The 444,062-nt window shown below is 67.0% G+C and carries 440 protein-coding genes, 4 tRNA genes, 1 other RNA gene and 18 pseudogenes (2 of these 463 only partly in view); 237 read left to right on the top strand and 226 right to left on the bottom strand.

Annotation, left to right across the window (positions count from 1 at the left end; genetic code table 11):
• From IFE19_RS15185 to nepR, 9 genes are all read right to left on the bottom strand, one after another.
• Positions 1-347 carry the start of a TonB-dependent receptor plug domain-containing protein gene (locus IFE19_RS15185; protein WP_207823722.1) on the bottom strand. Its footprint begins 2,380 nt before the window's first position, so 347 of the gene's 2,727 nt are visible here — the first part of the coding sequence; it begins with the start codon at positions 345-347; its stop codon lies off the left edge, out of view.
• Positions 348-480: 133 nt separating this feature from the next.
• Positions 481-3,396: a DNA polymerase I gene (gene polA / locus IFE19_RS15180; protein WP_207823721.1), complete on the bottom strand. Its 2,916-nt coding sequence runs from the start codon at positions 3,394-3,396 to the stop codon at positions 481-483.
• Between the two features lie 51 nt (positions 3,397-3,447).
• Entirely contained in the window at positions 3,448-4,503 is a 1,056-nt protein-coding gene (gene obgE / locus IFE19_RS15175; RefSeq protein WP_207823719.1) for a GTPase ObgE, read from the bottom strand.
• A gap of 49 nt (positions 4,504-4,552) precedes the next feature.
• Entirely contained in the window at positions 4,553-4,891 is a 339-nt protein-coding gene (locus IFE19_RS15170; RefSeq protein WP_207823717.1) for a hypothetical protein, read from the bottom strand.
• A 63-nt stretch (positions 4,892-4,954) separates the two neighbouring features.
• Entirely contained in the window at positions 4,955-6,073 is a 1,119-nt protein-coding gene (gene ald, locus IFE19_RS15165; protein ID WP_207823716.1) for an alanine dehydrogenase, read from the bottom strand.
• A gap of 150 nt (positions 6,074-6,223) precedes the next feature.
• Complete coding sequence (locus IFE19_RS15160) at positions 6,224-6,361, bottom strand: entericidin A/B family lipoprotein (protein WP_105564547.1); 138 nt, start codon at positions 6,359-6,361, stop codon at positions 6,224-6,226.
• 44 nt (positions 6,362-6,405) lie between these two features.
• The gene (phyK, locus tag IFE19_RS15155) at positions 6,406-8,103 is read right to left on the bottom strand and encodes a sensor histidine kinase PhyK (RefSeq protein ID WP_207827681.1); all 1,698 of its coding nucleotides are present in this window, start codon (positions 8,101-8,103) and stop codon (positions 6,406-6,408) included.
• A gap of 72 nt (positions 8,104-8,175) precedes the next feature.
• Positions 8,176-8,784: a sigma-70 family RNA polymerase sigma factor gene (locus IFE19_RS15150; protein ID WP_207823714.1), complete on the bottom strand. Its 609-nt coding sequence runs from the start codon at positions 8,782-8,784 to the stop codon at positions 8,176-8,178.
• A complete protein-coding gene (gene nepR, locus IFE19_RS15145) occupies positions 8,781-8,987 on the bottom strand; it encodes an anti-sigma T factor NepR (protein ID WP_207823711.1) in 207 nt (68 codons plus the stop codon). The genes IFE19_RS15150 and nepR overlap by 4 nt, the downstream gene beginning before the upstream one ends.
• A 195-nt stretch (positions 8,988-9,182) precedes the next feature.
• On the opposite strand from nepR, the gene phyR reads away from it, so the two are divergent.
• On the top strand, positions 9,183-9,977 hold the full coding sequence (phyR, locus tag IFE19_RS15140; protein ID WP_207823709.1) for an anti-anti sigma factor/receiver protein PhyR: 795 nt from the start codon (positions 9,183-9,185) through the stop codon (positions 9,975-9,977).
• Between the two features lie 58 nt (positions 9,978-10,035).
• Here phyR and IFE19_RS15135 read toward each other — a convergent pair whose 3' ends face one another.
• Positions 10,036-10,299, bottom strand: a complete 264-nt coding sequence (locus IFE19_RS15135; RefSeq protein WP_207823708.1) for a hypothetical protein — start codon at positions 10,297-10,299, stop codon at positions 10,036-10,038.
• Between the two features lie 281 nt (positions 10,300-10,580).
• Between IFE19_RS15135 and IFE19_RS15130 the strand changes: the two genes are divergently transcribed.
• Together IFE19_RS15130 and IFE19_RS15125 are read left to right on the top strand one after the other, a co-directional pair.
• Positions 10,581-11,603 (top strand): NADP-dependent oxidoreductase, encoded by a 1,023-nt coding sequence (locus IFE19_RS15130; RefSeq protein WP_207823706.1) that lies wholly within the window; start codon positions 10,581-10,583, stop codon positions 11,601-11,603.
• 13 nt (positions 11,604-11,616) lie between these two features.
• Positions 11,617-12,024: a MaoC family dehydratase gene (locus IFE19_RS15125; RefSeq protein WP_207823704.1), complete on the top strand. Its 408-nt coding sequence runs from the start codon at positions 11,617-11,619 to the stop codon at positions 12,022-12,024.
• Between the two features lie 108 nt (positions 12,025-12,132).
• On the opposite strand, the gene IFE19_RS15120 is transcribed toward IFE19_RS15125, so the two are convergent.
• Entirely contained in the window at positions 12,133-12,921 is a 789-nt protein-coding gene (locus IFE19_RS15120) for a SapC family protein (RefSeq protein WP_207823702.1), read from the bottom strand.
• 154 nt (positions 12,922-13,075) lie between these two features.
• Here IFE19_RS15120 and IFE19_RS15115 point away from each other — a divergent pair, with 154 nt between their 5' ends.
• The 4 genes from IFE19_RS15115 to IFE19_RS15100 are packed head-to-tail and all read left to right on the top strand — an operon-like array spanning position 13,076 to position 15,462.
• Positions 13,076-13,570, top strand: coding sequence for a Fur family transcriptional regulator (locus IFE19_RS15115; RefSeq protein ID WP_207823700.1), 495 nt, complete (start codon positions 13,076-13,078; stop codon positions 13,568-13,570).
• Positions 13,571-13,573: 3 nt separating this feature from the next.
• Positions 13,574-14,464, top strand: a complete 891-nt coding sequence (locus tag IFE19_RS15110; RefSeq protein ID WP_207823697.1) for an alpha/beta fold hydrolase — start codon at positions 13,574-13,576, stop codon at positions 14,462-14,464.
• The gene (locus IFE19_RS15105; protein ID WP_207823695.1) at positions 14,464-14,934 is read left to right on the top strand and encodes a GNAT family N-acetyltransferase; all 471 of its coding nucleotides are present in this window, start codon (positions 14,464-14,466) and stop codon (positions 14,932-14,934) included. Before IFE19_RS15110 ends, IFE19_RS15105 begins: the two co-directional genes overlap by 1 nt.
• 48 nt (positions 14,935-14,982) lie before the next feature.
• Positions 14,983-15,462, top strand: a complete 480-nt coding sequence (locus IFE19_RS15100) for a hypothetical protein (RefSeq protein WP_207823693.1) — start codon at positions 14,983-14,985, stop codon at positions 15,460-15,462.
• Here the strand turns inward: IFE19_RS15100 and IFE19_RS15095 are convergent.
• Entirely contained in the window at positions 15,459-16,622 is a 1,164-nt protein-coding gene (locus tag IFE19_RS15095) for an aminotransferase class V-fold PLP-dependent enzyme (protein WP_207823686.1), read from the bottom strand. The two genes, IFE19_RS15100 and IFE19_RS15095, sit on opposite strands and share 4 nt — an antisense overlap.
• A gap of 142 nt (positions 16,623-16,764) precedes the next feature.
• Complete coding sequence (gene secA, locus IFE19_RS15090; RefSeq protein WP_207823684.1) at positions 16,765-19,617, bottom strand: preprotein translocase subunit SecA; 2,853 nt, start codon at positions 19,615-19,617, stop codon at positions 16,765-16,767.
• Between the two features lie 275 nt (positions 19,618-19,892).
• Here secA and IFE19_RS15085 point away from each other — a divergent pair, with 275 nt between their 5' ends.
• The 4 genes from IFE19_RS15085 to IFE19_RS15070 are packed head-to-tail and all read left to right on the top strand — an operon-like array spanning position 19,893 to position 22,839.
• Positions 19,893-20,837, top strand: a complete 945-nt coding sequence (locus tag IFE19_RS15085; RefSeq protein ID WP_207823682.1) for a peptidylprolyl isomerase — start codon at positions 19,893-19,895, stop codon at positions 20,835-20,837.
• A complete protein-coding gene (gene argJ, locus IFE19_RS15080) occupies positions 20,834-22,213 on the top strand; it encodes a bifunctional glutamate N-acetyltransferase/amino-acid acetyltransferase ArgJ (RefSeq protein ID WP_207823680.1) in 1,380 nt (459 codons plus the stop codon). The genes IFE19_RS15085 and argJ overlap by 4 nt, the downstream gene beginning before the upstream one ends.
• Positions 22,210-22,629: a (deoxy)nucleoside triphosphate pyrophosphohydrolase gene (locus IFE19_RS15075; RefSeq protein WP_207823679.1), complete on the top strand. Its 420-nt coding sequence runs from the start codon at positions 22,210-22,212 to the stop codon at positions 22,627-22,629. Before argJ ends, IFE19_RS15075 begins: the two co-directional genes overlap by 4 nt.
• 27 nt (positions 22,630-22,656) lie before the next feature.
• Complete coding sequence (locus IFE19_RS15070; protein WP_207823677.1) at positions 22,657-22,839, top strand: Flp family type IVb pilin; 183 nt, start codon at positions 22,657-22,659, stop codon at positions 22,837-22,839.
• 5 nt (positions 22,840-22,844) lie between these two features.
• Here the strand turns inward: IFE19_RS15070 and IFE19_RS15065 are convergent, their stop codons facing one another.
• A complete protein-coding gene (locus tag IFE19_RS15065; protein ID WP_207823675.1) occupies positions 22,845-23,732 on the bottom strand; it encodes a methyltransferase domain-containing protein in 888 nt (295 codons plus the stop codon).
• On the opposite strand from IFE19_RS15065, the gene IFE19_RS15060 reads away from it, so the two are divergent.
• The 7 genes from IFE19_RS15060 to IFE19_RS15030 are packed head-to-tail and all read left to right on the top strand — an operon-like array spanning position 23,731 to position 27,905.
• Positions 23,731-24,537 carry a ComF family protein gene (locus IFE19_RS15060; RefSeq protein WP_207823673.1) on the top strand — a complete coding sequence of 269 codons (807 nt, stop codon included), beginning with the start codon at positions 23,731-23,733 and terminating at the stop codon, positions 24,535-24,537. The genes IFE19_RS15065 and IFE19_RS15060 overlap by 2 nt on opposite strands.
• A 32-nt stretch (positions 24,538-24,569) precedes the next feature.
• The gene (gene grxC / locus IFE19_RS15055) at positions 24,570-24,827 is read left to right on the top strand and encodes a glutaredoxin 3 (RefSeq protein ID WP_207823671.1); all 258 of its coding nucleotides are present in this window, start codon (positions 24,570-24,572) and stop codon (positions 24,825-24,827) included.
• On the top strand, positions 24,827-25,666 hold the full coding sequence (locus IFE19_RS15050; protein WP_207823670.1) for a carbon-nitrogen hydrolase family protein: 840 nt from the start codon (positions 24,827-24,829) through the stop codon (positions 25,664-25,666). Before grxC ends, IFE19_RS15050 begins: the two co-directional genes overlap by 1 nt.
• Positions 25,663-26,097, top strand: a complete 435-nt coding sequence (locus tag IFE19_RS15045) for a DUF1178 family protein (protein WP_207823668.1) — start codon at positions 25,663-25,665, stop codon at positions 26,095-26,097. Before IFE19_RS15050 ends, IFE19_RS15045 begins: the two co-directional genes overlap by 4 nt.
• A 6-nt stretch (positions 26,098-26,103) precedes the next feature.
• A complete protein-coding gene (locus IFE19_RS15040) occupies positions 26,104-26,919 on the top strand; it encodes an AraC family transcriptional regulator (RefSeq protein ID WP_207823666.1) in 816 nt (271 codons plus the stop codon).
• 36 nt (positions 26,920-26,955) lie between these two features.
• Positions 26,956-27,417: a DUF6265 family protein gene (locus tag IFE19_RS15035; protein ID WP_207823664.1), complete on the top strand. Its 462-nt coding sequence runs from the start codon at positions 26,956-26,958 to the stop codon at positions 27,415-27,417.
• Positions 27,418-27,428: 11 nt separating this feature from the next.
• Positions 27,429-27,905, top strand: a complete 477-nt coding sequence (locus IFE19_RS15030; RefSeq protein ID WP_207823662.1) for a GNAT family N-acetyltransferase — start codon at positions 27,429-27,431, stop codon at positions 27,903-27,905.
• Positions 27,906-27,908: 3 nt separating this feature from the next.
• On the opposite strand, the gene ubiG is transcribed toward IFE19_RS15030, so the two are convergent.
• Positions 27,909-28,727: a bifunctional 2-polyprenyl-6-hydroxyphenol methylase/3-demethylubiquinol 3-O-methyltransferase UbiG gene (gene ubiG, locus IFE19_RS15025; protein ID WP_207823660.1), complete on the bottom strand. Its 819-nt coding sequence runs from the start codon at positions 28,725-28,727 to the stop codon at positions 27,909-27,911.
• A 56-nt stretch (positions 28,728-28,783) separates the two neighbouring features.
• Here ubiG and IFE19_RS15020 point away from each other — a divergent pair, with 56 nt between their 5' ends.
• From IFE19_RS15020 to IFE19_RS15000, 5 genes are all read left to right on the top strand, one after another.
• A complete protein-coding gene (locus IFE19_RS15020) occupies positions 28,784-30,058 on the top strand; it encodes an aspartate kinase (RefSeq protein WP_114817514.1) in 1,275 nt (424 codons plus the stop codon).
• A gap of 53 nt (positions 30,059-30,111) precedes the next feature.
• Positions 30,112-32,379, top strand: coding sequence for a phosphoenolpyruvate--protein phosphotransferase (ptsP, locus tag IFE19_RS15015; protein ID WP_207823658.1), 2,268 nt, complete (start codon positions 30,112-30,114; stop codon positions 32,377-32,379).
• 103 nt (positions 32,380-32,482) lie between these two features.
• Complete coding sequence (locus tag IFE19_RS15010) at positions 32,483-33,547, top strand: helix-turn-helix domain-containing protein (RefSeq protein WP_207823656.1); 1,065 nt, start codon at positions 32,483-32,485, stop codon at positions 33,545-33,547.
• Positions 33,548-33,611: 64 nt separating this feature from the next.
• Positions 33,612-34,745, top strand: a complete 1,134-nt coding sequence (gene ispG, locus IFE19_RS15005) for a flavodoxin-dependent (E)-4-hydroxy-3-methylbut-2-enyl-diphosphate synthase (protein WP_207823654.1) — start codon at positions 33,612-33,614, stop codon at positions 34,743-34,745.
• A 2-nt stretch (positions 34,746-34,747) separates the two neighbouring features.
• On the top strand, positions 34,748-35,344 hold the full coding sequence (locus tag IFE19_RS15000) for a glutathione S-transferase N-terminal domain-containing protein (protein ID WP_207823652.1): 597 nt from the start codon (positions 34,748-34,750) through the stop codon (positions 35,342-35,344).
• Positions 35,345-35,350: 6 nt separating this feature from the next.
• Here IFE19_RS15000 and IFE19_RS14995 read toward each other — a convergent pair whose 3' ends face one another.
• Positions 35,351-36,133, bottom strand: coding sequence for a sulfite exporter TauE/SafE family protein (locus IFE19_RS14995; RefSeq protein WP_207823650.1), 783 nt, complete (start codon positions 36,131-36,133; stop codon positions 35,351-35,353).
• A gap of 59 nt (positions 36,134-36,192) precedes the next feature.
• The gene (locus IFE19_RS14990) at positions 36,193-36,801 is read right to left on the bottom strand and encodes a response regulator (protein WP_207823648.1); all 609 of its coding nucleotides are present in this window, start codon (positions 36,799-36,801) and stop codon (positions 36,193-36,195) included.
• Between the two features lie 187 nt (positions 36,802-36,988).
• On the opposite strand from IFE19_RS14990, the gene prfA reads away from it, so the two are divergent.
• A complete protein-coding gene (gene prfA, locus IFE19_RS14985; protein ID WP_207823647.1) occupies positions 36,989-38,056 on the top strand; it encodes a peptide chain release factor 1 in 1,068 nt (355 codons plus the stop codon).
• 4 nt (positions 38,057-38,060) lie between these two features.
• On the opposite strand, the gene IFE19_RS14980 is transcribed toward prfA, so the two are convergent.
• The gene (locus IFE19_RS14980; RefSeq protein WP_225910304.1) at positions 38,061-39,296 is read right to left on the bottom strand and encodes a YihY/virulence factor BrkB family protein; all 1,236 of its coding nucleotides are present in this window, start codon (positions 39,294-39,296) and stop codon (positions 38,061-38,063) included.
• A gap of 90 nt (positions 39,297-39,386) precedes the next feature.
• Here IFE19_RS14980 and prmC point away from each other — a divergent pair, with 90 nt between their 5' ends.
• The 4 genes from prmC (at position 39,387) to IFE19_RS14960 (ending at position 43,731) form a co-directional block, all read left to right on the top strand.
• Positions 39,387-40,283, top strand: coding sequence for a peptide chain release factor N(5)-glutamine methyltransferase (prmC, locus tag IFE19_RS14975; protein ID WP_207823645.1), 897 nt, complete (start codon positions 39,387-39,389; stop codon positions 40,281-40,283).
• A gap of 281 nt (positions 40,284-40,564) precedes the next feature.
• Positions 40,565-41,512 (top strand): DUF4167 domain-containing protein, encoded by a 948-nt coding sequence (locus IFE19_RS14970; protein WP_207823643.1) that lies wholly within the window; start codon positions 40,565-40,567, stop codon positions 41,510-41,512.
• An 82-nt stretch (positions 41,513-41,594) separates the two neighbouring features.
• Positions 41,595-42,938: a hybrid sensor histidine kinase/response regulator gene (locus IFE19_RS14965; RefSeq protein ID WP_207823641.1), complete on the top strand. Its 1,344-nt coding sequence runs from the start codon at positions 41,595-41,597 to the stop codon at positions 42,936-42,938.
• Positions 42,939-43,035: 97 nt separating this feature from the next.
• A complete protein-coding gene (locus IFE19_RS14960; protein WP_207823639.1) occupies positions 43,036-43,731 on the top strand; it encodes a DUF4893 domain-containing protein in 696 nt (231 codons plus the stop codon).
• On the opposite strand, the gene IFE19_RS14955 is transcribed toward IFE19_RS14960, so the two are convergent.
• Positions 43,661-44,899 (bottom strand): ATP-binding protein, encoded by a 1,239-nt coding sequence (locus IFE19_RS14955; protein ID WP_207823636.1) that lies wholly within the window; start codon positions 44,897-44,899, stop codon positions 43,661-43,663. The genes IFE19_RS14960 and IFE19_RS14955 overlap by 71 nt on opposite strands.
• A 196-nt stretch (positions 44,900-45,095) precedes the next feature.
• On the opposite strand from IFE19_RS14955, the gene IFE19_RS14950 reads away from it, so the two are divergent.
• On the top strand, positions 45,096-45,500 hold the full coding sequence (locus tag IFE19_RS14950; protein ID WP_207823633.1) for a hypothetical protein: 405 nt from the start codon (positions 45,096-45,098) through the stop codon (positions 45,498-45,500).
• A 60-nt stretch (positions 45,501-45,560) separates the two neighbouring features.
• On the opposite strand, the gene IFE19_RS14945 is transcribed toward IFE19_RS14950, so the two are convergent.
• Positions 45,561-47,213, bottom strand: a complete 1,653-nt coding sequence (locus tag IFE19_RS14945) for a serine hydrolase (RefSeq protein WP_207823632.1) — start codon at positions 47,211-47,213, stop codon at positions 45,561-45,563.
• Between the two features lie 59 nt (positions 47,214-47,272).
• Positions 47,273-49,129, bottom strand: a complete 1,857-nt coding sequence (locus IFE19_RS14940; protein ID WP_207823631.1) for a BCCT family transporter — start codon at positions 49,127-49,129, stop codon at positions 47,273-47,275.
• A gap of 151 nt (positions 49,130-49,280) precedes the next feature.
• On the opposite strand from IFE19_RS14940, the gene IFE19_RS14935 reads away from it, so the two are divergent.
• Complete coding sequence (locus IFE19_RS14935) at positions 49,281-51,557, top strand: TonB-dependent receptor domain-containing protein (RefSeq protein ID WP_207823629.1); 2,277 nt, start codon at positions 49,281-49,283, stop codon at positions 51,555-51,557.
• A gap of 7 nt (positions 51,558-51,564) precedes the next feature.
• On the opposite strand, the gene IFE19_RS14930 is transcribed toward IFE19_RS14935, so the two are convergent.
• Positions 51,565-52,209, bottom strand: coding sequence for a LysE family translocator (locus IFE19_RS14930; RefSeq protein WP_207823627.1), 645 nt, complete (start codon positions 52,207-52,209; stop codon positions 51,565-51,567).
• A gap of 170 nt (positions 52,210-52,379) precedes the next feature.
• Between IFE19_RS14930 and clpB the strand changes: the two genes are divergently transcribed.
• Positions 52,380-54,968, top strand: coding sequence for an ATP-dependent chaperone ClpB (clpB, locus tag IFE19_RS14925; RefSeq protein WP_207823625.1), 2,589 nt, complete (start codon positions 52,380-52,382; stop codon positions 54,966-54,968).
• Positions 54,969-55,100: 132 nt separating this feature from the next.
• Complete coding sequence (locus IFE19_RS14920) at positions 55,101-56,456, top strand: hypothetical protein (RefSeq protein WP_207823623.1); 1,356 nt, start codon at positions 55,101-55,103, stop codon at positions 56,454-56,456.
• Positions 56,457-56,467: 11 nt separating this feature from the next.
• On the opposite strand, the gene IFE19_RS14915 is transcribed toward IFE19_RS14920, so the two are convergent.
• A complete protein-coding gene (locus IFE19_RS14915) occupies positions 56,468-56,929 on the bottom strand; it encodes a hypothetical protein (RefSeq protein WP_225910303.1) in 462 nt (153 codons plus the stop codon).
• A gap of 9 nt (positions 56,930-56,938) precedes the next feature.
• Here IFE19_RS14915 and IFE19_RS14910 point away from each other — a divergent pair, with 9 nt between their 5' ends.
• Together IFE19_RS14910 and arfB are read left to right on the top strand one after the other, a co-directional pair.
• On the top strand, positions 56,939-57,397 hold the full coding sequence (locus IFE19_RS14910; protein WP_207823620.1) for a YaiI/YqxD family protein: 459 nt from the start codon (positions 56,939-56,941) through the stop codon (positions 57,395-57,397).
• Positions 57,394-57,795, top strand: coding sequence for an alternative ribosome rescue aminoacyl-tRNA hydrolase ArfB (gene arfB / locus IFE19_RS14905; RefSeq protein ID WP_207823618.1), 402 nt, complete (start codon positions 57,394-57,396; stop codon positions 57,793-57,795). Before IFE19_RS14910 ends, arfB begins: the two co-directional genes overlap by 4 nt.
• A gap of 9 nt (positions 57,796-57,804) precedes the next feature.
• On the opposite strand, the gene IFE19_RS14900 is transcribed toward arfB, so the two are convergent.
• The 3 genes from IFE19_RS14900 to IFE19_RS14890 are packed head-to-tail and all read right to left on the bottom strand — an operon-like array spanning position 57,805 to position 60,655.
• The gene (locus IFE19_RS14900; RefSeq protein WP_207823616.1) at positions 57,805-58,278 is read right to left on the bottom strand and encodes a hypothetical protein; all 474 of its coding nucleotides are present in this window, start codon (positions 58,276-58,278) and stop codon (positions 57,805-57,807) included.
• A gap of 23 nt (positions 58,279-58,301) precedes the next feature.
• On the bottom strand, positions 58,302-59,885 hold the full coding sequence (gene ubiB, locus IFE19_RS14895; RefSeq protein WP_207823614.1) for a 2-polyprenylphenol 6-hydroxylase: 1,584 nt from the start codon (positions 59,883-59,885) through the stop codon (positions 58,302-58,304).
• Positions 59,873-60,655, bottom strand: coding sequence for a class I SAM-dependent methyltransferase (locus IFE19_RS14890; protein ID WP_207823612.1), 783 nt, complete (start codon positions 60,653-60,655; stop codon positions 59,873-59,875). The genes ubiB and IFE19_RS14890 overlap by 13 nt, the downstream gene beginning before the upstream one ends.
• A gap of 135 nt (positions 60,656-60,790) precedes the next feature.
• Here IFE19_RS14890 and IFE19_RS14885 point away from each other — a divergent pair, with 135 nt between their 5' ends.
• Positions 60,791-61,087 carry a 4a-hydroxytetrahydrobiopterin dehydratase gene (locus tag IFE19_RS14885; RefSeq protein ID WP_207823610.1) on the top strand — a complete coding sequence of 99 codons (297 nt, stop codon included), beginning with the start codon at positions 60,791-60,793 and terminating at the stop codon, positions 61,085-61,087.
• Positions 61,084-61,878, top strand: a complete 795-nt coding sequence (locus IFE19_RS14880) for an SDR family oxidoreductase (protein ID WP_207823607.1) — start codon at positions 61,084-61,086, stop codon at positions 61,876-61,878. Before IFE19_RS14885 ends, IFE19_RS14880 begins: the two co-directional genes overlap by 4 nt.
• A 58-nt stretch (positions 61,879-61,936) precedes the next feature.
• Here IFE19_RS14880 and thrS read toward each other — a convergent pair whose 3' ends face one another.
• From thrS to IFE19_RS14860, 4 genes are all read right to left on the bottom strand, one after another.
• The gene (thrS, locus tag IFE19_RS14875) at positions 61,937-63,877 is read right to left on the bottom strand and encodes a threonine--tRNA ligase (RefSeq protein WP_207823606.1); all 1,941 of its coding nucleotides are present in this window, start codon (positions 63,875-63,877) and stop codon (positions 61,937-61,939) included.
• Entirely contained in the window at positions 63,874-64,122 is a 249-nt protein-coding gene (gene yidD / locus IFE19_RS14870) for a membrane protein insertion efficiency factor YidD (RefSeq protein ID WP_105562548.1), read from the bottom strand. The genes thrS and yidD overlap by 4 nt, the downstream gene beginning before the upstream one ends.
• 81 nt (positions 64,123-64,203) lie before the next feature.
• On the bottom strand, positions 64,204-64,674 hold the full coding sequence (locus tag IFE19_RS14865) for an iron-sulfur cluster assembly scaffold protein (protein WP_207823604.1): 471 nt from the start codon (positions 64,672-64,674) through the stop codon (positions 64,204-64,206).
• A gap of 27 nt (positions 64,675-64,701) precedes the next feature.
• Positions 64,702-65,424, bottom strand: a complete 723-nt coding sequence (locus tag IFE19_RS14860) for a 3-deoxy-manno-octulosonate cytidylyltransferase (RefSeq protein ID WP_207823602.1) — start codon at positions 65,422-65,424, stop codon at positions 64,702-64,704.
• A 145-nt stretch (positions 65,425-65,569) separates the two neighbouring features.
• Here IFE19_RS14860 and IFE19_RS14855 point away from each other — a divergent pair, with 145 nt between their 5' ends.
• Positions 65,570-66,253 carry a c-type cytochrome gene (locus tag IFE19_RS14855; protein WP_207823599.1) on the top strand — a complete coding sequence of 228 codons (684 nt, stop codon included), beginning with the start codon at positions 65,570-65,572 and terminating at the stop codon, positions 66,251-66,253.
• A 115-nt stretch (positions 66,254-66,368) separates the two neighbouring features.
• On the opposite strand, the gene IFE19_RS14850 is transcribed toward IFE19_RS14855, so the two are convergent.
• Positions 66,369-67,103 carry a C40 family peptidase gene (locus IFE19_RS14850; protein WP_225910302.1) on the bottom strand — a complete coding sequence of 245 codons (735 nt, stop codon included), beginning with the start codon at positions 67,101-67,103 and terminating at the stop codon, positions 66,369-66,371.
• 144 nt (positions 67,104-67,247) lie between these two features.
• Positions 67,248-68,633 carry a leucyl aminopeptidase family protein gene (locus tag IFE19_RS14845; protein ID WP_207823595.1) on the bottom strand — a complete coding sequence of 462 codons (1,386 nt, stop codon included), beginning with the start codon at positions 68,631-68,633 and terminating at the stop codon, positions 67,248-67,250.
• A 94-nt stretch (positions 68,634-68,727) separates the two neighbouring features.
• Here IFE19_RS14845 and IFE19_RS14840 point away from each other — a divergent pair, with 94 nt between their 5' ends.
• Positions 68,728-69,555, top strand: a complete 828-nt coding sequence (locus tag IFE19_RS14840; RefSeq protein WP_207823594.1) for a tetratricopeptide repeat protein — start codon at positions 68,728-68,730, stop codon at positions 69,553-69,555.
• Between the two features lie 48 nt (positions 69,556-69,603).
• On the opposite strand, the gene nudC is transcribed toward IFE19_RS14840, so the two are convergent.
• The gene (gene nudC / locus IFE19_RS14835; RefSeq protein WP_207823591.1) at positions 69,604-70,524 is read right to left on the bottom strand and encodes an NAD(+) diphosphatase; all 921 of its coding nucleotides are present in this window, start codon (positions 70,522-70,524) and stop codon (positions 69,604-69,606) included.
• Positions 70,525-70,597: 73 nt separating this feature from the next.
• Between nudC and ffs the strand changes: the two genes are divergently transcribed.
• An RNA gene (gene ffs / locus IFE19_RS14830) (signal recognition particle sRNA small type) lies at positions 70,598-70,691 on the top strand.
• A gap of 25 nt (positions 70,692-70,716) precedes the next feature.
• Here ffs and IFE19_RS14825 read toward each other — a convergent pair.
• Entirely contained in the window at positions 70,717-71,328 is a 612-nt protein-coding gene (locus IFE19_RS14825; RefSeq protein ID WP_207823589.1) for a hypothetical protein, read from the bottom strand.
• A 137-nt stretch (positions 71,329-71,465) separates the two neighbouring features.
• Between IFE19_RS14825 and IFE19_RS14820 the strand changes: the two genes are divergently transcribed.
• Both IFE19_RS14820 and IFE19_RS14815 read left to right on the top strand, forming a co-directional pair.
• Entirely contained in the window at positions 71,466-71,867 is a 402-nt protein-coding gene (locus IFE19_RS14820; protein WP_207823587.1) for a DUF3597 domain-containing protein, read from the top strand.
• 57 nt (positions 71,868-71,924) lie between these two features.
• Positions 71,925-73,772 carry a DNA polymerase III subunit gamma/tau gene (locus tag IFE19_RS14815; protein WP_207823585.1) on the top strand — a complete coding sequence of 616 codons (1,848 nt, stop codon included), beginning with the start codon at positions 71,925-71,927 and terminating at the stop codon, positions 73,770-73,772.
• A 21-nt stretch (positions 73,773-73,793) separates the two neighbouring features.
• Here IFE19_RS14815 and IFE19_RS14810 read toward each other — a convergent pair whose 3' ends face one another.
• On the bottom strand, positions 73,794-74,408 hold the full coding sequence (locus IFE19_RS14810) for a malonic semialdehyde reductase (RefSeq protein ID WP_207823582.1): 615 nt from the start codon (positions 74,406-74,408) through the stop codon (positions 73,794-73,796).
• A 160-nt stretch (positions 74,409-74,568) separates the two neighbouring features.
• On the opposite strand from IFE19_RS14810, the gene IFE19_RS14805 reads away from it, so the two are divergent.
• The 6 genes from IFE19_RS14805 (at position 74,569) to IFE19_RS14780 (ending at position 78,689) form a co-directional block, all read left to right on the top strand.
• A complete protein-coding gene (locus IFE19_RS14805) occupies positions 74,569-74,898 on the top strand; it encodes a YbaB/EbfC family nucleoid-associated protein (protein ID WP_207823580.1) in 330 nt (109 codons plus the stop codon).
• Positions 74,898-75,500: a recombination mediator RecR gene (recR, locus tag IFE19_RS14800; RefSeq protein ID WP_207823578.1), complete on the top strand. Its 603-nt coding sequence runs from the start codon at positions 74,898-74,900 to the stop codon at positions 75,498-75,500. Before IFE19_RS14805 ends, recR begins: the two co-directional genes overlap by 1 nt.
• A gap of 246 nt (positions 75,501-75,746) precedes the next feature.
• Positions 75,747-76,964 carry a DNA recombination protein RmuC gene (locus tag IFE19_RS14795; protein WP_207823575.1) on the top strand — a complete coding sequence of 406 codons (1,218 nt, stop codon included), beginning with the start codon at positions 75,747-75,749 and terminating at the stop codon, positions 76,962-76,964.
• Positions 76,965-77,025: 61 nt separating this feature from the next.
• A complete protein-coding gene (locus IFE19_RS14790) occupies positions 77,026-77,484 on the top strand; it encodes a hypothetical protein (protein ID WP_207823573.1) in 459 nt (152 codons plus the stop codon).
• A gap of 10 nt (positions 77,485-77,494) precedes the next feature.
• Positions 77,495-77,689, top strand: a complete 195-nt coding sequence (locus tag IFE19_RS14785) for a helix-turn-helix transcriptional regulator (RefSeq protein WP_105562535.1) — start codon at positions 77,495-77,497, stop codon at positions 77,687-77,689.
• A gap of 52 nt (positions 77,690-77,741) precedes the next feature.
• Complete coding sequence (locus IFE19_RS14780) at positions 77,742-78,689, top strand: TraB/GumN family protein (protein WP_207823571.1); 948 nt, start codon at positions 77,742-77,744, stop codon at positions 78,687-78,689.
• A 147-nt stretch (positions 78,690-78,836) separates the two neighbouring features.
• On the opposite strand, the gene IFE19_RS14775 is transcribed toward IFE19_RS14780, so the two are convergent.
• Positions 78,837-78,913, bottom strand: a tRNA-Arg gene (locus IFE19_RS14775).
• 152 nt (positions 78,914-79,065) lie between these two features.
• Between IFE19_RS14775 and IFE19_RS14770 the strand changes: the two genes are divergently transcribed.
• Positions 79,066-80,841 carry a gamma-glutamyltransferase family protein gene (locus IFE19_RS14770; protein ID WP_207823569.1) on the top strand — a complete coding sequence of 592 codons (1,776 nt, stop codon included), beginning with the start codon at positions 79,066-79,068 and terminating at the stop codon, positions 80,839-80,841.
• A gap of 3 nt (positions 80,842-80,844) precedes the next feature.
• On the opposite strand, the gene IFE19_RS14765 is transcribed toward IFE19_RS14770, so the two are convergent.
• The gene (locus tag IFE19_RS14765) at positions 80,845-81,714 is read right to left on the bottom strand and encodes a lipid A-modifier LpxR family protein (RefSeq protein WP_225910301.1); all 870 of its coding nucleotides are present in this window, start codon (positions 81,712-81,714) and stop codon (positions 80,845-80,847) included.
• Positions 81,715-81,875: 161 nt separating this feature from the next.
• Positions 81,876-83,759 (bottom strand): ribonucleoside-diphosphate reductase subunit alpha, encoded by a 1,884-nt coding sequence (locus tag IFE19_RS14760; RefSeq protein WP_404822136.1) that lies wholly within the window; start codon positions 83,757-83,759, stop codon positions 81,876-81,878.
• A gap of 281 nt (positions 83,760-84,040) precedes the next feature.
• Here IFE19_RS14760 and IFE19_RS14755 point away from each other — a divergent pair, with 281 nt between their 5' ends.
• From IFE19_RS14755 to IFE19_RS14745, 3 genes are all read left to right on the top strand, one after another.
• A complete protein-coding gene (locus IFE19_RS14755) occupies positions 84,041-84,790 on the top strand; it encodes a phosphatase PAP2 family protein (protein ID WP_207823567.1) in 750 nt (249 codons plus the stop codon).
• 68 nt (positions 84,791-84,858) lie between these two features.
• Positions 84,859-86,178, top strand: a complete 1,320-nt coding sequence (locus tag IFE19_RS14750) for an acetyl-CoA hydrolase/transferase family protein (protein WP_207823565.1) — start codon at positions 84,859-84,861, stop codon at positions 86,176-86,178.
• A 120-nt stretch (positions 86,179-86,298) separates the two neighbouring features.
• Entirely contained in the window at positions 86,299-88,392 is a 2,094-nt protein-coding gene (locus IFE19_RS14745) for a response regulator (RefSeq protein WP_225910300.1), read from the top strand.
• On the opposite strand, the gene IFE19_RS14740 is transcribed toward IFE19_RS14745, so the two are convergent.
• Positions 88,389-89,033: a glutathione S-transferase family protein gene (locus tag IFE19_RS14740; RefSeq protein ID WP_404822135.1), complete on the bottom strand. Its 645-nt coding sequence runs from the start codon at positions 89,031-89,033 to the stop codon at positions 88,389-88,391. The two genes, IFE19_RS14745 and IFE19_RS14740, sit on opposite strands and share 4 nt — an antisense overlap.
• A gap of 155 nt (positions 89,034-89,188) precedes the next feature.
• On the opposite strand from IFE19_RS14740, the gene IFE19_RS14735 reads away from it, so the two are divergent.
• Positions 89,189-90,232: a ribonucleotide-diphosphate reductase subunit beta gene (locus IFE19_RS14735; protein WP_105563756.1), complete on the top strand. Its 1,044-nt coding sequence runs from the start codon at positions 89,189-89,191 to the stop codon at positions 90,230-90,232.
• A 5-nt stretch (positions 90,233-90,237) separates the two neighbouring features.
• Complete coding sequence (locus tag IFE19_RS14730) at positions 90,238-91,269, top strand: oxidoreductase (RefSeq protein ID WP_318780454.1); 1,032 nt, start codon at positions 90,238-90,240, stop codon at positions 91,267-91,269.
• Positions 91,270-91,282: 13 nt separating this feature from the next.
• Here the strand turns inward: IFE19_RS14730 and IFE19_RS14725 are convergent, their stop codons facing one another.
• From IFE19_RS14725 to IFE19_RS14705, 5 genes are all read right to left on the bottom strand, one after another.
• Entirely contained in the window at positions 91,283-92,755 is a 1,473-nt protein-coding gene (locus IFE19_RS14725; protein WP_207823560.1) for a GSCFA domain-containing protein, read from the bottom strand.
• Between the two features lie 111 nt (positions 92,756-92,866).
• On the bottom strand, positions 92,867-93,382 hold the full coding sequence (locus IFE19_RS14720) for a cell wall hydrolase (protein WP_207823539.1): 516 nt from the start codon (positions 93,380-93,382) through the stop codon (positions 92,867-92,869).
• Between the two features lie 94 nt (positions 93,383-93,476).
• Positions 93,477-94,373: a hypothetical protein gene (locus IFE19_RS14715; RefSeq protein ID WP_207823537.1), complete on the bottom strand. Its 897-nt coding sequence runs from the start codon at positions 94,371-94,373 to the stop codon at positions 93,477-93,479.
• Between the two features lie 66 nt (positions 94,374-94,439).
• Entirely contained in the window at positions 94,440-95,936 is a 1,497-nt protein-coding gene (locus IFE19_RS14710) for a sensor histidine kinase (protein WP_207823535.1), read from the bottom strand.
• Entirely contained in the window at positions 95,933-96,661 is a 729-nt protein-coding gene (locus IFE19_RS14705; RefSeq protein WP_207823532.1) for a TVP38/TMEM64 family protein, read from the bottom strand. The genes IFE19_RS14710 and IFE19_RS14705 overlap by 4 nt, the downstream gene beginning before the upstream one ends.
• Positions 96,662-96,829: 168 nt before the next feature.
• On the opposite strand from IFE19_RS14705, the gene rpmH reads away from it, so the two are divergent.
• The 10 genes from rpmH (at position 96,830) to IFE19_RS14655 (ending at position 105,199) form a co-directional block, all read left to right on the top strand.
• Positions 96,830-96,964, top strand: coding sequence for a 50S ribosomal protein L34 (gene rpmH / locus IFE19_RS14700; RefSeq protein WP_003164000.1), 135 nt, complete (start codon positions 96,830-96,832; stop codon positions 96,962-96,964).
• A 33-nt stretch (positions 96,965-96,997) separates the two neighbouring features.
• Positions 96,998-97,426: a ribonuclease P protein component gene (gene rnpA, locus IFE19_RS14695; RefSeq protein ID WP_207823531.1), complete on the top strand. Its 429-nt coding sequence runs from the start codon at positions 96,998-97,000 to the stop codon at positions 97,424-97,426.
• Between the two features lie 5 nt (positions 97,427-97,431).
• Positions 97,432-99,228 carry a membrane protein insertase YidC gene (gene yidC / locus IFE19_RS14690; RefSeq protein WP_207823528.1) on the top strand — a complete coding sequence of 599 codons (1,797 nt, stop codon included), beginning with the start codon at positions 97,432-97,434 and terminating at the stop codon, positions 99,226-99,228.
• Between the two features lie 4 nt (positions 99,229-99,232).
• Positions 99,233-99,904 carry a ribosome biogenesis GTP-binding protein YihA/YsxC gene (gene yihA, locus IFE19_RS14685; protein WP_207823526.1) on the top strand — a complete coding sequence of 224 codons (672 nt, stop codon included), beginning with the start codon at positions 99,233-99,235 and terminating at the stop codon, positions 99,902-99,904.
• Between the two features lie 72 nt (positions 99,905-99,976).
• Positions 99,977-100,483: a DUF3617 domain-containing protein gene (locus IFE19_RS14680; RefSeq protein WP_207823524.1), complete on the top strand. Its 507-nt coding sequence runs from the start codon at positions 99,977-99,979 to the stop codon at positions 100,481-100,483.
• Positions 100,484-100,543: 60 nt separating this feature from the next.
• A complete protein-coding gene (locus IFE19_RS14675) occupies positions 100,544-101,536 on the top strand; it encodes an LLM class flavin-dependent oxidoreductase (RefSeq protein ID WP_207823522.1) in 993 nt (330 codons plus the stop codon).
• Between the two features lie 158 nt (positions 101,537-101,694).
• Positions 101,695-102,423, top strand: coding sequence for an ABC transporter permease (locus IFE19_RS14670; RefSeq protein ID WP_207823520.1), 729 nt, complete (start codon positions 101,695-101,697; stop codon positions 102,421-102,423).
• Between the two features lie 42 nt (positions 102,424-102,465).
• Positions 102,466-103,635, top strand: coding sequence for a chain-length determining protein (locus IFE19_RS14665; protein WP_207823519.1), 1,170 nt, complete (start codon positions 102,466-102,468; stop codon positions 103,633-103,635).
• On the top strand, positions 103,635-104,315 hold the full coding sequence (locus IFE19_RS14660) for an ABC transporter ATP-binding protein (RefSeq protein WP_207823517.1): 681 nt from the start codon (positions 103,635-103,637) through the stop codon (positions 104,313-104,315). Before IFE19_RS14665 ends, IFE19_RS14660 begins: the two co-directional genes overlap by 1 nt.
• On the top strand, positions 104,312-105,199 hold the full coding sequence (locus tag IFE19_RS14655) for a hypothetical protein (protein ID WP_207823515.1): 888 nt from the start codon (positions 104,312-104,314) through the stop codon (positions 105,197-105,199). The genes IFE19_RS14660 and IFE19_RS14655 overlap by 4 nt, the downstream gene beginning before the upstream one ends.
• Here the strand turns inward: IFE19_RS14655 and IFE19_RS14650 are convergent.
• The 5 genes from IFE19_RS14650 to rfbC are packed head-to-tail and all read right to left on the bottom strand — an operon-like array spanning position 105,192 to position 109,479.
• On the bottom strand, positions 105,192-106,058 hold the full coding sequence (locus tag IFE19_RS14650) for an FkbM family methyltransferase (RefSeq protein WP_207823513.1): 867 nt from the start codon (positions 106,056-106,058) through the stop codon (positions 105,192-105,194). The genes IFE19_RS14655 and IFE19_RS14650 overlap by 8 nt on opposite strands.
• On the bottom strand, positions 106,055-106,945 hold the full coding sequence (gene rfbA, locus IFE19_RS14645) for a glucose-1-phosphate thymidylyltransferase RfbA (RefSeq protein WP_207823512.1): 891 nt from the start codon (positions 106,943-106,945) through the stop codon (positions 106,055-106,057). The genes IFE19_RS14650 and rfbA overlap by 4 nt, the downstream gene beginning before the upstream one ends.
• Positions 106,942-107,838: a dTDP-4-dehydrorhamnose reductase gene (gene rfbD, locus IFE19_RS14640; RefSeq protein ID WP_207823510.1), complete on the bottom strand. Its 897-nt coding sequence runs from the start codon at positions 107,836-107,838 to the stop codon at positions 106,942-106,944. Before rfbD ends, rfbA begins: the two co-directional genes overlap by 4 nt.
• Positions 107,831-108,889: a dTDP-glucose 4,6-dehydratase gene (gene rfbB, locus IFE19_RS14635; RefSeq protein ID WP_207823509.1), complete on the bottom strand. Its 1,059-nt coding sequence runs from the start codon at positions 108,887-108,889 to the stop codon at positions 107,831-107,833. The genes rfbD and rfbB overlap by 8 nt, the downstream gene beginning before the upstream one ends.
• 14 nt (positions 108,890-108,903) lie before the next feature.
• Positions 108,904-109,479: a dTDP-4-dehydrorhamnose 3,5-epimerase gene (gene rfbC / locus IFE19_RS14630; RefSeq protein WP_207823507.1), complete on the bottom strand. Its 576-nt coding sequence runs from the start codon at positions 109,477-109,479 to the stop codon at positions 108,904-108,906.
• A gap of 186 nt (positions 109,480-109,665) precedes the next feature.
• On the opposite strand from rfbC, the gene IFE19_RS14625 reads away from it, so the two are divergent.
• Entirely contained in the window at positions 109,666-112,086 is a 2,421-nt protein-coding gene (locus tag IFE19_RS14625) for a glycosyltransferase family 2 protein (RefSeq protein WP_207823505.1), read from the top strand.
• Positions 112,083-114,317 carry a glycosyltransferase gene (locus tag IFE19_RS14620; RefSeq protein ID WP_207823503.1) on the top strand — a complete coding sequence of 745 codons (2,235 nt, stop codon included), beginning with the start codon at positions 112,083-112,085 and terminating at the stop codon, positions 114,315-114,317. The genes IFE19_RS14625 and IFE19_RS14620 overlap by 4 nt, the downstream gene beginning before the upstream one ends.
• 32 nt (positions 114,318-114,349) lie before the next feature.
• Here IFE19_RS14620 and IFE19_RS14615 read toward each other — a convergent pair whose 3' ends face one another.
• Both IFE19_RS14615 and IFE19_RS14610 read right to left on the bottom strand, forming a co-directional pair.
• Positions 114,350-115,516, bottom strand: a complete 1,167-nt coding sequence (locus IFE19_RS14615; protein ID WP_207823501.1) for a polysaccharide biosynthesis/export family protein — start codon at positions 115,514-115,516, stop codon at positions 114,350-114,352.
• Between the two features lie 74 nt (positions 115,517-115,590).
• Positions 115,591-116,307 (bottom strand): hypothetical protein, encoded by a 717-nt coding sequence (locus IFE19_RS14610; RefSeq protein ID WP_207823499.1) that lies wholly within the window; start codon positions 116,305-116,307, stop codon positions 115,591-115,593.
• Between the two features lie 172 nt (positions 116,308-116,479).
• On the opposite strand from IFE19_RS14610, the gene IFE19_RS14605 reads away from it, so the two are divergent.
• The gene (locus IFE19_RS14605; protein ID WP_207823497.1) at positions 116,480-118,432 is read left to right on the top strand and encodes a GSCFA domain-containing protein; all 1,953 of its coding nucleotides are present in this window, start codon (positions 116,480-116,482) and stop codon (positions 118,430-118,432) included.
• Here the strand turns inward: IFE19_RS14605 and IFE19_RS14600 are convergent.
• From IFE19_RS14600 to IFE19_RS14585, 4 genes are all read right to left on the bottom strand, one after another.
• The gene (locus tag IFE19_RS14600) at positions 118,429-119,493 is read right to left on the bottom strand and encodes an NAD-dependent epimerase/dehydratase family protein (RefSeq protein ID WP_207823495.1); all 1,065 of its coding nucleotides are present in this window, start codon (positions 119,491-119,493) and stop codon (positions 118,429-118,431) included. The two genes, IFE19_RS14605 and IFE19_RS14600, sit on opposite strands and share 4 nt — an antisense overlap.
• Positions 119,490-121,682: a glycosyltransferase family protein gene (locus IFE19_RS14595; protein ID WP_207823493.1), complete on the bottom strand. Its 2,193-nt coding sequence runs from the start codon at positions 121,680-121,682 to the stop codon at positions 119,490-119,492. The genes IFE19_RS14600 and IFE19_RS14595 overlap by 4 nt, the downstream gene beginning before the upstream one ends.
• The gene (locus IFE19_RS14590) at positions 121,679-123,088 is read right to left on the bottom strand and encodes a hypothetical protein (RefSeq protein ID WP_207823491.1); all 1,410 of its coding nucleotides are present in this window, start codon (positions 123,086-123,088) and stop codon (positions 121,679-121,681) included. Before IFE19_RS14590 ends, IFE19_RS14595 begins: the two co-directional genes overlap by 4 nt.
• Positions 123,089-123,207: 119 nt before the next feature.
• Positions 123,208-125,757 (bottom strand): glycosyltransferase family 2 protein, encoded by a 2,550-nt coding sequence (locus IFE19_RS14585; protein WP_207823489.1) that lies wholly within the window; start codon positions 125,755-125,757, stop codon positions 123,208-123,210.
• Between the two features lie 331 nt (positions 125,758-126,088).
• On the opposite strand from IFE19_RS14585, the gene IFE19_RS14580 reads away from it, so the two are divergent.
• On the top strand, positions 126,089-128,020 hold the full coding sequence (locus tag IFE19_RS14580; RefSeq protein WP_207823487.1) for a glycosyltransferase: 1,932 nt from the start codon (positions 126,089-126,091) through the stop codon (positions 128,018-128,020).
• A 59-nt stretch (positions 128,021-128,079) separates the two neighbouring features.
• Positions 128,080-128,586 (top strand): hypothetical protein, encoded by a 507-nt coding sequence (locus IFE19_RS14575; RefSeq protein ID WP_207823485.1) that lies wholly within the window; start codon positions 128,080-128,082, stop codon positions 128,584-128,586.
• Here the strand turns inward: IFE19_RS14575 and IFE19_RS14570 are convergent.
• Genes IFE19_RS14570 through IFE19_RS14560 form a run of 3 tightly spaced genes read right to left on the bottom strand, consistent with a single transcriptional unit; the run spans position 128,583 to position 132,183 of the window.
• Positions 128,583-129,857, bottom strand: coding sequence for a glycosyltransferase family 4 protein (locus tag IFE19_RS14570; RefSeq protein ID WP_207823483.1), 1,275 nt, complete (start codon positions 129,855-129,857; stop codon positions 128,583-128,585). The genes IFE19_RS14575 and IFE19_RS14570 overlap by 4 nt on opposite strands.
• On the bottom strand, positions 129,854-131,158 hold the full coding sequence (locus IFE19_RS14565) for a glycosyltransferase family 4 protein (protein ID WP_207823481.1): 1,305 nt from the start codon (positions 131,156-131,158) through the stop codon (positions 129,854-129,856). The genes IFE19_RS14570 and IFE19_RS14565 overlap by 4 nt, the downstream gene beginning before the upstream one ends.
• A gap of 32 nt (positions 131,159-131,190) precedes the next feature.
• The gene (locus tag IFE19_RS14560) at positions 131,191-132,183 is read right to left on the bottom strand and encodes a KpsF/GutQ family sugar-phosphate isomerase (protein ID WP_207823479.1); all 993 of its coding nucleotides are present in this window, start codon (positions 132,181-132,183) and stop codon (positions 131,191-131,193) included.
• A gap of 183 nt (positions 132,184-132,366) precedes the next feature.
• On the opposite strand from IFE19_RS14560, the gene otsB reads away from it, so the two are divergent.
• Genes otsB through IFE19_RS14545 form a run of 3 tightly spaced genes read left to right on the top strand, consistent with a single transcriptional unit; the run spans position 132,367 to position 136,324 of the window.
• Positions 132,367-133,131 (top strand): trehalose-phosphatase, encoded by a 765-nt coding sequence (otsB, locus tag IFE19_RS14555; protein WP_207823477.1) that lies wholly within the window; start codon positions 132,367-132,369, stop codon positions 133,129-133,131.
• A complete protein-coding gene (locus IFE19_RS14550; protein WP_207823475.1) occupies positions 133,128-134,915 on the top strand; it encodes a glycoside hydrolase family 15 protein in 1,788 nt (595 codons plus the stop codon). Before otsB ends, IFE19_RS14550 begins: the two co-directional genes overlap by 4 nt.
• Entirely contained in the window at positions 134,912-136,324 is a 1,413-nt protein-coding gene (locus tag IFE19_RS14545; protein ID WP_207823472.1) for an alpha,alpha-trehalose-phosphate synthase (UDP-forming), read from the top strand. Before IFE19_RS14550 ends, IFE19_RS14545 begins: the two co-directional genes overlap by 4 nt.
• Before the next feature lie 6 nt (positions 136,325-136,330).
• On the opposite strand, the gene IFE19_RS14540 is transcribed toward IFE19_RS14545, so the two are convergent.
• Complete coding sequence (locus IFE19_RS14540; RefSeq protein WP_207823470.1) at positions 136,331-136,942, bottom strand: glutathione S-transferase family protein; 612 nt, start codon at positions 136,940-136,942, stop codon at positions 136,331-136,333.
• Positions 136,943-137,053: 111 nt separating this feature from the next.
• Between IFE19_RS14540 and IFE19_RS14535 the strand changes: the two genes are divergently transcribed.
• Positions 137,054-137,764: a helix-turn-helix transcriptional regulator gene (locus IFE19_RS14535; protein ID WP_207823468.1), complete on the top strand. Its 711-nt coding sequence runs from the start codon at positions 137,054-137,056 to the stop codon at positions 137,762-137,764.
• Here the strand turns inward: IFE19_RS14535 and IFE19_RS14530 are convergent.
• Entirely contained in the window at positions 137,758-138,960 is a 1,203-nt protein-coding gene (locus IFE19_RS14530) for an acetyl-CoA C-acyltransferase (RefSeq protein WP_207823466.1), read from the bottom strand. The two genes, IFE19_RS14535 and IFE19_RS14530, sit on opposite strands and share 7 nt — an antisense overlap.
• 257 nt (positions 138,961-139,217) lie before the next feature.
• Entirely contained in the window at positions 139,218-140,123 is a 906-nt protein-coding gene (locus IFE19_RS14525; protein ID WP_207823464.1) for an SDR family NAD(P)-dependent oxidoreductase, read from the bottom strand.
• Positions 140,124-140,322: 199 nt separating this feature from the next.
• Here IFE19_RS14525 and IFE19_RS14520 point away from each other — a divergent pair, with 199 nt between their 5' ends.
• From IFE19_RS14520 to aguB, 5 genes are all read left to right on the top strand, one after another.
• Entirely contained in the window at positions 140,323-141,384 is a 1,062-nt protein-coding gene (locus tag IFE19_RS14520) for an OmpA family protein (RefSeq protein WP_207823462.1), read from the top strand.
• Between the two features lie 190 nt (positions 141,385-141,574).
• Complete coding sequence (locus tag IFE19_RS14515) at positions 141,575-142,822, top strand: capsular biosynthesis protein (protein WP_207823460.1); 1,248 nt, start codon at positions 141,575-141,577, stop codon at positions 142,820-142,822.
• 168 nt (positions 142,823-142,990) lie between these two features.
• Positions 142,991-146,356, top strand: a complete 3,366-nt coding sequence (locus IFE19_RS14510; RefSeq protein WP_207823458.1) for a TonB-dependent receptor — start codon at positions 142,991-142,993, stop codon at positions 146,354-146,356.
• A 203-nt stretch (positions 146,357-146,559) separates the two neighbouring features.
• Positions 146,560-147,561, top strand: coding sequence for an agmatine deiminase family protein (locus IFE19_RS14505; RefSeq protein ID WP_207823456.1), 1,002 nt, complete (start codon positions 146,560-146,562; stop codon positions 147,559-147,561).
• A gap of 2 nt (positions 147,562-147,563) precedes the next feature.
• Positions 147,564-148,430 carry an N-carbamoylputrescine amidase gene (gene aguB, locus IFE19_RS14500; protein ID WP_207823453.1) on the top strand — a complete coding sequence of 289 codons (867 nt, stop codon included), beginning with the start codon at positions 147,564-147,566 and terminating at the stop codon, positions 148,428-148,430.
• Here aguB and IFE19_RS14495 read toward each other — a convergent pair.
• The 6 genes from IFE19_RS14495 to IFE19_RS14470 form a co-directional block, all read right to left on the bottom strand.
• Complete coding sequence (locus IFE19_RS14495; RefSeq protein ID WP_207823451.1) at positions 148,427-149,398, bottom strand: right-handed parallel beta-helix repeat-containing protein; 972 nt, start codon at positions 149,396-149,398, stop codon at positions 148,427-148,429. The two genes, aguB and IFE19_RS14495, sit on opposite strands and share 4 nt — an antisense overlap.
• Positions 149,398-150,216, bottom strand: coding sequence for a phosphatase PAP2 family protein (locus tag IFE19_RS14490; protein ID WP_207823449.1), 819 nt, complete (start codon positions 150,214-150,216; stop codon positions 149,398-149,400). The genes IFE19_RS14495 and IFE19_RS14490 overlap by 1 nt, the downstream gene beginning before the upstream one ends.
• On the bottom strand, positions 150,216-150,719 hold the full coding sequence (locus IFE19_RS14485; RefSeq protein WP_207823446.1) for a hypothetical protein: 504 nt from the start codon (positions 150,717-150,719) through the stop codon (positions 150,216-150,218). Before IFE19_RS14485 ends, IFE19_RS14490 begins: the two co-directional genes overlap by 1 nt.
• A 72-nt stretch (positions 150,720-150,791) precedes the next feature.
• Positions 150,792-151,112 (bottom strand): ribonuclease, encoded by a 321-nt coding sequence (locus tag IFE19_RS14480; protein WP_207823444.1) that lies wholly within the window; start codon positions 151,110-151,112, stop codon positions 150,792-150,794.
• Between the two features lie 110 nt (positions 151,113-151,222).
• Positions 151,223-152,275 carry a 1,9-bis(guanidino)-5-aza-nonane synthase gene (locus IFE19_RS14475; protein WP_207823443.1) on the bottom strand — a complete coding sequence of 351 codons (1,053 nt, stop codon included), beginning with the start codon at positions 152,273-152,275 and terminating at the stop codon, positions 151,223-151,225.
• A gap of 116 nt (positions 152,276-152,391) precedes the next feature.
• On the bottom strand, positions 152,392-153,654 hold the full coding sequence (locus IFE19_RS14470; protein WP_207823441.1) for a type III PLP-dependent enzyme: 1,263 nt from the start codon (positions 153,652-153,654) through the stop codon (positions 152,392-152,394).
• Between the two features lie 273 nt (positions 153,655-153,927).
• Here IFE19_RS14470 and phnC point away from each other — a divergent pair, with 273 nt between their 5' ends.
• The 4 genes from phnC (at position 153,928) to IFE19_RS14450 (ending at position 157,718) form a co-directional block, all read left to right on the top strand.
• A complete protein-coding gene (gene phnC, locus IFE19_RS14465; protein ID WP_207823439.1) occupies positions 153,928-154,725 on the top strand; it encodes a phosphonate ABC transporter ATP-binding protein in 798 nt (265 codons plus the stop codon).
• Positions 154,722-155,729, top strand: coding sequence for a phosphate/phosphite/phosphonate ABC transporter substrate-binding protein (gene phnD / locus IFE19_RS14460; protein WP_207823437.1), 1,008 nt, complete (start codon positions 154,722-154,724; stop codon positions 155,727-155,729). The genes phnC and phnD overlap by 4 nt, the downstream gene beginning before the upstream one ends.
• Positions 155,726-156,538, top strand: a complete 813-nt coding sequence (gene phnE, locus IFE19_RS14455) for a phosphonate ABC transporter, permease protein PhnE (protein ID WP_404822134.1) — start codon at positions 155,726-155,728, stop codon at positions 156,536-156,538. Before phnD ends, phnE begins: the two co-directional genes overlap by 4 nt.
• Positions 156,539-156,647: 109 nt before the next feature.
• On the top strand, positions 156,648-157,718 hold the full coding sequence (locus IFE19_RS14450; protein ID WP_207823435.1) for a substrate-binding domain-containing protein: 1,071 nt from the start codon (positions 156,648-156,650) through the stop codon (positions 157,716-157,718).
• Positions 157,719-157,854: 136 nt separating this feature from the next.
• On the opposite strand, the gene IFE19_RS14445 is transcribed toward IFE19_RS14450, so the two are convergent.
• Both IFE19_RS14445 and IFE19_RS14440 read right to left on the bottom strand, forming a co-directional pair.
• Complete coding sequence (locus IFE19_RS14445) at positions 157,855-158,940, bottom strand: glycosyltransferase family 4 protein (protein ID WP_207823433.1); 1,086 nt, start codon at positions 158,938-158,940, stop codon at positions 157,855-157,857.
• Between the two features lie 74 nt (positions 158,941-159,014).
• Positions 159,015-159,476 carry an Lrp/AsnC ligand binding domain-containing protein gene (locus IFE19_RS14440; protein ID WP_207823431.1) on the bottom strand — a complete coding sequence of 154 codons (462 nt, stop codon included), beginning with the start codon at positions 159,474-159,476 and terminating at the stop codon, positions 159,015-159,017.
• 118 nt (positions 159,477-159,594) lie between these two features.
• On the opposite strand from IFE19_RS14440, the gene putA reads away from it, so the two are divergent.
• Positions 159,595-162,711 (top strand): bifunctional proline dehydrogenase/L-glutamate gamma-semialdehyde dehydrogenase PutA, encoded by a 3,117-nt coding sequence (putA, locus tag IFE19_RS14435; RefSeq protein WP_207823429.1) that lies wholly within the window; start codon positions 159,595-159,597, stop codon positions 162,709-162,711.
• A 57-nt stretch (positions 162,712-162,768) separates the two neighbouring features.
• Here putA and IFE19_RS14430 read toward each other — a convergent pair whose 3' ends face one another.
• Positions 162,769-163,683 carry a hydroxymethylglutaryl-CoA lyase gene (locus IFE19_RS14430; protein WP_207823427.1) on the bottom strand — a complete coding sequence of 305 codons (915 nt, stop codon included), beginning with the start codon at positions 163,681-163,683 and terminating at the stop codon, positions 162,769-162,771.
• Positions 163,683-165,356: an ArnT family glycosyltransferase gene (locus IFE19_RS14425; protein WP_207823425.1), complete on the bottom strand. Its 1,674-nt coding sequence runs from the start codon at positions 165,354-165,356 to the stop codon at positions 163,683-163,685. The genes IFE19_RS14430 and IFE19_RS14425 overlap by 1 nt, the downstream gene beginning before the upstream one ends.
• A 105-nt stretch (positions 165,357-165,461) precedes the next feature.
• Between IFE19_RS14425 and IFE19_RS14420 the strand changes: the two genes are divergently transcribed.
• Positions 165,462-166,199, top strand: coding sequence for a glycosyltransferase family 2 protein (locus tag IFE19_RS14420; protein WP_207823423.1), 738 nt, complete (start codon positions 165,462-165,464; stop codon positions 166,197-166,199).
• 79 nt (positions 166,200-166,278) lie between these two features.
• Positions 166,279-166,704 (top strand): hypothetical protein, encoded by a 426-nt coding sequence (locus IFE19_RS14415; RefSeq protein WP_207823421.1) that lies wholly within the window; start codon positions 166,279-166,281, stop codon positions 166,702-166,704.
• A 147-nt stretch (positions 166,705-166,851) separates the two neighbouring features.
• Here IFE19_RS14415 and IFE19_RS14410 read toward each other — a convergent pair whose 3' ends face one another.
• The 3 genes from IFE19_RS14410 to trhA form a co-directional block, all read right to left on the bottom strand.
• Positions 166,852-167,214 carry a hypothetical protein gene (locus tag IFE19_RS14410; RefSeq protein ID WP_207823419.1) on the bottom strand — a complete coding sequence of 121 codons (363 nt, stop codon included), beginning with the start codon at positions 167,212-167,214 and terminating at the stop codon, positions 166,852-166,854.
• Positions 167,211-167,837, bottom strand: a complete 627-nt coding sequence (phaR, locus tag IFE19_RS14405) for a polyhydroxyalkanoate synthesis repressor PhaR (RefSeq protein WP_207823417.1) — start codon at positions 167,835-167,837, stop codon at positions 167,211-167,213. The genes IFE19_RS14410 and phaR overlap by 4 nt, the downstream gene beginning before the upstream one ends.
• A 72-nt stretch (positions 167,838-167,909) precedes the next feature.
• Positions 167,910-168,620 carry a PAQR family membrane homeostasis protein TrhA gene (gene trhA, locus IFE19_RS14400; protein ID WP_207823416.1) on the bottom strand — a complete coding sequence of 237 codons (711 nt, stop codon included), beginning with the start codon at positions 168,618-168,620 and terminating at the stop codon, positions 167,910-167,912.
• Between the two features lie 149 nt (positions 168,621-168,769).
• Between trhA and IFE19_RS14395 the strand changes: the two genes are divergently transcribed.
• Positions 168,770-169,945 carry an acetyl-CoA C-acetyltransferase gene (locus tag IFE19_RS14395; RefSeq protein WP_207823414.1) on the top strand — a complete coding sequence of 392 codons (1,176 nt, stop codon included), beginning with the start codon at positions 168,770-168,772 and terminating at the stop codon, positions 169,943-169,945.
• A gap of 77 nt (positions 169,946-170,022) precedes the next feature.
• Here the strand turns inward: IFE19_RS14395 and IFE19_RS14390 are convergent, their stop codons facing one another.
• From IFE19_RS14390 to argB, 4 genes and pseudogenes are all read right to left on the bottom strand, one after another.
• Complete coding sequence (locus IFE19_RS14390; protein WP_225910298.1) at positions 170,023-172,320, bottom strand: S8 family peptidase; 2,298 nt, start codon at positions 172,318-172,320, stop codon at positions 170,023-170,025.
• Positions 172,321-172,417: 97 nt separating this feature from the next.
• Positions 172,418-173,287, bottom strand: coding sequence for a 2,3,4,5-tetrahydropyridine-2,6-dicarboxylate N-succinyltransferase (gene dapD, locus IFE19_RS14385; RefSeq protein WP_207823412.1), 870 nt, complete (start codon positions 173,285-173,287; stop codon positions 172,418-172,420).
• Positions 173,284-173,916 (bottom strand): pyrimidine 5'-nucleotidase, encoded by a 633-nt coding sequence (locus IFE19_RS14380; RefSeq protein ID WP_225910520.1) that lies wholly within the window; start codon positions 173,914-173,916, stop codon positions 173,284-173,286. Before IFE19_RS14380 ends, dapD begins: the two co-directional genes overlap by 4 nt.
• 59 nt (positions 173,917-173,975) lie before the next feature.
• A pseudogene (argB, locus tag IFE19_RS14375) lies at positions 173,976-174,905 on the bottom strand (acetylglutamate kinase).
• A gap of 212 nt (positions 174,906-175,117) precedes the next feature.
• Here argB and IFE19_RS17810 point away from each other — a divergent pair.
• The 6 genes and pseudogenes from IFE19_RS17810 to IFE19_RS14360 all read left to right on the top strand — a co-directional run bounded on the left by IFE19_RS17810 (position 175,118) and on the right by IFE19_RS14360 (position 180,069).
• Positions 175,118-175,639, top strand: coding sequence for a sugar phosphate nucleotidyltransferase (locus IFE19_RS17810; RefSeq protein ID WP_225910519.1), 522 nt, complete (start codon positions 175,118-175,120; stop codon positions 175,637-175,639).
• A gap of 202 nt (positions 175,640-175,841) precedes the next feature.
• A complete protein-coding gene (locus IFE19_RS17805) occupies positions 175,842-176,333 on the top strand; it encodes a hypothetical protein (protein ID WP_225910297.1) in 492 nt (163 codons plus the stop codon).
• Positions 176,236-177,101, top strand: a pseudogene (locus IFE19_RS18150) (AGE family epimerase/isomerase). Before IFE19_RS17805 ends, IFE19_RS18150 begins: the two are co-directional and overlap by 98 nt.
• A 328-nt stretch (positions 177,102-177,429) precedes the next feature.
• The gene (locus IFE19_RS18045; RefSeq protein ID WP_318780453.1) at positions 177,430-177,786 is read left to right on the top strand and encodes an outer membrane beta-barrel protein; all 357 of its coding nucleotides are present in this window, start codon (positions 177,430-177,432) and stop codon (positions 177,784-177,786) included.
• Positions 177,786-178,574, top strand: coding sequence for an OmpA family protein (locus IFE19_RS14365; protein ID WP_318780452.1), 789 nt, complete (start codon positions 177,786-177,788; stop codon positions 178,572-178,574). The genes IFE19_RS18045 and IFE19_RS14365 overlap by 1 nt, the downstream gene beginning before the upstream one ends.
• Positions 178,575-178,749: 175 nt before the next feature.
• Positions 178,750-180,069, top strand: a complete 1,320-nt coding sequence (locus tag IFE19_RS14360; protein ID WP_207823410.1) for a UDP-glucose dehydrogenase family protein — start codon at positions 178,750-178,752, stop codon at positions 180,067-180,069.
• A gap of 69 nt (positions 180,070-180,138) precedes the next feature.
• On the opposite strand, the gene IFE19_RS14355 is transcribed toward IFE19_RS14360, so the two are convergent.
• Entirely contained in the window at positions 180,139-180,813 is a 675-nt protein-coding gene (locus IFE19_RS14355; RefSeq protein ID WP_207823408.1) for an OmpA family protein, read from the bottom strand.
• A gap of 204 nt (positions 180,814-181,017) precedes the next feature.
• Here IFE19_RS14355 and IFE19_RS14350 point away from each other — a divergent pair, with 204 nt between their 5' ends.
• Both IFE19_RS14350 and IFE19_RS14345 read left to right on the top strand, forming a co-directional pair.
• The gene (locus tag IFE19_RS14350; RefSeq protein ID WP_207823406.1) at positions 181,018-181,437 is read left to right on the top strand and encodes an Hsp20 family protein; all 420 of its coding nucleotides are present in this window, start codon (positions 181,018-181,020) and stop codon (positions 181,435-181,437) included.
• A 60-nt stretch (positions 181,438-181,497) separates the two neighbouring features.
• The gene (locus IFE19_RS14345; RefSeq protein WP_207823404.1) at positions 181,498-181,752 is read left to right on the top strand and encodes a DUF1150 family protein; all 255 of its coding nucleotides are present in this window, start codon (positions 181,498-181,500) and stop codon (positions 181,750-181,752) included.
• A 65-nt stretch (positions 181,753-181,817) separates the two neighbouring features.
• Here the strand turns inward: IFE19_RS14345 and IFE19_RS14340 are convergent, their stop codons facing one another.
• From IFE19_RS14340 to IFE19_RS14285, 12 genes and pseudogenes are all read right to left on the bottom strand, one after another.
• Positions 181,818-182,282 (bottom strand): PTS sugar transporter subunit IIA, encoded by a 465-nt coding sequence (locus IFE19_RS14340; protein ID WP_207823402.1) that lies wholly within the window; start codon positions 182,280-182,282, stop codon positions 181,818-181,820.
• Positions 182,283-182,360: 78 nt separating this feature from the next.
• The gene (gene hpf / locus IFE19_RS14335) at positions 182,361-183,008 is read right to left on the bottom strand and encodes a ribosome hibernation-promoting factor, HPF/YfiA family (protein WP_207823400.1); all 648 of its coding nucleotides are present in this window, start codon (positions 183,006-183,008) and stop codon (positions 182,361-182,363) included.
• 76 nt (positions 183,009-183,084) lie between these two features.
• Positions 183,085-184,599 carry an RNA polymerase factor sigma-54 gene (gene rpoN, locus IFE19_RS14330; protein WP_207823398.1) on the bottom strand — a complete coding sequence of 505 codons (1,515 nt, stop codon included), beginning with the start codon at positions 184,597-184,599 and terminating at the stop codon, positions 183,085-183,087.
• 109 nt (positions 184,600-184,708) lie between these two features.
• Positions 184,709-185,506, bottom strand: coding sequence for an LPS export ABC transporter ATP-binding protein (gene lptB / locus IFE19_RS14325; RefSeq protein ID WP_207823396.1), 798 nt, complete (start codon positions 185,504-185,506; stop codon positions 184,709-184,711).
• A 6-nt stretch (positions 185,507-185,512) separates the two neighbouring features.
• Positions 185,513-185,995, bottom strand: coding sequence for an LptA/OstA family protein (locus IFE19_RS14320; RefSeq protein WP_207823394.1), 483 nt, complete (start codon positions 185,993-185,995; stop codon positions 185,513-185,515).
• Complete coding sequence (gene lptC / locus IFE19_RS14315) at positions 185,992-186,654, bottom strand: LPS export ABC transporter periplasmic protein LptC (protein ID WP_207823391.1); 663 nt, start codon at positions 186,652-186,654, stop codon at positions 185,992-185,994. Before lptC ends, IFE19_RS14320 begins: the two co-directional genes overlap by 4 nt.
• A gap of 8 nt (positions 186,655-186,662) precedes the next feature.
• Positions 186,663-187,277 (bottom strand): ribonuclease D, encoded by a 615-nt coding sequence (locus IFE19_RS14310; RefSeq protein ID WP_207823389.1) that lies wholly within the window; start codon positions 187,275-187,277, stop codon positions 186,663-186,665.
• Between the two features lie 158 nt (positions 187,278-187,435).
• Positions 187,436-187,522 (bottom strand) — tRNA-Leu (locus tag IFE19_RS14305).
• A gap of 124 nt (positions 187,523-187,646) precedes the next feature.
• Positions 187,647-188,180 carry a GNAT family N-acetyltransferase gene (locus IFE19_RS14300; protein ID WP_207823387.1) on the bottom strand — a complete coding sequence of 178 codons (534 nt, stop codon included), beginning with the start codon at positions 188,178-188,180 and terminating at the stop codon, positions 187,647-187,649.
• 172 nt (positions 188,181-188,352) lie between these two features.
• On the bottom strand, positions 188,353-188,637 hold the full coding sequence (gene rpmA, locus IFE19_RS14295; RefSeq protein WP_207823383.1) for a 50S ribosomal protein L27: 285 nt from the start codon (positions 188,635-188,637) through the stop codon (positions 188,353-188,355).
• Positions 188,568-189,142 (bottom strand): annotated as a pseudogene (gene rplU, locus IFE19_RS14290) (50S ribosomal protein L21). The gene rpmA and the pseudogene rplU overlap by 70 nt, the downstream one beginning before the upstream one ends.
• Positions 189,143-189,347: 205 nt before the next feature.
• Complete coding sequence (locus IFE19_RS14285) at positions 189,348-190,082, bottom strand: SDR family oxidoreductase (RefSeq protein ID WP_207823380.1); 735 nt, start codon at positions 190,080-190,082, stop codon at positions 189,348-189,350.
• A 110-nt stretch (positions 190,083-190,192) separates the two neighbouring features.
• On the opposite strand from IFE19_RS14285, the gene IFE19_RS14280 reads away from it, so the two are divergent.
• The 5 genes from IFE19_RS14280 (at position 190,193) to IFE19_RS14260 (ending at position 193,866) form a co-directional block, all read left to right on the top strand.
• Positions 190,193-190,777 (top strand): Crp/Fnr family transcriptional regulator, encoded by a 585-nt coding sequence (locus IFE19_RS14280; protein WP_207823378.1) that lies wholly within the window; start codon positions 190,193-190,195, stop codon positions 190,775-190,777.
• Between the two features lie 18 nt (positions 190,778-190,795).
• Positions 190,796-191,455 carry a hypothetical protein gene (locus tag IFE19_RS14275; RefSeq protein WP_207823376.1) on the top strand — a complete coding sequence of 220 codons (660 nt, stop codon included), beginning with the start codon at positions 190,796-190,798 and terminating at the stop codon, positions 191,453-191,455.
• An 85-nt stretch (positions 191,456-191,540) separates the two neighbouring features.
• A complete protein-coding gene (locus IFE19_RS14270; RefSeq protein WP_207823374.1) occupies positions 191,541-192,503 on the top strand; it encodes a cation diffusion facilitator family transporter in 963 nt (320 codons plus the stop codon).
• Positions 192,504-192,553: 50 nt separating this feature from the next.
• On the top strand, positions 192,554-193,660 hold the full coding sequence (locus IFE19_RS14265; RefSeq protein WP_207823372.1) for a CobW family GTP-binding protein: 1,107 nt from the start codon (positions 192,554-192,556) through the stop codon (positions 193,658-193,660).
• The gene (locus IFE19_RS14260; protein WP_207823370.1) at positions 193,657-193,866 is read left to right on the top strand and encodes a DUF2093 domain-containing protein; all 210 of its coding nucleotides are present in this window, start codon (positions 193,657-193,659) and stop codon (positions 193,864-193,866) included. The genes IFE19_RS14265 and IFE19_RS14260 overlap by 4 nt, the downstream gene beginning before the upstream one ends.
• A 183-nt stretch (positions 193,867-194,049) precedes the next feature.
• Here IFE19_RS14260 and IFE19_RS14255 read toward each other — a convergent pair whose 3' ends face one another.
• A complete protein-coding gene (locus IFE19_RS14255) occupies positions 194,050-194,751 on the bottom strand; it encodes an alpha/beta fold hydrolase (protein ID WP_207823368.1) in 702 nt (233 codons plus the stop codon).
• A gap of 87 nt (positions 194,752-194,838) precedes the next feature.
• Between IFE19_RS14255 and IFE19_RS14250 the strand changes: the two genes are divergently transcribed.
• The 3 genes from IFE19_RS14250 (at position 194,839) to IFE19_RS14240 (ending at position 198,627) form a co-directional block, all read left to right on the top strand.
• Entirely contained in the window at positions 194,839-195,804 is a 966-nt protein-coding gene (locus tag IFE19_RS14250; protein ID WP_207823366.1) for a WD40 repeat domain-containing protein, read from the top strand.
• 42 nt (positions 195,805-195,846) lie between these two features.
• Positions 195,847-196,551: a monofunctional biosynthetic peptidoglycan transglycosylase gene (gene mtgA / locus IFE19_RS14245; protein ID WP_207823364.1), complete on the top strand. Its 705-nt coding sequence runs from the start codon at positions 195,847-195,849 to the stop codon at positions 196,549-196,551.
• Positions 196,552-196,671: 120 nt separating this feature from the next.
• Positions 196,672-198,627: a pilus assembly protein TadG-related protein gene (locus IFE19_RS14240; protein WP_207823362.1), complete on the top strand. Its 1,956-nt coding sequence runs from the start codon at positions 196,672-196,674 to the stop codon at positions 198,625-198,627.
• Between the two features lie 75 nt (positions 198,628-198,702).
• On the opposite strand, the gene IFE19_RS14235 is transcribed toward IFE19_RS14240, so the two are convergent.
• The 5 genes from IFE19_RS14235 to IFE19_RS14215 form a co-directional block, all read right to left on the bottom strand.
• Positions 198,703-199,614, bottom strand: a complete 912-nt coding sequence (locus tag IFE19_RS14235) for an isopenicillin N synthase family dioxygenase (protein WP_225910518.1) — start codon at positions 199,612-199,614, stop codon at positions 198,703-198,705.
• 148 nt (positions 199,615-199,762) lie between these two features.
• Complete coding sequence (locus IFE19_RS14230; RefSeq protein ID WP_207823358.1) at positions 199,763-200,236, bottom strand: thermonuclease family protein; 474 nt, start codon at positions 200,234-200,236, stop codon at positions 199,763-199,765.
• A gap of 92 nt (positions 200,237-200,328) precedes the next feature.
• A tRNA-Ala gene (locus IFE19_RS14225) sits at positions 200,329-200,404 on the bottom strand.
• A gap of 79 nt (positions 200,405-200,483) precedes the next feature.
• Positions 200,484-200,559, bottom strand: a tRNA-Ala gene (locus IFE19_RS14220).
• A 125-nt stretch (positions 200,560-200,684) separates the two neighbouring features.
• Positions 200,685-201,152, bottom strand: coding sequence for a TIGR02300 family protein (locus IFE19_RS14215; protein WP_207823356.1), 468 nt, complete (start codon positions 201,150-201,152; stop codon positions 200,685-200,687).
• A gap of 211 nt (positions 201,153-201,363) precedes the next feature.
• Here IFE19_RS14215 and aroA point away from each other — a divergent pair, with 211 nt between their 5' ends.
• From aroA to mscL, 8 genes are all read left to right on the top strand, one after another.
• Positions 201,364-202,611 carry a 3-phosphoshikimate 1-carboxyvinyltransferase gene (gene aroA, locus IFE19_RS14210; protein ID WP_263972843.1) on the top strand — a complete coding sequence of 416 codons (1,248 nt, stop codon included), beginning with the start codon at positions 201,364-201,366 and terminating at the stop codon, positions 202,609-202,611.
• Complete coding sequence (locus IFE19_RS14205; protein ID WP_207823352.1) at positions 202,608-202,910, top strand: hypothetical protein; 303 nt, start codon at positions 202,608-202,610, stop codon at positions 202,908-202,910. Before aroA ends, IFE19_RS14205 begins: the two co-directional genes overlap by 4 nt.
• Positions 202,903-203,190, top strand: a complete 288-nt coding sequence (locus IFE19_RS14200) for a hypothetical protein (protein ID WP_207823350.1) — start codon at positions 202,903-202,905, stop codon at positions 203,188-203,190. Before IFE19_RS14205 ends, IFE19_RS14200 begins: the two co-directional genes overlap by 8 nt.
• On the top strand, positions 203,190-203,486 hold the full coding sequence (locus IFE19_RS14195) for a hypothetical protein (RefSeq protein WP_207823348.1): 297 nt from the start codon (positions 203,190-203,192) through the stop codon (positions 203,484-203,486). Before IFE19_RS14200 ends, IFE19_RS14195 begins: the two co-directional genes overlap by 1 nt.
• Positions 203,487-203,529: 43 nt before the next feature.
• Complete coding sequence (gene cmk / locus IFE19_RS14190; RefSeq protein WP_207823346.1) at positions 203,530-204,180, top strand: (d)CMP kinase; 651 nt, start codon at positions 203,530-203,532, stop codon at positions 204,178-204,180.
• A 170-nt stretch (positions 204,181-204,350) separates the two neighbouring features.
• Positions 204,351-206,054, top strand: coding sequence for a 30S ribosomal protein S1 (rpsA, locus tag IFE19_RS14185; protein WP_207823344.1), 1,704 nt, complete (start codon positions 204,351-204,353; stop codon positions 206,052-206,054).
• 212 nt (positions 206,055-206,266) lie between these two features.
• Positions 206,267-206,557, top strand: coding sequence for an integration host factor subunit beta (locus tag IFE19_RS14180; protein ID WP_207823342.1), 291 nt, complete (start codon positions 206,267-206,269; stop codon positions 206,555-206,557).
• A 16-nt stretch (positions 206,558-206,573) separates the two neighbouring features.
• Positions 206,574-206,978, top strand: a complete 405-nt coding sequence (gene mscL / locus IFE19_RS14175) for a large-conductance mechanosensitive channel protein MscL (RefSeq protein WP_207823340.1) — start codon at positions 206,574-206,576, stop codon at positions 206,976-206,978.
• A gap of 10 nt (positions 206,979-206,988) precedes the next feature.
• On the opposite strand, the gene IFE19_RS14170 is transcribed toward mscL, so the two are convergent.
• Positions 206,989-208,155, bottom strand: coding sequence for a GNAT family protein (locus IFE19_RS14170; RefSeq protein ID WP_207823338.1), 1,167 nt, complete (start codon positions 208,153-208,155; stop codon positions 206,989-206,991).
• Between the two features lie 309 nt (positions 208,156-208,464).
• On the opposite strand from IFE19_RS14170, the gene IFE19_RS14165 reads away from it, so the two are divergent.
• Positions 208,465-210,390 (top strand): peptide MFS transporter, encoded by a 1,926-nt coding sequence (locus IFE19_RS14165; RefSeq protein WP_207823336.1) that lies wholly within the window; start codon positions 208,465-208,467, stop codon positions 210,388-210,390.
• A gap of 149 nt (positions 210,391-210,539) precedes the next feature.
• On the opposite strand, the gene IFE19_RS14160 is transcribed toward IFE19_RS14165, so the two are convergent.
• Positions 210,540-212,582 carry a TonB-dependent receptor plug domain-containing protein gene (locus tag IFE19_RS14160; protein WP_207823334.1) on the bottom strand — a complete coding sequence of 681 codons (2,043 nt, stop codon included), beginning with the start codon at positions 212,580-212,582 and terminating at the stop codon, positions 210,540-210,542.
• Positions 212,583-212,730: 148 nt separating this feature from the next.
• On the opposite strand from IFE19_RS14160, the gene IFE19_RS14155 reads away from it, so the two are divergent.
• Positions 212,731-213,699, top strand: a complete 969-nt coding sequence (locus IFE19_RS14155) for a TraB/GumN family protein (protein ID WP_207823332.1) — start codon at positions 212,731-212,733, stop codon at positions 213,697-213,699.
• Here the strand turns inward: IFE19_RS14155 and tldD are convergent.
• The 4 genes from tldD to IFE19_RS14135 all read right to left on the bottom strand — a co-directional run bounded on the left by tldD (position 213,696) and on the right by IFE19_RS14135 (position 217,013).
• Complete coding sequence (tldD, locus tag IFE19_RS14150; protein WP_207823330.1) at positions 213,696-215,126, bottom strand: metalloprotease TldD; 1,431 nt, start codon at positions 215,124-215,126, stop codon at positions 213,696-213,698. The two genes, IFE19_RS14155 and tldD, sit on opposite strands and share 4 nt — an antisense overlap.
• 108 nt (positions 215,127-215,234) lie before the next feature.
• On the bottom strand, positions 215,235-216,014 hold the full coding sequence (locus IFE19_RS14145; RefSeq protein ID WP_207823328.1) for a GIN domain-containing protein: 780 nt from the start codon (positions 216,012-216,014) through the stop codon (positions 215,235-215,237).
• A 19-nt stretch (positions 216,015-216,033) separates the two neighbouring features.
• Positions 216,034-216,600, bottom strand: coding sequence for a DUF1700 domain-containing protein (locus tag IFE19_RS14140; protein WP_207823326.1), 567 nt, complete (start codon positions 216,598-216,600; stop codon positions 216,034-216,036).
• The gene (locus tag IFE19_RS14135; protein WP_225910296.1) at positions 216,597-217,013 is read right to left on the bottom strand and encodes a PadR family transcriptional regulator; all 417 of its coding nucleotides are present in this window, start codon (positions 217,011-217,013) and stop codon (positions 216,597-216,599) included. Before IFE19_RS14135 ends, IFE19_RS14140 begins: the two co-directional genes overlap by 4 nt.
• Positions 217,014-217,261: 248 nt before the next feature.
• Here IFE19_RS14135 and coxB point away from each other — a divergent pair, with 248 nt between their 5' ends.
• The 12 genes from coxB (at position 217,262) to IFE19_RS14075 (ending at position 227,649) form a co-directional block, all read left to right on the top strand.
• The gene (coxB, locus tag IFE19_RS14130; RefSeq protein ID WP_207823324.1) at positions 217,262-218,242 is read left to right on the top strand and encodes a cytochrome c oxidase subunit II; all 981 of its coding nucleotides are present in this window, start codon (positions 217,262-217,264) and stop codon (positions 218,240-218,242) included.
• Between the two features lie 23 nt (positions 218,243-218,265).
• The gene (ctaD, locus tag IFE19_RS14125; RefSeq protein ID WP_207823322.1) at positions 218,266-219,918 is read left to right on the top strand and encodes a cytochrome c oxidase subunit I; all 1,653 of its coding nucleotides are present in this window, start codon (positions 218,266-218,268) and stop codon (positions 219,916-219,918) included.
• Positions 219,919-219,981: 63 nt separating this feature from the next.
• Positions 219,982-220,950, top strand: coding sequence for a heme o synthase (locus IFE19_RS14120; RefSeq protein WP_207823320.1), 969 nt, complete (start codon positions 219,982-219,984; stop codon positions 220,948-220,950).
• A 5-nt stretch (positions 220,951-220,955) separates the two neighbouring features.
• Positions 220,956-221,210, top strand: a complete 255-nt coding sequence (locus IFE19_RS14115) for a hypothetical protein (protein ID WP_207823318.1) — start codon at positions 220,956-220,958, stop codon at positions 221,208-221,210.
• 44 nt (positions 221,211-221,254) lie between these two features.
• Positions 221,255-221,773, top strand: coding sequence for a cytochrome c oxidase assembly protein (locus IFE19_RS14110; RefSeq protein WP_263972842.1), 519 nt, complete (start codon positions 221,255-221,257; stop codon positions 221,771-221,773).
• A 55-nt stretch (positions 221,774-221,828) separates the two neighbouring features.
• The gene (locus IFE19_RS14105) at positions 221,829-222,707 is read left to right on the top strand and encodes a cytochrome c oxidase subunit 3 (protein ID WP_207823315.1); all 879 of its coding nucleotides are present in this window, start codon (positions 221,829-221,831) and stop codon (positions 222,705-222,707) included.
• Between the two features lie 59 nt (positions 222,708-222,766).
• A complete protein-coding gene (locus IFE19_RS14100; RefSeq protein WP_207827660.1) occupies positions 222,767-223,114 on the top strand; it encodes a DUF983 domain-containing protein in 348 nt (115 codons plus the stop codon).
• On the top strand, positions 223,111-223,836 hold the full coding sequence (locus IFE19_RS14095; RefSeq protein WP_207823313.1) for an SURF1 family protein: 726 nt from the start codon (positions 223,111-223,113) through the stop codon (positions 223,834-223,836). Before IFE19_RS14100 ends, IFE19_RS14095 begins: the two co-directional genes overlap by 4 nt.
• A 50-nt stretch (positions 223,837-223,886) precedes the next feature.
• Complete coding sequence (locus IFE19_RS14090; protein ID WP_207823312.1) at positions 223,887-225,101, top strand: M16 family metallopeptidase; 1,215 nt, start codon at positions 223,887-223,889, stop codon at positions 225,099-225,101.
• Between the two features lie 42 nt (positions 225,102-225,143).
• Positions 225,144-225,767, top strand: coding sequence for a GNAT family N-acetyltransferase (locus IFE19_RS14085; RefSeq protein ID WP_207823310.1), 624 nt, complete (start codon positions 225,144-225,146; stop codon positions 225,765-225,767).
• Entirely contained in the window at positions 225,764-227,431 is a 1,668-nt protein-coding gene (locus IFE19_RS14080; protein WP_207823308.1) for a putative bifunctional diguanylate cyclase/phosphodiesterase, read from the top strand. Before IFE19_RS14085 ends, IFE19_RS14080 begins: the two co-directional genes overlap by 4 nt.
• The gene (locus IFE19_RS14075; protein WP_207823306.1) at positions 227,428-227,649 is read left to right on the top strand and encodes a hypothetical protein; all 222 of its coding nucleotides are present in this window, start codon (positions 227,428-227,430) and stop codon (positions 227,647-227,649) included. The genes IFE19_RS14080 and IFE19_RS14075 overlap by 4 nt, the downstream gene beginning before the upstream one ends.
• Here the strand turns inward: IFE19_RS14075 and IFE19_RS14070 are convergent.
• Entirely contained in the window at positions 227,646-228,215 is a 570-nt protein-coding gene (locus IFE19_RS14070; protein WP_207823304.1) for a YqgE/AlgH family protein, read from the bottom strand. The two genes, IFE19_RS14075 and IFE19_RS14070, sit on opposite strands and share 4 nt — an antisense overlap.
• 149 nt (positions 228,216-228,364) lie before the next feature.
• Here IFE19_RS14070 and IFE19_RS14065 point away from each other — a divergent pair, with 149 nt between their 5' ends.
• On the top strand, positions 228,365-228,853 hold the full coding sequence (locus IFE19_RS14065; RefSeq protein WP_207823302.1) for a peroxiredoxin: 489 nt from the start codon (positions 228,365-228,367) through the stop codon (positions 228,851-228,853).
• A gap of 23 nt (positions 228,854-228,876) precedes the next feature.
• On the top strand, positions 228,877-229,332 hold the full coding sequence (locus IFE19_RS14060; protein WP_207823300.1) for a very short patch repair endonuclease: 456 nt from the start codon (positions 228,877-228,879) through the stop codon (positions 229,330-229,332).
• On the opposite strand, the gene IFE19_RS14055 is transcribed toward IFE19_RS14060, so the two are convergent.
• The 5 genes from IFE19_RS14055 to IFE19_RS14035 all read right to left on the bottom strand — a co-directional run bounded on the left by IFE19_RS14055 (position 229,284) and on the right by IFE19_RS14035 (position 233,923).
• Positions 229,284-231,191, bottom strand: a complete 1,908-nt coding sequence (locus tag IFE19_RS14055; protein WP_207823298.1) for an ATP-binding protein — start codon at positions 231,189-231,191, stop codon at positions 229,284-229,286. The two genes, IFE19_RS14060 and IFE19_RS14055, sit on opposite strands and share 49 nt — an antisense overlap.
• A 66-nt stretch (positions 231,192-231,257) precedes the next feature.
• A complete protein-coding gene (locus IFE19_RS14050; protein ID WP_207823296.1) occupies positions 231,258-232,295 on the bottom strand; it encodes a quinone-dependent dihydroorotate dehydrogenase in 1,038 nt (345 codons plus the stop codon).
• The gene (locus tag IFE19_RS14045) at positions 232,292-232,648 is read right to left on the bottom strand and encodes a DUF952 domain-containing protein (RefSeq protein WP_207823294.1); all 357 of its coding nucleotides are present in this window, start codon (positions 232,646-232,648) and stop codon (positions 232,292-232,294) included. Before IFE19_RS14045 ends, IFE19_RS14050 begins: the two co-directional genes overlap by 4 nt.
• Positions 232,645-233,142 (bottom strand): SixA phosphatase family protein, encoded by a 498-nt coding sequence (locus tag IFE19_RS14040; RefSeq protein ID WP_207823292.1) that lies wholly within the window; start codon positions 233,140-233,142, stop codon positions 232,645-232,647. Before IFE19_RS14040 ends, IFE19_RS14045 begins: the two co-directional genes overlap by 4 nt.
• 10 nt (positions 233,143-233,152) lie before the next feature.
• Entirely contained in the window at positions 233,153-233,923 is a 771-nt protein-coding gene (locus tag IFE19_RS14035) for a class I SAM-dependent methyltransferase (protein ID WP_207823290.1), read from the bottom strand.
• A gap of 153 nt (positions 233,924-234,076) precedes the next feature.
• Here IFE19_RS14035 and gloB point away from each other — a divergent pair, with 153 nt between their 5' ends.
• Positions 234,077-234,805: a hydroxyacylglutathione hydrolase gene (gene gloB, locus IFE19_RS14030; protein WP_207823288.1), complete on the top strand. Its 729-nt coding sequence runs from the start codon at positions 234,077-234,079 to the stop codon at positions 234,803-234,805.
• Positions 234,806-235,186: 381 nt separating this feature from the next.
• On the opposite strand, the gene IFE19_RS14025 is transcribed toward gloB, so the two are convergent.
• The 6 genes from IFE19_RS14025 to IFE19_RS14000 form a co-directional block, all read right to left on the bottom strand.
• The gene (locus IFE19_RS14025; RefSeq protein WP_207823286.1) at positions 235,187-235,498 is read right to left on the bottom strand and encodes a YdeI/OmpD-associated family protein; all 312 of its coding nucleotides are present in this window, start codon (positions 235,496-235,498) and stop codon (positions 235,187-235,189) included.
• Positions 235,499-235,597: 99 nt separating this feature from the next.
• The gene (locus IFE19_RS14020) at positions 235,598-236,425 is read right to left on the bottom strand and encodes a DUF4908 domain-containing protein (RefSeq protein ID WP_207823284.1); all 828 of its coding nucleotides are present in this window, start codon (positions 236,423-236,425) and stop codon (positions 235,598-235,600) included.
• 48 nt (positions 236,426-236,473) lie between these two features.
• The gene (gene phbB, locus IFE19_RS14015) at positions 236,474-237,199 is read right to left on the bottom strand and encodes an acetoacetyl-CoA reductase (RefSeq protein ID WP_207823282.1); all 726 of its coding nucleotides are present in this window, start codon (positions 237,197-237,199) and stop codon (positions 236,474-236,476) included.
• A 322-nt stretch (positions 237,200-237,521) separates the two neighbouring features.
• Positions 237,522-238,271, bottom strand: coding sequence for a DUF72 domain-containing protein (locus tag IFE19_RS14010; RefSeq protein ID WP_207823280.1), 750 nt, complete (start codon positions 238,269-238,271; stop codon positions 237,522-237,524).
• Between the two features lie 69 nt (positions 238,272-238,340).
• On the bottom strand, positions 238,341-238,946 hold the full coding sequence (locus tag IFE19_RS14005) for a hypothetical protein (protein WP_207823279.1): 606 nt from the start codon (positions 238,944-238,946) through the stop codon (positions 238,341-238,343).
• A 78-nt stretch (positions 238,947-239,024) separates the two neighbouring features.
• Positions 239,025-239,627 carry a hypothetical protein gene (locus tag IFE19_RS14000; protein ID WP_207823277.1) on the bottom strand — a complete coding sequence of 201 codons (603 nt, stop codon included), beginning with the start codon at positions 239,625-239,627 and terminating at the stop codon, positions 239,025-239,027.
• Between the two features lie 126 nt (positions 239,628-239,753).
• Between IFE19_RS14000 and IFE19_RS13995 the strand changes: the two genes are divergently transcribed.
• Complete coding sequence (locus tag IFE19_RS13995; protein ID WP_207823275.1) at positions 239,754-240,545, top strand: TSUP family transporter; 792 nt, start codon at positions 239,754-239,756, stop codon at positions 240,543-240,545.
• A 6-nt stretch (positions 240,546-240,551) separates the two neighbouring features.
• Here IFE19_RS13995 and IFE19_RS13990 read toward each other — a convergent pair whose 3' ends face one another.
• The 10 genes from IFE19_RS13990 to IFE19_RS13945 all read right to left on the bottom strand — a co-directional run bounded on the left by IFE19_RS13990 (position 240,552) and on the right by IFE19_RS13945 (position 251,350).
• Positions 240,552-242,144 carry an ATP-binding protein gene (locus IFE19_RS13990; RefSeq protein ID WP_225910294.1) on the bottom strand — a complete coding sequence of 531 codons (1,593 nt, stop codon included), beginning with the start codon at positions 242,142-242,144 and terminating at the stop codon, positions 240,552-240,554.
• 92 nt (positions 242,145-242,236) lie between these two features.
• Positions 242,237-243,598: a glutamate--cysteine ligase gene (locus IFE19_RS13985; protein WP_207823271.1), complete on the bottom strand. Its 1,362-nt coding sequence runs from the start codon at positions 243,596-243,598 to the stop codon at positions 242,237-242,239.
• Between the two features lie 69 nt (positions 243,599-243,667).
• Positions 243,668-244,387, bottom strand: coding sequence for a 16S rRNA (uracil(1498)-N(3))-methyltransferase (locus tag IFE19_RS13980; protein WP_207823268.1), 720 nt, complete (start codon positions 244,385-244,387; stop codon positions 243,668-243,670).
• A gap of 48 nt (positions 244,388-244,435) precedes the next feature.
• Positions 244,436-245,323, bottom strand: coding sequence for a bestrophin family protein (locus tag IFE19_RS13975; protein WP_207823266.1), 888 nt, complete (start codon positions 245,321-245,323; stop codon positions 244,436-244,438).
• Positions 245,324-245,353: 30 nt separating this feature from the next.
• A complete protein-coding gene (locus IFE19_RS13970) occupies positions 245,354-246,517 on the bottom strand; it encodes an acyl-CoA dehydrogenase family protein (protein WP_207823264.1) in 1,164 nt (387 codons plus the stop codon).
• Positions 246,518-246,543: 26 nt separating this feature from the next.
• Positions 246,544-246,858 (bottom strand): hypothetical protein, encoded by a 315-nt coding sequence (locus IFE19_RS13965; RefSeq protein ID WP_207823262.1) that lies wholly within the window; start codon positions 246,856-246,858, stop codon positions 246,544-246,546.
• Between the two features lie 32 nt (positions 246,859-246,890).
• A complete protein-coding gene (locus tag IFE19_RS13960) occupies positions 246,891-248,672 on the bottom strand; it encodes an acyl-CoA dehydrogenase C-terminal domain-containing protein (RefSeq protein ID WP_207823260.1) in 1,782 nt (593 codons plus the stop codon).
• A 2-nt stretch (positions 248,673-248,674) separates the two neighbouring features.
• Positions 248,675-249,160 (bottom strand): MerR family transcriptional regulator, encoded by a 486-nt coding sequence (locus IFE19_RS13955; protein WP_207823258.1) that lies wholly within the window; start codon positions 249,158-249,160, stop codon positions 248,675-248,677.
• A gap of 150 nt (positions 249,161-249,310) precedes the next feature.
• Positions 249,311-249,721, bottom strand: a complete 411-nt coding sequence (locus tag IFE19_RS13950; protein ID WP_207823255.1) for a DoxX family protein — start codon at positions 249,719-249,721, stop codon at positions 249,311-249,313.
• Positions 249,722-249,937: 216 nt separating this feature from the next.
• Positions 249,938-251,350 carry a protein adenylyltransferase SelO family protein gene (locus IFE19_RS13945; RefSeq protein WP_207823253.1) on the bottom strand — a complete coding sequence of 471 codons (1,413 nt, stop codon included), beginning with the start codon at positions 251,348-251,350 and terminating at the stop codon, positions 249,938-249,940.
• 212 nt (positions 251,351-251,562) lie between these two features.
• Between IFE19_RS13945 and nhaA the strand changes: the two genes are divergently transcribed.
• From nhaA to IFE19_RS13915, 6 genes are all read left to right on the top strand, one after another.
• Positions 251,563-252,774, top strand: coding sequence for a Na+/H+ antiporter NhaA (gene nhaA, locus IFE19_RS13940; protein WP_207823251.1), 1,212 nt, complete (start codon positions 251,563-251,565; stop codon positions 252,772-252,774).
• Positions 252,775-253,005: 231 nt separating this feature from the next.
• Entirely contained in the window at positions 253,006-255,636 is a 2,631-nt protein-coding gene (locus tag IFE19_RS13935; protein WP_207823249.1) for a TonB-dependent receptor, read from the top strand.
• 129 nt (positions 255,637-255,765) lie between these two features.
• A complete protein-coding gene (locus tag IFE19_RS13930) occupies positions 255,766-256,902 on the top strand; it encodes a beta-ketoacyl-ACP synthase III (RefSeq protein WP_207823247.1) in 1,137 nt (378 codons plus the stop codon).
• Entirely contained in the window at positions 256,842-257,582 is a 741-nt protein-coding gene (locus IFE19_RS13925) for an iron-containing redox enzyme family protein (RefSeq protein WP_207823245.1), read from the top strand. The genes IFE19_RS13930 and IFE19_RS13925 overlap by 61 nt, the downstream gene beginning before the upstream one ends.
• Positions 257,579-258,508, top strand: a complete 930-nt coding sequence (locus IFE19_RS13920; RefSeq protein WP_207823243.1) for a DUF6999 family protein — start codon at positions 257,579-257,581, stop codon at positions 258,506-258,508. The genes IFE19_RS13925 and IFE19_RS13920 overlap by 4 nt, the downstream gene beginning before the upstream one ends.
• Positions 258,509-258,568: 60 nt before the next feature.
• Entirely contained in the window at positions 258,569-259,828 is a 1,260-nt protein-coding gene (locus IFE19_RS13915; RefSeq protein WP_207823241.1) for a dicarboxylate/amino acid:cation symporter, read from the top strand.
• A gap of 7 nt (positions 259,829-259,835) precedes the next feature.
• On the opposite strand, the gene IFE19_RS13910 is transcribed toward IFE19_RS13915, so the two are convergent.
• A complete protein-coding gene (locus IFE19_RS13910; RefSeq protein ID WP_207823239.1) occupies positions 259,836-262,487 on the bottom strand; it encodes a M14 family metallopeptidase in 2,652 nt (883 codons plus the stop codon).
• A gap of 190 nt (positions 262,488-262,677) precedes the next feature.
• Between IFE19_RS13910 and IFE19_RS13905 the strand changes: the two genes are divergently transcribed.
• Positions 262,678-263,439, top strand: a complete 762-nt coding sequence (locus IFE19_RS13905) for an SDR family oxidoreductase (RefSeq protein WP_207823237.1) — start codon at positions 262,678-262,680, stop codon at positions 263,437-263,439.
• Between the two features lie 121 nt (positions 263,440-263,560).
• On the opposite strand, the gene IFE19_RS13900 is transcribed toward IFE19_RS13905, so the two are convergent.
• Positions 263,561-264,898, bottom strand: a complete 1,338-nt coding sequence (locus IFE19_RS13900; protein ID WP_207823235.1) for a serine hydrolase domain-containing protein — start codon at positions 264,896-264,898, stop codon at positions 263,561-263,563.
• A 250-nt stretch (positions 264,899-265,148) separates the two neighbouring features.
• Here IFE19_RS13900 and IFE19_RS13895 point away from each other — a divergent pair, with 250 nt between their 5' ends.
• The 6 genes from IFE19_RS13895 to IFE19_RS13870 all read left to right on the top strand — a co-directional run bounded on the left by IFE19_RS13895 (position 265,149) and on the right by IFE19_RS13870 (position 269,112).
• A complete protein-coding gene (locus IFE19_RS13895) occupies positions 265,149-265,448 on the top strand; it encodes a PadR family transcriptional regulator (protein WP_404822174.1) in 300 nt (99 codons plus the stop codon).
• Positions 265,449-265,470: 22 nt separating this feature from the next.
• Positions 265,471-266,601, top strand: coding sequence for a hypothetical protein (locus tag IFE19_RS13890; RefSeq protein ID WP_207823232.1), 1,131 nt, complete (start codon positions 265,471-265,473; stop codon positions 266,599-266,601).
• Positions 266,602-266,676: 75 nt separating this feature from the next.
• Positions 266,677-267,783: a bifunctional transcriptional activator/DNA repair enzyme AdaA gene (locus IFE19_RS13885; RefSeq protein WP_207823230.1), complete on the top strand. Its 1,107-nt coding sequence runs from the start codon at positions 266,677-266,679 to the stop codon at positions 267,781-267,783.
• Positions 267,764-268,315, top strand: coding sequence for a methylated-DNA--[protein]-cysteine S-methyltransferase (locus tag IFE19_RS13880; protein WP_207823228.1), 552 nt, complete (start codon positions 267,764-267,766; stop codon positions 268,313-268,315). Before IFE19_RS13885 ends, IFE19_RS13880 begins: the two co-directional genes overlap by 20 nt.
• 40 nt (positions 268,316-268,355) lie before the next feature.
• Positions 268,356-268,757 carry a host attachment family protein gene (locus IFE19_RS13875; protein WP_225910293.1) on the top strand — a complete coding sequence of 134 codons (402 nt, stop codon included), beginning with the start codon at positions 268,356-268,358 and terminating at the stop codon, positions 268,755-268,757.
• 49 nt (positions 268,758-268,806) lie between these two features.
• Complete coding sequence (locus IFE19_RS13870) at positions 268,807-269,112, top strand: hypothetical protein (RefSeq protein ID WP_207823224.1); 306 nt, start codon at positions 268,807-268,809, stop codon at positions 269,110-269,112.
• On the opposite strand, the gene ilvA is transcribed toward IFE19_RS13870, so the two are convergent.
• Positions 269,109-270,626, bottom strand: a complete 1,518-nt coding sequence (gene ilvA / locus IFE19_RS13865) for a threonine ammonia-lyase, biosynthetic (RefSeq protein WP_207823222.1) — start codon at positions 270,624-270,626, stop codon at positions 269,109-269,111. The two genes, IFE19_RS13870 and ilvA, sit on opposite strands and share 4 nt — an antisense overlap.
• A 175-nt stretch (positions 270,627-270,801) precedes the next feature.
• On the opposite strand from ilvA, the gene IFE19_RS13860 reads away from it, so the two are divergent.
• The 7 genes from IFE19_RS13860 to nadC all read left to right on the top strand — a co-directional run bounded on the left by IFE19_RS13860 (position 270,802) and on the right by nadC (position 276,618).
• The gene (locus IFE19_RS13860) at positions 270,802-271,137 is read left to right on the top strand and encodes a GIY-YIG nuclease family protein (protein ID WP_207823219.1); all 336 of its coding nucleotides are present in this window, start codon (positions 270,802-270,804) and stop codon (positions 271,135-271,137) included.
• 67 nt (positions 271,138-271,204) lie between these two features.
• Complete coding sequence (locus IFE19_RS13855; protein ID WP_207823216.1) at positions 271,205-271,897, top strand: hypothetical protein; 693 nt, start codon at positions 271,205-271,207, stop codon at positions 271,895-271,897.
• Positions 271,890-272,099 (top strand): helix-turn-helix transcriptional regulator, encoded by a 210-nt coding sequence (locus tag IFE19_RS13850; RefSeq protein WP_207823214.1) that lies wholly within the window; start codon positions 271,890-271,892, stop codon positions 272,097-272,099. The genes IFE19_RS13855 and IFE19_RS13850 overlap by 8 nt, the downstream gene beginning before the upstream one ends.
• 106 nt (positions 272,100-272,205) lie before the next feature.
• The gene (nadA, locus tag IFE19_RS13845) at positions 272,206-273,285 is read left to right on the top strand and encodes a quinolinate synthase NadA (protein WP_225910292.1); all 1,080 of its coding nucleotides are present in this window, start codon (positions 272,206-272,208) and stop codon (positions 273,283-273,285) included.
• A gap of 57 nt (positions 273,286-273,342) precedes the next feature.
• Positions 273,343-274,191, top strand: a complete 849-nt coding sequence (locus IFE19_RS13840) for a metalloprotease (RefSeq protein WP_207823211.1) — start codon at positions 273,343-273,345, stop codon at positions 274,189-274,191.
• Positions 274,192-274,195: 4 nt separating this feature from the next.
• Complete coding sequence (locus tag IFE19_RS13835; protein WP_207823209.1) at positions 274,196-275,743, top strand: L-aspartate oxidase; 1,548 nt, start codon at positions 274,196-274,198, stop codon at positions 275,741-275,743.
• A gap of 62 nt (positions 275,744-275,805) precedes the next feature.
• Positions 275,806-276,618: a carboxylating nicotinate-nucleotide diphosphorylase gene (nadC, locus tag IFE19_RS13830; protein ID WP_207827658.1), complete on the top strand. Its 813-nt coding sequence runs from the start codon at positions 275,806-275,808 to the stop codon at positions 276,616-276,618.
• Here nadC and IFE19_RS13825 read toward each other — a convergent pair.
• Positions 276,572-277,720, bottom strand: coding sequence for an acyltransferase family protein (locus tag IFE19_RS13825; protein WP_207823207.1), 1,149 nt, complete (start codon positions 277,718-277,720; stop codon positions 276,572-276,574). The genes nadC and IFE19_RS13825 overlap by 47 nt on opposite strands.
• A gap of 107 nt (positions 277,721-277,827) precedes the next feature.
• Between IFE19_RS13825 and IFE19_RS13820 the strand changes: the two genes are divergently transcribed.
• On the top strand, positions 277,828-278,037 hold the full coding sequence (locus IFE19_RS13820) for a hypothetical protein (RefSeq protein WP_207823204.1): 210 nt from the start codon (positions 277,828-277,830) through the stop codon (positions 278,035-278,037).
• A 12-nt stretch (positions 278,038-278,049) separates the two neighbouring features.
• Here the strand turns inward: IFE19_RS13820 and IFE19_RS13815 are convergent, their stop codons facing one another.
• Positions 278,050-279,132: a cell wall hydrolase gene (locus IFE19_RS13815; protein WP_225910291.1), complete on the bottom strand. Its 1,083-nt coding sequence runs from the start codon at positions 279,130-279,132 to the stop codon at positions 278,050-278,052.
• A gap of 365 nt (positions 279,133-279,497) precedes the next feature.
• Between IFE19_RS13815 and IFE19_RS13810 the strand changes: the two genes are divergently transcribed.
• Both IFE19_RS13810 and IFE19_RS13805 read left to right on the top strand, forming a co-directional pair.
• On the top strand, positions 279,498-279,698 hold the full coding sequence (locus IFE19_RS13810) for a hypothetical protein (protein ID WP_207823203.1): 201 nt from the start codon (positions 279,498-279,500) through the stop codon (positions 279,696-279,698).
• 237 nt (positions 279,699-279,935) lie between these two features.
• Entirely contained in the window at positions 279,936-280,298 is a 363-nt protein-coding gene (locus tag IFE19_RS13805; protein ID WP_207823201.1) for a DUF6481 family protein, read from the top strand.
• Between the two features lie 37 nt (positions 280,299-280,335).
• On the opposite strand, the gene IFE19_RS13800 is transcribed toward IFE19_RS13805, so the two are convergent.
• Positions 280,336-280,608, bottom strand: a complete 273-nt coding sequence (locus IFE19_RS13800) for a hypothetical protein (RefSeq protein WP_207823199.1) — start codon at positions 280,606-280,608, stop codon at positions 280,336-280,338.
• Positions 280,609-280,853: 245 nt separating this feature from the next.
• Here IFE19_RS13800 and IFE19_RS13795 point away from each other — a divergent pair, with 245 nt between their 5' ends.
• Together IFE19_RS13795 and IFE19_RS13790 are read left to right on the top strand one after the other, a co-directional pair.
• On the top strand, positions 280,854-281,333 hold the full coding sequence (locus IFE19_RS13795; protein ID WP_207823198.1) for a Dps family protein: 480 nt from the start codon (positions 280,854-280,856) through the stop codon (positions 281,331-281,333).
• A 101-nt stretch (positions 281,334-281,434) separates the two neighbouring features.
• Complete coding sequence (locus tag IFE19_RS13790) at positions 281,435-282,619, top strand: cell wall hydrolase (protein ID WP_207823196.1); 1,185 nt, start codon at positions 281,435-281,437, stop codon at positions 282,617-282,619.
• A 19-nt stretch (positions 282,620-282,638) separates the two neighbouring features.
• On the opposite strand, the gene IFE19_RS13785 is transcribed toward IFE19_RS13790, so the two are convergent.
• Together IFE19_RS13785 and IFE19_RS13780 are read right to left on the bottom strand one after the other, a co-directional pair.
• Positions 282,639-283,109: a hypothetical protein gene (locus tag IFE19_RS13785; RefSeq protein WP_207823194.1), complete on the bottom strand. Its 471-nt coding sequence runs from the start codon at positions 283,107-283,109 to the stop codon at positions 282,639-282,641.
• Positions 283,110-283,169: 60 nt separating this feature from the next.
• On the bottom strand, positions 283,170-284,231 hold the full coding sequence (locus IFE19_RS13780) for a hypothetical protein (RefSeq protein WP_207823191.1): 1,062 nt from the start codon (positions 284,229-284,231) through the stop codon (positions 283,170-283,172).
• Between the two features lie 138 nt (positions 284,232-284,369).
• Between IFE19_RS13780 and IFE19_RS13775 the strand changes: the two genes are divergently transcribed.
• Together IFE19_RS13775 and IFE19_RS17915 are read left to right on the top strand one after the other, a co-directional pair.
• Positions 284,370-285,065: a response regulator gene (locus tag IFE19_RS13775; protein ID WP_207823189.1), complete on the top strand. Its 696-nt coding sequence runs from the start codon at positions 284,370-284,372 to the stop codon at positions 285,063-285,065.
• Entirely contained in the window at positions 285,062-286,378 is a 1,317-nt protein-coding gene (locus tag IFE19_RS17915) for a sensor histidine kinase (protein WP_207823187.1), read from the top strand. The genes IFE19_RS13775 and IFE19_RS17915 overlap by 4 nt, the downstream gene beginning before the upstream one ends.
• Before the next feature lie 35 nt (positions 286,379-286,413).
• Here IFE19_RS17915 and trxB read toward each other — a convergent pair whose 3' ends face one another.
• The gene (gene trxB / locus IFE19_RS13765) at positions 286,414-287,421 is read right to left on the bottom strand and encodes a thioredoxin-disulfide reductase (protein ID WP_207823185.1); all 1,008 of its coding nucleotides are present in this window, start codon (positions 287,419-287,421) and stop codon (positions 286,414-286,416) included.
• Between the two features lie 68 nt (positions 287,422-287,489).
• On the opposite strand from trxB, the gene IFE19_RS13760 reads away from it, so the two are divergent.
• Both IFE19_RS13760 and IFE19_RS13755 read left to right on the top strand, forming a co-directional pair.
• Positions 287,490-287,786, top strand: a complete 297-nt coding sequence (locus IFE19_RS13760; RefSeq protein WP_207823184.1) for a hypothetical protein — start codon at positions 287,490-287,492, stop codon at positions 287,784-287,786.
• A 50-nt stretch (positions 287,787-287,836) separates the two neighbouring features.
• Positions 287,837-289,321, top strand: coding sequence for a TIGR00341 family protein (locus tag IFE19_RS13755; protein ID WP_207823182.1), 1,485 nt, complete (start codon positions 287,837-287,839; stop codon positions 289,319-289,321).
• Between the two features lie 3 nt (positions 289,322-289,324).
• Here IFE19_RS13755 and IFE19_RS13750 read toward each other — a convergent pair whose 3' ends face one another.
• From IFE19_RS13750 to IFE19_RS13720, 7 genes are all read right to left on the bottom strand, one after another.
• Complete coding sequence (locus IFE19_RS13750; protein WP_225910290.1) at positions 289,325-290,278, bottom strand: mitochondrial fission ELM1 family protein; 954 nt, start codon at positions 290,276-290,278, stop codon at positions 289,325-289,327.
• Between the two features lie 68 nt (positions 290,279-290,346).
• Positions 290,347-290,820, bottom strand: a complete 474-nt coding sequence (greA, locus tag IFE19_RS13745; RefSeq protein ID WP_207823178.1) for a transcription elongation factor GreA — start codon at positions 290,818-290,820, stop codon at positions 290,347-290,349.
• A gap of 141 nt (positions 290,821-290,961) precedes the next feature.
• Positions 290,962-291,186, bottom strand: coding sequence for a hypothetical protein (locus tag IFE19_RS13740; protein ID WP_207823176.1), 225 nt, complete (start codon positions 291,184-291,186; stop codon positions 290,962-290,964).
• Positions 291,187-291,254: 68 nt separating this feature from the next.
• Positions 291,255-291,923 carry a glutathione S-transferase gene (locus tag IFE19_RS13735; RefSeq protein WP_207823174.1) on the bottom strand — a complete coding sequence of 223 codons (669 nt, stop codon included), beginning with the start codon at positions 291,921-291,923 and terminating at the stop codon, positions 291,255-291,257.
• A gap of 63 nt (positions 291,924-291,986) precedes the next feature.
• Positions 291,987-292,211 (bottom strand): cysteine protease, encoded by a 225-nt coding sequence (locus IFE19_RS17790; protein WP_225910289.1) that lies wholly within the window; start codon positions 292,209-292,211, stop codon positions 291,987-291,989.
• 176 nt (positions 292,212-292,387) lie between these two features.
• Positions 292,388-295,687, bottom strand: a complete 3,300-nt coding sequence (gene carB / locus IFE19_RS13725; RefSeq protein ID WP_207823171.1) for a carbamoyl-phosphate synthase large subunit — start codon at positions 295,685-295,687, stop codon at positions 292,388-292,390.
• 10 nt (positions 295,688-295,697) lie between these two features.
• On the bottom strand, positions 295,698-295,973 hold the full coding sequence (locus IFE19_RS13720; RefSeq protein WP_178823261.1) for a hypothetical protein: 276 nt from the start codon (positions 295,971-295,973) through the stop codon (positions 295,698-295,700).
• Positions 295,974-296,340: 367 nt separating this feature from the next.
• Here IFE19_RS13720 and IFE19_RS13715 point away from each other — a divergent pair, with 367 nt between their 5' ends.
• Entirely contained in the window at positions 296,341-299,346 is a 3,006-nt protein-coding gene (locus IFE19_RS13715; protein ID WP_207823170.1) for a TonB-dependent receptor domain-containing protein, read from the top strand.
• A 58-nt stretch (positions 299,347-299,404) separates the two neighbouring features.
• On the opposite strand, the gene IFE19_RS13710 is transcribed toward IFE19_RS13715, so the two are convergent.
• Positions 299,405-300,103, bottom strand: a complete 699-nt coding sequence (locus IFE19_RS13710) for an HAD family hydrolase (protein WP_207823167.1) — start codon at positions 300,101-300,103, stop codon at positions 299,405-299,407.
• Positions 300,104-300,192: 89 nt separating this feature from the next.
• Between IFE19_RS13710 and IFE19_RS13705 the strand changes: the two genes are divergently transcribed.
• Both IFE19_RS13705 and carA read left to right on the top strand, forming a co-directional pair.
• Positions 300,193-301,488, top strand: a complete 1,296-nt coding sequence (locus IFE19_RS13705; RefSeq protein WP_207823165.1) for an amino acid permease — start codon at positions 300,193-300,195, stop codon at positions 301,486-301,488.
• Between the two features lie 87 nt (positions 301,489-301,575).
• Positions 301,576-302,736 (top strand): glutamine-hydrolyzing carbamoyl-phosphate synthase small subunit, encoded by a 1,161-nt coding sequence (gene carA / locus IFE19_RS13700; RefSeq protein WP_207823163.1) that lies wholly within the window; start codon positions 301,576-301,578, stop codon positions 302,734-302,736.
• 50 nt (positions 302,737-302,786) lie between these two features.
• Here the strand turns inward: carA and IFE19_RS13695 are convergent, their stop codons facing one another.
• Both IFE19_RS13695 and IFE19_RS13690 read right to left on the bottom strand, forming a co-directional pair.
• Positions 302,787-303,251 (bottom strand): hypothetical protein, encoded by a 465-nt coding sequence (locus IFE19_RS13695; RefSeq protein ID WP_207823161.1) that lies wholly within the window; start codon positions 303,249-303,251, stop codon positions 302,787-302,789.
• Positions 303,252-303,331: 80 nt separating this feature from the next.
• Positions 303,332-303,598: a hypothetical protein gene (locus IFE19_RS13690; RefSeq protein ID WP_207823159.1), complete on the bottom strand. Its 267-nt coding sequence runs from the start codon at positions 303,596-303,598 to the stop codon at positions 303,332-303,334.
• Between the two features lie 195 nt (positions 303,599-303,793).
• Between IFE19_RS13690 and IFE19_RS13685 the strand changes: the two genes are divergently transcribed.
• The 3 genes from IFE19_RS13685 to rpoD all read left to right on the top strand — a co-directional run bounded on the left by IFE19_RS13685 (position 303,794) and on the right by rpoD (position 308,951).
• Positions 303,794-304,930: a patatin-like phospholipase family protein gene (locus tag IFE19_RS13685; RefSeq protein WP_207823157.1), complete on the top strand. Its 1,137-nt coding sequence runs from the start codon at positions 303,794-303,796 to the stop codon at positions 304,928-304,930.
• 124 nt (positions 304,931-305,054) lie between these two features.
• The gene (gene dnaG, locus IFE19_RS13680; RefSeq protein WP_207823155.1) at positions 305,055-306,938 is read left to right on the top strand and encodes a DNA primase; all 1,884 of its coding nucleotides are present in this window, start codon (positions 305,055-305,057) and stop codon (positions 306,936-306,938) included.
• A 75-nt stretch (positions 306,939-307,013) separates the two neighbouring features.
• Positions 307,014-308,951, top strand: coding sequence for an RNA polymerase sigma factor RpoD (rpoD, locus tag IFE19_RS13675; RefSeq protein WP_207823152.1), 1,938 nt, complete (start codon positions 307,014-307,016; stop codon positions 308,949-308,951).
• An 81-nt stretch (positions 308,952-309,032) separates the two neighbouring features.
• Here the strand turns inward: rpoD and IFE19_RS13670 are convergent, their stop codons facing one another.
• Positions 309,033-309,521: an Lrp/AsnC family transcriptional regulator gene (locus IFE19_RS13670; protein ID WP_207823151.1), complete on the bottom strand. Its 489-nt coding sequence runs from the start codon at positions 309,519-309,521 to the stop codon at positions 309,033-309,035.
• 111 nt (positions 309,522-309,632) lie between these two features.
• Here IFE19_RS13670 and IFE19_RS13665 point away from each other — a divergent pair, with 111 nt between their 5' ends.
• On the top strand, positions 309,633-310,607 hold the full coding sequence (locus IFE19_RS13665; RefSeq protein ID WP_207823150.1) for a DMT family transporter: 975 nt from the start codon (positions 309,633-309,635) through the stop codon (positions 310,605-310,607).
• Between the two features lie 43 nt (positions 310,608-310,650).
• Here the strand turns inward: IFE19_RS13665 and IFE19_RS13660 are convergent, their stop codons facing one another.
• The 4 genes from IFE19_RS13660 to IFE19_RS13645 all read right to left on the bottom strand — a co-directional run bounded on the left by IFE19_RS13660 (position 310,651) and on the right by IFE19_RS13645 (position 312,551).
• Positions 310,651-310,998: a DUF1428 domain-containing protein gene (locus tag IFE19_RS13660; protein ID WP_207823148.1), complete on the bottom strand. Its 348-nt coding sequence runs from the start codon at positions 310,996-310,998 to the stop codon at positions 310,651-310,653.
• Between the two features lie 142 nt (positions 310,999-311,140).
• Positions 311,141-311,632 (bottom strand): VOC family protein, encoded by a 492-nt coding sequence (locus IFE19_RS13655; RefSeq protein ID WP_207823146.1) that lies wholly within the window; start codon positions 311,630-311,632, stop codon positions 311,141-311,143.
• Positions 311,629-312,105, bottom strand: a complete 477-nt coding sequence (locus IFE19_RS13650) for an SRPBCC family protein (RefSeq protein WP_207823144.1) — start codon at positions 312,103-312,105, stop codon at positions 311,629-311,631. Before IFE19_RS13650 ends, IFE19_RS13655 begins: the two co-directional genes overlap by 4 nt.
• 2 nt (positions 312,106-312,107) lie before the next feature.
• Positions 312,108-312,551, bottom strand: a complete 444-nt coding sequence (locus IFE19_RS13645) for a VOC family protein (RefSeq protein WP_207823142.1) — start codon at positions 312,549-312,551, stop codon at positions 312,108-312,110.
• Positions 312,552-312,734: 183 nt separating this feature from the next.
• On the opposite strand from IFE19_RS13645, the gene IFE19_RS13640 reads away from it, so the two are divergent.
• Positions 312,735-313,298 carry a winged helix-turn-helix transcriptional regulator gene (locus tag IFE19_RS13640; RefSeq protein ID WP_263972789.1) on the top strand — a complete coding sequence of 188 codons (564 nt, stop codon included), beginning with the start codon at positions 312,735-312,737 and terminating at the stop codon, positions 313,296-313,298.
• 17 nt (positions 313,299-313,315) lie between these two features.
• On the opposite strand, the gene IFE19_RS13635 is transcribed toward IFE19_RS13640, so the two are convergent.
• A complete protein-coding gene (locus IFE19_RS13635; protein WP_207823138.1) occupies positions 313,316-313,531 on the bottom strand; it encodes a flagellar hook protein FlgE in 216 nt (71 codons plus the stop codon).
• 225 nt (positions 313,532-313,756) lie between these two features.
• On the opposite strand from IFE19_RS13635, the gene IFE19_RS13630 reads away from it, so the two are divergent.
• Both IFE19_RS13630 and IFE19_RS13625 read left to right on the top strand, forming a co-directional pair.
• Positions 313,757-315,751, top strand: a complete 1,995-nt coding sequence (locus IFE19_RS13630) for a DEAD/DEAH box helicase (RefSeq protein ID WP_207823137.1) — start codon at positions 313,757-313,759, stop codon at positions 315,749-315,751.
• Between the two features lie 47 nt (positions 315,752-315,798).
• Complete coding sequence (locus IFE19_RS13625) at positions 315,799-316,131, top strand: Mpo1-like protein (protein WP_207823135.1); 333 nt, start codon at positions 315,799-315,801, stop codon at positions 316,129-316,131.
• Between the two features lie 72 nt (positions 316,132-316,203).
• Here IFE19_RS13625 and IFE19_RS13620 read toward each other — a convergent pair whose 3' ends face one another.
• On the bottom strand, positions 316,204-316,758 hold the full coding sequence (locus IFE19_RS13620; RefSeq protein WP_207823133.1) for a 3D domain-containing protein: 555 nt from the start codon (positions 316,756-316,758) through the stop codon (positions 316,204-316,206).
• A gap of 402 nt (positions 316,759-317,160) precedes the next feature.
• On the opposite strand from IFE19_RS13620, the gene IFE19_RS13615 reads away from it, so the two are divergent.
• From IFE19_RS13615 to IFE19_RS13600, 4 genes are all read left to right on the top strand, one after another.
• Positions 317,161-318,192 carry a phospholipase C/P1 nuclease family protein gene (locus IFE19_RS13615; RefSeq protein WP_207823131.1) on the top strand — a complete coding sequence of 344 codons (1,032 nt, stop codon included), beginning with the start codon at positions 317,161-317,163 and terminating at the stop codon, positions 318,190-318,192.
• A 36-nt stretch (positions 318,193-318,228) separates the two neighbouring features.
• The gene (locus IFE19_RS13610) at positions 318,229-319,014 is read left to right on the top strand and encodes an RNA methyltransferase (RefSeq protein ID WP_207823129.1); all 786 of its coding nucleotides are present in this window, start codon (positions 318,229-318,231) and stop codon (positions 319,012-319,014) included.
• A gap of 126 nt (positions 319,015-319,140) precedes the next feature.
• On the top strand, positions 319,141-319,443 hold the full coding sequence (locus IFE19_RS13605; RefSeq protein ID WP_225910288.1) for a GIY-YIG nuclease family protein: 303 nt from the start codon (positions 319,141-319,143) through the stop codon (positions 319,441-319,443).
• Positions 319,444-319,504: 61 nt separating this feature from the next.
• Positions 319,505-319,828 carry a YnfA family protein gene (locus IFE19_RS13600; RefSeq protein ID WP_207823127.1) on the top strand — a complete coding sequence of 108 codons (324 nt, stop codon included), beginning with the start codon at positions 319,505-319,507 and terminating at the stop codon, positions 319,826-319,828.
• Here the strand turns inward: IFE19_RS13600 and IFE19_RS13595 are convergent.
• From IFE19_RS13595 to IFE19_RS18035, 3 genes and pseudogenes are all read right to left on the bottom strand, one after another.
• Positions 319,825-320,526, bottom strand: a complete 702-nt coding sequence (locus IFE19_RS13595; RefSeq protein WP_207827650.1) for an NAD-dependent deacylase — start codon at positions 320,524-320,526, stop codon at positions 319,825-319,827. The two genes, IFE19_RS13600 and IFE19_RS13595, sit on opposite strands and share 4 nt — an antisense overlap.
• A 78-nt stretch (positions 320,527-320,604) precedes the next feature.
• Positions 320,605-321,103: pseudogene (locus tag IFE19_RS18040) on the bottom strand (LysR substrate-binding domain-containing protein); the annotation flags it as partial.
• A 44-nt stretch (positions 321,104-321,147) separates the two neighbouring features.
• The gene (locus IFE19_RS18035) at positions 321,148-321,330 is read right to left on the bottom strand and encodes a LysR family transcriptional regulator (protein WP_318780476.1); all 183 of its coding nucleotides are present in this window, start codon (positions 321,328-321,330) and stop codon (positions 321,148-321,150) included.
• 255 nt (positions 321,331-321,585) lie between these two features.
• Between IFE19_RS18035 and IFE19_RS13585 the strand changes: the two are divergent.
• From IFE19_RS13585 to IFE19_RS18140, 10 genes and pseudogenes are all read left to right on the top strand, one after another.
• A pseudogene (locus IFE19_RS13585) lies at positions 321,586-322,694 on the top strand (S-(hydroxymethyl)glutathione dehydrogenase/class III alcohol dehydrogenase).
• Positions 322,695-322,881: 187 nt separating this feature from the next.
• A complete protein-coding gene (locus IFE19_RS13580) occupies positions 322,882-323,160 on the top strand; it encodes a VOC family protein (RefSeq protein ID WP_225910287.1) in 279 nt (92 codons plus the stop codon).
• An 82-nt stretch (positions 323,161-323,242) separates the two neighbouring features.
• Positions 323,243-323,944 carry a hypothetical protein gene (locus tag IFE19_RS13575; protein ID WP_207823125.1) on the top strand — a complete coding sequence of 234 codons (702 nt, stop codon included), beginning with the start codon at positions 323,243-323,245 and terminating at the stop codon, positions 323,942-323,944.
• 66 nt (positions 323,945-324,010) lie between these two features.
• Positions 324,011-324,289, top strand: a complete 279-nt coding sequence (locus IFE19_RS13570) for a hypothetical protein (protein WP_207823123.1) — start codon at positions 324,011-324,013, stop codon at positions 324,287-324,289.
• Positions 324,277-324,567 carry a hypothetical protein gene (locus IFE19_RS13565; protein ID WP_207823121.1) on the top strand — a complete coding sequence of 97 codons (291 nt, stop codon included), beginning with the start codon at positions 324,277-324,279 and terminating at the stop codon, positions 324,565-324,567. Before IFE19_RS13570 ends, IFE19_RS13565 begins: the two co-directional genes overlap by 13 nt.
• 18 nt (positions 324,568-324,585) lie before the next feature.
• On the top strand, positions 324,586-325,419 hold the full coding sequence (gene fghA, locus IFE19_RS13560) for an S-formylglutathione hydrolase (protein WP_207823119.1): 834 nt from the start codon (positions 324,586-324,588) through the stop codon (positions 325,417-325,419).
• Positions 325,420-325,425: 6 nt separating this feature from the next.
• Positions 325,426-325,659, top strand: coding sequence for a hypothetical protein (locus IFE19_RS13555; RefSeq protein ID WP_207823117.1), 234 nt, complete (start codon positions 325,426-325,428; stop codon positions 325,657-325,659).
• Positions 325,660-325,771: 112 nt separating this feature from the next.
• Positions 325,772-327,599 (top strand): annotated as a pseudogene (locus tag IFE19_RS18145) (DUF885 domain-containing protein).
• A gap of 472 nt (positions 327,600-328,071) precedes the next feature.
• Positions 328,072-328,566: a DUF885 family protein gene (locus IFE19_RS17900; RefSeq protein WP_263972788.1), complete on the top strand. Its 495-nt coding sequence runs from the start codon at positions 328,072-328,074 to the stop codon at positions 328,564-328,566.
• Positions 328,449-329,405, top strand: a pseudogene (locus IFE19_RS18140) (DUF885 domain-containing protein); the annotation flags it as partial. The gene IFE19_RS17900 and the pseudogene IFE19_RS18140, both read left to right, overlap by 118 nt.
• Positions 329,406-329,582: 177 nt before the next feature.
• On the opposite strand, the gene IFE19_RS13540 reads toward IFE19_RS18140, so the two are convergent.
• A complete protein-coding gene (locus IFE19_RS13540) occupies positions 329,583-330,716 on the bottom strand; it encodes a DUF1176 domain-containing protein (protein WP_207823115.1) in 1,134 nt (377 codons plus the stop codon).
• Here IFE19_RS13540 and IFE19_RS17785 point away from each other — a divergent pair.
• The 6 genes and pseudogenes from IFE19_RS17785 to alaS all read left to right on the top strand — a co-directional run bounded on the left by IFE19_RS17785 (position 330,715) and on the right by alaS (position 336,324).
• The gene (locus IFE19_RS17785) at positions 330,715-330,957 is read left to right on the top strand and encodes a hypothetical protein (protein WP_225910537.1); all 243 of its coding nucleotides are present in this window, start codon (positions 330,715-330,717) and stop codon (positions 330,955-330,957) included. The two genes, IFE19_RS13540 and IFE19_RS17785, sit on opposite strands and share 2 nt — an antisense overlap.
• A 111-nt stretch (positions 330,958-331,068) precedes the next feature.
• Positions 331,069-332,013, top strand: a complete 945-nt coding sequence (locus IFE19_RS13535) for an NADP-dependent isocitrate dehydrogenase (RefSeq protein WP_263972787.1) — start codon at positions 331,069-331,071, stop codon at positions 332,011-332,013.
• Positions 332,014-332,475: 462 nt separating this feature from the next.
• A complete protein-coding gene (locus IFE19_RS13530) occupies positions 332,476-332,901 on the top strand; it encodes a DUF2939 domain-containing protein (protein ID WP_225910515.1) in 426 nt (141 codons plus the stop codon).
• Positions 332,902-333,051: 150 nt separating this feature from the next.
• The gene (locus IFE19_RS17780; protein ID WP_225910536.1) at positions 333,052-333,267 is read left to right on the top strand and encodes an RraA family protein; all 216 of its coding nucleotides are present in this window, start codon (positions 333,052-333,054) and stop codon (positions 333,265-333,267) included.
• The gene (locus tag IFE19_RS18185) at positions 333,243-333,665 is read left to right on the top strand and encodes an RraA family protein (protein ID WP_263972786.1); all 423 of its coding nucleotides are present in this window, start codon (positions 333,243-333,245) and stop codon (positions 333,663-333,665) included. Before IFE19_RS17780 ends, IFE19_RS18185 begins: the two co-directional genes overlap by 25 nt.
• 12 nt (positions 333,666-333,677) lie before the next feature.
• Positions 333,678-336,324: pseudogene (gene alaS, locus IFE19_RS13520) on the top strand (alanine--tRNA ligase).
• A gap of 181 nt (positions 336,325-336,505) precedes the next feature.
• Here the strand turns inward: alaS and recA are convergent.
• From recA to IFE19_RS17745, 10 genes and pseudogenes are all read right to left on the bottom strand, one after another.
• Positions 336,506-337,583, bottom strand: a pseudogene (gene recA, locus IFE19_RS13515) (recombinase RecA).
• 226 nt (positions 337,584-337,809) lie between these two features.
• Positions 337,810-338,558 (bottom strand): annotated as a pseudogene (locus tag IFE19_RS18125) (CHAD domain-containing protein).
• A 210-nt stretch (positions 338,559-338,768) separates the two neighbouring features.
• Positions 338,769-339,176 carry a CYTH domain-containing protein gene (locus IFE19_RS13500; protein WP_207823111.1) on the bottom strand — a complete coding sequence of 136 codons (408 nt, stop codon included), beginning with the start codon at positions 339,174-339,176 and terminating at the stop codon, positions 338,769-338,771.
• 261 nt (positions 339,177-339,437) lie between these two features.
• Positions 339,438-340,118: pseudogene (locus tag IFE19_RS13495) on the bottom strand (SDR family NAD(P)-dependent oxidoreductase); the annotation flags it as partial.
• A gap of 120 nt (positions 340,119-340,238) precedes the next feature.
• Entirely contained in the window at positions 340,239-340,391 is a 153-nt protein-coding gene (locus IFE19_RS17770) for a hypothetical protein (RefSeq protein ID WP_225910286.1), read from the bottom strand.
• Positions 340,392-340,429: 38 nt separating this feature from the next.
• A pseudogene (locus IFE19_RS17890) lies at positions 340,430-340,477 on the bottom strand (hypothetical protein); the annotation flags it as partial.
• Between the two features lie 8 nt (positions 340,478-340,485).
• Complete coding sequence (locus tag IFE19_RS17760; RefSeq protein WP_263972784.1) at positions 340,486-341,523, bottom strand: AMP-binding protein; 1,038 nt, start codon at positions 341,521-341,523, stop codon at positions 340,486-340,488.
• On the bottom strand, positions 341,465-342,118 hold the full coding sequence (locus tag IFE19_RS17755) for an AMP-binding protein (protein ID WP_225910285.1): 654 nt from the start codon (positions 342,116-342,118) through the stop codon (positions 341,465-341,467). The genes IFE19_RS17760 and IFE19_RS17755 overlap by 59 nt, the downstream gene beginning before the upstream one ends.
• Before the next feature lie 86 nt (positions 342,119-342,204).
• Entirely contained in the window at positions 342,205-342,954 is a 750-nt protein-coding gene (locus IFE19_RS17750) for a DcaP family trimeric outer membrane transporter (protein ID WP_263972839.1), read from the bottom strand.
• A complete protein-coding gene (locus tag IFE19_RS17745; protein WP_225910535.1) occupies positions 342,954-343,556 on the bottom strand; it encodes a hypothetical protein in 603 nt (200 codons plus the stop codon). Before IFE19_RS17745 ends, IFE19_RS17750 begins: the two co-directional genes overlap by 1 nt.
• 172 nt (positions 343,557-343,728) lie before the next feature.
• Here IFE19_RS17745 and IFE19_RS18180 point away from each other — a divergent pair, with 172 nt between their 5' ends.
• Positions 343,729-344,343, top strand: coding sequence for a response regulator transcription factor (locus IFE19_RS18180; RefSeq protein ID WP_225910284.1), 615 nt, complete (start codon positions 343,729-343,731; stop codon positions 344,341-344,343).
• A 169-nt stretch (positions 344,344-344,512) separates the two neighbouring features.
• On the opposite strand, the gene IFE19_RS17740 is transcribed toward IFE19_RS18180, so the two are convergent.
• The 5 genes and pseudogenes from IFE19_RS17740 to IFE19_RS13470 all read right to left on the bottom strand — a co-directional run bounded on the left by IFE19_RS17740 (position 344,513) and on the right by IFE19_RS13470 (position 349,588).
• A complete protein-coding gene (locus IFE19_RS17740; protein WP_263972838.1) occupies positions 344,513-345,526 on the bottom strand; it encodes a hybrid sensor histidine kinase/response regulator in 1,014 nt (337 codons plus the stop codon).
• Positions 345,493-346,026 carry a PAS domain-containing protein gene (locus IFE19_RS17735; protein WP_225910283.1) on the bottom strand — a complete coding sequence of 178 codons (534 nt, stop codon included), beginning with the start codon at positions 346,024-346,026 and terminating at the stop codon, positions 345,493-345,495. The genes IFE19_RS17740 and IFE19_RS17735 overlap by 34 nt, the downstream gene beginning before the upstream one ends.
• Entirely contained in the window at positions 345,963-346,562 is a 600-nt protein-coding gene (locus IFE19_RS17730; protein WP_225910282.1) for a hypothetical protein, read from the bottom strand. Before IFE19_RS17730 ends, IFE19_RS17735 begins: the two co-directional genes overlap by 64 nt.
• A gap of 8 nt (positions 346,563-346,570) precedes the next feature.
• The gene (locus IFE19_RS17725) at positions 346,571-347,884 is read right to left on the bottom strand and encodes an SLC5/6 family protein (protein ID WP_225910281.1); all 1,314 of its coding nucleotides are present in this window, start codon (positions 347,882-347,884) and stop codon (positions 346,571-346,573) included.
• Between the two features lie 97 nt (positions 347,885-347,981).
• A pseudogene (locus IFE19_RS13470) lies at positions 347,982-349,588 on the bottom strand (MFS transporter).
• A gap of 301 nt (positions 349,589-349,889) precedes the next feature.
• On the opposite strand from IFE19_RS13470, the gene IFE19_RS13465 reads away from it, so the two are divergent.
• Positions 349,890-350,045, top strand: a complete 156-nt coding sequence (locus IFE19_RS13465) for a hypothetical protein (protein ID WP_207823109.1) — start codon at positions 349,890-349,892, stop codon at positions 350,043-350,045.
• A 12-nt stretch (positions 350,046-350,057) separates the two neighbouring features.
• Here the strand turns inward: IFE19_RS13465 and IFE19_RS13460 are convergent.
• From IFE19_RS13460 to IFE19_RS13445, 5 genes and pseudogenes are all read right to left on the bottom strand, one after another.
• Positions 350,058-351,202 (bottom strand): annotated as a pseudogene (locus IFE19_RS13460) (NAD-dependent succinate-semialdehyde dehydrogenase).
• Complete coding sequence (locus tag IFE19_RS17885; RefSeq protein WP_263972783.1) at positions 351,102-351,503, bottom strand: aldehyde dehydrogenase family protein; 402 nt, start codon at positions 351,501-351,503, stop codon at positions 351,102-351,104. Before IFE19_RS17885 ends, IFE19_RS13460 begins: the two are co-directional and overlap by 101 nt.
• 97 nt (positions 351,504-351,600) lie before the next feature.
• Complete coding sequence (locus tag IFE19_RS17720) at positions 351,601-351,939, bottom strand: response regulator transcription factor (RefSeq protein WP_263972782.1); 339 nt, start codon at positions 351,937-351,939, stop codon at positions 351,601-351,603.
• Between the two features lie 338 nt (positions 351,940-352,277).
• On the bottom strand, positions 352,278-352,871 hold the full coding sequence (locus IFE19_RS13450; protein WP_207823107.1) for a sensor histidine kinase: 594 nt from the start codon (positions 352,869-352,871) through the stop codon (positions 352,278-352,280).
• A gap of 153 nt (positions 352,872-353,024) precedes the next feature.
• Entirely contained in the window at positions 353,025-353,516 is a 492-nt protein-coding gene (locus IFE19_RS13445; RefSeq protein WP_207823105.1) for a PAS domain-containing protein, read from the bottom strand.
• Between the two features lie 926 nt (positions 353,517-354,442).
• Here IFE19_RS13445 and IFE19_RS17715 point away from each other — a divergent pair.
• The gene (locus IFE19_RS17715) at positions 354,443-354,745 is read left to right on the top strand and encodes a TorF family putative porin (RefSeq protein ID WP_225910509.1); all 303 of its coding nucleotides are present in this window, start codon (positions 354,443-354,445) and stop codon (positions 354,743-354,745) included.
• A gap of 68 nt (positions 354,746-354,813) precedes the next feature.
• Here the strand turns inward: IFE19_RS17715 and IFE19_RS18020 are convergent, their stop codons facing one another.
• Positions 354,814-355,722, bottom strand: coding sequence for a hypothetical protein (locus tag IFE19_RS18020; RefSeq protein WP_207823103.1), 909 nt, complete (start codon positions 355,720-355,722; stop codon positions 354,814-354,816).
• Positions 355,723-356,029: 307 nt separating this feature from the next.
• Between IFE19_RS18020 and IFE19_RS18015 the strand changes: the two genes are divergently transcribed.
• From IFE19_RS18015 to IFE19_RS13375, 12 genes are read left to right on the top strand one after another with little or no spacing between them, the layout of a single operon-like run.
• A complete protein-coding gene (locus tag IFE19_RS18015) occupies positions 356,030-356,764 on the top strand; it encodes a methyl-accepting chemotaxis protein (protein WP_318780448.1) in 735 nt (244 codons plus the stop codon).
• Positions 356,730-357,011 carry an STAS domain-containing protein gene (locus IFE19_RS13425; protein WP_207823101.1) on the top strand — a complete coding sequence of 94 codons (282 nt, stop codon included), beginning with the start codon at positions 356,730-356,732 and terminating at the stop codon, positions 357,009-357,011. Before IFE19_RS18015 ends, IFE19_RS13425 begins: the two co-directional genes overlap by 35 nt.
• Positions 357,008-357,373: a response regulator gene (locus tag IFE19_RS13420; protein WP_207823099.1), complete on the top strand. Its 366-nt coding sequence runs from the start codon at positions 357,008-357,010 to the stop codon at positions 357,371-357,373. Before IFE19_RS13425 ends, IFE19_RS13420 begins: the two co-directional genes overlap by 4 nt.
• Before the next feature lie 24 nt (positions 357,374-357,397).
• A complete protein-coding gene (locus tag IFE19_RS13415; protein ID WP_207823097.1) occupies positions 357,398-359,689 on the top strand; it encodes a chemotaxis protein CheA in 2,292 nt (763 codons plus the stop codon).
• A gap of 5 nt (positions 359,690-359,694) precedes the next feature.
• A complete protein-coding gene (locus IFE19_RS13410; RefSeq protein WP_207823095.1) occupies positions 359,695-360,168 on the top strand; it encodes a chemotaxis protein CheW in 474 nt (157 codons plus the stop codon).
• On the top strand, positions 360,165-361,031 hold the full coding sequence (locus IFE19_RS13405; protein ID WP_207823092.1) for a CheR family methyltransferase: 867 nt from the start codon (positions 360,165-360,167) through the stop codon (positions 361,029-361,031). Before IFE19_RS13410 ends, IFE19_RS13405 begins: the two co-directional genes overlap by 4 nt.
• Entirely contained in the window at positions 361,028-362,068 is a 1,041-nt protein-coding gene (locus tag IFE19_RS13400) for a protein-glutamate methylesterase/protein-glutamine glutaminase (protein ID WP_207823090.1), read from the top strand. Before IFE19_RS13405 ends, IFE19_RS13400 begins: the two co-directional genes overlap by 4 nt.
• 9 nt (positions 362,069-362,077) lie before the next feature.
• Positions 362,078-362,467, top strand: a complete 390-nt coding sequence (locus tag IFE19_RS13395; RefSeq protein WP_105563813.1) for a response regulator — start codon at positions 362,078-362,080, stop codon at positions 362,465-362,467.
• The gene (locus IFE19_RS13390) at positions 362,464-363,009 is read left to right on the top strand and encodes a chemotaxis protein CheD (RefSeq protein ID WP_207823088.1); all 546 of its coding nucleotides are present in this window, start codon (positions 362,464-362,466) and stop codon (positions 363,007-363,009) included. The genes IFE19_RS13395 and IFE19_RS13390 overlap by 4 nt, the downstream gene beginning before the upstream one ends.
• Positions 363,009-363,365: a hypothetical protein gene (locus tag IFE19_RS13385; protein ID WP_207823086.1), complete on the top strand. Its 357-nt coding sequence runs from the start codon at positions 363,009-363,011 to the stop codon at positions 363,363-363,365. Before IFE19_RS13390 ends, IFE19_RS13385 begins: the two co-directional genes overlap by 1 nt.
• Complete coding sequence (locus tag IFE19_RS13380; protein ID WP_207823083.1) at positions 363,365-363,955, top strand: response regulator; 591 nt, start codon at positions 363,365-363,367, stop codon at positions 363,953-363,955. Before IFE19_RS13385 ends, IFE19_RS13380 begins: the two co-directional genes overlap by 1 nt.
• A 10-nt stretch (positions 363,956-363,965) precedes the next feature.
• A complete protein-coding gene (locus IFE19_RS13375; RefSeq protein ID WP_207823081.1) occupies positions 363,966-364,424 on the top strand; it encodes a chemotaxis protein CheE in 459 nt (152 codons plus the stop codon).
• 1 nt (position 364,425) lies between these two features.
• On the opposite strand, the gene IFE19_RS13370 is transcribed toward IFE19_RS13375, so the two are convergent.
• A complete protein-coding gene (locus tag IFE19_RS13370; protein ID WP_207823080.1) occupies positions 364,426-364,971 on the bottom strand; it encodes a hypothetical protein in 546 nt (181 codons plus the stop codon).
• 91 nt (positions 364,972-365,062) lie between these two features.
• Positions 365,063-365,593 carry a hypothetical protein gene (locus tag IFE19_RS13365; RefSeq protein WP_207823079.1) on the bottom strand — a complete coding sequence of 177 codons (531 nt, stop codon included), beginning with the start codon at positions 365,591-365,593 and terminating at the stop codon, positions 365,063-365,065.
• 130 nt (positions 365,594-365,723) lie between these two features.
• Between IFE19_RS13365 and IFE19_RS13360 the strand changes: the two genes are divergently transcribed.
• From IFE19_RS13360 to IFE19_RS13350, 3 genes are all read left to right on the top strand, one after another.
• Positions 365,724-366,680, top strand: coding sequence for a glycosyltransferase family 9 protein (locus IFE19_RS13360; protein WP_207823078.1), 957 nt, complete (start codon positions 365,724-365,726; stop codon positions 366,678-366,680).
• A gap of 65 nt (positions 366,681-366,745) precedes the next feature.
• Positions 366,746-368,083, top strand: a complete 1,338-nt coding sequence (locus tag IFE19_RS13355; protein ID WP_207823077.1) for a dihydroorotase — start codon at positions 366,746-366,748, stop codon at positions 368,081-368,083.
• On the top strand, positions 368,080-368,814 hold the full coding sequence (locus IFE19_RS13350; protein ID WP_207823076.1) for a prephenate dehydrogenase/arogenate dehydrogenase family protein: 735 nt from the start codon (positions 368,080-368,082) through the stop codon (positions 368,812-368,814). Before IFE19_RS13355 ends, IFE19_RS13350 begins: the two co-directional genes overlap by 4 nt.
• A gap of 6 nt (positions 368,815-368,820) precedes the next feature.
• Here the strand turns inward: IFE19_RS13350 and IFE19_RS13345 are convergent, their stop codons facing one another.
• Genes IFE19_RS13345 through IFE19_RS13335 form a run of 3 tightly spaced genes read right to left on the bottom strand, consistent with a single transcriptional unit; the run spans position 368,821 to position 370,743 of the window.
• Positions 368,821-369,747 (bottom strand): alpha/beta hydrolase, encoded by a 927-nt coding sequence (locus tag IFE19_RS13345; RefSeq protein ID WP_207823075.1) that lies wholly within the window; start codon positions 369,745-369,747, stop codon positions 368,821-368,823.
• 31 nt (positions 369,748-369,778) lie between these two features.
• Positions 369,779-370,459: an SdpI family protein gene (locus IFE19_RS13340; RefSeq protein WP_207823074.1), complete on the bottom strand. Its 681-nt coding sequence runs from the start codon at positions 370,457-370,459 to the stop codon at positions 369,779-369,781.
• On the bottom strand, positions 370,456-370,743 hold the full coding sequence (locus IFE19_RS13335; RefSeq protein WP_207823073.1) for a metalloregulator ArsR/SmtB family transcription factor: 288 nt from the start codon (positions 370,741-370,743) through the stop codon (positions 370,456-370,458). Before IFE19_RS13335 ends, IFE19_RS13340 begins: the two co-directional genes overlap by 4 nt.
• Positions 370,744-370,862: 119 nt before the next feature.
• Between IFE19_RS13335 and IFE19_RS13330 the strand changes: the two genes are divergently transcribed.
• Positions 370,863-371,621: a 3-oxoacyl-ACP reductase gene (locus tag IFE19_RS13330; protein ID WP_207823072.1), complete on the top strand. Its 759-nt coding sequence runs from the start codon at positions 370,863-370,865 to the stop codon at positions 371,619-371,621.
• Positions 371,622-371,665: 44 nt separating this feature from the next.
• On the opposite strand, the gene IFE19_RS13325 is transcribed toward IFE19_RS13330, so the two are convergent.
• Genes IFE19_RS13325 through IFE19_RS13310 form a run of 4 tightly spaced genes read right to left on the bottom strand, consistent with a single transcriptional unit; the run spans position 371,666 to position 375,250 of the window.
• Positions 371,666-372,154, bottom strand: a complete 489-nt coding sequence (locus IFE19_RS13325) for a DUF411 domain-containing protein (RefSeq protein WP_207823071.1) — start codon at positions 372,152-372,154, stop codon at positions 371,666-371,668.
• Between the two features lie 2 nt (positions 372,155-372,156).
• Positions 372,157-372,354, bottom strand: a complete 198-nt coding sequence (locus IFE19_RS13320) for a heavy-metal-associated domain-containing protein (protein WP_207823069.1) — start codon at positions 372,352-372,354, stop codon at positions 372,157-372,159.
• On the bottom strand, positions 372,351-372,770 hold the full coding sequence (cueR, locus tag IFE19_RS13315) for a Cu(I)-responsive transcriptional regulator (RefSeq protein ID WP_207823066.1): 420 nt from the start codon (positions 372,768-372,770) through the stop codon (positions 372,351-372,353). The genes IFE19_RS13320 and cueR overlap by 4 nt, the downstream gene beginning before the upstream one ends.
• Positions 372,767-375,250: a heavy metal translocating P-type ATPase gene (locus IFE19_RS13310; protein ID WP_207823063.1), complete on the bottom strand. Its 2,484-nt coding sequence runs from the start codon at positions 375,248-375,250 to the stop codon at positions 372,767-372,769. Before IFE19_RS13310 ends, cueR begins: the two co-directional genes overlap by 4 nt.
• A 137-nt stretch (positions 375,251-375,387) precedes the next feature.
• Here IFE19_RS13310 and copC point away from each other — a divergent pair, with 137 nt between their 5' ends.
• Together copC and copD are read left to right on the top strand one after the other, a co-directional pair.
• Positions 375,388-375,747 carry a copper homeostasis periplasmic binding protein CopC gene (copC, locus tag IFE19_RS13305; protein ID WP_207823061.1) on the top strand — a complete coding sequence of 120 codons (360 nt, stop codon included), beginning with the start codon at positions 375,388-375,390 and terminating at the stop codon, positions 375,745-375,747.
• 2 nt (positions 375,748-375,749) lie between these two features.
• On the top strand, positions 375,750-376,649 hold the full coding sequence (gene copD, locus IFE19_RS13300; RefSeq protein WP_225910280.1) for a copper homeostasis membrane protein CopD: 900 nt from the start codon (positions 375,750-375,752) through the stop codon (positions 376,647-376,649).
• Positions 376,650-376,656: 7 nt separating this feature from the next.
• Here the strand turns inward: copD and IFE19_RS13295 are convergent, their stop codons facing one another.
• Complete coding sequence (locus IFE19_RS13295; RefSeq protein ID WP_225910279.1) at positions 376,657-377,388, bottom strand: PepSY domain-containing protein; 732 nt, start codon at positions 377,386-377,388, stop codon at positions 376,657-376,659.
• A 217-nt stretch (positions 377,389-377,605) separates the two neighbouring features.
• On the opposite strand from IFE19_RS13295, the gene IFE19_RS13290 reads away from it, so the two are divergent.
• The 3 genes from IFE19_RS13290 to IFE19_RS13280 are packed head-to-tail and all read left to right on the top strand — an operon-like array spanning position 377,606 to position 381,502.
• A complete protein-coding gene (locus IFE19_RS13290) occupies positions 377,606-379,363 on the top strand; it encodes a copper resistance system multicopper oxidase (RefSeq protein ID WP_207823059.1) in 1,758 nt (585 codons plus the stop codon).
• On the top strand, positions 379,360-380,838 hold the full coding sequence (locus IFE19_RS17705) for a copper resistance protein B (protein WP_225910278.1): 1,479 nt from the start codon (positions 379,360-379,362) through the stop codon (positions 380,836-380,838). Before IFE19_RS13290 ends, IFE19_RS17705 begins: the two co-directional genes overlap by 4 nt.
• A gap of 19 nt (positions 380,839-380,857) precedes the next feature.
• A complete protein-coding gene (locus tag IFE19_RS13280; RefSeq protein ID WP_207823056.1) occupies positions 380,858-381,502 on the top strand; it encodes a hypothetical protein in 645 nt (214 codons plus the stop codon).
• A gap of 537 nt (positions 381,503-382,039) precedes the next feature.
• Here the strand turns inward: IFE19_RS13280 and IFE19_RS13275 are convergent.
• The 4 genes from IFE19_RS13275 to IFE19_RS13260 all read right to left on the bottom strand — a co-directional run bounded on the left by IFE19_RS13275 (position 382,040) and on the right by IFE19_RS13260 (position 387,563).
• The gene (locus IFE19_RS13275) at positions 382,040-382,468 is read right to left on the bottom strand and encodes a hypothetical protein (protein WP_207823054.1); all 429 of its coding nucleotides are present in this window, start codon (positions 382,466-382,468) and stop codon (positions 382,040-382,042) included.
• A 258-nt stretch (positions 382,469-382,726) separates the two neighbouring features.
• Positions 382,727-385,006, bottom strand: a complete 2,280-nt coding sequence (locus tag IFE19_RS13270) for an ABC transporter permease (protein WP_207823052.1) — start codon at positions 385,004-385,006, stop codon at positions 382,727-382,729.
• Complete coding sequence (locus IFE19_RS13265) at positions 385,003-386,055, bottom strand: HlyD family secretion protein (protein WP_207823051.1); 1,053 nt, start codon at positions 386,053-386,055, stop codon at positions 385,003-385,005. Before IFE19_RS13265 ends, IFE19_RS13270 begins: the two co-directional genes overlap by 4 nt.
• Positions 386,052-387,563, bottom strand: a complete 1,512-nt coding sequence (locus IFE19_RS13260) for a TolC family protein (protein ID WP_207823049.1) — start codon at positions 387,561-387,563, stop codon at positions 386,052-386,054. Before IFE19_RS13260 ends, IFE19_RS13265 begins: the two co-directional genes overlap by 4 nt.
• A 210-nt stretch (positions 387,564-387,773) precedes the next feature.
• Between IFE19_RS13260 and IFE19_RS13255 the strand changes: the two genes are divergently transcribed.
• From IFE19_RS13255 to IFE19_RS17700, 5 genes and pseudogenes are all read left to right on the top strand, one after another.
• Complete coding sequence (locus IFE19_RS13255) at positions 387,774-388,439, top strand: DUF2059 domain-containing protein (RefSeq protein WP_207823047.1); 666 nt, start codon at positions 387,774-387,776, stop codon at positions 388,437-388,439.
• Positions 388,408-388,593, top strand: coding sequence for a hypothetical protein (locus IFE19_RS13250; RefSeq protein WP_207823044.1), 186 nt, complete (start codon positions 388,408-388,410; stop codon positions 388,591-388,593). The genes IFE19_RS13255 and IFE19_RS13250 overlap by 32 nt, the downstream gene beginning before the upstream one ends.
• Before the next feature lie 41 nt (positions 388,594-388,634).
• The gene (locus tag IFE19_RS13245; RefSeq protein ID WP_207823043.1) at positions 388,635-388,946 is read left to right on the top strand and encodes a hypothetical protein; all 312 of its coding nucleotides are present in this window, start codon (positions 388,635-388,637) and stop codon (positions 388,944-388,946) included.
• A 21-nt stretch (positions 388,947-388,967) separates the two neighbouring features.
• Entirely contained in the window at positions 388,968-389,171 is a 204-nt protein-coding gene (locus IFE19_RS13240; protein ID WP_207823041.1) for a hypothetical protein, read from the top strand.
• A gap of 26 nt (positions 389,172-389,197) precedes the next feature.
• Positions 389,198-389,641 (top strand): annotated as a pseudogene (locus IFE19_RS17700) (aspartate-alanine antiporter-like transporter).
• A 265-nt stretch (positions 389,642-389,906) separates the two neighbouring features.
• On the opposite strand, the pseudogene IFE19_RS13225 reads toward IFE19_RS17700, so the two are convergent.
• The 10 genes and pseudogenes from IFE19_RS13225 to IFE19_RS13190 form a co-directional block, all read right to left on the bottom strand.
• Positions 389,907-391,117 (bottom strand): annotated as a pseudogene (locus IFE19_RS13225) (IS3 family transposase).
• A gap of 56 nt (positions 391,118-391,173) precedes the next feature.
• Positions 391,174-391,713, bottom strand: coding sequence for an NADH dehydrogenase ubiquinone Fe-S protein 4 (locus tag IFE19_RS13220; RefSeq protein ID WP_087139585.1), 540 nt, complete (start codon positions 391,711-391,713; stop codon positions 391,174-391,176).
• A gap of 1 nt (position 391,714) precedes the next feature.
• Entirely contained in the window at positions 391,715-392,335 is a 621-nt protein-coding gene (locus tag IFE19_RS13215) for a hypothetical protein (protein WP_037094075.1), read from the bottom strand.
• A 211-nt stretch (positions 392,336-392,546) separates the two neighbouring features.
• Positions 392,547-393,194 (bottom strand): HdeD family acid-resistance protein, encoded by a 648-nt coding sequence (locus IFE19_RS13210; RefSeq protein WP_207823037.1) that lies wholly within the window; start codon positions 393,192-393,194, stop codon positions 392,547-392,549.
• 26 nt (positions 393,195-393,220) lie between these two features.
• The gene (locus tag IFE19_RS13205; protein ID WP_207823034.1) at positions 393,221-394,363 is read right to left on the bottom strand and encodes a sigma-70 family RNA polymerase sigma factor; all 1,143 of its coding nucleotides are present in this window, start codon (positions 394,361-394,363) and stop codon (positions 393,221-393,223) included.
• Between the two features lie 77 nt (positions 394,364-394,440).
• Complete coding sequence (locus IFE19_RS13200) at positions 394,441-397,335, bottom strand: ATP-dependent Clp protease ATP-binding subunit (protein ID WP_207823032.1); 2,895 nt, start codon at positions 397,333-397,335, stop codon at positions 394,441-394,443.
• A 64-nt stretch (positions 397,336-397,399) separates the two neighbouring features.
• Positions 397,400-398,449, bottom strand: a complete 1,050-nt coding sequence (locus IFE19_RS17880) for an ATP-dependent metallopeptidase FtsH/Yme1/Tma family protein (RefSeq protein WP_263972781.1) — start codon at positions 398,447-398,449, stop codon at positions 397,400-397,402.
• Positions 398,412-398,606: an AAA family ATPase gene (locus IFE19_RS17875; protein ID WP_263972780.1), complete on the bottom strand. Its 195-nt coding sequence runs from the start codon at positions 398,604-398,606 to the stop codon at positions 398,412-398,414. Before IFE19_RS17875 ends, IFE19_RS17880 begins: the two co-directional genes overlap by 38 nt.
• A complete protein-coding gene (locus IFE19_RS17685) occupies positions 398,585-399,076 on the bottom strand; it encodes an ATP-dependent metallopeptidase FtsH/Yme1/Tma family protein (RefSeq protein WP_225910277.1) in 492 nt (163 codons plus the stop codon). Before IFE19_RS17685 ends, IFE19_RS17875 begins: the two co-directional genes overlap by 22 nt.
• A gap of 17 nt (positions 399,077-399,093) precedes the next feature.
• Positions 399,094-399,522, bottom strand: coding sequence for a MarR family winged helix-turn-helix transcriptional regulator (locus IFE19_RS13190; protein ID WP_207823030.1), 429 nt, complete (start codon positions 399,520-399,522; stop codon positions 399,094-399,096).
• A gap of 202 nt (positions 399,523-399,724) precedes the next feature.
• Here IFE19_RS13190 and IFE19_RS13185 point away from each other — a divergent pair, with 202 nt between their 5' ends.
• The 5 genes from IFE19_RS13185 to IFE19_RS18010 all read left to right on the top strand — a co-directional run bounded on the left by IFE19_RS13185 (position 399,725) and on the right by IFE19_RS18010 (position 404,794).
• Positions 399,725-400,168 carry an Hsp20/alpha crystallin family protein gene (locus tag IFE19_RS13185; protein WP_207823028.1) on the top strand — a complete coding sequence of 148 codons (444 nt, stop codon included), beginning with the start codon at positions 399,725-399,727 and terminating at the stop codon, positions 400,166-400,168.
• Positions 400,165-400,563 carry an Hsp20/alpha crystallin family protein gene (locus tag IFE19_RS13180; RefSeq protein WP_207823026.1) on the top strand — a complete coding sequence of 133 codons (399 nt, stop codon included), beginning with the start codon at positions 400,165-400,167 and terminating at the stop codon, positions 400,561-400,563. Before IFE19_RS13185 ends, IFE19_RS13180 begins: the two co-directional genes overlap by 4 nt.
• Before the next feature lie 20 nt (positions 400,564-400,583).
• The gene (locus tag IFE19_RS13175) at positions 400,584-401,075 is read left to right on the top strand and encodes an Hsp20/alpha crystallin family protein (RefSeq protein ID WP_207823024.1); all 492 of its coding nucleotides are present in this window, start codon (positions 400,584-400,586) and stop codon (positions 401,073-401,075) included.
• Between the two features lie 114 nt (positions 401,076-401,189).
• Complete coding sequence (locus IFE19_RS13170; RefSeq protein WP_207823022.1) at positions 401,190-401,669, top strand: phosphate-starvation-inducible PsiE family protein; 480 nt, start codon at positions 401,190-401,192, stop codon at positions 401,667-401,669.
• A gap of 464 nt (positions 401,670-402,133) precedes the next feature.
• On the top strand, positions 402,134-404,794 hold the full coding sequence (locus tag IFE19_RS18010; protein ID WP_455423503.1) for an excinuclease ABC subunit A: 2,661 nt from the start codon (positions 402,134-402,136) through the stop codon (positions 404,792-404,794).
• Positions 404,795-405,048: 254 nt separating this feature from the next.
• On the opposite strand, the gene IFE19_RS13160 is transcribed toward IFE19_RS18010, so the two are convergent.
• The 8 genes from IFE19_RS13160 to IFE19_RS13125 all read right to left on the bottom strand — a co-directional run bounded on the left by IFE19_RS13160 (position 405,049) and on the right by IFE19_RS13125 (position 411,982).
• Positions 405,049-405,618, bottom strand: coding sequence for a type 1 glutamine amidotransferase domain-containing protein (locus IFE19_RS13160; RefSeq protein WP_207823020.1), 570 nt, complete (start codon positions 405,616-405,618; stop codon positions 405,049-405,051).
• 23 nt (positions 405,619-405,641) lie between these two features.
• The gene (locus IFE19_RS13155; protein WP_207823019.1) at positions 405,642-406,781 is read right to left on the bottom strand and encodes a glutathione-independent formaldehyde dehydrogenase; all 1,140 of its coding nucleotides are present in this window, start codon (positions 406,779-406,781) and stop codon (positions 405,642-405,644) included.
• Positions 406,782-407,238: 457 nt separating this feature from the next.
• Entirely contained in the window at positions 407,239-407,532 is a 294-nt protein-coding gene (locus IFE19_RS13150) for a putative quinol monooxygenase (RefSeq protein WP_207823017.1), read from the bottom strand.
• Between the two features lie 111 nt (positions 407,533-407,643).
• The gene (locus tag IFE19_RS13145) at positions 407,644-408,384 is read right to left on the bottom strand and encodes an SDR family oxidoreductase (protein ID WP_207823015.1); all 741 of its coding nucleotides are present in this window, start codon (positions 408,382-408,384) and stop codon (positions 407,644-407,646) included.
• Positions 408,385-408,460: 76 nt separating this feature from the next.
• Entirely contained in the window at positions 408,461-409,612 is a 1,152-nt protein-coding gene (locus IFE19_RS13140; protein ID WP_207823013.1) for an L-dopachrome tautomerase-related protein, read from the bottom strand.
• Positions 409,609-410,715, bottom strand: a complete 1,107-nt coding sequence (locus tag IFE19_RS13135) for an NADH:flavin oxidoreductase/NADH oxidase (protein ID WP_207823012.1) — start codon at positions 410,713-410,715, stop codon at positions 409,609-409,611. The genes IFE19_RS13140 and IFE19_RS13135 overlap by 4 nt, the downstream gene beginning before the upstream one ends.
• Complete coding sequence (locus tag IFE19_RS13130) at positions 410,715-411,170, bottom strand: VOC family protein (RefSeq protein ID WP_207823010.1); 456 nt, start codon at positions 411,168-411,170, stop codon at positions 410,715-410,717. The genes IFE19_RS13135 and IFE19_RS13130 overlap by 1 nt, the downstream gene beginning before the upstream one ends.
• Before the next feature lie 2 nt (positions 411,171-411,172).
• Positions 411,173-411,982 carry a type 1 glutamine amidotransferase domain-containing protein gene (locus tag IFE19_RS13125; protein WP_207823007.1) on the bottom strand — a complete coding sequence of 270 codons (810 nt, stop codon included), beginning with the start codon at positions 411,980-411,982 and terminating at the stop codon, positions 411,173-411,175.
• Between the two features lie 95 nt (positions 411,983-412,077).
• Between IFE19_RS13125 and IFE19_RS13120 the strand changes: the two genes are divergently transcribed.
• The gene (locus IFE19_RS13120; RefSeq protein WP_207823005.1) at positions 412,078-412,956 is read left to right on the top strand and encodes a LysR family transcriptional regulator; all 879 of its coding nucleotides are present in this window, start codon (positions 412,078-412,080) and stop codon (positions 412,954-412,956) included.
• Between the two features lie 380 nt (positions 412,957-413,336).
• A pseudogene (locus IFE19_RS13115) lies at positions 413,337-414,524 on the top strand (IS3 family transposase).
• Between the two features lie 345 nt (positions 414,525-414,869).
• Here the strand turns inward: IFE19_RS13115 and IFE19_RS13110 are convergent.
• From IFE19_RS13110 to IFE19_RS13100, 3 genes are all read right to left on the bottom strand, one after another.
• Complete coding sequence (locus tag IFE19_RS13110) at positions 414,870-415,070, bottom strand: hypothetical protein (RefSeq protein ID WP_207823004.1); 201 nt, start codon at positions 415,068-415,070, stop codon at positions 414,870-414,872.
• A gap of 135 nt (positions 415,071-415,205) precedes the next feature.
• Positions 415,206-415,418: a hypothetical protein gene (locus IFE19_RS13105; protein ID WP_207823002.1), complete on the bottom strand. Its 213-nt coding sequence runs from the start codon at positions 415,416-415,418 to the stop codon at positions 415,206-415,208.
• A 107-nt stretch (positions 415,419-415,525) separates the two neighbouring features.
• Entirely contained in the window at positions 415,526-415,873 is a 348-nt protein-coding gene (locus IFE19_RS13100; protein ID WP_207823000.1) for a DUF1493 family protein, read from the bottom strand.
• Between the two features lie 173 nt (positions 415,874-416,046).
• Here IFE19_RS13100 and IFE19_RS17670 point away from each other — a divergent pair.
• A pseudogene (locus tag IFE19_RS17670) lies at positions 416,047-416,235 on the top strand (IS110 family transposase); the annotation flags it as partial.
• Here IFE19_RS17670 and IFE19_RS13095 read toward each other — a convergent pair.
• From IFE19_RS13095 to IFE19_RS13060, 8 genes are all read right to left on the bottom strand, one after another.
• Positions 416,223-416,453 (bottom strand): hypothetical protein, encoded by a 231-nt coding sequence (locus IFE19_RS13095; RefSeq protein WP_207822998.1) that lies wholly within the window; start codon positions 416,451-416,453, stop codon positions 416,223-416,225. The pseudogene IFE19_RS17670 and the gene IFE19_RS13095 overlap by 13 nt on opposite strands.
• An 85-nt stretch (positions 416,454-416,538) precedes the next feature.
• Positions 416,539-416,877 carry a monovalent cation/H(+) antiporter subunit G gene (mnhG, locus tag IFE19_RS13090; protein ID WP_207822997.1) on the bottom strand — a complete coding sequence of 113 codons (339 nt, stop codon included), beginning with the start codon at positions 416,875-416,877 and terminating at the stop codon, positions 416,539-416,541.
• A complete protein-coding gene (locus IFE19_RS13085) occupies positions 416,874-417,158 on the bottom strand; it encodes a K+/H+ antiporter subunit F (protein ID WP_225910276.1) in 285 nt (94 codons plus the stop codon). The genes mnhG and IFE19_RS13085 overlap by 4 nt, the downstream gene beginning before the upstream one ends.
• A complete protein-coding gene (locus tag IFE19_RS13080; protein WP_207822995.1) occupies positions 417,155-417,646 on the bottom strand; it encodes a Na+/H+ antiporter subunit E in 492 nt (163 codons plus the stop codon). Before IFE19_RS13080 ends, IFE19_RS13085 begins: the two co-directional genes overlap by 4 nt.
• Positions 417,643-419,238 carry a monovalent cation/H+ antiporter subunit D gene (locus IFE19_RS13075; RefSeq protein WP_207822992.1) on the bottom strand — a complete coding sequence of 532 codons (1,596 nt, stop codon included), beginning with the start codon at positions 419,236-419,238 and terminating at the stop codon, positions 417,643-417,645. The genes IFE19_RS13080 and IFE19_RS13075 overlap by 4 nt, the downstream gene beginning before the upstream one ends.
• Positions 419,235-419,579 (bottom strand): Na+/H+ antiporter subunit C, encoded by a 345-nt coding sequence (locus IFE19_RS13070; RefSeq protein ID WP_207822990.1) that lies wholly within the window; start codon positions 419,577-419,579, stop codon positions 419,235-419,237. The genes IFE19_RS13075 and IFE19_RS13070 overlap by 4 nt, the downstream gene beginning before the upstream one ends.
• Positions 419,579-422,494, bottom strand: a complete 2,916-nt coding sequence (locus tag IFE19_RS13065; protein WP_207822988.1) for a monovalent cation/H+ antiporter subunit A — start codon at positions 422,492-422,494, stop codon at positions 419,579-419,581. Before IFE19_RS13065 ends, IFE19_RS13070 begins: the two co-directional genes overlap by 1 nt.
• A 534-nt stretch (positions 422,495-423,028) precedes the next feature.
• Positions 423,029-423,427 (bottom strand): putative quinol monooxygenase, encoded by a 399-nt coding sequence (locus IFE19_RS13060; RefSeq protein WP_225910275.1) that lies wholly within the window; start codon positions 423,425-423,427, stop codon positions 423,029-423,031.
• Positions 423,428-424,421: 994 nt separating this feature from the next.
• On the opposite strand from IFE19_RS13060, the gene IFE19_RS13055 reads away from it, so the two are divergent.
• The 6 genes from IFE19_RS13055 (at position 424,422) to IFE19_RS18120 (ending at position 428,599) form a co-directional block, all read left to right on the top strand.
• A complete protein-coding gene (locus tag IFE19_RS13055) occupies positions 424,422-424,568 on the top strand; it encodes a hypothetical protein (protein WP_207822985.1) in 147 nt (48 codons plus the stop codon).
• Positions 424,569-425,031: 463 nt separating this feature from the next.
• Positions 425,032-426,627, top strand: coding sequence for a methyl-accepting chemotaxis protein (locus IFE19_RS13050; protein ID WP_207822982.1), 1,596 nt, complete (start codon positions 425,032-425,034; stop codon positions 426,625-426,627).
• Positions 426,627-426,902: an STAS domain-containing protein gene (locus IFE19_RS13045; protein ID WP_207822980.1), complete on the top strand. Its 276-nt coding sequence runs from the start codon at positions 426,627-426,629 to the stop codon at positions 426,900-426,902. Before IFE19_RS13050 ends, IFE19_RS13045 begins: the two co-directional genes overlap by 1 nt.
• A 75-nt stretch (positions 426,903-426,977) precedes the next feature.
• Entirely contained in the window at positions 426,978-427,574 is a 597-nt protein-coding gene (locus IFE19_RS13040) for a response regulator (RefSeq protein WP_207822978.1), read from the top strand.
• Entirely contained in the window at positions 427,571-428,050 is a 480-nt protein-coding gene (locus tag IFE19_RS13035; RefSeq protein ID WP_207822976.1) for a hypothetical protein, read from the top strand. Before IFE19_RS13040 ends, IFE19_RS13035 begins: the two co-directional genes overlap by 4 nt.
• An 81-nt stretch (positions 428,051-428,131) precedes the next feature.
• Positions 428,132-428,599 carry a MarR family winged helix-turn-helix transcriptional regulator gene (locus tag IFE19_RS18120; RefSeq protein ID WP_207822973.1) on the top strand — a complete coding sequence of 156 codons (468 nt, stop codon included), beginning with the start codon at positions 428,132-428,134 and terminating at the stop codon, positions 428,597-428,599.
• Between the two features lie 15 nt (positions 428,600-428,614).
• On the opposite strand, the gene IFE19_RS13025 is transcribed toward IFE19_RS18120, so the two are convergent.
• Positions 428,615-430,042: an AbgT family transporter gene (locus IFE19_RS13025; RefSeq protein WP_207822972.1), complete on the bottom strand. Its 1,428-nt coding sequence runs from the start codon at positions 430,040-430,042 to the stop codon at positions 428,615-428,617.
• A gap of 84 nt (positions 430,043-430,126) precedes the next feature.
• On the opposite strand from IFE19_RS13025, the gene IFE19_RS13020 reads away from it, so the two are divergent.
• Positions 430,127-430,624, top strand: a complete 498-nt coding sequence (locus tag IFE19_RS13020) for a hypothetical protein (RefSeq protein ID WP_207822970.1) — start codon at positions 430,127-430,129, stop codon at positions 430,622-430,624.
• Positions 430,625-431,366: 742 nt separating this feature from the next.
• Positions 431,367-433,442 carry a ParB/RepB/Spo0J family partition protein gene (locus IFE19_RS13015; RefSeq protein WP_207822967.1) on the top strand — a complete coding sequence of 692 codons (2,076 nt, stop codon included), beginning with the start codon at positions 431,367-431,369 and terminating at the stop codon, positions 433,440-433,442.
• A 261-nt stretch (positions 433,443-433,703) separates the two neighbouring features.
• Here the strand turns inward: IFE19_RS13015 and IFE19_RS13010 are convergent, their stop codons facing one another.
• The gene (locus tag IFE19_RS13010; protein ID WP_225910274.1) at positions 433,704-433,928 is read right to left on the bottom strand and encodes a hypothetical protein; all 225 of its coding nucleotides are present in this window, start codon (positions 433,926-433,928) and stop codon (positions 433,704-433,706) included.
• Between the two features lie 950 nt (positions 433,929-434,878).
• Between IFE19_RS13010 and trbG the strand changes: the two genes are divergently transcribed.
• The 3 genes from trbG to IFE19_RS12995 all read left to right on the top strand — a co-directional run bounded on the left by trbG (position 434,879) and on the right by IFE19_RS12995 (position 436,959).
• The gene (gene trbG, locus IFE19_RS13005) at positions 434,879-435,592 is read left to right on the top strand and encodes a P-type conjugative transfer protein TrbG (RefSeq protein ID WP_225910273.1); all 714 of its coding nucleotides are present in this window, start codon (positions 434,879-434,881) and stop codon (positions 435,590-435,592) included.
• Between the two features lie 92 nt (positions 435,593-435,684).
• A complete protein-coding gene (locus IFE19_RS13000; protein WP_207822962.1) occupies positions 435,685-436,680 on the top strand; it encodes a TrbI/VirB10 family protein in 996 nt (331 codons plus the stop codon).
• A gap of 3 nt (positions 436,681-436,683) precedes the next feature.
• Positions 436,684-436,959 (top strand): DUF2274 domain-containing protein, encoded by a 276-nt coding sequence (locus IFE19_RS12995; protein ID WP_207822961.1) that lies wholly within the window; start codon positions 436,684-436,686, stop codon positions 436,957-436,959.
• On the opposite strand, the gene ligD is transcribed toward IFE19_RS12995, so the two are convergent.
• The 5 genes from ligD to IFE19_RS12970 all read right to left on the bottom strand — a co-directional run bounded on the left by ligD (position 436,939) and on the right by IFE19_RS12970 (position 440,983).
• Positions 436,939-438,216 carry a non-homologous end-joining DNA ligase gene (gene ligD, locus IFE19_RS12990; RefSeq protein ID WP_207822957.1) on the bottom strand — a complete coding sequence of 426 codons (1,278 nt, stop codon included), beginning with the start codon at positions 438,214-438,216 and terminating at the stop codon, positions 436,939-436,941. The two genes, IFE19_RS12995 and ligD, sit on opposite strands and share 21 nt — an antisense overlap.
• Before the next feature lie 173 nt (positions 438,217-438,389).
• Positions 438,390-438,944, bottom strand: a complete 555-nt coding sequence (locus IFE19_RS12985; RefSeq protein ID WP_207822955.1) for a DUF488 domain-containing protein — start codon at positions 438,942-438,944, stop codon at positions 438,390-438,392.
• The gene (locus tag IFE19_RS12980; protein WP_207822953.1) at positions 438,941-439,162 is read right to left on the bottom strand and encodes a hypervirulence associated TUDOR domain-containing protein; all 222 of its coding nucleotides are present in this window, start codon (positions 439,160-439,162) and stop codon (positions 438,941-438,943) included. The genes IFE19_RS12985 and IFE19_RS12980 overlap by 4 nt, the downstream gene beginning before the upstream one ends.
• A 214-nt stretch (positions 439,163-439,376) precedes the next feature.
• Positions 439,377-439,847, bottom strand: a complete 471-nt coding sequence (locus IFE19_RS12975) for a GNAT family N-acetyltransferase (RefSeq protein WP_207822951.1) — start codon at positions 439,845-439,847, stop codon at positions 439,377-439,379.
• A 74-nt stretch (positions 439,848-439,921) separates the two neighbouring features.
• On the bottom strand, positions 439,922-440,983 hold the full coding sequence (locus IFE19_RS12970) for a site-specific integrase (RefSeq protein ID WP_207822949.1): 1,062 nt from the start codon (positions 440,981-440,983) through the stop codon (positions 439,922-439,924).
• 112 nt (positions 440,984-441,095) lie between these two features.
• Between IFE19_RS12970 and dusA the strand changes: the two genes are divergently transcribed.
• From dusA to IFE19_RS12955, 3 genes are all read left to right on the top strand, one after another.
• Positions 441,096-442,130, top strand: coding sequence for a tRNA dihydrouridine(20/20a) synthase DusA (dusA, locus tag IFE19_RS12965; protein ID WP_207822947.1), 1,035 nt, complete (start codon positions 441,096-441,098; stop codon positions 442,128-442,130).
• A 46-nt stretch (positions 442,131-442,176) separates the two neighbouring features.
• Complete coding sequence (locus tag IFE19_RS12960; RefSeq protein WP_207822944.1) at positions 442,177-443,001, top strand: sulfite exporter TauE/SafE family protein; 825 nt, start codon at positions 442,177-442,179, stop codon at positions 442,999-443,001.
• Positions 443,002-443,095: 94 nt separating this feature from the next.
• Positions 443,096-444,062 carry the 5' portion of a methyl-accepting chemotaxis protein gene (locus IFE19_RS12955; RefSeq protein ID WP_207822942.1) on the top strand. It continues 854 nt past the right edge of the window, so 967 of the gene's 1,821 nt are visible here — the first part of the coding sequence; the start codon lies at positions 443,096-443,098; its stop codon lies beyond the right edge, outside the window.

The raw sequence follows: 444,062 nt of genomic DNA, 5'->3' as shown, positions 1-444,062 counted from the left end.
CCCAGCCCGCGCAGGGAGATGACATTGGCCGCCGGGGTGAAGGTGGCGCCGAAGTCCTCGCCCTGGACCGAACCCGTGTTCTGGGTCGCCTGGCTCAGGGCGTCGAAGACGCTGCGGAAGCCGCGCGTGTCGATGGCCTCGCCGGTGATGACCGAGACGGGGGCGACGCCCTCCAGATCGACGCGGCGGATGCGCGAGCCGGTGACGACGACCTCGTCGACCGTGGCGGCGGCCTCGGGTTCGGGCGTTCCGGCCTGAACCGGCGCCGGGGCGGATTGGGCGAAGGCGGGGGCGGCCGCCGTCAGGGCGATGGCGGCGACCGACAGTCGCAGCAGACTCTTTTTCACAACTGAACCTTGTTCTTGGAGTGATGTTCCAATGAGGCAAGGTTTAGGCGAAATTTTCACCCCGAACAGCCACGATCGCTGCGCGTTTCATTTAGAAGTTTGCAGCGATCAGAGAGAAATCCTCAACCGCCGGTCAGTGGGCGTCGTCCCAGTTGGCGGCGGCCTTGGCCTCGACCACCAGGGGCACGCTGAGGGCGACGGCGGGGTCGGCGGCGCCTTCCATGACCTTGCGAACCAGGGCCAGGGCGCGCTCGGCCTCGGCCTCGGGGGCCTCGAAGATCAGTTCATCGTGGACCTGCAGCAGCATGCGGGTCTTCAGACCCGCCTCGGCCAATGCGCTCGGCATGCGGATCATGGCGCGGCGGATGATGTCGGCGGCGGCGCCCTGGATCGGGGCGTTGATGGCGGCGCGCTCGCCGAACTGCCGCTCGGCCCCCGACTTGGAATGGATGGCCGGGATGTGGATGCGACGCCCGAAGACGGTGGTGACGAAGCCGTGCTCCTTCACGAAGGTCTTGGTGCGGTCCATGTAGGCGCGGATGCCGGGGAAGCGCTCGAAATAGGTCTTGATATAGGCCCCGGCCTCGCCCTGATCGATGCCCAGCTGGGCCGCCAGGCCGAAGGCCGAAATGCCGTAGACGATGCCGAAGTTGATGGCCTTGGCCCGGCGGCGCGTCTCGGACGGCATGCCCTCGACGGGGACGCCGAACATCTCGGACGCCGTGGCGGCGTGAATGTCGAGGCCGGCCTTGAAGGCGCGCTTCAGCTCGGGGATGTCGCCGATATGGGCCAGAAGGCGCAGCTCGATCTGGCTGTAGTCGGCGCTGATCAGCACATGGCCCGGCGAGGCGATGAAGGCCTGACGGATCAGGCGGCCGGTCTCGGTGCGGATCGGGATGTTCTGCAGGTTGGGATCGGACGAGGCCAGACGCCCCGTCGTCGCCGCCGCCAGCTGATAGGAGGTGTGCACCCGGTGCGTCGCCGGATCGGCCGCCGCCACCAGGGCGTCGGTATAGGTGCCTTTCAGCTTGGACAGCTGGCGCCAGTCCAGAATGGTGCGCGGCAGGTCGTGGGTCAGGGCCAGGTCTTCCAGTACGCTGGCCTCGGTGCCCCATTGGCCGCTGGCGGTCTTCTTGCCGCCGGGCAGGTTCATTTCGCCGAACAGAATCTCGCCGATCTGGCGCGGGCTGCCGACGTTGAAGGGACGGCCCGCCAGCTTGTGCGCCTGCTCTTCCAGTTCGGCCATGCGCTGGCCGAAGGTCGAGGACAGGGAGCGCAGACGGTCGGGATCGACCCGCACCCCGTTCAGCTCCATGTCGGCCAGAACAGCGGGCATGCCGCGCTCCAGGGTCTCATAGACGGTGGTTAGGCGCTCGGCGGCCAGGCGCGGCTTCAGCAGCTTGTAGAGGCGCAGGGTCACGTCCGCGTCCTCGGCGGCGTAGCAGGTCGCCGGTTGCAACTCGACGTGCTTGAAGCTCTTCTGGCTCTTGCCCGTGCCCGCCACGCTCTTGAACGGGATGGGCTCGTGGCCGAGGTGCAGGCGCGCCAGTTCGTCCATGCCATGGCCGTGAAGCCCGCCTTCGAGGACGTAAGAGATCAGCATGGTGTCCTCGATCGGGGCCACGCGGATGCCGCGTCGGGCCATGACGGCGAGGTCGTATTTGATGTTCTGACCGACCTTCAGCACCGCCGGGTCTTCCAGCAGGGTCTTGAGCCGTTCCAGAGCGGTGGGCTTGTGGATCTGCGTCAGCGGCTCGCGCGTCTCGCCCTGGGTCGGTTCCAGACCGAAGTCGAAGCCTCCGCTCAGCGAGGCGTCGCCGCTCGGCTCATGGTCGTGGGTCAGGGGGATGTAGCAGGCCTCATTCGGCCCGACGGCGAGGGAGACGCCGCACAGCCCGGCGTGGGTGGCCGACAGGGCGTCGGTCTCGGTGTCGAAGCCGATGACCCCGGCGGCGCGGGCGCGGGCGATCCAGCGATCCAGATCATCCAGCGTCTGCACGCACTCGTATTTGTCGCGGTCGAAGGCGTGGACGGCGTCCGGCGTCGCGACCTCGGTCTGGCCGTAGCGCGGCGTGGCGACAGGGGCCGAGGGCTGGCGGGCGAAGGCCGAGCCTTCCTTGGCCGGGGCCTTGCCGTCGCCGACGCGGCGCAGCAGGGAGCGGAACTCCATCCGCTCCAGGAACTCGGACAGCGCGGCCGGGTCGGGATCGCGGATCAGGAAGTCGTCGACCGGCTCGGGGGCCGGGGCGTCGCAGGTCAGTTTCACCAGCTCGCGCGACAGGCGGATCTGGTCGGCGAAGTTGATCAGGGTCTCGCGCCGCTTGGGCTGCTTGATCTCGCCGGCGCGGGCCAGAAGCGTGTCGAGGTCGCCGTATTCGTGGATCAGCTGGGCCGCCGTCTTGGGGCCGATGCCGGGGGCGCCGGGGACGTTGTCGACGCTGTCGCCGATCAGGGCCTGAACCTCGACCACCTTGTCCGGCGTGACGCCGAACTTCTCGAACACGGCCTCTTCGTCCAGGCGGCGATCCTTCATCGGATCGTACATGACGACGCCGTTCCCGATCAGCTGCATCAGGTCCTTGTCGGACGAGACGATGACCGCCTCGCCGCCCAGATCACGCACCTTGCAGGCATAGGTGGCGATCAGGTCGTCGGCCTCATAGCCGGGCAGTTCTATGCCGTGCACGCCGAAGGCGGCGGTGGCCTCGCGCACCAGCGGGAATTGCGGCACCAGATCCTCGGGCGCGGGCGGGCGGTGGGCCTTGTACTGATCGTACAGGGTATTGCGGAAAGTCTTTTCCGAGTGGTCGAAGACGGCGACCAGATGGGTCGGCCCGTCCTCGCCCTTCATGTCGCGGATCAGCTTCCACAACATGTTGCAGTAGCCCTGGACCGCGCCGACGGGCAGGCCGTCCGACTTGCGCGTCAGGGGCGGCAGGGCGTGATAGGCGCGGAAGATATAGGCCGAGGCGTCGATCAGCCACAGCCGGGGCGGCGGTCCGTCCTGAGTGAGGGGGCGGGCGGTGGTGTCGGCGGGCGCGTCGGTCATGGCGCGAACATAGGGGGACCGAAGCCCCCCGTCATCCGGCCATGTGATCGATTACGGCGCCCAGCCGCCCGGCGTTTCAGGGATGGCGTCGTCGCCGTCGTCGGCGATCTCGCCGCGGGTTTTGCGAACCTCGGCCCAGGCGGCGCGCAGCAGCTCGGTCACGCCCTCGCCAGACACGCCCGACACCAGGAAGGGCGTCTTGCCCGAGGCGGCTTTCAGCGCGGCGACCTTGTCCTCGCGCTCTTCGGGCGACAGGGCGTCGATCTTGTTCAGGGCCAGCAGTTCGGTCTTGTCAGCCAGGCCCTCGCCATAGGCGTCCAGTTCGCCGCGGATGATGCGATAGGCCTCGGCCACGTCGTCCTGCGTGCCGTCGATCAGGTGAATCAGGCTGGCCGAGCGCTCGACGTGACCCAGGAAGCGGGTGCCGAGGCCTGCGCCTTCATGAGCGCCTTCGATCAGGCCGGGGATGTCGGCGATGACGAAGCGTTCCGACGGGCTCAGGTCCACCATGCCGAGGTTGGGCGTCAGGGTGGTGAAGGGATAGTCCGCCACCTTGGGCTTGGCCGCCGAAACCGCCGCCAGGAAGGTCGACTTGCCCGCGTTGGGCAGACCGGCCAGGCCAATGTCAGCGATCAGCTTCAGCCGCAGCCAGATCCAGCGCTCCTGGAATTCCTGGCCGGGGTTGGCGTAGGTCGGGGCCTGATTGGTCGGACCCTTGAAGCGGGTGTTGCCCCAGCCGCCGTTGCCGCCCGACAGCAGCTTCACCTTCTCGCCGGCCTTGTCCATGTCGAGCAGGACGGTTTCCTTGTCCTCGTCCAGCACCTGGGTGCCGACGGGGACGCGCAGGACCACGTCGTCGCCCTTGCCGCCATGCATCTGACGGCCCTGGCCGTGGTGTCCGGTCTGGGCCTTGAAGTGCTGCTGATAGCGATAGTCGATCAGGGTGTTCAGCCCCTCGACCGCCTCGACCCAGACGTCGCCGCCCTTGCCGCCGTCGCCGCCGTCCGGCCCGCCGTTGGGGATGAATTTCTCGCGTCGGAACGAGACGGCGCCAGCGCCGCCCGCGCCCGAACGAATGTAGATCTTGGCCTGGTCGAGGAACTTCATTGCGGCCTTATGACCGAAGAGAGCGGCGAATTACAGGCCACCCCCTCGATCAGCGATTTTCAAAGGCGAAGCTGAACGTGCGACGACCGTTTGTGCTCGCTTCTGCGCGGGCCGTGCGCATGGCGCGCAGGGCCTGCATGCCGAAGCCGTAGCCGGCGGGGGCTTCCGCGATGATGACGCAACCCGTCGGAGCGCCGGCGGCGAAGTCGCAGCGAAGCGTGGCGCTGCCGCTCACATTGGCCTGGAGCGCCTTGGCAGGCATCTCAAGGCCCGGGGACCTTACCCAGGTGATGGGCGCTTCGTCAGCCGATGCGGCAGCCACGGACGTCGCCCCATGGCTCGCCACGTCTTGGGCGGCCAAGGTTGAGATAAGCGCAATCAGAAGCATCTGGATTCCTGTCGATGGCGAAGTCAGACAGTCCTGGATGCGCTGGCTTTGGGCAAGAGGCTTCTAGCCCCGCGCCCAGACGCCGAACGGGTCGCTCCATGACAGGCCCAGCGCCTCGGCCACGGCGGGGTAGGTGATCTCGCCCTTCAGCACGTTCAGGCCGCGCGCCAGGTGCGGGTCCTTCTTCAGCGCCTCCAGCCCCTTGTCCGCCAGGGCCAGGCCGAAGGGCAGGGTGGCGTTGTTCAGGGCTTCTGAACTGGTGCGCGGCGCGGCGCCCGGCATATTGGCGACGCAGTAGTGAACCACGCCGTCGACGACATAGGTCGGGTCTTCGTGGGTGGTCGGCTTCGAGGTTTCGAAACAGCCGCCCTGGTCGATGGCCACGTCGATCAGGACGCTGCCCGGCTTCATCGACTTCAGCTGGTCGCGGCGGACCAGGGTGGGGGCCTCGGCGCCGGGGACCAGGACGGCGCCGATGACCACGTCGGCCTTGACCAGTTCCTCTTCAATGGCGCCGATCGAGGAGTAGCGGGTGATGACCCGGCCGCCGGTCAGTTCGTCGATCTCGCGCATGCGGGGGATGGAGCGCTCCAGCACCACCACCTCGGCGCCCAGACCCATGGCCATGCGCGCGGCGTTCAGCCCCACGACCCCGCCGCCCAGGACCAGCACCCTGGCAGGGGCCACGCCCGGCACGCCGCAGAACAGCAGACCCATGCCGCCATTGTGCTTCAACAGGGTCTCGGCGGCCGAGAAGACGGCGATCCGCCCCGCCACCTCGGACATGGGCGCCAGCAGGGGCAGGCCGCCGTTTCTGTCGGTCACCGTCTCATAGGCGATGGCGGCGCATTTCGAGGCCAGAAGGCCCTTGGTCTGTTCGGGATCGGGGGCCAGGTGCAGATACGTGAACAGGATATGGTCCGGCCGCAGCCGCGCCCACTCGACGGCCTGGGGCTCCTTGACCTTCACGATCATGTCGCTGTCGGCGAAGACCGTCTCGGCGTCGGCGACGATGGCGGCGCCCGCCTTCCTGTAGTCGGCGTCGCTGAAGCCCGCGCCCAGCCCGGCGCCGGTTTCGATGCGCACCTCATGGCCGTGGGCGACATATTCGCGCGCGGCGGTCGGGGTCAGGCCGACCCGGTGTTCGTTGGTCTTGATCTCGCGGGGCACGCCGACACGCATGGTTTCCGTCCCTGAGTTCGCGCCTCTTTCCGCGAGGCTTGGCGGGGAGGCTAAACCCGCGTCGGGAGGACGGCTAGGCTATCGACGCTCAAAACATGACAAGGCCCCGACGTCGGGAGACGAAGGGGCCCTGGGGATGGTGTTCGGAATCTAGTTCTTGGCGTCGCGGGCGGCGCCTTCGACCGCTGAACCGGCGGCCTGGGTGTCCTTGCCGACGCCGGCGATGGTGTTGCAGGCGGCGGTGGTCAGCAGGGCGGCGGCGGCGGCAAGTACGAACAGTTTGCGCATGATCGTCTCCTGAATGGCGGGGACCGGGAAGGCCCATCACCAGATCAACGCGGGGGATGTGGCGCGGTTCCTGTCAAGCTGCCGCTTGCAGCGGGCGCGGGGGCTTCCGGCGTGGCGAAAGTCAGGCGGGCGATAGAGCCGCCGTCGGGCGCCGCGATCATTTCCGCGTGGCCGCGCAACTGCTTGGCGAAGGCGTTCATCAGGGTGCGCCCCACGCCGGTGGCGTCGGCGTCATACATGCCGGGCCCGTCGTCCTGGACCTCCAGAACGCTGGTGTCGCCCAGGACGCGGAACCGGACCTGAAGGTCGCCGCCGCGTCCCGCGAAGGCGTGCTTCTGGGCGTTGGACACGGCCTCGACCAGCCACAGGGCGACGGGCGCGAGCCGGTCGGGATCGATGATCAGGTAGTCGGCGTCCACCGAACTGGTGACCAGCGGGCCGCGCATGGCTTCGCCCGCCACCAGCTGCCCGACCAGTTCGGTCAGGAAGGTGTGCGAATCGGCCTCGCGGATGTCCTCGCTCTGGTAGAGGGTGCGATAGATCAGGGCGAGCGCCGTGATCCGCTGGCGGGTGTCGCCGAGCGCCGCGCGCGCCGCCGGGTCGGCCACCGCCCGTTGCTGCATCGACAGCAGAGACGAGATGATCTGCAGGTTGTTCTTCACCCGGTGATGGATCTCGCGCATCAGCGCGTCCTTCTCGTCCAGGGAGTCCAGCAAGGCCTTGTCGCGTCGCGTGATCGTGTCGCCCAGTGATCCCAGGGTGCGCGCCAGGGCGCGAATTTCGGCGGGGGCGTGCTCGGCCTGCACCGGGCGCACCGAGAAACGGCCTCGCGTGTAGATGGCGGCGACGCGTTCCAGGTAGGACAGCCAGCGGATGACGATCCGCTCTGAAAGCAGCATGACGGCGAGAAAGGCGGTCAGCCAGGCCGCCAGAGGCAGCAGGAAAGAGCCAATGGGATTCAGGCGCGCCCAGGACAGCAGGCCTGACGCAGGCGCTGAAAGCAGGACGAACAGATCCCGCCCCGCCAGGGGGGCGCCGGCGTAGACGTGGCGGCGGCCGCGCGGGTCGCGCCCCTCGAACAGGGGGGTCTCGCCTCTTACGGCGTTGTGGGCCCAGCCGTTCACATTGGTGGGACCTCGAATGGCGAACGCCGCGGCGTCGGTCGAGACCAGGATGCGGCCTTCAGCGTCGATCACGGCCGATTGCGCGCCTGTCGGGAGGGCCGGGTCGCGAATGTCGGGTTGCAGGGCCGTCAGGGGAATGACGGCCGCCATTACGCCCTGGAAGGCCCCCAGGGGCCGTTCGGAGCGCACGGCGACGATCAGCGAGCCCGGCGCGTCGGGCGCGCGGGCCATGACCACGTCCTCGCCGTTGCGCAGTCTCTGGTACCAGTCCTGGGCGCGGATGTCGCCCGAAGCTGGGGGTGAGGCGGCGTCACGGGGTCGAGAAGCGCAGACGGACTCGCCGGTCGCGCTGTAACGGTGCAGGGCCGACAGGCTGTCCAGCCGCCCCACCAGGGCGGTCAGGCGGGGTTCGCAGTAGAAGCCGCCCGCCTCAGGCGCCAGGGCTTGCAGCAAGACGACCGTGCTGTCGATCCGGGCCTTGGCGTCGGCGGCGCTGCGCTCGGCCGCGAGCTGAAGATCAATGCGCTGATCCTCGGCCTGGCGGCGGAAGCCGCCCTGGGTCTGGATCGCGCTGAGGATCAGGATCGGAAGCAGGGCCACGGCCATGGCCAGACCCATGCGAAAGCGAATGCCCTGGACGCTCGGGCGGCCCAGCTTGCGCCCCCACGCGCGGCCGAACCGCAGCACGCGTCAGTCCCGCCCGGCGCCGCTCAGCCTGTCGGCGTCGGCCAGAATCGAGCGCATGGCGTCGCCGGCGGCCTGACCGTCGCGGCCATAGCCGCCACGCTCAAGCGTGGCCTGCAGGGCCTTGCGGGCGCGTGAAACACGGCTTTTCACCGTACCGACCGCGCACTGGCAGATCTCGGCGGCTTCCTCGTAGGCGAAGCCGCCGGCGCCGACCAGAATCAGGGCCTCGCGCTGTTCCTCCGGCAGAGTCTTCAGGGCCTGACGCAGTTCGTCCAGGGCGACCGGCGCCTCGGGGTCATCGACCGCCACCAGGGTGCGTTCGGCGGCTTCCTGGTCCAGCTGTGTCTGGCGCCAGGAGCGGCGTTTTTCCGAATAGAACTGGTTGCGCAGGATCATGAAGGTCCAGGCCTTCATGTTGGTGCCCATCTGGTAACTGGCCCGTGCATCCCAGGCCTTCATCATGGCTTCCTGGGCCAGATCGTCGGCCGCCGTCGGGTCGCCGGTCAGGGTACGGGCGAAAGCGCGCAGGTGGGGAATGAGCGTCACCAGTTCCTTTTTGAAACCGGCGTCGTCGGCGGAGGGCGGTTTAGGCGGTGCGCCGTTGCTGCTCACTGGCCCTCCTTGGTCGACGAGCGCTCGTCGGCGCGTCGCAGGATGTCCAGGAATTCGTCCGGAACCGGCTCGTTGACCACCTGGTCGAACATGTGGCGCAGCTTCACGCCGATGGCCTGTTGGCGCAGACGTACTTCTTCCAGCCCGTGGTCCCTGGCCGTCGGCGTGTCGGGACGCGGGGTGGTTTCCTTAGGATTGATCATGGAGTCGCGGCCGCCGCCCAAGCCTGAATTTGGAGTTCATGGAAGCCGAAAACGCTGCTTCCCTGCAAGAGTTCCTAGGGCGTCGCGTTTTTATGCTCAAGCTTGTCGCGCCGAAGGGGAACCGTTGCGCGCCCGACACGTTGTGACAGTTTGGCGCGTCTTCAGTTCGAGGACGCTGACAGTCGGGGAATATGTATGAGTCTACTGGCCAGGCTTGCGCCGCATCTGCCCTATGTCCGTCGCTATGCGCGGGCGCTGACGGGCGATCAGGTCACGGGCGACAACTATGTGCGCGTTGCGCTTGAAGCGCTCGCGGCCGGTGAACGCCAGTTGCCGACAGACATGACGCCGCGTGTGGCCCTGTATCATGTCTTCCACGCCATCTGGTCATCGACCGGAGCCCAACTTGAGGATGTCAGCGGTCTGGAAGCCGGCGACGACGCCTCGCGGCGGCTGATGCGGATCTCGCCGCGTTCGCGCCAGGCCTTTCTGCTGACGGCCCTGGAAGGATTCACGCCCTCCGAGGCGGCGCAGATCCTCGGGGTGGATCCGCGCTCGGTCGAGCGCCTGATCGCTGAGGCGCAGTCCGATATCGACGCTGAACTGGCGACTGATGTCCTCATCATTGAGGATGAGGCCATTATCTCGGCGGACATCGAAAGCCTGGTGCGCGAGCTGGGCCACAATGTCACTGGCACGGCCACCACCCATGGCGAGGCTGTGGACGCCGTGACCCGCCACCGTCCGGGGCTCGTTCTGGCTGACATTCAGCTGGCAGACGGATCGTCGGGCATTGATGCGGTCAAGGACATCCTGAAACGCTTCGACGTGCCGGTTATCTTCATCACCGCCTTCCCCGAGCGTCTGCTGACCGGCGAGCGGCCGGAGCCGACCTTCCTGATCACCAAGCCCTTCCAGCCCGAGACGGTGAAGGCGGCGATCAGCCAGGCGCTTTTCTTCCACCCCTCGCGCCAGAAACAGGCGGCCTGACCCCTCCCGCGTCGCTGTGGCTTCGACCCCGATGGTTCGCCGTCGGGGTCTTTTCAATTCAGGCCGGCGGCAAGGGCGGCGCTGCGCCGTCATAGGCGGCGGTGTCGGCGGGGCGTCCGCCGGCGTCGGGATTAACCCTCTGGAAGCCGCCATTGCTGAGCAGCCACATACCCAGCAACAGGACGGCCGCCGTCCCCGCCGAGACGATCAGCAGCCACAGGATGCGGACGCCGCCTCGACCCTGCCGGACATACTGGGCCTCGATGGGGGTGTGGTCGGCCACGGCGTCGGCCGAATGGGAATGGGGATCCTGATGAGTCATCGCGGTCTCCTTCATGCTCCAGCAACGCAAGGAGGACGGCGACGTTCCGGCTCGCCGCGTCGACGTCTATGGAACCGTCCTCAATCCGGGCCGTTAGACGCAAGCGGAGGCAAAGACGCCCCCGACTTGACCGGTTCGCCGGTCCGCCTCCGCACCTCATTCTCGATGATGCCACCTCAAGGCGGGCCCGAAACGGTCCGCTTTTTCTTTGGAAGCCTCTCGACAGAGCTGCGGCATCCACGCCTAATGAGTTCTCAAAGAAAACGCATTGGAGATGCGCCATGAGCCTTCGCAATCGTCAGTGGGTTCTTCGCCAGAGGCCCCAGGGACTGATCCAGGACGGTGATCTGGAGCTGATCGAGACCCCGGTTCCGGACCTGAAGGACGCCGAGGTTCTGGTTCGCACCATCTACCTGTCGCTGGACCCCACCAACCGCACCTGGATGAACGACAGTCAGGGCTATCTGCCGCCGGTCGGTCTGGGCGAGGTCATGCGCGGCCTGACCCTGGGCGTGGTCGAGGCGTCCAAGTCCGAACGGTTCAAGGCGGGCGACATCGTCACGCCTCTGTCCGGCGGCTGGGCCGACTACGCCGTGGTGCACGAGCAGGGCCTTCGTCCGGTGCACCGCGCGCCGGGCATGCCGCTGACGGCCAACCTGTCGGTGCTGGGGATGACCGGCCTGACCGCCTATTTCGGCGTCACCGACGTGCTGAAGGCCAAGGCGGGCGAGACCCTGGTGATCTCGGCGGCGGCGGGCGCCGTCGGCTCCATCGCCGGTCAGGTGGCCAAGCAGCGCGGCGCGCATGTCATCGGCATCGCCGGCGGTCCGGACAAGTGCCGCTGGCTGACCGAGGAACTCGGCTTCGACGCCGCCGTCGACTACAAGAACGAGGACGTGGGCGAGGCGCTGGATCGTCTGGCTCCGAACGGGATCGACCTGAATTTCGAGAACGTCGGCGGCGACATCATGATCGCGGTGTGGAACCGGCTGAACGTTCATGCCCGCATGGCCGTCTGCGGCTTGATCTCAAGCTACAACGCCACACGGATGCCGCCGTCGCCGAACTTCAGCCGGATCATCACCCATCGCCTGAACGTCCAGGGCTTCCTGGTGCTGGACTACGCCCACCGCGCCCGGGAAATGGTCGAGGAGATGGGGCCGTGGCTGGCCGACGGCCGGGTCCAGTGGAAGGTTCACGTGGACGACGGTCTGGAAGGGGCCGTGACTTCGTTGAACCGCTTGTTCACCGGCGACCATGACGGCAAGCTGTTGGTCCGGGTGTCGGAAGAACCCGCCGCCTGAGGAGCCTGACGGGATGACCGAACCCCTGCACGTCCATTTCGAGGATCTCGAGATCGGTCAGGTCATCCCCCTGGGCGCCTGCGCCGTGGACGCCGAGGCGCTGAACGTCTTCGCCGAACGCTTCGCGCCAGGATGGGATGTCGCCTACGGGGCGCCGGACGCCCTGGTCTACGCCCTGTGGAGCCGGTTGTCGGTAGAGAAGGCGGGCGGCTGGGCCGGGGCCAAGACCCTGGCGGTCGATGGTCTGCGCTTCATGCGCAACCCTCCTGCCGGTGAATTGCTGCGAGGGCGCCTGACGGTCATGGGCAAGGACCCTGTCGGCGACGAGAAAGGCATCGTCATCGCTCAGCAGGACCTGCTGGATGAGGCCGGTCGGCTGGTCTTCTCCTGCCTGACACGCGCTCTGGTGGCGCGGCGGTAAGGTCGTTCCCATACAGAAAAACGCCCCGCCGGTTCCTGGCGGGGCGTTCTTGTTTTCATCTCCAGCCACATCAGGCGGCGCAGGCGCTGCCGGTCGCTGGAAGCATCATCAGGCGTTACCGGTGGCCTGGTTGGCGCGCTGCAGGGCGACCGCGATCAGGCGATCCCAGGCGAGCAGCGAGATCAGATGAGCGTAGATCTGGCCCAGAGCGCCGTTGTCGCGCAGTTCGGCCAGCTTTTCGATCGGCAGGGCCTTCAGCTTGTCTTCCGAGATGGCGAAGTACTCGGCGAGCTTTTGCGGCTGGCCGGCGCTGCCGTCGGCGTTGCGCGGGGTGAAGTTGGCTTCGCGGACTTCGAACAGGTCCAGTTCCGTCAGCATCTGGACGAAGGCCTCCGTGCGCAGGCGCTCGGTCTCGAAGTTGTTGCAGAACTCCATCGCGTTATTGACGTAGGCGCTGGGTTCGCCGCTCTCGAAGAGCGGCACTTCACCGCCTTCGCCGAGGAAGGAGGCGGCGCGGTCGATGCACAGGATCATGCGCTGCTGGCTGTCGTCGTTGGCGAAGACGAAGGGATAGCGGCGGACGTAGGCCGGCAGGTAGGCGTCGGCGCGGAATTCACCGGTCGCGTCGACGAAAAGGTTTTCGTTCTGACGCAGACCCATGGCCACGACCGGCTGCTTCTGGTCGCCGACGAAGATGATCGGATAGGTCAGGGCGGCCGGCGCGAACTCGGTCACGGTCAGCGGCACGACATTGGTCTGCGCCACAAAGGCGTAGGGCTTGTCAGTCGGCGTGACGCCCAGCTTGCCGTGAACCTCGAAGGAGATCGGCTCCGGCTGCGTGTAGAACAGGACGTTGCCGGACAGGGCGCCGGACGCTTGGATCGTGGTGTCGGTCATGATGTGTCGGATCGGTTCTGAACAGAAAGGTCGGGCCTTCTAGCCCATGGTCGGGCGCGCCGCAAACGCGTTGGTTCGGTGAACATCGAACTGTGGGCGAAGCTGGGCCTCGGCGATGGTTGCGATGCGGGGGCGGACCCCTTAGCTGTGGGGCATGGGCGCCGCTTGCGATCACGATCATTCCGACCATCGACCTGGCCCTGCCGAGGTCGAGCAGGCCCTTGTCTCGGTCGAGGCGCGTTGCGCCGCCGAGGGCGAACGCATGACGCCGCCGCGTCGCCGCGTGCTGGAGCTGCTGCTGGCGGCGGGCGAGCCGGTCAAGGCCTATGACCTGATCGCCCGTTACGGCGTCGACGGCCAGGCCGCCAAGCCGCCGACCGTCTATCGCGCGCTGGAGTTTCTGGAGCGTCGGGGCGTGGTGCATCGCATCGCCTCCATCAGCGCCTATGTCGCCTGTACGGCGGACGCGGATGACAGCCGCGCCCACGCCGCCGCCTTTCTGATCTGCGACTGCTGCGGGGCTACCGAAGAGGTCGCGGTGGCCGGAGGCGACGCCTTTGCGGAAGCGGCGTCCCTGGCAGGCTATGCCATCGAGCGCACCACCATCGAGGGTCATGGCCGTTGCCCCGCCTGCCGCGTGGCGGCCTGACGCATGGACGCCCTGGCCCTTTCGGCGCCGCGGCGCCTGACTATTCCCATCGACAACCGCTGGGGCGGGGGCGAGATGGCGGTGCTGGACTTTGGTGATCCGGCGCGGCCGGTGGATCTGATCTTTGTCCACGCCAATGGATTCAACGCCTATACCTATCGTTCCCTGTTGCAGCCCCTTGCGGGCGCCTTGCGCATCTGGGCTCCCGATCTGAGGGGGCATGGCCGCACCCGGCTTCCGGCGCAGCCGCAGGGACGGCGCAGCTGGAAGGATCACCGGGACGACCTGATCGGGCTTCTGGACGCCGTGGATGGCCCGCCCGTGGCTTTGGCCGGTCACTCCATCGGCGGGACCAGCGGCCTGCTGGCGGCGGCCCAGCGGCCCGAGCGGGTGTCGCGGCTGCTGCTGCTCGATCCGGTGATCTGGCGACGCGAGATGGTCCTGGCCATGAACCTGCCCCTGGTCGGGCGGCTGGCCCAGCGTTTTCCGATCGTCCAGGGCACCTTGAAACGCCGGGCCCGGTTCGACAGCCGAGAGCAGGCGCTCAAGGCCTATCGGGGGCGCGGAGCCTTCAAGGGCTGGTCCGACATGATGCTGGCCGACTATCTGGTCGACGGTTTGACCGAGACTGACCAGGGCTTCGTCCTGACCTGCGACCCCGCCTGGGAGGCCTCCAACTATGCCGCGCAGGCGCATGATCCCTGGCGCGCCCTGCGGCGCTATCCGGGCGGGATCCATGTCCTGAAGGCGGAGAACGGCAGCCTGTGCGCCACGCCGGTTACGAGGCCGTACGCCGCGCCGCTGCGAGTGAACGCCGTCGCCGGGGGCGGTCACCTGTTCCCCATGACCCATCCCGAGGTCGTGCGTGACGCCCTGTTTGATCTGGCGGTCTGATGGCGGGTCTGGTGATCCGGCGCGCGATGGCGGCGGACGCGTCTGATCTTCATGACCTGATGCAGGCCCTGGCCGCCTATGAAGGGCTGACGCCCTATCTGGCCGCCACGCCGGACGGTCTGACGGAGGCCCTGGCGGTCCAGCCGCCCCGCGCCGCCTTTCTGCTGGCCGAGATGGCCGGTCGGCCGGTGGGCTTTGTCTCCTGGACGCGGGTCTACGGCATCTGGCGCGGCGAGGACTATTTCAACCTCGACGACCTGTTCGTTGTCGAGGCGGCGCGCGGCGCGGGGGTCGGCGAGGCCCTGATGCGGGCCTTCGCAACCGAAGCCGCCGTTGAGGGGTTGGGCGCGCGTTGGGAAGTGCGGACGGACAACCACGGGGCGCGGCGCTTCTATGACCGTCTGGGCGCCGATCAGGAGGAAAAGGTGGTGGTGCGTTGGGCGCGGGACGCCATGCGGACCGCCTTCTGATCTGAAGCGGGGTTGCCGTCGCGCCGTTCGGTGCTAGGCCTGAGGGCCATGACGTCGTCCGCCGCCCCGTCCAGTCTGTCGCGCATCCTGATCGGGTCGCTGATCGGCGCCGTGATCGGCCTGATCCTGCTGGCCCTGGGCGTGGCCATTCTGTGGAACGCGGCCGACCAGAGGATGGCGGGGGCTCCGGCGCCCTCGCTCCCGCCTTCATCCGCGCCGACGGCGTCGACGAGCGAGGCCGCTGGCTCGCCCATGCCCTATCCCAAGGTGGCGCCCGGCGCCGCGGGGGTTCCGGCCGCGCCCGAACCCGAAGCGCCGCCACAGGCGGCGACCTCGGTCTGGCGCTCCATCTTTGACGACAAGGAGGAGAGGGCGGTCGCGCCTGCTCCGCAGCCCGCGTCGCCGCCGGCCGTCACGCCACCGCGTCCTGCGGCCCAGCGGGCGCCTGTTCGACCCGTCCCAAGCCGGCCCGCCACGCCCCGTCGCCCGCCCGAGGCGCAGCGTCAGGACGACAGCCTCTTCTTCTAGGTCAGGCGGGCGCAGGCGTGGATGAGCCGCTCCACGTCCTCTTCGGACTGATACAGGCTGAAGCCGAAGCGGATGACGTCGTCACGCACGTCGGTGACCACGTTCATGTGTTGCAGATCGGCCTTCCAGCGCGCGGCCTCGTCCGAACGCAGGGCCAGGAAGCGGGCGCGCGGGGCGTCGCCCTCGACCGGGTTGAGGATTTCGGCCTGCGACAGGGCGCCGGCCTCGCCGTTCTGCACCGCCGCCTGGAACCGGGCTTGCAGCCCCCGCGCATGGGCGGCGATGTCGGCGGTGGTCAGGCCCTGTTCGTCCAGCATACGGCGCACGGCGTTGAGGCGATAAAGGGCGCTGACGTCGAAGGTGGCGCCCCAGAAGCGGCCGCCGTCGGTGCGGTACTGGACCCCGCCGGGCGGGCCTTCCAGATGGCCGAACTCGGCGAACCAGCCGGTGATGACCGGGCGCGGGCAGAAGCCGGGCGGGGAATGCAGGAAACAGGCGCCTTCGCCCGCCATGGCGTATTTGTAGCCGCCCGCCAGATAGAAGACCTTGTCCGCCACCGCCGACAGGTCGGTCGGGGTCGCCATGAAGCCGTGATAGCCGTCGATCACCACCCAGGGCCCTGCCGGATCGGCGAGAGCCGCCAGTTCGGGAATGGCGTCGAATAGCTGTCCGGTGCGGAAGAAGACCTGGCTGACCAGGATCATGTCATGCCCGCCCGCCCGCGCCGCCGCGACGAAGCGCTGGGCGAAGCTGGCGAAGGGTTGCAGCGGCACGCGGGTGACCACGGCCTCGCCAGCTTCCTCCCAGCGCTCGGACTGGCGGCGGAACGAGTGGAACTCGCCGTCGGTGGACAGGATGCGCACCGGCTTCTTCTCGACGCCCGAGACCAGACGGATCAGCAGGTCATGGGTGTTGGAGGTGAAGATCAGGCTGTCGGGCGAGGGCAGGTTCAGCTCCTTCGCCACATGTTTCTGCGCCTCGGGGATGACCTCGCCGAAGACCAGCTCCCACTTGCGGTCGGCGAAGCGGTTGGCCTCGGCCCAGGCCTGGACCTGGGCGTCGAAGCTGGCGTCAGGCCACAGGTGATGGCTGTGAGCGGCGAAATGCAGCCGTTCTGGATCGAGACCCAGGGCGCGCGAGAAGAGGGGCTTGTAGCTCATGGCGCGACCTTACCCGGATCGACGGTCGGCCCAACAGAAAAGAGGCGGGTCTGCATTCGCAAACCCGCCTCTCTCAACTCAGTCTTTCGGCGCTCAAGCCGCGAGCGACCGCGTCGCGAGCATAGCGCCGCGCGGCAGCGCCTTAAATCAAACTACCGTGGCAGTGCTTGAACTTGCGGCCCGAGCCACAGGGGCAGTCGGCGTTGCGGCTGGTGCGCTCCCAGCCGACCGGCAGGGCCTCGACCGGCAGTTTCGAACGATCGTCGCCGGTCAGCATGCCTTCCGGGTTCTGGGCCATCGGATTGGCCATCTCGTTCTCGCCGGTGCCGGGGTTCAGGTGGATTTCCTGGAACTCGGGCATTTCCATCGCGGGCGGCGCTTCAAAGCGGAACTCGACCGTCATCAGCCAGCGGGTGACGTTGTGGCGCAGGTCGTGCAGCAGCGTCTCGAAGAGGTTGAAGGCTTCGGTCTTGTATTCGTTCAGCGGGTCGCGTTGGCCGTAACCGCGCAGGCCGATGACGCCGCGCAGGTGGTCCAGGTGGACCAGGTGCTCGCGCCACTGCATGTCGATCATCTGCAGCATGAACTGCTTTTCCAGACCGCGGGTCTGGTCGGCGCCGATCTGCTCCAGACGCTCGGCGGCGCGGGCGTCGGCGGCGGCGTTGATGCGCTCCTCGATCTCTTCGTTGGAGACGCCTTCTTCGGCGGCCCAGTCCTTGAGCGGCAGTTCCAGGCCCAGGGTCGAGCGGACCTTCTCGTCCAGACCTTCGATGTCCCACTGCTCGGCGTAGGCCTTGGGCGGCATGTAGCGTTCGACCAGGTCGGACACGACGTCGAGGCGGAAGTCGGTGACCAGTTCCGACAGGTCCTGGGAGTCCATGAACTCCTGACGTTGCTCGAACACGGCCTTGCGCTGGTCATTCACGACGTCGTCGTACTTCAGCACGTTCTTGCGCATGTCGTAGTTGCGGGCTTCGACGCGCTTCTGAGCGGTTTCGACGGCGCGGTTCAGCCAGGGGTGGCTGATGGCCTCGCCCTCGGCCACGCCGAAGGACTTCATGATGCCGTCCAGACGGTCGCCCGCAAAGATGCGCAGCAGGTCGTCTTCGCACGACAGGTAGAATTTCGAGGTGCCGGGGTCGCCCTGACGACCGGTGCGGCCGCGCAGCTGGTTGTCGATGCGGCGGCTCTCATGTCGCTCGGTGCCGAGGACGAACAGGCCGCCGGCGGCCAGGGCCGCCTCGCGGTGAACGGCGATCTCGGCCTTGAACTCGGCTTCCTTGGCTTCCAGCGCCTCGGGCGTGACCTCGATGGCCATGTTGCGCTGTTCCTGGGTCCAGCGCTGCAGGCGCATTTCCAGGTTGCCGCCCAGCTGGATGTCGGTGCCGCGACCGGCCATGTTGGTGGCGATGGTCACCGCGCCCGGCAGGCCGGCGTCAGCGACGATATAGGCTTCCTGCTCGTGCTGGCGCGCGTTCAGGACGTTGTGGGGAATGCCGTGGCCGGTGGCCCAGGTGATGTCCCAGGCTTCGTCGCCGACCTTGTTCGCTTCCTTCTCGCGGCCGGCGTATTCGGCCTTGAGGGTGCGGGCGGTCTCGACCTTGTAGTCGTAGTTCTTGAGGACTTCGGACAGCTCTTCGGAGTTCTCGATCGAGACGGTGCCGACCAGGATCGGCTGACCCTTGACGTGGCACTCGGCGATCTGGGCGGCGATGGCGGCGTTCTTTTCCTTGAAGGTGCGATAGACCTCGTCGTCGTAATCCTTGCGCTGGATCGGACGGTTGGTCGGCACTTCCAGGACGTCCATCTTGTAGATGTCGAGGAATTCCTGGGCCTCGGTCGCCGCCGTGCCGGTCATGCCGGAGAGCTTTTCGTAGAGGCGGAAATAGTTCTGGATGGTCACCGAGGCCAGGGTCTGGTTCTCGGGCATGATCTTGACGTCTTCCTTGGCCTCGATGGCCTGGTGAAGACCTTCGGACAGGCGCCGGCCCGTCATCATGCGGCCGGTGTATTCGTCGATCAGGACGATCTCGCCGCCCTTGATGATGTAGTCCTTGTCGCGGGTGTACAGGGTGTTGGCGCGCAGGGCCTGATTGACGTGGTGGACCAGGCTGACGTTGCCCGGGTCGTAGAGGTCGGTGGTGTCCTCGGCGAAGTGCCCGCCGGCTTCCAGCATCTCCTCGATGCGCTCCGAACCCAGCTCGGTCAGCAAGGCCTGGCGTTGCTTCTCGTCGAGGTCATAGGTGGCCTTGTCCTTGATCAGCTCTTTCACGATCGCATCGACGATCTTGTAGAGGTCCGAACGGTCCTCGGTCGGACCCGAGATGATCAGAGGGGTGCGGGCTTCGTCGATCAGGATGGAGTCGACTTCGTCGACGATGGCGAAGTGGTGGGTGCGCTGCACCATCTCGCGCCGGTCATAGACCAGGTTGTCGCGCAGATAGTCGAAGCCGAATTCGTTGTTGGTGCCGTAGGTGATGTCGGCGTTGTAGGCCGTTTGACGCTGGCCCTGCGACAGCCCGTTGACGATGACGCCGACTTCCAGGCCCAGGAAGCGATAGACGCGACCCATGGTCTCGGCGTCGCGGCGGGCCAGGTAGTCGTTGACGGTGACGACGTGGACGCCCTTGCCCGACAGGGCGTTAAGATAGACAGGGGCCACGGCGACCAGGGTCTTGCCTTCGCCGGTCCGCATTTCGGCGATGCCGCCTTCGTGCAGGATCATGCCGCCGGCCAGCTGCACGTCGTACTGACGCTGACCCAGAACGCGCTTGGAGGCCTCACGCGCCACGGCGAAGGCTTCGTTCTGCAGCTTGTCCAGGCTTTCGCCGGCCTCGATGCGATCCCGGAAGGTCTGCGTCATCATGCGCAGTTCGTCGTCCGAGAAGGCCTCGAACCTGGCTTCCAGGGCGTTGATCTTTTGCGCCTGGGCCTGGAAGGCCTTGACCTTGCGGTCGTTGGAGGAGCCGAGGATTTTCTTGGCGAAGCCGAGCATGGGCGATCCGGTAAAGGCGGTCGAGCGGCTGAAGGCTCTGAAACAGGAAGCGCCGTGATCTGAAGGCCCGGATCGACGTCGGTCCCAGCGATCCCCGAAATACGAGGCGTGCGCAGGGGCCGCGCAGACGATCGAAAACCCCTCGACTTGGGCGCAGCCGGGACTTAAGCACCGCCCTAACCCCTGTCAACGCGAGGGGCTTTCAACGGCTTGTCGCGACCGGCCTTCCGGTTCCTGTTTTTCGCTTCTTTCGCGCCTTTTGGCCGGAGCGCCTGATGCGTCTTTCGCGCCCCTCATTTCGAACCCTGCGGCCTGTTCTGGCGTCGGCTCTTCTGGCCCTGACCCTGACGGCCGCCTGCGGGCGCGGCGACGCCGAAACCCCGCCGGAAAAGGATGATCTGGTCGTGGCTCGGGTTCTGGACCGTTCTGTCTGGGCCTCTGACGTTCGTCGCGAGGCGGTGGCGCAAGGGCTGGTCGGCGAAGGCGAGCCGCTGGACGTCAAGTCCGAGCTGTTCCGACGCGTGCTGGACGAGGTGGTCGATCAGAAACTTCTGGCCGCCGAGGCCCGCCGTCGCGGCCTGGACAAGAGCGCCGCCGCTCAACGTCGGCTTGAGGCCGTGCATGAGCGCATCCTCGGCGACCTTCTGGTGGAGTCCGTGGTCAGCGGCGCGGTGTCCGACCAGGCGGTCGAGCGCCTCTATCAGGAACAGCAGCGCCGCGCCCAGACGACCGAGGAGGTCCGCGTCCGTCTGATCCTGTCCCACACCAGGGAACAGGCCGACGCCGTGGTCGGGGTTCTGGGCCAGGGCGCCGCTTTCGAGGCCGTCGCCGCCCAGCGCTCGATCGACGACGCCACCCGCTATTCCGGCGGCGACCTGGGCTATTCGACGCTCGACGTCCTGCCCGACGCCTACGCCGCCGCCCTGCGCGGCCAGGCTCCCGGCGCTGTGGTCGGTCCGGTTCAGGCTGAAAGCGGCTGGGCCGTGCTGCGCATCGAGGATCGCCGTCTGGAGACGCCGCCGACCCTGGACCAGGCCCGCCCCCTGATCGTCCGCTACCTGACCTACGAAGGCGTGCGTCAGCTGCTGGAGCAACTTCGCGGCAAGGCTTCGGTCGAAGTCTTCCTCAATCCCGCAAAACCGGCGAAAAAGCCGGTCGCCCCTCCCGTCGCCGCTGCTCCCGCCGCACCTGCTGTTTCCGCCGGAACTGTCGCCTCATGAACCGTCCGCCTGCTTCCAAGTCCGGTTCGACCGGCCAGATGATCGAATCCGCCATTGAAAAGGCGCTGGACCCGCTGGCTTCGGCCCTGAAGCGCGCCACCCAACCGGCGGCGGCCAAGGCTGCGCCAGGCAAGCCGGGCCTGATGATCTCGCCGCTGGCCGTGCCCTTCCCGACCATACCGCCCATCGGCGGGGTCGAGATCGCCACCGCCCGCGCCGGCTTCTACAAGCACGAGCGCGACGATCTGGTGATCTTCCACTTCCCTGAAGGCGCGTCCTGCGCCGGGGTTTTCACCCGGCACAAGGTGGGCTCGGCGCCGGTCGACTGGTGCAAACGCCATCTGGACGCCGACAAGGGCGGCGAGGGGGTCAAGGCCCTGGTCGTCAACGCCGGTTGCGCCAACGCCTTCACCGGCAAGGCCGGGGCCGACGCGGCCCGCCGCACCGCCTCCGAGGTCGCCAAACGCTTCGACTGTCGCCAGCGCGACGTCATGCTGGCCTCGACCGGGGTCATCGGCGTGGTGCTGGACGAGACCAAGATCACCGCCCGTCTGCCCGACATCAAGGCCGGTCTGAGGGCCGACGCCTGGGCCCAGGCGGGTCTCGGCATCATGACCACGGACACCTTCCCCAAGGGCTCCTACGCCGAGTGCGAGATCGAAGGCGTCAAGGTGAAGATCGCCGGCATCGCCAAGGGCTCGGGCATGATCGCGCCGGACATGGCCACCATGCTGGCCTTCATCGTCACCGACGCGAACATCGCTCCGCCGGTGCTGAAGGCCCTGCTGAACCTGCACGTCCGCACCACCTTCAATAGCGTGACGGTGGACGGCGACACCTCGACCAATGACACGGCCCTGCTGTTCGCCACGGGCGCCTCGGGCGCACCGCGTATCGGTCGGGTCGGCGACCGCCGGCTCAAGGACTTCTCGGCGGCTCTGGACCGGGTCATGCTCGACCTGGCCCACCAGCTGGTCAAGGACGGCGAGGGCGCGACCAAGTTCGTCCGGGTCACCGTGGACGGCGCCGCCAGCCCCGCCTCGGCCCGCAAGCTGGCCAAGTCGATCGCCGACAGCCCCCTGGTCAAGACCGCCATCGCCGGCGAGGACGCGAACTGGGGTCGTATCGTCATGGCCGTGGGCAAGACCGAGGAAGCCGTCGACCGCGACCGTCTGGCCATCCACTTCGGCCCCCATGTCGCCGCTGTCGACGGCGCCCCCTCGCCGACCTACGACGAGGCGAAAATGAGCGCCTATATGAAGAACGCCGAGATCGACATTACGGTGAACGTCGCCTCGGGCCGCGCCTCGGCCACGGTGTGGACCTGCGATCTGACCAAGCGCTACATCGAGATCAACGGGGACTATCGCTCGTGAGTGAGGCTGCTGAGGCCGTCCCCACCGTTCTCGTCGTCGCCGTCGCCCTAGTCGACCCCGACGGCCGGGTGCTGATCGCCAAACGGCCCGAGGGCAAGCAGCTGGCCGGGCTTTGGGAATTCCCCGGCGGCAAGGTCGAGCCGGGCGAGCGGCCGGAAGCGGCCCTGATCCGTGAGCTGAAGGAAGAACTGGGCATCGACGTCAACGAGGCCTGCCTGGCCCCCTTCGTGTTTACCAGTCACGCTTACGATTCCTTTCACCTCTTGATGCCATTGTACCTGTGTCGGCGCTGGTCCGGCGTGGTCACGGCGCGTGAACATGCGGGTCTGGCCTGGGTGAAGCCGAACAAGCTTTCGGACTATCCCATGCCGCCGGCCGACGAACCCCTGGTCGCCTGGTTGCGCGACCTGCTCTGAAGGACAGGCGCCGCGGGAGGGGCCGGGATGCGACGTTTCATCGGCCGTCTCTACCGCGACGACAGCGGCGCCACCGCCATTGAATACGGCCTGATCTGCGGCCTGATCTTCGTCGGCATTGTGGTCGCCGTGACGGCCTTCACCGATGCTTCGGGCGCCATGTATGAGCGGATACGTTCCGCCATGATGGGCGCCGTCGGCGGGAGCTGAGCCGACTAGGTTTCCCCGGTCTGTTCCCTGACGCCGAGCGCATCCGCCAATCGGCTTTTGGCCGAGCCGCGTCGGGCAGGCTTCTGCTGGCTTTCATGCGGCGCCCAGCCGGCCAGGTGCACCATTTCGAAGGTTGCAGGGATGCGGCCGTCCGCCTCGGCGTGACGTTCGGCGTAGAGCTGTGCGGCGCGCGCCAGTACTTCGCGGCTCAGTGGCTTGATCGGGCCGGCCAGGACATTGGTTTCGCCCATGGCGCGCAGGTCGCGCATCAGGGCGAAGGGGTCGCCATAGCGCACCGTCACCCGGTCCACGTCGCTGACCGGCAGGGCGAAACCCGCCCGCTGCAGCAGGCCCGCCCCGTCGAAGCCGTCGGCGAAGGGCGAGACGCGGGCCTGGGCCCCGCCGTTGACCTCCAGTTCGGCCTCGGTCAGCACCCCGCGCAGCTCCTTCAGCGTCGCCGCCCCGAACAGGCTGGCGACAAACAGGCCGTCGGGCCTCAGGGCGCGCCGGATCTGGCTGAGAGCGCCCGGCAGGTCGTTGGCCCAGTGCAGGCCCAGCAGGTTGACGATCAGGTCCGCCGACTGGTCTTCCAGCCCCAGAGGCCCGGCCCCCGGCGCGGCGCGCTCGGAAATCGACCCCACGGCCCGCACCTCGGCCACCCGCTCGCGCGCTGAACTGTCGGCGACGGCGCGGGCGAAGACGCCGGGATGGGGCGACAGGTCGACGGGGGCCTGAAACTCGCGCAGGATCACCTCCAGACTGTTCACCGCATTCTCGGCGGCGCGCAGGTGCAGGAAGTCGGCGTCGGGGAAACGTCGGGCGGCGCGGCTCAGGCGCGCGGCGCGGCGGGCGGCGTCGAAGATGATCGGGGGACCGGAGGAGGGGGCGCTCATGTCGGATCAGGATGGGGGCTGGCGAGGTCGATTAAAAGGCGTGAGCGCGCCTATAGCATCCGGCGCGCGCGATGCGGGGCGCGGTCTGCTGGATATTCTGCTGCCGCCCATGGCCCACGACAGCCGCGAGGCCACGGCCTCGGCCGGTCTGACGCCCGACGCCTGGAGCCGGGTGGTCTTCCTCGAGGCGCCCGTCTGCGACGGCTGCGGCGCGGCGTTTGAATACGACGGCGGCGACTTCGCCTCCGACCGCTGCCTGGCCTGTCAGGTCCAACCCTACGCCTTCGCCCGCGCCCGCGCAGCCTGTGTTTATGACGAGGCCTCGCGCGGCCTGATCCTCAAGTTCAAGCATGGCGACCAGCAGCAGTTCGCCCCCCTGTTCGCCCGCTGGATCGCCCGGTCGGGCGCCGACGTGGTGGCCGAGGCCGACGCCGTGGTCCCCGTGCCCCTGCACCGTTCCCGGCTTCTGGCGCGGCGCTTCAATCAGGCCGCCGAGATCGCCCGCCCTTTGGCTCGCACCGCCGGGCTCGACTACCTGCCTGACGCCCTGATCCGCAGCGCCCCGACCGACAGCCAGGGCGGCAAGTCGGCGCGCGGGCGGCGGCTGAACGTGAAGAAGGCCTTCGCCGTCACCGAGGCCGGGCGTCGTCGGATCAAGGGGCGGCGTCTCCTTTTGATCGACGACGTGCTGACGACCGGGGCCACGGCCGAGGCCTGCGCCCGCGTTCTGATGGAGGCCGGGGCCCGCGCCGTGGACCTGGCGGTGATCGCGAGGGTGCGAACCGCGCGCGAACCGCCTAAGTAGGGGGCTAGCCTGCAGTTCAAGGAGTTCCTGAGTTGGCCGAAGTCGTCATCTATACCAAGCCCGGTTGCCCCTATTGCGTCGCCGCCATGGGCCTGCTGACCCGCAAGGGCGCCGAGTTCACCGAGATCGTCGCCTCGAACGACCCGGAAAAGAAGGCCGAAATGGTCGCGCGTTCGGGCGGCAAGGCCACCTTCCCGCAGATCTTCATCAACGGTCAGCACGTCGGCGGCTCGGACGACATCCACGCCCTGGACCGCAAGGGCGGTCTGGACCCCCTGCTGGCGGCCTGATGGACGACCGGCTCGACATCGCCCTGATTCAAACGCGGACGCCGGCGACGGCGGCTGCGGGGCTGGCCCATGTCGAGCCGCTGATCCGCCAGGCGGCGGCGGGCGGCGCTCAGCTGATCCTGACGCCCGAGGGCACCAACTTCCTCGAGCAGCGCCGGGCCTTCCGCGACGCCGCCCTGTCGTCTGAGGAGGCGGACGCCGCCGTCCTCGGCCTGCGGGCTCTGGCGGCGGAACTGGGCGTCTGGCTGCTGATCGGCTCGGCCATCGTGCGGTCTGACGCGCCCGGCGACGCCCGCGCCGCCAACCGCTCCCTGCTGATCGACCCAAGCGGCGCCGTCACCGCCCGCTATGACAAGCTGCACGTCTTCGATGTCGATCTGGCCAATGGCGAGACCTATCGCGAGAGCGCCTCGGTGCGGCCCGGCGAAGCGGCGCGTCTGGCCAACACCCCTTGGGGCGGTCTGGGTCTGACCATCTGCTACGACGTGCGCTTCCCGCATCTGCACCGCCAGCTGGCCCAGGCCGGGGCGGCCATGATCGCCGTGCCTGCCGCCTTCACCCGCCCGACCGGCGAGGCGCACTGGGAGACCCTGCTGCGGGCGCGAGCCATCGAGACGGGCGCCTTCGTCCTGGCCCCGGCTCAGGGCGGGACGCACGAGGACGGCCGACAGACCTGGGGCCGCTCCCTGATCGTCGGGCCGTGGGGCGAGATCATCGCCCGGGCCGATCACGACGAACCCGGCGTCCTGCACGCCTCGCTGGACCTGAGCGCCGTGGATCGCGCCCGCGCCTCGATCCCGGCCCTGCGCCACGGCCGCGAATTCGACCCGCCGCAATGATCCGCTACGCCCTGTCCTGCGACCACGATCACGGCTTCGAAGCCTGGTTCGCTTCATCCGGCGACTATGACGATCAGGCCGCGCGCGGTCTGGTCGAATGCCCCTTCTGCGCCTCGACGGTCATCCGCAAACAGATCATGGCCCCGGCGGTGTCCGGCACGAAGAAGGCCGCCTCTTCGCCCGATGTGGCGAAGCAGATGCATTCCATGATGATGCAGGCGGCGCGCGAGGTGCGCGATCACGTCGAGCAGAATTTCGACTACGTCGGCGACTCCTTCGCCCGCGAGGCCCGCGACATCCACGAAGGCCGCTCCGAGAAACGCGAAATCTACGGCGAGGCCACCCCCGCCGAGGTGAAGAAGCTGAAGGACGACGGCGTGCCCTGCGCGCCCCTGCCCAGCCTGCCCCCGGACCCGAAGAAGGCGAACTGAGGCCGCATGGGGGAGGGGGAGAGATACGAAGAGTTCGCGCCGCCGCCGTCCCTGCGTCCCTTCATCCGCGTGCTGTGGACCTATGCGGCGCCCAAGCCGACCGGTGGGGTGCAGCGCATCGCCCCCGACGGCTGCCCCGAACTGGTGATCGACCTGGCTGATCCCTATGAGGAAGAGGGCGACGACGGCGTCTTTCGGCCCCAGCCGCCGGTCATCCTTGCGGGCCAAATGACCCGGCCCATGGCCATCCGCCCCGTCGGCCCGGTCGAAATCGTCGCCGCCCGGTTCGAGCCGGACGGGGCGCGCGACTTCCTCGGTCTTCCCCTGATCGACGCGACCGACCGGCGTCTGGATCTGGTCGAGCGCCTGAGCGGCTTCAGCGCTCCGTCGGGCGATCCGGTGGGCCAGGTCGCAGTGCTGGCCGACTGGCTGGAAGGCCAGCGCCGCGCCGGGGACTGGCGTCTGGACGCCGCCGTCCGCGCCGAGGTCTCCGCCGCTGAACGCGAGGATGACGGGCCCTTCCTGTCCTCTGCCGATCGCCGCGCCCTGCAACGCCGTTTTCGCGACCGGGTCGGCGTGGCCCCGCGCACCCTGCGTTCGGTCTTCCGTTTCCGCCGCATCTTCGACCATGCGACGGGCCCGGACGCCGACGCGGCTTCCTGGCTGGAGGCCGGCCTCGCCGCAGGATATTTCGACCAGCCCCAGATGGCCCGCGACTTCCGCCGTTTCCTCGGCTGCACGGCCACGGAATGGGCGCGCGAGCAGATGGAGCTGGCGCGTCAGCTGGCGTCGCAATCCTACAAGCGGGACAGACGGGACTGATCTAGGCTGCTTTCCGAACCGAGGAGGGAGACCTTGATGTCGCTGCTGACCGCCCTGATGGCCGCCGCTCTGATGCAGGCGCCAACGTCGGCGCCCGACCTGTCGTGGATGGCGGGCTATTGGCTGGACTGCTCCGGCGGGCGCGAGGCGTCCGAGACCTGGAGCGACCCGCGGGCGGGCCTTCTGGTCGGCCATACTGTGACCGTGCGCAATGGCCGCAGCGGCTTCGAGTTCGCCCGCATCGCTCCCTTGCAGGACGGCGTCCTGGCCTATGTGGCGCAGCCGGGCGGGGCCGCGCCGACCCCCTTCCGCCTGATCGAAAGCGGGCCGCAGCGGGTGGTTTTCGCCAACCCCGCCAACGACTTTCCGCACCGCATCCTCTATCAACGCGAGGGGGATGTGCTGACCGCCCGCATCGAGGGGGCGGATGACGACGAGACCCGGAGTGCGGAATGGACCTTCAACAAGGCAGAGCTGAACGCCCGCTGCCCCAGCTAGTCTGGCGGCCCATGACGCCCGATGACATCGACGGCGTCGTCGCCGTCGCCCGTCTGTCCTTCCCCGACCATTTCGAAGCGCGCGAGTGCTTCGCCGAGCGTCAGGCCCTGGCGCCCGAGGGCTGCTTCGTTCTGTCCGACGCCGCCGGAACCGTCATGGGCTACCTGATGGCCTATCCGTGGACGCGCAACGCGGCTCCGCCGCTGGACAGCCTGATCGGCGCCATCCCCGCCGACGCCGAGGTCGTCTATCTGCACGACCTGGCCGTTCACCCCGACACGCGCGGCGGCGGCCATACCCGGACCATCGTCGAGCGTCTGGCCGAACAGGCCAGGGCGGCGGGCTGGCCCGAGATCGCCCTGGTCGCGGTCAATGAGGCGACCGCCTTCTGGGAACGTAACGGCTTCGTCGTCCAGAACCCGCCCGGCATGGCCGAGAAGCTGGCCAGCTACGGCGACGACGCCCGCTACATGATCAGGCCGCTTTAGCGATCAGGCGTCCCGCGTCGCCATCATCATATAGTTGATCCCTACGTCGTCGCCCTCGCTCCAGCGGTCGTTCAGCGGGTCATAGGCCAGGCCATAGGGGCCGGTGACGGTCAGGGGCTCGCCATCCAGCATGGCGCGCAGCTCCTCGGGCTTGAGGAACTGGCGCCAGTCGTGGGTTCCAGCAGGCACCCAGCGCAGCACGTATTCGGCCGCGACCTTGCCCAGCAGCAGGCCCTTCAAGGTGCGGTTCAGGGTGGCGACGATCATCAGGCCGCCGGGCTTGATCAGTTTCGAGCAGGCGCGGACGAAGGCCTCGGGATCGGCGACGTGCTCGATCACTTCCATGGTCAGGACCACGTCGAAGGGCCCGGCGCCCGCCTCCACCATCTGCTCGACGGTGGCGGCGCGATAGGCGATGTCCAGGCCCATCTGTTCGGCGTGGGCGCGGGCCGTGCCGATATTTTCGGACGAGGCGTCCAGGGCCGTGACCTCAAAGCCCATGCGCCGCATCGGCTCGGCGATCAGGCCGCCGCCGCAGCCGATGTCGATCAGGCTGAGACCGTTGAAGGGCGCGCGCGTCCGAACGTCGCGCCCGAAATGCGCGGCGGTGCGGTCGCGGACGAATTTCAGTCGCGCCGGATTGAAGCGGTGCAGGGGGGCGAACGGCCCTTTCGGGTCCCACCACTCGGCCGCCTGGGCCGAGAAGCGGGCCACATCGGCGGGGTCGATGCTCGGCCCTTCCGCACGATCGGTTGCAAAGGGTGAAAAACCCTCTTCGCTTTGGGGTTTGCGCGGCTCAAGGCTGTCGTTAGAAGCGGACATGGCCGCAGGCATGAACCGCCTTGGCCGCCCATGCAAGCAGGGGACGAAACGCCACGATGACGCGGCCCGAAACGACACGACTGGTGATGAAGTTCGGGGGGACCTCCATGGGGGATCTCGAACGTATTCGTCGTGCGGCGCGAATTATCGCCGCCGAGGCCGCCAAGGGCAAACAGATCGCCGTGGTGGTGTCCGCCATGGCCGGCAAGACCAATGAGCTGGTGGCCTGGACCGACGGCGCCGGACCGGCGGCTGCGGGCCTGCCCCTGTCGGACGACGAATACGACGTGGTGGTCGCCTCGGGCGAGCAGGTGACGTCGGGCCTTCTGGCGTTGACGTTGCGCAACATGGGCCTGAACGCGCGCAGCTGGATGGGTTGGCAGATTCCGATCATCACCGACGACGCCCATGGCCGCGCCCGTATCGAGGACGTGCCCGGCGACGTCCTGGGCGCCGCCGTCGACAGCGGCCAGATCGCCATCGTGCCCGGCTTCCAGGGCGTCACCCGCGACGGCCGCATCACCACGCTTGGCCGCGGCGGCTCCGACACCTCGGCGGTCGCGGTGGCGGCGGCGCTGGGCGCGCCTTGCGACATCTACACCGACGTGGACGGCGTCTATACGACCGACCCCCGTATCGAGAGCCGCGCGCGGCGCCTGGAAAAGGTCTCCTACGAGGAGATGCTGGAAATGGCCTCGCTGGGGGCCAAGGTGCTGCAGACGCGCTCGGTTGAACTGGCCATGGCCAAGCAGGTCCCCGTGCGGGTCCTGTCCAGCTTCATCGAGCCGGATGAGAATGGAAATCTGCCGGAAAACGCCGGCACCCTGATTTGTGACGAGGATGAGATCGTGGAAAAGCGCATCGTTTCCGGCGTGACCATGAGCCGGGACGAAGCCCGGATCACGCTGCTGGGTCTGGCGGACCGCACCGACGCCCCCGCCGACGTCTTCACGCGTCTGGCCGAGGCCAACGTCAATGTGGACATGATCGTGCAGAGCCAGGCCCGCACCGAGGGCGCGGTCAATCTGACCTTCACCACGGGACGCCGCGACGCCCAGCGCGCCGCCGAGATGATGACCGCCGCCAAGGCCGAACTGGGCTTTGAGGAACTGCGCATCGACGCCGACGTGGCCAAGATCTCGGTCATTGGCGTGGGCATGCGCAGTCACGCGGGGGTGGCCCAGACCATGTTCCGCGCCCTGGCCGACAAGGGCGTCAAGTTCCAGGCTATCTCGACCTCGGAAATCAAGATCAGCGTGTTGATCGAGGACGCCTATTCCGAACTGGCCGTGCGCGCGCTGCATGCGGCCTACGGACTGGACGCCCTATAGGAAAACAGCAACGCCGCCCTATCTGATCGAAGGGCGGCAAGGCGGGAGGCGACATGGTGAAGGGCGGATTGACGACGAGGGGGCCTCGCAACCTCCTGCGCCAGATCCGCGAAGCCATGGCCGGCGGCGGCCCGGCGCAGGATCGGCTGGACATGGTGGTGCGCACCATCGCCCAGTCGATGGTCGCCGAGGTCTGCTCCATCTATCTGCGCCGCGCCTCGGGCGAGCTGGAGCTGTTCGCCACCCAGGGCCTGAATCCTGAGGCCGTTCACAACACCCGTCTGCGCCCTGGCGAGGGTCTGGTCGGCGAGGTGGCCCGGCTGGCCCAGCCGATCAGCCTGTCGGACGCCCCGTCCCACCCCAGCTTCTCCTATCGTCCGGAAACAGGCGAAGACCCTTTCCACGCCTTCCTCGGCGCGCCCCTGCTGCGCGGCGGCCGGGCCATCGGGGTTCTGGTCGTCCAGAACCGCGCCGCCCGTCGCTATGACGAGGAAGAGGTCGAGGACATCCAGACCATCGCCATGGTCCTGGCCGAGACGGTCGCCTCGGGCGAGCTTCTGGCCCAGGACGAGCTGCGCGACGTCGAGGTCGCTCCTCATCGCCCGGAACGGCTGAAGGGGCAGAAGTTCGCCGAAGGCCTGGCCTATGGTGTGGTGGTCCAGCACGAGGCGCCCCTGGCCCCCGAGCAACTGCTGTCCGACGACCCGGTCGCCGAGGAAAAGCGTCTGGCCGCGGCCCTGGCGGCGCTGAAGGCCGGCATCGACGACATGCTGGAAGGCGGCCAGAGCAAGCTGGGCGGCGCCTCGTTCGAGGTTCTGGAAACCTATCGCATGTTCGCCGACGACCGGGGCTGGAACCGGTCGCTGGAGGAGGCGGTGCGCTCGGGCCTGACCGCCGAGGCCGCCGTGGATCGGGTGCGCAACGAGCACCGCGCCCGCTTCGCCAAGGCCCGCGACCCCTATATCCGCGAGCGGCTGCACGACTTCGAGGACCTGGCCAACCGCCTGCTGCGGGTGCTGGCGGGGGACAATCCCGGCCAGCGCGATCTGCCTGACGACGCCATTCTGGTGGCCAGAAACCTCGGCCCCGCCGACCTGCTGGAATATCCGCGCCACAAGCTGCGGGGCCTGCTGCTGGAAGAAGGCTCGGCCGCCAGCCACGCCGCCATCGTCGCCCGCGCCCTGCAAATTCCCTGCGTCGGCCGTCTGCAGGGGCTGCGCGACCGCCTGTCCGAAGGTGATCAGGTCATCGTCGACGGCGAGACGGGCGAAGCCTACCTGCGCCCCCGTCCCGACATGCTGGCGGCGGTCCAGACCCGCATGGCCGTGCGCGAGCAGCGCCGGGCTGAGTTCGACCTGCTGCGCGACACGCCTGCGGTCACGAAGGACGGCGCCCGCATCACGGTCCTGACCAACGCCGGGCTGGCCGTCGATCTGGAAAACCTGGACGCGACGGGGGCTGAGGGCATCGGCCTGTTCCGCACCGAGTTCCAGTTCATGGTCTCGGACGAGCTGCCGCGTCTGGACGCCCAGACGGCGCTCTACAAGCTGGTGCTGGACGCGGCGGGCGATCGGCCCGTCACCTTCCGCACCCTTGATATCGGCGGCGACAAGGTTCTGCCCTATCTGGACAACGAGCGCGAAGAGAACCCGGCCCTGGGGCGTCGCGCCATCCGTCTGGGTCTGGACCGACCGGCCCTGCTGCGGATGCAGGTGCGCGCGCTTCTGGCCGCCGCCGCCGGGCGCGAGCTGCGCGTCATGTTCCCCATGATCGCCACGGTGGACGAGTTCCGCGCCGCCCGCGAAATGGTCGATGTCGAGTGCGACTGGGCGCGGCGGCGCGGGCGGCCCTTGCCGTCCCTGCTGCGCGTCGGGGCGATGATCGAGTGCCCCAGCCTGCTGTGGCACCTCGACGCCCTACTGCCCCTGACCGATTTCGTTTCGATCGGCACCAACGATCTGTTGCAGTACATGTTCGCCGCCGACCGGACCAATCCCCTGGTCTCGGACCGTTACGACCCCCTGTCGCCGCCGGCTTTGCGCGCCCTGGCCGAGATCCAGCAGAAGTGCGCCGACAGCGCCACCCCGGTCTCGGTCTGCGGCGAACTGGCCGGTCGTCCGCTGGAGGCCTTCGCCCTGATCACCCTGGGTTATACTCGCTTGTCGGCCCCGGCGGGCGGGGTAGGGCCGGTCAAGCGGATGATCCTGTCGGCAGACCTGTCGGCCGCCCGGCGCGGCATGGCGGTCCTGCTCGGCTCCTCGGCCGGATCGGTGCGCGGCGAGATCGAGTCCCTGGCGCGCAAGCTGAACGTCATCGTCTGAGCCACAGACTGAAGCGAGGCCGCTTTTCCCGCGTTGCCCGCATCAAGCGCGTCGTCTAAGCGAGGGGCGGGGCGCCTTCGCGTCCGCACCAACGGAACCCCGCATGGATCAGGATCGGCAGGACGCGCCGTCCCTCGAGGACGCCGAGACGCTGGGCGAGGCCCTGCGCGCGGCCCGTCTCGCCTCGGGGCGCTCCATGGCTCAGCTGTCGACCATGACGCGGGTGCATCCGCGCTATCTGACGGCCCTGGAGCAGGGGGAATATGCCGTCCTGCCGTCGCGCATCTTCTCCATGGGCTATGTCCGCGCCTATGCCGGCGCGCTCGGTCTGGACGAACTCACCGCCGTCGAACGGTTCAAGCAGGAGTTTCCCGAGGCGGCGGTGCCGCTCCAGGCGCCGACGGGGACCGAGGTTCAGGAGCAACAGAGCTGGCGCGCCTCGCCCAAGATCCTGGCGGCGCTAGGCGTGTTGATCGTGGCCGTGGTCGGTTGGAATGTTTTCCAGCGCGTGGTCCGCATCGAGCCGCCGCACCCTTCCGATCTGGTCGCCGTGCCCAAGAACTGGGCCAAGGAGGCGGATTCCGAGGTCGAGCGCGCCCTCTATCTCGGGGCGCCGCGCGCCGCGCCGCCGGATCAGACGACCCCGGCCCTCTACATCACGCCGGGTCTGGAAACACAGCTCACAGGGATCGATCCCGACGATCCCAATGCAGTGGCGGCGTCGCCCGCGCCGCCGGTCCAGGCCGCCTTCAACCCGCGCGGCGCCGTCTATGGCGCCTCGGCCACGGCCTCTCAGGTTATCCTGCAGGCCAGAAAGCCCGCCACCCTGGTGGTTCGTCAGGGCGACGGCCGTATTCTGTTCGCGCGCCAGCTGGCGGCGGGCGAGGCCTGGCGCGCGCCGCCCGGCCTCGCCGCTACCATCGATGTCTCGGACCCGACGGCCTTCGACGTCTATCTGAACGGCGAGCACAGCGGCGCCCTGCCTGCACCGCAGTCCCCGCTCGGGACGCTCAACAATCGGGCCCAGGCCGAAGCCCGTCAGTCCGAGGCCCGCGCCGCCGCTGCTGCGGAAGCCCAGGCCCGCGCCCGCGCCGCCCAGGCCGCGGCCGCCCTTGCCGCCGCGCCGCCGCCCGCCGCCGTAGTCCCAGCGACCCCTCCCACGGGATGAATCGTCGTGGTTCGCGACTGATGTCGTGGTTTTGCCGTCGTTCCTCGCCTATGTTCCGCGCGACATGAGCGACCATTCCGAACTCGGCCACATTCGTCCCTGGCGCCACATCGAGCGCCGCAAGAGCCGCCAGATCATGGTCGGTTCCGTGCCGGTCGGCGGCGACGCCCCGATCAGCGTCCAGTCGATGACCAATACGCCGACGACCGACGCGGCGGCGACGCTGGAGCAGATCCGTCAGCTGGAAGAGGCGGGGGCCGACATCGTCCGCGTCTCCTGCCCGGACGTGGAGTCTACGGCCGCCTTCAAGACCATCGCGCGCGAGGCCCGCGTGCCGCTCGTGGCCGACATCCACTTCCACTACAAGCGCGGCATCGAGGCGGCCCAGGCGGGCGCCGCCTGCCTGCGCATCAACCCCGGCAACATCGGCTCGATGGACCGGGTGAAGGAGGTCGTTCAGGCCGCCCGCGACTACGGCTGCTCCATGCGCATCGGCGTCAACGCCGGGTCGCTGGAGAAGGAATTGTTGGAAAAATATGGCGAGCCCTGTCCCGACGCCATGGTCGAGAGCGCGCTGAACCACGCCCGCATCCTGCAGGACCTGGACTTCCACGAGTTCAAGATCTCGGTGAAGGCGTCCGACCCCTTCCTGACGGTCGCCGCCTATCAGCAACTGGCCGAGGCCATCGACTGCCCGCTGCACCTGGGCGTGACCGAGGCCGGTCCCCTGCGCACCGGCACCATCAAGTCGGCCATCGGCATGGGCAACATGCTGTGGGCGGGCATCGGCGACACCATCCGCGTCTCCCTGGCCGCCGACCCGGTGGAAGAGATCAAGGTCGGCTTCGACATCCTGAAGTCGCTGGGCCTGCGTCACCGGGGGGTGAACATCATCGCCTGCCCGTCCTGTGCGCGTCAGGGCTTCAACGTCATCGAGACGGTGGCGATCCTGGAAGAGAAGCTGGCCCACGTCTCGACGGCCATGTCGCTGTCGATCATCGGCTGCGTCGTCAACGGACCGGGGGAGGCCCTCTATACCGACGTCGGCTTCACCGGCGGCGGGGCGGGTTCGGGCATGCTGTATCTGAACGGCAAGATCGCCCACAAGCAGGCCAATGACGGCATGATCGACGAGATCGTCGCCCAGGTCGAAGCCAAGGCCGCCGAACTGGACGCCGCCCGCAAGGCCGCTGAGTGAACATGAAACTCTACATCACCACCCCGTCGCCCTTCGCGCGCAAGGTTCGCATCGTCGCCCGCGAGAAGGGGCTGTCCGATCGTATCGAGGAGATCGCGGTCGATCCCTACGCCAATGCGCCGGAACTGCTGGCCACCAATCCGGTGGTCCAGGTGCCGACCCTGATCGCGGAGGACGGCCTGCCGCTGACCGACAGCCCGGTCATCGCCGAGTATCTCGACGTCATCGGCTCCGGCCCGCGCCTGCTGCCCGCCGAGGGGCCAGAGCGCCTGCGCGTCAAACGTCTGGAAACCCTGGCCAACGCCACGCTGGAGATGGGGGTTAAGCTGGTGCTCGAGAAGCGCCGCCCTGAGCAGGAACGCTCGCCGTCCTGGATGGAGCGCTGGACCTTCAACATGGGCCGTGCGCTGGACGCTCTGGAGGCCGCCGCGCCCGACGCCGAGGATTTCAACATGGGCGTGTTGAGCGCCGGGATCGCGGTCAGCTGGATCAGCTTCCGCCACCCCGACTATGACTGGAAGGCGGGTCGTCCGAACCTGGCCGCCCTGCAGGCCGTGCTGGAACAGCGGCCCAGCTTCCAGGCCACCGCGCCGGTCTGACGGAGGCTATCTGCCGATCAGCCCGGCCAGTTGTGCGCCCTGGAAGGCCGCCAGGAACAGCAGCAGGAAGCCGACGGCATAGGCCAGAACCTTGCGCGGCACCTTCTTGACGATCAGTCCGGCGAAGGGCGCGGCGATCAGGCCGCCGACCACCAGTCCGGCGACGGCGGCGAAGTGGTTCTCCAGCGCCCCGGCCTCTTCCCAGTGCCCTGTCACCAGGGCCCAGACGAAGGTGGCTGAAATGGCGACCGTCAGGAAGAACTCCGCCGTGTTGACCGTGCCGATGGCCTTGCGCGGGTCATGGCCGGCGCCGACCATGGTCGAGGATACGGTCGGCCCCCAGCCGCCGCCGCCGACAGCGTCGAGGAAGCCGCCGACCACACCGATGGGGGCGGTGATCCAGGCGGGGAGGTGGCGATGCGGGATGTCATGCCCGGCCCGCCACAGGATCCATACGCCGATCAGGGCCAGATAGCCGACGATGAAGGGCTTGATCATCGCCCCGTCGATCCCCGTCAGGACATAGGCGCCCAGAACCCCGCCGATCACGCCCGCAATGGCCAGGGGCAGGAACAGCCGCCACTCGACATTCCTGTGCCAGGCATGGCTGCCGGCCGAGGCGGCGGTGGTGAAGACCTCGGCCGCGTGGACGCTGGCCGAGGCCGTGGCCGGCGGCACGCCGAAGGCCAGCAGCACCGAGGACGAGATGACGCCATAGGCCATGCCCAGGGCGCCATCGACCGCCTGGGCCAGGACGCCCACCAGCAGGAACAGGAGAAAAGTGTCCATTCAGCCCTCAGCCTCGCCCTGCATCAGGCGCACTGCGCGACTGACTTGGCAATGGCGGATCAGACGGCCGGCTCGAGCCGCGCCAGGGCGTCCAGCACGTCGCGGCCGGTATAGGGTTTGATCACCATGGCGGCGGCCAGTTCGGCGTTGGCGGCGGCGGCGCTGACGTCGCCCGACAGGAAGATGACCGGGGTCCCCCAACGCGCCTTCAGGCTGCGGGCCAGATCGACGCCAGTGGCGTCGCCCGACAGGTTGATATCCAGCAGGGCCGCGTCGATGGGATGCAGGGCGGTCGCCGCTTCGGCCGCTTCGGCGCTGTGGAAGGGGCCGACGATCCGGTGTCCGGCGGCGTCCAGCGCCTCGGTCAGGGCGGCGGCGGCCTCGGCGTCGTCCTCGACCAGCAGCACGGTCAGGGGCTCGACCTGTGTCGCGACGGCCGAGGTTTCAGTCGGCGCCTGACGCACCAGGACGGCGCGCAGATAGGGCCACAGCTCCGCGGCGGGGCGTTCGGCGTCCAGGTCAAATATCTTGGCCAGGGCCTTCAGCTCGGTCTCGGCCTCGGCGGAAACGGTCGCGTCCGGGGCCTCCAGCAGCCCGTCGTAGAGGGCGCACAGCCGCGCCACATTGGCGTCTGCGCTTCCGGTCGAATCCGCGTTTCCATCGAACATGCCTGTCTCCTGTCAGTTTCAGCCCAGGTGGAGCTAGGGTGTTTGCAGGTGCGAAGAAACCGCCCTGACGGGCTTGTGACGACTGTTCACAATCGCTCCATCTGCGCGTGTTCGGGCCTTTTCATCGACAGGAGGCGGCCCGGCGGGTAAGGCTCCGCGCTCGATTTTTCCTTCAAAGGACGCTCCCTTGCGACTGCCTCAGGCCCGGCTCGATCAGGTGCTCGACCGCTTCCATCAGGTGGAGGCCCGCATGGGCGCGGCTTCGGACGGCGCCGAGATCGTGCGCCTGTCCAAGGAACACGCCGAGATGAAGCCGGTGGCCGACGCCGTGCAGACCCTGGCCCGCGCCCGCGCCGAGGTCGAGGACCTGCAGGCCATGGCCTCGGATCCCGAAATGGCCGCCATGGCCGCCGATGAGCTGGAGACCCTGAACGCACGCCTGCCGGAGCTGGAGCGCGAGGTCGCCCTGCTGCTGGCGCCGCGCGACGCCGATGAAAACGCCTCGGCCGTGCTGGAAGTGCGCGCCGGCACCGGCGGGGACGAGGCCGCCATCTTCGCTGGCGACCTGTTCCGCATGTATTCGCGTTACGCCTCCTCGCGCGGCTGGCGGGTCGAGGTTGACAGCGCCACCGAGGGCGAGGCCGGCGGTTACAAGGAAATCATCGCCACCGTCACCGGCGAGGGCGTGTTCGGGCGTCTGAAGTTCGAGAGCGGCGTCCACCGCGTCCAGCGCGTCCCGGCGACCGAGACCCAGGGCCGCATCCACACCTCGGCGGCAACCGTCGCCGTCCTGCCCGAGGTCGAGGACGTCGAGATCGAGATCCATGACAAGGACATCCGCATCGACACCTTCCGCGCCTCGGGCTCGGGTGGGCAGCACGTCAACAAGACCGATTCGGCGGTGCGCATCACCCACTTCCCGACGGGGATCGTGGTGACCTCGTCGGAGAAGTCGCAGCACGTCAACCGCGACAAGGCGATGAAGAACCTGCGCGTGCGTCTCTATGACATGCAGCGTCAGATGAAGGACGCGGCCCGTTCCGACGCGCGCAAGTCGCAGGTCGGTTCTGGCGACAGATCGGAGCGCATACGCACCTATAACTATCCGCAAGGCCGGGTCAGCGATCACCGCATCAACCTGACCCTGCACAGCCTGCCGCAGATCATGGAAGGCGACATCGATCCCCTGCTGAACGCCCTGATCGCCGAGGATCAGGCCGCCCGCCTGGCTGATCTGGAAGCCGAGTTCGGCTGAGGGGCTAGCGCCGCCTGACGCGCCGCTTCAGCACCCGGTCCCCCAGGGCCTCGGCGTATTTCAGGGTGAAGGCCAGGGCCGCTGGATTGCCTCGGCGCGGGCCGACAGAATCCGCCATCACCGCGCCGCGTTTGCCGATCGGCAGGGGCGCGCCAGTGGTGGTGTCGATCGCGGTCTGATGCTCGATCTCGGCGTTAAGGCGCGCGCCCATCAGGATCACCTGCACCGAGAACCAGGTCCACAGCAGGAAGCCCATGGCCGCCGCCAGCGGGCCGTAGGAATCGGTGCGGACGAAATTGCTCAGGAACCAGCTGAACAGGAAGGAGACCAGCAGGCTGAGGGCCGCGGCGAACAGGGCGCCCGGCGTCAGCCAGCGCCAGCGCGCCCGCGCCCGACACGGCCCGATGCGATAGATCAGGGCCAGGGCCGCGACATAGCCGAGATAGAGCAGGGGCCAGCGCAGCGGCGCCAGATGGGCCCATTCCTCTTCCAGCCCGAACACGGACAGGACGACCGGCACGCCGACCACCAGGGCGGAACTGAGCAGCACCGCCAGAAGGCCCGAGACGGTGATCCCCATGCACAGCAGGTTGTAGGTGAGGATGTTGCGCCGCTCGACCTCGTGATAGGCGAGGTTCAGCCCGTAGAAGAGGGTCTTCACCCCGCCGTTGGCCGCCATCAGCGACAGGGCCAGGGTCCAGGCCAGGGTGAAGGTCAGTTGGCCGGTCGAACCCCCCGCCAGTCGGGTCATCTCGGCCCCCAGGAACTGGGCCACGTTCGAAGGCAGGACCTCGTAGAGGAAGCTGAGCTGGTTCCAGGCGTCGGCCGGGTCGGCGAACAGGCCGTAGATGGTGACGAAGGCGCCGAGCGTCGGGAACAGGGCCAGCAGCATGAAGAAGGTCACGCCTCCGGCGACGAAGCCGACCCGGTCGCCGAAATAACCCATGCCGGTGCGCCAGGCGATGTCGATCCAGCCTTTGCGCGGGATATGGGTCGGGTGCTGCGCCAGCCGTCCGCGGCCAGGCTCCTCGGCTTCATAGTCCTCGGGCGTGGGATCGCGCGGCGGCAGGGGCTCGGGCCGCTTGGGCCGCAGTTCGACGCCGTACTTATGGCCCTGAGTATAGAGCAGGTGCGCCGCCGTGGCTCCGGCCGCCAGACCGCCCGCCGCCGCGCCCAGATAGCGCCAGAGCGCGCCGCCGTTTCCACGCCGTCGCGTTGGCCGTTTCAGAAGGTTCTGCATCCCCATCCGTCCCACAACGGCCACGCTCGCCGCCCGTTCCCGGTTCGCTTGCGTCTTGAATTCCCGCGCGGCAATCGCCAATCAGCCTTCATGTCCGAAAATGTCCCCGCCGCCCCGACCCTGCTGACCGCCTGGAAAGGCGCTCAGGCCCGACTGAAAGCAGCCGGCATCGACAGCCCGTCGATCGACGCCCGCCTGCTGCTGGAGGCCTCGACCGGCGCGGGGCGCGTGGACATCCTGACCGATCCCTATCGCGTCGTCGACGCCGACAAGATCGCCGTCCTGGACGCCATGATCGAGCGGCGTCTGAAGCGCGAACCGGTGTCGCGCATCCTGGGCAAGAAGGGCTTCTGGAAGATTATGCTGAACGTCACCCCCGACGTGCTCAGCCCGCGCCCGGACACCGAGACCCTGCTGGACGTCATCGTCCGCGCCTTCCCGCCGCACCGCGCCTTCGAGATGGTCGATCTGGGCACCGGCTCGGGGGCCATCTTGCTGGCGACCCTGATGGAGCGCGCCGGGGCGCGCGGCGTCGGCACCGACATCTCGACCGAGGCGATCGCCGTGGCGCGTGAAAACGCCGCCAACCTGGATCTGGACGGGCGCTGCACCTTCATCCGCACTGACTGGGCCGCGGGCTTCGCCGACGACAGCTTCGACCTGGTGGTGTCCAATCCGCCCTATATCCCGACGGGCGATATTCCCGGCCTGGACCCCGAGGTGCGCGAGCACGACCCGCATCTGGCCCTGGACGGCGGCCCGGATGGCCTGCAGCCCTATCGTGACCTGGCCCCCGAGATCGCCCGCATCCTGCGTCCTGAAGGCGTCTTCGCCGTGGAGATCGGCTGGGATCAGGGCGCGGCGGTCAAGGCCCTGTTCGAGGCCGCGGGCTTCACCGACGTCAAGGTGGTCAAGGATCTGGGCGACCGCGACCGTGTCGTAACCAACGGCCCGGACCCGCGCGTCGATCCGATCTCCGAGGCTTGATCGGGGCTGCAGGGTCCGCGCAACAAAAGCCTTGGAAACGACGCCATCGCGCGCTAAGTCGTTTCTTGTCTCCCACTCAAACGCAGTCTTTTCGAGCCGGTTTGCTCGCTCAAGCGCGTCTGGGCCAGTGACGGTCGGGCCGGTCGGTTCGGCGGACCACAGGGCGGCGAACGGTTTTCCGAGCACATCGATACGGGGATTGGCCCCGACCGAACGGAACGACGAACTGGGTCCTGCCCGTCCTGAACCGACGGCGGCCCGCACCAGCACGGTAAGCTCCGATGAGAGATTTCAAGGGCATGAAGCGTCAGCGCGGACGCAACCGGAAGCCCGGCGGCGGCGGCAACAACGCCAATGCGACCAACCCGAACCGGTCGTGGGACTCGCAAGGCCCCGAGAACATCAAGGTCCGCGGCAACGCACAGACCGTCTATGAGCGCTACATGCAGCTGGCGCGCGACGCCTCGGCCGCCGGCGACCGGGTGCTGGCCGAGAACTACACCCAGCACGCCGAACACTATTTCCGCGTCCTGCGCGCCCTGCAGCCGCAACGTCCGGTCAGCGAGATCGCCCAGCGCGAGCTGGCCGGCCAGGGCTTCGACATCGACTTCGAAGACGAGTCGGGCGCCCAGGCCGCCGCCATCATCGCCGCCGCCGCCGCCGAGCAGCAGAAGGTCGAGGACGAGGCCCGTCGCCAGGCGGAGCGCGCTGAACGGGACGCCAATCGCGATAACAATCGTGATCGGGATCGCGACTACAATCGGGATCGCGACCGGGATCGTGAACCGCGCGACAATGACCGCGAACCTCGTGCCGAGGGTGAGGCTCGTGAAGGCGGTCGACGCGAAACCCGTCGCGAGCGTTGGGAGCGGCGCCGCGAGGAACGCAACCGTCGTTTTGAAGCCGGCGAAGCCACGCCCGAGGATGAAGCCCGGGCTGCGGCCGAGGCCGACTACGTCCCTGAAGTCGCTTCGGACGAAACGGTCGTCACGCCCGTTGTCGAGGCCGAAGATGCCCGTCCGGCCCGTGCGCCCCGCCGCCCTCGCGCCGAACGCGCTCCGGTCAGTGAGCCCGGTGACGGCGAGTCGAGCGACGGCATGGGCCTGCCCGGCTTCCTGACCCGTTCGACGGCCTCGTCGTCGGACGAGGGGGACGCGGCCGAAGAGGCCCCCGCGCCCAAGCGACGCGCCCCGCGTCGCAAGGTCGAACCGGCGGCTGACGAAGGCTGATCGGGTGCGTGCAACTTTAGCGCGCATTTTTACATAACAGCAATCTATAGGCGTCATTCTCGAGGCATCGGGAGGACGTGCGATGGAACTCGTTCTGGTGGTGGTCGCCCTGGCGCTGTCCGGCTGCTGGGCGGGATTGCGGCTTGCGGCAAGAGCGCGGCGCGAAGCGACGACCTTGCGACGGATCAACGCCACCCTGGAGGCGCGCGCCGAACAGTGCGCGCGTGAGTTGCAGGCGGCTTTGGCCGCCGCTGAGGGGCAGGCCGATCAGATCAAGGCCGTCCACCGCGCCAAGACCGAGTTCCTGGCCAGCATGAGCCATGAGCTGCGCACTCCGCTTAACGCTGTCATCGGCTTTTCCGACCTGTTGCGGATGAACGAAGCGCAGGAGCCGCTCAGCCACCGACAGCATCAGGCCGTCGAGCAGATTCGCGCCGCCGGCGCCCGGCTGCTGACCTTGGTCGACGAGGTGCTGAACCTGGCCGATATCGAGGGGGGGCGGCTGGCCCTGACTGTCGAGCGGGTCGATCCGCTGCTGATCGCGCATCAGGTCTGTGAAGGCCTGCGCGCCATGGCCGAGGCGGCCGGGGTCGAACTGCGTGAGCCGTCGCCGGTCGCCGGTCTGGCCGCCCGTGCGGATCGGGAACGCCTGCGTCAGGTTCTGACCGCCCTGATCGCCAACGCCGTCAAGTACAACCGCCCCGGCGGGGCCGTCCTGATCGAGGCGCGTCAGTCGCTCGACGGGGTCGACCTTGCGGTCCATGACACCGGGCCTGGCCTGCCTGCGGCCCGCATGAACGACCTGTTTCAGCCCTTCAATCGCCTGGGACGCGAAGCCTCCGAGGTCCCGGGCGCGGGCCTGGGCCTGGCCGTGGCGCGGCGTCTGATCGAGGCCATGGGCGGACGTCTGGAAGCTGAAAGCCGGGAAGGCGAGGGGGCGGTCTTCACCGTTCGTCTGCCGCCCGCCGTCGATATGCCGCGCGCCGTCATGGCCTCGCCCGTGCCTCGTCTGTCCCTGCCTGAGGCCACCTTGCTCTATGTCGAGGACAATCCGTCCAACGTCGCCCTGATGCGCCATGTGATCACGGCCCTGGGCGGTATCCGCCTTCACGTGGCCGAGACAGGGCCGGAAGGCCTGGCCCTGGCCCGCGATCTGCGACCGGACGTGGTCATCCTCGATATCAACCTGCCGGGCATGGATGGTTTCGCCCTCAAGGCGCGGCTGGCCGAGGAGCCCCTGACGCGTGCTGTGCCGGTGATCGCCCTCTCCGCCAATGCCGCCTTCTCCGACATCCGGCGAGGGCGCGCGGCAGGCTTTCTCGAGTACCTGACCAAGCCGTTGCAGATTCCGGCCTTGATCGAGGCGCTCTCGCGGGCTTTGACATCAGGTGTTGAAACGCCCGCGCCAGGAGCGGACGCCGCCTGAAGCGACGCCGGGCCCTGTCCGTGTCGGGCTTGACGCGGCGCGCCGAGCGGGCTTCCTAGGAAACGGGGGCTTGTCGACCCTGAGTCAGGGAGAGCCCATGTCACGTTCGTCGGCCGTTTCGCGCATCAGGTCGGGCCTGAACTTTCTTCTGGTCCCGAGCATGGCGGCGACGCTGGCGGCGTGCGCCAGCACACCGCCGCCTCCTCCTCCGCCGGGCACCCCTGGCGCTACCGGAGGCGCGGTGCTCAGCGATTGGCGCGCCCTCGTTTCGGCCGCCGACCGTGACCGTTATCAACGTCGCGACGCCGCCTGGACCCTGGCCCTGCAACAGGCGAAGCGGCAGCCCGGGTCGGGCGACCTGACGTCCCTGGGTGAACTGATCGAGCCCGGCGCCGCGCGGCCTTCAGTCGCGCCGCCTGCCGGAAATTACCGCTGCCGTACTGTCAAGCTGGGTTCGCAAGGCGGCGAGCAGGGATTGGGCTATGTCGTCTACGGTTGGTTCGCCTGCCGCATCGAACAGACGTCCGATGGCCTGAAGTTCACCAAGTTGACCGGGTCGCAAAGGCCCGGCGGGCTGTTTTATCCCGAGAACGATCGGCAAATGGTCTTCCTCGGCTCGATGGCCCTGGCTTCCGAGCCGGTGATTCGCGCCTATGGTCAGAGGCCTGAGCGAGACATGGTTGGGGCGGTCGAGCGCATAGGCGAGCGTCGCTGGCGCCTGGTCATCCCCTGGCCGATGAATGAGTCCAATCTGGATCTGATCGAACTGGTTCCGGCGTCGGGACGCGGCTGACCGGCGTCCAGTCCGGCCGATACTCCGGGCGCCGCCGCCAGCGCTTGATCAGGATGTTGCTGTAGGCGCCCAGCGCCGGCAGAGGGTCGAGGGGATCGAAAATGGCGTGAACGCACTGGGCGGCGTCGACTCCGATCTGCGTCAGCCGCCGCAGGGCCTCGCCCGGCCTCACCTGGCCGCGCTTGACCTGCTTGCCCAGCAAAGTCAGGTCGCCCTTGGTCCAGACGTATCGCACCCCGCGTCGATAGACGGCCCAGGGATCCGCCGGCGCCGTGATCGCCTGGTTGGTCGCCAGCTTCAGTCCCCAGACGCTGTGCGGCAGGCCCGCGCATTCCGAAATCCGGCCCAGGCTGACACGCGGATTGATCTCCATGAAGGTCACCTCGCCGCTTGTCGGGCAGACGATGAACTGGGCGCAGCCGGTTGATGAATAGGCCAGGTGCGCGACCAGCTTTTCCACGCCCTCGCGCACCAGATGAGTCGGCTCCACCGTCACGCCATAGGTGGTGTAGCCGGTGCCGTCGTATTCGTGGGTGCGCGCCGCCTTGATCTCGACCGCGCCCAGCAGGCGACCCTGATCCGCACTGAAGATGACGCTGTGGCGCGGGCCGGCGACGTATTTCTGGACGATCAGCTCGGGATGGATTTCAGGCCAGCTGGGCATGGCGACGGCCAGCTGACCCGCGTCGGCGATGATCAGGGCCTTGCGCTCGAACAGTTCGGCGTCGACCACCGCCGGCTTGACGATCAAGGGGTAGCCTATGGCGGCGGCCGCGGCGTGCAGGCCTGTCATGTCCCGCACCCGCCGATGGGGCGCCAGGGCCACCCCCAGGGTTTCGCACAGCTCGAACATCCGGGTCTTGTTCATGCAGGTCTCGACCGTTTCGGCCTCGGGCATGATCAGCCGCGCCCGCGCCTCAAACGCGGCTCGATGGCGGGTGATGAAGCGCGAGCCCGCCTCGCTGACCGGCTGGATGACGTCAACGGGGGTTCGGTCCAGCCAGTCCAGAATGACCGGCAGGGCTTCGTCGGTGCCCGGCTCCAGCGGCGAATGGCGGAACGAAGCCGCCACGTGGCGCGACCATTCCAGATAGTTGCTGGACGTCGAGACGCCCGCGAAGACCCAGTGGCCCGCCTGGTTCAGCGCCTTGGCCACCGGAAAGGCCATGCGCGCGTCACCGACCAGCAGGACGCGCAGGGAAGTTGATTGAGAACAGTGTTCGTTGATCATTGCGGCTGACTAGGCCGCTCAAGCTGTGCGGTAAATCGAACAGGCCTGCGGCGCGATGTCGCTGGAGCGCGCTTGACCGCGGCCGGTTGCGGCCTCCACCCTGAGCGTCATTCAGATTTCAGGGGGGGCGCACATGCGCGGCATTGGTTTTACACTCGGTTCGGTCGTCGCCATCGGCATATTGATCGCGATCGTCCTGGTCGGCTTCCCGACCTACAACGTCTATTCCAAGCAGATGGCGGGCAAGGCGGCCTATGAAGAGGCGGTGCAGAACCGTCGTATCCGCGTGCTGGAGGCCCAGGCCGCGCTGGACTCGGCCAAGCTGACCGCCGCCGCCGAGATCGAGCGCGCCAAGGGCGCCAATGAGGCCAACCGCATCATGGCCGAGGCCCTGGGCGGCCCCGAGGCCTATCTGCGCTGGTCCTACATCAACATGCTGCAGGAAACGGCCGGCAAGGAAGGCCGCCAGACCATCTACATCCCGACCGAGGCGGGGATGCCCATCCTGGAAGCCGGTCAGCGTCCGGCGGCGCGCTAGGCCTCAAACCTGCGAAACGAAGAAGGGGCGGCCCGTCGGGACCGCCCCTTTTTGCTGGCCTCACACCCGCGTCAGCCGCAGGTCCTGATAATCGTAAGAGAAGTCGATGTCGGGCGAGACGCCCTTGACCGTCGCCGTGGCGGGCTTGGCCGTGGCGATGCTGAAGGTGATGAAGGCGTCTTCCTCGCGCTTGTCGGGGAAGCGGGTGCGGAAGGTCTCGCCCTCATAGGGCTCCAGCCAGCCCTGCAGCGCCGGGGTATGGGTGAAGCGCAGCCACAGGCCGGACTTGCGGTTGCGCCCGCGCCCCTCGGTCTTTGGCTCGATGACGATGTCGCCGTACCAGGGATCGCGCCAGGTCCCGACATAGGCGTCAAGCGGCATCGACGGCGGCGCGCCCGCCGCCTGCTTGGCGTCGATCTCGACGGCGGCTTTCAGCGACTTCTCGGTGCCTTCGGCCTCGCGCTTCCTGGAGTCGGCGATCCAGTCGACGTCGACCTTGTTCATGGCGATGTCCGACAGGCCCGAGCGCAGGGCGCGTAAGAGGAAGCTCTCCTCCGCGTTGGTGAAGACGCTGAAGCCGATCTTGCGGCCGGGGATCAGCACCGTGGCCGAGATGCCGCCGGGCGAGCCGCCGCCGTGGGTCGCCAGCCGTTCGCCGCGATAGTCCTGCACCTGCAGACCCATGGCGTAGGTCGAGGCCACGGCCCGGTTGGGAAGTTCCGCCGTCGGCCCGTTCGAGGACGAGACGATGATGTTGGGCTTGTACATCTCGCGCGCGGCGGCTTCGGAGAACAGGCGCGAACCGTCGGCCAACTGGCCGTTGTTCAGACGTACGGCGATCCATTTGGCCCAGTCGGTCGCGCTGGCGCAGATGCCGCCCGCCGCCGCCGCCGAATCCCAGTTCCAGACCTCGACGATGGACTCGGCGATCTGGGTCATCGCCCCCTGATAGCGCAGGGGCGGGCCGACGCGGCCGTGGGGCAGGGCGCTCTTCTTCGGATCGGCCAGACGCGCCAGCGGCACGCTCTCGCTCATGCCCACGCGGTCGAAGATGCGGGTCTGGACGAAGTCCTCCCACGACAGGCCGGACACCTTCTCGATCACCGCGCCCGCCACCACGAACATCAGGTTGCAGTAGTGGTAGTCCTCGCGGAAGCCGTCTTCGATCGGCACGAAGGCGGCCTGGGCCAGGACCTCGGCGCGCGTCCGGTCGCTGTTGGGCCAGAACAGCAGGTCGCCGGCGCCCAGACCGAAACCGGCGCGGTGGCTCAGGGTGTCTCGCACGGTGATGCGCTCGCCCACCATCGGGTCCGACAGGGTGAAGTCGGGCAGATAGGTGCGGACCGGCTCGTCCCACTTCACCTTGCCCTCGTCGACCAGAATGGCCAGGCAGGCGGCGGTGACGTTCTTGGAATTCGACGCGATGGCGAACAGGGTGTGCTCGTCGGCCGGTTCATTCTTGCCCTGACGGCGCACGCCATAGCCCTTGGCCAGCACCGTCTTGCCGTCGCGCACCAGAGCCAGGGAGACGGCGGGCTGTTCCGGCCAGGCGGCCATGCAGCGCTGCACCCAGGCGTCGGCGGCGGCGGCGATCTCTTCATCTGAACGCGTGTCGGCGCTGGTCTGGGTCCAGCCCGTCGCGGGCAGGGCCGCGCCGCCAGCGGCGACGGCGGAGGAGATCAGCGCGGCGCGGCGCGACAGGCGGATGGACATAAGCGAAGCTCCCGACATGAGCGGCGACGCTAACGCCGCTGATCGCCGAGGCCAAGCCGTCAGGCCGCCAGCCGCCACCTTTGCAGATGCTCCAGCACGTCAGCGACGATCTGCGCTCGCGTAAAGCCGGTCACGTCGCGGGGCCGCGTGCCGTCGCCGGTCTGGGCCGTCATCCGCCATTCCAGGGCGCGGCGGCCCTCGGGCGCCTCCAGTGCGGTCAGGGCCGGCAGGGGGCGCGAGCGCGCGCCGATGCGATAGAGGAAGTCGCGGCCGTTGGCGTGCTCGACCACCAGCCAGACCCCGTTCTCGTCCGCCTCGACGCGGCTGTGGTCCACGCCTTCGTTGGACAGGGCGTCGCGAACCTCGACCAGGGCGGGGGCGGCCTGCCGCTCGATCTGCCGCGCGATGTCCTTGCGACTGGCGGGCGAGAAGATGCGCTTCAGCCGTTCCCCGATCGGCGGGGCCTCGGTCTCGACCGCTTCGCCCCTGAGGTCGGCGTTCATCTGCCGCGCCAGACCGAAACAGGCCAGGATCATGATGACAGCGAAGGGAAGCGCCGCCACCAGGGTCGCCGCCTGCAGCGCCCCCAGGCCGCCCGCGAGCAGCAGCAGGGCCGCCGCCAGACCTTGCAGGACGCACCAGTAGATTCTCTGCCAGCGTGGCGTCTCCTCGGCCCCGCCCGAGGCCAGGGTGTCGATGACCAGTGACCCGGAATCCGCAGAGGTGACGAAGAAGACCGCCACCAGGGCGATGGCCAAGGTCGAGGTGATCGCCGTGCCCGGCAGGTATTCGAAGAAGCGGAACAGGGCCGTCGACAGGTCGGTCTGCACCGCCTCTGAAATGGCGCCCGCCGCCACGCCGAGGTCCAGGCTCATGGCCGAATTGCCGAAGACCGTCATCCACAGGAAGGTGAAGGCTGAGGGGACCAGCAGCACGCCGATCAGAAATTCCCGCACCGTCCGCCCGCGCGAGATGCGGGCGATGAACATCCCCACGAACGGCGACCAGGCGATCCACCAGGCCCAGTAGAACAGGGTCCAGTCCGCCATCCAGGCGCGCGGTTCATAGGCGTAGAGGGTGAAGGTGCGGACCAGGGTCGGCCCCGCGATCAGGACGAAGAGCATCAGACAGACGGCGATGACGAGGTTCAGCTCGGACAGTCGCCGCACCCCCTTGTCCACGCCCGTCAGGACCGAGATCGTCGCGGCCCCCATGACCACGGCGATCAGGCCGACCTGCATGATGACGCTGCTCGGCAGGCCGAAGACATAGTGCAGGCCCGAGTTCATCTGGGCCACGCCCAGCCCCAGGGATGTGGCGATGCCGAACAGGGTGCCGCAGATGGCGAAGATGTCGACCGCATCGCCCAGCCATCCGTTCACCCGCTTGCCCAGCAGGGGGTAGAGGCTGGAACGCATGGTCAGGGGCAGGCCCTTGCGGTGCGCGAAATAGGCCAGGCTCAGCCCCACCACGGCGTAGATGGCCCAGGCGTGCACGCCCCAGTGGGTGTAGGTGATGACCATGGCCTCGCGCGCGGCCGTCAGGGCGCCGGGCTCGGCCTCGGGTGGGGCGATGTAGTGCTGCACCGGCTCGGCGACGGCGAAATACATCAGGCCGATGCCCATGCCCGCCGCGAACAGCATCGCCAGCCACGAGACATAGGGGAAGTCCGGCTCGGCGTCGTCCGGCCCCAGCTTCAGCCGTCCGGTCGGCCCGACCGCCAGTACGGTCACGAACAGCAGGAAGCCCGCCACCGAGGCCACGTAGAACCAGCCGAAGGTGTCGATCACCCAGGCCTGGGCGGCGCCGAATATCAGGCCGGAGGTGGAGGGCGCGATCAGGGCGAGAAGCAGCAGGGCGCCCGCAATGGCGCTGGCCCCCCAGAAGACGCGGGGGTTCATCTTGGTCGTCAGCATGGGTCCCTAGCGCACGGCGACGCTTGAGGTTCCCGATCATGGTCACAGACCCGCCGTCGGGATGAAAAAGATGTAACTGTGGTTGGCGACGGCCAACTGATAGTCGCCGCTCCTGAGGGGACGTCGAGGGGGCGTCCGCAGGGACGCGACCATGTCGAAACTCAAATTTGCGCCGTTGCTCGGCGTGGTTCTGGCCCTGCCCGCCGGCGCTGTTCTGGCCCAGACGCCGCCACCGGCGACCGGAACCCAGACTCAAGCGCCTGCGACCACGCCGGCCTCGCAGGACGCCAGGGACAAGGACGAGCCCGCGACCGTGGGCGATGTCGTCGTCACCGCCCGCGCCAACGACGTGCGGACCTCGATCGATTCCATCAGCTATAGCCTGGCCGACGATCTGCAGGCCGCGACCGGTTCTCTGGCCGAGGCTCTGCGCAACGTGCCTTCGGTGGATGTCGATCCCCAGGGCAATGTCTCCCTGCGTGGCGACGGCAATGTCACCATCCTGGTCGATGGTCGCCCTTCAGCCATCCTGTCGGGCCCCAATCGCGCCGACGCAGTTCTGCAGCTGCCGGCCGATCGCTACGCCCGTATCGAAGTCATGACCAATCCCTCCGCCGCCTACAGCCCCGAGGGTTCGGGCGGGGTCATCAACCTGATCACCAAGCCGATCCCCGCCGCCGCCAGGGGCGCGGCCGCCTCTGCTCCGGATGCGACGGTCACGACCGGTTCGGTAAGGATCAATATCGGTGACAATGGCCGCTGGAATGCGGGCGCCAGCGGATCGCGCCAGCGTGGCAAGCTGACGCTGACCGGTGATGTCAGCTATCGCTATGACGATCAGAACTTCACCTTTGACCGGCTGCGTGAACAGCTGGACCCGACAAGCGGCGCCGTGACATCCACGACCACGACGGTCCAGCAGAACGACATGGTCCAGAAGGGCGCGTTTGGTCGGGTCTCGGCCGAGTACCGCCTGACCGACAAGACGCTGTTGACGGGCGAATTGCGCGCCAATCGTTTTGAGGCCGACGCCGAGGCCGGCAGCGTATTTGAAACCCGCAACGCTTCCGGCGCCTTGACCAGCGCCTATACCCGCGACGGCGTCGGGGGCTTCAGCATGGACGGCTGGGGCGCCACCGCCCGCGTGCTGCACCAGTTCGACACCTCGGGACATGAATGGTCGAACGAGCTGCGATATGATCGCAACGAGCACGAGAACACCTCGCTGAACGCCAATGTCTTCCAGACGCCGGTCGCGCCTACGCTTTATGAAGGCGCGCGCTGGCTGAACGAGCAGGAGATGATCGGGTTCACCAGCGCCTACACCCGTCCGACCAGCGACGGCGCCAAGTTGCGTGCGGGCTATGAGCTGAATCTGACCCGGCCGGATCAGGACAATGTGCTGCGACGGGGGCCGTCGGAGGCCACCCTGACGCCTGTGCCGGGCCAGAGCAACCGTTTTACCGCCGAGCAGACGGTCCACGCCCTCTACGCCACCTATGAACGCCCCTTCGGCGAAAAGCTGTCGGCCCAGTTCGGCCTGCGCCTGGAACAGGCCGACATCGAGGTCGAAGACGTCACCAACGGTGTGCGCGCTTCCCAGGACTATTTCCGCGCCTATCCAACGGGCCACCTGCAATATCAGCTGACCGAAACCCAGACGCTGCGGGCCAGCTATTCGCGGCGTATCCAGCGGCCGCAGCCGGCGCAGCTCAATCCCTTCATCACCTACGGCGATCCGCTGAACCTGCGCTCGGGCAACCCTGACCTGGAGCCCCAGGAGACGGACAGCTTCGAAGCCATGTGGCAGATGCGCCAGGGACAGAGCTTCTATCAGGCCACGGCCTATTACCGCGATACGACCAAGGCGTTCACCGAGGTAGCGACCGATGTCGGCGGCGGGGTCCTGCTGACCCGCCCCGAGAATCTCGGCGCCCGTCGTGACCTCGGCGTCGAACTGACCGCCAGTGGTCGCCTGCACCCCACCTTGCGCTACAACGCCAGCGTCAACGCCTTCCGTCAGGAGATCGATGCGTCCGGCATCCCCGGCGCCCGCGACCGCGAGGGCGAGATGCTGACGGGCCGTCTCAGCCTGAACTGGCAGGCCACGCCCAAGGACTTCGTTCAGATCATGGGCTTCTGGCAGGGTGACCAACTGTTGGCCCAGGGCGAGCGCGAGAGCGGCGGGATGGTCAATCTGGGCTATCGCCGCAAGCTGAACGACAGCCTGTCGTTGCAGTTCACGGCCCGCGACATCCTCAACTCCTTCGGCGGGGCCACCACCTATGACACGCCCCTGTTCCGTGACCGAAGCGATCAGGACATCAATCTGCGCGCCTTCTATCTGGGTCTGACCTGGTCCTTCGGCGGCGGCCCGCGTCGCCAGCCCGAACAGTTCGACTTCTCGACCGCCCCGACCGGCGGCTGACGAAGGCTCAGGTTCGCGTCTCCCAGGCGGTCCAGACGGCGATGGCGACCAGGCCCAGGGCCATGGCGGCGCGCATCGCCGGCCCCTGGGCGCGGGTCAGCAGGGCGCCGCCCGCCCGCGCCGCGGTCAGCACGATCACCGAGTGCACGATCACGCTGACGACGACGTGCAGGCTTCCCAGCGTCAGGGCCTGCGTCAGCGTCGAGCCGTGGGCCGGGCGGATGAAGCCGGGCAGCAGGACCACATAGAGCAGGGCCGCCTTGGGGTTCAGCAGGTTGCCGATCAGGCCGCGCCGGAACAGGGCGCGCCGCCGCATCTCGACCGGCGCCGCGGTCGCCCCGTCGCCAGTGCTGCGCCAGGCGTCCCAGGCCAGCCACAGCAGGAAGCCCACCCCGGCCCAGCGGATGGTCTGGTAGAGGGCGGGCCATAGCAGCACCACCTCGGTCAGGCCGAAGGCGGCGGCGACCATCCACAGCGTCAGGCCCAGGGTGATCCCGGCCACCGCGGCCAGCCCCGCCGTCCGTCCCTGCGACAGCGAGACGATCGCCAGCCAGCCCATGTTCGGCCCCGGCGTCAGCTCCATCAGCGCCACCGCCGCCAGAAACGGCAGGACGACCGTCGGATCGACCGGGCCGTACGTCAGAAAATCCATAGGGGCCTCCTGCGGCCACGCTAGGCCGGGACGCCGGCCCGCATCAATCGCAGGGAGCGGGTCTTGCGTGTCCGATAGGTCACACCCACCTCGGTTTGACACAACTCAAGGCGTCGCTTCATCGAAGGGCGCGTTGTTGGTTTTCCGCCTTCCGAGGGGACTGCACCGAAATGAATCTCGACCTCTATTCCGACCGCGCCAAACAGGCTGTCCAATCCGCCCAGTCGCTGGCGCTCGCCCGGCGTCACCAGCAGTTCGCGCCCGAGCACCTGCTGAAGGTGCTGTTGGAGGAACGCGACGGCCTCGCGCGCAAGCTGATCGATCAGGCCGGCGGCGATCCCTCCGCCGTCGAACTGGTGACCGAAGGTCTGCTGAAGAAGCGGCCTCAGGTCGAGGGCGGCTCGGGCCAGCTCTATCTGGACGGCGACACCGCCCGCGTCTTCAACGCCGCCGAGGAAGCCTCCAAGAAGGCCGGCGACGCCTTCGTCACGACCGAACGCCTGCTGGCCGCCATCGCCAAGGAGGGCGGCGCCGCCGCCGAGGCGCTGAAATCCGCCGGCGTCACGCCCAAGAAACTCGATGAAGCCGTGACTGAGATGCGCAAGGGCAAGACCGCCGACAACGCCGGCGCCGAGGACTCTTACGACGCCCTGAAACGCTACGCCCGCGACCTGACCGAGGCCGCGCGCGACGGCAAGGTCGACCCGGTCATCGGCCGCGACGAGGAGATCCGCCGCACCATTCAGGTCCTGGCCCGTCGCACCAAGAACAACCCCGTCCTGATCGGCGAACCCGGCGTCGGCAAGACCGCCATCGTCGAGGGCCTCGCCCTGCGCATCGTCAACGGCGACGTGCCGGAAAGCCTGAAGGACAAGAAGGTCCTGTCGCTGGACATGGGCGCGCTGATCGCCGGGGCGAAATACCGCGGCGAGTTCGAGGAGCGGCTGAAGGCCGTGCTCAACGAGGTGGCCCAGGCCGAGGGCGGCATCGTCCTCTTCATCGACGAAATGCACACCCTGGTCGGCGCCGGCAAGGGCGACGGGGCCATGGACGCCTCCAACCTGCTGAAGCCGGCGCTGGCGCGCGGCGAGCTGCACTGCGTCGGCGCCACCACGCTGGACGAGTACCGCAAGCACGTCGAGAAGGACGCGGCCCTGGCCCGTCGTTTCCAGCCGGTCTTTGTTGCCGAGCCCACCGTCGAGGACACGGTCTCGATCCTGCGCGGCCTCAAGGAGAAGTACGAGGTCCACCACGGGGTCCGCATCAGCGACAGCGCCATCGTCGCCGCCGCCACCTTGTCGAACCGCTACATCACCGACCGCTTCCTGCCCGACAAGGCCATCGACCTGATCGACGAGGCCGCCAGTCGCGTGCGCATGGCCGTCGATTCCAAGCCCGAGGCCCTGGATGAAATCGACCGCCGTCTGGTCCAGCTCAAGATCGAGCGCGAGGCCCTGAAGAAGGAGAGCGACAGCGCCTCGCAGCAGCGTCTGGAGAAGCTGGAGGACGAGATCGCCGATCTGGAAGGCCAGTCGGACGACATGACCGCCCGCTGGAAATCCGAGAAGGACAAGGTGGGGCAGGGGGCGCAACTGCGCGAGACCCTGGACCGTTTGCGCGCCGAACTGGCCGCCGCCCAGCGCGCCGGGGACCTCGGTCGCGCGTCCGAGATCGCCTACGGCCAGATCCCGCAACTGGAACGTCAGCTGGCCGAGGCCGAAGCCGCCGAGCAACCGGCGGAAGGCCCCCTGACGCCCGAGGTCGTCGACGCCGAGCAGATTGCCGCCGTCGTCAGCCGCTGGACCGGCGTGCCCGTCGACAAGATGCTGGAGGGCGAGCGCGAGAAGCTGCTCAAGATGGAGGAAGAGCTGGGCCGCCGCGTGGTGGGCCAGAACGAGGCGCTGGAAGCCGTGTCCGACGCCGTCCGCCGCGCCCGCGCCGGTCTGAACGACCCCAACAAGCCGCTGGGCAGCTTCCTCTTCCTCGGCCCGACGGGCGTGGGCAAGACCGAGCTGACCAAGGCCCTGGCCGGCTATCTGTTCGACGACGACAACGCCATCACCCGCATCGACATGTCCGAATATATGGAGAAGCACTCGGTCAGCCGCCTGATCGGCGCCCCTCCGGGCTATGTCGGCTATGATGAGGGCGGCGCCCTGACCGAGGCCGTGCGTCGTCGCCCCTATCAGGTCATCCTGTTCGACGAGGTCGAGAAGGCCCACCCCGACGTCTTCAACGTCCTGTTGCAGGTGCTGGACGACGGTCGCCTGACCGACGGTCAGGGCCGCACCATCGACTTCAAGAACACCCTGATCATCATGACCTCCAACCTGGGCAGCCAGTATCTGGCCGACCAGCCCGAGGGCGAGGATGTCGAGGCCGTCCGCCCCCTGGTCATGGAACAGGTCCGCGCCCACTTCCGGCCCGAGTTCCTGAACCGTATCGACGAGATCATCCTGTTCCACCGCCTCGGCCGCGAACAGATGGGCGGCATCGTCCGCATCCAGTTGGCGCGTCTGGAGAAGCTGATGGCCGACCGCCGCCTGACCCTGGCCCTCGACGACAGCGCCCTGACCTGGCTCGCCGACAAGGGCTACGACCCTGTCTACGGCGCCCGCCCCCTGAAACGCGTCATCCAGAAGGAACTGGTCGATCCCATGGCCAAGAAGCTCCTCGCCGGCGAAATCGAGGACGGCAGCGTGGTGGCCGTGTCAGCCGGCGCGGACGGGCTGGAGATCGGGAAGGCGCGGGTGCACTGAGACACTAAAAAGAACTGTGTTATTCTTGAGTCGGTAGATCGATTCTTGGGGCTACAAGTGGCTACAGTTCAGAACCCGACACTTTTCTCGCGTCACTTCGCCGTGCCTGCGAGTGCCCTAGACGCTGCCGGCTTGATCGATCCCTTTATCGACGTCGATACTCCGCTGTTTATAGATCCGGTGCTTCTGGCGACCTCATCTCGCCAGGAGATATCGGAGGTAGCCTATGGAGCTTTTCGCACCCATTTCAGCAACTTCATAAGACTTCTGACGATCTCTCAGGCGGAAGGGGATGCGCCTTGGCGAGCCGCACGTCAGTTGTTGGATTTGCGAGAGCCTGCAGAAAATGGCTTGGGCTATGGCGGAAGCGGCAGGTCTGGCAGTTCGCGGCCCGACGAAGTGCGCGAGGCCATCATGCGAACTTCGAAAGAGGTGATTACCCTCGGGGCGAATGACCCAGAAATGATTTCGCTAATGGGCTTCTTCGAGGAAAACGTCGGCCCGGATACAATCAGCGATTTTACGACACGAGTGATTATCGACCAATTGGCCGAGATAACTGCCCAGTTTTGCGAGCAATATGGCGTCCCATTAGACGAGGTCGAGCATCTTCCCGGCCGGAGACTCCCAACCTTCACGCAATCGGGCGTGACTAAAGCGATTGTGCTCGTGCCTAAGGATATCGTGCGTGATCTGCCTATTGCGAACGATTGGGGGGAAATTTCCGCTGCGATTGAGCAAAGCGACAGGGTCCGTCGTGGGGTAAACGCGCTGCTCGGGGGGATAGCCAAGCCAACTGTTGCGGATCGAAAAGAGGCAATGAGGGCGTTTGCCCTCCAATCTCCGGCCACGTTTGCGGAGTTTCTAGCCGCAGTAAAGGAGCACGTTCGGCTCTACGATCCCAATCTAGACACTCTCTCCTACTTCAAAATGAAGTCGATTTTTGCGGACGGGTTTGGTGATTTGAAGCATCCCAATCCGTACGACGTGAGTAAGGGGCCGGAAGAAATTCGTAGGGCGGTTTTCGATAGCCTCGAACTGTTCAAGCACCACGTGGAGAGAGGGAATCTCTGGGAAGAATTGTGGTCTAAAGATCGACCTAAGAAGGAGCGGGCATCTCAGTTGATATATTTCGCAATTGCAGATGCTTACTGCAAAGCAAATAGCATCGACATTTCGCCAGAAGCGAACATGGGAGGGGGGCCTGTCGATTTCAAATTTTCGGTCGGCTACAACGCCCGGGTGCTTGTCGAGATGAAAAGGTCGAGCGGGACTGTCCGCCACGGCTACGAGAAGCAGCTTGAGTTTTATCGCGAGGCGGCAAACTCAGAGTATGCGATCTATGTGGTTATGGATTTCGGGGATTTGGGCGACAAGCTCGATCAGATCACTCAGATCCAAGCTCAACGTCGAGCCGCTGGTCTTCGAGCCTCCGACATCATCGTCATTGATGCTACGAAGAAGGCATCGGCCAGCAAACGCCACTGAGGCAGGCCACCTCACCCCAGCACCGGCATCACCTCCACCCCGTCGCAGACGAAGATGCTCATGTGCGGGTGGTTCACGAACAGGCGGACCGCCGCCTCATGGCTGTCGGCGCGCACGACCATGAAGACGGTCAGAAGGTTGACCATGTCCGTCACGGCGCCGTCGTCGCCGATGCGTTTGGTCGGGCCCAGCGGGCCGCCCTGATAGACGATGGAGTCGCGGTGCGCCGCCTCCCAGTCGGCGACGGCGGCCACGCCGAGGCGGGCGGTCTCGGCCTGATCGGCCTCGCTCATGGCGCGCCAGGCCCGCCACTTGGGGCCGGTCTTGTCGCTGGTGAAGACGGCCAGGTAATGGGTCTCGGCGCTCATCGGGGCCTCCTGTTTCGCCGAAGCCTCGGTCTTTCGAGCGTGCCGGGCAAGCGGGGCAGGGGAGGCGACGCCGCCCTTCTTCTCCTTGGCGACCGGAACGGCCATAAGACGCCCATGCCTACGGTTCTCTACATTGACGCTGACGCCTGTCCCGTGAAGGAGGAGGTCTATCGCGTGGCCCGCCGCTACGGGCTCAAGGTCTTCGTGGTGTCGAACGCCTGGATCAATGTCCCGCGCGAGGCCTTGATCGAGCAGGTGGTGGTCGATGCTGGGCCCGACGTGGCCGACGACTGGATCGCCGAGCGCGCCGTTTCGGGCGATATCGTCATCACCGCCGATATTCCTCTGGCCGACCGCTGCCTGAAATCCGGCGCCCAGGCGCTGAAGTCGAACGGGCAACCGTTTACGCCCGACTCCATCGGTTCAGCCCTGGCCGGGCGCATGGTGGGCGAGCATTTGCGCTCCATCGGCGTGGCCACCAGCGGCCCGCCGCCCTTCTCGAACGCTGACCGCTCACGCTTCCTGCAGGCGCTGGATACGGCGGTCGTCCGTGCACGGAAGATGACGCCGTGAGCCGCATTCCCGAGGACGAGCTGGAGTTCCGCTTCTTCCGCGCCGGCGGGCCGGGGGGGCAGAACGTCAACAAGGTCTCGACCGCCGTCCAGATGCGGTTCGACGTGAAGAATTCGCCCAGCCTGACCGAGCCGGTCAAGGCGCGGCTGATGAAGCTGGCGGGCAGCCGACTGACGCTGGACGGGGTTATCCTGATCACCGCCGTTCGCTTTCGCACGCAGGAGCGCAACAAGGCGGACGCCATCGCGCGGCTGGATGAGATGGTGGCCGAAGCCTCGATCAGGCCGGTCTATCGCGTGCCGACCCGACCGACGCGAGCGTCGAAGGAGCGACGGCTGAAGACCAAGTCGACCCGCTCGACCATCAAGAGCGGACGCGGCAAGCCCTCGCTGGATTGACCGTAAGCCTCAGTCCTGCGCGGGGCGGAACAGCAGGGCTGCGATCCGGTCATCGTCATTAAAGGCGATGACCCAATCGGTGGCCTGGTTTTCGAACACCACGCGGAACAGGTCGGCGCCGTCCTGCTGGCCGCGGTGGTCGATGCTCTTCAAGGCCCCGAAACGGCGGACCAGGGGGGTGAAGTCGGCGGCCCGCTCACGGATCTGGGTCGCCAGATCGTCGCTGAACATCGAATAATCGATCGCGTCCGACTGCAGGGAGCCGATGACGGCGCGCAGGGCTTCTTCCGAACGGACGATGTCAGGGGCCGTGGCCGCCGGGCGCGGGGGCAGGGCGGCCGTGCGGTCGGGTTCCGGTTCGCCGAAGGCGTCGGGAAGGGTCGCCGCAGCGGCGCCGTTCGCCCGAGGCGGCGTGGTCTGCGCTGTCGCCGCCGTGGCCATCAGGCCGAAAAACAGGGCGGCGGCGATGATCGGGGTCTTCATAGGCGGCAGGCTCCGAAGAAACGTCAGACGACGATCATCGGCCAGAGTGTCAGGACCAAGGCGGCGACCGACGCACAGACGGCGACGGTGACGGCGGCGACCACCCAGGGCCGGGTTCCGGCCTTCTCGATCACAAACGCCTGAGATTGCGGCGGGTTCTGCGCCAGATGCGACAGGGCCTTCAGCGTGGCGAGGGCCTCTTCCACGGTCTGCCTGATCTGGGTCTGCGGCCCAAGTTCGCGCTTGATCCAGCGCTCGACCACGGGCTTGGCCGCCTCCCACAGGTCGTGGTCGGGGTTGAGGCGGCGCGCCACGCCTTCGACCGAGACCATGGTCTTTTGCAGCAGCACCAGTTCGGGCCGCATATGCATATCGAACAGGGCGGTGATTTCGAATAGCTGGCCCAGCAGGCGGCCCATCGAGACCTGGCTGGCCTGACGCCCGATCACCGGCTCGCCGACCGCACGCAGGGCCTGGGCGAAGGTGTCGACCGAGTGGTGCGGCGGCACGTATCCGGCCTCGAAATGGACGCGGCTGATGCGGTCGTAGTCGCGGCTGATGAAGCCCCACAGGATCTCGGCCAGATAGCGGCGCTCGGCCGGGCCCAGCCGCCCGACGATGCCGAAGTCGATGGCGGTGATCTGGGCCGGAGCGTCGGCGAACAGATTGCCCTCGTGCAGGTCGGCGTGGAAGACGCCGTGGTCCAGAGCCTGGATCAGGAAGGCGCGCACCACCTTGTCGGCCAGGGCGTCCTTGTCGAGGCCGGGCAGGGTCTCCAGCGTCGGATCGGTCATGGGCAGGCCCGCGGCCCATTCCAGCGTCAGCACCCGCTTGCCGACCCCGTCCCAGACAATGGCGGGGGCGGACATATAGCCGTCCTTGGCCATGACCTCGGCCAGTTCAGAGGCGGCGGCGGCCTCCAGCCTCATGTCCAGCTCCAGCGACAGGGCGCGGGCGATGATCTCGACAAAGGCCTGCGGCTCCAGCCGCCGGGCGGGCTCGACGAACTTCTGCACCAGCTTGGCGCCCAGACGCATGGAGTCCAGACCGCGCGCCACGCGGCGCTCGACGCCGGGGCGCAGCACCTTGACCGCCACCTTGCGGCCGTCGGCCAGATAGGCCGGGTGCGCCTGGGCCAGGGAGGCGGCGGCGACCGGGGCGCCCAGGTTGTGGAACAGGCTCTCGACCGGGCGGCCCAGCGAACGTTCGATCTCGGCGCGGGCCTCCTCCAGCGGGAAGGGCGGCAGCTTGTCTTTCAGCCGGCCCAGGTCCTGGGCGAACTGGATGCCGAAGATGTCGGCGCGGGTGGCCAGAACCTGACCCAGCTTGATGGCCACGGGGCCGAGGTGCTCAAACGCCTGACCGACGCGCTGGCCGGGCCGACCGGCGCGATGCTTGCGGCTGGCGAAGGCCTGCACCAGCCGAGCGAACGGCCGGGTCCAGGCGGGTAGCAGAGGATTGACCTCGCGCGGGATCAGGGCGTCGTGACGCGCCAGCACCCAGCCCCAGCCGATCAGGCGCAGGGTCGCGCCCAGCGGATCGCGGACGGGTTCCGGCGTGGGCGCGGGCGGCGGGGTCTTGACGGACAGCCGGCTCAGATCGCCCACCCGTGGTGGATGGCGGCGATCCCGCCCGACAGGTTGGTGACGCTGACGCGGCTGAAGCCGGCGTCCTCGATCATGCGCTTGAAGGTCGCCTGGTCGGGGAAGCGGCGGATGCTCTCGACCAGATACTGATAGCTGTCGCGATCCTTGGCGACCCATTCACCGATGCGCGGAATGGCGTGGAAGGACCAGGCGTCATAGGCCTTCCTCAGGGCGCCGGTCGTGGGATGCGAGAACTCCAGGCAGATGAAGCGACCGCCGGGCTTCAGCGCGCGCCGCGCCTCCTTCAGGGCGCCGGCCACGTCCGACACGTTGCGGATGCCGAAGCTGATCGAATAGGCGTCCAGGCAGGCGTCGGGGAAGGGCAGGTTCATGGCGTCGCCCACGCCCCAGGCCATCTCGGGCTCGCCGCCCTTGGCCACCCCGTTCAGGATCATCTCGGCGTTGTAGTCCATGACGATGACGGTGGCGTCCTCGCCGCCGCGCCGCTGCTGGGCCGCGTGCGCCATCTTGGAATAGCGCCGCGCCATGTCGCCGGTGCCGCCAGCCATGTCGAGGATGACCTCGCCGGGACGGGCGTTCAGCTTGGCCGCCGTGGCGTCCTTCCACAGGCGGTGCACGCCCGCGCTCATCAGGTCGTTCATCAGGTCGTAGTTGGACGCGACGGAGTTGAAGACGCCGCGCACCATCTGCACCTTTTCCTTGGCGTCCACGTCGCGGAAGCCGAAGGAGGAGGTCTTGCCAGAGGAGGGGGAGGGATCGGCCTGGGTCATGGATGCGGGTGTAACGCCTCATGCGGGCGGCGTCATCCGGGGAAGCGTCGCAGAACATCGACAGGCTGACGCGGCGTCACGGCTTGTCGCTTGCCCAAGGCCACGATACGCCTCAAGAAAATCAAGGAGACGCCCATGACCGCCGCCCTCGACGTGACCGAAGTTCTGGCCGACCTGCCTGACTGGCGTCGCGCCGACGACCCGCGCCCGGCCATCGCCCGCTCGCTGAGGTTCGCTGACTTCAACGCCGCCTTCGGCTTCATGACCCGTGTCGCCCTGTTGGCCGACAAGGCGGACCACCATCCGGAATGGTCGAACGTCTACAACCGGGTCGAGGTGCTGCTGACCACCCATGACGCGGGTGGCGTGACCGAGAAAGACATCGCCATGGCCCGCTTCATCGACGGCGCCGTTAAAGGTCTGGTCGAGTGACGGCCCCCCGTTCCGGCCGTGTCGCCGGCAAGGCCGCCCTCATCACCGGGGCGGCGGGCGGTCTGGGTCAGGCCATGGCGCGGATGCTGGCCAGGGAAGGGGCAAGGGTCGCGGTGTCCGATGTGGACCTGACCGGGGCGCGGGCTCTGGCGGACAGCATCAACGCCGAGCATTCCGGCGCCGCCTTCGCCTATGAGCATGACGTGACGCGCGAGGACGACTGGGTCCGCGTGGTCGCCGCCGCCGCCGAGGACATGGGCGGTCTGTCCATTCTGGTGAACAACGCCGGCATCGGCGGGGGGCTGGTCTGGGCCGAGCAGGACACGCTGGAGCGTTGGCGGCGGCTGCAGGCGGTGAATCTGGAATCCGTCATGCTGGGCTGCAAGCACGCCATGCCGCATCTGCGGGCCTCGGGCGCGGGCTCCATCGTCAACATCTCCTCGATCGCCGGATTGGTCGCGGCGCCGGGCATGGGACCCTACAACGCCACCAAGGCGGCGGTCTGGCTCTACACCAAGACGGTGGCGCTGGAGGCGGCGCAGGCGGGCTGGAATGTGCGCGCCAACTCGGTCCACCCGGTCTTCATCAAGACGCCGATCCTCGATCCCTTCATCGCCATGGCCGGCGGCGACGAAACCACGGCCCACGCCAAGCTGGCGCGCGGCATCCCGTTGAAGCGCATCGGCGAGCCCGACGACGTGGCCTACTGCGTCCTCTACCTGGCCTCCGACGAGTCCAAGTTCGTCACCGGATCCGAGTTCAAGATCGACGGGGGAATGACCGCACAGTGACCGCCCGCAGGGGGGCAAGGAAAAACGCCCCGGTCTTTCGACCGGGGCGTTGTCATCTTCAGGCTTGACCGTCGCGGATTCGCTTCAGGTCCGGGGCCAGGGCCTCGTCGGTCAGGATGGCGATGGCCTCCTCGACGGTGACGATGGTCTGGGCCTGCGAGCCCAGGCGGCGGATGGCGACCTTGCCTTCCTCGGCCTCCTTGCGGCCGACGACGGCGATGGCGGGCACCTTGCCGACCGAGTGCTCGCGGATCTTGTAGTTGATCTTCTCGTTGCGCAGATCGATCTCGGTGCGCAGGCCCGCAGCGCGGAACTTCGCGACCACTTCTTCGGCGTAACCGTCGGCATCCGAGGTGATGGTGGCCACCACGGCCTGGGTCGGCGCCAGCCACAGCGGGAAGGCTCCGGCGTAGTTCTCGATCATGATGCCGATGAAGCGCTCGAACGAGCCCAGGATCGCGCGGTGCAGCATGACCGGGCGGTGCTTCTGGCCATCCTCGGCAATATAGGTCGCGTCCAGACGGTCGGGCAGGACATAGTCCAGCTGGATCGTGCCGCAGGTCCATTCTCGGCCGATGGCGTCCTTGACGATGAAGTCCAGCTTGGGCGCGTAGAAGGCGCCGTCGCCCTCGGCGATCACCACCTCGACGCCTGCGTGACGGGCGGCTTCGGCCATCTGGGCCTCGGCCTTGTCCCAGAACTCGTCCGACCCGGCGCGGACGTCGGGACGGGTGGCCAGGTTGATGTAGGCCGTCTCCATGCCGAGGTCGGCGTGGACCGACTGGGCCAGCTTGATGAACTCGGCCGTCTCGTCGACGATCTGGTCTTCGCGGCAGAAGATGTGGGCGTCGTCCTGGGTGAAGCCGCGCACGCGCATCAGGCCGTGCAGCGAACCCGACGGCTCATAGCGGTGACAGGCGCCGAACTCGGCCATGCGCAGCGGCAGTTCGCGATAGGAGCGCTGGCCCTGATCGAAGATCTGCACGTGGCCGGGGCAGTTCATCGGCTTGAGGGAAAGGGTCTCGCCCTCCACCGTCTCGCAGACGAACATGTTGGGACGATACTTCTCCCAGTGGCCCGAGGCTTCCCAGAACTTGCGGTCCAGAACCTGCGGCGTCTTGACCTCGACATAGCCGGCGGCGTCCAGGCGGCGGCGCATATAGGCCTCCAGCACGCGCCACAGGACCCAGCCCTTGGGGTGCCAGAAGACCATGCCGCGGCCCTCTTCCTGCATGTGGAAGAGCTCCATGGCGCGGCCCAGCTTGCGGTGGTCGCGCTTCTCGGCCTCCTCGATGCGTAGCAGATAGGCGTCCAGGTCGGCCTGGGTCGCCCAGGCCGTGCCGTAGATGCGCTGCAACTGGGCGCGGCTGCTGTCCCCACGCCAGTAGGCGCCGGCCAGCTTGGTCAGCTTGAAGGCCTTGCCGACGAACTTGGTGGTCGGGAAGTGCGGTCCCCGGCACAGGTCGGCCCATTCGCCCTGTTTGTAGACGGTGATGGTTTCCGTGTCCGGCAGGTCGCGGATCAGCTCGGCCTTGTAGGTCTCGCCGATTTTTTCGAAGTGGGCGATGGCCGCGTCACGCTCCCAGACTTGGCGTTCCAGCGGCGCGCCCCGGTCGATGATCTCGCCCATCTTCTTTTCGATCTTGGCGAAGTCGTCGGTCGAGAAGGGCTCGTCGCGGGCGAAGTCGTAATAGAAGCCGTCCTCAATGGCCGGGCCGATGGTGACCTGGGTGCCGGGGAACAACTCCTGCACCGCCTGCGCCAGGACGTGGGCGGCGTCGTGACGAATGGTCTCCAGCGCCTCGGGATCGTCGCGCATCAGCAGGCGGAAGTCGCCGTTCCCGTCGATGACGCGGTCCAGGTCGCGCTGCTCGCCGTTCCAGACGACCAGGGCCGCCTTCTTGGCCAACGAAGGCGAGATGGCGGCGGCCACGTCGCGGCCCGTCGAGCCGGTCGGATATTGACGCACGGCGCCGTCGGGGAATTTCAGTTCGATCATGACGGTCGTTCTTTTTCGATCTTGGCGGGCGGCACGGGATCATAGCCCGAACCGCCGAAGGGATGGCATTTACAGAGACGGCGCACGGTGAGCCATCCCCCCCGAACCGGACCATGCTGGAGCAGGGCGTCGCGCCCATAGTCCGAACAGGTCGGCAGAAACCGGCACGACTGGCCGAAGAAGGGGGACAGCGTCACCTTGTAGCCCCGATGGGCCGCGCGGACGCTGCGTTCGTAGAGAGACATCTGTCCCTTCGCCGGGGGCTCTGTTTCGGGTTCGCGCCGCTTATCCCTCTTCATGGCAGGGGGATCAACCGGACGAAACCTTCAGGCCGCGCCGGCGAGACGAGTTCGCGTATCGCTGTGGTGTTTGGCCAACGCCTGATCGACGGCTTCGAGCGTGGCCTCCAGCGCCACCATGGTCGAGGCGTGCCGGGCGGGATAGTCCGCCACCTGCTTCAGCACCCTTAAGGCCTCGAAGCGGCCCTCGGGGCCTTCGCTGCCGGATTTCAGCATGGCCAGCATGGCGTCGCGGGCCTCGACGATTTCGGATGCCGTGGCGCCGAGGATGCTCTCGCCGACCACGCCCGCCGCCGCCTGGCCCAGGGCGCAGGCCTTCACCGTCTGGGCGAAGTCCTTGATACGGCCCTCGTCGTCCAGGGTCACGTCGACGATGGCCTTGGATCCGCACAGCTTGGCCACGCGCTCGGCGGTCCCTTCAGGCGCAGCCAGCCGCCCGCTGTGCGGCAGGTTGGCCGCCAGCGACAGGATGCGTGCGCTGTAGAGGTCGTCGATCATGGGGTGAAGATAGGCGTTTGAGGCTCATCAGGCCAGAGCCCGCGCCGCCTCCAGGTCCGCCGGATTGTCCACCGACAGCGGCGCCGCGTCGATGATCGAGGCCCAGATCTGCAGGCCCATTTCCAGGGCGCGCAGCTGCTCCAGCTTTTCGCGCTTCTCCAGCGGCGACGGCGGAGCGGCGCAGAAACGCATCAGGGCCTCGCGGCGATAGCCGTAGATGCCGACGTGGCGCCAGATCGGCCCGTCGCCATAGAGGGTCGAGCGGGTGAAGTAGAGGGCGCGGCCGCTGGTCTCGTCTTCGGGCAGGGCCAGGACCGCCTTCACCACGTCGGGGTTGGCGCGGTCCGACGCCTCCGCCTCGGCCGCCACCAGGGTGGCGATGTCGCAGGCTGATTCGCGGGTCAGCAAGTCGGCGCAGGCGCGGGCCAGATCGGGTGAGGCGAAGGGCATGTCGCCTTGAATATTGATGATGATGTCGTGGGCGCCGTCAGGATCGACCGCCTCGACCGCCGCACGGATGCGATCCGAACCGCTGGGCAGGTCGGGATCGGTCAGGACCGCCAGACCGCCCGACGCCTCGACCGCCTCGACGATCTCGGGATCGCCCGCCGCCACGACGACGCGGAAACCGGACAGGGACGCCTGTTCCCAGGCCCGCACGATCATGGGCTTGCCGCCGATATCGGCCAGGGGCTTGTTCGGCAAACGGGTCGCCGCCATGCGAGCGGGTATCATTATCAGCGGATTCATCAGCTTGACGACGTCCAGAGGCGCCCGGATGCGGCCGGGCCGGTTGCGAAGGTCGCGCTAGCGTGTCAGAGACGCCGACGCAAGAATACGCCTGAGGCCGCTTCGCGGTTGGGGGGCTCATTAGAGACGGGAAGCGACGACGCGCATGAGCGGCGATCTGAAGTGGAACAAGATTATGGGCGCGTGCCTGGGCACCGCCTTTGTGATCCTGGTGGTCCAGCAGGTTTCGGGCATGGTGTATTCCACCAAGCAGCCTGAAAAGATGGGCTACTTTGTGGACGCGCCGGAAGAATCCGCTGGCGGCGAGCCGGCCGCCCTGCCGATCGACTGGGGCACGGTCCTGCCGACCGCCGACCTGGCCGCCGGTGAAGCCGCCTTTGCGCGCTGCCAGGCCTGCCACAACGCCACCTCGGGCGGCGCTGACGGCATCGGCCCCAACCTGTTCGGCGTCATCGGCGGTCCCGCCATGCACCGCGCGGGCTTCGCCTATTCGGACGCCATGGCCAAGCACAAGGCCGAGGCGCCGACCTGGGGCTATGACGAGATCGACCACTTCCTGACCGCGCCGGGCCGTTACATCCCCGGCACCAAGATGTCCTTCGCCGGCATCCGCGACGAGAAGACCCGCATCAACCTGATCGCCTGGCTGCGCACGCAAGGCTCGGCTGGCTTCGCCATTCCGGCCGCTGATCCGGCCCGCCAACCGGGCGCCGCTGCTGCGGCTCCGGCTGCTGATGCGGCGGCTGCCCCGGCTGACGCCGCTGCTGCTCCGGCGGCTGAAGGTGCGGCTCCGGCTGCTGCGGCTCCTGCGGCGGCCCCCGCCGCCTGAGGCGACGGACAATCGTAATGATTGGGAAAGGCGGCCTTCGGGTCGCCTTTTCTGCGTTTGGCTCCCTCATATCCGCTCATCCCCGCCTCCGCGGGGATGAGCGGAATATTGAGACCTAGATCCGCCGGAACACCGCCGAGGCGAAGCCTTCGCCGGTCAGTCGAGTCTCGACTTCGGCCAGGGTCTCGATGACCACGCCGCCGCGCGCGCCGGTGGAATGGATGACCTGATCGGCGTCGACCATGATGGCCGAGTGGCCCGTCCAGTCGTCCCCCGCCGGGGCCATCCAGACGACCAGATCGCCGCGTTGGGCCTCTGCTCGCGCGATGGGACGACCGAGGTCAGCCTGGGCGTCCGAACGGCGCGGGCCGGGCAGACCGCAGGCCAGCAGAGCCTGTTGCACCAGACCCGAACAGTCGGTCTCGAACGAAGAACGAGCGCCAAGGGCATGGGGGCGGCCCAGCAGGCGTTCGGCCACGGCGACCGGCTCGGGTTCGAAATCGCCGACGGGTTGCAGATCGGCCTCGTCCAGCCCCTCGGCCGCTTCGCCGACCAGGGCGTTCAGCGGCAGGGCGGCGGAAATGGAAGAAACGCGGCGGTTGGCCAGGGGCGCGCCGGGCGACAGAAGATCGAGCGCCACCCAGCCGACGATCCCGTCGCGACGGGCGCGGCCCCAGGCGCGATCGCCCTGGCGATGCAGGACGTCGAAGGCCTCGCCATGCAGCAACTGGTCGATGCGTTGATCCGCGTCGGACACAATGTCTGCGACCGGGACCCGGCAGTGCATGGCCTCGGTCTGGCGATAGGCCTCTGCCGGCATCAGGCCTTCCAGCGCCTGCTCGGCCAGCACGATCCGGTCTCCGTCCCGAAGGATCAGAGGCGGGCCGGGCGGGAGAAGAGCCAGAAGGTCGGACAAACAGGGCCTCGGCGGCGTTTCACGCGGTGAACTCCCGTTTGTAAACGCCGAAGCCAAATCGGGCGTTAACAGCCTTGGCTATTTGGCGAATCGGTCGCGCAGATAGCGATAGCAGGCGCGCAGGGCCTGGGCCTCGCCGCCTTCCGGGTGGCCCGGACGGGCGCGCGGGTTCCAGGCGAAGATGTCCATGTGCGCCCACGCCCCTGTCGTCGGCGCGAACTTCTGCAGGAACAGCGCCGCCGTCACCGACCCGGCCTGGGCCCAGGCCGCGGAATCATTGCGAACATCGGCGATTTCGCTCTCCAGCGAGGCGCGATAGCCGGCCCACAGCGGCATCCGCCACAGGGGGTCGCCGACCGCCCGCCCGGCGCTGAGGATGCCCTCGGCCAGGGCCTCGTCATCGGTGTAGAGCGGCGGCAGTTCGGGGCCGAGCGCCATGCGCGCTGCGCCGGTCAGGGTGGCGAAGTCCAGGGTCAGGTCGGGATTGTGCTCGCCCGCCCGCGTCAGGACGTCGGCCAGGATCAGGCGGCCCTCGGCGTCGGTGTTGCCGATCTCGATGGTCAAACCCTTGCGGCTCGACAGGATGTCGCCGGGACGGAAGGCGTCGGCGGACACCGCATTCTCGACGGCGGCGACCAGCACCACCAGACGCACCGGCAGGTCGGCCTGCATGATCAGACGGCCGAGCGCCAGGGCGTGGGCCGAGCCGCCCATATCCTTCTTCATGTTGCGCATCCCGGCGGCGGGCTTGAGGTCCAGGCCTCCGGTGTCGAACACCACCCCCTTGCCGACCAGGGCCACCAGCGGCAGGTCGGTCTGGTCCAGCTTCCAGCCGATCTCCAGCACGCGCGGCGCGCGGTGCGGGGCGGCGGCGCGGCCGACGGCGTGTACGGCCGGGTAGTTCTCTTCCAGCAGGGCGTCGCCGGTGGTGACGGTCAGGCTTGCACCCGAGCCTTGCGCGATCTCGCGGGCGATGGTCTCGATCTGCAGCGGCCCCATGTCGGCGGCGGGGGTGTCGACCATTTCGCGCGCCAGAGCGGCGGCGCCGGCGATGTTCAGCGCTTCGCTCAGGTCGAGACTAGCCGGGGCCACCAGACGGGCGCGGCCGCGCTCGGGCCGGGCCTTGTAGCGGTCGAACAGATAGCCGCCGAGGGCGAAGGCCAGGGCCGCCTGCGACGCGGCCTCGCCTTCGACACCCTCGAGACGCCAGTCGCCCGCGGGCAGACGCGTCGGCAGCGACCGCGCGCTCATCGCCTCGAAGGCCTCGCCGGCGCCGAACAGGGCTTCGACCGCCGCGCCGTCGTCGCCGGGGACGATCAGCAGCTGACCCGCCTTGCCGGTGAAGCCGTTGGCCTCGGCCCAGGCCGCCTGCTTGCCGGTCAGCCCCTGTCCTTGCGCGACCACGCGCACCGGGCGCGCAGCGTCAGAAGCGGCGATCAGCAGATCGGAGTGAACCACGGACATGGGGCGAGCCTTTCCGGCCCTTAAAGGCCGATTAACCAAACCTTGACCCGGAGGCGCGACGCTGGCGCCGCAGGAAACCGTCCGGACCCTCTCCATGTCGCGCACCGCCGCCGCCGCCGCAACCATGACGCTGGCTCTTTGGGGCCTGTCGGGCGCCGTTCAGGCCCAGACCGCCGCCCCGGCGGCGAGCGCTGCGCCTGCGCGTCAGCCCGCCGACGCCGCCACGCGGGCCAGCTACGACCGCGCCGACGCCCTCAGCCGTTCGGTCTTCTGGTCGCAGGAACAGCAGATCAATCCCATGGATCCGATGGCCGGGGTCAAGCTGGCCCAGGCCTTGCGCGAAATGGGCCAGTTCGATCAGGCGGCCGAGACGGCGCAAAGCGTTCTGACCGTCCAGCCCGCCAATCTCGAGGCCATGCTGGAGGTCGGTCGCGCCCACATCGCGCGCGGTCAGGCCTTCTACGGCATCGCCGCGCTGGAGCAGGCGCGCGCCGCCGCGCCGCGCGACTGGCGCCCCCTGTCGCTGCTGGGCGTGGCCTATCAGCAGGTGCGCCGCAGCGATGACGCCAAGGCCGCGTGGAACGAGGCCCTGCATCTGTCGCCCGATAATCCCGATGTCCTGACCAACGCCGCCATCGCCCGCATGGGCGAGGGCGACGCCCCCTCGGCCGAAATTCTGCTGCGCCGCGCTGTCGCCCAGCCGGGTGCGACGCTGAAGGTGCGTCAGAACCTGGCCCTGGCTCTGGGTCTGCAGGGCAAGACGGCGGAGGCCGAGCAGATCCTGCGCCGCGATCTGCCGCCCGAGGTGGCCGACGCCAACCTGCGCTGGCTGGCCGAGCGGACGGCGGCGTCGGCTGCGGTCGCCCCGGCAGCCGCGACCGCCGGAGCGGTCCGCACCTGGTCCTCGGTCCAGGGCGGCTGAAGACAAAACTCTGCGCCCCTCCCTCCCACTTGGGGGAGGGAAAGAGGGTCAGGCCTCTTCCGCCCAGGTTTCCAGCAGCCGCCGCGCGATGGCGAACGGCGGCGGGGCGTGGATCGTCCCGTGAGTCCCGGCCAGCACCGCCCGCGCTTCGGCGCGGGTCAGCCAGGCCACGGCTTCCAGCTCGGTCTGGTCCGGGGCGGCGTTGTCGTGGGTGACCTCGGCGATCAGGCCGATCATCAGCTGGGCCGGGAAGGGCCAGGGCTGACTGGAGTGATAGGCGACGCCCGACACGGTCAGCCCCGCCTCTTCCATCACCTCGCGGGCGCAGGCCTCCTCTATGGATTCGCCGGGCTCCATGAAGCCGGCCAGGGCCGACATCCGGCCCTGGGGCCAGGCGGCCTGACGGCCCAGCAGGCAGCGCGGTTCAGCGCCGCCCCTGTAGACCGGCAGCATGATGACGACCGGATCGACGCGTGGGAAATGCTCGACCCCGCAGGCCGGGCAGACCCGCCGCCAGCCGCCCGAGGCCTGATCCGACGCCTTGCCGCAGGCGGCGCAGAAACCGTGACGGCGACGCCAGTCGAACAGGCTCTTGGCTGTCCCCGCGATGGCGACGTCGCTTTCCGACAGGACGGCCGCCGCCGCGCGCATCTCGAGGAACTGGCCCAGACCGCCGGCCGGGCCCGTGGTCGGGTCGATGGAGCTTTCGAACTCCACGGCGAAGACCGGAGCGCCCTTCCACAGCCCCAGGAAGACGTCGCGGTCCGGGACCAGATCGCGTCCGTGGCCGAGCGCCAACCAGACCAGGCGCTGCCCGCCCTCATGATCCTCGACCAGGGGCCGCCCCTCCCACAGCACCATGGCCAGGGCCTCGGGATTGGCTTCCTGCTCGCCCAGCCAGGCGATATCGTTGCGAAGGTCGCCCGAGCGGTCGAGCGGATTGCCGGAGAAGACGTTGGTGTGGGGCATGGCGCTTCATACCCCCGACAAGACGACGCGGGGAGGGGTCTTGATTCCCGCGTCGTCAGCCGTCATATCCCTCCTCGGAGATCGCGGGCGAAGGCTTCGCCAATCTGGTCAGGGCCGGAAGGCAGCAGCCACAACGAATTCACCTTCGGGTCGCGGTCTCCACCTTCCCCACATTGTCGATGCGGCCGAGGTCTATGAGGCTGGTCGAATTGCGCCGAGCGCAAAGCCGGTCATGTCATCTTCGTTCAAGGCGTAGATGACGTAGATTTGGCGCTTCCGTATTTCCGCGATGAGGGCCTCATCTTCGAGGCTGTCCAATCCCGTTTCGGGTACGAAGCGGCCGTCTTTTCTAGAGTAGGCCCATATCGTCAACTCGCCGTCCGTTTCGGGCGCGAAGCCGAGATGGGCGGTCATGAGGTCGTTGAGCGTCTGGCTGTCCGTCTTCGGCGACATAAGCATGCAGGAGTCGAGTCTGAAGCCTTCGATGTCGAAGACGGATTTGCCGTCGCCCCAGCCAGTCAGCACAAGCTCCATGGTCTCAGCGGCAGCGGCGAATTCGCCCTCGTTCAATCCGTTCGGATTGAAGTTGAGACGAAGTGATGGATTTCGGAATTGCGCGCCCAAGTCGCCGAGGCTTTCCGCCGGCATTTCGACCCACTCACGGTCATTCAGGCTTCTTTCAATTGCCGGAGCGTTGGCGTCGTTCGCCATGCAAATATCAACGAAGGACTGGAACGGCTCGGCGGTTGCCGGGCTCGCGAGCGCCAGGGCGGCGGCGAGGGCCGTGATTGTGCAGTATCTCATGTGTTCCCCGAGCTATGGTCAGGCATGCTATCAGGCCATTCTTGAAGAACAATGGTCGCTTGACGTCGTTCTCAAGCTTCACGGAACCAGAATCGCTCTGGCCCGCTGAAAGGGCTTCACCTTTCAGGAGCAGGCGAATGAGCATTCTCGGGTCCATCCTTGGCGGCATCTTCAAGAAGAAGAAGGAAGAGGCGGTCCCTGCCGCCCCGGCGGCGCCTGCGCCGACCGCAGCTCCCGCCGCGCCTCAGGCGGCGCCCGCCGCCCCGGCCGCCGCCGCTCCGGCGCCCGAGGTCGATGTCGCCGGCATCCTCGACTTCATGAACGACCAGAGGGCGCAGAAGCTGAACTGGCGCACCTCCATCGTCGATCTGATGAAGCTGGTGGGACTGGAATCCTCGCTGTCCGAGCGCAAGGAGCTGGCCGACGAGCTGGGCTACACGGGCGACAAGTCCGACAGCGCCAGCATGAACATCTGGCTGCACGCCCAAGTGATTCAGAAGATCAAGGACAACGGCGGTCGTCTGCCCACCGATCTCTGAGCTTCCGTCTCTCGCGAGGGGGTGCGCGACCGCGCCCTCTCGCGCTAAGACAGGATCATGAGCGACGTCGATCCTGATCTTGATGGCCCTCCTTGGGAGGAGGACGTTCCCGAGCGGGACGAGAACACCGACGACATGTTCGGCGCGCCCCCTGCTGCGCCTGAGCCTGTTGCGGCGCCGGTCGCGGCGCCGACGCTCGCGCCGATCAAGGCTGAGCCCTTCGCGGACGAGCCGGCCGACGACGGCGCCTATCAGGTTCTGGCCCGCAAATACCGCCCGCGCGCCTTTGAGGACCTGATCGGTCAGGAGGCCATGGTCAGGACCCTGACCAACGCCTTCGCGACGGGCCGCATCGCCCACGCCTTCATGCTGACCGGGGTGCGGGGCGTCGGCAAGACGACGACCGCCCGCCTGCTGGCCCGCGCCCTGAACAACGAAACCGACGTCATCGACAAGCCGTCGCTGAGCCTGTCGGCGCACGGCCGCCATGACGCGGCGATCATGGCCGGCCAGCACATGGACGTCATGGAGATGGACGCCGCCTCGCACACCGGCGTCAACGACATCCGCGACATTCTGGAAAGCGTCCGCTACGCCCCGGTCGAGGCCCGCTACAAGGTCTATGTCCTCGACGAGGTTCACATGCTGTCGACGCAGGCGTTCAACGCCCTGCTGAAGACGCTGGAAGAGCCGCCGCCCCACGCCAAATTCATCTTCGCCACCACCGAGATCCGCAAGGTCCCGGTGACCATCCTGTCGCGCTGCCAGCGCTTCGACCTGCGCCGCGTCGAGCCCGAGGTCCTGGTCGGCCACCTGGGCCGCATCGCCGACCGCGAAGGCATGAAGATCGAGCAGGAGGCCCTGGCGCTGATCTCGCGCGCCGCCGAAGGCTCGGTGCGCGACGGCCTCTCCCTGCTGGATCAGGCTCTGGTTCAGGCCGAGAGCGGCGCGACGGTGCAGACCGCGACCGTGCGCGACATGCTGGGCCTGGCCGACCGCACCCAGACCATCGCCCTGTTCGAATCCGTCATGGCCGGACGCACGGCCGAGGCCCTGGAGAACTTCCGCACCCTCTACGGCTATGGCGCCGATCCGGTGCAGGTGACCAACGACCTGCTGGAGCATTGCCACGCGGCCTCGGTCGCCAAGATGCTGGGCCCGAACGCCACGCGCCTGCCCAATGATCAGGCGCAGAAGCTGACGGCCTTGGGCGCGGCGATTTCGGCCGGCACCCTGTCGCGCACCTGGCAGATGCTGCTCAAGGCGCTGGACGAGGTCCGGCGCGCGCCCAACCCGGCGGACGCGGTGGAAATGGCCATCGTCCGTCTGGCCTACGCCGCCGACCTGCCGGGACCGGAAGAGGCGCTGAAGGCCATCCAGTCGGGCGGAACCCTGCCGGGCGGCGGCGGCGCGGGCGGTCCTCGTGGTGGCGGAGGCGGCGGCGCCTCGGCCATGCTGGCGGCGCGGCCCGTGACCCAACCGGCCTTTCCCGATCCCCAGACCTTTGAGGCCGTGGTCGCCCTGATCGGCGACAAGCGTGAAATCACGCTGCAGATGGACGTCGAGCGCTATGTGAAGCCGGTGTCGTTCAAGCCGGGCGCCATCGTCTATGAACCGGCGGCGGGTTCGCCCGTCGATCTGGCGCGGCGCCTGGCCTCGCGGCTCAAGGAGTGGACCGGACGCACCTGGCTGATCGCCGCCAATGGTCAGGGCGGCGGCGAGACCCTGATCGAGATCGAGAAAAAGGCCCGCTCCGCCCGCCGTGCGGCGGTCGAGGCGGACCCCTTCGTGGTGTCCATCATGCAGGCCTTCCCCGGCGCCGAGATCAAGGAGATCAAGACCCTGGCGCCGGCGGTGGAAATGCCCGCCATCCCGGAAGACGACGAGGCGGGCGAGGACGACTGATCGTCCTCGCCGCTTTCACGTTTACAGGATCTGCGCGGCTTCCTCGAAGTCGAGGCGGGGCGAACGCGGGAACAGGTTCTCGTCGGTGCCGTAGCCCAGGTTCATGATGAAGTTCGGCTCGACATGGCTGTCGGGGAAGAACTCGGCCTTCACGCCGGCCGCATCAAAGCCCGACATCGGACCGACATCCAGACCCAGGGCGCGCGCGGCGATGGTCAGATAGCCGCCCTGCAGCGAGGCGTTGCGGAAGGCGGCCTCACGACGACCGGCTTCATCGAGGAACCAGTCGCGGGCGCCGGGCGCGTGCGGGAACAGCTTGGGCAGGGTGTCGTGGAAGTTGATGTCCTGAGCGATGATCAGGTTGACCGGCGCGGCCAGGGTCTTGGCGCGGTTGCCTTCGGCCATGTGCGTCGACAGCCGGGCCTTGGCCTCGGGCGAGGTGACGAAGACGAAGCGGGCCGGGGTCATGTTGACCGCCGTCGGGCCGAACTTGGTCAGGTCATAGAGCTTGCGGATGATGTCTTCGGACACGGGGCGGTCGCTCCAGCCGTTGCGCGTGCGCGCCTCGGTGAACAGTTGGGCCAGAACGGCGTCGGAAACCGGAACGTCGCGGGCGGTGAGGGTGTCGAAGGCCATGGGAAAAGCTCCTGAACAGGATTAGTAACTTCAGTTGTGGCGAATATGGCTCGGCGCGCGGCTGCGTCAAGAGGATTGGCTACAAAATCTGTTGCTGATGTAGATCAATGTTCGACCACAGGGTCTGGAGCCCGGCTGCGGATCGCCCTATCTAGGAGGCATGAAAGACCTCAACGCCCTGATGCAACAGGCCCAGGCCATGCAGCAAAAGCTGCAGGACGCCCAGGCGAAAATGGCCGAATCCACCGCCGAGGGCACCTCGGGCGGCGGCCTTGTCTCCATCGCCCTGAAGGGCCCCGGTGAAATCACTTCGGTGAAGATCGACGACAGCCTGATGGCCCCTGGCGAAGGCGAGATCCTGGCCGACCTGATCGTCGCCGCCCACGCCGACGCCAAGCGCAAGCTGGACGAGGTCAACAACGCCCTGATGCGCGAGGCCGCAGGCCCGATGGCCGGGATGAACATCCCGGGAATGCCGAAACTCTTCTGATGGCCGCCTCCGCCGGGCCGGAAATCGAGCGGCTCATCAGCCTGCTGGCCAAGCTGCCGGGCATGGGCCCGCGCTCGGCCCGACGCGCGGCCCTGGCCCTGCTGAAGCGGCGCGAACAGTTGCTGGTTCCGCTGGCCGCGTCCTTGGCCGAAACGGCCGAGAAGGTCGTCAACTGCTCGGTCTGCGGTTCGCCCGACACGCGCGATCCCTGCTCCATCTGTTCCGACACCAGCCGCGACAACGCCCTGATCTGCGTCGTTGAAGAGGCCGGCGCCCTATGGGCCATGGAGCGCTCGGGCGCCTTTCGCGGCAAGTATCACGTCTTGGGCGGGCTGCTGTCCGCGCTGGACGGCGTCGGCCCTGAACAGCTGCGCATCGCCGAGCTGATCGGCCGGGCAAAAGGCGGCGAGGCGAGGGAGGTCGTCCTGGCCCTGCCCGCCACCGTCGACGGCCAGACTACCGCCCACTACCTCGCCGAACGCCTGTCGGCGGCGGGCGTCGAGGTCACGTCTCTGGCGCGCGGCGTCCCCGTCGGCGGCGAACTGGACTGGCTGGACGACGGCACGATCGTTCAGGCGCTGCGGGCGCGACGGCCGGCGTAACTTTTCCCTCTCCCGATGGGAGAGGGCTTGAGCCTCGGAGAGCCGAAGGCGAGCCGCCAGGCGAAAGGGTGAGGGTCCGCCCCGTCAGTCGGCGCAAGCCGTCTCGCGGCGGCCTTCGACCAACTTCACCCGCCAACCCTCACCCTTTCGCGCAAGAACGATCGCTGACGCTCTCGTGCGCTCAAGCCCTCTCCCATCGGGAGAGGGTGACTATTCTCCGCCCGCGACTCCGGCTAGGAACGGAGCATGAACACGCTCGAACTCATCCTGCTGGTCGTCGCCGTGGCTGCTGTCGGCGGCTTCTTCTGGGCCTTCATGGGCTGGCAGAAGGCGAAAGGCGCTCTGGACGCCGCCGACGCCCGGCTGGAGCTGATGGAGGAGAGCCGCGATTCCATGGCCGACTTCCTCAAGGCCCAGGCCTCGCAGTCGGCCGAGGCCGTGGCGACCAAGCTGGTGGCCCGCGCCACCGAGACCTTCCAGGCCCAGGACCGCGTCGCCCGCGAGCGGATGGAGGCCCAGCTCAAGCCGGTTTCGGACACGCTCGCCAAGTTCCAGGAACACGTCGCCGCGCTGGAGAAGACCCGCGCCGAGGACACCGGCGGGCTGAAGGAGCAGCTGGCCGCCCTGATGACCGCCTCGACCGCCACCCGCGACGAAGCGCGTCGCCTGACCGAGGCCCTGAAGGGCAACACCGGCCGTCGCGGCCGCTGGGGCGAACAGACCTGCCGCAATGTGCTGGAGGCCGCCGGCATGGCCGGACGCTTCGACTTCGAGGAGCAGAACTCCTCGGCCAATGACGAGGGCCGTCAGCAGCGTCCCGACTTCATCGTCAAACTGCCCGGCGGCGGCATGTTCGTCATCGACGCCAAGGTCTCCCTGGCCTTCGCCGACGAGGCCGACGGCGACGAGGAAGCGCAAGGGCGCGCCATGTCGGCCCGCACCGCCGCCAGCATGAAGACCCACGTGCGCCAGCTGTCGTCCAAGGCCTATCAGGACCAGTTCAAGCCCAGCCCGGACTTCGTCGCCATGTTCGTGCCGGGTGACGCCTTCCTGGCCGCCGCCCTCGATCACGAGCCCGATCTGATGACCCAGGCCATGGCCTCGCGCGTGGTCATCGTCACGCCCACCACCTTGTTCGCCCTGTGCAAGGCGGTCGCCTATGGCTGGCGCGCCGAGGAGCAGGCGCGCAACGCCGAGGACGTCGCCAAGCTGGGCAAGGAGCTCTACAAGCGGCTGTCGGTCATGGGCGGCCATGCCGCCTCGGTGGGCAAGGCGCTGGACGCGGCGGTCGGACGCTACAACCAGTTCGTCGGCTCGCTGGAGAGCCAGGTCATGGTCTCGGCGCGCCGTTTCGAGGACCTCAAGGTCGATCACGAAGGCAAGGACCTGCCCGACCTGCCGCCCGTCGAGCAGTCGCCGCGCACCCTCAGCCGCCCGGAGCTTCTGAACGCGCCTGTCGACTAGGGTCTGCTTGACGACGCCATGGGCTGGTGTAAAACACGCTTGTCAACTCAGGAGGGGCGGCGTGGCCGGCAAGCGTAAACTTCTCATCCAGTCCGCCGTGGGGCTTGGGCTGGTGGTCCTGGCGGCCCTCGTCACCGGCGGAGTGCTGGGCTTCATGAAGGCCAGCGGCCAGGACGTCATGTCCAGTTCAGCGGCGCTCTGGACCGTCGGCGTCTTCGCCGTCTTCACCATGCTGGTCGCCATGTGGGTCAGCCTGAAGTGGATGTCCTCCATCGACGAGGCGGCGCAGGAAGCGCACAAGTGGGCCTGGTATTGGGGCGGTTCCAGCGGCATGGCCGTGGGCGGCGCCCTGGTCATCATGGCCTCTCTTCCGCAAGCCGCGGCGATCGACATTCCCGCCTGGTATGCGGATCGGGTCGATCCCGCCGCCTACGCCGCCACCGGCGCCTTCGCCATGCTGACCCTGATGCTGATCGGCTACGGCGTCGCCTGGGCCTGGTGGTGGCTGGGTCGGCGCTGAGGAGGGCGGGATGAACAACCGCCTCAAGGTCCTGCGCGCCGAGCGCGACTGGAGCCAGGCCCACCTGGCCACCGAACTCGGCGTCTCGCGTCAGACCGTCAATGCGCTGGAGACAGGTCGTTACGACCCCTCCCTGCCGCTGGCCTTCAAGATCGCGCGCCTGTTTCAGCTGCCGATCGAATCCATCTTCTCTGACGAGGAATAGCGCCCGCCGATCGACGCGCCTTCTCGCCGCCCTGTCTCAAAGGACTTCCGTCATGCCTGTCGCCGCATTGAGCGCCTGTGTCCGATCAACCCTGGCGGTTGGTGCGGCCCTTTCGGCCCTGCTGCTGACGCCGCCCGCGATGGCCCAGGCCGCGGTCGCCAGCCCGGTCGAGACCGTCGCTGCGCCAACCGGTTCGGGGCCGGGGCTGTGGGTGGTGAGGGACGAGGATTCCACCCTCTATCTGTTCGGCACGATCCACGCCCTGAAGCCCGAGACGCCCTGGGGGACGGCGCGCGTGGACAAGGCTTTCGCCAGCGCCGACGAATACTGGTTCGAGATCGCCGACCTGAATGACCAGTCTGGCGTGGCGCCGCTGGTCCAGGCCAAGGGGATTTCGCCCGATCGTCCCCTGTCCGGTCTGCTGACCGCAGAGGAGTTCGCTGATCTGGACGCAGTGGCCCGCACGGTCGGCGCGACGGCGGCGCAACTGGACCCGCTGCGTCCTTGGCTGGCCAGCCTGCAACTGGCCCTCGCCTCCATCCAGAAGGCCGGCTATGTGGCGGCAAACGGGGGGGACCAGGTCCTGCACGCCCGTGCCGCGGCTACAGGCAAACCCATCCGCGGCTTCGAGACCATGCCCCAGCAGATCGGCTTTATCGCCGATATGTCCGAAGACGCCCAGCTGGCCATGCTGCGCTCGGGCCTGAAGGAGTTCGATCAGGCTGGGGCGGTGCTCGACCGTATGGTGAGCGCGTGGTCCGCCGGCGACGTCGAGGTGCTGGACGCCCTGATCGGTCAGGAGATGAAGGCGGAATCGCCCGAGCTCTACGCCACTTTCTTTACGCGGCGGAATGAGGATTGGGCGGATCAGATCCAGGTTCTGCTGGCCGGTTCGGGCACGGCCTTCATTTCGGTCGGGGCGGGCCATCTGGCGGGCCAGGACAGCGTGCAGCAAAAGCTGGCCGAGCGCGGCATTCGCGCGGTACGCGTCGTCGACTGAGGCTCTGCATCAAGCTGCGTCGCGACCCTCGCGTGGCGACGCACCTGCATGCGCCGGCAGACGTGCACGATAGTCGTTTCCTTGGGTAATGATTTGCAGGCGCCGCGACGACCTGCGGGCCTTCCTCGTCCGACGAAGAAGGCAAGATGGCGCACCCGAAGAGATTCGAACTCCTGACCCCCAGATTCGTAGTCTGGTGCTCTATCCAGCTGAGCTACGGGTGCGCACCGCCTTGCGGGCAGGGCGGCTATCTAGCGGGCGGGGCCGGGGCTGGCAAGCGGCTTTTCTGAAAATGCCGATAGAAAATGCAGGCTTGGACTCTGAGGCTCGGGACACTAGGCATGAACCTCTCCCTGAACCCCGCAGGAGCCGTTTCGTGCGCGCCTATTCCAACCCCTCGTCGAACCGTCGGCGCAAGATTTCGCTCATTCTGACCAGTGCGGCGGTCGGTGCGCTTGTTCTGGCCGGGTGCGCCACGACGCCGCTCACGGCGATCGGGGCGACGGAAACGGTTACGGGCCCGACCCTGGCCTCGACCCAGGCTGCAGCGCGCGGCCCCTTCGTGTCGGCCGCCAACCCCCTGGCGGTCGAGGCAGGGATGAAGGTGCTGGCGCGTGGCGGCTCGGCGGTGGATGCGGCCGTGGCCATACAGGCGGTTCTGGGCCTGGTCGAGCCGCAGTCCTCAGGCCTGGGGGGCGGGGCCTTCATGATGGTTTACGACGCCGAGAGCGAAGCCATCACGGTCTATGACGGGCGTGAAACGGCGCCGGCGGCTGCTACTCCGGAACTCTTCTATGAGAATGGGCGCCCGCTGCCCTTCGTCGATGCGGTGCTGAGCGGGCGCTCGACCGGGGCGCCGGGCGTGGTGCCCATGCTGGCCCTGGCTCAGAAGCAGCACGGCGCTCTGGCCTGGTCTGAACTGTTCGGCGACGCCGAGGCGCTGGCGCAGGACGGCTTCGTCGTCAGCCCGCGTCTGGCGGGCATGATCAACGGCTCCGCGCCCCAGGCGAAGACGCGCTGGGCGACCGAATACTTCACCAAGCCGGACGGTGCGCGCTATCAGGCGGGCGAGACCCTGCGGAACCCGGCCTACGCCGAGACGGTGCGTCGCATCGCACGCGAGGGCGCGGCCGCCATGCAGCAAGGACCGCTGGCCGAGGCCATCGTCGCGGCGGTGAACGAGGGGCCGCGTCCCGGCGCCCTGACGACCGCCGACATCGCCGGCTATCGTCCCGTGGTGCGCGAGGCCGTGTGCGGTCCCTACAAGATCTACACCATCTGCGTGCCGCCGCCGCCGTCCAGCGGGGCTTCGATCCTGGAACTGCTGGCCATGGCCGAACAGACGCCGGACATCGACAAGGGCCCGAACAGTCCCGAGGCCTGGGCCGCCTTCGGTCAGCTGCAGCGCCTGATGTACGCTGACCGGGACCGCTATTTCGGCGATCCGGCCTTCGTCTCCGTGCCGGTCGCGGGCTTGCTGGACCCAACCTATGTCGCCGAGCGGGCGGCTCTGGCCCCGGCCCTGCGCGGCGCTGCGCCCTATGGCGTTCCGGCGGGCGCGCCCAGGGTCGGCGCCGATGCGACGCGGGAACCAGCGGGAACCTCGCACCTGGTCGTGGTGGACGCCCAGGGCAATGCTGTCAGCATGACCACCACCGTCGAGAGCCTGTTCGGCTCGGGCCGGATGGCGGGCGGCTTCTTCCTGAACAATCAGCTGACCGACTTCTCCCTGGTCCCGACAGCGTCGGACGGGACGCCGGCGGCCAACGCCGTGGCGGCGGGCAAGCGGCCGCGCTCGTCAATGTCGCCGGCGCTCGTTCTGGATCGCGAAGGGCGTCTGGTCGGCCTGCTGGGCTCGCCCGGCGGCTCTTCCATCCTGGCGTACAACGCCAAGGCTCTGATCGGCGCCCTGGGTTGGGGGTTGCCGTTGCAGGAAGCCTTCGACCTGCCCAACCTGGTGGCCAAGGGCGATGGTTTTGGCGCGGACACCGAAGGCTTCCCCCTCGCCGTGCGTGAAGGCATGGCGGCGCGCGGCGTCGAATTGCGTCCGAACACGACTGAAACCTCCGGCCTGCATGGCGGGTTGTGGCGGAACGGGCGATGGGACGGCGGGGCCGACAGCCGCCGCGAGGGCGTGGCCCGAACCCACTAGGGCCTATTCGCGGGGACGGATCGTCAGTTGGAAGGCCACCAGGCCTTCCGACACGTCGGTGTTGATGCCGCCGTAGGCCTTGATGCCGTTGGCCTCGATCTCGCGATAGACGACGCCGACCGAGCCTTGAAGCGCGCCTCGGCGGTAGGCTACGCCGACGGAGGCGTCACCCAGGAAGGCGCCCTCGTCGTGGCTCATGCCCGAGCGGGCGAAGTCGCCGTCGCGGGTGCGGGCGAAGTTGTAGCCGACGGCCCTCTTGGATCCGGCGGCATAGACATACCAGCGGGCCCGTTCGCCGAAGGCTTCATCGCCGTCGGGCGCCAGACGGTCCAGGCCCTCGCCGATCTTCAGCGTGGCCCCGGCCTCGGCGGACGTGCCGTCGCTGCCGAAACCGACGCCGGCGTGGGGCGTCAGCGAGACTTCCAGCCCTGAGGCCGTTCGGCCCTGGGCGGCGACCCAGCCGCGCGTATAGGAGACATCATAGGACTCGCCGTCATAGGCGCGAGCATCCAGGGCGCGCGGCGGCACAGGGGCGCCGTCGGCGCGGCGCGGCTCACCCCGAGTGGTGACGCGCAGACGGTCGGTGAAGCCGTCGCCGGCGAACCAGGCCTCGCTGCGGGTGGTGTTGAAGGCGTCGCGGCCGGCAGGCGAACCTGACAGGGCGAGGGGGGCGCCGATGGGATTGTCGGCGGCCGCGAAAGCGATCTCGTTGTCCAGGCGAGCGGCGGCGTCCTCGAACTGTACGGCGTCGCCGCCTCTGGCCGCGATGGGGGTATCGACCGGAGCCGCAAGCAAAGCCTTGGCCTGTGCATTCGCCGCCATGGGCAGACCCATGACGATCAGGACACCAACGAGGCAGGCCTCTACGCGCACAACGGTCCCTCCAAAGCCGTTAACGGAACCACTCTGCACTAACGCGAGGGAACTGCAACGGCCTCTTTCAAGCCACAATCCTGTTTCGACCAAACGAAACCGCCCGGAGGTCAGTTCCTCCGGGCGGCGGGATCAGCGGATCGTGATGAGAAGGACGGACCCTACTGGCAGGCCAGGCACTCGTCGTAGTCGGTGCGAGCGGCCGAGAAGAGGTCCGGCTGGTTCGGGTCGACCTCGGCCTCGGCCTTGTCCTCGGCGCCGGCGAAGGCGGCGCGCTGCACCGACTTGGAGCGCAGATAGTACAGCGACTTCACGCCGCGCTCCCAGGCGGACCAGTGCAGCATGTGCAGGTCCCACTTGTTCACGTCGCCGGGGATGAAGAGGTTCAGCGACTGGGCCTGGCAGATTTCCGGCGCGCGGTCGGCGGCCAGTTCGACCACCCAGCGCTGGTCCAGTTCGAAGGCGGTCTTGAACACGCCCTTTTCGTCTTCGGACAGGGCGTCGAGGTGCTGGACCGAACCCTCGTGCTCAAGGATCGAACTCCACACGGCCTCGGTGTCGATGCCCTTCTCGCCCAGCAGCTTCTGCAGATAGGGGTTCTTGACCGCGAACGAGCCCGACAGGGTCTTGTGCGTATAGATGTTGGCCGGGATCGGCTCGATGCCCGCCGAGGTGCCGCCGCAGATGATCGAGATCGAGGCGGTCGGGGCGATGGCCAGCTTGTGGCTGAACCGCTCCATGACGCCCTGTTCGGCGGCGTCCAGGCAGGCGCCCTTTTCTTCGGCCAGCACGCGGCTGGCCTTGTCGGCCTCGCGACGCAGATGCTTGAACAGGCGCATGTTCCACGACTTGGCCATGGCGCTTTCAAAGGCGACGCCCTGTCCTTGCAGGAAGGAGTGGAAGCCCATCAGGCCCAGACCCACTGAACGCTCGCGCTTGGCCGAGTAGACGGCGGCGGCCATGGCGGGCGGAGCGCGATGGATGAAGTCCTCCAGGACATTGTCCAGGAAGCGCATGACATCCTCGATGAACCGGGGTTCTTCGCGCCATTCCAGGAAGGTTTCGGCGTTGACCGAGGACAGGCAGCAGACGGCGGTGCGCTCGGCCCCCAGGTGATCCTTGCCGGTGTGCAGCATGATCTCGGCGCACAGGTTCGACTGCTTGACCTTGAGGCCCAGTTCGCGCTGGTGCGGCGCCAGCTGGCGGTTCACCGTGTCCGAGAAGATCAGGTAGGGCTCGCCCGTCTGCATGCGGATGTCGAGAATCTTGGTCCACAGCGAGCGGGCGTCGACGGTCTTCATGACCTCGCCGTTCTTCGGCGACTTCAGGTCGAAGGTGGAGCCGGTCTTCACCGCCTCCATGAACTCGTCCGTGATGTTGAGGCCGTGGTGCAGGTTCAGGGACTTGCGGTTGAAGTCGCCCGAGGGTTTGCGGATCTCGAGGAACTCCTCGATCTCGGGGTGGTGGATGTCCAGATAGACGGCGGCCGAGCCGCGGCGCAGGGACCCTTGCGAGATCGCCAGGGTCATCGAGTCCATGACGCGGATGAAGGGGATGATGCCGCTGGTCTGGCCGGCGCCCTTGACCTTCTCACCGATGGAGCGGACGCCGCCCCAGTAGGTGCCGATGCCGCCGCCGTTCGAGGCCAGGGCGACGTTTTCGTTCCACACGGTCTGGATGCCGTCCAGGCTGTCGCCCACGGCGTTGAGGAAGCAGCTGATCGGCAGGCCGCGGTCGGCGCCGCCGTTCGACAGGACGGGCGTGGCGGGCATGAACCACAGCCTGGACATGTAGTCGTAGATGCGCTGGGCATGCTCGGCGTCGTCGGCGTAGGCCGTCGAGACGCGGGCGAACATGTCCTGATAGCTCTCGCCCGCCAGCAGGTAGCGGTCTTCCAGGGTCTTCTTGCCGAAGTCGGTCAGCAGGGCGTCGCGCGAACGGTCCAGGGTCAGGCCGGTGACCACTTTCAGATGCGGTTTGCCCTCGGGCGGCGGCGAAGAAACCGTCGTGAATTCCGTCGTCTGCAGAGCTTCGCCGCCAGCCATGTTGATCCTTGCCCCGATCAAAATCGTAAGAAGACCGTGCCGGTTTGAAACACTAGATATGGTGTCTCTGTTCCCGTGCTCGGCTAGATGTATGGGTGCACATCTTTAATTTTTTATAAAGTCTTGACCTTGTTTGGGGGATGTGGAGGCGCGGGATTCCTCGATGGCGCCCCTGTGGAAAAGTCGGAAAAGACAACCGCCAAGCCGCGCGGTCTCCACGATCACAAACGCGTGATCATGTGGGCGAGGGAACGCAGCATCAGCTTGACCGTTAGCCGCCCATGGCTCCGCATCCGACCGCCTTCCTGACCCGCGCCCTGCGTGTGGCCCGCACCGAAATCGCCGCCGTCGCCGCCCTGCTGGTCGTGGCCCTGGGCACCCTGACCTTCATCGAGGTGGCCGACGACATGCGCGAGGCCGACGGCCAGGCCTTCGACCAGGCGGTGCTGCATGCGGTGCGGCCTTTCGCCGATGATCCGGGTCGTCCCTGGGGGCCGTGGTGGCTGAAGGAGGCGGCGGCGGACCTGACCTCTCTGGGCGGGATTTCGGTCCTGACCCTGTTCGCCCTGATCGCCCTGGGTTTCCTGCTGATCCAGGGCAAGCGGCTGTCGGCTCTGCTTCTGGCAGGGGGGCTGCTGGGCGGGGTGGCGCTGAGTGAAGGTCTGAAGGCTCTTTTCGAGCGCGAGCGCCCGCCGGTCGTCTATCAGGCGGTCGAGACGCTGAACGCCAGCTTCCCCTCAGGTCACGCCCTGCTGTCGACGGTCTTCTATCTGACGCTGGGGGTCATGCTGACCCGCGCCTTCCCGAGAAAGCGGCTGAAGGCCTACGTCCTGGGCTGCGCTGTCCTGATCGCCCTGCTGATCGGGCTGACCCGCATCTATCTGGGCGCTCACTGGGCCTCTGACGTCTTCGCCGGATGGAGCGTCGGCGCGGCCTGGGCCATGGTCCTGTGGCTGATCGCCTATGGGGTCGAGCGGCGCCAGAGGCTGCATGACGCCGCCCTGCAGGACGCGCCTTCGACCAATGTCTAGCGGCCGGAATGCGCCGGGCGCCGGATAACGGAACGAACAGAGCCAGAAGGGCCGTTCGAGGAAGCGCCATGACCGACCATGCCACTCTCTATGCGCAGCGCCTGACGACGCCCGCCGTCGCCGCCGCCCTGATTCCTTCCGGCGCCAGGGTGGCCATGGCGCTCGGCGTCGCCCAGCCGCCCGCCCTGCTGAAGGCCCTGGCCGACCGGGCCGAGGCCGATGAGGTCGGGGACGTCAACATCTACTACCTGCTGTCCACCGCCATCGCCGGCGAGACGGTGCTGCGCTACGAACTGACCGATCGCCTGCGCCCCCACAGCCTGTTCCACGGCGCCATCGAGCGGAAGCTGGAGGCGCGCGGGATCGAGGAAGGGCGGCAGGCCGTCCGGTTCGTGCCGACCGGCTTTCAGCAGACGCCGCATGTCCTGACCCGCGAGATCGGGGTCGACACCCTGCTGGCCACGGTTTCACCGATGGACGCCGACGGATATTTCAGTTTCGGCACCAACACCGACTACGCCCTGGCGGTGTCGAAGACGGCCAAGCGGGTGATCCTGGAGGTCAATCCGCACATGCCGCGCGTCTTCGGCGACTGCCGGGTCCATGTCTCCCAGGTCACGGCCCTGGTCGAACACGCCGCGCCCCTGCTGGAGGCGGGCAAGGCTGCACAGCAACCGCAGGACCTGGTCATCGGCGGCATCATCGCCGGCCTGATCGAGAACGGCTCGACCCTGCAGATGGGCATAGGCGCCTTGCCCGACGCGGTCTGCGCGGCCCTGCATGACCATGCGGACCTGGGTATCCACACCGAACTGCTGACACCGGGTCTGGTCGCACTGATGCGGGCCGGGGTGGTGACCAATACGAAGAAGAGCCTGCATCCGGGCAAGACGGTCTTCACCTTCGCCATGGGTGATCGCACGACCTACGAGTTTCTGCACGAGAACCCGGCGCTGGAGGCCCGCCCGGTCGACTATGTGAACGACCCCGCCGTCATCGCCCGCAACGACCGGATGGTGTCGGTCAACGCCACGCTTCAGATCGACCTCTTCGGGGCCTGCTGCTCGGAATATCTGAATGGACGGCAGTACACGGCGGCCGGCGGTCAGTTGGACTTCGTGCGCGGGGCCTCGGCGTCCGAGGGCGGAAAGTCGATCATCGCCTGTCACTCCACCGCGGCCAAGGGGACGGCCTCGCGCATCGTCGCCCGTCTCGACGGACCAGTGACCACGCCGCGCAATGACACCCAGATCGTCGTGACCGAGCACGGCTGGGTCAATCTGCGTGGTCTGACGACCGATCAGCGCGCCCACGCCCTGATCGGCCTGGCCGCGCCGCAGTTCCGGGCGGGGCTGGAGGTCGAGGCGCGTGCGCTGGGCCTGATCTAGGTTTTCGACCTTGGTCCTAAGCGATTTCGCGCAAGCCGAAGAACAGGATTTTTTTACTCTTGGACCCCACGATCTGCCCTGGGGATGGGGCGAGGTTCGAGCATGGCAGGACGCTGGCGGTTGTTTCGCCATGATGCAGGGAAGGAGGCGGGGCCGCCGCCCGTCGCCTATGTCCTTCTGTTCGTCGCATGCCTTCTGCTCGGCCAATGGAGCGCTGAAACCTTTCAGGCCGTGATTGTCTGGCCCGCCAACGGGGTCATGCTGGCAGCCCTGCTGCAGCTTCGGCGACGCAAGGCCATCGCCGTCCTGCTGACCTGTGCGGCGTTGAATCTGGGCAGCAATGTCCTGCGCGGCGACAGCCTGCCCTTCCTCTGGACCAATGTGGTTCTGAACATCGGCCAGGTGCTGATCGCAGGCCTGTTGGCCCGTCGCTTCGGCGGCGCGGCCCTGGACATGCGTCGCCCGCGCCGCCTGTTCTCCTTCGTCGTGTTCGCGGCGGCGCCGGCGGTCTTCCTGACCACGACGATCGCCGTCGTCATGGGGGTGGCGCTGAAGGGCTACACCGCGCCGATGGCCGCCTTTGTCTGGCAGCACATGTTCTCGATGGAACTGCTGGGGTTGCTGACCGTCACGCCCAGCCTGTTGTTGCTGGCTCGCGCCCACCGCTTCCGCGAAGAGCATTCGGCCGGGCCTCTGGAAGCAGCAGGACTGTTTGTATTGCTGGCGGGGGTGACGGCCTGGGTCTTCAGCAATCCCGCGGCCTTGGCCATGCTGGTCCTGCCGCCGCTGATGCTGATCGCCCTGCGCATGTCGCCGCCCTGGACCGCCCTGGGGACCATATTGGTCATGGTGATCAGCGGGGTGGGGACATTGACGGGGCACGGTCCCATCATGCTGACCCCCATAGCCGACGTGCCCGAGTTGACGGGCTTGCCGCAACGCATGCGCCTCATGGGCTTCTATCATGCCTTCCTGCTGGCCTTGGTCATCATCGCCCTGCCGTTGAGCGCAGTCATGAGCGAGCGTCGTCGTCTGATCGCGCGGCTGCAGGTTCGCACCAAGGCTGCCGTCGAGGCCAAGAGTCGAGCTGAGCGCTCCGACGCCGCCAAGTCCCGCTTTCTGGCGCTGATGAGCCATGAGATGCGCACGCCGCTCAACGGCATCGCCGGCTATGCCGACCTGTTGTCACGCCGCGGCGACCTGCCCGCCGGCGCCTTGCCGCAGGTCGAGGCCATCAGTCGTTCGGGCGAGGCCATGCTGATGCTGGTCGAGGACGTGCTGGAGTTCTCGCGCGGCGGTGAAGACGTCGCCCGCGAGCCCCTGAGCGTGGCGAGCCTGCTGGACGAGGCGGCGGCGCCGTCGCGGCTGAACGCGGAAGCCAAGGGCCTGCCTCTGACCCTGATCGTTGAAGTCAGCGCGAGGGGCGGCTTCAGCGGTGATCGTCGGCGCCTGCGTCAGGCCCTGCACCATCTGATCGCCAACGCCGTTAAATTCACCGATCAGGGCGAGGTTCGCGTGACGGCGCGTCATGATGGAAACGCCCTGATGATCGAGGTGGCCGACACGGGTTGCGGCATTGATCCGGTCTTCATGCCGCGCCTTTTCGAAGCCTTCGCCCAGAGCGACGACTCGCTGCGTCGTGAACATATCGGCGCAGGTGTCGGCCTGCCCCTGGCCCTGGCCCAGATGCGCTGCATGGGCGGGCGGATCGTGGTCGACAGCGCGCCGGGACGCGGCTCGTCTTTTACGCTCAGCCTTCCCCTGGCGCCGATGGCGGTGACGCAGGAGGCCGCGCCCGCAAGCGAGGTTGAACGGGCGCTGCGCGTCTTGATCGTCGATGACCACCCGGTCAATCGCGAGATGATGCGGCTGATGCTGGCCGCCGCCGACTGCGAGACGGTGGAGGCTGCGGACGGGGTCGAGGCGGTCGAACAGGCGCAGTCGGGCGACTTCGACCTGATCCTGATGGATCTGCGGATGCCGCGTCTGGACGGGCTGGCCGCGGCCGAGCGGATCCGCGCCCTGGACACACCTGTCGCGGCGGCGCCGATCCTGGCCGTGACCGCCGACGCCATGCCCGAGGACGCCGCCCGCTGCCGCAACGCCGGCATGGACGGCCACCTGGCCAAGCCGATCACCCATGTCCGGCTCTACGCCGCCATTGATCAGGCCATGCAGGCGGCGGCGACCCGCATGGAGCGGGCGGCGGCCTAGGGTTCGTCCTCGAACGGGAAGCGTTCGGCCCAGAAGGCTTGTAGGGCGGGCAGGGCGTCCACCCGGCGGACGACCTTGGCCATGCGGGGAGCCTCGGCGGTGAAGCGCGCCCGGCGCGGCGTCCAACGGCTGGCGACGGCGACATAGAGATCCAGCACGCTCAGATCGTCGCCCAGCAGGAAGCGGCCCGGCGTGATCTGGCTGTCCATGATGCGCCAGCAGTCAGCGATGCGTTCAAGCGTGCGTCGCTTCAGTTCGGCCTGGGCCGTCGCATCGTCGCCGACCAGCCGCGACGGCACGTCCCGCACCCAGAACATCGAATAGATGGCGGCAGGGATGAAGCTCATCCAGCGCAGGAACTGCGCCCGGCGCGGGTCGTCGATGCTCGGTCCCAGCCGCGCCTGCGGATAGCTGTCGGCCAGCCAGATCAGGATGGCGGCGCTTTCGGTCAAGGTCTCGCCGCCCGGCAGGACCAGGGCCGGGATCTGGCGCATCGGGTTGACGGCGGCGACCTTGTCGCGCTCCGTCTCGTCCTCCCAGGTCACGGCCTCGATGACGCGATAGTCCAGTCCGATCAGGGTCATGGCGGCCTCGACCGGGACCGATCCCGATCCAGCGGCGCCGTAAAGCGTGAAACTCATCCCCAGGCTTCTCCCCATCTGATTCGTCTTCGACCACCACATCTAGCGGTCAGATGAAAATGTGATCGCAAGATAGGCGTATTCCGACTTGGCGCCGCGCGCGCCCGGCCGCATGGTGAAACTCGCTTCTCCCGGATTCGCTTCAGGTCATTTTGATGAACGCCCACTCCTCGATCATCCGCCCCGGAACGGCCGGACTGCTGACGCCTTCGGCCGCCTACAAGCCCTTCCGTTATCCGTGGGCTTTCGACATGTGGAAGAAGCAGCAGCAGGTCCACTGGATGCCCGAAGAGGTGCCGCTGGGCGAGGACGTCAAGGACTGGGCCGCCAACCTGACCGACAGCGAGCGCAACCTGCTGACGCAGATCTTCCGCTTCTTCACCCAGGCCGACATCGAGGTCCAGGACAACTACATGGAGCGCTACGGTCGGGTGTTCAAACCGACCGAAGTGAAGATGATGCTGGCCTCCTTCGCCAATATGGAGACCATCCATATCGCGGCCTACGCCCTGCTGCTCGAAACCATCGGCATGCCCGAGAGCGAGTTCGGCGCCTTCATGGAATACGAGGCCATGCGCGACAAGCATGACTTCATGGGCCAGTTCGGGGTCGAGACCGACGCCGACATCTGCCGCACCCTGGCCATGTTCGGCGGCTTCTCCGAAGGCCTGCAATTGTTCGCCAGCTTCGCCATGCTGATGAACTTCCCGCGCCAGTCGAAGATGAAGGGCATGGGCCAGATCGTGTCGTGGTCGGTGCGCGACGAGAGCCTGCACTGCGAAGGCATCATCAAGCTGTACCACGCCTTCAACAAGGAGACGGGCGCCGTCACCAAGGCTGTGGCCGACGACATCGTCGACTGCTGCAAGACGGTGGTCGAGATGGAAGACAAGTTCATCGACCTGGCCTTCGAAATGGGTCCGGTGAACGGCATGACGCCGGATGACATCAAGCAATACATCCGCTTCATCGCCGACTGGCGCCTGCGCCAGCTGCAACTGCCGGAAGTCTACGGCGTGACGGAAAACCCGCTGCCCTGGCTGCAGTCTCTGCTGTCGGGCGTCGAGCACGCCAACTTCTTTGAAGCTCGCGCCACCGAATACTCCAAGGCGGCGACGCAAGGGTCGTGGCACGGCGCCGACGGCGTCTGGGACAGTTTCGACGCCATGATGAAGCGCCGTGAGACCGCTGAGGGCTGATCGCCGTGACCCATCCGGTCCGAACGGCGCTGGTCGGTTTCGGCTACGCCGGGCGGACCTTTCACGCCCCGCTGATTGCCGCCTGTCCTGACCTGCGTCTGGAGGCGGTGGTTAGCCGTCAGGCCGAAACCGTGTCCGAGCTCTGGCCGGATGCGCGCGTCCTGACCTCGTTCGATCAGGCCCTGGCCGATCCCGCCATCGACCTGATCGTTCTAGCCACGCCCAACGACCTGCATGCGACCCAGGCCGGGGCGGCGTTGAACGCCGGCAAGGCGGTGGTGGTCGACAAGCCCTTCACCCTGACCGCCGCCGAGGCGCGGCGTCTGGCGACCTTGGCCGAAGAGCGCGGCCTGCTGCTGTCCGTCTTCCACAACCGTCGCTGGGACGCCGACTTCCTGACCTTGCAGACCCTGATCGCCGAGGATCGGCTGGGGCCGGTGGTGCGCTTCGAGAGCAGCTTCAATCGCTGGCGGCCCGAGGTGCGCGACCGATGGCGCGAGGGCGCCGGGCCGGGCGCCGGCCTCTGGTACGATCTGGGGCCGCATCTGATTGATCAGGCGCTGTGTCTGTTCGGGCGGCCGCTGGCGATCAGCTGCGACCTGGCCATCCTGCGGGCCGGCGGTCGGGCGATCGACTACGCCCACGCGGTGCTGCGCTACGCCGACAAGCGGGTCATCCTGCACGCCGACATGGTCACGCCGGCCGCCGATGCGCGCTTCGCCGTCCACGGGGCGCGGGCCAGTTGGCTGAAGGACGGGCTGGACGTTCAGGAAGACCAGCTGAAGTCGGGCCTGACGCCCGGAGCGGCGGGTTGGGGCGTCGATCCTCGCCCCGGCGTCGTCGTGGACGGCGTGACCGGGGCGCGAGAGGCCGTGGCGGGACCGCCCGGCGACTATCCCGCCTATTATTCAGCCGTGGCCGGCGCCGTCCGCGACGGCGCGCCCAATCCCGTCTCGTCGCAGGAGGCCGCGGCGGTGATGGAAGTGCTGGAGGCCGGCCTGGTCAGCGCCGAGCGCCGGACCGAGGTCGCCCTCTAGACCGGCGAAACCCTCAAGCGTCGGAGTTCAGCTTTTCGAGCAGTTCCTGAGCGTGGGCATGCGTGGGGTCCAGCTGCAGGGTCTTTTCGGCCAGTGTTCGGGCCCGTTCGGTCTGGCCGAGACGGAAGAGCTCCTCACCCAGTCGCCAGGAATGGTCAGGAAGGCCGGGCTCCAGCGCCAGGGCGTTCTCGAAGTAGCGGACGGCGGCTTGCGGTTGTTTCATGCGGGCCAGGCCAAGGCCGGTCTTGTAGTTGATCCGCGCATTGGTGGGATCTTCGGACAAGGCCAGCTTCAGGGCGGCGACACCGTCAGCCGGTTGGCGGGCGCGTAGATAGGCTACCCCCATCTTCGACAGATGTTCGGCGCGTTGAATGTCCGACAGGTCCTTGCCGTACTTCTCGAAGAGCGCTTTCAGCACGCCGGCGGCGGCCTCGTACTCGCCTCGCTTGAAGTGCTTGGCGGCGGCGGTTTCATGGGCTTCCAGCGTGGTCAGACGCGGCGCGGCGGCTTTCGGCTGGAGCAGGCCGGGGCAATAGGTGGCGAGCACGGTCTCCATGATCTGGGCCACGACGTTGTGGCGGACGTGAATATTGTCGACCTCGAAGGCCAGCTTGCGCTCGGTGAGGGTGACGACCTCGTAGCTGGGGAAGTAGTCAACGTCGCCATGCATGCCCGAGAACTCACGGCAAGCGGCGCGCTGGACGCTCTTGCTGTAGCAGTTGGCGACCAGGGCGTCCTCGCCGCTGAAGGTCGCCTTGAAGGGCACTGGCGAGGTGGTGATCAGGATCTTGGCGTCTGGCCGTCCGTGGCGTTTCACCAGCTCACGAATGCGTTCGAGGCTTTCCAGAATTTCGCCGTAGGACAGAACATCCAGGGCGAAGCGGCCAGGATAGCGCTTCAGCGCGGCGGGCGGAGGAGCACCGTTCAGATAGAGGCCTGTCTCCAGGTCGAACCAGGATTCCGCCAGGCCCAGGGTGATGATGATCAATCCGCAACGCGCCATTTCCCGCGTGGCGTCCATGACCTCCCTGCGCCGCTCCACGACGCGCTCGAAGGCGGCCGGAATGATGTTTGGAGCCAGCTGAGGGTCATGCCAGAGGCCGTCCTCCGTCTGGAGGAACAAGGCGGTTTCCGGCACGGGGCAGGGCTCGAAAGCCCAGCGCAATTCGTTCTCGATCGAATGGACCGAGTACTTGTTGAGAATGTCGTTGGCGGTTTCGCTGACCCGCTCTTCGCGCGGGAGAACGACCTTGGTCATGGGCAGATCGAAGCCGAGCGAAACCAGATGGCGTTCGATGTTGCGAGCGAAGCAGGAGCCGATGGTCAGGACCGGCGTATCGCGGGAAAATTCGAACGATGGCGTCGTCGTGACCGTGGCGATTCCTTCGAGCCGGGCGCCGTTCTTGCGGCCATCGGGCCAGACCGAGGCGCGATTGTGCCGGAATCGCTTGAAAGCTTCTTCGGCGGGAATGCGTTCGATCGGCATGGGATAATCCGTAGCTGGCAACTGGCGGTCGCGAGCGACCTCGTCTTCGTTACAGACGGGGGTGGCGCAGAATAGGTCCGGGTGTCAACGGGCGAAGCGCCGCCCCCCGGTTCAGTTCTTGCCGGAGGCGAGGCTCTGGCGTCCGGCATTGCAGCGGGCGCGGTCGCCGCGTTCGCAAGCCGCCACAGTGGCGCGCCAGTCGGCCATTTGACGCTCATAGGCGGCTTGGGCCTCGGTTGCGGTTCGCAGGTCAGATTCGTGGCGTTCGCGGGCGGCGCGGGCCTCGGCCTGGGCCGCATCCAGTTCCGTCTGGTACTGGGCCTCGGCCTTGGCGTGGGCGGCGGCGTTGGCGCGGTCCTGGCTTTCCGCCAGGTCGTTCTGCGCGGTGATCTCGGCGTTCAGGGCCTGGGTGCGGCGCAGTTCGTCGGGGTCCTGGGCTGAATCCGGGGCGCGGTGATAGCGTTCGCCCTGACGGCGCATCAGGTCAGCCACGGGGTCGCTGGGGGGCGCCTGAACCTGGGCGGGAGCCTTTGCGGCCTTGGGAGCCTGCGCCAGGCCGGGCGTCGCCACCAGGGCGAGGCTCAGGGCCGCGAAGGAAACGCGAAACAAGGATAGAGCAGGGGTCATGACGGCGTCCTTGCCTGAAAGGGGCGAGCCAAGCTTGGCGTTTTCACGTCTGATGTAAACCAACGCCTGCGGGCGGCATACGGCTGCGTCGAGGCTATCGGGGCCTGTCCGACGCCCCTCGGACCCGGAACAGGGTCAGGGCGGCGACGAAGTCCGCTGGACCCGCCTTGGCTCCGGGATCGGCGTCGCAGATCACGCGCTGGCGGTGGGTGACGACCGCATTCCAGTCTTCGCGCGGATCCTCGGGCGTGATGTCTTCCAGGGTCGCGCCGCTGGCGTCCTGTCGCAGAATCTTCAACGCCTCACCTCGCCGGGTCTGGCAGTCGATCCGTCGTTGTACGCGTATAGCAGCGGCGCCCTCCTGATCCTGGGGCAGCAGCAGGACGGTGTCGTAGAGGCGGACGGGGCCTTCGATGCGAACAGAGCTCAGGTCCAGAAAGACCTGATCCGGGTTGGGCGGACTGATCGGCAGCAGGCCGGCGAAGGGCTCGCGTGCGGGCAGGCCGCGCATAGCGTCTTCCGAAAGAGCGAATGGCGGCTCCTGGGCCATGGCGGCCAGGGCCATGCGACGCTGCCCCTCGGCTTCATCATAACGGCCGGCCATTTCGTAGGCCTCTGACAGCAGGGCGTGGAAGTCGGCCGGGATCGAGACGGTATGGTGTTGGGGCCCGACCATGGGCTCCAGCAAGGCGACGGCGTTCTGCGGATCGTTCCGGCGGATGGCCGCGGCGGCGCGGGCCGCCCTGAAGCCGCGTCGCTTGATCCAGGGCGCATCCGCCTCCTGTTTGACGGCGAGAGCTTCGATGCAGCGCAGGGTCTGGGGATCGCCGCCCCGGCTGGCCTGAAGCAGGAAGGTCGCGCCGTCGCGATACGACGCGGCTGCGACGCGCGTGATGTAGGCTGGCGCACAGACCGCCTCGGGTGCAGGGGGAGGTCCCGCATCGGTGGTCTGGCTGCCGATCAGGGCGAGCATCAAGGCGGCGAACGGCATGGTTCTTGGTCCTGTCCGGATCGGCGTTCGCCAAGGTGGCGCCGTCCGTGCCGTCGGGCAAGCGCGTCAGGCTGGCAGGCGCAGCTCGAAGGTCGTGCCTTCCGATCCGGTGTCCAGCAAGCGCAGTTCGCCGCCGTGGTTGGCCGCCAGCTCGCGTGAGATGGTCAGGCCCAGGCCCGTGCCTTCCGAGGCGCGACCGCTGACGAAGGGCTCGAACAGCCGCCCGGCCAGCCGCTCGGGGATGCCCGGTCCATCATCTGTGATGCGCAAGGTCACGACGCCGTCACGGGTCTCGGCGCGGACGGTGATCCGACCCTTCTTTTCGCGTTCAGGATCGCTTTCGATAGCCTGACGGGCGTTACGCATCAGGTTGACCAGGATGCGATGAAGCTGGTCGCTGTCGGCCTTGACGGTGAAGCGGGCGGGCAGGTCGCGGATCAGGCGCACGCCATCCTCTTCCAGACCCGCATCCTCGGCGGCGACGGCGACCACGCGGGCCAGCAGCATCTTCTGAAGTTGCGGCGCGGCCTCTTCGGACTTGCCGTATTCCAGCACATTGCGGGCCAGGGCGGCGGCGCGGCCGAGCGCCCGTTCCAGCCGGGGCAGGGCCTTGGCCACCAGGGGGTCGGCCGAGCTGGACAGACGTTCGGACGCCATCTGGGCCGAGGTCAGCATGTTGCGCAGGTCGTGGTTGATCTTGGCCACCGCCTCGCCCAGGGCCACCAGGCGGGCGCGCGAGCGCAGGGACTGGCGCACTTCCTCCTGCATCCGCGCCAGTTCGCGCTCGACCCGGCCGATCTCGTCCTTGCGGTCCGAGGGCGTCTCGGCGGGGCTTTCAGGATCGGCGGCGAAACGCTCGATCGAGCGCGTCACCCGGCGCAGGGGCGCCAGGACCAGGAAGGACAGGGAGGCGTAGAGCAGGCCGCCGGCGACCACGGCGATCAGCAGGGACATGGTCAGGCTGTTCAGCAGGAAGCTCTTCAGCTCGGTCTTCAGCGGCTGGGCAGGCGCCAGGATCTCGATGAAGTCGCCCGAGCGATAGCGCGGCTTGGCCTGCACCCGCAAAGAGCGGTCGGGGTGGCCGAACAGGGTCTTCCAGGGGTCCAGCAGGCGGGCGCCGACATTGCGTTGGCGCAGGTCGATCAGTTCGGGCGCGCGGGGCAGGTTGGGGGCCTGCAGCAGCAGGCGGCGCACGCCCTGCTCGCCTACGACCACGGACTGGACCCCGCCGATGCTCAGCAGTTGTTCGGCGGTGGAATCCTCGACGGCGGAATAGGGCAGGGCCTCGACCCCGACCGAGGCCAACTCGGCGGCCTGCAGCCGGTCCATCAGCCACCGCTCCTGGAAGGAGGCGGCGCTGGGCACGATGATCAGGGCGGCGACCGCCAGGGTGAAGGCCACGGTCAGCAGCAGCAGACGGCTGGACAGGCCGTCGGGGGCGCGCGGCGTCAGGCGCTCGCGCCAGATGTCAGGCAGGCGAACGGTCGCCAGGCGCGCGGTCAGGCCCGTCTCGTCGCGGGGGCGTGAGGGCAGTCGAGTCTCGATTGCGTTCCGTTCCGTCATGCGGCGTCCATGCCGTGCCGAGCCCGCCATTTCTGCACTAATTTGAGCGCCAGGGGCAGCAGCATCGACAGGAAGGCCACGCCCAGCAGCGGCCACATGAACTCGGCGAACAGGCTTTGCAGGTTCGGGTTGGGGTCATCCACCAGAATGTCGTTCAGCCCGGCGCCGATCCAGCAATAGATGATGTGGGCGGGCAACAGACCAATGAAGGTGGCGATCATATAGGGGCGCAAGGGGGCCGCCATGACGCCCGCCGCCACATTGATCAGGTGGAAGGGCACCGACACCACCAGGCGGGCCACCAGAACGTACCAGAAGGTGTTCTTGTCCACGCCATCGCAGACCTTCTTCAGCAGGCCTGTATCCTGGGACGCGCGACGACGCAGGGATTCGCCGAGGGCTGTGCGGCCCACGTAATAGACAGCCAGGGCGCCCACGGTGGCCGCGAAGGCCGTGGCCACGCCCCCGACCCAGGGGCCGAACAGATAGCCCGCCGTCACGGTGATGAAGACCACGCCAGGCACCACGCTGGCGGTCAGCAGGGCGAAGACCAGCATCAGGGCCAGCAGGGTCAGGATATAGTGTTCGTCCGCCAGGGCCTGAAACGCCGAGCCGTGCTCGCGCAGGGTGTCCAGCGAAAGGTAGCGGTTCCAGCCCATGCCGAAGATCAGGGCGATCGCCGCCAGCAGGACGGCGAGGGACAGAAATCGTTTGACCCGGTTCATCCTTGCTCCCTAACCGACACCGTCGGGCTTCCCTAGAGGATTCAGGTGGTTTGGGACGGCCTGGTTCGCTTGTCGGCGTTGACTCGTCCGTCGTCGCCGCTTATACGCCCGCCTCCTGCAGCGGATGACTGTTGTCCGTTGTGCAACCTTGTAGCCCTGGAGCCGAACGTGAAGCGGACCTATCAGCCGTCGCGACTCGTGCGCAAGCGCCGTCACGGCTTCCGTTCGCGGATGGCCACCAAGAACGGTCAAAAGATTGTTGCGCGTCGCCGCGCCAAAGGCCGTAAGCGCCTGACGGCCTGACGTCACGCGCCCATTACCCTTCAGGGCGGGCGCATGACCGATCCGATGAAAATCGATCGCCTGACACGGCGGCCCCAGTTTCTGGCGGCCGCCAAAGGCGTTTCTCAGGCTCGCGGCGCCGTGGTGGTCCAGCAACTGGACCGTCAGGACGGGCAGCCCGCGATCCGTCTGGGATTCACCGCCACCCGCAAGGTGGGCGGAGCCGTGGTGCGCAACCGCTGCAAACGCCGCCTGCGCGAGGCCGCGCGCCTGTTGGCGCCCCTGCACGGGCGTCCCGGCTGCGACTATGTGTTCATCGCCCGCATGGGCACGGCGGACCGCGACTGGGACCGTCTGCTTGACGATGTGAAATCGGCCCTTACAAGGCTCGCAACCCCGCGTGCGGCTCCCGATATGGGAGATGCGGCGAAATCGCCCGCCCGCGCCTCCGACGATTCGCGCCCCTCCGGCCAGGACCGCTGACCCCGATGCAGAACGAGAATTCGCGCAACACCATCATCTTCTTCGTGTGCGCGGCCCTGATCATGGGCGTGTACTACTTCATGGTGATGCGCCCGCAGGCCGAGATGCGCCGCCAGCAGCAGATCGCCGCCGCTGAAGAGAAGGCCGCCACGGTAAACGACGCCGGGCTGACCTCGGCCTCCGCCGCGCCGGGCGCCTTCGTCACCGACCGTGTTCAGGCGCTGGGCAAGGTCGCTCGCGTGCCGATCCAGACGGGCACCCTGAAGGGTTCGTTGTCGCTGCAGGGCGCGCGCATCGATGACCTGTACCTGACGGACTACAAGGAAACCCTGGACAAAAATTCGCCCCCGGTGGAGCTGTTCCGCCCGCAGGGCATGGAGCATGCCTACTTCGCTCAGTTCGGCTGGAGCGGCCCCAACGTTCCCGGCGGCGTTCCCGGCCCGAACACGGTCTGGAGCCTGACCAAGGGCGCGACCCTGACCCAGACCACCCCGGTCGAACTGACCTGGGACAATGGCGCCGGCCTGCGCTTCACGCGCGTCATCGCCGTTGACGCCCAGTACGTGTTCACCGTCACCGACACCGTCGCCAACCTGAGCGGCCAGGCCATCACCATCGCCCCTTATGGCCGCGTCGAGCGCCAGGGCGTGCCGACCGACCTGGGCAAGCAGATGATCCTGCACGAAGGCGCCATCGGCACCTTCGGCGCGGATGGCAAGTTCACCACCGAGCAGGTCAAGTACAAGGATTGGGCCAAGAAACCGCGCATCGAGAACGAGTCGACCGGCGGCTGGCTGGGCATCACCGACAAGTACTGGATGGCCGCCCTCATTCCGGACCAGAAGGAAAAGATCGAGGGCCGTTTCTCGGTTCGCGACGCCGAGGGCCTGAACGTCCACGAGGCCGCCATGCTGGGCGCCGCCCGCACTATCCAGCCGGGGCGCCAGATCGAAGAGACCCAGCGCCTGTTCGCCGGCGTCAAGCGGAACGAGATCCTGGCCGGCTATGAGAAGAGCCTGGGCCTGCCGCGCTTCATCTACGCCATTGACTGGGGCCACCTCTTCTTCCTGACCCGCCCGATCTTCATGATCGTGGAGTTCTTCTACGGCGTCCTGGGCAACTTCGGTCTGGCCATCCTGGCCCTGACCGTCGTGGTCAAGCTGATCATGTTCCCGCTGGCCAACAAGTCCTACGAGAGCCTGTCCAAGATGCGGACCCTCCAGCCCAAGATGGAGGAGATCAAAAAGAAATTTAAGGACGACCCGCAGAAGCAGCAGCAGGAGACGATGGCCCTGTATCAGCGGGAGAAGATCAATCCCCTGGCGGGCTGCCTGCCCATCCTGGTGCAGATCCCGGTCTTCTACGCCCTGTACAAGGTGCTGTTCGTCACCATCGAAATGCGCCACGCGCCCTTCTTCGGCTGGATCCGCGACCTGTCGGCGCGCGACCCGTCGACGATCTGGAACCTGTTCGGCGCCATTCCGTGGGATCCCTCGACCCTGCCGTTGCTGGGCAATCTGCTGAACGGCCCGCTGCACCTCGGCGTCCTGCCGATCGTCTATGGTCTGACCATGTGGCTGCAGCAGTCGATGAACCCGCCGGCCCAGGATCCGATGCAGCGTCAGATCTTCGCCTTCCTGCCCTTCATCTTCACCTTCATCATGGCCCCGTTCGCGGCCGGCCTGCTGATCTACTGGGCCTGGAACAACATCCTCTCGATCGCGCAGCAGTACGTCATCATGCACCGCTTCAAGGCCGAGAACCCGATCGACACCTTCTTCGCCCGCTTCAAGAAAGCCTGATCGGTTGGAATATCCGTCGGACGAGCCCAAGGTCGGAGAATATTCGGACGCCGAGATCGAGGCGGCGCGCGTGCTGTTCTCGCGCCAGGCCACCTTTGTCCTGGGTTGCGCCAAGATCGAGCAGCTGCCCGATCCCGACCTGCCGGAAATCTCGTTCGCGGGACGCTCGAACGTCGGCAAGTCCAGCCTGATCAACGCCCTGGTCGGGATGCACAAGCTGGCGCGCGCCTCGAACGAGCCGGGTCGCACGCGCGAGGTCAACTTCTTCGACCTGGACGGCCGGCTGCGGCTGGTCGACCTGCCCGGCTACGGCTGGGCCAAGGCGTCCAAGACCACGGTCAAGAAGTTCCAGGACCTGGGTCGTGACTATCTGCGCGGCCGGGTGACGCTGAAGCGGGTCTATCTGCTGATCGACGCCCGTCACGGCCTCAAGAAGGTCGACGACGAGGCGCTGGACGCCCTGGACCTGGCCGCCGTCAGCTATCAGATCGTCCTGACCAAGGCCGACAAGCTCAAGAAGGGCGAGGCCGAGAAGGTCCAGGCGGCGACGCTGAAGGCCATCGCCAAGCGTCCCGCTGCCTATCCGGCCGTGCTGGTCACCTCGTCCGAAAAGGGCTTCGGCATTCCCGAGCTGCGCGCCGAGATCATGCGCACCACGGGCGTCGATCTGGCCTAAACGCCGTGCGCGGGTGAACCGCGACGCTTGAGCGGCGTTGACCTCTCGGTTTCAACCAGAGGGGAGCGCTCCATGCGTTCAGTCATGATCGGCGGCGCGGCCGTCGCCTGCCTGCTGGGCCTGTCGGCCTGCGGAAACAACAACAGCAAGACCGAGGCGCCTGCGGGCGAGGGGGCCAAGAACGTCCCCGGCACGGTCGAGGCCGCGCTGGACGCGCCCCGGCCCGGTCTGTGGCGCGTGACGACCGCCATGGAGGGTCAGCCGGGCGCCGCGACCATCCCGCCGCAAGAGGTCTGCGTCACCGAAGCCAAGCTGGAGCCGCCGGCGAATACGCAGCAGCCTGGCGCGGACTGCACCACCCAGGCCTTCGCCCGCCAGGGCGACGCCATGGTGGCCGCGACCTCCTGCACCCTGCCGGGCGATATGAAGATGGACTCGACCATTCGCGTCACCGGCGATTTCAACAGCCGCTACGTCACTGAGGTGACCACGAAGCTGAACCCGGCTCCGACGCCGCAGATGGCCCAGACCAAGGTGACCATGACCGCCGAGCGCATCGGCGACTGCCCAGCCGCCTGAGAACGTCGCTATCGTTTCGCCCGGTATGGCGCCGCTGAAAAGCGGCCCCATATCGGTCGGATGATCCCGCTTTCCATTCTCGACCTCGCCCCGGTGCCGGAAGGCTCGGATGTCTCGCAATCGCTGGCCAATACCCTGGATCTGGCCCGCCATGCCGAGCGCTTGGGTTACAAGCGCTTCTGGCTGGCCGAGCATCACAACATGCCCGGCATCGCCAGCGCCGCGACCTCGGTGGTCATCGGCGCCGTGGCGGCGGCGACCAAGACCATTCGCGTCGGCGCCGGCGGCGTCATGCTGCCCAACCACGCGCCCTTGGTCATCGCCGAGCAGTTCGGCACCCTGAACGCCCTTCATCCCGGCCGCATCGACCTGGGTCTGGGCCGGGCCCCCGGCTCGGATCAGGCGACGGCGCGGGCGCTGCGCCGCACGCTGCAAGGCGACGTGGACGCCTTCCCCCAGGACGTCATGGAGCTGATGCAGTGGTTCGCGCCCGCCACGCCGGATCAACGCATCATCGCCAACCCCGGCGAGGGTCAGGCCGTGCCGATCTGGATCCTGGGCTCCTCGACCTATGGGGCGCAGCTGGCGGCCCATCTGGGCCTGCCCTACGCCTTCGCCAGCCATTTCGCGCCCGGCGACATGATGCGGGCGCTGGATGTCTATCGCCAGACCTTCAGGCCCTCGGCCTATCTGGACAAGCCCTACGCCATGCTGGGCTACAACGTCTTCGCCGCCGAGACGGACGCGGCCGCGCGCCTGCTGTTCACCTCGGTCCAGCAGGCCTTCGTCAACCTGAGGAGCGGCCGTCCCGGCAAGCTGCCCGCCCCGGTCGAGGGCTATTACGAACGTCTGGATAGCGCCGCGCGCGGCATGATCGACGCGGCCCTGGCCTGCTCGGCCGTCGGCTCGCCCGAGACGGTGCGCGCCCAGATGGACGCCTTTATCGCCCGGACCGGCGCGGACGAACTGATGGTCACCAGCCAGATCTGGGACCCCGCCGCACGGGTGCGCTCAATCGAGCTGCTGGCTGAACTCGCGCGGCAGGCGACTTGATAGGCTTCCGGATTGTGCGTATGCCAAGCCTTCAAGGCTGAACGTGCGGCGATGACCGTTCACGGCCATGTCCCCAGGCTGGCTCTGACCCGCGGTTCGTTCGGAATATGGCGTCAATCAACGCTTTAAAAGAGCACAGCGATATCATCGGCGCCTTGATGCTGCGTGAAATCATCACGCGCTACGGGCGCCGGGGGTTGGGTTTTTTCTGGCTGATCGGGGAGCCTCTGCTCTTCACCTTCGGGGTCATGCTGATCTGGTCGACGATCAAGGCCCCCTATCAGCATGGCCTCGGCGTCGCGCCCTTTGTCATGACCGGCTACATGTCGCTGATCATGTTCCGGCACCTGGTGTCGTACAGCATGGGCGCCGTGTCGGCGAACGTGGGCGTGCTCTACCATCAGAAGGTCAAGATCCTTCATCTCTACATTGCGCGCTACGTGCTGGAGTTCGCCGGGGCGACCCTGGCCCTGGCCGTGGCCTATACGGTGCTCTACCTCAGCGGTCTGGTCGATCTGCCGCATGACCTGGGCCTGATCTACTGGGGGTGGTTCAGCCTGTTCCTGTTCGGGTGCGGCGTGGCCATGGTCCTTAGTGCGATGGCGATGGAGTTCGACGTGATCGAGCGCCTGGTGCCGGTGATGATGTACGGAATGCTGCCCTTTTCGGGCGTTTTCATCATGGCGGCATGGGTGCCCGAGAAGTACCGCGACGTCTACATGGCCTTCCCCATGCCCCACACGATCGAGATGGTTCGCGCCGGGGTGTTTGGCGAGTTCATCGAGACCCATTATGACCCCTTCTATCCCCTTTTCTGGGGCGGGGTTCTGATCGCCTTCGGCCTGCTGCTGATCGCTCGCGCCAAGGAACATATCGATGCTGAATAAGGATGACGGCGCCGCGACGCGCGGAACCGGTGCGAGGCCTGAATGAGCGACTCACGCATTACCTTTCTGGGCCCGATCAGCGGGCGTGGCGCGGAGCCCCGGCAAGGGACCCGGCAGGGGCTGACCAGCCGCGTGCCCTGGCCCTTCCTGGTGGTGGTCGTGCTGCCCACCCTGGTGACGGCGATCTACTACCTGGTCTTCGCCACGCCGCGCTACGTGTCGGAAGCCCGTTTCATCGTGCGCGCAGCCTCTCAGGAGCAGCCCTCCGCTCTGGGCGTGGCTCTGCAGGGCGTGGGTCTGTCGGCCAGCGCAACGGATTCGTTCGCCGTTCACGAATACATCCGTTCGCGCGACGCGCTTGCGGCGCTGGAGCCGAAAATCGACGTGGCCCGGATGTTGGCGCCGGCCGGCGTTGATGTGCTTTCGCGTCATCCGCGTCCCTGGGAAGGCGAGACCAAGGAAAGCCTCTACAAGGGACTGCAGCGTTTCGTCACCGTGGGGTACGAGACCTCGACGGGCATCAGCACCCTCAGGGTGGAGACCTTCCGCGCCGGGGATTCACAGAAGCTGGCCGCGGCGCTGCTGGATAGCGGCGAGGCCCTGGTCAACAAGCTGAATGAACGTTCGTCGGCCAGCGCGGTGATCGACGCCGAGCGGACCAAGCTGGAGGCCGAGACCCGCCTTCGCGACATTCAGTCCCGTCTGACCGCCTTCCGCAACCGCGAGGGCATGGTGGACCCGACGCTTTCGGCGACCGAGAACTCGGCCCTGATCGGCGAGCTCCTGGCTGGCATCGCCACGCTTGAGGCCGAGCGTTCGCAACTTGCGGCCCAGGCGCCGAACAGCCCCCAGTTGCCGATCCTCGACGGCCGTCTGGCGGCCTTCCGTCGCCAACTGGCCGAGGAGCGGGCCAAGATCGCCGGCGGCGCCGGTTCTCTGGCCACCAAGTTCAGCGAATATGAAACCCTGGCTGCTGAACGCACCCTGGCCGAGCGGGCCATGGCTGCGGCCAGCACGGCTCTGGATACCGCACGTCTCGATGCTCGCCGTCAGAAGCTCTACCTGGAGCGTATCGTCAGCCCGAGCGTCGCTGACAAGGCTACCGAACCCAACCGTTTCCGCGCCATCCTGATGGTGCTGATCTCGACCCTGCTGATCTACGGCATCGGCTGGCTGGTCTGGGCGGGCCTGCGGGAGCACAGGCAGCTCTGATGGACACCCCAGCCCGGAGGGTGGGCCTCGAGGTCGTCAACCTGACGAAGACCTACACCACGACGCCCGGCGCCCGCCCCCTGTTCACCGACCTCAACTTCGAGCTGGAACGCGGCGCGCGTTTCGCGGTTCTGGGCCGGAACGGGCAGGGCAAGTCGACGCTCATCAAGATACTGGGCGGCGCCCTCGCGCCCACCGCGGGACGGGTGAACTGGCGAATGACAGCGTCCTGGCCGATCGGCTTCGGAGGGGGGTTCCAGGGCAGTCTGACGGGCCTGGACAACATCCGCTTCCTGTCGCGTATCTATAATCGCGACTATCATGAGCTTCTGGCGCGTATCGACGACTTTGCGGAATTGGGACGCAAGCTGGCCCAGCCGGTGAAACACTATTCCTCGGGCATGCGTTCGCGCCTGGCCTTCGGCCTGTCTCTGGCGATCGACTTCGACTGCTATCTGGTGGACGAAGTGGTCGCGGTCGGCGATGCGCGCTTCCAGCGCCGCTGCAAGGAGGAACTGTTCGAACGTCGGGGCGACCGTTCCTTCATCATGGCTTCGCACGACACCAAGCTGGTCAGTGAAACCTGTGATCGGGCCATCATCATCGAGGGCGGCAAGGTCAAGATGTTCGACGACATCGATGAAGCGATCGATATCTATTCCTGGTTGAGGGCTGCGTGAGCGACGTGCGTGTTCTGGGTGTCGTTACCCTGCCTGGTCCCCACGAAGCCCGTTGGCGCAGCGCCTTGTTGAAAGCCGCCAAGGCCAGAAAGTGGGCGGCGACCAAGGACGGCGGAGATCGGGATGATGCGGCGGCCGGCGAGGTCGTCTTCATGCGTGATGTCGATGATGCGGCCCTGGACGGAATCGACGCCCTGCTGGTGATTACGGCGTCTCCGGATGAGGTGTTCGGCATGGCCCTGCAACGTCACGCCGACGATCCGAGGCAGGCTCTTCGACGCGCCGCCAGCCAGTTTGGCGCTGCGTGTCGGTTGATCGAACGCGGCGCCTTCATGCTCGACGGTTCTGCTGTCGAGGCTGAGATTCCCGGACTGGGCCATGTGAGCGTCGATGTTGGCGACGACGATGCGCCGCTCGACGCGCATGGCGTGGCCAATCCGCTAGCCTTCTATGAAAGCTTGCCGCCAGCAACCGGCGCCAAGGCGGCCTGGTCACCGGACCTGTTCAGCTACACGCACGGTGCTGACCATGAAGGCGGAACGCCGGACATCGATATCAGCGGTCGCGCGCGTATTCTGGTGCACGGCCCGTATTTCCAGCTGCCGGCCGGCCTGTGGCGCGTGACGGCGCGCTTCTCGGTCGAACCCGACGATGATGCTTTTCTGATGTTCCAGTGGGGCGTCGCTGCGGACGTGGCGACCTGCTACGGCGCTTTTGATCGCTCCGGCCTCTATGAGGTGGTCATTGATCATCGATGGGAAAAGGCGGGCGCCGCAGAAGTGCGGGTGTGGGCCGAGCGAGGTCACCTGTTCGGCAAGATGACCTGGCTCGGCTGCCACGTCGAGCGTCTGGCGGACGTCGAGCCCCTTTCGTCGACTACCTAGCTTCGAAGTAGAGAATCCAGTCTTCGGTCCGTTCCGGTTTCAGGACTTCCTCGCGTGACACGGGCTCCGCCTGACAGTTGAAGCCGACGGCGCGCAAGCCGCCATACAGCTTGATCAGCCGATCAATCAGCAGTTCCGGCGCGGCGCAGCGGTTGGCGTTGAATTCCAGAAGCAGGCGCGGCTTGTCGCGCTTGAGGACGCGCGTCAGCCCTGCCAACGCCGCTTCTTCGGCGCCTTCCACGTCGATCTTGACGAAATCGACCCGATCCCAGCGCTTGACGATGGAATCGATACGGCCAGCCTTCACCTTCACATGCTCGGGGTGAGACAGGTCGCCGCCCGGCACGACGCGGGCGTTCTTGGGCTCGGTCGGAGGGGCGTGGAAGACCAGGGAGCCGCCATCCTCGGCGGAGGCGGCCATTTCCGTCACCGTCACGCGGCCGCTGAAGCCGTTGACGTCCACCGAGCGTCGCAGCAGTTCGGCTGTGCGCGGATGGGGTTCTATGGCGGCGACAAGGCCGTCAGGCCCGACCAGATCGGCGAACAGGACGGTGTAGTAGCCATGGTTGGCGCCGACATCGATGACGTTCATGCCGCGCTTGATGATACGCGCCATGAAGACGGTCAGCCAGCTTTCCCAGAGTCCATCCAGAAGGACATGGGCGCCGAAGCCCACGTCCGTGGTGGCCACGTACAGCTTGTAACGGCCGAGGATGCGGCCAAGCGCGACCCGGTCGCCGACATAGACCGAATGGGCCAGCCGGCGCGCGTGGTTCTCCAGCGTCCAGCGATCCATTTCGGCGATGTGGTTGGCGCCTAGAAGCGCGCCGTCCGCAATGTGGGTCTTGGTGAACTTCATGAACTCGGTGTTCCGGAGGGCGCAGTCGCCAGAAGGCGCTGCAGATAGCGGCCGTAGTCGCTCTTGCCGTAGGCTTTCGCAATACGTTCGACCTGGTCGATGTCGATGAAACCCTTGGACAGGGCGATTTCTTCGGGGCAGGCGATCTTGAAGCCTTGACGGCGTTCGAGCGTACGCACGAATTCGGCGGCTTCCAGAAGGCTGTCGGGGGTGCCGGTATCAAGCCAGGCGAAGCCCCGCCCCATCATTTCGACGGACAGGGCCTGCCGTTCCAGATAGGCCCGGTTGACGTCAGTGATCTCAAGCTCGCCGCGCGGCGACGGCTTCAGGTCTGCGGCGATATCGACCACGTGACGATCATAGAAGTACAGACCCGTGACCGCCCAGTCAGACTTGGGCGCGGCGGGCTTCTCCTCGATGGAGAGCGCCTTCATGCCTTCGTCGAACTCGACGACGCCGTAACGCTGGGGGTCGTTGACATGATAGGCGAAGACGGTCGCGCCCTCGGGGCGGGCCATGGCGCGGGTGAACAGGTCGGTGATCCCGTGGCCATAGAAGATGTTGTCGCCGAGGATCAGGGCCGAGGGCGAGCCGGCCACGAAATCCGCGCCGATGATATAGGCCTGGGCCAGACCGTCCGGGCTGGGCTGTTCGGCGTACTCGAGGTGGAGGCCCCACTGCGAGCCGTCGCCAAGCAGGCGCTGGAAAGCGGGCAGGTCATGCGGGGTGGAGATGATGAGAATCTCGCGAATACCCGCCAGCATCAACGTCGACAGGGGGTAGAAGATCATCGGCTTGTCGTAGACAGGCATCAACTGCTTCGACACCACCTGGGTCATCGGGTGCAGGCGCGTGCCCGAGCCGCCCGCCAGAATGATCCCCTTCATCGCGTGGTCTCCGCTTTCAGTTCTGCAAGCACGTCTCGCATGGCCTCTTCCCATGGCCGTGGCCGAACGCCGAAGTCCCGTGTGATCCTGGCGGTGGCCAGTCGTGAATTCGCCGGGCGGCGCGCGCGTGTGGGATAGTCCGCCGTGGTGATGGCATCGACCACGGGGGGGGTAAAGGCGGTCTGCTCCGCAAAGATGCGGGCGGCGAACTCATGCCACGTCGCTTCGCCGGAGTTCACGAAGTGATAGGTTCCGTTCGGAGCTGACGGATCGTTCATCATCCTCAGGGCGATGGTCACGAGGGCCTCGGCGATGTCCGCGGCCGAGGTCGGGCAGCCACGCTGATCAGCGACCACGCGAAGCGTCGGATTCTGGGCGCCGACCCGCAACATGGTCTTGAGAAAGTTGGCGCGGTGGGCGCTGAACACCCAGGCGGTACGCAAGACGACTGACCGGGGATTGCCTGAACGCACGGCGAGTTCGCCCGCCAATTTGGACGCGCCATAGACGCCCAGCGGCGCGACGGGATCGCTTTCGTCATAGGCGCCGGGGGCTGATCCGTCGAACACGTAGTCGGTCGAGACGTGGATCAGCGGGATTCCGGCGCGTTGCGTGGCTTCGGCCAGCAGGGCCGGGCCGATCGCATTGACGGCGAAGGCGGCGGCCACGTCGTCCTCGGCCTTGTCGACCGCCGTATAGGCGGCCGGATTGATGACGGCGGCGAAGGGCGTGGCCTGAAACAGGCGGGTGATCGAATCGGCGTCGGTCAGGTCCAGCTCGTCGCGCGTCGGAGCGTGCAGACGCACGTCGTCGGGCCAGCGCGCCCGCATCAGTTCCAGCCCCACCTGGCCGGCGCCGCCGGTTATGAGAACATGGCGCACCGTATCAGCCATGCGCCGCGCCCAGACGCTGGGTGGCGTAGCGCGCGTCGAGAATCGCCTGCCACCAGTCGCGGTTCTGCAGATACCAGCGCACGGTCGCCTCGATGCCGTCCTCGAAGGCGTGCTGCGGCTCCCACCCCAGTTCGTCGCGGATGCGCGAAGCGTCGATGGCGTAGCGCTGGTCGTGGCCGGGACGGTCGGCGACGAAGGTGATCTGTTCGGCGTAGGAGCGGCCGGACGGCGCCGGCGACAGTCGGTCCAGCGCGGCGCAGATGGCCTTGACCACGTCGATGTTGCGACGTTCGGCGTTGCCCCCGACGTTATAGGTGCGACCCGGCTGGCCGCGTTCGAACACAGCGCGCAACGCGCGGGCGTGATCTTCGACGTAGAGCCAGTCGCGGACGTTGGAGCCGTCGCCGTAGACCGGCAGGCTTTCCCCCGACAGCGCGCGAATGATGATCAGCGGGATCAGCTTCTCGGGGAAATGATGGGGGCCGTAGTTGTTCGAGCAGTTGGTCACCAGGACGGGCAGGCCGTAGGTGTGACCCCATGCGCGCACCAGATGATCCGAGGCCGCCTTGGACGCCGAATAGGGGGAACGGGGATCATAGGGGGTTGTCTCGGTGAAGAGGCCCGTCTCGTCCAGAGAACCGAAGACCTCGTCCGTCGAGATATGGTGGAAGCGGAAAGCCGCCTGCTCGTCCGTCGGCAGGTTGCGGTAATAGCCGAGCGCCTGTTGCAGCAAGGCGAAGGTGCCGACGATGTTGGTCTGGATGAACTCGCCGGGGCCGTCGATGGAACGATCGACATGGCTCTCGGCGGCCAGGTGGGCGATGACCTGGGGACGGAACCGCGACAGGGCTTCGCCAACCGCGACCGGATCGGCGATATCGGCCTGGGCGAATTGATATCGGTTGCTGCCGGATACCGCCTCTAGAGAGGACAACAGGCCCGCATAGGTCAGCTTGTCGAGGACCAGGACCTCGTGCTCGCTGTCGCTGATGAGGTGACGGACGAGGGCCGACCCGATGAAGCCGGCGCCGCCGGTGACCAGGATGCGCATGAAAACTCCGGAGCTCAGGCGGGAATGACCAGCGGCGCCAGCGGGCGGCCGTCATATTCAAAGGGACTGTCGAAATCCGCCAGACTCGGCAGGACGGCATCCTTGTCCGACAGGACGGGGCCGGTCGTGGGCAGGGGCCAGTCGATGCCGATGGCCGGATCGTTCCAGATGACGCCGCCGTCGCAGTCGGGCGCGTAGACGTCCGAGACCTTGTAGGCGATCTCGGCGTCGGGAGTGAGCGTGACGAAGGCGTGGCCGAAGCCGACGGGGATAAACAGTTGGCGGCCGTTGTCTTCGCTGAGTTCGGCGGCCACATGGCGGCCGTAGGTCGGCGAGCCGCGACGCAGATCCACGGCGTAATCCATGACTGAACCCCGCAGACACCGCACAAGCTTGGCCTGGGCGTGAGGCGGGCGCTGGAAATGAATGCCGCGAATGGTGCCGATGAAGGTCGAGCGTGACTGGTTGTCCTGAACGAACCGGCAGGTGACGCCCTCCGCCGCCAGCCGAGCTTCGGAATAGGTTTCGGCGAACCAGCCGCGGCTATCGCCAAAGCGTCGCGTTTCCAGCAGCTTCACGTCGGAATTCATGGGGCGTCCTTGTTCGGGAGACGAGCTTTTTAGCCGAGTTCGACCTAATGACCATCCGGGGATTCGTGTCGCAGGCGTGTTAGAGCGACGAGACGGCGCCCGAAACGGCCCGCAACGACAGGTAAACGGGGCCAGCCGCCCGGAGCAAAGATGGCAGCAAGTCCGCTGAAAGGTCTCAAACGCGTCTTGCGACGTATTGCCGGCGACCGCGCCGCTATGTCGCGACGTGCGGGCGATGCGGCGCGCGACCGGGGCGACTGGGAGGCGGCGGCGCTTGCCTATCGCAGCTATTTGTCACGACGTGCGTCGGATGCCAGGATCTGGATTCAGCTGGGTCATGTGCTGAAAGAGGCGGGGGCGTTGGCTGAGGCTGACCGCGCCTACGTCCGCGCGGCTGGATTGCTGGGGGACGGCGACGCCGACCTGCTGTTGAGCCGGGGACGGCTGGCGCGTCTGCAGGGCGAAGAAGCGGCCGCGATCGCCTTCTTTATTGATAGCCTGAAGCGGGACGGGAGCAGCCCAGCCGCCGCCGACCTGTTCGATCAGGCGGGCGCGCCCGGTTCCGCGCCCTGGCCGCTCAGTTATGACTGGCGACCCGCAGGTCGGATCGAACATGCGGCCACGGGAGCGGCGGTGGGCTGGCTCCGGGATGGGGGCGGGGTGGTGGAGTTCCGTCAGGCTGGCCGCGTGGTCGGAACGACGCGGGCGGACCTTCCGAGACCGGACCTGACGAACGCCGGACTGGAAGGCGGCGGTTTCAGCTTTTCCCTCAGCGGCGTTCGCCCCGATCACGAAACCGGATGGCGTATCGAGGCGATCTCGCAGGCAACGGGCGAGCCGCTGCTGGGGTCGCCGTTTGACGCCGCGCCGCCCCGCGCAGTGCAGGACTGGCTGACCAGGCCGAAGACGGCGACCCCCGACGCTGCTGCGCCGCTTCTCAGCCTGATCCTGCCTGTGCATGATCCTCGCCCTGAATGGCTGTCAGAAGCTATCGCCAGCGTCAGGAACCAGAACAGCCCGGCGTGGGAGTTGGTTTGCGTCGATGACGGCTCGACAGACCTTCGGGTCAAGACCGTGCTGGCTGACGCCGCCGTCAAAGACTCGCGCATCCGGCTGGTGACCTTGGCGCCGGGGCGCGGGGTGGCGGGGGCGACCAACGCCGGCCTGGCCCAGGCTACGGGGGCGTGGGTCGCCTTCATGGACCATGATGACGTGCTGGAGCCGGAGGCTGTGACGCGTCTGATGGCGGCCGAGTCGATGGGCGCCGACCTGGTCTATTCCGACGAAGTCCTGACTCATGAAGACAGCGACGCCCTGAAGCACTTCGCGCTCAGGCCGGCCTTCTCGCACGATTATTACCTGTCCCACCCCTATTTCGTGCACATGGTCGCTGCGCCTCTGGCCGCGGTGCGGGCGGTCGGAGGGCTGGACGAGCGTCTGCCGATTTCTGCGGACGTCGATCTGGTCCTGAGACTGCTGGAGGGATCGCGCACGGTCGCTCATGTGCCTGGGGTTCTCTATCGCTGGCGAACACATGTGGACAGCGAAGGCCATCGGTCGCGGAGCCGGGTGACGGCGGCCACGGTGATGGCGGTCAACGCCCATCTGGACCGGCTGGGGCTGCCGGGGCAGGCCGTGCCGGGGCCGGTGTTCAACACCTGCCGGATCGACTGGCCAGACGACGGGTCGCCGGTTCTGGCGGTCATTCCCACGCGCAATCGCGGCGATCTTCTGCGTCAATGCGTGGAATCCCTGGATCGCACCGTACCGGGCGACCGGCTGCGACTGTTGATCATCGACCATGAGTCCGACGACCCTGATACGCGCCTCTACCTCGAGACGCTCTCCGACCGCGCGGTGATCATGCCCTATGCCGGGCCGTTCAACTTCGCGAGGATGAACAATGAGGCGGTCCGTCGACACGCGCGACCGGGAGAGCGTCTGCTGTTCCTCAACAATGACATCGAGGCGCTGGAACCCGGCTGGCTGGAGCGTCTGGCCGCCCTGGTCGCACGGCCGGAGGTCGGCGTGGTCGGGGCGACCTTGCTCTATCCTGACCGGCGGGTTCAACACGCGGGCGTGGTGCTGGGCCTGGGAGGGTACGCAGAGCACGTTCACAAGTTCGCTCCATTCGAGCGCGGCGGGGATCGCAATCCGGGGCCGGACTGCAGTCTTGTCGTCACGCGCGAGGTCTCGGCGGTGACGGCGGCCTGCATGATGATGCGTCAGGAAGTGTTCGCGGCTGTCGGCGGTTTCGACGAGACCTTCGAGGTCGGCTTCAACGACACCGATCTGTGCCTCAGGGTCGGCGCGGCGGGATATCGCGTGCTGAACGACGGCCATGTGGTGCTGATGCATCATGAATCCGCCACGCGGCGCGCCACGGATCAGGTCCGGCATCCGGAGGACGCCGCGCGTCTGAAGGCGCGTTGGGGCGCTCTGATGGCGGAAGGCGACCCCTTCTACAATCCGTTGCTGTCGCTGGACCCGGCGGCGCCGGATCGAACCCGACTAGGCGAAACGCCGCCGCCCCGGCTACGCTCGGGGCCGGGAGCCGGTCGTCTTGTCGTGAAACCGGAGCAGGAACAGGGAGACGACCGGGGATGATCGACCGGTTCAAACGTGCGCTGGCCGAGTTCCGCAAGCCGTCGCCGGCTTCGCAGGCGGCCCTGGCGCGCAGTCGTCAGATCCGGGCGCGAGAGACGCTGGCGGCCGGCAACGCCGCACGCGATGAGGAAGACTGGGCGGCGGCGGCGGGCTTCTACGCGGCGCATGTCGCCCAGAAGCCCGAGGCTGCGGCGATCCATATCCAGCTGGGCAACATGCTGGCCCGGAGCGGCGACCCGGTCGGCGCCGAACGGTCCTATCGCCAGGCGCTGACGCTTGCGCCTGACGCCGACGCCTGGCTGCAGTTGGGGCGGACCCTGGCGGCCGTCGGCCGCCGGGCCGAGGCGATCGAGGCTCTGGTCGAGGCAGGGCGGCTGGCGCCGGGCGACCCCGATGTCCGCACCGAGCTGGCCGCAGTCGGCGCGCCGGAACTGGCGGTCGAGAACGATCGGCCGCGTTCGGCCCATGTCCGCGATCTGGCGCGGGTCGGCGGGCGGCTGGAACAGACGCTGGACGCGTTGCATGACTGGCTGTCCGTCTCGACCTATCCGCGAGAGGCCTACGATGTCTTTCGTCGCAACTTCCCGATCACGCCGCCGCCCCACCGGGTCGTCGCGGAGATCACCGTGGTGGTGGAGGCCCTGTACGCCAGTCCGGCCCGCATCCGGACCACCCTGCTGGCGCTCCAGGACCAGAGCCTGACCAGCTGGCGCGCCATAGTTCTCGCGCCGTCCCGGGTTCTTGAGCATCCGGTGGCGTCCCTTGCACTGTGCGACGACCGTGTCTCGTTCGTCACCCCGGACATGGCGACCTTGCCGGCCGGGCCGGTGCTGAGCCTGACAGCCGGTACGATCCTGCATCCAGAGGCCCTGTCCTGGTTCGCCTTCGCTCAGGAACGGACCGGGGCGGAAGCTGTCTATTGTGATCACGATCGTGTTGTGGAGCACTGGCGTCATGGCCCCCGCTACATGGACCCGGTGCTGCATCCGATGCCGGACCGCGAGGACCTGCGGACAACGCCAGCCCCTCCCGAGGCCCTCTTTTTGGCGAGCGCGACGGCGGCGGAGGAACTGATGGCGGCGCTGCGCCGACATGACCAGGAGGCCGCCGCCGGCGCCGCCGCGCGACGGGATCTGTTACTGGCCAAGGTGGACCGGGTTCCGGTGGCGCATTTGCCGCGTCTTCTCGCCAGTGTTTCGGAACTGCCGGACGGGGCGGGCCAGGGGCGCCGCAGTGAAGACGAAGATGTCCCGGGCATGGCGGCGTCGGCGGTCGTGTCGATGGAGGCGGAACCGGCGGCGCCGGACTGGAGCATCGCCGTCATCGTGCCGACACGCGACGAGGCGGCGATGCTGGAAACGTGTGTTCGCAGTCTGTTCGAAAGGGCGGCTCGTCCTGAACGGTTGACGGTAGTGATCGCGGACAATCGCAGCCAGGAACCGGAAACGGCGCGGGTGCTTGCCGAGCTGTCGGGTGAGCTGAACGTGGTTGTCGTTCCGGTGGGCGAGCCCTTCAACTGGTCGCGCATCAACAATCTGCTGGCGGCCACGCGCCTGGAAGACCTGCTGATCTTCGCCAACAACGACACCGTCATGCTGACCCCGAACTGGGACGAGATCGTCCGTCGACGTGCGGCGGCAGACGGGGCGGGACTGATCGGTGCGCGACTGCTCTATCCGGACGGTACGGTGCAGCATGCCGGCATGACATTGGGTACGGGGGAAGGAACCCCGGATCATGAAGGCGTAGGGGCGGATGGAAATGACCACGGCCCGGTGGGACGTTGGGCGCGCAGCCGTTCGGCGGCGGGGGTCACCGGCGCGTTCATGGCCGTTCGTCGTGAGGTGTTCGAGCAAGCGGGGGGCTTCGACGCCGGTGCGCTGGCCATCGGCTACAACGACGTCGACTTCTGCCTGCGGGTACGCCGGATGGGGTTGCGCGTGATCTACGCGGGGGACGTCGAACTGATCCACCTCGAGTCCAAGACGCGCGGTCGCAACGAGACGCGGGCGAGGATCGCCTGGGACCGTGGCGAGCTGCGCAGCCTCTACGAAACCTGGGGCGAAGGGCTGACCTTCGACCCTGGCCATAATCCGCACTGGGCTCCGGCGGGCGGCGCGGCGTTCGATGGTTTCCAGGAGCCGACATCGCGTCGGATCCTGCGCCATCTGGAGCTCAGCGCGCGACTTCATCCCTGGGCGCCGCCCAAGGGTGAAGCCTGGTCTGACTGAAGGGGAGGGGCGGCGGTCGCCGCCCCAAGGGATCAGTCGCTGCCGAAGGTGCCGGTCACCCGGACGTCATAGATGACGCGGGTGATGGTCTGCACGAACTCGAAGAACTTGCGCAGTTCCGCAGAGTCGGCGCGCGGAACATAGATGACGTCTTCGGGCTGGATGATGAAGTTGTTGGCCGTGAAGAAGCCGGCCGGATCATTGAGGTTCAGGCGATAGACCACGGGCACGCCGCGTTCCGATCGCGGCCCTGTGACGCCGAGCGCGTCGGCCACCTCGGGGCGTTCGAAGCGGAAGACCAGAACCGAACGGGCGTTGGCGGAGTTGTTGTCCAGTCCGCCGAGGCTGCTCAGCGCCGAGGTCAGGGTGACGTCGCCGGTCGGCATGTCGCTGAGGCTGACCTTGCCCAAGGCGCCGAAGCTGCTGAAGCGACGCGGCTTCAGTTCGAGATTCAACTGGTCGCCGCGCTGCAGACGGATGTTCTCGGCGGGGTGACGGTACAGGTCGGTCAGCGCGACCTTCACGCTGTTCGATCCCCGCGTCAGGGTGACAATGACGTTCTCGGGCGGGCCGTCGACGCCGCCGGCGGCGGCGATCACGTCGATCACCGTGTCGTTGGAAAGCGACAACGGCACGCGGCCCGCCTGTTTGGCGGCGCCGATGACCGTGACGCCGTTGGCGCTGGAGCCCGTCACGCCGACGATGACCTGTGGATTGACCGCCTTGCCCGCGAGGGCGCGGCGAATGGCCTGTTGCGCCTCATTGGGGGTCATGCCGGCGACGCGCACCTGACCGGCGAAGGGGATCGACACCGCGCCCTGACGGTCGACGACCGTCGAAGGCAAGGCCTGGTTAGCAGTCGGAACGGCCGCAACCGCCCCGGCCGCGCCGCCCAGGGCCATGCTGCCGCCGAACAGGCCGCCGCCGGGTTCGTAGATGGAAATGGCCAGGGCGTCGCCCACCTGGATCACATCGACAGGCGCGCTGGCTCCAGCCGGCGCCAGCGAGCCCATCATGCTGAAGGGCACCCGCCGAATGCGCTCGCTGACCGCGTAGTCAAGTTCCAGCAGGTTGAAGTCAGCCCCCTGCGGATCATTCGCAGCGCGCGTGATGGTCCTGTTGGCCGGCCCGTCCCGCGGCAGGGTGGTGCAGGCGCTGACGGCGGCGGCCAGGACTAGCGTGAGCAGGTGACGTGACATGAGGCTCGCAGCGTTTGTTACGGGAGTTTTCTAGCGGAGCGCGAAGCCGGGGGCCACTGCTCCGTTTCCGGCCTCTAGGCCGCCGCAGATTGTCGGGCGGCCTCGACCTGACGAAGCTCGTCCAGCCATTCGCGGGCGTAGTCGACATCCTGCCACTGATCGAACCATGGGCCGCCGTTGGTGTAGTGAATGGCGGTCGGCAGTTGATCAGGGCGATCATATTCGCCGACCAGGAAGTTCCAGGTCCTGTCCAGCGCGCCGATGCTGGCATCGTCGAGGACCCAGTTGAAGCGGTGCAGATGCGCCGGGCTGGCGGTGTTGACGACGTCGGGCGTCAGGGCTTTCACATCGGGGTGGCGGCCGTTGAACACCATGAAGGACGACCAGTTCTTGCGCGGGTAGGTCGTCTGGGCCTTGCCGTCCATCTTGACCTGGTGGTGCGGCTGATAGTCGTGCTGCACCACATAGATGGCCTTGTCGTCATCCAGCGCGGACGGCAGGGCGGTGATGTCGCCGGTGAAAAGGAAGTCGCAATCCACGAAGACCGCCCAACCGTCATCCGCCGCCAGATAGGGGGTCAGGAAACGCGTCAGCGAGAAGTCCGTGGAGGCGGTGGCGTCCTTGGGGCGGCGGTACAGGCCAAGCTCGCGCAAGGCGGGCTGCTTCAATGGAATGACCTCAATGGGACCCGTCGCATGCCTCAGAAGCGAATGGCGGCAGACCTCCCAGGCGACGTCCTCGCGGGGGTCGTAGCCGACAAAGACCTTCAGCGGTTTGCCATGATCGCCCAAGTTTCACTCTCCGTCTTACGAGGAATTTTTCTAACGTCGCCAGGGCGGCGCGTCCACCATGGCGCCCGTCGACTGTGACAACGCACCTATCTGTTCCGCAGTGCGCCCGGGCGGACTATGGCATAATCTCATGCTGCAGGGCCATGTCGCGGCTGCATTTCGGATGTCCTGAATGACGATCTCTCTTTCTGTTTTCGGCAACTGCCAGTCGGCGGGGATCGCCGACTGCCTCGGCGCCATGCTGCCCGACGCGCGGATCTCCAGCGGCGTGGGGCGCGATCTTCGGCAGGGCGCAGCCGATATGGAAAGCTTGATCCGCGAGGCCGACGTGATCGTTTCCCAGACGGTCATGACCAAGGCGGTTCGTGAAGCCATGTCGGCCCTGGACATTGACCGCCCGATCATCGAACTGCCCAGCATCTACTTCACCGGGTTCCATCCTGACACCGTCTATGCGACCTGCGCCGGCGAGAGCATTGTCTCGGTGCTGGGCAAGCTGAATTCCTCCATCTGCCTGTTCGCATGGAAGTCAAAGCTGACTGCGGACGAGACGATCAGCCTGTTCAACGCCCGTACCTATGAGGCGTTGGGCTTCTTCGATCACTATGAACGCGCCAAACGGGGATTGATCGCCGAGTCGCAACGTCTGGGGCTGGACATCGCGGCTGATGTCCGACGCTGGGAGCGCGGCGGCGCCTACCTGTATTCGGTGAACCATCCGAAGTTGCCGGTCCTGTCGACGTTCGCCCGATTGGTGGTCGAGAAGCTGGGTCTGACGCCGGCGACCGAACGGCCCGAGCTTCTGTTGCCGGACGCCCTGGCCTCCAACATCGTCTGGCCGGTCTATCCCGAGATCGGCGCGCCCCTGGGCGTCGAGGGCGAGTATGTCTTCAAGCCGAAGAGCGGCGGTCGCGTGGCACCCGCGCCGTTGCGGACCTTCGGGCTGGAGGAGTTCGTGCGGCGTTCATTCAAGACTTACAAGGGACTGGATCCGCACGCGATCGAATGCGCTCGCTTTGACGATGGCCTGTACGCTTCGGTGATCGATCGCAAGAAGATCCGCAGCGCTCCTGCGCCGGCGCGGCATCCGTATCGCGGCCTGCCGGATCACCAGTTCTGGCGAAAGGCGGTTTCTGATGTGGAGGCCGGCCTGGTCGACCCGGTCGTCGGCGGACGCGCCCGGATCACCGGAGAGGAGAAGATCGCGACCGCCGGCAGTTGTTTCGCCCAACATATCGCACGGGCGCTGAGCGGGTCCGGCTACAACTACTTCGTGCCCGAAGCTGGAGACGGCTTGGACCCTGCTGTCGCCGTCCATCGCAATTACGGCGTCTTCTCCTGCCGATACGGCAATATCTACACGCCTGAGCAACTGGCCCAACTGTTCCGCCGGGCCGAGGGTGATTTCACACCGGTCGACAGTGTCTGGCAAAGACCCAACGGGCGCTTCGTCGACGCCTTCAGGCCTGAAATCGAACCGGACGGATTCGCCGACGAAGCCGATCTGATCGCCTCTCGAGAGGAACATCTGGCGGCCGTCCGGCGCATGGTGCGCGAAACCGACGTCTTTGTTTTCACCCTGGGGCTAACCGAAGCCTGGCGTTCGCGGATAGACGGCGCCGTCTACCCCTTGGCGCCCGGCGTGGCGGGGGGCGAGATGGACCCCGAGCGCTACGAGTTTTGCAATTTCGACGTATCGGAAACCGACGCCGCCCTGGAGCAGGCGCTGCAGCATCTGTGGTCGCTCAATCCGCGTGCACGCGTGATTCTCACCGTATCGCCGGTGCCGCTGGCCGCCACCTATGAAGCGCAGCACGTTCTGGTCTCGACCACCTACAGCAAGGCGGTTCTGCGTGTGGTGGCGGACGCCGCGGCGCGTCGCCACGCGGCGGTCGACTACTTCCCTTCGTTCGAGATCATCACCGGCGCCTTCAACCGCGGGGCCTATTACGCGGACGATCTGCGTGAAGTCACATCGACCGGGGTGGGCCATGTGATGCGGCTGTTCATGAAGCACAATACCGCACCCTTGCTCGCGGCCGTCCCTGCAAACGCGGTCGCGGATCGCGAGATGCAGGAAGGCCAGAAGATCATTTGCGAGGAAGCCTTGCTGGCTGAGGTCTAGAGGGCCTCAGCCTCATTGCGCGCCCAGGCGACCAGCGCCGCCACGCCCTGCTCGAAGCTGATCTGCGGAGACCAGCCGAGCAGGTCGTGGGCCTTGCGCGTGTCGGCGACGGCGTAACGTACGTCCCCCGCGCGGAAATCGCCGCTGATGGTCAGGCCGCGATCGGACTTCAGTTCCTTCAAGATCAGTTCCGCGGCTTCGCGGATCGACGTCGCCCGGCCGTCGCCGATGTTGATGATCTGCCCGCCGGCTGCGTCGGTCGCGCAGGCGGCGACGAAGGCCGACACCACATCGTCCACGAAGATGAAGTCGCGATAGATTTCGCCGTCCTCGAAGATATTGAGGGTTCGGCCCGCCATGACCTGCTGGCAGAAGATCGACAGCACCCCGGTATAGGGGTTCCGCAGCGACTGGCCGGGTCCATAGACGTTCTGCAGGCGAAGGATCACATGATCCCACGGCGCCGGACTTTGCTGCAGCAGATACTCTTGCATCAGCTTGGATGAGCCGTAGACCGAGCCGGGACGGGGCGGCAGGGTTTCGGGGGTCGGACAGGGCGTCAGGGGGCGGCCGTCTTCGCCGATCAGGTCGAATACGCCGCGGTCCATGGCCTCGACGGTGCGCGGCGGCGGCGCGGTCAGGACGCCAGCGGTGTCGGCATAGGCGCCTTCGCCGTAGACGGCGCGCGTGGCCGCCAGGACGACGCGGCGGGGCGGAGTCTCGAGCGCGCGCATGGCCTCGATCAGATTGGCGGCGCCGACGACGTTGACGTCGCAATAGCGTGAGGGCTCGTCGGCGGACTGGCCTGTGCCGGTTTCCGCCGCCAGATGAACCACGATGTCGGGACGCGCCTGTTCCAGGGCGGTCTGCAGCGCGGCGCGGTCGCGAACGTCGCCGATCACCAGGCCCTCCTGCAGACGGGCAGCGGCGCCGTCGCCGTGAACCTGGGGATGCAGGTTGTCAAAGGCGACGACCGTGGCGCCCGTGGCGCGCAGGGCCTTGCACAGGCGCGAACCGATAAAGCCGGCGCCGCCGGTGATGAAGATGCGTTGTGCGGTCAAACCGGGCGTCCTGGGCTGTCGCTGCGAGCGGTAATGTCGCCGGTCGCAGCGCGTGCGACCTCGGCGGCGTTGAAGACGCGACGGACCTGATCGGCCAGCCGCGCGCGGGTATAGTCCTGTTTCAGACGGGCGCGGGCCTTGTCCACGCCCGTCTGAACGGCGTTTGCGTCGGAGACGAGGGCGCGCAGGATATGGGTCCAGTCTTCGGTTGAGGCGGCCAGCCAGCCAGCGCCGTCGGCGCAGGCCCGGTGGTAGACCGGCAGGTCGGACGCCACCACCGCGATGCCGGCGCGGCTGTACTCCACCCATTTGGTGTCGGCCTTGCACCGATTGAAAGCGGTGTCCTCCAGAGGCGCCAGCCCGATGCTCCATCCCAGTTCGCCGAGACGCGCCAGGAACAGATCGTAGTTCGACTCGCCGGGATGGTGCCCGACGCGCTCGCCATAGGTCTCTGCGAGCCAGGCCGGAGGCTTGATGGTGCCGAAGGTCTCGAAGCGCAGGGCTGGAAACTCGTCCAGAAGCGTCGTGATGGCAGGCAGGACCATGTCCAGATCCGCGCCGTGTCCGCCGGTGCCCATATAGCCGATGATGGGCCCGGCGTCGCGGCCGGGGCCAGGCGCGTCTGGAACCTCGACGGTGCAATAGATGTCGCCTGCGATAACAGGGGCGACCACGCCGTGCTGCTTCAGACGTTCTGCAAGGGGCGCCGTTGAAGCATAGACCACGTCGGCGGCGTTCATGGCGGACTTCAGCGCGGCCAGGCGTTCAGGCTGGTTGTAATAGTCGTACTTGGCCTTGCCGAGACTGTCCGGCACGGCCAGCAGGTCGTCATCGATGTGGAAAACCACAGGCACGCCCTCTGCGCGGGCCTTGTCGATCAGGGCCTGGCCCGCCGACCGGGTATAGCGCGACAGGACAAGACCGCACGGGCGATGCTGTTTCCACAACGCGTCCAGAGCTGCTGGTTCGTTCCAGGATTCGTCATGGCCGATGGCGGCGATCCGGGGGGCGGTCTGTTCTGCAAAGGGCTGGACGAAGCTGATGGTCTGGGTGGCGGCGACGGCGTCGGCGGCCACCAGCCAGGTCGGCGGGGCCGCCGTCGTGCGTACGGCCGGGCGGGCGCCGCCCAGCAGGTCCAGAAAGGCCGCCCGCACCGCTTCAACCGGCTTGTTCAGGCCGCGGTCGGCGAGGAAACGGCGTTGACGTTCCAGAACCTCCTCCCGACTGGTCAAGGCCAGACGACGGAAGGCCAGGACATCGCCGGGCAAGCTGACGCTATGCAGCCCGGCGTAGGCGTCGGCGTCCATGTCGCCGGCCGGATCGCGCCAGACCGCTGCAGGGGTGTCGGCCAGCAGCAGGTCAATAACCACCGATGAAGGCGGCGACACGCCATAGGCCACGCTGCTCAGGTCCAGACTGTAGAAGGGCGCCTCTTCTCGCAGCACGGCCGGGCCGGCGCCGCTCAGGTCAAAGACGCGCTTGCCGCCGGGGTGCGGACGCAGGGCGATGCGCTTGTCAGCGGAACGCATGGCGACGGCGAAGCCGTTGAACATCTCCATGAAGGCGTCGCGATGGTCGCCCTCCGCCGTAAAGCGCACGGAATGGAGGTTCTCGCAGATCAGGGCCTCGGCCGGGATGCGCCGCCGCGGCGACTCGTCGGGCAGAACGATGCGCGCCGTGGCGCCGGTGAAGAGGTATTTGGCGCGTTCGGACGCCGGCATGGAGCGTTGCCGCTCCAACGGGGTCCAGCCGGCCAGGACATCTGCGGCGAAGCGGACGTTGCGTCCATGGGACAGGTCGTGTTGCCTGCTCTGGAGGAATCCGACGCATTCGTAGCCATGCTGAAGCGTGACCTTGAGATAGGACGCGGGCGCGGCACGAAACACTTCGTGGGTATCGACATGGGCCGGCAGGTCAGACTCGCTGGCTGCGATCAGAACGCCATTCCCGCCTTGCAGGTGCTGATAGGCGTCGAAGACAGCGTCATAGACATGGACGGCGGCGCCGATCTCCTGGGCGATCCGCTCGACCTCGTCGCGCCACAGACCCTTGCGGTCGCGCTTGAGGAAGCGCTGCGACAGGAGAAAGACGGGACGCACCGACGCCTCCCGCGCCAGATAGGCCAGGGGGCGGACGATGTTCACGTCCTGAAGGAGGTTGATCAGAAAGACGGCGCGACGCGGACTCATGCGATCGCTCCTGCGTTGTCGCTGTCGGGACCCAGGCCTGCGGCGATGGGGTCGATTTCGGACAGGATGACATCCATTTCCGGCAGCATCCGCCGTGTGAGCTGGAGCATGGCCGTCATCGCTGCGCGATACTCCATGCGCCGTCGCAGAGGATGCATGTCGTCCGAAACCGTGAGCGACTGCAGCATGTCGGGGGCCAGGACCCGGCAAAGGTCGAGCTGCAGGCGAGGTTCGCCCTTGGCGTTGGTCGAGGGGGTGAGATCAGCCTGGAAGGCGGGCGCGAGATGCGGACGCGCGTCGGGGTTGATGTCGAGTCTGACTGTCTCATCCTCGACCACGAAGGCGACGTCATAGTTCCGGCCAGGACGCGACAGGGGAGAGGCGACGGACAGGCATCCCAGCCGACGCGTCATGATGTTCGACGCCTTGTCCGATTCCAGCCCATGCAGGATGGCCATGGGGCGCGGCGGCGCGCCAGGCGCACGGGCGGCCTTGTGGAGCTTTCGTCCATTGAGGAAGCCGGACAGACGGGCCGCCTCAATGGCGGGATCGCCCCATTCCGTCATGTGCTCGACGAGGGCGGGCAGGGAGGCCGCGCGCAGCCGCAGGGCGCCGCTTTCCAGATCGTCGGCCAGATCCTCCGCACGGGAATAGATGAGATCGCCGAAGGGCTCGTAGAGGGGGTGGCCGTCCGACAGGACCTGCGCGCCGTGAGTCAGGGCCGAAACCGCCCGGTTCAGGGATTTGGCGGCGCTGAAAGGTTGGCTGTTGACGGGAATATAGGCGACCAGGGCGTCTCGCAGAAGGCGCTCCTCGGCCTCCAGACTCCATTCATGCACGACATGGGGTACGGACAACCGCCGCAATTGCTCCAGCCCTTCGGCGGTAAGACTCTTGCGTGCGGTCAATATGGTCAGATGCACGGCCCAGCCGCGACCCGCCAGGCGCTGGAGGCTTTCGCCAAATGCGGCCAGATCACGCAGCCCCACCGGGTAACGGGGGTTATCCCCCTGGCCGAACCAGCCGACCTTGATCCGCCGTTCGGTGCGTGCGTGGTCGACCTTGGCCTGAAGCAGCGAGCCCAGGGCCAGAGGGGCGAAGCGCTCGAAGGGGTCGTTGAGCAGATGGCAGCTGTCGCGCGGCAGGTAGCGTGCGGCGACATCCTGCATGCGGGGCGTCGAGCACAGGGCGAAGTCCGTATCGGCGGCCATCTGACGCGCCCAACGACGCCAGTGCAGAAGCCGGGGTTCGTGCGACTGGCTGAAGACGTCGTCGAAGAAATCCACACCGATCAGGGCGTCGCTCCCGCGCAGGGCGCGAGCGATCGCGACGGCGCGAACATCATAGCACTTGCTGAAGAGTATGACGTCCGCCGCCTTGATAAGGCTTGGCTTTACGTCGCTCAAGGGGCGCACGTGAAGGGAATGTCCCAGCGGCTTGAGCCATTTTTGAAGACGACTGTAGCGGATACGCGCGCCGGCGCTTCGGGCGTAGGTTTCGGACGGTCCGAAGACGCAGATTTCCATCAACCCAGCTCGCGGATGGCGGTCAGGGCCGCCAGACGTTGTCCGGCGTCGGCGAGGTTGAAATGCTCCGGTGCGACGACGTCGATTCGATCATCAATCAGGCTGTCCTGCAGCGCCGTGACGGCGATCGCCGAAGTGCACAGGTGGGTTTCGCCCGCTGCGAGCGCACGCAGGCCGAAGTCCAGGTCGAAGTCGCTGTCCGGGAAGCGCGCTTCATCAAGGCCGCCCAGACGATCCCAGGCCCGGCGGGGGATCATCGCAAGCCTGAAGGCGTTGGCCGCCACGGCGTAGGTCATTTGCGGGAGGGCGCCAGCGCTGCGCGCCTCGCGCAGAATCAGCCGGGGCGTCGTGGTGAAGCTCAAGTGGCTGGGCAGCAGACCGCCGCCGCTGATATTGACCTGCCACCCGTTGCGGCCTTCGTGTTCCTTTACCGTCAGGCAGCTGACGGAGGCGGCGCCGGGCGCATGGACCATGGTCGCCAGGGTTTCGACCGTGCGCGGATCATGCAGGACGACGCCCGCGCCGATGAACAGCAGCTGGGCGCCTGACGCCTGCGCCGCGGCTTGATTGAGCAAGGCTGCGCGTGAAAGGGAATCGGACACGACGCGCACACGTCCGGGCAGACGTGCTTCAGCCAGGTCAAGGACGCCCTGGCGTTGCTCGACTTCGCAGAGGATCACCAACTCGTCGATGGCGAGGGTCTGGCTTGCCAGTGCGGTGAGGGCGGCGTCGAGGATGGAGTGCGTATCGGACGCCTGCATGATGGCGGTGATCCGCGTCTCCGCCTTTTGGTCTGCGGTCAAATCCGTGCGCAACAGAGCGGCAGGGGCGTCCAGCGCGGTCGGCGTGAGCCGTTGCGCGGGCGTCGGCGTGAACCTTTCCTCCAGGAAGCGCACCGCCAACGGGAAAACGGGAGGATGCAGCGGGGCTTTCGCCGCGCCGGCGGGGCTCAGTTGCGGCCATGCCAGAGCGGTGTTTCGCGGTTGCAAGGTCGCGAGGTTCGCGCCGGCAGACGGGGGGAACACCGACCAGCGGGGGCGTGCGCGACTGGCGTCGGCGACGACATAGCCGCCGAGGGTCGCGTCGCCGCTCTCCTGGGGCAGGTCGCGGCTGACGAGGGCGCTGATAGAGGGCAGGCTGTCGCCGGGGATCGTCAGGTCGAGACCGCGGGTGCGGCGTTTGCCGACAGGGGGCGCGCGGTCCAGCGCGTTTGTCAGGCTTTCGCTTCCGGCCGGACGGTTGGCCGCGACAGGACGTATGCCCATGATGTTCGCCAGCCATTCCAGACAGGAGGCGGAGAAAAGGCGCTCGCCGCCAATGGCGCCGTCCAGATCCACCGCCAGCGTCCTGACCGACAGGCCGTTGGGCGGGCCGTCGTGCAACCTGTTCCACAGGGCGTCGCTGAGGCGCCACAGATCCGCGACGGGCGTCGCGGTTTCGCTCAGAACCGTCAGCTCCGCATGGTGTGCGCCGTTCCGGGCCAAGGAAGGAAAGGCCAGGCTGCGAACCTCGACCAGCCCGCCGTCGGCGTCGCTGAGGGCGAGCAGCAAGGGGGCGTAGGGGTTTGGCAAGGAAGCGTCGACGATGGACCCGTACAACGAACAGACAGGGGTTTCGACGAGCAGGCGAGGCGTGTCCCCCAGGCCTTCGCGCTGGTAGACGCGAAGGACGAGCGGAAGGCTGGCTTCACTCTTGTGCCGGGCCAGGTTCAGGCGCAGCCGCAGGTCGTGGTCGCTGATGAACCAGAGGTCGGCGATCCATGGCGCGGCGTCGACCTTCCCCGGCGCCGAGGCAGCGGCGCGGCGGCCGCTCATGAAGGGCGTCAGGGCGGCTGTGAGCCGGGCTCGAGCTTCGTCCGATACCCGCCCCAGAACGACCTGATCGACGGACAGGGCCTCACGGTTGGGAATGGCGTGGAATTCGTGCGCCCTGACCCAGTTGTCCGAAGGCTCGTAATTTTCGGCTTCGTCGCAAGCATCGTCTTCGGACGTCGGGGAGATTTCGATCCGCGCCGCGAAAATCCGGCGACCTTCTTCGCGACCGTGACGCAGATAGTGCAACAGGGGATTGGCTCCCGCCGCTTCCACGTCGGCGTTGGCCTTCCAGTAGGCGCGAGTGTCGAACTCGGAACTGGGGTCCTTTCCTTCCGCCGCGCCGGTTTCCAGATAATGACGGGCTACGGCGTGTCGTCCCTTGGCGAGCCCTGGCGTGTGAAGGCGATACCAGTCCGCATCGAGGAGGCGGCTGGACAGAAGGGTCTCGATGTCCAGCGCCAGCTCCGGCGAAAGGGCGGGCTCGTTCGGCGGCGTCGCCGAACGACCTTCGGCCCTGCCCTTGACCAGGAAATGCACCAGGGGGTTGACGCCGGAGGTCGCCGCTTCCGGCACCTGGGATGTGTACCAGCGCGTTCTGAACTGCGGGCTAGGGTCGCGTTTCTCCTGACCGCCGTGATTGAGGAAGTGGAGCGCCGGATCGGCGCCCGCTTCGGCGACGTCAGGGTAGCGTTGCAGGTACCATTCGTGATGGAACAGACCCGAGGCTTTGATCATCGCCAGAGCTTGCGCTTCGTCCGAGGGGAAGCGTGTCGATACGACGCCGCGTCGCTTCGCGAGGTTGCGAAGGCGTTTCATCCAGTTCGGAGCGGCGGCGCGGGGGTGTCGAACGGCGCCGCCCGTCATGCGAAGGCCTGGGGCTTGAGCAGGGTGGGCGTCGAAGAGCGAGGCAACGGCAGCTGTTCGGCGATCATTCTACTTCCTTGTTCGTCCGGCATGGGGAGGCCTTGACGTGCGACGTGCTGACTGTGTTAGCGGAGAGGATCAGACCTTCCAAGTCTCGGCGCAGCGGCGTGACAAGGGTTTAGCGTACAGGAATCCTCGTTCAATGTTCTTTCGTCGTTCGGGTGGCATAAAACCGGCTCAGCAGGTCGATTACGCAGAGCGGCCCGCAAAAAACGGCCTGAACGACTGGATATTCGTTACGCCGACGGAATCTCGAGGGTGGATTCTGGATGCGATCTGTCGCGAAATCGGATCACGTCTGAACACGAGTTGGGACGTAGTTTACAATCCGAAGACCCTTCCGGGAGGGCGTGTCTATTTCTTTGCCCACTACTGGAACTACCTTGACCATCTGAGGGCGCGACCGGACTTGACGGAGCAGGTGCTGCTGGTCTGGTACACCCACCCCCGCGAGGTGCCTTATACGATCGAGGAACAGGTCGAAGCCTATAATCAGGCTCATTGCGTCATCTTCACCTGCACCGAATTCCGCGACCTGTGGATCGGGCGGGGGGTGAAGCCTGAGCGCACGGCTGTTGTTCTTGGAGGGGCCGATCCGGCGCTGTTCAGCGGTCACGTTCGCGGCGGCGGCGTCGTCGGCCTGTCGTCATCCTACTATGCCCGAAAGAACCCGGACGCCCTGCTGGGTCTGGTTCAAGCCTTGCCGCATCGTCGCTTCGTTCTGGTCGGGCGCGGTTGGGAAGAATACGCGCGCTTTGACGAACTGATGGCGGCGCCGAATTTTTCCTACAAGACCGCAGCCTACAAGGACTACCCGGCCATCTACCGGGAGTTCGACGTCTTTCTGTCGCTGGCCATGCTGGAAGGAGGGCCTATCCCCCTGCTGGAGGCCATGATGGAGAACGTCGTGCCGGTCGCCAGCCGTACCGGATTTTCACCGGATCTGATCCAGCCAGGACAGAACGGCTTCCTGTTCGAGGCGGGCGCGGACCCGAGCAGGATTGCACCCCTGGTGGAGGCCGCTTTCGACCTGCCCACCGATATCCGCGCCACCGTGCTGCCGTACAGCTGGGACGGCTTCGCGGCTGAAATCCATAGTCTGGGCGAGGGGGCGACCCCGCAGTCGCAACCGGTTCCGCCTTCGCCCGGCATCCGGATGCGAGGCGGCGTGGTTGATCTGGCGCCGACGCCAGCGCCGGCGCGGGGGGACGTGGCGATTCTGCGGGAGGTGGTTGCTGATGTCGCGATCGCCGCGCCGGCCCTCGCGTCGATGGGGGCGTCGGGCGAGATCCGACCGGAAAGGTTGACCGCCTATTTGAACCGCGGCGGGGCGGGCAATCCTGTCATGCAGGCCTTTGCACGCGGGACAGGATGCCGCCTGGCCTTTGCCGAGGACGCCCGGGGCGCGGGACCGGATACTCCGGTGGTCTGGGGCGTGTTGCGCAACAGCGACCAGGTGGTCGCGGCGGCGCGGGCCGAGGGAAGGGACTTCTTCTATACCGACCACGCCTATTTCGGGCGGGGCCACTATCTGAACTACCGCATCACGCGAAACGCTCACGAAGCGGGACGGGTCCGCGACTGTCCGCCGGATCGTGCGCGGGCTCTGGGCGTCGAGCTGGCGCCGTGGCGTCGAGGAGGCGGCACGGTCCTGGTTTGCCCGCCGACCCGATACTTCATGGAGGCGCACGACTGTCCGAATTGGCTGGAGGACACCTTGGCGACGCTGCGGGCCTGCACCGACCGGCCTGTGGAGATCCGGGGCAAGCCGGCGGCCGGCGAGCCTGGCGAACCCCTCGGCAGCGCCCTGTCGCGCGCCTATGCCATCGTCACCCATTCGTCGAACGTCGCGGTCGAGGCGGCTGTGGCGGGGGTTCCCGTTTTTGTGGCTCCGACCAGCGCAGCGGCGCCGGTAGGGGAAATCGACCTGTCGCGTATCGAGCGGCCGAGACGACCTGACCGAGAGGCCTGGGTGAATCACCTTGCCTATTCGCAGTTCGGGTTCGATGAGCTCGCCGACGGCACGGCCTGGCGACTGCTGATGGAATACGAAGGCCGGGAGTACTTCGAATGAGCGGCAAGGCGTCCTCAATCATCTTGATCGCCGTTGCACCGACGGATGCGGATGTCGAAATGGCTGCCGCCGCCGTCACGGAGGCCGTCACCGTCCAGACCCTGCCGAGCCAGGCCATGCTCTATGCTCCGGGCAAGTTCGCCGCGCCCGCCCCTGTCCGAAGCCGGGCGATGAACGGCCTGGCGCCTGAGGCTCTGGTCCAGTTGCATAACGCCGGGTTGCTCGGCGAACGTTCGGAACGGGACGACTATTTCCGCGCCGGTTTCACGGCCTTGGCCCTGTCGGACGCCCTGAAGGGCGCGAGGGCCGGAACCGTTGCGGCCTGGACGCCCGACCCGGCGAGCATGCTGGGCGGACGGCTGGACGTTCCCGCGGCGTCGGAGACGGTTTCATGGTTGGCCTCCGCGAGGGGGATGCCCTGGCATGTCGTGCGCCTGGACGATCCCGTGCGTTTCGACGCCGCTCTGGCGAGAACGGTCGACGCCTATCTGAGCGGCGTTGTCTGGCGACTGCGGGATCGGCGCGCGGATCAGGTTCTGCTGTCGGCGTTGGAGGCGGTCGCCTAGGCGCGGTCGGTCGCGCGGCCGGGCAGGTCAAGAGCTGCGCCTACCACGGCGAAATGCCCGTCCCAGGTGGGCGAGAAGCGGGCCGCCTGGGCGGCAGGCGCATCCACTGCTGCCTGAATGGCGCGCAGCCATCCGAGCCCGTCGATGGGGTCCACCAGTACGGCGTCGGGCGCGACTTCACGGTGCACCGGAATGTCGGAGGCTATGACGGGAACCCCCATGGTGCGGGCTTCGACCGCAGGCAGATCGAACCCTTCGACCGACGAGGGAGCCAGAAGGGCGCGCGCGCCTGCCATGAGTTGCATCAAGGTGTCGTCGCCGACCCCGGCGACATGATGAACCAGTTTCTGGATTCGAGGCGAGCGCTCGAGGTGATCCAGAACCGCTTCGCTTTCCCAGCCATGGCTGCCGACGAGCACCAACTGGGGTGCGGCTTCGCCCATGACTTCGGCAAGACGCGACCAGATGGTCAGGAGGAAGGCCAGATTCTTGCGGCCCTCAACCGTGCCGACATGGAGAAAATAGGGGAGCGTCGGCGCCGTCGTGGACGCCGGGCGCTGGCGGAAGACGTCTTCGACACCGAGGTGGGCGACGATGGTGCGTGGAGGACGGCGGTTCTCTGCAGCCGCGAAGCGACGCAGTTCATCGCCCGTGTAGCGGGAGTTCACGATCACGGCGTCGGCGTGGTTCAGGATGGTGTTCAGCCGCCGGCGATGCTTCTGGTCGTCCCCCGGACGGCAATACTCCGGGTGGGTGATCGGGATGAGGTCGTGCAGCAGCACCACGCGCTCGACGCCGGCGTCGCCGAGCGTAGTCAGGATGCTGTCATCCTCCAGACCCGTGTGGGCGGCGTTCAGATACAGGGCGCCGGCGGACAGGGGCGGAAGACGTCGGCTGGCCAGCAGGCGTGGTGCGGCCGCTAGCCGCCGTGCGGATTTCTTCGGAGGCGTGTCCGGCGGACTTTCTTCCCGCAGGGCGACACGTTGATCCAGCGGCATGCGCAGGGCCAGATCAAGCGCATGGTCCTGTGGCCGATAGACGGCGCGGTCCCCGTTCCAGCGCTCACGGACGTCGCGAACCAGGTCGCCGAACCAGATCCGATCCACAGCTACAAGTCCGCCGCGACGTCCCCGCACCGGAATCAGATCAACGGATGGCATGGCCAGCAGCCATTCGGCGTAGGCGAGGCAGACCCGGTCGATGCCGGTCGGCGCGCTACGGCTGTTGCGGCTGACCAGCCGGGATGCGTCGAAGAGGACCGGGCGCGTCACCGTAGCCCCAGACCGGCGTAAACGGCGGCCAGCCGTTCCTGGTGGGCGGCCGGGGTGAAGCGACGGGCCTGAATACGGCCTCGGGCTTCTAGGTCCGCGCGCAGGGCGTCGTCAGCGTCCAGTGCGATGATGCCGCGCTTGATGGCTTCGACGTCGTCCGGCGCGACCACCAGAGCCGCGTCGCCGGCCACTTCGGGCAGGGAGCCGCCGGTGGAGGTCAGGACTGCCGTTCCCATCTGCATGGATTCCAGAACCGGCAGGCCGAAGCCTTCGTAAAGCGAAGGGAAGAGCGTGGCCTTGGCCCCTCGAACCAGTGAATGCAGCATGGCGGAGGACAGGAACTCATGCTGGCGGATGCGCCCCTTGCGCAGGGCGTTGGCGCCGTTGACGACTGAATGGATCAGGGCCGTCTCGCCCCCGTCCAGCCAGGAACGGCCGCCGACGATCACCAGGGGCGTGCTGACGCCTGAGGCCAGATAGGCCTCAACCAGTCGCCCGACGTTCTTCTTGGGTTCGATGGCGCCGTAGTAGAGAAAATAGTCTTTCCACCCCAGATCAAAAACGCCCTCGTTGTAGGCCTGGACCTCGGCGTCGGGGCGTTCGGTGGCCTGGGCGGGCAGGTTGACCGACTGGTAGGTGGTGGTGATGCGCTTCTCGTCCACACCCAGCAATTTGATGACATCCTGACGCGTCGTCTCGGACACGGCGACCATGTGATCGGCGCGGCGGGCGATCTCCCGGCACATGTCCAGGAAGGCCTTCTTGTCGTCCATGGTGCTGTGCGGCAGCTTCAGCGGGATCAGGTCGTGGAAGGTGTAGAGGTTGGGCATGCCGCGCGCCGACAGGGGCATGGGGCAGGTCCAATGGGCGGCGTCCGGTCGCGTCGGCCCTGAAGGAAAGCTGACCGGCGTGAACGTCCCGTAGGCGCGGTGCGCACGGTAGCCGAGTTCAAACAGGCTTCGAGCGGCCCAGAAGCGCTCCACCGGGGGACGACCGCCGCCGGCCTCGGCCCAGATCACCTCCTCGGACAGGGTGACCGGGTGAGCCGTGCGCCCGAAACGGCCGCCCAGCGTCTGGGCCCAACGCCGGATCTTGGCGGGGCGTCCCTTGGGCGCGGGCGCGTCGGTCAGTGCAACCGTATCCAGAAGCCGGCTGTCGCCTATCGGTCCGTGCGGGCCGTACAGAAGCTGGGCCTCGATGCCGACGGCGCCGAGATCCTGGATGAGGTTTCGCCCGTATGTCGCGATGCCGGACCCCTTGGGCAGGGCGATGTTGAAGGCGTCTAGGCAGACCGAGGGCATGCGAATTCCGGGTGGCGGCGGGACGTCTCCGTTCAGGAGACGTAACCCGCCTGCATCAGTTCGGCCACGTGGATGACGGCGACCGGGCGGTCGTTCTCGACCACGAAAAGGCTGGCGATCTTGTTGGCGCTCAGCAGGTCAACGACATCGCTCATGCGCGCGTCGGGATCGACGGTGATGGGCGAGCGGCTCATGATGTCCTGAGCGCGTATGGCGGTGATGTCGCTGGAGAAGGCGCGACGGATGTCGCCGTCGGTGATGACTCCGGCCAGGCCGCCGTCAGCGTGCAGGACGGCGACGGCGCCCTTGCGCCCGGCGGAGATGGCCGAAACCACGGCGCTGAAGTCAGCGTCCAGCGGCACGCCTTCGGGCTTGGCGGCGTTGTCGCCCATCCATTCGCGCACGCTTTGCAGGCTCATGCCCAGGGCGCCGCCGGGGTGGTGCAGGCCGAAGTCCTCCCGGGTGAAGCCGCGGCGGTCCATCAGCACCATGGCCAGGGCGTCGCCGATGGCCAGGGTCATCAGGGTCGAGGTGGTCGGCGCCAGGCCGTTGGGGCAGGCCTCGGCCACCTTGGGCATGGTCAGGCTGACCGCCGAGTGGCGACCCAGGAAGCTGCCGGGGCGCTGGGTGATGCCGATGACCGGAATGTCGTTGCGCTGGCAGAAGATCAGGGGATCGCGCAGTTCGCGGCTCTCGCCCGAATTGGAGATGGCCAGCAGGGTGGTGTCGGGGCGCAGCATGCCCAGGTCGCCGTGGCTCATCTCCGCCGGATGGACGAAGAAGGAGTTGGTGCCGGTCGAGGCCAGGGTGGCGGCGATCTTGCCGCCGATGTGGCCTGACTTGCCCATGCCGGTCACGACCAGATAGCCCGGCCGCGACAGGATGATGTCGCAGGCGCGCGCGATGGAGACGTCGATGGAGCGCTCCAGCGCCTCCAGAGCCTCGATGTTCAGACGCACGACCTCGCGCGCTCGGTCCGTCATCGCGGCGATCTGCTCAGGCGATGAGTGGATCGTATCGGGCATGGCTTGGGCTCCTGACGCCGGACCGCTGAGACGGTTCTTCATGGCGTCTGCGCGAATTGCCCCATCTGGCGTGTTCGCACAATGGCGGGGGTGCGACGGAAATGTCACCCCCAGGGACAACCTTCCGGCCCGCCGTGCGTTTCAAGCAGTCTCGATAACAGCCAGAAAATGAGTCCGGACCTTATGCTGTCTGCATCCGGGGTGATCGTATCACGCCTGCCCGAACCGCCCGCCGCCCTTCAAAAGCCCGCCCTGTTTCTTGATCTGGACGGCGTGCTGGCGCCTCTGGAGCCGACGCCGGACGCCGTGGGACCGGATACGCGCAGGACCGAGGTGCTGAGGCGGCTGACGGATCGGCTGGAGGGGCGGGTCGCCATTGTCAGCGGGCGGACGCTGAAGGAGATCGACCGCATCAGCGACGGGGCCGCACGGGCGGCCTCCGGGGTGCACGGCCTGCAAAGACGGCGGGGCGATGGCACCTTCGCCAATCGGGCGCCGGACCCGGCGGTGCGCCGCGCGGTGGCCGCCTTCGACGCCTTCGCCGCCGACCGGCCGGGCGTGATCGTGGAGGACAAGACCCTGGCGGCGGGCCTGCATTACCGCCAGGCGCCGGGCGTCTCGGCAGAGGCCTTGGCCCTGGCCGCGGCCCTCGCCAAGGAAACCGGCCTGGCCTTGCAGCCCGGTTCCATGGTGCTGGAGCTCAAGACGCCCGGCACGGACAAGGGCGCGGCCCTGACCGCCTTCATGGCCGAGGCGCCGTTCAAGGGGGCGATCCCCGTCATGGTCGGCGACGACCTGACCGACGAGCATGGCTTTGAAGCGGCCGAGACCCTGGGCGGGTTCGGCGTTCTGGTCGGGCCTGAGCGGCCGACCGCCGCGCGTTATCGGCTGGAGAATGTCGTCGCCGTTCTCGACTGGCTGGATCAGATTGAAGGAGGCGCCGCATGAGCCGCCCGAACCTCGACCTCGCCCCGATCGGCAACTGCTCGGTCAGCGCCCTGATCGACCGGGCAGGGCGTTTCGTCTGGGCCTGCGCCCCGCGCGTCGACGGCGATCCGGTGTTTTCGGCCCTGATGGACGGTGATGATCCCGACCATGGCTTCTGGGCCATCGAACTGGCCGACATGACGGCCATCGAGCAGGCCTATGTTCGCAACACCGCTGTCCTGCGCACGGTGATGACCGACGAACGCGGGGCCTCGGTCGAGGTCCTCGACTTCGCGCCGCGCCACCTCAAGCACTCGCGCATCTATCGCCCCATCGCCTTTGCGCGGGTGGTGCGGCCCCTGTCGGGCGCGCCGCGCATCACCGTGCGGCTACGGCCCTCGGCGGACTGGGGCGCGCGTCGGGCCGAACAGACCTCGGGCTCCAACCATATCCGCTACCTGTGCACCGATCTGACGCTGCGGCTGACCACCAACTGCCCTGTCACCCATGTCCAGAACGAGCGGACCTTCCGGCTGGAGGGCGAGTTGGCCTTCTTCCTCGGCCCCGATGAGGGCTATGATCAGTCGGTCATGGAGGGGGTGTCGGCGGCGCTGGATCAGACCATCCTGCACTGGAAGCTGTGGACCCGGACCCTCTATGTGCCGCTGGACTGGCAGGAGGCGGTGATCCGCGCCGCCATCACCCTGAAGCTCTGCGTCTATGAGGAAACCGGCGCCATCGTCGCCGCCATGACCACCTCGGTGCCCGAGTTCTCGGAGAGCGGGCGCAACTGGGACTATCGCTTCTGCTGGGTCCGCGACGCCTATTACACGGTGCGGGCGCTGAACCGGCTGGGCGCCGTGGACATCCTGGAGAACTACCTCGGCTATCTGCGCAATCTGGTGGACGACGCCCAGGGCGGCCACGTCCAGCCGGTCTATGGCGTGGGGCTGGAGGCGGACATCGGCGAGCGGGTCGTGGATAGCGTCGAGGGCTATCGCGGCATGAAGCCGGTGCGCGTCGGCAATCAGGCGCACGAGCATCTGCAGCACGACGTCTATGGCCAGATCGTCCTGCCGCTGGTTCAGGCCTTCTTCGACGAGCGTTTGCTGCGGCCCGGCACGATCGAGGACTTCCATGCCCTGGAACAGGTCGGCGATCGCGCCTTCTCCATGCACGACCAGACCGACGCGGGCCTGTGGGAGTTCCGCACCATCGCTCGGGTCCACACCTATTCCTCGGTCATGTGCTGGGCCGCCTGCGACCGGCTGGCCAAGGCGGCGCGGCATCTGGGCCTGACCGAGCGTGGCGAGCTGTGGGACGAACGGGCGCGTCTAATCCGGGCGCGCATCGAGACCGAGGCCTATTTGCCGCACGAGGGCCGTTTCGCCGCCAGCTTCGGCGGGACCGAGTTGGACGCATCCCTGTTGCAGATGACCGATCTGGGCTTCCTCGACGCCCGCGACCCGCGTCAGGTCAAGACCTTCGAGGCGGTCGAGCGCGACCTGAAGCGCGGCCCCTATCTGTTCCGTTACATCCACCCCGACGACTTCGGCGAGCCGGAGACGGCCTTCAACTTCTGCACCTTCTGGTTCATCGAGGCCCTGCACCTGAATGGTCGAACCGAGGAGGCGAGGACCATCTTTGACGAGATGCTCAGCCGGCGCACCCATGCGGGCCTGCTCAGCGAGGACATCGCGCTTCAGGACGGAGAGCTGTGGGGCAACTACCCGCAGACCTATTCCCTGGTGGGGATCATCAACTGCGCGGTCCTGCTCAGCCGCTCGTGGCAGGACGCGCGATGAGCCGGCTTATCGTCGTCTCGAACCGCGTCTCGGCGCCGAAAGACCCGGCCTCGGGGTCGGTCGGCGGCCTGGCCATGGCCCTGTCGGCGGCGCTGCGCAAATACGACGGCCTGTGGTTCGGCTGGTCCGGCGAGACGGTCGAGCAGTTCACGGGCGAGTTGAACATCGAGGACCGGGCGGGCGTTACAGTCGCCACCGTCGATCTGGAGCCCCAGGACGTCGACGAATATTACAATGGCTACGCCAACAAGACCCTGTGGCCCCTGTTCCATCACCGGGTCGACCTGACCGCCTATGAGCGATCCTACGGCGAGGGCTATGAGCGCACCAACCGCCGCTTCGCCGAGGTGCTGCAGCCGCTGATCCAGCCCGACGACATCATCTGGATCCACGACTATCACATGATCCCGATGGCGCGGGACCTGCGCCGTCTGGGGGTGAAGAACCGGATCGGCTTTTTCCTGCACACGCCCTGGCCGGCGCGGCAGTTGCTGGTGACCCTGCCGCATCATCGGCGGCTGGTGGAGTCGATGTTCTATTTCGACCTGATCGGCTTCCACACGAAGGAATGGCTCGGCCTGTTCGAACGCTACGTCGAGGTCGAGGCGCGGGGGCGGGTCTCGTCCGACCATGTGATCGAGGCCTTCGGTCGTCGGGTGCAGGGCGGGGTCTTCCCCATCGGCATCGACGTGGAGGGCTTCCTGGCCGCGCGTGACTCGGTGCTGGGCGGCAAGACCTATGACCGGATGGCGGCCTCGGCGGCCTTCCGCTCCATGATCGTCGGCGTGGACCGGTTGGATTACTCCAAGGGGCTGGAGCAGCGACTTCTGGGCTTCGAGCAGTTCCTGGAAGACAACCCCGCCATGCGCGGCGAGGTCTTCCTGTTGCAGGTGACGCCGATCTCTCGCGACGACGTCGATACCTATCAGGATATACGCGGACGGCTGGACGCCCTGGCCGGGCGCATCAACGGCGCCTATGCCGACATGGACTGGCAGCCTATCCGCTATCTGAACCGCACCTTCCGCCGGGACCAGCTGGCGGGCCTTTACCGAGCGGCCAAGGTCGGCCTGGTCACGCCCTTGCGCGACGGCATGAACCTGGTGGCCAAGGAGTATGTCGCGGCCCAGAACCCCGAGGACCCCGGCGTGCTGATCCTGTCGCGCTTCGCCGGGGCCGCCGAGCAGATGGGCGAGGCCCTGCTGGTCAATCCCTTCAGCCGCGAGGAGCTGTCGGAAGCCATCAAGAAGGCCCTGACCATGCCGCTGAAGGAGCGCATCCGAAAGTGGGAGGCGCTGATGCAGGTGGTGCGCGACACCGACGTCGGCATCTGGCGCGACAGCTATGTGAAGGCGCTGATGAAGGTCGAACGCCGCGCCGACGACGAGAACATCGCCGGCGCGCTCTGAAGCGGTCTAGCTGGCTTGAGCAAACTGCGGCGGGGCGCCGTCCCGGGCGATGGCGCGGGCGTGGGCGGGGCGAGACGCCAGCCGCTCGACATAGGCGTCCAGCACCGGGCTTTCCGGCAGGTGCTCGCGCGCCCAGGCTACAGTGCTGCCGATCAGAACGTCGGCCACGGTGAAGCGGTCGCCCATCAGCCAGGGGCCTTCCCATAGGGCCTCCAGCAGGCGGGTGACGGCGGCGTCGTAGCGGGCCTTGGCATAGGCGTCGGCCTCGACCGCGCCCGTGACCTTGTTCCACAGCGAGGGCTCGAACTCGCCTGTTCCCCAGAACAGCCAGGTCAGCAGGGGGCCACGTTCCGGTGCGCCGGGCGGGAAGCCCAGGCCGGCTTCGGGGTGAAGTCCGGTCAGATAGAGAGCGACCGCCGCCGATTCCGTGATCAGGGCGCCGTCGTGCAGCAGGGCCGGGACCTTGCCGTCGGGGTGGGGGTTCTTCGGGTCGGCCGCGCCCGCGCCGTCCATGCGGCGGATGTCGCAGTATTCGATGCGGCAGTCGGCTCCCAGTTCCTCGACCAGCCAGACCAGGCGCGAGGAACGGGACCAGGGGGCGTGGAACAGGGTCAGCATCGATAATCCTCCCAGATATCGCGCCGCGACGGAGCGTCGGCGGCGGTCCGTCTTGACTACTGACACCCTGCTGCCACCATGCTGTCAGCAGTCTTCGGCCAGGGTGGGGACATGAGACGCGCCGACCGACTGTTCCAGATCATCCAGGTGCTGCGCCGGGCCTCGCGTCCGGTGACGGCCGACGCCATCGCGGCCGAGCTGGAGACCTCGAAACGCACCATCTATCGCGACATCGCCGCCCTGCTGGGCCAGCGGGTGCCGATCCGGGGCGAGGCGGGACTGGGCTATGTGCTGGACGGCGGTTTCGACCTGCCGCCGCTGATGCTGACCTCGGACGAGATCGAGGCCGCGGTGCTGGGCGCGCAGTGGGTGGCGGCGCGCGGCGATCCGGCCCTGGCGCGGGCGGCGCGCGACCTGACCGCCAAGATCGCCGCCATCGTGCCCGAACGCCTGCGACCGGTGGTGCTGGAGCCCTCGGTGGCCACGCCCCCACCGTGGGAGCAGAAGATCGAGACCGTGGACCTGGCGCGGGTGCGGGCCTGGATCCACGCCGGTCGCAAGCTGCGTCTCTTCTACGCCGACGAGCAGGGGCGCGAGACGACGCGCGTCATCTGGCCCTTCCTGATCGGCTATCACGAGAGAGCGCGCCTGCTGCTGGCCTGGTGCGAGACGCGCGAGGACTTCCGCAGCTTCCGCGCCGACCGGGTGGTCGACGCGGAGTTTCTGGATGAGCGTTATCCCGGTCGGCCCGCCGTCCTGCGCCAGCGCTGGTTCGCAGCGATGGAGGCGCGACGGGCCGTCGAGTGCGAGGGACCTCAGTAGATTTCGAAGAGGCCCGCCGCCCCCATGCCGCCGCCGATGCACATGGTGACGACGCCGTACTTGGCCCCGCGTCGTTTGCCCTCGATCAGGACATGGCCGGTCATTCGCGCGCCCGACATGCCGTAGGGGTGGCCGATGGAGACGGCGCCGCCCGAGACGTTCAGCCGGTCGTTGGGGATGCCGAGCTTGTCGCGGCAATAGAGGACCTGGACCGCGAAGGCCTCGTTCAGCTCCCAGATGCCGATGTCGTCCATGGCCAGGCCGTGGCGTTTCAGCAGCTTGGGGACGGCGAAGACCGGGCCGATGCCCATCTCGTCCGGCTCGCAGCCCGCTACCGCCATGCCGCGATAGGCGCCGAGCGGCTGCAGGCCGCGCTTCACCGCCTCGCCCGCCTCCATGATGACGCAGGCGGACGCTCCGTCTGACAGCTGCGACGCATTACCGGCGGTGATGAACTCGCCCTGCTGGATCTCCTCGCCGCCGCCGAAGACGGGTTTCAGCGATTGCAGGCCCTCCAGCGTGGTCTCGGGGCGGTTGCCCTCGTCCTTCGACAGGGTCACCTCCTTCGAAGAGGTCTCGCCGGTCGCCTTGTCCACGACCAGCATGGAGGTGGTCATGGGCACGATCTCGGCGTCGAAATGACCGGCGGCCTGAGCCGCCGCCGTGCGCTGCTGTGATTGCAGGGCGTATTCGTCCTGGGCGTCGCGGCTGATGTTGTAGCGGCGGCTGACCACCTCGGCGGTCTCCAGCATCGACATATAGATGTGGGGCGACAGCTTGAGCAGCGCCTCGTCCTTCATCCGGTACAGGTTCATGTGCTGGTTCTGGACCAGGGAGATGCTCTCCAGTCCGCCGCCGACCGCCATCTTCTGACTGTCGAAAATCACCTGCTTGGCCGCCGTGGCGATCCCCATCAGACCTGAGGCGCACTGACGGTCGATGCTCATGCCCGGCACGGAGGCGGGGAGGCCCGCCGCCAAGGCCACCTGACGGCCCACATTGGTCCCGGTCGCCCCCTGTTGCAGGGCCGCGCCCATGACGACGTCCTCGATCTCGGCGGGATCGACTCCGGCGCGGGCGACAGCGTGCCTGACGGCGTGGGCCCCTAGCTGCTGGGCCTGGGTGTCGTTGAAGGCCCCGCGATAGGCCCGGCCGATCGGGGTGCGGGCGGTGGAGACGATGACGGCTTCACGCATGGAGAAGGGCTCTCTCTTTTTTGGGCGCTACGCTCGCGACGCGGTCGCTCGCGGCTTGAGCGCAAAAGAAGGCGCTGTCGTCGCGATGCGGACGCGCGCTGCGGTAAGCGCGTTTCCTGCCTAACAGAGAGAGGATAGGCGCCTCACGTCGGGTCAACGCAAGGCGCCTTCGCAGAAGTGAACGGGCCAGCAAGACGCTGCGTCCCGATCAAGAAACGCGTTTCGGCCTCAAGTAGCGCGAAGCGCGGTAGGCCTACTCAGAGCTTATGATGCTTCTGGGCTTTCGTCAGTTCGATCATGCCCTGGGCGGCGCCCATGTCCGGCACGATCTCGTTCTCGCGGTCCGAGATGGCGTCGAAGCGGGCAGCGACCTGTTCCGGGGCGTCGGGGCCGACGGCGAAGTCGCCTTGCGTCAGGGTGACATAGGCGCGCTCAAATCCGCCGGCGCCGGCGGCCAGGATGGCGCGGGTCGGGGCGTCGCGGCTGACCAAATACAGCAGGCCCGGCGTCACCAGCTCCGGCCCCAGGGCCTCCAGCGGCAGGCCTTGCAGGTCCTCGGTCATGCGGGTGTGGGCGGTCGGGGCCAGGGCGTTGACGCGGATGTCGTTCTTGGCCCCCTCGATCGCCAGGGTCTGCATCAGGCCGACCAGGGCCATCTTGGCCGCGCCGTAGTTGGCCTGACCGAAGTTGCCGAACAGACCCGACGAGGAGGTGGTCATGACGATGCGCCCGTAGTTCTGGGCCCGCATGATGTCCCACACCGCCTTGGTGCAGTGGACCGCCCCCATCAGGTGGACGTCCATCACCAGCCGGAAATCGGCCAGCTCCATCTTGGCGAAGGACTTGTCGCGCAGGATGCCGGCGTTGTTGACCAGAATGTCGATCCGGCCCCAGCGGGCCATGACCTCGGCCACCATGGCCTCGACCGCCGCTGCGTCGGTGACCGAGGCCGCATTGGCCATGGCCTCGCCGCCCGCGGCCTCGATCTCGGCCACCACGGCCTCGGCCGCCGTGGCTGATCCGCCGGAACCGTCGCGGGCGCCGCCCAGGTCGTTGACCACCACCTTGGCGCCCCGCGCCGCCAGGGCCAGGGCGTGCTCGCGGCCCAATCCGCCGCCCGCGCCCGTCACGATCGCCACCTGGCCGTCGAACCTGATCGTCATCGTCTGCCTCCGTCTTGTTTGAAAATGGTCCTAGCAGGGGTCAACGAGTGTAAAAAGTCGTCTTTATGTGTTGGAACGGCGCCACACCTGCCACAATCCTTTGGATAAGGGCGGAACCCGAGCGGTGCGACATCGTTCGGCCCCACGAGCGCCACGTGAAAACGTCGGCTTTCGGAATAACGGATTGAATGAGGACACTATGAAGCTGAAACTTCTCGCCAGTGTCGCTGCAGCCGGGCTGTTCGCAGCCGGCGCCGCGGCGGCTGAGCCGGATGGCTGGTACGGCGCGATCGACGCCGGCTACCACATCATCGACGACATCAATGCGGAATCGTCCACGACCGGCGCCAACTGGAACTGGGAAGTGAACGACGGCTGGGCGGCGTTCGCCCGTCTCGGTTACCGCTTCAACCCGAACTGGCGCGTCGAACTCGAAGGCGGCTACCGCTCGGGCGACATCGGCCGCGTTCGCGCCGTCTCGGGCACCCAGGGCCTGTGCAACCTGACCCCGGCCACCGGTCCTTGCCATTCGCCGGAAGGCGACATCGAGTCGACCTCCCTGATGGCCAACGTCCTGTACGACTTCGGCTGGGAAGCCTGGGGCATCCGTCCCTTCGTCGGTCTGGGCGTCGGCGTGAACCGCGTCAGCACCGACACGGTCGGCCGTCTGCGCGCCACCCCCGCCGTGAGCCTCGTCGCTGACGACAGCTCGACCAAGTTCGCCGCTCAGGCGATCGCGGGTCTGGCCTGGGCTGTGGGCGACCGCGCCAACATCGACCTGACCTATCGTTACCTGACGGGCGACGCCGCCTTCGATTCGTCGGTGGCTGGCGCTGGCGCCATCCCGTTCGGCGAGTGGACCGGCGACTACGACCAGTCGCACACCGTGACCCTGGGCCTGCGTTACGCCTTCGGCGCCGAGCCGGCCGCGCGTCAGTTCGTGGTCTACTTCGACTGGGATCGTTCGGACCTGACGGCGGAAGCCCGCTCGGTGGTGACGCAAGCCGCCAACTACGCCAAGTCGGGCGCGCCGACCCGCATCCTGATCGTCGGTCACACCGACACCTCGGGTGCGCCGGCCTACAACCTCGGCCTGTCGAACCGTCGTTCGCGCACCGTGGCTGACGCCCTGGTCGCTCAAGGCGTCAACGGCGGCGTCATCGCCCTCGACGGCAAGGGCGAAACCGCTCTGGCCAAGGCCACGGCCGACGGCGTGCGCGAGCCGCTCAACCGTCGCGCCACCATCGACATCAACTTCTAAGGCTCGGAGGGGCCGGTTCAGACCGGCCCCGATGACCTGTTGGTTGATTGAAGCGGCCGCCGGCTCATTCGTGGGGCGGCGGCCGTTCTACTATGTTCCTGGGGTGCAACCTCAGCGTGTTCCTGGCCTTGCCATCCCCATGAGCAAGGCTTTAGGAGGAGGCGATACGTCTCCAGAAAGATAACAGCGTTTGCTCGCGCCCTTCGATCCTGATCAGCCCAACGCCGCCCATCGGGGCAGGGCGGATTTGCGTGGCCGTCGTTTTCTGATCGTTTCGGCGCCCTTCGGCCCGTTTGGTCGGGTTCTCGCCGAGGCGCTCGAACAGCGCGGCGCCGACGTGAACCGGATGATTTTCAATGCAGGCGATGCAGGAAGCTGGCGGCGGCCGGGCGGCGTTCGCTTTGACTCCTCGGCCAGCCAATGGCCGGCGCATCTGGCCGAGATCGCATGCAGGTACACGGATATCGTCGTCTTCGGAGAAGGCGGCCCCTATAATCAGGGCGTTCTCGGGCAGGCGGATCGTCTCAAGGCGGCGGTCTGGGTTCTTGAGAACGGATACTTCCGCCCAGACTGGATCACGCTGGAGCGAAACGGCGTCAACGGGTCGAGCGGCTTGCCACGCCACGCGGACGGTTATGCGGCGCCGGTTCCTCCCTTGCCTGTGACGCGGACGATCGGGAAAATTCTGCCGCACCATGTCGTGAACATCAGCCTCTACCATGTGGTCGAAGGGCTGGGGCGACCTTTGTACCCGCGATACCGGACGCCCTACGCGATCGCCCCATGGCGGCAGCTGCTCGGTCATGTCGGACGTTATCTGGGGCTGATCTTCCAGCCACGCCGCGGACTGGACGCCGAGGTCATCGGCGCGCGCGGACCGTTCTTCATCGCCTGTCTGCAGCGCGAGGGCGACGTGCAGTTGCTGCGATACTCGCGCTACGCCGACAATGCAGCCTTCCTGGCGGCGGTCATGGACAGCTTCGCGCTTCATGCTCCCGCCGACCGCCGCCTGGTGGTCAAGAATCACCCGCTGGATCCGGGTCTGGTCGATCTGGCGGCGGTGACGCGTCGCCTGGCCGGCGAGCGTGGCCTGGCGGGGCGGGTGGACTTCATCGACGGGGGCAACCTGGCCCAGTTGTGCCGGGCGTCGTGCGGAATGGTCGTCAACAACTCTAGCGCCGCTCTGTCGGCTCTGGGGTTCCACACGCCGGTCAAGGTGATGGGCGACGCCTTCTTCGATTTCGAAGGGTTGACCGACCAGCAACCCATGGCCGGATTCTGGCGTGATCCGCAGGCTGCGGATCCGCAGCTGTTCACGCGATTCCGGGCCCATGTGATCGATCGCGCCCAGATCAACGGCAATTACCACGAGCCGCGCGCCATGGTCTGGACCGCTGCGGCGGTGGCGGACGCCTTTGGACGATCATCCGAGGGCTGATTTTAAAGAGTCCACATGGTGTGGCGCCGGTGTCACCCTTTGGGGGTGTCACATCACTGTCACACGAATGTCGTCCGACCTTACAAGAGGTGGCCTACATGGCGCCCACATTATGACGTGATCGCCTGCGTTCCGCAGCTCGATCGCCAGATGGGGATGCACTAGACCATGTTCAACCGAAATCTCGCCTACGGCGCGTCCGCCGCAGCGATCCTGCTGGCCGCGTCCAGCGCCGCCTTCGCTCAGGAAACGACGGGCTCGATCCGTGGACGCGTGCTGGATGAGAACGGCGCGGCCCTGTCCACCGCTGCGGTCACCATCGTGCACGAGCCGACGGGCACCTCGGTCTCGACCGTGACGGACGCCAACGGCTTCTACTCGGCGCGCGGTCTGCGCGTCGGCGGTCCGTACTCGGTGTCGGCGACGGGTTCGAACGGCGGCGGTCAGGTTCGCCTGAGCGCCATCAACGTGGGCGACCCGGCCAATGCGGATGTCATCGTCTACTCGGCCAGCGACGCCACGGTCGTGGCCGACGTGGTCGTGAGCGGCCGTCGCTTCTCCAATGATTTCGGCAATGGCTCGGCCTCGAACTACGGCGCCAACACCATCCAGTCGCTGCCCTCGATCAGCCGCGACCTGAAGGACACGGCTCGCCTTGACCCGTTCGCCACCATCGACCCGTCGAACGAAGACGCGCTGTCCTTCGCCGGCACCGCGACGCGTCTGAACCAGCTGACCGTCGACGGCATTCGCCAGAACGATGAGTTCGGCCTGAACGGCAACGGCTATCCGACGCAGCGTTCGCCGATCTCGCTGGACGCCGTCGAGGCCGTCAACGTCTCGGCCGCGCCCTTCAGCGTCATCAACAACGGCTTCATCGGCGGTTCGATCAACGCCGTCACCAAGTCGGGCACCAACAACTTCAGCGGCTCGGTCTTCTTCGAGAAGAGCGACGACAGCATGCTGGGCGATCGCTACTGGGGCTATGGCAGCGACGGTTATCGTCGCCGTCGCGCCTACAACCGCGTCTTCGACGAGCAGACCTGGGGCGCGACCCTGGGCGGCCCGATCATTCAGGACAAGCTGTTCTTCTTCCTGTCCTACGAGAAGTATGAATCGGAATTCTCGCTGAACGAAGGTCCGGCCGACGCCGGCTTCAGCAACCCGATCCCGCGCATCACGAGCCAGGCTGTCGACACCTTCCGCGCCGCCGCCAAGGCCCGGTACGGCTATGACACGGGTTCCTACATCGACGTCGCGCCGCCGGTCCAGGACGAGAAGTACCTCGCCAAGATCGACTGGAACATCAACGACAACCATCGCCTGGCCGTCACCTACCAGGAAACCGTCGGCAGCTCGTTCAACGGTTCGACCTCGTCGGCCTTCATCAACGGCGGATCGACCTCGGTCCCGCGTCTGGCGCTGGCGTCCAGCCAGTATCTGAAGGACGAGCGCCTGACGACCTGGAACGCCCAGCTGAACTCGCAGTGGACGGACGCCTTCTCGACCGAACTGCGCGTCGGCTACAAGGAAACCGAAACCACCCAGCTGCCGGTCGGCGGCATGACGGTTGGCCAGGTCACGGTCGGCGTGGCTGACCTCGCGGGCGTCACGGCCGGCACGGGCACCCCGCAGATCCAGTTCGGCGCGGATAACTTCCGCCACGACAACTACCTGTACAGCGAGAACACCAACGCGGAACTGATCGCCCGCTACAACTGGGGTGCGCACGACATCCTGGGCGGCCTGCGCACCGAGAAGCGCGAGTTCAACAACGTCTTCGTGTCGCAGTCGCTGGGTCAGTGGACCTTCAACACCTATGCTGACTTCCTGGCCGGCAATGCGTCGGGCCTGGTGATCCGTGGCGCGGTCGATCCGACCAAGGGTACCGTCCCCGCCCAGTTCGGCACCGCCCGCAACGGCGCCGTGGAGTTCGGCTATGACCTGAACTCGCTCTACCTGGAAGACACCTGGCAGGTGCTGGACAATCTGCGCCTGTCGTTCGGTCTGCGTTACGACTGGTTCAACATGGACGATCGTCCGGTTCGCAACGCCAACTTCGCGACGCGGAACGGTTTCGACAACACGGCCAACTTGGACGGTCGTGACCTGTTCATGCCGCGCTTCGGTTTCAACTGGACGCCGGGTGACTGGACGGTTTCGGGCGGTATCGGCCGCTTCTCGGCCATCGGCACCAACGTCCAGATCGGCAACCCCTTCGGCAACGACGGCGCCCGCATCACCAACGCGGTCTGCTCGGGCACGATCACCGGCGTGACGGACCTGTCCAAGGTCCCCACCACCGGCAACTGCACCTTCACGCCGGGCAACGGCAGCGTCGTGGCGCTGGATCCGGACTTCGAAACGCCGAGCGCCTGGAAGTACAACCTGTCGGTTGGTCGCGACTTCACCCTGCCGGTGGTCGATGACTTCCGTCTGCAAGTCGACTATATCTACAACGACTTCGAGAACGCCCTGTATTACAAGGACCTTCTCGCGACGAAGGCTGGCACGGCGCCGGACGGCCGTCCGGTTTACACCCACCCGACGGGACCGGTCGTCTTCGACCTTCTGCTGACCAACCTGAAGAAGGGCGGCTATTCGCAGTCGGTCGCCTTCTCGGCGCAGAAGAACTGGACTGAAGGCTTCTTCGAAGGCCTCGACGCCCGTGCGTCCTACACCTATACGCGGGCCGAAGACGGCAACCCGATGACCAGCTCGCAGCCGGATTCGTCGTATGTTCGTTTCGCCTCGGCTGACCACAACAACCCGGTTCTGGCGACGTCGGATTACGAGATCCGCAACCGCTTCTCGGTGAACGTGCACTGGGCCCGCGCCCTGTTCGGCGACAACGAGACCTCGGTGAACCTGTTCGCCCAGACCCGTTCGGGCATGCCGTTCTCGTACGTCTACCACTCGAGCCGTACGGGCAACTACGACAACGACTTCGGCAACGCCGTGCCGCAATCGTACTCGGGCGCCCTGGGGACGTCGAACCAGCTCTTCTACGTGCCGAAGGTCGACTCGGCGACGGGTCTGGTCACGGCCACCAGCGATCCGCGCATCACCTATTCGGGCAACCTGGCCGGCGCCCAGGGCATGGCGGACTTCAACTCCTTCCTGAAGAACACCGGCCTGATCAAGTACGCGGGCGGCATCGCTCCGCGTAACGCCTTCCGCAGCGAGTCGGTCACCACCGTCGATGTCCGCCTGTCGCAAGAGTTCCCCGCGCCGTTCGTTCCGACCGGCAAGTTCAAGCTGTACATGGACATCGAGAACCTCGGGAACCTGATCAACGAGAAGTGGGGCGTCACCGAGCAGTATCCCTTCTACCGCGGTGTCGGCACCGTGGTCCTGGGTTGCCAGGTGGCGGGTCTGCCGGGATCGTGCGGCGCCGCGAACGCGGTGTACAACTACTCGCAGCTGCAAAACGCAGGCACCAACCAGATCCTGTCTGGCGAAGCCCGTCGTCCGCAGGTCCAACTGCCGGCCTCGACCTGGCAGATCAAGATCGGCGCTCGCTTCGAGTTCTAAGGCGGCGATCAACAGTCACCTGGAAGGGGGCGGTCCGGAAACGGGCCGCCCTTTTTCTTTGTTGGCGAGCCTAACGCGCTTCGCGGCGCCGGTGGCCGGACAGGGCTGCCGACGCGTGACGTCTTGCCTGCAAACATTGAACCGGGGGGCGTCTCGGCCTATCTGGCGCGGCTACGTCTTCTGTATCTGGATCGACTTCGCCCATGACCCAACCTATCCCCGCCGAATGGACGCCGCACCGCGCCATGTGGGTCGGCTGGCCCAGCCATGCCGAGCTGTGGGGCGAGGACTTCGCTCAGGCCCAGGACGAGGTCGAGGCCCTGGTCCGCGCCCTGGCCGGTCCCGGCCGCGAGCAGGTCAAGCTGATGGTCGGCAATGACGACGCCCTGGCCGGTGCGCGGGCGCGTCTGGATGGCGTCGACGGCGTCGAGGTCGTGGCCGGTCGTTTCGGCGACATCTGGCTGCGCGACACCGGCCCGATCTTCAGCGCGGGATCGGCCGTCGCCAACGCCTTCAGCTTCAACGGCTGGGGCGGCAAGTACGACTATCCCCACGACGACGAGGTCGCCGACCAGATCGCGGAGTTTTCCGGCGTGCCCACCACGCGCCACGACTTCATCCTCGAAGGCGGCGCCCTGGACCACGACGGCGAGGGCACGGTCCTGACCACCCGTCAGTGCCTGCTGAACAGGAACCGCAACACCGGCTGGACTGCCGAAGCCGCCGAGGCTGCGCTCGCCGATGCTGTGGGCGCCAAGGTCGTGGTCTGGCTGGGCGACGGCCTGCTGAACGACCACACCGACGGCCACGTCGACAATCTGGCCCGCTTTGTCGCGCCGGGCGTGGTGGCCTGTCCCATCGCTTTTGGTCGCAAGGACCCCAACGCCGAGGTCTATGACGAGACGGCGCGCACCCTGATGGAAACGACCGACGCCATGGGCCGCAAGCTCAAGGTGCTGCGCATCCCGTCGCCGGGTCTGGTGCTGGACGCCGACGAGCGTCCGATCCCGGCCAGCCACATGAACTTCCTGATCGCCAACGGGGCCATCGTCGTGCCGACCTATGGCGATGATGTCGCCGCGCGTCTGGCGGGTGAGGCCCTGGCCACCGTCTTCCCTGACCGCGAGATCGTCCTGTCGCCGTCGAACGCCGTCCTGACCGGCGGCGGTTCCTTCCACTGCATCAGCCAGCAGGAGCCCGCGTAAAGATGACCCGCACCATCACCGTCGCCGCGCTGCAGACCTCGTACGGCGAGGACATGCAGGCCAATATCGACAAGACCATCGGCTTGATCCGTCAGGCGGCGGCCAAGGGCGCGCAGGTCATCCTGCCGTCCGAGCTGTTCCAGGGGCCCTACTTCTGCGTGACGCAGGAGGAGCACTGGTTCGCGACCGCCTATCCGTGGCGCGAGCATCCGGCCGTGGTCCAGCTGCAGCCGGTGGCGAAAGAACTGGGCGTCGTCATCCCCGTCTCGATCTTCGAGAAGGAGGGGCCGCACTACTTCAACTCGATGGTCATGCTCGACGCCGACGGCGAGGCTCTGGGCGTCTATCGCAAGAGCCACATCCCTGACGGCCCCGGCTATCAGGAGAAGTACTACTTCCGCCCCGGCGACACCGGCTTCAAGGTGTGGAGCACCCGCTTTGGCCGCATCGGCGTCGGCATCTGCTGGGACCAGTGGTACCCCGAGAGCGCCCGCGCCATGGCGCTGCAGGGCGCAGACATCCTGATGTATCCGACCGCCATCGGCTCGGAACCGCATGACGCCACACTGGACACCGCCGTGCCGTGGCAGCGCGCCATGCAGGGCCACGCCGTATCCAACGCCATGCCGGTCATCGCCTCGAACCGCATCGGCCATGAGGCCCTGACCGAAGCGGGTCAGAGCTTCTACGGCCACTCCTTCATCGCCGACCATCGCGGCGATCTGGTCGAGAGCCTGACGGGCGAGGAGGGCGTGCTGGTGCATACCTTCGACCTGGACTTCCTCGACCGTTACCGCGCCGCCTGGGGCTTCTTCCGCGACCGGCGTCCGGAACTGTACGGCGCCCTGGCGACGGGCCGCCCGGCCTAGCGGCGAGCGTTCCGCGCCACGACATTGCCCGTGGCGCGGTCGCCGTCGTCGGCGCTGCTGCCCCACGGATAGCCGCGATCCGCGCTGCAATAGGACCGGCGGCCTTCGCGTGATCCGACGACAACCAGTTGCGGACGCAGTCGCGCGGCGCCCGAAAAGATATTGTCCGTAATCTGATTGTCCGACGGCGTCTGATGCCGGATCACGCCGCGCTCGCCGCAGTTGCGATACAGGAAGACGCCCGGCCTCCTGCCCAGATCGAACCGGTTGCCGTTGATGTGGTTGCGGGCGGAGCCGTCGACGGCGACGGCTTCACGCCGGGTCGCCACGGCGATGGTGTTGTTCTCAAGCCGGTTGTCGGCGCTCTCGGCGTCCAGATAGACGGCGGTCGCGTCGCTACGCCCCGTCAGCGTCGAGTTGCTCAGGCTGAGTCGCGTCACCCCCGGCCCGACATAGAGGGGGATGGAGCCGGTCCCCACGATGCTCACCCGCTCCAACTCGATATGGCTAGGCGCCGCGCCCTGCGTCGTCGCTGTGTGGTCGGCCGCGCGCGACGAGGCGCGCAGGTCGTCATAGCTTCCGTCCGCGCCCACGCCCCAGACGCGCACCGCCCCGTGGATCGTGCAGTTCTCGATGCGGATGTCGGTGGGGCGGCTCCAGTGGTCGGCGCTGATACGGCGCGACCAGATGGCGACGGTCGGCTGACGGGTGGTGGTCGTGACGCCGGGGCGCCCGACCGCACCGCCGTTGCAGTCCAGTCCGGCGCCCGAGGCCTCGGCGCCCTCGATCAGGATGGGACGGCGGATGCGCTGACCGGGTGTCAGCACGGCGCGGCAGGTCAGGCGCCAGGGCGTTGTCGCCTCGGCGGTCAGTTCGGCCAGTTCAGCGGCGGTGCAGGGATGGGCGGCGGGCAGGGACCACGCGTCAGGCGCGGCGCCCAGCAGCAGGAGCGCCAGCAGCGACGGCATCAGGGCAGGGGCGTGGCCAGGGCCAGGCGTTCGGAGGCGCAGCCCGGGCTGGTCAGCCCGGTGGCGCGCGCGGCGGCCAGTTCCACGCGGGCGGCGGCCAGATCGGCGTCGAAACCGGGCGTGGCGGCGGCGGCGTCGAACACGGCCTTGCCCAGCACCTCGCCGGCGGCGACGTCGCTGGGATAGTGCATGCCGCAGACCAGTCGGCTGAGCCCCATTTCATGGGCGATACGGCGCACCTCGGTCGCGCGCTGCGGCTCCAGCGCGGCGAAGGCTTCACCATAGACGGTCGCCACCGTCGAACTGCCCGACGGATAGGAGGCGCTCCTGCGGCCCGCCTCGCTGACGCGCTGGCAGGGACGGCGCTCGGGATCGTCGCCGACGGGTCGGGGGCGGAAGCCGCGCGCCTTGACCAGTTCGGCGGCGGCGTCGGAATCGTCGAACAGCCGCTGCATCAGCCGGTTCAGGTCGGGCGTCGTCGCCGAGCCCAGACGCACGCCCAAGGCGCAGTCGAAATGCTGCAGGGCCAGCGGCGGACGCAGTTCGGCATGGGCGGTGGCCAGCAGCCAGCGGTCGCTGTCCTCCAGCGTCTTGAACTGAGCGGAGCGCGCCTTGTCGGCCAGATCGACGGGCGAACCGGCGACGGGCGGCGGGGGCGTAGCGTCGGCCAGGGCCTGGATCAACGGCCCGGTCAGATAGCCCTTGGCTTCGGGCGCGGCGCCCTGAACCGCCTGCGGACGCAGGGCGGCGGGGGTGCCTGCGCAGGCCGAGAGCCCGGCGGCGACAGCGGCGATGATCAAGGCCCCCCGGCGGTTCATCAGGCCCCGCCGCTCCAGGTCAGTTGCACTGAGGTCAGGCCCTCTTCACCGGGCGAGGCGACGACCTGCAAGGTGGCGCCGTTCTCCTTGCGGGCGGCGGCGCCATAGGCGCGGGCCTCGCCCTGGTTCATGGCCATGACTGGCGACAGGCCGGCGGCTTCCGCGCGCTGGCGATAGAAGGCGATGACGGTTTCGGGCGTGGCCTCGGTCGTGAAGGTCACAAGGCCGCCAGGACCTGTCGGGCCGGAGGCGAGCGTAGCCGGCGAATCAATCTGGGCGCCTGGATAGACGGCGGCGAAGGCCGGAGCTCCGTCGATGGCGAGGGCGTCCGCAGCGACAGGTGCGGACGGGGCGGTCGGGGCGGTCGGGGCTGCGTCCACGGCGGGCGTCGTTTCCGGCGTCGCCGCGGGGGCTTCGATCTCCGGTGCAGCCTGACTGCGGCTGTCGCATCCAGAGAGACCGACCGTGAAGGCCACGGCGACGGCTGCCACGCTACGCTTCATCCCGCCTACGTCCTTGAGACTGTTCAACTTGATGAACACCGTGGCCCATCCATGCGGCGGCAGCAAGGCGGTTCAACCGGTTGGCGCATCCACATCGTCGCCGGGTTGTCCGGTTGACTTGTGCGCATCGGCCGGACCGCCCGCCGGCCTGGACCCCTCCGCCTTGGCGCGCCGTCCTTCGGCGGCAAGGGCTTCGTTGATGACGTCCTGGTCCGGATCAATGTCAGAACCGCTGGCCGAGCCGCCGCGCAGGGAGCCGGCGCGGGTGTCCGAGCCCATGTCGCTGCCTTCCAGCGCCTTCTTCAAGGCGTCTTCAGTGTGGCCCAGGTCGGGCTTTTCACCCATGACGGCGGCTTCGCGGGCTTCCTCGGTGTCGGTCTTGGGGTCGGCCATCATCGTCTCCTTGTCAGAGGGATAACGCCAAGCGGCGGGCCATGGGTTCCACCAATGAAAAAGGCCGGCGGATCGCTCCACCGGCCTTTGATCCGCAATCGGATCGCTTCCTACTTCCCGAACAGCTTGTTCCAGCGGCGCTTCTCGCGGGTCTTCCAGGCGCCGCGGTGCCAGGCGTCCGAGCCGATCAGCGGCACGACGGTCGTGGCCTCGGCGAAGACCATCTGTTCGTGGGTGGTCTGGACCTTGCCCCAGGAGGCGGCTTCTTTCAGCGTCGAGGATGAGCAGGCGCCGTCGCGCACGTCGGCCACCGTGATCTGGACCGCATAGCGGTGCATCTCGGCTTCCACGCCCAGGATTTCGGCGCAGACGACGGTGTCCTGGGCGAAGTTCTTGGGCACCCCGCCGCCGACCATGAACAGGCCGGTCACGCCAGCGGCGATCTTGATGTCGGTCAGTTCGCGGAAGTCGGCGATGGCGTCCAGCATCAGATAGGGTTTGCCTGCGGCCGCGCGTTCCTTCTGGTGCTTGACCAGGCCGAAGCCGGCCGAACTATCGACGAAGGCCGGGCAGAAGATCGGCACGCCTTCTTCATAGGCGGTCTGGATCAGCGAACCCGGCTTCTTGGCGTTGCCCTCGGACAGCCACTTGCCCATCTCCCAGATGAATTCACGGCTGGAATAGCCGCGCGGCTCCAGGCGGTTGGCGATCTCCAGGATGGTGTGGTCGCAGGCCTGAAGCTCTTCCTCGTCGATATAGGTGTCGTAGATCCGGTCGATGTAGTTGTCGCGCAGGACGTTGTCGTCCACCTCGCCGGCGGCCTGATAGTGCTTGAAGCCTAGGGCCTCGAAGAAATCCATGTCCACGATCGAGGCGCCGGTGGCGACGATGGCGTCGACCATGCCGAACTTCACCATGTCGCGATAGACGTGCATGCAGCCGCCGGCCGAGGTCGATCCGGCCAGGATCAGCCAGGGCGAGCAGTCCTTGTCCTCGAGGGCCATGTTGAAGATGTCGGCGGCGCGGGCGGTGTCGCGCGAGCTGAAGGACATCTTGCGCATGCTGTCGATGATCGGGCGGGCGTCGAAGCTGGTCATGTCGACGTGTTCGACCGTGTTCTGCAGCAGCGCAGCCTTCTGGTTCGACTGAACGGGAGCGTTCATTTCGGCGGTTTCCCTGGGATATGAGCGCCCGTCGTCAAGAAGAAGCAGCGGCCCGGACGGAGCGACGGGCCGCTGCAGATCATACCAACGTCCGAAGACGGTTTTGGGTCAGGCGATCAGCGCTTGCGCTTGCGGGCGCCGGCCTTGCCCTTGGGGCGCGACAGGCGGACCACCTTGCGGGCGGCTTCCTCGGCCGAGGTGCGGACCGTGGGGATCGAGCGCGGGGCCAGGCCGTAGAGCGAGGCCATCGGGGCGTCTTCGACTGCGGCGATCTCATGCTCGCCGTAGCCGTTGAAGCCGGTCGTCATGGCTACGCCATAGGCGCCCAGCATGCCGATCTCGATGAAGTCGCCTTCCTGCACATCGGCCGGCAGCCAGAAGGGGCCAGGCATGTGGTCGATGCTGTCGCAGGTCGGGCCGTAGAAGCGGAAGGGCTTCAGCTCGCTCGAGCTTTCGCCGTCCCGGACCAGCTTGGTCGGGAAGGGCCAGCGCGAGTGAGTGGCGTCGAACAGCGAGCCGTAGGAGCCGTCGTTCAGATACAGGGCGTCGCCCTTGCGCAGGTCCACGCGGCACAGCACCGACGACGACTCGGCCACCAGGGCCCGGCCGGGTTCGCACCACAGCTCGGTCGTTTCGGACACCGGCATCTCGTTGAAGCCGCGGTGGATGGCGTCGGCGTATTCGCTCAGGTCCGGCGGGACCATGCCCGGATAGACCGAAGGGAAGCCGCCGCCGACATCGACGATATCGACGAAGACGCCGGCCTTCTTGATGGCGCGGCTGACCTGCGACATGGCGGCTTCATAGGCCGAGGGACGCATGCACTGCGAACCGACGTGGAAGCTGACGCCCATCAGACCGTCCTGCACCGCTTGGCGCACGGCCAGCAGCAGGGCGGGGGCCGCATCCGGCGAGACGCCGAACTTGCCCGACAGGGAATAGGCGGCGCCGTCGGCCGAGACGGCCATGCGCACGACCAGGTTCAGGTCGTCGGCGTTGTCGGTCGCCTCGATGATCTTTTGCAGCTCGTCGTGGCTGTCGAGCACGAAGGTGCGCACGCCGTGATCGGCGTAGGCCGCACGGATCGCGCCACGGCTCTTGACCGGGTGCATGAAGGCCAGACGTGCATTGGGGCTGACCGAGCGGACCAGCTCGATCTCGGCTAGGGAGGCGACGTCGAAGGCGTTGACGCCCTGCTCGACCAGGGTCTCGATGACCCAGCGCGAAGGGTTCGCCTTCACCGCATAGAAGACGTCGGCTTTCAGATTATCCTGGAACCAGCGCGCCGCTACGGAAACCGAACGCGGCCGCACGAGGGCGACGGGACGTTCAGGGGACCGCTCACGGACCAGGTCCAGGGGAAGTTGGTACGTGCGCAATTCACGTAACCCCCTGCTAATTGTTAACCCAGACCGGCGTTAGCAGCGCTTAACGGTTAGACCACGGGGTCCGCCGGAACGCGCGATGTAGGGATGCGCGACCGTCATGTAAAGTGGTAATTTCGTGGCTTCATCCACATCCCGTCCACAGGGGAACCGGCGCGTCAGGGCCTCAGACTGGACGAAATCGACGCAGCCATGCCATTAAGACTTGTCGAAACGCGCGTGGCGCGTCATGCGGCGCCCCCTGTTGCAACCGCCACCCACGGGTTCATGAGTTCTTCAACCGCCGCCGTCGCGTCCGTAAGGGATGTGTCGAAGACCTACGGAGCCAGGAAGGCGCTCGACGGCGTGTCCGTCGAAGTGGCCGCCGGCGAGATGGTCGCCCTGATCGGTCCGTCCGGATCGGGCAAGTCCACCCTGCTGCGCTCCATCACCGGCCTGCACCCCATCGACCCCGGCAAGGGGACGATCCAGGTGTTCGGCGAAACCGTTCAGCAGAACGGCCGCATCACCGGCGCCGTGCGCAAGGCGCGCGGCAAGCTGGGCATGATCTTCCAGCAGTTCAATCTGGTGGGACGGCTGTCGCTCTTCTCCAACGTCATGCTGGGCGCGCTCGGGCGTCTGCCCGGCTGGCGCGGCGTCTTCGGCGTCTGGCCGGCGGCGGACAAGGACAAGGCCATGGCGGCCCTGCACCGCGTCGGCGTGTCCGACTACGCCGCCCAGCGCGCCAACACTCTGTCGGGCGGTCAGCAGCAGCGAGGGGCCATCGCCCGCGCGATCGTCCAGGGCGCGCAAGCCATCCTGGCCGACGAGCCGGTCGCCTCGTTGGACCCGGTCTCGGCCCGCAAGGTCATGGAACTGCTGGTCGAGCTGAACAAGCGCGACGGCATGGGCGTGATCGTCACCCTGCACCAGGTCGACTACGCCATCCGCTACTGCGACCGCGTTATCGCCCTGCAGAAGGGCAAGGTGGTCTATGACGGCCCCTCGACCGGTCTGGACTCCAAGCGCCTGATTGAAATCTACGGTCCCGAGTACGAGGACGCGTTCTGGGAAGCCAAGGCATGACCCGCACCCCCATCACCCGCCGCCTGCTCGGCGTCGCCGCCGTCGCCGCGCTCACCCTGGGCCTCGCCGCCTGCGGCAATGGCGAGGAGAAGACCCCGGGCGCTGCGCCGACCGAGATCACCTTCTCCATCCTGTCGGCCGAGGGCCAGGCTTCGTCGGGTCCGCTGTGGCAGCCGCTGCTGGACGACATGTCCAAGGCGATCGGCGTGCCAGTGAAGCCCTATTTCGGTTCGAACTATACGGTTCTGGTCGAGGCCATGCGCGGCAACCACACCCAGGTGGGCTGGTTCTCGGCCAAACCCGAGGTCGAGGCCATCGACCGCGCCAACGCCGAGGTCATCGCCCGCACGGTCAACCGTGAAGGCCTGGACAGCTACCAGTCGACCCTGATCGTCAAGAAGGGCTCGGGCATCACGCTGGACAAGGTGCTGGCCTGCGGCAAGGCCTATAACTTCGGCATCGGCGACGCCCAGTCGACCTCGGGCACCCTGGCGCCCATGACCTTCCTGTTCAACGCGCGCGGCGTCGTGCCGTCGCAGTGCTTCAAGACGGTGCGTTCGGCCAACCATCAGGCCAACGCCTTCGGCGTGGCCACCGGCGTGATCGACGTGGCGACCTCGAACAGCGTCAACACCATCTTCATCCGCCGCGAGAACCCGCAACTGGCTGAACAGATCGAGGAGATCTGGGTCTCGCCGCCGATCCCCGAAAGCGGCATCGTCGTGCGTGAAGACCTGGACCCGGTCCTGAAGGAAAAGATCCGCAGCTTCTTCCTGACCTACGGCCAGGGTGAAGGCGCCGAGGCCGAGCGTCAGCGCAAGGTTCTGGCTGGTCTGGAGTATTCGCGCTTCGCCGCCGCCGACGACAGCTACCTGAACCCGATCCGCGAGATGATCGCCGACCAGAAGCGCGGCGAAGCCGAAGCCAAGGACGACAAGGCCGGCGTCGCCGCCGCGACCGCCGAGCTGCAGCGCCTGCGCAGCCTGCGTGAGGTCCAGCCTTGACCTCTGCTCCCCTGACGCCCGCGGCCATCCCGGCCGCGCCGCTAAAATCCGCCGTCTCCTGGGCGATGGACCTCCTGGTCTGGGGCGGCGTGATCGCCGTCCTGCTCTACAGCATCGACGCCGTCGACTTGGGCAATATCTCGCGCCTCTTCTCGGGCAACGAGAGCACGCGCCTGTTCGTCCACGACCTGCTGCGTCCGGACTTCTCCGACTGGAAGATGTTCGTCGCCAAGATGTGGGAGACGGTCCAGATCGCCCTGTGGGGCACCTTCCTGGCCGTCCTGTTCGGCATTCCCCTGGGTCTGGCCGCCGCCCGCAACATGGCCCCGGCCTGGGTCGTGACGCCGGTGCGCTGGGTGATGAACCTGCTGCGCTCGGTGCCTGATCTGGTCATCGGTCTGCTGTTCGTCACCGCCGTGGGCCTCGGCCCCCTGGCCGGCGTCCTGGCCATCACCCTGAACACGGCCGGCGTCCTGGCCAAGCTGTTCTCGGAAGCCGTCGAGTCGATCGACAAGGGTCCGGTCGAGGGCGTGCGCGCCACGGGCGCGACCAAGCTGCACGAGATCGTCTGGGGCGTGATTCCTCAGGTGGCTCCGCTGTGGACCTCGTTCGCTCTCTATCGTTTCGAGTCCAACAGCCGCTCGGCCACCGTCCTGGGCCTGATCGGCGCGGGCGGCATCGGTCAGGTGCTGTTCGACAGCATGAACGCCTTCAACTTCCGCGCGGTGTCGGCCATCGTCATCATCGTGGTCGTCGCCGTGACCCTGATCGACACCCTGTCGCAGGTCATGCGCAAGCGCCTGCTGTAATCGAAACCCGGTCGGGGCAAGTTTGCCCTGACTGTCACAAAGGTCTGGCCGGACCGTCACACTTCGCTGCTCTAAGCGTCGCCAACTGACGTCTGGAGAGGTCCGGCCAATGATCCGTTCCCTGAAAATCACCGCCTGCACGGCGGCGCTTCTGGCCCTCGCGGCTTGCGGCAATAACGAGGGCGGCGCGCCCGGCAGCCAGAAGGCCCGCGCGGGCATCTGGGCCGCCGGCTCCTCGACCGTCTTCCCCTTCGCCACGCGCGCGGCCGAGAACTTCGCCCGCACCTCGGGCAATACGGCGGCACCGCGCATCGAGTCGCTGGGCACCGGCGGCGGCATCCAGGCCTTCTGCGCCGGCGTCGGCCCCTCGACCCCGGATATCGCCAACGCCTCGCGTCCGATGAAGCAGAGCGAGTTCGACCGCTGCGTCGCCAACGGCGTCACCGACATCGTCGAGATCAAGATCGGCTTCGACGGCATCGTCATCGCCACCGCCCGCACCGGCAACAGCTTCAACTTCGAGCTGAACGATCTCTACGAAGGTCTGGCCAAGGAAGTGCCCGGCCCGAACGGGACCTTCATCGCCAACCCGACCAAGACGTGGAACGACGTCAACAAGGGCCTGCCAAACCAGCGCATCCAGGTCTATGGCCCGCCGCCCACCTCGGGTACGCGCGACGCCTTCCTGGAGCTGGGCATGGCGCCGGGCGGCAAGCTGATCCCCGCCGTCGCCGCCTTCAAGGACGACAAGACCAAGTTCGAGACCCTGACCCACACCCTGCGTGAAGACGGCGCCTGGGTCGACTCGGGCGAGAACGACAACGCCATCGTTCAGACCCTGACCCGCACCCCGGGTTCGCTGGGCGTATTCGGCTTCTCCTTCCTGGAGCAGAACATGGACACGGTGAAGGCCGAGACCATCGACGGCGTCGCCCCCTCGGCCGAGACCATCGCCGACGGCAGCTATCCGCTGGCCCGCAGCCTCTACATCTACGTCAAGAAGGCCCATGTGGGCGTGACGCCGGGCCTGGAGCAGTTCGTCCAGGAGTTCATGTCGGAAGGCGCCGCCGGTCGCGGCGGCTACCTGCAGGATCGCGGCCTGGTGCCGCTGCCCGCAGACCAGCTGACCGCCGAACGCGCCAAGGCCGCGGCCATGACCTCGATGGCCCGTCCGAACTAAGCGCGCTCAAGCGGCCCAAGACGATAGAGAGCGCCGTGGTCGAAAGATCACGGCGCTCTTCTCTTTTTCAGCGGTCATGCTCGGGTCAAGCCCGAGGATGACGAAGATGGCCTGCGCTGGGAGGGAAGAGGGCGGCTCAGGCCGCCGCCTTGCGCCTCAGCCGGGCGATGCGGCGCAGGCGACGCCAGAAGCGGCCGCGCGCGGGCTCGGGATAGGGCTGAAGGTTCTCGACGAACTGCTCGGCCGAGGCGCGCCAGCTGAACTTCTCGGCGTAGGCGCGCACGTCTTGGCGATCCAGCTTCAGGGCTTCCAGGCAGGCGGTCTTCAGGTCGTCGTCGATAATCCCGGCGTTCGAGCCGGGGATGATGTCGATCGGGCCGTGCGCCGGATAGGCGGCAACCGGGGTGCCGGCGCCCATGGCCTCCAGAATCACCAGGCCGAAGGTGTCGGTCCAACTGGGGAAGACGAAGACGTCGGCGTCGGCGAAGCAGCGGGCCAGATCCTCGCCGAAGCGGGCGCCCAGGAACTTGGCCTCGGGATATTTCTCTTCCAGTTCGGCGCGGGCCGGGCCGTCGCCGACGACGATCTTGGTGCCCGGCAGGTCCAGTTCGAGGAAGGTCTCGATGTTCTTCTCGACCGCGACGCGGCCGACGTTGAGGAAGAAGGGGCGGGGCCAGTTCTCGCCGCCCATCTCCTTGTAGATGGGCTCCAGGTCGGGGCGGAACAGCTCGGTGTCCACGCCGCGCGTCCACGGCGAGACGTTGCGGAAGCCATGCTCGACCAGTTCGTCGCGCAGGGTGGGCGTCGCCACCATCAGCCGGCCCGACGGCTTGTGGAACCACTTCATGTAGGCGTAGCCGACCTGGACCGGGATCGGGAACCGGGCCGAGACGTATTCGGGGAACTTGGTGTGATAGCTGGTCGTGAACGGCAGCTTCCATTCCACGCAGATACGGCGCGTGGCGATGCCCAGGGGGCCTTCGGTGGCGATATGGACGGCTTCGGGCTCGAAGGCGCGCAGGCGTTCGCGAATCTCTTCTTCGGCGCCCAGGGCCAGCCGAATCTCGGGATAGGTGGGGCAGGGGATGGTCTTGAACTGGCTGGGTTCGATGACCTCGACCTCATGGCCCATGGCGCGGCACTCGGCCACGGTGCGGGTCAGGGTGCGGACGACGCCGTTGACCTGGGGTTCCCAGGCGTCGGTGACCAGAACAATGCGCATGAAGTCGAGTGGGCCCGGGCCGTTTCGCTGAGCCGAAAGTTCTAGACGGTTAAGATGACGAAGGCGAGACGGGTTTAGAGCGGCAGGACCGTCGTCGACTTCACCTCTTCGAGAACAGCATAGGTTCGCGTCTCGCGCACGCCGGGCATCCGCACCAGAATATCGCCGAGGAAGACGCGATAGGCGTCCATGTCGGCCACCCGCGCCTTGATCAAATAGTCGAAGCCGCCGGCGACCATGTGGCACTCCAGCACCTCGGGCTGGCGGCGGACGGCGTCGGCGAAGGCGTCGAAGACGTCGCCCGTGGTTCGGTCCAGCAGAACCTCGATGAAGATCAGCAGGGCGCGGTCGGCCGAGGCCGGGTCGATCAGGGCGGCGTAGCCGGTGATGACCTTCCGGTCCTTCAGCCGCTTGACCCGTTCGAAGCAGGCGGCGGGCGACAGATTGCACCTTCGCGCCAGTTCCGCGTTGGAGATGCGGCCGTCGATCTGGAGCACGCGCAGCAGGCGGCGGTCGGTGTCGTCAAGAATTTGCATGGCGAGTAAGCCTGATTGCCGAATAATCTCTGGTTCGGGTCGCCATCATACAATGCACATTCGGCCAAGTCCGCCATATATGCCGCAAATCGAAGGGTTTGATCCCAGGGTGAGTTTCATGACGCCGACCGACCTCAAGCACTGGGACGATCTGGACCGGAACAAGTTCCGCGACGAGGGCGCTGTGGTCGCCGAACTGCTGGCCAATCCCGGCCTGACCACGGCCGAGCGCGCCGACGTGCTGCGTGACGCTATCGCCCTGGTCGATCAGGCCCGGGCCAGCCAGAAGAAGCAGGGCGTGGTCGAGAGCTTCCTGCAGGAGTTTTCTCTGGGCACCCGCGAGGGTCTGGCCCTGATGTGCCTGGCCGAGGCCCTGCTGCGCACGCCCGACGCCGACACCCGCGACCGCCTGATCGCCGAGAAGATCGGCTCGGCCGACTGGGCCTCGCACATGGGCCAGTCCGACAGCCTGTTCGTCAACGCCTCGACCTGGGGCCTGATGCTGACCGGCAAGCTGGTCGATGTGGACGACGAGGCCAAGACCGACCTGTCGGGCTTCCTCAAGCGTATCGCCGGGCGTCTGGGCGAGCCGGTCATCCGTCAGGCCGTGGCCACCGCCGTCAAGATCATGGGCGAGCAGTTCGTCGTCGGCCGCACCATCGAGGCGGCGCTGAAGCGCTCGGACCGCGAGGGTTGGCTGTGCAGCTTCGACATGCTGGGCGAGGGCGCCCGCACGACCGCAGACGCCGAACGCTATGAAAAGATCTACGCCGACGCTATCGAGGCCGTGGGCAAGACCGCCAAGGGTCAGGGGCCAGAGGCCGGTCACGGCGTCTCGGTCAAGCTGTCGGCCCTGTCGCCTCGCTATCAGGCGGTGCAGGAAGACCGCGTCTGGGAAGAGCTCTATCCCCGCATCCTGCGTCTCGCCCTGATCGCTGCCAAATACGACATCAACTACACCATCGACGCCGAGGAGGCTGACCGTCTGGCCCTGTCGCTGAAGCTGCTGGAGCGGCTGGCGCGCGAGCCGGAACTGGGCGACTGGAAGGGCCTCGGCCTGGCCGTTCAGGCCTATCAGAAGCGCACGACCGAGACGGTGGCCAAGCTGGCCGAACTGGCCAAGTCCTCGGGTCGTCGTCTGATGGTGCGTCTGGTCAAGGGCGCCTACTGGGACACCGAGATCAAGCTGGCCCAGGTCAACGGCCGCACCGACTATCCTGTCTTCACCACCAAGCCCGCGACCGATCTCAACTATCTGGTCTGCGCCAAGGCTCTGATCGAGGCCTCGCCCTACATCTACGCCCAGTTCGCCACCCACAACGCCCACACCCTGGCCGCCGTGCGCCGCATGGCCCGCGACCGCAACGTGACCATCGAGCACCAGCGTCTGCACGGCATGGGCGAGGCCCTCTATGACGCCGCGCACGAGGCCTGGGCCGACGAGCAGGTCATCGTCCGCGCCTATGCTCCCGTCGGCGGTCATGAAGAACTGCTGCCCTATCTGGTGCGCCGTTTGCTGGAAAACGGCGCCAACTCCTCCTTCGTCCACGCCCTGCTGGACGAGCGCGTTCCGGCGGCCGCCGTCGCCGCCGACCCCATCACCGCCGTCGAGGCCCAGCCCGACCGCCACCCCAGGATTCCGGTTCCCATGAACATCTACGGCGATCGCCAGAACTCCCTCGGCCGCGACTATTCGCAGGCCGCCGACCGTGAACGTCACGCCAAGGCCCTGGAGCGCGTCGACAGCGAGAAGCTGACGTCGGGTCCCATCATCGGCGGCAAGCTGAAGGCCGGGGTGAACCCGCAGGACGTGACCAACCCGTTCGACCGCTCGCAGGTCCTGGGCCATGTGTCGGAAGCTTCGGTCGAGGATGTGGACGCCGCCGTCATGGCCGCCGCCAACGCCCAGGTCGCCTGGGACCGCATCGGCGGCGCCGGTCGCGCCCCGATCCTGCGCGCCATGGCCGACGTGCTGGAAGCCGACATGGACCGTCTGGTCGCCCTGCTGTCGCGTGAAGCGGGCAAGACCCTGAACGACGGCGTGGCCGAGGTGCGCGAAGCCGCCGACTTCTGCCGCTATTACGCCCTGCTGGCCGAGCGCGACTTCGGCGGTCGCCAGACCCTGAAGGGCCCGACGGGCGAGACCAATGAACTGGTGCTGCACGGTCGCGGCGTCTTCGCCGCCATCAGCCCGTGGAACTTCCCCCTGGCCATCTTCACCGGCCAGATCGCTGCGGCCCTGGCCGCCGGCAACGCCGTGGTGGCCAAGCCCGCCGAGCAGACCCCGCTGATCGCCGCCGAGGCCGTTCGTCTGTTCTACAAGGCTGGTCTGAACCCCGACCTGCTGGCCCTGGTTCCGGGTCGCGGCGAGATCGTCGGCGCGGCCCTGACCGCCCATCCGGGCATCGACGGCGTGGCCTTCACCGGCGGCACCGACACCGCCAGCGCCATCAACCGCGGCCTGGCCGCGCGCCCCGGCGCCATCATCCCCTTCATCGCCGAGACCGGCGGCCTGAACGCCATGTTCGTGGACACCACGGCGCTGAAGGAACAGGTCATCGACGACGTCATCCTGTCGGCCTTCGGCTCGGCCGGGCAGCGCTGCTCGGCCCTGCGCATCCTCTATGCGCCCAAGGAAGCCGCCGACGCCCTGATCGAGGGCCTGAAGGGCGCGCTGGCGACCCAGATTCTGGGTGACCCGACTGAGACCAAGAGCGACATCGGCCCGGTCATCGACGCCGAGAGCCGCGCCAATCTGGAAGCCCACGTCGCGCGCCTGTCGAAAGAGGCCAAGATCGTCGCCCGCGCCGAACTGCCGGCCGGCGCCGACAAGGGCGACCTGTTCGCCCCGACCATCGCCGAGATCCCGACGCCGGACTTCCTGGAACGCGAGGTTTTCGGGCCGATCCTGCACGTCTATCGCTATGACTCGAAGGACCTGAAGTCGGTCGCCGCCAAGCTGGCTGCGCGCGGCTACGGCCTGACGCTGGGCGTCCACAGCCGTATCGAGGCCTTCGCCGATGAGGTCGTGCGTCTGGTCCCGGCCGGCAATGTCTATGTGAACCGGTCGATCATCGGCGCTGTCGTGGGCGTGCAGCCCTTCGGCGGCGAAGGCCTGTCCGGCACCGGCCCCAAGGCCGGCGGCCCCAACAGCCTGATCCGCTACGCCGCCGAAAAAGCCATCAGCGTCAACATCGCGGCCCAGGGCGGCGACCCGGCTCTGCTCAACCTGTAAGGTCTCGGGCCATCCTGAAATGAAGACGCCGCCGCCCCTCGGGACGGCGGCGTTTTTCTATTTGGGCCAGCCGCCTGCGCGACTGAGGGCGCTGAGGCGAGGCTTGTCGATCTGCTCGCCGATCCAGCGGGCGCTTTCGATCAGCTTGTCGAGGTCGTAGCCGGTCGAGAAACCGGCGCGTTCCAGCATGTAGACCAGGTCCTCGGTGGCGATGTTGCCGGTGGCGCCGGGCGCAAACGGGCAGCCGCCGATGCCGCCGGCCGAGGCGTCGAGAATGTCGATCCCGGCCTCGACGCCCGCATAGGCGTTGGCCAGGCCGGTGTTGCGGGTGTCGTGGAAGTGCAGGCGCAGGGTCGCGTCGGGGGCGGCCTTGCGGGCGGCCTCGACCTTCTTGGTCACGCTCCACGGATCGCCGACGCCGATGGTGTCGGCCAGGGCGATCTCCTCGACGCCCAGCGCCGCGATGCGGGCGACCAGATCGCTGATCTGTTCGACCGAGACCTCGCCGTCGAAGGGGCAGCCCCAGACGCAGGACAGGGTGGCCGTCAGCTTCGGCGTCGCGCCGGGCGCGCCTTCTGCATTGGCGCGGCCCGCCATGATGTCGGCCAGCATCTGCACCTGCTGGTCGACGTTCAGCCCCTGGTTCTTCAGGCCGAAGCCGTCGGTTGCGGACATGGCGACATTGACCTCGTCCACCGCGGTGCCGAGCGCCCGGTCATAGCCCTTGCCGTTCAAAACGAGGCCGATGCGGCTGTGGCCCTCGGCGGGGGGGAGGGCGGCCATGACCTCTTCGGCCCCGGCCATCTGCGGCACGTACTTGGGATGGACGAAGCTGGCGGCCTCGATGCGCTTGGCGCCCGCCGCTTCCAGGCGGCGCACGAAGTCGGCGCGGACGGCGGGCGTCAGCACCGCCTTTTCGTTCTGCAGGCCGTCGCGCGGCCCGACCTCGACGATCTGGATGAAGCGACCCATTAGCGTGCGCTCCGTTCGCCGGCGCCTGCGGGCGCATAGACCGTCAGGCGCACGTCGTCGCCCGAGGAGTAGTTGTGGCCGCTGACCACGCCCACGGCGCGACCGGCGGCGCCCAGATCGGCCAGGGCGCGGCGGAACTCTTCGTCGTCATGGGCCTCGACGATGGCGGGGCGGCCCTCGGCCAGGGCCCGGGCGGCCCCGGGACCGTCGGTCAACTGGGTGTCGCGCCCGGTCAGGAAGACGAAGCTGGGCTCATGGAAGCCGGTGATGGCCACCGGCCCCGGATAGCGACCCTGGGCCGGGCTCAGCTCGGCCGATTCCAGGGTCTTCACCAGACGCGGGGCGATGGACAGGGGGCGCAGCTGGCGGATGGTCCCGGCCAGACCGGCGTGGGCGATGACGCCGCACAGGATGGCCGCCAGAACCCCGGTGATCGCCGCCCGATTGACCAAAAGGAAGCCGCCGACCGCCGCCGCCATGACGGCGAAGACGATGGTCACGGTGGCCCAGGTCTGGGCCGTCGAGCGACCGAACTCGGTCAGGCCATAGACGGTGATGGCGCAGATGACGACGGCGGCGAACAGGCCGAGCAGGGCGCCGGAAATGCGTGAAACCTTGCCGATCGGCCGGGTCAAGGCGGCGGCGGCCAGAAGCGCGATCGCGCCGAAGGTGGGCAGGGTGTAGTGCCACAGCTTGGTCGGGGCGATCTCGAACATCAGCCAGGCGGGCAACAGCCAGCAGACGGCGAAGCGGATGGCCGGCTCGGCCCGACGATGCCAGCCGGTCGACAGGGCGGCGGGCAGCATCAGGGTGACGGGGAAGAGCAGCAGAGGCGACAGCAGGGCGTACATGCCGATGAAGCCGCCGTGGCTTTCGTGGGCGCCGGCCAGCTTGGGCGCCAGGTCGCCGCCGATGGCTTCACGCCAGAAGCCGCCGTCGGTGGCGATGGTGATGGCGATGGCCCAGGGCCCGACCAGCAGGGCCACCAGCGGCAGACCCCAGCCCCAGCCCAGACGCCCCAACCACTTGATGTTCCGGTCCCAGACCGACAGGGCGATGATCGACAGGGCCACGACCAGCAGCCCGATCGGTCCCTTGATCAGGATGGACAGGCCGATGCCCAGCCAGAACAGCAGCTTGTGCCAGCGCACCGGCTTTTCGCCCGCACGCGTCGCCATATAGATCCGCGCCAGCGCCGCCATCGACAGGGTGGTCAGGCCGCATAGCATGGCGTCGGTCTTGGCGATGCCCGCCTCGGAGGACAAAAGGAAGGTGGCGCCCAGCATGGCGCCGGCCAGGAAGCCCGCGCGGTTGCCGAACAGGGCGGCGCCGGCCCAGGCCACGGCCCAGGCGGCCAGCATGGCCCCGAACAGGGACGGCAGGCGGTAGGGCTGGATGTTGCGGTCCTCGACGTCCGAGGTCAGGCCGACGGCCACGGCTTGCATCCAGTAGATGCCGACCGGCTTCTTCCAGCGCGGCTCGTCTTGGAAGCGGATGTCGACGAAGTCGCCGCTTTCCAGCATCTGCGCGGTCGCCTGGGCGAAGCGGCTTTCGTCGCGATCCAGCGGCGGCAGCAGCATCATGCTGGGCAGACCGGCGAGCAGGGTCAGCAGGGCCGCCAGAACGGGGCCGCGCCAGCCGGCGATGAGGTGATCCAGGTTCGGGCGGTTCATGGCGCTGTCGTATCACGCCGACGCCGCCCCCCGGAAGCTGCAGCTTGTAACCTCTTCGCGCGGCCCGGTTTTCCTCGAGCCCGGCGATGCGCTACAGAGCGACGGATGACCGACAGCCTCGCTTCTATTCCTGACATTTCCGTCGTTGTGCCTGTTCACAACGAATCCGGCGCAGCCGTGCCCTTGGCGCGCGAGATCGCCGAGGCCTTCGCCGGTCGGTCCTATGAAATGATCTTCGTCAACGACGCCAGCAAGGATTCGACCCTGGTCGAGCTGCAGGCGGCGATGGCCGAGCTGCCGACCCTGCGGGTGCTGTCGCATGCGACCAACGCCGGTCAGAGCCGGGCGGTGCGCACCGGCGTCCTGGCCGCGCGCGCGCCTATCGTGGTCACCCTGGACGGCGACGGCCAGAACCCGCCCGCCGATGCGCCGCGCCTGGCTGACGCCCTGATCGCCGCTCCCGCCAGCGTCGCCCTGGTCGGCGGGGTGCGCGCCAAGCGTCAGGACAGCAACGCCAAGCGTCAGGCCTCGATCTGGGCCAACCGCATCCGCAAGAAGCTGCTGTCCGACGACGCCGACGACACCGGCTGCGGGCTCAAGGCCTTCCGCCGCGACGTCTTCCTGCGGCTGCCCTACTTTGATCACATCCACCGCTATCTGCCGGCGCTGACCATCCGCGAGGGGTATGAGAACCGCTATCTCGACGTCGATCACCGCCACCGCGAGACGGGTCAGTCGAAATACACCAACTGGGGACGGCTGCGGGCGTCGTTTTCGGACCTGTTGGGCGTGATGTGGCTGAAATCGCGCTCGCGTCGGCCGGGCGCCATCAGCGAGTTCTGACCGAACCATTCTGGTCTTTGGGGCCATATGGTTGTGCGCTGGAAACAGGGTTAAGCAGGGCGATCTGGAGGGGCCACCCATGCTGATCGCCATACCGCTGCTGATCGTGCCGGTCATGATCTACAATCTGGTGATCCTGCTCGGCGGGGCGGGCGCTGATCCCCTGCTCGGGCCGACGGCGGTGCTGGGCGAGGTGCTGTTCCGCGTGCCCATGACCTCGGGCGCGGTGTGGAGCATCAGCATCGGCGACCTGATCCTCTTCCTGTCGCTGATCCTGCTGTTTGTCGAACTGTTGAAATCGACCTCCAGCCAGCGGGTGGCCATCGTCAATCACGCCCTGTCGATGGCGCTGTTCGTGGTCTGTCTGGTTGAGTTCCTGCTGCTGCCGGGTTTTGCAGGATCGGTCTTCTTTCTGATCCTGACCATGGTGCTGCTGGACGTGCTGGCGGGTTTCATCGTCACCATCATCGCCTCGCGGCGCGACTTCGACATGAACCCGCGCTGAGGCGCAGGATTAGCTGAAGGCGACGAAGACCAGGGCGACCACGGTGACGTCGAACAGGCGGGCGGCGAGGTTAAGGACGGCCATGGGCGAAACTCCGGTCGAAGACGCCGGGGCCGTCGCAAACGCCATGCCATCGGCCGAAGGGGCCTAGATTTCGGTCTGAGTGGCCTTGCCCACGCGGGGGCGACGGTCGCGCTTGCCCGAATATTCCGCGCCCAGATAGGTCGAGCGGGCGGCGTCCAGCACCGGAGGCCCGCCCTTCAGCCCGCGCTTCTGCCCCTTCTGACCCAGGACCTGGGCGGCGAACAGGGCCGGCGGCGCCAGCGGCGACACGGCAGGCTTTGCCGGGGAGGCGGCATGATCGACCCGCTCGCCAGCCGGGACCACCGCGCGCGACGCCGCTTCGACCTCGGCCTCGGCGCGACGGTCACGGCGACGCCGGTCGCCTTCGCGGCGTTCCTGCACCGTGGGCCCCTCCAGGGGGGCGACCGGGCGCACGCCGTCGGTCATTTGCCGGCGCCGGCCAGGCGCTCGATCTGGGCGCGCATCTCGTCCATCTGGCGACGCATTTCGTCCAGGGCCGGGTCGGCCGGCGCTGCTTTGGGCTCAGGCGCTGGCTCTGGCGCGGGCGCCGTCTCGGCCTCGGGTCGGCCATAGGCGGCCATGCCGGGGAACATCTTCATGGCGCGCTCGAACATGGCCATGTTCTGGCGCACGGCCTCTTCCATCAGGCCGCCGCCGGGCGTGCCGGCGAAGGCGCGGGTGAACTGGCTGCGCAGCTGCTCCTGCTGGCGGGTGAAGCTGTCCAGCGACATCTCCAGATAGGACGGCAGGACCGACTGCATCGAGTTGCCGTAGAAGCCGATCAACTGGCGCAGGAACTGCACCGGCAGCAGGGCCTCGCCGCGGTTCTCTTCCTCGAAGATGATCTGTGTCAGGATCTGACGTGTCAGCTCGTCATTGGTCTTGGCGTCATAGACGACGAATTCGACCCCCTCGCGCACCATCTGCGCCAGGTCTTCCAGCGTCACATAGGCGCTGGTGGCGGTGTTGTAGAGCCGCCGGTTCGCATACTTCTTGATGACGACGACGCCATCACGGGTTTTTCCGCCCTCGGATTTCTTGTCGTTCACGCTTGTTCTCGCGTTGTTGCAACGCCGCACTATCACGCGTTGCGCGCGCGAAGGCCAGAGGGCGCCGTCAGGTCAGGCCGCGCCGGGCGCCAGGACTACCCCGATCAGGATGGCCGCCCAGTGCACGCCGGCCCCCGCCACGACGAAACCGTGCCAGATGGCGCGGCGGAATTTCACCTTCTGGCTGATGAAGACGAAGACGCCCGAGGTGTAGATCAGACCGCCCGCCACCAGGAGGCCCAGGGCCAGGGGATGCACCGTCTCGATCATCGGCTTCAGCGCGAAGATCGCCACCCAGCCGAACAGGACATAGACCGCGCTCCAGAAGACGTCGGAGATGCGCGGGGCGAACATTTTTACCGCCACGCCCGACAGGGCTATCAACCAGACGGTCAGGGTGAAGCCGATCGACCAGGCCCCCTCGAACCTCTGTGTGGTGAAGGGGGTGTAGCTGCCGGCGATCATCAGGAAGATGGCCGCCTCGTCCAGCCGTCGCAGCACGGGGCGGGCGGCGCAAGGGTGGGTCTGGTTGTAGATGGTCGAGGCTGTCAGCATGGCCAGCAGGCAGACGGCGTAGATGGCGGTCGCCACCACGGCGCTGATCCCGCCGTAAAGCCCGGCCAGCACCGCCAGGACGACGCCGCCGATGGCCGCCAGACCCAGGCCCACGATATGAACCCACAGATCGGCCAGCCGCTCGGCGCGCGATTGATAGTGCTCGATCATGTCGAGGTCGTCGGGCGTCCACACCCGTCTCGCCAAGGATTTCAGCCGCACCAGCATCACTCCTGAAAAGCGTTCGCCGTGGGGATCGTTCCCGTCAGATTGCGCCCGGATGATGACGAAGTGCTGAACTTCGCACTTGCGAGAGGTGACGCGGAGTGTGCAATGCGGCACAACCTCCCGCAGAATTTCTCCCCGGAGTGAATATCATGACTGACGTAGTGATCGTTTCCGCCGCCCGGACCCCGGTCGGCTCCTTCCTCGGCGCCTTGTCCAGCCTGCCCGCCTCCAAGCTGGGCGAGGTCGCGATCAAGGCGGCGCTGGAGCGTGCGGGCGTGGCGCCTGCGGACGTCGATGAAGTCATCCTGGGCCAGGTGCTGCAGGCGGGCGCAGGGCAGGGCCCGGCGCGTCAGGCCTCGATCGGCGCCGGCCTGCCCAACGAGACTCCGGCCTGGAGCTTGAACCAGTTGTGCGGCTCGGGCCTGCGCGCTGTGGCCCTGGCCTATCAGCAGATCATGCAGGGCGATGCGAAGATCGTTGTCGCCGGCGGTCAGGAAAGCATGAGCCAGTCGCCCCACACCGCCCAGCTGCGCAATGGCCAGAAGATGGGCGAGCTGGGCTTCAAGGACAGCATGCTGCAGGACGGCCTGATCGACGCCTTCCACGGCTATCACATGGGCCAGACGGCCGAGAACATCGCTGAGAAGTGGTCGATCGACCGCGCCGCTCAGGACGCCTTCGCCGTCGCCTCGCAGAACAAGGCCGAGGCCGCCCAGAAGGCCGGCAAGTTCGTCGACGAGATCGCTCCGGTGACCATCGCGACCCGCAAGGGCGACGTGGTCGTCGACCAGGACGAATACATCCGCCACGGCGCCACCATTGAAGCGATGGAGAAGCTGAAGCCGGCCTTCGTCAAGGACGGCTCGGTGACCGCCGCCAACGCCTCGGGCATCAACGACGGCGCCGCCGCCCTGGTGCTGATGTCGGCCGATGAAGCCAAGGCGCGCGGTCTGGAGCCTCTGGTCCGCATCGCCTCTTGGGCCACGGCGGGCGTCGATCCGTCGATCATGGGCACGGGTCCGATCCCGGCTTCGAAGAAGGCGCTGGAGAAGGCCGGCTGGACCGTCGCCGACCTGGACCTGATCGAGTCCAACGAAGCCTTCGCCGCCCAGTCGCTGTGCGTGGTCAAGGAACTGGGCCTCGATACGGCCAAGGTGAACGTCAACGGCGGCGCCATCGCCATCGGCCACCCGGTCGGCGCCTCGGGCGCCCGCGTCCTGACCACCCTGCTGCACGAGATGAAACGCTCGGGCGCGAAGAAGGGCCTGGCCACCTTGTGCATCGGCGGCGGCATGGGCGTCGCCATGTGCGTCGAGCGCGGCTGACGCTTCGGCTCACGGGCTGAAATGCAAAAGGCCGGCGGAGCGATCCGCCGGCCTTTCTCATGTCTGGATCGTAGGGGTCAGAACCCGCGTCGCCAGCTGCCCAACAGGGCGTAGCCGGCCGGGGCGCCTGCACGGTGCTGCTCGTCGCGGCTGGCCACGGCCTCCAGCTGCAGCACCGACCCGCCGGGCAGGGGGTGCAGGCTGCGGATGCTGAAGTCGATCTGACGGCCCGAGGGGCTGGCCGAGAAGCGGCGCTCCGAGAAGGTGACCGGGTCGAAGTATTCCAGCGGCACATCGGCCAGGAAGGCGCTGAAGGTCCCGCTCTCGACCCGCAACGGCTGGGAGATCTCCCAGGTCAGACGGCTGCAGCCGAGCGCCCACGACGGGCAGTCCGACTGCAGCGCCATGCGCCAGGTCGAGCTGACGGCGGCGCTGGACAGATTCAGGAACCGGCCTTCGATCTCGGTGCGGCCGAAACCGGCCTCGCCGCTGATGATGACGCCGTGTCCCAGGCTCAGGTCGCCGCCGAAGGCCGCAAAGCGGGTGCGAGAGGGCAGAGCGAAGTCCGAACGCGTCGGCATATAGGCGCCCAGCGGCCCCATCTTCTCGTCCAGCGCCCCCATGCTGAAGGACAGGCCGCCGTGCGCGCCGCGCCAGTCGACGGCGGCGCGGGCATAGGAGGAGACGTCCTGCTCGACCGAGCGCAAAGGAGCGCGCCGGTCGCCGGCGCCGGTCTCGGCGCTGACCGTCAGAGGACCGAAGCCCAGACCGTCGAAGACCATGGCCCCGCGCAACGCGTGATCGGCTTGGGCCAGGGCGGCGAAGCCGTCGCCCGAGCCGGTGCGGAAGGGCGAACGCGATCCGCCCTTGCCCTGCCAGGCGGAGAAGGACATGCGCCCGGCGGTGACGTCGAACAGGGCTTCCTGCTTGACCTCGTCGCCCAGCCAGGGGGCGTCGAAGGGGGTGTAGCGGTTCAGGATCGGTTCGGGAGTCTCGACCGGCACGGCGGCGACCAGGGACAGTTTCGCCCCGCCGGGGCCGTCCATCGTCACCTGCGATTGGCGCATCGGCGTGGGGTTTTCCGGCTGATAGCTGCGACGGGGCGCGATGCGGTAGGCCGCGCCCATGTCGATGCGGAACAGGCGCTCGTATTCGTCATAGCCGATGGTGCCCAGGGCGTCGGTACGGCCCAGGGCGTCGCCGAACGGTCCACCGACATGGGCGCCGGGCTCGATGGCGACCTGCACGGCCGCCCCCTTCGCCTGGGGCGAGGAAGTGGCGCCGACCGGCTGGAAGGCCTGGGCGATGTCCAGCAGGCCGCGGCCATAGATGGTGTCAGTCCCGACGTCCCCCGCGTCCCTGGCCGTACGCAGGAGGATATCGACCGCCTGACGGCCAGTCAGATTGGGAAAGGCCTCCAGCAGCAGGGCCAGAGCCCCGGCCACGGCGGGCGAGGCGAAGGAGGTGCCGTTAACGCGCCAGCACGACGTGTCTTCGCAGTCGACAACGACGTCTTCGCCGGGCGCGGACAGGAACCAGGCCTGCGACACGCCGGCGCGGTTCGAGAAACTCGAGATCTGGTTGGCGGCGTTGTGTGCGCCGGTGACGATAATGCCGCCGGCGAAACGCGCGTCGCCGGCGTAGCGACCCGGCCATTCCGGGTTGGCGCCGGCCTCATTGCCGGAGGCGACGGCGAAGACCACGCCTGCATTGATCGCGCGCTGAAGCGCCGCTTCGAACGAGGCGCCCAGGGCGCCTTCACCGCCCAGCGACAGGTTGATGACCTTGGCGCCGTTGCGCACGGCGTAGTCCAGGGCATTGGCCAGATCCGAACCTCGGAAGCAGACCGTGTCGTCCGGATCGGTGCAATCGCTGATGTCGGCCCGGATCGACAAGATGGTGGCGTTGTAGGCGACGCCGACCGTGCCGAAGCCATTGAAGGGGGCGGCGATCACGCTGGAGACGCGGGTGCCATGGCTGTCGGCGCCTTGCGGCTGATTGCGACCCGCGATGATGTCGGTTGAGAGCGATGAAATATTCGCGCCCAGATCCTGGTGGTTCATCTTGATGCCGCTATCGACCACTCCGACGGTGACGCCGCGCCCCGTGGCGCCGCCTTGCCAGGCCGTGATCGCGCCTGCGTTCACCACGCCGTAGTTGCGTTGATACTCGGGTGAGTTCGAGCTGGGGACGGCGGGGGCGGCGGGGAGGCGGCGGGGAGGAGGAGGCGGGGAGGAGGGGAGGCGTGACCACCCCGCCGCCGGCGCCACGCCGCCGCCACCGCCGCCGCCGCCTCCACATGCCGCCAGCGGCAGCACCAGAAGGCCCATGACCGCGACCGATGTCGCTATTCCGCGCAAACGTCTGACAGCCACTGCCGCCTCCCCGAACCAACGTCGCTATTAGGCCGTATTTCGCCGGCTTGGCGAGCCTGTTTCAGAGCGTGGTCGGAGCTTTTCCGCTTGCCGGTTTCTAGTCGCGCAGCAGCTCGTTGACGCCGGTCTTGGCGCGGGTCTGGGCGTCGACGCGCTTGACGATGACGGCGCAGTACAGCGACGGGCCGCCGTTCGGATCGGGCAGGGCGCCCGGCACCACGACGGAATAGGCCGGGACTTCGCCGCGGAAGATCTCGCCGGTGGCGCGGTCGACGATCTTGGTCGAGCCCGACAGATAGACGCCCATGGCCAGGACCGCGCCTTCGCGGACGATGACGCCCTCGGCCACCTCGGCGCGGGCGCCGATGAAGCAGCCGTCTTCGATGATGGTCGGATTGGCTTGCAGCGGCTCCAGCACGCCGCCGATGCCGGCGCCGCCCGACAGGTGGACGTTCTTGCCGATCTGGGCGCAGGAGCCGACCGTGGCCCAGGCGTCGACCATCGAGCCCTCATCGACGAAGGCGCCGATGTTCACGAAGGACGGCATCAGCACGACGTTCTTGGCGATATGGGCGCCGCGGCGGACGACGGCGCCCGGCACCGAGCGGAAGCCGGCGGCCTGATAGTCGGCGGCGCTCCAGTCGCCGAACTTGTTGGGCACCTTGTCCCAGAAGGGACCGACGGCGACCGGGTGGTCGGCCGACAGCGGCAGGGTGGGGGCGTGGCCCGCGCGCATGATGACGTTGTCGTTCAGGCGGAAGGACAGCAGCACCGCCTTCTTCAGCCACTGGTGCGTGGTCCAGACGCCGTCCTCGCCGCGCGTGGCGACGCGGGCTTGCCCTGCGTCCAGCAGGGCCAGGGCGGTGTCGACGGCGTCGCGCACCTCGCCGCGCGTGGCCGCAGAGACCTCGGCGCGAGCTTCCCAGGCGGCTTCGATCACGGATTCCAGATGGGTCAGGTCGGTCATTGCGGATCTCCGTCCAGCATGGCGGTGGTCAGGAAGGGGCCGACGCTGGCGGCCCGGTGTTGGATGTGATCGCCCTCGGCGACTAAAGCCTTGGGCCCGACCAGAACCGTGGTCATGCCGATGGCGTGCGCCGGCTCCAGGTTCTTGGGCGTGTCCTCGAAGAAGCAGGCCGTGGTCGGATCGACGCCGAACCGGGCCAGCATCTTGTCAAAGGTGCGCGGGTCCGGCTTTGGGATCAGGTCGGCGTCTTCCAGGGCGAAAACTCCGTCGAAGAAGCGCGTCAGCTCCAGCTTCTCCATCACCCGACGGGCGTGGCCGATCGAGCCGTTGGTGAAGATCAGGCGCGGGCCGCTCAGCCGCTCCAGCGCCGCGTGCAGACCGGGATCGGGCGTCAGCACGTCCAGCGGCACGTCGTGGACCTCGGCCAGGAAGTCGTGCGGGTCGATCTCGTAGTGCATCATCAGCCCGGCCAGCGAGGTGCCGTAGTCGTGCAGATAGCCGCGCTGCACCGCCAGGGCCTCGGCCGATTCCAGGCCCGAGGTGCGCACCACATAGTGGTTGATGCGCTGCTCGACCTGTTTGAGAAACTGAGTCTCGGGCGGGTAGAGGGTGTTGTCGAGGTCGAACACCCAGGACCGGACGCGCAGGTCGGCGCCGATCTCGGTGGTCGCCGCGAGCGGCGTGACGGTCACTGGGCCTTCACCAGGGTGCCGGGCGCCGAATTCGGTGAACAGCTCGACCAGCATGGCGTGGGGGCGGCGTCCGTCTAGGATGACCACGGCCTCGACGCCCGAACGCACGGCGGCCATGGCCGTCTCCAGCTTGGGGATCATGCCGCCGTTGGCGACCCCGGTGTCGATCAGGCCTTGCGCTTCTTCCAGGTTCATCTGGCGGATGATCTCGCCGTCCGCGCCCTTGACGCCCGGCACGTCGGTCAGCAGCAGCATGCGCTTGGCGCCCAGCGACCCGGCCACGGCGCCCGCCACCGTGTCGGCGTTGACGTTATAGGTCATGCCGTCCTCGGCCACCCCGATGGGGGCGATGACCGGCACCCAGTCCTCGGTCTCGGAGGCGATCAGACCCTTGATCAGCTTGGGGTCGACTCTGGTCGGTTCGCCGACGAAGCCCAGGTCGACCTCGTGTTCGATCATGCTGTCGGGGTCGCGCTTGGTGCGCTTGGTCTTCTCGACCGTCAGCAGGCCCGCGTCCTTGCCCGACAGGCCGACGCCGCGCACGTCGGCTTCCTTGCCGGCGACGGTGATCCAGTGGGCGATCTCTTTGTTGACCGCGCCCGACAGGACCATCTCGGCCACCTGCATGGTGTCCTTGTCGGTGACGCGCAGGCCGTCGACGAAGGCGGACTTGACCCCGCCTTGTCCAGCATGGCGCTGATTTGCGGGCCGCCGCCGTGGACCACCACGGGGTTCACGCCCATCAGCTTCAGCAGCACCACGTCGGCGGCGATTGTTTTAGCCACGGCGCTCTCGCCCATGGCGTGGCCGCCGTATTTGATGACCACGGTCTCGCGGTCATAGACCTGAATATAGGGCAGGGCCTCGGCGAGCGTCTTCGCCGTTTCCCAGCTGCGTTCCTCGGATTGCCGTTCGGTCTCTTGCATGATGGCCGCTCGATAGCGTCGAAGGCCGCGCGAGTCACGACGTACCTCGACGCCGGGGCTCGAAACGCGCTGCGATTGCAACCAAAACAACACTTTCAATCGAGGTGAAGTGGGCTATCCAAGCATGATGACTCTCTACCCTGTGATCATGTGCGGCGGCGCGCGGCACGCGTCTCTGGCCAGCCTCGCGTCCCTCGCGGCCCAAGCAGTTCATTCCGCTGGCGGGCAACCGCTCGCTGTTTCAGGAGGCGGCGCTGCGAGCCGCTCCCCTGGTGTCGGCGGGTGGACGTCTGCTGGTCGTGGGTGGGGTTGATCACCGGCGATCCATTATCGAGCAACTTGAGCAGATCGGGATTGATGCTCAGGTGCTGCTGGAGCCCGAAGCGCGCGATTCCGCCGCGGCGATGGCCGCGGCCGCGGCCTGGACCGCGGCGAGAGATCCTGACGGCGTCAACGCGTTCGTCGCTTCGGACCATCACATTCCTGATCATGATGCGTTCCGCAAAGCGGTCCTGGCCGCCGCGGACGAAGCGCGGTCCGCGCGTATCGTCACGCTCGGAGTCAAGCCGACCCATCCGTCGGCCGCCTATGGCTATATCCATCCGGCGGGATCGGGCCTGTCGGCGGTGACGGCCTTTGTCGAGAAGCCCGACCAGGCGACGGCGCGTCGCTATATTGAAAGCGGCTATCTCTGGAACAGCGGCATTTCATCGTTTCGGCCTCGGTCTTCCTGAAGGAACTGGCGACCCACGCTCCCTCGATCGAAAATGCGGCAAAGACGGCGGTCGCGCACGGGCGCGGCGGGACTGTGCTCAAGTTGAGCGACGCCTTCCGTCACGCGCCCAAGGTTTCGGTCGATTACGCCATTATGGAGAAGACCCACCTCGCCTCTGTGCTGGAAGTGGATTCGCATGGTCCGATCTCGGGGCCTGGGACATGATCGCCGCCAGCGGCGAGGGCGACATCGGCGGCCATGTCTTCGAGGACGCAGAGGGCTGTCTGGCGCGGGCGGCTGACGGCATGCTGGTCGCAGCGGTGGGCGTGCGAAACCTCGCGATCGTCGCCGAGCGCGACGCCGTGCTGGTTTGTGACCTGTCCCGGGCGCAGGATGTGAAGAAGGTCGTTGAGCGCATCCGCCGCTCTTCGCCTCAACATGTCGATTTCGTCCGCTGTGTCGAAGAACCGCTGGACGCGGGCGCGCGACGGTTGCGCGATTGGCTGCGGCTCAAGGCCTTGCCGCTCTGGTCGAGCCTGGGGCAGGACGAAGGGGGCGTTTGCGGAGTCTCTTGCGCTCGATGGACGCGCGGTGCCGACGTCGCGGCGCGCGCGAGTGCAGGCGCGCCAGATCTATGTCTTCGCCCAGGCGGGGCTGCTGGGCTGGCGAGGGCCATGGGCGCGGGCCGTGCGAAACGGCCTGGCCAGCCTTGAGGTCGAGTTCCTGCGCGGGGACGGTCAGATGCGGGCCCTGCTCGACGTGAACCACAAGCCCCTGGACGAGACAGCCCTGGTCTATGATCAGGCCTTCTACCTGCTTGCTCTGGCGACTGCCTTGAAGGCGGGGATCGTGGAGCCGGAAATCGAGGCGCGCGCCGTCGCCGTGAGGGAGGCGCTCGAAGCGCGCGCCATGGAGAACGGCGCCTTCCGCGAAGGGGGCGAGTTCCCGTTCCAGTCCAATGCCCACATGCACATGCTGGAAGCCGCGTCAGCCTGGGAGGCGGTGAGCGACGACCCGCCTGGGGCGCTCTGGCCAGCCGCATGGCGGGCCTTGCGCAGGCGGTCTTTATCGATCCTGCGACGGGGCGTTTGCGAGAGTTCTTTGACGAGGCCTGGCGCACGATCGGCGAAGATCACGGTCGTGTCGTCGAGCCGGGGCATCAGTTCGAGTGGGCCTGGTTGCTTGTTCAGTACGGACGCCGACACAATGATGCCGATGCGCTGCAGGCGGCGCGCCGTCTCTATGCGGCGGGGCGTGAAGGCGTCAGCGAACGCCATCGCGTTGCGGTTGATGCTCTGAATGACGACGGCTCGGTTCGCACGACGCGCGCCCGTCTGTGGCCGCAGACGGAATGGTTGAGGGGCGGCCCTGGTCATGGCGCAGGAAACGGTCGAGGCGGAGCGCGGCGTCTATATGGAGGATGCGGCGTCGGCCTTGCGAGCGCTCTGGCTCTATCTGACGACGGACGGTCTTTGGCGTGACAAGCGTCTGCAGACGGGAGGCTTCATAGAAGAACCCGCGCCCGGCGGGGTCGCTTTATCATATCGTTTCTGCGTTCACGCAGCTGAGCGAATTTCCGTCACTGTTCGGCGATGAAGCCGAGACCGGCTCCGCTTTGCAGTGAAGGTAAAGCCAATCTTAAGTTCTTTCATCGGTGTAGCTTGATGGTCACGGTGTGTTGCAACCTTCGGTAAGTGCGTTGTTTGCGTCTCGACCATGCACGGCAACGCTGTTAGGAGTGACGTAGGCGACGTATCCGTCGTCCACGAACAACAGATCTCGGAGGGCCGCTATATGCGCGTCAAGAGTTTGATCCTGGCATCTAGCGCGGCGGCGGCTCTGGCCCTGTCGGCGGGCGCCGCTTCGGCTGAGCCGGATGGCTGGTACGGCGCGATCGACGCCGGCTACCACATCATCGACGACATCAATGCGGAATCGTCCACGACCGGCGCCAACTGGAACTGGGAAGTGAACGACGGCTGGGCGGCGTTCGCCCGTCTCGGTTACCGCTTCAACCCGAACTGGCGCGTCGAACTCGAAGGCGGCTACCGCTCGGGCGACATCGGCCGCGTTCGCGCCGTCTCAGGCACCCAGGGCCTGTGCAACCTGACCCCGGCCACCGGTCTTGCCATTCGCCGGAAGGCGACATCGAGTCGACCTCCCTGATGGCCAACGTCCTGTACGACTTCGGCTGGGAAGCCTGGGGCATCCGTCCCTTCGTCGGTCTGGGCGTCGGCGTGAACCGCGTCAGCACCGACACGGTCGGCCGTCTGCGCGCCACCCCCGCCGTGAGCCTCGTCGCTGACGACAGCTCGACCAAGTTCGCCGCTCAGGCGATCGCGGGTCTGGCCTGGGCTGTGGGCGACCGCGCCAACATCGACCTGACCTATCGTTACCTGACGGGCGACGCCGCCTTCGATTCGTCGGTGGCTGGCGCTGGCGCCATCCCGTTCGGCGAGTGGACCGGCGACTACGACCAGTCGCACACCGTGACCCTGGGCCTGCGTTACGCCTTCGGCGCCGAGCCGGCGGCTCCCCGCCGCCCCCGCCCCCGCCGCCGCCGCCCCCGCCGCCTCCCCGCCGCCCCGCCGCCGCCTCCGCCGCCTCCGGCCAAGCCGGCCGCGCGTCAGTTCGTGGTCTACTTCGACTGGGATCGTTCGGACCTGACGGCGGAAGCCCGCTCGGTGGTGACGCAAGCCGCCAACTACGCCAAGTCGGGCGCGCCGACCCGCATCCTGATCGTCGGTCACACCGACACCTCGGGTGCGCCGGCCTACAACCTCGGCCTGTCGAACCGTCGTTCGCGCACCGTGGCTGACGCCCTGGTCGCTCAAGGCGTCAACGGCGGCGTCATCGCCCTCGACGGCAAGGGCGAAACCGCTCTGGCCAAGGCCACGGCCGACGGCGTGCGCGAGCCGCTCAACCGTCGCGCCACCATCGACATCAACTTCTAAGGCTCGGAGGGGCCGGTTCAGACCGGCCCCGATGACCTCGAAGGTCGATAAGATTAAGGGCGGTCGATCCATTCGGGTCGGCCGCCCTTTTTCTTTGTCGCCAGTCCGTTAGGTTGACTGGCGAATGTCATGCTTGGGCGTTATCTCGGCCTGACTGCATCAAGAGGGTGAGCGCATGCGCGTCGCAATGATCGGCACCGGCTACGTCGGGCTTGTTTCCGGGGCCTGTTTTGCCGATTTCGGCCACGTGGTGACCTGCGTCGACAAGGACGCCGCCAAGATCGACCAGCTGAACGCCGGCCGCATGCCGATCTATGAGCCGGGGCTCGAGGATCTGGTCGCCGCCAATGTGCGCGACGGCCGCCTGTCCTTCGCCCTGGACGGCGCCGACGCCATCCGCAAGGCCGACGCCGTCTTCATCGCCGTGGGCACCCCGTCGCGTCGCGGCGACGGCCACGCCGACCTGTCCTATGTCTATGCCGCCGCCGAAGAGATCGCTGACCTGATCGAAGGCTTTACGGTCATCGTCACCAAGTCCACGGTGCCGGTCGGCACTGGCGACGAGATCGAGCGCATCATCCGGGCCCGCCGCCCCGACGCAGACTTCGCCGTGGTCTCCAACCCCGAGTTCCTGCGCGAAGGCGCCGCTATCGGCGACTTCAAACGCCCCGATCGGGTTGTCGTCGGTCTTGAGGATGAGCGCGCTCGCCCCGTGATGGCCGAACTCTATCGCCCCCTGAATCTGAACGAGACGCCGATACTGTTCACCGGCCGGCGCACCTCGGAACTGACCAAGTACGCCGCTAACGCCTTCCTGGCGCTGAAGATCACCTTCATCAACGAGATGGCCGACCTGTGCGAAAGCCTGGGGGCCGACGTGCAGCAGGTGGCCCGCGGCATCGGTCTGGACAACCGGATCGGCGGCAAGTTCCTGCATGCCGGACCGGGTTACGGCGGCTCCTGCTTCCCCAAGGACACCCTGGCCCTGGTGCGCACCGCGACCGACGCGGGCTCGCCGCTGCGTCTGATCGAGACCACGGTTGAGGTCAACGACGCCCGCAAAAAGGCCATGGCCGATCGTGTCGCCGCCGCCCTGGGGGCGACGGACCTGAAGGGCAAGACGGTCGGCCTGCTGGGCCTGACCTTCAAGCCGAATACGGACGACATGCGTGATGCGCCGTCGCTGGACGTGGCGCCGGCCCTGATCGCCATGGGGGCGACGGTCCAGGCCTTCGACCCCGAGGGCATGCACGAGGCCGCCAAGCTTCTGGACGGCGTTGTCTTCCGCGATGGCCCCTATGAGGCGGTCGAGGGCGCCGACGTGGTGGTCATCCTGACCGAATGGGATCAGTTCCGGGCCCTGGACCTCGATCGGGTCAAGCTGTTGCTGAAGCAGCCGGTCATGGTCGACTTGCGCAACGTCTACCGCCCCGACGACATGAAGGCGCGCGGTTTCCGTTACAGTTCGATCGGGCGGCCCGAAAGCGCCCGCTAGGCGCGAGGCGGAAAGCAAAAAGGGCGGCGCCGAAGCGCCGCCCTTTGTCGTTTCGGCGATCCCGCCGGCTCAGCCCGTGAACGGGCGGATCAGGATTTCGACGCGGCGGTTCTTGGCCTTGCCGTCGACCGTCGTGTTGTCGGCGATCGGATTGCGCGAGCTGTTGCCGGCGACATAGAGGCGCTCGCGGATCACGCCATGGTCCATCAGATAGGAGGCGACCGACGAGGCGCGGCGCTCCGACAGCGGCTGGTTGATGGCGTCGCCGCCCGAGGCGTCGGTGTGGCCGATGACATCAACCATCGAGCGGTCATACTCGTTCAGCACGCGGGCCACGTCGTCCAGAACCGGCAGGAAGCGGCTGTCGAGGCTCGATTGGTTGGTGGCGAAGGTCACGTCGGACGGCATGCGCAGCACCAGGGTGTCGCCCTGACGGGCCACGCCGACGCCGGTGCCCGACAGTTCGGCTTCGAGAGCGCGCTGCTGGCGGTCCATGTACTGGCCGACGCCCGCGCCGGCCAAGGCGCCGATGCCGGCGCCGATCAGGGCGTTCTTGCGGCCCTGTTCGCCGTTCGAGGTATTGGTCAGATAGCCGAGCAGGGCGCCGCCCAGGGCGCCGGCGATGGCGCCCGTGCCGGTGTTGTTGCGGGTGGGGGTCGAGCTGTAGGGATCGGTCGTGGTGCAGGCGCCGGCGCCGAGCATGGCGGCGATGCTGACGCTGGCGACGATGAGCTTGGCGCGCATGGGATGTCCTTTTGAAGTGGATCGGTCAGGCCGAAAAACGTGGCCCTACAGTGAAGGTTCCAACCTGTATGTCACGTGAACGGGGATGCGCCCAGACGAACAGTTGACCCCGTGGCCGCCCATAACCATTTGTTGCAAACGGCCGCGCGTCCTTGCCGCTTCAGGGAGGGCGCGGATGGCCGGGTCGCTTCTTGCGAGGACCTTATGACGACGCGCGCCATTTTGTTCGACAGTCCCTTTCTGCTGGGGTTCGACCATACCCGCGCCCTGATCGATCGTGCGGCCAAGGCGGCGGCGGAAAGCTACCCTCCCTATAATGTCGAGCAGGTCGGCGAAGCCGCAGTGCGCATCAGCCTGGCCGTGGCCGGGTTTTCGCCCGAGGAACTGGCCGTCACCCTGGAGGGGCGCCAACTGACCATCGCCGGCAAGCGCGACGACGCCGGGCGAGGCGAACAGGCCTTCCTGCATCGCGGCATTGCGGCACGGGGTTTCGTCCGCAGTTTCGTCCTGGCCGACGGGCTTGAGGTGGCCGAGGCGAAACTGGAGCACGGTCTGCTGCACGTCGACCTGGTCCGGCCGGAGCAGGACCGTCAGGTCCGGCGTATTCCCATTACGACGGGCTGAATCCAGCCGTCGAACCGCTCGGCTTGCCGGGCGTTCAGTCAAGCGTAAGGAGGCGGTCCTATGACGCCGATGATGAACAAGTCAGAATTCGCGGGCCTGGGCGCGCCCGACCTGGTCTATGTGCGCGCAATCCGCGCATCGGACCTGATGGAAGACGCCCATGTCGAGGTGGGCCCCGGCGTGGATATTGATCCCGATCAGATCCTCTACGCCGTACATGGCGCCGACGGCGAGCGTCTGGCCGTCATGCTCGATCGCGAGACCGCATTTGCGGCCGCTGCGGCCCATGAACTGGAGCCGGTCTCCGTTCACTGATGTCTGGCGGGCGACTGACCTTCCGGCCTGGTTGCGCGTCGTTCCGAGGGGCCTGAAATCTCGGCTCAGGCCGCGCTGGCCGGGACATCCTTGACGAAAAGGGCGCGTACGGCGTCGATGGTGCGGGCCTGGCGCAGGTGCTCGCGCAGCTCGGGCGAGCGCATGGCGCGCGACACGGCCGCCAGCGCACGCAGATGCTCGGCGCCGGCGTTCAGCGGCGCGAACAGGGCGAACAGAAGATCGACAGGGCGATCGTCCAGCGACTCATAGGCGACGGGCGTCTCCAGCCGGACGAAGACGGCGCAGACGCGGTCCAGGCCCTTGATGCGGGCGTGCGGCACGGCGACGCCCGAGCCGAGACCCGTCGAGCCGAGCGCCTCTCGCTCCAGGAGGGCGTCCAGCGCCCGATCCTCGTCAATGCCCAGGGCCACGGACGCGGCCTCGGCCACGGTGTGCAACGCCTGACGCTTGGATGACACGCCGCCCCGCAGGACGATCCCGCCCGACGACAGCAAATCAGCGATGTCCATAATCACCCCGAACCTTGGTACCCGACATTGCGGAAGGGCGAGGCGTCTTCTAGCGCCTTCGCCCCCCGCGGGGAAGTCTTACGACCCCGAGCCGTTCGTCGTCTTGAGAGTCCGCTCGGGATCGATCCAGCCGACATTGCCGTCAGGGCGGCGATAGACGACCGACAGGCCGCCGTGGGCCGCATTGCGGAACATGACGATCGGATAGCCGGTCATGTCCAGTTCCAGCACGGCGCGACCGACGGTGATGGTGCGAATCTCCGCTTCGGTTTCGGCGATGACCATGCCGACGGGCGGGGGTTCGTCAGGCGCGCCGGCGTCGCCGAAGGCCTCGTCCTCGACCGTGTCCGGATTGCGGAAGACGGTCAGGGCGGCGATCTCGCGCGCCGCGTCCTCGGTCTTCTCGGGCGACAGGCCCTTGGGACCGATGTGGTGATCCTTCAGGCGGCGCTTGTAGCGGCGAACGCGTTTCTCCAGCTTGTCCAGGCTGTCGGCGAAGGCGGCCTGGGCGTCGCCGCCGAAGCCGGTCGTCACCAGACTCTGACCCGAAGCCAGACGGACCCAGCAATCGACGCGGAAGCCGTGGCGGTCCTTGGACACCACGACCTCGGCGTTTTCGCCGCCGCGGGCGAAATACTTGCCGACTCCCTCTTCGAGTTCCTGGGAGATGCGCGAGCTTAGCGCTTCGCCGACATCCACTTGCTTGCCGCTGACTTGGATCTGCATAGGCATAGAACGCGACGGGTCGCGTTTGGTGTCAACGCCGATCACCGATTTGTGGTGACGCTTCGCCGCACCGTGATCAGCCGGCCTTCAACAGTCTGCGGCGCTGGACAGAGGACGGAATTCTAAGAGCTTCCCGGTATTTCGCCACGGTGCGCCGGGCGATGTCGATGCCGGTTTCATTGAGAATTTCGACGATCCGGTCGTCGCTCAGAACATCGCCGTCTGCGGCCTCGTTATCGATCATGGCCTTGATCCGGTGACGGACGGCTTCGGCCGAGTGAGACGCTCCTCCGTCCGACGACTGGATCGCGGCGGTGAAGAAGAATTTCAGTTCGAAAACCCCGCGCGGGGTGGCGACATACTTGTTCGAGGTGACGCGGCTGACGGTCGATTCATGCATCTCGATGGCGTCGGCCACCGTTTTCAGCGTCAGGGGGCGCAGGAACTCGACGCCGAAAGCCAGGAAGGCGTCCTGTTGGCGCACGATCTCGGAGGCGACCTTCAGGATGGTCTTGGCCCTCTGGTCCAGAGATTTGACCAGCCAGCTGGCCTGGGCGGCGCATTCGGCGACATAGGCCTTTTCGGTCTCGGATCGCGCGCCTGCCGCGACCACGCCATGATAACGCTTGTCCATCAGAAGGCGGGGCAGGGTCTCGCTGTTCAGCTCGACGCGCCAGCCGCCGGCGGGGTCGGGCCGCACATGGACGTCAGGCACGACCGTCTGGGCCGGCTCGCCGCCGAAACCGGCGCCGGGGCGCGGCGTCAGGGCCTTCAGCTCGGTGATCATGTCGGTCAGGTCGTCGGCGTCAACGCCGCAGACCTTGCGCAGGGCCGGCAGATCGCGGCGGGCCAGCAGCTCCAGATTGTCCAGAAGCGCCGCCATCGCCGGATCGAAGCGGTTGCGTTCGATCAGTTGCAGCTTGAGGCACTCGGGGGCCGAGCGGGCCATGACCCCGGTCGGCTCAAATCCGTGGCAGACGGTCAGAACCGCCTCGATTCGTTCCAGGTCCACGCCCAGTCGGTCGGCGATTTCCTGCAACTCGCCGCGCAGGTAGCCGCCCTCGTCGGTGGCGTCGATCAGGGTCAGGGCTATGGCGTGGTCGGCGGCGCTGAATCCGGCCGACGAGGCCTGGGCCTGCAGATGCTCCCACAGGGTGACGTCGCGGGTGTCGGGACGCTCCATATCCTCGCCGTCCATGCCGCCGCCGTTGCCAGCGCGCGACCAGTCGGACAGGCCGGGCTGCTCGCCCGCTTCGCCCGCGTCGCGTTTGCGCTCGGCGTCGCGTTCGCCGGGCGCGTCATCGTACAGGTCCTCGGTACGCGCATCCATGGCGCGTTCGGCCTCGCCCGAAGGCTCGGTGAACTGCAGTTCGGCGGCGTCAGAGGAGGGGGCGGTTTCGGGCGGCTCGGCGGAGCCATCGCCGCTCGGATCACCCTCGTCACGTTGCAGCAGGGGGTTCCGTTCCAGCTCGCCCTCGACAAAGGCTTCCAGCTCGAGATTCGACAGCTGCAGCAGCTTGATCGCCTGCTGCAGCTGGGGCGTGATGACCAGCCCCTGACCCTGTCTGACCTCCAGCCTCTGACCGATCACGGCGTTTCAATCCCTCCGACGGGCGCGATTGGCCCGGTTCTTGCTGGGATCGTGCGGCAGAGACCTTAACGTCTGGCGAACAGGGCGTTCGCCAGAAGGTCGCAACGCGTCAGGCGTACATCTCGCCGAGATAGACGCGGCGCACCTCGGCGTCATGGACGGCTTCGTCAGCCGTACCTTCGAACAGGACCGAGCCGGCCGAGATGATCGAGACGCGGTCGATGATGTCCAGGGTCTCGCGCACATTGTGGTCGGTGATCAGCACGCCGATGCCCTGGCTGGACAGATAGCGGATCACATGACGGATGTCGGCGATGGCCAGGGGATCGATGCCGGCGAAGGGTTCGTCCAGCAGCATGAAGCTGGGGCGAGCGGCAAGCGCCCGGGCGATCTCGACGCGGCGTCGCTCGCCGCCGGACAGGCCGGTAGCCGGGGCGTGGCGCAGGTGGTCGATGCGCAGCTCTTCCAGCAGGCGGCTGGTTTCCTCGCGGACGCCGGCGGCGGTCTTCTCGCGCAGTTCGACCACGGCCTTGATGTTCTGCTCCACCGTCATGCCGCGGAAGATGGAGGCTTCCTGCGCCAGATAGCCCAGGCCCATGCGGGCGCGCTGATACATGGGCTGTTGGGTGATCTCCTGGCCGTCCAGCCAGATCGAGCCGCTGTCCGCCGGGATCAGGCCGGTGATCATGTAGAAGCAGGTGGTCTTGCCCGCCCCGTTGGGACCCAGCAGACCGCAGACCTCGCCGCGCTGGACGGTCAGGGACACGTCCTTGACCACCTGACGCTGGCCGAAGCTGCGGGCGATGTGCTCGACGCGCAGGCCGGTCTGGCGCGCGGCCTCGACGGGGGACGCGTCATCGACGGCCGCCTGATCAAGGTTGAGGGCTGAGAGTTCCTTGCGCGCCAAGCGGGGTCAGTTCCCTTGCGGATAGAAGACGCCCTGGACGCGGCCGGAGCCGCCTTCCATGCGGGCGCTCTCGGTGCGGACGTTATAGACGAGACGATTGCCGGTCAGGACGTTCTTGCCCTGAGTCAGGATGACGTCGCCCGTCACCACCACCTCGGCGTTGTTCAGGGTGTAGACGGCGCGGTCGCCGCGCATGCTCTGGTCCGGGGTGACGAAGTAGACGTTGCCGACCGCCTCGACCCGGCTGAGGTCGCCGTTGGTCGTGACGCCGGTGATGGCGTCGGCGCGCAGACGGTTGCCGCCCTGGGTCAGTTCGGCCCGACCGCGCAGGGAAAAGCCGTTGGGCGTGTATTCGCCGCCGTCGGCGCCGTACTGGACCGGCTGTTTCGAGGCGTCGGCGCGGCTTTGCGCCCCCGACGAGGCCGGAATCGTCAGGGCCAGCAGCAGGGCGGCGCCTGCGATCATGGTGTTCGACTTGGACATGGTCATCTGTCGGATCCTGCGGGGTTGATGGTCCCGCTCATCTTGTTGTCGCCCTGGCCGCTGAAGACGACCCGTTGGCCCTGATCATAGATGGCATAGGACGAAGCGTTTATGGTTCCAAGGGGCCCTTGCCCCTGGACGCCCTTGTCGCCCGTCACCACGCCGGTGTTGGTGTCGACCACGGCTTCCGGCGTGGTCAGGACGAAGCCGGAGCCGCCATCCGAAATTTTCACGTTCGGACCGATCACCACCTTGCGGCTGGTCTCGATATAGGTGCCGCCGTCGGCGGTCAGTTCCGTCACCTTGCGCCCGCCGAGGTTCAGCTTCAGCAGTGGTCCGACCAGGCGGAAATGCCCTGTGGCCGGGTCGCGGATGGCCCCCTTGGCCCCGACGACGAAGGAGCGGCCCTGGGCGTCCTGGCCATGGAACATGGGGTTGTCGAGGCGGATCTCGCGGCTTTCGCTGGCCTTGCGTTCGACCCCCGACATGACGGTGCGGAACACGGTCCAGGTCAGGGCCCCGCCCGCCAGCATCAGGATGACGATGGGCAGGACGCGGCGATACAGCTTGACCCGACGCGAACGCGCGCGCCAGCGCTCGCCCGCCTGGGCGACCCGGGCCTCGTCGGCCCGCTTGCGCGCTTCCTGGGCGTCGCGGTCGCTCATGCTCGTCCTCAGGCGTGGGCGAAGATGTCGATCTCGTCCCAACCGGCCAGGTCGAGACGCGAACGGGTGGGCAGGAAGTCGAAGCAGGCGCGGGCCAGTTCGGCGCGACCTTCGCGCTCCAGCATGACGTCCAGTTTCGCCTTGATGGCGTGCAGATAGAGGACGTCCGAGGCGGCGTAGTCCAACTGGGCCTGCGACAGGGCCGGCGAGCCCCAGTCCGAGCTCTGCTGTGCCTTGGACATGTCCACGCCGGCCAGTTCGCGCGCCACGTCCTTCAGGCCGTGACGGTCGGTGTAGGTGCGGGCCAGCTTCGAGGCGATCTTGGTGCAATAGACCGGGCGGGTCTCGACGCCGAGGTGCAGATCGAACATGCCGATGTCGAAGCGTCCGAAGTGGAAGATCTTCAGCACCTTGGGATCGGCCAGCAGGGCCTTCAGGTTGGGGCAGTCATAGCCGGGGCGGTTCAGCCGCACGACATGGGCGTCGCCATTGCCCGACGACAGTTGCACCACGCACAGGGGATCGCGACGGAAGCGCAGGCCCATGGTCTCGGAATCGATCGCGACCTCGGGGCCGAGGTCGAGGCCGTCGGGCAGGTCGCCTTCGTGCAGGTAAACGGTCATGCTTGGAAACTCTGGACGTCGTTCAGGGCGACAACATAGACGAACCGCGCGCTATCGCTAGGACACAGCGCCAACCTTTGCTGTCGCAGCCGATAAAGGGGAGGGCTGAAATGACAAACGGCGCCGCATCCGATCGGATGCGACGCCGTTTGAGAATGTGGTGCCCAGGAGAGGACTCGAACCTCCACGGCCGTTAAGCCACTGGCACCTGAAGCCAGCGCGTCTACCAATTCCGCCACCTGGGCCCGGTGGGTCGCCCCGCCGAGGCCCGGACTAATAGGGGGGACCTTTCGGGCGGTCAACAGGCTTTTTTCCGATCTCTGAAAAAACTGCAATGCTGACCGAAATTCCCGTGAAATCAGTGTTCTATCAGGCCAACCAGACCATCATTCGGGTGTCGGCGATCGCGCCGCGCGCCTGGCTGAAGGCGGGGCGGGTCTCACCGGTGTAGAGGAAGCCGGCCTTCTCGAGCACGCGGCCCGAGGCGGGATTGTCGGCGAAGTGACCGGCCACCAGGGCGCGGCGCTTCCAGCGCTTCGAGGCCCAGACCAGGGCCCCCTCCAGAGCCTCGGTCGCGAAACCCCGGCCCCAGAATTCGCGGCCGATCCAGTAGCCAGCTTCGGGCACGGCGTCCTCGCTCTCGAACAGGCCGATGACGCCGACCGGTCCCAGGTCCTCGTGCTCGATGACGAAGGTGTTGGCGCGCCTGGGGTCCTGGGCCGCGACGTGCAGGACGAAGTCCTCGGCGTCCTCCACCTTGAACGGGTGGGGCATCCGCTTGGTCATGCGTGCGATGTCGCGGTCATTGGCCAGGGCGGCGATGCGGGTCACGTCCTGGGCGCCGGGCGCACGCAGGATGAGGCGCCGCGTTTCGACGACGGGAGAAGTTTCAATCACGCACATGGGTCACGCCCCTCTGGTGCGACCGCCGTCCTTGTTCATCAGGGCTCGGGCGGTCAGCGAGGCGGGGAAACGCAAACGGGGAGCCTGGTGATCCAGACTCCCCGCGGAAAATTTCCCTGGTCCGGATCGCGGCTTCTTGAGCAACGCGATCCCGGATTTGGTCCAGTTCGCGTTACTCGGCGGCCATGGCCTGAGCGTCGTCGTTGGCCGCGAGAATCGACACGTAACAACGACCACCACGTTTGGTGGTGAATTTCACCGAACCGTTCACCGTGGCGAACAGGGTGTGGTCGCGGCCCAGGCCGACGTTGTCGCCCGGGTGGAAGGTGGTGCCGCGCTGACGCACGAGGATGTTGCCGGCCAGAACCTTCTCGCCGCCGTACTTCTTCACGCCAAGGCGCTTCGACTCGGAGTCGCGACCGTTACGCGACGAACCACCGGATTTCTTGTGAGCCATCTTGCTGCTCCTCTTCCTTGGTGCGCTACCGCCCTTGCGGGCTGCTTGAGCGCGACCTTCGTCCTGCTAGGCGCCGATCCCGGCGCCGGTGAATGTCTTAGGCTTCGGCGCGCGGGGCCAGGCCGCGAGCGCGGGCGTTGATCTCGGCCTTGGTGATCAGCTCAACCTTGCCGTCCCACTTGGCCTTCTCGCCGGCGCCTTCGATGCCCGTGATGCGCAGGACCGATTCCATCTGGCGATGGCCGTTCGTGCGGCGATAGCCTTGACGACGGATCTTCTTGAAGATCTTCACCTTCTCGCCCTTGCGGGTCTCGATCAGCGTCGCTGCGACAGCGGCGCCGTCGATCAGCGGAGCGCCGACCGTAACACCCTTGTCGCCGCCCAGCATGAGGACTTCACCGAAATTGACGGCAGCGCCAGCGTCGCCGTCGATCTTCTCGACAACAATCACATCGCCCGGTTGAACCCGGTACTGCTTTCCGCCGGTCTTGATCACCGCGTACATTTGGAAGCCTCAGCGTGAACGCAAAAAAGAATGCGCCCGCTAGGAGACCCTGCGGGCGAAGAGCGGCGACATATACGGAAGGGTGCGCCAGAGTCAACGCGAAAGGGCGACTTCGGGGGCTAAAACCCTGCACAGGCGGCGTTGCTGGCTGGATTTGGCCTGATTTGTCGCGCACCCGCAAGGGGGCGAGCGCGCGACCGAGCCTTCAGCCGTGGCGCAGGATGTCCCGGATAAGCCAGGGGGCCAGCACGGCCAGAAGGGGAATCAGCCGCGCACGGCCGACATAGATTTCGGGGCGGCCTCGCCGGAGGCCTTTCATGATGTGATCGGCGGCGGTGGCGGCGGGCATCTTTCCCTTGCCGCGCCCTTGGGTCATGGGCGTATCGACGACGGGCAGTATGACCTCGATCACCCTGACGCCGCCTTCCTGCTGATAACGCAGGCTCTGGGAAAAGGAGCGGAGCGCGGCCTTGGTGGCGCAGTAAACCGCAGAGGTTGTCTTGGGATAGAAGGCCAGGCCCGAGGAGATATTGACCACATGGCCGCCGTCGGGGTGGGCCAGCAGGCCCTGCAGGCTGAGGGCGGTCAGCCAGACGGGGGCCAGGAAATTGACCGTGGTCTCATAACCGATGCTGTCAAAGCGAAAGCCGGCTTGATGGAACTGGGGGGTGAACTGCACGCCGGCGTTGTTGATCAGGACGGAAAGGTCGGGATGGTCGGCCCAGATCAATGCGGCCGCGTCCTGGACGTCCTGCTGGTTCGACAGGTCGCAACGATAGGCGGCCACCGCCGGGCGCTCGGCCTTCAGTCTCGCCAGAGCCGTCTCTGATCGGCCCAGGACGACCAGTTGATGTCCTGCGTCGCACAGTCGGTCGACCAGGTGACGGCCGATACCGGAGGTTCCGCCGGTCAGCAGTATCTTGCGAGGGTGGGATAACATGGGCGCCTCTGCACTAAGGTGTGGAGGCAGGGTTCTGCTCTGCGGCGCGCAGGGGCGACTTAACCCAGGTTCAGCGCGTGCTCGTTTGAGCGCAATATTAAGGAGGGGGCGTGGCCCTTGATCGTCTGGTAGAGCGGCTGAGGTCCGATCCGGCCCTGGCGCGTCATGTTCAGGGGCGCCGTTTCGAGAAGGGCGAGGTGGTGTTCCGGCAGGGCGATCCGTCGCGCGACATTCATGTTCTGCGGGGCGGGCTGGTGAAGCTGTCCTACCTGACCCACGACGGCAAGGAGTGGATCAAGAGCTTCATCGCCGACGCCGGAGTGTTCGGTTCACGGCGGTCGCAGATCGCGGGCGGGACCAGCGCCTTTTCCGCCGCCTGTCTTGAGCAGTCCGAAGTCTTGATCCTCGGCTATGACCGGTTCCGCGCAGCGATGGCGGGCGACGCCGAGCTTTCGGCGCTTTTTCTCGAGATGTCCGAGGCGATGGCGCTGAAGAAGGAGGTTCGCGAGCATGACCTTCTGTGTTTGTCCGCCGAGGCGCGGTATCGCCGCTTCATCGCCGAGCAGGGCGATCTGGCGGCGCGGTTGATGCAGGTGGACATCGCCCGCTACCTGGGCGTGACGCCTGTCGCGCTCAGCCGGATACGGCGACGGCGTGCAGAATCGGCGTCACCCCTCTCGACTGTTACAAAGTAACAATATAGAAGGCGCGGAATGTCGCCGCCCGATCTCCAGCAGCCTGTTCTGATATCGCTTCTGGGCGGGGGATTCGTCGCGGCCTTCCTGCATGCGGCCCTGCCGACCCACTGGCTGCCCTTTGTCCTGGTGGGCCGGGCGCAGCGTTGGAGCCTGATGCGGGTCATGACGGTGGCGGTGACGGCGGGCCTGGCCCACATCGCCTCCACCGCCCTGGTCGGGTCGCTGATCGTGGCTGCGGGGCTGGCGCTGAACGCCTGGATCGGGGGGCTGCTGCCGCATCTGTCGGCGGCCCTGCTCTTTATATTCGGCGCCTTCTATCTGGCGCGGGCCTCCTTGCAGAAGCCGATCACGGCGACGGGGCCGGAGGCCGAAACGCCTGAGCCGGCTGTGTCGGACCGCGCCGCCTTCTGGGGCCTGGTGCTGATGATGGCGGTGACGCCGGGCGAGGTCTTGCTGCCCATCTATCTGTCGTCGGCGACCGAGGGCGTCATGGCCCTGGCCCTGCTGACGCTCAGCTTCGCCGCCGGGACGGTGCTGGGAATGACCCTTCTGGCGGCGCTGGCCAGCGCCGGATACTCCATCCTGCGGCTGGAACGTTGGGCGCGCTATGAAGGCGCCATCCTGGGCGTGGCCCTGATCCTGATCGGCTTCTTGGTGATGACCCATCAGCACTGATGCGTTGATAGGTTATATATTTACATTCAATGACTTATGTTCGTTGTCGTTGACGTGGCGCGGCGAGCGGGCCTAGAGGGGTTGCATGGCGCACGATCACGCACACGACCACTCACACGCGGGCCATGACCATTCGCATGGTCATGACCACGGCCATTCCCACGGTATCGGCGGGCATCATCATGGGCCGGTGGACACGGGTGACTGGCGCTACGCCGTCGGCCTGATCGTCAACCTGGCCTTTGTAGCCTGCGAGTTCGGCGCCGGACTTTGGGCCGACTCGACCGCCCTGATGGCCGACGCGGGCCACAACCTGTCCGACGTCCTGGGCCTGGCCATGGCCGGCGGCGCGGCCTGGCTGGCCCGCCGCGCCGCCGGCCCCAAGCGCACCTATGGATATGGCAAGGCCACCGTTCTGGCCGCCCTGGGCAACGCCCTGCTGCTGATCTTCGCCTGCGGGGCCATCGCCTTTGAGGCCATCCGTCGTCTGGCCGAGCCGGCGCCGGTGGCGTCCGGCGTCATCATGGTGGTGGCGGGCATAGGTTTCTTCATCAACCTGGGCACGGCCCTGCTGTTCATGAAGGACCAGCACAAGGACCTGAACGTGCGCGGGGCCTATCTGCACATGATGGCGGATGCGGCGGTGTCGCTGGGCGTGGTCGTCGCCGGAGCCGTCATCCTGCTGACCGGTTGGGCTGTGATCGACGCCCTGGTCAGCCTGGGCATCGTGGTCGTCATCATGATCGGCACCTGGAGCCTGCTGAAGGACTCGGTCAATCTGGCGCTCGACGCCGCCCCGAACGGGGTCGAGGTGGATCAGGTTCGCGACGCCTTCCTGGCTCTGCCGGGCGTCAGCGCCGTGCACGACCTGCACATCTGGGGCCTGTCGACCACGGACACGGCCCTGACGGCGCATCTGGTCCACGACCGACCCGACGCCGATGCTCTTTTGATCGAGGCCCAGGGCGTGGCCCGCAGCCGCTTCGGCGTCAGCCATACCACCTTCCAGCTGGAAAGCGGCGCCCTGCCGGATTGCCCGAGCTGTTAAGCGTTCGGCGCCTCTTCCCTTCTGGCCATTCAGCCGCCATCTAGCCGCTCATGACCCAGAAGACACCCGTCACCGTCCTCACCGGCTACCTCGGCGCCGGCAAGACCACCCTCTTGAACCGCATCCTCACCGAGGACCACGGCAAGCGCTACGCCGTCATCGTCAACGAGTTCGGCGAGATCGGCATCGACAACGACCTGGTGGTCGGCGCCGACGAGGACGTGTTCGAGATGAACAACGGCTGCGTCTGCTGCACGGTGCGCGGCGACCTGATCCGGGTGGTCTCGGGCCTGATGAAGCGCCAGCGTCCCGGCAAGCCCGCCTTTGACGCCATCATCGTCGAAACCACGGGCCTGGCCGACCCCGGCCCGGTGGCCCAGACCTTCTTCGTCGACGACGAGGTCAAGGCCAAGACCCAGCTGGACAGCGTGACCGCCCTGGTCGACGCCAAGCACGTCATGGCGCGTCTGGATGACAGCAAGGAAGCGCGCGAGCAGGTCGCCTTCGCCGACCGCATCATCCTGAACAAGATCGACCTGGTGGACGAGGCCCAGCTGGCCGCCGTCGAAGCCCGCCTGCGCGCCCTCAACCCCCTGGCCCCCATCGTTCGCGCCGAGCGCTCGAACGTGCCGCTGGATCAGGTTCTGGGCCTGCACGCCTTCGATCTGGAGCGCATCCTCGAGGTCAAGCCGGACTTCGTGAACCCGCCCCACGGCGCCGAGGGCCACGTCCACGACGAACATTGCGGTCATGCCCATCACGACCACGACCACGATCATGACCATGTGCATGACGAGCATTGCGGTCATGACCACGGCCACGACCATCACGACCACGGCCCGCGCGGTCACGCCCACAACGACGACATCAAGGGCATCTCGCTGACGCTGGACCGGCCGCTGAACGGCGCCAAGTTCACCGCCTGGCTGGACCGCTTGCTGGGCGAGCAGGGCCAGAACATCCTGCGCGCCAAGGGCATCATCGACGTCGACGGCGAGGACCGCCGCCTGGTCTTCCAGGCCGTGCACATGATCCTGGAAGGCGACCTGCAGCAGCCCTGGGGCGACAAGGAACGTCGCTGGAGCCGCGCCGTCTTCATCGGCCGCGACCTGAACGAGGCCGAGCTCAAGGCCGGGTTCGAGGCCTGCGCGGCATGAACCCGCCCCCTCGCGCGCGGGTCGAGGCCAAACTGATCTACGGCACGCCCGAGTTCGAAATCGTCAAGGGCGGCGACCATGTGCGCTGCGCCGTCTCGGGCGCGGTCATCCCGCTGGACATGCTCAACTACTGGAGCGTGGAACTGCAGGAAGCCTACGCCTCGGGCGCTCTGATGACCCAGCGCTGGGTCGAAACGCATAAGTAGAACGCCGACCCTCTCCCGGCGGGAGAGGGCTTGAGCGCGCGTCGGCGCAGCCGTCGCCCTGGCGCGAAAGGGTGAGGGGCTGACGTTTCAGTCGGCGTGAGCCGCAACGCCACGGCCTTCGGCCGACTTTTGATCGCGACCCTCACCCTTTCGGCTGGCGGATCGCCTTCGGCTCTCCGAGCCTCAAGCCCTCTCCCATTGGGAGAGGGGGGACAGCCAGTTCGTCATTACCCGGGCTAGCGCCTTGGGCTGTTCCAGCGGGATCATGTGGCCGCTGTGCGCGACGTGGACCATGGTCGAGCCCTTGATCCCTTGATGCAGTTCCTCGGCCTCGTCTGGGCCGCGCAGGCGGTCGGCGTCCGCCGCCACGATCAGCGTCGGCTGACGGATCTCGTCCAGTCGGCCCAGGTCGCCGGCCCGCGCCATGGCCGACTGGCGATGGAAGACCTCGCCGCCCAGCCTCAAACCCATGTCGCGCACCCGCCCGATCATCGCTTCATCCGTCGCCAGATCAGGATGCAAGGACGAGACGATGGCCGGGCGGCTCAGGCCCTTGAAGGCCTTGGGCGCCGCCTTCAGGGCCGAGCGACGCTGGCGGATCAGTTCCTCGGTGTCGCCGCGCGCCGAGGTGGCGATCAGGATCAGGGCCTCCACCCGTTCCGGTGCGATCCGCGCCAGCTCGCGCGCCACATAGCCGCCCATGGAAAAGCCCACGGCGACGAAGCGATCCGGCGCGTCGGCCAGGATGGCGGCGGCCATGGTCTCGATGTCCTCGCCTCGGCTCAGGTCGGTGGCGACCAGAGGCCCGAAGGGGGCCAGGTCGTCGGCCATGGCGTCCCACAGGGTGGCGTCGGCCATGAAGCCGGGGATGAGCAGCAGGGTCATGAGCGTCTCTATAGGCCTGACTGGCGACAGACGCGACGCAGGAGGCTATGAGGCGCGTCTGACTTTCCCTGCCTTGCGTGAGCCGACATGCCGACCTTCTCCTTCGACGCCCAGGTCACCGCCGCCCTGTTCGACAAGACGGGCGCGATCTTCGCCCTGGGCGACGGTTCGGTGCGTTTCGAGAACGGCGCCCGCAGCGAGATCCATGACGGGGCCATCCTGTGCGCTGCTGTCCACCCCTCGGGCGAGGGCGTCGTCACGGGCGGCGACGACGGCAAGGTGGTGTGGAGCCGCGAGGGCGAGAGCGTCGTCCTGGCCACGGCCAAGGGGCAGTGGATCGACGCCATCGACGCCTCGGCCGAAAGCGGCCTGATCGCCTTCTCGGCGGGGCGCACCCTGTCGGTGATCGACAGCAAGGACGTGGCCTTCCGTCGCGACTTTCAGCACGAGCGCACCGTTTCGGGCGTGGCCTTTGATCCCAAGGGGCGTCGCGTCGCGACCTCGACCTATGGCGGGGCCTGGCTGTGGTACGCGCGCATCGAGCAGCAGCAGCCGGTCAAGATGGCCTGGGCGGGCTCGCACCTGGCGGTGGGCTTCTCGCCCGACGGCGCCTTCGTCGTCACCGCCATGCAGGACAACCAGATGCACGGCTGGCGCCTGAAGGATCAGAAGAACATGCGGATGGGCGGCTATCCGTCCAAGATCAAGAGCTTCGCCTTCCTGGCCAAGGGGCAGCTTTTGGCCACCGCCGGCGCCCAAGGCGTGGTGCTTTGGCCCTTCATCGGCGCCAACGGCCCGATGGGCCGCGAGGCGACCGAGATCGGCTTCGACGAAAGCACCCTGATCGCCCAGGTCGCCGCCGCACCAGCGCACGGCCGCCTGGCCGCAGGGCTCGAGGACGGCCGCGTCTGGTGGGCTGATCCGGCAGGGCAGGGGCTGGACTTCATCAGGAAGGACAAGGGCGCGCCGATCGTCGCCCTGGCCATGAGTTCGGGCGCGGCGCGCGTCGCCTGGGCCGACGAGGACGGTCAGGCGGGCGTGGTCTCGCTCTGAGATCGCGCTTGCGCTGAAGCTTGAGCCCGGCAGGATGGCGGCATGACCCGTGCGAAGACCCGCAAGCGGCGCCCGCTGCTGACCCTGCTGCTGATCCTGGCCCTGATCCCGGTCGGCGGGGTGGTGCTGCACCGCTTTGTCCCGCCCCTGTTCACCATCCTGATGGTCAAGCAGGCGGTTGCGGGCCACGGCATGGACTATCGCTGGCGCTCGCTGGATCACATCTCGCCGCGTCTGGTCGAGGCGGTGATCGCCGCCGAGGACGCCCGCTTCTGTCAGCACCACGGCTTTGACGTCGAGGCCATCCAGAAGGCGATGGAGGCCAACGAACGGGCCGAGCAGCGCGGCTCGGACAAGAGGCGCGGCGCCTCGACCATCAGCCAGCAGACGGCCAAGAACGTCTTCCTGTGGCCCGGCCGCGACTGGGTCCGCAAGGGGCTGGAGGTCGGCTACACCGGCCTGATCGAGATCGGCTGGGGCAAGCGGCGGATCATGGAGATGTACCTGAACGTCGCCGAATGGGCGCCGGGCGTCTATGGCGCCGAGGCCGCCTCACAGCACTGGTTCCACAAGAGCGCCGAAAATCTGACTGCGCGCGAGGCCGCCCGCCTGGCCGCCATCCTGCCCAGCCCGCGCCGCTACCGGGCCGCCGACCCCGGCCCCTATGTCCGGCGTCGCGCCAGCCGCATCCAGGCCGCCATGGGCACGGTGCGCGAGGCCGGACTGGACCGCTGCGTCGACCGCTAAGACGGCGTTAACCGTCAGCATAGGGCCAAGCCTTAACTGAAACGGGGCACTCTGCGATGGACTGCGGACCTGCGTCCGCCGCCGATTCCAGATGGGGCCGATACGGTGACGAACGGGCAGATGAGCGGATTCAGCCGGCTGGTGCATGGCGCGCGCGCCTTCGTGGCGCGCTTCGCACAGGCCACGCGGGGCAATGTGGCCATGATGTTCGGACTGGCGTTGCCGGCTCTGGTCATGATCACCCTGGGGGCGGTGGATATCCATCAGGCTTCAAAGGTGAAGGCCAATCTGCAGGATGCGCTGGACGCTGCGGCTCTGGCCGCCGCGCGTTCGAAATATACCGACGACGTCAATCTGAACCGCATCGGTCTGGCTGCGCTCAAGGCCAACATGCCCGCCTATTTCAGCGAGACCAGCACTGACACGGCCAGCTTTGTCCTGCAGGGCAACACCATCATCGCCGACGCACGGGTGAACGTGAAGGTGCTGGTCGCCAACATCGTCCTGCCCCCCTACGGGCAGCTGCTGGACGACTATCTGCCGGTGGGAAGCCACTCCGAAGTGCTGCGCGCCTCGCGCGACGTCGAGGTGGCCATGGCGCTGGACATCACCGGTTCAATGGACAACTGCAGCAAGAACTGTCCGCCGACGTCCAAGATCCAGGACCTGAGGGCGGCAGCCAAGGAACTGATCGAACTGGTGGTTCAGGACCAGCAGTCACCCTTCTACTCCAAGGTGGCGCTGGTGCCCTACGCGGCCGGGGTGAACGTCGGCGTTTCAGCTGACAGCGTGCGCGGCGCGCTGGATGCGACGTCCAAGTCGATCACAGCGGCGTCCTGGGTAACGGGTACGATCCGGACCGTGTCGGCGGTGAACCGCAACAGTTCGGCCACCATCACCGCGTCGAGCCATGGGTTCGCCAACGGCGATCGCGTGGTCATGTGGAACATCGACAAGATGCCGGCGATCAACGGCGTGGCCTATCAGGTGACGAACGCCTCCAGCAGCCAGTTCCAGTTGCGTCTGCTGAACAGCAGCGGGGCCGTGACCTCCACCTATCTGAATACTTCGGGCTACAATTCCTTCTCTGGCACGGCCTATGTGGCCAAGTGCGTGCGGACGGATTGCGGACTGACCCTGACGGCGTCTGGTCACGGCCTAGTCGCCAATGACTATGTGCGGCTGGCCGACATGGGCGGGATGGCGCAGTTGAACAACGGCGGCTATCGCGTGGCCAGCCAGAGCGGCAGCCAGGTCATCCTCGACACGTCGCGCAGCCTGGGTCTGGTCAAGACCGTGAAGGGCGGGAATTCCTATTCCAGCGGCGGCAAGCTGTTCAACGGTCGGGACGGCGGCCAGTGGCGCGCCTATCCGGCGGCGTCCGGCATGGTGGCCGTGCTGGGTTCCAGCACCTGCGTCAGCGAACGCGCCGGCGCGCAGGCCTATACCGACTCCTACCCGAGTGTCGGCTCCTACGTCGGCCGCGGCTATCTGGACAGCAGCAATCCCTGCCCCAGCGTCGCCGTGACACCCTTGTCCAGCAGTCGCGTGGACCTGGGCAAGGAGATCGACAAGCTGGAAGCGGGCGGATCGACCGCGGGTCAGATCGGCATCGCCTGGGCCTGGTACATGATCTCACCGAACTTCAGTTCGCTTTGGGGCGTGAACAGTCGTCCCGCCGCCTATGATCCCAGCAAGACGCTGAAGGTCGCCATCCTGATGACGGACGGTGAGTTCAACACGCCCTTCCGTTCCGGAGTCATCGCCGCAGACGCCGGGTCCGGCAGCGGCGGCGCGGACACACACATCAATGAGAACGCGACCAATGGTCATCCGTTCGAGCAGTCGCTGGCCCTGTGTCAGGCGATGCAGGATCAGGGGGTGGTTGTTTACACTGTCGGCTTCGACCTGGGGACGGATGTCGGCGGCCCCGGCATCGACACCGCTCTGGAAATGCTCCGGGAATGCGCCACGACGCCGGATCGGCACTTCTTTGAGGCCAATAGCGGCACAGACCTGAAGGAGGCTTTCAAGGCCATCGGGCGCGACATCACCCGACTGCGCATCGCGCGCTGAGGCGTGCCTGCGGACAGACAAAAAGGGCCGGCGGATTGCTCCGCCGGCCCTTCCTCATTTCTGTCGTCGGCCTGATCAGATCAGGCGGATCTCCTTCAACCGCTCGGTCAGGAAGTCCTCGGCCAGGATGGTCTTGCCCGCATAGCGGTCGGGATTTTCCGCGGTGATGGTCGAGGGCAGGGTCTCGATCGGGAAGTCCGGGTTGAAGTGCAGGAAGAAGGGCGTCGAATAGCGGGCGAAGCCGCGACGCTCGGGAGCCGGGTTGACCACCCGGTGCGTCGTCGACGGCAGGACGTGGTTGACCAGGCGCTGCAGCATGTCGCCGATGTTGACCACCAGCGCCCCCGGCGGCGGGGCGATGTCCAGCCACTCGCCGTCCGAATCCTTCAGCTGCAGCCCGGCTTCTTCGGCGCCCAGCAGCAGGGTGATGACGTTGATGTCCTCATGGGCGCCTGCGCGCACGCCCTCGGCGTCGGCCGGGATCGGCGGATAGTGCAGCAGGCGCAGCACGCTGTTGCCCAGCTGGACCTTGTCCTCGAAATAGGCGTCGTCCAGCTTCAGATAGCGGGCGATGGCCTTCAGCACGCGGCGGCCCAGTTCGTCCAGACCGTCGTACAGGCCGTAGACGTGCTCCTGGAAGCCTGCGACCTCGGTCGGCCAGACGTTGTCGCGCATGTACTGGCGATAAGGGTGGCCTTGCGGCAGTTCGCGGCCCGTGTGCCAGAACTCCTTCAGGTCCACCGCCTTGGCGCCCTTGGCCGCTTCGACGCCGAAGGGGGTCAGGCCGCGCGCGCCGCCCGTGCCTGGCTGATGATACTGGCGCTTCACGTCCTCAGGCAGGGCGAAGAAGGCCTTGGCGTCGGAAACGGCGGCGTCGATCAGACCCTGTTCCAGGCCGTGGTCGGCGATGACGGCGAAGCCGTAGCGGGCGAAGGAGGCGCCCAGGGCGTCGGCGAAGGCCTGGAAGTCGGCGTCATAGCCCTTCATCGACACGGGGACGATGGCGCGGGTCTTGGTCTTGTCCTCGGCGGAGGACGCGGTCAGCGATGAGCTCACGGGCGGATCATGCCTCTGAATGCGAATATGGCGGCTTCCATACCCTCTATCGGCGGAAAAAGGCAGTGCGGCGCCGTCGTCAGCTGCAGATCGGCGTCTGACGATTGTAGCGGGGCCAGATCGTGGTCGTGCCGCTGCGGATCATGGCGCAGTTCACCTCGGTCCCCTCGGGAGTCCAGCAGATGGCGGTGATCCGGTCGTAGCTGCGTCCGATGGATCGGCAGGTCAGATCCCGGCCTTCGGTCAGCCGTTTGAGGGCCTGGGTCGCCGCTGCGCCCGAGGCGGCGGGGCAGGGGTGGCCGGGAGAGCAGGTTTCGTCCGTTTCACGCGCGGCCACCGCGTGCAGACGGATGCGGGCGCCGTCCTGACACCTCAGGCTGTCGCCGTCGTGGACATAGGCGACCCGGCACGGCAGGTCCGCGTCGGCGGGCGTGCGTGTCCAGGACGGCGTCGGCGCGTCGGCGGCGGCCGACCCTCTATCAACGTTCAGAGTCAGCCAGGCGGCCGAGAGCAGGATCAGGACGAGGGCGGCGGCGAAGGTCTGGAAACGCATACTGCCGTCGGCGATAGGCCGTGGCGGTTAACGCCGCATCACTGAGGGCTGAAAAGGACGAAGGCCCCGCGGGGGCTCCGCGAGGCCTTCGATGGTGGAGCTTAGCGGAGTCGAACCGCTGACCTCTTGCATGCCATGCAAGCGCTCTACCAACTGAGCTAAAGCCCCGTGCCTTGCGGCCTGGGTATGGACCGGCGAACCGGGTAGAATGGACGAAGGCCCCGCGGGTGTTCCGCGAGGCCTTCGATGGTGGAGCTTAGCGGAGTCGAACCGCTGACCTCTTGCATGCCATGCAAGCGCTCTACCAACTGAGCTAAAGCCCCGAACCTTTCGGTCGGCCTCGCCGGAGATTTCAGTCTCCAGCGAGGGGCGGAAACTATGTCAGGCCTTTTGAGAGATCAAGCCGCTCTGACAACTTTTTTTCCGCTTATTTTTCCGACCCTTGGTATCAATCGTCGTCGCGCGACGGCTTGACGATGTCGTCGTCGAGGCTGTCGTCGTCTTCGTCCTCGATGAAGGGCACCGAGTCATCGTCGTCGTCGCCCAGGGCGTCGTCGTCGTCGCCATCCGAGGCGCCCATGCCGGCGTCGTCGGCGCCGGACTCGCCGTCGTCGTCATCGTCCGGCGTCAGGATCGGCTCGTGGCCTTCCTCGTCGATCTCGGGGGTCGAGGCTTCGGTGTCTTCTTCTTCGTCGTCGCCGTCAGCCGACTTGTCGGCGACTTGATCCTCGGCCTCGTCGTCGGCGGCGAAGCCGGCGCCGGCGCGACCGCGAACGCGGCGGTTGCGCATTGCTTCTTCAAGCGGATCGAACTCGGTGTCGCACTTGGGGCAGTGCGCCGGGCGACGGTTCAGATCGTAGAATTTGGCCTGGCAGTTCGGGCAGACCTGCTTTTGGCCCAGTTCGGGTTTGGCCACGGGATTACCTTCGGCAGGAGTTGAATTCCGGAATTCGGCCGGCTCCCTTGCCACCCACGGGGGCCGCTGTCAAAAGCCTTCTTATCCGCGCCAGCGCGGCGTTTCCTGAACAATCGGAGTTTTTGGCCAGGTGACCGCCTCTTCGACCCTTACTGCGCGTCCTGTTGTCGCTTCGCTGAAGGGCGTCGTCCGCGCGCCGGGCGACAAGTCGATGTCGCACCGCTCGCTGATTTTCGGCGGCATGGCCGAGGGCGTGACCGAGATCGAGGGTCTGCTGGAAGGCGACGACATCCTGGCCACCGCCCGGGCCGTCGAGGCCTTCGGCGCCAAGGTCGAGCGCCTGGGCGAGGGGCGTTGGCGGGTGACGGGCCAGGGCGGTTTCACGACGCCTGAAGCCGTCATCGATTGCGGTAACGCCGGCACCGGGGTGCGCCTGTTGATGGGCGCCGCCGCCGGCTACGAACTGACCGCTGTCTTCGACGGCGACGCCTCGCTGCGCAAGCGGCCGATGAAGCGCGTCACCGGCCCCTTGGCCGACATGGGCGCGCGCTTCGACTGGAACGCGGCCGAGGACCGGGTGCCCCTGACTCTTCACGGCGGGAACCTGGGCGGCGTTGAATATGTGCAGACGGTGGCCTCGGCCCAGATCAAGTCGGCCATCCTGCTGGCCGGGCTGAACGCGACGGGCGAGACCGTCGTGGTCGAGCCGGAAAAGAGCCGCGACCACACCGAGCGCATGCTGCGCGCCTTTTGCGCGGCGGTGGACGTGACCGAGGAAGGCGAGGGCTGGCGCATTCGCCTGACGGGCGGACAAAAGCTGAGCGGAACCCATGTAGCCGTGCCGGGGGATCCTTCCTCGGCCGCCTTCCCTCTGGCGGCGGCCCTGATCGTTCCGGGGTCCGAGGTCACGGTCGAGGGCGTCATGCTGAACCCGCAGCGCACCGGCCTGTTCGACACCTGGATCGAGATGGGCGCCGACCTGACCATCACCAACCGCCGCGTCAGCGGCGGCGAGGACGTCGGCGACATCACCGCCCGCCATTCGGCGCTCAAGGGCGTGGTCGTGCCGGAAGACCGCGCCGCCTCGATGATCGACGAATATCCGATCCTGTCGGCGGTCGCCGCCTATGCCGAGGGCCGCACCGTCATGCGCGGCATCGGCGAGATGCGGGTCAAGGAAAGCGACCGCATCGCCCTGATGGTCGCCGGTCTGAGCGCCTGCGGCGTCGCGGTCGAGGAAGAGGCCGAGGGCTTCATCGTCACCGGTGGCCCCGTGAAGGGCGGCGCGACCGTCGCCACCGCCCACGATCACCGCATCGCCATGAGCCATCTGGTCCTCGGCCTGGCCGCCGAGCAGCCGGTCTCGGTGCTGGACCCGGAAATGATCGCCACCAGCTTCCCCGGCTTCGTCGACATGATGAACGGTCTGGGCGGAGATATCGGATCTGACGCAGCATGATGCTGATCCAGCCCGGTCCGCCGCGATCGCTGCGGGTGCTGATCGGGCAGGTCATCGCCTATGGCGCGATGAGTGGCTTGGGTCTTTGGCATCTGTGGCGTGGGTTGAGTGTCGGGCGCTTGCCCTTGAAGCGGACGGCGGTGGGCGCGGATTCCCCTTTCTTTGCGGGAACGGGTCTGATCTGGGCTTTGGTTTTATTGATTATTTTCTTGTTCTGGGCCGAAGCGATCGCGACTCTGACTACGCGTGGCTGGCGGTGGCGCCAGTCGAAACAGAAGACGGGCGATTGCCGTGGCTGAGGCTGGCCAAAAGTCGGGTCTCTGGTCCTGGTTTCAGTTCATCCTCGCTGCGGCCTTCGTGGGCTGGTGCAGTCTTGAAGGCGGGCGCTTCCTGTGGCGCAGCTGGCAGACCGGGATCATGCTTCACGGCAAGGGACCCGACGTCGCTCTCAGCGACAAGCCGCTTGTCTTCTGGACCCTGAGCGGATTTTACGGGGCTTCGATTTTGCTGGGCGGTGGTTTCGCAGTCTTCTGCCTGCTGATCGCTTTTCGCGAAGTGATCGGGAAGGGCGCGAGGTGATGAGCGCCTCCCCTTCGCGTCCCTTGCCGCCGTACATCATCTTCAGGGCGTTCGGCGCCGGCCTTCTGGTTCTGTGTCTGGGCTTTCTGCTGTTCGCTCTCGGCTTTTTCGGTGAAGGCATGCTGGATCTCGCCGATGGCCGGATGAACGGTCACGTCGCCCTGAACCTGCCCGAACACATCGCCATCGACCGCTTTTGGCGTCGTATCGGGATCATGATGGGCTGCAGCGCGGTGCTCCTTGTTTTCGCCCTTGGATGTTTCCTGATCGCTTGCGTCCTGAAGCCGAAGCCGTGAGAAGCAGCGGACACGCTCGGCCGGCCGTGAAGGAAATATCGATTTGAACAAGAATTTTGTCATCGCCGTCGACGGCCCCGCCGCATCCGGCAAGGGCACCATCGCCGCCCGTCTGGCGGCGCACTATGGCCTGCCGCATCTGGACACCGGCCTGCTGTATCGCGCCGTCGGTCTGGCGGTGCTGGACGCGGGGCGGGATCTGGGCGACGCGGCTGCGGCCGAGGCTGCGGCCCGATCGTTGGACATCGCCGGCCTGTCTGACAATCCGCGCCTGACCGAGCGCGACGCGGGCGAGGCGGCCAGCCGGGTCGCTAGCCACCCCGGCGTGCGCGCCGCGCTTCTGAAGCTGCAACAGGACTTCGCCGGTCAGCCCGGCGGCGCCGTTCTGGACGGTCGCGACATCGGCACGGTCATCGCCCCTGACGCCGTCGCCAAGCTCTATGTCACCGCCACGCCCGAGGTTCGCGCCGAGCGCCGCTGGAAGCAGCTGACCGCACGAGGGCAGGACATCGCCTTCGCTGACATGCTGGAGGACATTCGCCGCCGTGACGAGCGGGACTCGGGCCGGGATTCCGCCCCCATGATCCAGGCCGAGGACGCGGTCTTGCTGGATACGACCGATCTGGGTATAGAGGCCGCCTTCGATGCGGCCCGCCGTATCGTCGAGGCGGCGCGCGTCCGGCATGGTCTTTAGGGATCGACGGACAAATCCAACGCTCCTGACCTCGGCTTCCGCGGGCGTTCTGGCTGTCTCTGTTTGCGCCCCTTGCGCCGGCCTCGCGTCCTGACGACCTGATTTTCCCCTTTCCAAGTTTATCCACCCGCGCGGGGCCATTCGGTCGCGCGCCCCAACCCCAGAGTTCCATGACCGACACTCTCAACCCCTCGCGCGACGATTTCGCCGCGCTGCTCGACGAACAACTGCAGGGTCGCGACCTTGGCGAAGGCCAGGTCGTTCACGGCCGCGTCGTCGGCATTGAAAAAGACATCGTTATCATCGACGTCGGCCTGAAGACCGAAGGCCGCATCCCGATGCGCGAGTTCGGCCAGGGCGAAGGCGCCGTGCTGCCCAAGGTCGGCGACAACGTCGAAGTCTACCTGGAGCGCGTCGAGAACGCCCTGGGTGAAGCCGTCATCAGCCGCGACAAGGCTCGCCGCGAAGAAGCCTGGACCCGTCTGGAAGTCGTCTTCGCCGAAGGTCAGCCGGTCAACGGCGCCATCGTCGGTCGCGTCAAGGGCGGCTTCACCGTCGACCTGGGCGGCGCCTCGGCCTTCCTGCCCGGCTCGCAAGTCGACATCCGCCCGGTGCGCGACGTCGGCCCGCTGATGGGCAAGGAACAGCCCTTCGCCATCCTGAAGATGGACCGTCCGCGCGGCAACATCGTCGTCTCGCGTCGCGCCATCCTGGAAGAAGCCCGCGCCGAACAGCGCACGGAGCTGGTCGGCCAGCTGCAAGAGGGTGAAGTCCGCGAAGGCGTGGTCAAGAACATCACCGACTACGGCGCCTTCGTCGACCTGGGCGGCATCGACGGCCTGCTGCACGTCACCGACATGTCGTGGAAGCGCGTCTCGCATCCGTCGCAAGTCCTGGCCGTCGGCGACACCGTCAAGGTCCAGATCGTCAAGATCAACCCGGACACCCAGCGCATCTCGCTCGGCATGAAGCAGCTGCAGTCGGATCCGTGGGACGGCGTCGAAGCCAAGTACCCGGTCAACGCCAAGTACACCGGCCGCATCACCAACATCACCGACTACGGCGCCTTCGTGGAGCTGGAGCCGGGCGTTGAAGGTCTGGTGCACGTCTCGGAAATGTCCTGGACCAAGAAGAACGTCCACCCGGGCAAGATCGTCTCCACCTCGCAGGAAGTGGACGTCATCGTCCTGGACGTCGACAGCGCCAAGCGTCGTATCTCGCTGGGCCTGAAGCAGGCTCAGAACAACCCGTGGGAAGCCTTCGTCGAGGCCCACCCGATCGGTTCGACCGTCGAGGGCGAAGTCAAGAACGCCACCGAGTTCGGCCTGTTCGTCGGCCTGGACAACGACATCGACGGCATGGTCCATCTGTCGGACCTGGACTGGAACGTGTCGGGCGAAGAAGCCATCCAGCGTTACCGCAAGGGTGAAACGATCAAGGCCAAGGTGCTGGACGTCGACATCGAGAAGGAACGCGTTTCGCTGGGCGTCAAGCAGCTCGGCGGCGACCCGATGGAAGGCGACGTCTACAAGCGTGGCCAGCAGATCACCGTCACCGTGACGTCGATCGAAACGGGCGGCATCGAAGTCAAGTTCGGTGAAGACGACGCGCCGGTCACGGCCTTCGTCCGCAAGTCGGACCTGTCGCGCGACCGCAACGAGCAACGTCCGGAACGCTTCGCCGTCGGCGATCGCGTCGACGCCATGATCACGGGCATCGACAAGGCCACGCGCCGCGTCTCGGTGTCGGTCAAGGCGCTGGAAATGAAGGACGAGGCCGAGGCCATCGAACAGTTCGGTTCGTCGGACTCGGGCGCTTCGCTCGGCGACATCCTGGGCGCCGCGCTGCGCGAGAAGGCCGGTTCGAAGGAATAATCTTCCTTTTTGACCAGAAAACGGGGCGGCTGGAGCGATCCAGCCGCCTTTTTTCTTGCGCCAAGGGCAAGAACCCGCGCCAATGGCGAGGCTACCCTGTGAGAATCGCTCTTAATCCGATGCGCCCTCTTTATTCCTGTGGCGTCAGATGGTTAGGGTGCGGACCTGAGCGGAAGCGACTGCATCTGAAACAGCCACAGGCGGGGGCCTGAATGATCAAGTCTGAACTGATCGAGAAGCTGGCGGCCGAGAACATCCACCTGACCCACGCCGAGGTGGAGCGGGTCGTCAACGTCATCCTGGGGCGGATGACCGAGTCGCTGTCGGATGGCGGGCGGGTCGAGCTTCGCGGATTCGGCGCCTTTTCGGTGCGCAGCCGTCCGGCGAGAACGGGCCGCAATCCCCGTACAGGCGAGACGGTTGAAGTCCCAGCCAAGGCCGTGCCCTTTTTCAAGAGCGGCAAGGAACTTCGCGAGCGTTTGAACGCTTCTGGCGACGCTTGAAACGAAAGACTGAAGAATGAGCCTGCTGACCGAGTTTCGTGAATTCGCCGCGCGCGGCAACGTCGTCGACTTGGCGGTCGGCGTCATCATCGGCGCCTCGTTCGGCAAGATCGTCACCAGTCTGGTCGATCAGATCATCATGCCGCCCATCGGCCTGTTGCTGGGCAAGGTGGACTTCTCCAAGCTGGAATGGGTCCTGGTGCCGGAAAATCCGGCGACCGAAGCCGTCGAGAAGGTGGCCATCCAGTACGGCGCCTTCATCAACACCCTGATCCAGTTCCTGATTGTGGCCTTCGTGGTCTTCCTGCTGGTCAAGGGCATCAACAAGATGCGCCGCGAGCAGCCGGCTGAGCCCGCCGCTCCGACCGCGACCGAGGCCTTGCTGGCCGAGATCCGCGACGAGCTGAAGGCCCGTCCCTGAAGTCACGAGCTCAGGCCGCCCTGGCGGTCTGACGCTCGCCGTGCGACGGCTGGCCAGAGGCGACGTGGGCGCCGGTCGGCATGGGGCGCAGACAGAAGGCGTAGTCTCCGTCGAACGGCGTCGGCCGCCACTCGCGCCCTGCATCTGCAAATTCCGTATCGAAGTGGGCGTGGCAATGACCCCAACCGCCCTCGCGGCGTGCACCGCGTGTTAGCGAACCCAGGGCCGTCAGCAGGGCGTCGTTGACCACCTGCAGCCGAACTCGTGCGGCGCCGAGGCGGGGCGCCAGATCGAGCAGGGACCGTATCAGGGCGGGAATGGCCTGAGGGGTCCGGTCGAGGGCGATCAGGTCGATGATTTCCAAAGCGGGAGGCTCGATGGGACTGCCCTTGCTCATCACGGCCATGGCGTAGCCCTGGATGCAGTCATCCTGTTCCTGGCTCATTAGCAGGGGGGGCGATGTCAGCTCTGGGTCGGCTATGCGCCAGCGCAGCGTCGCGGGGCTTCGGTCCGCAATCAAGCGGCCCTGGGCGCGCAGTTCATCCCAGAAGCGGGCGAAAGCCGAGCTGTCCGACAGGTCGCTCAGCCAGCCGACCCCGGCGGGCAGGGGCATGTCGTGCAGAGTCCGCGTCACCGCGCGTGTCGCCTGCGACGACATCAGCCGCTCGCCCAGACGTTCGGCCAGGCCTGGCGAGCGATGGACAGCGCCGCGCAGGAAACGCCCCCAGGCGCAGGTCACCGGATTGATGATCCACGACAGCTTCAGGTCGTGACCGACCTCGGGGCAGGGCGACAGGCCGAGGCGCGGATAGAGGCGCGCGGCCTTGGGGTTGGCGTTCAGTGTATAGCGGAAGCCACAGCCGGGCTGACGCATCAGGGTGCGGACCAGACGCGGCGCCGCCCCCCGTTGTTCCGGGGGGACGATGATGGAGAAGCCGCTGGCTCCCAGGATCGGTCGGTCGCCGATCCAGAAACGCTGTACGAAATTGCCGACGAAGGCGCTGGCGCGATCCTCGGCGTCCGCGATCACCCATCCGAGGGGGGCCTGGTTCGTTTGCCTCGCCGGATTGTCGGCCAGCCAGCGCCAGCCTTCGGGCGAGCGCTCGTGCCACCAGACGTCGGCATGAAGCCGGTTCACAGCAGGCGTATCGGTCAACTGAAAGGGCCGCGTGGTCACCGCTGTCCGTCCTTCCCGATTCGAGGCGTCAGGCCGCCCCGCTGATGTCGCCTGCAACGTGCGCGCCAAACTGTAAAATCAACCATAACGTGCGTTTTGGGGCGGGCGCGGCGATATCGCGGCGGGTTAACGCTTGTTACAGCCGGCCGGTCGTGCTGTTTCTGGCCGCTTTAGCGCCCGTCGGGGGCGTCTGACATGGAGTTTGCCGTTGAGCACGACGGATGGAGGGGGCGCGCTTGGGACGCGCTTGCGTGAATCGCGAAGGGGTCTTGCCCCGACGATCATGAACCGGTGCATGGGAGAGCGTTCATGAACATCGTTATCGCCATTGGTCTGATCATCACCTTCGTCACGGGCGTGCCCGTGCTGATGCAGATCCTGAAAAACCACCCGCGTGGACTGATCATCCTGTTCTTTGCGGAAATGTGGGAGCGCTTCTCCTACTACGGGATGCGCGGCATCCTGATCTTCTTCCTGACGCAGCACTTCCTGTTCGACGACGCCATGGCGGGGTCGACCTACGGATCCTACACTTCGCTGGTCTATCTGCTGCCTCTGCTGGGCGGCATCATGGCCGACCGCTTCATCGGCACGCGCAAGGCCGTGGCCTTCGGCGCCCTGCTGCTGGTCGCCGGTCACGCCATGATGGCCTTCGAGGGCCGTCCGGCCACCGAGACCCTGGCCTACGCCGGTCAAACCTATGAGATTGCGGCCGAGGGCCGCGGCGCCGCGCGCGAAGTCGGCATCGTCATCGATGGTCAGAAGTACGCCTTCGGGCCGGCCGAAGGCGGCGGTCTGGCGATCGAGGGTCTGCCGCAGGGCTCCGTCGTGCCGTCGACGATCCCGGCGAACGCGTACAAGATCGAAACCACCCGCGACATGGCGGGCGTCAACGTCTTCTACCTGGCGGTGTCGCTGATCATCATGGGCGTGGGCTTCCTGAAGCCGAACATCTCGACCATCGTCGGCCAGCTGTATCCGCAGGGCGATCCGCGTCGCGATTCGGGCTTCACTCTCTATTATTACGGCATCAATCTCGGCGCCTTCTGGGCCGCCGTCCTGTGCGGCTATCTGGGCCAGACAGTCGGCTGGTGGGCGGGCTTCGGCCTGGCCGGCGTCGGCATGGCCGTGGGCTGGATCGTCTTCGTGCTCGGCAAGCCGCTGCTGCAAGGCAAGGGCGAGCCGCCGAACCCGCAGGCGCTCAAGACGTCGATGCTGGGGCCGATCAACCGCGAGTGGGGCATCTACCTGCTCAGCATCCTGGGCGTGGGCGTTGTCTGGTTCATGGTCCAGCGCAACGCTCTGGTCGGGACTGTGCTGGCAGCGGCGACGCTCGCTTCGCTGGCCTTCATCCTCTACGTCATCATCAAGGTCTGCCAGACCCGCGCGCAGCGTGAGCGGATGATGCTGGCCGTCGTCCTGATCTTCGGCTCGGTGGTCTTCTTCACCCTGTTCGAACAGGCCGGCACGTCGCTGAACCTGTTCGCGGATCGCAACGTCGACCTCAGCCTGACGCCCACGGCCTTCCAGCTGTTCGGCGTCACCGTCGGCACGCCGGCGCAACTGGCGGCGGCCGGCATCACGCCGTCGGGCTTCTGGATCGACGCCACGGTCACCGCGGCGCAAACCCAGTCGTTCAACGCCGGCTTCATCCTGATCTTCGCGCCTATCTTCGCGGCCCTGTGGGCCTTCCTGGGCAAGCGCGGTCTGGACCCGAACCCGACGCTGAAGTTCGGCCTGGGCCTGATCCAGGTCGGCCTCGGCTTCATGGTCGTGGTCTGGGGCGCAGGCATGGCCAACTCGGCCTTCCAGATGCCGATCGTGCTTCTGGGTCTGCTCTACATGCTGCACACGACGGGTGAACTGTTCCTGTCGCCGGTCGGCCTGTCGGAAATCACCAAGCTGTCGATGCCTTCGGTGGTCAGCTTCATGATGGCCGTCTGGTTCCTGGCCTCGTCCATCGCCCAGTTCGTGGGCGGCTGGATCGCCGGCCTGGCCGGGACCGAGACCGTCGGCGGGCAGGTGCTGGACCCGGGTCTGGCGCTGCGCACCTCGTTGGACATCTTCGAGAAGCTGGGTTGGGGCGGCATCGCCATCGGCGTGGCCTTCATCGTGGTCAGCTTCTTCATCAAGGGCTGGTCCAACGGCGCCAACAATGCAGGCGACCATCCCGGTCCCGCCCTGACCGATCGCGGTCAGGAAGACCAGAACGTCGCTCAGCCGTTGAACCCCTAAGGGTTTGGCCGTCGAGCCGAAGCTCTGAACAAGGAAAGGGCGGCGTCTCGCATGAGGCGCCGCCCTTTTCAGTTGCTTCGGGGAAGGCCCGCCTTGTCCTTCCCGCGCCGGGGCGGACGGGAAGGGCAGCGGGTTCTTGCTCTTGAAGCCTAGAAGGTCTTGCGCACGCGCAGCTGCCAGAAGGTGCGCGGATCGACGAAGCGTTCCTCGACGAAAGCCACGGGCCGGGTCTCGCGGTTGGCGAAGACGATCCTGTGCTGGTCGAAGTCATTCCAGATGTTGACCTGGGCGCGGATAGACAGGGTCGGGGTCGGTTTGTACTCGGCCCACATCTCGTAATAGTCGGTGCCGCGCCAGCCCGAGACCTGGTCGGGCTGGAAGTTTTTCTGGCCCAGCAGCGGGATCCAGGCGCCGCCCCATTGCAGCTTCCACGAGGTGATATCCTGCTGGAAGGTGATGGTCGCCTGGGTCGGGCGCACGCCCGAGATGGCGCGGGTCTCGCCCGTGGTCGGATCGGTGACCTCGGTCTTGTTCCAGGTGTTGCGGAAGCCGAACTTGCCGCCCGACAGGCCGAGCCTGGTGGTCGGGATCGTCACGTTCAGCGCCAGTTGGTCCAGCGTGCCGTCGCCGATGTTGCCGACCGCCGCCAGGCCGCCGTCCAGCGGGATCAGGTCGATGGCGTCGGTGATTTCGTCGTGGCGCAGGCCGAGGCTGACAATGCCTTCGCCCCAGAAGCGCTTTTCAAAGGTCAGTTCGCTGACCCAGCGCGATTCCGGCGACAGGTTCACATTGCCGCCGAAGACGCTTTCATCGGCGAATTCGGCCGAGGCGGCGAAGTCGTCAAAGTCCAACTGCCCGACGGTGCGTTCGAAGCGGGCGCGGACCTGGGTGTTGGCCATGGGTGTCCAGGTGGCCAGCAGGCGCGGTTTGGCGAAGAAGAAGCTTTTTTCCTGCGAGGCGTCGCCTGACTGGCTGATGGTCGAGGATTCCAGCCGCAGGCCGCTCTCCAGCGTCCACTTGGGGTTGATCCGCCAGGTGCCCTTGCCGAACAGCTCGCCGCGCGTCTCCTCGACCTTGACCGAGGCCGAGGGCAGGGGGACGGCCACGCCGCCGACCGAATAGGCCTGCTCGGTCTCCAGCATATTGTAGGCGATCTCGCCGCCGGCTTCGAAGTCCATGGCCGGCGATCGCTCATAGCGAACCAGGCCGCGCAGGATGGTCTCGGAGCCCTTGCCGTTGGAAGCGAACATCTGTTCGGGACTGACGACGGCGCCGTCGCGGTTGCGCGAGGTGGAGACGTTGTCGAATTCCTCGAATTCGTGGATGAACCGGCTTTCCAGCTTCAGCTTCTCGCTCAGCGGTCGCGTATAGACCACGCCCAGTTCGCCGCTCTTGGCGTCGTTGTCATAGAAGCTTTCCCGCAGGACGTCGGGCGCGGTCTGGCGGTTGATGTTGTGCCAGTCGTTGATCCCGTAGCGGGCGGTCAGGTCGATCTTGCCGCCCATGAAGGGGCTGGAGTAGTTGCCGCGGATCGAGTTTCCACCGCCGTAGCCGTCATTGTAATACTGCTCGTTGCGCAGGACGGCGCCGTTGCCGTCGGTGCGCACGACGTAGCCGGCGCCGTTGGAGTCGCTGGACGAAATCCCGTCGCCCAGGGTCACGCCCCAGGTTCGCTCGCCTTCGCGGGCCGTGAATTGATAGGTGCCTCCGAACAGGTCCTGACCGCCCTCGAACAGGCTGGCGTTGGTCGTCAGGATATGTTCGCGGCTGGAGGTGGTCTTCAGGATGACGTTGGCGACGACCGAATAGCCTTGCATCTCGATGCCGGGCGCGCCGCCGCGCACCAGTTCGATGCGCTCGACCTGGGCGGCGACGGTGCGGCCCAGGACGTTGGAGCCGGTGTCGTTCTTGGACGCCGGACGCGAACCGTTGATCAGGATGTTTCCGACCGCGCCTTCAAAGCCCCGGGCGCCGTCACCGTCATTGACCGAGAAGCCGGGAATACGGTTGACCATGTCCAGCGCCGTGTTCGGGCGGGCGTCGCGGAAGAAATCGGGGGCGAAGACGAGCACGGCCTGATCCCCGGACTGGGCGTCCTGTCCCGGCGCCGCGGGCGCCGTATCGGCTAGGGCCGGAGAGGCGGCGACGATCGTCAGCGCGGCGGTGGTGGCCAGCAGAATGGTCTTGGTCATGGCGTCGTCCTCTCCCTCGGTCGTGGGGAAGGTGTGACGGCAGTGAGGCGCCGCCTCCAGTTACAAGCCTGACAGGTGGATTAAATCGCTGACAGCATTACCGAATAGTCAGATTACACATCGAATGGTTACTGTTAGTCAGCGGATCATGATGCATCGTATCCTTGCTGTATCCGCTCTGGTTCTAAGCCTGTCGTCGGGCGCTCCCGCGTGGGCGCAGGAAGATCAGGCGACCACGGTCGATGAGATCATTGTTAGCGCCCGCCGCAGCGAGGCGCCGATATGGCAGGTGACCCAGGGCGACCGCAGCCTGATCCTGGTCGGCGCCGTCAGCGGCGTGCCGCGCGACGTCGAATGGCGACCCGAAGCCCTGGAGGCGGCTACGCGTCGTTCGCAACGCATCCTGTTTCCGCAAGAAGGCCGCGCCTCGGTCGCCGACGTCTTTCGCCTGATCTGGCGCATCCGCACCGTGGCCACCCTGCCAAAAGGCACGACGACCGCCGACTATCTGCCGCCCGAGGTCCAGGCGAGGCTGGAGACGGTGATGGCGGATCAGAGGAACGACAGCTGGCGCACCAACAGCCTGATGATCCTCAGCATGGATCTGATGAGCGACAGGGCCGGCTATGAGCGCGGCCGCACCCGCAACGCCACCGACGTCATCAAGAAGGTCGCGCGCGACGCGCGCATCCCTGTGCGCCCTGTAGGCACGGTGCGCGGCGACGAGATTGTCGACAGCCTGATCACCGCGCCGCCTGCGACCTATGCTGTCTGTCTGGAGCGCGCCCTGGCCGCGGCCGAGGCTGGACCTGAAGGCGCCGCGATCCGCATCAATGACTGGCGCGCCCGTCGCGTGCCCGAGGTCATGGCGCAGCCGCTCGAGCAGGCCCTGGGCCTGTGCTGGCCCTGGGGCGACCCCGAGATCGCACCCCTGCTGCGTCGTCAATGGGCCGAGGCGATCCAGACCGCCCTGGGCGAGCCCGGCGTGACCATGGCCGTGGCCCAGCTACGGGTCCTGGCCGAACCGGGCGGCGTGCTCGATACGCTGGCGGCCCAGGGCTACGAGATCGAAGGGCCTGACTGGAAGGCGGATGCGCCTGATCCGGCGGCGCCCTAGACCGCCGTGCCGCCGACCGTCAGCCCGCCGATCTTGAGGCTGGGCTGGCCAATGCCGACGGGGACGCCCTGACCGGACTTGCCGCAGGTGCCGACGCCGGGGTCGAAGGCGAAATCGTCGCCGATCATCTGGATGTGGGTCAGGGCCGTGGCCCCGTCGCCGATCAGGGTGGCGCCGCGCACCGGGGCGGTGATCTTGCCGTCCTCGATCAGATAGGCCTCGGTGCACTGGAAGACGAACTTGCCGTTGGTGATGTCCACCTGGCCGCCGCCGAAATTGGCGGCGTAGAGGCCGCGCTTCGTCGAGGCGATCATGTCGGCCTGCGAATGCTTGCCGCCTTCCATGAAGGTGTTGGTCATGCGCGGCATGGGCGTGTGGGCGAAGGACTGGCGTCGTCCGTTGCCGGTGGCCTTGGCGCCCAGCTGACGCGCCGACAGCCGGTCGTGCATCAGTCCGACCATGACGCCGTCCTCGATCAGCACGGTGCGCGAGGTCGGGGTGCCTTCGTCGTCGAACGACAGGGAGCCGCGACGTCCGGCGATGGAGCCGTCGTCCACGACCGTCACGCCGGGGGCGGCCACCCGCTGGCCCATCATGCCGCTGAACACCGATGAACCCTTGCGGTGGAAGTCGCCCTCAAAGCCGTGGCCGACCGCTTCGTGCAACAGGACGCCGGGCCAGCCGGCGCCGAGAACCACGTCCATCTCGCCGGCTGGACAATCGACGGCGTCCAGGTTGACCAGGGCCTGACGAAGAGCCTCATCGACCTGGGCCTGCCAGCGTTCGGGCGCGATCCATTCCTCGAAGCCCGCGCGGCCGCCGGCGCCGGAGGAAGCGCTCTCACGCTTGCCGTCGCGCTCGACCGTGACCGAGACGTTGAGGCGGACCAGGGGGCGCAGGTCGCTGAGCAGGCGCCCGTCGCCGCGCAGGATGTCGATGGCGCGGCGCTCGCCGATCAGGGAGGCCGAGACCTGCACCACGCGCGGGTCCCGGGCGCGGGCGAAGGCGTCGATTTCGGCCAGAAGCGCGATCTTGTCCGAGAAGGCCGGGGCCAGCAGCGGATCGATCGGATCATAGAGGCGCTGGTTGGTGGCGCGCGGCGCTTCGGCGGCGGTTCCGTCATAGCCGCGCTTGGCCAGGGCGGCGCTGTCGGCGGCGCGGCGGATGGCGGCGGCGGAGATCTCGTTGGCGTGGGCGTAGCCGGCGGTCTCGCCCGCCACGACGCGCAGGCCGAAGCCTTCCACCGCGTCATAGGAGGCGCCCTTCAGTCGCCCGTCGTCGAAGACCAGCGATTCGCTCTCGGTCTTTTCGAGGAACAGCTCCCCGTCATCGGCGCCCGCCAGGGCGGTCCGCAGGATCGACAGGGCCTCGTCCGGGGCTACGCCCGCGGCGTCGAGGATGGGGGAGGGGGAGGCGACGGTGCTCATGGACGCTAGATAGGGGCTGCAAGGCCTGGCGTCACGGCCCGCAAGAGCAATCGACCCCTCTCGCCAAGCGAAAGGGGTCGATCCAGCATCGGTTCGTCAGGCGTGAAGTCAGTCCTCCGTCACCTCGCCCGAGCCGCTGACGGACTGACGAAGTTCGGCCGGGCGGCGCGTCAGACGCACCTCGCCGCTGCCAGAGACATCGACCTCGGCCTTGCCGCTGGGGCCGACGCGGACGTCGCCGGAGCCGCTGACCCGAACCTTGGCGTCATCGACGATGAGTTCGTCCAGACGGGCGTCGCCGGCGCCGGACACATCGACGCTCACCGTGTCGGCGCGGCCCTGCACCCGGACATCCGAGGAGCCGGTCAGGGTCAGGTCCAGCGTCGGCTGGTCGTAACCCCGGATCTTCAACTCGGTCGGTCCTGACAGGTCAAAGGCCTTTACCGAAGGCGCCTTGATTATGATCTTCAGGGCGTCGGTCTCGCTCCAGCCGCGGATGCCGGTGCGGGTCCAGCGGACATAGCTGCGGTCGCCGCGCGGGGCCTCGTCCAGCGTCAGGCGGCCGTTGCTCAGACGGACGCGGTTCACCACGTTCTCGGCGCCCGTGATCGTGATGCCGGGCGCGTCAGCCTGTTGATCGTAGACGACGTCCGCCGGAATATCGATGGCCAGGCGCTGGGCGTCCGCCCAGGCGATGGTGCGGGTGATGTCAGGCGAGACCTGGCCCCGTTCGATCGTGAAGCCGTCGTCGCCGGGCTCGTCGTCAGTGACCACCCAGGTCCAGTCGTGGCGAGCCAGGTCGCGGCCCCCCACCGCAAAGGCGCCGCCGATGCCGACGATGGCGAGGATCAGCCCGGCGCCGGAGATGATGAGCAGATTGCGGATCATGACATTAGTCTCCCTTGGCTCAGGCTTGCGGTTCGAGGGCGGGCTTCAGCACGCGGTAGTGCAGGCGGGCGTACCAGATGGTGGCGTCGATCAGCCACTTGGTCAGCAGGGCCATCAGGGCGACCATGAAGACGCCCAGGCCCATCAGGCCGACCCCCAGAAGCGCGGCCGCCAGGGCGCCGCCCGGCAGGCCCATGAAGGAGCCGGCCACCATGACGAAGCCGCCGGCCACGAAGACCCCGACCCCGCCGATCAGCATGGACAGGACCGTGCCGAAGATCGGCAGGGCGATGGGCAGCAGGATCAGGATGTCGATCGCGCCCAGGCCCAGGATGCCGAATATGGCGCCGGCGGCGGCGGGGGGCGACTGTTCCTGGGTCCAGCGTTTTGCGCTGGCTTCGGCCTTCAGTTCGCGGGCCAGACGATCGGGATCGCCCAGGGCCTCGGCGACCTGCGCCTCGGTGCGCCCGGCGGCGGCGCCGTCGGCGAAGTGGCTCTCGTAGTCGGCGACGATTTCGTTCGCCGTGATGGTCGGCAGTCCGACCAGTCCGCGTTTCAGGCGGGCCAGAAATTCTGCGCGGTTCATTGTTCAGCTCCCCGTTGAGCGTCTGCGGATTGGTCCGTGAGGGCGGCCGGCTCGACCGGGGCGCCCGTCGCTATGGCGTCGCTGCCCGGCGCGGTGTTGGCCACCAGGGCCTCGACGGCCTGGGCGAAGGCTCGCCATTCGGCGGTCTGCCCTTCCAGGGCGGCGCGGCCGGCGTTGGTGAGCCGATAGTATTTGCGCGACGGGCCGCTGGGCGATTCGACCAGATAGGTCTCGACCAGGCCGTCCGTCTGCATGCGGCGCATCAGCGGATAGATGGTGCCTTCCCCCATGCCGATGGCGTCGGACAGGCGGCTGGCGATTTCGTAGGCGTAGCTGTCGTCGCGGGCCAGCAGGGCCAGCACGCATAATCCCAGCACGCCTTTCTTCAGTTGGATGTCGATGGAGTCGGGCATGGCGTTCCCTTCGGTGATGTCGAATGGGTATCGCAAGGTATCATGCGCTGCAAGGTAGCTGTCGCTACATGACAGCGAATTAATCCGCCGAAGTTTTGCCTCATCCCGCCACTTGAGCGTCTTGATCGCTTGGCAAGCGCTAGCCGAGCCGATAAGGACCGGCCTGAAACGCCGAGGTCCGCAAGGGCCCGGGGGTGTTTGCGAATTGCTCGCAAGTATCGGCTGCGAAACGGTTTATGAGGAATCGAATGGGGATGGGCACGCGAGCCATGGCGCGGATCGGAGGCGGTATCGCCGCGACCGCCCTTGCCGCCTTCGTCGCCGCGCCGGCATGGGCGCAGGACGTGCTGGGTCAACCGACGCCGGGGGCGATCGATCTGCAGCCGGCGGCGTCGCCGCTGAAGCATGAGGCGATCTTCTTCCACGACGTCGTGCTGATGCCGATCATCACGGTCATCACCCTGCTGGTGCTGGGCCTGCTGATCTGGATCGCCATCCGTTACAACAAGAAGGCCAACCCGGTTCCGGCCAAATGGAGCCACAACACGGTCATCGAGGTCATCTGGACCGTGGTGCCGGTGTTGATCCTGGTCGGCATCTCGCTCTTCTCGTTCCGCCTGCTGTTCGCCTATCACGACACGCCGGAAGTCGACCTGACGGTCAAGGTCACGGGCAACCAGTGGAACTGGGCCTACGAGTATCCTGATCAGGGCGTGGCCGAGTACATCTCGAACATGACGCCTGAGGACAAGGCGCCGGCCCATCTCTATCGTCTGGCCGCCGACGAGCCCATGGTGGTTCCGGTGGGCAAGACCGTCGAACTGCTGATCACCGCCTCCGACGTGATCCACGCTGTCGCCCTGCCGGCCTTCGGCCTGAAGACCGACGCCGTTCCGGGCCGCATCAACCACACCTGGTTCAAGGCCGAGAAGACCGGCATCTACTATGGTCAGTGCTCCGAGCTGTGCGGCGTCGATCACGCTTTCATGCCGATCCAGATCAACGTCGTCACCGAGGCCGAATTCGCCGCCTGGGTCGCCTCCAAGGGCGGTTCCATGACCAAGAAGGCTGACGAAGCCGCCGCTGCAGCAGCTGCTGCAGCCGCTCCGGCCGCCGTAGTTGACGAGGCCGCCGCTTCGGCCGCCGCCGCCGCCGCTCCGGCCCCGACCGCCGCCGCTCCCGCGGCCCCCGCAGCCGCTGCCGCGCCCGTCGCGCCGGCCGCCCAGTAACAAGACGCGAGAGCCCAACGATCATGGCCACCGCTGCCGCAACGCACGACGATCATCACGATCACAAGCCGGGTTTCTTCACCCGCTGGTTCCTGTCGACCAATCACAAGGACATCGGTCTTCTTTACCTGGTGTTCGCCATCTTCACCGGCCTGGTGGGCGGCGCCCTGTCGGGCCTGATCCGCTGGGAGCTGGCTGAGCCGGGCATCCAGCTGTTCAAGGAAGGCACGATCATTCAGCAGCTGGGGATCGTTGAGGCCTCTAAGCACGGCTATAACGTCACGGTCACGGCTCACGCCCTGATCATGGTCTTCTTCGTCGTCATGCCGGCGACCATGGGCGGTTTCGCCAACTACTTCACGCCGATCATGATCGGCGCGCCGGACATGGCCTTCCCGCGGATGAACAACATCTCGTTCTGGCTGCTGGTCGCGGCCTTCATCCTGCTGTGCATCTCGATGTTCGTCGACGGCGGTCCAGGCAAGGGCTTCGGCGGCGGCTGGACGGCCTATCCGCCGCTCTCCACCATGGGCCACACGGGGCCGTCGTTCGACCTGGCGATCTTCTCGCTGCACGTCGCCGGCGCCTCGTCGATCCTGGGCGCGATCAACTTCATCACCACCATCTTCAACATGCGCGCGCCGGGCATGACCCTGCACCGTATGCCGCTGTTCGCCTGGGGCGTGCTGATCACGGCCTTCCTGCTGCTGCTGTCGCTGCCGGTCCTGGCGGGCGCCATCACCATGCTGCTGACGGACCGTAACTTCGGCACCAGCTTCTTCGATCCGGCCGGCGGCGGCGACCCGGTGATGTACCAGCACCTGTTCTGGTTCTTCGGCCACCCCGAAGTCTACATCATGATCCTGCCGGGCTTCGGCATCATCTCGCACATCGTCTCGACCTTCTCGAAGAAGCCGATCTTCGGCTACCTCGCCATGGCCTACGCCATGGTCGCCATCGGCTTCATCGGCTTCATCGTGTGGGCGCACCACATGTACACCGTGGGCATGAGCATCAACCTGCGCGCCTACTTCGTGGCCGCGACGATGATCATCGCCGTGCCGACGGGTGTGAAGATCTTCAGCTGGATCGCCACCATGTGGGGCGGCTCCATCACCTTCAAGACGCCCATGCTGTGGGCGATGGGCTTCATCTTCCTGTTCACCCTCGGCGGCGTGACCGGCGTGGTCCTGTCGAACGCCGGCATCGACTACAGCCTGCACGACACCTACTATGTCGTGGCCCACTTCCACTACGTGCTGTCGCTGGGCGCCGTCTTCTCGATCTTCGCCGGCTTCTACTACTGGTTCGAGAAGATGTTCGGCGTGAAGTACAACGAGTTCCTCGGCGCGACCCATTTCTGGATCATGTTCGTCGGCGTGAACCTGGTCTTCTTCCCGCAGCACTTCCTGGGTCTGCAGGGCATGCCGCGTCGCTACATCGACTACCCGGAAGCCTACACCTACTGGAACCACATCTCGTCGGTCGGCTATCTGATCACCGTCGTCGGCGTCGCCGTCTTCCTGGTCATGCTGCTGGAAGCCGCCGTGCGTCGCCGCAAGGGCGAGGCCAATCCGTGGGGCGAAGGCGCCACCACCCTGGAGTGGACCCTCTCGTCGCCCCCGCCGCACCACCAGTTCAACGAACTGCCGGTGGTCAAGGCGGACAACCACTGATCCGAACCGGATAGACCCCAGTGAGGCCGCCCTTTCGCATCGGAAGGGCGGCCTTCGGCTTTTATGACCATGACCGACCGCCAAGCTCCCCTCGTCACGACCGCCCAGCCGGAAGACTTCTTCCAGCTGCTGAAACCGCGCGTCATGTCGCTGGTGGTCTTCACCGCCGTGACCGGACTGGTCGCGGCGCCTGGCCACATGAACTGGCTGAACGCCATTGTGGCCGTCCTGTGCATCGCCGTGGGGGCCGGGGCGGCGGGCGCGTTGAACATGGCGCTGGAGGGCGAGACCGACGCCCTGATGCGGCGCACGCGCGGCCGTCCGGTCGCGGCGGGCCGGGTGCGCAAGAATGATGCGATGGCCTTCGGGGTCGTCCTGTCGGTCTTCTCGGTCATGCTGCTCGGCATGACGACCAACTGGCTGGCCGGCGGCCTGCTGGCCCTGACCATCGTCTATTACGCCGGTTTCTACACCCTGCTGCTCAAGCGTCGGACGCCCCAGAACATCGTCATCGGCGGCGCCGCGGGCGCCTTCCCCCCTGTGATCGGCTGGGCGGCGGCGACGGGGGACGCCCCGTGGCAGGCCTGGCTGCTGTTCGCCATCATCTTCCTGTGGACCCCGCCGCATTCCTGGGCGCTCGCCCTCTACTCGGCCGGCGACTACGCCAAGGCCGGCATCCCCATGATGCCGGTGGCGCGCGGCGCCAGATCCACTCGCCTGCAGATCCTGATCTACAGCCTGATCTTCGTGCCGATCGCCATTCTGCCGGCCTTCACCGGTCTGGGCGGCGTGGTCTATCTGACGGTTTCGGTCGCAGGCGGCCTGTTCTTTCTGGCCCTGGCCGTCCGCCTGTGGCGTTCGCGCGCCGGGGATCAGCCGGACAAGGCCGAGGCCGTGGGGCGAGAGGCCGCATTGTATGATGTTCGGGCCGAGGCCAAACCGGCCCGTAATCTGTTCGCCTTCTCCATCCTGTATCTGATGGCGCTGTTCTCGGCTCTTCTGGTCGAACAGCTGCCGGGCCTGGGAGCCTGAACCGCGTGACCCGTCCGAACTTCGTAAAGCTGACCGATGATCAGGTGCGCGCCCGCAAGCGCCGCAACATCGCCATCGCCCTGGGCCTGCTGGCCTTTATCGGGGTGGTCTATCTGATCACCGTGTCGCGCATGTACAGCAACAGCCAGGAGCGTCGCGCCGCCGAAGCCGCCGCCGTCGGCGTGATCGAGCGCGCTGACCCGGCCTTGCCGGCCCCCGTGCAGCCGGACGCATCCGTTGCGGCGGAGCCGGCGGCGTGAAAGACCGCAAGAATCTGATCGCCCTGATCTGCGCCGCCGTCGTCATGGGCATGACGGGCGCGGCCTTCGCCGCCGTGCCGCTGTATCGCCTCTTCTGTCAGGTGACGGGCTTCGACGGCACGGTGAAGAAGGCTGAAGCCGCGCCGACGCAGATCCTCGATCAAAGCGTCCTGATTCGCTTCGACACCAATGTTCGTGATCTGCCGATGAGCTTCAAAGCCGAGCAGACCACCCAGAGGGTGCGAATCGGCGAGACCGGCATGGCCTATTTCGACGTGACCAACACCTCGGACCAGCCGATCCACGCCACGGCCGCCTATAATGTCGTGCCGGAACGCGCCGGCCCCTATTTCCAGAAGCTGCAGTGCTTCTGCTTCGAGGGGCAGGAAATCGCTCCTGGCGAGACCAAGTCCTTCCCGGTGCAGTATTTTGTGGCGCCCGAACTGGCCACGGACGCCGAGGCCAAGGGGGTGAAGGAAATCACCCTCAGCTACACCTTCTATCCCACCAAGGGCTTCCAGCAGGCCGCTTCCGGTCAATCGACTGTTGGCAAAGCTGGATAGCGGACGCTATAGCCCCTGTAAGAACGATCTCTCGCCTTAATTCAGAGACCCTGGAATGGCTGACGCCCACGCGAAACCGCAACACGACTATCACCTTGTGGACCCGAGCCCCTGGCCGTTGATCTCGTCCATGGCCTCCGTGGCCATGTTCGTGGGCGCGGTCATGTGGATGAAGGGCCTGTTCGGTCAACCGGAAGGCACCAAGTGGCTGTTCTTCGCCGGTCTGGCGGGCGTGCTTTTCGCCATGTTCGGCTGGTGGTCGGACGTCATCAAGGAATCGAAGAAGGGCGACCACACCCCCGTCGTCTCGATCGGCCTGCGCTACGGCATGGTGTTGTTCATCGCCTCGGAGGTGATGTTCTTCGTCGCCTTCTTCTGGATGTTCTTCGACATGGCGATCTTCAACGAGTCGCGCGCCATCATCCCTGAAGTCGGCAACTGGATGGACACGGGCAAGGCCTGGTCGACCTGGCCGCCCAAGGGCGTCGAGCTGCTGGATCCCTGGGGCCTGCCGCTGCTGAACACGGTCATCCTGCTGCTGTCGGGCACGACCGTCACCTGGGCTCACCATGCGCTGCAGGTCGGCGACCGCAAGGCCGCCAAGCTGGGTCTGCTGATCACTGTCCTGCTGGGCGTGCTGTTCACCGGCGTTCAAGCCTACGAATATCACCACATCATCCACGAGCACCTCTTCTTCAACGAGGCTGCGGCCAACTCGAAGCTCTATGGTTCGGTCTTCTTCATGGCCACCGGCTTCCACGGTTTCCACGTCGCTGTCGGCACCATCTTCCTGGCCGTCTGCCTGCTGCGTCTGCAGGCCGGCCAGATGACGCCCCAGAAGCACTTCGGTTTCGAAGCCGCCGCCTGGTACTGGCACTTCGTGGACGTGGTCTGGCTGTTCCTGTTCGCCTTCGTCTACGTCACCTTCGGGTGAAGACGGGCCAACCAGCCCCTGAACTTCAAACGGCGCGGGACGAGCAGTCCCGCGCCGATTTGCTTGGGGGACAGGCGATTCGCGCCGGTCTGCGGGGCCGTTGCCCAAACTGCGGGCAGGGGCCGCTGTTTCAAGGCTTCCTGAAAGTCCGCCCGACCTGCGGAACCTGCGGTTTTGATCTCGCCTCGGTCGAGACCGGCGACGGCGCCGCCACCTTCATCATGCAGATCGCCGGCTTCATCGTCGGCTTCTCGGCCCTGGCGGTCGAGATCGCCTGGCATCCCCCGATCTGGCTGCACCTGATCATCTGGCTGCCGCTGGTTGCGGCCCTGGCGCTCGGCCTGATGCGTCCCGGCAAGGGCTTGATGACCGCCCTGCAGATGCTGAGAATCCGAGACCCGAAATGACTTCCGCCGCCCGTCCTCGTTTCCCCGTCGTCCTGACGGTCCTCGCCGTTCTGCTGCTGGGGGTCCTGCTGGCGCTTGGCGTCTGGCAGGTGCAGCGTATGCAGTGGAAGGAAGGCCTGATGGACGGGGCCGAGGCCGCCGCCGGCCAGCCGCCCCTGCCGCTTGCCGAGGCGCTGAAGCTTGAGAACCCCGAGTTCCGCCGTGTCCTCCTGACCTGTCGCGGCCTGGCGGCGGCGTCCTTCGTCGAGCTTCAGTCCATCGAGAACGGCGACGCGGGCGTGCGTCTGGTCTCGGCCTGTCGCCCTGAAGGCGTGGAGGCGACCCTGCTGGTCGATCGTGGCTTCGTTTCCGCCGAAATTTCGGCCCGCCCCTCGGTCAAGGCCGCTGACACCATGCCCGTGGTCATCACCGGCGTCCTGCGCCGCGCTCCGGCCCCCAGCGCCCTGACGCCGCCGCCGGCCGAGGGCCGTTTCTATGGCCGCGACGCCGAGGCCATGGCCCGCGCCCTGAAGGTCGTGGGACCGGTCTCGCCCTTCACTGTTTTCGCGACCACCTCGACCAATCCCGACTGGCAGGCGCTGAAGCCCTCGGCGCCGCCCGCCGCCTTTACGAACAACCACCTCGGCTACGCCCTGACCTGGTTCGGTCTCGCAGTCGCCCTGATCGCCTTCTATGCGGTGCTGCTGCGCCGCCGCATGACCCGCAAGGACACAGAATCCTGACTGCTCGCCTTCACACCCTGTCCAACGGCGTCCGCGTCGTTTGCGACCCCATGCCCGGTCTGCGGACCTTCGCCCTGACCGTCGCCGTGCGCGGCGGGGCGCGAATGGAGGACGAGGCCCGTTCCGGCTGGTCGCACCTGCTGGAGCATCTGGTGTTCAAGGGCGCCGGCGACATGGGCGCTCGCGACATCGTCGAGCGGATCGAGGCCGAAGGCGGCTCGATCAACGCCGCCACCGGCTATGAGCGCACCAGCTTCGAGATCCGCGCCCTTAACGGCTCGCTGCCCCTGGCCATGCAGATCGTCTCGGACCTGGTCTTCCGCCCCACGCTCGACCCCGTCGAGATCGTCCGCGAGAAGGACGTGGTGGCCCAGGAGATCGCCGAGGCCTTCGACACCCCCGACGACCACGTGTTCGAGATGGCCCAGACGCGCGCCTACGTCGGGCAGTCGCTGGGCCGGCCGATCCTCGGCACGGTGGACAGCTTGAAGACGGCCGATCGCGCCGCCGTGGCCGACTGGCGCGCTCGCCTCTATTCGCCCGACCGGATGGTGGTGGCCGTGTCCGGCGCGGTGGACGAGAACGAGCTTCTGGCTCTGGCCGAGCGCTGGTTCGGTCAGGAGGCGGCGACGCCGCTTGATCCCCTGGCGCCCGCCGTCTTCGTCGGCGGCGAGGCCCGGCTGACGCGCAAGATCGAGCAGGCCAACCTTGTCTTCCAGTTGCCGTCGATGGGGGCGCTGGACCCGCGTCTGCCGGCTCTGCGGTTGTTCACAGAGATCCTCGGCGGCGGCATGGCCTCGCGCCTGTTCCAGAGCGCCCGCGAGGACCGGGGTCTGGCCTACGCCATCGACGCCTATCAGGAGGCCTATGAGGATGCCGGCCTGCTGGGCATCTACGCCGGGGCCGCCGCCGAGCGCGCGGTCGAACTGGCCGAGGTCAGCGCCGACGAACTGCTGGACCTGGCCGAAAAGGGGCCGACCGACGCCGAACTGTCGCGCGCCAAGGCCGTGCTGAACGCGACGCTGTGGATGGCCGACGAAAGCCCGGCCAGCCGCGCGGGCCGAAACGCCGCCCAGGCCTTGATCTTCGGCGCGCCGGTCTCGTCCGAGGACAGCGCCGCCCGCATTCTGGCCCAGACCCGCGACGACCTGCGTGCAGTGGGGCGTTCGATGATCGAAGCCGGACGGTCGGCCACGGCGGTGCTGGGGCCAAAGGCCGCTTCGCCTGCGGGAGCCGCCTTCACCGCGCGATTGAAGGCGAGCTAAGTCGTGGCTGGCGTCGGCTGCGCTTCTCGGTAATCTGCCGTCATGGCCCTGTTCGACTGGATGGCCGAGGCGACCGGACCGGTCCTGCGCGGACAGGGGGTCCTGCTGCGCCCGCCGCGTCCGTCGGACTACGCTGAATGGGCTGAACTGCGCGGCGGGTCGCGCGACTACCTTCAACCCTGGGAACCGGCCTGGGCCGAGGACGACCTGACCAAGGCGGCCTTCCGACGACGTTTGAGCGTCTACACCCGTGAAATGGAGCTGGGCACGGCCTGGCCTCTGTTCATCTTCGATCCAGAGGAAGAACGACTGATGGGGGCCATCACCCTGTCCAATATCCGGCGCGGCGTCGCCGAGACGGGAACCCTGGGCTATTGGGTCGGCCAGCCCTATGCGGGGCAGGGCGTCGGCACGACGTCGGTGCGCGCCATTCTCGGTTTCGCCTTCGGCGCGCTGAAACTGCATCGGGTCGAGGCCGCCTGCGTGCCGACCAACCACGCCTCGCGCCGCGTTCTCGAAAAGGCCGGCTTTCGGCACGAGGGACTGGCGAGAGCTTATTTGAAAATTAACGGCGCATGGGCAGATCATCTTCTGTTCGGCGTCATTCGGGACGAGTTCGTCCCGGGGCCGATCGTGTCCAGTTCTTACCTCCGGGATTCGCTTTGAATACACGATCCAGAGCGCTGGCCTGGGACCCGACGACGGCGATCGAGGCGCTGGCCGCCGCCGACGCCGCCCTGTGGATCTGGACGCCCGCCGACGACCAGATTCGTTTCACCGGCGCGACCCGGGCCCTGGGTCTCGGGCCGCTGGCGCCGGAATGTTCGGGCGCGGCGTTCGCCGCCCTGGCCATGCCGCAGGACCGCGCCCTGGCCGACCGCCTGCTCAAGCCTCAGGCCGAAGGGACCGAGATCGCCGTGCGTCTGCGCATGCGCGGCTGTGAGACCTGTCTGTGGCGCGGCGTCTGGCTGGAGGACGGCTTGCGTGCGGCAGGCGTCGTGGCGCTGGAAACCAAGTTCGCCGGGGCTGACCGCGACACTCTGACCGGTCTGCTGGACCGTCGCACCTTCCTGGTCCGGGTCGCCGAGACCCTGGCCCAGCCGGGCGAGTATGAGTTGGTGGTGGCCGATGTGGACCGTCTGCGCCGCCTCAATGAGGCCCTGGGTCATGAACGCGCCGACCTGGTGCTGTCGGCCCTCGGATCGCGCCTGTCGGGCGCCTTCTCGCAGGACTGCTCGCCCGCCCGCATCGGCGAGGATGAGTTCGCCGTCCTGGCCCCGCGCGGAGCCACGGGCGCCAGTGAGCGCATGCGCGAGGCGCTGGAGCAGCCGCTGCGTGTCGCCGGCTTCGACATCTATCCGACCGTCTCCATCGGCGCCGTGGCGGCCGAGGGCGGACCGGACGCCCCCGATCCGGCTGAACTGCTGCGCCGGGTCGAACTGGCGGTGGAACAGGCCAAGACCGCCGGACGCGGCGGGGCCGCCGCCTATGGCCGGGCGCTGGAGACCGACAGCCTGTCGCGTCTGGCGCTGGAATCGGACCTGCGCAACGCCTTCGTGCGCGGCGAGATCGAGCCCTTCTATCAGCCTATCGTCAACCTGAAGACCGGGGCCGTCGCCGGCTTTGAGGCCCTGGTGCGCTGGCGCCATCCGCAGCGCGGCCTGGTGCCGCCGGACGAGTTCCTGACCCTGGCCGATGAAATGGGCCTGATGAACGAGCTGGGCCTGCTGATGATGACCCAGGCCTCGCGACAGCTGGCCGAGTGGCTGCAGCGCCATCCCGGCGCGGGCAAGCTGTTCTGCAGCGTCAATCTTTCGGTTGGCGAGATCGAACGGCCGCATCTGGTCGAGGATGTGGCTCGCATCATTCAGGAAACCGGCCTGCCGCGTGGCGCGCTGAAGCTGGAAGTCACCGAGGGCGACATCATGCGCGACACCGCGCATGCCGCCGAGGTCCTGACCCAGTTGCGCGAGGCGGGGGCCAGTCTGGCGCTGGATGACTTCGGCACCGGCTTCTCGTCCCTGTCCTATCTGGCGCGTCTGCCCTTCGACACGCTGAAGATCGACCGCTACTTCGTTCTGACGATGAACAAGGACGAGGGCTCGGCCAAGATCGTCAAGTCCGTGGTCAACCTGGGGCGCGATCTGTCGCTGGAGGTCGTGGCTGAGGGTGTGGAGAACGCCGAACTGGCCGGCCTGCTGCTGGACGCCAGCTGCCACTACGGTCAGGGCTTCGGCTATGCGCCGGCCCTGCCGGCCCAGGAGGCCGAGGTCTATCTGAACGAATCCCTCGCCGACGGCTCCGCACCGATCAAGGCGCGCTCGGCGTGAAGATCGAGGTCGCGATGAGGGATCGCCTGATCATGTTTGGGGCTGCGGCGCCAGGCATTCTGGGAGTCGGGCTCGGGCTTCTGCTCACGCGCGACGTCGTGCAGGCGGCCATCATCGGCGGCGTCCTGGCTCTGATCTCGGCGGCTATCAGCCTGACGCCGCCCGTGACCGCGGCCCGGATGCGGAATCTGCGCCGCAAATATCCGAAAGAAGACTAGGCCCGTCCGCTCTGCGCCGACAGGCGGGCCGCATCGACGCCGAGGCCGGCCAGGGCGCGAGCCCACTTGGTCGTATAGTCGCCGTCGAAGATCAGCTCGGGATCGGCGTCGGCGGTCAGCCAGACGTTTTCGCTGAGCTCTTCCTCCAGCTGACCCTCGCCCCAGCCGGCGTAGCCCAGCAACAGGATGGACTGTTTGGGCCCGTCCTCCGGGTCGCCCATGGCGGCCAGGGCGTCGCGGGTGCCGGTCACGGCCAGGCCCTCGCCGAAAGTCAGGGTGACGTCGTCATTGGTCCAGTCGTCGGTGTGCAGGACAAAGCCCCGTTCGCGTTCGACCGGCCCGCCGATCAGCACCGAGCGTTCCGACATGGCGTCGGTGACAGGCGCATCAAGCTTTTCGAGCACTTCGGACAGGGTGACGCCGGGCGCGGGCTGGTCCAGCCGCAGGCCCATGGCGTGCTCGTCGTCATGGGCGCAGATCAGGATGACGGCGTGGCGGAATCGGTCGTCGTCGATGCCCGGCATGGCCACCAGAAGACGCCCGGTCAGGGAGGAGAAGGCGGTCATGTTCCTATCATCGGGGGCGAAAGAGCCATGTGCAAGACGCGGCGCGGGATGCATGGAACGAAGCCCGCTTGGCGATCCTTCTTCCCGTCTCTATCTGACAGTCGAACGCCGCCCGGATTCCCCGGGCCCTTCAGCCCTCGGAGACACCCATGACCATCCAGATCGGCGACCGCATCCCCGACGCGACCCTGACCACCATGACCGCCGACGGCCCCAGGCCCGTCACGACGGCTGAACTGTTCGGCGGCATGACGGTCGCCCTGTTCGCCGTGCCCGGCGCCTTCACCCCGACCTGCTCGGCGCGCCACCTGCCGGGCTATGTCGACAACCGCGCCGACCTGACGGCCAAGGGGGTCGACGCCGTGGCCTGTCTGTCGGTCAACGACGCCTTCGTCATGGGCGCCTGGGCCCAGGCCAACGACCTGAACGGCACGGACGACATCATCATGCTGGCTGACGGCAACGGCGACTTCACCCGCAGCGTCGGCCTGGCCCTGGACGCCAAGGGCTTCGGCATGGGCGAGCGCTCGCAGCGCTACTCCATGCTGGTCAAGGACGGCGTGGTCGACCAGTTGAACATCGAGCAGGGCGGCGAGTTCAAGGTGTCTTCGGCCGAGCATCTGCTGGCCCAGCTGTAATCTCGTCTGTCATGGTCTGATCCATGACCGATGTCTTCACCCCGGAAAAACGCAGCGCGGTCATGCGCCGGGTGAAGGGGCGCGACACGGCGCCCGAGATGAAGGTCCGGCGGATGCTGCGCACCGCCGGGATCGGTTACCGTCTGGGCGGCTGCGGCCTGCCCGGACGGCCCGACGTGGTGATGAAGGGGCGCAAGGTCGTCGTCTTCGTCCACGGTTGTTTCTGGCATGGACACCACTGCCCGCGCGGCGCGCGAAAGCCCAAGGCCAACGCCGTCTACTGGCTCGCCAAGATCGAAGGCAACCGCGCGCGTGACGCCAGCGTGGCGGCGACGTTGACCGCCGCGGGCTGGCGGGTGCTGACGGTCTGGGAGTGTCGTCTGAGGGACCCCGGTTTCGCCGAGGCCATGCTGGCCGAGATCCGGGACGATCAGGCCGCCGCGCTCTCGGCGGCCACGGCGGCCTCATTCAGCACCTGAGACAGGGCGCCCAGCAGCGAGCCGGGGGTCAAGGGCTTGGACACGAAGTAGTTCATGCCGGCGGCGGTGCAGGCGGCGATGTCTTCGGGCGCCGTATCGGCGGTGACGGCGATGACCGGGACCGCGGCGTTGATCCCGCCGCTGGCGCGGAGCCGTCGGGTGGTTTCGCGTCCGTCCAGTTCGGGCATCCGCACATCCATGAAGACGACGTCGAACGGCGCCCTCGCGCAGGCCTCCAACGCGGCCAGGCCGTCCTCGGCCATGGCGATCTCGCAGTCGATGGATTGAAGGATCAGCTGGATGGCGCGGCGGTTGATGGCGTGGTCGTCGACCACAAGGATGCGCAGGACGGCTTCGCCGCCGGGGTCCTGTTCGGCGGGCGTCGCCTCGATCTCGGCCTGGGAAACGGCATCGGGCTCTGATTGGGGGGCGGCTTCGGGAAGCGGCGCGCGCGGCGGGGGCGCGGCCTGGACCAGGGCGCGAGTAATGGTGATGCGGGCCTCGGGCGCTAGGCTGGCGGGCGGCGCCTCGATCGCCGCACCGCGCGGCAGAACCAGGGACAGGGTGAAGCTTGCGCCCTGACCCGGTGCGCTGCGCACCGTCAGGCGACCGCCCATCAATTCGACCAGGTCGCGGCTGATGGCCAGGCCCAGGCCCGAGCCGCCGTAACGTTCCGCCACGCCCTCCGCCGTCTGATCAAATGGGGTGAAGAGGCGTCGCAACTGCTCCGAGGTCATGCCGGGGCCGGTATCCTCGATGTTGATCAGCAGGACGTGGGCGCCGTGTTCGTCCGGCCATGACTGCAGGCGCAGGGTGATCGCGCCCTGGTCCGTGAACTTCATGGCGTTGGAGATCAGATTGTTCAGCACCTGGCGCAGGCGCATGGCGTCGCCCCGCACCATTTGCGGCAGGGTGCGCGCGCCCTCCATCCGCAGGCGCAGGCCCTTGGCGCGGACCGGCCCGGCCCACAGGCGTGCGGTCTGCGACAGAAGAAGGCGCAGGTCGAAGTCGCGATTGTCCACGCTCATGCGGCCGGCGTCCAAACGCGCGTGGTCCAGCAGGTCGTCGAGCAGGTCCTTCATCATCAGGCCGGCGTCGGTGATCAGGGCGACCTGTTGCCGGGCTGAGGCAGGCTTGGCGCCGCGATCCAGCTCGTCGGCGCCGGTCAGGATAGCGCTGATCGGGGTGCGCAGGTCATGAGCGACGGCGGCCAGGAAGGCGCTGCGGCTGGCCATGGCGGCCTCGGCCTCGGCGCGCTTGCGATCGGCCTCGATCAGGGCCTCGGTCTCGGCGCGGTTGGCGCGGAACAGGTGGCGGCGCGTGTTCAGGCAGAAGACCGTATAGGAGAGGATGGCCACCGACACTGCGGTCACGATCGACGGTGAGGCCCCCATCTGGGCCATGAACAGAGGCGTCAGGGCGAAGATCGCCAACTGGGGCAGGGCCGTGCAGGCGAAGACCCGCATGGAGCCTGCGGACATGATGACGGAATTGATCATGCCGGCCGACAGCAGAACCGAGGCGGCTACGCCCCCCATAGCCCCGCCGACTATCCACAGCGGCACGGCCATCAGGCCGAAGAAACCAGCGTTGAGGATCAGCACGACATCCCCGTAGACGCCGCGCCACCCTTTCGGTTCGGTGATCTTGCCATGGATGACCGGGGCGAAGACTTCCGCCTCCAGAAACTGGATCAGGGTGTAGATCGCCAACCAGGTCGCGCTGAAGCGCCAGCCCAGAATGGGGCTGAACACCAGGGCGGTCGCCGCGCCCATGACGATGCGTTGCAGCATCGCCTTGCGGCGCAGGCGGATGGCGGGCGCCCAGAGCGAGGGGGCGTCAGCGGCGGTTTGCGTCATGCGACCTTCCGAGCAGGCGAATTCGCCTATCGAAGCGATGATGCGGCCGCTTGCCCTAATGCTCCGTCAACGACCCGAACCGACGGCCTCGGAAAGCGTGGCGAAGCCATCGGCGCGCAGACGGGCCGCCAGGTCGCGCTTGATGGCGCTGACAAGGCCCGCTCCGTTATAGATCAGGGCCGAATAGACCTGGACCGCCGAGGCGCCCGCGCGGATGCGGGCCCAGGCGTCGGCGCTGCTCTCGATGCCGCCCACCGCGATCAGCGGCAGCCGCCCGGCGGCGGCCTCGGCGGCGGCTTCCAGCGCCTTCTGGGCGAAGGGCTTCAGCGGGGCGCCCGACAGGCCTCCGGCCTCGCCCGCGAAGCCGGACTTCAGCGACGCGGGCCGCTCCAGGGTGGTGTTGGACACGATCAGGGCGTCGATGTGGTGGGCCAGCGAGGCCTCGACGATCATGCCGATCTCTTCGCCGATCAGGTCCGGCGCGATCTTCAGGAAGATCGGGGCGCCGTCGGAAGGGCGGGCTTCGTTGATGCGGCCCAGCAGGTCGTCCAGCGCCTCGCGGCCCTGAAGCGCGCGCAGGCCCGGCGTATTGGGCGAGGAGATGTTGATGGTGAAATAGTCGGCCAGGCCCGCCAGACGCTTCAGGCCGGCGACATAGTCGGCCGCCTTGTCCTCGGTGTCCTTGTTGGCCCCCAGGTTGGCGCCGATGGCGGTGCGTTTCGGTCGGCGCGCCAGTCGGGCGGCGAAGGGCTCCAGCCCCTCGTTGTTGAAGCCCATGCGATTGATGATCGCCCGGTCTTCCGACAGGCGGAACAGGCGCGGCCTGGGGTTGCCGGGTTGGGCGCGCGGCGTGACCGAGCCGCATTCCACGGCGCCGAAACCCAGACGCGACAGGCCGTCCAGCGCCTCGCCGTTCTTGTCGAGCCCCGCGGCCAGACCGACCGGGTTGGACATCTCAAGGCCCGCGATGCGGGTCTTCAGGATCGGATCGTCGGCGCCGGGCGCGGGCAGGGGCGCGATCTGCAGGGCGCGGATGGCCAGCCGGTGCGCGGTCTCGGGGTCCATCTGGCGCAGGATGACGGCGCCGAGGTCAGTCAGGCTCATGGAAGCTCGCTCAGGATCATGTCGCCGCCGTCCGTCACCGACAGGGCGCGCGCGCCTCGTGTGGCCGCGACGGGCAGGGGGCCGTAGATATGGGGAAACAGGGCGCCGCCACGTGACGGCTCCCAGACCAGGGTTTCGCCCAGCGCATCCAGATCGACCTCGATCAGCATCAGGTCGCTCTGACCCGCGTAATGCTTGGCGGCGGTCACGGCCAACTGGTCGGCGGCGGACAGGTGGATGTAGCCGTCGGCGTGATCGACGGGCGAGCCGTCATAGGCGCCTTCGGCCAGGCTTGCCCGCCAGTCGGCGCGGCTCAGGATCTTGAAGGCCGTGGTCGGCAGGGCGTCGGTCATTTTTCCAGATCGTGCGGCGTCAGCCAGCCTTCGTAGGACGGGCGCCCCGCGACGTCGACGGTGAAGATGGCCGCCGCGCCGGTGGGGAAGCCGCCGCTCATCTTGTCCAGCACGCCTGGCGATGCGGCGCTCTCGATCAGGTATTCGACCGCCAGCTGATGCACGCCGGGATTATGCGCGATCAGCAGCAGGCAACCCGCCGTGTCCTCGGCGGCCTCGACCGCGCGGCGCAGCACATCCGCTGAGGCGTTGTAGAGGGTGGGCGACAGATGCACCTCGACGTCGCCCATGGCCTCGCTGACCGCGTCCCAGGTCTGATGCGTGCGCCGGGCTGCGGACACCAGGGCGGTGTCGGGGCGCAGGCCGCGCTCGGCCAGGGCGCGGCCCATGGCCAGGGCGTCGGCGCGTCCATGCTTGGACAGGGGGCGGTCGACGTCGCCGCCGGGCGCGCTCTTTTCGGCCTGGGCGTGACGCATGATGATCAGTCGCTGCATGGGGCTCGCCTTAAGGCCGTTTGCGCTCGCCGACCAGAGCATGGGCGGGCGGCCCATGGTCACGCGAGGCGGGCGAGGGGGTCAGGGCGGGCCGTCCCGCCAGCACCGTCTGGGCCAGGCCCTGAGGTCGGATGCGGGCGTAGGACTGCCGCGTGGCCTCCAGCATGATCAGGCCCGCTGCCCCCGGAAACACCCAGCGGCCCACCTGCTCGACGCCTTCGGCCATGGGCAGCAGGGGCCGCCACGGCGGCACATAGAGGGCTTGCGACCAGGCGGCGGGCTCCAGTCCCACCTCGCGGACCAGCCGCTCCAACTGGCCGCGCGTGAAGGGACGACCGTGGCCGAAGGGGGTGGTCTCGGCCCGCGCCCACATCCCGCCGCGCGCCGCCGTAGCCAGGATGATGCGGCCGGCGGGGGCCAGGGCCCGCACCGCCTCGGTCAGCAGGGCGCGCGGATCGTCGGCCTCTTCCAGCGCATGGACCAGCAGGATTCGGTCAAAGGCGCCGGCGGAGAAGGGCAGGCGTTTTTCATCGACCAGCAGCGTGCGGTTGCGCCCGGCCGTGGCCCACTGTTCGGCGCCCTGTCCGCCCGGCATGGCGGCGATGACGCGCCGCGCCCCGACGAATCCGTCCAGCCAGGGCGTGACGTAGCCCAGGCCCAGGACATCGCAGCCCTCAGCCTCGCCCCAGGCGTCGTCAAGCCGTCGCGCCAGGACGCGCCGCACCAGCGCGCCGGTCGGCTCGCCGTAGAAGGTGCGAAGATCGTCGATGCTGCGCCGCATGAGGGCATTATGGCCGAAATCGCGATGAATGTCGGCCCTTCCGCTCCAACCAATCCGCTCATCCCCCCCGCGGAAGCGGGGACCCAGTGCTTTGGCTTTGGGCGCAGCCGGTTGATGGGCGCGCGCCGCGCGCTTGCCTGCTAGAATGCCCGTATGACCCTGACCGTGCGCCAGTTCGCCTGCCTGTCCGACAACTACGGCTTCCTGATCCGCGACGAGGCGACCGGCCTGGTCGCCACTGTGGACACGCCGGACGCCGAGGCCATCCTGGCCGAGATCGAGACCTCGGGCTGGGGCCGGCTGGACCTGATCCTTAACACCCACTGGCATCCCGATCACACCGGCGGCAACGAACGGCTTAAGGCGGAGACGGGCTGCGAAATCATCGGCCCCGAAGAAGTCCGCCGCGCCGCGCCGCTGGATCGCGTCGTGGGCGACGGCGACGTGGTTCGCCTGGGCGAGACCGTGTTCGAGGCGGTGCTGTCGCCCGGCCATACCCTGGGCCATCTGGTTTATCGCGCGAGCGGGGACGACCTGGCCTTTGTCGGCGACGTCATCTTCGCCCTGGGCTGCGGTCGTCTGTTCGAAGGTACGGCCGAGCAGATGTGGGACAGCCTCAGCCGCATCGCCGCCTGGCCGGAAACCACCACCCTCTACTGCGCTCACGAATACACGGCGTCCAATGCTCGCTTCGCCCTCAGTGTGGACGATCGGCCAGAGATGCAGGCCCATGCCGAAGCCGTCTTCGCCGCCCGCGAGCGGGGGCAGCCGACAGTGCCGACCAGCGTCGGCGTTGAGCGCCGCTTCAACCCCTTCCTGCGCGCTGTTGACGCCGCCGACTTCGCCGCCCGCCGCGCCGCCAAGGACGGGTTCAGGGGCTAGGCGTGTCCTTGGGCGACAGGCGAGATCAAGGGCGTATGGCCCCATCGAATCGTAGATGGGGCCGCGGGCCTCACGGCTCTTCGCACATCATATAGATCGCCGGGTCGGAACAGACCCAGTAGCCGCCATTATCGGACGATACAAAGAAACATCCATTGTCCAACATGCAGCCGTTCGCTGAAGCTGTTGGGACGAAAACTATGTTCGTTACTGCGAAGATGAACGCCATCAACGACAATTTTCTTACTGAAGCGCGACGTGAAGTCATCAAAAATGCTCCTCTCTATTTGTCAGGACTTTCGAGAAGAGCATATTTCCGCAAGTTCATGCAACCACGTTATATGAATTTGAGGCGGTAGATCGTGGCCGTGCCAGGGGGGATCAGCGGTCCTTCGCCTTGCCGTCGATCAGGACGGCCTGTTGCCAGGGGCTAGGCGCCTTGTCGGTGCGGTGGATGCAGCCGACCCAGCAGCAGGGGCGTTTCTTGCCCTCCAGCAGTTCCTCGACGGTGCGTTCAATGCGGCGCTGACGCGTCTGGGCCTGCTTGGCGTCCTCGACCCAGCAGATGAACTCGTTGCGTCCCAGCGGCGTCAGGGCCTTCCACAGGTCGAAGATCGCAGGATCCGCCCGCAAGGCCGCCTGAAGATCCGCGCCCGCTTCATGGACGACGCCGTGAGGAAAATCGTTGGCCATTGAAGTCTTCGCCGTTGAGGAAGCCGGAGCTTGGTCGCGCGACGCGGGAATGTCCACGGCCGGGCAATTGCGGACGCTCGCCCGGTCCGTTTCCGGCCGTCAGTCCTGCGGGATCACCGCGCGGATGACGCGGGCCGAGGAGGGGCGGCCGGCGATGCCGCGTTTGGGATCGACCACGACGCGCAGGTCGCCGCCCGAGTAGCTGACGGACGAACGCGATCCTTCGACAATGGTGATGCTGCGCAGGCGATCCAGGAAGGGACGGGCGCTGGGCGAGCGGGCGATGCGGACCACGGCGTCGGTGGTGACGATCAGGGCCTCGATGCACAGGGCCTCTGATTCCTCGCCGAAGACGTTGATCCGGACCAGGCGACCCATGGCGTCGCTGACCAGGCCGCTGCGGCGGGTCATCAGATTGAACATCTGCACCGGGCCGAGATTGGTCGGCGCCAGGCTGACGGCGGGGCCGGCCACCGAAACGGGCGAACCGCCGGGATTGCGCGTGGTGTAGACGGTGATGCCGCCGCTGGGCGTGACGCGCAGGACCTGCTCGCCCGCATCGTTGCGGTAGATGGTGTCCCCACGCGGCGCCGACGAAGGGCGCAAGGCCCATGTCTCGGTCGAGCGATCGAAGCGCAGCAAGGTCAGGGACCCTGCTCGATCCAGCACGAAGCCCTGGCCCGCTTCGGAGACATATCGAGCGGGCGGCGGCACGGTGCGGGTGACCGACTGGTCGCGGATGGCGCGGCTCTGCTCCGCCTGGGCGTTGGAGCGCAGTTGCGCCGTCGCGGGGCTGGCTGACAGGCACGCGGCGGCCAGCAGCACGGCGGCAAGGTCAAGGCGCACGCCCGCGACCGTCCCGGCCCGCAGGGCCGGGGCGGCGAAGCGCGGCGGATTCTCCGCCTCAACCTCGACCGTCGTCATCATGACGCAAGTCGTGGAACGCCCGAACGGCGGATTTTAGGCAAAGCGGGTTCAGCCAACCAGGTACTGGCCGCCGTTCAGCGACAGGGTGCAGCCTGTGACATATCCGGCACGCTCCCCCGCCAGCCAGGACACCATGTCGGCGATCTCCTCGCCCTTGCCCAGGCGCCCGACCGGAATCTGGGCCACGATGGCGTCCAGCACCTTCTGGTCCATGGCGCCGACCATTTCGGTGTCGATGTAGCCCGGCGCGATGCAGTTGACGGTCACGCCCTTGCGCGCGTTCTCCAGCGCCAGCGCCTTGGTGAAGCCGATCATCCCGGCCTTGGCGGCGGAATAGTTGGTCTGGCCGATCTGGCCCTTCTGGCCGTTGATCGAGGAGATGTTGACGATGCGGCCGAAGCCCCGGTCGCGCATGCCGTTGATGACCTGACGCGTCATGTTGAAGACGCTGTCCATGTTGACGCGGATCACGTCCGACCATTGGTCGGCGCTCATCTTGTGGAAGAAGCCGTCGCGGGTGATGCCGGCGTTGTTGATCAGGATATCGATGGGACCCAGTTCGGCCTCGACGGCTTTCACCGCGCGTTCGCAGTCCTCGAACGAGCCGACATTGCCCTTGACCACCATGACGCCTAATTCGCGCGCCGTCACGGCCGCCGCTTCGTCATTGCCGGAATAGCCGGCGGCGACGGCCATGCCGTCTTCTCTCAATCGCTGGACGATCGCCTTGCCGATCCCACGCGTGCCACCCGTAACCAACGCCACTCGCGCCATGATGCGTTTCCCTGTCCCTTGATTTGAGGCGCCGTCATCGACGACGCCCCACCCTCAGGACTACGCTTTAGCTTGGCAAGCGTTGCCGGAGAAGACGCCGCCATGCGGCCTGATCAATCTGGCCCACGTCGATGACGAAGCGATAACGAATGTCCGGCCTCTCCATGCGCGCCTGGGCCGCCATGCCTGGGTGCGGGGCCGGGGCTCTGATGACGCGGCGGAACCCCGCAGCCGGTCACAAGGGCCTTGAACAACACGGAGTTCTGATCCGCCGTGAACCGTCGGAAACCGCCGCCGCGTGACGGCTGTACCCCTGGCGACGTTACTTCAGCTTCGCGATCAGCGCCTGGGCCGCCGCCGGGTTGCGCACCTTGGCCCCTGAAATGAAGTAGGCGAAGACATCGCCGCGCTCGGCCCATGCGCGGGTTTGCCTCGCCACGGCGTCCAGTTCGTCCGAGGTCATGCCGGTTGGCTCGTCTTCGCGGCTGGACATCAGGCGGGCATAGCTGAAGTCGGCGGTGGCCTCGTCGATCTGCGGCCAGGTCGGCTCCTCGTCATCGACGGCGTAGACAATGGCCGCGCCGTATTTGGCCGCCAGGTCATGGAATTCCTGGCAGGCGAAGGTAGGGTTGCGGACCTCCAGCGCGTGACGCAGGCGCACCCCGTCCTTTTCCCGCGGCAGCAGCTTCAGGAAGCCCTCGAAGTCCCCGGCGTCGAACTTCTTGGTCCCCATGAACTGCCAGTTGATCGGCCCCAGCTTGTCGCCCAGCAGCGTCAGCCCCTGCGACAGAAAGCGGTCGAAGCTCTCGCCGCCTTCCGACAGGATCTTGCGGTTGGTGCAGTAGCGACTGGCCTTGACCGCAAAGACGAAGTCGTCGGGCGTTTCGTCTCGCCACTTCATCCAGCTGTCGGGCTTGAAGGTCGAATAATAGGTGCCGTTGATCTCGATCGAGGTCAGGGCCCGGCTGGCGAACTCCAGCTCGCGCTTCTGCGTCAGACCCTCGGGATAGAAGACGCCGCGCCACGGCTCGAAGGTCCAGCCGCCGACGCCGATGTGGATGGAACCTGTCATGGCCGAGCCTTTCTGGGTGCGCAGTTCTTCATGCACCCGAGACGGGGCGACGGGCAACTATGGAGGCGCTCAGGTCGGGCCGATCGAAGCCGCCATCATGGCGGCGGGGGTGACGACGCTGACGACGGCGAGGACCAGATAGAGGGCGATATGCAGACCCATGGTGAACGCGAATAGCCAGGCGCGGCGCGTCAGGGCCGCCGGGATGACGAGGACCAGATAGATGCTCATGTTGAAAGCATAGGTGACGGCGATCTGCAGGCCTTCGTTCTTGGGCAGGCTCATCCAGATTGACCCGCTCATCATCAGCAGGTTGGCCAGCACCAGCAGCAGCATGACGGCGCGCTTGTTGGCCCAGAAGTGGGCGTCCAGATCCTGCACTTCATCGTCGGGCTCGGGGAAGATCAGGCTGGTGGCGACAAAGTAGATGGTGGCCACCATCAGCCCGGCGATGAGCAGGCCATAGCTGTAAGGGGCGGTGCTGAAATTCATCCAGGCCGCGTCCCAGAAGGTGGCGATGTCCAGGGCGACGAAGGCCGCCAGCATGGGCGTCTTCCAGCCGATCTTTACAGTCTTGCGGTGCTTGAAGGCGCGCGCAATGCCGGTGGCGATCACCGTCACCGACAGACCCAGCACCAGGCCATAGAAGCTGAAGAAGAATTCGAACGCGCTCATACGGCCCCACCGCTCCGTGTATAGCGCAGCTTAAGGCGGGAAGGTCTGCCCGTCACGGCCTCATCGGCAGCCAGGCGTTCAGGCTGCGCCTGCAGCCGTCGCCGGGGTTAGTTCGGGGTGCATCAGGCTGAGTCCTGCCAGACAGAGATAGAGGGCGATGTGCAGTCCCATGGTCAGGGCGAATAGCCAGGCCCGGCGCGTCAATGCGGCTGGCAGGACGAGGATGGGGTAGACAAGGATGGTGGCATAGGCGGCCAAAGTCAGCGCCAGGCCGCCTTTGGGCGTGTCGAACACGATGGTCGCGATCCCCATGAACAGATTGGCGAGCATCAATAGCAACAGGACGGCGCGTTTGTTGGTCCAGAAATGCGCGTCCAGATTCTGGACCGCGTCCCCTTCCTCGGGGAAGATCAGATTGGCGGCGATGAAATAGACCGCCGCCACCACCAGACCAGCGACCAACAGGCCATAGCTGTAAGGAGCGCCGCTGAAATTGGTCCAGGCCGCGTCCCAGAAGGTGGTGATGTCCAAAGCGGCGAAAACAGCCAGCATGGGCGTCTTCCAGCCGATCGCAACGGTCTTTCGATGCTTGAAGGCGCGTGCTGCGCCAGTGGCGATCGCCGCCACTGACAGGCCCAGGACAAGCCCGTAGAAGCTGAAGAAGAACTCGAAAGCGTTCATGCGATGCATTCCCCTTCCTGTTGGAAGGCGAATTTACAGGTGATCGCCCCGGGTTCCTAGTTGGGCGGCGGTGGCGGTTTCTGGTCGTCGGGTCTATAGCGCGGCCGTTGCAGGAGTATCGCGCGCGTGTTGGATCTGACGCCTGAAATCATCGGCCTGCTGGGGCTGGCGGCGGTCATCGCCGGGTTCATTGACGCCATCGCGGGGGGCGGGGGGCTGATCTCGCTGCCGGCCCTGCTGTCGGTGGGGCTGAACCCGGTCGCGGCCATCGCCACCAACAAGGTGCAGGGCAGCGTCGGCACGGCCAGCGCCCTGTGGAACTTCTGGCGCAAGGGGCGGGTGGATTTCCGCCTGATCCGCTGGCCTCTGGCCCTGGTCGGCGTGGGGGCGGGGCTGGGGGCCTTCGCCGTGACCCTGGTCGACGCGCGCTGGCTGATGATCCTGCTGCCGGTGCTGCTGATCGGCATCGCCCTCTATTTCCTGTTCGGCCCCAAGGCGTCTGACGAGGACGCTCATGCCCGGCTGACGCCCCTGGCCTATGCCTTCGTGGCGGGCGGGATCGGTTTTTACGACGGCTTCTTCGGCCCCGGCACCGGCTCCTTTTTCGCCCTCAGCCTGGTCATGCTGCTGGGCATGGGGCTGACGCGGGCCACGGCCCACACCAAGGCGCTGAACCTGATGAGCAATGTCGTCGGCATCGTGGTGCTGGCGGTCGGGGGCCATGTGGTCTGGACGCTGGCGGGCATCATGGCCATGGGCCAGTTCGTCGGCGGGCGGCTGGGCTCGCACGCGGCCATGCGTTTCGGCCCGCGCCTGATCCGGCCCCTGCTGGTGGTCATCTCGCTGGCCATCACGGCGCGGCTGCTGTCCGACCCCAGCAATCCGTTGCGGGTCATGGTGACGGGCTGGTTCAGCTAGGTCGGCCTAGCTGGGCGTCAGCATCGCCAGGGTGGTCAGCAGTTCTCGGGCGGTGACCGGCTTGGCCAGATGCAGGTCGGCGCCGGCGGCGCGCGCGGCGTCGCGGTGCTCGGCCATGGCGTTGGCGCTCAGCATCAGGATCGGCGTGCGCGCCGCATTTGGCCGGGCGGCCTCCAGCGCGCGGATGGCGCGGGTCGCCGTCAGGCCGTCCATGCGCGGCATCTGCATGTCCATCAGCACCACGTCGAAAGACTGGGCCTCGAAGGCGGCGACGGCCTGAGCCCCGTCATCGACCGTGACCAGTTCGGCGACGTGGTCGGCCAGGATCAACTGGACCACGCGCTGGTTGACCGGGTGGTCCTCGGCCAGCAGCACGCGCAGCGGGCGTGACGGCTGTGGTCCGGCGGCCAGGGCGGCCACGTCACGGGCGTCATAGTCCTTCAGGCTCTGGGCGCGGGGCAGGGGCAGCTCGACGCGGAAGCGGCTGCCCACGCCGGGCGTCGAGGCACCGGTGATGCGCCCGCCCATCATCTCGGTCAGGGAGCGGCAGATGGACAGGCCCAGTCCCGTGCCGCCGAAACGACGGGTGATGCTGCTGTCGGCCTGGCTGAAGCGCTGGAACAACTGGGCGGCGTGGTCGGCGTCAAAGCCGACGCCGGTGTCCTCGACCTCGAACGACAGCAGGGTCGGGGCGCCGTCGTCCTCGCTCAGGGCGAAGCGGACGCAGACCGAGCCCTCGGTGGTGAACTTGACGGCGTTGGATAGGAGGTTGCCCAGGATCTGGCCGATGCGGACGCTGTCGCCGACGAAGACCCCGCGCACAGGGGCCGGGCGCTCGACGTGGAAGGCCAAGCCCTTGTCCTCGGCCCGCATCCGCAGGGTTTCCAGCGTCGCAGCCAAGGCCTCGTCCAGATCGAAGGGGCGCAGCTCCAGCTCCAGCTTGCCCGCCTCGATGCGCGACACATCCAGCATGTCCGAGACCAGCCGTTCCAGCGTCACGCCCGAGGTGGCGATCAGCCCCACCATCTCGGCTTGGTCGGACGAAAGCGGCGTGCGCGACAGGGCGTCGACGATGCCGATGACGCCGTTCAGAGGAGTGCGGATTTCGTGGCTCATATTGGCGAGGAAGTCGGACTTGGCGCGGTTGGCGGTTTCGGCGGCGGCGGTGGCGTCGATCAGGGCCTGTTCGGCGGCGATCTTGGCGGTGACGTCGCGGGCCACGGCATAGATGCGGTCGCCGAACTTCTGCGCCCGCCATTCCAGGGTGACGTAGTGGCCGTCGCGGTGGCGATAGCGGTTGACGTGGCCCTTGACCGGGGCGTCGGGGCGGCGCGTCTCGACCTCGGTCACGCTGTCGCGCGTGGCGGGCAGATCGTCGGGATGCACCAAGGTCAGGATGGCCAGGCCGATCAGGTCGTCGGGCTGATAGCCCAGGGTCGCGGCCCAGGAGGCGCTGACCCGCACGATGATCCCCTCCAGATCGCGGATGACCAGCAGGTCCAGCGACACGTCGAAGAAGGTCGCCAGATCGGCTGCCGTGTCGCGTGTCGACGACGGCTGTCCGGTCGAGGATGCGGCGGCGACCGCGGCGGTGGTCATGGGGAATCCTTGAGAACTGGACGCCATGCCTAAACCACGACGGTTAAGGCCGCCTTTTCGTCCGCCGCCCCGCAGCGGCGGCTTGCGAAAAACTAGTAGGCGAAGTCGCGGTAGATGCGGCTGACGTCGCCCTGCCATTCGCCGTGATACAGCTCCAGCAGGCGGTCGGCGGGGGTCACGCCGCTGTCGGCGATGTCTTCCAGTTCCGAAAGATAGCCGCGCTCATCGACCATGCCGCCGCTGAATCGGGCGCGGTTCTTCAGGCCGTGCTTGGCGATCTCGACCAGATCGACGGCGATGTCGCGGACACTGCGGCCCGCCACCTCGGCCTTGAGGCCCAGACGGGTGACGTCGCGGCGCAGGCGCTCATGGTCGGCGATGTCCCAGTCCTTGCACAGGTCCCAGGCCGCTGCGAGCGACGGCGTGTCGTAGAGGATGCCGGCCCACAGGGCGGGCAGGGCGCAGATCCGGCTCCACGGACCGCCGTCGGCGCCGCGCATCTCCAGATACTGTTTCAGGCGGACTTCGGGGAAGAGGGTGGTCAGGTGGTCGGCCCAGTCCTTTTCCGTCGCGCGCTCGCCCGGCAGGGCGTCCAGACCCTCGGTCATGAACTTGCGGAACGACTGACCCGACAGGTCGACATAGGTCTCGCCGCGCTTGGCGAAATACATCGGCGTATCCAGGGCGTAGTCAGCGTAGCGCTCGTAGCCGAAGCCGTCGGCGAAGACGAAGTCCAGCATGCCGGTGCGGTCGGGGTCGGTGTCGGTCCAGACATTCGCCCGCGCCGACAGGAAGCCGGTCGGCTTGCCCTCGATGAAGGGCGAACAGGCGAACAGGGCGGTGGCGATGGGCTGAAGCGCCAGCGAGGTGCGGAACTTCATGATCATGTCGGCTTCGGAATCGAAGTCGAGATTGGCCTGGATGGTGCAGGTGCGCAGCATCATGTCGAGGCCCAGCGAGCCCTTCTTGGGCATGTAGGCGCGCATGATGCCGTAGCGGCCCTTGGGCATGACCGGCACGTCCTCGCGCCGCCACAGGGGGTCGAAACCGGCGCCGAGGAAGCCGAGGTTCAGATGATCGGCGACCTGCTTGACCTCCATCAGGTGCTGGCCGGTCTCCGAACAGATGTCGTGGATGGTCTGCAGAGGCGCGCCCGACAGCTCGAACTGACCGCCCGGCTCCAGACTGATCGAGGCGGTGAAGCCCTCGGCGTTCTTGCGCTCCAGGGCGATGACATGGCCGGCTTCCTCCACCGGAGACCAGCCAAAGCGTTGCAAGCCGGTCAGCATGGCCAGGATGCCGTTCTCGCCCTCATAGGCGGGGCGGCGCAGGGTGGACTTGTCGAAGCCGAACTTCTCGTGCTCGGCGCCGATGCGCCACTGGTCCTTGGGCTTCTCGCCCTTCGACATGGCGTGGATCAGTTGCTCTCTGGAAAGCGGCGCCGTGTCGGTCATCTGTAACCCCTGCTGTCGCGGCTAGATGGGCGACGAAACGGCTCCGCTCAAGAGGGGAGCTTCAAACTTCTATCGTTCCCAGTCGCCGATGGCGGCTTGCCACAGGGTCAGGGCGGCGATGGCGGCGGTGTCGGCGCGCAGGATGCGCGGGCCCAGAGAGACGGCGGTGGTGAAGGGCAGGGCGCGCAGACGCTCGCCTTCCTCGGGCGAGAAACCGCCTTCTGGGCCGATCAGGATGGCCCATTTTTCTCCGCCCGCAGCGGTCAGGGCCGACACGGCGGGCGCGCCGCCCGTCTCGTCGCAGAACATCAGGCGGCGTGAGGCGTCCCAGCCGTCCAACAGGGCGTCCAGCTTGACCGGATCATCGACCAGAGGCACGTCCAGACGCCCGGTCTGCTCGGCGGCTTCTTCGGCGATGGCGTCCAGCCGGTCCAGCCGCAGCCGGTCGGCGTTGGTGCGATGGGTCAGGACCAGCCGCACGCGAGCGGCGCCCAACTCGGTGGCCTTCTCGACGATGGTTTCGATCCGCGCCTTCTTCACCACGGCGACGATCAGCTCCAGATCGGGGCCGTGAGTCTGTTCGCGCACCTGTTCCTCGGCGCGCAGGACGACGCCCTTCTTCAGCACCTCGGCGACGCTGGCGCGCCACTCGCCATGACGGCCGTTGAAGACCAGCAGGTCGTCGCCCGCCTTCAGCCGCATGACCTGGGTCAGATAGCGCGACTGGTCGAGGGTCGGGGCGACGGCGAGGCCGGGGGCGAGGTCGCCCTGAACGTGCAAACGGATCATGTCAGGGACTTAGCGGGCGCGCGGGCGCGCGTCACGCCTTGAGCCGCGTCAGCTCAGGCGGTCGCGATGGACGGGCCAGACGGGGGGCAGGTCAGTCTGGCCCTGAGCGTGGCGCAGTTCGCGTTCCAGCATCCGGCTCATGGCGTCCAGCGGCAGGTCGTTGGGATCGTCGCCGAAGGGGTCTTCCAGTTCGTCGCCGAGCGCATCCAGACCGAAGAAGGTGTAGGCGACCAGCAGGGACACCCCCATCGTCCACCAGCCGAGCGCGGGCGCCAGGGCGAAGGGCAGCATCAGGCAGAAGGCATGGGCCGTGCGGTGCAGCAGGAGCGCATAGGCGAAGGGCAGGGGCGTGGTCTTGATCCGCTCGCAGCCGGCCAGAACGTGGCTCATCTCGGTCAGCCGCAACTCCAGCACCGAATAGCGGATCGGGTCGATCAGGCCGTCGCGCAGCAGTTCGGCGCACTGGCGGCCCACCGAAGTCAGGGCGGCGTCGGTGGCGTGGGGCGCGGGCTCGACCGGCGTCCAGCGGGCGATCTCGCCTGCCTCGTCGCGGTCGCGCAGCCGGGCGGCCAGACCGAAGACGAAGCCGCCGACCCCGTTCAGCATGGGCGTGCGGCGGTCCTCGGGCAGCAGGACGGTCTGGCGGATGAAGGATCGGACGGCGATGATCAGCTCGCCCCACAGCTTTCGCGCCTCCCACCAGCGGTCGTAGCAGGCGTTGTTGCGGAAGCTCATGAAGATGGACAGCGCCAGCCCGATCAGGGCGAAGGGCGCGGCGGCCAGATGCACCGGCAGGTCGGGCCGCGCGCGGTGCAGCATGACCGCCGCCACCGTGATGACCACGGTCAGGGCCAGCCGTCCGACGATGCGCGGCAGGATCGACCCGTTCAGGGCGAACAGGATTTCCAGCGGGCCGGGACGGGAGCGGACGATCATGCGCCTCCCTTACCGCCCCGGCGGTGCGTTTTACAGCGTGCGCGCGATCAGCAGCTTCATGATCTCGTTGGTGCCGCCGTAGATGCGCTGGACGCGGGCGTCCTTGTAGAGCTGGGCGATCGGGTACTCGTTCATGTAGCCGTAGCCGCCGAAGAGCTGCAGCATCTCGTCGATGGTCTCGCCCTGGATGTCTGTCACCCAGTACTTGGCCATGGAGGCCGTGGCGGCATCCAGCTGGCCCTTCAGGTGCAGGCCGATGCAGTGGTCGACGAAGACCTTGGCGACGGTCAGTTTCGTTTTGACCTCGGCCAGCTTGAACTGGGTGTTCTGGAAGTCGATGACCCGTTTCCCAAACGCCTTGCGCTGCTTGACGTAGTCCAGCGTCGCCTCAAGCCCGCGCTCGGCGGCGGCCACGCCCTGGACGGCGATGTTCAGGCGTTCCTGCGGCAACTGCTGCATCAACTGGACGAAGCCCATGCCCTCGCCGCCGCCGATGGCGTTCTCCAGCGGGACCTTGACGTCGTTGAAGAAGAGCTCGGAGGTGTCGTTGGCCTCCATGCCGATCTTGTGCAGGTTGCGGCCGCGCTCGAAGCCCTCGGCTCCATCGGTTTCGAGGCAGATCAGGCTGGTGCCCTTGGCGCCTTCGGCCGGGTCGGTCTTGGCGACGACGATGATGAAGTTGGCCAACTGGCCGTTGGTGATGAAGGTCTTGGAGCCGTTCAGGACATAGTGGTCGCCCGACTTGATGGCGGTGGTCTTGATCCCTTGCAGGTCGGAGCCCGCGCCCGGCTCGGTCATGGCGATGGCGCCGACCAGTTCGCCCGACTGCAGACGCGGCAGCCAGCGCGCCTTCTGCTCGGCCGTGCCGTAGTGCCAGATGTAGGGCATGACGATGGCGTTGTGCAGCGAGATGCCGAAGTGATCCGCGCCCTTCCAGCCCAGCTGGCGCATCAGCACCACCTCGTGGCGATAGTCGCCGCCCATGCCGCCGTCTTCCTCGGGCATGGACAGGCCCAAGAGGCCTGCGTCCCCAGCATCGTTCCACAGCTGACGCGGCACCGACGACTCAGCGATCCACTGCTGGAACTTCTCAGGCGGGGCGTGCTCGTCGATCCATTTGCCGACGCTGTCGGAGAAGAGGACGATCTCCTCGTCCTGCATGAAGTCGGGTTCGGGGACGTTGAGCACGTTCATGAGCGTTTCCTGCGTTTTTATCGTTGTTAGTCGATGACCACTCGGGCGTCCGTCACGCGGTCATCTTCGAGACGTAGGACAAGCCATTCGTAGTCGATGGGGATCAGGCAGCGGCAGGGCGCGAGGACATAGATCATGTCCCAGTCCTGCCATTTGTCGGTGTTGGTTGGCGTGCCGAGGAGGGCCTGCACCTCATCCCGCGAGCGGCCGACAAGAAGGCGGCTGCGCACGAGGTCGTCGGCCATGCTCAAGCGCGTCTTCTCGGCCGGGGACGCCTGCCAGAGTTCCGCATTGAACGGCTTCTGGCCTGCGGTGGCCCATCCGGCGAGGGCGCCGATCATCGCTCCGATGACCACGGCCCTCGCTCCCATGGTTAAAACGCCTCGGCGGGCATCTGCATCAGCACCTCGGCGCCGGTCTTCAGCTTGGTCAGGTGGGCGGCGGCGTCGGGCAGGATGCGCTCGACGAAGTACTGCCCGGTCTGCAGCTTGGTCACATAGTAGGGATCGGTGTCGCCAGCGGCGATTTTCGCCTGCGCCGACTTGGCCATCTGCGCCCACATATAGGCCAGGGCCGTCAGGCCGAAGATATGCAGGTAGTCGGTCGAGGCGGCGGCGGCGTTGTCCGGGTTGGCCATGCCGTTCTGCATCAGCCACATGGTGCCGTCCTGCAGCTTCTTCTTGGTGTCGGCCAGGCCATCGACGAAGGGCTTGATGGCCTCGTCGTCGCCGTTCTCGGCCACGAAGGCGTCAATGTCGGCGAACCAGCTCATGATGGCGCGGCCGCCGTTCGACGGCAGCTTGCGGCCCACCAGGTCGAGCGCCTGAATGCCGTTGGTGCCCTCGTAGATCATGGTGATGCGCGCATCGCGCAGATACTGCGAGGCGGGGAAGTGCTCGGTGTAGCCCGAACCGCCGTGGACCTGCATGGCCAAGCTCGCGACGTGGAAGCCCTTGTCGGTCAGATAGGCTTTCAGCACGGGCGTGATCAGGCCCATGTAGTCCTTGGCCTTGGTCGCCGTGGCCTCGTCCGAGGACTTCTGCAGGTCGGCTTGCAGGGCGGTCCACAGGATGAAGGCGCGGCCGCCTTCGACGAAGGCCTTCGACTCCAACAGCATCCGCCGCACGTCGGGGTGGACCATGATCGGGTCGGCCGGGCCGTCCGGGTTCTTGGCGCCGGTCAGGGCGCGGCCCTGCAGGCGGTCATTGGCGAACTCGACGGCGGTCTGATAGGCGGCGTCGCCGATGGCCAGGCCCTGCAGGCCGGTGCCCAGGCGGGCCTCGTTCATGACCACGAACATGTTGTTCATGCCGCGGCCTTCTTCGCCGATCAGCCAGCCCTTGGCGTTCTCATAGGCCATGACGCAGGTGGCGTTGCCGTGGATGCCCATCTTGTGCTCGAGGCCGGCGCAGGCCACGCCGTTGCGCTCTCCCGGCGTGCCGTCGGCGTTGACCAGGAACTTCGGCACCACGAACAGGCTCAGGCCCTTGATGCCCGGCACCGCGCCTTCGACGCGGGCCAGCACCGTGTGGATGATGTTGTCAGCGAAGTCGTGCTCGCCCGCCGAGATCCAGATCTTCTGGCCGGTGATCGAATAGGAGCCGTCGCCGTTCGGGACGGCCTTGGTGCGGACCATGCCCAGGTCAGTGCCGCACTGCGGCTCGGTCAGGTTCATGGTGCCGGTCCATTCTCCGGTCGCCATCTTGGGCAGATAGGTCTGCTTCAGCTCATCCGAGGCCGAGGCCTCGATGCCGTGATAGGCGCCCGCCGTCAGGCCCGGATACATGGAGAAGGCCGCAGAGGCCGCCGCCGTGAACTGGCCGACCGCCATCGAGACGATCGAGGGCAGGCCCTGGCCGCCGTATTCCGTGCCGAAGGCCAGGCTGGTCCAGCCGGCCTCGACCATCTGGTGATAGGCTTCCTTCCAGCCCTTGGGCGTGGTCACCACGTCGCCTTCGATGTGGCAGCCTTCCTGATCGCCCTGACGGTTGATCGGGGCGATGACCTCCTCGGCGAACTTGCCGCCTTCCTCGATGATCTGGTCGATCAGGTCGCGCGACAGGTCGGCGTCGGCGAAGTGGTTGGCGTAACGTTCGACTTCCAGCACGTCATGCAGGACGAAGGACAGGTCGCGGACAGGCGCCTTGTAGGCCATGGTTAAGCTCTCGCTTTGAAAGGCTGGAAGTGGTTGTCGGGATTGAGCCGTTCGCTCAGCAGGTTGGCGTATTCGTCCGCCCCCGGCAGAAGGTCGGGGCGGTGTTCGCCCAGCTTGGACTCCATCCAGGCGCAGGCGTCTTCCGCCGTCTGGATGGCGCCCTCGATGTCTTCGAGCTGTTGTTTCAGCGCCTCGACCTGGGCGCGGTGACGACGCAGGGCCACGGCCATCTGATGGACGTTGTGATCCTTGCGGTCATACAGATCCAGCATCTCCTGGATCTCCTGCAGGGTGAAGCCGATGCGGCGCCCCCTCAGGATCAGCTTCAGTCGGGCGCGGTCGCGCGCGTCATAGACCCGCGTCTGCCCCTTGCGGGCAGGGGTCAACAGGCCCTTGTCCTCATAGAAGCGCAGGGCGCGCGCGGTGGCGCCGAACTCGCGGCACAGGTGCCGGATGGAATAGGTGCGGTGATCGTCAGCGGTCGCCATGCGTCATCCATAACTTGACGCGGACGTAAAGGGAAGCTTCTCGATCGCCGTCACGACAGTTGTGATCGGCGCAAGGTCCCAAACGCAAATCGGCCGCGAAGAGCTTGCGCCCGCCGCGGCCGATCCGGGGAGGAAAACTGTGTCAGGCGATCAGTGGCGGCGGAACCACAGCACCGGCGCCGTGATGGCGATCAGGAAGAGGTTGGTCAGGGCCAGGCCGAGGTCCAACTCCATGGCGTGCAGGATCAGCATGATGCTCTGCAGCGCCAGCAGGCCGACGCTCGCCGTCAGCAGCAGGGGGCGGCCGAAACGCCAGGAGACCAGGGGGCTGAGCACCATCAGGGCCAGGACGATCTCGACCACGCCCAGGCCGCGCACGAAGTTGACGCTGGCCATGGCGGGCCAATGCATCAGCACGGTCAGGTTCTCCATCGACTCCGTCAGCTTGGCGTAGCCGGCCGCGATGAAGAACATCGCGATCCAGCCCTGGAAGGTCCACAGCGTCAGGTTCAGATAGTCGGATTTTGCGCGGGAGCGGGGCGTCAAGGTCGTGGAGGTCATGGCCGAAACCGTTGAGGTTGAATTGGTAACAGTTGCTAGATCAGATTGCCGGAGGCGATCGTCAAGGAAGTGTAACAATCTGTGAACCGGGGGTAGGCGCGACCTGCGGCGGCGGCGTGGCTGAAACCACAATTCCCCGTAATCCGACGCAGGACGTGAGCGTGGTCTAGGCCTGTCGAAGCCGACTGTCAACGACCGATGACATCAACTGATGACTTAAAGCGCCCAAGCGCTCCGCGCAGCGTCCAGACGGGTCAGCTTGGCGTGCAGGGGCGTCCAGTCGTCGCCCTGTTCGATGGCCGACCACAGGGCCTCGACCTCGTCGATCAGTAGTTCCTCGGGCTCGGCGGCGGCGAACATCGGGTGCTCCAGCCGCTCGGGCCGGTCCGGTTCGTGCTCCAGCAGGGCGAAGCGGAAGGCGTCGAAGGCCTCGCCCTGATAGATCTTGCCGCGCACCCCGCCCAGGGCCCGCGCGCCCGAACTGAAGCCGCCGAACCAGTCAAAGAAGAGCGGCTCCCAACGCAGGGCCTCGCTCTTGTCGCGCAGCAGGGCCAGGGCCGCATCCAGCAGCCTCTGGTCCGCCGCCTCGCCCAGGCTCTTGACCCCCAGCCGGTTCAAGAAGGCCGCGCGCAGATGGCGGATATAGGCGGGGCCGAAGCCGTTCAACGCCTCGGTCAGGGCCGCGACCTGATCCTCGGCGATCAGCTTCAGGCAACCGGCCAGCTGGGTCAGGTTCCAGAACACGGCCTCGGGCTGGCGTGCGAAGGCGTAGAGGCCCTCGCTGTCGAAATAGGCGGCGGTGAAGGCCGGGTCGTAATGGGGCAGGAAACGCCACGGGCCGTAGTCGAAACTCTCGCCCGTCACGTTCAGATTGTCGGTGTTCAGCACCCCGTGGACGAAGCCCGCTGAAATCCACTTCGCCGTCAGCCGGGCCGAGGCCTCGACCACGGCGGCCAGGAAACCGGGCGCGTCGCCCGGCGCGACCGTGGGATGATACAGGCTGCGGGCGTGCTCCAGCAGGACCTCCAACTGATCCTTGCGACCATAATAGGCGGCGCGCTGGAAGGTCCCGAAACGGATGTGGCTGTGCGACAGCCGCACCATGACGGCCGAACGGGTGGGCGAGGGTTCGTCATTGCGCTCCAGCGCCTCGCCGGTCTCGATCAGAGACAGGATGCGGCAGGTCGGAACTCCCAGGCTTTCCAGCATGGCGGCGGCCAGCACTTCGCGCATTCCGCCCTTCAGCGTCAGCCGTCCGTCCCCGCGCCGCGACCACGGCGTCTGACCCGAGCCCTTGGTGCCAAGGTCCAAGAGTCTGTTCTGGTCATCCCTTAACTGCGCCGCCAGGAAGCCGCGCCCGTCGCCCAGGTCAGGGTTGTAAGTGCGGAACTGATGGCCGTGATAGCGCATGGCGATCGGGCCGGGCTGGCCGGGCAGGGGGGCGAAGCGTCCGAGATGGGCGCGCCATTCGTCGTCGGTCAGCGTCTCCAGCCCGACGCTGGCGGCGGCGCGGTCGTTGCGCACGCGCAGGATCGTCTGGGGGAAGTCGGCGGCCAGCACCGGATCGCCGAACTCTGGGCCGAGGTCGACGAAGCAAGGATCGGGGCGATAGGCGGCGGAAACGGGCATGAAGCGGCAGATGCGCGCTCGCCGCCCGTTTCGCAACCGCAACATCAACGGCGCCGTCGGGGTTGAACCCGCGAGCGGCTTGCGTATTTTCAATCGCAGAGATCAGGTCCCGCCACACGCGGGGCCAGGCTGGCGCTCCCTCGGAGTGAATCCGGTCAGGCGTCCGTCGATAACCTGACGCCACGACAGTCCTTTTGATTTCGGAGACCGCCGTGGCCAAGAAGCTCACGCTCGACTTTCTCAAGACCGAAGCCGGTTCAGGCTCGGTGCTCGGCCTCGCCGCCATCGCCGCCCTGATCGTCGCCAACTCGCCCCTGTCCGCCGACTACTTCGCCTGGTTGAAGAGCGTCCACGTGCTTCAGGTCGGGCCGCTGCGGCTGGAAGAGACGATCTCGGGCTGGATCAAGGAAGGCCTGATGGCGGTCTTCTTCCTCGTGGTCGGGCTGGAGATCAAATACGAGATCCTCAAGGGCGAACTGAGCAATCCCAAGAAGCTGGCCCTGCCGATCATCGCCGCTATAGGAGGGATGGCGGTTCCCGGCCTGGTCTATCTGGCCGTCGCCGGGATGCTGGGCGGGCCGGGGCAGGGCTGGCCCATTCCCCTGGCCACCGACATCGCCTTCGCCCTGGCCGTCTTCGCCATGGTGGGCAAAGGCTTGCCCAGTTCGCTGCGGGTCTTCCTGCTGACCCTGGCCATCGTCGATGACCTGGGGGCCATCGCTCTGATCGCCGTCCTGTTCAGCCAGGGCGTGCAGTGGCTGCCGCTCGTGGGCGTGGCCGGTCTGCTGGCCGCCTTCGCGCTTCTGGGGCGCCGACGTCTGGCTGGCCCCTTCTGGGTGCTGGGCTTCGGCGCGGTCTGGTATCTGACCGTCCTGTCCGGTCTGTCGACTTCGCTGACGGCGGTGGCCTTCGCCATGATCGTGCCGGTCGAGCCGCGCCGCGAAACCTCGCAGAGTCCGCTCAAGGAGGCGATGCACGACCTGCATCCCTATGTCGCTTTCCTGGTCCTGCCCCTGTTCGCCTTCGCCAAGGCGGGCGTCTCCTTCGCCGGTTTGTCGCTGGAGCAGGCCTTCGCGCCCCTGGTCGTCGCCATCGCTCTCGGCCTCTTCATCGGCAAGCAGGTCGGTGTCTTCGGCGCCGCCTGGCTGGCCGCCAAGCTGAAGATCGGCGACAAGCCCTCGGGCGCCAGCTGGCTGCAGCTCTATGGCGTCAGCCTGCTGTGCGGCATCGGTTTCACCATGAGCCTGTTTATCGGCGTTCTGGCCTTCCCTGGCGCCGTGGACTCGCCCGAGCAGATCGAGGTCAAGCTGGGCGTGATCGGCGGCTCCGTGCTTTCGGCCGTGGCTGCGGCCGTGATTCTGAACCTCGCCTCGCGACGTCAGCAGCAAAGAGAAGACGCCTCGTCTGCCAAAATCTTGCAGTGAACGTTGATAATATTGACCTTGCGTAATCGGTTTTTGTCGCTTTCTCGCCACACGTAGAGCGACGTTGGCTGAAATCGCCCTTCGCAGCTTTGCGGCTTCTTGTCGCTTTCCCGGCCCTGGCTTACCCCTAGCAACGGAGAATTCACGCCGTTCAATGAGCGTGGATCGACAGGGACAGGAATCGCCACGGTCGCCGCGGGCGGCCGGGCCATAGAGCCGGGGAGCCGCCATATGCGTTTCAACCACATTCTTCGCTGCACCGCGTCGGCCGCCGTCGTCGGTGCGGTCGCCTTCGGCTTCGCCGGTGCGGCGTCGGCCCAGGAAGGGCCGACCACCGTCGATGACATCATCGTCACCGCTCAGAAGCGCGAGCAAAACCTGCAGGACGTGCCGATCGTGGTCACGACCCTGTCGCAGGAAGCCCTGAACGGCGCCGGGGTGCGCGACATCAAGGATCTGCAGATCCTGACGCCGGGCATGACCGTCACCTCGACCCAGTCGGAAGCTTCGACCACGGCTCGTATTCGCGGCGTCGGCACCGTCGGCGACAACCCCGGCCTGGAAAGCTCGGTCGGCGTGGTCATCGACGGCGTTTATCGCTCGCGCAACGGCGTCGGTTTCGGCGACCTGGGCGAACTGAGCCGCATCGAGGTGCTGAAGGGACCGCAGGGCACCCTGTTCGGCAAGAACACTTCGGCCGGCGTCATCAACATCATTACCGAGGCGCCGTCCTTTACCCCGGGCTTCGGCGCCGAGGCCACCTACGGCAACTTCAACGCCTGGGGCGTCGCCGGCTCGGTGACGGGTCCGATCACCGACCAGATCGCTGGTCGCCTGTATGTCGCCAAGCGCGAGCGTGACGGCTTCTACGACGTGATCACCGGCGCCGGCCCGCGCCAGGAGAAGGACGATCAGAACCAGAACTTCTGGACTGCGCGCGGCCAACTGCTGATCCTGCCGTCGGATGAGGTCTCGATCCGCCTGATCGCCGACTATTCCAAGCGCGACGAATACTGCTGCGTCTCGACCCAGGTGCGCACGGGCCAGACCTATGGCGCCATCACCGCCGTCGGTGGTCAGCAACAGCCTCCGGCGCCCGGTTTCGGCGCGCTGCCCTTCTCGCGCACGGCCTACGCCAACCGCAGCACCGGCCAGACCATGGAAGACATGGGTCTCTCGGCCGAGGCCAACATCGATATTCCCTCGTGGAACGCGACCCTGACCTCGCTCACCTCCTGGCGGAGCTGGGAGGGGATCAACGCCATGGACCTCGACTACACCACGGCTGACCTGCTGTATCGCGTCGACGACGGCGGTTACGGTTTCGAGCTGGACAACCTGACCCAGGAATTCCGCCTGGCCGGTTCGACGGACAAGCTGGACTGGCTGGTCGGCGTTTTCGCCACCCGTGAGAACATCAGCCGCAACGACAGCTACTGGTACGGCGCCGGGTATACGCCCTTCCTGTCGCTGCTGATCTCGTCGCAGCTGAACGCCGGCACCGGCGGCGTCATTCCGCAAAGTGGAAACATCATCGGCTGCCTGACGCGTTCGGGCACCACGCCGACCTTCCTGGCTGGCTGTCTGCTGAACGGCGGCACGTCGACCTCGGGGCCGCTGGCGCCGTCTGGACCGGGCTTCGGCGTCGGTCACGGCGTGCAGGACCACTACAGCCAGCGTTCGGACTCCCTGGCCCTGTTCACCAACAACACCTGGCACGTCACCGACCAGTTCGATGTGACGCTTGGTCTGCGCTACACCCAGGACAAGAAGCGTCTGCTGGGGCTGCAGGACAACCTGGGCACGAACGGCGCGGCCTGCGGCGGCGCACTGGGCAATGTCCCCAACCTGACCAACGCCTTCATCGGCGCGGGCCTGGCGCCGGCGGCGGCGGCGGCCAGCGCGCAGCGCGTTGCGGGCAACATCTGCCTGCCTTGGGCCAACCCCTTCTTCGACAACCGTCGCATCTCCGAAGAGACGGACGACGGTGAACTGAGCGGTACGATCAAGGCGGCCTATCGCTTCAACGACTCGGTCATGGCCTACGGCTCCTATGCCCGCGGCTACAAGTCGTTCGGCTACAACCTGGATCGGGTGCAGACCGGCGTCACGCCGACCACTTCGCTGCTGTTCCCGTCGGAAACCGTCGACAGCTTCGAGCTGGGTCTGAAGAACACCCTGTTCGACCGTACGGTCCTGCTGAACCTGACCTACTTCCATCAGACCTTCGAGGACTTCCAGCTCAACACCTTCCTGGGCACGGCCTTCGCGGTCGAATCCATCCCCGAGCTGAAGTCGCAGGGCGTGGACGCCGACTTCGTCTGGTTCACCCCGGTCGAGGGCCTGTCGTTCTCGGGCGGCGTGACCTACACCGACACCAAGTACGGGGACTTCGTCGCCTCCGACCTGACCAATCCGGGCAACTTCCCGCAGCTGTCGCTGCTGCCGGGGGCGCGGGCCTCGTTCGCGCCGGAGTGGTCGGCCACCGGTTCGGTCGCCTTCGACCGTTCGATCGGCTCGGGTCTGAAGGTCGGGTTCAATCTGTCGGCCAAGTACTCGACAGAATACAACACCGGTTCCGACCTGCTGCCCTACAAGATGCAGGACGCCATGACCCTGCTGAACGGCCGTATCACCCTGGGATCGGAAGACGAGCGCTGGGCTCTGGACCTCTGGGCCCAGAACCTGACGGATGAGGAGTACAAGCAGGTCGCCATCAACGCTCCGCTGCAAGGTTCCGCCTTCCAGTCGACGGTCCAGCCGAACGGAACCTACTTCAACCCGGCTCTGGACACCCAGACCTACAACGCCTTCATGGGCCAGCCGCGCACCTACGGTCTGACCCTGCGCGTCAAGTACTGATCGCCCGGCCTTCGGGCTGACGGCGACAAGAAGGGCGGGCCGGAGAAATCCGGTCCGCCTTTTCGTTGGAGCGGTCGCAACGCGCTTGCGGCTTGCACCCGACTGACGAGACGGCCAAGCTCCCGCGCCATGAGTGAGCTTCGCGACGTCTTCATCACCGGGACCGGCGCTATCCTGCCCGGCGAACGGATCGGCAACGATCGGATGGAGGACTTCATCGGCCGCATCGGCGGGCGGCCGTCCGCTGTCGGGCGGCGCGCCCTGCGCTGGAACGGGATCGAGGGGCGTCACTATGCCTTGAACACCGACGGCGAGCCGCTGCACTCTAACGCCTCCATGTGCGCGGACGCCGTGCGGGCGGCGTTGGATGGGGCGGGGCTGAGCCTCGGAGATTTGCAGCATCTGGGCGCAGCGGCGACGCAGGGCGACTATCTGGTGCCCGGCCACGCCAGCGCGGTTCAGGCTGAACTGGGCGCGGGGCCGTTGGAGGCGTTCAGCTATCAGTCCGTCTGCGCCAGCGCCCTGATGGCGGCCAAAGGGGCATGGCTGAGCGTGCGCGCGGGCGAGGCGGATGTGGCCGCCGCCTGCGCGGGCGAGTTTTCCTCACGCTGGTTCCGGCCTCATTTCTATGAGGGCTCGGCGCTGGTGGATGAGAAGGGGCGGGTGCGGATCGAGGCGGACTTCCTGCGCTTCACCCTGTCGGACGGGGCGGGCGCCGTGGTGATGGAGCCGAGGCCTAAGCCCGAGGGTCTGAGCCTCAAGGTCGAATGGATCGACATGACCTCGCTGGCCGGGCGTTTCGATCCCTGCATGTGGGCCGGATCGACGCCGGAAGCGCGCGCCGACATGACCAGCGCCTGGAGCCATGCCGGCCCGGCGGCGGCCCATGCGGCGGGGGCGGTGGCCCTGTTGCAGGACTTCGACCTGCTGAAGATCGTGATCCGCGCCTGGATCGGCGTCTGGCTGGAGAAGGTGGACGCCGGGCGGATTGTGCCCGATCAGGTCGATCATCTGCTGTGTCACTACTCCGCGCGGTCGCTGCGTCAGGAGATCGTCGGCCTGCTGGAAAGCACCGCGGCCATGGTCCCGGAGGAGAAGTGGTTCACGACCCTGAGCGAGAGCGGCAATGTCGGCTCGGCCTCGATCTGGGTCATGCTGGACGCCTTCATGGCGTCGGGGCGCGGAAAGCCCGGGGACAGGGTGCTGTGCATCGTGCCCGAGAGCGGGCGGGCGATGATCGGCTTCATGATGCTGGAGATTGTGTGATGGCGGAACGCGAAGCCGAGGCGGCGGTGGCCGACACCTTGCGGAGGCTGGCGGTGGTCTTCGCCGATTTCGAGCAGCGGCTGGAGGCGACGCCGCTGATCCGCAAGCTGACGCGCGGGCGGTTCGAGGTCGCCGACTACCACGCCTTCCTGATCAACCTGCGCCAGCAGGTGAAGGACGGGGCGCTGTGGATGAGCCGGGCGGCGTCCAACATCGGCGAGGATCATCTGGAGCTGCGCTCGACCCTGATGCGCCATGCGGTGACGGAGCATCGGGATTTCCGCCTGCTGGAGGCCGACTTCACAGCCTCGGGCGGGGCGCTGGACGATATTCAGTCGGCGCCGAAGAACGTCGGGTCCGAGGCTCTGTCGGCCTGGATGTTCCATGAGGCGTCGAAGCCCGATCCCTTCGGCCTGCTGGGCGCCATGTTCGTCATCGAGGGCCTGGGTTCGATCAAGGCGCGGCCCTGGGGCCTGAAGGTGCAGGAGCGGCTGGCGCTGCCCGACGAGGCGGTGCGCTTCCTGCTGTATCACGGCGACAACGACGCCGAACACATGAAGGAGTTCGAGGAGATGCTGGGCATGGTGCTGCCCGATCCCTTCGTCGCCGAACGCATCGTCACGACCGCCAAAGTCACGGCCCGCCTCTACGCCCTGCAGATCGAGGAGATCGCGGCGTGAGATACTACAAGCCGCACGAGGATCCGTTCGACCCCGCGCGGTTCGACCCCAAGGATCCCGATCCGTGGATGGCCCTGTATCTGGACCACAGCCTGCCGATCGACGACGGGGCCAAGCGCGATCTGTTGCTGGGCGCGCGGTCGCGTTCGCGGCGCTGGTTCTTCCCGGTGGCGCGGCCGCTGGTGTTTCTGTTCTTCTGTCTGGTGAAGGTGCTGCGGGTCGTTTCGCCCAAGCATCCGAACCTGAACGGCCTGCTGCACAAGACCATCCACTGGGGTCTGCGGACCTTTGTGACGCCCGAGGGCAATCGGGTGATCCTGCGTCACTTCCATGTCGGGTCGGAACTGACGGCCTTCGTGCGCGAGAACGCCGGCGTGGGAGACAAGGTGACGAAGTGGCCGCTGACGCCGACGCGGCTGAAGGACATCGAGCCGGACCTGTTCCTTCAGCACGACCTGAACATCTTCAACTTCGTTATCGAGATGAACGCCGTGCTGCGCGCCGAGGGGCGCGAGCTGATGCCGCCGGAACGGATCGACTTCTCCATGATCTCGGACGAGTTTCCGCCGTTCGAGGAGTTTCCGCGCAAGTGGTGTAACTTCGTCGACGTGCAGACGGCGGTGGAGTTCTACACGCCGATCTATGCCCTGATGCTGCCGCGCGACGACTTCGTGCGGGCGTCCAGTTCGCTGCAACTGGACGAGGTGATGGCCATCTATATCGCCCGCATTCTGGGCACGAGCTACCACATGGCCTTCGTCAAGAACGGCCATCCGCTGGTGGCGCTGTCGACGCTGCAGGCGGGTTATCGGCTGATGATGCACGGGCTGGATTCAGAGGCCATGCACGGCTGGCTGCGGGTGATGAAGGCGCGCCAAGCGGCGGGCCTGCCGCTGGACCCCGCCAATTCGGGCACGCCGCATTAGGGCGCGCGGCGCCGCCGATTTCCTCTGGCGTGTTTCACGGGCGCTGATAGCGTCGCCGTTATGAAAACGGCGCGTTCCTTTCTGACCTCCCTCAGCACCCTGGTGCTGCTGTCGCTTGTGCTGGGCCTTGTGGCCGGGGCGGCAGCGCAGAAGTGGGGCCTGCCGGGCGGCCACGCCACGGCGGACTTCATCCAGGCCCTGGGCCAGCTGTGGCTCAACGCCTTGAGGATGACGATCATCCCGCTGGTGTTCAGCCTGCTGGTCACCGGCATCGCCTCCATCGCCGACGCAGCGCGGACCGGGCGGCTGGCGATGCGGGCGGTGGCCTGGTTCGGCGGGCTGATCGTCTTCGCCACCATCTACGCCGTGGGGGCGGCCTATGGCCTGCACGCCCTGTGGCCGATCGATCCCGAGGGCGCGCGCCTGTTGCTGGCGATCAAGCCCGAGGGCGCCGAGGGGCTGGGCGCCGGCGCGCCGTTCAGCGAGTTCCTGAAGACCATCGCTCCGGCCAACCCGATCCGGGCGGCGGCCGAGGACGCCATCCTGGGCATGGTGGTGTTCGCCGTTTTCTTCGGCTTCGCGGCCTCGGGCCTGCCCGACCGGCTGCGCGTGCCGCTGATCACCTTCTTCGAGGCGGTCGGCGAGACCATGATCACCATCGTCCGCTGGGTGTTGATGGCGGCGCCCCTGGGCGTCTTCGCCCTGTCGATCGGGGTGGGGCTGATGGCGGGGGCCAGCGCGGCCGGCGTCCTGCTGCACTATGTGGCCCTGATCTCGCTGGCCTGCATCGGCATCGGCCTGATCTTCTATCCTCTGGCGGTCATCTTCGGCCGGGTGTCGCTGGGGCGGTTCGCCCGGGCGGCGGCGCCGGCCCAGGTCGTGGCCTTCTCGACCCAGTCGTCCCTGGCCAGCCTGCCGGTCATGGTCGAGCGTTCGGTGGACGCCCTGGGCGTCAAGCGGGCCACGGCGGGTCTGGTCCTGCCTCTGGCGGTGGCGGTGTTCCGCATTACCAGTCCGGTGGCCAACCTGGGCGTGGCCATCTATTGCGCCCACCTGTTCGGCATCGAGCCCTCGGCGGGGCAGCTGTTCGCGGCCATGCTGACGGCGGTGCTGATCTCGATCGGCACCGTGGGCCTGCCGGGTCAGGCCAGCTTCTTCGCCTCCATTGCCCCCATCTGCATCGCCATGGGCGTGCCGCTGGAGATGCTGCCCCTGCTGCTGGCGGTCGAGGTCATCCCCGACATCTTCCGCACCCTGGGCAATGTCACAGCCGACATGGCTGTGACCCGGATGGTGCAGGGCGGCGAGGCGACGGACTAGCCTGTTCTCAATCCTCGCCGTGGTCGCCCGAGGCGTGGGCGGGACCGCGGAAGACGGCGTTGAGGAAGAGCGGCTTCAGCCCCTCCAGGAAGGCGCGCATGGTGACGTCCTGGGTGAAGGCGACGACCTGCCCCCGGCCGATGCCGGAGGTCATGGCCACCGGCTTGTAGGCCAGCTGGCGACGGTTCTCGTTCCACAGCTGACCCGAGGCGCGCAGGCTGTCGGGACCGGCCAGTCGCACGACATTGCTCCCCTGATCGCGGGTCAGGGGCGTATAGATGTCTGAGCCGCGCACCATGACGCTGACCTCGGTCGCTACCCCGGCGCCCAGCCAGTGCTCGTTGTCGACCAGGGCGCGGGCCAGGACGCCAGCTACGGAATCGGGTGAACCGCCGCGGTGCGCGGTTCGCTCCAGATAGTCGATGTCCGAGGCGATTTCGGACCCGGCGACGGTGGCGCTGCTGGCGTCGTCTGCCCTGCCGTCTTCGGGGTCGAGGGCGGTTTCGCGCCGACTGTCCAGTAGCTTGGAATCGGGGTCGGTCAGCAGACGGCTGGCCGATCCGACGCCGATCAGAACGCCGCCTGACTGGACCCAGGCCCGCAGATTGGCGACGCCGCTCTCGCTCAGGACCTGCTCATAGTTTCCGCCCGACGGCAGGATCAGCACCTGATAGCGGGACAGGTCGGCGTGCGTCAGGCGACGGGTGCGGACGGCCGTGACGGGCCAGCCGTATTCGCGTTCCAGAACATGGCGGATCGAGCCCGCCGATTCGGGGTCGGTCGGATCGTCCCAGGCCAGGGCGACGCGCGGGGCGGTGATGACGACGGCCCTGTCCGAGCCGACGCTGGGGCCGCGCGAGACCCATGACGTCGCCAGGGGCGTCACCTGGGCGCCGCTGCCGGCGGCCAGACGGCGGACGCGCTCGTCCAGGTCGGCGGGCGATCCGGCGCGCGGCACGATGAAGGTCCCGCCCGGATAGGCGCGGCCGTCCAGGGTGAAGGGCTCCTCGATCGAGCGCACTGGCAGCCTGTCGGTCAGGGCGGCGGTCAGGAAGCGCATCCCCGCCGTGCCCGGATGGATGGCGTAGCCGTAGGCCGCGTCCCCTGAGGCCACGGCGGCGGGGCGGATCAGTTCGGGGCCGACGGCGGCCGTCTGCACCGAGGGGGCGTTCGCGCAGCGCTGGCTCGGCACGTTGAACAGCAGGGGCAGGGACCAGCCGGTCAGGTCATAGATCTCGTCGCTCAGGCCGCGCGCGCGGCGAGCTTCCTGCTCGGCCAGGAATTTCGGGTCCAACGGCACGTCCCTGGCCAGCAGGGTCTCGGCCATGCGGCGCTGGGGCTGGGACAGGTTCACGACATAGTCGCCCGCCTGATAGCTCTGGCCGCAGGCGGAGAAGGATGCGGTCGCGCGCCCGACCTCCAGCCCTGAACGGACCAGCAGGCCCGCCAGCTTGTCGGCCGCGGCCGGGTCGGCGGCGGCGGAGCGCGACAGGACATAGGCGCCGCGCCCGCCCGCCATGCCGTCGCGGTGGAAGGCGTAGAAGTCGTTGAGCAGTTTCTCGCGGTCGCGGGCGGCGGTCTCGATGGTCGACAGGGTGGCGGTCAGATGGCCTTGAACCGTGTCGGCGTAGGTCAGCATTTCGCCCGACGAGCGACGCGCCAGCAGACCGCGCGACGACCCCTGCTCATAGGTCATGGAGACGGCGCCGAAATAGGCGGGCCAGCCGTCGCCGTAGCCGGGATAGAAGGCGTCGAACGTCTCGCGCGTGAAATAGTCCAGCCCGGCCTGGTCGAAGCGGGCGGCGTTGTTGCGGCCGAACCGCTCGCGCGCCTCAAGAATGGCCGGATAGATCCACGGGTTCAGCGGTTCGGCTTCGGGCGGGAAGAAGAAGCTGGAGTCGGTGCCCATCTCGTGGGAATCGACCACCACCTGGGGACGCCACTCGCGGATCAGGGCCGCGTGGCCTTGCGTCTCCGGCTGGGACTGGATGAACCAGTCGCGGTTCAGGTCGAACAGATTGTGGTTGAAGCGGCCGGACGGCCACGGCTCGGCTCGCTCGGCCGACAGGGGGTCGCCGTTGGGCTGGGCGCCCAGACCCGCCTCGAAGCTGTTGATGAAGCGCTCGCGTCCGTCGGGGTTCTGAGTCGGAACGAAGACGACCACGACGTTCTCCAGCCAGCCTTGAGCCTCGGCGTCGAGGCTGTCGGTCAGGCGGCGCGCGGCGGTCAGGGCGGCGTCGGCGGGGCTGATCTCATTGCCGTGGACCGAATAGGCCATCCAGACGACGGCGGGCGTGTCGTTGATGAGGGCGCGGGCCTGCTCGGGCGAGGTCTTGCGTGGATCGGCCAGGGCGTTGGTCGCGGCCTTGATCGCATTCAGCCGGGCGATGTTGCGCGGTGAACCGACGGCGGCCCAGAACAGGGGGCGACCCTCCCACGACCGGGCGTAGTCGCCCATGACCACGCGGTCGGGGTTGGCGGCTTGCAAGGCCTCGAAATAGCGGCGCACGTCGGCGGAGCGCGTGATGCGCTCACCGCTGTCGTGGCCGACAACAGCTTGAAGCGCCGGCGGGTTCTGTTGCGCCAGAGCGGGCGTCGCGGCGGCCAGGGCCAGACTGAGCGCCAGCAGGGAACAGGCGGTGCGGTGGCGATACGACATGACAATACTCCCCCTACAGACCGATGACCTTAACCGTGGAGGCGAGCGGAAGGGAAGCAGCGCCACGCTGTCGTTTCTTTGGCTTTTGAGGCCAGATGCTCGATGAAGGGTGCGCCCTTATGGCGAATGGGTCGATGTCGTGATCCGGCCTATGGGGCGTGATCTCCCGTCGCAAGCATGTGTTTCCCCCATGATTTCCCTGCAGAACCTCGAAGGCTCGGTAGTCGTCGTTTCGGGCGCCGGCAGAGGGTTGGGCGCAGCCCTGGCCGTCAGCTTGGCCGAAGCGGGGAGCCGGCCGATCCTGTGCGGCCGCAATCGCGAGGCGCTGGAGAGCGTCGCCTCGACCATTCTGGAGCGGACAGGCGTGCAGACGCAGGTCGTCAAACTGGATCTCGGCGACGCCGCCAGCGTGGCGCGGGCCGTGACGCAGCTGAAAGCCGAGCACGAGGTCATCGACCTCCTGATCAACAACGGGGCGATGTGGCTCGAAAGCAGCGAGGAGGACCATCGTCCCGAGGAGGTTCTCGCGGTAGTGAACGCCGCCGTTTCAGGGACCTTCCTTCTGACACAGGGGCTGATGCCCTTGCTGCGCGGATCGAGCCGACCGGACATCGTGACCATCGGGTCGATCAGCGGCCTGCCCGGCGCCGCGATTCAGACGACGTCCGTGCCCTTCTACGCCGCCAAGCGGGCGCAGGCCGCCCTTGCGGATGGCTTCGCCCAGATGCTGGCCGGGACGCCCGTTCGCTCTCTCGTCATTCACCCGCCCTATCTCGATGACGTCGAGCCGGGCGCAGAGGCGTGGGAAAATGCGTCCAAGCGCCGCAAGGGCGAGCGCGCAACCAACCGGGACATCGTCGAGGCGGTGTTGTTCGCGGTGACAAGGCCCCGGCACGTCTCCCTGTCGATTGTCGTCGACGCCGACGAGGGCGGGCGCTTCTCGCGTCTCTAGGCAGCGAGGGCCGAAACCTAAATGGTCCCGGCGCCTGGCGTTGGACTGACGGCGCCCTGCATTGAACCGATCGGCGTTCGCCAACCGCCAGTCCGGCCGCACTGGCGACGAGACGCTATCGTCAGTTTTCGACGGCGAGGTCGGGGATGTATTGCGAAGCGATCTTGTCAGCAAATCTCTGGGGCCCGGCGCCCAGGAGGTTCGTCAGAACGATCACCGTAAGGTCATCCTCGGGGTAGATGAAGATAGCCGCGCGGTCGCCGCCCGTGGGCGTGATCGCGGGATGTTCCGCGCGGCGGATGGACGGCCAGCCCAGTCCATAGCCATTGATGGTCCGGTTGAAACCGCGATAGCTTCCGTCAGGCAGTTGCTGCGGCGTCCATAGCTGTTCGAGGCCCCTTTCGCTGACCAGTTTGCGATTCTGCAGCGCGATAACCCATGCCGCCAGATCCCTGGCCGTGGCCTGAACGCCCGCGGTGGGATGCATATAGGCGGGCCACACCTCACTGCGCGCCATCGGGGTCTCGCTACGCTCGACGCCGACGGTCCTCATGTCCGTGATCTGCAGCGTCAAATAGGTATAGAGCGAGGCGAGCTCGGGCACGGTGTCGGCGGTGTGGCCAAAGCGCGCCTGCTCCATGCCCGCCGCGTTGAACTGTCCCTCGCGAACGAAATCAACGAAGGGCTTGCCCGAGACCTTCTCGATGATCTTGCCCATCAGGGCGTAGCCGGTCTGATTATAGGCGTACTGCGTCCCGGGCGCATATTTCAGGGGAAGTTCCTGCACCTTCGCCCAGGCGGCGTCGGGCTCGGCGCCGTCGATCAACCGGGTGTTGTCGTCAATGATCTCGGGCAGGCCGGACGTGTGCGTCAGGATCTGACGGACCGTGATCTCATTCCACGATGCCGGAAGCTCTTCGAGATATTGCGTCACCGAGGCGTCGAGATCGAGTTTTCCGGCCTCGACAAGCTGCATCGCCGCCACGCCGGTGAAGGCCTTGCTGATCGAATTGACGCCGAAGACAGTGAGTTCCGTCACAGGTTTCGCGGTCTCGAGGTCGGACTGGCCGTAGGCGCCCGCGAATATGATCTCGCCGTTCTTCACGATCGCCAGCTGGAGCCCCGGAATACGGCGAGAGGCCATCTCGCTTTGGACCAGACGTTCAATCGCGGCGGTCTGGCTGTCCGCTTCTGCGACCTGGGTCGTGCGGGCGTTCGCGCTATCGGCGAGGCCGCCCATGACCGCAATCAGGACAAATGCGGCGGAAAGTTTGTTCAGCATTCTTTTGGCTATCCGGAGTTTGGGGGATATCGGCGGCGATTGTGGATCGGGCTGGCGACGCGTCTTTGCGGTCACCAGGGCGGGAAGAATGGGCGCTGCATCGGGCGCAACGATGCGTGGACCGAGAGATGGACTGGTCATGGTGTCGGTTGACCCGTTCGCTGCACGCTGGTCCACCCCGGCTCGGTCAATGGCAGGCCTTGATCGGTGAACAGCAATGCGTCCCGGCGAACGGACGCCTCGGGGCTGTCAGATTGCTCAAGTTGCGCCGTTCTTGGGTGGCTTTGAGCTGCATCTAAGTGGTCCTGACACATCAGATAGCAAAGGTTGTTGACGGCGGCGTACAGTATGTCGCATACACTGTATGTCACACACTATGTGGCGGCAGATGAGGCGGTCCCGCGTGGACAAGGATCTGTTCGAGACGATGCGGCTGGAGCTGCGGCGCGGGTCGCTGGTGCTGGCGGTGCTCGCCTGCCTGCGGACTGAACGTTACGGCTACACCCTGCGACAGGCGTTGGCGGCGGACGGGCTGGAGATGGAGGAATCCACCCTCTACCCCCTGCTGCGGCGGCTGGAAGGGCAGGGGCTGCTGACCAGCGAATGGCGTGAGGAAGAGAAGCGCAAGAAGCGCTTCTACGTCCTGTCGGCGGGGGGCGAGGCCATGCTGGCGGCCCTGACCGAGGAATGGCGCGGCATCAACGCCTCGCTGGACCGGATGCTTTGATATTCGGGGGAGGGAAACCGAAATGGATGTGATCGAACGCTACCTGGAGGCCGTGGCGGCCCAGCTTTCGACCGAGGACCGCGAGGACATCATCGCCGAGCTGCGCGACCTGATCCTGAGTCGGGTCGAGGCGAAGGAAGAGGCGCTGGGCCGCGCCCTGACCGGCGAGGAGAAGGAGGCGATCCTGCACGAGATCGGCCATCCCCTGGTCGTCGCCGCCCGCTATCGCAAGGGGCCGGACAGCCTGATCGGACCGGAGTTGTTCCCCTACTGGCTGTTCGGGGCCAAGGCCGGGCTGATTGTGATCGCCGGGCTGCAGGCGCTGGTCCTTCTGCTGCGTGTGTTCGGCGATCCGGCCGACTTCGGCCAGGCGATCGCCCAGGGTTTCCACGGCTTCTTCACCGGCGCCCTGACCCTGCTTGGCGCCCTGACCCTGGCCGGGGCGATCATGGAACACTATGGGCTGAAGCCGGCCTGGTTGACGAAGTGGCGGATCGGCGACCTGCCGGCCTATGGCCTGGCAGACCCGGCCAGATGGGGTGCGGCCGTGTCCGGGGCGGCTCAGGTCCGGACCGGGCAGGCGTCGAAAGCGAAGGAAAAACGCGACTGGGCCGGCCGCCTGGAGAGCCGTGAGGCGTCCGAGGCCCTGTGGTCGCTGATCGCCGGCACGGTCTTCGTCCTGTGGTGGATCGGCGTCCTTCATGTTCCGGGCCTGAGTCAGTTCGGTTTGCGCAGCGGCGAGGTGGCCGTGACGGCGGCGCCGATCTGGAGCGCCCTGTTCGCGCCCATCCTGGCCTGGGCCGTGGCGGGGACGGCGGTGGACGCCCTGGGCCTGATCCAGCCCCACGCTGCACGCCTGCGGGCCTTCCTCAAGATCCCTGTCTCCATGGGGGGACTGTGGATCGGCTGGCGCCTGTTCGAGGCCCGACACTGGTTCACCCTGACCCAGGGCGATCAGGTCGCCCGCGTCGAAGGCGGTCCGACCAATGTGAGCATCGAGGCCCTTCGCGCCGTCAATGAGGCCGGCCGCGGGGTGTTCGACACGGCCATGACCCTGTCGACGGTGTTGAGCTGGGTTCTGGTGGTGATGATGCTGGCGCTGGTGCTCGATATCATCCGGCAGATGTGGCGGATGGCGACGCTTCGCGATTGAGCCTCGATTTCGGCCCAGCGCTGTCATGTCCGAAAACCGCGAGACAGGGCGGCGTCGAAGGCGCAGGGTGCGGGCATGGAAAACCCCCGCGACAGTCTGGATCAGGAGGCCTGCTATCGGGCCGTCCTGACGCGTGACCCGCGTTTCGACGGGCGCTTCTTCACCTGTGTGAAGACGACCGGGATCTATTGCCGTCCGGTCTGTCCGGCGCGGACGCCCAGGCGCGAGAACATGCGCTTCGTCGCCAGCGCGGCGGCGGCCGAGGAGGGGGGCTTTCGCGCCTGCCTGCGGTGTCGACCCGAGACGGCGCCCGACATGGGCGCCTGGCGCGGCACCTCCAACACCGTCAGCCGGGCGCTGAACCTGATCGAGGCGGGGGCTCTGGATGAGGGCGACGTGGAGGCCCTGGCCGCGCGGCTGGGCGTGGGCGAGCGGCACCTGCGCCGTCTGTTCCGCCAGCATCTGGGCGCCGCCCCGGTCAGCGTGGCCCAGACGCGTCGTGTCCTGCTGGCCAAGGCCCTGATCCACCAGACCGATCTGCCGATGGCCGAGGTCGCCATGGCGTCCGGCTTCGGCAGCGTGCGGCGCTTCAATGAGACGTTTCAGGCCCTGTACGGGCGGCCCCCGTCGGCGCTGCGGGCGCGGGCGGAGCGGCCTTGGGACGGCGGCGTGCGGCTAAGCCTGCCCTATCGCCCTCCCTATGATGTCGAGGCCATGCTGGCGGCTCTGAGCGCCAACGGCGAGACGGTCGAGGGCGGGATCTGGCGCCGTCTTCTGACCCCCGCGACGGACGGGGCGACGGGCGAGGTCTCGGCCCGGTTCGAGGCGGGGGAGCGCCTTGCGGTCACGGCGGCGCTGGATGATCTGAAGGCCTTGCCGGGGGTGCTGGCGCGGGTGCGGCGGCTGTTCGACCTGTCGGCCGATCCCGAGGCGATCCGGCGCGACCTGTCGGCGGACCCCTTGCTGGCGCCGCTGATGAAGGCTCGGCCGGGTCTGCGTCTGCCGGGCCTCTGGACGGATGAGGCCGCCGACATGACCAGCGACCGGCTTGAGGACGAAAGACTGGCGACGAGAGCCGAGCAATGGCGGCCCTGGCGGGCCTATGGCGTGCTGCACCTGCGCGAGGCGGGGATCGACGGCATGACGATCATGGAGAACGACGATGAAAAAGACGCAGCCTGAAACCTTCACCCTGGACCGCATCGCCACGCCGGTGGGCGAGGTGCTGCTGGTCACGGACGCCGACGGCGCCGTGCGCGCCTTCGACTTCACCGACTATGAGGCGCGGATGATGAAGTTGCTGGCCCGTCACTATGGCGAGGTCCGGCTGGCGGCGGGGCGGGCGCCGGAGGCGGTGAGGGCCGCCGTCTGCGCCTATTTCGACGGCGATCTGACGGCGCTCGACGGCCTGGCCGTGAAGACCGGCGGCACGGAATTCCAGCGGTCGGTCTGGGCGGCGCTGCGGACCATTCCGGCGGGCCGGACATGGAGCTACGGCCAACTCGCCCACGCCATCGGCAAGCCCGCCGCCGTGCGCGCCGTGGGCCTGGCCAACGGGGCCAATCCGATCGGCGTCATCGTGCCGTGCCACCGCGTCGTCGGCGCCAATAGAACCCTGACGGGCTATGCGGGCGGGCTGGAGCGCAAGCGGTGGCTGCTGGCGCACGAAGCGTCGCAGCATGGAACGGTGCAAGGGGCGTTCGCGCTAGACTGACAGCGCCCTCCCTTTCCGGCGCTCAAACCGGAGTCCGATGATGAACCTGCCCAACGGGGCCCTCGTCGCCGTCGCTGACGGCGCGAAGCTGAGCCTGTTCCGCAACACCGGCCACAACCTCGACATCCAGCTCAAGCCGATGGCCACGCCCGAGATCCCCGAACGGCTATCCGGCGCGCCGGGCCGCCGCTCCAGCGACGCCAACCCCGACAACGACACCCAGGCCGAGGACGGCTTCGCCATGGGGGTGGCCGAGGCTCTGAATCACATGGCCCTGACCAACAGGATCGAGGCCCTGGCCGTGGTCGCCGCGCCCAAGACCCTGGGCCAGTTGCGCAAGCATTGGCACAAGGCGCTGGAGGAGCGCCTGATCGGTGAAATCCCGAAGGATCTGACGGCGCGTCCAGTCGAAGAGATCGCCGAAGCGATCAGTCGAGCCTAACCGCGCGGCGGCGTTGACATTGGCCAGCGGGGCTTCTCTGGTTCCGGCCATGACGACGCCGCGGCGCAAGGCCCTGATCGATTCCCTCTGGTATGTGATCCCGCTGGCGATCGGCATCCTGCTGAACGGCGTGGTGCGGCCGATCATGGCGGAGCGCCTCGGCGGCGAGATGATCCGGCGGGGCGCCAGCGTTCGAGGATCGGACACCTGGTGGACGTTCGACGCCGCCACCCGCGCCGAGCATCCGTGGCAGACCGGCTTTCTGGAGATGTCGCACGGGACGGTGGCTTTCGTGACCCTGGCGGTGATCGCCGTCCTTTTCGTCTGGCGCTGTTTCGTCCGACGACGAAGCTAGGTCGCGCCGTCCAGAAACAACCTGCAGGCTGGATTGTTGGTCTCGTCGACGTAGGGATAGCCCAGCTCGTCCAGGGCTGTCGTCAGATCGGTCGCCTGATCCGACGGGACGCTGATCCCGGCCAGAACCCGGCCCACGTCGTCGCCATGGTTGCGATAGTGGAACAGGGTCAGGGCCCAGGCGGGTTGCAGGCTGTTGAGGAAGCGCAGGAAGGCGCCGGGCCGTTCAGGGAATTCAAAGCGCAGCAGCCGCTCGTGCGGCAGGCCGATGGTGCGCCCGCCGACCATGTAGCGGACATGCAGCTTGGCGGTCTCGTTGTCGCTCATGTCCTCGACCGCATAACCATCGGCGCGGAGGCGTTCGATCAGGGCATGACGTTCGTCGGCGCCGTTCTTCAGCGAGACGCCGACGAAGATCTGGGCCGTGCCGTCGCCGGACCAGCGATAGTTGAACTCGGTCACCGAGCGGCCGTCGAGGCTGCGCAGGAAACGGTGATAGTCGTCGCGGCGGTCGGGCATGGCCACGGCCAGCAGGGCCTCGGCGCCCTCGCCGATCTCGGCCCGTTCGGCCACGTGCCGCAGTCGGTCGAAGTTGACGTTGGCGCCCGAGTTGATCGCCGCCAGGGCGCCGCTGCCGGGGTTGCGCGCGGCCCAGACCTTCAAGCCCGCCAGAGCCACGGCGCCCGAGGGCTCGGCCACGGCGCGAACGTCGTCGAAGATGTCCTTGACCGCCGCGCAGATGGCGTCGGTGTCGACCAGGACGATCTCATCCAGCAGATCGCGGCACAGGCGGAAGGTCTCGTCCCCAGCGCGGCGCACGGCCACCCCGTCGGCGAACAGGCCGACCTGATCAAGGGTCACCACGTGACCGGCGTCGATGGCGCTCTTCATCGTCGGGGCGTCGGCGGGTTCGACGCCGACGATCTTCGTCTCCGGACGCAGGAAGCGGACGATGGCCGCCACCCCCGCCGCCAGACCGCCGCCGCCGATGGGGATGAAGACGGCGTCGATCGGGTCCGGGTGCTGGCGCAGGATTTCCAGCCCCACCGTTCCCTGCCCCGCGATTACATCGGGGTCGTCGAAGGGGTGGACGAAGGTCGCGCCCATCTCCTGTTCAAGGGCGCGGGCGTGGGCGTAGGCGTCGTCGAAACTGTCGCCGTGCAGCACCACATTGCCGCCGAGCGCCTCGACCGCCGCCACCTTGATGCCCGGCGTGGTGGTCGGCATGACGATGGTCGAGGCCGCGCCGCGTTTGGCCGCCGCCAGCGCCACCCCTTGCGCGTGATTGCCCGCCGAGGCGCAGATGACGCCGCGCGCCAGCTCGGCTTCGCTCAGGTTGGCGATGCGGTTGTAGGCGCCGCGGATCTTGAACGAGAAGACCGGCTGCAGGTCCTCGCGCTTGAGCCAGGCAGGGCGGCCGATGCGCGCCGACAGCCGCTTCAGCGGGTCCAGAGGGGTTTCCTCGGCCACGTCATAGACGCGGGCGGTCAGGATGCGGCGGACGGTGTCTTGCACGAAATTCTCGAAGTGGCGCGAAAGTGAGGCTCAATCGACCTTTCGTCTAGGGCAGAAGCGGCGCTCAGGGGAAGGCCCTTGCGTATTTGGGAGGTCCAGTTTGCTGAGAGGGTCATATATTTACCCGGATAATAATCTTTGCTATTTAATCCGGGTAAAACAAGAGGAGGCGTCCATGACGTCCGCAGACCGCAAGGCGCTCATCAACGACTACAAGGACCGCGAAACCGTGGCCGGGGTGTTCGCCGTCATCTGTTCCGCCACCGGCCGCGCCAGGGTGGGGCAGAGCCGCCACATCGACACGCAGCAAAACGGCTTGTGGTTCGCGCTGAAGATGGGCGGCAGCCCTTATCGGTCGCTGCAGACTGAATGGACCGCCCATGGCGGCGACAGCTTCCGTTTCGAACAACTGGATCGGCTGCCGCCCGACCTGACCGACATGGCCCGCAAGGACGAACTGAAGAAGCGCGCCGCCCTGTGGGCCGCACGGCTGGAGGCGGAGCTGCTCTGAAATCCATGCGCTTGCGATGTAACCTGTAGGTGATATATGTAACCCATAGGTGTCACGGGAGCGGGTAGTGAACGACGAACTGCAAAAGGCCAAGGCGAACGAGCGGCATAGGGTCCGGCGTCTGTGGATGGCGGCGGGGCAGGGCGGGCTGGGGCTGACGGCTCTGCCGTGCGCCGGTTTGCTGTGGGACACAGGTTGGCCCTTGGGTGAACCGCTGGCCGTGATCCTCGCGATCATGGGAGTTGGCGTCGTGGTGGCCAGCGTCGCCTGGGCGGGCCGCTACATGCCCAACGGCGACACCGTCCGCGTCGAGAACGCCAAGGGCGGCTATCGCGACAGCGTGCAAAAGAAGCGCGCCGTGTCGATGGCGCTGATGCCGCTGACCTCCATGTATCTTGTGTATCAGGGGACGCTGGGTGCTTGGCATATCGCCAACGGGCAGGGCGATGCTCAGGCCTGGAGCATGGTTGGCCTGTCGCCGATAATTTCGGTGTTTCTGCTACTGATGGTCGCCGGTCTCGACAATCGCGGCGACAAGAAGATGAAGCGGCTGCTGGAGGACGAACTGACCCTGTCCTTCCGCCGCGATGCGCTGAACGTGGCGCTGGGCGTGGCCATGATCGGGCTGGTCGCCGTCTTCGGCCTGGGCCTGTGGCGGCCCGAGGCGGCGGTGGCGGCCTTGCCGGGACTGATGTTCGTCACGGCCTCGGCGTCGGCGCTGCGCTACTGGCAGCTGGACCGGCGGGCCAGCGGTGGCTGAGCCGCGTCTGGTCATTCATCTGAAGGCGGTGCGCATGGCGGCGGGGCTGACGCAACAGGAACTGGCCGACCGGGCCAGGCTGTCGCGGAAGACCGTGAACACGGTCGAGAACGGCGTCTTCACCCCCTCGGTCCTGGTGGCGCTGACGCTGGCGAAGGCGCTGGACGTGCCGCTGGACGCCCTGTTCACGCTGGAAGACTGAGCCGATTTCCCTTGCGCCCTGTGCGGATGGGCCTACATTGCGCCTGCTTATGCTAACTTTGAGCATAAGTCGGAGCCGCGCAGACGGCCGCAAGGGAGTAGAGGCGATGGCGGACGGCGCTTTCGGTCTGTCGAAGGAACTGGCGGAAGAGACCGCTCCTGTCTGGGAGAAGGTCAAGGGTCTGGTGACCCCGTTGGAGTGGCCGGAGCAGGCGAAATTGATCAGCGAGATCAATGCGCTGAAGAAGGAACGCGACGCCGTCATCCTGGCCCACAACTACATGACGCCGGAAATTTTCCATGGCGTGGGCGACTATGTCGGCGACAGTCTGGGTCTGGCCAAGGAGGCCGCCAAGTCGAAGGCGAAGGTCATCGTCCAGGCGGGCGTGCACTTCATGGCCGAGACCTCGAAAATCCTGTCGCCGGACAAGACCGTGCTGATCCCCGACCTGCGCGCGGGCTGTTCGCTGGCGTCCTCGATCACGGGCGCCGACGTGCGCCTGATCAAGCAGCGCTACCCCGGCCTGCCGGTCGTCACCTATGTGAACACCACCGCCGACGTGAAGGCCGAGACCGACATCTGCTGCACCAGCGCCAACGCCGTTCAGGTGGTGGAATGGGCGGCCAGGGAGTGGGGCGTCGACAAGGTCATCCTGATCCCCGACGAATATCTGGCGCGCAACGTCGCGGCCCAGACCCATGTCGGCATCATCGCCTGGAAGGGCCGCTGCGAGGTGCATGAGCGCTTCACCGCCGACGACATCGCCGAGATGCGCGCCGCCTATCCGGGCGCGGAAATCCTGGCCCACCCGGAATGCCCGGAAGAGGTGCTGGCGGCGTCGGACTTCGCCGGATCGACGGCGGCGATGATCGACTATGTCGAGGCGCGAAAGCCGAAGCAGGTGGTGATGATCACCGAGTGCTCGATGGCTTCGAACGTCAAGGGCGACGTGCCCGGCGTCGACTTCATCGGTCCGTGCAATCTGTGCCCGCATATGAAGCGCATCACCCTGGAGAACATCCGCGACTGCCTGCGCGACATGAAGTTCGAGGTGACTGTGGAGCCCGAGATGGCCGAGCGCGCGGCCCTGGCCGTGCAGCGGATGATCGACCTGCCGCCGCCCGCCATTCCGGCGCGCTATGACCTGATCAAGGCCAAGCACCACGTCGACGTGGAGCTGATCTGAGGTCCTGCGGCGATGCGGCCCGTTGCGGGCCGCGCGCGGCAAGCCCAGTTCGACGCGATGAGCGATACCGACCAAACCACACGCCGTCCCGGTCCCTGGGACCTGCCGCCCGAACAGGCCTCGCCAGAGCCCGCGCCTGTCCGCAAATCCGCGCCGCAAGAGGACAAGGGTCAGCATCCGGGCTGGGCCATCGCCTCGACCCTGCTGATGGCGGGCTTCCTGTGGTGGATCACGCAAAGTATCGTGGTGGCGGGCGGCGTCCTGTTCGGCCTGTTCGTCCACGAATACGGGCACGTTCTGGCGATGAACCGCCTCGGCATGGGCCCGGCGCGCATCTACATCATCCCCTTCCTCGGCGGCATGGCCAAGGCGCAGCGTGAGCCGAAAAGCGAGTGGCACGGGGTGCTGGTGTCGCTGGCGGGACCGGCCTTCGGCCTGATCGCCATGATCCCCTTCGTCGCGGCGGGACTGTGGCTGCGCTCGCCCGAGTGGCTGATGGCGGCCTTCTTCATCGCCATGATCAATCTGGTGAACCTGTTGCCGGCGCCGCCGCTGGACGGTTCGAAAGCGCTCGGCCCGGTGCTGACGCGGGTGCATCCGCGTCTGGAGCAGATCGCGCTTCTGGCTGTCGGCGGTCTGGCGGTCTGGTGGGGGCTGTCCACCGGACGGCTGATCCTGGCCGTCTTCCTCGGCATCGCCGTGATCAGCCATCTGAAGCGCGGCGTCTGGCGCGCGGCCTGGGGGCGGCTGAGCTGGCCCGAGGCGGGCCGCAGCCTGGCCCTCTATCTGGCGACGGCGGCCGTCTGTGCCGCGGCGGCTGTCGGCGCCCTGCTGCCCTTGACCGGCGGGGCGGTCGAGCCGGCCTTCGACATGGGCCTGAGATTCATCGGCGTGGGAGGCCGTTAGAGGCATGGCGCGTATCCGGCATGAGGGGCCGCTGATCATCGGCGGCGGTCTGGCGGGGCTGTCGGCCGCGCTGGAGGCCGCGCCGGCGAAGGCTCTGGTCGTCACGCCGGAGCCTTTGCTCAACGCCTGTTCCTCGGCCTGGGCGCAGGGCGGTCTGGCGGCGGCCCTGTCGCCCAAGGACAGCGCCGTGCTGCACGCCAGGGACACCGAGGGCGCGGGGGCCGGGCTGGTCGAGCCCGAGGCGGCGCGGGCCTTGACCGAGCGTGGACGCGAGACGGTGGAGTGGCTGGCCTCGCTGGGCGCGCCCTTTGACCGCGACGAGGCGGGCGGCTTCTCCGTCTCGCTGGAGGCGGCGCACAGCCTGCCGCGCGTGGCGCGGGTCGGCGGCGACGGGGCCGGGCGGGCCATCCTGTCGGCGGTGGTGGCCGCCGCGCGCGCTTCCAAACACATCGAGATCTGGGAAGACGGGCGGCTGCGCGGCCTGATCCAGGATGTGAACGGCCGGGTGCGCGGCGCCCTGATCGAGCGGGCTGGCGGTCGAGTGGACGAGGTCTTCGCCCCCGCCGTGGTCCTGGCCACCGGCGGGATCGGCGGCCTCTATGAGGTGACGACCAACCCCTCGGCCCTGCGCGGCGAGGGGCTGGCCTTGGCCTATGCGGCGGGCGCCGAAGTCCTCGATCCCGAGTTCGTGCAGTTCCACCCCACCGCCATCGACGTGGGGCTGGACCCGGCGCCGCTGGCGACCGAGGCCCTGCGCGGCGAGGGGGCGCGTCTGATCGACGGGACCGGCGCCTTCCTGCTGGGCGAAGACGAAGACGCCGACCTGGCGCCGCGAGACATCGTGGCGCGGGCGGTTCATGCGGCGCGGGCCGACGGGCGCGGCGCGTTTCTGGATGCGACCAGGGCGGTGGGCGAGGCCTTCCCGCACGAGTTTCCAGCGGTGTTTTCCGCCTGCATGCGCGCCGGGCTGGACCCGCGCGTCAGCCCCATTCCGGTGGCGGCGGCGGCCCACTACCACATGGGCGGCGTCGTCGCTGACGACGAGGGGCGGACGACGGTGACGGGTCTCTACGCCATTGGCGAATGCGCGGCGACCGGGGTGCATGGCGCCAACCGTCTGGCCTCCAACTCCCTGCTGGAAGCGGGCGCCTTTGGGCGGCGTGCGGGGCGGGCGGCGGCGAAGGAAGCGCAGCCGCCGAAGGCTACGCTGAAGCCCGCGCGGGCGTCGCAGGACCTGCCGCCGGAAGCCATGGCCGAACTGCGCGCCGCCATGACCCGCTTCGCGGGCGTGGTGCGCGACGAGGAAGGGCTGAGCGCTCTGATCGCGGTCATCGACCGGCTGGCCAAGGCGCATCCCAAGGCCGTGGTCCTGACCGCCGCGCGGTTGATCGCGGAGGGGGCGCTGAACCGGCGCGAGAGCCGAGGCGGGCATTTCCGCGCCGACTATCCCGACAGCCTGCCGACAGCGGAACATACGCGGATGCGGCTGACGCTCGCCCACGACGACGAGGCCGAGGCGGCGGTGCTTGCTGCTCTGGCCGCCACCATCTGATTTCAAAGGACGCCTGCGTGACCCGAACCCTGCCGGACCTGCTGATCGAGCCCGTCGTGCGGATGGCCCTGGCCGAGGATCTGGGCCGCGTCGGCGACGTGACGGCCCAGGCCTGCATCCCCGAGGACGCCCGCTTCAGCGCCGTCTTCGCCGCGCGTCAGGCGGGGGTGATGGCGTGCGGGGCCGTGGTGCGGATCGCCGTCCATGCGATGGACCCGCGCGCGACGGTGACCCTGAAGGTCGCCGACGGCGAGGCCTTCGAGGCCGGGACCGTGCTGGTCGCGGTCGAGGCCAACGCCCGCGCCCTGCTGGCGGCCGAACGCACCGCGCTGAACCTGCTGGGCCGGATGTGCGGCATCGCCACCCTGACCCGGACCTATGTGCAGGCGGTGGCGGGGACCAGCGCCCGCATAGCCGATACCCGCAAGACCACGCCGGGCCTGCGCGCGCTGGAGAAGCACGCGGTGGCCTGCGGCGGCGGTCTGAACCACCGCTTCGGTCTGGATGACGCCATTCTGATCAAGGACAACCACGTGGCCGTCTGCGGCGGGGCGGGCGAGGCGGTGCGCCGCGCCAAGGCCTTCGCCCCCCACCTGATGAAGGTCGAGGTCGAGGTCGACAGTCTGGATCAGCTGGACGAGGTGCTGCCCGAACGCCCCGACGTCATTATGCTCGACAACTTCAGCCTGGCCGATCTGGAAGAGGCCGTGCGCCGGGTGCGCGCCAGCGCCCTTGGCCCGGTGGTGCTGGAGGCCTCAGGCGGGGTCAATCTGACGACCGTGGCGGGGATCGCCGCGACCGGCGTGGATGTGATCTCGGTCGGCGCCCTTACGCACTCTGTTCCGCAGCTGGACGTGGGTCTGGACGCGAGCTGACGGGGCGGGCGAACCACTTGCGGCCGATCCACTTCTGGATCGGCTCGTCGATGAAGCGGTTGTAGAGGTCCGAGGCGATCAGGGTGAAGACCAGGGCGCCGAACCACATGGCCCAGGCCTCCCAGGCCACGCTCTCGACCGCCGGGTGCAGGCGGGCGGCCAGAGGCTCGACCACGTCGAACCAGACGGCCCCGGTGATGGTATGGACCATGAACAGGCAGAAGCTGACCTTGGCGCCCCATTCGGCGCCGGGGATGGGCCGGGTGACCGGCGAGGCGCCGCAGCCGATGATGATGGCGCAGATGGCCAGCACATTGATCAGGTCCGGTCCGACCATGAAGGCGTTGGCCAGCAGAACGGCGCCGCCGCCGAAGCCGACGATGCGTGCGGACTTGTCCGTCCAGCGGCCGGTCTGAACCGCGCGCGCCAGCGCCAGTCCGACGAGGAACAGCGGCGCGGCGCGGAACATGCACCACTGGAAGGGCAGGCTGAATTGCTGCTCGCCCAGCAGGGCCAGACTGAGTGCGTTCGAGCCGACGATGATGGCGATGGCCAGGCCCAGGCTGATCCAGACGCTGTTGAGCCGCAGCATGGCGCGCCACAGCATGGGGAAGAAGGCGTAGCAGATCAGCAGGGTCGATATGGTCCAGCTGGGGATGTTCCAGTGACCGCCGCCCAGACCGAAGGCGTGCAGCAGAAAGATCTGGGCGGGCAGACCTGCCAGATCGAAACGCCCCGCGTTGGTCGCCTGCATCCCCAGGGCGCCGGCCGTCAGGACCATGACGACCAGAATGGCCAGGGTGATCACGTGGGTGGGATAGCAGCGAGCGAAGCGCTTGAGCCAGAAGCGGCCCAGGGAGACCTTGCCGCTGGCGACGCCCGCGCCGTAGGCCTTGGCCAGGACGAAGCCCGACAGGATCAGGAAGAAGTCGGTGGCCAGATAGCCGCGCCCGAGGAAGCCGTGCATCGATTGCAGCGAGATCGGCGCCGTATCCCCGAAATGGAACACCACCACGAACAGGGCGGCGACGAACCTCAGGGCGTCGAGCGCGCCGCCACGCATCTTTGAGGCGGCGGGCGGGGCGGCGGAGGTCAGGGTCATGCGGCGCTTTCCGGGACGTCTGGGACGTTTGTCCCGTTTCTAGCAAGAAACAGGCCGGGAACGTCTGTGCGCCGGACCTCGTTTCCTTTCAGTGAAAGGAGAACGTCATGAGCAAGTCCCTCTTCGTGCCGAAGGAGCAGCGCAGCTTTGGCGATCACGGCGCACGTTCCCTGGAGGAGGCCAAGGATCGCCGCGATCTGGCCCTTGGCGTTCAATCCGGTCAACCGGGCGACGCGGACGTCAACACCCGGGAGCAGGGGCGGTTCGGCAATATGAGGCAGAACATGACGCCTCAATGGAAGACGCAGAACCGTTGAGGCGGGCCGGGATTATTCGGCCGCGCCTTCGGCGGTCGTTACGGACGAGGCGGGCTGGGCGCTGGGCGCGCTGACGCCTTCGCGGGCCAGGACCGTCGAATAGGCGACGGCGCCGCCGGTCGAACGGGCCGGTTCCGCGTTTTCCAGGCTGGCCTGCATCAGGCGCGGCGTGTCTGTGGTCGAAGGACGGGGCGTGTAGCGGAAGGATTCGCTGGAGCCTGATCGACCGCCGAAACGATAGAACAGATGGTCGCCGACCTGTCCGACCCGGACCAGGCTGTTGCGCCAGGCGGGCGCTACGCCGGTGGTGTGGAAGTGGGTGGCGTTGCCCACGGCGGCGTAGACCTGACCCGACAGGGCCTTGGACGCCACGTCGCGGGCGCGGTTCCAGGCAGCGCGGTTGACGGCGCCGCGCATGGCCCCGTTGCAGGTGAAGCTGAACTGGCATCCGGTGCTGCGGTTCGAGCCCTGATAGACGACGGCGCAGACGGTGTTGGGGAAGGCGGGGTGACGGGCGCGGTTCAGGACCACCTGGGCCACGGCCTTCATGCCGTCGACGCCTTCGCCGCGCGCTTCGTAGTAGGCGGCCTTGGTCAGGCAATCCAGATCGCGCGACTGGTCCAGGGCGCTGCCGAGGCGGAAGGGTTGAGCGGCGGGATTGGCGAGGCTGGCGCGACGCAGGCCGTTGCGGGATTCATCGAGGCGGGCGGTGAGCAACTCCGCCTGACGGTCGCGCTGGGCGGCGCCGGCGACGGAATAGGGATCGTGGCGATCAGCTATGGCCAGGGCGCTGGCGTCCAGACCGCCGGCCGCGGCGGCCATGGCTTCCTGGGTATAGCCCTCGGCGCCGGCGCCCTGCAGGCGCTCGGCCTGGGCGCGCACGGTGGAGGCCTGTGCGGCCATGCCGCCCAGATAGGCTCCGCCGACTGCGAGGCTGACCACGCCGCCGAACGCCGCGGCCGCCGTCTTGGGGCGCAGGCGAACAGACTGGGCGGCGTGCATCAGCGCACGCGTGTGCGAAGAGAAACTCAAAGGCGTAGTCCTGTTCAGCAGGGCGAGGATGCCGCCCCCGTACTCATCGAAACCAGGCGACATGACGCGTCGCGAACCAGCTCCGGACCCAGGGTCGACGAACGGCCGACCACCGGAAGGCGGGCCTTAAGCCATCGGTTTATGGCCTCAATGTGGTTGATTCGACAATTGTTATTGCGGCGCAGCAAACTGGCCGGCCTTTAGAGGTGTCGAGTTTGGTCGTGATGAATGTGGCGCGTTTTGTCTTCAGCACATCTTCTGAAATCTGTATTCGATTACAATGCGATGATTTCGATCGCCGATGGGTCGATCTGGAAACCCTATTGGCGGAGGGGTGTCTACTTTCTGGTCTGAGTCTGGACATAGATGGGAACTGTTCGCGATCAGCGGCGTTGCAAGCTCAACCATTTCAAGGAGTTCTCCGCCTGATGACCCGTATTTCGATCCGCGCCGCCGCTATTCTCGCCTTGGGAGCTTCCGCCCTGGGCCTCGCCGCCTGCGGCCACACGATCGAGCAGAAGGCGGCGACCGGCGCCATCGCCGGCGCCGTGGTGGCCGGGCCCGTCGGTGCGGCGGTAGGGGGGGCGGCCGGCGCAGCGGTCGGACATATCGACAAGCCGCACCGCTGACTGATGATCCCGGGCGTCGCTGGTTTGCGGCGCCGGAACGGCCCTTCTGCCTGTCAGGCGCCGATTTCCGCTCGAAATTGCGTGTTTGACGGCTTGAAAATGGCGGCAGAGCTTGCTTTTCGCGCTGGATTCCGCTTTGGCAGCGCGCCGGGCCGTTCGCACGTCTGCACGCCCGCCGGGTCGCCGTAAGTCGGCGTCACCCCTCAATCAGAGTTTCAAGGAAGACCGCCTCTACGCATGCGAGACCTCAAACAAACCGGCTTCAACGATCGTATCTCCGCCCAGCAGGACGCCAAGAAGGCGCTTCTGGCCAAGTTCAAGCCCAAGCCCACGGTGCAGGACCCCGAGTTCGAGAAGCTGGCTGAGAAGCGCGCCGCTGAAAAGGAAGCCCAGCGCCAGCAGTTCGAGCTGGAGAAGGCCGAGCAGCGCCGCCTGAAGGCTGAGAAGGAAGCCGCCCGTCTGGCCGCCGAAATGGCCGCCCAGGATGAAGTCGACGCCGCCAAGCGCGCCGCCCGCAAGGAGCGCAAGCAGCTGACCAAGGAAGAGCAGAAGGCCGCTCGCGACGCGCGCTATGCCGCTCGCAAGGCGCGCCAGCGCTGATAGTGATCAGCCCCGGCCTGAGCCGGGGCTGTCGCCTTTACTGATAAATCGTGCCGCCGTTGCCCAGGCAGGTTCCCGTGCGGACCTTGTCGAAGTGGGCGGTGACCGTGCCGTCCGGGAACTCGGTGACGCCTGCCCACCCGTTGTAGCAGACGCCGGTCCAGGACCCGACTTGCACGGTCTTGGTGGCGTCGCTGTAGTAGATGTAGTCGTACAGCGGCTCAGAGAGCGCCATGGCGGGCGCTGTCGCCGACAAGGTCGTCGCCGTAGCCAGCGCGATGATCGCCAGCGTCTGTTTAAAACGGGTCATTCTGCCACCTCCAGTTGTGTTGAGGGTGCAAACTCTCATGAAAAACATCGGTTTTTGAAATCGCAAGTCCGTGATCTGCCTGTTGGATCGTCGTGACCGAAACACTCATGACGCAACACGGTCGAACCTGCGGCGTTAGGTGATGGAAGTTTCCGGCCGGGCGTCGGGCGCGCCCTCTTGGATCGCGGCCCGGATTTCCTAACTGCAAGGCTGGATATTAACCCGAGACGCCAACAGGAGCCGCCATGACCGCCGCTATCGACACTGGCCTGAAGCCCAAGGAGCGCGCTGACGTGGCGCGCGAACTGTCCAAGGTCCTGGCCGACAGCTTCGCCGTCTATCAGAAGACGCATGGCTATCACTGGAACGTCCGCGGACCGGAATTCTTCAGTCTGCACAAGCTGCTGGAGCAGCAGTACAATGAAATCTGGGCCGCGCTGGACGACATCGCCGAGCGTATCCGGGCCCTTGGAGAACTGGCCCCACAGAGCGCCACGGCCTTCGCCAACCTGACCTCGATCAAGGACGGCGACCCGGAAAAAGATGCGAGCGAGATGCTCAGGGAGCTGATCAGGGACCACGGGGTGCTGATCGCCACGGCCCGCGCCGCGCTCGACGCCGCCGACGAGGTGGGCGATGAAGCCAGCGTCGATTTGATGACCCAGCGTCTGGCCGCCCATGAAAAGGCGGCGTGGATGCTGAGATCGAGTCTGGGTGATCGTTGAACGCCTCACGGAACGGTAATCTTCGGGCCTGAAAAGCGCCGGATTGGGCGGTCACTGGGATCATCCTCCGGCGTTCGTCAGCGCCGCCAATGGGACGCTGGATGCTGAAAGGCCGACTGCCGCAGCTGAAGACGACCGGACGCCGGGCTCTCGCCGCGGCGCCCATGATCATGGCCGTCAGTCTGGCGGTCATGGGCGTGGCCATGTCGGCCAGCTCCAGCCCGCGTCCCGACATCGACCGCACAGCCGAGGCCGTGGCCCGCGCCACCGGCGGCGACCTGACCCCACGCGGGCTGCAACTGGTCATGGCGCGACTGGACGCCGGACAACTGGCCCTGGCGCGTCGCTTTGATCCCGCGCTGAACCAGCCCGAGCTCTATGGCCTGACGCCGGGGTGGGAGAGCCTGTCGCTTGGCGGCAAGCCGTCGCTGGACGCGGGCGTCTCGGGCGTCGCCGCCCAGCAGCTGAACGCGGCCATGCCCACGGCCTTCGGCGCCCTGCAACCCGCCAGGCCCTTCGATCTGCGCCCCGCTACCGAGGCCGACCGCAAGCGCGCCCTGCGTTGCCTGACCCAGGCCGTCTACTACGAGGCGGCGCTCGAGCCGACCGAGGGCCAGGAGGGCGTGGCCCAGGTCGTGCTGAACCGGGTGCGTGATCCCAACTATCCGAACACGGTCTGCGGCGTCGTCTATCAGGGCGCCGAGCGGACCACCGGCTGCCAGTTCAGCTTCACCTGCGACGGGGCGCTCAGCCGCGCGCCCATCAACTGGGCCTGGAACCGCGCCGCCCGGGTGGCCGAGCGCGCCCTGGCCGGCCATGTGGCGACGCGCGTCGGCACCGCGACCCATTATCACGCCGACTACGTCCACCCCTGGTGGTCGCCGACCCTGGCCAAGATCACCCAGGTCGGGGCGCACATCTTCTATCGCTGGAAGGGCGCGCCGGGTGAAAGCGCCGCCTTCACCGACAAGTCCTCGGGGCGCGAGCCGATCATCGACGAGGCCCGCTTCGCCCGTCCGCGCATCCTGCTGGCCACCGCCGCCGACAGCGTCGAGGAGGCCCTGGCCGGCGCCGAGCCGAACCAGTTGCGCACGGTCGAGATTAACGGCCAGACCCGCGTCGTCGGCATCGCCAGCCTGGGCGGCCGCCGTCAGGCCAGCAAGGAAGAGATCGCCGCCATCAACGAGCGGCTGAAGGCCTATGAGACGCCGACCGCCGCGGTCGCGCCGCCCCCGCCCGGCGTCACCGCCATGGCGGTCGAAGAAGTGGGCAAGCCGGCGGCCTGACCGTTTCCGGGAGCCGGCTTCAGGCGAGGACCGCCCGGACTGGCTCGGGATCGGCTGAACCGGTCTTGTCGGCGCGAACCGGACGAGCCCTGGGCGCGCGCGATTGCGCTGCGGGGCGCCGTCGCAGCGAGGCCCCGATCTGACGCACCCCTTGCACCAGAGCGGCGCGCATGGCCCGGAAGCGCGCTGTGGCGCCTAGGGCGGCGGCGAGGATGAAGACGTCCAGGAAGACCGCCACGTCGAACATGCCGAACCAGAGGATCAACTCCGGTGTGAACAGGCTGAACAGACGCAGGCCCTCAAGCTCGAACAGGCCGAACAGGACCAGACCCGCCGCCCCCAGGGCCGCGTAGAAGGCGATGCGGCCGGGCGACAGGGCGTTGAGACGCCGCGCCGGGGTCTCGACCAGCAGTCTGTGCAGGGCCCGACCGAGGCCGATCGAGGGCAGGGCGGCCACCAAAAGCATGGTCACGGTCATGAAAACGAGCATCGGCCTTCCCCCTTCGGTCCGTCTGAACCTATGCGGCGAACGGCGCTATTCAAGGGGCGGTCACTGGCGCTCGGCGTAGGCCTGCCAGTCGCCTTGCAAATCCGGGACTGAGGTCGGCAATCCGTGGGCGGCGCCTTGCTCGGCCAGCCAATCCTCGAAGCCGCGCCCAGAGGCCAAGGACTGGGCGATCTCGGCGAGAATGGTCGGGCGGCTGGAGGTCTGCATCAGATAGTCGGCGAAGACACGGGTCTGGATGTAGAAGACGCGTTCCATCGCGGCGGGGCGAGGGCCGGCGCCGGCGGGGGTGAAGCTGACGCCGACTCCGCCGCTGGCCGCCACTTCGGGAGCGATGGCGACGGCGCGGGCCAGACCGGGGTGTTCGCGCGCCAGCAGGCCGGGCAGGTCCAGCAGCATGGCGCGGCCGTCGATAGGGCCGACGGCGGGAACAGTCTCACCCCGCATCAGGGCGCGGAACTGGTCGCGGCGCTGGGCGGCGGTGACGTCGTCTTCCAGCACGACGGCGGCGGCTTCGTCCAGCCAGTCGGGGCCGGGGCCGCCGTAGTGGCGCGGGGCGTCGGCGTCCGCCTCCGGTCGCTGGGGCCAGAAGGCGGCGGTGAACCACAGGTGGCCCAGCTCATGCGGCATCATGCCGGCGTCTAGCGCGGCCTGGGCCTTGGCGTCGGGGATCTGGGACAGGGCGCGGGCGACGACTTCCTCGGTCTGGGCCGGGGTCATGTTCTGCGAGGCGGCGAAGCGGCGGGTCCCCTGTTCGACCCCGCGCCGGGCCGCCTCGTCGAAGGCGCGGGGGGCGGGCCAGGGCAGGACGTGGGTGAAACCGGCCGCGGTCAGGGCCGCGCGCTGCGGGACGGGCGGGGTCGAGATCACGACATAGGGGGCGATGTCGCGGCCGAACTGGGCCGTGAACCGTGCCTCGCCCGCCCGGGCATAGCCGGCCAGCCGTTGCGCCTCCTCCGGGCTGGCGGCCAGGGCGACGCCGCGTCCCGCCTCGGCGCAGCTGAGGTCAGGCGCGGCGCCTAGGGCGCGGGCGCAGAGGGAATCAGAGGCATGAAAGAGGGCGGAGGAAGCGGCGGTCGAGGTCAGCAGTAGGACAAGGGCGAACATGGGCGTCTCCGAAGGTGGAGGATCAGGCTCGCGGGGCTCCGTATCGCCTTCGTGTCCGACGGGGCGCTTGCCGAGCGCGCCTCGACACAACAGAGATACAGAAGGGGCGGAAGGACTTGGACGAGGATTGGGGGGATCATGAGCGCGACGGCCGACATCCTGATCGTCGATGACGACGCCAGCCTGAGGGCGGCGCTGGGCGACTATCTGTCGGGCGCGGGCTACGCCGTGCGGACCGCCGACGGCGGGGCGGCGATGGACGCGCGGCTGGCCGAGGCCCTGCCTGATCTGGTCGTGCTGGACGTGATGATGCCGGGCGAGGACGGGCTGTCGATCTGTCGGCGGCTGCAGGGGCGGGCCCCGGTGCTGATGCTCAGCGCCATGGGCGAGACGACCGACCGCATCGTCGGGCTGGAGGTCGGGGCCGCCGACTATCTGCCCAAGCCGTTCGAGCCGCGCGAGTTGCTGGCCCGCATCCGCGCGGTGCTACGCCGCCCTGTCCTTGGGGAAGAGACGGCGGTCCGCGCCCTGGCCTTTGAGGGCTGGAGGCTGGAGGTCGAGGCGCGCCGCCTGACTGATCCGGCGGGGGCGTCGGTGGAGCTGACGGGGGGCGAGTTCGCCCTGCTGCTGACCTTCGTGCGCTCGGCGGGACGTATCCTCAGCCGCGACCAGATTCTGGAGAACACCCACGGGCCTCTGGCCGAGAACTTCGACCGGGCCGTCGATCTGGCGGTCAGCCGGCTGCGGCGCAAGCTGGAGCGGCCGGGGCAGGCGGCGCTGATCGAGACGGTGCGCGGGGCGGGCTATCGCTTCCGCGCGGCGGTGCGGCGGTGAGCGTCCGCACGCTTTCCATCCGAACCTTGGCGGCGGGCTTCACCGTCGCGGCCATCCTCCTGTGCCTGACGGTCGCCTTCGTCATCGCCCTGGCCTTTCCCGCCCCGCCGCCCGCGCGGGTGACGCTGGCCGAGGCGCGGGCGGCCCTGAGCGGAGAAACGGAGACGGGCTGGCGGCGTCGCGTTGTCGCCGCGCCCCCCTTCGAGGCGGCGCGCGAGGGTCAGGCTCTGGTGGCTCAGGCCGGGCTGGCGGTCCTGCTGGACGCACCGATGGCCGAGGTGCGGGTGCGGCCGCTGAGCCCCGAGCGAAGTCAAGCGGGCGGGCCTCCGTCGCGCGCGCCGTCAGAGGGGCTGAAGGCCCTGCTGGCGGGCATGGCCCTGTCGCCCGGGATGAGTTTCGCCCCCTTCGAGGCGGCGGCGCGGCAGGCGGACGGGCGTTGGACGGTCGTGACGCCGCCGTCACCGTGGCTGACGCCGCAGCGGGTGCGGATGGGGTTGGCCTTCTTGATCGCCGCCGCTGTCCTGCTGCCGCTGGCCTTGTGGGGGGCGAGACGGCTGACCGCGCCTTTTCAGAGGCTGGCCGAGGCGGCGCGCGGGGAGGGACGGGCCGAGGCCTTTGTCGGCGGGCCGCGCGAGGCGGCGGAGGCGGCGCGCGCGCTGGACGCCATGCGCGACCGGCTGGGCGAGGCCTTGAAGGAGCGCACCGCCATCATGGCCGCCGTGGCCCACGACCTGAGAACGCCGCTGACCGGCCTGCGCCTGCGGGTCGAGGGGCTGGCGGAGGGGCCGCGCGAGGCCGCGGTCGCCGACATCGCGCGGATGGAGCGGCTGATCGCCCAGCTGCTGACCTATGTGCGCGGCGAAGAGGCCCCGTGGACGCCGGAGCCGCTGGATCTGGCCGATCTGGCGCGCGAGTGCGTGGCGCGCCAGGCGGCGATGGGGCGCGATGTGACGCTGACGGCGGACGGCGAGCATCTGGTTCGCGGCGAGCGGGATCAGCTGGACCGGGCGCTGGGCAATCTGATCGACAACGCGGTGCTGTACGGCGATCGGGCCGAGTTGGTCGTGGCGTTCGATGCGGACGAGGTCGTCTGCACCATCGACGACGCCGGACCGGGCCTGCCGCCGGATCAGCTGGAGGTGGTCTTCTCGCCGTTTCGCCGCCTGGAGGCATCGCGCAGCCGCGCTACCGGCGGGGCCGGGTTGGGTCTGTCGATCAGCCGGTCGGTGGTCGAGCGCAGCGGCGGGCGCGTGGCTCTGAGCAACCGCCCGGAGGGCGGGCTGAGGGCGACGGTGCGTCTGCCTCGATTATAGAACCCGCCCCGTCGGAACAGGGCGGGCGCTAGAGGTCACCAGGCGCCGATCTTCTCGGCTTCCTTGTGGCTGATGGGGTTGTGGGCGGCCTTGTGATCTTCCTCGGCGAGGAAGCGGGCGGCTTCCAGCGCGGCCATGCAGCCCATGCCGGCGGCGGTGACGGCCTGGCGATAGACGTCGTCGGTCACGTCGCCAGCGGCGTAGACGCCCTCGATGGCGGTCGAGGCCGTGCCCGGCTTGACCCGCAGATAGCCGCCAGAGTTGATCTCCAGCTGACCAGCGAAAAGCTCTGACGAGGGGGCGTGACCGATGGCGATGAAGACGCCGTCAGCGGGGATTTCCGACAGGTCGCCGGTCTTGACGTTCTTGAGCCGCACGCCGGTGACGTTGCGGGCCATGCCGTCGACGACGCCCAGGATCTCATCGACTGTCACGTCCCAGATGACCTCGATCTTGGGATGGGCGAACAGACGGTCCTGCAGGATCTTCTCGGCGCGGAACTCGTTCTTGCGGTGGATGACCGTGACCTTCTCGGCGAAGTTGGTCAGGAACAGGGCCTCCTCGACCGCGGTGTTGCCGCCGCCGACGACCACGACCTGCTTGCCGCGATAGAAGAAGCCGTCGCAGGTGGCGCAGGCCGAGACGCCGAAGCCCTGATAGTCGGCCTCGCTCTCCAGGCCCAGCCACTTGGCCTGGGCGCCGGTCGAGATGACCACGGTTTCAGCCAGCAGTTCCGCGCCGCTGTCCAGCGTCAGGCGGAAGGGGCGCTGCGACAGGTCGGCCTTGGTCACGATGTCATGGATGACCTCGGTCCCCACGTGCAGGGCCTGGGCCTGCATCTGCTCCATCAGCCAGGGACCCTGGATAGTTTCGGCGAAGCCCGGATAGTTCTCGACATCCGTGGTGATGGTCAGCTGGCCGCCGGGTTGCAGGCCGGCGATGACCACCGGGTTGAGCGAGGCGCGGGCGGCGTAGATGGCGGCGGTCCAACCGGCGGGACCGGAACCGATGACGGCGAGGCGGACAGTACGAGCTTGGGTCATGGCCCTATTTAGGCGCTGATTCCCCGAAGCGCGATGCTAGGCTGCGGTTCTGCACGGGGGATTTGATCATGAGCAACAAGAGCGCGGCCTTTCTGCCCATCGGCATCGGCGCCGGACTGGCTGTCGGCACGGGTCTGGGGGTCGCCACTGACAACCTGGCCCTGGGCCTGTCGCTGGGCGTGGCCATAGGCTCGGGCCTGGGCGTGGCCCTGATGGGAGCGGCCAATCTGAAGGCGCAGAATGACAAGAAGGCGTCTGACAGCAGCGGATCGACGGACGGCGGCGCAACTGGCGCGAGCGACAGCCCTTGCGTCCCGAATGCGGATTGCGGCGCCTCTGACGGCGGAGGGAGCGGGGGCGATTGACGCGTCCGATCACGCCAGCCCATCCTTGTTGCGAAGCGTGAGGTGATACCATGACCGCCGTCGATCCGGTGCGCACGACCCGAAGCTATCTGCGCCGTCTCATGGCCTATGCCCGACGAGGCGTGGATCGGGGCGAGGTCGAGGCGGCGGTCTATGACAGCGGGGGACTGAGCGGTCGTTATCTGATGATGACGGTCATTTCTGCGGCCATCGCCGTGCTGGGGCTCATGCTGTCGTCGCCGGCCGTGGTCATCGGGGCCATGCTGGTCTCGCCGATGATGGGGCCGATCGTGGCCCTGGGCTTTTCCGTCGCCCTGCTGGACTGGGCCCGGCTGAAACAGTCGCTGACCTGCCTGGCCGTAGGGGTGGCCGTCGCCCTGACGGTGGCGATTCTGCTGACCCTGCTGTCGCCGCTGAAGGAGCCGACCAGCGAGATCCTGGCGCGGACCCGGCCCAACTTCTTCGATCTGCTGATCGCGGTCTTCTCTGGCGTGGCGGGGGCCTATGCGGTGATACGCGAGCGCGGCGAGACCATCATCGGCGTGGCCATAGCCACGGCCCTGATGCCGCCTGTGGCCACGGTGGGCTTCGGCATCGGCACGGGCGACCTGTCGATCTCGATCGGGGCCTTCTATCTGTTCATGACCAACCTGGTGGCCATCGCCCTGTCTGCGACGCTGACGGCGGGCTTCTACGGCTTTCGGCCCCGGTTGATGGAGCGACGCTCGCCGTGGCGGGGGATGGCGGTGCTGGCGGTCTTTGTCCTGTTGTCGATCCCCCTGGTGATCTCGTTGCGCGCCATCGGGCTGGAGAGCCAGGCCACGGCCGAGACGCGAACGGCCGTGGCCGACATCTTCGCCGGCGGCGACTCGCGCATCACCCTTCTGGACGCCCGCAGCGAAGGCAAGGGGGTGGCGGTCTCGGCCCTGGTCAGCACGCGCAAGCTGGTCGCGGATGCTCAGAAACAGCTTCAGGACCGGCTGTCGGGGGCCTTGCATACGCCGGTGACGGCCACCCTTGATCAGATTGTCGTGGCTGATCCGCAGGCGGCGGCCCGTTCGGTTCAGGCCAGCGTCAGCGCGGCGCCCGATCCGACGGCGGCGCTGCGTACGCGCCTGTCCGACGCCGTGCCCTTCGCTACCGATGCGGTGATGACCGACGCTGAAGGGCGCAGGGCCATCGTCCTGTTGCGGCCCGACGCCGGGCTGGATTTGAGCAGCGCCTATGCTCTGGAGGTCGCGCTGCGCGACCGGTTCGAGGGCGTGGACGTCTGGGTCACGCCGCCGGTGCAGGAGCTGAAAACGGTCGACCTGGGCGACGAGGCCGAGCAGGCGCGGGCTGTCTGGGCCTTGGCGCGCTGGCGGGCCAGCCCGGCGGTGCGGTTCTGCCGTCCGACGTCGGGCGTGGAGGAGGGACCCGACGCGGCCCAGACCTTCCGCACCCGATTGGCGGCGGCGGGCGTCTCGATCCGCGAGGAGGCGGGCCCGGCCTGCCAGCGCGGCGACGACAACCTGGCCCGTCTGGACCTGGGCTAGGGATCACCCCCTTGCGGCCATCGCCTCCAGCACCGCTGCGGCCGCCCGCTCGGTCTCGTTGACCGGGGCGTAGGTCCAGTCCTTCAACGTCCCGTCGAAGGGGCGGGCGGCGCCCTGGGCGGCGAGGTCGGCGTGCAGCCGGGCGAACTTGCCGGGGGGCTTCAGGGCGATCATGGGCAGGACGTGGACGGGCTTGCCGGTCGCGGCGGCCTCGGTGGCCATATTGGCGCTGTCCTCGGTGACCAGGACATGATCGGCGGCGTCCAGCATGGCGAAAAGGGGGTTGTCGCCGGTCCCGTCCCAGATCCAGCCGGGCAGGGCCGACAGACGCTCGGTCATGACGGCCTTGGCCGCCTCGGGCGTGCGGCGCGAGAAGGTCAGCAGCAGGGCGCCGCCCGTCGTCTGAACCGCCGCCTCGATCTGGTCGGCCAGAACCGCCGCGTGGGCCTCGGGCAGGTCGAAGGCCTTGGACTTGCCGCCGATCATGACCGTGACGCGGGGATGGGGCAGGGGGGCGATGCGGTCGGCGAAGGCGGGCGCCGCCTCAGCCAGTTTCGAGGGCGTGATGCGATGCGGGCTGCCGATGATCTCGAAGACATTATCCCCCGACAGGCCGTCGTGGGCGGGGGCGACGATCAGGTCGTAGCGGTCGTAGCGCCAGCGCGGGTCCTGGGTCTGGACGACGAAGGTCCTGCCGCCGCTCCAGTCACGCACGCGGGCGGACAGGGGCAGGCTGGCGCGGCCCGTGGCGATCCACAGATCGGGCCATTCGGTCGCGGTGCGCGGATCGAATGATCCCGGCGTCAGCATGGCGGGGGTCTTCAGCCCCGAGGGCCAGCGGTCGAACAGGGCGCGCCAGCGAACGTGCTTGATCTCGATCTCGGCGGGGGTCAGACGCGCGATCGCCTCGGCCAGGCCCAGGGCCTGGTTCTGGATGCCGGTGCGTCCGTCGGACACCACCCAGATGGACAGAGGGCGCGCGGCAGAACCGCGCGCCCCTGTGGCCTGCTCCGTGAGAGGAGAGCTTACTTCCACTCGACCTTGAGGATCTCATAGGCCTTCACGCCGCCGGGCGTGTTGACCTCGACCACGTCGCCGACCTCTTTCGAGATCAGGGCGCGAGCGATCGGCGAGGCGATGGAGATCTTGCCCAGCTTCACGTCGGCTTCGTGTTCGCCGACGATCTGATAGACGCCCTCTTCCTCGGTGTCCTCGTCCACGAAGGTGACGGTGGCGCCGAACTTGACCTGGCTGCCCGACAGCTTGGACACGTCGATGACCTGGGCGCGCGACAGCTTGTCCTCGATCTCGGCGATCGAGCCTTCGATCCAGCCCTGACGTTCCTTGGCGGCGTGATACTCGGCGTTTTCGGACAGGTCGCCGTGTTCGCGGGCCTCCGAGATGGCCGCAATCACGCTCGGCCGTTCGACCTGCTTCAATTGCTTCAGTTGCTCGTCGAGGACGCGATAGCCCTCGGCCGTCATCGGCACTTTTTCCATTGTGTCGTGAGTTTCTTGCTTCGCCCGGAGACTAATGAGAGACGTAAATCAGCACAGACACGATCACGGGGCGCACGCGATCGGGGCCAAGAGGGTAGGGCGCCCTTCGGCCAAACTCAAGAGCATCGTCACAGTTGCGCTTCAGGGCTTCGCGCGCGGCGACCCCGGATCCCGAACAGCAGAGGCATGCTCGCGGTCCTGCCCCAGGGCGCGTCGAAGCGCAGTCCAGGCGATGAAGATCAGCGCCAGCATCGCCAGCAACATGAACAGACCCGAGATCAACCCCAGGCCCGCCGCAATGAAGGCGATGACAATGCAGACGGCGGCGGCCAGGGCGGCGACGACTTGAATGACGGACAGACGCATGGGGTCGTAAACGTTAACGCCCTCGCGGGGTTGCGTGGTCGCGAAGCCGTGATCGCGGAACGTTGACCTTAGGCGTAGGCGTAGTCCCCGCCGCGCTCCAGGGCGCGTTTCCAGGCCGGACGGGCGTGGATCGTCTGCAGGAAGCGGGCGATGTTGGGATAGGCGGCCAGGTCGACGGCGCGGCTGGCGGCGGCCTCCAGCGGGAAGCTCATCATGATGTCGGCGGCGCTGAAATCCGGCCCGGCGAACCAGCCGGTGGCGGCCAGTTCCTTTTCCTGCCAGTCGGCGTGAGTCTTGAGCTGCGGGTCGATGAAGCCGGCCTGCGCCTTGGCGGCGACGCCGTTGACCAGGGGGCGGACCAGCCCCGGCGCGCGTTTCGGCAACTGGCTGAAGACCAGCTTCAGCAGCAGGGGCGGCATGGCCGAGCCCTCGGCGTAGTGCAGCCAGTAGGTGAAGCGCCGCCCATACGCCGTGCCGCGCGCGGGACGCAGCCGACCCTCAAGGTCATAGGCGTCCAGCAGGTATTCGATGATGGCGCCCGTCTCGGCCACGCGCACCTCGCCGTCGTCCAGCGCCGGCGACTTGCCCAGAGGATGCACCGCCTTCAGCTCGGGCGGGGCCAGCATGGTGGCGGGGTTTCGCTCGTAACGTCTGACCTCGTAGGGCAGGCCCAGTTCTTCCAGAAGCCAGAGCACCCGCTGTGAGCGGGAATTGTTCAGGTGATGGACGACGATCATGGGCGCGCTCCGTCTGATGAAGGCCCAGCTTGGGCGCTTGACGTCGCGTCCGTCCAGAGGGGATCAGCGACGAGGACGACCGCTCCAGCGATTGCGGGCGTGATGGCCGGCGTTCGGCTTGGCCTTGGCGCGCGGCGTGGCGTCGGGACGGCCAGCCTGATGCTTCCGCCACAGCTCGAAGGCCAGGGCGGCCAGAGCCAGCTTGCTCGCATGACGCCCGGCGAAGTCGCGCCCGCGCCGCGAGAGCAACAGGCCGCCCAGAAGGGTGGCGAGGCGAGGCAGGCGCATGGGGGAACTCCGTGAAAGCCGAACGACTGGGCCATGAACGGATCAGCCGGCTGAGAGTTCAGCCCCCCACCGGGCGTGACCGGATGGGGCGTTCCAGTATGAGCGGGACCCCAGGGCCATGAAAAAGCCCCCGGCGTCGGCGCGCCGGGGGCTGATCATCAGGGCTGGACCCAGGCTCAGTTGTAGGACTGCACCGGGCGGACATCCAGGTCGCCGTGGCGGATGGCGGCGATGCCTTGCGCCGCGGCCAGCGAGCCGGCGGCGGTGGTGTAGTAGGGGATCTTCATCATCAGGGCCGTGCGGCGGATGGAGAAGCTGTCGGCCAGGGCCTGCTTGCCGTCCGTCGTGTTGAAGACCAGCTGGACCTCGCCGTTCTTCATGGCATCGACGATGTTGGGGCGGCCTTCCAGAACCTTCTTGACCAGACCGACCTCAAGGCCCTGGGCCTTCAGGTAGTCGTGGGTGCCCGAGGTGGCGATCACCGAGAAGCCCTGCTCCAGCAGCGAGCGGACAGCCTCGACGATGAAGGGCTTGTCGGCTTCCTTGACCGAGACGAAGGCGCAGCCCTCGGTCGGCAGGGTGGTGCCGCCGCCGATCTGCGACTTGGCGAAGGCGCGGGCGAAGGCGGGGGCCAGATCGGCCTCGCCTTCACGCTTCCAGTCCAGGCCCATGACCTCGCCGGTCGAACGCATTTCCGGGCCCAGGATGGTGTCGACCCCGGCGAAGCGCGCGAACGGGAAGACGGCTTCCTTGACCGCGATGTGCTCCAGTTCCTTGTCGACAAGACCGAAGGAGGCCAGCTTCTCGCCGGCCATGATCTTGGCGGCGATGGCGGCGATCGGCTGGCCGATGGTCTTGGCCACGAAGGGCGCCGTGCGGCTGGCGCGCGGGTTCACTTCCAGCACGAAGATGCGCGGGTTCTCGCTGTGCGGCTCCTCGATCGCGAACTGCACGTTCATCAGGCCGCGCACCTTCAGGGCCTTGGCCATGGCGGTGGTTTGGCGCTTCAGCTCGGCCACGATCTCGGGACGCAGCGAGAAGGGCGGCATGGAGCAGGCGCTGTCGCCCGAGTGGACGCCGGCTTCCTCGATGTGTTCCAGCACGCCGGCGACGAAGACGTCTTCGTCGTCGCACAGGGCATCGACGTCCACTTCGGTGGCGCGGTTCAGATAGTGGTCGATCAGGACCGGATCGTCGCCCGAGACGCGCATGGCCTCATGGACGTAGCGGTCCAGCTGCTCGCGGTCGTGGACGATCATCATGCCGCGGCCGCCCAGCACATAGGAGGGGCGCAGGACGACGGGATAGCCGACTTCCTCGGCCTTCTGCGCGGCTTCCTCGGCCGAACGAGCCAGACCGTTCGGCGGCTGTTGCAGACCGATGGCCTGCAGCATCTGCTGGAAGCGCTCGCGGTCCTCGGCCAGATCGATGCTGTCGACGCTGGTGCCCAGGATCGGCACGCCGTCCTCTTGCAGGGCGTGGGCCAGCTTCAGCGGGGTCTGGCCGCCGAACTGCACGACCACGCCGATCAGATCGCCCTTGGAGCGTTCGACGTCGATCAGCTCCAGCACGTCCTCGCCCGTCAGAGGCTCGAAGTAGAGGCGGTCGGAGGTGTCGTAGTCGGTCGAGACGGTCTCGGGGTTGCAGTTGACCATGATCGACTCGACGCCGATGTCGGCGAAGGCGAAGGCCGCGTGGCAGCAGCAGTAGTCGAACTCGATGCCCTGGCCGATGCGGTTGGGACCGCCGCCGAGGATGATGGCCTTCTTCCGGTCCGACGGTGCGGCCTCGCACTCGGGGATCTGGCCCAGGGCGCCGGTCTCATAGGTCGAATACATATAGGCCGTGGCCGAGGCGAACTCGGCGGCGCAGGTGTCGATGCGCTTGAAGGTCGGGCGCACCTTCAGGTGACGACGGGCGGCGCGCACATCGGCTTCCGTCTTGCCGGTCAGGGCCGCCAGACGGGCGTCGGAGAAGCCCTTGGCCTTGAGCTTGCGGAAGTCGATCTCGGTCGCGGGCAGGCCCTGGACGCGGACATGACCCTCGGTGCGGATTAGGTCGGCGATCTGACGCAGGAACCAGGGCTCGTAGAAGCAGGCGCCGTGGACCTCCTCGACCGTCAGGCCGTGGCGGAAGGCCTGGGCGATGACGCGGATGCGGTCCGGCGTGGGCTCGCCCAGGGCGCGGATGACGGCGGCGCGGGCGCCCGCGTCGTCGTCGGCGTCGGCGACGCCTTCGATCTCGATCTCGTCAAAGCCGTTCAGGCCGGTTTCCAGACCGCGCAGGGCCTTCTGCATCGATTCCTGGAAGGTGCGGCCGATGGCCATGACCTCGCCGACCGACTTCATGGCCGTGGTCAGGTGCGGTTCCGAACCCGGATACTTTTCAAACGCGAAGCGCGGAATCTTGGTGACGACATAGTCGATCGACGGCTCGAAGCTGGCGGGCGTGACCTGGGTGATGTCGTTCTGCAACTCGTCCAGGGTGTAGCCGACGGCCAGACGGGCGGCGACCTTGGCGATGGGGAAGCCGGTGGCCTTGGACGCCAGGGCCGAGGAACGCGACACGCGCGGGTTCATCTCGATGACGACCATGCGGCCGTCGGCCGGGTTGATCGCCCACTGGACGTTGGAGCCGCCGGTCTCGACGCCGATCTCGCGCAGGACGTTGATCGAGCCCGTGCGCATCAACTGGTATTCTTTGTCGGTCAGCGTCAGCGCCGGAGCGACGGTGATGCTGTCGCCGGTGTGGACGCCCATCGGGTCGATGTTCTCGATCGAGCAGATGATGATGCAGTTGTCCGCCGTGTCGCGGACGACCTCCATTTCGTATTCCTTCCAGCCAAGCACCGACTCTTCGATCAGGACCTCGGTGGTCGGCGACAGGTCGAGGCCGCGCTCCACGATCTCGTGGAACTCCTCGATGTTGTAGGCGATGCCGCCGCCGGTGCCGGCCAGGGTGAAGCTGGGGCGGATGATGGCAGGCAGGCCGACGAAGGCCAGGGCGTCGTCGGCTTCCTCGATGTGGTGGATGGCGCGCGAGCGGGGGCTTTCCAGACCCAGCTTGTCCATGGCGTCGCGGAACTTCTGACGGTCCTCGGCCTTGTCGATGACCTCGGCCTTGGCGCCGATCATCTCGACGCCGTACTTGGCCAGGGCGCCCGAGGCGTTCAGGGCCAGGGCCGTGTTCAGCGCGGTCTGACCGCCCATGGTCGGCAGGAGGGCGTCGGGACGCTCCTTGGCGATGATCTTCTCGACGATGTCCGGGGTGATCGGCTCGATATAGGTGGCGTCGGCCACCTCCGGGTCGGTCATGATGGTGGCGGGGTTCGAGTTGACCAGGATGACCCGGTAGCCCTCGGCCTTCAGCGCCTTGCAGGCCTGAACGCCGGAATAGTCGAACTCACACGCCTGGCCGATGACGATCGGGCCGGCGCCGATGATCAGGATGGACTGGATGTCTGTGCGCTTGGGCATCGGCGTCTACTCAGTTCGTCACGACCGCGCACTCCCAGCCGTCGTAATCGAGCTGGAAGGCCGCGGCCCAGGATTGCATCATGGCCGACACTGGCGAAAACGACGCCTCGTCGACCGCTATGGTCGTCTCCAGAACGGTCATGTCGTCCTGGCCCCGTGTCAGAAACCCTGCGCGGCGGGCCACCTCGTTGAGGTCGCCGTGGTCGCCGTCACCGTAGAAATAGAACAGCGTATGGCGCGGGGTGATCCCGCTGTCGCCCTGCTCGGCCAGAGCAGCGCGCACCATAGCATCCTTTTCATCATGACTGGTCAGCGCCGGGCTCCACGCGCGCGAAGAAACCGGACGCAGGGCGAGCCCCCGCGACCGATCCGTTCAGGTTGTCGGTTAAGCGGCCCGTTTAGAGAGGCGGGGCCGAGGGGGCAAGGTGGAAACTGCACACATGCGCGTGGCGGTTTTCCGCTCCCGAAATTCGGGCTTTGATGGTCTGTGCTCTGATGTGTCCGGACCTAGGCGGATTAGTGTCATTTGTGTCACGGATGCAGTGAAATGGGGCCTGCGTGTGTTGCCAATGGTTACTTGCTGCGTCTGAATGACTCTCTTGTTCGGCTGGCGTGATCTCGATCAGTCGATGGTCCTGATTAAAGGAGATCCCGTGTCCAATATTCGTTCTCGGCTTCTGGCCGGAAGCTTGCTGTCCCTGGTCGGAGTTGTGGCTGCATCGGCCGCCGTCGCCCAGACTGCTCCGCAACCTCAGTCACAAGATGACGCCACCAGCGTCTCGGACGTTGTCGTCACAGGCACCCGTCTGAGAATCCCCGACTATCGCGGCGCCAACCCGGTTGCGTCGGTTTCGGGCGAAGCCCTGGTGAACGCGGGCGTGACCAACGTCACGGACTTCCTGACGGACATGCCGGCGCTGACGGGCTCCACCACGCTGCAGGACAATTCGAACGCGGGCGATCGTGGTTCGGTGGGCATCAACCTGCTGAACCTGCGTAACCTCGGCACCCAGCGGACGCTGGTGCTGGTCAACGGTCGCCGTCATGTCTCGGCCCAGGCCGGCAGCGCCTCGGTCGACATCAACACCATCCCTGTGGCCCTGATCCAGCGCGTGGACGTCATGACGGGCGGCGCCTCGGCCGTTTACGGCGCTGACGGCGTGTCGGGCGTGGTCAACTTCGTGCTGCGCGACGACTTCGAGGGCCTGGACGTTCGCGCCCAGTCGGGCTGGTCGGACGCCGGCGGCGGCGACAACAACTACATCAGCGTGACGGCCGGCAAGAACCTGCTGGACGGACGCGCCAACTTCACCCTGTCGGGCGAGTTCTCCAAGACCGGACGTCTGGCGCGCGATGACCGCGACTACGCCAGCCTGAGCGGCCGCGAGAGCATCGTCGTCAACCCTGACTACACCGGGGCTCCCGGCGAGTACCGTCGCATCTTCGCCCGGGACGCCCGCTACATTGATACCTCGCCGGGTGGTTCGGTCTACACCAACCTGGACTTCGCCGACACGCTGTCGGGCGTGGACTTCAACGGCGACGGCACGCCTTTCCAGGACGGCCTCTACACCAGCGGCTTCGTCATGATCGGCGGGGACGGCAGCCAGTTGGCGGCCTTCCAGACCGACCTGATCCCCGAGCTGCAGCGTGCGAGCCTCAACTCGACGTTCAACCTCGAGATCGCGCCGAACCACACCTTCTTCGGTGAGCTCAAGTACGCCAACACCCAGACCCAGTTCCAGTCGCAACCGACGTTCGACTATGGTCTGTTCATTCCCATCGACAACCCGTTCATGCCGGCCAGCATTCGCGACGCCGCCACGGCGCCGGGCGGGATCGCCCTGGCGCTCGACGGCGTGGTGATGGCGCGAGACAACTTCGATCTCGGCTACATCATGCGCGATGTCGAGCGCGAGACCTATCGCGGCGTCGTCGGCTTCCGCGGGGACATCACGCCCCACCTGTCCTATGAGGCTTCGCTGAACTACGGCCGGACGGTCGAGCACAACACCGAGCTGAACAACCGGGTCGCCGAGCGCTGGTTCGCCGCCATTGACGCCGTGCGCGATCCCGTCAGCAACAAGATCGTCTGCCGTTCGGACCTGGACCCGTCGGCGATCCCGATCGGCAACTATCCGGGCTTCGGCAGCAATCCCTTCGACGCCAACTCCTGGGGCGCGACCTTCAAGCCTGGCCCGAATTCGGGCTGCGTTCCGGCCAATGTTTTCGGCAACGGCAAGATCTCGCAGGAAGCCCTCGACTGGATTCTGGTCGATTCGGAATCGCGCAGCCGCGTCGAGCAGTTCGTGTTCAGCGCCTTCATCTCGGGCGATTCCGAGCCGTGGTTCAGCCTGCCGGGCGGTCCGGTCTCGTTCAGCCTGGGTACGGAATACCGCAAGGAGAAGGCGCTCAGCATTCCTTCGAACGAAGAGCTGCTGGGCACCCAGTACGGCTATGACGTGACCTGGCTGGGTCAGGGCGTGCCCCTGTCGGGTGAGTTCGACGTGACCGAGGTCTTCGCCGAAATCGGCCTGCCCCTGCTGCGCGACCTGCCCTTCGCCAAGGCCCTGACGCTCGAGGGCGCCTATCGCTTCTCGGACTATTCGACGGCCGGTAAGACCGATTCCTACAAGGGCGGCCTGCGTTGGGAGATCAATGACAGCATCGCCCTGCGCGGGTCGGCGGCCCGTTCGGTGCGCGCACCGAACATTTCGGAGCTGTTCCTGCCCCGGTCGCAGACCTTCTCGACCCTGGCTGACCCTTGCGATGACGACAACTATCAGGCGGGCATCAACCCGGCTGTCCGCGAGGCCAACTGCCGGGCGGCGCTGGGCCTGGGGGCCAACGACCCCTACACCTTCAACAACACGACCTCGTCTTCGGTTGAAGGCGTCATCTCCGGCAACGAGAACCTGGAGCCGGAAACCGCCGACACCTTCACGGCCGGTATCGTGCTGACGCCGAGCTTCCTGCGCGGCTTCTCGCTGGCGATCGACTATTACGACATCAAGCTGGAGAACGCGGTTCAGTTCTTCACGGCTCAGAACATCGTCAACAAGTGCTACGACCTGCCGCAGCCGAACCAGTTCTGTGACAAGCTGACGCGTGACGCCGGCAACAACTTCATCGACTCGTTCGAGCAGTCCGGCGTCAACGTGGCTCAGTACACGACGTCCGGCTGGGACCTGTCGGTTCGCTATGTGCTGGATCCGGCCAACTTCGGCATCGAACGCGACATTGGTCGTTTCGGTTTCTCGCTGACGGCCAACAAGCTTGAGGACCTGACCTTCACCGAGGACACCTCTGATCCGCTGAGCTCGGACCAGACGGTCGGCCAAGCCTTTGTCCCGGAATGGTCGGGCAATCTGGACCTGACGTGGGAATGGAAGAAGCTGTTCGTCAACTACGGCTTCAACTACTGGAGCGAGACGCGTCGCTATGAAGGCCGTCCTGCAGACTTCATTGATCCCGAGTATGTGGATTACAGCGCTCGCAAGACGCACGACATCCAGGTTCGCTACAACTATGATGATCGGGTTTCGGTCTATGGCGGCGTGAACAACGTCGGAGATCAGGGGCCGGACCGTGGCGTTCTTGACTATCCGGTCAATCCGCTGGGTCGCTTCTTCTACCTTGGCGTCAACTACAAGATGTAAGACGAGACCCTCGTCTTGCCTGCAGAAAGGGGCGGTCCGTCGGACCGCCCCTTTTTTCTTACCGGTCTATGGCGGCGATCCAGTCCGGCAATTCGCCGATCCGACTCAGCGAGACGTAGCGGGGGTGGCCCTCGGGGGCGTCGGCCAGTTCGTGGGCCCAGGTGATGTGATAGGGGATGTGGCAGGCGAAGGCCCCGGCCTCCAGCGCGGGCAGGACGTCGGACTTCATCGAGTTGCCGGCCATGACGGCCTCGGCGGCGCCGGTGCCGTGGCGGGCGAAGACGCGGTCATAGGTCGAGCGGTCCTTCTCGGACACGATCTCGACGGCGGCGAACAGCTCGCCCAGGCCCGAGGCCGCCAGCTTGCGCTCCTGATCCATCAGGTCGCCCTTGGTGATCAGGACCAGGCGGTACTTCTCGGACAACTCGGCCAGGACCTCATCGACGCCGGGCAGGGTCTCGACCGGGTGGGCCAGCATCTCGCGGCCCGCAGCCAGGATCTCGCGGATGATGTGGGGCGGGGGGGCGCCGTCGCACAGCTCCATGGCCGTCTCCAGCATGGACAGGGTGAAGCCCTTCACGCCGTAGCCGTAGAGCCGAAGGTTGCGCCGCTCGACCTCGGCTAACCGCCCCATCATCACCGGCTCGTCGGCGTGGTCGGCCAGCAGGTCCACGAACCGCTTCTGGCTCAGGCGGAAGATGGTCTCATTGTGCCAGAGGGTGTCGTCGGCATCGAGGCCGACCGTGGTGATGGTCATGGGGGGCTCCGCAGGTGTCGGCGGCTCTCTAGCCCATGCCTGGCGCGATATCACGCGACGGGTGCGACATTTCGGTCTATGCGGCGAAGATGACCCAGACGGAAATCCTGCCTGACCCGCCGCACCGCATCGGATGGGCGCTCGCCGCCCTCGTCGTGGCCGGCAACATGATCGGTTCGGGCGTCTATCTGCTGCCGGCGACCCTGGCGCCGACGGGCAGCAGCAGCATCATCGGCTGGCTGATCTGCGGCCTGGGCGCCGTGACGCTTGCGCTGGTGTTCGGCGGTCTGGGGCGGATGCAGCCGGACGCCGACGGCCTGTCGGACTTCACCCGCCGCGGCATGGGTCGGTTCATCGGCTATCAGACGGGCCTGGCCTACTGGGCCGCCTGCCTGGCGGGCAATGTGGCGCTGGCGGTGGCGGGCACGGGCTATCTGGCCTTCTTCATTCCGGCGCTGAAGGAGCCCCTGTGGGCGGCGCTCAGCAATCTGATCCTGATCTGGCTGACGTCGGCGGCCTATGCCTCGGGCGCCAAGACCGCCGCGCGGTTCGGCGCCATTACGCTGGGCCTCGGCCTGATCCCCATTGTTCTGGCCATCATCGCCGGGGCCATGGCCTTCAGCGGGGACACCTTCATGGGTTCGTGGAGCCCCGGCGACCAACCCCTATTGAAGACGGTGCCAGCGTCTCTGGCCATCATCTTCTGGGCCTTCCTGGGGGTCGAGAGCGCCGCGGCCCTGTCCAGCCTGGTCAAGAACCCGGCCGTCGACGTGGGCCGGGCCTCGTTGGGCGGGGTGGCCCTGGCCTTCATCGTCTATGTCGCCGCCAGCGTGGCCGTCTTCGGCGTCATTCCGGCCGATGTCCTGGTTCATTCGACCAGTCCCTACGCCGATCTGGTGGCGCGGGTCATGGGTTCGTCCGTGGCCGGTCTGGTCGCGGCCTGCGCCGTCATCAAGGTCCTGGGCACCATCGCCGGCTGGACCATGCTGGCGGGCGAGACCTCGCGCGGGGCGGCCGAGGCCGGCTGGATGCCGCGCTGGTTCGGCGGGGCGCAGAAGGGCAAGACCCCGCTCAGCAACCCCATCCTCAACTGTGTGGTCATGAGCGCCCTGGTCATCGCCAGCGCACAGCCGACGCTTGGGCAGCAGTTCGGCGTCCTGATCGGCGTGACCTCGGTGCTGACGCTGTGCCTCTACGCCCTGTGCTCGATGACGCTGTGGAAGCTGACGACCAAGGCCGGCTGGCGCGCCCTGGCCGTCGTCGGCGTGGTTTTCTCGGCCTTTGCGGTGGCGGCGGCAGCCGGCGGCTACATCCTGCCCAGCGTCGGATTTTTCGCCCTGACCAGCCTGGCCTGGGTCTGGGTTCGCAAGGGCCAGAAGGTTTAATCGCCGGGGCGTGTTGACCCGGCCCCTGCATCTCTTTAGTCACGCCGCCGTTTGTCCGCCCGTTTTCATTGCTAGGAGCCTTGCGCCATGACGACCCAGATTCTGTCCGGCGCCACCGGCGTCCTCGCGCTCGCTGACGGCACCATCCTGCAAGGCGTCGGCGTCGGCGCCGTCGGCACGGCCCTGGGCGAGGTGGTCTTCAACACCGCCATGACGGGCTATCAGGAAATCCTGACCGACCCCTCCTACATGAGCCAGATCCTGGCCTTCACCTTCCCGCACGTCGGCAATGTCGGCGTCAACGTCGAGGACGTGGAGCAGATCGGCGACGGTTCGGGCACGTCCGCCCGCGGCGCCATCTTCCGCGACGCGCCCACCGATCCGGCCAACTGGCGCTCGGGCGGGGATCTGGACGCCTGGATGAAGCGCCGCGGCGTGGTCGGCCTGGCGGGCGTGGACACCCGCGCCCTGACCAAGATCATTCGCGACAAGGGCGCGCCGCACGGCGTCATCGCCCACCACCCGGACGGCCAGTTCGATCTCGACGCCCTGGTGGCGCAAGCGAAGGCCTGGACCGGCCTGGTCGGCCTGGACCTGGCCAAGGACGCCTCGACGCTGCAGGCCTTCGACTGGAACGAGGGCGTGTGGGAATGGCCCGCCGGCTATCCCAGGGTCGATGCGACGGACAAGAGCGTCGTGGTCGTGGACTATGGCGTGAAGCGCAACATCCTGCGCGCCCTGGCCTCGACCGGCGCCAGGATCACCGTGGTTCCGGCCACGACCTCGGCCGAGGACATCCTGGCCCGCAATCCCGACGGCGTGGTCCTGTCGAACGGTCCGGGCGATCCGGCCGCGACCGGCCAATACGCCGTGCCCGAGATCAAGAAGCTGGTCGCCAGCGGCAAGCCCCTGATGGGCATCTGCCTGGGCCACCAGATGCTGGCCATCGCGCTCGGCGCCCAGACGGTCAAGATGGAGCAGGGCCACCACGGCGCCAACCACCCGGTCAAGGACCTGACGACGGGCAAGGTCGAGATCGTGTCGATGAACCACGGCTTCACCGTGGACCGCGACAGCCTGCCGGACGCCGTGGTTGAAACCCACGTCAGCCTGTTCGACGGCACCAACTGCGGCATCGCGGTCAAGGACAAGCCGATCTTCAGCGTCCAGCACCACCCGGAGGCCTCGCCCGGGCCGACCGACAGCCTCTATCTGTTCAACCGCTTTGCGGACTCGATGAAGGCCTAGGCGAAATCTGCGGCGGGGTGAAAGCCCCGCCTTTTTCTTGTCCGGCGATGTCAGCCGCGGGCGAAACCGTCGCGGATGGAGATGGTGTGCTTCAGCCGTTCGGCGCGGTTGCTCCAGCGCTTGGGGTCGGTGGCGGCGGCGATCACGCCGATGACCGCGCCGCTGTCGTCTTTCAGGGGGTAGGAGTCGACGAAGACCGGCACGGGACCGGCGGCGCCGCTCAACAGCCAGACCTCGTCGGTGATAGCCTCGCCGGAGGCCATGGCGCGCACGACAGGCAGGTCCTCGACGCGGGCCAGGGAGCCGTCCTGGGCGAAGACCTGAAAACGGTCGGCGTAATTGTCAGGCCGGGCCCCGATCGGGTCGTGAATCTCCAGTCCCGGAACTTCGCCCGCCACCATCAGGATTCGCCCGCTGGGGGCTGCGTGCAGGATGACGGCGCCGCCCAGTCGCTCGGCCATGACATCCAGCAGGGGGCGAAGAAAGGCGGCGTGTGGCAGGTCGGCGTCGGGCATCGAAACAACTCGGCAAGAACGTCCGTTCGATGTGACGTCTGAACTCTGAATTTTCTGTAATTCCCGCTGTTGCGAAAGTCCTAGGGCAGTTCGACAAAGGTCGAATGCCGCCGCAGTTCGCATGCTTTTCGCACCGCCATCGGGGCGGCCGCGATCCAGTAGGCGGCGTCGTCGGCGCGGCGGGCCTGCTTTCGCTCCAGTCCCCGGCGGCGACGCGCGGCGGCGTTGTCCAGCAGGCGCGCGTGCAGGGCGCGGGGCGTCAGGAACGGAATGGCGGGGGAGCCGGGGACGGCGACGGCGTCGGGGCCTTGGGGCTCCACCGCCGGGCGGGCGATGGCGATGAACATCAGGGGCTTCCGTAATGAAAATCCATCCACAGCATGTGGATAACCCTTTGTCGCGCGCGATTTCGTTCGTATTCGGACGATGGCGGGGCCGGGACGGCCTTCTTGGTTAACCAGAACCTAACGCGGTTTTTCAGGCGCGACGCTTTTCCATCTGTCATCGATCCCGCCTAAGGTGCGCGTCCTTGGAGGACGCCCATGAGTTTCAGCCTGTTGCGGACGGTCGCCGTCGTTCTGAGCGTCGGACTGTTGCTGTCCGCCTGCGCCAGCGGGGCGCGCAGCGATTTCGGCCTGAATGAGCGCGACGCCGCCTTTCCCGTGGGCTTCCCCAATGTCCGTTTCTCCGTCGAGGACGAGGCGGCGGCGCAGAGCATCGAGGAGCAGCTGGGCGAGGGCGTGCCCAAGGGGCCGGACGGCCATTTCGACCTGATCGCCCTGTCCGGCGGCGGAGCCAACGGCGCCTTCACCGCCGGCCTGATCAACGGCTGGACCGCCAGTGGGACGCGGCCTGACTTCGAGGTGGTGACGGGGGTGTCGACCGGCGCTCTGGCCGCGCCCTTCGTCTTCCTGGGGCCGCGCTGGGATGAGCGGTTGAAGGAGGCCTACACCAGCGGTCAGGCCACGGGTCTGCTGAAAAGCCGGGGGCTGCGCGCCTTTGTCGGCTCGGGCGTGTTCAGCGGCCTGCCGTTGCGAGAACTGGTCGAGAACAATGTCGATGAAGCCTTGCTGGCCGAGGTCGCGGCCGAGCACGCCAAGGGGCGGATGCTGCTGGTCGCCACCACGGATCTGGACACCCAGCGCGGCGTCATCTGGAACATGGGCGCCATCGCCGAGCGCGGCGGGCCGGAAGCCCTGGCCCTGTTCCGCGACGTCCTGATCGCCTCGGCCAGCATCCCCGGCGCCTTTCCGCCTGTTATGATCCGCTCACAGGGGCAGGGTGCGGTCTTCGAGGAGATGCACGTCGACGGCGGGGTGATGAACCCCTTCGTCGCCCTGCCGCAGATCATGTGGAACTGGGATGACGCGGCAGGGGTGTTCAAGGGCGCGCGCCTGCACGTCGTGGTCAACGGCAAGGACGCGCCGCGCTTCGCCGTCACCCGCGACGCGGCCATTCCTGTGCTGACGCGCAGTCTCGATGCGGTGCTGGGCGGTCAGCTGCGCGCCACTATCGCCGCCAACCGGGCTTTCGCCAGTCGCAACGGACTGGAGTTCCACGTCGCCGCCATCCCCGAAGACTTTGACGGGGCTAACAGCCTGGACTTCAGCCAGCAGGCGATGATCGCTGTCTATGATCTGGGCGAGGCCCTGGGCCGCACCGGCGAGGCGTGGAAGTAGGGCGTCCGAAAACGACGCACTTATCCCTGATCTTCACAGGGTTGTGGAAAACAGAACCGGGGATGGCCATGTCTGACGGCGTGGCGGCCCTTCCCCCCATCGCCGCGCCGGGGTGTCTGAAGACGTGCGTTTCGACGATCGTTTCCTGGAAGAACTGAAGGCCCGCCTTCGCCCGTCCGATGTCATCGGCCGGACGGTGAAGCTCAAGCGGCAGGGGCGCGAGTATGTGGGCCTCAGTCCCTTCTCGAAGGAGCGGTCGCCCAGCTTCTTCGTCAACGATGACAAGGGCTTCTTCCACGACTTCAGCTCGGGCAAGCACGGCGACATCATCAGCTTCCTGCAGGAGACCGAGCGTCTCAGCTTCGTCGAGGCGGTGCAGCGGCTGGCGGGCGAGGCGGGGATGCAACTGCCCGCCGAGGACCCGCAATCGGCCGAGCGCGAGGCGAAAAAGCAGGGCCTGACCGACTGGATGGACCTGGCCCAGAAATGGTTCGCCGCCAATCTGCGCCGGTCGGTCGGCAAGGCGGCGCGCGAATATCTGGAAAAGCGCGGCCTGCCCGAGGATCAGTGGGAGCGCTTTGGCCTGGGCTATGCGCCCAACGACCGCGAGGGGCTGAAGAACGCCCTGATCCAGCGTGGGGCCAAGCCCGGCGATCTGGTCGAGGCGGGGATGCTGATCTCGCCGGAAAGCGGCGGCGCCCCCTATGACCGGTTCCGCGACCGGCTGATGTTCCCCATTCTGGACGCGCGCGGGCGGATCGTCAGCTTCGGCGGGCGGGCCATGAACCCCGACGACCGGGCCAAGTACCTGAACGGGCCGGAGAGCCCGCTGTTTCACAAGGGCGCCACCCTTTACGGCCTGCCCGAGGCGCGTCGCATCCTGGGCGCCGAGAGCCGGGGCGAGCAGGGCATCATCGTCGTCGAAGGCTATATGGACGTCATCGCCTGCCAGCGGGCGGGCCTGCCGGCCGTGGCGCCCATGGGCACGGCCCTGACCGAGGAGCAGATGGAGCGGCTGTGGCGGGTCTCGGCCGAGCCGGTGCTGTGCTTCGACGGCGACGCGGCGGGTCTGCGGGCGGCCTATCGCTCGATCGAGCGGTCGCTGCCCCTGCTGAAATCGGGGCGGTCCTTCCGCTTCGCCCTGCTGGACGCCGGTCAGGACCCGGACGACATCCTGCGCGACAAGGGGGCGCCAGCCCTGCGTCACGCCCTCAGCGAGACCCGGCCCTTCATCGAGGTCCTGTTCCGTCGCGAGGCCGAGGCCGAACCGCTGGACACGCCCGAGCGCAAGGCGGGGCTGAAGGGGCGGCTGCGCCAGGCGGCCTCGGCCATTCAGGACAAGGACCTGGCCGAACAATACCGCCGCGACCTGTTCGAGCGTTTCGACGCCCTGTTCCCGCGCCAGCAGCAACAGCAGCAAGCGTCGTCGTTCCACGGTCGCCCCGGTCCCGGCGGGCGCTGGCGCGGCCCGCCGCCCAGGCTGGGGCAGACGGCGGAGGGCGCCCAGGCCATGCAGGCCCTGTTCCGCTCCATCGAGCCGGTCGCCGCCGCCCTGGCCCACGGCGCGGTCGACGATCCCGAGCGGATGGACGATCATCTGGAGGCCATCGCCCGGCATGGTTTTGGCGACCCTCAGCTGGACGGCCTGGCCCAGGAACTGGTCCGGTTACGCTTTTCGGGGCAAAGCCTTGACTCGGCCGCGATCCGACGCCATCTGGCCCACTCGGGTCATGATGCCTTGATGCACGAGGTCGAGAAGGCGGCGGCAAAGTCCGGCGCGCCATTCCTGGCTGCAGACAAGCCCCTCGGCGAGGCGAGGATCCGGTGGTCGCAGGCGTTCGACGCTCTGACCCGCGTAGCGGCGTTGGAGCAGGCGCTGGCGTCAGCAAAGTCGGGCGCCCATCAGGCGTTCGACAACTCGGCCTTCACCCTGGTGAAAGCCGAGCGCGATGCATTGCGACGGGCCATCAAGACCGGAACGATTTGGGAAGACGCGGCTTCTTCGTAACCAACGAAGTCGTCGGGCGTTGTATTTTCGCCGCAGGGGACTGATCACCCCCGAGCGGTCGTGGAGACAGACTGAATGAGCGCGCAGACCGAGACGCAGGACACCGAAGCCAATACCGACGGGCCCCTGCTCGATCTGACGGACGCCGGCGTCAAGAAGTTCATCAAGCAGGCCAAGGCGCGCGGCTATGTCACGATGGAGGAGCTGAACAAGGTCCTCCCGTCCGAGGAAGTGACCCCGGACGCCATCGAAGACACCCTGGCCATGCTGTCGGAAATGGGCGTCAACGTCGTAGAGGCCGAGGAGGACGCCGCCGAGGCGACCGGCACCGACGTGACCGCCGCCGCCGAAACCGCCGTGGCCGAGACCCCGGCGAAGTCCGCCTATGACCGCACCGACGACCCCGTGCGCATGTATCTGCGCGAAATGGGCTCGGTCGAACTGCTGAGCCGCGAGGGCGAAATCGCCATCGCCAAGCGCATCGAGGCCGGCCGCGACGCCATGATCTCGGGTCTGTGCGAAAGCGCCCTGACCTTCGAGGCCATCATGGTCTGGCGCGAGGAACTGGCCAACAACCGCATCCTGTTGCGCGAAGTGATCGACCTGGACGCCACCTACGGCATCCTGAATCCGTCGTCCCTGCCGCACAACCAGCCCGCGCCGGGCCAGCCGACCGGTGAACCGGATGGCGACGGCGACAAGCCGGAAGGCGAGGACGAGGACGAGGACGACTTCGACGACGGCGGCGGCATGTCGATCTCGGCTCTGGAAGCCGAGCTGCGCGACGGCGTCATGGAAGTCCTGGACGCCATCGCTTCGGACTTCGGCGGCTTCCGCAAGCTGCAGGACAAGCTGGTCGAAGCTCGCCTGAAGGGCGAAGTCCTCAGCGCCAAGGACCACAAGGCCTACGAGACCCTGACCGCGGCCATCAGCGATCGTCTGAAGACGATGAAGCTGAACAACAACCGCATCGAGGCCCTGGTCGAGCAGCTTTATGCGATCAACAAGCGTCTGATCGGCCTCGAAGGCCGGCTGCTGCGTCTGGCCGACAGCTACGGCATCTCGCGTCCCGAGTTCCTCAAGGCCTACTTCGGCTCGGAGCTGGATCCGAACTGGACCGACCGCGTCAAGGAAATGGGCGTACGCTGGACCAAGTTCAGCGAGGTCGAGGCCGCCCAGATCGCCCAGATCCGCGGCGATGTCGCCGCCGTGGCCACAGAGGCCGGCCTGCCGATCGACGACTATCGCCGCATCGTCCAGACGGTCCAGAAGGGCGAACGCGAAGCCCGTCAGGCCAAGAAGGAAATGGTCGAGGCCAACCTGCGCCTCGTCATCTCCATCGCCAAGAAATACACCAACCGCGGCCTGCAGTTCCTGGACCTGATCCAGGAAGGCAACATCGGTCTGATGAAGGCGGTCGACAAGTTCGAGTACCGTCGCGGCTACAAGTTCTCGACCTACGCCACCTGGTGGATCCGTCAGGCGATCACCCGCTCGATCGCCGACCAGGCACGGACCATCCGTATCCCGGTGCACATGATCGAGACGATCAACAAGATCGTCCGCACCTCGCGCCAGATGCTGCACGAGATCGGCCGCGAGCCGACCCCGGAAGAGCTGGCCGAAAAGCTGGCCATGCCGCTGGAGAAGGTCCGCAAGGTCCTGAAGATCGCCAAGGAGCCGATCTCGCTGGAAACGCCCATCGGCGACGAGGAAGACAGCCACCTGGGCGACTTCATCGAGGACAAGAACGCCGTCCTGCCGATCGACGCCGCCATCCAGTCGAACCTGCGGGAGACCACGACCCGCGTCCTGGCCTCGCTGACCCCGCGTGAGGAACGCGTCCTGCGGATGCGCTTCGGCATCGGCATGAACACCGACCACACCCTGGAAGAAGTCGGCCAGCAGTTCAGCGTGACCCGCGAACGCATCCGTCAGATCGAGGCCAAGGCCCTGCGCAAGCTGAAGCACCCGAGCCGGTCGCGGAAGCTGCGGTCCTTCCTGGACAGCTGATCGGTCCGATCGCCTTAAGATCAGCGCCGGCGGGGTTCGACCTCGCCGGCGTTTTTCATTTTGAGGCGTCCTCTCGGGCCTTCAGGGGATGATCAGGGGGGCGTCGGTCTTCACCCGGTCCAGGGCGATCAGGGAGCGGAAGCGGTTGACGCTGTCGTTCTCCTCGAACAACCGCTGCGTCAGCGCCTGATAGGCCGCCATATCGGTGGTGACGACGATCAGGATGAAGCTGGTGCCGCCGGTGACGTAGTAGCACTGCTGCACCTCCGGCTCGCTCTGGAAGCGGGCCTTGGCGCTCTGGACCGTCTCGGCCCGCTCGTCCTGCAGATAGACCTCGACGATGGCGGTGATGGTCAGGGGGATCGACTTCGGGTCTACCACGGCGACATTGCCGCGAATGACGCCGCTGGCCTCCATGGCCGCGATGCGTCGCTGGACGGCGGCGGCGGACAGGTTGACGGCTTCGGCTATGGCGCGCTGCGGCGTCCGGGCGTCGCGCTGCACGATGCGCAGGATCGCGCGATCAAAGCTGTCCAGCGGGCGTTGCGGAGAAGCAGGTCGTACGGCCATCGGCGGTCTTTGATTTGCGCGAGTTTTTGTTGCGTTTGGGCCTGTGATCGAGAGGAAACGCCCCGTCCGCCCCTTGGTATAGCTCGCCGCCAAGCCAAGCGGGAACCGGAAATGACGACGGACATCATCGATCAGGGGCGCAACAACCGGACGGCGGTCGGCGTCGCCTGCGGGGTCGGGGCGGGCGCCCTGTGGGGCCTGGTCTTCCTGGCGCCGGAACTGGCGCGGGATTTCAATCCGCTGCAACTGACGGTAGGGCGTTACCTCGCCTATGGCCTGATCGCGGGGGCCTTGCTGGCGCCGCGCTGGAAGGCGGTGACTTCGCGGATCGGGCGGGGCGATTGGTTGAACCTGTTCTGGCTCGGCCTCACCGGCAACACCCTTTATTACATCCTGCTGTCGGGGGCGGTGCAGACGGGCGGTATCGCTATGACCTCCCTGGTCATCGGCTTCCTGCCGGTGGCGGTGACGATCATCGGCAGCCGCGACCACGGCGCCGTGCCGCTGAGGCGGCTGCATCTGCCTCTGCTGCTCTGCATCGCCGGGGCGGTCTGCATCGGTTGGCAGGCCCTGGCCGCACCGGCGGCGACGTCGCACGTCACTCGTCTGATCGGCTTCGGCTGCGCCGTCGGCGCCCTGGCCTCCTGGACCTTCTTCGCCGTCAGCAATGCGCGGCGGCTTCGCCAACTGGAGGCGGTGTCCGCCCACGACTGGAACCTGCTGACCGGCGTCGTCACCGGGGCGCAGAGCCTGCTGCTTCTGCCGGTCGCCCTGCTGATCGCCTCGGGCGCGCAGCACGAAGCCGGGGACTGGATGCGGTTGGCGGGGGTGTCGGTCGGCGTGGCGGTGCTGGCCTCGATCGTCGGCAATAATCTGTGGAACCGGATGAGTCGGCTGCTGCCGCTCACCCTGGTCGGTCAGATGATCCTGTTCGAGACCCTGTTCGCCCTGATCTACGGTTTCGCCTGGGAGCGGCGTCTGCCGACCGTGATCGAGGCGCTGGCCTTCTTGCTGGTGGTGCTGAGCGTCGCGACCTGCCTGAGGGCCCATCGGGCCGGGCCCGGCGTCGCGCACGAAGGCGCATAGAAAGGTCGGGGCCGGCGGCGTGGCCGGCCCCGACGCTGCCAGGTCAGTTCTGGAAGATGGTCTCGAAGCCGCCCCACATCATGCGTTTGCCGTCGAAGGGCATGTCCATGTTGGCCATGGCGGGGTCTTCCTGCATCCTGGCCCAGGCGTCGTCGGCGGTCTTCTTGTCGGGCCAGACCAGCCAGGAAAAGACCACGGCTTCGCCGTCCTCCAGCTTCACCGCCATGGGGAAGCTGGTGACCTTGCCGTCCGGCACGTCGACGCCCCAGTTCTCGATCTGGGCGGTGGCGCCATAGCCCTGGAACAGGGGCCAGGACTTGCGAGCGGACTCGATATAGCGCTCCTTGTTCTCGGTCTTCACGGGGGTCAGGAAGCCGGTGATATAGGACATTTTGGTTTCTCCTTCGGAGGTTGACCCCTATCGCTCGCCGCGCGGCGGCTCGCTGCTTGAGGGGTAGAGGGCAGATAGTCGGGACAGGCGGCGGGTCGTGTCTTGGCGGCAAACGACAAAGGGAACAGCTTAGCTTGGCCGGTCACCCAGCCTTGTCAGCAGCGGCCTCGATGGCCGCGATGTCGATCTTCGTCATCGTCATCATGGCCTCGAAGGCGGCCTTGGTGCGGGCGGGATTGGGGTCGGCGTAGAAGGCCATCAGGCGGCGTGGGGTGATCTGCCAGTTCACGCCCCAGCGGTCCTTGCACCAGCCGCAGGCGCTTTCGGCGCCGCCATTGCCGACGATGGCGTTCCACAGGCGGTCAGTCTCGGCCTGATCATCGGTCATGATCATGAAGGAGACGGCCTCGGTCTGCGGGAAGATCGGCCCGCCGTTCAGACCGACATAGGGCCGTCCCGCCAGGGTGAACTCGACCACCAGCTCGGCGCCCGCCGAGCTGGACGGATTGTCGGCGGGGCTGGCGACCACCCGGTCGATGCGGCTGTCGGGCAGGCCGAGCGAGACGTAGAACTCGGCCGCCTTCCTGGCCTGACCCAGATCGTACCAGATGCAGGGAATGATCTTGTCGGTCATGACGTCGCCTCCTGTGCGGCGAGACGCTCGGCCACCTCGCCCAACTGATCGGCGGCGGCGCCCCAGCCGGGCTCGAAGCCCATTTCGGCGTGGGTCTGCATGGCCTTGTCGTCCCAATGGCGGGCGCGGGCGGTGTAGCGGGTGCCGTCGCCCTCGGGTTCGAACGTGTCGATGCGCACGAAGTTCATCTCGCCCGGTTGCGGAATCCAGCCCTCGGTCATGGCGCCGGTGGTGACGATGCGACGCTCGGGGATGACCTCCAGAACCACGCCGCGATACTCGTGCCGCTCGCCTTCGGGCGACTGCATGACGATGTCGGCGCGGCCGCCGGGCTGCAGGTCGTAGTCGACCTGGGGCGTGGTCCAGGGGCGCGGCGTGAACCATTCGGTTCCGTGTTGTGTGAAGGCCTTCCAGACGGTTTCCGGCGAGGCCTTGAAGACGCGGCTGATGCTCAGCTCGAACAGGTCGCTCATGATCAACCGCCTCCGACCTGGGCGGCGAAGGCCTCGGGGCCTTCGGCGGCGGCTTCGGGGTCCATCCACATGACCTCCCAGATGTGGCCGTCCGGGTCGGCGTAGCTGCGGCCGTACATGAAGCCGTAGTCCTGCCTGGCGTTGGGGTCGGCCTGGCCGCCGGCCCCGGCGGCGCGATCGATCGCGGCGTCCACCCCGTCGCGGCTGTCTTCGGAGACGCAGATCAGCACCTGGGCCGTCTGGTGCGCGTCCGGGATGGCCCGGTCGGTGAAGCTGGAGAACTTCTCGTGGGTCAGAAGCATGGCGTGGATGGTGTCGGAAAACACCATGCAGGCGGCGGTGTCGTCCGAGAACATGGGGTTCTTCGTGGCGCCCACGGCCTCATAGAAGGCGACGGAGCGCGGCAGGTCGGTGACAGGCAGATTGACGAAGATGAGCTTGTTCATTTGGCGATCCTCCCTGATCTGGCGTAACGGTGTCCTATCGTGTTATGTTAGTCAACCATGAAGTTAGAAAAAGTAACTAACGAGTCCGCCGGGCGTTCCCGCCGCTATCACGACGCCTGCGGCGCCGCCCACGGACTCGACCTTGTCGGCGAGCGATGGGCCTTGCTGGTGATACGAGAACTCATGATGGGGCCGCGGCGTTTCAGCGACCTGCGCAAGGACCTGTGCGGCCTGTCCGCCAACGTCCTGACGCAGCGGCTGGAGGGGCTGGAGGCCTCGGGCATCGTCCATAAGCGCAAGCTGCCGCCGCCCGCCTCGGTCCAGGTCTATGAGCTGACCGACTGGGGCTATGAGATCAAGCCGGTCTTCATGGTGCTGGGCCGTTGGGCCGCGCGCTCGCCGCAGCACGTTCCGACCCTGCCGATCAGTGCGGTGTCGATCATGCAGTCGTTCGAGACCATGTTCGATCCGTCGAAGGCTGCGGGCGCGGTCATGCGTCTGGGCTTCGCCCTGGACGAGGACCGCATGGTGGTGACCGTGGAGGACGGCGAGATCGCCACGCGACGCGGCGAGGTCGAGGACGGTGACGTGATCGTGCGCGCCGCCCCGCCGATCGTGGCCGCCGCCGTCTATGGCAAGGTTCCGCCGGCGGCGCTGGAAGGCGAGGGGGCGATGAGCATCGAGGGCGACCGCGCTATTTTCGCCCGCTTTATCGATTTCTTCCACCTGCCGGAAAAGGCGGGGTGAGGGGAGGCGAAGAGGCCTTAAACCAGAATATCCAGCAGGGTTCCCGTCATCTCGTCCGCCGTCCGCGCCACGGCGGCGTTGGCGGAGAAGTCTTGCCTGGCGCGGATCTGTTCGACCGCCTCGACCGCCAGGTTGTCCAGCGTGCCTGTCGCCGTGCGTCGGGCGCTGGCCTCGAAGCGGTTGGCGGCGTTCTGCATTCCGGCGGCGGCGATGCTCAGGGGCGGGATCGTCATGATCGGTCTCCGGGCGGCGAAAGGAACTCTGCGAACCGTCAGGATCGTGGCTTTGCGGTCAACGGCGCCTGAACAAGCGTGGTGAACGGCGGTCTTTTTGCGGAAATCCGCCGCATCGGGGCCGTTATTGGTGTATAGAGACCGCCTCCTCATCGCCCGGCCGGCTGTTCGCCTTGGCCGGGCGCGGTCGTTTCGACGGCCGCCATGCTCTTTTTCAGGTCGTATATGCCCTTTCCCGCGATCCACCCCGCGCTAGACCGCGCCCTCGCCAACAAGGGCTATGCCGAGCCCACCCCCGTCCAGGCGGCGGTTCTGGAAGGCCACGGCGAGGCCGACATGCTGGTCTCGGCCCAGACCGGATCGGGCAAGACGGTGGCCTTCGGCCTGGCGGCGGCCTCGAGCCTGCTGGGCGAGAACGAAACCTTCGGTCCCGCCGATGCCCCGCTGATGCTGGCCATCGCCCCGACGCGCGAACTGGCGCTGCAGGTCTCGGCCGAGCTGGAATGGCTGTACGGCGAGTCCAAGGCCAAGATCACCACCTGCGTCGGCGGCATGGACGCCCGCAAGGAAGCTCGTGCGCTCAACTTCGGCATCCACATCGTGGTCGGCACGCCCGGCCGCCTGAAGGACCACATCGACCGCGGCAACCTGGACCTGTCGGCGCTGAAGGTGCTGGTGCTCGACGAGGCCGACGAGATGCTCGACATGGGCTTCCGCGAGGACCTGGAATACATCCTCGAGCAGTCGCCGCCCGAACGCCGCACCCTGCTGTTCTCGGCCACCATCGCCCGCGACATCGCCATGATGGCCAAGCGCTATCAGCGCGACGCCGTGCGCATCGACACCGTCGACCGCAGCCAGCCGCACAGCGACATCGAATACCGCGCCCTGCGCATCGCCCCGAACGAGATCGAGCACGCCGTCGTCAACGTGCTGCGCTTCTATGAGGCGCCGGGCGCCCTGGTCTTCTGCTCGACGCGCGACAGCGTGCGTCATCTGCAGTCGTCGCTGCTGGAGCGCGGCTTCGCGACCGTGGCCCTGTCGGGCGAAATGGGCCAGCGCGAGCGTACCGACGCCCTGCAGGCCCTGCGCGACGGCCGCGCCCGCGTCTGTGTCGCCACCGACGTGGCCGCGCGCGGTCTGGACCTGCCCGACCTGGGTCTGGTGATCCACGCCGAGCTGCCGATCAACAAGGCGACCATGCTGCACCGCTCGGGCCGCACCGGCCGCGCGGGCAAGAAGGGCACGTCCATCCTGCTGGTGCCGAGCAGCCGTCGCCGGAAGGCCGAGATGCTGCTGGGCTCGGCCGGGGTCGAGGCGACCTGGGCCGGGGCGCCGACCGCCGACGAGATCCTGGCCAAGGACGAGCAGCGCCTGCTGGCCGCCCCGGTCTTCGCCGAGGAAGGCAGTGAGGACGACGCCGGCCTGATCGCCAAGCTGGTGGCCGAGCGCACGGCGGAAGACCTGGCTCGCGCCCTGCTGGTCCTGCTGCGCAAGGACCTGCCGGCGCCCGAGGACCTAGTCGATCCGGGCCAGGGCCCGCAGCGCAAGCCGCGCGGCGAGAGCGGCGACGCCTTCGCCGCCGGAGCCTCGCCCTTCGAGCGTCTGCAGCCGGACCAGGTGTCGTGGTTCCGCATGGACATCGGCCGCAACCGCAACGCCGATCCCAAGTGGCTGATCCCGATGATCTGCCGCATCGGCGGCATCACCAAGCAGCAGATCGGCTCGATCAAGACCTTCCCCGAGGAGACTCGCTTCGAGATCGCCAACACCCACGTCGAGGCCTTCCAGAAGCTGGCGGCCATGAACACCAGCGAGGCGAACATCACGCCTTCGGAGGCCCCGCATTCGGGCATGTTCAAGGGCGGGACGCGCAACCGTCGCGACGAAGGCGGCGAGCGCCCCTACGCCAAGAAGCCCTTCCGCCGCGACGAGGATGGGGAGGGCGGCCGTCCGCCGTTCAAGAAGAAGCCGTGGCAGCCGCGCGAGGGTGAAGGCGGCGGCGACCGTCCGGCCTTCAACAAGAAGCCCTACGCCCCGCGCACCGAGGGCGAGCGCCTTGAGCGTTCCGAAGGCGGCTTCGCCAAGGGGCCGGGCGCCAAGAAGCCGTTCAAGCCCAAGTCGGACTTCAAGGCCGGCGGCAAGCCGGGCTTCAAGCCGGCCGGCAAGCCTTTCGCCAAGGGCCCCAAGGGTCCCAAGAGCGGCAAGCGCTTCGACTGATTGATCCCTGACTTGCCCCCGGCGCGATCCGGGGGCAGGCTGGGGTCATGAACACCGAGCCGTCCGCCCAAGGGCCAGAAGGCCGATACGCCTCGTTCGAGGCCTTCTATCCCTATTATATCCACGAACATGCCAACCGGACCTGCCGCCGCATCCATGTGGTCGGGACGGGCCTGGTGATCGCCGCCTTCCTGGCCTTCTGCGTCACGCTGAACGCCTGGTGGCTGCTGGCCATGCCGGTGGTCGGCTACGGCTTCGCCTGGGTCGGGCATTTCTTCTTCGAGAAGAACCGGCCCGCGACCTTTAAATATCCGCTGTGGAGCCTGATGGGCGACTTCCGGCTCTTCTTCGAGACGGTAAGCGGCAAGCGGAAGTTCTGAGGCGCCCCGCGCGCAACAAAAAGCCGACCGGAGCGATCCGGTCGGCTTTTTTGTCGGAGGGCTTTGCCGCCCTTAGTTCGAGGCCGTTTCCCAGGCCGGAGGGCAGCCGTCGAAGTCGCCGGCGTCGGCGATGGTCAGGGTCTTCATGTTCAGGCTCATGGCCTGACGCATCGAGCCGCGACCGTGACCGGTATAGAGGTCGATCTTGGCGCCCTTGATCGCGCCGCCGGTGTCCGAGGCGTACCAGTAGCCGTCGTGAATGGTGCCGTCGCTCATGCGCAGGCCGACCGTTTCACGGATGAAAAGCTTGGTGCGGCGCGGGATGACGCGGGGATCGACAGCGACCGTGCGCATGGCGATCGGACGGCAACCGAGCGAGTCGTTGCCCGTCGCGCCGCCGCCGCCTGCGTGATAGAGGCGGGCCGAAGCGCGCCAGTCGGGATCGCCCGCCATCAGCTCGGCCTGTTCGGCGGAGAGAGCGGACGCATCAGCGGAACTTTCAGCCGCCGCAGCAGTTTCCATTGCAGCCGTTTCGATCGCGACAACGGCTTCATAGGACTGAGGCTCTCCGGAACCGGAGAAGGCCATAGCCCAGAACATGGCAAGCGCAGCGGCTGTGTTCAGCATCGAACAGACTCGGAAAGCACCGGTCCCGACACGATCCGGCGTCGGGTTTTTGACCGTCAATTGTGGCGGAAACGTGGCGCTTGAGATCAGACCTGCCCCGGAGGCTCGATCATCGTTCGATTAGTCCACAGGTGCATGAGCATATCGCGCAAATGTCACAGCATATGTGTCAGCAACGAAATCAGTATTGGCTTTGCTTGGCTTCTATACTGTGGGGATCAGCTTTCCGGTTAACACCTGTGTCTGGCGGTGTAACACTTTATTGCGAAGAATGTCTGCGTTTCGGCTCAAGATAACGGCGGCGTGATCGCGCCGACACGCCCTGATCAGCGTGGCTGGAGGCGCGGCCGTGAATGGGATAAGCGGTCGTTTCCCCACGAATTTTTCCGCCGGTGTTCTCCGATGAAGCGTCAAGTCAAACGCCTGATGATCTCCGCCGCCGCCCTGATGTTGGTCGCGGCCCCCGCTGTTCATGTGGACGCTTGGGGAAATACCGGCCACCGCCTGATCGGCGTCGCGGCCATGCGTGGTCTCAGCGACGACCTGCCCGCCTTCCTGCGCACGCCGGGCGCCATCGCCGACGTCGGCGAACTGGCGCGCGAGCCCGACCGCTGGAAGGGCGCCGGTCAGCCGCACGACCGCGAACGCGACACGGCCCACTTCATCGACTTCGACGACAACGGCCATGCGATGACGGCCAACGGCCCGCATATCGACGCCCTGCCCCGTCTGAAGTCCGACTTCGACACCGCCCTGGTGCAGGCGGGGATCAAGATCGACGAGGTCGGCTATCTGCCTTACGCCCTGATGGACGCCTATCAGAACCTGGGCCGCGACTTCGCCTACTGGCGTGTTCTGACCGCCGCCGAGGGCCGCGAAATGGACCCCGGAAAGAAGGCCTGGTACCGCGCCGACCGCGAGCGCCGCGAGGCCCTGATCCTGCGCGACATCGGCGTCCTGGCCCATTACGTCGGCGACGGCTCGCAGCCGCACCATACCTCGATCCACTTCAACGGCTGGGGCGACTATCCCAACCCCGAGGGCTTCACCAACTCGCGCCGCACCCACGGCGTCTTCGAGGGCGAGTTCACCTCACGCGTTGCGCGTCTGGACACGGTCGAGGCGGCCATGAACCAGCCGCAGGTCTCAAGCCTGGACCTGCGCACCCGCACCGCCGCCTATCTGAAGACGACGCTGGGCACGGTCATTCCCTTCTACCGTCTGGAAAAGGCGGGCGGCTTCAACGACGCCGATCCGCGCGGCGCGGCCTTCGTCAACGAGCGTCTGGCGGCGGGCGCTTCGGAACTGCGCGACCTGATCATCCTCAGCTGGCGCGAGAGCGGCACGGCCTCCATCGGCTGGCCCGCCGTCAAGGTGGCCGAGGTCGAGGCCGGCGCGGTCGACCCCTGGACCTCGATGATCGGCGAGGACTGACTTTCGCGAGACGGCGTGGAGGGGTAGGGGACGCCCATGACTGAACTCACGCCCCCCGTCGTCATCCTCGACAAGTCCCAGATGGCCGAAAACATCGGCGCGGTCGCCCGCGTCATGGCGAACTTCGGCCTGTCGGAACTGCGGCTGGTCAGCCCGCGCGACGGCTGGCCCCAGGACCGCGCCTGGGCCACCGCCTCGGGCGCCGACTGGGTGCTGGAGGACGTCAAGGTCTTCGACAGCGTGGCCGAGGCGATCCACGACCTGAACACCGTCTTCGCCACCACCGCCCGCCCGCGCGAGACGCGCCAGCCGGTGCGCACCCCGCGCGAGAGCGCCCGCATCCTCTATGACGATACAGCGTCTGGCCTGAAGACCGGCCTGCTGTTCGGCGGCGAGCGAGCGGGGCTGGAAACGACCGACATCGCCCTGTGCGCCGGCATCACCACCATCCCGATCGACCCGAAGCACCACTCGCTGAACCTGGCCCAGGCCGTGGCCATCAACGCCTATGAGTGGCGCACCCTGATCCTGGACGCCCCGCCGCCGCGCTTCCGCGAGGGCGAGCCGCCCGCGTCGAACGAACTGCTGATCGGCATGTACGAACACTTTGAGGCCGAGCTGGAGGCCGGGGGCTTCTTCCACCCGCCCGAGAAGAAGCCGTCGATGAGCCAGAACCTGCGCGTCATGCTGGGCCGCGCCGCCTTCACCGAACAGGAAGTCGCCACCATGCGCGGCGCCATCCACGCCCTCGCCAAGGGCCGCGGCCGGGTCCTGGCCAAGCTGGCCGAAAAGCGCGCGGCGGAAGCGAAGAAGGGCGAGTAGGCCTGCTCCCTTCCGTTATCCTCGGGGCGGCGCAGCCGAACCCGGGGACCCAGGCGGTTGGATCGTTAGTGCCTTGTCCGGTCGAGGCGCTGCGTGCTGAATGCCCCGGCTTGGGAGGGTAGGCGAATGCGAAATCCAGACGCGATCATCGCCGCCTACATCATGGCCAGCCGTCGCAACGGCACACTCTACACCGGCGTCACGAGCGACCTTCATGCTCGCATCTGGCAGCATAAGCTTGGCACGTTTCAGGGCTTCACGGACGCTTATGCTTGCAAAGGTCTGGTGTGGTTCGAGCCTCAAGCTGGCATGGTCGAGGCTATTCGTCGGGAGAAGCAGATCAAGAAATGGCCGAGGCAGTGGAAGCTCAATCTGATCGAGGCGGGCAACCCGCAGTGGGAAGACCTGGCGGCCTCATGGTTCGTTTGACCGTCTGGGTCCCCGGGCTCCGCTCGCAAACGCGAGCGGCCCCGAGGATGACGGAGATAAAATGAAACTCGCCCTCATCTACCCCCTCGCCGCGCTGGCCGAGATCGGCGGCTGCTTCGCCTTCTGGGCCTGGCTGAAGCTGGATCGCTCGCCGTGGTGGCTGGCGCCGGGCGTGCTCAGTCTGATCGCCTTCGCCTGGTTGCTGACCCTGGTTCCGACCGAGGCGGCGGGGCGGGCGTTTGCGGCCTATGGGGGGGTCTATATCGTCGCCTCGCTGGCGTGGATGGGGCTGGTCGAGAAGACGACGCCGGACCGCTGGGACGTCATCGGCGGCGCGGTCTGTCTGATCGGGGCGGGGGTGATCCTGTTCGGGCCGCGCGGCTAAAGCGCGTCGAAGAAGGCGGGCACGGCCTCGGTGGCGGGGCCGTAGACGCCTTCGTCGAACAGGCGCGCGCCCTGGGTCGGTTCCAGGTTGATCTCCACCGTCCGCGCCCCGGCCATGCGCGCCAGCTGGACGAAGCCCGCCGCCGGATAGACCGCGCCTGAGGTGCCGATGGAGACAAAGAGGTCGCAGGCCTCCAGCGCCGCCTCGATCCGCTCCATCGCCAGCGGCATCTCCCCGAACCAGACAATGTGCGGGCGCAAGACGCCCTGCGGATGATGCGGCGAGGCGTGCGCGGTCTCCAGATCGCCGGTCCAGTAGTAGACGGCGCCCGACGCCGTGCAGCGCGCCTTCAGCAGTTCGCCGTGCATGTGGATCAGCTCGAACCCCGGCGCGGGCGGGGTCTCGACGTGCGCCCGGTCGTGCAGGTCGTCGACGTTCTGCGTCACCAGCAGGAAGTCGCCCCGCCACCGCGCCGCCAGATCGGCCAGGGCCCGGTGCGCGGCGTTGGGCGCGACCTTGGCCAGATGCCGCCGCCGCTGGTTGTAGAAGTCCTGCACCAGGGCCGGGTCAGCCGCGAACCCCTCGGGGGTCGCCACCGCCTCGATGCGATGCCCCTCCCACAGCCCGTCCGAGGCGCGGAAGGTCGGCACGCCGCTCTCGGCCGAGATGCCGGCGCCGGTCAGGACGACGAGGTTCATGCGGGGGCTCCTCTGGGCGAGACGGTCGTGCAGCCAGTCGATCATGGCGCGGACCTTGGGCGGGACGTGGCGGGGGTGGGGATGGACGGCCCAGACGCCTTCGTCGGGCGGGCGGGCCTCGTCCAGCAGGGAGACGAGGGCGCCCGTGGCCAGCGCCTCGGCCACATAGAAATCGGGCAGCTGGCACAGACCCAGCCCCTGCCGCGCCGCGTCCAGCACCGCCGCGCCGGAGTTGCAGCGCCAGCGGCCGGGGGCGCAGGGTCACCTCGCGCCCCGCCTCGGTGAAGCGCCAGTGCTCGGCCGAGCCGATCAGGCCGTCGTGGCTGGCGATCTCGGACAGGTCGCGCGGGGCGCCGCGTCGCGCCAGATAGTCGGGGCTGGCGCACAGGATCAGGCGCCGCGAGGCCAGCCGTCGCGCCATCAGCCGCGAGTCGGTCAGGTGGCCGAACCGCACCGCCAGATCATAGCCGTCGCCGACCAGATCGCGCAGGCGATTGTCGAGGTCCAACTCGATGCGCAGTTCCGGGTTCTGGCGCGCGAAGGCGTTGACGGCGGGGGGCGATGAAACGCTCGCCATAGGAGACCGAGCAGGTCATGCGCAGCAGGCCGCGCGGGGCCTGATCATCGGGCTGGACGGCGGCCAGGGCCTCGTCGCGCTCGTCGATCAGGGCGGCGGCAGCGGGCCAGAAAGTCGCGGCGGCCCGCGTCGGTCAGCTCGACCCGGCGGGTGGTGCGATGAAGCAGGCGGGTCTGCAGCCGGTCCTCCAGCCGGGCGATCTCGCGGCTGACGGCAGATGTGGACAGTCCCAGCCGCCGGGCGGCGGCTGAGAAGCTGGCCTGTTCGGCGACAGCGGTGAATCTCGTCGATCCCGTCCCAACGGCTCATGGGGACGTTGGATCAGGATTATTGCTCAACAGCAATAATGTTTTGCGGTTGTCGCCGTTTCGACCCAGCCGCATCGGGCGTAGTAAGGTCGCCAAATCACCCGCCCACCTCATGTCCCTGAAGCAGCGAGCGACCGCGTCGCGAGCGATAGGGACGTCCGAAGGACCAGCATCATGAAAACCCGCGCCGCCGTTGCGTTCGAAGCCAAACGCCCGCTCGAGATCGTCGAGGTCGATCTGGAAGGCCGCGCGCGCGGGCGAGGTGCTGATCGAGATCAAGGCCACCGGCGTCTGCCACACCGACGCCTATACGCTGGACGGGTTGGACTCTGAGGGCATCTTCCCCTCGATCCTGGGCCACGAGGGCGCGGGCGTGGTGGTGGAAGTCGGGCCGGGCGTGACCAGCCTTGAGGTCGGCGACCACGTCATCCCGCTGTACACGCCGGAATGCCGCCAGTGTAAGTCGTGCCTGAGCCGCAAGACCAATCTGTGCACCTCGATCCGGGGCACGCAGGGCAAGGGCCTGATGCCCGACGGCACCAGCCGCTTTTTCCTACAAGGGGCAGGCGATCGCCCACTACATGGGCTGCTCGACCTTCTCGAACTACACGGTCCTGCCCGAGATCGCGGTGGCGAAAATCCGCAAGGACGCCCCCTTCGACAAGGCCTGCTACGTCGGCTGCGGCGTGACGACGGGCGTGGGCGCGGTGGTCAACACGGCCAAGGTCGAGCCGGGCGCCAACGCCGTGGTCTTCGGTCTGGGCGGCATCGGCCTGAACGTCATTCAGGGGCTGAAGATGGTCGGGGCCGACATGATCATCGGCGCCGACATCAACGGCGACAAGGAAGAGTGGGGCCGTCGCTTCGGCATGACCCACTTCGTCAACCCTAAGGACGTGTCGGACGTGGTGGCCCATCTGGTCGAGATGACCGGCGGCGGCGCCGACTACACCTTCGACTGCACCGGCAACACCGTGGTCATGCGTCAGGCGCTGGAAGCCTGCCATCGCGGCTGGGGCGAGAGCGTCGTCATCGGCGTGGCCGAGGCCGGCAAGGAAATCTCGACCCGTCCGTTCCAACTGGTCACCGGTCGCGTCTGGAAGGGCTCGGCCTTCGGCGGCGCGCGCGGCCGCACCGACACGCCCAAGATCGCCGACTGGTACATGGACGGCAAGATCGAGATCGACCCGATGATCACCCCACCCCTGCCGCTGGAACGCATCAACGAAGCCTTCGACCTGATGCATGAGGGCAAGAGCATTCGGTCAGTGATCGTCTTCTAAAAGAGCGTTGCCAAACGAAACTGACTAAGCCTAGCTTGCGGCGCCCGGCGAACCGGCCGGGCGCATCATCGGGAGGAAGACCATGTTCACCCACGTCACCCTGGGCGCCAACGACGTTGAGGCGTCGCGCAAATCTCTATGACGCGGTGCTGGGGCTCTGGGCCATCAGCCAGGCACGCCCAGCGATGTGCCGCTGCCGGGCATCTGGTACATGACGCCGCGCGGCATGCTGGGCGTGGTCACGCCGCGCGACGGTCAGGCCTGTCACGCCAACGGCGGCACCATCGGTTTCGCGGCGGCCAGCCCGGAAGCCGTCATCGCCTTCGCCGAGGCCGGGATCGCGGCGGGCGGCGTGGCCATCGAGGACCCGGCGGGTCCGCGCAGCACGCCCTTCGGCGAAATGCATCTGGCCTATCTGCGCGACCCGTCGGGCAACAAGATCTGCGCCGTTCACCGGCCGTCTTAAAAGACAGGCTTGCGACAACTGACCACGGATGGCCTCAGCGTGATCCGCTACCAAAACCCCGGCAAACAGGGGGAGGATCATCATGAAATTCGACGCGCAGAAGGCTCTGATCGCCTATTCGGGCGTGCTGACGGCTGTCTTTGTGGGGGTGATGGTGTCGGGCGCGGTGTCGGGCGTCGGTCCGGCCCGCTTCACCGAGATCGACGTACAGCGCATCAATGTGCGCGAGCCGGACGGCACCCTGCGAATGGTGATCTCGAACCAGACGTCCTTCCCCGAAATTCCCCATCGCGGGCGCGAGGTTCCGCATCCGGGCCGGGACACGGCCGGGATGCTGTTCATGAACGAGGAAGGCACCGAGGTCGGCGGCCTGGTGTTCGGCGGCAAGAACGCTGACGGCGTCAAGTCGTCGGGCGGCAGCCTGACCTTCGACGGCTATGAACAGGATCAGACGGTCCAGATCATGGGCTTCCAGCAGGGCGCGCGACGGGTGTCCGGGGTCTTCGTCAACGACCGGCCTGAGGAGTCGATCGACTATGACGTGCTGACGCGTCTCGCCGGCATGACGCCCGAGGAACAGCAGGCGGCGATGCTGGCCGCCAACATGGACGGGCAGCCCCGCGCCTTCCTGGGGCGTCAGGGTTCGGGCGCGTCGGAACTGGTGTTGCGCGACGGCGCGGGTCGGGCGCGTCTGGTGCTGAGCGTGGCGGCTGACGGCGGCGCGCGCATCACTTTCCGGGACGAGAACGGTCAGGCGACCCGCGTGGTGACGCCCGAAGGTTGACGGCGGGCCTATCTGCCTGGGTCCACAAGGGATAAGGCAGGGCCTAGGTTTGAAGGCGGAGACGAGATGAGGGCGAAAGCGGCGATGACGGCGGGGCTGGCGGTGTTCAGCCTGTCGCTGGGATTGGCGGCCTGCGACCGGGGCGGCGACGTGGCGCCGGCGGCCGAAGCCCCTGCCGAGGCCTGGGTGGGCAAGGACGTGGTCCTTTATCTGCCCGATCCGGTCATGAAGGCGCGGGTCGAGGTCTCGGCCCTGTCGCCCTATGTCAACGCGGCGACGGCGGCGGCGGAAGGGGCGATCGCGCCGCGCCGGCCCAGCCCGGCGCCTCGGGCATGCTGCTGCTGATGGTCAAGCCGGACGGGCGGACGAAAGCCTGGGTCGTGACCGGCGACCCGGCCCCTAGCCCCGAGACGGTCCTAGCGGTGGTCGAGGCGGTCGAGGCCGTGCCCGCGCCCGCCGTGCGCGAGGGCCCGATTCTGGTCGGCGTCGGCTTTGACGCCTGGGGCGGCGGCGCGCCGCCCGCCGGGGCCAGCCCGCCCATCCCGCGCGACTGGTACGGTTATTTTGCAAAGGACGGCGGCCGACTGGATGACGCCTTCATGGCCCGCGTCTGGCCCGACTGATTTCAGGAGTCTGAGTTGATGGAAACCACCAAGACCCACGCCCTCCACGGCGGCGTTCTGCGCTATCTGAAGCACGACAGCGCTGCGACCGGCACGCCCATGACCCTGTCGGTCTTTGTCCCCGCCGGCGAAGGGCCTTTCCCGGTCCTGATCTGGCTGTCGGGCCTGACCTGCACCGAGGATAACTTCACCACCAAGGCCGGGGCCTACAGGGCCGCCGCCGAACACGGCGTCATCATCGTGGCGCCGGACACTTCGCCGCGCGGCGAAGGGGTGGCGGACGACCCCGCCTATGACCTGGGGCAGGGCGCGGGCTTCTATGTCGATGCGACGCAGGCCCCCTGGGCGCCGCACTTCCGCATGGAGACCTATGTCACGGACGAGTTGGTCGCCCTGATTGATGCGGAGTTTCCGACCACGAAGACGCGTTCGATCTTCGGTCACTCCATGGGCGGGCATGGGGCGCTGACCCTGGCCCTGCGTCATCCCCAGCTGTTCAGGTCGGTTTCGGCCTTCGCCCCGATCGCGTCGCCGACGCGTTGTCCGTGGGGCGAGAAGGCGTTTTCCGCCTATCTGGGCGAGGACCGCACCGAATGGGCCAGGCACGACGCGGCCCTGCTGATCGAAGGCGGTGCGGCGGCAGGGGCCTTCGACGATATCCTGGTGGATCAGGGCGACGCCGACAGCTTCCTGACCGATCAGTTGAAGCCCGAGTTGCTGGTCGCGGCGGCGGAAAAGGCGGGGCAGGGGCTGACCCTGAGGATGCAGCCGGGCTATGATCACTCCTACTTCTTCATGGCCAGCTTCGTGGACGACCACGTCGCCTTCCATGCGACTCGCCTGAAAGCCTGAGACTTCATGACCGACGCTTCCATCGACTTCGACGCCATGTTCGCCGCCCTGTGCAGCGAGGTTGGTTTCTGCCTGCATGAAAAGGGTCAGAAGAAGGTGATCGAGGCCCTGCCCAAGGGGCTGGACGCGGCGATGAAGGCGGTTCTGGCCGCAGAGGGCGTGGACGAACCCAATGCGCCGGGCGACCTGAAGAAGGCCGTCCGCGACGACTGCCTCAAGGCCCACGTCCAGCCGGGCTGATTTCGGGTGCGGCGCAGCATGGACGAAACTTCATTGCCGCCGCGATCATGACGCCTTGCAGGGCGGTGTCGCTTCGATAGTGTCCCTCCCATTGCTTTTGGGAGGAAGCCCGATGATGGACCGTCGCCGCCTGTTGATGACCGCCCGCCCTGGGGGCGCGTTCGCGACCTCGGGCGCAGCCCGCTTTCGCGCAGACCGCCGCGGCGCCCGGCGGGTCCAGCCTCGGCCCGGTTCCTGGCCCTGCTGGACAAGATCGCGCAGGAGATGATCCTGTCCGACCCCGAGACCCTGACCGCCCTGGGCATGGACCGTGGACCGATGGCCGCCGCCCGCTTCAAGCTGAGCGACCGCTCGCAGGCCAAGATCGACGCTGACAAGGTCAAGTTCATCGACGGCATGAAGGCGGTGAAGGCCATCGACAAGGCCCAGCTGACGCCGACCGAGCAGACCTATTACGACTCGCTCGAGTTCTTCGGCGACACGGTGCAGGAGGGGTACGGCTTCCCCTATGGCGGCGGCATGTTCCCATCGCCCTATACCGTCAGCCAACTGGGCGGCGCCTATCAGCAGATCCCGGACTTCCTCGACAGCCAGCACCGCATCGAGGCGGCGGACGACGCCGACGCCTACCTGTCGCGTCTGTCGGACTTCGCCAAGGGGCTGGACGCCGAGCGCGAGCGGATGCTGTCGGACTTCGCCGCCGGCGCCGTGCCGCCTGACTTCGTCATCGACCGCACCCTGACCCAGATGGCGGCCATCACCGGCACGGCTCCGGCCGACTCGGTCATGAGCCAGTCGCTGGCGCGCCGCACCGCCGAGAAGGCCATCCCCGGCGACTGGGCCGCGCGCGCCCAGGCCATCCTGACGGCCGAGGTCTATCCGGCCATCCAGCGTCAGGCTGACGCCCTCAAGACCGTGCGCCCCGGCGCCACCCACGACGGCGGCGTCTGGCGTCTGCCCAAGGGCGAGGACTATTACCGCTTCGGCCTGAAGTACTTCACCACCTCGTCGATGACGCCGGACGAGGTGCACCAGATGGGTCTGGAGCAGGTGGCCGAGATTTCGGCCCGCACCGACGCCCTGCTGAAGGCGCAAGGCATGACGCAAGGCACGGTCGGCGAGCGCGTCGCCGCCCTCGGCAGGATCCGCGCTTCGTCTATCCGAACACGGACGAAGCCAAGGAAGAGCTGATCAAGGAGCTGAACGCCCAGATGGTCGCCATGCAGGCGCGCATGCCGAACTACTTCGGCCGTCTGCCCAAGTCGCCGTGCGACATCAAGCGCGTGCCCAAGGCCATCGAGGCCGGGGCGCCGGGCGGATATTATCAGTCGCCGGCCCTGGATGGTTCGCGTCCGGGCGCCTACTACATCAACCTGCGTGACACGGCGGAATGGCCCAAGTGGACCCTGCCGACCCTGACCTATCACGAGGCGGTGCCGGGCCATCACTTCCAGATCGCCTTGCAGCAGGAACAGCCGGACACGCCTCTGCTGATGAAGGTCATGGGCTTCTCGGCCTATTCCGAGGGCTGGGGCCTGTACGCCGAGCAACTGGCGGACGAGATCGGCGCCTATGAGAACGACCCCTTCGGCCAGATCGGCTATCTGCAGTCGCTGATGTTCCGCGCCGCGCGTCTGGTCGTCGACTCGGGTCTGCACCACAAGCGCTGGAGCCGCGAGCAGGGCATCCGCTACATGGTCGACACCCTGGGCGATCAGGAGAGCAGCATCGCTACCGAGGTCGAGCGCTACTGCGTCTGGCCGGGCCAGGCCTCCAGCTACAAGGTCGGCCACACCACCTGGGTCAAGTTGCGCGAGGACGCCAAGCGTCGTCTGGGCAGCCGCTTCGACATTAAGGGCTTCCATGACACCGGCCTGAACCTGGGCGGCGTGCCGCTGACGGTGCTGGAGCGGACCATGAACGCATGGACGCCGACCTAGGCCTTCTGAACCACGGGCGCGCCGGCCCGACGATAGTCTGAGTGCAAAGAGGGGCGCGCGGCGTTGCGCCGTCCTCGTCGGGGAGTACCACCATGATCGATCGCCGCCGCCTTCTGCTGACCGCCGCCGCCACGGCCGCCGTCGCGCCCTCTCTGGGCGCCCCTCTCTGGCCCATGCCGCAACCAGCGACGCCGATGCGCGTCTGAACGCCCTGCTGGACGGCTGGTTCGAGGCCGACATCGACGAGTCGCCCGAGCGCGCCACCAACCTGGGCCTGGACAAGGCGCCCGCGCCGGTCTGTCGTCCAAGCTGAGCGAGGCCGGTCCGGACGCCATCCGCAAGGACCGCGACAAGGCCATCAGCCGCTGGGCCACGCTACGCGCCTTCGACCAGACGGGGTTGAGCGAAGCCGGGGCCCTGAACTACGCCATCGCCGCCTTCGGCCGCGAGACCTCGGCCGAGACCTCGCGCTTTGCTTACGGCGCCGGTCCGGGCCGTCCGTCCGTCGCCCTATGTCGTGACCCAGCTGTCGGGCGCCTATTTCGAGACTCCGGACTTCATGGACAACCAGCACCGCATCGAGGATGCGGCGGGCGCCGACGCCTTCCTGTCGCGTCTTTCGGCCTTCGCCGGGGTGCTGGACGGCGAGACGGACAAGGTGCGCGAGGACGCCGGTCTGGGCGTCATCCCGCCGGACTTCATCATTGACCGCATGCTGCCCCAGGTCCGCACCCTGCGTGACACGAACGCCGCCGACCTGGCCATGATCAAGTCGCTGGTGCGCAAGACCGCAGCCCTGAACCTGACCGGCTATGACGCCCGCGCGCCGCCGCCATCGTCGATCAGCAGATCAAGCCGGCCCTGGCCCGTCAGGTCGCGGCCCTGGAGGCCATCCGCCCGCAGGCGACGCACGACGCCGGGGTCTGGCGTCTGCCCGACGGCGAGGCCTTCTACGCCAATGGCCTGAAGTCCAACACGACCACGACCCTGAGCGCCGCCGAGATCCACAAGATGGGCAAGGAGCAGGTCGCCGAGATCAGCGCCGAGATCGACGCCATCCTGAAGTCGCAGGGCTATACCCAAGGCTCCGTCGGCGAACGCGTTCAGGCCCTGAACAAGGACCCGGCCCAGCTCTTCCCCAACACGGACGCGGGCAAGGCGGAGCTGCTGGCCTGGCTGAATCAGCAGGTCGCCGCGCTGGAGCCGAAGCTGCCGACCGTCTTCGGTCGTCTGCCCAAGACCCACGTCGAGATCCGCCGTGTCCCGGTCTCGATCCAGTCGGGCGCGCCGGGCGGATACTATCAGGGGCCGCCGCTGGATGGCTCGCGTCCGGGCGCCTACTACATCAACCTGCGCGACAGCGGGAACTGGCCGAAGTTCGCCCTGCCGACCCTGACCTATCACGAGGCCTCGCCGGGCCACCACCTGCAGGTCGCCCTGCAGCGCGAGTCGGCGAGCTGCCGCAATGGCGCCGCGCGGGGCGGCTTCTCGGCCTACAACGAAGGCTGGGCATTGTACGCCGAGGCGGTCGCCGCCAATGATCTGAACGCCTATGCGGCTGACCCGCTGGGCCGGGTCGGCTTCCTGATGTCCTATCTGTTCCGGGCCGTGCGTCTGGTGGTCCGACACCGGCATCCACGCCGAGCGCTGGAGCCGAGAACAGGCGGTCGAATACATGGCGGCCTCGGCGCCAAGCCGCTGGACGCCTCGAACAGCGAGATCAACCGCTACACCGTCTGGCCGGGCCAGGCCTGTTCCTACAAGGTCGGCCACACGGTCATTGCGCGCCTGCGAGCTGAAGCCGAAGCCAGGCCCGGCTTCGACCTGCGCGCCTTCCACGACAAGGTGCTGATGAACGGCTCCCCTGCCGCTGGCGGTGCTGGAAGCCCAGATGCGGGCCTGAGGCTTTGCGCAAGGGGAAACGAAAGGCGGCCCGGACGTTCGCGCGTCCGGGCCGTTTTCATGTCTGACGCTGAGTGGAGCTCAGGTCGCGGCGCGCCAGGTGGTCGGCCACAGGTCCTGGGGAACGGCCGTGCAACTCGGCATGACCTTCTCGTCCAGCAGGGCGAAGCGCTCGCCGGTCCAGGCCCAGACGCCCATGCGGCCGCAATCGCCCAGGCCGCGCCCCTTGCCGAAGGCGAAGAGGGTGCGGGTCTTGGGGTCGTAGCGGCTGTTGACCAGATCCTCCTCGCTGCCTGTCGCCGTGGGGAAGACGACCGGCTGGGGCGCGGTCCCGTCGGCCGGGGTGATGAAATAGGCCTGGCTGAAATTATAGGCGCCTTCGCCGCATGGCACGCTCCACAGCAGCCTGTCCGCCGCCAGGCGCGAGACCTCGACGTTCGGCTCGAACCGTTCGCCCCTGCGGGTTTCGGCCAGGCATTCCTTGACCTTGGGGTGGGCCAGAAGCGCTGGGGACAGGTCGTCCTGAACCAGGCCGTTCTGGGCGACAGCGGCGGCTACGGTCACGCGCGGGACGGCGGGGCCGGCGGGCACTTCGGCGGCGGGCCGGTCGCCGCGCCGGATCAGGGCGGTGGGCGTGTTCAGCCGACCCTGACGCTCGTCGATCCAGAGGAAGGCGGCGGCCGCCCCGCCCAGGCTGACCTTCATCTGCTCGTCCCCGCGTCGCAGGGCCATGAAGGAGCCGTTGCCCAGGTCGTGCAGCAGTTGGGGCGAAGGCGTCCTGAAGGCGATGACGTCGCCTTCCTCGTCCATCTTCGTGTTCTGGCCCGCATAGCGGCGGCCGTCGATCTCGGCGTAGACGTCGCCGGCGCCGTCCTCCAGACCCCAGCCGCCCATGTGGACGACGGGACGGGCCCCAGAACCGGGGGCCAGGGAAACCAGGACGAAGCCCATGTTTTCGTGCGCCGAACCAAAGGCCACGCAGTGATTGGTGTTGTCGCAGGTCGCGGTCCAGTCGCGGAACTCGCGCGTCATGCTGGGCGGGTTTGCCGTCGCCTGAGCCGCGAGAGCGGGCGATGTCGCCGCGGTCTCGATCGCGCGGTCAGCAGCGGCGGGCGCCGTCGCCGGCGTATCGCCTTCTTCTTCTCCGCAGGCCCCCAGAGCCAGCGGCAGGGTCAGGGCGGCGGAAGCGGTCAGCAACAGGCTGCGAAGCGTCATGGCGGGCGTCTCGTCGGCGAGGAAAGGGCGAAGCCCATCAACGGTCAAGCTGGACACTGGTTCAAGCCGCAACGGGGCTTTTTACGCCGCTACGCCGATCTGGCCGCTCAGGCTTTGCGCCCGCGCGCGCGTCTCGCTATACCGCCCGCACGATATTCCTTCCCTGATTAAGAGACAGAGGCAGAGCATGGCCAAGATCAAGGTCGCCAACCCCATCGTGGACATCGACGGCGACGAATGACCCGGATCATCTGGCAGATGATCAAGGACAAGCTGGTCTTCCCCTATCTGGACCTGGACCTCGACTACTACGACCTCGGCATGGAAAAACCGCGACGCCACCGACGACCAGGTGACGATCGACGCGGCCAAGGCCATCCAGAAGCATGGCGTCGGCGTCAAGTGCGCCACCATCACGCCGGACGAAGCCCGCGTTCAGGAATTCGGCCTGAAGAAGATGTGGAAGTCGCCGAACGGCACCATCCGCAACATCCTGGGCGGCGTCGTCTTCCGCGAGCCGATCATCTGCAAGAACGTCCCGCGTCTGGTCCCCGGCTGGACCCAGCCCATCGTCGTCGGCCGTCACGCCTTCGGCGACCAGTACAAAGGCCACGGACTTCCTGGTCCCCGGCCCGGGCAAGCTGACGATCAAGTTCCAGGGCGAGGACGGCCAGGTCATCGAGCACGAAGTGTTCGACTTCCCGTCGTCGGGCGTCGCCATGGGCATGTACAACCTGGACGACTCGATCACCGAGTTCGCCCGCGCCAGCTTCTCGTTCGGCCTGCACGCAACTTCCCGGTCTATCTGTCGACCAAGAACACCATCCTGAAAGCCTATGACGGCCGCTTCAAGGACATCTTCCAGAAGGTGTTCGACGAGGAATTCGCCGCCGAGTTCAAGGCCAAGGGCCTGACCTATGAGCACCGCCTGATCGACGACATGGTGGCCGCGGCCATCAAGTGGTCGGGCGGCTTCGTCTGGGCGTGCAAGAACTACGACGGCGACGTGCAGTCGGACGTCGTGGCTCAGGGCTTCGGCTCGCTGGGCCTGATGACCTCGGTGCTGATGACGCCGGACGGCAAGGTGCTGGAATCGGAAGCCGCCCACGGCACCGTGACCCGTCACTACCGCCAGCATCAGAAGGGCGAGGCCACCTCGACCAACTCGATCGCCTCGATCTTCGCCTGGACGCGCGGCTTCTCGCACCGCGCCAAGCTGACGACAACGCCGAGCTGGCCGAGTTCGCCGCCACCCTGGAACGCGTCGTGGTCGAGACCGTCGAGTCGGGTTTCATGACCAAGGACCTGGCCCTGCTGGTCGGCGACCAACAGTCGTGGCTGACCACCGAAGGCTTCCTGGACAAGGTGTCCGAGAACCTGCGCAAGGCCCTGCCGAACATTGGCTAGTGGCGCTATCGCGCTTCGCGCTGCTTGAGCGCGAGGTCGTGAACATCAAGGCCCGTTGGAGAAATCCGGCGGGCCTTTTGCTGTCCACCGCCACCCCAACCGCCGTCCAAGGGTTAACGACCCTTGAGCCCCCGTCGAACCATGCCCTTAATGTCATTGGGGTTTCCGAGGTCGTGTGCGTCACATGTCGCTTGCCCGTCGCGTTCGTAAGGCAGGGGAGGGCCGATGAACCAGAAACTGATTATTCGACTGGGGGCGCCGCCGTGGCGGTCTTCGTCCTGACCTATGCCGCGTCGCCCTTGCTGGCGGCGCGCTCGCTGGTGCAGGCGGCCAGAACGGGTGACGAAAGGCGCTGGAGCGCCAGGTCCGCTTTCCCGCCTTTCGCGCCAGCCTCAAGGACGAACTGAGCGAACGCATGGTCGCCGAGATGCGCAAGGACAGCCGACTGGGCGACAGCGGCCTGTCGGGCCTGGGCATGCTGCTGGCCCCGGCGCTCGTGGGCGGCGCGGTGGACGCCTTCGTCACGCCCCAGGCCATCTCGGCCATGGTGCAGGAGGGCAAGGCGCCCAAGCCTGACCTGGCCAAGGTCGAGCCGGAGACCGGGACGAGGTCCGAGAGCAAGAAGGTGCGTCAGTCCTGGGGCTACCGCGACCTCGACACCTTCGCCGTCACCCTGACCCGCGATGACCAGCCGGACGAGCGGGTCTCCCTGCTGATGAAGCGCCGCAACCTGTTCGGTTGGAAGCTGGCGGGCATTGATCTGAGCAAGCCGGAATAGAGCGCCCTTCCCCATCGGGGAGAAGGGAGGCGCTGACCGGGAGAAGCATCAAGCTCCTGGCTTGCGGGTCCGCTTCGCGCGGGGATGACGGCAAGGGGAAGACAGGACGCCCTACCGGGCAGACTTGGCTGCAAGAAACCGGAGCCTCTCATGACCCCCGCCACAGCCGCCACCGCCGATCTTTGCGACGCCCACCCCGAGGCGGTGAAGGTCTGCCAGATCCCGTTCCTCAGCTTCGGTCAGGTCCCTGCCTTCCACGGACCGATCCGCACCCTCAGCGTACTGGACGACAACGCCCTGGTCCGTCAGGTGCTGGAGCGGCCGGGTCAGGGGCGGTCCTGGTGGTCAACGGCGGCGGCTCGCTGAAGCGCGCCCTGGTCGGCGACAACCTGGCCAAGCTGGCCATCGACAACGGCTGGGCCGGGATCGTGGTCCACGGCGCCATCCGCGACAGCGGCGTCATCAATACGATGCAGGTCGGCGTGAAGGCCGTCGGAACCATCCCCCTGCGCGCCGACCGCGACGCCATAGGCGAGATCGACATTCCCACCGCCTTTTGGCGGCGTCATCTTCACCCCCGACGACTGGCTCTACGCCGACGCGGACGGGGTCATCGTCGCGCCGCATCGCCTGCACGATTAGAGCCCGCCGGGCCGGAAAAGCACGCCCCCCGCGCACGCGATCACGCGCCAGTGATGCGCTCGGCGCAAAATCCCTATATGACGCCCGTTCCGATATTCTCCCCGCGCGCCCGAATTCCTTAGAGCGATACGCCCATGACCAGCCTGAAACAGATCCGCTCCACCTTCCTCGACTACTTCGCGGCCGACGGCCACGAGAAGGTGCAGTCGGCTCCGCTGGTGCCGCAGAACGACCCGACCCTGCTGTTCGTCAACGCGGGCATGGTGCCGTTCAAGGACTATTTCACGGGCGCCGCCGTGCCCCCCTAAGCGCGCCACCAGCTCGCAGAAGTGCGTGCGCGCCGGCGGCAAGCACAACGACCTGGACAACGTCGGCTATACCGCGCGCCACCACACCTTCTTTTGAAATGCTGGGCAATTTCTCGTTCGGCGACTACTTCAAGGACCACGCCATCGAGAGCGCCTGGGGCCTGCTGACAAAGGAGTTCGGCCTCGATCCCAAGCGCCTTCTGGTCACCGTCTATCACACCGACGACGAAGCCTTCGACATCTGGAAGAAGGTCACCGGTTTCGCCGACGAGAAGATCATCCGCATCCCCACGGCCGACAATTTCTGGGCCATGGGCGACAGCGGCCCGAGCGGCCCCTGCACCGAGATTTTCTACGACCACGGCGACCACATCTTCGGCGGCCCTCCCGGTTCGCCGGACGAGGATGGCGATCGCTTCGTCGAGATCTGGAACAACGTCTTCATGCAGTTCGAGAAGGAGAACGACAAGATCGTTCGCGAACTGCCCAAGAAGTCGGTCGACACCGGCATGGGTCTGGAGCGCATCGCCGCCGTCCTGCAGGGCGTCCACTCCAACTATGAAGTCGACGCTGTTCAAGAGCCTGATCAACGCCTCGGAAGAACTGACCTCGACCAAGGCCGAGGGCGAACGCGCCCCGTCGCACCGCGTCATCGCCGACCATCTGCGTTCGGCCTCCTTCCTGATCGCAGACGGCGTGACCCCGTCGAACGAAGGCCGCGGCTATGTCCTGCGCCGCATCATGCGTCGCGCCATGCGTCACGCCCACCTGCTGGGTTCGACCGATCCGCTGATGCACCGTCTGGTGCCGACCCTGGTCCAGGAAATGGGCGAAGCCTATCCCGAGCTGGGCCGCGCCCAGGCCTTCATCGAGGACACGCTGAAGCAGGAAGAGATCCGTTTCCGCACCACGCTCGGCCGCGGCATGAACCTGTTCGATCAGGCGACGACCGACTTCAAGGCCGGCGACATGCTGGACGGCCAGACGGCCTTCACCCTGTACGACACCTACGGCTTCCCGCTGGACCTGACGCAGGACGAGGCCCGTCGTCGCGGCTTTCTCGGTCAACGCCGACGGCTTCCAGAGCGCCATGGAAGAGCAGCGCGCCCGTTCGCGCGAGCACTGGACCGGCTCGGGCCAGACGGCTTCGGCCGGGGCCTGGCTGGCCCTGCGCGACCAGCACGGCGTGACCGAGTTTACCGGCTATGACAGCGAAACGGGCGAAGGCCAGGTCGTCGCCATCCTGAAGGAAGGCGTCGCGGCCGACGCCGCCGAAGCCGGCGAGGTGGTCGAGGTCGTCCTGAACAAGACCCCCTTCTATGGCGAGGGCGGCGGTCAGGCCGGCGACAAGGGCGGCTTCGTCTGGACCAATGGCGAAGGCCGCGTTCTGGACACCAAGAAGCATGCCGACCTCTTCGTTCACACGGTCCAGGTGGCCCAGGGCGCGGCCCTGACGGTCGGCGCCGTCGTGACCGCCACGGTCGAGCCGGGCTCGCGCCCGACCACCCGCGCCAATCACTCGGCCGCCCACCCGCTGCACGCGGCGCTGAAGAACGTGCTCGGCCCTCACGTCGCCCAGAAGGGCCAGATGGTCGACGCCGAGCGCATGCGCTTCGACTTCAGCCACAACGCCCCGCTGACGGACGAGGAGATCGCCCGCCTCGAGGACGAGGTGAACGCGGTCATCCGCCAGAACCTGCCGACCACCACCCAGCTGATGAACCCCGAGGCCGCGATCGAGGCCGGCGCGGTCGCCCTGTTCGGCGAGAAGTACGGCGACGAGGTCCGCGTCCTGACCCTGGGCCATGCCCTGTCGGGTGACGGCGCCTATTCGGTCGAACTGTGCGGCGGCACCCACGTCGCCCGCACCGGCGACATCGCCCTGTTCAAGATCGTGTCGGAAGGCGGCGTCGCCGCCGGCGTCCGCCGCATCGAGGCCCTGACCGGCGACGCGGCCCGCCGCTTCCTGTTGGAGCAGGCCAATGTCGCCCGCTCGCTGGCCCAGGCCTTCAAGATCCAGACCGCCGACGTCCCGGCGCGCGTGGGAGGCTCTGAGCGCCGAACGCAAGGCGCTGGAGAAGCAGGTAGCCGACCTGAAGAAGCAGCTGGCCCTGGGCGGCGGCGCAGGCGCCAATGCGGCCCCGGAAGAGATCAACGGCGTCACCCTGATCGCCCGCGTTCTGGACGGCGTGGACGGCAAGGGCCTGCGCGGCGTGGCGGAGGACTTCAAGAAGCAGATCGGCTCGGGCGTCGTCGCCCTGGTCGGCGTCACCGACGGCAAGGCGGCCATCACCGTCGCCGCGACGCCGGACATGGCGGGCAAGGTCAATGCGGCCGACCTGGCCCGCGACGCCGTCATCGCCATGGGCGGCAAGGCGCCGGCGGCAAGCCCGACTTCGCCCAGGGCGGCGCGCCTGACGGGTCCAAGGCCGAGGCCGGTCTGGAGGCGGTCCGGGTCGCACTGAAGGGCTGATCGCCCTTGCAGGCTGAAATGACGAAGGGCGGCGCATCGGATGCGCCGCCCTTTTTCCTGAATTCCCGTCAACAAAGAGGCCCGCCCGAGTTTCTCGGGCGGGGCGCTCTGTCCGACCGACCCCGCGGGGTCGGTAGGCGGGTCGCGGGACGACGGACGGAAGCTTGGTCTGAGGGCTGGATCAGCCCTCCAGATCTTGACCTTCGTCAGGCTCGGGCGCGCCCAGCATGTCGTCGGCGATCTTGGCCGTGGACTGGCGCACGGCCTTCTCGATGGCGGCGGCCATGTCGGGGTTGTTCTTCAGGAACTCCTTGGCGTTCTCGCGGCCCTGACCGATGCGGGTGGAGTCGTAGGAGAACCAGGAGCCCGACTTCTCGATGATGTTGGCCTTGACGCCCAGGTCGATGATCTCGCCAATCTTGGAGATGCCTTCGCCGTACATGATGTCGAAGATGACCTCGCGGAACGGCGGGGCGACCTTGTTCTTGACCACCTTGACGCGGGTGGTGTTGCCGACGACCTCGTCGCGGTTCTTGATCGCGCCGGTGCGGCGGATGTCGAGGCGGACCGAGGGCGTAAATTTCAGCGCATTGCCGCCCGTCGTCGTTTCCGGCGAGCCGTACATGACGCCGATCTTGTGACGGATCTGGTTGATGAACAGAACGATGCACTTCGACTTGGAGATCGAGGCCGTCAGCTTGCGCAGGGCCTGCGACATCAGACGGGCCTGAAGGCCGGGCAGGCTGTCGCCCATCTCGCCCTCGATTTCAGCACGGGGGTCAGGGCGGCGACCGAGCCGACCACCACGATGTCCACGGCGCCCGAACGCACCAGGGGTCGACGATCTCCAGCGCCTGTTCGCCGGCGTCGGGTTGCGACACCAGAAGGTCGTCCAGGTTCACGCCCAGCTTCTGGGCGTAGACCGGGTCGAGCGCGTGTTCGGCGTCGACGAAGGCGGCCACGCCGCCCTTCTTCTGGACCTCGGCCACGGTGTGCAGGGCCAGGGTGGTCTTGCCGGAGGATTCCGGGCCGAAGACCTCGATCACCCGCCCGACCGGCAGGCCGCCGATGCCCAGGGCCATGTCCAGGCCCAGCGAACCGGTCGAGACGCTCTCGATCTCGTTCACCAGACCGCCCTTGCCGAGCTTCATCACCGAGCCCTTGCCGAAGGCGCGATCGATCTGCGCGATCGCCGCCTCAAGAGCGCGTTGCTTTTCGCCGTCTTCTTTACCCACGAGCTTCAATGCCGCCTGTGCCATTGGTTTTCTCTCCCTTGCCATGATTCCATTCTGGGCTTTGGGGAGACCCGCCAGGACCCGCTCCCTCTGTGAGACGGACTATGTGCATGGTTTGTTCTGGTTCACAAGATGTTCTCATTTGCGCGATGAGAACAAAATGCGATCTACGACCGTTTTTGACGTGGCTTTCGCGCGGTCCAGAAGGGCCGGGCCTCGTGAAAACGCCCGCAGGCCTTGACCGTAGCGGTTAACAGCGCGGCCTCGTCACGCTCATGCCGACCGATGACGCGCCCGGCGACGAAGGCGACCGCGGGGTCGTCCAGAGCGGCTTCGCCGGAATCCTGTCGCGCGCCACGGCCAGATCGTTGAGCGCGCCAAGCGTGTCCTGCAGCCGTTCCAAAGCCTTCAGATAGCGGGCGCGGCGACGGCGGGCGGGGAACAGGTCGGTGAAGAACTCGGCGGCGTAGCGCAGGCGCTTGGTGCGGATGCGCAGGTGATGGCGGGCCTCGGCGTCCAGATCGAACAGGTCGGGCGCGTTGTTCGACCTGATGGTGCAGCCGGTCCAGGGCCGCGGCCGCGAAGGGGGCGACGGGATCGTCGGGCAGGGCCGCCGTCTCGATCCAGGCCGTCGTCTCCAGCATCAGCAGGGCGTAGCGCGGCGAGGCGATAGCCTTGAGCACGCGGTCATAGGCCTGTCCCCGCGCGGTCAGCAGATGACGCCCCAGGGGCGCGAGCTCGGGCGGGGGCCGCCTGTGCCGTGGGGTGGAAGATGTCGCGGATGAAGACGTCCAGATCGCGGGCGGCGTCGGCCTCGTGCGCCAACCACTTCAGTTCGGTCTCGATGCCCTCGCGGCCCGTCTCAGCCAGCAGGGGCTTGAAGACGCCGACGGCGGCGCGCAGGCGGCGCAGGCCCACCCGCATCTGATGCACGGCCTCGGGGCGGCGCACGACGCGCAACAGTTCGGCATTGGCCGAGACCTGGGCTAGGCAGGCCATGGCGATGCGACGGAAGGCGACGGCTGTCGTCGCGTCGGACGACAGGGGCGTGGCGACAGCGCGGCGCGGGCAGCGGCTGATCCCGTCGGCGAGCCGCCAGCCGCGCTCGGCCTTGCTCTCGAACACCGGGACGATGGCCAGGTCGCGCGCCAGTCGCCGGGCGAGGCTGAACAGGGCGGCGGGGCGCCCGCCTTCAGTTCCAGCTCCAGTTCATAGATGGGTTCGCGTTTCTCGTCCGCCGACAGCTCGCCCGGCGTCGAAGGCGACCTCGATCCGGGCGCCCTCCCAGCCGACCATGCGGATGCGGCGCACGACCGTGGTGGCGAAGCGGGCCGCCAAGTCGGCGCGACGGCCCTTCAGCAGCCGGTGGGCGGGCGTGGCTTTCAACGCGGCGCGGTCGAGCGCTTCGGAGGCGACGGGGACCTCCCACTCATCGCGGGCGGTCTGGCCGGGGGCGGTCTGGCGCTTCAGGGTCTGGACGAAGCCGTCTGGCGTGGTCCGCACCCGCAGGCCGCACCCCGCCGCGCGCAGCACGCCGTCGGGGGTGTCGAAATAGACCGAGCGCAGGGACTGGCTGGTCTGCGGCCCCTGCAGCGCCGGATGCCCCGACAGACGCACGACCGCGCCGGGGCCGAGGGCGGAACTTCAGCTCGGTTTCGGTCGCGGGCGAGGCCATGGGGGAGTTTAGGCCTCTCGGCGTCATCCCGGAAGCAGCGAAGCTGGAGGGCGCGCTGAGCGCTCTATTCCTTCCGTCATCCCCCGGTCCGCGCCGCTGCGCGGCTTGCCGGAGGATGACGGAAGGGAAAACTCAGTCCCGCGCCACCTGGAAGCCGGCGAAGGACTGGCTGACGGGCATCAGCTCAAGCGCATTGATGTTCAGGTGCGCCCGGCAGGGCCGCGACCCAGAACAGGGTCTCGGCGATGTCCTCGCCGGTCATCGGCTGGGCGCCGCCGTAGAGGGCGTCGGAGGCGGCCTGATCGCCGCTGGTGCGGACAAGGGTGAACTCGGTCTCGGTCATGCCGGGCTCGATGGAGGTGACGCGCACGCCCGTGCCGTGCAGGTCGGAGCGCAGGCCCAGCGAGAACTGGCGCACGAAGGCCTTGGTGCCGCCATAGGCGTTGCCGCCCTTGTAGGGATAGGTCGCGGCCACGGAGCTGATGTTCAGGATGGGCGCCCTTGCGCGCGATCAGGCGCGGCAGCAGGCGGCGCGTGATGGTCACCAGACCGGTGATGTTGGTGTCGATCATCTGACGCCACTGGTCCAGATCGGCGTCCTGTGCGGCGGCGGTGCCCAGGGCGAGCCCTGCGTTATTGATCAGGACGTCGATGTCGCGGAAACCGGCGGGGAGGGCGTCCAGGGCGGCGTCGATGGCGGCCTCGTCGCGGATGTCGAAGACGAGGGGATGGACCACGTCCGCGCCCAGCTCAGCGACCAGTTCGTCCAGTCGTTCGGCGCGGCGGCCGGTGGCGATAATCTTCCAGCCCGCTGAGGCGAAGCGGCGCGCCGCGGCCTGTCCGATGCCCGAAGTGGCGCCGGTGATGAGGACGGTTCCGCTCATGGTCTGCTCCTGTTCGCTCTCGGGGCTGTCTAGCGCCGCCATGGCTCAGGCTCAAATGAAAACGGCCGACGCCCCTTTCGGAACGCCGGCCGCTTGCTCCGGGAGAGCCGGGGAGGGTCGTCAGGCGGCCCGGTTCTTCACCAGATCGTCGACGACCGAAGGGTCGGCCAGGGTCGAGGTGTCGCCCAGGGCGCCGATCTCGTTCTCGGCGATCTTGCGCAGGATGCGCCGCATGATCTTGCCCGATCGGGTCTTGGGCAGGCCGGCGCCCACTGGATCACGTCCGGCGCGGCGATGGGGCCGATCTCCTCGCGGACCTGGGCGACCAGGGCCTTGCGCAGGGCGTCGGTCGGCTCGATCCCCTTGTTCAGGGTGACATAGGCGTAGATGCCCTGACCCTTGATGTCGTGGGGAAGCCGACCACCGCAGCCTCGGCCACGTCGTCGTGCAGGACCAGGGCGCTCTCGACCTCGGCCGTGCCCATGCGGTGGCCCGAGACGTTGATGACGTCATCGACCCGGCCGGTGATCCAGTAGTGCCGTCGGCGTCGCGGCGGCAGCCGTCGCCGGTGAAATACTTGCCCGGATAGGTCGAGAAATAGGTGTCGAAGAAGCGCTGGTGATCGCCATAGACGGCGCGCATCTGGCCCGGCCAGCTGTCGGTGATGCACAGGTTGCCCTCCGTCGCGCCCCTCCAGAACGACGCCTTCGGCGTCCACGATCTGCAGTTCGACGCCGGGCAGGGGCTTGGTCGCCGAGCCGGGCTTGAGGTCGGTCGCGCCCGGCAGGGGCGAGACCAGGACGCCGCCGGTCTCGGTCTGCCACCAGGTGTCGACGATGGGCAGGCGACCTTCGCCGACCACTTCATGATACCAGCGCCAGGCCTCGGGATTGATCGGCTCGCCGACGCTGCCCAGCAGGCGCAGCGACTGGCGGCTGGTCGCCTTCACCGGCGCATCGCCTTCGCGCATCAGGGAGCGCAGGGCCGTGGGGGCGGTGTAGAAGATCTCGACCTTGTGCTTGTCGATGACCTGCCAGAAACGGCTGACGCTGGGATAGTTGGGCACGCCCTCGAACAGCAGGGTTGGCCCCATTGGCCAGCGGGCCATAGACGCCATAGAGTGGCCGGTCACCCAGCCCACGTCGGCGGTGCACCAGAAGACCTCGCCGGGGCGGTAGTCGAACACCAGTTCGTGGGTGTAGCTGGCCCAGAACAGATAGCCTCCGGTGGTGTGCAGTACGCCCTTGGGCTTTCCGGTCGAGCCCGAGGTGTAGAGGATGAAGAGCGGGTCTTCGGCCTGCATCGGCTCGGGATGGCAGTGGGTGGTGACCGCCTTGGCCTCGGTTTCATAGTCCAGGTCGCGGCCCTCGACGAAGCCCACGTCCGCGCCGGTGTGGCGGATCAAAAGGACGCCGCCGACGCCCTGGACCTTCTCCAGCGCCTTGTCGGCATTGGCCTTCAGCGGGACCTTCTTGCCGCCGCGGCAGCCCCTCGTCGGCGGTGATGACGAAGGTCGAACCGCAGTCCTCGATGCGCCCGGCGATGCTGTCGGGCGAGAAGCCGCCGAAGATGACCGAGTGGACCGCGCCGATCCGCGCGCAGGCCAGCATGGCGTAGGCGGCCTCGGGGATCATGGGCAGATAGATTGTGACGCGGTCGCCTTTGCGGACGCCGTTGGCCTTGAGCACATTGGCAATGCGGCAGACGCGTTCGTGCAGCTGGCCGAAGGTAACGTGCTCGCTGTCGGTCGGCTCGTCGCCTTCCCAGATGATGGCCGTATCGTTTTCGCGGTGGGGCAGGTGGCGGTCGATGCAGTTGGCCGAGACGTTCAGCACCCCGTCCTCGAACCAGCGGATGCGGAAGTCTTCCTTGTTGAACGAGACGTCCTTGATCTTCGACGGGAAGGTCATCCAGTCGAGGCGCTTAGCCTGCTCGCCCCAATAGGCGTCCGGGGTCTCGCGCGCCGCGATCCGGGCCGCGTCATAGCCGGCGCGGTCCATGTGAGCGCGGGCGGCCAGGTCGGCGGGGACGGATAGATTTCCGGATCAGTGGACACGCGTTTCCTCCAGTCTCGATCTTTTCTTGGTCAGAAGCCGTATTTGGCGAACAGGATCAGACGGGTCATGTCGCCGTCCAGTCCCGATTCCAACTTGCGGTCAGCGAACATCAGTTCGGCTCCGACATCAAACGCCGTGACCGGCGACCAGATGAGGTTGGCATGGAGGCTCTGGGCCGAGCGGTTGGCGCCGGTCCCGGTCAGCAGGACGTCGTTGTCCACCCTCTGCGCCGACCAGATCAGGCTGGAGCGCCAGCCGGGCGTCCAGACGTGGCGATAGGCGGCGAAGCCGGCGATCACGCCGATGGCGTCCAGCTGGCCCGAGGCGTCCAGCACCGCGTCGTTGGAGAAGTTCAGCCCGACGTAACGACCGATGCCCTCGCCGCCGGTCAGCATCAGACGGATGTCGTCCCGGGCGCCGACCTTGATCTTGGTCGAGGCCGACAGGCCCAGCCGGTCGCCGTGTCGTCGAGCGGCGCTGGCCGGGTTCTCGTATTTCAGCTGACGCAACAGGCCCGCGAACTGCAGGTCGCCCCACGGACGGCTGATCGCATAGCGGGCCGTCAGGTCGGGCAGGCTGTTGTCGTCGGCGATGATCCGCGCGCCGCCGCCGAAGGGGGTGACGGTGGTCTCGGGGTTCTCGACCGCGATCGAGAAGGGACCGCGCGTGTAACGCACCTGCACTTGCCGTGCGAAGACAGTGCCCTCGGCGGCGCCGACAAAGTCCGCAGACTCTGGCAGGACGGCGGTGTTCTGGAAGTTGGTCCACTCCTGGCCGATCAGCCAGTTGTCGATGGTGACAAAGGCGCGGCGCAGGGCGGGGTCGAGGCGCTGGTGATGCGCTGATCGCCGGTTCCGGGCAGGCTCTGGAAGTCCATCTCCAGCCGCGTGCCGACCTTGCGGCCGCCGACCAGACCGTCGGTGGTCAGCCAGAAGCGCGTCTGGCGGGCGTTGAAGTCCAGCGCCGTGTCTTCTTCGGCGCCGCCGATGGGGATGGACCCGGGCAGGTGATAGTCGCGCAGCAGGTCGCCGTTGGCCGGATCGCCGCCGGAATAGCTGGAGGCCATGGCGTCGACCTTGACGAAGCCGCCGAACTTGACCGTGTGGTCGCCGATGCGGAAGCCTTCCTCGCGCGTCGTGGTCGAGACGGGCGTCGGCGCGGCGGCGCGGCCGGGCGGGTTTCCAGACGGATGATGTCCTGGGCTTGCGCACTCTGCTGCGTGCGCGCGGCGGCGACCTCGGACTTCAGGCTGTTCAGCTCGGCTTCGAGCTGGGCGATGCGCGCCTCGAGGGGCCGCATTGGCGTCCTGCGCCCAAACGGCGCCGGGCGCGAACAGGAGCGCAGCCGCAGCCGCGCCGCCGAGCAGGCGGAATCTTCCCATGTCATGTCCTCCCGGGTTCATCTGATGCGAACCTCGAGACCGCAGCATTCCGCGCGAGGGCGGTTTGCGGCCATTAGCCATTGGTCTAGTTTCGACCAAAGTCGAGGCGCGGCATGGTGTCGTCACAACGCGGCCTCGACCCGAAAAAGAACCGCGCGCGGGAAGGATTTTCATGGATCGCATCGTCGTCGCCGACGACCACCCTCTGTTTCGGGCGGCGTTGAGATCGGCCGTCGAAAAGGCCGCGCCCGGCGCCGTGATTGCGGAATGCGCCAGTCTGGCCGAGGTTCTGGCAGCGCTAGGCGAGGGGCGCGACCGACCTGCTGCTGCTGGACCTGAAGCTGTCGGACAGCGAGGGCATGGGCGGGTTGACGCGTATTCGCGCGGATCATCCCGCCGTGCCGGTGGCCGTGGTCTCGGCCAGCGAGGAGCCGCCGACCGTGCGCCGGGCCTGACGCTGGGCGCCGCCGGCTTCATCCCCAAGTCCGCCGCCCTGCCGGTCATGGTCGAGGCCATCACCGCGATCCTGTCGGGTGAGGCCTGGGCGCCTGACGTAGGCGCGCCTGGACCCGAGGAAGGTGATCTGGAGAGCCGCATCGCCAGCCTGACCCCGTCACAGCTGCGCATCCTTGAAGGTCTGCGGGCCGGACGGCTGAACAAGCAGATCGCCTTCGACCTCGGCGTCACCGAAGCCACCATCAAGGCCCACCTGACCAGCGTCTTCCGCAAGCTGGGCGTCCACAACCGGACCCAAGCGGTGATCCTGGCCCAGTCGATCGATCTGTAACTCCCCTCTCCCCTTGAGGGAGAAGGTGGCCCGTCAGGGCCGGATGAGGGGTGTCGTCGCGACGTTTGAAAAGGTCGTTGATCGTTTGCTCGGGACTTCCGACGAAGCGCTCAGACCCCTCATCCGTCAGGCTTCGCCTGCCACCTTCTCCCTCAAGGGGAGAAGGGAACTAGCGCGACAGAAACGCCTTCAACGCCGCCGGTTTGACCGGCTTGGGCAGCAGGACGGCGCCCGCCGCCGTGGCCGTCTCCTTCAAGCCCTCGCGGGTGTCGGCGGTGACCAGTCCGATGCGGCGCAGGCCTCGCGCCCGCAGGGCGTCCACCACGCTCAACCCGTCCGCACCGTCGCCCAGATGCAGGTCCACCAGAGCCGCGTCGAACGGCCCCGCCGCCGCGATTCCTTCGGCCACGGTGCGCGCCGTCGTCGTCTGCGCGCCCCAGCGGCTGAGCAGGGCCGTCAGGGCGTCGAGGATGGCCGGCTCGTTGTCCACGCACAGCACCCGCAGGCGCCGCCAGCGGCAACCGCGCGTCGCCCTCGGCCGGAACGGCGGGCGCGACCTGCGCCTTGGCGCGCGGCGCGCTGATGCGGAAGGTGGTTCCGCGCCCGACGCGCGAGGCCATCGACAGCGGGTGGCGCAACAGGTCCGACAGCTTCTGCACGATGGCCAGACCCAGGCCTGCGCCCGGCTCGTCCACCGGGCGCCGGGCAGGCGCACGAACTCGCCGAAGACGCTTTCACGATCCGCGTCGGGGATGCCGCGCCCGGTGTCGCAGACCAGCATCCGCACGGTGTCGCCGTCGCGCCGGGCCCCGACCAGAACCCGGCCCCGGTCGGTGTAGCGAATGGCGTTGGCCGTCAGGTTCTGCAACATGGAGCGCAGCAGGTCGTGGTCGGAGGCGATCCACAGGCCCGACGGCACGACTGTCAGCCGCAGGCCCTTGGCCCGCGCCATGGGGGCGAACTCGCGGCGCAGTTCGGCGAACAGGGCGTCCAGCGACAAGGGGGCCACGGCGGGCTGGACCCCGCCCGCCTCCAGCTTCGACAGGTTCAGCAACGCCGTCAGCAGGCGGTGGGCGCTGTCAATCGAGCGGTCGGCGTTGGTGGCCAGACCGCGCGCGGCCGAGCCTGACGCCAGCGAGGGCTCTTCCTTCAGGGCGGCGATGAACAGACGGGCGGCGTGCAGGGGCTGCAGTAGGTCATGGCTGGCGGCGGCGAGGAAGCGGGTCTTCGATGCGGTGGCGTCCTCGGCCAGACGGCGGGCTTCTTCGAGTCGGTCGGTGCGGTCGGCCACGCGGGCCTCCAGCCGCTCGTTGGCTTCCTCCAGATCGCGGGCGGCGCGGCGCAGGGCGGTGATGTCGGTATAGCTGGTGGCGTAGCCGCCGCCGGGGATGGGGCGCCGGAGGAGCGCAGGATACGGCCGTCGGGCTGCTCGCGCTCGTGGTCGTGGGGAATGCGGCGGGCCAGGGCCTCCAGCCGTCGCTCGATCCAGGCTTCGATGTCGCCGGGGTCGGTCTCGCCGCGTTCGGCGTTCAGGCGATAGACGGCGGCGATGGGCAGGCCGACGTGGACGAAACCGGCGGGCAGGTTGAACATCTCGACATAGCGCCGGTTCCAGGCGGTCAGGCGTAGGTCCTCGTCCACCACGCTGACGCCCTGGTCGATGTTGTCGAGCGTGGTCTGCAACAGGTCGCGGTTGAACTGAACCGCCTGCGAAGCCTCGTCCAGCATCCGCACCACGTCCTCGGGCGCGCGCCCTCCGGCGGCCAGGGCGGCGGCGATGACGCGGCGGGCCGAGGCGGCGCCGATGGCCCCGCCAGCATCCGCTCGGCGGCGCGGGCCAGACCGGCGTCGGCGGGGTCGGCGTCGCGCAGCTCGCGGTCAGTCTCGCGCGCCCAGGCGGCGAAGGCGCGCTCGGCCCGCTCGTCGCCGATGAAGCGGGCGACCAGGGCCTTGAGGTCGCCGACCGAGGCCCCGGCGGAGGCGCCGCGCCCCTCCATCCAGTCCGGCCCCAGCCGGTCGGCGAAGGCGCGCGCCTGAACCCGATCGATCAGGCGCGGACGGCTCAGCTTGGACACGGCGACGAAGACGCCGAGGTTCAGGCTCAGGCTGAGGAAGACTCCCGCCGCATAGGGGTCGGTCAGCCCCAGCATGGCCGGGATGTTCAGGCCGAAACCAGGCGCCAGTTGCGGCGCCGCCAGCATGACCAGCCAGACCGTCATGCCGACGCTCAAGCCCGCCAGCGCCCCGCGCGAGCGCCCCTCCGCGCCACAGCACCGCGCCGAACAGGGCGGGCGCCAACTGGGCCAGGGCCGCAAAGGACACCAGCCCCATGGCCGCCAGTCCGCTGGACTGGTCCATGGCCTGATAATAGATCCAGGCCATCAGCAGCAGGGCGACGATGGCGACCCGACGGATGTTGAGGATGGCGCGCGCCATGTCGCCCGCGCTCGCTCCCCGCCTGCGTCGCTCGGCGGCCAATAACGGCAGGACCAGATTGTTGGACACCATGGCCGACAGGGCCACGGCCTCGACGATGACCATGGCCGTCGCCGCCGAAAAGCCGCCGACGAAGACGATGGCGGTCAGGGCCGACTGGCCGGAGTTCAGCGGCAGGGCCAGCACCAGCAGGTCGGGATTGACGTGGGGGGGCGAACAGGCCCCCGCCGCCACCAGGGGCAGGACCGCTAGACTGGTCAGCAGCAGATAGACTGGGAAGATCCAGCGCGCGGCGCACCTGGGCCGGGTCGCCGCCCTCGACGAAGGCGACGTGGAACTGACGCGGCAGGCAGAAGATGGCCAGGGTCGCCACCAGGGTGATGGCCCAGAAGCGTCCGTCCAGATCGGGCCAGCGCGCCAGATCGCCCAGGCTGGCCGTCACGTCGGCGGAGGCGGGCGCATGGCGCAGCAGCATCAGGGCGAAGGCCGCCACCGCCAGCAGGGCGGTCAGCTTGACGATGGACTCGATGCCGATGGCCTGGATCAGGCCGCGGTTGTGCTCAGTCAGGTCGGGACGGCGCGCGCCGAACAGGATGGCGAACCCGGCCAGAACCCCGGCCATGACCAGAACCGTCAGGCTCTCGGAGCCCGCCACCGGCGTCCCGGCGGTGATCATTTCCCCCGCCATCGACAGGGATTTCAGCTGCAGGGCGATGTAGGGCAGGGACCCCAGGATGGCGACGGCGGCGACCGCCGCGCCCAGGGCCGGGCTCTTGCCGTAGCGCGAGGAGATGAAGTCGGCCATCGAGCCGACGTTCTCGCGCCGGGCGGCCGCCGCGATCCGCTTCCACAGCGGGAACAGCACCGTCACCCCCAGCGCCGGGCCGATATAGATGGGCAGGTATTCCCACGCCGACCGCGCCGCCGTCCCCACCGCCCCGTAATAGGTCCACGAGGTGCAGTAGATGGCCAGCGACAGCGCATAGAGCGACGGCCCCAGCGCCCCGCCGCGCGTCCTGATCGACGGCCGCTCGTACCACCAGGCCACCGCGAACAGGGTCGCCATATAGGCGGCCACGAGGGCCAGGGTCGCGAGGCTGAACATGACCGGCATCTGGGACGGAGCAGGGCTGTGGGACAAGAACAAAAGAGGGGCGGCCGGAAACCGGACCGCCCCTGCAGGTTGGCGAAGCTTATCGACCTCAGTCGTGGATGTTCACGTCCTTGCCTTCCTTCACGAAGAGGACGCCGATGATCAGGGTCAGCACCGCGATCGCGATGGGGTACCAGAGGCCGTAGTAGATATTGCCCGTGGCCGCGACCATGGCGAAGGCCGTGGTCGGCAGGAAGCCGCCGAACCAGCCGTTGCCGATGTGATAGGGCAGGGACATGGAGGTGTAGCGCACCTTGGTCGGGAACATCTCGACCAGGGCGGCGGCGATCGGGCCGTAGACCATGGTCACATAGAGCACCAGCAGGAACAGGATGCCGATCACCATGGGCTTGTTGACCAGGGCGCTGTCGGCCTTGGCCGGATAGCCGGCCTCGGTCAGGGCGGCGGTCAGACCGGCGTCCCAGGTCTTCTTCTGGGCATCGAAATCGGCCTTTGCCAGGACCTTGCCGTTGAAGCTTTCGACCACGCGGTCGCCGATGCGGACCTGGGTCACGGTCCCGGCGGGGGCGGCCTCGTTGACATAGGTGACGCCGGCCTTGGCCAGGTGGGTCTTGGCCAGGTCGCAAGAGCTGTTGAAGACGGTCTTGCCCACCGGGTCGAACTGGAAGTGGCAGTCGGCCGGGTCGGCGTAGACGGTCACCGGCGCCGAGGCGGCGGCGGCGGCCAGACGCGGGTTGGCCGCGCCGGTCAGGGCGTTGAACAGCGGGAAGTAGGTCAGGGCGGCCAGCAGGCAGCCGACCATGATGATGGGCTTGCGCCCGATCTTGTCCGACAGCCAGCCGAAGAAGACGAAGAAGGGCGTCGCCAGGGCCAGGGCGGCGGCGATCAGGATGTTCGACAGGGCCGGATCGACCTTCAGCGTCTTCTCGAGGAAGAAGAGGGCGTAGAACTGGCCTGTGTACCAGACCACGGCCTGACCGGCGGCGAGACCGAACAGGGCGATCAGCACCAGCTTCAGGTTGGGCCACTTCATGAAGCTGTCCTTCAGCGGCGTGGTCGAGGCCCTTGCCTTCGGCCTTCATGCGCTGGAAGGCCGGGCTTTCCGACAGCTTCAGGCGGATCCACAGGGGAGACGCCCAGCAGCAGGATCGAGACGATGAAGGGGATGCGCCAGCCCCAGCTGACGAAGGCTTCCTCGCCCACGGCGAAGCGGACGCCCAGAATGACCATCAGGCTGAGCAACAGGCCCACGGTCGCCGTGATCTGGATGAAGGAGGTGTAGAAGCCGCGTTTGCCGTGCGGAGCGTGCTCGGCGACGTAGGTGGCGGCCCCGCCGTATTCACCGCCGAGCGCCAGACCCTGGATCAGGCGCATCAGCACCAGAATGATCGGCGCGGCGATGCCGATGGCCGCATAGGGCGGCAGCAGGCCGACCACGAAGGTCGACAGGCCCATCAGCAGCATGGTGACGAGGAAGGTGTTCTTGCGCCCCCACAGGTCGCCCATGCGGCCGAAGACGATGGCCCCGAACGGACGCACCGCGAAACCGGCGGCGAAGGCCATCAGGGCGAAGATGAAGCCGGTGGTCTCGTTCACGCCCGAGAAGAACTGGGCGGAGATGATCGCGGCCAGCGAGCCGTAGAGATAGAAGTCGTACCATTCGATGACGGTGCCGACGGACGACGCAAGGATCACCAGCCGGTCGTTCTTGTCGTGTGCTCCGCGCCCTCCGCCGCACCCACGGTGCGGTCGGTCATGGGCAGTCCCTTCCTTTAGAGCCGCGTGGCGCGGCCGTTTCCTCGCGATCCTGTTGCCGGATCGTCGAAAGGGAGAGTGACAGCAGGTCGCGGGCTTTGGAGAGAGCGACTTTGGTCGAACGGCGGCGTCTGTCCTGTCCGAATGTCAGAACAGGGAGGTTTCCCTGTTGTCCCGGACGGCGACTGCCGCCACATGAAGGTCTGACGTCGCCGTTCGGCGGCCTGGCGCGAGGACATCCATGGCCCGCAAGCCCAACTACAGCTTTGAACGACAGGAACGCGAGCGCGCGGAGGCCAAGAAGGCCGAGGCCAAGGCGGCGGCGAAGGCCGCCAAGCGCGCGGCCAAGGCCGCCGGTCGCGCCGAAGGCGAGGATGAGGCGCTCTCCGAAGACTGACGTCTTCAGGGCCTACAGGCCCATGCAGAGGTACTTGATCTCCAGGTAGTCCTCGATGCCGTGGCTGGAGCCTTCGCGGCCTTGGCCAGACTGCTTGATCCCGCCGAAGGGCGCGACCTCGGTGGAGATCAGGCCGGTGTTGACGCCGATCATGCCGGTCTCCAGAGCCTCGGCCACGCGCCAGACACGGCTCAGGTCGCGCGCATAGAAGTAGCCGGCCAGACCAAAGATGGTGTCGTTGGCCAGGGCGATCCCTTCTTCTTCTGTTTCGAAGCGGACGACGCCGGAGACGGGGCCGAAGGTCTCCTCGCGGCACATCTTCATGTCCTGGGTCACGCCCGACAGGACGGTCGGCTGGAAGAAGGTCATGCCCAGCTCATGGCGGGCTCCGCCGGTCAGCAGGGTCGCGCCCTTGGCCAGGGCGTCGGCGACGTGTTCCTCGACCTTCTTCACCGCCTTCTCGTCGATCAGGGGGCCGATCTGGACGCCGTCGTCCAGGCCGTTTCCGACCTTCAGCGCCTCGCTCGCCTTGGTCAGCTTGGCGACGAACTCATCGTGGACCGCCGCCTGGACATAGAAGCGGTTGGTGCAGACGCAGGTCTGACCCGCATTGCGATATTTGGAGGCCACGGCGCCCGCCACTGCGGCGTCCACATCGGCGTCGTCGAAGACCAGGAAGGGAGCGTTGCCGCCCAGCTCCAGGCTCATCTTCTTGATGGTCTCCGACGACTGCTTCATCAGCAGGCGGCCGATTTCGGTTGAGCCGGTAAAGCTGATCTTGCGCACCATCTCATTGGACGTCAGCTCGCCGCCGATGGCCGAGGCCGAGCCGGTGACGACGTTGAAAAGGCCGGGTGGAAAGCCCGCTTCTTCCGCCAGAACGGCCAGGGCCAGGGCCGTCAGCGGCGTCTGACTGGCGGGCTTGAGCACCACGGCGCAGCCGGCGGCCAGGGCCGGGCCGACCTTGCGGGTGATCATGGCGGCGGGAAGTTCCATGGGGTGATGGCCCCCACCACCCCGACCGGCTGGCGCAGGGTCATCAGACGCTTGGAAGCGTCATAGGTCGGGATGACCTCGCCATAGGTCCGCTTTCCCTCTTCGGCGAACCATTCGATGAAGCTGGCGGCATAGGCGATCTCGCCCCTGGCCTCGGTCAGGCTCTTGCCCTGCTCGCGCGTCAGCAGGCGCCCCAGCGCCCTCCTGCTCGCTCATCATCAGGTCGAACCAGCGGCGCAGGATGCGGGCGCGTTCACCCGCCGTCTTTGCGGCCCAGGGCTTCCTCGCGGCCTCGGCGGCGGCGACGGCGCGCCGGGTCTCGGCCGCGCCCATGTCGGGCGCGCTGGCCAGCACCTCGCCTGTCGCCGGGTTGGTCACCTCGAAGGTCGCGCCGTCGTCGGCGTCGATCCAGCGGCCGTCGACATAGGCCTGGCGGCGAAGCAGGCGGGCGGGATCGGACATGGGCGGCTCCTGACGCGAAGGGAGCCATCATAACGCGCCGCAAGGCCTGTGGCTGCAAGACGACGAAACGTCCAAAGGCCAGGGAGGCGGCCTCGTCCTAGCCCAGGGTCATACCCATGCGGACCAGGGCCGACAGGCTGTCCGCCTCCATCTTGGTCATGACCTTGGCGCGGAAGACCTCCACCGTGCGCGGGCTGATGTCCAACGCCAGGGCGATGGCCTTGTTGGAATCGCCGTGGATCAGGGCGTCGAAGACCTGACGCTCGCGCGGCGTCAGGCGCGCCAGGCGCAACTCGACGGCTGCGCGCGCGCCCTGTTGCTGGTTCAGATCGGTCAAGCGCGCCAGGCAGCCGCGCACCGTCTCGATCAGCCGGGGCGGATCAAAGGGCTTTTCGATGAAGTCGACCACGCCCGAGCGCATCATCTGCACCACCATGGGCACATCGGCGTGACCGGTGATGACGATGACGGCCAGGCCGCGCCTCGCTTCTCTCCGACGCGGCGAACCACCTCGGCGCCGTCCATGCCGGGCATCCGCATGTCGGTGATGACGCAGGCCATCGGATCTTCAGGCAGGGCGGAAAAGAAGTCGTCGCCGCTGGCGAACCCGCGCGCGCGAGATCCCCTCGCCACGCAGCAGCGTCAGCAAGGATCGCGGACCGCCGCGTCGTCGTCGATGATGAATACGGAATGGAGGCTCATGTGTACTCGCCGACCGCTTCGCGGATCAGGTTAAACGAGAAGGCGGCTCCCCCAAAGCGCTTCTTGCGACAGTCAACTTTCCCCGTGACTTTCCACGATCGTACGCGTGACAGACAGGCCCAGACCCATGCCGCCGGACTTGGTCGAGGTCATGGGCTGGAACATGTGTTCGGCCTGATCGTCGGCCAGACCCGGGCCGTTGTCCTCGACGCTGATCGCATATTGCGTTTCAGACAGGACGCGACCGTTGATGACGACGTCAGGCTCGGGCCGTTCGCTCACGGCTTCGACCGCGTTGCGGACCAGATTGACGATCGCTTGCTGGGATTGGATGCGCTCGGCGCGGACCTGATCCGTGTCGCGCTGCAAGTCCATGCGGATCGTCACGCCCTTGGCGGCGCCGATCATGGTCAGGACCGGCCCCAGGTCCTCGATCATTGATGAGGCGCGCTCCTGATCCAGGCATCGTACCTCCAGCGACAGGAGTTCGCGCATGCGGCGGATGATCTTGCCCGCGCGCAGCAATTGGGTCTTGGCCAGTTCCGTGGTGCGAAGGGCGCTGTCGCCCAGCGGACCCGCCTTCTCCATGTCCATCTGGCTGGCGTGCAGATAGGTGGCGGCGGCGCTGAGCGGCTGGTTCAGCTCATGGGCCAGGGTGGCGGCCATCTCGCCCAGGGAATTCAGCCGCCAGACCTTGTTCAGCTGGGTGTGCAGTTCACGCGCCCGAGCGTCGGCCGCGTGCCAACGACTGAGGTCGGTCAGGCAAAGGGCGATCAGGTCTTCTCCCCGCGGGACCGGGGACGCGGCCGCACTGGATGTTCAGGGGAAGGTCACGCCATCGGCACGTGTTCCGTTCCAGTGACCGTCCGCCGACTCCAGCGCGCCATAGGTCATCTCCGGATGATAGACGGCCGATGTGTCAAAGGCGGGCACCAGGCTGTCGAAGGCGCTGCCTCGAACAGCGGTTTCGTCGATGCCGAACAACTGGGCCGCCGCAGGGTTCATGCGCCGGATCGCACCGTCCGTTTCAAGGGTGACGACCGGCACGGTGGTCAGGACGGTGTTTAGCAAGGCATCCTGGGCGGCCAGTCTGTGGGTCAGCAGATCGGCGTGCGCCCTCAGTTGACGCAAACCGATGCAGACTTCGGCCACAGCCCAGGCCACCAGGGTGAACAAGGCGGCGTTGGTCGCTGCGTCGATGGCGCTCTCGCGCGGGACCAGCATCAGGTTCAGAGCGATGGACAGGGCCACGGCCAGAGCCACGGCGGAGCGGCGAGCCAGCAGGGCCGTGATGATCACCGCAGGAAGCATGGGCAGGTAGTAGAAGTGGCCCAGCCCTTCGAGCAGGGAAGCGCGCCGCCAGGGCGCCGCCGACCGCCACGGTCGCCAGAATCAAACCGCCCCAACGACTACGCGATGCGGTCGTTGCAGCTGTCAGCATGTTTTTCATCGCGGGATGAATTAGGTCTTCCTCACGGAATGGCGGGGTCTTGGATGCAGAGGTTTGCGGTGAGGCGTTCTATAGAATCTGGCCACGGCGGGCCTTCTATACATTGGTCGTAGTTAACGCAATTCGTCGGGTAACCTTGATCATCTCGATTCCAGGCGGCCCTCCTGGCCTCTATAGGGGCAGAAAAATGGCGATTACTATAGTTTCTCGTGTATTAATTCTGAAGTCTTGGTTCTGGGGTGAGGCGAGGTTGATGCTGTCGGGGCGGACGGGGAATCGGCCAGTGATCTTCCGAACTATGCGGGATTTTACGTAGTTCTGGATTTACAGAAATCTACGTTTGTCAGCGCAAGAACGACCTCAGGATCACTGAGGTAAAAATGCTCTTCAAAACGAAAAGCAATGGGCGTCAGAACGGCGCACGTTTCATTCCGTCCTTGTCGGCCTGTCGGGCCTCATGGCGGCAGGGGCTGTTCAGGCTCATGCGGTAGACGTCCAGGTCGGCGTCGCCAGCGAATACGTCGGCAAGGGCCTGGGCAAGAGCGCCGGGGACCCGAGCGTCAACGGAACGCTCGGAAATTTCGGGCGGCGACTTCTACGCCAGCGTCTTCGCTTCCACCGCCAAGCTGTCGCAGGGCTCGGACGCCGAGATCGTCAGCGCCATCGGCTGGCGTCCCGAAGCCGCCGGCTACAAGTTCGACTTCTCGGTGGCGAACCGTGACCTGCCGGCGCGCGCGCCGGCGTCGACGCCAATTTCTGGGAATACCAGGCCGACGCCTCGCGCAAACTGGGACCGGTCAACACCCGCCTGCGCGTCAACTATACGCCTGATGGTTTCGCCGGCACGCGTGAAGCCTGGTGGGTCGAGCTGCAGGGCACGGTTTCAGTCGGACCCAGGACCAAGGCCTCGGTCGCCATCGCCGACCGCACCGCTGACGGCGGGGCCGAATACGCCGCCTGGAACATCGGCGTGAAGCACAAGCTGACCGACAAGCTGTCGGCTGATCTGCGCTGGTACGACACCGACAGCCATGCGCTGGGCGAGAACTACGACGGCCGCCTGGTGGGCGCGCTGACGTTCGCGCTCTGAGTCGATTGAACAGAAATCCGGGGAGAAGATCAATGAGCATGCTGAACGATCTGAAGATCGAAAGAAAACTAATGGCGGCCTTCGCCGTGGTCATCCTGGCGATCGTCGCCATGGGCGGCACGGTCTTCATGCAGGTCAATGCATTGGAGAAGGCGCGCATGGACCGCGTGCGCGCCTCCGCCGTGCAGCGCGAGGCCGAGTCCGCAAATTCTATCTGGCGCGCCAGGAGAGCAGCTATCGCGGCTTCCTGCTGTCGCGTGACCCCTATTATCTGGAGCGGCTGTCCGCTCACGGCGAATTTCGGCAAGAGCCTGGATCGGATCACGCAGCTGGACCGCACCAGCGAGGATGAGGTCCGCGCCGCTCGCGCCGCCGCCGCCGAATGGACCCGGAACGTGGTCGAGACCGGACGCGTGCTGGTCGCCGACTCCGCGACCTATGGTCAGGCCGTGGCCATGGTCGGTCGCGAAGGCGCCGCAGACAAGTATATCAGCCCGGCAGAGGACGCGCTGGAAGCCCTGGTCGAAGAAGAGAAGGCGCAGCAGAGCCGCGTCTATGGCGAGGTTCAGGACACCGTCGCCAAGTCGGTGCGGATGGTGCTGATCGGCGGGGTCGTCGTTCTGGCCCTGATCATCGCCGCCGCCATGGCCTTCATGCTGACCAACCTGCTGGGCAAGCCCCTGCTGTCGATGACCTCGGCCATGCGTCGGCGGCGGCGGCGACACCTCGATCATCGTCCCGGCCATGGGCCGCAAGGACGAGGTCGGCCAGATGGCCTCGGCCGTGACGGCCTTCAAGGACGCCGCCATCGCCAACGCCCGTCTGGAAGCCGAGGCCGTGGCCCAACGCGCGCCGCCGCCGAGGAGGAGCGCGTCCGCGTCGAGGCCGAGAAGGCCCGCGCCGCCGAAGAGGATCGAGTCGCCATCACCGCCCTGGCCGAGGGCCTGCAGGCCATGGCCGGCGGCGACCTGACCCACCGCATGACGGCCGAGGTCTCGCCCAAGGCCGCGCAGCTGAAGACCGACTTCAACGCCGCCATCTCGCAGCTGGAACAGGCGGTCGCCGTAGTCGTGACCAATGTCGCCGCCATCCGTTCGGGTTCCAGCGAGATTTCGCAGGCCTCGGACGACCTGTCGCGCCGCACCGAGCAGCAGGCCGCCAGCCTGGAGGAAACCGCCGCCGCCCTGGACGAGATCACCGCCACGGTGAACCGGACCGCCGACGGCGCCCGTCAGGCCTCTGGCGTGGTCCAGGCCGCGCGGCGACGCCGAGAAGAGCGGTCAGGTGGTGCGCGACGCCGTCGAGGCCATGACCGCCATCGAGCAGTCCTCGGCCCAGATCGGCAACATCATCGGCGTCATCGACGAGATCGCCTTCCAGACCAATCTTCTGGCCCTGAACGCCGGGGTCGAGGCCGCCCGCGCGGGCGACGCCGGTCGTGGTTTCGCGGTCGTGGCCTCCGAAGTGCGGGCCCTGGCCCAGCGCTCGGCCGAGGCGGCGAAAGAGATCAAGACCCTGATCTCCGCCTCGGGCCAGCAGGTCGGGGCGGGCGTGACCCTGGTCGGTCAGACCGGCGAGGCCCTGCAACGCATCGTCAGCCGCGTGGCGGAAATCGACGGCCTGGTCTCGGAAATCTCGGCCTCGGCCCAGGAACAGGCCACCGGCCTGCAACAGGTCAACACCGCCGTGAACCAGATGGATCAGGTGACCCAGCAGAATGCGGCCATGGTCGAGCAGTCGGCCGACCGCCGCCAGCCACTCGCTGGCCCAGGAGGCCGACGTTCTGGCGTCCTCGGTGTCGCGTTTCCGCACCGGCCACGCCGCGGCGCCTGTCGCCGTGCGCAAGCCGGGCGCCGGCCGCGGCTCCCGCTCCGGCCCGCACGCCGGAACCGGTGGCCCAGACCATCGCCGCGCTCAAGACCGTCGGTCGCGGCGGCGCCGCCCTCAAGGCGCAGCCGATCGAAGACGGTTGGGAAGAGTTCTGATGTCGACCCTGATCGCCCTTCCGGCCGTGCTTGACCTGCGCGCGGCCGACCCCCTCAAGGCGCAGCTCCTGGCCGTGCGCGGCCAGGAGACGGCGCTGGACGCCTCGGCTGTCGAGCGTCTGGGCGGCCTCTGCCTTCAGGTCCTGCTGTCGGCGCTGGCGACCTGGCGCGCTGACGGTCAGTCCTTGACCTTCATCAATGTTTCCGAGGCCTTCGCCTCGCAATGGAGCGCCTTCGGCGCCTCCGCCTCTGATCTCGCTATGCAAGGCGAACCCGCATGACCAAGACCGTTCTCACCGTCGATGACTCACGCACCATGCGCGACATGCTGATGCTGGCGTTGAAAGACGCCGGCTATCGCGTGGTTCAGGCCGAGGACGGGGTCCACGGTCTGGAGGTGCTCCAGGCCGAAAGCCCGGACATTGTCATCACCGACATCAACATGCCCCGCATGGACGGCTTCGGCTTCATCGAGGGCATGCGCGCGGACCCCAACCATAAGGCCACCCCGGTCCTGGTCCTGACGACCGAGAGCGACGCCGCCAAGAAGCAGCGCGCCCGCGACGCCGGCGCCACCGGCTGGATCGTCAAGCCCTTCGACCCGGCCAAGCTGGTCGACGCCGTTCGTCGCGTCGCGGCCTGAGCCCAGAAGACTGAGGACTACAGGATGAGCGACGATCCGTTCGAGGCCATCAAGGTCACCTTCTTCCAGGAGTGCAGCGAACTGCTGGGCGATCTGGAAGCCAACCTGCTGGCGCTGGAGACCGGCGAGGGCGACATCGAGACGATCAACGCCGTCTTCCGCGCCGTCCACTCGGTCAAGGGCGGGGCAGGGGCCTTCGGTCTTGAAGACCTGGTGCGCTTCGCCCACGTCTTCGAGACCCTGATGGACGAGCTGCGCTCGGGCCGCAAGGAATGCGACGACGTCACGATCAAGACCCTGCTGCGCGCCTCCGACGTCCTGGCCGACCACATCGCCGCCGCTCAAGGGACCGGCGCGCCGGTCGATGCCGCGCGTTCCGCCGGTCTGGTGGCCGAGCTGGAAGTTCTGACCCACGGCGTGGCCGCCTCGGTCGCCCCCGCGCCGGTCGCCGCCGCCGCTGACGAAGACGACTTCGGTTTCACGCCCCTGACGCTGGACCTGGCCGACTTCGGCGCCCCGGCCGAACTGCCCTCGCTGGATCTGCCGCCGCTCGACCTGCCCGGCCTGGCCGCGCCGTCGGCCGCCGGCTGGCGCATCGTCTTCCGCCCGCATCCGCGTCTCTACGCCAGCGCCAACGACGTCAGCCTGCTGCTGCGCGAACTGGCTCGCCTCGGTCCGACCTCGGTCGAGCTGGACGACAGCGGCCTGCCCATGCTGGACGCTCTGGACGCCGAGGACGCCCACCTGATCTGGACGATCGCGCTGTCGGGCGACGCCTCCGAAGCCGCCGTTCGCGACGTCTTCGACTTCGTCGAGATGGACTGCGACCTGAGCATCACCGCCCTGGGCGACGCCCAGCCCGCGGTCGAGGCCTCGCTGCCGCCTCTGCCGGTTCTGGACGCGGCCCCCGCCGAGCCTGAGTTCGACATCGCCGCCCTGCTGGCCAAGGCCGCCGCGCCGGTCGAATCCGTCGCCCCGGTCGAAGCTCCCGCGCCAGTCGTTGCTGCGGCTTCGGTTCCGACCCCTGCGCCCGTCGCCGCCGCGCCCAAGCCGGTCGCGCCCGCCGCTCCGGCTCCGACTCTGGCCGCCGCGCCTTCAGCCCCGGCCGCCGTCGCCCCGGTGACCATCCGCGTCGATCTGGATCGGGTGGATCGCCTGATCAACGTGGTCGGCGAGCTGGTCATCCAGCAGGCCATGCTGGCCCAGCGCGTCATGGAGAGCGGCCTGGCCCGCTCGTCCGACATCGCCCTGGGTCTGGAGGACCTGGAGCTGTTGACGCGCGACATTCAGGACAGCGTCATGGCCATCCGCGCCCAGCCGGTGAAGTCGGTGTTCCAGCGCATGCCGCGTCTGGTTCGCGAAGTCGCTGATATGACGGGCAAGCGCGTGCGTCTGGTCACCTCGGGCGAGGACACCGAGGTCGACAAGACCGTGGTCGAGCGCCTGGCCGAGCCCATCACCCACATGCTGCGCAACGCCATCGACCACGGTCTGGAAAGCACGGAAGAGAGAGAGGCCGCCGGCAAGCCCGCCGAGGGTGTCGTGCGCCTGGCCGCCCTGCACCGCTCGGGCCGCATCGTCATCGAGATCGCCGACGACGGCAAGGGCATCAACCGCCCCCGCGTGCGCGGCATCGCCGTGGATCGCGGCCTGATCGCCGAGGACGCCGTCCTGACCGACGACGAGGTCGACAACCTGATCTTCCTGCCGGGCTTCTCGACCGCCGAGACCATCACCGACGTCTCCGGCCGGGGCGTGGGCATGGACGTGGTCAAGCGTTCGATCCAGGCCCTGGGCGGCCGCATCTCGATCAGCTCGGTTCCGGGCAAGGGCTCGACCTTCACCCTCAGCCTGCCGCTGACCCTGGCGGTGCTGGACGGCATGGTGGTGTCCGCCGCCGATCAGACCCTGGTCGCGCCCCTGTCGGCCATCGTCGAAAGCCTGACGCCGCGCGTCGAGGATATCCATTACGTCGGCGGTCATGACGCCGTGATCCGCTTCCGCGAGGAGTTCGTGCCTCTGGTGGACGTGGGCCGGGTCATGGGCTTCCGCGACGACGCCACGCCCCTGACGGGCGGGGTGGTCATGATCGTCGAGACCGAGGCCGGCTCGCGCGCCGCCCTGCTGGTGGACGCCATCAACGGCCAGCGCCAGGTGGTCATCAAGAGCCTGGAAACCCACTACCGCCACGTCGACGGCGTCTCCGCCGCGACCATTCTGGGCGACGGCAGCGTCGCCCTGATCCTCGACATCGACGCCCTGGTCATCGCCGGGCGCCGCAAATCCAATCGTCCTGAACTGAAGATGGCGAGCTGAGCATCATGACCGAAGTCACCTCCAACGTCGCCGGCGCCGACCGCGAACTGATCGCCTTCCGCATCGGCGAGCAGGAATTCTGCGTCGACATCATGAACGTCCGCGAAATCCGCGGCTGGACCCCGGCGACCCCGCTGCCGCGCTCGCCGTCCTATATGAAGGGCGTGATCAACCTGCGCGGCATCGTCCTGCCGATCATCGATCTGGGCGCCCGTTTCGGTCTGAAGACCGCCGAGCCGACCGCCCGCCACGTCATCATGGTGGCTCATATCGGCAACCGCCTGGTCGGCCTGCTGGTCGATGCGGTGTCCGATATCGTGCAACTGACGGACTCCACCATCCAGCCGACGCCCGACGTCGCCAGCGACCATGTGAAGACCTTCGTCCAGGGGATCTTCGCCGTCGAGGGCGGCCGCATGATCAGCCTGATCGACCTCAACCACGTCCTGCCGGCCGAAAGCGAAGCCGAAGCCGCATGACCACCGTCGCCGGGCGCACGTCCCTGGTGGAAGGCGAGTTCGTCTTCACCGCCGAGGATTTCCGCCACATCGCCCAGACCCTGCACGCCCACGCCGGCATCGCCCTGAGCGAGGGCAAGGCCGCTCTGGTCTACTCGCGCCTGGCCAAGCGCCTGCGCGTCCTGGGTCTGCGCAGCTTCCGCGACTACTGCGCCCTGATCGAGGGCGTGGAGGGCGTCGACGAGCGTCAGGCCATGACCGCGGCCCTGACCACCAACGTCACCCGCTTCTACCGCGAGCCGCACCACTTCGATCACCTGCGCGATCAGGTCATGCCGGAACTGGCGGCCCGTGCACGGGCCGGTGGGCGCGTGCGCCTGTGGTCGGCGGCCTGTTCCAACGGACAGGAGCCTTATTCGATGGCCCTGACCGTGCTGGACGTCCTGCCGGAAGCGGCTGATCTGGACGTGCGCATCCTGGCCACCGACATCGACCCCAACATGGTGGCCGAGGGCGCGGCGGGCGTCTATTCGGACGAGCTGCTGTCGCCGGTGCCGGCGTCGGGCCGCAAGCATTTTGAAGCGGTCGCGGGTCGTCCGGGTCACTTCAGCGCCGACGCGACCCTGCGCCGTCTGGTGTCCTTCCGCGAGCTGAACCTGATCGGCGACTGGCCGATGCGCGGCAAGTTCGACGTCATCTTCTGCCGCAACGTGGTCATCTATTTCGACGACGCGACCCAGGAGATGGTCTGGAGCCGCTTCACTCCGATGATGGCGCCTGGCGCCACCCTCTATATCGGTCATTCGGAACGCGTCAGCGGCCCGGCGACCACCCAGCTTCAGACCTGCGGTCTGACCGCCTACAGGCTGGGAGGTCGGGCATGAGCCACCCGGTCCGCGTCCTGATCGTCGACGACAGCGCCACCATGCGCAGCTTGATCAGCGCCGTCCTGCGCCGCGATCCCGAGATCTCGGTCGTCGGCACGGCCGCCGATCCTCTGGAGGCCCGCACGGCGATCAAGGAACTGAACCCCGACGTCATCACCCTGGACGTCGAGATGCCCAATATGAACGGGCTGGAATTCCTCGAGAAGATCATGCGCCTGCGGCCCATGCCGGTCGTCATGGTCTCGACCCTGACCCAGGCGGGGACAGATGTGACCCTGGCGGCGCTGGAAGTCGGCGCTGTGGACGCCGTGGCCAAGCCCGCGCCGGGCGTCCCGGCCCAGGAAGCCTTCGCCGACCTGGCCGACAAGGTGAAGATCGCCGCCCGCTCGCGGGTGCGTCCGCTGGAAGCGCGTGAGACGCGCGCGGTGGACGGCGCCTATCGCGCCGACCCCAACCATGTCCTGGCCATCGGCGCCTCGACCGGCGGGGTCGAGGCCCTGCTGAACATTCTTTCGGCCTTCCCCGCCAACTGCCCGGCGACGGTGGTGACGCAGCACATGCCCGCCACCTTCACCCGGAGTTTCGCCGCCCGTCTGGACAAGGCCTCCGGCGCCACGGTCACCGAGGCCGTGGACGGCGCCCCTCTCATGCCCGGTCACGTCTACATCGCCCCTGGCGGTGAAAAGCACCTGGAGGTCGCGAACGGCCGCTGCCGCCTGGTCGCCGCCGACACGGTCAACGGCCACCGCCCCTCGGTGGACGTCCTGTTCAACGCGGTCGCTCGCCTGGGCCGTCCCATGACCGGGGTCATCCTGACCGGCATGGGAAAGGACGGCGCCAGGGGGCTGCTGGCCATGCGTCAGGCCGGCGCCCGCACCCTGGGCCAGGACGAGGCCTCCAGCGTCGTCTACGGCATGCCGCGCGCCGCCTTTGAGCTGGGCGCCGTGGAGCGCCAGCTGTCTCTGCCCCGCCTTTCCTCCGCCATCCTCGATCTGTGCGCCGTCCATGCGGCCGCCGCAAAGCCTGTTGCGTAAGGACCGCCTATGCCTGCCGCCTCCGCCCTGAATGTTCTGGTCGTCGATGACCAGCTGACCATGCGCTCCCTGATCCGCAACAGCCTGCAGCAGATCGGCGTGCGTGAAATCTCCGAAGCCGCTGACGGCGAGCTGGCGCTGCGGTCGATCATCACCAAGCCGGTTCACCTGGTGATCTCGGACTTCAACATGCCGAACCTGGACGGTCTGGGCCTGCTGCGCGCCATTCGCGCCCATCCGCCGACGTCCAAGACCGCCTTCATCATGCTGACGGGCCGCGCCGACCGCGAACTGGTGCAGCGCGCCGTGCAGTTCGGCGTGAACAACTATCTGGTCAAACCCTTCACCACCGCCCAGCTGAAAGAGAAGCTGGAAGGCGTGTTCGGCCCCCTGACGTGAACACCGCTCGCGATCAGCTGACGGCCGAAAGGCGCGTCCATGTCGGCCAGGGCGAGCACCTCGTGACGTCCGACCCCGATGTCGTGCTTTCGACCGTGCTCGGCAGCTGCGTCGCCATGTGCCTGCGCGATCCCGTGGCCGGGGTCGGCGGCATGAACCACTTCCTGCTGCCTGAAGGCGCGGGGGCGGGGACCGACGCCGGGCGCCGTTACGGCGCCTATGCCATGGAGCTGCTGATCAACGACGTGCTGAAAGCGGGCGGTCGTCGCGACCGGCTGGAGGCCAAGCTGTTCGGCGGCGGCCGCATGTTCGATTCCCTGAAGGACGTGGGCGCGTCCAACGCCGACTTCGCCGAGCGTTTTCTGGCCGACGAGGGCATTCCCGTCGTCGGCGCCAGCCTGAGGGGCGCCGGGGGGCGTCGCGTACATTACTGGCCGGTGACCGGTCGGGCGCTGCAACGCGGGGTCACGGATGCGGTCGCTCCGCGTCCGGCCCCGCCGCCCCCGCCGTCCGTCGATTCCGGCGCGCTGGAGCTGTTCTGATGAACGACTACGATACGAAAGGCCTGCTGAGCGCCGTCGCCGCCGAGCTGGCCGACATCCGCGCGGGCGTGGACGAGGCCGGCGGCCTGGTTTCCGAACTGTTGCGTCTGGCGCCGCCCGAGCAGCGCCTGACCTATCTGACCCGCATGCAGGCCTTTGACGTGCTGAGCCAGCGCGTGGACGCCCTGTCGGGTCTGGCGGGGGCGCTCGCCGCCGATCAGCCGATGGACACGGCCCTGGCCGCCCTGCCTCTGGCCGAGATGGCCGACCGTCTGCGCGAGTTGTCCTTCCGGGGACGCCCCCTGTCCGAGCCCGCCCCCGCCGCCGTATCCGGCGACCTGCTGCTGTTCGACTGATGAGCGCCGCCGACCGGGTCAATCTGGAGCAGTCGACGGTCTTGCTGATCGACGACAATCCGCAGGCGCTGGACATGCTCAGTTCCGTCTTCCAGGGCTTTGGCGTCAAGGAGCAGATCAAGTGCGCCTCGGCGACGGAGGGGGTGCGCGTCATCCAGAACCGGGCCGTCGACCTGATCGTCATCGACTGCGCCGATCCCGAGATGGACAGCTACGCCTTCGCCCGCTGGCTGCGGCGCGAGACCCCGGCGCCCCTGCGGTTCATCCCCGTCATCCTGCTGACCGGACACGCCTCTCAGGCCAAGGTGCAGGAAGGCCGCGACTGCGGCGTCAGCTTCGTTGTCACCAAGCCCCTGACCCCCGCCGTCCTGCTGCGCCGTATCCTGTGGCTGGCGGGCGACGAGCGCGAGTTCGTCGAGTGCGCGACCTATGTCGGACCCGATCGCCGCGTGCGCAACTTCGGCCCGCCGCTGGGCGTGGCGGGACGTCGCAAGGACGACCTGTCCGCCCACGTCGGCGCCGCCGTTGAGGAAAACATGGATCAGTCCGACATCGACATGCTGATGAAGCCCCAAAGGGTCGCCCTGTGAGCACCGCCAAGTGACCGAAGCCCGCACCCTGAAGATCAAGACCACCCTGGCGCGGCAGATGGCCCAACCGGGCGGCCGCACCGTCGCCGACATCGAGCGGCGCGCCAACGAGCGGCTGGAACGCCATCGCGATGACGTCATGACCACGGTCGCCGGCACGATCACGGAGCTGGAACTGGTCGCCGCCGCCGCCGCGCCGGGCAGCGAGCTCCAGGTCTACCGGCTCGCTTCGGCGCTACTGGCCACGGCGGGATTCTTCGACACCGGCCCCCTTTACGACGCCGGTTACAGCCTGTGCGACGTGGCGGACCGGATGCAGACCAGCGGCGCCTGGAGCTGGCCCGCTGTCGCCGTCCATGTCCAGGCCATGCGCCTGATCCTGACGGGCGGCTGTCAGGCCGACGCGACCAGCGACGCCCTGTTGCTGGGCCTGCGCTCCGTGGCGGCCAAGGCAAGACAGGACGGCTGAGCTAGATCACCGCGTATCTGGCCTCAGCCCCATCCGGCTGGAACTCATGTTCAGCCAGACGATCCAGCGAGGCGATGACGCGGGCGACGAAGTCTTCGGGATCGCCCTCTTCGACGGCGGGGCGCAGCCAGTCGGTGACGACGGCGCGGGCCGGGTAGGTCCCGACCGGGCCGGGGACGCTGAGGGCCACCTCGACCCCCTCGGCGATCCAGCCGGCGACCGTGGCGAAGAAGTCCAGGCCCGCCAGGAAGTCCGAGCGGCGCACGACATAGAGGGTGATCTCGCCGCGATCGACGCCGTCGGGGCGGATGATGACGCCGCTGCGGTTGGGCCGCCAGTCGTCGGACAGTTCGACCGCCCGCCACAGGCAGAACCAGACGCGGCAGGTCTGGGGGCGGATCTCGTGGACCGAACAGCCCGCCCCATCGACGCAATAGCCGCACAGCTCGCCCGTCGGCTTGGCCAGCTCGGGCAGGTTCAGCGGGATCACGCGGCAGCACTCGACGCAGCCGCCGCAGGTCCGGTCGGGGAGGAGGGGAAGGCTCATGGGCGGGGTTTAGCGCAAGGCGATGCAGAATGCGCGGGGACAGTCCGGAAAGCGGACGCCGTGGATGTCAGTTCAGGAAGGGGACACGCGATCAGGGAGCCGGGCTATTGTCTGTGCTCCAGTAGCCTTTGATGTGGGCTCGAAGGATAGGGTCCTCGAGGTCATCCTCGGCGCGCACGTCAGCAAAGCCGTCCTGACCAATCAAGACCAGCACGAAATCCCCCAACCTCGGGTTCCACAGGTCCCGGCCACAACCGTATCCGTTGCTGTATCGCGCTCTCACCTCATGCGCTGGACCCAGGATTGTCTCGACGGGTGCGACGTCCGCCCAACCCGCCTGCGTACCATAGGAATGACCCGCTATCCGACGGGCATCGAGATTGCGGCGCTCTGTGCGCGTGTAGGGATGGAGCGCAACCACCTGCCCGACAAGGATGGTTTCAACTTCACTTCTATAAGTCGCCCAAGCAGCCTCTCGATCGACCGGCTCGCGGATAGTGCATGCGGTCACAGGTGAGGGCGTCCCGAACAACGAACAACCAACCAGCGTGGATGCGAGAATGACGGCAGCATGTCTCATCGCGAGTTCATTCTCCATGGCAAGCGAGAGCCAGTAGAACACGCAGGGCCGCTGTCAGCTACGAGGCGAAGCCTGTCCTGAGCTTCGAGGCTTCAAGCCGAAGGACGGAGCGGTGATAGTCCCGCGTCGCATCTACGCTGAATTCCGTAGAGAATCCCTCTAGGGTCGCGCCATGCATGGGCGTTTCCCGATCCTCTATATCGCCGAGGCGGACGCAGAAGACGCGGTCCTCTCGTCGGGGGCGCTCGCCCATCTGGTCGAGGCCATCCCGCACGCCACCTTCACCGTCGTCGGTTCGCCGGCCAGCGCGCCGCTGTTTGCGGATCTGCCGCGGCTGGAGCGGCTGATCGTTCTGGACCGCGACGGGCGCTGGGACTGGATCGCCCTATGGAATCAGGTACGCGAGACCAACTGGGGGCTGGTGGTCGACATGCGCGGCTCGACCCTGTCGGGCAAGCTGCGACGTCAGAAGCGAGCGGTGAAGAGCAAGACCCTGCCTGACGTCCATCTGGTCGAGCAGGCGGCGCGGGTGCTGCAACTGGACGAGATTCCGGCGCCGAAACTGTTCGTCGGCCGCGACACGCAGGAAGCCGCCGACGCCCTGATCCCGCAGGGGGACGGTCCGATCCTGGCCATCGGTCCGGGCGTGGACTGGATCGGCAAGCGCTGGCCCGCCGACCGTTACGCCAAGGTGGCGCTGTCGCTGCTGGGCGAGGACGGTCCTCTGGCCGGGGGGCGGCTGATGATCGTCGGCGAAGAGGCCGACCGAGATGCGGCCCACTCGATCCGCTTCGCCGTCAAGCGCGAGCGGGTGATCGAGCTGCAGGGGCGGCTGACGCGGCTACAGACGGTCGCGGCCCTGTCGCGGGCCGACTTCTACATTGGCGGGGACTCGCTGTGGACCCAGCTGGCGGTGGCGGCGGGCGTGCCGGCGGTGGGGGTGTTCGGCCCCTCGGACGAGACTCTGCGCCGTCCCTGGACCGGGGTGGCGGTTCGCGGCCCGCGCAGCCTGCAGGAGTTCGTCGATCTGGACCCGCGCCTGAACCAGCACATCCAGCACATGATGGACCTGCCCTATGAGCGGGTGCTGAAGGCGTCGAAGAAGCTGCTGGCGCAACTGGCCGACTGAGCCTTCGGGGGTTGTCCCCTGGGGCGTCGGACGCGCATAAGCGCTCGACCTCAGGAGATACGCCCATGACCCAGACCTATGACCTGATCGTGCGGGGCGGCGAAGTCGCCAACCACGCCGGACGCGGCCGGGCCGACGTCGGCGTCATCGACGGCCGTATCGCCTTCATCGGCGACCTGAGCCAGGCCTCGGCGGACGAAGTGTTCGACGCCACCGGCCTGACGGTCCTGCCCGGCGTCATCGACACCCAGGTCCACTTCCGCGAGCCGGGTCTGGAATGGAAGGAAGATCTGGAGACGGGCAGCCGCGCGGCGGCCCTGGGCGGCGTCGTCGCCGTGTTCGAGATGCCGAACACCCAGCCCAACACCACCGACCCCGAGACCATGGCCGACAAGCTGGTCCGGGCCAACAACCGGATGTGGACGGACCATGCCTTCTACGTCGGCGGCACGCATGAGAATGCGGAACATCTGGCTGATCTGGAGCGCTTGCCGGGCTGCTGCGGGGTCAAGGTCTTCATGGGCGCCTCGACCGGCGACCTGCTGATCGCCGACGACGAGGGGGTGAGGAAGGTCCTGTCCAACGTGCGCCGCCGCGCCACCTTCCACTCCGAGGACGAATACCGTCTGGTCGAGCGCCGCAGCCTGGCCCGCACCGGCGACTGGACCAGCCACCCCGAGGTCCGCGACGCCGAGAGCGCCATCATGTCCACGCGCCGTCTGGTCGGTCTGGCCAAGGAGACCGGCGCGCGCATCCACGTCCTGCACGTCACGACCAAGGACGAGATGGAGTTCCTGCGCTTCCACAAGGACGTCGCCACGGTCGAGATCACGCCCCAGCACCTGACCCTGGTGGCGCCCGAGGCCTATGAGCGCCTCGGCGCCTACGCCCAGATGAACCCGCCGATCCGGTCGCAGGAGCACGTCGACGCCCTGTGGCTGTGGGGCATGCAGCAGGGGGTGGCCGATGTGCTGGGTTCCGACCACGCGCCGCACACCAAGGAAGAGAAGTCCAAGCCCTATCCGGCCTCGCCCTCGGGGATGCCGGGGGTGCAGACCCTGGTGCCGCTGATGCTGACCCACGTCGCCAATGGCCGCCTGTCGCTCGAACGCTTCATCGACCTGACCTCGGGCGGGGCGCAGCGGGTGTTCGGCACGGCCAACAAGGGGCGGATGGCCGTCAGCTATGACGCCGATCTGACTATCGTCGATCTGAAGGCGAAGAAGACCATCACCCACGACCAGCAGGCGACACGCTGCGGCTGGACCCCCTTCGACGGCTTCGAGACCACAGGCTGGCCGGTGGCCACCATCGTGCGCGGCCGAGTGGTGATGAAGGACGGCGAACTGATCGGTCAGGCGCACGGCCAGCCGGTTCGGTTCCAGGAGACGCTGGCGGGGTGAGCAGCGCCCGACCGCAGCTCGGCCTGATCGGCTTCGGCGCCTTCGGGCGGCTGACGGCGAAGCATCTGTCGCCATGGTTCGACATCCTCGCCCATGATCCGGCGGCGACGGATGGCGAGGGCCTGGCGCGGCTGACCTCGCTGGAGGCGGCCGCGGCCTGTCCGGTGGTGGTGCTGGCCGTGCCGGTCGGCGTGCTGGCGGAGACGGTGGCGGCCATCGCGCCGCACGTGACGCCGGGGGGCCTGATCCTCGACGTCGGGTCGGTGAAGGTGAAGCCGGCGAAGGTGATGCTGGACGGCCTGCCCAAAGGCGTCGGCATCGTCGGAACCCATCCCCTGTTCGGCCCTCAGAGCGGCAAGGACGGCATTGTGGGGCTGAGGATCGCCGTCTGTCCGGTGCGCGGCGACAAGGCCGCCTGGCGGGTGGCGGCCTTCTGCAAGAAGGCGTTGAGCCTGAAGGTCTTCGTCGTCACGCCCGAGGATCACGACCGCGAGGCGGCCACGGTCCAGGGCCTGACCCACCTGATCGCCAAGGTCCTGCTGGCCATGGAGCCCCTGCCGACGCGGATGACCACGACCAGCTTCGAGCGGGTCATGCAGGGCGTGGACATGGTCCGCTACGACAGCGCGGCGGTGTTCCGCGCCATCGAGCACGACAATCCCTTCGCCGCCGAGGTCCGCCGTCGCTTCTTCGATCTGGCAGAACAGGCGCGGGCGGAACTGGACGGGTAAGGCCCCTCAGCGCGTCTTCAGCACGAAGTCCGCCACCGCCTCGACTACGCCAGGGGCCAGAGGCAGGGCCGGGTCCATATAGGTGGCGACATTGGCGGCGCGGTCGGCTGGCGCGGTCTTCAGCACATGGTTGACGCCGTCCCAGACGACGAGGTCGGCGCGGGGCTGGGCCGCCTTGATCGCGTCGGCGTCGGCGACGCCGACCTGAATGTCGGTGGCGCCCTGACCGACGAAGATCGGGCCGTCGTAGGCGGCGGCCAGTTGGGCCGGGTCCAGCGTCAGCCACGATATCAGGTAGGGCTGGACCGAGGGACGGAACAAGGCGGCCAGTTCGGCGGGGGGATCGGCGACCGTGCGGCCGGCCTCCAGCTCGGTCAGGACCTCATAGGCGCGCGTCTTCAGCGGCTCGGGCAGGCCCGCCGCCAGTTGTTCGCGCAGCACGACGCCCGCAGGACGCCCGGCGCCGGACAGCAGGACCAGACCGCAGACCTTGTCGTCGCCGTCAGCGACCGCTGCCAATGCGACAAGCGCGCCCTCGCTGTGGCCGATCAGCCAGGCGCAGGGCTGGCCCGTCTTCGCCGCCGCCTCGGCGGCCCAGGCGCGGGCGTCGTCGATATTGGCCGTGAAGCGCAGGTCGGCCTCGGCTCCGCCCGCGGCGGCGCTTTCGCCGATGCCGCGCTTGTCGATGCGGATCGTGGCGACGCCGCGTTCGGCCAGCCCTTCGGCCAGCAGGCGATAGGTCCCGGCGCGGATGCCGAACTGGGGGCTGTTCCCGTCGCGGTCGGTGGGGCCGGAGCCGGGCAGGATGACGGCGGCGGCGCGGGTGTCGCTCTCGGGCGTCAGCAGGGTTCCGTGAAGGGGCGCAGGGCTGGAGGCCAGTTCGACGGGTGTCGAAATCGGCGAGAGCAGCAGGGCGGCGGCGAGGGTCAGCATGCTTGTCTCCGTCTGGTCGGGTGAGATGAAATCAGAAGGGCTGGCGGTCGGGGTCGGCGCGCCAGACGCGCCAGCTTTCAAACACCGACCAGCCGGCGGCGATCAGGACGCCCGCGATCAGCAGGCTGAAGCCCAGCGGCTGGGGCAAAACCGGGGCGGTGATCAGGCCGACGAGCCCCAGCCAGAAGAAGAGGCGGCCCGCCAGCCGGTTGGAGCGGTCCCAGGCCAGGCGACTCTTGTAGTTCCAGGGGGTGCGGACGCCGATGATGGGGTTGGGCGCGATCCGGCCCATGAAGGCGCCCATGACCGCGAACAGCAGGCTCATCAGGGCGGCGGTCATGGTCAGGGATACGCCCGTTTGGGAAGCGCCGTGTCCCAGGATCATCCAGATCATGAAGGCGCTGGTCCCGACAATGGCCAGCAGGGAGACCAGTTGCCCGATCTCCAGCCCCCGCCGCCGCGCGGCGTCCGGCGTGCGCTTGGCGTACCAGCTCATCGGCCCGGCGGTGATAGCGGCCATGAAGGCCATGAAGCCGATGACGCTCGACAGTTCGCTGCGATCGCCCCAGCGGTCGGGCTGGCCGTGGATGTCGAAATGCATGGGGAGGGGCGTGGTCGGGCCGGCGACCTGAACGCCGATGGCGAGCGCGATGAGGGCGACGACCGTCAGGGCGGTCAGGGCATCCAGCACGGTGAAGCGGATCTTGGTCATTGCGGCGTCTCCTCCTCGTCGGTTTTGCCTGTTCCGCTGAGGTCCATCAGAAAGGCCAGGGCCTCCTCGACCGCCGAGATTTCCAGCCGATAGCGGATCGACTGGCCGTCGCGCTCGGGGCTGACCAGGCCGGCCTCCTTGAGCGCGTTCAGATGGCCGGTGATGGTCGGCCAGCTCATGTCGAAGGCGGCGGCGATGTCGCCGGACGCCAGCGGTCCCTTGCGCAGCATGGCGATGATGCGTCGCCGCACCGGATGGGACAGGGCTTTGAACAGGTTGTTCATGAGGGGAAAGGCTAATTAGGGATTTGACTAAATGCAACCTGCGTTCGTCGAGGTCTGCGGCTGGCCTTCGTCGAGGGCGCGGCCTATGGCTCGGCTTCGTTCTTCAGCGTGAGGCAGGCATGGAAATCCGCGATCAGATCGTTCTCATCACCGGCGGCGCGCGCGGCGTGGGCGCGGCGGCGGCGCGGGCCTTCGCCGGGCAGGGCGCGCGGGTGGTGATCAACTGGCGGGCCAGCGGCGAGCAGGCCGAAGCACTGGCCGACGAACTGGGCGAACGCGCCATCGCCCTCCAGGCTGACGTGACCGACCGCGCGGCGGTCGAGGCCATGGTTGCGCAGGCGCAGGCCCATTTCGGCGGGCCGATCAGCACTGTGGTCAACAACGCCCTGGACTACAGCTTCAACGGCGATGCGCGGGCCCAGATGGCGGACATTCCGTGGGAGGACATGGAGCGTCAGTTCTCGACCGTGATCCGCGGCGCGCTGAACGTCATTCAGGCTGCGGCGCCGGGCATGAGTGCGCAGAAGTTCGGCCGGGTGGTCAACATCGGCACCAACCTGTTCCAGAATCCGGTCGTGCCCTATCACGACTACACCGCCGCCAAGGCCGCTCTGCTCAGCCTGACGCGGACGGCGGCGGGGGATCTGGGGCCGTCGGGGATCACGGTCAACATGGTCTCGGGCGGTCTGCTGCGGACCACGGACGCCAGCGCGGCGACGCCGGATGCGGTGTTCGACCTGATCGCCGGGATGACGCCGCTGCGCTCGGTGACGACGCCGCAGGAGTTCGCCGATGCGGTGCTGTTCTTCGCCTCGCCGTGGAGCCGGGCGGTGACGGGACAGAATCTGGTGGTCGACGGCGGCCTGGTCAGGGACTGAATACGAAAAGGCCCTGCCGATGATCCGGCGGGGCCTTTTCGCTTTTAGCGACGAACCGGGTTCGCGCCCTCGAAGGTCATGAAGCGGGCGGGCTGACCTGTGCCGAAGCGCATGACGTCGTAGCGTTCGGGGGCGTAGCCGGGGGCCTCCATGCCGGGCGAGCCGGTGGGCATGCCGCCGACGCCGATGCCGCGCGATGCGCCGGGCGATTTCAGGAAGGCGTTGACGGCGGCGGCGGGGACGTGGCCCTCGATCACCTTGCCGTCGACGACGGCGGTGTGGCAGCCCCACAGGGATTCCGGCACGCCGAGACGCATCTTCACCGGGGCCAGGTCGTCAGTCGGGACGACGCGGATGGCGTAGCCGGCCTTGCGCATATGCTCGACCCAGCCGCCGCAGCAGCCGCAGGAATCGCTCTTGTAGACGGTCATGTCCGAGGCCTGGGCCACGGTGGGCAGGCCGTTCAGCAGGAAGCCCGCGCCGCCGAGGATGGCGGCGCCGAAGGCGAGGGTGGCGATCTTCATCCTGTTCATGGTCAGGCCGCCTCGGCCGGGTAGCCGGCGTCGGCCAGGGCGGTCATCAGGGCCTGACGGTCGGCGTTGGTGGCGACCTCGACGCGGCGGGCCTCGATGTCGGCGGTGATTTCAGCCGAGGCGTCGACGCCGTGGATGGCCTTCTCGACGCTGGCGACGCAGCCGCCGCAGCGGATCTTGGGAATGGTCAGGGCGATCATTGGGGAACTCCTTGGGAAACAGCGGCGGGCGAACCCGCCAGGTCGGACAGGATGGGACAGTCGGGGCGGTCGTCGCCGGCGCAGCAATGCGACAGATCGCGCAGGGCGTCGGCCATGGCCTGCATCTCCTTGATGCGGGCGTCGAGGTCGGCGACGTGCTTCTCGGCCATGGCCTTGACCTCGCGGCTGGGCCGGTTGTGGTCGCGCCACAGGGACAGCAGGTGGCTGATCTCCTCGACCGAGAAGCCCAGGCTGCGGGCGCGGCGGATGAAGCGCAGGTCGTTCAGATCGCGCTCGCTGAAGTCGCGATAGTTGCTCTCGGTCCGCTCCGAGGGCCGGATCAGGCCGACGGACTCGTAGTAGCGGATCATCTTGGCCGAGACGCCGGTGGCGAGAGAGGCCTTGCCGATGTTCATTGGGCGGCTCCGGGAATGTGGGGTTTGAAGACGCGCAGGCGCAGGGCGTTCAGCACCACGCTGACGCTGGACAGGGCCATCGCCCCCGCCGCCAGCATGGGCGACAGCATGTAGCCGAAGGCCGGATAGAGGACGCCCGCCGCGACCGGGATCAGCAGGACGTTGTAGCCGAAGGCCCAGGCCAGGTTTTGACGGATGTTGCTCATGGTGGCGCGCGACAGACCGACCGCCGCGACCGCGCCGCGCAGGTCGCCGCCAGTCAGGACCACGTCGGCGCTTTCGATGGCCACGTCGGCGCCGCCGCCGACCGCCAGACCCACGTCGGCGGAGGCCAGGGCCGGGGCGTCGTTGACCCCGTCGCCGACGAAGGCGATGCGGCGCCCGCCGGTCTTCAGGGCGGTGATGGCGGCGACCTTGCCGTCGGGCATGACCTCGGCGTGGACCTCGTCGATGCCCAGGCGGCGGGCGACGGCCTCGGCGGTGCGGCGGTTGTCGCCGCTGATCATGGCCACCTTCAAGCCCATCTCGTGCAGGGCGGCGATGGCGGCGGGGGTGGTCGCCTTGATCGGGTCGGCCACGGCGATGATGGCGGCGAGCTTGCCGTCGATGGCGGCGTAGAGGGGCGTCTTGCCCTCGTCGCCCAGACGGGCCGCGGCCTCGGCGAAGGCGGCGACGTCATGGCCCAGATCGGCCATGTAGCGGTCGGCGCCGACCTCGATGCGACGGCCTGAGACCAGACCCGCCACGCCCTTGCCGGGCACGGAGGCGAAGTTCTCGGGTCGGGCGACGCTCAGGCCGCGTGATGCGGCGGCCTCGACCAGGGCGCGGGCCACGGGGTGTTCGGACTGGGCCTCGACGGCGGCGACCAGGGCCAGAACCTCGTCCTCCGCGAAACCTTCTGCCACGCTCAGGTCGGTCAGTTCGGGACGGCCCGCGGTCAGGGTGCCGGTCTTGTCGAAGGCGATCAGATCGACGCCTTGCAGGGCCTGCAGCGCCTCGCCCTTGCGGAACAGGACGCCCAGTTCGGCGGCGCGGCCCACGCCGACCATGATCGAGGTCGGGGTCGCCAGACCCATGGCGCAGGGGCAGGCGATGATGAGCACGGCCACGGCGGCGACCAGGGCCATGCCCAGCGCCGGATCGGGGCCCAGCAGATACCAGACGGCGAAGGTCAGGACGGCCACGGCCATGACGACCGGCACGAACCAGCCGGTGACGCGGTCGACCAGGGCCTGAATGGGCAGCTTGGCGCCCTGGGCCGTCTCGACCATGCGGACGATCTGGGCCAACACGGTCTCGGCGCCGACCTGCTGCGCCTCGAAGCGGAAGGCGCCGGTGGTGTTCAGGGTGCCGCCGACGACCTTGGCGCCCGCGCTCTTCTCAACCGGGATGGGTTCGCCGGTCAGCATGGATTCGTCGAGCCACGAGGCACCCTCGGTCACCACGCCGTCGACGGGAACGCGCTCGCCGGGGCGGACCACGACGACGTCGCCGGGCTGGACGCTGTCGATGGCCACGTCCTGCTCAAGCCCGTCGCGCACCACGCGGGCGGTCTTGGCCTGCAGCGACATCAGGCGGCGGATGGCCTGACTGGTCTGACCCTTGGCGCGGGCCTCGATCCAACGGCCGACCAGGATCAGGGTGACGATGACGGCGGCGGCCTCGAAATAGACGTTGGCCGTGCCCTCGGGCAGCAGGGCGGGGGCGAAGGTCGCCACGGTGGAGAAGGCCCAGGCCGCGCTGGCGCCCAGCACCACCAGTGAGTTCATGTCCGGGGCGCGATGCAACAGGGCGGGCACGCCCTTGCGGAAGAAGATCAGGCCGGGTCCAAACAGGACGAAGGTGGCCAGGACGAAGCTGATCAAGCGCCAGTTCTGCACGCCGATTGTCTCGGCCAGCCAGTGGTGCATGCCGGGGATGAAGTGCGAGCCCATCTCCAGCACGAAGAGGGGCAAGGTGGCGATCCCGGCGATCAGGACGGCGCGGCCCAGGTTGCGGATCTCGGCGGCGCGGGCGGCCTGTTCGCGATCACCGGCCTCGGCGTCGCCCTGTTCGGGCTGCTCCAGCACATAGCCGGCCTGCTGCACGGCGGCGGCCAGATCGCGGAAGCTCACAGTTCCCGACAGGAAGCGGACGGTGGCGCGCTCGGTGGCCAGATTGACGCTGGCGCTGAGGACGCCGGGCACGGCGGCCAGGGCTTTTTCGACGCGACCGACGCAGCTGGCGCAGGTCATTTCCCGCACCGGATAGACGACGTCTTCTTTCAGCGGCTCATAGCCGGCGGCGCGGATGGCGGCGGCGACCGCGCCGGGCGAACCCTCGGCGTTGATCGAGACCTGCGCCCGTTCGGCGGCCAGGTTGACCTTAGCTTCGGTCACGCCGGGCACGGCGCGAATGGCCTTTTCGACCCGGCCGACACAGCTGGCGCAGGTCATGCCGAGGACCGGCAGGCCAAGGACTTTGAGAGTGGCGTCGGACATCGGCGGAGCCTTTCGTCGTTATTCAGCCAGAACCTTCTAAACCTTCCTGTCATGGTAAGGTCAACACCCCTCGGTGAGGGCGTGATCGGGCCGACGCGTATGGGTTCGGAGAGCTGAAATCCCTCTAGGAGCCCGTCATGTCCCTGTTTCGTCTTGTGCCTGTCGCGGCCGTCGCTGCGGCTCTGATGCTGCCGTCCGCCGCCGCCGCCCACGCCCGTCTGGTCAGCTCGACCCCGGCGGCGGGATCGACGGTTGCCTCGCCGCGCGCCATCAGCCTGACCTTCAGCGAGAAGATGGCCCCGGCCTTCTCGACCTTCGAGGTGGTCAACGCCGCGGGCGTGAAGACGCCGGTGCGCACCACGGTCAGCGAGGACGGCAGGACGCTGAGCGCGCCCGTGGTCCGACCGCTGGCGGCGGGGGCCTATGTGATCAACTGGCGTCTGGCCTCCAGCGACGGTCACCGCATGACGGGTTCCGTTCCCTTCACCGTGCGCTGACCGTGGAGGCCTGGCTGATGGGGCTGCGCGCGGCCCAGTATGCGGCGGGGTCCGTAGTGCTGGGTCTGCCGGCCTTCATGCTTTACGGCGGCGCGGTCTTCGGGGGGCAGGCGCCACGCTGGGCGCGTCCGGTCCTGGCGGGTAGCGCGGCGGCTCTGCTGCTGCTGGCGCTGGCGGCTTTGGCCCTGCAGACCGGGCTGATGGCCGGGGCGCTGGATCAGGCGCTGAACCCGGAGGCCCTCGGCTTCGTCCTCGGCGGCACGTCGTTGGGCGCGGCCTATGCGGTGCGGGCAGGCGCGGCGCTTGTGCTGGTCTTGACCGTTCTGGTCCTGCGCCCAGGACGAGGGCTGTGGCCGGTTGCCCTGTTGCTGGGCCTGATCGTCGCCGCCAGCTTCGCCTGGACCGGACACGGGGCGGCGACCGAGGGGGCGGGGCGCTGGGTTCACCTGACCGCCGACATCCTGCACGTCGTGGCGGCCCTGATCTGGATCGGCGCCGTTTTCGCCTTCGCGGTTCTGGCGACGCGGCGGATCGAGGGGGATGCGGCGTCGCAAGCCGCCCTGGCGACGGCGCTCGGCGGCTTTGCACGGGTGGGGACGCTCTGCGTCACCGCCCTGCTGGTGACCGGCCTGATCAACAGCGTCTTTCTGGTCAGCGTTGAGCAGGTCTTCAGCCTCGGGGCCACGCCCTATGGCAGGCTGCTGGCGGCCAAGCTGGCGGCCTTCGTGGCCATGCTGGGGCTGGCGGCGCTGCACCGCTTCCGCTCAACGCCCGCATTGGAACGGGGCGAGGGCGGTCTGGCGGGGCTGAGGCTCAGCCTCGGGGCGGAACTGGTCCTGGGTCTTCTGATCCTGGCTCTGGTCGGGGCCATGGGGATGCTGGCGCCGCCGGCATCCCTCTAGGTCGCGGTCAGGCCTTCTGCGCCAGCTTGTGGCGGGTGGCGCGATGCACCGTCCAGTCGCGGGCCAGCTTGATCCACAGCAGGATGAAGCCGCTGATCACCATGCTGAGCGTCAGGATGGTGAGGATGATCAGGGTCGGATGGTTGAAGTTCTCGCCGTTCTTGAAGTCGAGAATGTGCAGCCGCCAGAAGAAGTCATAGAAGCGCCAGACGCCCGAGCGCCGGGTGACGACCTCGCCGGTTTCTGGCGACAGGTAGAAGCTGGTGTGTTCGAAATCATTGAAGTCGATGCGCCACAGCGGACCCTCGCGGCCCGTCTCGCGCGGGGCCTCGTCGAACAGGGTGGCCTTTTCGGCCTGGGCCTCGCCGCGATAGGCGGCCTGGGCCAGACGCAGGGCCTCGGCGCGCGGCAAGGCAGGGAAAGGCTTGCCGTCCAGGGCCGACAGGATGACCGGCTCGCCGCTCTTGGGCGTAAAGACCCAGGCGGGGCCGCGCGGGGTGTGGCGCAGTTCGGCCTTGTCGATCGGGGCCGACAGACCTGCCGCCGCCGTATGCATCGGAATGAGGGCGTCGATGGCGAAGGCCGGATAGTCCGGCTTCTGGAAGCGATGCTCGCTGCGGACGGTTTCGATGGGGATGGCGGTCATCACCAGTCCCCCGCCGACCCAGAACAGCACCTGCAGACCGATGACCAGGGCGACCCATTTGTGGATCTGAGTGGATAGCCGAAGCAGCTTCATTGACGATAGATCCCCTCGCGCTCCATCTCGTGTCCTTGAGCGCGTCCCTGCATGAACCTACGCGCGAGTCGCGGCCATCCCTCGCGCCCGACATGGTCGTCTTGGGCCCTCTGTGGCGTCCTGTCGCAAGGGGTGTCGGGCCGGGCCGCGTAATAGCCAGTGAACCCCGCGTCGCGTTCGTCTGGCGCGGGACGCTACAAGAAGGATAATGCCCTCCATGTCGAGCATGGCTCTCGATCGCAGGTCCCTGTTGCGCGGCGCGGCCGCGGGCGGTGGACTGCTTGGTCTTTCGGGGCTGATGCCCGCCTGGGCCCAGACGGGTTCGCCGGGGCTGCGCGCCGACCTGCCGACGCTGACGGGGCCGAACATCGACCTGACCGTGGGCCATTCCGATTTCACCGTCGGCGGGCGCACCGGCCACGCCTTCACCGTCAACGGCCTGTTGCCCGCGCCCCTGCTGCGGATGCGCGAGGGCCAGAACGTGCGCCTGTCGGTGACGAACACCCTGGACGAGGACACCTCGATCCACTGGCACGGCCTGCTGCTGCCCTTCCAGATGGACGGGGTGCCGGGCGTCAGCTTCCCCGGCATCAAGCCGCGCGAGACCTTCGTCTATGAGTTCCCGATCAAGCAGTCGGGCACCTACTGGTATCACAGCCATTCGGGCCTGCAGGAGGCCATGGGCCACTATGGCCCCATCGTCATCGACCCGGCGGGCGTCGATCCGGTCGGCTATGACCGCGAGCACGTTCTGGTCCTGTCGGACTGGAGCTTCCTGCATCCGCACGAGATCCTGGCCAGGCTGAAGAAGAGCCCCGGCTACTTCAACATGCAGAAGACCACCCTGGCGGGCCTGCTGGACGGGTCGGACGGAATGAGCCTGGCCGAGCGGCGGATGTGGGGCGGGATGCGGATGGACCCGCGCGACATCCTGGACGTCAACGGCACGACCTATACCTATCTGATCAACGGCCACGGCCCGCAGGAGAACTGGACCGGCCTGTTCCGGCCTGGCGAGCGGGTGCGTCTGCGCGTCATCAACGCCTCGGCCATGTCGATCTTCAACGTCCGCATTCCGGGTCTGGCCATGACCGTGGTTCAGGCCGACGGTGAGCACGTCCGTCCGGTCGAGATCGACGAGTTCCAGATCTCGGTCGCCGAGACCTATGACGTCATCGTCCGTCCGCTTGAGGACCGCGCCTACACCATCGTCTCCGAGGCCATCGACCGTTCGGGCATGGGCCGCGCCACCCTGGCGCCGCGCCTGGGCATGACGGCCGAGGTCCCGCCCCTGCGCCAGGTTCCCAACCTGACCATGGCCGATATGGGCATGGGGGGCATGGATCACGGCGGCATGGCCGGGATGGACCATTCCGCTCACGGCGGCGCCGCCGCGCCGATGGACCACGGGGCCATGAGCATGCGCGACCCCAACAACGCCCCCGCCGACATGGCGGTCGGCGTCGGGGTGGACGCCATCGCGCCCGCGCCCGCCAACCGTTTGGGTGAGCGGCCGCAGGGGCTTCAGGACGTGGATCACCGGGTGCTGGTCTATACCGACCTGCGTTCCCTGACGCCCAATACGGACACCCGTCCGCCGTCGCGGTCGATGGAAATCCACCTGACCGGCAATATGGAACGGTTCATGTGGGGCTTCGACGGGCGCAAGTTCTCGGAGCTGGTCGAGCCGATCCGCTTCGAGCTGAACGAGCGGGTCCGGGTCACCCTGGTCAACGACACCATGATGGCCCACCCCATCCACCTGCACGGCCACTTCTTCGAGCTGGTCAACGGTCACGACGGGCATCAGCCGCTGAAGCACACGGTCAATGTGGCGCCGGGCTCGAAAGTCACCTTCGACCTGACGGCCAATGCGCCCGGCGACTGGGCCTTCCACTGCCACCTGCTGATGCACATGCACGCGGGGATGTTCAACGTCGTCACGGTTCGTCCGCTAGAAGGAGCCGCCCGATGAGCCGCGCCCTGTTCGCCGCCGTCGCGGTCCTGCCCCTGATGCTGGCCGCCGGTTCCGCCGCCGCCCAGAGCCACGGGGGCCATGCAGGCCACGGCGCCCACGCCGCCCCCGCTCGCCCTTCTCAAGCGCGTCCGCCGCAAGCCCGCCCGACGTCCAAGCCCAGGCCGCGCGCCGCCGCGCCTCAGCCGCGACGCGTTGCGCCGCCGGCGCAGACGCCCGCCGCCGACCCGCACGCTGGCCACGACATGGCGGCCATGCCGACGGCTCCGGCTCCGGCCCCGGCGCCTGCCGCTGATCCCCATGCCGGTCACAACATGGGCGCGGCTCCGTCGGCTTCGGCAGACCCGCACGCTGGTCATGACATGAGCGGGATGCAGATGGCTCCGGCCCAGGCGCCTGCTGCGGACCCTCATGCTGGTCACAACATGGCCCCGGCGACGCCGCCTCAAACGACGGACAAGACCTGCACCTGTCCGAAATGCGCCGAGGGCGGCATGGCTCATGACTGCGCCATGCCCGGCGCCTCGTCGACTGATCCCCACGCGGGCCATGACATGAGCGGAATGCAGATGGCTCCGGCCACGGCGCCCGCGGCTGATCCTCATGCGGGTCACAACATGGGCCAGACGCCCGCCGCCGATCCTCACGCCGGTCATGACATGTCGGCCATGGCCGGCGGCGCGCCCAACATCCCGACCAGCGTGGATGCGGTCGGCGGCCGCATGGTCGAGACCCCGCCGCCCGCCGCCGCCCGCGCTGCGCCCGCTCATGCGGCGGACCTGCTGTTCGATCCCGCCGTCATGGCGGCGTCGAGGAAGCAACTTCTGGTCGAGAACGGCGACGTGCGCACGACGGCGGTCCTGATCGACTCCATCGAGGCCGGCTTCGGCGACGGCGAGAAGAGCTACAGCTGGAACGCCCAGGGTTGGACCGGCGGCGACATCAACCGATTCTGGTGGAAGACCGAGGGCGAGGGCGCCTTCGACGGAAAGCTGCACGACGCCGAGATCCAGGCCCTCTACAGCCGCGCGGTCGCGCCCTTCTGGGACGTGCAGGCGGGCGTGCGACAGGACTTCCGTTCCGACGGCGACGACACGACCCACCTGACCGTCGGGGTTCAGGGCGTCGCGCCCTACTGGTTCGAAATGAGCGCCGCCGCCTTCCTGTCGACCGAGGGCGATCTGACCGCCCGCGCCGAGGCGGAATACGACCAGCGCATCACCCAGAAGTGGATTCTGCAACCGGCGATCGAAGTGGCCCTGTCGGCCAGCGACATCCCCGAGCTGGAGGTCGGTTCGGGCCTGAGCTCGGTCACGGCGGGGCTGCGCCTGCGCTATGAAATCCGCAAGGAGTTCGCCCCCTATGTCGGGGTCGAGTGGAGCCGGTCGTTCGGCGACACCGCCGATTACGCCAAGGCGCGCGGCGACGACCCTGAAGACACGCGCCTCGTGGTTGGGATAAAGGCTTGGTTCTGAATGAATGCTCGGGGGCGCCATGAGGACGTTGCAAGCGGCGACGGACCGCCTGTTTCGCGACTACTATGCCCATTGTCAGAGGGCGGACGAGGATACGCTGTTTCACCTGTTCAATTCGTTGCACAGCTTCAGTGACAAGCTTCCTCGCGATAGACGGGACACGTTCTTTGGCTCTCCATCTTTCGTCTCGCTGAAAGCACTAAGAAATTTCTTTCACCATGAAGCCGAGCTTCTAAGCAGCATCAGCGTCGTGTCGGACTTCGATCCAACTCTGTCGGTGGAACTAATGCGGGTTTGTCTCATCGAGCGCGCCTTGATCGAGCGCGCCGCCGAGGAGGCGGCCAAACGGGTTAGGAAGGGGAAAAGACCGCCCTCCGTGGAGGCGGCCCTCAACTGGTACGGTGACGTCGCCGACATCGAACCCGCCGTCTTCAATGTGATGGTGGACGCCTATGAGGTGATCAAGGGGCTGGATATTGCGCCCGCGTCCCCCGCCTTCAGGCTATACGAAGAAAGCTATGAGGATGAGGCGCGGCGCGGGATCGAACATCGCCTCCAGGGGCGGATCGGCTGCCACGCTGGAGCGGTGAACGAGGTGTTGAGGGCCATGCACGACAAGGTGCAACGGCGCCGCGAGGCATTCGATAGAAGTGAAGCCGTCTGAGCCTCTGCCTGTGCCGCATTCGCGCTGGGGGAAGGTTTGGCCTATATAGCCGGCCTTCCCGTCGCCTGACCGCCTGAGCAATGACGCAACACCCGCCGCACAGACTGTCCGTCGCCCCCATGATGGATGGTGGTGATTGTGGCGTATAATCAGTAAGTTGCGGGTCGGCGTGTGCAAAATTTGCACACGCAGTTCTGCTTTTATTTCCTTTTCGTTCCCGCGAACGGGCACGAATTCCCACGTCAATGACATCGGCTGCCCACGGAGACCGCGCTTCGTCCGCTGCCGTTGGCGGCTGCTCCCGGAGGCTTTCTAGTTCTGCCTTCCCTTTGACCGGGAGCACCATGCAGACGGTGTTCACCGCGGTCGGGGCCACTCAGGTGCCTGTCGATCGCGGATAGGTTCAACCTGTCGATATAGAAGTTCGAATCGCTCCGGGCGCACCACCGCCGGAACTACGAAATCGCGCGCAGGCGTTCGATGCAGGCGCCAGTCCATCGCCCTGGAGCGGACCTTCGGAGAGTCTGTAGGGGGTGGTTAGCGGACCTCGTTCTCATGCGGCAATACAACCTCGTTGGTCGCAAGAGTTGTGCTCAGCATCTGAGCTGCTTCCACGCGAAGACAGATACCCTTGGCCTTGACCAGTTCTGCTGGCCACCCTTGGTCAACCTGACCATTTGATTGCCAAACAGCACGTTGAGATATCGAAGGGAAAGTCGCGGAGTAGACGTTCCGTGCATCAGTTTCGAGCAAGCGGCTTGCCGTCCTGAAGTGCTCGTATTCACCACAGATATAGCTTACGGCTTCAGCGGGGCGCACGTTGTTCTCGAAACGATCCAAGCGCAGGCTGGATCGAAGGGTCACAGACGCGTTCTCTGCCTCGGCGCTATAAAATCCGCTCGACGAGATCACCGCGATACGTCCTGTTTGAACGCATCCCGTCATGGACAGTGCGATCAAGATCAAGACTGAGTGTCTGGCCATGTGAACACTGTGATCTCAAAACGATGACGTCCGCAATGGGTCGATCTGCGACTTTGGCTTCCAGCCGAAATGCGGACGTTCCGCCCTATCAAGCGGCCCACCCAACCAAGGACAGATAGTTCTCAGGATCGTCCACGTCGGCGCGCCTACGCTGGAGCTCGCCAAGGCGCGAAAACTAGCTCAATCGAACGATCGGGCCTGACTCGTTGGAGACATTGCAAGGTCAGTTTGTAGGCTAGATTAGGCACGCTTCAGTCTGAACCAAGCTGCCGTGCTCCAAAGGACCGCCAACGCGGAAAGCGTCACAAGCTCTGGCCCCACCTCGCCCAAGGTCGCCCCTGCAGCGTTCAACTTGACGAAGGCTTGGATAGCCGAGGTCGACGGTGACAGGCGGGCCAGCCAGACCAAAGGTTCAGGCATCAGAAACAGGGGCCAGGCGGCGCCGCCGAGGAAAAACAGCGGAACCGAGGTTCCGACCAGGATCTGCATGGCGCGCTCGTGCCTGTCGAACAGGCTGCCGATGGCCAGACCCAAGGCCGAGACGCTGGCGGCGAAGACGGGCACGGCCAGGATGAGCCCGAACAGGTCGCCCATGCGCGGATAATCCTGAAACCAGAAGACAAAGCCGAAATAGAAGAGGCTGGCGACGCTGCCGATCAGGGTTAGGGCGGCCCACAGGCCGAGGAAGCTGCGGGTCGACAGGGCCTGTGCGTTGGTCTCACGGCGCAGTCCGGCGAACAGGGCGGCGCCCAGCAGCAGGGTCTGTTGCAGGATGATGGCGCTGACCGCCGGGACCGCATAGCTGCCGTAGCCTTCCGTCGTGTTGTAGAGCGGACGTTGCACCATGGCCGGGGCGCGCTCCGGCAGACGGGTCGCCTCGATGACCGGGGTGAGTGTCTGTTCGGCGGCGGCCGCGGCCGCCCCGCCCAGCGCCTTGCCCATCGCCGTGGCGCGAACCAGATAGGCGCCGTTCAGATAGAGACCGACCCCCTTGGCGTCGCCATGGATCAGCGAGGATTCGAAACGTTCGGGAATGTGCATGACGGCGTCGACCTCGCCGTTGCGCAGCATGTGTTCGGCCTCGGCGGGAGAGGCGGTGACGGTGGCGGCGTCCAACGCGCGGGTGGCGTTTATCTCCTGCACCAGCCGCCGGCTGAAAGCTGAATGGTCCTGATCGACGACGGCGACTGGCAGCTTGACCGGCGTCTGACCGACGTAGGCCATGGGATAATAGAAGGCGTAGGCGACCACGGCCAGGAGGATGGTGCTCGACAGGGGACGGTGCCTGAAGATGCCCGCGAAGGTCCCGACAAAGGCTCCGCCGAAGCTGCGGGTGGGCAGGTGCAGGCTGAGGTCTTCGGGTTTGGGCGCGCGTCCGGCCCGGCGATGGGCCAGCGGGATCGAGAGGGCGAAGGTTCCGGCGGCGACGCCCAGCAGGATCAGCAACGGCGCCAGCGAGGCGGCTACGTCCGAGCCCAGCACCATCTGCTCGTTCTGGAGCCGCAGGTAGTGGGTGAAGGGCAGGACGGCGCTCCAGAACCGGGCGAAGGCCGGGCCGTGCAGCAGGGGCAGGGTGCCGTTGGAGAAGGCGATGGCCGAGCCGGCATAGATCGCCGTGGCCGAGAAGCTGACATCCATGCCGCCGGTCAGGGCGACCAGGAGGGCTGAAATGCCAGCGGTGGCCGCCATCAGGGCGAGCATGCCGCCCAGCAGCATCACCAGGCTGCCCTCGACGCCCCAGCCGCGCCAGCCGCACAGCCAGGCGATCCAGACCGCGCCCCAGAAGGTGAAGGTCAGGACATAGGGGGTCAGCTTGCCCGCCAGCGCCGCCGTCAGCCGTCCGTCCATCCGCGCCGACCAGTCCTTCAGCGACCCCCCGCGCAGTTCGCGGCCCACCCCCATGACGGAGGCGCAGGCCATCAGAAGATGCAGGACGCCCGGCATGATCAGCCCGCCGAGGAAGAGCTCGAAACTGAGTTGGGGGTTGCCCAGTATGGTCACCTGCACGGCGGGCGTTTTCAACCGCGCGGCGGGCACGCCCAGCGCCCGCGCCCGGTCGGCGATCAGAGGGGCGGCGGCGTTTGTCAGGGCCGTGGTCTGGGCTGAGGCGGCCAGCGATCCGACGGTCTGGAAGGCGCCGTTGTAATAGACGATCACCGCGTCCGGCTGACGAAAGGCGTTCTTCTCCGCGCCGCGGGGGATATAGGCGAGGCTGTAGATCTGGCCCGACCGCATCAGGGGCCAGGCGGCTTCAAGGTCGGTCGGCTGGGCCACGACGCGTACGCCGGGACTGGCCTCCATATTGCGGACAGCGGCGCGGCTGAATGCGGAATGGTCCTGATCGACCACGGCGACCGGTACGTCGCGCACCACGCCCTGAAACAGCATGGCCCCGACAACGATCATCAGCACGACCGGCATGGCGATCAGCAGGATCAGGTCCCATCGGCTGCGGGCCAGGTGTGCGATCTCGGCGCGCAGGGCGCGGCCGAAGACGCCGCCGCCAGTCGGCGTGGTCACCGGGCGGGCCAGTCGAACAGGACGCTCATGCCTGGACGCAGGCCCTCGACCGGGGCGACGGGCTTGGCGTGGATCTCGAAGCTGCGCACGTCATAGCCGCGCGACTGGCGGGTGGCGCGCCAAGTGGCGAAGTCGCCCTGGGGGCTGATGAAGCTGACGCGGAAGGCGACGCCCTTGCGGTTCAGGGCGGGGATGTCGCCGCGCACGGTGTGGCCGATCTTCAAGCCGTTGAACTGATCCTCGCGCAGGTTGAAGGCGACCCAGGCGTGATCCAGATCGACCACGGTGAAGACCGGCACGCCGATCAGCACCAGTTCGCCGGGATTGGAGAAGCGTTCGGCGATTTCGCCTGCGGCGGGGGCGATCAGCCGCGTTTCAGCCAGCAGCGACGCCGTTCCACCGAGGCCGGCGCGGGCGGCGGCGACCTGGGCGTCGGCGATGGTCTTTTCTTCCCTGCGGGGGCCGGCGACGGCCTTCAGGTATTGCTGACGGGCGGCCTCGGACTGGGCGGCGGTGGCGGTGCGGGCGGCGACCGCCTCGTCGCGACGCTGGGTCGAGATGACGCCCTCGGCATACAGGTTTTCAGCCCGTCGCGCGGTCTGGGCGGCCAACTGGGCCGCGGCCTGGGCGCTGCGCCAGATGGATTCCAGCGAGCGGATGTCCTCGGGCCGGGCGCCGACGCGGCTGAGTTCCTGAACGGCTTGGGCGCCTTGCAGGGCGGCGGCGGCCTGTTGGTCGGCAGCGGTGATCTCGGGGCTGGATAGGATAGCCAGCACCTGGCCCGGAACGACGCGGTCGCCGGCCGAGGCCAACATCTTCTCGACGCGGGCCGGGGCCTTGGTGGCGACGGTGAAGGTCTCGGCCTCGACCATGCCCTGCACCTGGGGCGGGGCCGGGCGGGCGGCGAGGAACAGGCCGATCACGACGAAGACCAGAACGGCCAGGGCCGCCAGGGCGATCAGCAGGGACCGGACGGGAGGTGTGCGTCGCGGACGGGGCGGCGGCGTCGGGTCAGCGGCAATATCAGCGACGGGGTCGTTCTCGGTCATGGGGCGATCACCCGGTCGGCGCGTTGCAGGTAGTTGACGAACTCGTCGCTGCGGTCGCTGGCGGCCAGCAGGGCGGCCAGCGCCAGCTCATACTCATAGGCCGCCGCCGCGCGCTGCAAGCGGGCCGCGCCCAGCAGGTTGCGGGCGTCGATGACGGCCGAGGCCGGAGCTTCGCCCTCGCGGAAGGACAGGTCCTGAACCCGCAGGTTCTCGGTCGCGGCCTCCAGGCTGGAGTCCAGCGAGAGGAACTGACGGCGCGACAGCTCGACCAGGTTGTAGGTGCGGATGATCAGGATGCGCACCTCGTCGCGGGCCTGACGCTGCAACTGTTCGGCGGCTTGCGACCGGGCGCGGGCGGCGCTGACCAGACGCCCGCGATCCAGCGACGACATCAGGGTGTAGCGGGCGCCGACGCCGACGGCCCAGTCTGGCTCGGTCGGCAGGGCGTCCTCGCGGTTCAGGTTATAGGCGCCGAAGGCATAGACCGACGGCCGCATCCGCGACCGCGCCAGATCGACGCCCGCCTCGGCCAGGTCGCGGCCCGCGCCGGCCAGAGCGACGCGGGGATTGTCGCTGATCCCGGCTTCAATGAAGTCGTCGACAGGGCCCGGCGGGGTCGAGTTGACGAACAGGGGGCTCGTCGGGGCGACGGCCGTGGACACGTCTAGCGCACGGGACAGGCTTTGGACCGCCGTGTCATGCTCCAGTTCGGCGCGGTCCAGCTGGCGCTGGGCGGCGTCGCGGGCGACCTGGACCTGTAGGCGTTGAGCCGCGCTGAGGAAGCCCTCGCGCTCCATGGCCTGGGCGTTGCGCAGGTGCAGGTCGAAGCCGTCGCGCGTGTCGCGGGCGATGGTCAGGGCCTCGCGCGTCAGGATCTGGCCGAAATAAACCCGCACCAGATTGACGCTTTCCAGATTGCCCGCCTCGGCCTGCCGGGCGCGGGCCATGTCGACATTGGCACCGGCCGCGTCGCGCAGGGCCGGGATGGCGCCGCCGGTGTAGATCGGCATGACGGCGGTGGCGACGGGACGGAAGCTGGTATCGGCGGTCTTCAGCCGCACGCTGCCGGGCAGGCTGGCGAAGAACTCGGGCAAGGCGGTCTGCAGCCGGTCGTTGATGGCTTGCAAGATGTCGCCGGGGACCCCGGGCAGGTCGCCGATGATGCCGGGCAGCAACTGATTGGCGACAGACTCGGCCTGACCCAGGGCGTCGGACAGGGAGATGTCGAAGGTCTTCTGATAGCGCAGCACCTGGGCGTCGACGGCGATGGTCGGCCGGTTGAGCGTGCGCGTCGCCGCCGCCTGTTCCTCGGCCGCCGTCACCTCGGCGCTGGAGGCCCTGCGGATGCTGGAGGCGATGTCCAGCCGGGCGGCGGCGGCTTCGAAGGACAGGGGGACTGCATCCTGGGCGAGCGCTGTGGAGCCGAGCAGGGCGAACGTCGTCGTCAGGGCAAAAAGAGGCAGGCGACGTCGCCATGCGCCCTGCGTTCTCGGCCCTGATCTGGTCATCGAAAACCCCCTCAAGGTGGTGCGGCGACGCCGGCGCCGCGCCCGCACAGGCGGCGAGCTTGACCTTAAATCGCGTCAGAGCGGTTCGGGTTGCATCGGAAGCGATGTGTGAGGCTTGGGTAAAATTATGGCGCGATCATGGCGGCATTGCGGAGCTTGGCTCTGCTTGCGGCGTTGGCTTCGGGTCAGGTGTTCAGGTCGGGGGGCGGGATGTTGCATCCACAGACTGTCGCATGGATCGCCAGTGCCGCCGTGACGGTCGCCGCGCCGGCTCTGGCGCAGGAGGCCTCGGACGCCGACGCCCTGGCGCGCGAAGTCGTGGAACTGCGTCGAGCCGTGGCCGTGCTTCAAGCGAGGCTGGACGCGGTCGAGGCGGCGGCGCGCCCGTCGCCGCCGGCCCGAGAACCGGGCGCGGCTCCGGCGACCTCGACGCCTGAAGCGCTAGCGACCGCCTCCTCGACGGTTCTGCCGAACCGCTACACCATCGGCGACGAGCTGACCGGCGTGGCGCGGGCGGATACGGCCGCGCCGCCGAATGATCCGCAACTGCGGGGTTTCATTTCCATTCCCGGGACCGACACGATGGTGAAGCTGGGCGGCTTCGCCAAGGTTAACGCCATCTACGACTTCGGCCCGGCGGGCAATCCGGACAAGCTGGTCACGGCGACCATTCCGATCGGCGGGGGGGGACGCCCGAAACGCCAATCTGGACGCCAACGCGACCCGTTTCAGCTTCGACGTGCGGCGGTCCAGCGCCTTGGGGCCGCTGCGCTTCTATCTGGAGAACGACTTCTACGGCGAGGCGGGCAGCGCCGCCTTTCGGCTGCGCCAGGCCCATGGTCAGGTGGGCAACACCTATGCCGGCTATGGCTATAGCGCCTTCACCGACTCGGACGCCTTTCCTGAGACGCTCGACGACGAAGGCCCCAATGCAGAGGCGCTGCTGCGCGTGGCGGCGATCCGCCAGATCTGGAACTGGGCGGCGGCGCGACGGCCGTCCTGTCGGTCGAGTATCCTTCATCAGACCTGACGCTGGGATCGGGTCAGGCGGGAGGTCAACCGGCGCCGGACGTGGCGGGGGCCTTGCGACTGGAGCGTCCCTGGGGCCATGTCCAGGCCTCGGCCGTCATCCGGCAAATCGGCTATAGCGAAGGCGAACGGGACGAAAGCGCCCCAGGCTACGGGATCGGTCTTTCCGGCCTGGCGAAGCTGGGCGGCGATTTCGCCATGGCGGGGCTGACCTATGGCGACGGGGTTGCGCGTTATTTCAATGATCTGGGCGGACGGGGCTACGACGCATTGATCGAGCCAGGCGGCGATGTCCGCACCCTGTCCGCCTATGGCGGCTATCTTGGATACACGCGGCAATGGAGCCCGAGGTGACGGTCGAATCTGGTCGGCGGCGTGGTGGTTCTGGAAAGGGACGACCTTCTCGCCCCCACCGCGTTTCGATCCAGCGGATATGGCGCGCTCAACCTGATCTGGGCGGTCAGTCCCAGCTTCTCGGTCGGGGTCGAGGCGCTCTACGGGCGTCATGAACTCCAGAACGGCCGGGAGGGCGATGTGACCCGGCTGCTGGCCAGCCTCAAATATGATTTCGTCCGGTGAGCGCCTTGCTGGTCGATCACCCGGAGATGGCGCTGCTTCTGGCGCTGGCCCTGGGTCATCTGATCGGCATGATCCGGGTCGGGCCGGTCCAGCTGGGCGGCGTCTGCGGCACGCTGATCGTGGCCCTGGTCCTGGGTCAGAGCGGGGTGCGTCTCGACCCGGACCTCAAGGCGGTCGCCTTCGCTCTCTTCATTTTTGCTCTGGGCTAAACGGGCGGGCCGCAATTTTTCGCCAATGTCGGCAAGGGCTGGCGTTACGGCCTCCTTTCTCTTGTGGAAGTCGTAGCCGTGCTGACGGTCGTCATGACGGCGACGATCCTTCTTTCGCTTAATGCAGGCGCGGCGGCCGGGTTGTTGGCGGGATCAGCCACGAAGTCGGCCGTCATCGGCACGGCGTCCGAGGCGGTCTCGCGTCTGGCGATCCCTCTGGATCAGATCGAAGCCCTGCAGGGCCAGATCGCGACGGCCTAAAGCATCACCTACCCACCTCCTGCTGACCTCAGGAGGCTAGCCTAATTCGCTCCATACCAAGGCGTTTTCACACAGCCTCGACTCAACGCAGTCCTTGGCGATGTCCGCTTTCGAGCCGACCGTTGATCAGATGCCGAACGTAAGCGGCGGGCGATACTGAGCAAGGAAGGGTGGCCGAGTGGTTTAAGGCACTGGTCTTGAAAACTAGCGACGGTGTGAGCCATCCGTGGGTTCGAATCCCACTGACGTGACCCCCGTTTCTCATTCAGCCACAACAAGAGTCCGAGGTTGATCGGGGGTAGAGATTGGTTGGGTTGGCAATAGGGCGGCCTGCGCAGCCGTCAACCAGCGCAGCAGGCCGCCCGGCGTTTCCAGCAAGGGCTTGCGCGTAGGCCTGCGGCGTCAGCCAGACGAGCTTCGAGTGCGGTCGCCGTTCGTTGTAGTCACGCCGCCAGGCCTCGAGCACCGCGCGCGCGTGCGGCAGGGATCGAAACAGCGTCTCGTTCAGCAGCTCGTCACGCAGGCGCCCGTTGAAGCTCTCATTGAAGCCGTTCTGCTGGGGCTTGCCCGGCGCGATGTAATGCCAGCCGACGCCGGTGTCGTCGGCCCACGCCAGGACGGCGTTCGAGGTGTATTCCGTGCCGTTGTCGCTGACGATCGTGTCGGGTCGGCCCCGCTGCCGGATGACGGCGTCCAACTCTCGCACCACCCGAGCGCCCGACAGCGAGGTGTCGGCCACCAACGCCAGGCACTCGCGGGTGCAGTTGTCGCTCACCGTCAGCATGCGCAAGCGCCGCCCGTCCGTCATCTGGTCAGAGACGACCCGGAGGGCGGCGCGTAGCAGCCAAGTCCAGCGACCAGCGCTGGTTGGCCACCAGCGGCAGGTCCAGCGGTCGCCGCGTGCCCATTGCTCGCTTCCGCCCGCCGCGCCGGCGCACCGTCAGCCGTTCCTCACGATAGATCCGCTGAACCAGCTTCTTGTTGACCGCATGGCCCTCGCGCTGCAGCAGGACGAGCAGGCGGCAGTAGCCGAACGGCGACGCTCCTGGGCGAGGGCCCTCAGCCGGTCACGCAGGGCGCCGTCGTCCTGGCGCGTCGCCTGATACCGCACGCTCGTCTGATCGATGCCCAGAACACGGCATGCCCGCCTTTCGCTCATCTCGTGGGCGGCCTGCAGATGACCTGCCGCCTCGCGCCAACCGGCCGGCGTCACCACTTTTTTCCCAGCAGGTCCTTCAGGGCCACGTTGTCCAGCATCGCGTCCGCCAGCATCCGCTTGAGCCGGGCGTTCTCGTCTTCAAGCGTCTTCAGCCGCCGAGCCTCCGACACGTCGAGCCCGCCGAACTTGGCCTTCCATTTGTAAAAGGTCGCCGAGCTGACCCCGTGACGCCGACACACCTCCGCCGTCGTCACACCGGCCTCCTGCTCCCGCAGAATCCCGATGATCTGCTCTTCCGTGAACCTTGATCGCTTCATTCTGTCCGTCCTTCGTTGGGGCGGACTCTAGCTATTCCTGGAGGAGTTTCAGGGGGTCACGTCACCGTCCACGCCGGAGGATCAGAGGCGGGGAAGGATTCGAGCGAGGCTTCGAGGACCGGATCGAAACTCTCCCTGTCGCTGGTAGACGGGTTGGCCGTGCTCTCATGCTGGACGCCTCTTGAGAGGCCGCGATCCGGGCGGAAGGGGACCCGGAAGGCTCCCGGGGCATCGACGCCCCTGTGCAGCCGGTGGCGCGTCTCACCCGCCCAAGGGTTCGCCATCCGGGCTCCCCCAGCGTCCTCGCGCACGACATAATGCCAGTCCTGCCGCTCTGCGAAGTCCACGGCGCTGTCGCGATCCGGAAACTTCAGCCGAATCGGACGATAGGGATCGCCGCTGGACGTGTATCCCATCAGCGGCTCGATCTGCGGCGGCCGGGACGGCTCGAACTCGAGGACCCAGTAGTTGGGCCGAGGCGCCGATGTCATCGCGGAACGGGCAGGACGGTAGATGATTGCCGTCGGCACGTCCCAGGATGGCTGATCGGTTCCGGGAATTTTCGGCGGGAATGGTGGGCGATTATGGCCGCGCATATCAGTTCTCCCGGGTGTCGGTGGATACGAGAAGGTGACGTTCGAGATCGTCGAGTTTTTCCATTCGCCTCGAATTCAGGCGAACGGCGCGTTCGGTGTTCTGCGAAGGAAAGGCAGCAGCGTGCAGGACGTCCGACCGCATCGCTATCGTGAGATCGGCGACGGCATTCATCACGCCCTCTCCGTCCCCGTCCGAGAGCGTGCCGTCAGCAAAACCGGACTGCAAGCTCTCCAGTACCTGCTCGAAGCTGGACACGACCCCTGCACTCGCGACCACAGCCAGCTTGTGGCTGAGAACACGCAGTTCATCGATCAGCTTCGCATCGTGCCTTGCGGTTTCCACGATCTCTGCGACCTTCTCGATACAGGCCATGTAAATGTCGCATTGCTGCTGGAGGATGATGACCCTTCCTTCCTTGCGAAGCTCGAGATCGGTCTGGCGATTGAGAAGCGCCGCGGTCAGAATGATCGTCACGACAGCGCCGAGGAAGATGAGCGTCATCTCCTGCGCGAAAGGCAGTATGTCTTCGGCAAGATACATCGAACGAAAAACGAAAACGATTCCGATGCCCAAGGCAGCGGCCGCAGCAGCAAATGCCAAGTCAGGCAGGCGGTTCGACATCAGCACCCCGTATTTTCGGTGTCAGGTGGCATGCACGGCTTTGCATCGGCGTCCGGCGCCTCTGCGTCTCGGTGCCGCGGGAAGATTGGCGTCGGACCGCTGCCGAACGGATTGAAGCCGGTGCTCAGGCAACGGTCGAAGATCGTTTCGTCCCATCGGGTGAAATCGTGCTCCTCGCCGGCAAGTCGCTCGTCATCCACCACAGGGCACCTCACGCCTTTGCCGATGGGGGAGCGTCATCGAAGGCCGCACCGCCCGAACGATCCGCCTTGCGAAGCCGTAGCCCGAGGAGGATCATCATCACCCCGAAGACCGCGGCGTAGAAGCCGATCAGCCAGCCGAGCGCGAGGAAGCTTTCGACCGGGCGCGTCAGCAGCATCCAGGTCACGACGACACCGAGAACGACCGAGAGAAGGCCGCTGAGGATCAGCCAGATTTCGCCGTTGATTTCCTTTCGCAGGCGGATCGCTGCCGCGATCTCGAGGGCACCCGAGAACACGGACCAGAAGGCGATGCTGGCCCAGAGGAATGTCGCAAGCACAAGCGTCGCGACAAAAGGCGAGACAACTACGACGACGCCCGTGGCGATGCCCAGAATGCCGCTGAACATCAGCCAGCCCCAGCGTTCGCCCTTGCGGATGTTACGTATCGCGGCGACGAGGCCGAACACGCCGTCGGCAAAGGCGAACGCGCCGAAGACCAGCGTGAGCGCCAGAAGCGCTTCCGCAGGCATGACGAAGGCTAGCACTGCGATGATCAATGCGAGCACGCCGCGTAACACGAATGCCCACCAATTCCGGGACAGGCTGCACAGGATGTACTGCATCTTGTCGGTCGGGTTTTCAGAGGCTGTGGTCATTGGTCGATCTCCTATTCAGTTCCATGTCAGGTGTCGGAGCCGGCCTCCTCGCCGGTTAGAGCGGCGGCCACGCGGCGGCGATCCTCGATCGGCTGAGGCAAACGCTGCGTGTGAGCGATTTCCCGTTCGATGGGCGCGCAGCCTGATGGATCTCTGACCAACCCGGCTTCGGCAAGCCTCGCGCGTAGTGTCGCGCCCGCATTTTCTGCGATCTCGGCGACCACTGTCTCGGTCAGACCGAAAAGGTCTGCCGTCTCCGCGATCGTAGCGTTGTCGAGGTGGAGCCGATAGAGAACGCGGCGTTCGACCGACGGAAGATCGGCGATTGCCCGGTGCAGCACCATGGCGATCTTATGCCGATCCGCTTGGCTCTCGGGGTCTGTGCCGCCGTCGTCGGCGAGGAGGTCCTCCAGCATCAGCACTTCGTCGGGCTGGTAGAACTCGAACATCGCCTGATCCGCCTCGGTCGGATCCTCCGCCGGGGCCTCGGGTTCCGCCTCGATGGAGGCGGCATCCTCAGGCACGGCGCGGCGGGCGGCGCGGGATTCTTCCTCGATGGTCTCAAAAGCCAGCCGTTTCAGCCAGTCGCCGACGGAAAACTCCGAAGGCCGATCCTCGAAGCGGGCCAGCCCCTTGAGGATCGTCGCATCGACGATATCGCCAACGCTCAGGTAGCCAGCCGGCACAGACCCGCTACACTCGAGATAGGTCAACTCGCGCCTGACGGTATCGTAGACCGTATCGAGATGATCCTCGATCAGGTCGAAGAAGAGTTGGCGCCGGTCCGCTTCCGCCGCATCCCGCGCGGGCGGCAGCGGGGCGCCGATCCGGCGCCGGCGGGCGGGACGCTTGTATTCAGGCTCGTGCTTGAGGCGCGCCACATGCCGATCGACCTGGTGGCGCAGGTCGGCAAAGGCCTTGCGCAGGACAGGCTCGATCTCGAATCCCTCTTCCCGCGCCGCGATCACGCCCGACGGCAGTTGCAGGCGCAGGCTAACTTTGATGCGCTTCTTGCCCCTCGTCTGCGAGGCAACGACTTCGAGCCGGACCAGATCCTCGCGAAAGCGCGCAAGGTGCGGTTCAAGTTGCCGCACTTCTTCCTCGATGACCTCAGGCGCGCGCTGTTGGCCGTGCCGGTCGAGATTGCGAAATGATCTAATGACGTTCATGCCGTGGACCTTCCTATAACTCTCCGAAGAGATGGTCCGGCGCGACCGATATCGCGCCGGGCCAGTCTTTTGCGCTGTCACTCGGCGGACTTGTCGTCCTTGGACTGCACCTCATCCTCAACGCTGGGCTTTGGAACGTCCGTCTTGTTTTCGGCAACTTCGCTAAGCTCCTCGATCCCGGCCTTGGCCTGATCGTCCGGGCTGTCGTCACCGGTGTCCTTTACGATCTTTTCGAACACGACCCTCTGTTCGTCTTCCGACCAGGCGACGCGGACCTTGTCACCATCCTCGATCCGCCCGGAGAGCATCTCGCGGGCCAACTCGGTCTCCAACTCCGACCGGATCAGCCGGCGCAGCTCGCGGGCGCCGAATTCGGGGCGGAAGCCGACCGCGCCGAAGTGATCCACCACGCTCACATCGAATTCGAGTTCGACGCCCTGGCCGAGGGCGGTCCTCTTCACCCGGTTGAGCTGCAACTCGACGATCTGGCGAATCTCCGACTGATTCAGCGAATGAAAGACGATGATCTCGTCGATCCGGTTGATGAACTCTGGCCGGAAATGGCCGCGCAACACCTCCATCAGTTCGGATTTCTGCTTGGCCTCGTCGAACTCACTGCTGCCGCGTTTCGTGAGGTTGCGCTGGATGATGTCCGAACCGAGGTTCGAGGTGGCGATGATGATGGTGTTAGTGAAGTCCACCACGCGGCCCTTGCCATCTGTCAGGCGGCCATCGTCGAAAACCTGAAGCAGGATGTTGTAGACATCGGGATGCGCCTTTTCGATCTCGTCGAGGAGCACGACCGAGTAGGGCCGACGGCGCACCTTCTCCGTCAGCTGCCCGCCTTCGTCGTATCCGACGTAGCCCGGAGGTGCGCCAACCAACCGGGCAACCGAGTGGCGCTCGCCATACTCCGACATGTCGATACGGATCATCGCGTCCTGATCGCCGAAGATTACCTCGGCGAGCGTCTTGGCCAGTTCCGTCTTGCCAACCCCGGTCGGCCCGAGGAACAGGAAGGTCGCGGTCGGACCGGAACCTTCGCGCAGACCCGCACGCGCCAGGCGCACCGCATCGGCCACGGCGCGGATCGCTTCTTCCTGGCCAATGACGCGCTCGTGCAGCTTCTCCTCGAGCTTCAGGAGCTTGTCCTTCTCCTCGGCGGTCAGCTCCGTGACCGGAACACCGGTGATCTTGGAGACGATCTGCGCGACATGATCGGCGCGCACCTCGGCGGTCGCCGAAGCCTGGTCGCGCTTCCAGATCTCCAGAAGCTCGTCAAGCTCCTTCTGCTTCTGCTCGAGTTCCTTCTTCAGTTCCGCTGCTCGGTCGAATTGCTTGCGGGCTGCGGCATAGTCCTGTTCGCGCTTGATCTGCGCGACCTCGGCTTCGAGCTCCTGCACGTCCACGGGCCGCGCAGTGGCCGAGATCTTCACCCGCGCCGCGGCCTGGTCGATCAGGTCGATCGCCTTGTCGGGCATGAAGCGACCGGTGATATAGCGATCCGAAAGCTCCGCGGCGGCGATGATCGCTTCGTCGGTGATCGTCACCTTGTGGTGGCTTTCGAGCGTGTCGCGCAGCCCGCGGAGAATCATGATCGTCTGTGCGACCGTGGGCTCGTCCACATAAACCGGCTGGAACCGTCGCTCGAGCGCTGCGTCCTTCTCGATGTATTTCTGGTACTCGTTGAGCGTCGTCGCGCCGATCAGGTTCAGCTCGCCCCGCGCCAGCGCCGGCTTGAAGGTGTTGGCGATGTCGAGACCACCTTCGCCACCGCCCTGGCCGGCGCCGACGATGGTGTGCATCTCGTCGATGAACAGGATCAGGCTGTCCTTCTCCTCGGTGATCTCCTTGAGGATCTTCTGGACACGCTCCTCGAACTCGCCGCGATACTTCGACCCGGCCACCATCGAGTTGATGTTGAGCTCGACCAGCCGCTTGTCGCGCAGCGCCTCGGGCACTTCGCCCGCGACGATCCGTTGTGCAAGTCCCTCGACGATGGCGGTCTTGCCCACGCCGGGCTCGCCGATCAGCACCGGGTTGTTCTTTTTCCGGCGGGCCAGCACTTCGATCGTCGTCTCGATCTCGCGGGCGCGGCCGATGACGGGATCGAGCTTGCCATCGCGGGCGAGCTTCGTCAGGTCACGGCTGAACTGGTCGAGATCGGGGGTGTTCGACGGAGTCTCGACGCGGCCTTCCTCGGCTCCCTTGCCGACCACCTTCGTCACCTGCTGACGCAGCGCCTGCGGCGTCAACCCCAGCTTGCGCAGCATCGCCGCGGCCAGGCCTTCACCTTCCTCGGCAAGTCCGATCAGAAGGTGCTCGGGACCGACATAGGAATGGCCGAGTTCGTTCGAGGCGATGAAGGCCCGGTTCAGCGCGTCCTTCAGGCGAGGGCTTACGCCGATTTCTCCCTCCGTCTTGGCGTCTCCACGCTTCGCTTCCTTCTCGATCTGGCGCCGCAGATCGTCCACATCGACCTTGAACTGTTCGAGGATCGTCTTGACGACGTCAGACGGGGTCAATGCCAGAAGCAGATGTTCGGTGTCGACCTCGCTGCGCCCGAATTCCCCGGCCTTCTGTGCGGCATCCTGCAGCAGCTTGTTGCCCTGTTCGCTCAGCCGGTCGGCGATGGTGCGTCCGCCGCCGCGCCGCGATCCACGCCGCGGCGCGCCCTCGCCGAAAGTGGCGTCGACGACAGCGTCGTCGCCATCACCCATAGAGCCGAGCGTGCCGCCTCGCAGCGGACTGTCACCAAAGAGGCTGCCGAAACCGCTCTCGCCGAAGAATTCGTCAAGAAGGGAACGCCGTCCGAACAGGGACTCCAGCGGCGAGGCGCTGCGCCCCGACCGGCGCGCCATTTCGCTGTAATGCTGGTCGCAAAGCTCCATGTTCTGAACCCTGCCGTTCACCGAGGCACGCACGCGCGCCGTCGCCGGTCGACCGCAAATATCGCAAGCTCCGTTTGCCATTTCTCTTCTCCGTTTTCTTTATCCAGTCAGGGTTGTTCGCCGATCATCTGCGCCAGTGACAGTGTCACGCAGCGACCGCTTCAGTTCTTTTCACCTTGGACCCAATTGCCACAAGATCGGGCTCGACCAGTGTCTCTCGTTGCAGGAGATCTTGCGCCGATTGCTCAAGAAGATCCAGATTGGTTTCAAGAAGGGTGAGGTTGCGCTTGAACACGCCATCCACGATGTCGCGCACCTTTAGGTCCATTCGCTCGGCCGTGGCCTCGCTGTAGCGGCGGTTGAGCCAGGACGCCTGATCGCCGGCGCCGAGAAAGCCGGGCCGATCGGTGTCATAGCTGACATGCCCGAGGTCTTCGTCCATCCCGTAACGCGCGACCATGGCGCGGGCGATGTCGGTCGCCTTGACCAGATCGTCCGCCGCCCCGGTCGAGACATGATCGTAGATGATCTTCTCTGCCGCGCGCCCGCCAAGCAGGACTGCGATCTTGTTTTCGAGTTCCTCCCGCGTCATCAGGAAGCGGTCCTCGGTCGGGCGCTGGATGGTGTAGCCGAGCGCGCCAATCCCGCGCGGTATGATCGAGACCTTGTGCACCGGGTCTAACCCCGGCAGAGCCATCGCCACCAGCGCGTGCCCCATCTCGTGGTGCGCTACGATCTCGCGTTCGCGCGGATTGAGAACGCGGTTCTTCTTTTCCAACCCCGCGATGATGCGCTCGACGGCATTGTTGAAGTCGTCCATCGTCACCGCATCAGCCTTGCGGCGCGTGGCGAGCAATGCTGCCTCGTTGACGAGATTGGCAAGATCCGCGCCGGAAAAGCCGGGAGTAAGCGCTGCGACCTTCTCGGCATCGACGTCTGGGGCGAGCGTCACTTTCTTCATGTGCACGTTCAAGATCTGCACACGCCCCGTCTTGTCGGGCCGGTCCACCAGCACCTGACGGTCGAAGCGTCCCGCACGCAGCAGCGCGGGGTCGAGGATCTCGGGTCGGTTGGTGGCGGCCAGGAGCACGATGCCCACTGAAGGGTCGAAGCCGTCGAGCTCGGTCAGAAGCTGGTTCAGCGTCTGCTCACGCTCATCATGGCCACCGGCGATCTGGCCGGAGGAGCGCGCCATCCAAGAGCGTGAGTTCGTCGATGAAGATGATTGCCGGGGCAGATTTCCGGGCCTGCTCGAACAGGTCGCGCACCCGTGCGGCACCGACGCCCACGAACATCTCGACGAACTCTGATCCCGAGATCGAAAAGAAGGTCACGCCGGCCTCGCCTGCCACCGCGCGCGCCAGAAGCGTCTTGCCGGTTCCCGGCGGCCCGACGAGCAATATGCCTTTGGGGATATGAAGTCGCCAAAACCCTGCTTGTCGGCGAACTTGCGGAACAGCAGCATCCAGATTCCGAAGAAGACAAGCGCTGGCGCCACCCAGGAAATCAGTGCGCCGAAAAAAGTATTCTGAGGAACGCCCGTGATCTCGACGCCGGAGCGGTCGATCCGCTGCAGGATCCCGGGATCCACGACCGTCGTCACGAACTGGCTCTTGCCGTCGACGAGTTCGGTGAAGGCGCCGGTGATGGTGTCTGACCCGACCGCGACCGACGCGACCCTGCCGTCCTCGAGATAGGTTTCGAATTGGCTGTAGCTGATGGGAGCCACGGATTGCCAGCCGGCGATCAGATCCTGGATGAAGATCACGGCTATGAAAGCCATCACCCAGTACCAGATGCTGTATTCGGTCTTCTTTTCCAAACGGTTTTTCCTTTTCCCTAGCGCCCGAGCCGCGCCCTGATCCGCTCGAGCAGCGCCAGCAGAATGCGCCTCTCGTCCGCCGACAGATCCTGCAGGATCTCATCTTCGAGCGCCGATTGCCGCGGCTCGAGCTCCTCCAGCATCGCCCTGGCCTTTGGCGTTGCCGTGACGATCTGCGCCCGTCGGTCGTCGGGTGACGCCCACCGCTCTACCCAACCGCCCTGTACCATGCGATCGACGAGCTGGCCCGCAGTGGCCCGGCCCACCTCCAGCCGCCCGGCCAGATCGCCGATGGTCAGCCCGGACGAATCCTCGACATGTGCCGCCCCCATCCAGGACAGGCGGGTCAGGCCGCTGTCGCCAATCTCGTTGTCAATCCGCTGCTGGATGAGCTGCGCGACCCGGTGGATCGTCGTCCCGATCAGGGCGAGATCAGAAGTGATCAAGGGTATCTTTCCTCCGTCTGCATGAGAAACAGGATAAACTGCGGTCCACCCAAAGTGCAATGCAAGCATCATATATGCTTGCATAATAAATGGGCCCGCCTATCTTGATGGGCGGTCTCCGAACCGACATCCAGCCGGCACCGTTGCCCGGTCGGACCATGCCGCCGGTTCGGGGGCATCGATCAGCAACAGGAGGCCAGCAATGCTCTATCCGACATATCTGCGCCGCAGCGATCCCTTCGCGCTGATGCGCTCCATGATGCGCGATCTCGACCGCGGCTTCTGGCCCCCGTCCCGCGCGGCGTTCCCGGCGGTGAATGTGTGGCAAGGCTCCGAGGCCGTCGCCGTCACTGGTGAACTTCCCGGCATCGAACCGGGCGACATTGAAATTTCGGTCAAGGACAACGTCCTGACGCTGTCGGGCGAACGCAAGCCGCCCGAGGTTCCCGAAGGTGCGCGCTGGCACCGCAACGAACGCGGTTATGGCAAGTTTTCCCGCGCTATCCGCCTGCCGTTCACGGCTTCGGATGACAAGGTGGAGGCGAAGATGACGAACGGCGTATTGCGGATCGCCATCTCCCAGCCCGAGGAAACGAGGAAGAAGAAAATCGAGATCAAAGCGGCCTTAGAGGAGCTGGAACGATGAGCACCGACATCACGCAAGCCACCGAAAAGACGCCGACCGACACGCCCGAGACCATCGGTGGCGGCCGCATCTACCGCCCGCTGACCGATATCGTCGAAACCGATCAGGGCGTCTCCATGATGCTGGAAATGCCGGGCGTCGGATCGGATGACGTCGAGATCACGCTTGAAAACCGCGTGCTGACGATCCGCGGCAAGGTTGAGCCGATGCGGCCAGAAAACCTGGAACTTGCCTATGCCGAATATGGCGAGGGCGATTTCGAAAGGGCCTTCACGCTATCCGAGGATTTCGACCCCGACAGGATCGAGGCCGAGATGCGCGGAGGCGTCCTCACCCTGACGCTCCCCCGAGCCCCTGAAGCGCAGCCAAAAAGGATCGCCGTCAAGGGCACCTGAAAACCGAAGGAGACACCATCATGCAGATCAAGGACCTGATCCCTTGGGCGCGCAAGGACGGCGCGCCAGACGCCAAGAGCAGCGAAGACAACCCGATCGCGACGCTCCAGCGCGAAATGAACCATGTGTTCGAGAACTTCTGGAACCGGGTCGGTCAGTTCGAATGGCCCTGGGGCAGCGGCGAAGCCAAATCCGACATGGTCGAGACCGAAAAGGCGATCGAAGTGTCGATCGAGCTGCCGGGCATGGAGATGAAGGACATCGAGGTGACGGTCAACGATGACATGTTGACTGTGAAGGGGGAGAAGAAGATCGAGCGCCAGGAGGAGAAAAAGGGATACTACCTCTCCGAGCGCAGCTACGGCGCGATCTACCGGACTATTCCGCTCCCGCCCGGTGTGGATGGCGAAAAGGCGCAAGCATCCTTCAAGAACGGGGTTCTGACGATCAAGCTGCCCCAGACTCCCGAGGCGCAGGCCAAGGTCAAGCGCATCGAGGTCAAGAACGGCTGATATGCCACATTGGGTGTCGCCGGTTTGCGGCGACCCCTCCGCTCCGTGCGATATCGCACCGTCTGGCGAAGCCCCGGGGAGCTTGTCTCTCCGGGGCGGCTTCGAGGGGCAATCATGAAAGACTTGCAACGATCCGGGCTGACCCGTGAACAATGGTCGGCGATGACGCTCTACGAGAAGTTCGAGCAAGGTGTCATCTTCGTCCTCAGCGTCATCATTGCGGCGATCGTCGTGGCGTCGGTCTGGGCGCTGATGTGCGAAGTCGTGAACCGCTTGGTTCTGGGGGCATTCGACACTCTCGATTACGCCACCTTCCAGGTGGTGTTCGGCATGATCTTCACCGTGGTGATCGCGCTCGAGTTCAAGCGCTCCCTTCTTGTTGCGACCGAACGCAGCTTCGGGATCCTCCAGGTCCGCACGATCGTGCTGATCGCGCTCCTCGCCATCGCGCGCAAATTCATCATCCTGGACCTCGGCGAGACGGAATCATCCAAGATTGCCGCACTCGCGGGCGCGGCGCTTGCGCTCGGCGCTGTCCACTGGCTGGTGCGCGATCAGGACCGACGCGAACTCGGAGGCCACGAGACGCGATGACCGCGGCCTCCGCCAGCCACCGCCTGCTCAATTTCGTGCAATCGGCGCTGCTGCTCGGGCTCATCAGGTCATTCACTACTGACCCGCCGATCCGAAGCGGCGCGAGGCGCTCGGATCGACAACTCGGCCGTCATCATGGCCCGACCCCGGCCATGATGAAGCGCGCTCTGGCAAATGGGCAACGCGTCGCGATGCGGTAACAAGCGCCGAAGTGCGGTCGTTACATGCCGATAGCGGCACGGACCAGGGCCGCCTGGCCCAGGCGCTTACCAGCGGAGTGTGTCTGGCCTCGTCGCGCGACCCAACGGGAAAATGGTTTTGGTCTAATGCTGGAAAAATATTTCAAAGGTACCGAACATCGGGCCAGCCTGGCCGTTGGATGTAGTGAGTCGGAAATGCATTCATCTGTTACCCGACTGTGATGAACCACGGGCCGCACGGGCGTATAGGGCAGGAAGACTGAATTGAAGAGCAAGGATATTCACGCGACGACGCCGGCCACCGATCATGGGCATGCGGGGCCGCCCGCTTGCGTGCAGGTTCGCGGCGCGCGCCAGAATAACCTCAAAAATATTGACGTCGATATACCGCGCGACGCCTTCGTGGTGTTCACCGGCATATCGGGCTCGGGCAAGTCATCGCTCGCGTTCGGCACCCTTTATGCCGAAGCCCAGCGGCGTTATCTGGAATCGGTTGCGCCCTATGCCCGTCGCCTGATCGACCAGGCCGGCGTGCCGGAGGTCGACGCGATCGACGGTTTGCCGCCTGCGGTCGCGTTGCAGCAGCAGCGCGGCTCGGCCAACGCGCGATCCTCGGTCGGCAGCGTGACGACGCTCTCCAGCCTGGTGCGGATGCTCTATTCGCGCGTCGGCGAATATCCGCGCCATCAACCCATGCTCTATGCGGAGGATTTCTCCCCCAACACGGTCGCGGGGGCCTGCCCGACCTGTCACGGCATCGGGCGCGTCTATGATGCGACCGAAGAAACGATGGTGCCCGACGACACGCTGACGATCCGGGAACGCGCAGTCGCCGCCTGGCCGGCGGCATGGCATGGCCAGAACCTGCGCGATATCCTCGTGTCACTCGGCTATGACGTCGATACGCCGTGGCGCGACCTGCCGAAAAAGGATCGCGACTGGATCCTCTTCACTGAAGAGGCGCCAACGGTGCCGGTCTATGCGGGCCTGACGCCCGAACAGACCCGGACGGCGCTCAAACGCCGCATGGAGCCGAGCTACCAGGGCACCTTCACCGGCGCGCGCCGCTATGTGCTGGAAACCTTCGCCAACACTAAAAGCGCGCTGATGAAGAAGCGCGTCTCGCAATATATCATCGGCCGCGATTGCCCGACCTGCGACGGCAAGCGCCTGAAGCGCGAAGCCCTGTCGGTCAAATTCGCCGGCCTCGACATTGCCGAGTTCGGCGACCTGACGGTGCTCAAGCTGAAGGACTTGCTGATGCCCGTCGCGCATGGCGCGTATGGGGCGGTCTCCGCCCCCTCAAAGGGCCATGTTCTGGAAAAAGCGGCCCGCGATGCAGCGGTCGAACAACGGGTTGCGGCGGGCGGCTCTGCGCACAAGAGCGCGCCCGACGTACGCCGCACGCCCAATCTCTCCGACGAGAAGCGGATCGCCGCCCAACGCCTTGCCTGCGAATTGATCGAGCGGCTAGAGCCGCTGATCGATCTTGGCCTTGGCTACATTTCGCTCGACCGCAGCACGCCGACGCTCTCCTCCGGAGAGCTGCAGCGCTTGCGGCTTGCCACGCAATTGTCGTCACAGCTTTTCGGCGTGGTCTATGTGCTTGACGAGCCTTCGGCAGGGTTGCACCCGGCAGATGGCGAAGCCTTGCTCACCATTCTCGAGCGTCTCAAGGCGGCGGGCAACTCCCTGTTCGTCGTCGAACATGATCTCGACGTGATCCGCCGCGCGGAATGGCTCGTCGATGTCGGGCCAGGAGCCGGGGAAAAGGGCGGTGAAGTCCTCTACAGCGGGCCGATAGAGGGGCTTGCCGACGTCGAGACTTCGATCACCCGCCGCTACCTGTTCGCAGAGCCGCTCCGCAGTGAGCGCACACCGCGCGATCCCAAGGCATGGCTACGCCTGGAAGGAATCAGGCGGAACAATCTCCATGGTCTCGACGTCGAGTTTCCCATCGGCTGCTTCACCGCTGTCACCGGCGTTTCGGGATCGGGCAAATCCAGTCTTGTCAGTCAGGCGCTGCCCGAGCTCGTCACGGAACACCTCGGCGGCTCCCCCGTGGCCGAGGAGGAGGATATCGATCCGCTGCTCGATGTTGCACAGAACGACACTGAAGGACGCATTGTCGCAGGCATGGAGCATGTTCGCAGGCTGGTGCGGGTCGATCAGAAACCGATCGGCCGCACGCCACGCTCGAACCTATCCACCTACAGCGGCATGTTCGACCATGTGCGACGGATCTTCGCTGATACGCCGCTCGCCCGCCGGCGGCACTACAGCCCCGGAAGGTTCTCGTTCAACGTCGCGCAAGGCCGCTGCCCTGTGTGCGAGGGCGAGGGATACGTCATGGTGGAGCTGCTGTTCCTGCCGAGCGTTTTTGCCCCCTGCTCGACCTGTCATGGCTCTCGCTACAACCCGCAAACGCTCGAAGTCGAATGGAACGGGCGCAATATCGCCCAGGTGCTCGAACTGACGGTCGACGATGCGTGCGATTTCTTCGCTGGCGAGGCATCTGTGATGCGCTCCCTCGACGTGTTGCGGGAGATCGGTCTTGGCTATCTGAGGCTCGGTCAGCCGGCGACCGAGCTGTCTGGCGGGGAGGCGCAGCGCATCAAGCTGGCGACTGAACTGCAACGCGCTCAACGCGGCAACACGATCTACATCCTCGACGAGCCAACTTCGGGGCTTCACCCCTCCGATGGCGACCGGCTCATGCAACACCTGCAGGGCCTCGTAGACGCCGGCAATACCGTCGTAGTCGTCGAACATGACATGCGCGCCATCACACAGGCGGACTGGATCATCGACCTGGGACCGGGGGCCGGGGAAGATGGGGGCCGTATCGTTGCCAGCGGCGTCCCTGGCGTCGTTGCAGAAGCGGAAGGCAGTCTCACCGCCCGCTATCTCAAGGCGGCGCTGTAGTCGTAAATCTGGCCGAATGCACGTTCGATCAGGTGCATCTCAACCACACGTTGGAATGGGTCGAATCTGGAAGCGGGAGCCGGCGATGTGTCACCGCGGTTGACGCGGCTTAGGGTTTGAGTGCCCGTCAGGTGCGCCGTGTTCGTGTGATACGCGTCGTGGCGGACGGCCATTGCTGGCCATCCGCCACGCTTGCTTTGTGCGGACCTTCTCCAAGGAGAGGACCCTCACATGGTTCGTCGAAACGCCCCGTCTTAATTCCCTGCTGCGAGCGCCGCGCCCACACCTTCTGCGATCTCCTCAACGAGTTTGGCACAGAAGGCGGGCAAATCATTGGGATCGCGGCTGGTAACAAGGCCGTTGTCGACCACGACTTCCTCATTGGTCCATGCACCGCCGGCGTTCTCGATATCGACCTTCAGCGTCGGGTAGGACGTCAAGGTGCGACCCTTAAGCACGCCCGCCTCGATCAGTGTCCAGGGTGCATGGCATATAGCCGCAACAGGTTTTCTCTGATCGAAGAAAGCCCGGATAAAATCAATTGCCTCGACGCTGCCGCGCAGCTTGTCGGCACCGACAGTCCCTCCGGGCACAACAAGTCCGTCGAAATCGTCGGCTTTGACCTCGGAAAACGTCTTGTCGATAGTATAGCTGCCGCCCTCGTCAAGATCGCTATTGACTGTGCGAGCCTTGCCCGGTTCAAAACTGACCACGGTAACTTTGCCACCAGCGTCCTCGACAGCTTGCTTGGGATTCGAGAATTCTGGTTCTTCTGTTCCACGAGGTGCGATCAGAATAGCAACTGATTTGCCTTTCAAAGTCATATTTATTTCCTATCCGTCGAAGGTCAGGCACCCGGCTTGAGCACGACCTTCGTCCAACCAGCATCGCGTTCGTCGAAATGCTTGTAAGCGTCTGGCGCCTGATCAAGCGGCAGTCGGTGCGAGATGATTTGGGCAGGATTGGCTCGGTCTTGCTCGATAAGCTTCATCAGTCGCCGGTTGTAGTGCTTTACATTGCACTGGCCGGTGCCGATCTTCTGGCCCTTGAACCAGAAGTTGCCGAAGTCGAACGCCATCTTGCCTTCCTTCTGCAGATCGTCGGGCGCGTTCGGGTCTTCCGGGATGAACACGCCGACGACGCCGATTCCACCGGTGGCCTTCGTGCTTTTGACGAGGCAGTTCATCGTGTAATTGCTGCGCTCCTTGCCGTGGCGATCGCAACACTGATACCCCACCGCCTCAACCCCCCGGTCGGTCCCGAGGCCGCCGGTCGCGTCAAGGATCTGCTGGGCGGGATCGCCCTTGCGCATGTCGATCGGAATAGCGCCCATCGCCTCGGCCAGTTTCAGGCGGTCATCGTGAGAATCGACCACGAAAATCTGAGCGGCACCGCGGATTTCGGCTGAGTGCGCGGCCATTAAACCGACCGGACCGGCGCCGTAGATCGCGATGCTTTCGCCAGGCAGGAACCCTGACAGTTCGACGCCATGCCAACCCGTCGGGAAGATGTCGGAGAGCATGACATAGTCATCCTCCTTCTCCTCAGCGTCCTCAGGCAGTTTCAGGCAATTGAAGTCCGCATAAGGCACGCGCATGAACTCGGCCTGACCACCTTGCCACGGACCCATCTCGGCAAAGCCATACGCTGCGCCGGCGGTTCCAGGGTTGGTCGTGAGACAAAAACCCGTCAAACCGCGTTCGCAATTTTCGCAGAAACCGCAACCGACGTTGAACGGCATGCACACGCGATCGCCCTTCTTGATACGATCTACGGCAGCGCCGACTTCGACGACCTCGCCAAGGTTTTCGTGACCGAAGACCTTGCCCTTCTCAAAGCTGGTACGGCCCTCATACATGTGAAGGTCCGACCCGCAGATATTGGTCGTGGTCAGCCGGATGATAACATCGGTATGCTTTTCGATCTTGGGATCATCGATGGTGTTGACAGAAACATCTTTGGGCCCGTTGTACACGACAGCTTTCACGGATCTTCTCCTTTCCCAGCTGTTTTCAACGCGTCATCAAATCGAGAGCTTGGTGATGATCCGGTCCATCGCAACGGCGGAGGACATCGCACCCTTCCAAGTGATCTCAGTTTCCTGAACCTTCTGCTACCTGAGAGGTTCCTTCCCGTAGGGCCATCCTGGGATCGATTCACGGCGGTTTTCTGAATGACTAGGCCAGAACGGCCGAATATCGCGCCAAATTGATGTGCTCAAGAATCTCCCGCGGACCAATGGCGCCGTTACGTCGCGACACATCAACGGCACCTTATCAGTAACTTCAGAGGTGTGATAAGCGCAAAAGACAGGCCATCCACTATCGCGGATGGCCTGTCGTATTCATTTATTCATTTCTCGTTTCGGCTGGGCCATCCATTCCGGATGGAAACACGAGCCTTACCCTGCAGTCAAACCGCAGCTTAGGGTGCCGACCGCTCCGCTATTTCGCGGCGAGCAGGGTGAACTTGTGAATCTGCGGCGGTTCAGAAAACAGTTCTTCTGCTTTCTCCATCAGTGCGGCGGCAACCTTGCCGTCAAGATGGGCCTGCCGATCCTCCTCTGTGTCGAACGTATCGAAGATCGCGTACGCACCGAGACCTTCCTCGATCGCATACCAGGTCAGAGTGCCTGCCTCAGCTTGAACGAGCGGCAATGCCGAGGTCAGGAAATTGGCGACATCGCGCTCTTTTCCGGGCTTGGCCTTCAGTGGCACATACAGGGCAAGTTTGGACACAAATGACTCCTCAAGTGAAACGGACAGATATTATTCGGCAAAGTAACGGACGAGCGGGCCGGTACGTTCCCCATGAGGCGGAGCACCCGCGGCCCCGCCTCCTCGTCGAAATCAGAACTGCTGTGCGGTCGGCCGGATGACGATCGCGTTGACGTCGACGTCATCAGGTTGTTCGACAGCGAACGCGATAGCACGCGCCACCGATGCCGCCGGGATGGCCTGCTTGTAGAAGTCCAGCACCGTCTCGACAGCCGCGCCAGAGGTCGTGAACTTCAAATCGCTTTCGACAGCTCCAGGCTCGATTGACGTGACCCGGACCTTTTCCCCCACCTCGTGGCGCAAGCCCTCGCTGATCGCGCTGACGGCGAACTTGGTGCCGGAGTAGACCGTGCCGCCCGGTGCGAAGACCTTGATGCCCGCAACCGAGCTCAAGTTGATGATGTGACCGCTGCCCTGCTCGAGAAAACCGGGAAGGGCCGCCGCGATGCCGTAGAGCGTACCCTTCAGATTGACGTCGATCATCTGGTCCCACTCGTCGGTGTTGACCTCGGCCATCGGACGGATCGGCATCAGCCCGGCGTTGTTGATCAGCACGTCGAGGCGGCCAAAGTCGGCAATGATTGAGGCGACGACGGACTGGACCGCCGATTTGTCGGTCACGTCCAGCGCGTAGCTACGTGCCGTTCCGCCAACTGCGGCGATGTCCGCGACGACCTCGTCGAGCCTGTCCTTGCGCCGCGCGGCGATGGCCACCTTGGCGCCGCGTTCCGCGAGAAGACGCGCAGTTTCCGCGCCGATGCCGCTGCTGCCGCCGGTTATGAGAACGACCTTGCCTTCGATACCCTTGGTCATGACTGTATTCCTTCAAGTCAGTTGTTGATTTTTCGCCGGATCGCGGCCCCGCGCGAGCCCGCCCGGCCTGATGGGGTCACCGCGAGCGCAACAGGACGGGAGCCGCGCCCACCTTGATGCGGAGCAGCTCGTAGGGCTTGCGGCGCAAGTCCCGCCCGCCGTGGAAGCCTGGCTGGCGGTGAAGCTGGTTGGCGGTGAAGTAGAGGTAGCCGTCGGTGCCGATCGACAGCGTGTCGGGCCAGCTGATGCGCGGGTTGCTGACCACCGTCGTCCAGCTGCCCTGGTCGAGCACGCGGATCGCGTTGTTCTCGTAATCGCCGGCGAACACGCGGCCCTTGTCATCCTCGGCTATCCCGTCCGAGGCGCCTTTGCGCCCCAGGCTGCGGACCGCGCGGCCCAATGCCTCCTCGGACACCGCGGGATCGCGCAGCATTGCCGTGGGCACCGCGTGCAGCGTCCGGCCCGACAGTGGACCGTAATACAGCAGGCTGCCGTCGGCGCTGAGCGCAATCGCGTCGCTTGCGATCGTGACCGGCGTCGCGGGGCCGTCAGCCGGGCGGTTCATGAGCACCGCGCCATCGACAACCGGGGTGAAGCCGGGCTCGGGGTTGGTCGTCGCATGGTTCGACAGGCGCCGGATCGCCCGCCCGCTTGCGATATCGACGACGATGATGCCGCCGATCCCCTCGTTGCTGCTGTCGGTGATGTAGGCGACGCCCTCGGCGCCCTGACGCAGATCGAAGCGCACGTCGTTGAGGTAGGTCGTGGGCAGCACCACGCTGGGCGGCAGGACGATCGTCTTCACCACCCGGTCGGTCGCAAGGTCGATTGCCACCAGCTTTGCACCGCCGGCCTGTGGTTGAGAGAATTTGGGCGCCGCCGTGTCGAGCACCCAGAGGCGATTGGCGCCGTCGGCCACCACGCTCTGCACCGAGATGAAATGCCCAGCCGGGTCGGCCGGATCGGGCTGGTTGGTCGCGGCGTCGGGATAAGGCACCGCCTTGCCGTCGACCAGCTCGGCAACCGTGAACGGCGCGTTGTCGCCCCATTGCGGGAAGTTGACGAAGATGCGCCCGTTGGGGGCGACGGTCACGCCAGTCGGCATCGCGCCATCGAAGGTCGCGACCTGTTCGATCTGGGGCGCGGATGCACCCTCGCGGGTCGTCGAGCAGGCGGCAAGCGCGAGGGCAGCGCCAGCGGCAAGAAGCAGTTTGACGGAGGTTTTCATGGGGTCATTTCCTCGAGGATGCGGCCCGCTTTGTGGGGCTCGGACCGGAGATATTGCGGGGGCGCCTTGACCGATGCACCAAGCGCGGCGGCGGCGTGCCAGGGCCAACGCGGATCCCACAGCGCAGCGCGGGCTATCGCTATGGCGTCGGCATGCCCGTCTTCGAGGATGCGCTCCGCCTGGTGCGGATCGGTGATCATTCCGACCGCCACGACAGGCATGGCGACCGCGTCCTTGACCGTCCGCGCCAGCGGCACCTGATAGCCGGGACCGACAGGGATCTGCTGGCGCGGGTCGAGGCCGCCGCTGGACACGTGGATTGCCGAACAACCGCGCCGCTCCAGCTCCTGTGCAAACAATGCGGTTTCCTCCGCTGTCCAGCCGCCTTCAACCCAGTCGGTCCCAGAAACGCGGACGGTCACCGGGCGGTCGGCCGGAAACGCTTCGCGCACGTCATCGAACACTTCGAGCGGGAACCGCATCCGGTTGTCGAGGCTGCCGCCGTATTCGTCGCCGCGCCGGTTGGAGATCGGCGAAAGAAACTCGTGGAGCAGATAACCGTGCGCCGCGTGGATCTGGATGGCATCGATGCCGAGCCTGCTGGCGCGGCGGGCGGCATCCGCGAACGCCTCCCGGATGCGGGCAAGCCCTGCCTTGTCCAGTTCGACGGGGGGATGGTCGTCCGGAGCGAAGGGAGTGGCGCTGGGTGCCACGGTCTGCCAGCCGTTCTCTGCATCGGGGGCAAGCTGCGCTCCGCCGTGCCACGGCTTGGCGCAGCTCGCCTTGCGGCCGGCATGGGCCAGCTGGATGATCAGCGGCATGTCCGACCAACGACGCACACTTTCGAGCACGCTTCGCATCGCCGCTTCGGTACGGTCATCGTATAGGCCGACGTCACCGTAGGTGATGCGCCCTTCCGGGCTGACCGCGGTCGCCTCGATCGTCAGCGCGCCCGCGCCCGACAGCGCCAACTGGCCGAGATGCATCTGGTGCCAGTCGGTCATCGCGCCGTCGACTGCCGAATACTGGCACATCGGCGCGATGACGATGCGGTTGGCGAGCCGCAGCCCGCCAACCTCAATCGGTTCGAACAATTTCGCCATCACCATTCGCCCGTGTTGGGCATGGAGGCCCAGGGTTCGGCCGGAGCCTTGTGTTCGCCCTTCTGCAGCAGTTCGATCGAGATCCCGTCCGGCGAGCGGACGAACGCCATGTATCCGTCACGCGGGGGGCGATTGATCGTCACGCCGCCCGCCAGCAGCCGCGCGCACGTTTCGTAGATGTCGTCGACCCCGTAGGCGAGATGGCCGAAGTTTCGGCCGCCCGTGTATTTCTCGGAAGCGCTGCCATCCTCGGGCGGCCAGTTGTACGTCAGCTCGACCTCGGCATCGCCCTGCTCGCCGTCGCCGCGGAAATCCTCGTCGGCGGCAAGGTAGATCAGCGTGTAACGCCCGGCCTGGTTCTCCATGCGCCGGGTCTCCTTGAGACCCAGCAGCGTGAAGAAACGGATCGCCGCCTCGGGATCGGCGACGCGCAGCATGGTGTGGAGATACCGCATGATCAGGCGTTCTTGTCCTTGAGGGCTTCCATCACGAGCTCCGCGGTGCGGGTTGCGCTGGCGGGGTTCTGGCCGGTCACCAGATTGCCGTCGCGCAAAGCGAATGGGGCGAAATCGGGGCCGCTCTCGTGCTTGCCGCCAAGTTCCTTGAGACGCGTTTCGAGCAGGAACGGCACCGCCTGATCGAGGCCGACCGCGCGTTCCTCGCTGTCGGTGAAGCCCGCGACACGGCGGCCTGCGACGAAGGGCGTGCCATCGGCCTTCGCCGCCGAGACCAGCCCAGCCGGTCCATGGCAGACGGCGGCGACGATCTTGCCTTCGCGATCGAAGCGTTCGACCAGGCGCGCCAACTCTTCGCTACCGGGGTAATCAAACATGGTGCCGTGGCCGCCCGGCATGAACAGCGCGTCGTAGCCGGCGGGATCGATGCTGGTGAACACCGGCGTACCGGCAACCTCGGCCTTCAGGGCCTCGTCCTTCAGATAGCGCTCGACCGAAGCGTCGTTCTCGCCGTCGGCGTTGACGCTGCGCTGGTCGACGGGGATGGCGCCGCCCTTGATCGAGGCCAGCGTCACCTCGGCGCCCGCATCGCGGAACGCGTAGTACGGGGTGGTAAGTTCCTCGAGCCAGACACCCGTCGGTTCGGTGCCGGGAGTCATGCGGTCGGCGGAGGTGGCCACCATGAGAATGCGGGTCATCGTCAATTGTCCTTTTCCATTGATGTCGGGGACACGAGCAAACGCAACCAGCGCAGCCGCACCCGCCACAAAGACAGCGGTGAGAGCTTTCAGCAGCTGGCGGCGATTTTGCATTCGATCGTTCCTTCGGCGGCTTAGATACGCAGGGAACGGCATCATGAAATCCAGCGGGAATGGCGGACGGCCATAAATCCGCTTATGGAACCGGAATGTCCCTCCTGCAGTTGCGCACCTTTGTCGAAGTCTATCGCCGTCGTTCACTGAGCGAGGCGGCCCGGGCAATCGGCATCACCCAACCGGCGGCGTCGCAGCACATCGCATCGCTCGAGGCGCAACTGGGCCGTCCCTTGTTCGATCGCCATTCGCGCGGCGTCCGACCGACAGCGATCGCCGACGATCTCGCTGCTTCAATCGGAAGCAGCCTCGACACGGCGGAATCGGCACTGGCCAGCGCGCGGGCCCGTTCGTCCCGCATCTCGGGCACGGTCCACATCGCCGCGCCGTCGGACCTGCTGGGCGAAATGATCACGCCCCGACTGGCTCCGCTGCTGGAAGCAGGGCTGGACCTGCGGCTGCATATCGGCGGGCGCGAGGCGCTTTATGCCATGCTCCTCGAAGACAAGGTGCACCTGGCCGTCACCGCCTCGCAACCCGAAGATCCGCGGTTGGCCTTCCATGCGCTGGGCGAAGAGCACCTGCGCGCCGTAGCCTCGCCCGCCGTGGCCATGCGGATTGCCGAATTGCCGCTTGCCGACGGGCTCAACCGGACGGCCCACCTCGCCTACGACCTCGACCGGCCGCTGCTGCGAACCTGGCTCCATGCAAACCAGCTCGAGCTGACGAGCCAGCCCGCGTTGACCGCGCCCGATTTGAGAGTATTGCGATCGGGATTGTGCGCGGGTCTCGGCTGGACGGTGATGCCCGGCTATCTCACCCGCAGCGAACGCGCTGCCTGCACGCTGATCGAGATACCCGCCCCGGTCACGGTGCCGCGCAACGCTTACTACCTCGTCTGGGCACGCTCATCGCTGCGACACCCGCGCGTGGCCATGGCTCGGGACGCCCTGATTGCTGCACTCCGAACATAATGGTGGCCACACCTGTTGGGCCGTGAGCGCAATGTCGGGTCTGAACCAGTTGAGCGCTGGCGGAACGAAGGGCGGCTTTCGGGATCGTCGGCTACAAGGCCGAACGGCCGGATGTGGGGCGCAAAGCGGTCATTTCGGTTGCGCAGGCTATGGCCTCCCTGCTCGAGCATTTATGCCTTTGGTCGACTCGTCATGCGGGTCTCGAATTCCAGGAACCTTGCGGAGAATCCGGGCTTGGATCGTCTTCGCAAAGCCCTTTTGTTTTGATGGAAAATTGCTGCTCGCCCCGAGCTTGCAGCTGGGGGCATCGCCAGTTTGACGTGCCCCTGAGAATTTCCTCCACGCGGAGCTAGAGCCCGGCCCTTGAAAGGACGGACGGAATGAAACGAGCGAGATTCACGGAAGAGCAGATCATTGGGATCCTGCGGGAGAACGAGGCCGGGCGCCAAAGCGGGCGAGCTGGCGCGCAAGCACGGCGTGTCGGAGGGCACGATCTACGCCTGGAAAGCCAAGTTCGGCGGGATGAGCGTGTCGGACGCCCAGCGCCTCCGGGCCCTGGAAGATGAAAACGGAAAGCTGAAGCGCCTGCTGGCCGACGCCATGCTCGACAAGGCGGCGCTGAACGATCTGCTCTCAAAAAAGTGGTAGGGCCCGCTACGATGCGCCAGGCCGTCGCCCACCTGAAGGCGACGTTCGGCGTCAGCGAACGGCGGGCCTGCTCTATCATCAAGGCCGACCGCAAATCGGTGCGCTATCGATCTTGCCGTCAGCCGGACACGGCGCTGCGGGAGCGGCTGCGCGCCCTGGCTGTGGAGCGGCGACGGTTCGGCTATCGCCGGCTGTTCGTGCTGCTGCGACGTGAGGGCGAGCTTTCGGGCAAGAACCGGATCTACCGGCTCTATCGAGAGGAAGGCCTGACGGTGCGAAAGCGCCGCTCGCGCCGCCGCGCCATCGGCACGCGGGCGCCGATCCTGATCGAGGCCAGGCCGAACGCCCGATGGTCGCTGGACTTTGTGCACGATCAGTTCGCCACGGGCCGCCGTTTCCGCATTCTCAATGTGGTCGACGACGTCACCCGCGAGTGCCTGGCGGCGATCCCCGACACCTCGATCTCGGGGCGCCGCGTCGCACGCGAACTGACAGCGCTGATCGCTCGGCGGGGCCGTCCCGCCATGATCGTCAGCGACAACGGCACGGAGTTCACGTCCACGGCCATCCTGGCCTGGGCGCAGGACCATGGCGTCGACTGGCACTACATCGCGTCGAGCAAGCCCACCCAGAACGGGTTTGTGGAATCTTTCAACGGGCGGATGCGTGACGAACTGCTCAACGAAAGCCTGTTCTTCGGCCTCGGCCATGCTCGACAGAAGGTCGCTGCCTGGGCGCTGGATTACAACACCTGCCGGCCGCACTCATCGATCGGCTACCTGACACCGGAGGCTTTTGCAGCCAGTCTGACCGCAACAGGCCGACTCGCTGCGCAGTATGAAAGCTGCGCGGCCCGGCCTGTTGCTCACCCTACGCTGCGAGGCGTAACTAACCCAAGGACTCTGGTCGCCGCTGGATGAAAACTCAGGGGCACGTCAGCCCGGTTTCTACACTGAGCTCAGCGTGGACAGGGCGTTGCCGCCCGCCGTGGTCACCGTCAGCCCAGGGGGATGGGTTCGCTCCGAAGTGGGGCCGAACGCCTACCCCTTGGAGTTCATACTCTATGTCAAAGGCGGCTACGCAGAGATGATCGAAGCCTAGAGCTATTTCGATGGCTGCGGTGACATCGACCTTTTGACCGCATCATTTACCGCGCCCAGAGCCTTCGATCCTCCGAACGCCGAGGTCAGCTAAGGTTCGTGAACCGAAGTTCGCTTAAGGGGGGTTAGCAGACTCAGGGGGTGAAAAGCCCGTCGATCAGGCCTTCAATCAGCTCCCTCGGCAGTCAGTTCATAATCGGGATCGAAGCCCCTCGCCAACTCTTCTGAGCGCCTCTCGCACAGTCTCAGCTCATTGGCATCAAGCGCGAAACTCGGTCGTTGAAGTGTAACTTCGATACGCTCCGGGACGCGCAACCGTTCGAGGATGGCTTGTTGGGCTGCGGTTGGGGTGAAGTTGGCGGACATGCACCCGTCTTTGCGGCCAAGGCCAGTGTCCGCAATGGGTCCGTTTGCGAAATAGACACCCAGCCTGGAACCGGACATTGACCTTGCGGCCGACAAGCCGACCTTCGGAGCTTCGGCTAGGGGTGGAAGACGGACTCAGGCCCGGTCTGCGATCTCTTTGTCTACGTCAGCAACCCGCGCTTCCAGCTTCGCCAAATAGGGGGTGCCAAACTGCACCATCTTCTCAGGCGTGTAGCCCCGGATCGCGATCCGGTATCTCTCCACCTCGTCAGCAAGCGCCACGCGTAATCGCTCAAGCTCATTGAGGCAGAGAGTGGTACGTCGCTCATATGCTGTGGTGCTGTGCATGCCGATCATTGTCGGCATATGCTCGAAGTCCGCAACGGGTCGGTTGCGGTCATGGGCTTCGGCGCCGAAAGCGGACGTCGGCCGCCGTAGACGTCCGCTAAGGGTGGCTAGCGGGCGCTCCACGAACCAGCCTGAATTGCCTCAATCAAGCTGGCTACAGTCAGGCTGCGATACGTCCGTTTACCTTGCCAATCTCGGAAATCGCGAACGATATTGAAACCGGGATCATACCCCTCGCCCGGTGCGTAGCGCCGCAGGTCCATACCGGTGAAATCGGTCCCGTAAGGCGCTCTTATCCCATCGATGGCATCAGCCAAATCTTCGCCTGAGAGACCAAGATCGTAGTATAGCTCGGTCGCCTCGGTGACAGCCTCTGCCGCGGACATAGTCACACGGCGCAACACGCCAATGACGTGTTCAAGAATGACTTCCCGGGCCAGTTCGCTCTTGGGCATGGGCGGAGGAGAGCATGTCCTGGTGATGTCCGCCATGGGTCGAAAGCGGACCTTCACAGGCCAACCTCTAAGAGTCCGATTCCAGGCGCGTCGCCAATGTCTGCTTCTGATGCTGTGGACGGCTCTCCAACCCACCGGCGGCGTTAGACCTCCGGCAGAGCTGGAGGAGAGCCATGGGACAGGTAGCCACGATTGGTTTGGACATCGCGAAGTCGGTTTTTCAGGTGCACGGCGTCGATGCAGAGGGCGGTGTCGTCGTTCGACAGAAGCTGACGCGAGCACGGCTGCTGAAATTTTTCGAAAAGCTATCTCCCTGTCTGGTCGGGATTGAAGCCTGCGGAACAGCTCATCACTGGGCCCGTGGGGAGAGATTCACCTCTGGACCCTCTTGGGGATGATCTCTCAAACCGTCATCGTCCAGTTCATCGAGTTCTGCGGCTTCAACGAAGACGACGGTCTCGCCCGGTTGCAAATGGCTCTCGACGGTATTTCGTGCGTCATCCGCACTCATGGCTTGAGTACGGATTATTCGCGAGGAGCCATCGTCCGCGCCGAGGGTCACTTCAAAAACCGTCGCCATGACGACTCCGTTCCTAGTGGGATGGTGATCTGCAACGCTTCGGGTTGGCTGTCGTTGCGCTTCCATCGATCTATCGCCCTGAAGCCTATTCTGGCGGTGCATCCTCATCGCCCTCGACGCGGTCACGATAGACGGCGGCGCGAGCCAGCAGGATCAGCGTTACAGGCGTCGTAACGGTCAGGAATATCCCGATCAGCAGGTCCTGCAGGGCCAGGCGACCCTCGGCCAGGGACCAGAACATCACCGAGGCCACGACGATCAGGGCCATGCCCAGGGTGGCGCCCAGGGTCGGGGCATGGACCCGCTCATAAAAGCGTCTCAGCACGACAAGGCCGATGGAGCCGGTAAGCGCAAGGAGGCTGCCGAAAACCGTAACGGCGACGATGGTCGAGGCCGCCCAAAGCGGCAATTCAGACGGGGTCATTCGATCACCTCCCCACGCATCAGGAACTTGGCCAGGGCGACGGTCGCGGTGAAGCCCAGCATGCCGATGATCAGGGCCGCCTCGAAATAGAGGCCGACGCCGCTACGCATCCCCTGAACCAGGATCAGCAACATGGCGTTTAGATAGAGGGTGTCGAGGCCCAGGACGCGGTCTTGCGCGCGGGGGCCGCGCATCATGCGCCATGCGGCCAGCAGCATGGCCAGCAACAGCATGGTCTGGGCCACGCCCAACCCCCAGTAGAGAACGGCGGAGGCGGTCACGGGAAGATATCCATCAGCAGGCGTTCGTATCGGCCCTTGATCAGGTCGATCCAGTCCTGTTCCTCGACCAGATCGAGAACATGCAGGAGCAGACGGCCCGACAGCCGGTCATACTGGACCCATAGGGTGCCCGGCGTGCTGGTCACGATGATGGCGAGCACGGCCAGGCCGTATCGGTTACGCAGATCCAGCGGAACATGGATGAAGCCGGATACGCGTTCGCGTTTGCGCCGCCCCAGAATAATCGTGCCCACGGCGTAGTTGGACCGCAGGACATCGACAGCGACGTAGCTGGCCAGTCGCATAACGGTGCCCGGCGAGCGGACGCCGGACCGGTCAGGCTCAAGCCGTCGCATGACCTGGGGGATCGCCAGGGCTGCCATGATGGCGACAAGCACGTCGCCCGCCGAGACTGACCCGCTCAGCAGCAGCCAGGTGGCGAAGAGACCCAAGGTCAGCAAGGGGTGGGGCAGGAGGGCGCGGATCATTCTGCGTCTCCCAGCACGGCGCTGATATAGGAATTGGGCGTGGCCAGCCATTCGCCGGTCTTCTCGGCATAGGTAAGGCTGGCGGCGGCGCCGGCGCTCAGCCACAAGCAGCACAGGACCAGGCCGCCGATGGCCAGGAACTCGGGACTGCGAACCTTGGGCGCGACGGCGTCCTCGCGCCAGAAACCCGCCACGCCGAACCGCGTCAGGGCGATCAGGGCGGCGAAACTGGACAGGGTCAGCGCGCCGATCAGGACCCAGCTGGCGGTCGACATCGCGCCGTCGCCCGCCAACAGCGCGACGAAGATGCTCAGCTTGCCGGCGAAGCCCGCCAGCGGCGGCAGGCTGACGGTCACCAGGGCGGCCAGGATGAAGGCCCCGCCGAGGAAGGCGGTCGACGCAGGCATGACGCGCCCGACTTCATGCACGTCGTCGGCGGCGAAAGGGTCGTCATACTCATCGTCGAAGACCGCATCCTGCGGCGACGCAGCCACGTCCTCGCCCCTCGCCAGAATCTCGGCGATAAGAAACAGGGTCCCCGCCGCAAGTGTGGAGGCCGCCATGTAGAAAAGCGCGCCGCCAACCGCTTCGGGCACGGTGGTTCCGGCGATGGCCAGAACCGTGCCGGACGAGACCATGACGGCATAGCCGGCGGCCCCTTCCAGGCGTCGGGCCGCGACCATGCCGGCAGCGCCGAAGATAACCGTGGCCACGCCCGCCGCGAGCAGCCAGGTATTGCCAAACCCTTCTGAGGCCCCTGCGTCGGTCCCAAACAACAGGGTGGCAAGGCGCAGGATGACATAGACCCCGACCTTGCTGAGGATGGCGAAGACCGCTGCGACCGGGGCGCTGGCGGCGGCATAGGCGCCCGGCAGCCAGAAGCCGAGCGGCCAAGCCGCTGCCTTGACCAGGAAGGCAACCCCCAGGATGGCGCAGCCGACGTGGAACAGGGCGCGGTCATGGTCGGGGATGGTCGCGACCTTGCTGGCGATGTCAGCCATGTTGAGCGCGCCGGTCACCCCGTAGATCAGGCTGACCCCGATAAGGAAGAACAGCGAAGCGGTCAGGTTGATGGCGACATAGCCCAGTCCGGCCCGAACCCGTTTCTCGCCCGACCCGTGCAGCAACAGGCCGTAAGAGGCGGCCAGCATGACTTCGAAGAAGACGAAGAGGTTGAACAGGTCGCCCGTTAGGACGGCGCCGTTCACGCCCATGACCAGCAACAGAAAGAGGGCGTGGAAACGCGGACCCGCCCGGTCCCAACGGGCATAGGAGAAAAGCAGGCCGCCAGCCGCCAGCGTCGCTGTCAGGGCCAGCATCAGCGCCGAAAGCCGATCCGCCACCAGGGTGATGCCGAAAGGCGCCGACCAGGCTCCGAGGTTGTAGATACGTGCCGTGTCGTCGCCTGCCGGTCCGCCGCTCGCCGCTTCGTGCAGCAGGAGGTAGGCCACGCCGACCAGGGTGATCAGGCACAGCAGGCTGACCAGGGCCTTTAGACCATAGCGCTGCTCCTTGAGCAGCAGCATGGCTGCCGCCGCGATTAGCGGGAGCACCACAGGTACGACGATGAGATGGTCAAGCCAGTCGGTCATTCGCCCGGCTCCCGTCCGTCGATATGGTCGCTGCCGGTGATGCCTCGGCTGGTCAGCAGCACCACCAGGAACAGAGCGGTCAGGGCGAAGCTGATGACGATGGCGGTCAGGACTAGGGCTTGGGGCACAGGGTCGGCATAGGCGGCGGGATCAACCGGACCATTGCCTTTAAGCACGGGAGGGGCGCCCGCGCGCAGACGGCCCATGGCGAAGATGAACAGGTTGACGGCATAGCCGAGCAGGGAGAGGCCGATGATGACCTGGAAGGTGCGAGGTCGCAGCAGCAGCCAGACGCCGGCGGCGGTCAGCACTCCGATCCCGAGAGCGAGAACCATTTCCATTAGACGGTCTCCTCTTCAGTGGTCGCGGTCGTGACCGCCCGCGACTTGCGCAGGGACTGGTGCGCGATGGCGACGAGCATCAGGACGGTCGCGCCGACCACCAGCAGGGCGACGCCTGCATCGAACACGACCGCCGACGCCAGAGGCGTCTTGCCGATCAGCGGCAAGTCCACATAGCGGAACCAGGACGTCAGCAGCGAATAGCCGAAAAGCCATGAGGCGACCCCCGACAGGCCGGCGATCAGCAGCCCGCCGCCGATCCAGACCAAGGGGAGGATCTCCAGCCGCTCTTCGACCCAGCGAGCGCCTGAGGCCATATATTGCAGGATGAAGGCGATCGACAGGGTCACGCCCGCCGCGAAGCCGCCGCCGGGCAGGTCGTGTCCGCGCAGGAAGAGATGCAGCGCCAGCAGGACGATGAAGGGAAACAGCCAGCGCATGACCACGCGTGGGATCAGCATGGTCTCGGACAGGGTGTCGCCCAGCTTGCGGTCTTCCCGTCGGTCGTCGCTGTCGTCCTGAATGCGCTTCTGCTCGGTCTGGCCGAGGCTGTCGGACGCGGGGCGAAAGCGCCGTAGCAGGGCCCAGATCGTCAGACCGACAATGCCCAGGACCGTGATCTCGCCCAGGGTGTCGAAGGCGCGGAAATCGACCAGAAGGACGTTCACGACATTGCGACCGCCCGCCTCCGAATAGGCATGGTCAAGGAAGTAACGGGCGAGCGGCGACGCCGAGGGCCGCGTCATGACGGCGAAGGCTGTCAGGGCCATTCCGGCGCCGGCCAGGATGGCGATGGCCAGGTCGCTGGCGCGCCGCCGCCTAGCCTTGGCCTCCTGTTCGGGGGAGCCCAGACCGGGCAAGCGTTTCGGCAGCCAGCGCAGGCCGATCAACAGCAGGACCGTGGTGACGACCTCGACCAGCATCTGGGTCGTGGCCAGATCGGGCGCCGAGAACCAGACGAAGGTCATGCAACTGACCAGACCGGCGCCGCCGACCAGAACCACAGCGGCCAGCCGGTGATACTTGGCCTGCCAGGCTGCGGCGACTGCGCAGGACGCCCCAATGATCCAGAGCAGGGTGAAGCCCAGACTGGGACGCTGGATGGTCACCCCGGCTTCGTTGAAGCCCAGTCCCGCCAGACCGCTCGCCAGGACCGCGGCCAGCATACAGGTCAGGATAATCGCGCGCAGGCGCGCCTGCTGGCGGCTGGCGCCGAAGCGACTGACAATCCATTCCGCCGACTGCTTGAAGGTCCGCATGACGCGGTCATAGGCGCGTGCGCCGTTGAAACGGCCAACCAGCCACGGCCGCTTGCTGGCGTTGATGCGGGGACCCAGCAGCTTGTAGAGCGTCACGCCGCCGATCAGCGCAATCATGCTCATGAGCAGCGGCAGGTTGAAGCCATGCCACAGGGCGAGGCTGTAGTAGGGGACGTCATCGCCCAGCACCGAGCGCACGGCGACGGCCAGGACCGGGCCGATGGTGATGGCCGGCAAGACGCCGACGATGATGCACAGGCCGACCAGGACCTCGATGGGAAAGCGCATCCAGCGCGGGGGCTCATGGGGCTCTTTGGGCAGATCGACGGGCGGCGGACCAAAGAAGGTCTGGTGGATGAAGCGCACCGAATAGAGCACGCTCAGCAGGCTGGCGACCGTGGCCAGAAGGGGCAGGGCCAGGTTCAGGTGGCGCCCGCCGGTATGGGCGACCGCCTCGGCCAGGAACATCTCCTTGGATAGAAAGCCGTTCAGCAAGGGCACCCCCGCCATGGCGGCGGCCGCGACGATGGCGAGCGCCGCCGTAACCGGCATCGATCGCCTGAGGCCGCTCAGCTTGCGCATGTCGCGCGTGCCCGTCTCGTGGTCGATGACCCCGGCGGCCATGAAGAGCGAGGCCTTGAATGTGGCGTGGTTCACGGTGTGAAAGATGGCCGCCACCGCCGCAAGCGGACTGCCCAGCCCCAGAAGCAGGGTGATCAGGCCCAGATGGCTGATGGTGGAATAGGCCAGCAAGCCTTTGAGATCATTCTGGAAGACGGCGCTCCATGCGCCGAACAACAAGGTCGCCATCCCCGCCGTGCTGACGATGACATACCAGGCGTCGGTCCCCGCCAGCACCGGCCACAGGCGGATCATCACAAAGACGCCCGCCTTCACCATCGTCGCCGAATGCAGATAGGCGCTGACCGGGGTCGGGGCCGCCATCGCGCGCGGCAGCCAGAAATGGAAGGGGAACTGCGCGCTCTTGGTCAGGGCGCCAGCCAGCATCAGAAGCAGGGCGGTCAGATACCAGGGGCTATTCTTGATGACCTCGCCGGACGCCAGCACGACATCCAGGTCGAAACTCCCGACGATGCGGCCCAGCACAACGACCCCGGCCAGCAGGCACAGACCACCCGCCGCCGTGACCGTCAGCGCCATCCGCGCCCCGTCGCGCGCCGCCGCGCTATGGTGCCAGTAGCCGATCAGAAGGAAGGAAAAGAGGCTGGTCAGCTCCCAGAAGACGGCCAACTGGATCAGGTCGCCAGCCATGACCATGCCCGTCATCGCGCCCATGAAGGCCAGCAGGAAGGCGAAGAAGCGCGGAACCGGGTCGTCGGCCGACATATAGTAGCGGGCATAGAGCACGACGAGGGCTCCGATGCCCTGGACCATGATCGCGAAGAGCCAGGCCAGCCCGTCCAGCCGCAGGGTGAAGTTGACGCCGAGCGTCGGGAGCCATGGTGTCGACCAGCGTACGGGTTCACCGCTGGCGACCGCCGGGAACAGGGCCACCAGACAGAGCAGACCCGCCAAAGAGGTTAACCAGGCCAGAGCTGCTGCGGCGTTCCGGGCGCGTGACGGCAGAAAAAGAGCCATCATGGCCGCCGCGAAGGGGGCCCCGAACGGAACAAGCAACAACAGGGCGTGAGGCATGCGTGAGGGAGGTCCTAGCTTTGGCGGTGCTTCATGCAACCCTAGAGATCGGATGGTCTGAGAACCATAGGATCGTCTGCGGCCATTGACCCCACAAGCATCGCCTTTCCGTCAGGCGATATCGCGCAGTTCTGGGCTCGTCTGTTGCGGCAAGGGTTTCGCGCCCCCGGCCGCGCTCCTGCCTGCCCTCGAGCACGACCAGCACGTCCAGGTCTCCTGTGGTCCCGTCTGATCTTACCTGAGCGATCAGCGGAACCGCGACCAGCAGGAGGCCGGGCCGACCTCGCCAGCGCCGACACACGATGGCGTGAGGATTAATCGATGTGTCGGAAGGAAGGGTGATGGTGCGATCGCCCGCCCGCAGGAGTCCGTCGCGCTCCGCCAGAACGCCCGGATATGCTTGGCGTAGGCCCCAAGAGCTAAACGTCAGCTAAGGGTCGATTGCGGTCGTGGGCTTCAGCGCCGAAAGCAGACATTGGCCTTCGGACTGGAAAGCGGTCGCCATCAACGTCGACCAAGGGTGGGAAGCGGATGTCAGAGGGTAGGCGTGACGAGGCCGTGCCCTCCTGCCGGCTCCGTTTCGGCCACCCTCGACATTCCCGCGATCATCGGACGCCCTTTAGAGATCGCATCGCGGACAGACGGTAGCGTGAGTGAAGCGCCGTGCGCCTCCTTGCTCTGCCACGCCTCTGTGATCCAGATCACATCCGGCTCCTGCGGGTCGGCCGCAACAATGTAGCTTAAACAGCCTGGCAGACCGCTCACACCCTCGATGAGGATGCTTATCAACTCGTCGCGACGACCTGGCTGCGCTGTCATTTTCCCGATTAAGCCGTACATCGGCGCGCTCCCCATGCTCGCAGCAGAAGCGTGGAGGGGTGAAGTGACGGTCAAACCCACTCCAGCAACGACGATTCTGCGGTTGATTTCCATAGCTCTACGTTAGCTGGACGATTGACCAAGGCAATCGGATAGGTCCGCAATGGATCGAGATGCGACTTTGCGTGCAGCCGGAAAAATGGATTTCAAGCGGCCCAGCCGACCAAGGCTGGCCTGGGCCGTGCCGAACTCGGTCAGAAAATACTCGGTGCGTCGGCGGTCGGCGGCGTCGGTTCGCTTTTCGATGACGTGGAGCTTGCTGAGCGTGGCGAGGAGTTGCGCCACCGTCTGGTGAGGGGGGCAACGCGCGGGCGACCTCTGTCACGGAAGCCGGTCCATTCTTGTTGAGATGCAGCAGTGTGGACGAGCAGGAGACGGGAAAGACCATTCCGTTGCGGGCGTAGACCTTCGTCACTTGGTTCTGACCAGGAAGGCGAGGTCCAACAGCTTTTTGGCTGTGTAGGCCTTCCGCACGATGGCGTTGTCGTAGAAATCTCGATGGATCATTCCTGTTGGACATCAATACACAGGGCATTGCGCGATATGCTGCGTAATTGTGATGAGGTACTCGCCATGCCGAAGGTGAGGGCCTTCGTCGACTTCATGGTTGCGGAACTGAATTTGAACACCTAGCGCCTAGCTGACGGCGGACGTGTCTGTCTGGAGTGCCGCGATGTTCTGGCGTCGATCCGATATGCGAAGGATCGCAGGGACCTGAGCGGCATGACCACGGGCCTCTCCAGCCGATGCATGGGCGGCAAAGGGAGGCAACCAGGTTCGCCTTCTCTGGGATGACAAAATTAATATGCCCCGCTCAGCGAGTGGCTTGAGCGTGCTGGATCGGTCCATTCGTTGGGTGATCGGCCATCGCGGTCGTTCCATTGGCGAGGCCCGCTACGCATTTCTGAATTGTACGCAAGTTCAACAGGCCGCGTCAGGCGGCGTCAGACCTGGGAAGTACAACAACATCCGCGTGGGCGATCTAACCTAGTTGACTTGCGAAAGGGGCGGTCGCCACGGTCTCGGTCTGGCTATCGCATCGGATCGCGTGACCGACAGCGGCGGGCGACTGGAGCTGAAGACGGCCCGGTACGGAGGCCTGCGGATCGAGGTGTTCTGGTCGCGGCAGGGGCTAGGGAACACCAACGCCGGATCGGCCTGGCGGCTTGGTCTGCGGCCCATGTCTGAAGCTTGAACGCTAGATGTTAAGCAGGGTTAAGATCCGAGCTTATGTTGGAAACAGGACTCGGACCAGCGCCGCAGACGTCCGCCGCCTTCCAGAGTGGGCGCTCGTTTCGGTTTGAAGTCGAAGCATCAAAGCACGACGATCAGCATGACGCCGATGGTCAGTCCGGCGAAAAGGCCGGCGCAGATGAGATCCACGGTGCTCGAGCGGAGGCGAGGTTTGGGACGCTTCATCGGGATTTCATCAGAGCTGAAGAGAGACCTTCTCGGGCGGACGATGTGGTCGCGTCGCCGGTCAGGGTTCAGGGCACGACCGCCTCGCCATGAGGTGATCCCCAATCTTGCCCTTCCGTAAAGATTGGTTGCGGTGCACAATCATTCGAAGCCGCAATTATTGCGTGTGCGATGCATCAGTAGGTCGAGCTTCAGGAAGTGGCGGCAAAAGGCTCTCCATATTCAGGAGGCGCGTGGTCATGTCGGATCCCTTTCAATTAAAGAAGCGTCTTGCTTTCATAAAGCTGGACGAGGCGGCCCAGCAGCGACTCGCGCGGACGCAAGCCACGATCGAACGGGCGCTTCCTGAGAGTCTGGAAGGCTTCTACGCACAGATCCGTCAGTTTCCCGAGGTGGCGCGTTTCTTCGCCGGCGAGCGTCAGATTAATGGCGCGAAAAGCTCCCAGGCGGCCCATTGGTCCAATATCGCCTCAGGGCGTTTCGATAAGTCCTATGTGGAAAGCGTTCAGCGCATCGGCTCAACGCATGCGCGTATCGGGCTTGAGCCTCGATGGTACATTGGCGGCTACGCCCTGGTCCTTGAAGCCCTGACAGGCGCGATCGTCGCTGAGCATGAAATGAACCGCTCACGGTGGTCGAAGGGCGACGGGGGCAAAGAACTTGCGGCGACGCTCGGCGTCGTGATCAAGGCCGCCATGCTCGACATGGATTTCGTCATCTCCCTCTATCTCGAAGCGGCCGAAACCGCCCGCCGCGAAGCCGACGAGAGGCGACATTCGGCTGAGCTTGCACAGCAGGCGGTTGTGCAAGCGACCGGGGAGGCTCTGACCCGTCTCGCCGAAGGCGATCTCACGACGCGGATATCATCGGATTTCAGCGGCGAGTACGGTCGGCTCAAGACCGATTTCAACGCGGCGCTCGAAAAGCTGGAAACAGCCATGGCGGAAGTTTCCGTCAACACCCGCGCCATGCGCAGCGGCGTGGGCGAAATCAGCCAGGCGGCCGATGATCTGTCCAGACGAACCGAACACCAGGCGGCGACGCTGGAAGAGACGGCCGCGGCTCTCGACCAAATCACCGTCACCGTACAGAAGTCGGCGGACGGCGCGCAGCGAGCTTCGGCTGTCGTGGACTTCACCCGGAGCGACGGTGATCGCGCCGCTGAGGTCATGATACGAACGACCGCCGCCATGGGCGAGATCAAGCGATCCGCCACCCAGATCAGCCAGATCATCGGCGTCATCGACGAGATTGCCTTCCAGACCAACCTCCTTGCGCTGAACGCCGGGGTGGAGGCGGCCAGGGCTGGCGAGGCAGGGCGGGGTTTCGCGGTGGTGGCGTCCGAAGTCCGCGCGCTCGCTCAACGCTCGGCCGAGGCCGCCAAGGAGATCAAGACCCTGATCTCCGAGTCGGCGCGGCAGATCGAGTCGGGGGTTTCCCAGGTGAGCGAAACCGAAGATGCTCTCAGCGCCATGGTCAGCCGAATCCAGGACATCCACGGCCTTATGAACGAAATCACGGCTTCGGCGCGTGAACAGTCCCTCGCCCTGGGCGAGATCAACACCGCAGTAAACCTCATGGACCAGGCGACGCAACAGAATGCGGCCATGGTCGAACAATCCACCGCCGCCAGCCTCAATCTTACCCAGGAGGCGGACCAACTGGCGCGGTTGGTGGGCCGTTTCAGCGTGCGGGAACACGCCGCGCCGCCGTCGGCCAAGGCCCCGCCACGCCCGGCGCTCGCCCGTGCCGGCGTGGTGAATCTGGGGGAGAGGCGGCGCCCTGCAAGCACTGCGACGGTCCGCGCGCCGTCCTCGGAGTGGAAGGAGTTTTGATGGCGGCGTGCCGGCCGAACCTGGAGGCTTTGCCGCCCCGGCTCGACAAGGAGACGACCAAGACGCTCGAGGCGCGTATTGAAGCGCGGCGCGGCTGCGACCTTGATCTCGATGGAAGCGCGGTGACGCATGTCGACAGCCACGGCGTGTGTTTTCTGTTGGCCGTCTTCGGCGTTTGGGCCGAAGACGGCCGCGAATTGAGGCTGATCAATGCTGCGCCGGTGGTGGAAGATGTATTCCGTTGCCTTGATCTCAGCGGAACTTCCGCTACGTGACGTGTGCCGCCGCGGTTTGCCGCGAAGGAAAAAGCGACGGACGTTTCCTTGCTTCCGGGGCGTGAGGAGAAGGCGATGAAGAAGGACGTCTGGAATAGTCGGATAGACCTGAGCGAGGCTCAGGTCCTGTGTGCGGACGACAGCGCATCCGGCCTCGATATCCTCTCGCAAATTCTCATGGGATTCGGTGTCCAGCAGATCGGGAGGGCTCAGAACGCCGAGGCTTTTCGGCAGCAAGTCAACGCCCAGGCCTATGACCTGTTCTTGGTGGACAGCAGTCTTTCGGGCAACGGGTTCGCTGAAATCAGTTGGCTTCGTCATTCGGCGCAGGAGCCGAACCGGTACGCCCCTGTTCTAGCCCTGGCGGGGCATACGCCCTTGTCGCAGGTGAAGATGGCGCGGGACTGCGGCGCGAACTTCATCGTTCGGAAACCGCTCAGCGCCAGCGTCATGCTGGACCGCATTCTCTGGATGGGACGTGCGGGGCGGCATTTTGTCGAAGCAGGCGTCTATATGGGGCCCGACCGGCGGTTCAGGTACGAAGGCGTGCCGGACGGTCACCCAGGGCGACGCCAGACGGATCTTTCTGCGGAAGTCGGCGACGCCGTGGACCCAAATATGTCCCAGGCCGAAATCGACAGTCTGCTTCAGCCCCAAAAGGTCTCGTCATGACAGCAGTAATCATCCGCCGCGTCGAGAACCGGCTCCAGGCCATGGTGCGGGCGCGCGACGGCATGCGCCCGCGTGAAGCTCTGGCCGCAGCGGAGGCGAATCTGGCTTCGCTGGAAACCATCTGTCGGGAAGAACTCGCCCTTCGGCTGGACAAGGTGAAGGCCTTCATCGACCGCGATCCGTCACGACGCCCGGCCTCTTATGAACTGGATCAGTTGATTCACGACGCAGACGCGGCGCTGACAGCGTGCGGCGCCTTGGGAGTGCCCGCTCTGGGACGTGCGCTTGTCATGCTTTGTGCCCAGGCGGACGCCTTGCGGCAAAGCCAGTACTGGCCGCCAGGGGCCTTGAATCCCGCTGTCGAATTGATTGTTCTGCTCCATTCGGGCCGTTTGCCGGAGTCCAGTGCGGGCCTTCTGCTCGACGAGCTTGAACGCTGTTTGGCGACCTACTTGAATCACTCCGGCCACGGATGATGGAATTTTCCCCGTATTGGGTAGAGGCGGCGTTGAAAATCTCCTTAAGGGCGTCGAAGGAGCGGCCCTGGAGATTTCACCATGTCGTCGTCTTTTTCGTCCGTCCGCCATATGAGGCTTGAACCTGCGCCCGCGCCCGAATGGCGCGCCCTGGCCTCATCGGTCGCCGCGAAGCTGGAACGGATTAGTACCTCCGAACATCGCGATCACGACCGGCAGGGGCGGATATTGCAGGTCGTCGCCGCCGCAGGAAGACGAGGCGTCAGCCAGGCTGAGATTGCGGGCGCCTTGGCCACAAGTCCATCTTGTGTCACGCGCATCATCGACCGCCTTGAGAAAGAGGGTCTGATCGACCGCCGCCAACATCCAACCGATCGCCGCATCAATACGGTTCATGTAACCCCGTCCGGGGCGGCCAAGGTCGATCAGGAGCGTCGCCGTTCCGCCACAGCGGGGGAGACCGCCCTGGCGCGCATGAGCGTGGCGGAACTGGCTGCACTGGACGGTCTATTGTCCCGCATCGTTACGCCTCACGCCGGGGGGAGCTGAACGCCCGGCATGTCTTCACGTGAAGGGGCCGAAGGCCCAGCCCCTCGCGATCCAGAGTGCAAGCAGTCCGCCGCCGACGAGAGAATAGGCGATAGCGTACAGGGCCATGCAGGCTAGAAAGCGCCCGAGCGAAATCTCAGGCGCCCAACGACGGACATTGAGTATCGCGAGCGCGGCCGCCGGCTGCAGCGGGTTGAGGATATTGGCCACGGAATCGCCGAGTCGGAAGCTCGCTGTGACGAGTTCGGGCGAAAGACCGGCCTGTGCGAAAGCCGGGATCAGGGTAGGGGCCATCAGCGCCCATTTCGCCGAAGCCGAGAAGACGATGAAGTCGAGGATCGCGGTGGTGCCCGTCAGCGCCGCAATCAACACGACCTGGTCTGCCCGGCTTTCCCTTAACCCGAGGGTCAGGGCGGTTACGGCGGCATCCCCCAGCCGGGAAAGATCGATCATCGCCAGCAGAAACCCTATGAAGACAGCCATTAGGAAGAATGGGGCCAGACGCTCCATGCCGTAGGTGAGGGCCTGATAAACATCCTCGGCCGAGCGCCAGCGCCTCGCGCTGACCGCATAGGCGAGACCCATGCTCATCAACAGGAGGGTGAGGAAGGCAGCGCCCGCCTCAAAGGCCGGGGTGTGTCGCGCCAGGCTGTGGGCCCGATAATCTGCGAGAGGAGCGGCCTGGCCTAGAGAAAGGCCCGCATAGATGGCAAGCACGACGGCTCCTGCCGCTGCGGCGGCGACCAGGCCGAGGCCGTTCGGGTTCATCTCGTCAGTTTGGGGCGGCGCGGGCCGGAAACGGGGTGTGCGCTCCAGCACGCGGTCAGTCACGACCCAACCCGCGAACAGCAGAGCGACGGCGCTGGCAGCGGAAAACCACCAGTTGGCCAAGGGGTTGAACGCCCACTCCAGGCCGGCGGCCTGCGCCGCCTGGTGCGTAATGCCGAGCAGAACCAGATCTTGGAGGCCAGGACCAAATGAGGCGTAGAGAGCGCCGGAAAAGGCGGCGAATCCGGCCAGGACGCCGAGGGCGGGGTGCCGGCCATGATGACTGAAGATCATCGCGCAGGCTGGCAAGTAGACTAGAATTAGCGCGTCGGACAACTGATGGGCTAGCAAGCCCAGGCTGAACACCAAGGGCGTGGCCAGCGCGCGGGACGAAATTCGGCTGACAAGTCGCGCGAAATCCTCGATCAGACCGGACAAGACGGCGATGCTTGCGCCGATGGAGACAAGCATGATCGTCCCGAAAGGCGGGAAGCCTGTCGCAATCGTCGGCGCTTGGGTAAGGAGAGACCGGACGTTGTCTGCAGAAAGCAAGCTCTTAACAGTCTCCGATCCGCCTTCGCTCACCGGAGCCGGCCATCCGGCGGCGGCCCCTACCACCGAAAGACAGATCAGGGTCAGCCCGAGCACCATGCCGACCCAGATCGTTAGCTTCATGACATTGTCCCGATTCTCATTCTCTCAGTTACCATGCCGCGGGGAGAGTCGGGCGGTTTGTGCGCGTTTCTCTGGACGCCGGCCATGACCGATCTTGCCGTTTTGTTGTCCGATAATCCGCCGCCCGCCGACGCCTTGCGTAATTTCGCCTTCGGCCAGATGCTTGACGCCTTGCTCCGCTTGGGACCTGCTTGCGCCGAGCCTTTCGACTACGACTTTACGCGCATGTTCGTCTTCTTTGCCGCGGCGCGCGCTTCGGTGAGCCATCTCAACCATCATCACTGTCTGCGGGCCGACGCCGTGAAAGGCGTCTTCCCCGATGAATTGAGGCGTCCTGTTTCAATCTTGAGCGTATCAAGCTCCCTCGGGCTGCCGTACGAGACGGTCAGACGACATATGCATAGGTTGGTCGAGGATGGCTGGTGCGAACGGGTCAGCTCGCGAGAGTTTCTGGTCCGGGGAGAAACCATGGGGAACGATGCCATGTCAGCACTCGCATCGAAGACCTTCTACATGGCCCTCGAGTGCGTCCGTTGGCTGACGCCGGTCGTTCGCGCGGCCAAAGAAACCATCACGGAATGAACGGCGGTGTGCGTGCGCCGCCTGAGACTATCGCTATCCGCCACGAGTTTTAATCGGAAAGACCTCCCGTCAGCTGACGGTGTTGCGGGACGTGGCGTACAAGGCCCAAGTGCGCCTTTGCGACCGCTATCGTCTTGTGAGCGCTAGCGGCAAACGGTCGACCGTCTTCATCGCCGCCATCGCTGGTGAGCTCTCGGGCCTCATCTGGGCGATCGGTCAAGAGGTGAGGCCAGCGGCGCCCTGAGCGCCGAGCCCTGGCCCGTCATGCCGGGAGGAGAAGCGGAAGGTCAGGGACGTTCTAGACCCCCGCGGGCAGGCCACGCGTCGACGCCTGAACTAATCAGCCCGCGACGAAACGCGTTCATGCGGACTCAACCGCGAATGACAGACGGATCGACCGTCGCCAGGGCCGCTCCGCCCCCAACCTGACGAACCTCTCACTCCGCTCATCTCCCGCCGGTGGCGTGGAGGGATTTCGCACGTCCAGACACTTGAAAAAGGACATGGAAGGGCTCCGCCCTCGCGCTGGCCAGGGTGCGCGGCTTAGCCGCCGAATGGGCCGGTCTCCCCGGCCTTCCGCGCGGACGACAAGGCCCACGCCGGACGGGGTGGAAGCTTGTGCAGGCCGGGCGATCCCCCTCCGGCCGATCCGCCCTGGCCCTTGCTACCCCGGTCTCGCCGACGGGCAGGGTTTCAGGCGCGTCTCTCGCGTGCCTGCAACCCTTGCCCAAAGGAGGCAGACATGACTGCTCAATCTACCCAAGCCCTCGCCCTTGAGGCGGCTGGCGCCGCTGCTGTCGGAGAGGATCAGGAGCCGGGCCATGGCGCGGAGATCGTGGTTCCGCTGAACCGTTTGAAGGCGTCCCCCCGGAACGCCCGGAAGGTGAAACACTCCGAAGCGGCCATTGAGGCGCTGGCGGCGTCGATTAGGGCCAAGGGGGTGTTGCAGCCGCCCGTGGTCGAGATCGAGCGCGCGGCGAACGGCGAAGCGACCGGCAACTATCTCGTCACCATAGGGGAAGGACGGCGGCAGGCTCTGCGGCTGTTATCCAAGAGAAAGGCGATCAAGGGAACCCATCCGGTCAGGGTCACGGTCGATACCGAGAACGACGCCCACGAAATCAGCCTTGATGAAAACATCACGCGCGAAGCCATGCATCCCGCCGACCAGTTCGAAGCCTTCCGCAGGCTGGCGGAAGACAGGGGCTACGGCCCGGAAGAGATCGGCGCGCGTTTCGGGGTGTCGGCTCAGGTGGTGCGACAGCGCCTGCGGCTGGGCGCGGCGGCGCCCGAACTGATGACCGCCTATCGCGAGGGGACGATCACCCTCGATATTCTGACCGCCTTCTGCGTCAGCGAGGATCAGGACCGCCAGCGTCAGGTGATGGCGCAGATGGGACCCTATCCCTCCGTCTTCGCCATTCGTCGCGCCATGACCGAGGCCAAGGTCCGCGCCGACGACCGGCGCGTCGGTTTCGTGGGGCTTGAGGCCTATGAGGCCGAGGGCGGCGTCGTGCTGCGCGATCTCTTCACCGAGGACGGCGGAGGTTGGCTGGAAGACCCGATCCTGCTGGACCGGCTGGTCGGCGAGAAGCTGACGGCGCTGGCCGAGGCGGCGCGTCAGCGCGAGGGCTGGAAATGGGCCGGGGTCTGCGCCGACTTCTCGGAGGCGGCGGACTTCGGGCGGGTCTATCCGGTGGTGGTGGTCCGGTCCGAGGCGGAGGTCGCGGAGATGGCGGCGCTCTCGGAGGAATATGACCGGCTCATTTCCGAGGCCGACGCGGTCGAAGTCTTGCCGTCGGAGACCGACGCCCGGCTCGAAGCCATCGACAAGGCCTTGCAGGCCTATGGACCGGACTATGACTATGCGCCGGAGGCCAAGGCGCGGTCCGGGATCATGGTCATGCTGGGCCATGACGGCCTGGCCCGCTTCGAGCGCGGTCTGGTCCGGGCCGAGGATGCGGCGCCGGTGCCCCCTCCGCCCTGGGAGGAGGAGGCCGAGGAAGGCGAGAGTGACGGCGCGTCGGGCTATCTTGAGGGCGACCACCCGCGTTCCAAAGGCGACGGCGCCGAACGGAACGAGGAACCGGCGCCCCTCTCTGAGCGCCTGCTGATCGACCTGACGGCCCACAAGACCATGGGCCTGAGAGATGCGGTTCAAGCCGATGTCGCCGCCGCCCTCGCGACGGTGGTTCACGCCATGGCTCTGCAGGTCTTCTATCCCGGCTGCGGCGACTTCACGCCCCTGCAACTGCGTCTCTCGGTCGGGGGACTGGAACCGCTCGCGCCGGGCGTCGGGGACAGCCCCGCGTGTCGGCGCGTGGTTGACCGTCTCGAGGCTTGGGGCGCGCGGCTGCCGGAGCGGGCGGCGGACCTATGGGCGGTGCTGGCGCCCATGGGGCGCGACAAGTTGCTTGACCTGCTGGCCTGTTGTGCGGGCGTCGGCCTTCTCGCCGTTCGCGATCCCCATGACCGCCGACCCGGCGCATGGGCTCAGGCCGAAACTCTCGCGACGGCGGTCGGGCTGGACATGAGGCGGACATGGTCGGCCACCGCCGCCAGCTACTTCGCGCGCGTCCCCAAGGCGCGGGTGTTGGAGGCCGTGACGGAGGCGGTCGGCCCGGAAGAGGCCGGGCGGATCGTCGGCTTCAAGAAGGGCGATATGGCCGACGCGGCGGAGCGGCTTCTGGAAGGGAGAGGATGGTTGCCCCCGGTCCTGCGAACCATCGAAACCTTGGCGAAGGAACCGGCGCAGGAAGGTGATGGCGATGGACCGCCGCCTTCGCTCGACGAGGTCCATGACCTTGCAGCCGAATAGGTTTCCGGACTGATGGACCGCGCGCCCGTTGGGGCGCGCGGTTTTCCTGAAAGCGGCGCAGGCTGAGGCCCGCGACGACGATCACGCGGTTTTGCCGGAGCTCGCATCCCATCGATTTCCGAGGGACATGGAATAATGGAGCACGGGAGCCCTGGCGAGGGGCGGACGAGCCTCCATCTGGCGCAGAGCCGCTCATCCGTTGGCGTGTGATTGCAGCGGATCGGGGCCGGGCGCTCCGCCCTGGCAGGACGACGGGCGCATTCAGGCCGCCTTGTCCAGGATGATCGGACGCGCGGATGGCGGCAGGGCGTTCTGGGGGAAACCCTGTCCAGGATTGCTGACCACCTTGATGAAACGCTCGCCGTGATAAAGGCAGATAGTGTCGAAGCCGACCCATTGCGCGGCGACCGAGGCGAGGGCGCTCACCGCACCGGCGTCGTCACACGCGTTCAGAAACTGGATTTCCCGCGCCGGAACGCCGGGCATATTTACGATACAATAGTATGAAATCACGCCATTTTTCCTCGTTGGCGCCCTCCAAACGAACCGGGCGTCAGTCGGTTCCCGGCGTCCCCCGTCGTCTTGAAACCTTGTCGCGGGGTGCGGTTTGTCCGCAGTCCTACGGGATCTGTGATCAATCGTTCCAACACGCTTGTTCTGTTGTTGTTCACGTATAGAATTCGCCTCGGGTCGGTGCTTGAGGAGATGGAAATGGACAGGAAAGCCCTGATTCCGCGGAGGGGTTCGCCCGCGATCTGAAAGAGCGGGATCGCGCGCTCGAACAGCGTGAGCGCCCTGATGTCCCGCCGCCCACGGTCGATCTGATCGCCCGGCTTGTCGCCGGCCTGCGGCTCGTGGGGCCCCCCAATGAGCGACGCGACGCCGACCTCGGTCGAACTGCAGGTGCTCCAACTGGTCGCGCTCTGGCGCCAGGGACCCGCCGTTCGGCAGGATTCTGTTCTGGCGAACATGTTCGCCCGGTTGATTGCGGCGCTGAAGCGGTCCGCGCCCGGCGTCGCCGCCAGGGTACTGGGGACGCTTGAGGACATGCGGACGCGGGCATGGGCCTGTTCGCTCGAGGCGATTGAGCAGGGGCCGCTACATCCCGCCGGACCGACGCCGTGCCCACACAATGCTTGCTGGTCATGGCCGCCGCCGCCACGGTCAAGGCCGCCTGGGCCGCGGTCAGGGCGCGGAACAGGGGATGGCCCCTTCCGGCCGTACATTGACAAGCCGGGCGACAAGAAGCCGACCGGCGCCTGAGGCGTTGGGACGGAACCATGTGCAACGATTACCGCCTTCACCTGCCGTCCGCGGCCCTGGTCGCGCTCTGCCTTGCTGTTCCCTGCATGACAGAGGCGTCGACATTCCAGTCCGCGCGGAGAAGCGTTTCGTCTCCCGGAGCGGACGTCGTCGCGGCCAACGCCGCCGCGCGTGTGCAACCGTCCAGCGAGAACTACCTGAATGCGACCCAGGTCTACGCCTATGAGGCGGGCGCGCTGTTTCAGGTCTACGCCGCGCCCGGACATGTCACCGACATCGCCTTGCAGCCGGGAGAGGCCCTGGCGGGGCAGGGGCCGGTGGCGGCCGGCGACACGGTTCGCTGGATCATCGGCCAGACGGAAAGCGGCGCCGGCGACGCCCGTCGGACCCATATTCTGGTCAAACCCACGCGCAGTGACCTGAAAACCAACCTCGTCATCAACACCGACCGGCGGACCTATCATATAGAGCTCAACGCTCGACCCGTCGCCTATATGGCCGGCGTGTCCTGGCGTTATCCGCTTGAGGACCTCGTCGCCCTTGAGGCTCGGGCCACGCGGCAGGCCGAGCGCGACGCCGAGCCCCGGATGAGGCTGGAGGACCTCGACTTCGGCTATCGCGTATCGGGCCCGCGACTGGCCTGGCGACCTGTACGGGTGTTTGACGACGGTCGGCAGGTCGTTCTCGAGTTCGACGCCGCGATCGATCAGGCAAGCCTCCCGCCGCTCTTTCTCATCGAAGCCGACGGCGAGGCGGCGCTGGTGAACTACCGCGTGCTCGGCCGTCGGGTCGTCGTCGACCGTCTGTTCGACAAGGCGGAGCTTCGTCTTGTTTCCGGCCGGCGAACCCGGATCGTGGCGATCGAAAAGAGGAGGGACGGACGATGAAGGACGCGTCCGCCGACCTCGATCCGACTGTCAGGGCCATGAGGCTCAGGGCTGATCCGCCAAAACCTCTTCGGCTTTCGCGCAAGGCGGCGATGGCGGGGGCCGCCGGCCTGGTGGCGGCCGTCTCGACCGCAGCGGGTTTCGGCCTGGTGAAGACCTCAAAGGAAACGCCGTCAGTGGAGCTCGTTCCATCCAGGGCTCCCCCGCCCGAGGCTGTGCGCGCCCTGCCTGGGGATTACGCGGCGCCGCGAATGGGGCCGCCGCTGCCCGGCGACCTGGGCAAGCCTGTCCTGAACGCACGGAACGCCGCCGAGGCGAGCCCGGGCGCGACAGCATCTGCCGGTCCCGACGCGCATCGGGCAGAGGCGCGCCGCGCCGAGGGCGAGCGGCGCCGCGTGGAAGCCGAAGCGGCGCGCGGCTCGCCTCTGCTTCTGATCCAGAACGGCTCGATCAATTCTGACAGCGCACGGGGCTCGCCGGGCGGCCCGCCCGAGGTCAAGGTCGACAGGAGGGCGGACGCTGCGACGGACGCAACCCTGCTGGCGGGATCGGTCCTGGAGGCCAGCCTGGTGACGGGCATCCGGTCCGACCTGGAGGGACCCGTGCTTGGCCAGATCACCGCGGATGTGCACGACACCCTGACCGGTCGGGACCTTCTGATCCCCAAGGGCTCGCGGCTGATCGGGTCGCATGCCTCGGAGGTGAGCCAGGGGCAGACTCGCCTTACGGTGCGCTGGACCCGGATCATCCTGCCGAACGGCCGCTCTATCGCCCTCGAGGACGAGGCGGCGTCTGACGCACGGGGCTATGCGGGCCTTGAGGACCGCACGGACCAGCGCTGGGGCGAACGACTGAGGGCGGCGGCCCTGACGACCTTGCTCGCCGTCAGCGGCGCGGCGGTTGACGTGGATGATGCAGACCGCGTGGCGCGCGCCCTCCGCGACGGGACAGGGCGAGGGATGGACGCTCTGGGGCGAGGTCTGGTCGAACGCGGCCTGTCGATCCCGCCCCGTATCACCATCCGCCCGGGTTTCGCTTTCCGCATCATCCTGACCCAGGACTTGAACCTTCAACCCTATGGAGATTGATCCATGAGCACGCTCAAGCTGGCGGGTCTGCAGGACGACACTCCGGTGAAGATGACGATTGAAGTGCCTGCGGACGTTCACCGTGACCTGGTCCTGTACGCCGAGGTGCTTTCAGCCGACGGGGAAAGAACCTACGCAGCCGCCCAACTCATCGCCCCCATGCTGTCCCGCTTCATGGCGGCCGACAGATCCTTCATCACAGCAAAGGCGCGTCAGGTGGTCGGCCGATCGTCTTCAGGTGCGCTTGCTCATCCGACGTCAGCGCGCGGCGCGGGCTGAACTGACGAACCGGCGCAGCGCCGGGTTGTCGTTCTGATGATACCAGGCCGCGGCGAAGCTGACGCTCAGGCCATCCTTGGCGCTGAGCGGCCGGTGGGTCAGTCCGGCCGGCAGACGGGCGTGCGCAAGAGCGCTGGGCGCGATGATCGCCAGCCCGAGGCCGAGTTCGACCTGTGACAACAGGATCGGCAGTCCGGCCCGGATGATCCTGACGGTCACGGAGGGGGGGAGGCCGACGTGAGCGTTGCTGATCGGCACAATCTCGCCACCCGGCGCTGGCGTCTCCAACGCCGGCTTCTCGACAACGACCGCTTCGGGCTTCTTGTCATCGCGCAGGCCGAGATAGCTCGGGTGACGCAACGTGCCTTCATTGGTCATTTCAGTGAAGGCGATTTCCGCGACCAGCCGGGGGCGGAGCCAGCGGGCGTCCCGAACCTCGGCGCGGGGCGCCTTGACGGTGGGATTGTCCTGTTCGAGCGGTTTCATGACCTCCAGGAGCCGTTGCAGCTCCATCGTATCGAAGCCCGTGCCAACCTTGCCTGCATAGCGGAGGGCGCCGTTGTCATTGACGGCGAGGATCAAGGAGCGGAAGGCGCGCGATTTGTCTGAGGGAAGCCATCCCACCACAACGAACTCCTGACGCTGGATGCATTTGGTCTTCACCCAAGCCGCCGAGCGCGCGCCGACGTACCGGCTGTCGGCCAGCTTGGACACCACCCCCTCCAGGCCGTTCGCGCAAAAGCTGTTCAACAGCTTTTCGCCGCTGCCCCGAATGTGATCGGAGTAACGGAGCCGTCCCGGCGTCTTAGGAAGCAGGTCGCGCAGAAGAGCCTTGCGCTCGAGCAACGGTCGCGACGACAAATCCTCCCCGTTAAGCGCGAGAAGGTCGAAAGCGACATAGGCGATCTTGCCGGGTTCGCCCTTCAGAGCGCCTTGCAACGTCTGGAAGCTGGAGCGCCCTTCGGCGTCGAACACGACAGCCTCGCCGTCGAGCACCGCGGAGTCCACCTTCAGGGACGCAGCGGCGTCGACGATCCCCGAAAACTTCTCCGACCAGTCGAGTCCGGAGCGCGTAAAGGCTCGAGCGCGACTTCCGCCGACGACGACCTCCAGCCGGTAGCCATCGTACTTCATCTCATGCAGCCAGCGATTTCCTCCTGGCACGGCGTCGACGAGCGTGGCGAGCTGCACGGGACGAAAAGCGGGCAGGGCGGTCGTGGTCTTGGGTCTGGACCGTATGGAGCGTTCTGCGGTCATGGCTTGGGGCCGCCTCGGCCAGGCCTAGTTTGTTGGCAGCTCGGCTGATGAGGGGCGGCGAATGAACGGAACGGGCGTCTGGGCGATCTCGCAGGGATCAGGTTGCGACTAGGCATGGAGGCTCCTTTCCATGGCGCAACGCACCTCCCGAAGGAATGGCGCCAATGGCATTGCTATCGACGCTGTTCCTGGTGCGCAGAAGCCGGATAGCTGACCGTCCCGTCGGGATGAATGACAGCGCCTGCTGTCAATCGAGCCTTCTCCAACCTGCCGTGCCGCATGATGTGAATGACAGTCTCCCCCCTGGCGAGAAGGTTGTCGGCGATGAGCCGTCGATGACACCGCCACCACACTGCTTCCGAGCACATGATCGCACTAGGTTGGCGCCGCCCCGTTTCGATCAACTGCTCTAACCCGGCGTGGAAAGAGGCGGAAAGAGCGTAATCGGCGTAGTTGTGGAAGCTCGTGTTCTCCCAGTAACCGTTGCTGTCGTCGGCCACATCTTCGATCCGACCGCGCCTCCCGCCCAGTCCGACATTGTGGTCGTAGGCTATCTGGTGCTCCGCCAGCCTGTGCGGAAGTGTTTCCTGGTTGAACTGAGGATTGGCTCTGGATCTCGGAATCTTGCGGACATCGACGACTTTTAGGATCTGTGCTTCCTGCAGCAGGGCGACGAGATCTTCAAAACTTCGGTTCGAGTGCCCGATCGTGTAGAACGGCAGCGTCATTCTCGGCGTCGCACATAATCCAGTGCGCTCCCCTTGTGAGCTGCGATGTGATCTGTCCTGTCGCTCCTGATCTCATATTGAGGTTCTGCTCTGGAAGCGCGGTGCGTGTGGCCTTTGTAATCGAAGTCGCGTGTGTGAACCCGAGTGATTCGGCCGGTTACTCGCCCTGCCTCGGAGTTCCAGCTCACATGATCTCCGACATCGAACGTCTTAGGCATTTTGATCTCCGTGCGGAGACAATCTGACCTGGTCGATTTCGTTCCGGCATTGAAGGGAACGAAAATGGGCCGGTCGCGTCCGTCGATATGCTGATGAGCAGAACGATCTTGATCGCGCCGTGTCGGGCTAGGCGACACGATCGTGGGAGGCGGTCATCAGGTTTTTCCAACCGTCGAATGATGTAGATCGAGCGGTTAGGGCGATTGACCGGCGCTAGAGCACCCTGATCATTCGATAGTTGCGAAAGATCTGGCCGCGGAGTTCGACGTCCTGTTCCCAGGCCACCTTGAAGCCGCTGCGTTCAAAGAACGGCTTTGCCGTGATGCTCGCGTCCGTACATAAAGACGACAGCTTTTGTTCGTGAGCCTTGAGCAGGATGTGGTCCATCAGGCTCTTGGCGACGCCGCGACCCTGATGTTCGCAATGAACGAATAGCATATCGATATGGCCGGTCGGCCCGAGGTCGCTGAAGCCTGCGATTCGATTCATATGTTCTGCGATGAACGTCGGCTTACGCTCAAGGCGCTCGGACCACTGGACCAGGTTAACCGCAACCGGCGCCCAGGCCTCGATTTGAGCCGGACTGTAGTCACGGCTGGCGATCTTTCTGACCGAGCCGTTGAACAGTTCGACGACAGCAGTCAAATCAGCCGGATCATACGGACGAATTCGGATCGAGTTCATGCGACTGGATTTGGCATGGTGAGGGTTTCCAGCCAAGCTTTACGCCGCCGCAGCTTCCGTGACCGGCGTGCCGCTCATGCCGCCAGACCCGCTGCAATGAGATGAAGGGATTCCGGACGAAGGTGGGTGTACCGTCGGAGCATCTTCCAGTCCTTGTGGCCGGTGACCAGCGCGACCTGGTGGATTTGGAAGCCCGCCTCGAACAGGCGACTTGTCCCTTCATGGCGAAGGTCGTGAAAATGGAGATCGATGATGCCGAGCGCTTTGCAGGCTCTCGTGAACGCGGCGCCGGCTGACCGGTGATTGAAAGGGAAGATGCGGGCGTCCGCGTTTGTCTGCGAGGAACGCCGCTCTTCAATGAGCGCCACGGGGTCAAAGCCGCTGACTGAAAGAAGTGGAATACGCTGGTCGTTGCCCGATTTCTCGCGAGGGTCCTTGCGATCGCGGATGGTCAGCATCTTGGTCCGCGCTGCGTAGTCACCCCAGACGACCTTGAAAATCTCTTCCTGGCGCATCGCCGTCGCGACCGCGAAGCGAATGACGGCGCCCATGGGAATGGTTTGACGAGGCTTGTCCTCGAAGTGGCGGATCAAGCGCTCCAGTTCTTCATCGCTGGGACGGCGATCTCGCTCGACGCCCTTGCCAATCAAGTCAAGGCGCTTGAGGGCGAGGCGGGCCATATCAATAGCCTCAACCGAGACAGTCAGGCCGTGAACCGCTGCGGCATAGGAGAGGATGAGCTTGATCGCGCCGATGTCGATGCTCAGCGTCATGGGGCCGGCGCCTTCGGTGGCGCGTCTCCGACCGAAGTCGATGAAGAGTTGTCGATCGAGTTGGGCGATCTTCTTCCCGCCCAAGCGCGTTTTCAGCATCTTGAGCGTCGCCGCTTTCGATCGCCTGGGCGCCTTCCCGACGGACTTCATGTCGTGGATGTGCAGGTCGATGAGCTCGCCAAATGTGCGCAGCTTGGCCGAACGGGACGGAGTGGGAACTTCTCCGCGATCGATCCGTCCCTCGGCTTCGGTTGCCCACCGCCGGGCGTCATCGCGTTTGAGGAAGGTCTCGCTTATATAGCGACCCTTCCGTCTTACCTGGACCCGCCACGTTCCTGACGGGAGTTTCGAGTAGGTCGCCATTTCGTGTGCGCTCTGTGTGCACTGAGGTGTCGAAAACCCGGAAAAAACGTCGCAACACGTCGCAAATTCGAGTGCACACGCCGCCTTCTAACTTTTTGATATTACGAAAAAAATGCCGATAAATCAAGCCCATAGGCTGTCCGTGGCGCCCATGATGGACTGGACCGACCGCAACTGCCGGGCGTTTCACCGCGCGCTGAGCAGTCGGGCGCTGCTCTATACCGAGATGGTCACGGCCCCGGCGGTGATCCACGGCGACCGCGAGCGGCTGCTGGGCTTTGACGCGGTCGAGCATCCGGTGGCGCTGCAGCTGGGCGGCTCGGACCCGGCGCAGCTGGCCGAGGCGGCGCGGATTGGCGAAGCCTATGGCTATGACGAGATCAATCTGAATGTCGGCTGCCCCTCGGATCGGGTGCAGTCGGGCAAGTTCGGCGCCTGCCTGATGCGCGAGCCGGAACTGGTGGCCGACTGCATGGCGGCGATCAATGAGGCGGTCCGCGTCCCGGCCACTGTCAAATGCCGCATCGGCGTGGATGATCAGGACCCCTTGGTCAGCCTGTTCGCCACGGTCGACGCCTCGGCGGCGGTGGGCATCACCAGCTTCGTTGTCCATGCGCGCAAGGCCTGGTTGAAGGGCCTGTCGCCCAAGGAAAACCGCGACGTGCCGCCGCTGGACTATGATCTGGTGCGGCGTCTGAAGCGCGAGCGGCCGCATCTGACCATCTGCATCAACGGCGGCATCGGCGATCTGGATCAGGCCGAGGCGCATCTGGATGACGCCGACGGCGTGCAGTTGGACGGCGTCATGCTGGGCCGCGCGGCCTATCACGAGCCGGCCCTGCTGGGGCAGGTGGACCGGCGCATCTTTGGCATGGATGTCGCGGACGTCGACCCCTTCGCCGCCATCGAGCGCTATCGTCCCTATATGACCGGGCGGTTGGCCGAGGGGGCGCATCTGGCGGGCATGGCGCGGCACATGCTGGGTCTGATGCACGGCCGTGCCGGGGCGCGCGCCTTCCGCCGCATCCTGACGGTCGAGGGCGTCAAGGCCGGAGCCGGACTGGAGGTCGTGGACCGCGCGGTTGAAGCCGTGCGCGAGGCCGAGGCGCGGCAGGCGCGGCTGGGCGAGAGCGAAGAAGCGGCCTGATCCTTTCCGGGATGACGCTGGCGGGCTGCACCGCTATGCCCAAACCATGAGCGCTCTACCCCTGTCCGAACTGCTGATGATGTTCGCCGCCCTGATCGCGGCGGGCGCGGTCGCGGGGGTGATCGGCGGCCTGTTCGGGGTTGGGGGCGGAACGGTGCTTGTGCCCGCGCTCTTCTACGCCTTTTCGGTGCTGGGCGTGGGCGGGCAGAGCACTCTGCACGTCGCCATCGGCACCTCCTTGCTGACCATCGTCGCCACCTCGCTGCGGTCCCTGGCGACGCACCGGGCGCATGGGGCGGTGGACGAGGTGGTGCTGAAGACCTGGACGCCCTGGGTGGCGTTCGGCGGTCTGGTCGGGGCGGCCATCGCGGGCTTCACCTCGATGGAGGGGCTGGCCATCGTCTATGGCGTCTGCCTGCTGCTGATCGCCATGCAGATGGGGCTGCTGCCGGAGCATGTGACCCTGCGCAAGGACCTGCCGACGGGCTGGGGCCGACGCGGCGTCGGCACGGGCATCGGTCTGCTGTCGGCCATGATGGGTGTCGGCGGCGGCAGTTTCGGCGGCATGATGATGACCCTGTGCGGGCGGCCCATCCATCAGGCGGTGGCCACGGCCAGCGGCTTCGGCCTGGCCATAGGCGCGACGGCGGCCCTGGGCTTTGCGGTTTTCGGCTGGGATGCGCCGGGACGACCGCCGTTGTCTCTGGGTTACGTCAACGTCCCGGCGGCGGTGATCATGGGGTTGCTGACGGCCCTGACCGCTCCCTATGGCGCGCGGCTGGCGCACCGGTTGAATCGCAAGGTGCTGCGCCGGGCCTTCGCCGTCTATCTGTTGCTGACCGCCCTGTCGGTGGTGCTGAAGGCGCTGTAGCAGGGACTACGTAGATTTCCGCTGTCGGATGATAAGGCTTTGGCGAACAGCGGGACGTTAGGGAGCAGCTTCACTCCCCCCGTGAGCGTAGAAAATGCTGCAGAACCTGTCCGTTCCCAAGAAGCTGATGCTGTCCTTCGCCGCCGTGATCGCGGCCTGCGGGATGGCGACCATGGTGGTCCTGTGGGCCGTGACGGTGCTGCAGAAGGCCGACGCCGCCAACGCCGCCTCGGCCGAGATGTTCAAGGCCTCGGACCTGGTTCTGGCCTCGGCGGTCGAGCAGCAGAACGCCATGCGCGCCTTTGTGGCGACGCGGGACGGCGACTTCATTCCGAAATATGAGGAGCCGGGCAAGGTCCTGGTCTCGCGACTGGCCGATCTGGCCGCCGCCGACGTCAATGGCGCCTATGGGCAGGAACAGGCGGCGCTGAAGAGCGCTGTCAACGCCTTCCACCAGAGCGCCGACGGTCTGATCGCCCTGGCCCGCGATCCCGCCACCCAGCCCCAGGCCGTCGCCGGTCTGGAGGCCGGCGCCCGCCTGTCGGACATTCGCGCCGCCATCACCTCCATTCAGGAAAAGGAGGCGGTGGTCGCCGCCGCCAACGCCAAGGCCAAGGCCTTCGCCTATACTGAGGCCTACTGGAGCTTCGCCATCGGCGGGTTGGTGGCACTGGTCATCGCCCTGGGCGCCATCGCCTGGCTGATCGGGGCGCTGAGCCGTCCGGTCGAAGCCATGACGCGGGCCATGGGCCGTCTGGCGGCCGGCGACCTGAACGTCGCCATCCCCGCCATCGGTCGCCGCGACGAGATCGGCCACATGGCCGCCGCCGTTCTGACCTTCAAACAGAACGCCGAGGAGAAGGTGCGTCTGGAAGCCGAGGCCGAGGTGCAACGCGCCGCCGCCGAACAGGCTCGCATCGCCCAGGCCGAACGCGACGCCGAAGCGGCCCGTCAACAGGCTCAAGTCGTGGACGGCATCGCCTCGGGCCTGGACCGTCTGTCGAACGGCCAGCTGGCCTTCCGTCTGAACACCAGCTTCGCGCCCGAGTATGAAAAGCTGC

The organism is Brevundimonas pondensis, from assembly GCF_017487345.1.
GTDB classification, from domain to species: Bacteria; Pseudomonadota; Alphaproteobacteria; order Caulobacterales; family Caulobacteraceae; genus Brevundimonas; species Brevundimonas pondensis.
This window is presented reverse-complemented; position numbering and strand designations above follow the sequence as displayed.

What these genes read in the sequence shown, in the direction of transcription:
- polA (WP_207823721.1), bottom strand. Translation starts at nt 3,396, where the DNA reads ATGACCGACGCGCCCGCCGACACCACCGCCCGCCCCCTCACTCAGGAC.
- obgE (WP_207823719.1), bottom strand. Translation starts at nt 4,503, where the DNA reads ATGAAGTTCCTCGACCAGGCCAAGATCTACATTCGTTCGGGCGCGGGC.
- IFE19_RS15170 (WP_207823717.1), bottom strand. Translation starts at nt 4,891, where the DNA reads ATGCTTCTGATTGCGCTTATCTCAACCTTGGCCGCCCAAGACGTGGCG.
- ald (WP_207823716.1), bottom strand. Translation starts at nt 6,073, where the DNA reads ATGCGTGTCGGCGTGCCCCGCGAGATCAAGACCAACGAACACCGGGTC.
- IFE19_RS15160 (WP_105564547.1), bottom strand. Translation starts at nt 6,361, where the DNA reads ATGCGCAAACTGTTCGTACTTGCCGCCGCCGCCGCCCTGCTGACCACC.
- phyK (WP_207827681.1), bottom strand. Translation starts at nt 8,103, where the DNA reads ATGGGTCTGGCCATGGCCGTGGCCCTGCTTCCGATCCTGATCCTCAGC.
- nepR (WP_207823711.1), bottom strand. Translation starts at nt 8,987, where the DNA reads ATGATCAATCCTAAGGAAACCACCCCGCGTCCCGACACGCCGACGGCC.
- phyR (WP_207823709.1), top strand. Translation starts at nt 9,183, where the DNA reads ATGAGTCTACTGGCCAGGCTTGCGCCGCATCTGCCCTATGTCCGTCGC.
- IFE19_RS15135 (WP_207823708.1), bottom strand. Translation starts at nt 10,299, where the DNA reads ATGACTCATCAGGATCCCCATTCCCATTCGGCCGACGCCGTGGCCGAC.
- IFE19_RS15130 (WP_207823706.1), top strand. Translation starts at nt 10,581, where the DNA reads ATGAGCCTTCGCAATCGTCAGTGGGTTCTTCGCCAGAGGCCCCAGGGA.
- IFE19_RS15125 (WP_207823704.1), top strand. Translation starts at nt 11,617, where the DNA reads ATGACCGAACCCCTGCACGTCCATTTCGAGGATCTCGAGATCGGTCAG.
- IFE19_RS15120 (WP_207823702.1), bottom strand. Translation starts at nt 12,921, where the DNA reads ATGACCGACACCACGATCCAAGCGTCCGGCGCCCTGTCCGGCAACGTC.
- IFE19_RS15115 (WP_207823700.1), top strand. Translation starts at nt 13,076, where the DNA reads ATGGGCGCCGCTTGCGATCACGATCATTCCGACCATCGACCTGGCCCT.
- IFE19_RS15110 (WP_207823697.1), top strand. Translation starts at nt 13,574, where the DNA reads ATGGACGCCCTGGCCCTTTCGGCGCCGCGGCGCCTGACTATTCCCATC.
- IFE19_RS15105 (WP_207823695.1), top strand. Translation starts at nt 14,464, where the DNA reads ATGGCGGGTCTGGTGATCCGGCGCGCGATGGCGGCGGACGCGTCTGAT.
- IFE19_RS15100 (WP_207823693.1), top strand. Translation starts at nt 14,983, where the DNA reads ATGACGTCGTCCGCCGCCCCGTCCAGTCTGTCGCGCATCCTGATCGGG.
- IFE19_RS15095 (WP_207823686.1), bottom strand. Translation starts at nt 16,622, where the DNA reads ATGAGCTACAAGCCCCTCTTCTCGCGCGCCCTGGGTCTCGATCCAGAA.
- secA (WP_207823684.1), bottom strand. Translation starts at nt 19,617, where the DNA reads ATGCTCGGCTTCGCCAAGAAAATCCTCGGCTCCTCCAACGACCGCAAG.
- IFE19_RS15085 (WP_207823682.1), top strand. Translation starts at nt 19,893, where the DNA reads ATGCGTCTTTCGCGCCCCTCATTTCGAACCCTGCGGCCTGTTCTGGCG.
- argJ (WP_207823680.1), top strand. Translation starts at nt 20,834, where the DNA reads ATGAACCGTCCGCCTGCTTCCAAGTCCGGTTCGACCGGCCAGATGATC.
- IFE19_RS15070 (WP_207823677.1), top strand. Translation starts at nt 22,657, where the DNA reads ATGCGACGTTTCATCGGCCGTCTCTACCGCGACGACAGCGGCGCCACC.
- IFE19_RS15060 (WP_207823673.1), top strand. Translation starts at nt 23,731, where the DNA reads ATGTCGGATCAGGATGGGGGCTGGCGAGGTCGATTAAAAGGCGTGAGC.
- IFE19_RS15065 (WP_207823675.1), bottom strand. Translation starts at nt 23,732, where the DNA reads ATGAGCGCCCCCTCCTCCGGTCCCCCGATCATCTTCGACGCCGCCCGC.
- IFE19_RS15050 (WP_207823670.1), top strand. Translation starts at nt 24,827, where the DNA reads ATGGACGACCGGCTCGACATCGCCCTGATTCAAACGCGGACGCCGGCG.
- IFE19_RS15045 (WP_207823668.1), top strand. Translation starts at nt 25,663, where the DNA reads ATGATCCGCTACGCCCTGTCCTGCGACCACGATCACGGCTTCGAAGCC.
- IFE19_RS15040 (WP_207823666.1), top strand. Translation starts at nt 26,104, where the DNA reads ATGGGGGAGGGGGAGAGATACGAAGAGTTCGCGCCGCCGCCGTCCCTG.
- IFE19_RS15035 (WP_207823664.1), top strand. Translation starts at nt 26,956, where the DNA reads ATGTCGCTGCTGACCGCCCTGATGGCCGCCGCTCTGATGCAGGCGCCA.
- IFE19_RS15030 (WP_207823662.1), top strand. Translation starts at nt 27,429, where the DNA reads ATGACGCCCGATGACATCGACGGCGTCGTCGCCGTCGCCCGTCTGTCC.
- ubiG (WP_207823660.1), bottom strand. Translation starts at nt 28,727, where the DNA reads ATGTCCGCTTCTAACGACAGCCTTGAGCCGCGCAAACCCCAAAGCGAA.
- IFE19_RS15020 (WP_114817514.1), top strand. Translation starts at nt 28,784, where the DNA reads ATGACGCGGCCCGAAACGACACGACTGGTGATGAAGTTCGGGGGGACC.
- ptsP (WP_207823658.1), top strand. Translation starts at nt 30,112, where the DNA reads ATGGTGAAGGGCGGATTGACGACGAGGGGGCCTCGCAACCTCCTGCGC.
- IFE19_RS15010 (WP_207823656.1), top strand. Translation starts at nt 32,483, where the DNA reads ATGGATCAGGATCGGCAGGACGCGCCGTCCCTCGAGGACGCCGAGACG.
- ispG (WP_207823654.1), top strand. Translation starts at nt 33,612, where the DNA reads ATGAGCGACCATTCCGAACTCGGCCACATTCGTCCCTGGCGCCACATC.
- IFE19_RS15000 (WP_207823652.1), top strand. Translation starts at nt 34,748, where the DNA reads ATGAAACTCTACATCACCACCCCGTCGCCCTTCGCGCGCAAGGTTCGC.
- IFE19_RS14995 (WP_207823650.1), bottom strand. Translation starts at nt 36,133, where the DNA reads ATGGACACTTTTCTCCTGTTCCTGCTGGTGGGCGTCCTGGCCCAGGCG.
- IFE19_RS14990 (WP_207823648.1), bottom strand. Translation starts at nt 36,801, where the DNA reads ATGTTCGATGGAAACGCGGATTCGACCGGAAGCGCAGACGCCAATGTG.
- IFE19_RS14980 (WP_225910304.1), bottom strand. Translation starts at nt 39,296, where the DNA reads ATGCAGAACCTTCTGAAACGGCCAACGCGACGGCGTGGAAACGGCGGC.
- prmC (WP_207823645.1), top strand. Translation starts at nt 39,387, where the DNA reads ATGTCCGAAAATGTCCCCGCCGCCCCGACCCTGCTGACCGCCTGGAAA.
- IFE19_RS14970 (WP_207823643.1), top strand. Translation starts at nt 40,565, where the DNA reads ATGAGAGATTTCAAGGGCATGAAGCGTCAGCGCGGACGCAACCGGAAG.
- IFE19_RS14965 (WP_207823641.1), top strand. Translation starts at nt 41,595, where the DNA reads ATGGAACTCGTTCTGGTGGTGGTCGCCCTGGCGCTGTCCGGCTGCTGG.
- IFE19_RS14960 (WP_207823639.1), top strand. Translation starts at nt 43,036, where the DNA reads ATGTCACGTTCGTCGGCCGTTTCGCGCATCAGGTCGGGCCTGAACTTT.
- IFE19_RS14955 (WP_207823636.1), bottom strand. Translation starts at nt 44,899, where the DNA reads ATGGCCTTTCCGGTGGCCAAGGCGCTGAACCAGGCGGGCCACTGGGTC.
- IFE19_RS14950 (WP_207823633.1), top strand. Translation starts at nt 45,096, where the DNA reads ATGCGCGGCATTGGTTTTACACTCGGTTCGGTCGTCGCCATCGGCATA.
- IFE19_RS14945 (WP_207823632.1), bottom strand. Translation starts at nt 47,213, where the DNA reads ATGTCCATCCGCCTGTCGCGCCGCGCCGCGCTGATCTCCTCCGCCGTC.
- IFE19_RS14940 (WP_207823631.1), bottom strand. Translation starts at nt 49,129, where the DNA reads ATGCTGACGACCAAGATGAACCCCCGCGTCTTCTGGGGGGCCAGCGCC.
- IFE19_RS14935 (WP_207823629.1), top strand. Translation starts at nt 49,281, where the DNA reads ATGTCGAAACTCAAATTTGCGCCGTTGCTCGGCGTGGTTCTGGCCCTG.
- IFE19_RS14930 (WP_207823627.1), bottom strand. Translation starts at nt 52,209, where the DNA reads ATGGATTTTCTGACGTACGGCCCGGTCGATCCGACGGTCGTCCTGCCG.
- clpB (WP_207823625.1), top strand. Translation starts at nt 52,380, where the DNA reads ATGAATCTCGACCTCTATTCCGACCGCGCCAAACAGGCTGTCCAATCC.
- IFE19_RS14915 (WP_225910303.1), bottom strand. Translation starts at nt 56,929, where the DNA reads ATGGCCGTTCCGGTCGCCAAGGAGAAGAAGGGCGGCGTCGCCTCCCCT.
- IFE19_RS14910 (WP_207823620.1), top strand. Translation starts at nt 56,939, where the DNA reads ATGCCTACGGTTCTCTACATTGACGCTGACGCCTGTCCCGTGAAGGAG.
- IFE19_RS14900 (WP_207823616.1), bottom strand. Translation starts at nt 58,278, where the DNA reads ATGAAGACCCCGATCATCGCCGCCGCCCTGTTTTTCGGCCTGATGGCC.
- IFE19_RS14890 (WP_207823612.1), bottom strand. Translation starts at nt 60,655, where the DNA reads ATGACCCAGGCCGATCCCTCCCCCTCCTCTGGCAAGACCTCCTCCTTC.
- IFE19_RS14885 (WP_207823610.1), top strand. Translation starts at nt 60,791, where the DNA reads ATGACCGCCGCCCTCGACGTGACCGAAGTTCTGGCCGACCTGCCTGAC.
- thrS (WP_207823606.1), bottom strand. Translation starts at nt 63,877, where the DNA reads ATGATCGAACTGAAATTCCCCGACGGCGCCGTGCGTCAATATCCGACC.
- yidD (WP_105562548.1), bottom strand. Translation starts at nt 64,122, where the DNA reads ATGTCTCTCTACGAACGCAGCGTCCGCGCGGCCCATCGGGGCTACAAG.
- IFE19_RS14865 (WP_207823604.1), bottom strand. Translation starts at nt 64,674, where the DNA reads ATGATCGACGACCTCTACAGCGCACGCATCCTGTCGCTGGCGGCCAAC.
- IFE19_RS14860 (WP_207823602.1), bottom strand. Translation starts at nt 65,424, where the DNA reads ATGAATCCGCTGATAATGATACCCGCTCGCATGGCGGCGACCCGTTTG.
- IFE19_RS14855 (WP_207823599.1), top strand. Translation starts at nt 65,570, where the DNA reads ATGAGCGGCGATCTGAAGTGGAACAAGATTATGGGCGCGTGCCTGGGC.
- IFE19_RS14845 (WP_207823595.1), bottom strand. Translation starts at nt 68,633, where the DNA reads ATGTCCGTGGTTCACTCCGATCTGCTGATCGCCGCTTCTGACGCTGCG.
- IFE19_RS14840 (WP_207823594.1), top strand. Translation starts at nt 68,728, where the DNA reads ATGTCGCGCACCGCCGCCGCCGCCGCAACCATGACGCTGGCTCTTTGG.
- nudC (WP_207823591.1), bottom strand. Translation starts at nt 70,524, where the DNA reads ATGCCCCACACCAACGTCTTCTCCGGCAATCCGCTCGACCGCTCGGGC.
- IFE19_RS14825 (WP_207823589.1), bottom strand. Translation starts at nt 71,328, where the DNA reads ATGAGATACTGCACAATCACGGCCCTCGCCGCCGCCCTGGCGCTCGCG.
- IFE19_RS14820 (WP_207823587.1), top strand. Translation starts at nt 71,466, where the DNA reads ATGAGCATTCTCGGGTCCATCCTTGGCGGCATCTTCAAGAAGAAGAAG.
- IFE19_RS14815 (WP_207823585.1), top strand. Translation starts at nt 71,925, where the DNA reads ATGAGCGACGTCGATCCTGATCTTGATGGCCCTCCTTGGGAGGAGGAC.
- IFE19_RS14810 (WP_207823582.1), bottom strand. Translation starts at nt 74,408, where the DNA reads ATGGCCTTCGACACCCTCACCGCCCGCGACGTTCCGGTTTCCGACGCC.
- IFE19_RS14805 (WP_207823580.1), top strand. Translation starts at nt 74,569, where the DNA reads ATGAAAGACCTCAACGCCCTGATGCAACAGGCCCAGGCCATGCAGCAA.
- recR (WP_207823578.1), top strand. Translation starts at nt 74,898, where the DNA reads ATGGCCGCCTCCGCCGGGCCGGAAATCGAGCGGCTCATCAGCCTGCTG.
- IFE19_RS14795 (WP_207823575.1), top strand. Translation starts at nt 75,747, where the DNA reads ATGAACACGCTCGAACTCATCCTGCTGGTCGTCGCCGTGGCTGCTGTC.
- IFE19_RS14785 (WP_105562535.1), top strand. Translation starts at nt 77,495, where the DNA reads ATGAACAACCGCCTCAAGGTCCTGCGCGCCGAGCGCGACTGGAGCCAG.
- IFE19_RS14780 (WP_207823571.1), top strand. Translation starts at nt 77,742, where the DNA reads ATGCCTGTCGCCGCATTGAGCGCCTGTGTCCGATCAACCCTGGCGGTT.
- IFE19_RS14760 (WP_404822136.1), bottom strand. Translation starts at nt 83,759, where the DNA reads ATGGCTGGCGGCGAAGCTCTGCAGACGACGGAATTCACGACGGTTTCT.
- IFE19_RS14755 (WP_207823567.1), top strand. Translation starts at nt 84,041, where the DNA reads ATGGCTCCGCATCCGACCGCCTTCCTGACCCGCGCCCTGCGTGTGGCC.
- IFE19_RS14750 (WP_207823565.1), top strand. Translation starts at nt 84,859, where the DNA reads ATGACCGACCATGCCACTCTCTATGCGCAGCGCCTGACGACGCCCGCC.
- IFE19_RS14740 (WP_404822135.1), bottom strand. Translation starts at nt 89,033, where the DNA reads ATGAGTTTCACGCTTTACGGCGCCGCTGGATCGGGATCGGTCCCGGTC.
- IFE19_RS14735 (WP_105563756.1), top strand. Translation starts at nt 89,189, where the DNA reads ATGAACGCCCACTCCTCGATCATCCGCCCCGGAACGGCCGGACTGCTG.
- IFE19_RS14725 (WP_207823560.1), bottom strand. Translation starts at nt 92,755, where the DNA reads ATGCCGATCGAACGCATTCCCGCCGAAGAAGCTTTCAAGCGATTCCGG.
- IFE19_RS14720 (WP_207823539.1), bottom strand. Translation starts at nt 93,382, where the DNA reads ATGACCCCTGCTCTATCCTTGTTTCGCGTTTCCTTCGCGGCCCTGAGC.
- IFE19_RS14715 (WP_207823537.1), bottom strand. Translation starts at nt 94,373, where the DNA reads ATGCCGTTCGCCGCCTTGATGCTCGCCCTGATCGGCAGCCAGACCACC.
- IFE19_RS14710 (WP_207823535.1), bottom strand. Translation starts at nt 95,936, where the DNA reads ATGACGGAACGGAACGCAATCGAGACTCGACTGCCCTCACGCCCCCGC.
- IFE19_RS14705 (WP_207823532.1), bottom strand. Translation starts at nt 96,661, where the DNA reads ATGAACCGGGTCAAACGATTTCTGTCCCTCGCCGTCCTGCTGGCGGCG.
- rnpA (WP_207823531.1), top strand. Translation starts at nt 96,998, where the DNA reads ATGACCGATCCGATGAAAATCGATCGCCTGACACGGCGGCCCCAGTTT.
- yidC (WP_207823528.1), top strand. Translation starts at nt 97,432, where the DNA reads ATGCAGAACGAGAATTCGCGCAACACCATCATCTTCTTCGTGTGCGCG.
- IFE19_RS14680 (WP_207823524.1), top strand. Translation starts at nt 99,977, where the DNA reads ATGCGTTCAGTCATGATCGGCGGCGCGGCCGTCGCCTGCCTGCTGGGC.
- IFE19_RS14675 (WP_207823522.1), top strand. Translation starts at nt 100,544, where the DNA reads ATGATCCCGCTTTCCATTCTCGACCTCGCCCCGGTGCCGGAAGGCTCG.
- IFE19_RS14670 (WP_207823520.1), top strand. Translation starts at nt 101,695, where the DNA reads ATGCTGCGTGAAATCATCACGCGCTACGGGCGCCGGGGGTTGGGTTTT.
- IFE19_RS14665 (WP_207823519.1), top strand. Translation starts at nt 102,466, where the DNA reads ATGAGCGACTCACGCATTACCTTTCTGGGCCCGATCAGCGGGCGTGGC.
- IFE19_RS14660 (WP_207823517.1), top strand. Translation starts at nt 103,635, where the DNA reads ATGGACACCCCAGCCCGGAGGGTGGGCCTCGAGGTCGTCAACCTGACG.
- IFE19_RS14650 (WP_207823513.1), bottom strand. Translation starts at nt 106,058, where the DNA reads ATGAAGTTCACCAAGACCCACATTGCGGACGGCGCGCTTCTAGGCGCC.
- rfbA (WP_207823512.1), bottom strand. Translation starts at nt 106,945, where the DNA reads ATGAAGGGGATCATTCTGGCGGGCGGCTCGGGCACGCGCCTGCACCCG.
- rfbD (WP_207823510.1), bottom strand. Translation starts at nt 107,838, where the DNA reads ATGGCTGATACGGTGCGCCATGTTCTCATAACCGGCGGCGCCGGCCAG.
- rfbB (WP_207823509.1), bottom strand. Translation starts at nt 108,889, where the DNA reads ATGCGCATCCTGGTCACCGGCGGCGCCGGCTTCATCGGGTCGGCCCTC.
- rfbC (WP_207823507.1), bottom strand. Translation starts at nt 109,479, where the DNA reads ATGAATTCCGACGTGAAGCTGCTGGAAACGCGACGCTTTGGCGATAGC.
- IFE19_RS14620 (WP_207823503.1), top strand. Translation starts at nt 112,083, where the DNA reads ATGATCGACCGGTTCAAACGTGCGCTGGCCGAGTTCCGCAAGCCGTCG.
- IFE19_RS14615 (WP_207823501.1), bottom strand. Translation starts at nt 115,516, where the DNA reads ATGTCACGTCACCTGCTCACGCTAGTCCTGGCCGCCGCCGTCAGCGCC.
- IFE19_RS14605 (WP_207823497.1), top strand. Translation starts at nt 116,480, where the DNA reads ATGACGATCTCTCTTTCTGTTTTCGGCAACTGCCAGTCGGCGGGGATC.
- IFE19_RS14595 (WP_207823493.1), bottom strand. Translation starts at nt 121,682, where the DNA reads ATGAGTCCGCGTCGCGCCGTCTTTCTGATCAACCTCCTTCAGGACGTG.
- IFE19_RS14585 (WP_207823489.1), bottom strand. Translation starts at nt 125,757, where the DNA reads ATGATCAAAGCCTCGGGTCTGTTCCATCACGAATGGTACCTGCAACGC.
- IFE19_RS14580 (WP_207823487.1), top strand. Translation starts at nt 126,089, where the DNA reads ATGTTCTTTCGTCGTTCGGGTGGCATAAAACCGGCTCAGCAGGTCGAT.
- IFE19_RS14575 (WP_207823485.1), top strand. Translation starts at nt 128,080, where the DNA reads ATGGCTGCCGCCGCCGTCACGGAGGCCGTCACCGTCCAGACCCTGCCG.
- IFE19_RS14565 (WP_207823481.1), bottom strand. Translation starts at nt 131,158, where the DNA reads ATGCCCTCGGTCTGCCTAGACGCCTTCAACATCGCCCTGCCCAAGGGG.
- IFE19_RS14560 (WP_207823479.1), bottom strand. Translation starts at nt 132,183, where the DNA reads ATGCCCGATACGATCCACTCATCGCCTGAGCAGATCGCCGCGATGACG.
- otsB (WP_207823477.1), top strand. Translation starts at nt 132,367, where the DNA reads ATGCTGTCTGCATCCGGGGTGATCGTATCACGCCTGCCCGAACCGCCC.
- IFE19_RS14550 (WP_207823475.1), top strand. Translation starts at nt 133,128, where the DNA reads ATGAGCCGCCCGAACCTCGACCTCGCCCCGATCGGCAACTGCTCGGTC.
- IFE19_RS14545 (WP_207823472.1), top strand. Translation starts at nt 134,912, where the DNA reads ATGAGCCGGCTTATCGTCGTCTCGAACCGCGTCTCGGCGCCGAAAGAC.
- IFE19_RS14540 (WP_207823470.1), bottom strand. Translation starts at nt 136,942, where the DNA reads ATGCTGACCCTGTTCCACGCCCCCTGGTCCCGTTCCTCGCGCCTGGTC.
- IFE19_RS14535 (WP_207823468.1), top strand. Translation starts at nt 137,054, where the DNA reads ATGAGACGCGCCGACCGACTGTTCCAGATCATCCAGGTGCTGCGCCGG.
- IFE19_RS14530 (WP_207823466.1), bottom strand. Translation starts at nt 138,960, where the DNA reads ATGCGTGAAGCCGTCATCGTCTCCACCGCCCGCACCCCGATCGGCCGG.
- IFE19_RS14525 (WP_207823464.1), bottom strand. Translation starts at nt 140,123, where the DNA reads ATGACGATCAGGTTCGACGGCCAGGTGGCGATCGTGACGGGCGCGGGC.
- IFE19_RS14520 (WP_207823462.1), top strand. Translation starts at nt 140,323, where the DNA reads ATGAAGCTGAAACTTCTCGCCAGTGTCGCTGCAGCCGGGCTGTTCGCA.
- IFE19_RS14510 (WP_207823458.1), top strand. Translation starts at nt 142,991, where the DNA reads ATGTTCAACCGAAATCTCGCCTACGGCGCGTCCGCCGCAGCGATCCTG.
- IFE19_RS14505 (WP_207823456.1), top strand. Translation starts at nt 146,560, where the DNA reads ATGACCCAACCTATCCCCGCCGAATGGACGCCGCACCGCGCCATGTGG.
- aguB (WP_207823453.1), top strand. Translation starts at nt 147,564, where the DNA reads ATGACCCGCACCATCACCGTCGCCGCGCTGCAGACCTCGTACGGCGAG.
- IFE19_RS14495 (WP_207823451.1), bottom strand. Translation starts at nt 149,398, where the DNA reads ATGCCGTCGCTGCTGGCGCTCCTGCTGCTGGGCGCCGCGCCTGACGCG.
- IFE19_RS14490 (WP_207823449.1), bottom strand. Translation starts at nt 150,216, where the DNA reads ATGAACCGCCGGGGGGCCTTGATCATCGCCGCTGTCGCCGCCGGGCTC.
- IFE19_RS14485 (WP_207823446.1), bottom strand. Translation starts at nt 150,719, where the DNA reads ATGAAGCGTAGCGTGGCAGCCGTCGCCGTGGCCTTCACGGTCGGTCTC.
- IFE19_RS14480 (WP_207823444.1), bottom strand. Translation starts at nt 151,112, where the DNA reads ATGGCCGACCCCAAGACCGACACCGAGGAAGCCCGCGAAGCCGCCGTC.
- IFE19_RS14475 (WP_207823443.1), bottom strand. Translation starts at nt 152,275, where the DNA reads ATGAACGCTCCCGTTCAGTCGAACCAGAAGGCTGCGCTGCTGCAGAAC.
- phnC (WP_207823439.1), top strand. Translation starts at nt 153,928, where the DNA reads ATGAGTTCTTCAACCGCCGCCGTCGCGTCCGTAAGGGATGTGTCGAAG.
- phnD (WP_207823437.1), top strand. Translation starts at nt 154,722, where the DNA reads ATGACCCGCACCCCCATCACCCGCCGCCTGCTCGGCGTCGCCGCCGTC.
- IFE19_RS14450 (WP_207823435.1), top strand. Translation starts at nt 156,648, where the DNA reads ATGATCCGTTCCCTGAAAATCACCGCCTGCACGGCGGCGCTTCTGGCC.
- IFE19_RS14445 (WP_207823433.1), bottom strand. Translation starts at nt 158,940, where the DNA reads ATGCGCATTGTTCTGGTCACCGACGCCTGGGAACCCCAGGTCAACGGC.
- IFE19_RS14440 (WP_207823431.1), bottom strand. Translation starts at nt 159,476, where the DNA reads ATGCAAATTCTTGACGACACCGACCGCCGCCTGCTGCGCGTGCTCCAG.
- putA (WP_207823429.1), top strand. Translation starts at nt 159,595, where the DNA reads ATGACGCCGACCGACCTCAAGCACTGGGACGATCTGGACCGGAACAAG.
- IFE19_RS14430 (WP_207823427.1), bottom strand. Translation starts at nt 163,683, where the DNA reads ATGGGTCGCTTCATCCAGATCGTCGAGGTCGGGCCGCGCGACGGCCTG.
- IFE19_RS14425 (WP_207823425.1), bottom strand. Translation starts at nt 165,356, where the DNA reads ATGAACCGCCCGAACCTGGATCACCTCATCGCCGGCTGGCGCGGCCCC.
- IFE19_RS14420 (WP_207823423.1), top strand. Translation starts at nt 165,462, where the DNA reads ATGACCGACAGCCTCGCTTCTATTCCTGACATTTCCGTCGTTGTGCCT.
- IFE19_RS14415 (WP_207823421.1), top strand. Translation starts at nt 166,279, where the DNA reads ATGCTGATCGCCATACCGCTGCTGATCGTGCCGGTCATGATCTACAAT.
- IFE19_RS14410 (WP_207823419.1), bottom strand. Translation starts at nt 167,214, where the DNA reads ATGACCGACGGCGTGCGCCCGGTCGCCCCCCTGGAGGGGCCCACGGTG.
- trhA (WP_207823416.1), bottom strand. Translation starts at nt 168,620, where the DNA reads ATGCTGGTGCGGCTGAAATCCTTGGCGAGACGGGTGTGGACGCCCGAC.
- IFE19_RS14395 (WP_207823414.1), top strand. Translation starts at nt 168,770, where the DNA reads ATGACTGACGTAGTGATCGTTTCCGCCGCCCGGACCCCGGTCGGCTCC.
- dapD (WP_207823412.1), bottom strand. Translation starts at nt 173,287, where the DNA reads ATGACCGACCTGACCCATCTGGAATCCGTGATCGAAGCCGCCTGGGAA.
- IFE19_RS17805 (WP_225910297.1), top strand. Translation starts at nt 175,842, where the DNA reads ATGATCGCCGCCAGCGGCGAGGGCGACATCGGCGGCCATGTCTTCGAG.
- IFE19_RS14365 (WP_318780452.1), top strand. Translation starts at nt 177,786, where the DNA reads ATGGCCAACGTCCTGTACGACTTCGGCTGGGAAGCCTGGGGCATCCGT.
- IFE19_RS14360 (WP_207823410.1), top strand. Translation starts at nt 178,750, where the DNA reads ATGCGCGTCGCAATGATCGGCACCGGCTACGTCGGGCTTGTTTCCGGG.
- IFE19_RS14355 (WP_207823408.1), bottom strand. Translation starts at nt 180,813, where the DNA reads ATGCGCGCCAAGCTCATCGTCGCCAGCGTCAGCATCGCCGCCATGCTC.
- IFE19_RS14350 (WP_207823406.1), top strand. Translation starts at nt 181,018, where the DNA reads ATGACGACGCGCGCCATTTTGTTCGACAGTCCCTTTCTGCTGGGGTTC.
- IFE19_RS14345 (WP_207823404.1), top strand. Translation starts at nt 181,498, where the DNA reads ATGACGCCGATGATGAACAAGTCAGAATTCGCGGGCCTGGGCGCGCCC.
- IFE19_RS14340 (WP_207823402.1), bottom strand. Translation starts at nt 182,282, where the DNA reads ATGGACATCGCTGATTTGCTGTCGTCGGGCGGGATCGTCCTGCGGGGC.
- hpf (WP_207823400.1), bottom strand. Translation starts at nt 183,008, where the DNA reads ATGCAGATCCAAGTCAGCGGCAAGCAAGTGGATGTCGGCGAAGCGCTA.
- IFE19_RS14320 (WP_207823394.1), bottom strand. Translation starts at nt 185,995, where the DNA reads ATGACCATGTCCAAGTCGAACACCATGATCGCAGGCGCCGCCCTGCTG.
- lptC (WP_207823391.1), bottom strand. Translation starts at nt 186,654, where the DNA reads ATGAGCGACCGCGACGCCCAGGAAGCGCGCAAGCGGGCCGACGAGGCC.
- IFE19_RS14310 (WP_207823389.1), bottom strand. Translation starts at nt 187,277, where the DNA reads ATGACCGTTTACCTGCACGAAGGCGACCTGCCCGACGGCCTCGACCTC.
- IFE19_RS14300 (WP_207823387.1), bottom strand. Translation starts at nt 188,180, where the DNA reads ATGTGCGTGATTGAAACTTCTCCCGTCGTCGAAACGCGGCGCCTCATC.
- rpmA (WP_207823383.1), bottom strand. Translation starts at nt 188,637, where the DNA reads ATGGCTCACAAGAAATCCGGTGGTTCGTCGCGTAACGGTCGCGACTCC.
- IFE19_RS14285 (WP_207823380.1), bottom strand. Translation starts at nt 190,082, where the DNA reads ATGTTATCCCACCCTCGCAAGATACTGCTGACCGGCGGAACCTCCGGT.
- IFE19_RS14275 (WP_207823376.1), top strand. Translation starts at nt 190,796, where the DNA reads ATGTCGCCGCCCGATCTCCAGCAGCCTGTTCTGATATCGCTTCTGGGC.
- IFE19_RS14270 (WP_207823374.1), top strand. Translation starts at nt 191,541, where the DNA reads ATGGCGCACGATCACGCACACGACCACTCACACGCGGGCCATGACCAT.
- IFE19_RS14265 (WP_207823372.1), top strand. Translation starts at nt 192,554, where the DNA reads ATGACCCAGAAGACACCCGTCACCGTCCTCACCGGCTACCTCGGCGCC.
- IFE19_RS14260 (WP_207823370.1), top strand. Translation starts at nt 193,657, where the DNA reads ATGAACCCGCCCCCTCGCGCGCGGGTCGAGGCCAAACTGATCTACGGC.
- IFE19_RS14255 (WP_207823368.1), bottom strand. Translation starts at nt 194,751, where the DNA reads ATGACCCTGCTGCTCATCCCCGGCTTCATGGCCGACGCCACCCTGTGG.
- IFE19_RS14250 (WP_207823366.1), top strand. Translation starts at nt 194,839, where the DNA reads ATGCCGACCTTCTCCTTCGACGCCCAGGTCACCGCCGCCCTGTTCGAC.
- mtgA (WP_207823364.1), top strand. Translation starts at nt 195,847, where the DNA reads ATGACCCGTGCGAAGACCCGCAAGCGGCGCCCGCTGCTGACCCTGCTG.
- IFE19_RS14240 (WP_207823362.1), top strand. Translation starts at nt 196,672, where the DNA reads ATGAGCGGATTCAGCCGGCTGGTGCATGGCGCGCGCGCCTTCGTGGCG.
- IFE19_RS14235 (WP_225910518.1), bottom strand. Translation starts at nt 199,614, where the DNA reads ATGAAGGGCTATGACGCCGACTTCCAGGCCTTCGCCGACGCCCTGGGC.
- IFE19_RS14230 (WP_207823358.1), bottom strand. Translation starts at nt 200,236, where the DNA reads ATGCGTTTCCAGACCTTCGCCGCCGCCCTCGTCCTGATCCTGCTCTCG.
- aroA (WP_263972843.1), top strand. Translation starts at nt 201,364, where the DNA reads ATGTCGCACCGCTCGCTGATTTTCGGCGGCATGGCCGAGGGCGTGACC.
- IFE19_RS14205 (WP_207823352.1), top strand. Translation starts at nt 202,608, where the DNA reads ATGATGCTGATCCAGCCCGGTCCGCCGCGATCGCTGCGGGTGCTGATC.
- IFE19_RS14195 (WP_207823348.1), top strand. Translation starts at nt 203,190, where the DNA reads ATGAGCGCCTCCCCTTCGCGTCCCTTGCCGCCGTACATCATCTTCAGG.
- rpsA (WP_207823344.1), top strand. Translation starts at nt 204,351, where the DNA reads ATGACCGACACTCTCAACCCCTCGCGCGACGATTTCGCCGCGCTGCTC.
- IFE19_RS14180 (WP_207823342.1), top strand. Translation starts at nt 206,267, where the DNA reads ATGATCAAGTCTGAACTGATCGAGAAGCTGGCGGCCGAGAACATCCAC.
- mscL (WP_207823340.1), top strand. Translation starts at nt 206,574, where the DNA reads ATGAGCCTGCTGACCGAGTTTCGTGAATTCGCCGCGCGCGGCAACGTC.
- IFE19_RS14165 (WP_207823336.1), top strand. Translation starts at nt 208,465, where the DNA reads ATGAACATCGTTATCGCCATTGGTCTGATCATCACCTTCGTCACGGGC.
- IFE19_RS14160 (WP_207823334.1), bottom strand. Translation starts at nt 212,582, where the DNA reads ATGACCAAGACCATTCTGCTGGCCACCACCGCCGCGCTGACGATCGTC.
- IFE19_RS14155 (WP_207823332.1), top strand. Translation starts at nt 212,731, where the DNA reads ATGATGCATCGTATCCTTGCTGTATCCGCTCTGGTTCTAAGCCTGTCG.
- tldD (WP_207823330.1), bottom strand. Translation starts at nt 215,126, where the DNA reads ATGAGCACCGTCGCCTCCCCCTCCCCCATCCTCGACGCCGCGGGCGTA.
- IFE19_RS14145 (WP_207823328.1), bottom strand. Translation starts at nt 216,014, where the DNA reads ATGATCCGCAATCTGCTCATCATCTCCGGCGCCGGGCTGATCCTCGCC.
- IFE19_RS14140 (WP_207823326.1), bottom strand. Translation starts at nt 216,600, where the DNA reads ATGAACCGCGCAGAATTTCTGGCCCGCCTGAAACGCGGACTGGTCGGA.
- IFE19_RS14135 (WP_225910296.1), bottom strand. Translation starts at nt 217,013, where the DNA reads ATGCCCGACTCCATCGACATCCAACTGAAGAAAGGCGTGCTGGGATTA.
- coxB (WP_207823324.1), top strand. Translation starts at nt 217,262, where the DNA reads ATGGGGATGGGCACGCGAGCCATGGCGCGGATCGGAGGCGGTATCGCC.
- ctaD (WP_207823322.1), top strand. Translation starts at nt 218,266, where the DNA reads ATGGCCACCGCTGCCGCAACGCACGACGATCATCACGATCACAAGCCG.
- IFE19_RS14120 (WP_207823320.1), top strand. Translation starts at nt 219,982, where the DNA reads ATGACCATGACCGACCGCCAAGCTCCCCTCGTCACGACCGCCCAGCCG.
- IFE19_RS14110 (WP_263972842.1), top strand. Translation starts at nt 221,255, where the DNA reads ATGGGCATGACGGGCGCGGCCTTCGCCGCCGTGCCGCTGTATCGCCTC.
- IFE19_RS14105 (WP_207823315.1), top strand. Translation starts at nt 221,829, where the DNA reads ATGGCTGACGCCCACGCGAAACCGCAACACGACTATCACCTTGTGGAC.
- IFE19_RS14095 (WP_207823313.1), top strand. Translation starts at nt 223,111, where the DNA reads ATGACTTCCGCCGCCCGTCCTCGTTTCCCCGTCGTCCTGACGGTCCTC.
- IFE19_RS14090 (WP_207823312.1), top strand. Translation starts at nt 223,887, where the DNA reads ATGCCCGGTCTGCGGACCTTCGCCCTGACCGTCGCCGTGCGCGGCGGG.
- IFE19_RS14085 (WP_207823310.1), top strand. Translation starts at nt 225,144, where the DNA reads ATGGCCCTGTTCGACTGGATGGCCGAGGCGACCGGACCGGTCCTGCGC.
- IFE19_RS14070 (WP_207823304.1), bottom strand. Translation starts at nt 228,215, where the DNA reads ATGACCGCCTTCTCCTCCCTGACCGGGCGTCTTCTGGTGGCCATGCCG.
- IFE19_RS14065 (WP_207823302.1), top strand. Translation starts at nt 228,365, where the DNA reads ATGACCATCCAGATCGGCGACCGCATCCCCGACGCGACCCTGACCACC.
- IFE19_RS14060 (WP_207823300.1), top strand. Translation starts at nt 228,877, where the DNA reads ATGACCGATGTCTTCACCCCGGAAAAACGCAGCGCGGTCATGCGCCGG.
- IFE19_RS14055 (WP_207823298.1), bottom strand. Translation starts at nt 231,191, where the DNA reads ATGACGCAAACCGCCGCTGACGCCCCCTCGCTCTGGGCGCCCGCCATC.
- IFE19_RS14050 (WP_207823296.1), bottom strand. Translation starts at nt 232,295, where the DNA reads ATGAGCCTGACTGACCTCGGCGCCGTCATCCTGCGCCAGATGGACCCC.
- IFE19_RS14045 (WP_207823294.1), bottom strand. Translation starts at nt 232,648, where the DNA reads ATGACCGACGCCCTGCCGACCACGGCCTTCAAGATCCTGAGCCGCGCC.
- IFE19_RS14040 (WP_207823292.1), bottom strand. Translation starts at nt 233,142, where the DNA reads ATGCAGCGACTGATCATCATGCGTCACGCCCAGGCCGAAAAGAGCGCG.
- IFE19_RS14035 (WP_207823290.1), bottom strand. Translation starts at nt 233,923, where the DNA reads ATGCGGCGCAGCATCGACGATCTTCGCACCTTCTACGGCGAGCCGACC.
- gloB (WP_207823288.1), top strand. Translation starts at nt 234,077, where the DNA reads ATGACCCTGACCGTGCGCCAGTTCGCCTGCCTGTCCGACAACTACGGC.
- IFE19_RS14025 (WP_207823286.1), bottom strand. Translation starts at nt 235,498, where the DNA reads ATGGCCAACGATTTTCCTCACGGCGTCGTCCATGAAGCGGGCGCGGAT.
- IFE19_RS14020 (WP_207823284.1), bottom strand. Translation starts at nt 236,425, where the DNA reads ATGATGACGACGGTCGAGGTTGAGGCGGAGAATCCGCCGCGCTTCGCC.
- phbB (WP_207823282.1), bottom strand. Translation starts at nt 237,199, where the DNA reads ATGGCGCGAGTGGCGTTGGTTACGGGTGGCACGCGTGGGATCGGCAAG.
- IFE19_RS14010 (WP_207823280.1), bottom strand. Translation starts at nt 238,271, where the DNA reads ATGACAGGTTCCATCCACATCGGCGTCGGCGGCTGGACCTTCGAGCCG.
- IFE19_RS14005 (WP_207823279.1), bottom strand. Translation starts at nt 238,946, where the DNA reads ATGAGCGCGTTCGAATTCTTCTTCAGCTTCTATGGCCTGGTGCTGGGT.
- IFE19_RS14000 (WP_207823277.1), bottom strand. Translation starts at nt 239,627, where the DNA reads ATGAACGCTTTCGAGTTCTTCTTCAGCTTCTACGGGCTTGTCCTGGGC.
- IFE19_RS13990 (WP_225910294.1), bottom strand. Translation starts at nt 242,144, where the DNA reads ATGACCACCGCCGCGGTCGCCGCCGCATCCTCGACCGGACAGCCGTCG.
- IFE19_RS13985 (WP_207823271.1), bottom strand. Translation starts at nt 243,598, where the DNA reads ATGACCGACACGGCGCCGCTTTCCAGAGAGCAACTGATCCACGCCATG.
- IFE19_RS13980 (WP_207823268.1), bottom strand. Translation starts at nt 244,387, where the DNA reads ATGATCCGTTTGCACGTTCAGGGCGACCTCGCCCCCGGCCTCGCCGTC.
- IFE19_RS13975 (WP_207823266.1), bottom strand. Translation starts at nt 245,323, where the DNA reads ATGATCGTCCGCTCCCGTCCCGGCCCGCTGGAAATCCTGTTCGCCCTG.
- IFE19_RS13970 (WP_207823264.1), bottom strand. Translation starts at nt 246,517, where the DNA reads ATGAACGTGCTCAACGTCCCCGAACCCGACTTCATGCAGGACGAGGAG.
- IFE19_RS13965 (WP_207823262.1), bottom strand. Translation starts at nt 246,858, where the DNA reads ATGATCGGCGCCCTCGCCGGATGGGCCACCGCAGGCCAGAAGCCGTTC.
- IFE19_RS13960 (WP_207823260.1), bottom strand. Translation starts at nt 248,672, where the DNA reads ATGGCCTACAAGGCGCCTGTCCGCGACCTGTCCTTCGTCCTGCATGAC.
- IFE19_RS13955 (WP_207823258.1), bottom strand. Translation starts at nt 249,160, where the DNA reads ATGGCGACCGCTGACGATCACCGCACCTATTCCATCCGGCACCTGTGC.
- IFE19_RS13950 (WP_207823255.1), bottom strand. Translation starts at nt 249,721, where the DNA reads ATGACCTCCACGACCTTGACGCCCCGCTCCCGCGCAAAATCCGACTAT.
- IFE19_RS13945 (WP_207823253.1), bottom strand. Translation starts at nt 251,350, where the DNA reads ATGCCCGTTTCCGCCGCCTATCGCCCCGATCCTTGCTTCGTCGACCTC.
- IFE19_RS13935 (WP_207823249.1), top strand. Translation starts at nt 253,006, where the DNA reads ATGCGTTTCAACCACATTCTTCGCTGCACCGCGTCGGCCGCCGTCGTC.
- IFE19_RS13930 (WP_207823247.1), top strand. Translation starts at nt 255,766, where the DNA reads ATGAGTGAGCTTCGCGACGTCTTCATCACCGGGACCGGCGCTATCCTG.
- IFE19_RS13915 (WP_207823241.1), top strand. Translation starts at nt 258,569, where the DNA reads ATGAAAACGGCGCGTTCCTTTCTGACCTCCCTCAGCACCCTGGTGCTG.
- IFE19_RS13910 (WP_207823239.1), bottom strand. Translation starts at nt 262,487, where the DNA reads ATGTCGTATCGCCACCGCACCGCCTGTTCCCTGCTGGCGCTCAGTCTG.
- IFE19_RS13905 (WP_207823237.1), top strand. Translation starts at nt 262,678, where the DNA reads ATGATTTCCCTGCAGAACCTCGAAGGCTCGGTAGTCGTCGTTTCGGGC.
- IFE19_RS13895 (WP_404822174.1), top strand. Translation starts at nt 265,149, where the DNA reads ATGCGGCTGGAGCTGCGGCGCGGGTCGCTGGTGCTGGCGGTGCTCGCC.
- IFE19_RS13890 (WP_207823232.1), top strand. Translation starts at nt 265,471, where the DNA reads ATGGATGTGATCGAACGCTACCTGGAGGCCGTGGCGGCCCAGCTTTCG.
- IFE19_RS13885 (WP_207823230.1), top strand. Translation starts at nt 266,677, where the DNA reads ATGGAAAACCCCCGCGACAGTCTGGATCAGGAGGCCTGCTATCGGGCC.
- IFE19_RS13880 (WP_207823228.1), top strand. Translation starts at nt 267,764, where the DNA reads ATGAAAAAGACGCAGCCTGAAACCTTCACCCTGGACCGCATCGCCACG.
- IFE19_RS13875 (WP_225910293.1), top strand. Translation starts at nt 268,356, where the DNA reads ATGAACCTGCCCAACGGGGCCCTCGTCGCCGTCGCTGACGGCGCGAAG.
- IFE19_RS13870 (WP_207823224.1), top strand. Translation starts at nt 268,807, where the DNA reads ATGACGACGCCGCGGCGCAAGGCCCTGATCGATTCCCTCTGGTATGTG.
- IFE19_RS13860 (WP_207823219.1), top strand. Translation starts at nt 270,802, where the DNA reads ATGACGTCCGCAGACCGCAAGGCGCTCATCAACGACTACAAGGACCGC.
- nadA (WP_225910292.1), top strand. Translation starts at nt 272,206, where the DNA reads ATGGCGGACGGCGCTTTCGGTCTGTCGAAGGAACTGGCGGAAGAGACC.
- IFE19_RS13840 (WP_207823211.1), top strand. Translation starts at nt 273,343, where the DNA reads ATGAGCGATACCGACCAAACCACACGCCGTCCCGGTCCCTGGGACCTG.
- IFE19_RS13835 (WP_207823209.1), top strand. Translation starts at nt 274,196, where the DNA reads ATGGCGCGTATCCGGCATGAGGGGCCGCTGATCATCGGCGGCGGTCTG.
- nadC (WP_207827658.1), top strand. Translation starts at nt 275,806, where the DNA reads ATGGCCCTGGCCGAGGATCTGGGCCGCGTCGGCGACGTGACGGCCCAG.
- IFE19_RS13825 (WP_207823207.1), bottom strand. Translation starts at nt 277,720, where the DNA reads ATGACCCTGACCTCCGCCGCCCCGCCCGCCGCCTCAAAGATGCGTGGC.
- IFE19_RS13820 (WP_207823204.1), top strand. Translation starts at nt 277,828, where the DNA reads ATGAGCAAGTCCCTCTTCGTGCCGAAGGAGCAGCGCAGCTTTGGCGAT.
- IFE19_RS13815 (WP_225910291.1), bottom strand. Translation starts at nt 279,132, where the DNA reads ATGTCGCCTGGTTTCGATGAGTACGGGGGCGGCATCCTCGCCCTGCTG.
- IFE19_RS13810 (WP_207823203.1), top strand. Translation starts at nt 279,498, where the DNA reads ATGACCCGTATTTCGATCCGCGCCGCCGCTATTCTCGCCTTGGGAGCT.
- IFE19_RS13805 (WP_207823201.1), top strand. Translation starts at nt 279,936, where the DNA reads ATGCGAGACCTCAAACAAACCGGCTTCAACGATCGTATCTCCGCCCAG.
- IFE19_RS13800 (WP_207823199.1), bottom strand. Translation starts at nt 280,608, where the DNA reads ATGACCCGTTTTAAACAGACGCTGGCGATCATCGCGCTGGCTACGGCG.
- IFE19_RS13795 (WP_207823198.1), top strand. Translation starts at nt 280,854, where the DNA reads ATGACCGCCGCTATCGACACTGGCCTGAAGCCCAAGGAGCGCGCTGAC.
- IFE19_RS13790 (WP_207823196.1), top strand. Translation starts at nt 281,435, where the DNA reads ATGCTGAAAGGCCGACTGCCGCAGCTGAAGACGACCGGACGCCGGGCT.
- IFE19_RS13785 (WP_207823194.1), bottom strand. Translation starts at nt 283,109, where the DNA reads ATGCTCGTTTTCATGACCGTGACCATGCTTTTGGTGGCCGCCCTGCCC.
- IFE19_RS13780 (WP_207823191.1), bottom strand. Translation starts at nt 284,231, where the DNA reads ATGTTCGCCCTTGTCCTACTGCTGACCTCGACCGCCGCTTCCTCCGCC.
- IFE19_RS13775 (WP_207823189.1), top strand. Translation starts at nt 284,370, where the DNA reads ATGAGCGCGACGGCCGACATCCTGATCGTCGATGACGACGCCAGCCTG.
- trxB (WP_207823185.1), bottom strand. Translation starts at nt 287,421, where the DNA reads ATGACCCAAGCTCGTACTGTCCGCCTCGCCGTCATCGGTTCCGGTCCC.
- IFE19_RS13760 (WP_207823184.1), top strand. Translation starts at nt 287,490, where the DNA reads ATGAGCAACAAGAGCGCGGCCTTTCTGCCCATCGGCATCGGCGCCGGA.
- IFE19_RS13755 (WP_207823182.1), top strand. Translation starts at nt 287,837, where the DNA reads ATGACCGCCGTCGATCCGGTGCGCACGACCCGAAGCTATCTGCGCCGT.
- greA (WP_207823178.1), bottom strand. Translation starts at nt 290,820, where the DNA reads ATGGAAAAAGTGCCGATGACGGCCGAGGGCTATCGCGTCCTCGACGAG.
- IFE19_RS13740 (WP_207823176.1), bottom strand. Translation starts at nt 291,186, where the DNA reads ATGCGTCTGTCCGTCATTCAAGTCGTCGCCGCCCTGGCCGCCGCCGTC.
- IFE19_RS13735 (WP_207823174.1), bottom strand. Translation starts at nt 291,923, where the DNA reads ATGATCGTCGTCCATCACCTGAACAATTCCCGCTCACAGCGGGTGCTC.
- IFE19_RS17790 (WP_225910289.1), bottom strand. Translation starts at nt 292,211, where the DNA reads ATGCGCCTGCCTCGCCTCGCCACCCTTCTGGGCGGCCTGTTGCTCTCG.
- carB (WP_207823171.1), bottom strand. Translation starts at nt 295,687, where the DNA reads ATGCCCAAGCGCACAGACATCCAGTCCATCCTGATCATCGGCGCCGGC.
- IFE19_RS13720 (WP_178823261.1), bottom strand. Translation starts at nt 295,973, where the DNA reads ATGGTGCGCGCTGCTCTGGCCGAGCAGGGCGACAGCGGGATCACCCCG.
- IFE19_RS13710 (WP_207823167.1), bottom strand. Translation starts at nt 300,103, where the DNA reads ATGACCATCACCACGGTCGGCCTCGATGCCGACGACACCCTCTGGCAC.
- IFE19_RS13705 (WP_207823165.1), top strand. Translation starts at nt 300,193, where the DNA reads ATGACCCAGACGGAAATCCTGCCTGACCCGCCGCACCGCATCGGATGG.
- carA (WP_207823163.1), top strand. Translation starts at nt 301,576, where the DNA reads ATGACGACCCAGATTCTGTCCGGCGCCACCGGCGTCCTCGCGCTCGCT.
- IFE19_RS13695 (WP_207823161.1), bottom strand. Translation starts at nt 303,251, where the DNA reads ATGCCCGACGCCGACCTGCCACACGCCGCCTTTCTTCGCCCCCTGCTG.
- IFE19_RS13690 (WP_207823159.1), bottom strand. Translation starts at nt 303,598, where the DNA reads ATGTTCATCGCCATCGCCCGCCCGGCGGTGGAGCCCCAAGGCCCCGAC.
- IFE19_RS13685 (WP_207823157.1), top strand. Translation starts at nt 303,794, where the DNA reads ATGAGTTTCAGCCTGTTGCGGACGGTCGCCGTCGTTCTGAGCGTCGGA.
- rpoD (WP_207823152.1), top strand. Translation starts at nt 307,014, where the DNA reads ATGAGCGCGCAGACCGAGACGCAGGACACCGAAGCCAATACCGACGGG.
- IFE19_RS13670 (WP_207823151.1), bottom strand. Translation starts at nt 309,521, where the DNA reads ATGGCCGTACGACCTGCTTCTCCGCAACGCCCGCTGGACAGCTTTGAT.
- IFE19_RS13665 (WP_207823150.1), top strand. Translation starts at nt 309,633, where the DNA reads ATGACGACGGACATCATCGATCAGGGGCGCAACAACCGGACGGCGGTC.
- IFE19_RS13660 (WP_207823148.1), bottom strand. Translation starts at nt 310,998, where the DNA reads ATGTCCTATATCACCGGCTTCCTGACCCCCGTGAAGACCGAGAACAAG.
- IFE19_RS13655 (WP_207823146.1), bottom strand. Translation starts at nt 311,632, where the DNA reads ATGACCGACAAGATCATTCCCTGCATCTGGTACGATCTGGGTCAGGCC.
- IFE19_RS13650 (WP_207823144.1), bottom strand. Translation starts at nt 312,105, where the DNA reads ATGAGCGACCTGTTCGAGCTGAGCATCAGCCGCGTCTTCAAGGCCTCG.
- IFE19_RS13645 (WP_207823142.1), bottom strand. Translation starts at nt 312,551, where the DNA reads ATGAACAAGCTCATCTTCGTCAATCTGCCTGTCACCGACCTGCCGCGC.
- IFE19_RS13640 (WP_263972789.1), top strand. Translation starts at nt 312,735, where the DNA reads ATGATGGGGCCGCGGCGTTTCAGCGACCTGCGCAAGGACCTGTGCGGC.
- IFE19_RS13635 (WP_207823138.1), bottom strand. Translation starts at nt 313,531, where the DNA reads ATGACGATCCCGCCCCTGAGCATCGCCGCCGCCGGAATGCAGAACGCC.
- IFE19_RS13630 (WP_207823137.1), top strand. Translation starts at nt 313,757, where the DNA reads ATGCCCTTTCCCGCGATCCACCCCGCGCTAGACCGCGCCCTCGCCAAC.
- IFE19_RS13625 (WP_207823135.1), top strand. Translation starts at nt 315,799, where the DNA reads ATGAACACCGAGCCGTCCGCCCAAGGGCCAGAAGGCCGATACGCCTCG.
- IFE19_RS13620 (WP_207823133.1), bottom strand. Translation starts at nt 316,758, where the DNA reads ATGCTGAACACAGCCGCTGCGCTTGCCATGTTCTGGGCTATGGCCTTC.
- IFE19_RS13615 (WP_207823131.1), top strand. Translation starts at nt 317,161, where the DNA reads ATGAAGCGTCAAGTCAAACGCCTGATGATCTCCGCCGCCGCCCTGATG.
- IFE19_RS13610 (WP_207823129.1), top strand. Translation starts at nt 318,229, where the DNA reads ATGACTGAACTCACGCCCCCCGTCGTCATCCTCGACAAGTCCCAGATG.
- IFE19_RS13605 (WP_225910288.1), top strand. Translation starts at nt 319,141, where the DNA reads ATGCGAAATCCAGACGCGATCATCGCCGCCTACATCATGGCCAGCCGT.
- IFE19_RS13600 (WP_207823127.1), top strand. Translation starts at nt 319,505, where the DNA reads ATGAAACTCGCCCTCATCTACCCCCTCGCCGCGCTGGCCGAGATCGGC.
- IFE19_RS13595 (WP_207827650.1), bottom strand. Translation starts at nt 320,526, where the DNA reads ATGAACCTCGTCGTCCTGACCGGCGCCGGCATCTCGGCCGAGAGCGGC.
- IFE19_RS13575 (WP_207823125.1), top strand. Translation starts at nt 323,243, where the DNA reads ATGAAATTCGACGCGCAGAAGGCTCTGATCGCCTATTCGGGCGTGCTG.
- IFE19_RS13570 (WP_207823123.1), top strand. Translation starts at nt 324,011, where the DNA reads ATGAGGGCGAAAGCGGCGATGACGGCGGGGCTGGCGGTGTTCAGCCTG.
- IFE19_RS13565 (WP_207823121.1), top strand. Translation starts at nt 324,277, where the DNA reads ATGCTGCTGCTGATGGTCAAGCCGGACGGGCGGACGAAAGCCTGGGTC.
- fghA (WP_207823119.1), top strand. Translation starts at nt 324,586, where the DNA reads ATGGAAACCACCAAGACCCACGCCCTCCACGGCGGCGTTCTGCGCTAT.
- IFE19_RS13555 (WP_207823117.1), top strand. Translation starts at nt 325,426, where the DNA reads ATGACCGACGCTTCCATCGACTTCGACGCCATGTTCGCCGCCCTGTGC.
- IFE19_RS17785 (WP_225910537.1), top strand. Translation starts at nt 330,715, where the DNA reads ATGGCGGGCGTCTCGTCGGCGAGGAAAGGGCGAAGCCCATCAACGGTC.
- IFE19_RS13540 (WP_207823115.1), bottom strand. Translation starts at nt 330,716, where the DNA reads ATGACGCTTCGCAGCCTGTTGCTGACCGCTTCCGCCGCCCTGACCCTG.
- IFE19_RS17780 (WP_225910536.1), top strand. Translation starts at nt 333,052, where the DNA reads ATGACCCCCGCCACAGCCGCCACCGCCGATCTTTGCGACGCCCACCCC.
- IFE19_RS17755 (WP_225910285.1), bottom strand. Translation starts at nt 342,118, where the DNA reads ATGGACCGCGCCGGCTATGACGCGGCCCGGATCGCGGCGCGCGAGACC.
- IFE19_RS17745 (WP_225910535.1), bottom strand. Translation starts at nt 343,556, where the DNA reads ATGGGAAGATTCCGCCTGCTCGGCGGCGCGGCTGCGGCTGCGCTCCTG.
- IFE19_RS18180 (WP_225910284.1), top strand. Translation starts at nt 343,729, where the DNA reads ATGGATCGCATCGTCGTCGCCGACGACCACCCTCTGTTTCGGGCGGCG.
- IFE19_RS17730 (WP_225910282.1), bottom strand. Translation starts at nt 346,562, where the DNA reads ATGACGGTCTGGCTGGTCATGCTGGCGGCGCCGCAACTGGCGCCTGGT.
- IFE19_RS17725 (WP_225910281.1), bottom strand. Translation starts at nt 347,884, where the DNA reads ATGTTCAGCCTCGCGACCCTGGCCCTCGTGGCCGCCTATATGGCGACC.
- IFE19_RS13465 (WP_207823109.1), top strand. Translation starts at nt 349,890, where the DNA reads ATGGCCCGCAAGCCCAACTACAGCTTTGAACGACAGGAACGCGAGCGC.
- IFE19_RS17885 (WP_263972783.1), bottom strand. Translation starts at nt 351,503, where the DNA reads ATGTCCGATCCCGCCCGCCTGCTTCGCCGCCAGGCCTATGTCGACGGC.
- IFE19_RS17720 (WP_263972782.1), bottom strand. Translation starts at nt 351,939, where the DNA reads ATGGTGGTGCAGATGATGCGCTCGGGCGTGGTCGACTTCATCGAAAAG.
- IFE19_RS13450 (WP_207823107.1), bottom strand. Translation starts at nt 352,871, where the DNA reads ATGGCCGCCACCCTGGCCCATGAGCTGAACCAGCCGCTCAGCGCCGCC.
- IFE19_RS13445 (WP_207823105.1), bottom strand. Translation starts at nt 353,516, where the DNA reads ATGCTTCCTGCGGTGATCATCACGGCCCTGCTGGCTCGCCGCTCCGCC.
- IFE19_RS13425 (WP_207823101.1), top strand. Translation starts at nt 356,730, where the DNA reads ATGTCGACCCTGATCGCCCTTCCGGCCGTGCTTGACCTGCGCGCGGCC.
- IFE19_RS13420 (WP_207823099.1), top strand. Translation starts at nt 357,008, where the DNA reads ATGACCAAGACCGTTCTCACCGTCGATGACTCACGCACCATGCGCGAC.
- IFE19_RS13415 (WP_207823097.1), top strand. Translation starts at nt 357,398, where the DNA reads ATGAGCGACGATCCGTTCGAGGCCATCAAGGTCACCTTCTTCCAGGAG.
- IFE19_RS13410 (WP_207823095.1), top strand. Translation starts at nt 359,695, where the DNA reads ATGACCGAAGTCACCTCCAACGTCGCCGGCGCCGACCGCGAACTGATC.
- IFE19_RS13405 (WP_207823092.1), top strand. Translation starts at nt 360,165, where the DNA reads ATGACCACCGTCGCCGGGCGCACGTCCCTGGTGGAAGGCGAGTTCGTC.
- IFE19_RS13400 (WP_207823090.1), top strand. Translation starts at nt 361,028, where the DNA reads ATGAGCCACCCGGTCCGCGTCCTGATCGTCGACGACAGCGCCACCATG.
- IFE19_RS13395 (WP_105563813.1), top strand. Translation starts at nt 362,078, where the DNA reads ATGCCTGCCGCCTCCGCCCTGAATGTTCTGGTCGTCGATGACCAGCTG.
- IFE19_RS13385 (WP_207823086.1), top strand. Translation starts at nt 363,009, where the DNA reads ATGAACGACTACGATACGAAAGGCCTGCTGAGCGCCGTCGCCGCCGAG.
- IFE19_RS13380 (WP_207823083.1), top strand. Translation starts at nt 363,365, where the DNA reads ATGAGCGCCGCCGACCGGGTCAATCTGGAGCAGTCGACGGTCTTGCTG.
- IFE19_RS13370 (WP_207823080.1), bottom strand. Translation starts at nt 364,971, where the DNA reads ATGAGCCTTCCCCTCCTCCCCGACCGGACCTGCGGCGGCTGCGTCGAG.
- IFE19_RS13360 (WP_207823078.1), top strand. Translation starts at nt 365,724, where the DNA reads ATGCATGGGCGTTTCCCGATCCTCTATATCGCCGAGGCGGACGCAGAA.
- IFE19_RS13355 (WP_207823077.1), top strand. Translation starts at nt 366,746, where the DNA reads ATGACCCAGACCTATGACCTGATCGTGCGGGGCGGCGAAGTCGCCAAC.
- IFE19_RS13345 (WP_207823075.1), bottom strand. Translation starts at nt 369,747, where the DNA reads ATGCTGACCCTCGCCGCCGCCCTGCTGCTCTCGCCGATTTCGACACCC.
- IFE19_RS13340 (WP_207823074.1), bottom strand. Translation starts at nt 370,459, where the DNA reads ATGACCAAGATCCGCTTCACCGTGCTGGATGCCCTGACCGCCCTGACG.
- IFE19_RS13335 (WP_207823073.1), bottom strand. Translation starts at nt 370,743, where the DNA reads ATGAACAACCTGTTCAAAGCCCTGTCCCATCCGGTGCGGCGACGCATC.
- IFE19_RS13330 (WP_207823072.1), top strand. Translation starts at nt 370,863, where the DNA reads ATGGAAATCCGCGATCAGATCGTTCTCATCACCGGCGGCGCGCGCGGC.
- IFE19_RS13325 (WP_207823071.1), bottom strand. Translation starts at nt 372,154, where the DNA reads ATGAACAGGATGAAGATCGCCACCCTCGCCTTCGGCGCCGCCATCCTC.
- IFE19_RS13320 (WP_207823069.1), bottom strand. Translation starts at nt 372,354, where the DNA reads ATGATCGCCCTGACCATTCCCAAGATCCGCTGCGGCGGCTGCGTCGCC.
- cueR (WP_207823066.1), bottom strand. Translation starts at nt 372,770, where the DNA reads ATGAACATCGGCAAGGCCTCTCTCGCCACCGGCGTCTCGGCCAAGATG.
- IFE19_RS13310 (WP_207823063.1), bottom strand. Translation starts at nt 375,250, where the DNA reads ATGTCCGACGCCACTCTCAAAGTCCTTGGCCTGCCGGTCCTCGGCATG.
- copC (WP_207823061.1), top strand. Translation starts at nt 375,388, where the DNA reads ATGTCCCTGTTTCGTCTTGTGCCTGTCGCGGCCGTCGCTGCGGCTCTG.
- IFE19_RS13295 (WP_225910279.1), bottom strand. Translation starts at nt 377,388, where the DNA reads ATGAAGCTGCTTCGGCTATCCACTCAGATCCACAAATGGGTCGCCCTG.
- IFE19_RS13290 (WP_207823059.1), top strand. Translation starts at nt 377,606, where the DNA reads ATGTCGAGCATGGCTCTCGATCGCAGGTCCCTGTTGCGCGGCGCGGCC.
- IFE19_RS17705 (WP_225910278.1), top strand. Translation starts at nt 379,360, where the DNA reads ATGAGCCGCGCCCTGTTCGCCGCCGTCGCGGTCCTGCCCCTGATGCTG.
- IFE19_RS13280 (WP_207823056.1), top strand. Translation starts at nt 380,858, where the DNA reads ATGAGGACGTTGCAAGCGGCGACGGACCGCCTGTTTCGCGACTACTAT.
- IFE19_RS13265 (WP_207823051.1), bottom strand. Translation starts at nt 386,055, where the DNA reads ATGACCGAGAACGACCCCGTCGCTGATATTGCCGCTGACCCGACGCCG.
- IFE19_RS13260 (WP_207823049.1), bottom strand. Translation starts at nt 387,563, where the DNA reads ATGACCAGATCAGGGCCGAGAACGCAGGGCGCATGGCGACGTCGCCTG.
- IFE19_RS13255 (WP_207823047.1), top strand. Translation starts at nt 387,774, where the DNA reads ATGTTGCATCCACAGACTGTCGCATGGATCGCCAGTGCCGCCGTGACG.
- IFE19_RS13220 (WP_087139585.1), bottom strand. Translation starts at nt 391,713, where the DNA reads ATGCGCGGCCATAATCGCCCACCATTCCCGCCGAAAATTCCCGGAACC.
- IFE19_RS13215 (WP_037094075.1), bottom strand. Translation starts at nt 392,335, where the DNA reads ATGTCGAACCGCCTGCCTGACTTGGCATTTGCTGCTGCGGCCGCTGCC.
- IFE19_RS13210 (WP_207823037.1), bottom strand. Translation starts at nt 393,194, where the DNA reads ATGACCACAGCCTCTGAAAACCCGACCGACAAGATGCAGTACATCCTG.
- IFE19_RS13205 (WP_207823034.1), bottom strand. Translation starts at nt 394,363, where the DNA reads ATGAACGTCATTAGATCATTTCGCAATCTCGACCGGCACGGCCAACAG.
- IFE19_RS13200 (WP_207823032.1), bottom strand. Translation starts at nt 397,335, where the DNA reads ATGGCAAACGGAGCTTGCGATATTTGCGGTCGACCGGCGACGGCGCGC.
- IFE19_RS17880 (WP_263972781.1), bottom strand. Translation starts at nt 398,449, where the DNA reads ATGGCGCGCTCCTCCGGCCAGATCGCCGGTGGCCATGATGAGCGTGAG.
- IFE19_RS13185 (WP_207823028.1), top strand. Translation starts at nt 399,725, where the DNA reads ATGCTCTATCCGACATATCTGCGCCGCAGCGATCCCTTCGCGCTGATG.
- IFE19_RS13180 (WP_207823026.1), top strand. Translation starts at nt 400,165, where the DNA reads ATGAGCACCGACATCACGCAAGCCACCGAAAAGACGCCGACCGACACG.
- IFE19_RS13175 (WP_207823024.1), top strand. Translation starts at nt 400,584, where the DNA reads ATGCAGATCAAGGACCTGATCCCTTGGGCGCGCAAGGACGGCGCGCCA.
- IFE19_RS13170 (WP_207823022.1), top strand. Translation starts at nt 401,190, where the DNA reads ATGAAAGACTTGCAACGATCCGGGCTGACCCGTGAACAATGGTCGGCG.
- IFE19_RS13160 (WP_207823020.1), bottom strand. Translation starts at nt 405,618, where the DNA reads ATGACTTTGAAAGGCAAATCAGTTGCTATTCTGATCGCACCTCGTGGA.
- IFE19_RS13145 (WP_207823015.1), bottom strand. Translation starts at nt 408,384, where the DNA reads ATGACCAAGGGTATCGAAGGCAAGGTCGTTCTCATAACCGGCGGCAGC.
- IFE19_RS13140 (WP_207823013.1), bottom strand. Translation starts at nt 409,612, where the DNA reads ATGAAAACCTCCGTCAAACTGCTTCTTGCCGCTGGCGCTGCCCTCGCG.
- IFE19_RS13135 (WP_207823012.1), bottom strand. Translation starts at nt 410,715, where the DNA reads ATGGCGAAATTGTTCGAACCGATTGAGGTTGGCGGGCTGCGGCTCGCC.
- IFE19_RS13130 (WP_207823010.1), bottom strand. Translation starts at nt 411,170, where the DNA reads ATGCGGTATCTCCACACCATGCTGCGCGTCGCCGATCCCGAGGCGGCG.
- IFE19_RS13125 (WP_207823007.1), bottom strand. Translation starts at nt 411,982, where the DNA reads ATGCAAAATCGCCGCCAGCTGCTGAAAGCTCTCACCGCTGTCTTTGTG.
- IFE19_RS13120 (WP_207823005.1), top strand. Translation starts at nt 412,078, where the DNA reads ATGTCCCTCCTGCAGTTGCGCACCTTTGTCGAAGTCTATCGCCGTCGT.
- IFE19_RS13110 (WP_207823004.1), bottom strand. Translation starts at nt 415,070, where the DNA reads ATGTCCGCCAACTTCACCCCAACCGCAGCCCAACAAGCCATCCTCGAA.
- IFE19_RS13105 (WP_207823002.1), bottom strand. Translation starts at nt 415,418, where the DNA reads ATGCACAGCACCACAGCATATGAGCGACGTACCACTCTCTGCCTCAAT.
- IFE19_RS13100 (WP_207823000.1), bottom strand. Translation starts at nt 415,873, where the DNA reads ATGCCCAAGAGCGAACTGGCCCGGGAAGTCATTCTTGAACACGTCATT.
- IFE19_RS13095 (WP_207822998.1), bottom strand. Translation starts at nt 416,453, where the DNA reads ATGGCGACGGTTTTTGAAGTGACCCTCGGCGCGGACGATGGCTCCTCG.
- mnhG (WP_207822997.1), bottom strand. Translation starts at nt 416,877, where the DNA reads ATGACCCCGTCTGAATTGCCGCTTTGGGCGGCCTCGACCATCGTCGCC.
- IFE19_RS13080 (WP_207822995.1), bottom strand. Translation starts at nt 417,646, where the DNA reads ATGATCCGCGCCCTCCTGCCCCACCCCTTGCTGACCTTGGGTCTCTTC.
- IFE19_RS13075 (WP_207822992.1), bottom strand. Translation starts at nt 419,238, where the DNA reads ATGACCGACTGGCTTGACCATCTCATCGTCGTACCTGTGGTGCTCCCG.
- IFE19_RS13070 (WP_207822990.1), bottom strand. Translation starts at nt 419,579, where the DNA reads ATGGAAATGGTTCTCGCTCTCGGGATCGGAGTGCTGACCGCCGCCGGC.
- IFE19_RS13065 (WP_207822988.1), bottom strand. Translation starts at nt 422,494, where the DNA reads ATGCCTCACGCCCTGTTGTTGCTTGTTCCGTTCGGGGCCCCCTTCGCG.
- IFE19_RS13060 (WP_225910275.1), bottom strand. Translation starts at nt 423,427, where the DNA reads ATGGAAATCAACCGCAGAATCGTCGTTGCTGGAGTGGGTTTGACCGTC.
- IFE19_RS13050 (WP_207822982.1), top strand. Translation starts at nt 425,032, where the DNA reads ATGTCGGATCCCTTTCAATTAAAGAAGCGTCTTGCTTTCATAAAGCTG.
- IFE19_RS13045 (WP_207822980.1), top strand. Translation starts at nt 426,627, where the DNA reads ATGGCGGCGTGCCGGCCGAACCTGGAGGCTTTGCCGCCCCGGCTCGAC.
- IFE19_RS13040 (WP_207822978.1), top strand. Translation starts at nt 426,978, where the DNA reads ATGAAGAAGGACGTCTGGAATAGTCGGATAGACCTGAGCGAGGCTCAG.
- IFE19_RS13035 (WP_207822976.1), top strand. Translation starts at nt 427,571, where the DNA reads ATGACAGCAGTAATCATCCGCCGCGTCGAGAACCGGCTCCAGGCCATG.
- IFE19_RS18120 (WP_207822973.1), top strand. Translation starts at nt 428,132, where the DNA reads ATGTCGTCGTCTTTTTCGTCCGTCCGCCATATGAGGCTTGAACCTGCG.
- IFE19_RS13025 (WP_207822972.1), bottom strand. Translation starts at nt 430,042, where the DNA reads ATGAAGCTAACGATCTGGGTCGGCATGGTGCTCGGGCTGACCCTGATC.
- IFE19_RS13020 (WP_207822970.1), top strand. Translation starts at nt 430,127, where the DNA reads ATGACCGATCTTGCCGTTTTGTTGTCCGATAATCCGCCGCCCGCCGAC.
- IFE19_RS13015 (WP_207822967.1), top strand. Translation starts at nt 431,367, where the DNA reads ATGACTGCTCAATCTACCCAAGCCCTCGCCCTTGAGGCGGCTGGCGCC.
- IFE19_RS13010 (WP_225910274.1), bottom strand. Translation starts at nt 433,928, where the DNA reads ATGCCCGGCGTTCCGGCGCGGGAAATCCAGTTTCTGAACGCGTGTGAC.
- IFE19_RS13000 (WP_207822962.1), top strand. Translation starts at nt 435,685, where the DNA reads ATGGCGGGGGCCGCCGGCCTGGTGGCGGCCGTCTCGACCGCAGCGGGT.
- IFE19_RS12995 (WP_207822961.1), top strand. Translation starts at nt 436,684, where the DNA reads ATGAGCACGCTCAAGCTGGCGGGTCTGCAGGACGACACTCCGGTGAAG.
- ligD (WP_207822957.1), bottom strand. Translation starts at nt 438,216, where the DNA reads ATGACCGCAGAACGCTCCATACGGTCCAGACCCAAGACCACGACCGCC.
- IFE19_RS12985 (WP_207822955.1), bottom strand. Translation starts at nt 438,944, where the DNA reads ATGACGCTGCCGTTCTACACGATCGGGCACTCGAACCGAAGTTTTGAA.
- IFE19_RS12980 (WP_207822953.1), bottom strand. Translation starts at nt 439,162, where the DNA reads ATGCCTAAGACGTTCGATGTCGGAGATCATGTGAGCTGGAACTCCGAG.
- IFE19_RS12975 (WP_207822951.1), bottom strand. Translation starts at nt 439,847, where the DNA reads ATGAACTCGATCCGAATTCGTCCGTATGATCCGGCTGATTTGACTGCT.
- IFE19_RS12970 (WP_207822949.1), bottom strand. Translation starts at nt 440,983, where the DNA reads ATGGCGACCTACTCGAAACTCCCGTCAGGAACGTGGCGGGTCCAGGTA.
- dusA (WP_207822947.1), top strand. Translation starts at nt 441,096, where the DNA reads ATGCCGATAAATCAAGCCCATAGGCTGTCCGTGGCGCCCATGATGGAC.
- IFE19_RS12960 (WP_207822944.1), top strand. Translation starts at nt 442,177, where the DNA reads ATGAGCGCTCTACCCCTGTCCGAACTGCTGATGATGTTCGCCGCCCTG.